The sequence below is a fragment of the Flavobacterium sp. OHVDL-2026-0007 genome (genome assembly GCF_059882335.1).
Map to the genome: position 1 here is coordinate 3056593 of NZ_CM187612.1, position 461373 is coordinate 3517965.

Consider the following 461373-nt stretch of genomic DNA (forward strand, 5'->3'; position numbering starts at 1 on the left):
GACAAAGGACTAAAACTAAAACCATACAAAAAAAAGGCTCACGCATCCTATTATGCTGACCGATTTAATGGAAGAAAAACCGCTGACGGAAGCCGCTTTAACAATAGCAAATTTACCGCAGCACACAAAAAACTACCTTTTGGCACTAGAATAAAAGTGACCAATGAAGCCAATGGAAAATTTGTAATTGTCAAAATAACAGATAGAGGTCCGTTTGTAAAAACAAGAGAGTTAGACCTCTCCAAAAGAGCTTTCATGGAAATCACAACAAACAAAGGAAATGGCGCTATGAAGGTGACCATTGAAACTATAATTGAATAAAAAAACAAATCCCGCACAGCGGGATTTGTTTTTTAAACGAACTTCCTAATACTCATGATCATTCCAGTATGAATGCCTTCATGGTAATTATTAAAATCCAACGCACTATCAATATCATAAAGCCTAAAACCAATACTAGTGGTGTATTCGCTATAGTTCACAAAAATTTTATTTTCAAAATCTTTTTCAGTCTGGTCTAAAGTCGCCGAAAGCAACTCCCTAATTTGATCTACTTCTGATTGAGAGACATCACCTTCGGGCTTAGTCCCCTTTCGATATTTTGCTATAAACTCCTCAGTAACCAAAGTTGGCAAACCAGATAATTTATAAACCAAAACCTGTTGAGAGGAGATACAATGTCCAATATTCCAGATCAAATTATTACTAAAGCCATGCGGAATCTTATTTAACTCTACCAAAGAATGAGAATCTAATATTTTCAAAAGAATGCCTCTTATGGTTTTCTGTACTTCAAAAACTGAATTCATAATTTTACTTTTTTTATAAAAATAATCATTTTTACGCTCTAAATGAATTTTCTTTGTACCACATAAACTTAACATCATGAACAAAATATACTATTTAGCCTCTTGCGACACTTGCCGCAAAATCATCAAAACTTTACCAAAGGACAATGACCTGGTTTTCCATGACATCAAACAAAACCCGATTACCGAAGCAGAACTAGAAGAAATGCATCAGCTTGCGGGTAGCTACGAAGCTCTCTTTAGCAAGAAAGCACAATTATACAAATCGATGGACTTGAAAAACCAATCTTTAACCGAAGCCGATTACAAGAAATACATCCTAGAACACTATACCTTTATAAGTCGCCCCGTATTTATCATAAATAACAAGATATTTATTGGCAACACCCAACAAAACATGTTACAGGTAATGAAAGCCTTAACTCAATAGCATTTTAGAACACAACAGTGCAAACTTTTAATTATCTTTGCGCCTTTATACTCAATTACATGATACAATCTATGACAGGCTTCGGCAAAGCTTCTTTGCAATTGCCTACAAAAAAAATTACCGTTGAAGTAAAATCCTTAAATAGTAAAGGTTTAGATTTAAACGTAAGGATGCCGTCGCTGTATCGCGAAATGGAGCTAGGATTACGAACGTTAATCTCTACAAAACTGGAAAGAGGAAAAATTGATTTCGGAATATACATTGAAAGTACTTCTGAACAAACCTCCACCAAAGTAAATGTTCCTGTTGTAAAGAATTATATCGCGCAACTAAAAGAAGTTTATCCCGAGGCTGACGAAACTGAGTTAATGAAGATGGCTGTTCGCATGCCAGACACTTTAAAAACAGAACGCGAAGAAATCGACGAAAACGATTGGGAGCAAATTCAGCTAATCATAGAGGAAGCATTACAAAACATCTTAACTTTCAGAAAAGACGAAGGTGCCTCTCTTGAAAAAGAATTCAATCTTAGAATTGGAAACATTCGCCAATATATGGACGATGCTCTTGCACTTGATCCAGAACGTGTTCAGGCCATCAAAGACCGTCTACAAACTGCTATTTCTGAATTACAAGTGAATGTAGATGAAAATCGTTTTGAACAAGAACTAATTTATTACCTAGAAAAACTAGACATCACCGAAGAAAAAGTTCGTTTGACAAATCACTTAGACTATTTCTTAGAAACCATCGACGGCACAGAAGCCAATGGTCGTAAATTAGGTTTTATTACTCAGGAAATGGGTCGTGAGATCAACACCATGGGGTCAAAATCAAATCATGCCCAGATGCAGAAATTAGTGGTTATGATGAAAGATGAATTAGAAAAGATCAAGGAACAAGTTTTGAATGTTTTGTAAAAGCAGCAAGCAGAAACACAAATCAAATAAAAGCTTAAAGCAAATTGCTTAAAGTCTAAAGCATACATAATGAACAAAGGAAAATTAATTGTTTTTTCAGCCCCATCTGGATCTGGAAAAACAACTATAGTAAGACATTTATTAGAGAAGGAAGATTTAAATTTAGAATTTTCTATCTCAGCAGCTTCCCGCGACCCACGTGGAGAAGAAATCAACGGAAAAGATTATTATTTCATTTCGTTAGAAGAATTCAAAAAGCACATTAAAGCCGAAGATTTCCTTGAATGGGAAGAAGTGTATCGCGATAATTTTTACGGTACTTTAAAATCGGAGATTGAAAGAATCTGGGCTTTAGGAAAAAATGTCATTTTTGATATCGATGTTGCGGGTGGCTTACGCATCAAACACAAATTTCCAGAACAAACTTTAGCGGTTTTTGTAAAACCACCAAGTGTGGATGAGCTAAAACGTCGACTAAAACAACGTTCTACAGAAAGTGATGATAAAATAAACATGCGAATTGCAAAAGCTTCTGTTGAATTAGCAACAGCACCGCAATTTGATACTATTATCAAAAATTACGATTTAGATACTGCTAAAGAAGAAGCATATCAATTGGTAAAAGCTTTTGTAAACCAATAATTCTTATGAAAGTAGGTCTTTATTTCGGAACGTACAACCCCATCCACATCGGCCATTTGATCATTGCCAATCACATGGCAGAATTTGCCGATTTAGATCAAGTCTGGATGGTGGTGACACCACACAATCCGCTAAAAAAGAAAACCACTCTTCTTGACGACCATCAGCGTTTGCAGATGGTTTATTTGGCCACGGAGGGCTATCCCAAAATAAATCCTTCAGACATTGAGTTCAAATTACCACAACCTAATTATACCGTAAATACCTTAGCTTATTTACATGAAAAGTACCCTACTCATGACTTTTCATTAATTATGGGGGAAGACAATCTAAAGACATTGCATAAGTGGAAAAACTATGAAGTCATTTTAGATCGTTACGATATCTATGTTTATCCACGAATTTCCGAAGAAGAAGAAAACAAGGAAATGAAAGCACATCCAAGGGTGCACATCATTGATGCTCCCATTGTGGAGATTTCTTCCACTTTTATTCGAAATAGCATCAAACAAGGAAAAAACATCCAACCTCTTTTAGCCCCAAAAGTTTGGGACTATATTGACCACAATAATTTTTATAAGAAATAATTCAAATTTCTAGTATATCAAGTGCAGTAGTGTCACTTTCAATAGCCTCTACTGCGCTCGAACTGCCAAGGAAAACACTAAATCTTCTCTGCTAACACCGACTTTAATTCCGCACTAATACTTTCAAAAAAAGAATCTAAGTTATTGTTTTTAGCGGTCAGTAAAAAGACCTCTACTTCTGGCAGTTGTGGACTATCCCATAACAATTGCAATTTGGCTTCCTCTATAAAGGGCTTTGCATTACAATCCCATGTTACAGCAACACCTGAATTCCTAGAAAGCATTTCCAACATTTCATGTTCTGAGGGGATAATATAATTGGCCACCATCGAAGGTCTTTTTTTACTAAAAGCATGCAACCAAAATATCTTTATATGGGGAATTCTGGCATCATGACTGTACCACTTTTGCTCGTTTAACCACTGCTCTACCTCTACAAAACGATTCGCTGTCAGTTCTTGTTGCAATACCGACAAGTTTGCTTGCATCGAAGCGACCATTACAAGCTTTATTTTACCCACAATTTCCCCAATAGTATCAAAAGTATCATACCGCTGTGTCACTATAGCGAAATCCAGTTTTTTCGCATCTACCAAAGCAAAAAGTGAATCATTGTCTGCAAAAGTAAAATCCAAAAAATCAAACTTCTTAAGCAAAACACTTCCCAAACTATTGAATAAATTTTTAGACACCCCTATGGACAGTAATCGCTTCGAATTATGCGCCTTCGCCCTAAACCCGCTTTCGACATTTTCTAATCGATCCAAGGCATCGATAATTAAGTTATTTAGCAACTTAGCATATTCCGTTGGCTCCACACCTTTTGATTTTCGGTTGAATAACTTATACCCCACATGCGCCTCTAACATTGAAATCTGTTGACTGACCGCTGGCTGACTCATAAACAATTCTTTGGCAGCAACTGAAAAATTGCCATTTTTATACACTGACTTAAAAGTTCTGTACCACTCAAGATTTACCATGATATAAATATATTTATAACAAACATAGTTTATTTTATTTTTACTAATATCACTTAAACGGTAACTTTGATAAAAATTTAAAACGATGAAAAAATTACCATTACTCGCTATTATACTATTTACTGCCACTAGCCTAACGGTTAGCGCTCAAAAATCAAACAAAAAAGGGATGAAAAAAGTATTATTTGTTGTCACCAGTAATGATAAACTGGGCAATACAGGAGAAAAAACAGGATTTTGGTCAGAAGAGTTTGCTGCACCCTATTACGAATTATTAGATCAAGGCGTTGAAATTACCATTGCAACCCCACTAGGTGGTCAGCCTCCTATTGATCCCAAGAGTGCAGATCCGGCTTCTGCAACAGAAGACACCAAACGCTTTGATGCTGACAAGGGCTTGCAAGAAAAGCTACAACATACCTTAAAACTTTCAACCATCGATCAGAAGGACTATGATGCTGTTTTTTACCCTGGTGGACATGGACCACTTTGGGATCTGGTTGAAGACAAAAACTCAATAGCTTTAATTGAATCTTTTTACACCCACAACAAACCTGTCGCATTCGTTTGCCATGCCCCAGCAGTTCTAAAAAACGTAAAAGCTAACGGTCAATTTTTAGTAAAAGGCAAAAAAGTAACGGGTTTCACCAATACTGAAGAAGAAGCTGTTGGTCTAACCAAAGTAGTTCCCTTTTTACTAGAAGATGCGTTAACTCAAAATGGAGCTATTTTCTCTAAGGGAGAAAACTGGCATCCCTATGCTGTTGAAGACGGTCTTTTGATTACTGGACAAAACCCTGCTTCCTCTAAACTTGTTGCTGGAAAACTATTACAACAATTAAACAATAAAAAATAACTAGATGTTAAACTTCGAACTATACAATCCAACGAATTTAATTTTCGGAAAAGGACAAATAGAAAAACTATCAAGCTTGGTTCCCAAAGACGCAAAAATCTTACTTGCCTACGGCGGCGGTAGTATTTTTAAAAATGGAATTCACGAGCAAGTCCTCAACAATTTAAAAGGTTTCCATATCGTGGAATTTGGCGGAATCGAACCAAATCCCCATTTTGAAACGTTAATGAAAGCGGTCGAAATTATAAAAGCAGAGAAAATTGATTTTATTCTTGCAGTAGGTGGTGGATCTGTTATTGATGGGGTAAAATTCATTTCGGCAGCCGTTCACTTTCAGGGCAACCCGATTGACATTTTACAAAAGCGCTTGCTCATTAAAGAAAACGCTATGCCTTTCGGTACAGTCCTAACTTTACCAGCCACTGGAAGCGAAATGAATTCAGGAGCTGTTGTTACCATTGAAGCTACTCAGGAAAAATTAGCGTTTGGCGGAAGTGCCATGTTTCCACAATTCTCAATCTGCGACCCAACAGTGATCGCTTCTTTACCCAAAAGACAATTACAAAATGGTGTTGTAGATGCCTACACTCACGTACTAGAGCAGTACTTAACCTACCTACATGAAGGTTACTTACAAGATAGAATCGCTGAAGGGATTTTACAAACACTAATTGAAGTGGGCCCAAAAGTCGTTAACTCCCCTACCGATTACGCTTTGGCATCGAATTTTATGTGGAGCTGTACCATGGCCTTAAACGGTTTAATTCAAAAAGGAGTACCCTCAGACTGGGCAACCCATATGATTGGTCATGAATTAACTGCGCTATACGGAATCGATCACGCCCGAACACTAGCCATTATAGGCCCTAGCTTATACCAGGTCATGTTTGACTCTAAGAAAGAGAAATTAGCCCAATACGGACGACGCATCTTCAACCTCACAGGTGCTGATGAACAAGTAGCTCAAGAGGCCATCAGCAAAACGATCGAATTTTTCCACACTATGGGAATGGACACTAAATTATCCCAATACACAGCTGATTATAGCCAAACAGCTGACTTTATAGTGAATCGATTTGATGAGAGAGGATGGAAAGGTTTAGGAGAAAAACAATTGATCACTTTAGACAAAGTAAAATCGATAGTGGAAATGAGTTATTAGTGATTCGAACCTAGAAGATTGTCCAAAATTCAATACTTTATTAAAAATAGAAAGGCGTTCTTAAGTTAATTAGGAACGCCTTTTCAAAATACTAAAACAAAATTAACTAACTCAATTTCTGCTAAACTCATTTAAAATTCTAATTTATAATGAGTTACAACGCATCAATTAAAATATTATTGTATCAGAGGTGAAAAAAAATTAATTATTTTTTTCAAAGCCCCTGAAAATCATCCAAATCGACACTGATTTTTAAATTTCTCAAATGAGATTTTGTATTAATAGCACTTAATTAAGTACTTTTGCTTTAAATCAGTAAAATAATGAGCGAAAATTTAAAGTTTGCAGTAATTGGAGGAGGAAGCTGGGCAACAGCCATAGCAAAAATGTTATGCGTAAATCTTTCAGAAATTGCATGGTATATGCGTAATGACGCTGCGATCGAGCACATTCAAAAATACAAACACAATCCAAATTATTTAAGTTCGGTGGAATTCGATACCAAAAAACTTAAATTAACCAACAACATCAATGAAGCGATCGAATATGCAGATTATGTTATTTTTGCCATTCCATCCGCTTTTTTAAATACTGAATTAGAAAAATTAACGGTTTCTTTGGCCGATAAAATTATCTTTTCTGCCATAAAAGGAATTGTTCCCGAAACGAGTCTAATTGTGGGAGAGCATTTTCACATCCAATACGACATTCCTTATTACAACATTGGGGTTATTACAGGTCCTTGTCATGCAGAAGAAGTAGCACTGGAGAGACTTTCGTACTTAACTATTGCCTGTGGTGATCCAGACAAAGCCAAAAATGTAGCCGAACACCTGTCTGGAAACTATATTAAAGCCAAAATCTCCGACGATATTATTGGTACTGAATATGCAGCGATGCTTAAAAATATTTACGCCATTGCGGCTGGAATTGCTCATGGTCTAGGTTACGGAGATAACTTTCAATCTGTAATGATGAGTAACGGAATCCGTGAAATGAAAAAATTCATCAAAAAAGTACATAAAATGAAACGCAACATCAATGACTCGGCTTATTTAGGCGACTTATTGGTTACAGGATACTCCATCTTCTCTAGAAACAGAATGTTCGGAAACATGATTGGAAAAGGATATACTGTAAAAAGTGCGATGATGGAAATGAGCATGGTTGCCGAAGGCTATTATGCCACTAAAAGTGCCTATAAACTCAATCAAGGGTACGGAGCCAAAACCCCTATTATAGATGCTGTCTACAGTATTTTATACGAAGGGAAAGATGCCAAAACCGTATTTAAGAAACTAACTGAATCATTGGATTAAACACCCAGCACAAACACAAACTTGTGTTTTTCAAATAAAAAAAGAGTCAAAGCGGATGTATATCTACCTTGACTCTTTTTTATATCTATTTCTATTCTATCTCTACTTTACCATTACGCCTTCAACAAACAAAATAGGCACTTCTTCTGTATCCTTTTCATTGATTAAATTCGACTTAAAGATGAACTTCTTATCATACAAGGTGTTTCCAATAAAGAAAGTCACCATAAATTCATTATTTAAAACCAATAGACTTTTCTCGATCATTTCGATTTTCACTACTGAAACAGCAGGAACTTCAACAAAGGCGTGACGTAAAACAGATGTTTTTTTCATTTCACCATCGATGGTCCCGAACGCTTTAGAAACCACCATCACACTATCAATATTAAAATCACTATCGTTTATCAGGTAAGCATACCAGACCTTTTCCATGAAATCATCGCTCCATTCCTGCACAGCGGCAAGAAACACATTTTCTACTTCTGGAATTGTTATGTCTTTTTTCATTTTTATCAAAACTTTAAAAACCTTTGTCTGAGTCTAAACTCAAACAAAGGTCTATCTTATACTGTAATTAATTTTATAAATATCCCCTGAGACTTTAGCCCGATCTCTTCTATAGTACTTAGACCTTGAAAAGACATCTAAAAAACTAAAAGACAGCTCTTTATTTCACTACACTCAGAATCGCAATTATATATTAGCTTTAAACTGTTCTAAGAAACGAACGTCGTTCTCATAAAACATACGGATATCACCAATTTGGTACAACAGCATCGCAATACGCTCTACTCCCATTCCAAAAGCAAAACCATTGTACTCGTCAGGATTGATATCACAGTTTTTAAGAACGTTTGGATCTACCATTCCGCAACCACCAATTTCCAACCAACCAGTTCCTTTAGTAATACGGTAGTCTGTTTCTGTTTTTAACCCCCAATAAATATCAATTTCGGCGCTTGGTTCTGTAAACGGAAAATAAGATGGACGTAAACGGATCTTAGATTTTCCAAACATTTCCTTCGTAAAATAAAGTAAGGTTTGTTTCAAATCAGCAAATGACACCTCTTTGTCGATGTATAATCCTTCCACTTGATGAAAGATACAATGTGAACGAGAAGAAATTGCTTCATTACGAAACACTCTACCTGGAGAGATCGTACGAATTGGCGGTTTGTGATTTTCCATATAACGCACCTGAACCGATGAAGTATGCGTACGCAACAACACATCTGGATTCGTCTGAATGAAAAAAGTATCCTGCATATCACGTGCCGGATGGTATTCTGGCAAATTCAATGCTGTAAAATTATGCCAATCATCTTCAATTTCCGGACCTTCGGAAACATTGAATCCAATATTAGCAAAAATATCTATAATTTGATTTTTAACGATTGAAATAGGGTGACGAGAACCAATAATTACAGGTTCAGCTGCTCGGGTTAAATCCCCAAACATCCCTTTAACTTCTTGTTTGCTCTCTAACGCTTCAACAATTGCTTTGACTTTTTCTTCAGCAGCTGTTTTTAAAGCATTTATTACTTGTCCAAATTCCTTTTTTTGATCGTTAGGAACATTTTTAAACTCAGCAAAAAAATCATTTAAGACTCCTTTCTTTCCTAAGAATTTTATACGAAATGCCTCTAGCTCTGCTGCATTATCAGTTGAAAAAGCATTAGCTTCGCCGATATAGTCTTTTATCTTATCTATCATTTTCATTCAATAATTGAGAATACAAATTTACATAATTTTAGTTGAAAGTTAGCAGTCACAATTGCAGTTTTCAGTTAAGTATATTTCTAAAAACAGTGACCGCCACCGAAAACTACTCTATAAGTTCTCTTTCTAAAAAATAATTTACAATGGCTTCTTTCATTAAAACAGATTGTTCCCCCGCTTTTAGTGCTGGTAACTCTTCTTTCACTTTGTAATGAGGCCATCCCTCTGCATCAAAAAAATCGAATTCATAAAACCCATAAGGTTCTAATAATCGACAAATAGCAATGTGCATTAGGTTTAATTTTTCGTCTTTTTTGAATTCGCGGTGTACTTTACCTAGTTCTTGAACACCTATTAGGTAAATTATAGCATCCAAATCTAAGTCTTCTCCTTGTGAGAATTGATTTGAAAGTATATCGACGAGCTTTTCCCAGCGCTCTTTTAGTTGTGTATCTCTTGACATTTTTATAGTGTTGTTTATGAATGCTGCACTTCGGACTTGCTCGAGTGCCTTATTTGGATTAAAAAAACATAAATCCGCTTACAAAGATAAGAACTTGAAATTTGACAATCTCTACTTGATAATTCTTTTATATTTGCGCTTTCATTATAACCAACAGATAATATGAGTTTTTTAGATATGATTTTGGGAGCACTTTTGGCCTTTGGTTTATACAAAGGCATCAAAAATGGACTTTTTGTAGAAGTGGCCTCTTTTGTTTCTCTTTTATTAGGAATCTATTTAGCCATTAAGTTTTCTTCACTCATGAAAGAAATCATTATGAAGCACGTTTCCTGGAATCCCAATACGATCCAAGTAACCGCTTTTTTGCTCACCTTTATTTTAGTTGTGATAGGCGTTTATTTTTTAGCAAAAATCCTTACTGGAATTGCAGATTTCGCCTTTTTGGGATGGGCCAATAAACTAGGTGGAGGCTTTTTCAGAGTATTGAAAACGATCTTGATTTTAAGCATTGTTATTGCCCTGTTTGAAAAGATCAATTTCAACAATACTTTTGCCAAGCAAGAAACCCTAGACAAATCCTTTTTCTACAATCCAGTAAAAAAAGTAGCGGCCTTTGTTTATCCTTCTATTGAAAAATGGTACGATACCTTCAAAGAGAGCCAAACTGAGAAATCAGAAGAAACTACTGAAAAAGAATAATTCAGCATCAGTACCAATACCACCATAACATACCCGACACGTTCTAAAACCTGTCGGGTTTTTCTTTAGTAGACTAGGCCTAATTTCCCTTCATAGCATCGCGCTACTATCCCCTTAACGAAAATGAAAGAGTAAAAACGAGCGTTTCCACATGTAAAAAACAAAAAATCCCAAATACAGTCTTCTCCCTACCCCCTGTTTCAGGCAGAATACAGACAGCCAATGGACCAAAAAAGCCTTTATTTTTAAGTTTTAGGACCTTATTTAAATCTCGGCATCGAACAATCGAACAACTACATTCCAGAATCCAAAACTTTGCGCTATCTTTGCGGATTAATAACACGCTCTACAGCAATTGCTCTAGGGTAAAATCACACCCAAGAATTACTTAAACTCGTAAGAGAATTGACATATTAAAAATGAAGAAGATACGTAACTTTTGCATTATTGCACACATTGACCACGGTAAAAGTACACTGGCAGATCGCTTATTGGGCGCTACACAAACCGTTACAGCTCGTGAGGAAAAAGCACAATTGCTTGACAACATGGATCTGGAGCGCGAACGTGGAATCACCATTAAGAGTCACGCCATTCAAATGGAATACACTTATAAAGGCGAGGAATATATTTTAAATTTAATTGACACTCCTGGTCACGTTGACTTTTCATACGAAGTTTCTCGATCTATTGCTGCCTGCGAAGGTGCCCTTCTTATTGTAGATGCTGCACAAAGCATACAGGCGCAAACCATTTCAAACCTGTACTTGGCTTTAGAAAACGACTTGGAAATTATTCCTATTCTAAACAAAGTTGATTTACCGAGTGCAAACCCTGAAGAAGTTAGCGATGATATTGTTGACTTATTAGGATGTAAGCTAGAAGAAATCATTCACGCCTCTGGTAAAACAGGATTAGGTGTTGAAAATATTTTGGCAGCCATTATTGAAAGAATCCCTCCTCCTAAAGGAAATATAGATGAGCCTTTACAGGCTTTGATTTTCGATTCACACTACAATCCGTTTCGTGGAATTGAAGTTATCTTCCGTGTGAAAAACGGACAGATTAAAAAAGGGCAAAAAATCAAATTCATGGCAACAGGCAATGAATATTTTGCTGATGAAATTGGAACTTTGAAATTAAACCAGGTTCCTAAAAATGTTATTTCTGCTGGTGATGTTGGTTATTTGATCTCAGGGATCAAAGAAGCCAAAGAAGTAAAAGTTGGGGATACCTTAACTGATGCTAAAACACCAACAACCAATATGATTACGGGTTTTGAGGATGTAAAACCAATGGTATTTGCTGGAATTTACCCTGTAGACACTGAAGATTATGAAGAGTTACGTAACTCGATGGAAAAACTACAACTGAACGATGCTTCTTTAGTGTTTTTACCTGAAAGTTCTGCCGCTTTAGGATTTGGTTTCCGTTGTGGATTCTTAGGAATGTTACACATGGAGATTATCCAAGAAAGACTAGAACGTGAGTTCAACATGACCGTAATTACAACAGTTCCCAACGTTTCTTATTTGGCTTACACCAAAAAAGATCCTACAGTAGGATTTGTAGTAAACAACCCTTCAGATTTACCTGAACCATCAAAATTAGATCACGTAGAAGAACCATACATTAAAGCAACTATTATCACCAAAGCTGATTTTGTTGGAAACGTAATGAGTTTGTGTATTGAAAAACGTGGTTTAATTACCAATCAAACCTATTTGACTACCGAAAGAGTAGAATTGACTTTTGATATGCCACTTGCTGAAATTGTATTTGACTTTTACGATCGTCTAAAAACAGTTTCGAAAGGATACGCTTCATTTGATTACGCGCCAATTGGAATGCGAACTTCAAACTTAGTAAAAGTAGATATTTTATTGAATGCCACCATCGTTGATGCTTTATCTTCTTTGATTCACGTAGATAACGCTTACCACATTGGTAAAAAAATGTGTGAAAAACTAAAAGAACTGATTCCACGTCAACAATTTGATATTCCAATTCAAGCAGCTATTGGAGTAAAAGTAATTTCTCGTGAAACCATCAAAGCATTACGTAAAGACGTTACCGCAAAATGTTACGGAGGAGATATTTCGCGTAAGCGTAAACTTCTTGAAAAACAGAAAAAAGGTAAAAAACGTATGAGACAAGTAGGAAACGTAGAGATTCCTCAAGAAGCTTTTATGGCTGTACTTAAATTAAACGACTAATCTTTTCTCCTAGAGAAAGACGATATAAAGTAGTAAAACAAAACCCGACAACGAAAAGTTGCCGGGTTTTTTGTTTGGATTCTGTCCACAGCTTTTAATTAAAAACTGATGACTTTTGTATCTTTGATTCTAAGAACCTCATAAAAATGCTTGACGAAACACCAAAACGATTTGATCGAATTGTCGCCATCCTTATTCAATTACAATCTAAGAAAATTGTAAAAGCACAGGAATTAGCCCAGCGATTTGAAGTCAGCTTAAGAACCATCTATCGAGATATTCGTACCCTAGAAGCTTCTGGTGTACCCATCTATAGCGAAGCTGGAGTTGGGTATGCCTTAATGGAGGATTATAGATTGCCTCCCGTGATGTTTACTCGCGAAGAAGTAGGTAGTTTCATCGCCGCCGAAAAACTCATGCAGAAATTCACAGATCCCTCTCTCGGGTCTCACTATACTTCAGCCATGTACAAACTAAAATCCGTTTTAAAAAGCACGGATAAGGACTGGCTTTCCAACATAGAATCAAGAGTGCTGATGCAGACAGGCGAACCTTTGTTTCACGATAAATCTCCCAATACTTTGTCTTTACTTTTTGAAAGCATTGCAGAGAAAAAACAAATTCTATTAACCTACAAAACCCTAGAAGCGGACCAACCAAGCACCAGAAACATTGAACCTGTTGGTGTTTTTCATGACCATAACAACTGGTATTTTTTAGGCTACTGTCATTTACGAAAAGATTATCGTCAATTTAGAACCGATCGAATTCATGCGCTTCTAAAAACAGAATTCGATTTCACAATTCAGCACGATTCATTAGAAACCTATTTAAAAAAAACAGAGACGATCCCCACTACGAAAGTTCGGATTCTAATTGACAAAAAAATTGCACGATACCTCTCCTATGAAAGAAACTACCACGGCTATGTTTCTGAAAAAGAAAGGGACGGATCAATAGAAATGACCTTTATGTCAAGAGACATCGAAGAAGCATTTCCGCGATGGTTTTTAATGTTTGGAGATTACGCCACCATACTAGAACCCGAAAGCCTAAAAACACGTACTTTAGCATTACTTGACCTCAACAGAAAAAGGCTATTATAAAAAAAAATACCTAAACACGACAGCCCGCCTTTAGGTATTTTTTCATAGAGATTCTCAAAAACTATCTTTCCCAGAAAAAGGGTGGTTCGATTCCCAAAGCTCTCAAATATACATATCCTTGACCGCGGTGATGTACTTCATTGTCCACAAAGTATAAAATATTCTGAATTACCGGGAATTCGTACTGGCCGAAAAGATTAAATGTTTCATTAAAATCCTCGATAGCCAACTGCGCCCAATATTGATTGATTTCCAAAGTAGCTTCATCCCATTTTTCAAGGTACTGTTGTTTAAAAATCAATTTTTCAGTTGCTTCTGTATAAGGCTGAACATCCTTATTGACAATACCTTTAAGAGCAGGAACGGCTATACCTAAAAGTTCATCTACTAATTTAGAAAAAGGTCGCATTCCTCCGATTGAGAATTCAAAAAAATCTTTTTCGGGAAAAGTTTCAATCACACGACGCGTGAGAGCACGATGCCCTTGCCAATGGATCAACAAATCTTCTGGAGTGATTACTTGCGCTGCTAATGTTTTCATAATTTAAAATTTTATTTTTAATACTTCAAAAGTAAACAGGAGTAGTGACAACCCTTTGTCAGCAGATTTTCTTTTATAAAACTTTTTTTTAAGTGCGATATGCACCTTTACAGAGAACATGTGATTAAAATTAGACAAAACCTTCACAACTTTGTACCTTTGCCACTTAAAAACATGGAACTTAGAAAAAATGATAGAAGATAAAAATCCTCAACGTACCAGTATAGCACAATTAGGTGAGTTTGGCCTTATTGAGCATTTAACCAAAAATTTTGATGTTACACAAGAATCAACCTTGAAAAGCATTGGAGATGACGCAGCAGTTCTAGATTTTTCAACTAAAAAGGCCGTTATTTCTACCGATTTATTGATAGAAGGCGTCCATTTTGATTTGGCCTATATGCCCTTAAAACATTTAGGTTACAAAGCGGTCGTGGTCAACCTATCGGACATTTGTGCAATGAACGCCAAACCAACGCAAATAACCGTCTCTGTAGCCGTTTCTAATCGTTTCCCACTGGAAGCCCTAGAAGAACTATTTGAAGGCATTACACATGCTGCAAAAGAATACAAGGTGGATGTTATTGGTGGCGATACCACCTCATCACAAAAAGGTTTAATTATCAGCATTACAGCTATTGGTCAAGCTGATCAAGACGAAATTGTTTATAGAAATGGCGCCAAACAAACTGATTTACTAGTTGTTACAGGAGATATCGGAGCCGCTTATATGGGGTTACAGGTTTTAGAACGTGAAAAGCAAGTTTTTCAGGTCAATCCAAATAGCCAACCAGACCTTGATATGTACAGCTATCTAATCGAGCGTCAGTTAAAACCTGAAGCACGTAAAGATGTTCGCACGCTATTACATGCCCTTGAAATAAAACCAACATCGATGATTGACATCTCAGACGGGTTATCATCAGAGATTATTCATCTGTGTAAACAATCAAAAGTAGGATGTAATTTATACGAAGACAAACTTCCTTTAGATCCTCAGTTCATTTCAACTTGTGAAGAATTCAATATTGATAGCACTACAGTAGCGATCAACGGTGGAGAAGATTATGAATTACTTTTCACCATTGACATTAATGACTTCGACAAAATAAAAGGAAACCCTAACTTCTCCGTTATCGGTCATATGGCAGAAGAAGCAGAAGGAATTCATTTAGTAACGCGCGCCAACACAAAAATTGCTTTAAAAGCACGAGGTTGGGATGCTCTAAGTGAGTAATCTCCATTTTTACAGTACTAAAAAACGACATCAGCTGATGTCGTTTTTTGTTTTGTTATCGTTCTAGAAAAGACCTTTACTCTTGGCTTCCTTCACCAATTCTTCATCTAAACCTGATTTAACTCTAAGTAATTCCTTTAGGTTGACTTTTCGCTTTTCGATGGCGTTTAACGATATCGGAATATAATGCGGCATCTCATCTGTAGCGGTTCCCTTTGATAAATGAAACAAAATCTGTTTGTCAAACTCATCAATTTCTATCGAATTGTGAGCAGATTGATTTAACATTTTTTGAACCGATTGACTATAATAGCGATCACTTTTCATCACTTTATCGAACGCAAAGAGCAACTCATCAAAAGTAAGATCGTTTTTAATAATTAAACCATTGGGATTTATCGTTCTAATAATCGTTTTTATTTTCAACAACTCCGTAAACATCGTCAGTAAAATAATTTTACAATTCGGCATTTTTTTAAGGATCAATTTAGCCAAATCTTCACCAGAAAAAATATCTTTTTCCTCATAGGCAGGCATGCTAATATCTAAAAAAGCCACATCAAAATCTGGAGTATCACTGTTTTGAATTAAATCATACCCTGACTTACAATCATGAGCTTGCGAAATAAGGAACTCATACTTCTTGGGATTGTAGCGCGTTATCGCATTTTTATAGCCTTCAATAATAAAAGGATGGTCATCAACAATTAAAACATTTTGTTTAATTAATCGCGAAAACGAGGCATTTACGTCAATTGTCATTATTATGTAGGTTTATTTTTTGATCTATAGGGACTTTAATTATCAAATGGGTTCCTTCTCCTTTACCTGATTTCAAAGTAACAGTACCTTTACATTCCGCAGCTCTGTAATGAATATTATGTAATCCGATACCATTCTTAGTTCTCTTAGTATCAAATCCAACACCATCATCAGAAATAGACAAAATCAAATGATTTATTTCACTCTTAAATTCCACTGTAATACGGTTAGCTTTCGCATACTTATTGCAATTCTGGAGTGCTTCTTGAATAATTCTATATAAATTAATTTTAACGGTATTACTTACTAATCCCCACTTAATCTGAGGGTCAAAAGAGGTAACCAACTTTGACTCATAAATATTTTGCTGATCCTCAAATAGTTTATTTAAAATCGCCACAAAATTATTAATTAAATCCGATTTCTCTCTATTTAAGTCATGGGAAATTTCACGTATATCTTCTTCGATGTTTTTAAGTTCGGTTAAATATTTTTTTCGTTTTGATGCTGCATGCACCTCATCGATTTTATCTAAACTATCCAAACTTATTCGCACCCCAAACATCCTACCCAATACCCCATCATGTAATTCCTGAGCTACTTTTTTCTTCTCTTTAATACGCGTTAGCTCGATATCATTCTGCTGTGAAATCATCAAATTATAAATATCTTCATTGGCTATCTGCTGTTGCTGTTTAAAAAGCAACTCTCTATTTTTTGCCTGTTGTGTTTTATACATATAAAAAAACAAACCCACCAAAGTACAGATACTAAAAACATACACTAAGGTTTTGTTTTTTTCTTGCAAATTCGAATTTTGATCCTTTATTTCATTGGTTTCATACTCTATACGAGAAAACTTTTCTCCCATTTTTCTCTCCGCTTTCAGCATTCTATCATTCAACTGAATATATTCTTTAGAATATTTAGACGCATTCTCAGGATCTACAAGAGCTATATGCTTTAATGCTTCTAATGTACTTACTACTTTACCTGAGGTACGAGAGGCATTAAGCGCTTGCTTAACATATTTAACCGCCTTTAAGGTATCTTTCCTTGAAGCATAATATTCAGACAAATGAATCTTACTTGTCACTACTGCTGTCTTCAACCCTAAACTATCTCTAATTCGTAGAGAGCGAAAAAACAAATCAGGCAGTTTATCCGTTTCGTTTAGCTTAAACTTAGCATAGGCCAAATTATCCAATAGTATAGCGTACAATGTAGCCCTTTGTTCGAATAAATTTTCTTGCTTGAGTCCTTTTTCAAAAAAATATTTAGCCTGTTTATAATTATGCATATTTCTATAAATAAACCCTATATTATTTAAAGCTTCTGCTTTATACTGAAGCTCCAGTGATATGGATTTATCTTCCAAAATAGCCAAAGATTTTTTTTGAAACTCTAAAGCTTTAGTAAATTCTTCCCTCTCATTGTATAATATCCCTAAAAGATTATAACATTCAAAAAAAAGATTATTTACATTTTTCTTTTTTTTCAAAGCGCTTAATGCTTTAAAAACAGCAATCTCACTTTCAAAAAAATCACCTTCATTATATTGAAGACTTGCCTTACTTAAAAATGTTTTTGCTAAATTATAATTATCATTTATACGCAAATAAAACTTTTCCGCTTTAAAATAACTCATAAAGGCACTATCTGAAATAGACTGCGACACATAATAATCGCCCAAATAGGTATAGGCTTTAGCCGCATTAACTGAATCATTACTCGCTTTTGATCGCTCTAAAATTAATTTGGTAGTTTGCAAATAGGCTTTCCAATCGCTCATATTATAATAACGATTGGCCACTTTAAAAAGATTTACTTTATTAAGCGAATCATCCTTTTGACTTAGGATTACCGCCAAAGCTTTTTGATTGTAATTTTGTTTAAAGTTTAAAGGAAGGCTTAGGTCATTTGCCAACGATAGATATACAGGAAGACTATCTTCAGAAGAATTTAGACTCCTTTCTGACTTAATTTCCTTGGTACAGCCCAACAAAACCAATACTAAAAACAATATTATAGGAAATTTACTTTTCAATTTGTGGCTTGAGTTTCATCAAAAATACTAAAACTATAGACACAAAAAAAGGCTGCCAATAATTGACAGCCTAAATACTATTTAAACATAGAGGTTTACCCTATAATTTTCCTTCACCAAAAGACTTTTCAACACGGTCATTTCGAAACTGTTTTTAGCTCATGATACCGGTTAATTAGCTTCAAATTAATCTAATTTTCTTGTACCTCCTGTTGATCCACCTGATCCATCTCCATAAAAATCAAGTTTTCTTGTACCTCCTGTTGATCCACCTGATCCATCTCCCATAACATCAAGTTTTCTTGTACCTCCTGTTGACCCACCTGATCCGTCTCCCATAACATCAAGTTTTCTTGTACCTCCTGTTGACCCACCTGATCCATCTCCAAGTACGCTAGCGATGCTCTTATTATCTGAATTTAATGAAGTTACTGTATCTGGTGTAGTAAATGAAGTTGCTACCATTACTAAAGAAAATATTCCGAATATTAAAGCTGATTTTTTCATGATTTGGGGTATTAAATATTTGACTTTTTTTTTGTTTTTAGGTGATCGTTTACTGCGAATCACAAGACAAAACTAACACCACAATCTAAAAAAATTCATACCTAAAACAGGGTTTATGGTAGAACATACCCAATTGGTAGCCAATGGATATCAAATCAATGTAAATACTTAATTTTTAGACTTCTAAATAATTTCCTGCAGCAAAATCAGCGATAATTAAATCGACATTTGATTTATAGGTTTTAGAAAAAGGAATCTTTTTCGAAGAGTTTTTGATGTAACAAACTGAGTTTCCGTTATGAATCCTCGAAATATAATTCTGATTAATTATATAACTGTTGTGAATTCGAACAAATGGATGTGATAAAATACTAGCAAAATGCTTTAATGTTTTGAAAGCGGTTACCATTTCACCCGAATTCAAATAAATGTCAGTCGAATTATTATCCGCTTGAAAATAAGAAATTTCGGCAACATCGATATATCGATAGTCCCCATATGATTTAACACATAGTACAAGCGGCTTTTCGACAACTTGTCCTATAATTGTCTCTGCAGCCATTGAAGTAGTGATCTTGGCTCTGGTTTCAATAACTTTTGTTTCTAAAATAGTTTTATCGAGTTTCAGAACCAATTTAAGTAAATCAATCTCCAACACTGGTTTTACTAAATAATCAAAAACGCCATATTGAATCGCTTCAAAAGCAAAATCTTTTTTAGAGGTCGTAACAATTATCCTGGGTATAACAGCCAGATACCGATGTAATTCACTAATAAAAGAAAACGATAAATTACTGGATAGATCATCGGGATCAATTTCTAAAAAAACAAGTGCAGGTCTGCGTTCTAAAACCAACTGCAAACCTTTTTGATAATTCGTAGCTGATGCTACAAAAGTTAATTCTGGAAAACCCTCAGCAGTTGCCTTGGTTCTCAAAATACTTTCAGCATGATCATCAATAATAATATACGAATACGTTCCCAATACTAGTTTATGTTGATTTTTCTTGAACCACCGACAACTATCACTTTAGTTCCCATAATACTTCTGAAAAAATGTTTTTTTTTTAGATACTACGAAAATAAAAATAAACATGTTGTTTACCCAAATATTTCTTTATTAATACATTCCTAAAAATGTTAACCCCTAAAGATGAAACACAAGAATATCCCACAAACTACGCTATTTAAAATTAAAAAATCCCAAACTCTAGTATAGAATTTGGGATTTTCAGAATATAATTTTTAAAAATTACATTTTCATTAACCAGTTTTTCATCGAAACTTCGTTTTCGATAATCGCTCTTAACTCAGTAATTTTTACTCGATCTTGTTTCATGGTGTCTCTATGACGAATAGTTACCGTTTCATCTTCAATTGTTTGATGATCTACGGTAATACAAAATGGAGTTCCAAGAGCGTCCTGTCTTCTATAACGACGACCAACAGCATCTTTTTCATCATACGCCACATTGAAATCCCATTTTAAATCTTCAATGATTTTTTTAGCGATATCTGGCAATCCATCTTTTTTAACCAACGGTAAAATAGCTGCTTTAGTTGGTGCCAAAACTGAAGGTAATTTTAGAACTGTTCGTGTCGAACCATCTTCAAGAGTTTCTTCTTGTAATGACGTTGCGAAAACAGCTAAGAACATACGATCTAAACCAACTGAAGTTTCTACTACATATGGCACATAGTTTTCATTCAATTCAGGATCAAAATATTGCAATTTTCTACCTGAAAATTTTTCGTGTGCTTTTAAGTCGAAATCTGTACGAGAGTGAATTCCTTCTAATTCTTTGAATCCAAAAGGAAAATTAAACTCAATATCCGCAGCAGCGTTAGCATAGTGCGCTAATTTTTCGTGATCGTGAAAACGGTAATTTTGTTTTCCTAACCCTAAAGATAAGTGCCATTTTAAACGCGTTTCTTTCCAGTATTCATACGACTGCATTTCTTCTCCTGGACGCACAAAAAATTGCATTTCCATTTGTTCGAATTCACGCATACGGAAAATAAATTGTCTTGCCACAATTTCATTTCTAAACGCCTTACCCGTTTGAGCAATTCCAAAAGGAATCTTCATACGACCCGACTTTTGAACATTAAGGAAATTCACAAAAATACCCTGAGCTGTTTCTGGTCTTAAATATAAATCCATTGCAGTATCTGCAGAAGCTCCTAGTTTAGTTCCGAACATCAAATTAAATTGACGTACTTCTGTCCAGTTTCTAGATCCTGTTTCAGGATCAGCAATTTCTAACTCTTCTATTAATGCTTTTACATCTGCTAAATCTTCATTTCCTAAAGATCGAGCCATACGTTCTAAAATCTCTCTTTCTTTTGCTTTATATTCAACTACACGAGCATTTGTCGTAACAAATTCTTGTTCGTTAAAAGCATCACCAAAACGAGCTCTTGCTTTCTCAATTTCTTTAATTGCTTTTTGATTTAGCTTTTCAGCATAATCTTCAATTAAAACATCAGCTCTATATCTTCTTTTGGAATCTTTATTGTCAATTAATGGATCATTGAAAGCATCAACGTGGCCTGAAGCTTTCCAAGTTGTTGGATGCATTAATATTGCAGCATCTAAGCCCACAATATTCTCATTCATCTGAACCATTGATTTCCACCAATATTCACGGATGTTCTTTTTCAACTCGACACCATTTTGTGCATAATCATACACTGCACTCAATCCATCGTATACTTCGCTTGACGGAAAAATAAATCCGTACTCTTTTGCGTGCGAAACCACATTCTTAAATATATCTTCTTGTTTTGCCATAGTACTGCAAAAATATAAAAAGTACCTTTAAAAAAAAGAAAAATCACAAAGATTGAAGCATTGATTTCCTTGTTTTTGTAACTAAAATCTCTCTGTTTGTATTTAATTCAAAATTTAGACCCTTTTTTTCAAAAATTAGCATCCGCTAACCTCCCGATTTACGCACTGAAAAATTATCTAAGCTCCCGATTTTCTGCTTAAAACATGTCAAAAAAGCTACCCTTTAGCCCAAGTACATCCCAACAAAAACAATAGCTTTCACTTTTAAAATCCTTACACACACTTTTAAAAGCGCTATTTGGAAATTTAATTAATCACAATTTTCTTAACTGTCTTTCTATTTCCATCTACCACTTTGATCAGATAAAGTCCTGAGGATGCATTTGGTAATTGAATATTTTGTTTAAAATGAGAGGCACTTTCAAAAGTATTGGCATAAACACTTTTACCTAAAACATCATACACTGAAACTTGAATCCCAGTAGTTCCCTGACCTTCAAAGCGAACAGTAAACTGACCTTTATTCGGATTTGGATAGAGTGCGAAGTCTATATCCTCAATATCTCTATTTCCCAAAGTAAAAACCTGACTACAAATATTTATAGAAGCAGTATTAATCGTTCCGGAATTTCCCGCAACAGCATCACGAACTCTTAACACCCAGGTTCCCTGTGCATTTTCTCCAGTAAAAGCACTCAATACATCAACGGGAATCACAATTTGTTCTGTCGTTTTATCACATTGCAAATTAACTCCCTGATCATCAAATTGAAGGGCTAATGTCGAATTGGTACGCGAACAACCTCTATTAAACAACTGTACTACAGTTCCTTTGGGACTTACCATTTCAATTTCTAAATCACCGAATCTCGCATGGGTCACATTCAGCGAAACATTGACATCTGAAACCGTTCCAGTTGTTTCAGGTACTACTATGCTTTTTGTCGTAAAATCTGAAGCTTCAGCAATAGCAAAAGAACTCCCAAAACTGTACGAATTACAGCTCGTTTGAGCGATATAGCCTACTGCAAAAGCCTTCGGATTAATCGCATAATATATATTAGCTGTTGGCTCAATCAAAATCCTACACTCTTTTGATGCAGGCACAGTGGTGGGCATTGCAACCACCTCAATACCGTCATTGGGCGTATTGGACGCTAAAACAATAGGAAAACTCAACCCTCCATCGGTAGACAATTTAATGTTCACCGATGAAGACCCCTGTAAAGTATTCGTTTTATTCACAGTCCAAGTCACGATCTCACTGCGTCCTTGTCCCCAACTTATATCATCCCCATTATGGGAAGTAACGGTAAAGGGACCTGCATTGGCCGTTACATTCACTACCATATCATCCGTGCTGGTTTGCGCCGTTCCTTGCGCGGCATTATCCCTTCCTGTTAACGTAAAATGCAATGTTCTACCGATGGATGAAACAGACTCCCATTTGCTCGTTAATTTATTTTGAAGCACCGTATTCAAACTAGGCATATACCGAATCGATGAACTACTTGGCACTATAGATCTAAACAATGGACCATCTGGTTTTGTCGGATAAGCAATACTGTTTGATCCTGAAGTCGTCTTTGCACTGTCATTTTGCTCCCAATTGTATGTAATCGCATCCCCCTCTGTGTCAGAACCGCTCCCTTTTAAAACAAAAGGCGTACTAATAGGGATCGTATAGTCGATTCCAGCATCAACTATGGGTGGATTATTGCCTATGGCGGTACTAACGGGACAACTTTTTGTAGCTAGGTTATTCTGAATTTGGGCAATACTAACATAAGCAAAATAATCGTCCGAGTTTTCTTGAACGTCAAAATCATCTGTTATTCCAGCGTAACCCATTACGGTAGAACCACTACCAGGCTCTACATGCGTTGGACTTGACCCAGCCTCTGCATCATATGAAAAGGTATGAGTAGCCCCTAATTGGTGCCCTATTTCATGAACCACAAAATCAACATCAAAATTATCACCTTGCGGCTTTCCATCAGAAGGTGAAGTATAAGCACTTCCTTTCCCTAAAGGATTTGATGTCGTTGGACTTGTGCAAACGCAACCAATACAACCTGCATTTCCACCCCCACCTGAAGCGCCAAATAAATGCCCTATATCATAATTCCCTTCTCCGATTACACTAGTCAAGGTTGCTTGCACTTCGGTATTCCATTTTCCTTGCACTCCTGTTGCAGCATCAGCATACGGATCCGTTGCAGCATCAGTGTAAATTACATCCTCCGTATTATCAATTAAAAGCAACCTCACTGCCAAATCGTTACCTAAAACACCATTTACCCGTGCCAAAGTTGCATTCATTCCTGCTAATGCCCCCGCTTTAGTGCCTCCATAAAAGGCCGTATACTCCCCTGTACAAGACAGGGCTAAACGTAGGGTTTTAAAAACTTTTGAACTAGAGCTTAATTTTGCAGTTCTGGCCGTGCTTTTATTTACCAGTAGCTCTGTTGTTTGACAATCCAGTAGCATCTTAGACGCTGAATTATTTTTAACCAATAACCTATATACTGTTTTATCATCAGCGTCTTGCTCAATAAATTCAGTAGCCTTATCGATTCGCTGCACCATTGTTTGTATTCCAATTGGCGCCACACTAAAATAAATTTTCGCACTTTTATCATCAAGACCAACCCCTACATAGGCTCTAATTTCAGGATGTTTTGCCTGCAATTGAGGGTCAAAATTAGAGGATTCCCACACAGTAAATCGTTCTAAAACACCCGTTGAATTTGGAATTGTAATTTCTGAACTGCTCTTTTCTAACCCTTTATTAGTTGCCTTAAAAAGCTTGGTCTTTAAAATAGTTGAATTGAGCTTATAATTTAAACCCATGGATTCCGGAGCTTCTCTTGTTCTGTTTAGACTTGAACTTACACTGATTTTTTGCCACAAATCATCATTTTGAGCATACGTACTGCCGTAACAAAAGATAAAAAATAAAAAAAATAAATGTTTTCTCATAGTTGCAGCCATTTAAGAAATCAAATTTAAAGCAATTAAATTAAAACCTTACACATCCACCCCATTTATTGCTTATTAGTCGACAACTTGTCCGCATTCCCTAAAAAGAAACAAAAAATCATCAAAAAATCAATATAACGTAGTACAAAATTTAAAATAGATAGTATAAATTTGCAACATCTTAAATTATTTGTTTTGAAGCTCTTTCATTCTATAAACGATTTCCAGTCTACCAAGAAAACCATTTTAACTCTTGGCACCTTTGACGGCGTACATATTGGTCATAAGAAAATTCTAGAACGAATTACTCAAAACACACAGGACGGAAAATACGAAAGTTTGGTATTGACTTTTTTCCCGCATCCCCGAATGGTTTTGCAAGAAAAATCAGAAATAAAACTTTTAAATACTATTGCCGAAAAATCAAAACTACTGGAAGCAACTGGAATTGAAAACCTTGTTATTCATCCATTTAACGAAAGCTTCTCCAGATTAACCGCCGAAGAATTCGTTCGCACTATTTTAGTAGATCAATTTCATATTCAGAAAATAATTATTGGTCACGACCATCGCTTTGGAAGAAACAGAACCGCCAATATTGATGATTTGATCGCTTTTGGTCAAGAGTATGGCTTTGAGGTTGAACAAATTTCAGCACAAGAAATTCAAGACGTATCGGTAAGTTCCACCAAGATTAGGAAAGCCTTAAATGAAGGAAATATGGCTTTAGCCAACGATTATCTAGGCTACCCTTACTTTTTAAGTGGTGAAGTTGTAAAAGGAAAACAATTAGGCAGAACCATCGGTTTCCCAACAGCGAATATCAAAATTGAAGAAGACTACAAATTAATCCCTAGAAATGGCGTTTACGTAGTGAAAGCCCTAATTGGTCAAAAAGAGGTTTTCGGAATGATGAACATTGGGTTTAACCCAACTGTAAACGGACAACAGCAAACCATTGAAGTCAATCTTTTTGATTTTGACACTGACATTTATGGCCAAAAAATTCAAGTTTCCTTATTGCAATTCCTTCGTGAGGAACAAAAATTTGGCTCCGTTGATTTGCTTACAGCTCAATTACATCAAGACAAGAAAGAGGCTTTCGCTTTTTTAAGTCAGTCTTAAAAAAGCATTTAAATTCCATAGACAAGCTCTCACTTCCCCTATCACAAGAGCAACAAAACTTTCGTATCTTAAAACAATACGATTTGGATACCATAACCAGATCAAGCTCCACCGCATCTTATATCGAACTAAGGCTGTGAAACGGCTTCATTGATCAGCACTCTCGGCCTGAATTCTCAAAGAAATACTTTTTCCTCTTTTTAAAACGTCGCATTTATTTTTTTAGTAAATTTGATATAGAACTCTGTTTCTCAAATATTTACTATTAACTTCTTTAAAAATGACCACCATGAAACTACCAAAAGAAATAACCAATGGTTTTTTGATATTCCTCGGAATAGGCATTTATTTTTTATTGATGAACGTACTAGGTTTAGCTCATTTGTTCTACTTACGTGTCTTTAATGTATTTTTCATCTTTTATGGTGTCAATAAAACAATGAAAATGAACTTGAAGGAAGGAGAAACTAATTTTGTTTCCAATGCTGTGTCCGCCATGACCACTTCAGTGGTAGGTGTCGCGATGAGTGTCTTTGGATTACTCGTTTATAGTTACGCAAGAGGTGGAGATGCCTATGTACAAACATTATCACGCACCTTTATGTTTGGAGGTAACCCTTCGGTACCGACCTATTGCATTTGTTTATTATTTGAAGGAATTGCTTCTTCGGTAATTGTCACCTTAATGATGATGCTGTATTGGAATAACAAATATATAGCCGATTAATTTTTAACCGATAACTACACTTTAAGCGCTCTAACATTACTGCACTTATTTCACCTATTTTTTAGTGCTTTTTTGATAAGACAAGCTCCAAATGGTTGCGTCTTAAACCTACCTTCAACAGAAGCCGTGAGGCTTCTGGCAAAGTAAAAAATTAAGAAAAAGATCTCATAAATCTCGATAAATATTTCTAAATTGCTTTTGACTTAGTGTCAGAAGCAATTTTTTATTTAAAGAGATGAAGTTAACACAAATCCAAAGGGTAAAAAAAATCTCAAAATCTGATTTTATTTCCCAATATGTAAAAAATCAAATTCCAGTTGTCATTGAAGAGCTAACCGAAGATTGGCCCGCTTATCATAAATGGAAATTATCCTACATTAGAGACATCGCTGGCGATACTATCGTTCCTTTATACGATAATAGACCCGTACACCATGAAGATGGCTTCAATGAAGCCCACACTCAAATGAAAATGAGCGATTATATCGATCTTCTAGAGTCAAAACCTACCAATTACCGCATTTTTCTCTACAATTTAATGAAAGACATCCCTTCATTAAAAAACGACTTCCTATGGCCTGAAATTGGCTTAAAATTAGTCAAACAAATGCCCATGCTATTTTTTGGTGGAGAAAATTCAAAAGTATTCATGCATTATGATATCGATTACTCCAATATTTTGCATTTCCATTTTCATGGTGAAAAACAATGCATGATTTTCGCTCCTGATCAGTCAAAATACATGTACAAAGTGCCCCATTCCTTAATCTCAAGAGAAGATATCGATTTTGACAATCCCGACTATGAAAAATGGCCTGCTCTTAAAAATGCACAAGGTTACATCACCAATCTAAAACATGGAGAAATGTTATACATGCCAGAAGGCTACTGGCACTATATGAAATATCTAACCCCTGGATTCTCCATGAGTCTACGCGCCTTTCCTCAAAACATCACCCATTTATCAAAAGCGGTATACAATGTTTTTATCATGCGGAACTTTGACATTATGATGCGCAAATTTAAAGGTCAAAAATGGATTGATTACAAAAACGAAAAAGCCATTTACAACACCCATCAAAAATTAGAAAATGCCTTTAAGTGAGAATGCCCCTCACAACACTATAGCACTCGGTTTCTCTTTTTCTTCACAAAAATTCAAGTATTCGCTCCTTAATAACTATTTTTGAGCTTAATTCTCAAAAAGAAAAAGAACCTAATGAATACAACTTGTACACCAAAAGAAGCTTTACAAAAACTAGAACACTTTTGTGCGTATCAAGAACGTTGTCACGCTGAAGTAATTTCCAAACTTTACAGTCTAAAAATGACAACAGACGAGATAGATGCTGTTGTTGTTCAGCTAATTGAAGGTGGTTTTTTAAATGAAACTCGTTTTGCCTGCAGTTTTGCTAGAGGTAAACACAGAATCAAACATTGGGGAAAAATCAGAATCACCAATGAACTCAAAGCCAAACAAATTTCTTCAACCAATATTACTCTTGCCCTAAAAGAAATTACAGCAGAAGAATACGAAGCTACCTTTGAACAACTTGCAGACAGAGCCTGGGAAAGTCTTCAAGAAAAAAATGTCTTAAAAAAGAGAAAAAAATTCTGTGACTATATGTTACGCAGAGGCTATGAAAGCAATTTAGTTTACGAAAAAGTAGGCTCTTTAGAAAAAGGAGAAGAGTAGTAAATCAACCATTCCAGTACTACCACTCTTAGATCACCAATCACACCATTTCAATGGCTTCCTCAATAGTAGCATATACTTTTTGAAGCTGCTGGTCACTCATAATGTAAGGCGGCAAAATATACACTATATTACCCACAGGACGTAAAACCACACCATTTTCAATAAAGAAATTATAAAGCTTCGTTCGCATTGACCCATAATAACTTTCCGCCGAGTCTGACTTAATTTCAACCGCAAAAATAACCCCCAAGACTCTTGTCGTAACCACTTTTGGATGCGTTTCTATTTTCTTTTGAAAAGCCAGATGACCACTATTGATTCGCTGAATATTGTCTTGCATTTCCTGTGTCTGCAATAAATCGATACTGGCTAAAGCTGCCGCGCAACCTGTTGGATTAGCGGTAAAAGTATGCCCATGAAATAAGGCTTTATTAATATCGTCATCATAAAAAGCATCAAAAATAGTCTGAGTAAAAGTAGTGATCGCCATGGGAATAGTACCACCTGTCAAAGCTTTCGACAAACAAATCATGTCGGGCTCAGCTGATACATAATCCATTGCGAAAGTTTTTCCTGTTTTACCGAAACCTGTCATAACTTCATCAGCTATGGTCAAAACGCCATTTTCTTTACAAATTTGCATCAATTGCTCCAAAGCCTCTGGCTCGTACATGACCATTCCAGCAGCTCCTTGTACCAAGGGCTCAAATATAAAACCGGCACAATGATGATTCAATATCACTTCTTTCAAAGCATTAAAACTTTCTTGCTCGTGACCTTTTACCGGTACAGGAATCCTTACCACATCAATAAACATCCCTTGAAAAGCTTGCGTATAAAAGGAAATACCGCTGGCTGCCATGGCCGCAAAAGTATCCCCGTGAAAAGCATTTTCAAAAGCGACTATAGTGGTTCGCTTTTCCTCTTTGTTGAAAAAATACTGTAAAGCCACTTTTATAGCAACTTCAACCGCCGTGGAACCATTATCCGAAAAGAAAATTTTCTGTTGGTTTTTAGGCAAAATTGCTATTAATTTCTCTGCTACTTTTATAGCAGGTTCATGCGTAAAACCACCAAACAAAACATGCTCTAATGTGGTCAACTGCTTATAAATGGCATCCGCAATAAAGCGATTACTATGCCCAAAAGGGTTGACCCACCATGAAGCAATGGCGTCTATATATTCTTTCCCATTTTCATCCCAAAGCAAAGCCCCTTCACCCCTAGCAATGGCGATTGGTGTTTGCGATGTTTTGTGTTGTGTATAGGGATGCCAAAGGTATTGAGCGTCTTTTTCAGTTAAGGTCATGGAAATTACATTTCAGATTAATGATACTATTTTTTTGATGTTGCTAAAGCCAATAGCTTATCTCTAAACAAATCGGCATATTCCCGAATTACATTTTGATCAAAATAAGGCTCTTGATCAATTCTTCCAATACAACTAATACCTGTTTTATTGAGAATAAGACTTTCCGTTGCTTTATTTTCATCTCCACTAAAAACAATCCCAGCCACTTCAAAGCCCCGATTTTGAATCGATTCTATCGTTAGCAGTGTATGATTGATACTTCCTAAATAATGTCTAGAGACCACAATCACTTTATAATCGGGCTTAATTAAATCGACAATTAAATCTTTTTCATTTAGTGGAACAAAAATCCCTCCTGCTCCTTCGATCACCAGATGATTGCTAGTCTGTGGCTCCAAAATCTGTTTTAAATCAATGGTAATCCCATCTATTTCTGCCGCTAAATGTGGACTTGCTGGCGTTTGAAATTGGTAGCTATTCTCGAAGATATGCGTTTTCGTATTGGATACTTTCGATCGTATTTTATGACTATCAGAATGATCCAAATCACCCGCTTGAATAGGCTTCCAATAATCTGCCTCTAAAGCTTCCACAACGATTGCCGAAGTGATGGTTTTGCCCACATCCGTTGAAATTCCAGTTATAAATATTTTCATAATTGATTAACCGTGCTTAAAACTAATCTAAGAGCGCGTCACGGATTTTTCACATGCTCTATTGCTACCTATCTTTTTGGACAATCGTCTTCGATAAGAGACTCGTCAGGCAAAAATACCAATAAAAACAAAACCCATCGCTAGGATGGGTTTGTTGTTTCATTATTCTTCTCTTAGCTCGTCAATAACTTTCTTGATTTCTTTGGCATATTTTCCATAAAAATGATATACCCACCATTCTAAGGCAACTCCCATAAATAAAATAGAACAAATAATTACAGTGAACAAACTAAATAATTGCGAATCCGTAAAGTCAACTATTTGAAAATTAGGCTTCATCGAAAACTTTGTATACAAATACCCCAGTAAGAACAAAATAACAAAAGGCGTTAAAGCAAACCCAAAAGTCTTATACAACTCCATATTCAATCGCACATCAAAATAGGTCTCATACAAACTGTCTTTTGTTTTCAACGTAATCGCATTGAGCCTCTTATAAAACAAATACAATTTGACTAAATAATAAATACAAACTGCCACAAATATGCTAAAAAGCAAATAAAAAGGGGTCACCATTTTCGCCTCAAAATGATAGATAAAAGGTGCGAATCCAACAAAAATTATCGATACGATTTGATAAATGAATTCATTTTTAAGATTTTTCTTAATCTTATCCAACGGTGTATTGGCCGTTTGTATTTTTTCTAAATTACTTGGAAGCGCTACATTGTCCGTCTTTTCATTGTTCCAAGCGTTTTGTATATCGTTAAAATCCATATCCCTGCTTTTTAATTATTTCTTTTAATTTTTCTTTTGCTCTATTTAATTTCACTCTTGCATTCCCTTCTGATATCCCTAGGTTATCTCCAATTTCCTTATGCGAAAACCCTTCGAGTTGATAAAAAATAATTGCTTTATCGATTTTTTCCAGTTTCTGAACAGCCTTATAAAAATGATCGAGCTGACTTTCTTTTATATGAGAATCCCCCTCCTCTTCCTTTATATTCTCAGAGACAATTTCATATTTATCCACCTTTCGTTTTTCTTTCTTTAAGAAAACAATAGCGGTATTAACAGCCACGCGATACATCCAAGTCGAGAATTGACTTTCATTTCTAAAAGATTCATATGATTTCCAAAGCTGACAAACAATCTCCTGAAACAAATCTTGTTGATCATCAGCATTGTCCATATACATCTTAGAAACTTTATACAAAATCCCTTTGTGCTTTTCAATCCGATTTAAAAATTCCTGTTCTTTTTCTTTCACAACAATCCTAATTCATTACTGGTTTTACTTTATATCCTGCTTTTCTCAATAAATTAATAACCCCTTCTTCACCAGCCAAATGAGCTGCTCCCACTGCAAAAAACACAGATTGCTTTTTCATCAACTCCGGCATTTGTTTCACCCAATTACCATTTCTAGTATCCAGCATCGCCATCCTGTTTCTTTGATTCATCAACTTCTCACCAGTTGTATTTTTAAAAATAGCCTCAATATTCTCACTTTTATAATTACCTACCAATGGACTAACCCCCTCTTTCACCGCCTCTTCCAACATCACAATCATTTCGTCATTTGTATACGCATTTTCAAGAATTTCAAACTGAGATTTTATACTTTCCAATCCCCCTATTTCCATAGGTCGCTTTTTAGCTTGCTTTATAAATTCCAGTTCATAAAATTTAAGGTCCGCACAACCGAAAGTCTTCATAAAAATTAAACTCATTACAGAAACTAAACTCAAACTATTTACCTGCTGAATGTTCATCCCGGTGCTTTTTTTCAAAATCCCATCTAAGGTCGACAATTGCTCAGGAGTCAATTTTTTATCAAGAGGTTCTTTTCCCAGTGCCAGTTGCTGCATGTTGGCCAACTCTTTTTCGTCTGACAAATTAACTTCTAATACTAATTGATCAGCAGCGTCTAACGCTTTTTTTGTTTTTTCAGTAACAAAATAATCTGCCTCGCAAATCATATGAATGGTACCATACAAATAGGAAGATTTTGCCAGACCGTTTCCTGAGACCTCCCACAAAAGAGAATCTTCAAGTTTTGGAGATTTTGTTTGCGACTGAGCACTTCCACTAAAAATGGTTGTGATTACCGTAATAACTAATGTAAATAAGTTTTTCATGATGTTGATTGATTTAAAATGATTGAATTTGATTGACGATTGAAACCCGCTAATTATTTACTGTGTTTTTTTCTTTGCCATGCAGCAATTGAAGCCACAAAAAGAGCAAGCATCATAATAAGCAATCCTGTATTTGGCTTATTTAAAATAAATTGATTTACTAGAAAATAGCCTAGCCCTGCAGCAGTCAAAAAGATGAATATCAAATTGAAGCTTTTTTGAAAAATTGAAATGGAGATCGGTTTCATAATTATTTTGGTTTATTTGATTACGACTCGTAAGTAACCAAAGATTCAAAACGTTACAAAAAATTTCAAACTTTTTTATTAACCCCATAAAACAGTGGGATCAGAAAGATTTCAACTTATACTTCGGTTCCTTTTCCACAAAAGAATCGAGCCTCTGTCGCCTATTGATAGCTTCCGGAAAATCGATAATCATTATCCATCATTAAAATATAAAATTGCCCAACAATACCAACACCTCATTAATGGCTTCCTCTGAATTATAACTGTGAATACAAAAACGCAGGCGTTCTTGCCCCTGAGGAACAGTTGGTGAGAGTATGGCTTTCACATCAAAACCTTTTTCTTGTAGTTGTTGTGCTACTCGTTTTACATTTTCGTTGCCCGGTACTATAGCAGATTGTATCGCCGATTTACTTCGCACAAACATCGGTTTCAAACCTAGCAAATTTTTCTGTTGATTGAAAAGTACGATATTCTCGCGCAACTTCTGTATCGTTTGTTTTTCAGAATCCAGATGTTGGTAAGCCACTAAAATGGTCACCACGCTATGCGGAGATAAGCCCGTGGTATAAATAAAACTTCGAGCAAAGTTTACCAGATATTCTTTAAGATCAGTACTCCCCAAAACCACAGCACCATGACATCCCAAGCCTTTTCCAAAAGTCATAATTCGAGCGAATATTCGATTATGCAAGTTCAAGTACTGGGCAAGTCCTTCGCCTTTTTCACCAAAAACACCCAAAGCATGCGCTTCATCCACCACTAAATAACAATTGTATTTTTCAGACAGCAGTACCAATTCTTCTAAATTTGGACTGTCTCCATCCATAGAAAAAACAGTTTCAGTCACAATATAAATGGTCCTATCAGAAAATTTTTGAATAAGACGCTCTAAATCTTCCGCATCATTATGATTAAATCGATAGGATTTCGCGTTACACATTACAATTCCATCTCTAATGGAAGCATGACTGAGCTCATCGTACAAAATAACATCGTTTCGCTGCGGTACAGCGCTAAAAAACCCAACATTGGCATCGTAACCCGAATTGAAAATTAAAGCCGCTTCAGACTCGTGAAAATCCGCAATAAAAGATTCCGTATTTTGATAGGCGGTATGATTACCAGAAATCAATCGTGAACCTGTCGCTCCGTTGTGAATGATTTCGTTTTCGACCAAATAATGATGCGTCTGTCTAAAAATCGATTCCGATTTAGAAAAACCAATATAATCATTAGAAGAAAAATCAACCCGATTATTAAAGCTAGGCAATTGTCTTAAAGCATTATTCTGCTTTCGAATTTCAAGTTTCTGGATAAGATTTTCGGGTAATTTCATGAAAGCAAAGTTATGAATTTAAAGTCCAATTTGTTAAGGCAGGAATCCTCTAACACCCCATAAAAAGCCACGCTTTAAATACGACCCCACACAATATCATTGAAATGTATTGATCTCCCTATTCGCTTTTGAAAATAGGACCAATACGTACTAAGGCTATGCTTTCCTATTCTCTTTTTCAATCCAGACGAAATTCCCCTTTTCCGTAGCATCAAGCAGATCAATATTTAATTTATTTGAAATAGCTAAGGCAAACTGATAGGCCGCTTCTTTATTTTCAAAGTCGTACATTTTGTAATGCCTGTTTTTAACATACCATAGATTGGTACCATAATAGTCGAATCGATCTTTAAAAAAGGAAACATATTCAAACTGTGTCACTTTTGATTTAACATCGTATGAAAACGGCCCTATAATGTATCTGGACACTATAAGATGAGTATCTACATCTATGAGTAGGTTTTTAGTAGCCGAAAACTTCAATCCATAAACAATACAATAAGAACCAATTGAAATCACAAAAGCAAATGCTCTCAAAAAGCGCTCTATAGAAGGTACTACAAACGCACTATAACCAAGTAAAACAAGCAAATAAATAAACACGCTATAAAATACAGCCGCGAGTACCAATTCATACCAACTTCTTTTCTTCTCGAATATCGAAACTTCGTAAGTTACTTGTTCTTCCATATTCCAAAAATAAAAAAAGCCAAACAAAATGTTTGGCTTTTTTCTTATTATTTAAAAATTGTTTTAGTCCGCTAAAACAATAATTTTATTGTCTTTCATTTCGATAGTACCTGACTCAATTTCCAATGTATAAACTTGGTCGTTTACTTTCGTGAATTTACCCGCTACTTCTTTAGAAAAATTGAACTTTGCAGCTGCAATTTTTATAGTTCCTTTTTCTAGAACAGAAACAATAGGAGCGTGATGATTCAATATTTGAAAGCTTCCATCAACCCCAGGCAAGGTAACAGACGTTACTTCTCCTGAAAATAATTTTGCTTCTGGTGATACTATTTCTAAAATCATATTTTTTGAGTTAAGAATCATTAGTCAAAGGTTAGAAGCTGTAAACAGTACGTTTCACTTCTAACCTTTAACTTATAACTTATATTTTTATGCTTCAGCTAACATTTTTTCTCCAGCTTCGATAGCATCTTGAATAGAACCTTTCAAGTTGAAAGCTGCTTCAGGAAGATGATCTAACTCACCGTCGATAATCATGTTAAATCCTTTGATAGTATCTTTAATGTCAACCAAAACTCCAGGAATACCTGTAAATTGCTCCGCTACGTGGAAAGGTTGAGATAAGAAACGTTGAACACGACGTGCTCTTGATACTGATAATTTATCTTCTTCTGATAATTCTTCCATACCTAAGATCGCAATAATATCTTGCAATTGTTTGTATTTTTGAAGAATCTCTTTTACTCTTTGTGCACAGTCATAATGCTCATCACCCAAAATTTGAGGAGTCAAAATTCTAGAAGTAGAATCCAATGGATCAACCGCTGGATAAATACCTAACTCAGCAATTTTACGAGACAATACTGTTGTAGCATCTAAGTGAGCAAAAGTTGTTGCCGGAGCCGGGTCAGTTAAATCATCCGCAGGTACGTAAACCGCTTGTACAGATGTAATAGATCCTTTGTTTGTAGAAGTAATACGTTCCTGCATCGCACCCATTTCTGTTGCTAATGTTGGTTGGTATCCTACTGCAGATGGCATACGACCTAAAAGTGCCGAAACCTCAGAACCTGCTTGTGTAAAACGGAAGATGTTATCAACGAAAAACAATACGTCTTTACCTTGATCAGTTCCTGCTCCATCACGGAAATACTCAGCGATAGATAATCCTGAAAGTGCTACACGAGCACGAGCTCCAGGAGGCTCATTCATTTGTCCGAAAACGAAAGTAGCTTTAGACTCTCTCATTCCTGGCATATCTACTTTAGATAAATCCCATCCTCCATTTTCCATAGAGTGCATGAAATCATCACCATATTTAATAATTCCAGACTCTAACATCTCACGAAGTAAGTCATTTCCTTCACGAGTTCTTTCTCCTACTCCTGCGAATACAGAAAGTCCACCGTGACCTTTTGCGATATTATTGATCAACTCTTGAATCAATACCGTTTTACCAACACCTGCACCACCAAACAATCCAATTTTTCCTCCTTTTGAATAAGGCTCAATCAAATCGATTACTTTAATACCTGTGAATAAAACTTCTGATGAAGTTGATAAATCTTCGAATCTTGGTGCTTGTCTATGGATAGACAAACCATTCTCTCCTGTTTTTGGCAAGTTTCCTAAACCATCAATTGCATCTCCAATTACATTGAATAATCTTCCATATACATCTGGACCGATTGGCATTTGGATTGGATTTCCAGTTCCTACTACCTCATAACCACGACTCAAACCATCTGTTGAGTCCATAGAAATGGTACGAACAGTGTTTTCACCGATGTGAGATTGTACTTCTAGAACTAACAATGTTCCGTCTTTTTTAGTGATTTCTAGTGAATCATAAATTTTTGGAAGTTCAACATCCTTACCGTTGAAAACTACGTCAACTACTGGTCCAATGATTTGAGCAACTTTTCCTATTACTTTTGACATTACTTATGTATTTATTAAATAGCTATTTAGGTTTATCGAAAATACCTCTTTTTTCAGAGCGCAAAGATAATTTTTTAAAATATAAAATCAATATTTTTTTTATAAAAAATACTACGATTTTGTTTGAATGCTAAAAGACAGGCCTTAAATGGCCAAAATATCAATTTTTTCAAGAACTAAAAAAGCCACTACATTTTAGAAATGAGCGACTTTTTTACTACAAACTCAGCATTTTTTTACAAAGATGCCGGATATTGAATCGGATACAAACCTAAATCAACATGACGAAGTGTTGATCCATATTTCGCATTAATAGCATCTATAAAGATATTCGCAATTAAACCATACCCTCTTGGACTAGGATGAACTCCATCTAAAGAGAAAGCGCCTCCAACAGCAAACGAAGATGACATGGTGAAATTTCCGAATCTAATTCCTCCACTTGACAATTGCGTCATGGTTGCTCTTGTATCCACAAAAGCCAAGCCTTTCTCTTTTGCAACTGCCTCAATGGTTACATTGTAAGCATCGGTGGCTTTTTTAACCTCTGCAGCTTCAGTTGGAATCAACACATGCTTATCTTGTAATGGATAGGATATTCCAAATGCATTTAACGGATAAGGCGGTGCCATTCCAATTCCTGAATCTTTATCTGTTGGAACACCCCCAATATCAAGCCTTGTAACTAAAACTACTAAATCAGTAGCCTTCGTTTGTCTCACTTGCCCAAAAACAGCACCATAGAATGCAGCATTCTGAGGTCCTAATGAAGCAAAGGCTGCGGTCAACTGCTTAGACAAATCAGGTAGCGTCTCGTCTTTCATCAACATAGGACTTGCTCCTGTTTCAGAAAGCAAGTTAATTCTGTCACCAGCATTAAAAGCAGTCAAGGCCGCTTTTAATGGACCATATAACTGCAAATTAAGCGCTTTAATAGTAGCCAATCCCACAGCTTCATTATTTTTTCCTATCGATTTTGCCGTAAGCGGATTATAAGGAACTGTTGTAAAATAAGGTAAAGTCGTTATATAGGGTAAATTCGCTACAACTCCTTTTGCTCCTTTTGCCGTTAAAGTAGTAACTAAATTAGTATATACCCCTGCAAAAACCGTAGGATCTGTTATATCATTTCCGCCATAAGTCGCCGGATTCGGATTTCCTGTTTGATCTTTTCCAATTCCCCCAGAAGTCGCATAGGACAAAACATCATTTCCTCCAATAAACAAGGAGAAGAAAGTAGGATCTTGACTTACAGCATCCGCCAAAATACTCGTCGAAGGCGCACTTGCGAATCTTGCAAAATAAGGATTTGCCGCACCACTAGCGACACCGGCTACATTTCCATAACCTGCCGCCAGTAAATGAAAACTCTTAGCCCCAGGTACACCCAAATTATTAAATGGTCCAGCAAGATGAGCCGTCACCTCTGTTGTTGGCATCCCTGCCACATTTGCCGTAGACTGAGTCTCTCCTACAAAATACAAACGTGTCCCTGCAATAACCTTCCCTCCTAATAACAATCCTCCTAGATTATCACTCATGAACGGAGTGGTAAAAGCCCCACCTCCTGCCGCAACAAACTGTTGCGCCATAATATTCGTATAAGCCCCTTCCTGCCCCTTTTTAAAAAGCGCATTACTACTGTAACCCGCTGCGAAAGAATCACCAAGAGCCACATATTTTGTAAAAACAGCCGAGCCAGGAACAACAGGCACTTCTGCCGGTGTCCCCCCATCACTATCATCATTATTACATGCTACCAAGACTAAAGAAGCCAATACTAGCCATTTTATATTTTTCATCATGTTATTAGGTTTAAAATTATTATTCTTTCCCTTCTATTCTTTTTCAACAAGAAGAAAGGCATTCCCAGCTTGATCAAATTCAATATCTTTTTTATACGCTATGGATTAATAGTCCAAGAAACAAACCATTGCTGACCAATCGCCCCTGCTCCAATAACTTGAAGATAATCCGAGCCAAAAAGATTTGTCGCCCCTACTTTGAATACTGATTTCAGTTTTGGGAAAGCATAATTTACCTGAGCATCAAGAACTGTGTTTTCTGGTATCATTCCATCTCCAAATGAAGACTGCCATAAATACGCTGTATTATATCTCACATTAACATTAAAGCCTAAATTTTTAGCCACTTTAGCATTACCTAAAGAAGCTTTAATTCTATGCTTAGGCGTATTAAATCCAGCAATAAAACTTGGATCATCTTCTTGATTAAATTCAAACTGAGCATAATTATAATTAATCCCCAATTCAAAATCCTTATAAACCTTTTTAGCCAAACCTACTCCAAAACCTAACGAAGACACTTTAGCTGTGGTATTGGTATACACTTGATAAACCCTTCTATCTCCAAATGCCAATGCTTTATAACTCAATTGCACTTGAGGGTCTGCAGAATCCGTCCCAGCTTTTCCGTAATAAGGACTAATTACTCTTGAACTATTCATAAAATCATTATAGATATTATAATATCCATTAATATCTATCGACAAATCATTCTGAACCACCGTACGATAACCCAACTCGAAAGCTTTCACTTCCTCAGGTTTCACCAAGGCAACATTCGCTACTTTAAGATCATTCGGATTTCCAGAAGCGGCAAAAGCCTGAACCGAAGGAATCGTATACGCATTGGTATAAGCAGAACGACCTGACAAATCAACCGTAGGTCCTAAATTAGCACCTGGTATTGCTTGACCTGCCGCACTTACCGGCTTCGTTTCTGTAAAACGATCCAAATTCTCTTCAGCAGAACCAATTAGAGCAAATGGTCCCAAATCCAAACCTATGTACTGATCTTGGGTTGTTGGATTACGAAAACCTGTTTGATAAGACACCCTGAAATTATGCCTTCTAGATTCACCCGCTGAATACACAAAAGATACTCTTGGTGATATATTACCTTTAAAATTTTGGCTTTTATCGTAACGCAAAGATCCTGTGAATTTCAACCTATCATCCATGAATTTTTTCATCAATTGTGTATAAGCCCCATATTCTCTATAACTAATTGGACCATCAAAGTCGGTAAAAATAGTCCCCTGAGAATCCATTATATATTTTCTCCAAGAACCTCCTACCTGAATTTCAGCAAATTTGATCATGTCTTTAAAATTGTAATTCACATCTGAATGATACAATTTTGAATGATCAATAAACTTAGCCCCTTCCGTAAAATCCGGATTAGACACAACCGAATTAAAAGCATTTTTAAATTGCGCAGAGCCTGGTTCAAATCGAGGAGATCCCGTAGGCTTTGGAATAAATGAAATAGCCGCCGGAAGCACATTGTAATCAGCAAAATTTCTTGCGATAGCAGCTGACTCTCCAGCATTTGTCCCCATAACTGCACCCGAATATTGATAAGCAGTGGCATAATTAGTAAACCATTCTTGATCTGATTTAGCCGCTCTATTGACATTCCATCCAGCAAATCTCATATCATAGGAGTCTCCCGCATCTTCATCTGTAGCATAAAACCTGGCAAAGAAATTCTTTCCTTTCACTTCAACTTTACCTTGCTGCATCATAAAACCATTCAAAGCATATCTATTAGCTCCTTGATAAATTGTACTCCCTAAACCAATCTTGTATTGTAGAATGATTTCAGTATCATCTGCCCAAGGCCTAATATGCGCAGAAAAATCAGCCTTCACACTCTTCACTTTATTATCTGCCAAATCTTGCTCACGATAACCCGTTCTACTCACTTGACCCACATTGGGAATAAAAGTAGTCACCTCGTCTCCATAAATATTCAATCCATCGTAATTCTGATTCACTGCATGCCCAATTCCACCAGCAGTCATACTTCTATTGTCAGCTGCAATCCATTCCGTAGCTTCCATATAAGTAAAATTAGCCTTCATAGCAAAATGCTTTGTAAAGGCTTTTGCCGCTCGAATTCCAAAATCATTATAGTCATTTGTTCCCGCAGCCTTTTGACTGGTTTGGCCGTATTTATAATATACACTAATCCCTTCGTTAGTAAAAGGACTTTTACTATTCATAAACAAAATACCATTAAAAGCATTTGCCCCATAAAGCGCAGAAGAAGCACCAGGCAACAACTCCACATTGGCTACGTCGATATCTGAAATACCAATTAAGTTCCCCAACACAAAGTTTAAGGCAGGCGATGAATTATCCATTCCATCCACCAACTGCATAAAACGCGTATTGGCAACCGAAGCAAAACCACGTGTATTTATGGACTTAAAGGAAATACTACTGGTATTAAAGTGTACTTCTTTCAAATTCTCTAAACCATCGTAAAAAGTTGGTGCTGTAGTGCTTTTAATTTCAGCAATACCCATTCTTTCAATGGTTACAGGAGACTCAATTACCCTTTCTGGAGTTCTAGAAGCCGAAACTACAATTTCGTTCAACTTCGTTTCTTCCTCCACTAAAACCACAATTACTTTTTGATTCACAACAATAATACTAAACGTTTTTGATTCAAATCCAACTGCAGAAACCTTAATTGTAAAAGGCAATTTAGCAGTAGTAGTCAATTTAAACGTACCATCAAAGTCAGCCGGAATACCACTACGATCTCCAACTACTGTAACATTAGCACCAGGAATAGACTGTTTGTTACCATCAGTAACAGAACCAGTAACCGTATTCTGCGCGAAGGAGATTCCGCAGAAAAACAGCATAATTAGTAAATACACTCTCATTAGGAATTTGGTTTTTGGTTAATTAATATAGCCAAAATACAACTAATTTCAATATTATTAAAAAAATGTTAAAAAAAATAAAGATTTAGCACAATTACAGCCGTAGTCTTAACTTTTTCTTAATATGTTTTGTTAAACTAAATTCAAATTACCTACAAACAAAGCACTAGTTAGTATGCATACATACTAATTTTATCAAAAAACCTGCGGATATCATAAAAATACCCTACTAATAAAAGAAAAATGACAAAACAAAAAAAGCGAGACCTAAGTCTCGCTTTTTAACATTTATATGTTTTATCTTTTTATTCTACAGTAACTGACTTCGCCAAGTTTCTAGGCTGATCCACATTACAACCTCTCATAACAGCAATATAGTATGATAACAATTGCAAAGGTATAGTGGTAATCAATGGAGACAACGCATCGGAAGTTTCTGGAATTTCAATCACATAATCAGCAAGATCACGAACTTGAGTATCACCCTTTGTAACCACAGCGATAATTTTACCACTTCTTGATTTTATCTCTTGAATATTACTTACAATCTTATCGTAATGCCCTTGTTTAGGTGCAATTACAATAACCGGCATATGCTCATCAATCAAAGCAATTGGACCGTGTTTCATCTCCGCAGCAGGATAACCTTCTGCATGAATATAAGAAATCTCTTTTAACTTCAATGCACCTTCTAGAGCCACAGGGAAATTATAACCACGTCCTAAATACAAACAATTTGGCGCGTCTTTAAAAGCCGCAGCAATTTCTTTTGCTCTGTCGTTAGTTTGCAACGCTTCAGCCACTTTTTCAGGAATTATTTCTAACTCTTGTAAGTAGGTATGGAAATCTGTATTAGATAAAGTCCCTTTCGCCTTCCCTAATCGCAATGCAATCATGGTCAACACCGTAATTTGTGTTGTAAAAGCCTTCGTTGAAGCCACTCCGATTTCTGGTCCAGCATGTGTATAAGCACCTGCATGACTTTCTCTCGAAATAGAAGATCCTACCACATTACAAACACCAAAAACGAATGCTCCGTTTTCTTTTGCCAATTTGATTGCCGCCATAGTATCAGCAGTTTCTCCCGATTGAGAGATTGCAATCACAACGTCATCTTTGTTGATAATTGGGTTTCTGTATCTGAATTCAGATGCATACTCCACTTCTACAGGAATACGAGTAAACTCTTCAAAAATATATTCCGCTACTAAACCTGCATGCCATGAAGTTCCACAAGCAACAATCAGAATTCGTTTAGCGTTTAAAAATTTCTCTAAATTATCCTCAACACCTGCCATCTGAACAATACCTTTATTGGCATTAAGTCTACCTCTGTATGTATCCTTAATTACACTTGGCTGCTCATAGATTTCTTTAAGCATGAAATGGTCATACCCGCCTTTTTCAATTTGCTCCAAATTCATTTGAAGTTCTTGAATATACGGATCTACCAAAGAGTCATCCTTTATTTTTCTAACCTTAAGAGGCTTATGCAATCTTATGTTCGCCATTTCACCATCTTCCAGGTAAATAGCATTCGAAGTATATTCAATAAAAGGCGAAGCATCAGAAGCAATAAAATATTCTCCTTCTCCAACCCCAATAGCCAAAGGACTTCCTAATCTAGCCGCTACAATTTCATTCGGATTTTTCTTATCAAAAACAGCAATTGCATAAGCACCCACCACTTGATTTAAAGCAACTTGCACTGCTTTCCCCAATTTTAAGTTTTCGTTTTTTTGAACTTCTTCTATCAAATTAACCAAAACTTCTGTATCCGTATCCGATTTAAAAGTATATCCTCTTTTTATTAATTCTTCTTTAAGTGGCGCATAATTTTCAATAATTCCATTATGGATAATTGCCAATTCACCAGAATTCGAAAGATGTGGATGCGAGTTTACATCATTAGGCACACCATGTGTAGCCCAACGTGTATGTCCAATCCCAATAGTTCCGTTTGTTGCAAAACCAGCTTCCGCTTTAGCTTCAAGATCAACAACCTTACCTTTTGTTTTACATACTTTTATTCCTGCTGCTGCGTCATATAACATAACACCTGCACTATCATATCCTCTGTATTCGAGTCGCTTTAATCCTTTGATAACAATAGGATAGGCCTCTCTATGACCGATATATCCAACAATTCCACACATATATATTTATTAATTTGGTTTCGTGTAGTAAACTTCAAGCTTTAACCTCTTATCGTAATTGGCATCACCCGCAGGGATATTAGCACCAAACAATACCGTCCCTAATGGACTCATCACTGCCGCTCTTGGCACTTCGGAGATAACAGTATTTTTAAGCTTCAATTTATTAGAAGCTATCATATTTATATCTTCCGTCACAACCAAACCTAACCTTACATTCTTTGCAGTAGCATCTTTTATAAGATTACGCACGTGATTGGTCAGCCTAATTTTATATGTTTTTCCTCTTTTAGTAGTAGCATCCACATTAAGCATCCCGTCAAAAATATACCTAGTTGACTTAGGATCTGAATTTATCGCTCCACTAGTTCCATCTACATAATCAGCCAGAATTACATTATTATCCAAATCATACAAATAGATTCTTCTCGGCTCTTCCGCTCCAGCCATCTTGTCTGAGTCCACATGAAAAACTAAATTAGCCTCATTAACTAGCCATTTTTTTGTTCTTGCTTCTTCTAATTTTGTAACGAAATCTTTCAACTCAATCACCGCAAGAGAACCTTGACCACCTTTTACATAAAGTCGTGCATCTCCTTGCGTTTTATTTACATTTGCCGGATCTATAGCCGCTGCATACTCTGCTTTTTTAACATCTTTCGGCAAACTAACGGTATTTCCTTTCAAAATAATTATCAAGGTCTTATCCTCCATAACATCTTCGGCATCAGTTGTACTAGCAGTTTTTGCTTTATACTTAATGGTAATCTTACCTTTACTGGCAAAATCTAACATTGCCATATTAGTAGGGCTACCATCTGATTTTTCAGCTTTGAAATACAGACCTCTAAAGTACTCTTGAAAAAAACTTTCACTTGAAAGCTTAGAAGCATCAGCATTTAATATTTTTCTTTGGAAAAAAGCTTTATCCAAATTCAAACGCATTTCTGGTGCTACTCGAGTTACCGTTACTTTTTTAGTTGTAGCATCTACTACAGAATCCACTTGTTGTGTGGCATCAAAAAAGAATTTTTTATTTTGTGACTCTCTTGGATCATTATTCAAAGGAGCCTGAGTAGTCTCATCTACTACTTTCTTAAACTTATCAAAAGTCGCATCTTCGTCTGTATAATACAATTGTGCCAATTGCGATCCATTATCGAAATAAGAACTGCGCATTTGAACTCCAGATTCGTACACACTTAACTTTAATTTTCCATCTGGTGCCCCATAAATAGAATCCAACTCATAGGTACTAGTTCCGTCAGAGTTAGCCACTTTTACATGACTATAATAAGGTACACTAAGCACTACACTTTGAATCACAGGCGCATCTCCAATAATAGGACCATAAGCATTAGCTTCCAATGAAACCTGTGTATTAAAATTGGCTGTAGTTTCACCCAAAACTGGATTATCGTAAATACCCAAAGCATTAATTGGCAAGCCATTTGACTGCACTGCTGTTACTTCTTGATTATAAGCCAAAACATCATATTGTTCAGGTTCTAAACCAAAATGATCGTCTCCAATCAAATTATCACCGATAGCATTAAATTCTTTATCGCAAGAAGAGAAAAAAACAACTGTTGCAACTAATAGAAATTTCTTAACAAAAGAAGTATTATACATGTTTAATAATAAAGTTTAATTTTTAAAGACCCATACTTTTATAGAAATCTGTATACGCCTCAGCGAATGCATCTTTCGTGGTGAAAGGTAAAAAAGGTTTTCCTGAAGATTCTATAAATTTTGTTAAACTTGGCGATACATTTTCAGACGCTATGATCACAGCATCAGAATGCAGTATACTGGCCTTTAAAACATTCTCATAGTTCGGCACCTCTAAATCAGAAATTGCCTCGTGTGGAACTCCATCAAATTTCACTTTATTAATCATCTCCAAATCTAAATTCTCATCAAAAGATTGCCCGTAAACCGAGGTCACAATTTTAGTTTCTGAGAACAAAGCTTCATTTTTGTAATAATGCTTCATGTAAATTGGTAGCATCGCTGCCAACCAACCATGAACGTGGATTATGTCTGGAACCCAATTGAGTTTTTTCACTGTTTCAACAACTCCCTTTGCAAAAAAGATAGCTCTCTCATCATTATCCGGATACAAAACACCCTCTTCATCAGCAAAAGTTGCTTTACGCTTGAAGTATTCTTCGTTGTCGATAAAATAAACCTGAATTCTCTCTTTAGGAATAGAAGCCACCTTAATAATTAAAGGCATGTCTAAATCATTCACTACCAAATTCATCCCTGAAAGTCTAATTACCTCGTGTAATTGGTGTCTTCTCTCGTTAATATTTCCATATCTAGGCATGAAAATTCTTATCTGACCTCCTTGATCGTTGATCATTTTAGGAACGTCATAAGACATTAAAGAAACCTCATTTTCAGCCAAATAAGGCACGACTTCAGATGATACATATAATATCCTCTTATCTTTCATAATAGTATTTTACTTAATTTTTGGTAATAAAAACGTTGCAAAATTACAAAAATTTATGCAGTTATTAACTAATATATTATGTTTGCACTAAATTTTAATAATACCGACATGCATATTTTCTACGGTAAAGTAGCTTTGATAGCTTATTTAAAAACTATCAAAACCGCAAATTCGACCATCGGGTTTGTTCCTACAATGGGCGCTTTACACCAAGGGCATCTAGCTTTAATGCAAAGATCCCTTAAAGACAACGACGACACCGTTGTGAGTATTTTTGTTAATCCTACTCAGTTTAACAACCCTGAAGATTTGGCAAAATACCCAAGAACTTTAGATGAAGACGTAAAAAAAATGCGCCTTTTAAGCGATAAAATCATTTTGTACGCTCCATCTGTAGAAGATATTTACGAAGGAAATACCATTTCACAAGATTTCGATTTTGATGGCTTAGAAAACCAAATGGAAGGACAGTTCCGTCCTGGTCATTTTAACGGAGTAGGAACCATTGTCAAACGTTTATTTGAGATTGTAACTCCTACAAATGCTTATTTTGGAGAAAAGGATTTTCAACAGTTGCAAATCGTAAAAAAAATGGTAGAAAAGAACCAACTACCCGTGAAGGTAATTGGCTGTCCAATTTACAGAGAAGAGAACCAACTAGCGATGAGCTCTCGAAACGAGCGATTAAGTCCTGAACAGCGAAAAGAAGCCGCACTAATTTTTAAGGTATTAACACAAGCCAAAGAAATTTTCAAAACGCAAAGCCCTGAGGAAACCATAGCCTTTGTAGAAAATTCCTTCAAAGACAACAACACCTTTGACTTAGAATATTTCGTAATTGCTGACGAATCCACATTATTACCAATAGAAGACAAAAATAAAGACAAAAACTATCGTGCCTTTATCGCTGTATTTGTTAATAATATAAGACTGATTGATACCATTTCATTAAATTAATTTACCTTTGCAACATGCAAATTCAAGTAATAAAATCAAAAATTCATCGTGTAAAAGTAACCGGAGCTGATTTAAATTATATCGGCAGCATTACTATTGACGAAACATTACTAGAAGCCTCAAACATTATTGAAGGCGAAAAAGTATCTATTGTAAACATCAATAATGGCGAACGTTTTGAAACTTACGCTATCAAAGGAACCAAAAACTCAGGAGACATCACCCTGAATGGTCCTGCTGCTAGAAAAGTTCAAAAAGACGACATTATCATCATTATCTCTTATGCAACCCTTGATTTTGAAGAAGCCAAAACCTTCAAACCATGGATCATTTTCCCTAATGAAAACGATAATTCGCTAACCTAAGCTTACTTTTACATTCTACCCCTCTATTTGTCAAATCACTTTGTCAAACAGGATTTCTATTGCCTAAATCCAAATAGATTTATTGCCTTAAATCGCATTGCTTTTTAAAATGTCACATTCACAAAAAAGCAAATAAAGTATTATATTGCTGCCATATTTCAACACTTTTAATTCACTGAAAACCCCCAAATCATGAAAAAAGTTTACCTACTACTCACCTTACTCTCCATTTCTGTTTTTTCTCAGAAAAAATTCGACAATATTCAGTCTACAAAACTTGGAGAGGAAAGAAGAATAACCATTGGCCTTCCAGCTTCCTATGAATCCAACCCAGACAAAAAATATCCCGTACTGTACTTACTCGACGGCGATTATTTATTCGACCCTTTTTCTGGTGCCCTAAGCTACGGAACCTATTGGGACGATTTACCCGAGATGATCATTATAGGCATACATCAAAATAAAAATGAGGAACGCTTTGACGACACCACGACGGATCAAAGCACAGGCTTGCCCGTTGAAAAAGGAGCTCTTTTTTTTGAATTTATTGGATCTGAATTAGTTCCGTATATTGAAAAAAAGTACCGCACCTCTCCTTTTAGAATTATAGCAGGTCACGACACCACGGCAAGTTTTATCAATTTCTATTTATACAAGGAAATCCCGCTTTTTAACGCCTATATCTGCTTAAGTCCGGAACTTGCTCCTCAAATGGAAATACGAATTCCCGAGAAATTTGCTAAAGTTAAAGAACCTTTCTTTTATTACCTTTCAGCAGCTGACGGTGACATAAAAAAAATAAAAGAACCCATAGAGAAGTTAGACAGCAATATCAAAATTGCCAACAATCCTCTAGTGAACTACAAATACGACTTCTTTAAAAATGCTACGCATTACACAGAAGTTTTACATTCTATTCCCAATGCGCTCTATCAAATTTTCGAAGTATACAAACCTATTAATTCAGCGGAATACAATACCAAAATCGCCACACTTCAAACAGGTTATGCTGACTATTTAGAAAACAAATATGCTGTTATGTCCAAAGTATTGGGCGTGCAAATCCCAGTGAGAATGGGTGACTTCAAAGTAATCGAAAACATCATTTTAAAGAAGAATGCCTACGACGAATTAGGTAAAATGGCCGAAATTGGAAATGTTCACTATCCAAAAGCCATGTTAGGAGAATACGAATTAGGTTTAATGTATGAAAAAATGGGCGACCCTAAAAGAGCTTCCAAAAAATATCAAAATGCTTCTCAGATGGAACCAATCGGTGATCTGACCAAGGACTTGATGTACGAAAAAATGGATCAAATGAATGCACTTTCTAAAAAAAGCAAATAATGTCAAAGATCAAAACCTCCTTTTTTTGCCAAAATTGTGGAACTCAATATGCCAAATGGCAAGGACAATGTAATGCTTGTAAGGAATGGAACACCATTGCAGAAGAAATCATTCAAAAGCAAGAAAAAGTAGCTTGGAAAAGTGAACCAACCGCTAACGGAAAAGCGCCAAGGCCTTTAAAAATAAACGAAATCGATTCGACTCAGGAGGTTCGAATGAACACTACCGACGGCGAATTAAATCGTGTCTTAGGTGGTGGGATCGTTCCTGGATCTTTGACCCTTTTAGGCGGAGAACCAGGCATTGGAAAAAGTACTCTTTTACTTCAAATATCATTAAAATTACCCTATAAAACTCTTTATGTCTCAGGCGAGGAAAGCCAGAAGCAAATAAAGATGCGCGCAGAAAGAATCACGCCAAACAGCGACAATTGTTATATTTTGACAGAAACCAAAACCCAAAATATTTTCAAACAAATTGAAGCTATTCAGCCCGAAATTGTGATTATCGACTCTATACAAACTTTACATACCGACTATATTGAGTCAACCGCAGGAAGTATTTCTCAAATCAGAGAAACCACTGCTGAACTGATAAAATTTGCCAAAGAAACCAACATTCCCGTTATTTTAATTGGACATATCACCAAAGACGGAAACATTGCAGGACCAAAAATACTTGAACATATGGTCGATACGGTTTTACAATTCGAGGGCGATCGGAATCATGTCTACCGTATTTTACGTTCTCTAAAAAACCGTTTTGGATCCACTGCTGAATTGGGTATTTATGAAATGTTAGGAAGCGGTTTAAGAGAAGTATCCAATCCATCTGAAATATTAATTTCACACAAAGATGAAGAATTATCCGGAACTGCCATTGCCTCAACCCTAGAAGGAATGCGTCCCTTAATGATCGAAATCCAATCGCTTGTAAGTACTGCTGTATACGGAACACCCCAACGAAGCACAACAGGATATAATGCCAAAAGATTAAACATGATTTTGGCGGTTTTAGAAAAAAGAGCTGGTTTTCGTCTTGGAGCAAAAGACGTTTTCCTTAATGTAACTGGTGGAATCTCTGTGGATGACCCAGCAATCGACCTTGCGGTTGTCGCCGCTATTCTATCTTCCAACGAAGACATCCCAGTTACCAAAGGATTTTGTTTTGCTGGAGAAGTAGGTCTATCAGGAGAAATTCGTCCGGTCAATAGAGTCGACCAACGTATTCAGGAAGCAGAAAAACTAGGATTCACAACCATCTTTGTTTCCAAGTACAATAAAATTGCACTAAAAAACACCGGAATAAAAATCGAACTTGTTGCCAAAATTGAAGACGTAGCCAGTATTTTATTTGGGTGAAATTCTAATTACTAAATCCTAAGTACCTACTGCTTTTACATTATTTTCAACTCCTTATGAATTATTTCTTTGGACTATAGGCCAATAATTTTCTAATTTACACTAGATTTGAAAAGCGAATGATCTCGCACAGCCAACTAAGTTTATGAACTTTCCAAAACAAAAAATATTTAAAGCACTTCAAATACTTGCGCTATTATTAGTGGTACTTTTTCTTGGATTCTACTTTTTTCGCGATGCGCTACTAAAGCAAGCCATCACTAAAGTAACCAACAAAATGAACACAGATTATCACAGTAATTTTTCTGTAAAATCTGCCACATTTGATGGTCTTTCTGGCATTAAGTTGACCAATATCATTATAGCCCCAAAAAATGCGGACACACTTTGTAACATTCAAAATATAGAAACCAGTATCAGTTTAGCCAATTTATTAATTGGAAACATTCAAATTGGCACGCTTCATATCAACAAAGGGTACATCCAGTTCGTCAAAAAAGGAAACATCCGCAATTTTGACGCTTTCTTAAAGAAAGACAAAAGTGATTCAGATAAAAATGAAAAACGAAAATACGCCGCTTTCACTTATAACATCATCTCCAAATTACTAAACTTAGTACCCACAGACATGAAGTTACAAGATTTGAATTTCAAGATTGATGACAATGGTAAAAAAGCCACTATCTCGATCGATAAACTCGTTTTAAGCGACAAACAACTCGAAACCAATCTTCATGTTCAAAGTAAAGATTTTGACCAACGCTGGAACATCAAAGGATTTGCAGACCCTAGACACAAAAAGGCAGATATTCGCTTTTTCAATTTGGACACTGGAGCCATCCGAGTACCTTATTTAGACGAGCGCTTCCACTTAAAAGCAAGCTTCGATTCGATTCGATTAAACGTCCAAAACATAGAAAAAGACGGCAGCGAACTACACATTGACGGCTACACCTCGATTAGCAACCTAAAGATTAATCATCCAAAAATAGCCAGCAAAGATGTGCAAATTAAAAATGCACGCTTTGATTATCGTTTTTTGCTAGGAGATCATTTTATTTCGATTGACAGCACATCCACTATGCAATTGAACAAAATAAAACTGCATCCTTTTGTATCCTATGATACCGAAAAAGACACCATTTATGCTTTAAAAGTAAACATCCCTAAAATGAAAGCGCAAGATTTTATCGTTTCATTACCGGATGGTTTGTTTACCCATTTTCAAGGCATGGAAGCAACGGGGAATTTTGACTACAAACTGGACTTTAAATTCAACAAAAACAAACCAAACACCTTAGTTTTTGATAGTAAACTCAACAAAGAAGACTTAAAAATAACCAAATACGGCGAAGCAAATCTGAACAAATTAAATGGAGAATTTGTCTACCGCGCTATTATTGACAACGTATTACAAAGACCCGTTTTAGTTGGTAATGCAAATCCAAACTATACCCCTTTAGATCAGATCTCTCCCTATTTGCGAAAATGCGTTTTAACCACAGAAGACCCTTCTTTCTTTACACATCGTGGCTTTATAAACGAAGCCTTTAAACAATCGATTCTAAAGAACATTAAAACCAAAAAATTCTCTCGTGGTGCCAGCACCATTAGCATGCAATTGATCAAAAACGTCTTTCTAACCCGTGAAAAAACACTTTCTCGTAAACTAGAAGAAATTTTACTGGTGTATATCCTAGAGAACAATCGCGTTAGCAGTAAAGAAAGAATGCTCGAAGTCTATTTCAACATTATTGAATGGGGTCCCAACGTATACGGAATTGGTGAAGCCAGTCATTTTTACTTTCAAAAAAGCCCTTCCGATCTAAGTCTAAACGAATGTTTATTCTTGGCTACCATCATTCCCAAACCTCGAAAATTCATGTACCAGTTTAACGATCAAGGAAACCTCAAAGACTATGCTGTACAAAACCAAAAATTCCTTAGTAATTTGATGCTGCGTCGTGGCGTTCTAGTTTCAGAAGATACCCTTGGCGGCCTTAGACCTGTTTATGTCTCTGGAAATGCACGTTCGTTTTTACGAATTAAAACTCCAGACTCCACAGCAATTCCAGTTGACTCACTAGCCACTTACGAGGAATTCGATCTTTAAGACAATTCCATCCCAACATAAGAATCCCGCAAATGATCAAGAAACAATCTGAACCAATTTGCGGGATTTCTATTTTATTCGTTTTTCAGTTAGGGTGCCGGATCTGGGATTATAGCCTGAACTTTATCAATCTCGGCCAATATCTCTTTTGAAAGCACAATATCGATAGTATCGATATTTTCTTTTAATTGCTCCAAAGTCGTTGCCCCAATAATGGCGCTGGTTAAAAACGGCTGTTGCAATACAAAGGCCATCGCCATTTGTGTCAGTGTTAAACCGTGTTTGTGTGCTATTTCTTGATACAATTTAGTCGCCTGAGTACATTGCTCACTACTGTAACGTGTATACTGAGGAAAGAGTTTAATTCGTGCATTTGGATGCTCTTCACCTGTTAAAAATTTCCCGGTCAAAACCCCAAATCCTAAAGGAGAATAGGCCAACAATCCAACATTTTCATGAAGAGCTAACTCCGCTGACCCTATTTCGAAAAGACGATTCAATAAGGAGTATGGATTTTGAACCGTTTTTATTCTCGGTAGGTTCTGATACTTACTTTCTTCTAGAAAACGCATCATTCCCCAAGCATTTTCATTGGAAACCCCTAGCTGCTTGATCTTCCCTTCTTTTATTAGACCATCCAAGGTTTGCAATACTTCCCTAAAATTATCTTCCCAGGCATCATCTTGCACTTTAAAAGCACGTTGTCCAAAAGTATTGGTCTTACGCTCTGGCCAATGCAATTGATACAAATCAATATAATCGGTCTGAAGACGTTTCAAACTATTCTCCAAAGCATATTTAATACTAGCCGGAGAGAAGTCTAATTTTTCTCTCATGTACCCAAAACTCGGATTTGGGCCTGCAATTTTACTTGCCAAAACCACCTTTTCACGATTACCTGATTTCTTAAACCAAGTCCCTATAATTTTCTCGGTGCTTCCGTAGGTTGCTTCACTGGCTGGAATCGAATACATTTCTGCGGTATCAAAAAAGTTAACACCATTTTCTAGTGCGTAATCCATCTGTTGATGTCCTTCTGCTTCTGTATTTTGTCGCCCAAAAGTCATAGTCCCAAGACATATTTTACTAACTTTTATATCGGTATTGGGTAAAGTTGTGTCTTTCATTTATTTGAAGTTCTAAAGCGCCTACACGCTATGCTAATTCGTTTTAAAGAATAAAGAGTCAAAGATACAACGGTATTTTCCAAATGAAAATCAGCCAAAAGTTAAAAAGAAGATAAAAAACAAAAACCTCCAAGCTGACCCATAAAAAAAGGCTCAAATTACTTTGAGCCCTTGAACTTTAAAACCTTCGTTTCTTAGTTTATACTATTTAACATTTCAGCGATTTCATCTAATCTTGGCGTTAAGATAATTTCGATTCTACGATTTTTTGCTTTCCCTTCTGGTGTGGCATTACTCGCCAATGGAGAAAATTCACTACGACCTGCCGCTGTTAATTTTTGCTTGTTGATTTTGCTGTTTTCACTCAAAATGTTCACAATTGCGGTGGCTCTTTTAGTGGATAGATCCCAGTTATTGGCTATTACACCAGAACCTGCATAAGGATCATCATCTGTATGTCCTTCGATCAAAACAGAAAGATCTGGATTATCGCCCAAAACTTTTCCTAATTCCACTACTGCTTTTCTTCCTTCGCTTCCAACGGCCCAACTTCCCGAATTGAAAAGTAATTTGTTTTCCATCGAAACATATACCTTTCCATTTTTCTGCTCAACAGTAAGTCCTTTTCCTTCAAAGCCGTTTAAAGCTTTAGACAAAGTTTCTTTTAGTTTACGCATAGCCTCTTCTTTAGCTGCGATCATCGCTTCAAGTTCGTTCAAACGACTTGCTGTTTTATCTAAACGCGCTTGTTCCTCTGCCAGTTTTTTAGATTTCACTTCTAACTGTGCTAACAATTCACGGTTTTTATTCATATTCTTTTCTAATGCATCGTTGCTATTCTTTTCAAGTGCATTGTATGAATCCTGTAATACCTTAAACTTATTTTGAGCCGCTGCTAAATCTGCTTTTTGTTTTTCAAGATCTGCTCTAGTACCGCTCAAATCCTTGGTCAAACCATCTCGCTCCAACTCCAATTGATTCTTTGTTTTTTGCAAATCAGCATTTTCATCCGAAATCGAACGATTTTCTTTCTTTAGATCTGCATACTTCGTTTCAAGATCATTGTAAATTTTCTTGGACACGCATGAAGTCATCGACAAGGCCAGAACCAGCATTCCAATAGAGGCTTTTTTAATCATTTTATTTGTTTTTACTTAAGGCATAATTAATAATTCAACCACAATTCGTCTAATTCCAAACCTTAGCCCAGTATTCGACTTAACTTGCTACCGATGTCACAATAACAATACCAAAAATTATTCTATTTCAACTAAAACAGGACAATGATCCGAATGCACTGCATCAGGAAGAATAACCGCTCGTTTTAATCGGTGTTCCATTGAATCGCTCACTAAATTATAATCAATACGCCAACCTTTATTATTCCCTCTGGCTCCTGCGCGATAGCTCCACCACGAATACTGATGCGGTTCTTTGTTAAAGTGTCTAAAACTATCAATAAAACCAGACTTCATAAACCCATCAATCCAAGCACGTTCTGCTGGTAAAAAACCGGAAACGGTTTTGTTACGAACAGGATCATGAATATCAATCGCTTCGTGACAAATGTTGTAATCCCCACATATAATAAGATTCGGAATACTCATTTTCAATTCATTAATATAATTTTGAAAATCATCCATAAACATAAACTTGTGATCCAACCTTTCAATATTGGTTCCTGAAGGAAGATACAAGCTCATCACCGAGCAATCATCAAAATCGGCACGAAGATTACGTCCTTCAAAATCCATATGATGAATTCCAGTTCCATAAACGACATTATTCGGCTTTATTTTAGATAAAATAGCCACTCCACTATATCCCTTTTTTGTCGCAGAATAGTAATATTGATAAGGGTAGCCTGCTGCAGTTATATCATCAACCGGAATCTGTTCCTCGGTAGCTTTGATTTCCTGAAGGCAAATAACATCGGGGTTTGCTTGTTCTAACCACTGAATAAATCCTTTTGAAATTGCAGCTCTAATTCCGTTTACATTATAAGAAATGATTTTCATTACATTTTTTTTTAGGATTCCAAATGTAATAAAAAAGTGGAAAGTTTGTATTTGAAACAGCGAAAAGTAGAGTTTTTTGTTATCTTTGTTCGCTGCTCTAATAAATTAAAAATAGTACATGGGTTTAGTTACCGCGAAAGAAGTTGCAAAGGCAATAAATGTTGACAAGTACGGAGTTTTTGGTACTTTTTCAGGCTGGATACTTATGAAAGTTCTTAAGATATCAACTCTTAACAAAATATACGATCATAACAAACATTTAGAAGACCTTGCTTTTTTAAACGGGGTATTAGACGAATTACAAATTAAGTTTGAAATTCCTGAAGAAGATCTTAAACGTTTACCAAAAGATGGCGCCTATATTACCATTTCAAATCATCCCTTAGGAGGAATTGACGGTATATTACTATTGAAATTAATGCTTGAAAGAGAACCAAATTTCAAGATTATTGCCAACTTTTTATTACACCGAATTGTCCCGCTTAAAAAATACATCATGCCCGTTAATCCTTTTGAAAATCATAAGGATGCCAAATCAAGCGTGGTGGGTATCAAAGAAACTTTACGCCACTTAAGTGATGGAAAACCATTGGGGATATTTCCTGCCGGTGAAGTATCTACTTATAAGGATGGAAAGTTAGTGGTAGACAAACCTTGGGAAGAAGGCGCCTTGAAATTAATCCGAAAAGCCAAAGTTCCGGTTGTTCCGATTTACTTTCACGCTAAAAACAGTAGATTGTTCTATTGGCTTTCGAAAATCGACGATACTTTACGCACCGCTAAACTACCTTCGGAACTGTTAACACAAAAAGACCGTGTCATCAAAGTACGTATCGGTAAGCCCATTTCGGTGAACGAACAAAATGAGATTGAATCATTCGAAGACTACTCCGAATTCTTGAGAAAGAAAACGTATATGTTAGCGAATCCTTTTGAAAAGGATCACAAACTATTAGATACTGCCAATTTAAAATTAACGAAAGCACCAAAAAAAATCGTGACCCCGGCAAGCGAACCAAAAATGATTGCCGAAGTTGATGCTTTAAGAAATAGTGATTGTCGTTTACTGCAGAGTAAAAACTATGAAGTGTTTTTTGCTACAGCAAAAAGCATCCCTAACATCCTGCATGAAATAGGTCGTTTGCGCGAGATCACCTTTCGTGAAGTAGGTGAAGGAACCAACGAATCTATTGACCTAGACCAATTCGATCAATATTATCACCATATGTTTTTATGGGATGAGGACAACAAAAAAATAGCCGGTGCTTACCGTATGGGATTGGGTTCTGAAATTTACCCTAAGTACGGAATAGAAGGTTTCTATCTTAATGATCTTTTTAGATTTGAACCTGAATTACATGATATGATGCACAAATCCATCGAAATGGGTCGTGCCTTCATTATTAAGGAATACCAGCAAAAACCAATGCCTTTGTTCTTATTATGGAAAGGAATCATCCATACCACTTTGCGTTATCCGGAACACAAATACTTATTGGGTGGTGTGAGTATCAGCAATCAATTCTCTGACTTTTCAAAATCATTGATGATTGAATTCATGAAATCAAATTATTACGATCCGTATATCGCACAATATATTCATCCTAAAAAAGCCTACAAAGTAAAATTAAAGGATGCTGACAAAGACTTTATTTTTGATGAAGCGGAATCAGACTTGAATAAATTTGACAAAATCATTGACGAATTAGAACCAGGAAACTTACGTTTACCCGTTTTAATTAAAAAGTACATCAAACAAAATGCTCGTGTGGTAGCTTTTAATGTTGATCCTTTGTTCAACAATGCCGTAGATGGTTTAATGTATATTAGAATAGCCGATATTCCAGAAAGCACCATGAAACCCGTTATTGAAGAATTTCAAATCGAACTAGAACGCAAATTATCCGAGAAGGACGATTAATTGCCAATTGTATAAAACAAAAAATCCCATCAATTGATGGGATTTTTTATGTTTTAGAACCACGGTTTTCTACCCACCTGATAAGTTTGATAAAATTCTTCGTCTGTTTTCACCAGATAAATAATCCCTTCTATAAGACCTATCAAACTACCTAATCCACATAATAGATTAAGAAGTATTTGAATTATTCCTTCTTTGGTGTAGCCCAAATAAAACTTATGTATTCCTAAAGCGCCAACTAAAATTCCTAAAATTCCAGCTACAACTTTTTTATTCTCTTCTCTAACGCTTGGTGGGTTATTCCAAGCTTCTGGTTTTGTGTTTTCCATTTTTCAGTAAGTTATAAATTGATTATTGTAATTCGATATTTCCAATTTCACTAATTTCATCAAAATCATCTTTAGGGTCTGGCCCGTAGTCATTTTCTCCCTTATTTCCTTCTGTACACAACACAATTAACAACCAAATTGCGCCTACTATTGGAAAAAATATGATAAAGGCAAACCAACCGCTTTTACCCACATCATGCAAACGTCTAACCAAGACAGCCAAACCAGGCAAAAAAACTGCCAGACTATAGATAACACCCAAAACTCCAGTTTCACCAATTCCAAAAGTCAAGCCTACAACATTATCGACAACCATCAAAATCACCGAAATTATAAGCCCTGCTAAAGTATAATACCAGTACTCGCTTCTTCTTGCTCGTCCACTGAAATTCGCATAGTTTTCAAAAACTACTTTTTTGTACCATTCAATCATAATGTAATAAATTAGTTTGTTAGTTAATATCAATTTTTTCACGATTTTAGAACACTCATTTTCTAAAATTTTGTTAAAATCAAAACAATATTAAAAAAAAATAGATATAAAAACTAATTCTGAATCGCTTTATTCTACAGAAAAAACTTGTTATTACACCAAGACCAAGTACAATCAGCCTTAAAGGTAAACCGCTTTGATTTTATCTACTATTACTTGGGCTAAACGTTCATGGCTTTCAAAAGTCCAGCCGGCAATATGAGGCGTTAGCAATACATTCTGAGCTTCTAATAAATACTGAAAAGCTTCTGGGGTACTGTTTTCCTGAAAAAGCGTCTCAAAAGACAACTTCTCATACTCCAAAACATCTAAACCTGCCCCTAAAACCTTTTTTACCTTCATTGCTTCCACTAAATCGGCCGTAACTATATTTTTACCCCTTGAAGTATTAATTACCCAAAATGGCTTCGAAAATGCGTTTATAAAGTCAGCGTTCACCATCTTATCCGTTTCAGGCGTCCACGGAAGATGTAAACTCAGTACATCTGCTTTTTGCTGGAGTTCTTTTAATGAAACTTGTCTAGCATTGGCATCCCCCACATTTTCTAAAATATCGTAACACAAAACCTCTGTGTCAAAACCACCTAGCTTTTTAGCAAAAGCCTTTCCCATATTACCGTAACCAATGATACCAACGGTTTTACCATCTAGTTCATGACCGCGATTGCTTTCACGATTCCAATGCCCCGCTCTAACTTCAGCATCAGCCTTATTCAAATTATTAAAAAGTGATAAAATAACACCTAACGAATGTTCCGCAACAGCATTTCGATTTCCTTCAGGAGCTGCAATCAAATGAATTCCTTTACCTTGAGCATACTCACAGTCAATACTTTCCAAACCTGCTCCTACTCTGGCAATAAATTGCAAATTAGTGGCTTTGTCCAAAAATGTTTTATCAATTTTAAAACGACTTCGAATGACGATTCCGTTATAATCCTGAATTTTCGCTTCTACTTCTGCTTTAGAAGATTTAAAATCAGCCTCATTATCAAATCCTGCTGCTGCTAATTGTTCCCAAAGAATAGGATGATTGCTATCAATATGTAAAATTTTTATGCTCATTATCTTTTTTATTATATACCACAAAAATACAGCTTATTCTTAATTATTGAACCCCCAAACACAATTGTTCAACACAGCTATTCTACAAACCTAAATCCTTTAGTATGAATCATAGAAAGAACTCCGTCATTTAAAAAGAGCAAGTTCGGATAAGACCAAAAACCATATACTTTGCGACTTTGCCTCACAGCAACACGCTTTAGTAGAAACAAGCTTAACACCAACAAAATTTTTTATTGGCTCATTTTTTCTTTAACTTTGAAAATATAGGCGATCGTACGCTCAAAAAATTCTCATCTATCTAAATTTACAGCACCTCTCTAAAATGAAATTAACAACAACTTTTAAAGCCTTTTTTCAAAGTGAAAAAGCAGGAGGATTAATACTATTGTTTGTTACAGTTGCATCTCTTTTTTTAGCGAACTCTTCGTTTCAGACCCAGTACATCGCTTTTTGGGAAAAAGACATGGGTGGACACTCCATAACTCATTGGATCAATGATGGTTTAATGACTATTTTCTTTCTGTTGATTGGTCTTGAATTAGAACGAGAAATATACCATGGCGAATTAGCCAGTATCAAGAAAGCTTCCTTGCCTATTATGGCTGCTTTTGGTGGCATGTTAATTCCAGCTGGTCTCTTTCTAGCTTTAAACTATGGAACCGAAACTCAAAACGGAGCGGGAATCCCTATGGCCACGGATATTGCTTTTGCTATTGGTATTTTATCCCTACTTGGAAGCAAAGTCCCTTCCTCCCTAAAAGTATTCTTAACCGCACTAGCTGTTATCGATGACTTAGGCGCTATCCTAGTGATTGCCATCTTTTACACCACTTCAATAGCGTTTGTAAACCTAGCCATCGCTTTGGGAATATGGGGCTTCTTGTTTATTTTGAATCGAATGAAAATTCACAACTTGATCCCTTATTTAATTGGAGGTGTTGCCATGTGGTACTTCATGTTAAACTCTGGGGTTCATGCCACAATTACCGGAGTAATATTAGCCTTTGTAATTCCCTTTGGAGACGGCGGAGAAAAGAGTTCTTCATACAAACTACAACATTTTCTACACAAACCTGTCGCTTTTGTCATTTTGCCTTTGTTTGCCATTGCCAACACCTGTATTGCCATAGCATCCGATTGGCATGAAGGTCTAATGCATCCTAATACGTTAGGGATTGCTCTAGGACTAGTAGTAGGAAAACCGCTAGGGATATTACTCTTCTCTTTTATAGGCGTGAGTTTAGGATTTTGCGCTTTGCCTAAAAACTTAAAATGGTCTCATGTTCTAGGCGCCGGAATGTTGGGTGGAATTGGTTTTACCATGTCTATCTTCATTACCCTACTAGCATTTGAGGATCCAGCAACTATTGTCTTTTCAAAAATTGCTATTCTTATCGCGTCAGTCCTATCGGGTGTCTTTGGATTCGCCTACTTAAAGTATGTACTCACCAAGAAAACAATCAAAATCTAAACTGTTTAAACACACTTAAAAATTCGCATAAAAAAATCCAAATTCCAAGTTTATCAAACTTGGAATTTGGATTTTTTGTATCTAGTAGGTGCTAAATATTAGCCCTTAATTTGCTGCAATGAAGTTTTAATCCCTTTGATCAAAGACGAACTAAAACCGTTGTGCTCCATTTCATTTAAACCAACGATGGTACAGCCTTGAGGCGTTGTTACACGGTCAATTAATTGTTCTGGATGCACTTTCTCCTCTAACAACATTTTCGCTGCTCCTTTTACCGTTTGAGCCGCGATGGCTAATGCCGTTTGAGAATCAAACCCTATTTCAATTCCGGCTTGCATTGAAGCGCGGATATATCTTAGGGCATAAGCGGTTCCGCAAGCACCTAAAACCGTTGCCGCGTCCATCAATTTTTCGTCAATGATCGGAGCCGTTCCTAAATCCTGAAACAAATCCACTATAGGCAATGCTTTCTCTCTATCCTTTTCTGGAAAAGAAATACACGTAGCTGATTCTCCAAACTGAGCTGCTATATTGGGCATAATACGCACTACTGCAAACTCATTATTTGTTTTTTGCTGTAACATTTCAAGCGATAATCCGCTTACTGCAGAAGCAATCGTTTTTCCTTTGATAACCGGTAATAATTCCGCTAAAACGGTATCCACCTGATAAGGCTTAATGGTTAAAATAACCACATCCGCTTCTTCAATAGTATGAGTGTTATCTGATGAAACCGTGATTCCATGCTCTTTCAAATATAAAATACTTGCTGTATTTCTTCTGGTAACGGTAACTTGGTTGTTTTTAGAAAATTTTGCAATTCCTAAGGCGATAGAAACCCCAAGGTTTCCTCCCCCAATAATGTGTACTTTCATTCTTGGTTGGTGTTAATTTATTTCTGGCTTGACAACCGCATTTTTTGGTCTACAAATTACATAGATTTTAAAGATTTTAAATCACTGCAACCTAAAAATTTGTGGCAAAAATTTAAAATCCAAGAATCAACTTAGCTACTCCAAAATACAGCATAATACCAAAAACATCATTCGTTGTAGTGATAAACGGTCCCGTCGCAATAGCCGGATCAATTTTATGCTTATGCAAAAACAACGGCACTAAAGTCCCTAAGGTTGCTGCAAATAAAATCACTACGATCATCGAGATCGAAATGGCAATTCCCACTAAATATTGCTGATACATCACAGAGTGATAGGCTAACAAAAGCAAAGAAATAATACTTCCTGAAATCATAGATACGGAAATTTCTTTACTAAAATAACCACGACTGAATTCTTTTAAGGTGCCATTTGCCAAACCTTGTACCACAATTGCTGATGCTTGAACACCAATATTTCCTGCTGTTGCAGAAAGCAGTGGCACAAAAATAATCAAAGTAGAATACTTCTGAAAAGTAGCCTCATTACCTTTTAAAACAAAAGAAGCTACAATCTCGATTACCATTCCAATTAAAAGCCAAGGCAGACGCGCTTTGGTCAATTCCAAAACACTATCATTGGATTCAACGTCCTGGGTAATACCCGCCGCTAATTGGTAATCTTTATCGGCTTCATCCTTGATCACATCGACGATATCATCGATGGTAATTCGACCTACTAACCGACCTAATTCATCGACAACTGGAATAGCCTCCAAATCGTACTTTTGCATAATACGCGCTACCTCAACATCCGAAGTATCCACGTTTACAAAATTCAACTTTCTGATATAAATATCAGCGATTTGCGTTTTGGTGGATGTGGTCAATAAGTCTTTAAGAGACAATCTACCTTTAAGACGATTTTCATCATCAACCACATAAATAGAATGTACTCTGGAAATATTCTCGGCTTGAATACGCATTTCTTTCACACAAGTCAATACGTTCCAATTTTCATTGACCTTTACCAACTCTTTTCCCATCAAACCTCCGGCAGAATTCTCGTCATAACGCAACAAATCAACAATGTCTTTTGCGTGTTCGACGTCATTCAACTCCGAAATTACTTCTGCTTTAATTTCTTGGGAAAGCTCCCCGATAATATCGGCCGCATCATTGGTCTCTAGCTCATCAAGCTCTTCTGCAATTTCTTTTGGCGAGAGTCGGCTTAAGATATTTTCACGCAAATCATCTTCTAATTCCAGAAGAATTTCTGCCGTTTTATCACTATCTAATACCTTAAAAATATAAGTTGCTTCGTCAAAATCCAGTTCATCAAGGATTTCAGCTATATCGGCATGGTGCAGATCATTAAGCAAAACTTCAAGTTCCTTGTCGTTTTTGTTAACAATATGTTCCTCTAATTGGTAAATTAAATCTTTACTAACTTTGAACTCCATCGGCTTCTATTTTTTGAGTCAAAACAATAAATTCATCAACGCTAAGCTGCTCAGGACGAAGATCAAAGATACTATCTTCTCTTAAGCTATCTGATAAATTTAATGTTTTCAAACTGTTACGTAATGTTTTTCGTCTTTGTTGAAAAGCTGTTTTTACTACAGTAAAAAACAATCTTTCAGCACAAGGAAGACTGTAATCTTCCTTTCGGGTCATTTTCATCACACCCGATTTTACTTTGGGCGGAGGAATAAAAACATTTTCGTCAACAGTAAATAAATACTCTGTGTCATAGAAAGCCTGAGCTAATACGGATAAAATTCCATACGCTTTTGAGCCTTTTTTCTCGCAGATACGTTGCGCTACTTCTTTTTGAAACATCCCAGAAAACTCCGGAATTTGATGTTTAAATTCTAAAGTTCGGAAAACGATCTGAGTCGAAATATTATAAGGGAAATTTCCAATAATAGCGAATTGTTTATTTTCATAAACCTCATTAATATTGTATTTCAGGAAATCCTGAGAAATAATTTTATCTTTTAATTTTGGATAATTCTCACCCAAATACACTACAGATTCTGTATCGATCTCGATTACATGTGTATTAATGGGCTTGTCAAGCAAATACTTAGTCAACACACCCATCCCTGGCCCTATTTCTAAAACCTCATCGTATCCTTTTAAACTCAAAGTATCTGCAATTGCTTTGGCGATACTTTCATCTTTAAGGAAATGTTGTCCTAAATGTTTTTTGGCTTTTACTTTTTCCATTTTGTATTGTTTAGATTCTTAGATGGTCAGATCGTTAGACTTTTCGAAAAATCGAAGGATCCAAAAATCTAATACGCTATTAATGTTCCGAAATCACTTCTAACTCAGTTCTGAAAGAAAGCATTTTGTCCGCAAACAATGTTAAAGCTTCCCTGTGAAAAGCTGGTTCGTCTTCTATGTAATAGCGCTCTAAAGTTTCTTTGCTATCTGTAACGTATTGAACTGAATATGTAACCCCACCCATCTCTTCTTCAATTAGAACTCTTACAATTCTTGCAGAAGAAAATTTTTGTGTCGCCAGAATTTCCGGTATGTGTTTCTCTTGCATCCATTTCAACCATTGGTCGTGAATGCTCTCTTGTATATTGGTGGTAACATTGAAAATAATCATTCTATCTTTTCTTTTTATTCTTACTTATTGGAGTATGGAACTTATAAATTCGTATCTCCTCTTAATTGTCTGTATTTTTTTCTCGCATCTACAAAATAAATACTATCCTGATGGTTAAAAATCACTTTCTCATATAAAGCCTTTGCCTTCTCTGAATCATGCAATTCATCATTGTAAATTTCTGCCAAAAAAAACAGCGCTTCGTCTATATAAATTCCGTCACTATGGCTGTCTATGATCTGTTGATACTGCTTTAATGCAGCGCTATACTCTTTCAAACTTTCATAGATCTTACCCAGTCGCAATAAAGTGACTGCCTCAATCTCTTGTCCTTTATAACTTTTCAAAATATTCTGAAACAACTCTATCGCTTCTTGCTTTTTATTCTGATACAGCAAGAAATCACCCTTGGCAAATTGCTTTAATGCCGTTTGTGTCGAATCCACGGCCGTATTGTCGTTAATCAATAAGAAATACTCTAGAGCATCATTGGCAATCAACTGTGTATTGGCTGCTTTTAATTCTTTAAACTGCTTTAAAGCCCACTCAAAATCACCTTTATAATAACTGGTTTTGGCTGCCTTTAAACTTGCTTCATGCGCCATCACATCGTTCTTTAAATCCAATTGGATCTGCGAATAGTAAATCAAGGCCTGATTGAACTTCTCTTCCAAAAGCAAAATGTCTGCCAACTCCATTTTCACGTCCGCTTTTTGGTAGTCGTTTAAATTGAGTTCTAAGGCTTTTTTAACAATCGCTTTAGCTTCTTCTGGCTTTTTTAAATTAAAAGCTAGAAAATGTGCCTGAATTAATTGCAAAGATAGGGTAAAAGGAGTAATTTCATAGGTTGTAAGCAAATGTTCTAGCTCAGTATTGATGGCCACATAGTCTTTTTCTTGTGCTTTTTTGATTTTAATCTGCATCAAATACGAATTGGTCTGAACAAGCAACTCTAAATCTTTAGTATTAAGCAGAATAAAATTAAGAATCTCTTCTGCCGTTTCAGTATCGTCTTCATTCAAGGCAAACTGACTTAAATTGACAATACTAGAAAGCGATTCAGGCTCGCGTTTGTAAATAGCTTTTTCCTGAATAAAAGCTTTTCCAAATTCCTTCTGCTGCACATAAAACCAACTCAAGTAATGATTCCAAAATACATCTTGATCTTTTTGGGTCCTTAAGATCAGCGCTTTTCGCATCGCATCCTTAAAAGCCGTATTGTCCGTTTCACCATTCATAAAACGAGCCAATTGCATTTGAATTAAACTCACATTTTGTTGATTCTCAAAGGACTCTTTTAGTAAAAGATCAATCATTAAATCGGTCTTTCCTAACTGACCATACAACAAACCAATTTGAAAATTAAAATTGAAATTAGGCTGAACCTGCATGGCCGTTTGATAGGCTTTTAAAGCATATTCCAACAACACTTTTTTCTCGAATGAATTTCCGATTCCGTACACATCGTTGGGATTTTTTTTAATCTTTTCAATAGCCTGATCGTAGTACATCGTAGCTTTTGCCTGATTTTTTTGCAATTGACTATTATACCCCAGCTCCACCAAAAAGGCGCCGAGTTTGTATTTATCGTACCGATCTTGAATCGCTTTTTCGGCAAGATCAAATTTTTGCAATTGCTGATAACAATCCACCACTCTTAAAAAATACTGGGTATAGGAAGGTGTGCTGTTTAAGAGTTCTTCATAGCTAATTCTAGCCTTTTCGAAATCCCCTCTTTCATAGTAGTACTGAGCCAACTGCTCATTTTGAGAAAACGCAAAAGTAGACCACAACAAAACGATATAGATAAAGATTTTTTTCATATTTCAGTTTTTAAAATTGTGATTCTCCATTGCAGCTTATTATAGAAGTAACGATATTGAACTCCTACTCAAAATTGAATTCATAAACGGTCAAGGTTCAAGCTATCTTTGATTGTCTTTGACTTCCAAATAACCAAAATCACACCAATCAAAATAAAAGGAATACTCAATATTTGCCCCATATTAATGATCATGTTATCCTCGAACTTTTCTTGATTTTCTTTGAAAAATTCAATTAAAAATCGAGCTGAAAATAGCAATATTAAAAAATAGCCAAATAACAATCCTTTGGCCTGTCTTATCTTTTCTGACTTGTACATAGAATACAAGATCCCCGCAATCAACAAATAAGCAAACGCTTCGTACAATTGCGTTGGATGCCTAGGAATCAAATCATCTCTTTGAAAAACGATTCCCCAGCTACCGTTAGTGGGTTTTCCGTAGATTTCAGAATTCATGAAATTCCCCATCCTAATAAAAGCTCCTGTAACAGGCACTGCAACAGCCATTCTATCGATGAGCTCTAAAAAATTCACTTTGAATTTTTTACAATACCAAATAAGCGCCGTAAGGACACCAATTGTACCACCGTGACTTGCTAAACCTTGGTATCCAACAAATTGATAAACCCCGCCAATTTTCTGGATAGGCAAAAGAATTTCTATTGGATGTTTTAGGAAATAAGCGGGCTCATAAAAGAAACAATGTCCTAGTCTTGCCCCCAAGATTGTACCTACAATGACATAAAGCAATAAACTATCGAGATTTTCTAAGGATAGATTTTCTCTTTTATAAATATTCTGTACGATGTAATAACCAAGTAAAAGTCCTGCAGCAAAAAGAGCTCCATAATATTTTAGAGGAAAACTAGCCGTTACCCAAAAAATAACAGGGTCAACATTCCAATTTAAAATTCCATTCATCTCGCTCTTTTTTTAATATAGTTCTTAGTTAAAATTAAGAAAACCTAACGACTTTTAGAAAGTTGCTAGGTTAATCTTAAGGTACTATAATAATTAATTTATGATATCAAATCCACAGTAAGGACGTAAAACTTCTGGAATTACGATTCCTTCTGGTGTTTGGTAGTTTTCTAAAATCCCTGCCAAAACCCTTGGTAAAGCCAATGAACTTCCGTTAAGTGTATGGGCCAATTGGTTTTTACCCTCTTTGTCTTTGAAACGCAATTTCAAACGATTTGCTTGAAAAGTCTCAAAATTTGAAACTGAACTAATTTCTAACCAACGGTCTTGTGCCGTAGAAAAAACTTCAAAATCATAGGTCAAAGCAGCTGTGAAACCCATATCCCCACCACACAAACGTAAAATTCTGTAAGGCAATTTTAATTCTTGCAATATATTCTTCACATGCTCCACCATTCCATCAAGTGCTTGATAAGAATTATCTGGATGCTCCACACGTACGATTTCCACTTTATCAAACTGATGCAAACGGTTTAACCCACGAACGTGCGCACCGTAAGAACCGGCTTCACGACGGAAACATGGTGTGTAAGCGGTATATAAAACGGGTAATTCCGTTTCGGTTAAAATAACATCACGGAACAAGTTGGTAACGGGAACCTCAGCCGTTGGAATCAAATATAAATCATCAATTGTTGAATGATACATTTGTCCTTCTTTATCTGGTAATTGTCCTGTTCCATAACCAGAAGCTTCATTTACCAAATGTGGTACCTGAACTTCATTATAACCTGCAGCCGTATTTTTATCTAAAAAATAATTAATTAAGGCACGTTGCAGACGAGCCCCTTTTCCTTTGTAAACAGGAAAACCAGCTCCAGCAATTTTCACACCCAATTCAAAATCGATGATATCGTATTTCTTTACCAAATCCCAATGCGGTTGTGCCCCTTCGTGCAACACTGGAATATCACCCTCTTGGAAGACATTTAAATTGTCATCCGGAGTTTTTCCTTCTGGAACGATATCCGCTGGAAGATTAGGTAAAGTATATAATTTGTTGGTTAATTCAACAGCCAAAGCTTCTGCCTTTTCTGCTAAATCTTTACTTTTCTCTTTTAGTGAAACTGTTTTTTCTTTTAAGATTGCGGCTTTAGATTTCTCTCCCGCTTTCATTAATTCACCTATATCTTTGGATAATTTATTAGATTCAGATAAAACATTGTCTAATTCTACTTGTGTAGCACGACGGTTTTCATCTAATTGCACCACCTCTTCAACAACACTTTTAGCTTCGATATTTCGTTTTGCTAAAGCCTTGATTACTTTCTCCTGATTTTCTCTAATAAATGCGATTTGTAACATAGCTTGGTTTTTATAACTAGTGTATTTTTATATAAAGGAAGCAAATTTAAGCAAATGTTTCCTAAGAACGTGACAAAGTTTAAGAGGAAAAGTGATTTCAAGAAGATCATGGAAAAATTAACGAGCCTGCCAGCCGTTTTTTAAATTCCAATGACTTACATGATTCCCAATTCTTACAAACATGGACATCATGCTCCACTTAAAGCCATCCTCAGTACTTGCTTTACGCTCGTTTTATCTCATGTCCCACGAATTCCTCTAAAGTAGCAAACATATCATCAACATTAAGCACTTCAAAATCGGGATGGTTTTTTAAAAAGTCAGCATTTAAGGTAATTAGATTTTCCTCTAACTCATAAAAAGTATCATTATTTAAAGCATCACGAACTGGATTTACACCCTCTAATTTTCCTTTTAGGAATTTAGCCAACTTCACACTACTCATCAACTTTACCTTTTTGCTTTGTTGTTGAAATAACTCTAAATGCTTTTCCGCTCCAATTAAAGCCAAACCTTCTTCGATAAGTTCATTAAGTTCTTTGTTCCATCCTGATTTATGGACGAACTGAGCAAAATTTCCTTCAGCATATTGCGACCAATAATAGTCCAGATAATAACTCATCAAGGCATCTTCATGAATCAAATCATCATCTACCCCTTCTTCACGCATTAAGTTGATTACCGAAATATTAGAATGAATGAGATCCTGAAGATTTTCACTATTCATTGCTGTTTCAGAAACTATTATTCTACCGAATTCCTCCATCTTGTTTTGTTTTGAGATTGTTTTGCAAATTTCCGTTAAATTAAAACAGAAAAGAAATACAATTTGATTTATATGTCATCAGAGGCTTCCCCACTGTTTTTTTTATTCATTTTTACCACTAAAGCTTTCAAGCGTAAAGCCTTCTCTTTCTTTTCCTCTTGAATTTTAGTCTTTTTCCTATTGAGCAATTTGGTATGTAAAGCCTTATTCTTGGTGTTTTTTTCGGGTCCTTTTGCCATGGTTCCTACGCTTCATTGATTATGTTTGCAAATATAAGAAACAGATTGCAAGGAGAGAGGGTAATTCTGCACTATACCTTCCAAGACCTAAAGAACAAAACATAAATCAACCCTACTTCCTATTTTCAATTTTTTATTATAATTTTATATGGGAATCGATTATGAAAATCCACTTTACATTTACAACTATACCCCAATGAACCCAACCTTCTTCTCCACTTCGGAAAAATTCAGAGCTTGGTTAGCAAAGCATCATCAGGAAGAAACCCAGCTACTAGTTGGCTTCTATAAAGTAAACAGCAAACAACCTTCTATGTCCTGGTCCGAATCTGTAGACCAAGCACTTTGCTTTGGATGGATTGATGGTGTCCGAAAATCGATTGATCAAGAAAGTTATAGCATTCGCTTTACACCAAGGAAGAAAACCAGTATTTGGAGTGCCATCAACATCAAGAAAGTCGAAGCACTCACTAAAGCAGGACTGATGACCGAAGAAGGTCAAAAGGCTTTTGCCCTAAGATCAGAAGAAAGATCCCGAATTTACTCGCACGAAAAAGAGCCCTCATTGCTCACTCCCGAATTTGTGCAACAATTTAAAGCAAATCAATTGGCTTGGGACTATTTTAACACACAAGCTCCTTCCTACAAAAAAGTCATGATTCATTGGATTATGAGTGCCAAACAGGAGAAAACCAGAATTTCACGTCTGGAAAAAGCGATAAGCACAAGTGCCAATCAAAAACGAATGTTATAAAAAGAAGCTGCAAATGCAGCTTCTTTTTATCCTTTATTTCTTAATTTCCTGTGGCAATATTTGCTTTTGTTGGGGCGGTATTCTTTTCTTTAAAAATAAAATCTGTCCTAAATGACTTGATTGATGTTCCATAACATGAAACCAGCAATACTGATTACTCATATCGTATTTATTTTGAACCTCAGCGAACCAAGCATCATCTTTTTTCTTTAACTCTGAAATAGTTTTAGCCCTTACTTCATTATAAATATCTAAGTAATATTGAATGTCATGACCTTTAAAATCATTTCGCCCACCTTGATCTAAATTCAGTGCTACCTCCCATTTCTTCTTCTCTTCCTCATTAAACTCCCTGCCTTCGAAAGTCAACACCTGATAATACTTTTCGGCTGCAGCCAAATGCATCACTAGGGCTCCAATTCGGTTCGCTTCTTCATCATGCAAATAATCAATTTCATACTGACTCATGTTCTTCACCGTTCTCTCCACTCGATCTTTTAAATCTTCCAGCATCGAAATCATGGTACCAATTTGAGGGGAAGCTCCTTCTATATTTCCAAGTCTTCCCATCTCTTTGGCTTTTATCCCACTTCCTTCTAACAGCAATCCATAATTCCCATCGACACTAGATTTATCAGATGTTACTTTATATTCTTTAACTGTAACAATAGCCTCTTTAGAGATTCCTAAACCCCATTTTGGGATTTCACCATTTTTCACAGGAATTTCGAAACTTGAATTTAAAATAGTCAAAGGTTCAAAAACCCCCTTTTCATTCTCGATAAGCAATTGGAATTTATCAAAATAAAATTTACCATTATACGCGCACACCCCTCCAAAACTTAAGGATTTAGTATTCTTATCAATTGTTCCTTCTACCGTATACGCTTGCCAGTCTTTTGCTTTAATAGGTCTATCCCCCATATTATCAAAAAAACCTTGCTCTTTGTTTTTTGTGTCCACTCTTGCCCAAACTCCTGCCCAGGCGAGCGGCTCATTTGTTTCTACTTTTACAGAAGCTATTACTTTAAATTTCTTCTTTACAGCAGTCTCAATCGCTATAGTCTGATTGAAAGCAGTCCAATCACTCGAAACCGTTTTTTGTGTTTGCGCTTGAACCAACACAAAAAATAAAAACAATACTAAAGTCAACCCTTTTTTCATTTTTACAATTTTAAAATTTCCGTAAATATAAGATAGTTTTCCTAAGAAAATACATCGACAACAATATGTAAAGCATTAAAACAGAGCACAAAAAAAGCCGCATCAAATGCAGCTTTATATCGAACTAGAAAACGAAATCTCTTAGTTTGTTTTCATAGGTGGTAAATCAAATGCTTTTGATTCACATTCAAAATTGTTGCGGTGTGAACCATCACAAAAAGGTTTGTTAGCAGATAATCCACAACGACAAAGCCCTAATGCTGATCTTCCTTGTAATCCGTACACTGTTCCTTCAGCATCCATGATTTCAAAATCACCTTCTATTTTTATAGATCCGTTTTTATTAATGATAAGTTTAGTCTTGCTCATAAAATTGTCTTTGTTTTTTTTTCGAAAGCAAAGGTTGCAAAATATATTTTGAAGGTTTTGCATCAAAGGCCGTTTTTTACAACTCAAGACCCTAGTTTAAATTAGTTCTATTTAGTTCTCACTTGATTCTAACGAAAAGGTTTGCAGCAATTCCTGAAGTTTCAATTTTGAACACTTTAAAAAAACTTTGTGTTTTTCTTCTGATATAGCCATAAAATGCTGCGCGAACCACCGTGTTTTCTAAGTGAATCTTTCCGAAGCTTAAAAATCTCAATTCTATTGCTTATTTTTGCACTCAATAAAATTGAGTTATGATACAAAATCCAAAGAGATATACTATTACGGCAGCCTTACCTTACACCAACGGACCTATACATATTGGGCATTTGGCGGGGGTTTACGTGCCTGCAGATATTTATTCGAGATATTTACGTTTACAAGGAAAAGACGTTGCGTTTATTTGCGGAAGCGATGAACATGGCGTTGCGATTTCGATGAAAGCCAAAAAAGAAGGAGTTACCCCACAAGAAATTATTGATAAATACGACGGAATTATTCGCAATTCATTCGCTGATTTCGGAATTTCGTTTGACAATTATTCTAGAACTTCGGCTAAAATTCATCACGATACTGCTTCGGAATTCTTTAAAACATTGTATGATAAAGGCGATTTTATTGAAGAAGTAACCGAACAATTGTACGATGCCAAAGCAGATCAGTTTTTGGCGGATCGTTTTGTAGTGGGAACTTGCCCAAAATGTGGTAATGAAGAGGCTTATGGCGATCAGTGCGAAAAATGTGGATCTACTTTAAATGCAACAGATTTAATTAATCCAAAATCAACAATAACAGGAGAAACTCCAATTCTAAAATCAACTAAACACTGGTTTTTACCTTTGGATCGTTATACTGAATTCCTAACAGAATGGATTTTGGTAGGACATAAAAATGACTGGAAACCGAATGTTTACGGACAAGTTAAATCTTGGGTTGACGGCGGACTAGAGCCTCGTGCAGTAACCCGTGACCTGGACTGGGGAATTGATGTTCCTGTTGAAGGTGCAGAAGGAAAAAAACTATACGTTTGGTTTGATGCGCCGATCGGATATATTTCCTCTACTAAAGAATGGGCGGCTCGCGAAGGAAAAGATTGGGAACCCTATTGGAAAGATGAAGACACCAAACTGGTTCACTTCATAGGAAAAGACAATATTGTTTTTCACTGTATCATTTTCCCTGCCATGCTTAAAGCAGAAGGAAGTTATATCTTACCAGACAACGTTCCGGCCAATGAATTTTTGAATTTAGAAGGAAACAAACTTTCAACCTCTAAAAACTGGGCGGTTTGGCTACATGAATATTTACAAGAATTTCCGGACAAACAAGACGTTTTGCGTTATGCCTTGACATCCAATGCTCCTGAAACAAAAGATAATGATTTTACTTGGAAAGATTTCCAAGCTAGAAACAACAATGAGTTAGTGGCTATTTTTGGAAATTTCATTAATCGTGTGGTGGTTTTAACCAACAAATACTACCAGGGTGTCATTCCAACACCAAATGAATTCTCAGAAGTGGACCAAGCTACCTTAACTGAATTAAAAGCCTATCCGGCGGTTATTTCTAGTTCAGTGGAGCGTTACAGATTCCGTGAAGCTTTAGGAGAATTAATGAATGTGGCTCGTTTAGGAAATAAATATTTAGCAGATGAAGAGCCTTGGAAAGTAATGAAAGACAATCCAGAGCGTGTAAAAACTCAGATGTATGTAGCCTTGCAAATCGCTGCTGCCTTAAGTATACTTGCTGAACCATTTTTACCTTTTACGGCTGCTAAATTATCAAGAATCTTGAAAAACGAAGGCAAACTGAAATGGAATGACGTTACAGAGAACTCTGAATTAATCTCAGAAGGTCACCAAATTGGTGAAGCAGAATTACTTTTTGCTAAGATCGAAGACGAAGAAATTCAAAAACAAATAGACAAATTGGAAGCTACTAAAACTGCTAATCTAGCTGAAAGCAAGCAACCTGAACCTCAGAAAGATTTAGTTCAATTTGAGGATTTTGCCAAGATGGATTTGCGAGTAGGAACTATTATCGAAGCTGAAAAGATGCCAAAAGCAAATAAACTTTTGATTCTTAAAGTGGACACTGGAATTGATGTACGTACCATAGTTTCTGGAATTGCCGAAAGCTTCTCTCCAGAGGAAATCATTGGTAAGCGTGTTACGGTTTTAGCCAACTTAGCACCAAGAGCACTACGTGGAGTCGAAAGCCAAGGAATGATTCTAATGACAACAAATGCAGCAGGAAAATTGGTTTTTGTAAACCCAGATACTGATGCTCCTAATGGAGAAACGATAAACTAAGGTTTTATACTTATTATAAAATTGCGTGAATCCATTAAATTTTTAATGGATTCACGCAATTTGTTTTTACAAACATTTCGTAACTTTCATTTTAGAAAAAATAAAATATTCGTCAAAAACACAAAACAAAAGCGCCTAAAAGAACAGCTACTCTTTTAAGCCAGATAATAACAACAACAAAATGAAAATCACCAAACCAAGATTAGCTCTAATCTGTGGAATACTTTGCATATCCATTTTTCCAATATTGGTCAAACTAAATTTAACTTCCGGAATCATTTCGGCATTTTACCGAATGTTTTTTGCCTTCGCTTTGCTTCTTCCTTATGTACTAATTACGAAAAGCTTTAAACTTCCCAAGACCAAATTCATACTTTTGGCTGCCCTTTGCGGTCTTCTCTTTTCCTCGGATGTTGCGGTTTGGAATATCGCTATTCAGGATTCAAGTGCGACACAGGCCTCTTTATTAACGAATCTTTCTCCACTATGGGTAGGCATTGGATCGTTCTTATTTTTAAAATCAAAACCAGGAACTAATTTTTGGATTGGCACAGTCGTTTCATTATTTGGTATGATAACCTTGGTGGGGTATAATTTCTTTATGGAGTTGAATTTCAATCAAGCTTTCCTCTTAGCGGTTTTATCGGGCATCCTTTATTCGATTTATCTTTTGATTAGTAAAAACATCCTCTCAGAAGTTGATGTTTTATCCTTTATGACCATTAGCCTATTCGCCTCTAGTATTTACCTAGGTTTGATTTGCTATTTCCTAAACGAACCTATTATAGGCTTCTCAGATGCTGCTTGGTTGGTATTAGTACTTCAGGCTGTCATCTGTCAATTGTGCGCTTGGCTCTTGATCAGTTATGCCACACAACATATGCACGCCACTAAAGTATCACTAAGTTTATTAAGTCAAGCGGTACTTACCTCGCTGTTGGCTTGGTTGTTTATTGAAGAAAAGATAACTTTACAAATGATTTTCGGTGGTATCATTTTGCTTTTTGGCATTAGCATTACTTTTTACAGCAAAACCATCAACCTTAAAAACCCGTTTTCTGCGCCATAAAGACCGCTAATCCACCTTGGATGCTACCCAACTAAATAGAGAACACAACTCGCTTAAAAAAGCTTGAAATCCATTTCTTAAAGGAGCACAATAAAGGAGAAAGAAAACTTCAAACAAAAAATTATGTTAGACAGAAAAAAAATACCCAATTTAAAAGTAATCGCCTTTGATGCTGATGATACTTTATTTGTAAATGAGCCCTACTTTCAAGAAACAGAGCATAAGTTCTGTGCTTTGATGGAAGACTATCTTTCACATCAAGGAATTTCAAAGGAATTGTTTAAAACTGAAATTGAAAATTTAGCTTTATACGGTTACGGGATCAAGGGATATATCTTATCTATGATTGAAGCGGCTATGAACATTTCCAATAATACACTGCCGATTGAAGTGATCCAAAAAATCATTCAGTACGGAAAAGAATTACTTGAAAAACCAATAGAGCTCTTAGATGGAGTCGAGGAAACATTGCAGGCTTTACACGGCAAATACAAATTGGTAGTGGCCACAAAAGGAGACTTAAAAGACCAACACAGCAAATTACACCGTTCTGGTTTGGGGCACTACTTTCACCATATTGAAGTCATGTCAGACAAACAAGTTATCGATTATGAAAAATTACTGGCCCGATTAGACATCCAGCCTCGTGATTTTTTGATGATTGGAAATTCTCTAAAATCAGATGTGCTACCGGTTCTAGAAATTGGTTCTTATGCGGTTCACATCCCTTTTCACACCACATGGGAACACGAAAAAATCGATCATAAAATAGAACATGAGCACTTTAGCTCTTTCGAAAAAATCACTCAAGTTGTTAAGAATCTACTCTAATGAAAACACTTTTAGACTTAGAAAACTGGAATAGAAAAGAACATTTTCTTCATTTCAGTCAAATGGATGAGCCCTTTTTTGGCGTCACTGTGGAAATTGATTGTACTGAGGCCTATCAAACCGCTAAGAACCTTAACGCTTCTTTTTTTATTTACTATCTCCATAAAACATTGGTTGCGGTAAATGCCATCGAGAATTTCAGGTATCGTATTGCTGATAACAAAATCTATGTGAACGATCGCGTTGATGTATCTGCTACTATCGGACGTGCTGACAGCACTTTTGGATTCTCACTGATCCAATACGATGCCGATTTTACAATTTTCCAGCAAAATGCTTCGCAAGAGATTGAGCGCATTCAAAATACAACAGGACTTTTCACCCGCTGCTTCGACGATGATAATGTGATCCATTTCTCTGCCATTCCTTGGCTTAATTTTACATCACTTTCACATGCTAGAAGTTATTCCTATCCCGATAGCTGCCCGAAAATCTCTTTTGGAAAAATGATGATTTCAGCAACAGGACGAAAAACGATGGCCCTATCCGTTCACGTACATCATGGCTTAATGGATGCTTTACATGTAGGACAATTTGTAGATTGTTTTCAGGAGTCCATGAATCAATAATTCCATCCACTAAAGGCTAAAAAGAAATGTTTATCTAAGAGAAAAGATGTAAATTTGAAATAGCTACCGTTGATAAAAAGCATATGAAAAAATCATTACTCCTCTTTCTTCTACTCTACAAATCAGTACTTATAGGACAAACTGTCTTAAATACTTTTGCATTAGATTTAAAAAAGTATGACCAAAACAAGCAGATTCTCAACGTCAAGAACAGCACAACTGATGAGCTGTTTGTTTTTGCTTCAAACGCAACAAACCTCAGCATCTTACAATACAACAGTGCCTTGTTCTTAAAGAACGATTTTACTATCGCGCGTACCAACCTAGGAAACAAATCAATTATTGGATACAGTTTCAGTGAAGACGGCAACCCAACTTTGTATTGGTCTACTGAAGATCTCAAAAGCATTATAGTGATTAAATATTTCTTAGAAACTAAAACCTTCAAGGCGCTTAGTTTTACATTTCCTTCTGAGAATCAGTATGTGATCACCACCTTTCAGGAAAACGAGACATTTTACATCCTTACCAATGACATCACTCAAAATGGATTAAATGTCTACGCCTTCAAAAATGGTACCGCTGAGGAGAAGCTATTTGATTTTTCCTCCTATACTTTTCAAGACAAAAAGACAAAACCACTTGTATTTAATCAACTCATTAGCGAAAATCCGATTGAAAAAATTGACCCTAGCGACTACACTCCCCTAGATCAAAGTACCAAAAAGAGTAAGATATATTTTGAAAAGCGCCACATTCTTTTAACATTAGACCACAATCCAAAAGAAACGCTTGTCTTTGATCTTGATCTTGAAACGGATCAGCTTACGGCAAGAAGTTACCCTCAAACAAGCCTTTCGGGCCCTAAAAAGCAAAGCAATTCCTTTTTATGTGATGGTCGCCTCTATCAGCTTAACGTTACGGATATTGCACTTGCTTTTGACATCAAAGAGTATACTACCGGTAAAACCATCAAAAACTATCAAGTTTCAAAAAATGACACCATCCGTTTCAAAAGCGCTCCGTTATGGTCGCAACGAGACAATCAAAAACCAAAAGAAATCAAAAAGACAGCCAAATTTTTACAAAGTCTTTCATTTTCAGATATTGGCCTATCGGTTTTTAAAAGCAAGCAAAATACCATGCTTACCTTGGGGGGAGTTCCTAAGATTGAAAAAACATACTACAACTTTAACGATGATTCATTCGGTTGGGATTTCGCTTCTCCTTTTCACACAGAAACCGTTTTTTTTGAAAGTATCTTGGATCTCAATGGTGAATTCACCTCTGTAACACCGCAACCCACGGCCTTGGACAATATCAATTACTTTTTAGAATTTAATAAAAAAGCCATCCTTCCCAGTACAGTACCTTTTAAAGATTACTATATCTTAGGCTATTATGATACGGCCCTAAAGCAGTACACCATGAGAAAATTCACCGACGGCTTTATGCACGAAGAACCCGAAAACCCGATCATTAGCAAAGCCACTTTTTCAAAAGCTTTCCAAATGGACAAGCCTTAAATTTATTGAGAATTAATCCAAATGTCTTGTCTTTGATGATTTCAAAAAAAGGATTGAATTATTTTTTCTAACTTTACAGAAAAGACACTATTATGTTACTAAAAAATATTGAAGCAGCTTTAAATAAGCAAATTCGCATAGAGGCAGAATCTTCGCAAACCTACCTTTCTATGGCTTGTTGGGCTGAAGTACACGGATTAGAGGGAATCGCTCAATTTATGTATACACAATCAGACGAAGAACGTGCGCACATGCTTAAATTGATCAAGTATGTAAACGAACGCGGAGGGCACGCTCATATTACCGATCTAAAAGCGCCTAAAACATCTTATACTACTTTTAAGGAGATGTTTGAAACACTTTACAACCATGAAATCTTTGTTTCAGAATCCATCAATGAATTGGTTCACATCACTTTTCAAGAAAAAGATTATGCAACACATAATTTCTTACAATGGTATGTATCGGAACAAATCGAAGAAGAAGCTACTGCTAAATCAATCCTAGATAAAATCAACTTAATTGGTGATGACAAAGGTGGACTGTACTTGTTTGACCGTGATATTCAGCAGTTAACCGTAACCAGCTCCATTGCTATTAATCCTAAATAAGAAAAGTTAAAGTTTATTTAGAATACATAAAAATAACAATTTTATTTTATCTTTGTCTGAGTTTTATAATTCAGAGGAAAGGTGAGCAAGAAAGATAAAGTCAAAGACAAGGACAAGAAGAAGGATAAAAAGAAGAAAAAAAACAAAGATATCCTTGATAAGATTAAGAAAATCGAGAACTGCAAGTCATCTTGCTGTGAGAAATTCAAAAAAAGCGAGAAGAAACGTTGTTCACGTTGTCCTATGTTCGACTTATTTAAAAAAACAGCATAACGATTATATACAAAACCCACCAAAAATTTGGTGGGTTTTTTGTTTAAATTGCAGTCGTCTTCTAACTGTAAAAAGCCTCACGAATTACTTATGCAAAACTCTATAATTCCTAAATCTAGTCTCGATTTTTTGATTCAACTCAAAGAAAACAACAATAAGCCTTGGTTTGATGCCCATAAACCAGCCTATTTAAAAGAACTCAATCATATTGAAATCTTTGCAGATGCCTTGCTGCATGAACTCTCCAAAACCGATGTGCTAGAAACCTCTACGGGCAAGAAAAGTGTCTATCGAATTTACCGCGACATTCGTTTCTCTCATGACAAAACTCCTTTTAAAACCTTTTGGGGAGGCAGCTATACCAGAGCAACAAAAGAAAGACGCGGTGGTTATTACTTTCACCTGGAAAAAGGAAACACTTTTTTCGTTGGTGGTTTTTGGGGGCCAAATGCTGCAGATTTAAAACGCATCAGAAGCGAATTTGCCCACGACCCTGAGCCCTTTCGAAAAATATTGGATTCAAAGTCGTTTGTAGACAGCTTCGGGACCTTACAAGGTGAACAACTCAAGACTGCTCCTAAAGGCTTTGATATCCATCATGAGGCGATCGATTTGCTTCGCTATAAACAGTTTTTATTGATCCAACGTTTTACCGATGAACAGGTATTAAGTCCTCTTTTTTTAGAACTGGCTTTAGACTCCTTCAAAAACATGAGACCCTTTTTTGACTATATGAGCGAAGTACTCACTACAGATAGTAATGGTAACTCCATTTTATAATTAGGCTAAAAAAACAAGCCCGATACGTTTTAAAAACCTACCGGGCTATCCTATACAATTTGGTCGTTCTTATTGTTTACTTAGAAGCAAAAGCTCATGGACCACCACTTCGGTAATAAATTTTTTCTCACCGTTTTTATCCTCATAACTTCTGTGTGTGAGTTTCCCCTCTACACCGATCTCTTTTCCTTTTGCCACATATTTTTCAATAATTTCAGCAATCTTTCCCCAAGCAATAACGCGGTGCCATTCGGTTTGCTCTACTTTCTCTCCTTTGTCATCGGTAAATCGATCATTGGTGGCGATGTTTAAATACACCATTTTATTACCGTTCTCTAATGTTTGAATCTCTGGGTCGTTTCCTACGTTCCCAATCAATTGCACGCTGTTTTTCATTGTGTTCATGGCTTATACTATTTAAATGTTTGTGTAAATGAATTCGTCTATCAAATTCAACACTACAAAATTGCAAGAAACGAGCTAATACATTCGGTTACAAAGTATTTACTTTCGGTTGTAATTATTTGTAAGCGTTTGTAAATGGGAATAATTTTGTACATTTGAGATAAATCTTACGATATGCAGACGAAAATTAATAAAGTTGAATTGCGAAACTTAGAAATTGAAGACTATAAGCAGTTGAAAAAATCGATGATAGAATCGTATCCCGAAATGGCCAACTCCTATTGGCAGGAACCGGATATCGAAAGGCTACTTTCCATATTTCCAGAAGGGCAACTTGTCATTTTAGCAGATGGTAAAGTGGTAGGATCTGCATTATCACTCATCGTTGAGGAAAAACTAGTAGACAAAAAACACAATTACAAACAAATCACTGGTGATTACACTTTTTCAACCCATAATCCAAACGCTGAAATTTTATACGGGATCGATGTTTTTATCCATCCCAACTACCGTGGATTACGATTGGGCCGTCGTTTATACGATGCGCGAAAAGAACTTTGTGAGCAACTTAATTTAAAGGCAATTGTATTTGCCGGCCGAATTCCCAATTATGCTCAGCACGCTAAAAAACTAACTCCAAAAAACTATATTGACAAAGTAAAACACAAAGAATTACATGATCCTGTGCTTTCCTTTCAGTTGAGTAATGATTTCCACGTTTTAAGAATCATCAAAAATTACTTAGAAGGTGACGAAGAATCCAAAGAATTTGCCGTTCTTTTGGAATGGAATAACGTTTACTACGATGAAAGTCCAAGGCTTATTAATCTCGAAAAAAGCGTCATTCGATTGGGCTTAGTTCAATGGCAAATGCGTCCATTAAACAATATTCAGGAATTTTTTGAACAAGCAGAATTTTTTATTGATGTGGTTTCTGGTTACGGTTCGGACTTTGCCTTATTCCCAGAACTCTTCATCGCCCCCTTAATGGCCGATTACAACCACCTCTCTGAAGCAGAAGCCATTCGAGAACTAGCGCGATATTCGGATCCGATTAGAAAACGTTTTCAAGAGTTTTCCATCTCTTATAACATCAATATTATAACCGGAAGCATGCCTTATCTAGAAAATGGTAATTTGTACAATGTTGGTTTTTTATGCAAAAGAGATGGTAGTTCTGAAATGTACAGCAAAATTCATGTTACCCCAAACGAGGTACAACACTGGGGAATGAAAGGCGGATCTGAGTTCAAAACTTTTGATACCGATTGTGGAAAAATTGGCATCCTAATTTGTTATGATGTAGAATTCCCGGAACTCCCAAGAATCCTAGCCAATGAAGGCATGAACATTTTATTTGTCCCCTTTTTAACGGATACTCAAAATGCCTACACCCGTGTTAGACACTGCTCGCAAGCTCGTGCAATTGAAAATGAATGTTATGTCGCTATTGCAGGCTGTGTGGGTAATTTACCGAAAGTCAACAATATGGACATTCAATATGCTCAAGCTTCCGTTTTTACCCCTTCTGATTTTGCTTTTCCAAGTAACGGAATAAAAGCCGAAGCTACTCCCAACACCGAAATGACCTTGATTGTGGATGTCGATTTAAATTTACTTAAAGAGCTTCATGAACACGGGAGTGTGCGAATTTTAAAAGACAGAAGAAATGATTTATATGAAATTAAAAAAATAAATCCATGAAAACATGCCTCGAATGCTCCGAAAAAATTGTAGGTCGAGAAGATAAAAAGTTCTGCTCAGATAGTTGTCGAAATGCCTACAACAACAAAATAAATAAGGACAGCACAAATTTCATGCGTAATGTAAACAACAAATTACGAAAAAATTACCGTATTTTGTCAGAACTAAACACTGACGGGAAATCAAAAGCAACACGAGATAAAATGATCAACAAAGGTTTTGACTTTGATTTCTTTACCAATATTTTACAAACCAAAACAGGAAACACCTATTATTTCCTATACGACCAAGGATATCGCTCTTTGGACAATGATTATTTCATGCTCGTTAAAAAAGAAATATAGTCCCCATTACTATGAAAAAAAACTCCAATTCAATTCTAGCCGTACTATGCATCTTGGTCATACTCGGTATCATATATGCATCGATGATGCCCCAATGGATTTCTAAAAACGAAGAGGCCCTAGCTGAATTTTCTACTGAGAGAGCCTTAAACCAAGTAGAAATTATTGCTCAAAAACCGCACTATGTGGGCTCTACCAATCATGAGTTAGTAGCCAATTACCTCACATTAGAATTGAATCGAATTGGTTTAGAAACCAGTATCCAAGAAGGTTTTACATTAAATGATAAAGGACTCCTAGTCAACTCTAAAAACATACTCGCCCGAATCAAGGGAACCCAAAATACCAAAGCATTATTATTATTGTCGCATTACGATAGCGCACCTCACTCTTTTTCAAAAGGAGCCAGCGATGATGCTTCGGGAGTAGCCACGATTCTAGAAGGCATACGCGCTTTTTTATATGCTAAACAACCACATAAAAACGACATCATCATCCTTTTTTCAGATGCTGAAGAATTAGGCTTAAATGGAGCGGCACTCTTTGTCAATAAACACCCATGGGCTAAAGATGTTGGTTTGGTTTTAAACTTTGAGGCCAGAGGTACTTCAGGACCAAGTTATATGCTAATGGAAACCAACCAAGGAAACCAAGCCCTTGTAAAGGAATTTTCAAATGCAAAAGCTACTTATCCCGTTTCTAATTCACTCATGTATAGCATATACAAAATGCTTCCGAACGACACTGACTTAACCGTTTTCAGAGAGCAAGGCAATATTCAAGGATTTAATTTTGCTTTTATAGATGGACATTATAACTACCATACCCAACAAGACGATGTTAAACATTTGAGTAAAACAACCCTTGCACACCAAGGAACATACTTGATGCCTTTATTGAAATATTTCTCTAATATTGATCTAAATGCCACAACTGCTACAGCTGATGATGTCTACTTTAGCATTCCTTTTTCCTTCATTAGTTACCCTTTTTCTTGGGTAGTACCCATGACCATAATCGCACTGGGACTACTTATCCTTTTCATTTTCATTGGAAAAGCCAAGCGTGTGATCCATTTCAGAGATATCTTCAAAGGATTTGTTCCCTTATTAGGATCCATTACCATTGCTGGTTTGGTTAGCTTTTTAGGATGGAAAATACTTTTACAAATTTATCCGCAGTACAACGATCTATTAAACGGCTTTACCTACAATGGACACGCCTACATTGCCGCGTTTGTAACCCTTAGTATTGCCATTTGTTTTGCCTTTTACCATCATTTTTCAGAAACAAAGTCTACAATGAACCATTTTGTGGCGCCTTTATTACTTTGGATCATCATCAATGCCTTTTTAGCCAATAGCTTAACAGGTGCTGGTTTCTTAATTATTCCAGTATATTTTGGTATTATATTATTCGGACTTTATGTGCTTACGCAACATTCTAGTTTAGGAATAAACTTGTTGTTTTGTATTCCGGCCTTAGCAATAGTCACCCCCTTTATCGTCATGTTTCCCATCGGTCTTGGCTTAAAAATACTTTTTGGTAGCGCCATACTTACCGTTTTATCGTTCGGCTTATTACTCCCAATATTTGGAACTTTTGTAAAAAAAGGATTTTGGACTATGTTCTTTTTTGCAGCTTCCATCGGCTGTTTTATCTATGCAGGTTATCATTCTGGTTATGAATCAGGACAAGCAAAGTCCAACAGCTTATTGTATGTATATAATGCCAACACCAACTCAGCCATTTGGACCACTTACGACACTAACTTAGATGATTGGACCAAATCTTACTTAGGAGAAAAAAATCAAAAAGCCGTAGGCCTAAACAGCCTTCCCCTTAGCAGTAAGTACAGCTCAGGCTTTACCTATAGTGCTATTGCACCTACTATAGCCCTAGCAAAACCAAGTATATCCTTCCTTAAAGACAGTGTTGTAGGAAACAATAGATACTTAAAAATAAAAATCACGCCCAACCGAAAAGTAAACCGTTACGATATTTTTGCTAATCCAAAAATGACCTTTTTTAACTTCAAAGCCAATGGTGTTTCCACCTCAGGACAAAAAGGAAATCGCTTAGAACGCAAGGATGGTGTGAAAATATTATGCTACTATGTAGTACGAAATGAACCATTAGTTTTAGAATTCTATGTCAACAAAGCAACCGTTTTGGATATGGATCTAATAGAAAGTTCTTTCGATTTATTGACCAATCCTTTGCTTAAAGTAAAATCCAGAAGCGACTGGATGATGCCGACTCCTTTCGTTTTAAATGATGCCGTATTGATTCAACAAAAAATTAAAAAAGACATAGCACCTGTAACTACACCTATTCCCGTTACATCAGGCCAACAAAACACGACCGTTGTCAAAGACAGCTTAACGACTGCTGTTCAACCCCTTTAAAACTCCAAATGACACAAATTAGCATTTTAGGCTGTGGTTGGTTGGGCTTGCCTTTGGCGAGCAGTTTACTCGATAAAGGACATGTCGTAAACGGCTCCACCACTACTGAGAACAAATTAAGGATTTTGGCGGATCTTGGAATAAATCCGTTCTTAATCGACCTCAATCCTAGTGAAGTCCAGGAGCAACTTAAAACCGACTTAGCTTTGTTTTTGGCGCAAAGCGATATTTTAATTATTGATATTCCACCTAAATTACGATCATCCAATGCCAACGACTCCAAGGCGTTAGAAATGACATTTGTTCGGAAAATAAGCCATCTGATTCCATTTATAGCAAACTCCCCGATAAGCAAAGTACTTTTCATCAGTTCAACTGCAGTATACGGAGGGGATAATGGAACCATTACAGAAGAAACGATGCCCCATCCGGAAACGGAAAGTGGCAAACAATTACTTTTAGCAGAGGCTCTCTTACAAGGAAACCACCATTTCGAAACTACTGTTTTGCGTTTTGGGGGATTGATTGGTGAAGATCGACATCCGGTAAAATTTTTAGCAGGAAAAGAAAATCTCGAAAATGCGGCTAGTGTGGTCAACTTAATCCATCAAAACGATTGTATCGGGATCATAGAAAAAATCATTGATCAAGCAAAATGGCAAGAGACTTTCAATGCCGTCGCCCCTTTTCATCCAACTAGAGAGGAGTATTATACGCAAAAAGCCCAAGAACTACAGCTCGTTCCCCCTCAGTTTAGTCCAACCAAAGCCAGTGACAAAAAGATTATCTCGAGTGAAAAAATCAAAAACATTTTACAATACTCTTATCAATTAGAGCTGTATTAAGTGCTTTACCAGCACTGAACTGTATCTTTTGTGTCCATAGATGAGCTCCTAAAACTTAAAAACAATTAGAGATTAAAACAAAAACTTTACGAACTTTGTCTTTTATGATCAAGTCAAAACCATGGAAACAATTTACATCAACTCTCCTTTAGGCATCACCAAGATCGTTGGTGATCAAGATGGTATTGCGATAATCTCTGTTTCTGATATTGGCACTAGCGAAGTAAGCAAAGAAATTCCAAAAGTTTTACAAAAAGCCGTTTCTCAAATTCAGGAATATTTTGAAGGAAAAAGAGTTAATTTCGATTTAAAATTAAATCCGAAAGGCACAGAATTTCAGCAAAGAGTATGGAAATCTTTGATAGAAATCCCATACGGAAAAACCATCAGTTATAAGGATCAAACCAAAAAATTAGGTGATCTAAAAGCCATTCGAGCTGTGGCCTCAGCCAATGGCAAAAACCCATTATGGATCGTCATACCTTGTCACCGAGTGATTGGAACAGATGGGTCTTTAACTGGATATGCTGGAGGTTTAGCACGTAAGAAATGGCTACTTGAACATGAAAACCCAAGTAAGCAGCAGTCTTTGTTTTAAAACTTAATCATCATCATCCCTTTACATCAATTAAAATCATAGCTTTATATTTACAAAATTAGCGTAGCCTAACTCCTTACATCTAAATCCATTAGTGCTCACCAGCACAAGCTGTGTTTAAACTTAAAACCATGATTGAAAAAATAAACCTAAACAACATACTGTTTCTTGATATTGAAACGGTTCCTGAAGAAGAAAATTTCAATTCGCTCGATGCCGAAATGCAAGCTCTTTGGGATCACAAAACCCAATACCAACGAAAAGAGGAATTCACACCAGAATCGTTTTACGACCGTGCTGGAATTTGGGCAGAATTCGGTAAAATAGTTTGTATTTCCGTGGGGTATTTCGCCAATAAAGGAGATATTCGAAATTTCCGGGTGACTTCTTTTTTTGGGGAGGAAAAGAAAATTCTACGCGATTTCAATAATTTATTGAACAATCATTTTAATCAGCCACAGCATCTGTTGTGCGGTCATAATGCCAAAGAATTTGACCTTCCCTTTATCGCCAGACGTATGATTATCAATCAAATTGCCATCCCAGACAAATTGAACTTATTTGGAAAAAAACCATGGGAAATTGCCCATTTGGATACTTTAGAATTATGGAAATTTGGTGATTACAAGCATTTTACCTCACTAAAATTACTGACTAAAATCCTAGGGATACCTTCTCCAAAAGGCGATATTGACGGAAGTCAGGTAGGCCATGTTTTTTATGTCGAAAAAGATATCGATCGAATTGTCACTTATTGCGAAAAAGATACTATTGCCGTTGCGCAAGTTTTCCTTCGTTTACGACGAGAAGACCTCCTGATAGAGGATGAAATTATTCACGTATAATGCAGCTTCCAAATGAGACATCACGAAATATCCCATCATAGACTTGTTTCACAGAAACTTCTAGAGACCAGTTGCAGTGCTCCACAAGAAATCGTAAGTCATTTGGGGGCCATGCAAGCACAGGACTATGCCATGGCAAAATGGGCAATTGGTTCCAGATGTGATGCCTCGGATGAAATAATTGAAGAAGCCATCAATTCAGCAGCAATTATTCGAACTCATATTCTCAGACCCACCTGGCATTTTGTTTCAGCTGATGATATTTATTGGATGTTAGCACTTTCGGCACCCCAGGTCAAACGTTTCACAGCTTCTTCTGCTAAAAAATACGGCCTAGACGCTAGCAAACTAGCACAAATTAATACGGCAATAGAAAAAATGCTCTCGGGAAACCAGCAGTTGACCCGTGAAGAAATCATGCAAGAGCTGAATATTAAGAAGACCTCCAACGAAGATTTCTTGAGCGCTACTATAATGATGAATGCTGAACTAGATGGTTTGGTTTGCAATGGAAAAAGGAGGGGTAAACAAACGACCTATGCCCTACTTGAAGAAAGAGTGGCAAAACCCAAAACCATATTAACAAAAGAAGAAGCATTGGCCAAACTAGCCAAACGCTACTTTGAAAGTCACGGCCCTGCAACACTACTTGACTTTTCCTGGTGGTCGGGCTTTCCCCCTACCACTTGTAAACTGGCGATAAACTCCCTTAACTCAGAATTGAATTCCGTTGAAATTGAGAATAACACCTATTGGTTTGGTACTACTTTTTCTCCTGAAAACACCTTCACAGACAGTATCCATTTTCTCCCCGCATTTGATGAGATCTTAATTTCGTATAAAACTCGAGAAGCTTCTATCTTAGTGGAAGATCAATCTAAAGCTTTTACCAACAACGGTATCTTCAAACCCATTATCCTCGAAAACAGTAAAGTTATCGGTACCTGGAAAAGAACAGTCAAAAAAGATCATGTTCAAATAGCCACACAATTCTTTAACCCAATCGAGCCTACTAAAAAAACGGCCGTATTTAAAGCCCTTAAATCTTTCGAAAACTATTTGCAAACCAAAATAATTGTTGAATAAATCTTAATTTCACTAAAACCCTGCCGTTTCTAACAAATACTTCAGGTTTCGACATCAAAATCTTTGTACTTTTTATCTCTAAATAATTACATTTACAAAAAAAACAGCATTATGGTATTGAGTAGATTTTGGCTAGCAATTTTTGTTTCTTCAATTTTATTTGTAGTAGTGAGCTTGTTTACAGGAAACAGTTACACCCTTGACTTTATCTTAAACGGACAAAAAGACGATCCCATCTTAATATCAGAGAAATATTTGGAACAAGTTCCTGTTTTTGTCAGAGACAGCATCAACTTGAAAGAAGACAAAACCATGATCGTCAACAGAGATCTAACCAACCCTGATACGACTTACGTTTACAAAAATAAAACCGTAAAAATTTACAGTGGGGTTCAAAAGTCTGATGGTTTATTACCGACTTGTAAGAGTACTTTAATGGACATTATTCTTCCACTGATTGCCTATTTAGCCTTTTTCTGTGGATTGATGGAGCTACTGATTATTTCTGGAGCTTCTGAAAAACTGGCACGATTCCTTAGTCCAATGTTCACTAAGGTATTTCCAACTGTTCCTAAAAACCACCCTTCCATTTCCTATATGACGCTGAACTTTGCCGCTAATTTTCTCGGTTTAGACTCGGCTGCAACGCCTTTTGGTCTGAAAGCAATGGAAAGCTTACAAGAGCTTAATGTAGAAAAGGACAAAGCTAGTGATGCACAAATTATGTTTATGTGTTTACACGCCTCAGGATTAACATTAATTCCCACATCCATTATTGGTTATCGTGCGGCCGCTAATGCAGCCAATCCAGCCGATGTTATGTTGCCTTGTATTATTACATCCCTAATTGGAACCATCGCAGCCTTTTTACTAGTTGGAATCAAACAAAAAATTAACTTCAAAAGTGCTTCTTTAGTACTGGCTCTAATGGCGATTATATCGGCGATTATTGGATTATTGTTTTATGTGAATCATTTAGATTTGATCGGAAAAAATTACTTCACATCTAATCTTTCTGGTTTAATGTTAGTTTCCATCATTGGTTTTACCTTGATTTTTTCTTTCATACATGAGAAAAAGTTCGTTGCCCAAGACACCACCATGTTTGATTCTTTTGTAGTTGGAGCCAACAATGGGTTAAAAACAGGGGTTACTATTTTCCCTTATGTATTAGGAATGTTAGTGGCTATTTCTCTTTTTAGAAATAGCGGTTTATTTGAAATTATCAGCAGCGGTATTGGCTTTGTTTTCAGTAGCATTGGTGTTAGCAAAGAAATCATAGATGCCTTACCAGTAGCCTTACTTAGACCCTTTAGTTCTGGTGGCTCTCGAGGTTTCCTACTGGATTCCATGAGTACATTTGGCGCTGATTCCCTAACGGGTCGTTTAAGCAGTATCTTTCAGTGCAGTGCGGAAACTACTTTTTATGTGATCGCCGTATATTTCGGTTCTGTCAACATCAAAAACACGCGCTATGCGCTTAGCACCATGTTATTAGTTGATTTCATTTGCGTTATCGCAGCAATTTTTGTAGCCACTTGGTTCTTCTAAATCCTAATTAAATTTTTAATCCTTTCATGAATAGAATAGTTATTGTTTTGCTTTTGCTGGCTGTTGTAAGTTGTAAAAAAGAACCTGTATCAAAAGGATCAAAGTTATTCCAGTCTACTAAAAATGAAATAGCGACAAAGCCAAGCTCGGAAAAAATCAGTTCGAAGGTCGATACGATATTTCTTTCAGGCGATGAAGAGTCAGATAAAACGTCTTATATTTTGGCACATCTCTTAGATCAAAAAGTAGACAAAGACAGCATAGAAACAGCAAAGTATCAACTAGATTTCTATTGGAATAAAACAAAAATAGCCTCTGAAAAGGTGATCATTTTTCCTTTTACCCCAGGCTCATCTTGGGGTGCTTCCTATGGAATACCACAAAAGGACAATAGGCCACTTCCGTCTTTTATACACTTAAGTTTTGGTTACGAGGCCTGTGGCTACAATCAGCAGCAGTTTTTATTTTATATAAAAGACACTACCTTACAACTAGTACACCAATGGGATTCTATGAGCGACGGTGGCTGGGGAACCTGGATCGAATTTGGAAATATCAACCCTAAAAACGAATTGACTTCCTTTTATTGCAAAACCGTGTCCTATGGTTATAAAGAAGGGGAAGAAAATGAGGAGATAGGAACTGTTGAGCACTCTGATTCCACGGAGTTTCACCTAAAAAATAAGCGATGGGTAAAACAATTACTTACCCCAAAAGAGAAAGTGTATTGGAAAAAGGACATTCCTTTTAACGTATTTCACGCTCAATAAAAACTTTAAAAAACAGCCTTAATTCAAATTCTTTCTTCGGTAAATAATTTCTAACTTTGTAAAAAACAAAGCAATGATTGATTTTATATACCAAGACCCTTATCCTATTTTAAAGGATGATACACAGTACCGCAAAATTACTTCTGATTTTGTCAAACTAGAAAAATTCGGAGAACGTGAAATTTTAACCGTTGATCCAAAAGGACTAGAATTATTGGCTGAAGAAGCCTTAACAGATGTTTCGTTCATGTTAAGAACAACACATTTACAAAAATTAAGAAACATTTTGGATGATCCAGAAGCTACAGACAACGATCGATTTGTGGCCTATAATCTATTACAAAATGCCTCTGTTGCTGCCGAGGGACAACTACCAAGTTGTCAAGACACAGGAACTGCGATTGTCATGGCCAAAAAAGGCGAAAGTATTTATACTGGTGTTGATGATGCAGAATGGTTAAGCAAAGGAATTTTCAATACCTACCAAAAACGCAACCTGCGTTATTCACAAATTGTCCCGATTTCGATGTTTGAAGAAAAAAACTCAGGTTCAAATCTTCCAGCACAGATTGACATTTATGCCAAAAAAGGAACATCATATGAGTTTCTATTTATGGCAAAAGGGGGTGGATCTGCCAACAAAACCTTTTTATACCAAAAAACAAAATCGCTTTTAAACGATAAAGCAATGGATGAGTTCATCCGTGAGAAAATAAAAGATCTAGGTACTTCGGCTTGTCCTCCTTATCACTTGGCTTTAGTAATTGGTGGAACTTCAGCAGAAGCCAACTTAGGTGCTGTTAAAAAAGCATCAGCCGGTTATTATGACCATTTGCCTACTTCAGGAAATATGTCTGGTCAAGCATTTCGTGATATAGAATGGGAAAAACGCGTACAGAAAATCTGCCAAGAAAGTGCTATTGGTGCACAGTTTGGTGGAAAATATTTTACACATGATGTTCGTGTAATTCGTTTACCTCGTCATGCGGCTTCATGTCCAGTAGGATTAGGTGTTTCTTGCTCTGCTGATCGAAATATAAAAGGAAAAATTACCAAAGAGGGAATTTTTGTTGAGCAGTTAGAAGTAAATCCTAAGCAGTTCTTGCCTGAAACAGCTCCTCATTTAGAAGATCCTATTGAAATTGACCTTAATATGCCAATGGCCGATATGTTGGCTAAATTGAGCCAATATCCAATCAAAACACGTTTGAAATTAAATGGAACGGTAATCGTAGCTCGTGATATTGCACATGCGAAGATTATGGAACTATTGGAAGAAGGCAAACCCATGCCGGAATATTTCAAAAATCATCCTATTTATTATGCTGGTCCAGCAAAAACTCCAACAGGAATGGCTTCAGGAAGTTTTGGTCCAACAACAGCGGGGCGTATGGACGTTTATGTAGATGAATTTCAAAAACATGGCGGAAGTATGATTATGTTGGCCAAAGGAAACCGATCTAAACAAGTTACAGAAGCTTGCAACAAATACGGTGGATTCTATCTAGGTTCTATTGGAGGTCCAGCTGCAATTTTAGCACAAGACAACATTCTGAAAGTTGAAGTGGTTGATTTTGAAGAATTAGGAATGGAAGCTGTTCGAAAAATAACGGTTAAAAATTTCCCAGCGTTTATCATTACAGATGATAAAGGAAATGATTTCTTCGAGAATCTATAAGCTTTAGAAAAAGAGACTCCAAAGGGGAAAAGCACAATGTATTTACTACCCTTTTTTTAAGATAAAAACCGCCAATTTTGGCGGTTTTGTTATGTTTATAAACTTGTGTGTTTATTAAAATTCAAATTTCAGGCACTCAGATCTTGTTTTTCAAACGCTATAAAATGAGTCAAATGTCCTTTTAAATTAAAAATCGGGCAGCCAAAAATCTTGCACTGATAAATTTTACCATCCTTCTTATAATTCTCTACTGTTTTTTCAAAAGGAATTTGCCGTCTAATGGCCTCTCTAATTTCTCCCAATGCCGTTTTACAAGTGGCTGGGCCCTGAAACATTTTGGGTGTTTTCCCAAGTACTTCCTCTCGAGTATAACCCGTCATCTTTTTTACTCCATTAGAAGCAAACACAATCTTAAATTCCAAATCTGTAACCAGCACTACTTCCTCTTTGATTCGTTCTGGAATATTCAAATATGCTTCATCCCAAGCAAACTGCTGCGAAATCTGCCGTACCTTTTTTAAATCCAAAAACATAGCTTTCAATTCGTTCTTGAATTCGTAATGAAAATCCCAGGCTAAGATAGGAACCGAATTACGATGTAAACTTTCCTCCCATTTTGTGTCTTTCATGGCCAACAGTTTAAGTGAAGATATCCTCTTATTCAAAGATAGCCAGAAAATACGCCACAAAACGCAACTGCATACCATTTAATGATTCTTTAATGAATGGATCAAAAAGCAAACTTTAACTGTACAACTACTGCTTTTTTCTGTTCCGTATTGAGGTTATTCAACGAAATTCCCAATAAGCGAACCGAATCTACCATACGCTCTTGATACAATAATTCTTTTACTGTTTCAAGAATTAGACTTTTATCTGAAATAAAATAAGGCAGAGTCTTACTTCTGGTTTGTTGTGTAAAATCACTGTATTTGATTTTAAGCGTCACCGTTTTTCCCGATATCTTATGCTTTTTTAAACGTTTTTCTAAAGTCGCCGCGATCCGATCAAGCTGCTCCATCATAAAAATCTCCGAAGATAAATTAACATCAAAGGTATGTTCAGCTGCAACAGACTTGGCGATCCGATGTGCTTTTACTTCACCGTTATGAACACCTCGAACCACGTTATAATAAAAAGCACCCGATTTCCCGAAATGTTTTTCCAAAAACTCCAGGGATTTACTCTTTAGGTCCATTCCTGTGAAAATACCCAATTGGTACATTTTTTCGGTGGTCACCTTACCAACACCATAAAATTTATTGATGGGCAACACTTCTAAAAAGGCAAGTATTTCATCCGGATTGACTGTTTTCTGCCCATTGGGTTTGTTGAAATCGCTGGCTATTTTAGCCACAAATTTATTGACTGATATTCCGGCCGAAGCGGTAATTCCTACTTCGTTTAAAATGCGCAGTCTAATTTCTTGGGCGAGTAAACTAGCACTTGGATTCCCTTTTTTATTCTGAGTTACATCAAGGTACGCCTCGTCAAGCGAAAGCGGCTCCACCAAATCAGTGTATTCGCGGAAGATTTTATGTATTTTATTCGATATTTCTTTATACCGATCAAAACGCGGACGAACAAAAATAATTTCTGGACAATATTTTTTAGCCAAAACACCACTTATAGCACTTCGAACACCAAATTTTCGAGCTTCGTAGCTGGCAGCCGACACCACTCCTCTGGTCTCTGATCCACCAACCGCAATAGGTTTACCCCGCAAAGCAGGGTTGTCCAACTGCTCTACCGAAGCATAAAATGCATCCATATCAATATGGATGATTTTTCGATATGTAGGCGATTCAGACATGCTACAAATTTAAAGAGGAAAGCATGAAAATGAGATCAAAAAACTCATAAAAAAAGCCAGTCTACATCTTTTTAATTTCATAAACTACTGCTTTTAGGTACTTTTAGACCCAATTGCCTTTAACAGCCATAAAATTTAAAAATACCTTTAGCACAACATGTCCCCAGGAAAAATGACTAGATTTTCAGATCTTTTAAAGATTTTCAACTTAATAGCCTCAAACAAATCATTTTCTTTATTTTTGTAATTCTACCTCAAATAAAATAAAATGCGAACATTTGTTATCGGCGACATACACGGCGGATTACTCGCTCTTGAACAAGTGATGAACAAAGCCCAAGTTACTACCCAAGACACCCTTATCTTTTTAGGAGATTATGTGGATGGCTGGAGCCAATCGCCACAGGTAATTGATTACTTACTTGATTTAAAAAGCAAGCAAAACTGCATTTGTATCAGAGGAAATCATGACGAATTACTCTTGGCTTGGTTCAAAACCAAAACAGACGAAGTGGATGAAAATCTGTGGTTCCAACATGGAGGCCAAGCAACGGTTTTGGCCTATACAAAAATAAGTGAGGAGAAAAAACAAACCCATATTGCCTTTTTAGAGTCTTTGCACGATTATTATCTAGATGATGACAATCGCTTATTTGTACATGCAGGCTTTACCAATCTGAATGGTGTACAATATGAATACTTTCCAAAAATATTTTATTGGGACAGAACACTTTGGGAAACTGCTCTTTCACTAGATCCTGCGCTACAACCGGATGATTTATTTTATCCCAAACGTCTGAAGCTATACAAAGAAGTTTTTATAGGACACACTCCTGTAACCCGAATTGGGCAAACCATCCCGATACAAAAAGCTAATGTCTGGAATGTGGATACAGGCGCCGCCTTTAAGGGGCCTTTGACCATAATGGATATCGAGACCAAAGAGTTTTGGCAAAGCGATCCTTTAAACGATCTGTATGCTGATGAAAAAGGTAGGAATTAGTTTCTAAAATGCTATTTTTGCCCTTTAAAAAATAATTTACATTTAAGTTTATGAAAAAAGTAATCACATTTTTATTCTTAGTATCCTTTGGATGCATACAAGCTCAACAAGCTTTTAAAGGAAAAGGAGATACGAGAGTTAATATTGGTGCTAATCTTCAAACTGGTGGTTCTGGAATTCAAGGATCTGCAGATTTTGGATTAGGAGAAAATTTCTCTTATGGTTTTGTAGCTAATTACCTTTTAACTGTTGAGAATTATACCATTTATTATCCAAATCCAAACGGACCAGGTTCAAGTGAAGAATTAAAACCAAAATTTAAGGATCGTTTTGATGCAAAAGCTAGGATTAATGCTAATTTAAGTAGTGTAATTGGAGTAGAACAGCTTGACATTTATCCAGGTTTAAGTTTAGGATTACACAATTTTGGTGGTCATATTGGTGGTCGTTACTTTTTTACCGATGGCTTTGGGGTTTTCACTGAAGTTGGATTCCCAATTGCAAAATACGGAGACAATAATGATGTGTTTGATCATTTAAACAATCAAACTACTTTTAGCTTAGGTGCTTCTTTTAATTTAGACTAAAACCTAAGAGACATAAAAAAAGCTGTTCGAAATTTTTCTAATTCGAACAGCTTTTTTCGTTTATATCTTTAGCCATTGCTTACGATTGTAAAAGCAGACTCCCGTTTCTTCTTTATTGCTTACTATATAGTCTGCAACTTGCCCTTCACCTTAGGCATCATACAATCACCTCAGAGTTGCATTTCCGGAATTTCGCCTTCAATAATCAAATCCGCTTCAGTTGAGGCAATGATATGCTCCACAGAAACCCCTGGCGCTCGTTCTAAGAGCTTAAAACCATTCTTTGTTACTTCGAGAACTGCTAGCTCGGTCACCACCTTTTTAACGCAACCTACGCCCGTTAATGGCAAAGTACATCTTTTTAGTATTTTAGATTCACCAGCTTTATTGACATGCATCATCGCTACAATGATGTTTTCGGCAGAAGCTACTAAATCCATAGCGCCACCCATTCCTTTGACCATTTTCCCTGGGATCTTCCAATTGGCAATATCCCCATTTTGGGAAACTTCCATAGCACCTAAAATAGTTAAATCCACTTTTTGACTACGAATCATCCCAAAACTAAAAGCCGAATCAAAAAAACTAGCACCTGGCAAAGTGGTAATGGTTTGCTTTCCAGCATTGATTATATCAGCATCTTCCTCTCCTGCGAAAGGAAACGGCCCCATACCCAGAACACCATTTTCACTTTGAAACTCCACCGCAATATCTTCTCTAACGTAATTCGCAACCAAAGTCGGAATTCCAATACCGAGATTCACAAAATAGCGGTCCTTTACTTCTTTAGCAATTCGTTTTGCAATATCTTCTTTTGTTAACATAGCTCTATGTATCCTTTTATTGAAGGTGCTTATTAGCAATTAGGTCAAACAGTAAGTGTCTTAACCATATTCTAACGAACACTTTCTTTAATTACCTAATTTCTTTGTCTTACTGTTCGTTGCTCAATTCTCTTTTCAAATTTTTCACCTTGAAAAATGCGTTGCACCATAATGCCTGGTATATGAATCTGATTAGGATCAAGTGATCCCACTGGCACTAACTCTTCCACTTCGGCGATGGTTACTTTTGCAGCTCCTGCCATACAGGCATTAAAATTCCTTGCGGTTCCTTTAAAAATAAGGTTGCCTGCTTCATCCCCTTTCCATGCTTTTACAACAGCAAAATCAGCTTGGAAAGCGTGTTCCATCACATGCATTTTACCATTGAACTCACGCACTTCTTTTCCTTCGGCTACTTCGGTTCCATAACCTGCTGGGGTGAAGAAAGCTGGAATTCCAGCTTGTGCCGAACGACAACGTTCTGCCAATGTTCCTTGTGGGGTCAATTCTACCTCTAATTCACCCGAAAGCATCTGACGCTCGAATTCTGCATTTTCACCTACATAAGACGAAATCATTTTTTTGATTTGCTTTTTTTGAAGCAGCAGTCCAAGCCCAAAATCATCCACTCCTGCATTATTAGAAATACAAGTTAATTCTGAAATTGAAGTGTTCACTAAGGCTGCAATCGTATTTTCAGGGATTCCGCATAAACCGAAACCACCAAACATAATGGTCATCCCACTTTCCACACCCTCAATGGCTGCTTGAACGTTATTCACTTTTTTTGTAATCATAACAAACTGTCTTTAATACCGTATATTTTTGATAAAAATACCATTTTTACCGTTAATTATAACGATTTCGTAAAAAATAAAATCGGTTGTAACCAAAAAAAAACCTTTTGCAACTTCCTACTATCAGAAGTTTACAAAAGGTTTATTTTATATTAAATGGAACGAAAAACTACAATTCGAATTCGTCTGTATTTTGTTCTGTTTGTGTTGTATCTTTTACCACTGCTGGTCTGGTATAGCAATCCACTTTGATAGAAAGATTTGCTGGTCGTTCAAACTCTGATTTAGAAATCTGAAGTCCTGGATCTGCATAACAAAGCTTCATGAAATAACCCCAGACCGGTAAAGCTGCAGTAGCACCTTGTCCATAGGTTAAACTTTTGAAACGTGCCGAACGATCTTCACATCCTACCCAAACTCCAGTCACCAGGTTAGGTACCATTCCCATAAACCAACCATCAGATTGATTTTGAGTTGTTCCTGTTTTACCAGCGATTGGATTTTTAAACATATACGGATATCCTGTCCAACGATGGTCTCCACTACCTCCACCTTCAGTACGCAAACGCGCACCAGAACCTGTTTCCGTAACACCCTCCAACAATTTGATTACGGCAAAGGCAATATCCTTGTTTAAAACATCGTGAGATTCTGGAATTGGTTCATAAATAACCTCTCCACTTTTATTCTCGATACGACTTAAAAACTGTGGCTTTACATATACTCCTTGATTGGCAAATGTACTATAAGCCGCCACCATATCTTCCACGGTAATGTCAACCGCACCAAGGGCGATAGAAGGTTGTGCTGGAATTTCCGTTTTAACCCCTAATTTATGTGTTAACTCCACTACAGCTTCAGGACCTGTTCTATCAATTAATCTAGCTGAAACGGTATTGATCGAATTGGCTAAACCTTGTTTTAAGGTCACCATTCCACGGTATCTGTTATCAGAATTTCTTGGTTCCCAATCCGCTGTAACATGATGACGTCCTTTATGAATCATAAAAGGCCCATCCAAAATTGAATCACAAGGGGACATATTCAACTGCTCGATAGCTGTTGCGTAAACAAACGGTTTAAATGTAGATCCAACCTGTCTTGCTCCTTGTCCTACGTGATCGTATTGAAAATATTTATAATTGATTCCACCCACCCATGCTTTAATATTTCCGGTTTGTGGCTCCATCGCCATTAAACCCGATTGCAAAAAGTGTTTATAGTAACGAATTGAATCCAATGGACTCATTAGGGTATCGCGCTCTCCTTTCCAGGTAAACACACGCATTTGCGTTTTTACTTTAAATGAGTTTATGATTTCTTCCTCACTTTTATCCAAGTCTTTCATAATAGCCCAACGCGTAGAATTTTTCATGGCCTGCATGATAATCCTGTCTGTTTCTGCCTTGGTAATGTTTACGAAAGGTGCATTCTTATTGCCTTTTGCTTCAATGAAGAATTGTTGTTGAAGATTCTTCATATGTTCTGATACCGCCTCTTCAGCATGCAATTGCATTCTTGAATCGATAGTCGTATAGATCTTCAAACCATCTTTGTAGATATCATAATCTGAACCATCTGGTTTTTTATTTTCTGACACCCATTTCTTCATATAATCACGTAAATACTCTCTAAAATAAGTAGCTGTACCTTCACGGTGACTTTCTAATTTAAACTTTAACGTAATAGGCAAGGCTTGCAATCTTACTTTTTCAGCCTCTGAAATCATTTTCGCCTTTTCCATTTGCGAAAGCACCACATTACGACGATTTGTAACTCCTTGCGGGTTTCTAACCGGATTGTATAAACCTGAATTTTTGAACATACCGACCAAAATAGCCGATTCGTCCATCGTTAAGTCTTTGGGATCTTTAGAAAAATACGTTTGTGCTGCAGAACTTACCCCCACAGAATAATTACCAAAATCGTATACGTTGCAATACATTGCTAAGATTTCATTTTTGGTATATTGTCTTTCCAAACGAATAGCAATAATCCATTCTTTAATTTTTTGCACAATTCTAAACGGCAAAAATTTAGACCCTTCCCCGTGAAATAATTGCTTCGCCAATTGTTGCGTTAAGGTACTCGCCCCACCATTTGTTCCTAAAGTAAAAACAGCTCTTAAGGTTCCACGTCCATCCACACCTGAGTGTTCATAAAAACGAGCATCCTCAGTTGCCACTAAAGCTTCTACTAAACTTTTTGGCAGATCTGAATATTTTAATTGTGATCTATTGGTTTTAAAATACTTACCAATCACTACTCCATCAGACGAAATAATCTCAGTAGCCAAATTGGAATCTGGATTTTCTAAATCTTCAAAAGAAGGCATTGAACCAAATAATCCCCAAGAGGCAAATAAAAAGAAAGCTAAAACACCTAGTAAACCATAAACAAAAATTCTCCAGAACTTCTTTTTATAGTGCTTAATATCTTTAACGCTATTTGTTTGATTGTTTTTCTTAGCAGCCATAACTCTATATCTAATCTTTTTGTTCTATTCTAAAACCCACATCTGTAATACCCTCCAAAGCCTGAACACCAGGGATTTTCCCAGATTCCCTTACGGCTTGTTTGATATGTACTTTGTATTTTCCTTTAAACTTTACATCTTCTTTATAAAACAGTTTACTTTCTTTTATATCAGTAAAACCGTTCCCTAATAGTGTTCCGTCTGGATTTGCCATTTGGTATTCTAAAGTATCCACTTTTGTGAATCCACTTGGCGTTTCAATAGCAACAATTAAAAACAAATTATTGAACGGATAATTGTTATTGTCTCTCAAATTTACAAATAAATTGTATTTTTTGGTAGAATCTAATACCGGTAGATCAAAGCTTACAATACTGTCTTTATGCCAAGCACTTCCAACAGATTTGTATTCATCAAAGACTCTTTTTTTATCACATGAAAAAAGAAGTACGGCTACCAAAAGAAGAATTCCGCTATTTTTTATTCTCATTTTTAGTAATAATTATAGGTTTTCTTGGCTCAGCTGGCTTGTTCTCATTCGACTTATTGGGTTTGTTCGATTGATTTTGCTTGTTATTGGGCTTGTTAGGCTTATTTGGATTTCCTCCTACTACTTTGTTTTGATTTTGATTTGCCTGAGGCTTGCTCTGATTCGGATTTACCTGAGCTTTGTTTGGAGTTGCCACAATCGCCGCTTCCGTAGTTGGTTTGCGTTTGCGACTCGGTTTTTTCTTTCTCTTAGGCTGATCAAAACGAGTCAAACTTTCCTGACCCATTGCATTGTTAAAGTCTTTTTCAGGCTCTTCCGTGATTTCAATCGCAAAATCTTCCAAAGAAGAAACTTTATTCTTTAATTTATTCTCGGCAATGATTTCTTTTACCTGATCAATCTTTAAAACATGCCAGTTTGCAAAATTATTCGTGTAAGCAAACCACATTAAACCTTTAAAGATGTCCTGTTTTTGACAAATAGCATCCCCTTTTTCAGTCACTAATTTGGTATCGTAATCTGGAAAGTCCTTCAAGGCATCCATATACGTATCTAACTCATAGTTCAAACAACACTTCAATTTACCGCATTGCCCAGCTAATTTTTGAGGATTCAATGAAAGTTGTTGATAACGGGCTGCAGAGGTATTTACACTTCTAAAATCCGTCAACCAAGTCGAGCAACATAGTTCTCTTCCACAAGAACCAATTCCTCCTAAACGAGCTGCTTCCTGACGGAAACCTACTTGTTTCATTTCCACTCTTGTACTGAACTCCTTAGCAAAATCTTTAATCAAAAGTCTAAAATCGACTCTATCATTTGCGGTATAATAAAACGTTGCTTTTGAGCCATCTCCTTGAAATTCGATATCAGAAATTTTCATCTCTAATTTATGCTGAATCGCCAACTCACGAGCTCTAACTTTCATTGGCTCCTCACGATCACGCGCTGCAGACCAAATATCAATGTCTTTTTGAGAGGCTTTTCGGTAAATTTTAGGCACTTCATTACTTTCGTGATTCACTCCTTTTTTCTTCATTTGAATTTTTATCAATTCGCCTGTCAAAGTTACAATCCCAATATCATGTCCTGGTGAAGCAACCGTAGCTACTATATCCCCAATACTTAAAGTCAATTTCTCCGAATTTCTAAAGAATTCTTTACGTCCATTTTTAAAACGAACCTCAACGCAATCAAAAATAGCCTCACCATTAGATGGACTCATATTCGAAAGCCAGTCAAAGACTGTTAATTTATTGCAGCTATCGGTGCCGCAAGTCCCATTATTTTTACAACCCTTTGGTGCACCACCATCAGAGGTTGAACAACTTGTACATGCCATAATTCTATATGTAGTGTTGCAAAAATGCAACTTAAGTTCATAAACGTTTGATCGGTAAAGATAGTATTTTTTTTAGTTTGCTTTTTATGCTTAAAAACTAAAGCCTTGTTAAATGTAAAATCCTTCGCCCTTTCACCTAGAATCATCATTTTTCACACTTTTTTTGGCTGATTTTCTTGATGTTTCCTTCACCAAATATCTCGTCTATTTCCAGTCCACAATTTACCTAACATACTGAAAACTAAAAAACTAAAAACAACTTCCAAACACCCCTATTACAAGTTGAGCTCATGATTCCCAGGGGAACCATAAGCTCAATTTTATATTAAAAAGTCAGAATAAATTATTCTATAACTTTATAGATCTTATCTGACAATCTGATTCTGAAAGGCACTTCAAAAGTAACTTTATCTCCAATTTTAGCCGTTTGAGCTTCTATTTCATTGACAATCATTTTTTCTAAAACCAATTCTTGATTTCCTGTAGTTGGTCCAGAGATTAAGATCTTATCTCCTCTATTCAATTCTTGATTTTCTATGGTAAAAAGCCCAACTTTCGCTTTTACATAATAATGTTCCGCTTTACCAAGAAGCACTTTTTTTACTTTAATTTTCTGACGGATGTCTACTGATTTTTCCGCAGTACCTAAAGCAGTATTTGGTAATTCACCAGAATGTTTAAATTTTAGACTATCTGATTTTCCTTTTCTAAAGACCTTATTTCCAACTTGCTTTCCGGTTCTTAATCGTACCTGATCCACTAAAGGCAGGCGAACAATATCAAGACATTCCACCGAGCAGCAGTTTTCCATTGCTGTTTTACACTCATCACACTGAATAAACAACAAATGACATCCATCATTTTCGCAATTGGTATGATTATCACAAGGTTTCCCACACTGATGGCATTGTGAAATAATATCTTCGGTAATTCTTTCTCCAAGACGATTGTCAAACACGAAATTTTTACCAATAAATTTACTTTCTAAGCCTTCTGCTTCAATTTGCTTGGCATAATTGATGATTCCACCTTCTAATTGGTATACATTTTTAAAACCTTGGTGCTTAAAATAAGCACTGGCTTTTTCACAACGAATTCCACCTGTACAATACATAACCAGGTTTTTATCTTCTTTGTGATTTTGAAGTTGTTCGTTGATGATGGGTAAACTTTCTCTAAAAGTTTCAACATCTGGAGTGATGGCCCCTTTAAAGTGACCTACTTCACTTTCGTAATGATTTCTAAAATCAACCACAATTGTGTTGGGATCATCTAGAATTTCATTAAATGCTGCGGCTTTCAAGTGAACGCCTATATTGGTTACATCAAAAGTTTCATCGTTCAAACCATCTGCGACAATTTTATGACGTACTTTAATAGTGAGTTTTAAAAAGGAATGATCATCATGTTCCACAGCCTCATTTAAGCGGATGTCTTTCATGAAGTCGTAACTTTCAAGAGTACCTCTAAAAGCTTCCAAATTTTCTTCTGGAATACTCATTTGAGCATTTATTCCTTCGCTGGCAACATAAATTCGACCTAAAGCATCAAGCTTATTCCAGGCTACAAATAAATCATCACGAAATTTTTTGGGATCTTGAATTTTGGCGTACGCATAGAAAGACAACGTTAGTCGTTGTTTACCGGCATCATCGATCATGATGGCTCTTTCTTCTGCGCTCAAAGTGTTATACAGTTGCATGCTATAAACAGGTTTAAGTTTAGAAATTATTTTTGAGCTGCAAAGGTAGAAAAAAAGGCTCTAAGTTACAAAAGCACCAAACAGGAAGATTTAAAAGACCAAAATACGGAGATACACCCAATAAGAATCTAATACAAAACCCCTTAAAACAAAAAAAGCACTAAATGAATAGTGCTTTTACGTCTTGATGACTTTATCTCAATGATCTAAACCTTAAGGCAAAAACTTAACAGAACTCGTTAAATGCGTCTTTTAAGTTCTCAGCAATTAATTCAGCTGGACGACCTTCGATATGATGACGCTCTAACATGTGAACCAATTCTCCGTTTTTGAACAACGCCATACTTGGTGAAGATGGAGGAAAAGGAAACATATGTTGTCTTGCAGCATCTACAGCTTCTTTGTCAACACCTGCAAAAACAGTAATTAAATGATCTGGCTTTTTACCACCTTCTAAACTCATTTTTGCTCCTGGACGTGCATTTCTTGCTGCGCAACCACATACTGAATTCACTACTACTAATGTAGTTCCTTCTGATTTTATTGCGTTTTCAACGTCTGCTGCACTATGTAAATCTTGAAAACCTGCTGCTGTTAGTTCAGCTTGCATTGGTTTTACCATTTCTTCTGGATACATATTTTTATTTTTTTTAATTTAACTTTTCGAGTTGCAAAGTTACAAAGTTTAAAAACAAGAACTTTAATTCCTTTATAAAGTTTTGTTATAGTTCTATGCTTATTTACTCAACTTTATATGATAGGGATAGCTTTCGTAAACCGTATTGTCTTCATTTATAGAAAATCCTTTTGCAGCATCTTCTCTTGCCACCGTAGCCAAGGCGCTAACTTCCTCTTTTGACTTGCCTAATTTAAACCAACAAATCGCCTTGTAATATTTCGCATCTGAAAATTCAGGATAGATCTTCAACGCTTTATCAAAAATAGCGACGGCTTCATCCCATTTTTTTAGTTCATATTTGGCAATTCCTTGGTAAAAGTATGCTGTAGGATGCTCTAATTGTTGCCTATTTGTATAGATATCATGGACATAATCGTCAAAAATATTTTCTGCTTTAGCATATTGGTTTAATTGTAAGTAGCAGAGTCCAATGTAGAAACGATAGGTATGATCCATTTCATAACTATTACCATAAAGCTCGATACATTCTTCAAAGTCTTTAATGGCCGCTGTATAGTTTTTTGCGAAGATGCATTTTATAAACCCCCTATAAGGCAACCATCTTTGTTTATCATACAATACAGCTTTATCTAAAAAGGCCATACCGACTTCATACTTTTTGCATTTAAAATAAGGCATTGCCTTTTGCTGCCATAAATACGCTATAGTACTGTCTTTTTTTAAACCCTCATCAATACAGCTTTGCCATTCTGACATCTGAAAAACATAATTGTATTTGTAAGCACAGCTGTCTAAGGATTGAGCAACAATAACATCATGAGCTTTATTTGTTGACACTTGCCCAAAACAAAAAGAGGTAAATAAAAGAGCAATTCCTAAACCAAGGTTTTTCATAGTATGATTTTAGCGGCGTTTATTTGAAAGAAAAATCACTCTAAATAACGCTTTTATAAATGGTCTTTTGGGACACTTTAAAATAACTTTAACATCTTGCATCCAATTGGTTTCTTCATCTAAAAACTTAAAAATTAAAGCCGAATTTCCATTTTGAAACATCTTTGAAAAGATCCGACTGCCGAGCTCATTATTTCTCTTGAGTATATCCAATAACAGTAAGTCATAAAACCAAAACCTATTTTTTTTATGAAAGGATTTCATCCCTGCTGAAATCGAAGAATCATCGCTTTGCCTTTGAAGAAAGTTTACTAATTCTGAAGATTTTTTATCCGAATTTCGAAAAGTATAACCCGTGCTGGCTTTCGTCCACCCCCCTGCTGTTCCAATATTTAATACTCTTTTGGTGTTTCTTTCCCAGAAAGGGTAACAGCTCATTGGAATACGTCCTAGCTCCTTTTCCAAGATTTCATACTGATCAACGCCGAGTTGTTTTAAATACTTTTGAATTTCAGTCTCATATTCCTCTTTGGTGAGCAACTGCTCTGAAAACAAAGTATATTCTACCAAAGCTTCCGTTTTTGAAGTCGGCAATACATACATAAAACGGGTATTCCCACTTTGTTCTACCGAAAAGTCCATAAAAGTCACTTGCTCGGGAGTAAAGCTTTCTTGTTCTGATTTCACAAACCAACCTATAAAATGCTGCTGCAATACAGGATATTGGGTTTGGTTTTCAACAAAAAAACTAGTGTAAATACTGTTCAATAAGGTATTGCACGAATACCTGTTCTCTTCAGTTCCAACAAAAACATGGGTTTCAAGCTCGTTGATATCGGTTACTTTTTCATTTGAAAAAGTAATATTTTGATGCTCAGAAAGGGATTCAAAAACAAAATTATAAAAATCTACTCCTCGAATTTGATTGTATTGATACGGTTTTAAACCTAAGTCTCTTTTTAAATTTTCACTAACAAACAACGCAGAGTCCCATCTTTTATAGACAATAGACTCCCAAATCGTTTTGTTTTCAGCCCAGAAACACCAGGTTCTATCATTTGTCTTTTTAGCATCTTTATCCAACAACAATATAGACGCAGTTGTAAATTTTCCAGCTAGCATCATTTTATAAACCGTCATCAAAGCAGCCAAACCTGTTCCTGTGAAAATGTAATCGAAATGTTTGATTTGAGAAGAATTCATCCTCAAAAATAAACAATTTTATTCTTTCAATTTTTCTAAAAGCAGTTTAAAGTTGATAACATCAAGGTAATTATTGTATTGCAGTATGATTTCATTTTTTTCATTTAATACACATAAAACAGGATATATCAATTGTTTGTTCACCGTCCCTAGCTGCATAGCCAATTCATGCGCCCCCACATTTATTCCAGTGGGTCTGAATTTAAATACTTGCTTATTAAAGGTAATATCGCGTTTATCTTCCCCATTGAAATCAACAAAATAAAAATCCGAATTCAGACTTTCAATGATGCCCTTATTTTTAAAAGTGGTCTGTTTCATGGTCTGACAAAACGAGCACCAATCAGCATGAATAAAAACTATTACTTTTCTCTTTTGAAGCCGCTGTAAACTATCCACCACTTCAAAAGACCTGCTTTTGAGCTGAGAGTATGCTGTTGTTGTAAGCACTAAAAAAACCACCATGATCCAACCCTTTTTCATCTTTTTTAATTTTATTGGTGTGTAAAATTTAGCCCATACTTATTACCTCAACGTATAGCGCAATCCAAAAAAGCCACGAATCGCTTGATTTTGTCCGTAAACATAGGTAGTGTCAAAAGTCAATCCATAGGGATTATCTGCTGTAACCATTACTTTTCCAGCTGAATCGTATTGTACATTTTTATCGAAAGGATCGTTGGTTCTTGAAATTAAAAATGGATTATTTTGCTTTGGGGTAAAATTCAATAAATTCTTAATACCGCCGTACAATTCAAAATTATTCCACCCCAAATACGTAAACTGAATATTTTGAATACTATACCAAGGCGATTTTGAACTTCTCGGATCTAAGTCGCTCAACAAAGGTAGCTTCATTGGGCTGTATAGATTCCCTGTATAATCTAGCAGTAAATCCAACGCTTCCATTTTATACGAAATGCTCCAGGTTCCTGTAAAATCTTCCGTTAAAAAAGGTTTTTCTGACTTCCCGTTGGTTACATTTTTATTATCTAAATAAGTCGCCCCAACAATCATTTTTAATCCCATTGGAAAATTGACATCGATATTGGTACTAATTCCTTGACTGATCGCATACCCATTAATATTGTCGTATATAATTTTATTCGGGTCAGCCTGGTAATCCGTTACTATTTTATTGCTAAATCGAGTATAAAAAGCGGTTGTTTCCACACCGATAAAAGTGCCATTATTCAGATTTATTTTTTGAATGTAATTCAAATTGGCATTGATCGATTGTTCCGGTTTTAAATCATTTTTAATAACCACGTCTCTTGAGCCTGTAAGTGCTGCATGATCCTCGGTAAATAAATTTACCACACGAAACCCCGTTCCTGCATTGAATCTAAAAATAGTATTATCATTTTTCTTCCATCGATAAGCAACTCTTGGCGTAAAAATAGAACCATGAACGGAGTTGTGGTCGTAACGCATTCCAAGTAATACCTGACTTTTTTCAGAAAGTGTAATTTCATCTTGAACAAAAATACCCGGCAACCAAGTACTTTCTGCTTCTTTTGTTGCTGCTGTATTGTCATCGTAATAAGAATAACGATTGGCAATACCCGCTAAGAAATCATTGCGACCTATTTTTTTATCCCAAGTCAATTGAACAAAACCTATTTTTTGATTAGCGATGTAAGATGTTGTTCCGTATCGACTATCCTGATAATGTACGTTTCCAGAAAACGAAAGCATCAGCTTTTCCTCAAAAGGCAATTGATAACTCCCTAATAATTCCCCTCTTTTCGTATAAATACTTTCTCCATAAATTTCATCACCTCCACGGTATTTTTTCTCCCAACGAACATCACCACCCCAACGGTCTTCATACATTCCACGTGCTGCAAGAGTAAACAAACGATTATTATTCCTTGAAAAACTCCATTTATTAAAAACTGAAATTCGTTCAGACAGGGTAACATCAGTAAAGTTATCTTTATCTCTATCGGTCACTTCATTATATTTGAAATAATTAACCCCCAAAAGCGTAGTCGATTTTTGGGTTGGATTAAATTTCATTCCTAAATCCACATTGGTTTCCAAATACGAAGTTGTAAAAACATCTGCTGAGAATAACGGTGCGTTTAACGGATTTTTGGTGATAATATTGATCAATCCTCCAACGGCTTCACTTCCATATAAAGAAGAGGCCGGACCCTTTACAATCTCAATGCGCTCCACCAGTGAATTCGGAATCCCCGATAATCCGTAAACGGTCGAAAGGCTACTCACAATTGGCATTCCATCAATCAAAACCAAAGTATAAGGCCCTTCTAATCCATTGATATGAATATCTCCTGTATTACAAACACCACAATTTAATTGAGGTCGCACTCCATTTATATTTTGGAGGGCTTCATAGATACTAGCACTTGGATTCTTTTTAAAAAAAACAGGAGAATAAACCTCTACAGGCACCGCACTTTCTAATCGTTTGACCGCCTTAAGCGTTCCGGAAACCACCACTTCATTGAGTTTATTTTCATTATCGCTTAGTTCAAAATCATAGGATAGAATCTCCCCTTTTGCCACTTCTATTTTCTTTTTCAAGGTCTGAAAACCCATTCGAGAAATCTGAATCGTATAATTTCCAATAGCAACATTTTTTAAGGAATAAAAGCCCGTACTATCGGTCACGACTTTTTGAGCTGTGCCCAGTAAATGCACATTCGCAGCGGATATTTTCTTGCCCTCGGCCCAGACAAAACCAGATACAACAGTGGTTTCTTGCCCAAAAGCAATTTGTAAACTAAACAGCATCAAGATCAAACTTATGGTTTTCATTATTATAAAATTAATTTTAGACAAAACTAAAAATTAAATTCGATAAATAACGTTTCTTAAGCTAAAAACTTTACAATCTGTCATATCTGTGAAATTTAGGCCTCCATTTTATCGCCCAAAACCCTTATAAAATCAAGGCTCTTTGACCATAATAAACAAGAACTAAACAAAGGACTCGTCGATAAGCTCTTTATTAATAGTAGCACCCGCAAAAGATCCTGAAGAAACTGCCATAGCAACAGCTCTAGCCTGAATCGCGCAGTCCCCACTAGCAAAAATCCCTGCTATAGTGGTTTGCTGCACGGCATTTACTTGTAACAAACCAGCCTCAGTTAACTGACAGCCTAATGATGCCGCCAAAGAACAATGTTGCTCAAAGGAAGGTCTCCAATACAGAGCCTTTACCTGTAATTTTGATTGATTTTGGAAGATAATGTGTTCAACATTTCCATTTTCATGACCCAAAGCCATAATTTCGTCTTCCACAATTTCGATCTGATGTTTTTTAAGAATTGCCACTTGTTCTAGGGTCAAGGTTGCTTTTCCGTTGGTACACAGACTAAGATCCTTAGTCCAATTTCCAATCATCTTAGCATACTCAAATCCCATATCTCCATTACCCACAACAGCCGTTTTTACCCCTTTCACTTCATAACCATGACAATAGGGACAATGTATAATCGAGATACCCCAACAATCAGCAAAACCCGCAATTTCAGGAAGCAGATCTTTTATACCAGTGGCAAACAATAATTTTTTTGCACTAAACACAGCTCCTGATGCCGTCAGTACTTCAAAACCCCCTGCAGTTTGGATCGCCTTCATAGCAAGCCCTTGATGAAACTCAACCGTAGGATACAAATGGACTTGTAGTTTGGCCTTAGCGGAAATGACCGCTGGTTTTTCCCCGTCTTGGGTAATAAAATTATGAGAATAGGGTGTTTGCCTGTTGCAAGGCATACCACTGTCAATAACCAGGACCTTTCTTAACGACCTACCCAGACTCATTGCTGCTGAGAGTCCACTATAACTTCCTCCAATAATAATGACCTCGTAATGATTTTGCTGTATCATAATATCGTTTTTACTAATTTTCATTTGTCATGTGATTTATAATTCAATAGATGTCCGATAATCATTCCCCCACCCCCGATTAATATCAGATTGGAATGAACATCCCAAATGATTTCACTCAAAATACCCATCCAAACCAAAATCATCGAAATCAAAAGAATACGTCCCACTACAACAGTTGCTTTTCGCATAATTCTAAAAACAGCAAAAAGTCCAATGCAAGCAAAAGCCACATCTATAAAAGGATGATGCCTTAGCCCTAAAGGCAAAATAGTTAAAAGCGGAAAAACCAAACAATGCACCAAACAAACTGTGGCGCTTGAAATTCCTAAAATATCGTAGAGAGCAGTGGTCTTTTTCTTCATTTCTTGTATATTTGCTTAATGCAATTAAGTTGCAAATATACCTATTTTTATCAATTGCAACAATGTTGCATTAATAATTTTTATCATAGACCTATGAAAAGCACTAGAAACACCGCCGCTAAAACAGCTGTTTTAGAAGCTCTTACACAATCAAAAATCGCTTTATCGCATACCGAAATTCACAAACAACTTGATGATTTGTGTGACCGCGTTACCATCTACAGAATTTTAGATCGACTGGTAAACGATGATTTGATTCATAAAATTGTCAATCTTGACGGAACCGTTAAATATGCTAAATGCCATCATACCCACCCAGTTCATATCCACAATCACGCCCATTTCAGCTGCGAAAAATGCCTTGAAATGACCTGCCTTGAAAATGTTAAACCAAGTTATCTTATTCCGCATAACTATACCGTACATGAAATCAATTTCACACTTTCGGGATTATGTCCAAACTGTTCACAATAAGAACATTTAGACTAGTCTAAAAAAAATATTAAACGAATGCTATTTTTATATATATTTGTTAAAACAATATTTTTGCAATGACTAAGTCTTTAGAAGAAGTTAACCAATCGGTTGCCACCCAGCATAAAAAAACAGGATTCAGAAAAATATTAGCCTTTTTAGGCCCCGCTTATTTAGTAAGTGTTGGCTATATGGATCCCGGAAACTGGGCTACTGATATTGCAGGAGGAAGTCAGTTTGGCTATTCTTTACTTTGGGTTTTGTTAATGAGTAACTTAATGGCCTTATTACTTCAAAGTTTAAGTGCCCGACTCGGAATCGTTACCCAACGTGATTTAGCACAAGCTTCCCGAGAAACCTATTCTAAATTCATCAACTACATTTTATACTTTTTAGCCGAAATAGCCATTGCAGCATGCGACTTAGCAGAGGTTTTAGGAATGGCCATCGGTATTAACTTATTATTTGATATCCCTCTAATTGAAGGTGTTCTAATTACTGTCCTTGATACTTTTTTGCTGCTCTTCTTGATCAATAAAGGGATCCGAAAAATGGAAGCTTTTATCATTGTATTGGTAGCCATCATCGGATTTTCATTCATTTTTGAAATGATATTTGCTGAGCCAGAACTAGACAAAGTCATCTACGGACTGATTCCCTCTATCCCAAGTTCAGCAGCTTTATATATTGCTATTGGAATTATTGGCGCCACAGTGATGCCACACAACTTGTACTTGCACTCTTCCCTAGTACAGACCCGTAAATTCGATCGAACTCCAGCAGGTATCAAACAGGCCTTAAAATACAATTTAATCGACTCGACTATAGCCCTGAACTTGGCCTTTTTCGTCAACGCTGCTATTTTAATTTTAGCAGCCGCTACATTTTACAGAAACGGCATGTTTGAAATCGCCGAAATTCAAGATGCTCATCAATTTCTCGAGCCTTTATTAGGGACCAAGTGGGCACCCATTTTATTTGCCGTTGCATTAATAGCCGCTGGACAGAGTTCCACCATAACAGGAACTTTAGCCGGACAAATCGTAATGGAAGGTTATTTAAATCTACGCATCCAACCTTGGGTCCGACGTATTATCACGCGTTTAATCGCCATAGTACCAGCGGTTATTGTTATTTTAATATATGGGGAAAGCGTAACAGGGAAGTTATTGATCTTAAGTCAAGTAATCTTAAGCTTGCAGTTAGGGTTTGCTATTATTCCACTGATTCATTTCGTAAGTGATAAAGCCAAAATGAAAGGGTTCCACATTTCCAGAACCACTCAAATTGTGGCTTGGCTGATTGCTTCTATTATCATTTCTTTAAATGCAAAGTTGGTCTATGATGAGATAAACTCTTGGCTAGAAAGTTCAAACCACCCTTTGGTGCTTTGGTTTACTGTCGTTCCGCTTGCTTTTGCCTTTCTTGCCTTGTTAATTTACATCATTGCAAAACCCTTTATTGCCAGAACAAAAAACAATATAGAAAACCATTCGCCTCACCACTTAAAATTGCACTATGCTCCTAAGGAAAGGTACAGCAAAAAAAACATTGCCATTTCTGTTGACTTTTCCAAAGCCGATGAAGCTGCGCTAAACAGTGCCATTGAACTAGGTGGAATCGACGCTCAATACACCTTAATTCACGTCGTTGAAACCGTTGGTGCGCTTATCTATGGAGGTAATATAGATGATCACGAAACGAGTATAGATGAAAACTTACTCCTAGAATACAAAGAAATGCTCACGCAGAAGGGCTTCAAGATTGAAACAGAACTTGGTTTTGGAAAACCAAACAGCGTCATTCCAAAAATCATCAACCTAGGAGACTTTGATATTTTAGTGATGGGAACCCATGGACATACTGGTTTAAAAGATATTTTATTTGGTACAACAGTAGACAAATTGAGACATAAAATTTCAATACCTTTGCTGATCGTTAAAAAATAGCGGAAGAAGTACTGGGGGCATTAAGACGTAGCTGCTTATAGCATCTTTAAACCTAGGACCTCCTCTACTTAAATCCTTAGAACCTCACAAAATGACTTTTTCAGAAGAAAACTATCTAAAATCGATCTATCACCTTACCACCTCAACTGATACTGAAGTGAGCACTAATGCTATAGCTGAGATGATGGAGACCAAAGCTTCATCCGTTACCGATATGCTTAAAAAACTAGCTGAGAAAGATTTAGTGAATTACAAAAAATACCAAGGTGTTTCTCTGACCGAGAACGGCAAATTAGCGGCAAAAATGATCGTTAGAAAACACCGCTTATGGGAGGTATTTCTAGTAGAAAAGTTGCATTTTTCTTGGGATGAAGTACATGATATTGCGGAACAATTAGAACATATCAAATCAGAGCAATTGATCAACCGTCTGGATGATTTTCTCGGAAACCCTACTGAAGATCCGCATGGAGATCCTATTCCTGATGCTAATGGAAGAATCGTTAAAATTGAGAAACACTTACTTTCAGAATTGAAAGAAGGGCAAACCGGCGTTTGTGTCGGCGTAAAAGATACCTCTTCTGAATTTTTAAAATATTTGGACAAGCAAGAAATTGCTTTGGGTTCTCAAATCGAGTTTTTATCTAGAGAATCCTTTGATTTATCAGTCAAAATAAAAGTGGATGGCAAAGAACTATCCATTTCTAATAAAATAGCTTCTAACTTGTTTGTGAAGCTGGTTTAATGCTAAGTTGTGAGTAGGACACTAAATTTGAAAATCGCATTTCTAAGTTACGTAAAAGAGTATCTGGCCGTTCTCTATTCAAGAGATTTACTCTAATACCTTTTTTACCCAGCGTTTTTGCAACAATACAAATACTGGAACGGTTTATTGTAAACCTTTTATTTCTACAAAACTATAATTTGTTATATGTTTTAGCGCTCTCAGAAACCCATTTTCCGGCAGTATCAACATTTTGTCTGAGTAACATATTCAATTGTCCAACATGATGCTGAACATGCCTCATGCTGTATAAAATCACTTCGATTCTATTGTAGTTTTTCTTTTTGGTAATGAATCTTTCCTTTGACGTTTCTTCGTTTAAGGCATCAATTAAAAAGTAAACTTTTTTACGTGCATATTCGAGGTATTCGAGCAGTTCTAGTTTTGAATAGACTCTTTCTGGAAAAATTCCTTTTGGATCAAATTCGGATAAAGAAAATGGCTTAGGTGGAGAAAAGGCATCCGGCTCTGTAGATGAGTAATAATCGAGCCAAAAAATGGTATGAAAAGCAGCATACCAAAATTCTTTTTTATCCCAAAAACTTTCAGGACAAACCAGGATAGAGCTTTCAAGCATATCAATTACAGCTCCAAATTGTCTCCATAATATCGCTTTTAGCTCCTCCATAATTTAAATTTTAAACAATTCCCTTCTCTATCATTTCGAGCATTACCGGGGAAGCATTCTTGAATGTTGGTTCTTGTTCAATAATACTTCCTGCGTTCTTCTTGTTTACTTTGAATGTAATATCGTTAACTGTTGTAAACAAAAGTGCCGTTAAAAACGGATTTTTTATATACGTTCCCAATACTAATAAGGCTTCATCTAAAGTATGAATACTCTCAATTTCTTCCGTTTTATAACGTGTTGTAAGTGAAATGGAATACGTATTATCTTCGTTTAAAACTAAACGGAAATAGATGTTTTTGATTTCAGTATCTCCAATGGTTTTAGCCAAAGTTAGTTTGGCAAAAGTGCCACTTTGAATACTTTCTTTAACGCGTTCGCAAAAAAGAGCAAATATAGGTTCGTACATTTTTTTAAGGTTCTAAGGTTGTGAGATGCTAAGGTTCTAAGTTTTTAAAACCTTGCAAAACTCTATAATGTTATTTAACCGCAAAGTTCGCTAAGATTTACCTAAAGGACACAAGGAAAATTAAAAACTTTGCGAACCTTGTATAAATCATAGCGAACTTCGCGCTTAGTAAAAATTTATTGCCCTTTAAATTCGGCTTTACGTTTTTCTAAAAATGCTGTTGTTCCTTCTTTAAAATCACTTGTTCCAAAACATTTTCCGAACGATTTTATCTCCACTTCAAAACCATTTTTACCATCGGTATAATTCGCATTGATGGATTTTATGGCCTTGGCAATAGCAAAAGGAGCATTTTTTATAATTTTTTGAGCAATGCTCATTGTGAAATCTAAAAGTTCTGTTTGAGGGACAACATGATTCACTAGACCGAATTCTTTAGCTTCTGTAGCGGTAATCATCGCTGCTGTCATAATCATTTCCATAGCACGTCCCTTACCTACTAATTGTGGCAAACGCTGCGTTCCTCCATAACCTGGAATCAAACCCAAAGAAACCTCAGGCAAACCCATTTTGGCATTATCTGAAGCGACTCTAAAATGACAAGCCATAGCCAATTCTAATCCACCACCTAATGCAAAACCATTTACAGCAGCAATTATGGGTTTCTTCGAGTTCTCGATAAAATCAAACAAGGTTTCTTGCCCTTCAGCTGCTAATTGCGCGCCTTCGACTATATTATAATTGGCAAATTCCGAAATATCCGCTCCTGCCACAAAGGCTTTTTCACCACTTCCGGTAATCACAATGGCACGGACTTCATCATTTTTGCCTAACAATTTTACCGCTTTACTCAAGTCGCTAATGGTTGCCTTGTTTAAAGCATTTAGTTTTGTTGGTCGATTTATGGTTACAGTCGCAATTTTTTCCTCAATAGAAATTAAAAGATTCTCGTAGTTCATGACACTTTTTTTAAGAGTTGGTGATAGGCAGGGAAACTCTAAAAGTCGTTCCCTTTCCATAAGTTGACTCAAAGGTAATTGTTCCTTTGTAATTTTCAATTATGTTTTTTATAATTCCAAGACCTAGTCCCATTCCACTGGTTTTAGTGGTAAATTTTGGTTCAAAAATTCGGCTAATATCTTGTTTCTGAATCCCAATGCCATTGTCTTTCACAGCAATTTCAACATTGTTATTTCTTCTTTTTACTGTTACTAAAATCGATTTTAGATTTTGACTATCCGGAATGGCCTGAGTCGCATTTTTAACCAAATTGGTAATCACACGAATCAATTGTGTTCGATCCATTTTGGAAATAATCTCCTGCTCTTGACTTTCAAAAACAATATAATCTTCGTTGAAAATATCCAATGCAAGTTCTACTACCTCCACCACGTTTAGGGTTTCGTTTTGCTGGGCAGGCATCGACGCAAAATTCGAAAATGCAGAGGCCACGGCGCTCATGGTGTCGATTTGCTGGATTAAGGTTTCTGAATAATCGTTCATCTTTTGTTTGACATCCGGGGCTGCTGGATCAAACTTTCTTTGAAAACTCTGAACCGTCAAACGCATTGGCGTTAAGGGATTCTTGATCTCATGGGCCACTTGTTTGGCCATTTCACGCCATGCTTCCTCACGTTCACTTTGCGCGAGTTTAATTGCACTACTTTCTAATTTATCAACCATCCCATTATAAGCCTTAATCAAGAAGTTGACTTCTTTACTATTGGCCTCTAATACAATCTTTTCGTTTTTCTGATCTAAATTGGTTTCCTCCAATCTATCCGAAATAGTTTTTAGAGACTTGGTAATATAGGTCGATAAAAAATAGGCCAATGCAAAAGCGACAATCAACATAAAGGAATACACTTGACTCAAACGTATCAAAAAAGTATTCACCTCATTATCATAATAACCATCATCTTCAAGGTAGGGCACATTTAAAACCCCCAGAGGCTTAAATTTCTCATCTTTAATCAAACTATACGAAGACCTGTTAATAACACCATCAACAGTTTTAATATCTACAAAACGTTTTTCAATAGAAGAACGAACTAGTTTTAAAATATACTCTGGAATAGGCGGCGCCACTTTATCCACCGCAAAAGATTCTTTTGAGGACTTAAGCAATTTCCCATCCAGGCTATAAATATTAATTTCGATATTGTGAATTTGGGCTAATTCATGAATTTTATCCTTAAAAATCAAATCTAAATTACTTGTTTTCAATGGATAAGTTGTCGTCGACAGCACATAATGTATGTGTTCTTTTACTGCATTTTCTTTACGTTCTAAACGCTCTTGATGGTATTCTCTGGCTTCATTTTTAAATTGAATAATCGAAATCGAAGCCAACAATACAGAAGCAACAACAATCAATACAATCATCGAAAGGAAAATCCTAACACGAAGAGAAAGCATCGACATTTTGAAGTTGTTAAACATATATTTTAATTTGTAGCCCGCATTAGTCTTCTCTCCTGTAAAATAGTAAGCAGCCTAAACTCAGTTGCAGTACTATTTTTTTTCTCGTATTCTTTTATAAAATCGAAACCCTAACATGATTAAAACCGAGAACGAAATGATTCCGATGACACCGAAAACCCAGTTGACAGCACTTTTTAAAACCACTAAAAAAACAACAGCGAACATAATAATGGTAGCACCTTCATTCCACAAACGCATAAAGTTGTTGGAATATTTTACCTCATCATTTTGCAATTGCTTGAATATTTGGTGACACTTTAAATGATACAAATACAATAAGAAAACAAAACACAATTTGACATGCATCCATGGCATTTTAAGCCACGCATTTCCTAAATCGGTAAAGAGCAACATCCAAAAAGCAAAAATACTAGTTACAATTGCCGATGGCCAAGCGATGATATACCACAAACGATAGGCCATTATTTTGTATTGTGCTTGCAAAATCTCCTTGTCAGGAGACGGTTTGTCATTGGCTTCTATTTGATACACAAACAGACGCACTATATAAAACAAACCAGCAAACCAACTGATTACGAAAATAATATGCAAGGATTTTAGGTAGTTATAGTACTCCATTTAAGTCTTTTTTTCTTTGCTGTAAATTCTTTTCTCTCTTCTATTTTTTGTCTGCCCAATCATTGATCCAGTTACTAACTGTCTTACACCACTGCTCGTCGTCATTCAAACAAGGAACGGCAAAGAAATTTTCTCCTCCATTTTTCTCAAAATCTTCTTTGGCACGCATGGCGATTTCTTCCAGAGTTTCAAGACAATCCGAAACGAAAGCCGGTGTTACAACAGCCAGATTTTTGATTCCTTTTGCTGGCATTTTATCAATTTCAATATCCGTATAAGGCTCCAACCATTTATCACCCGCCAATCGAGACTGGAAGGTTAAGCTGTATTTATCTTCTGGAAGACCTAATAATTTTACTACTTGTTTTGTCGTTTCGAAACATTGATGACGGTAACAAAAATCGTGTGCCGGCGAAGCTGTATTACAGCAAGAACCGTCAATTTTGCAATGGGATTTGGTTACATCTGTCTTACGAATGTGGCGTTCGGGAATTCCGTGATACGAAAACAATAAATGATCGTACTGAAATCCAACTAAATGTTTCTCAATGGAATCCGCCAGATTCTTGATATAATCTGGTTTATTGTAAAAAGCAGGAACATCAGTAAATCTCATTTGCGGAAACTTCTTTTTACGGATTTCTTCTGCTAAAACCAAAATGGTCAAAGTAGAGGCCATCGCATATTGAGGATACAATGGAAAAAGCAGTACATCTGTTACCCCTTGATCGTGTAATTGCTGCAGCCCTTTTTCGATGGTCATAGAACCGTAACGCATGGCAAGTGCAACGGGAACCTTAGATAAGGGTTGTACTTTTTTATGCATTCTTTCCGAAAGAACAATTAGCGGAGAACCTTCCTCCCACCAGATTTTTTTGTAAGCATGTGCCGATTCTTCAGGTCTTTTACGTAAAATAATCCCGCGAACTAAGATCGCCCTTAACCAATACGGAACGTCAATTACGTACTTATCCATCAAAAACTCATCTAAATACGGTTTTACATCTTTTGGCTCCGGACTATCGGGTGACCCTAGGTTTACTAATAATACGCCTTTCATTATATGTGTTTAAATTTTCTTCAAAAGTAGGACAACCATCCTTTTAGAAATATGATAAATGTTATTTTTTACTTATGTTTAAATCTATAAAATCGATCTTTATACATTGGTATTAATCGACATCAAATATTTTTTGGGTGTAGTGGCAAATTTTTTCTTGAAAGCCGCTATAAAATGACTTCCAGTACTGTAGCCAATCTTCAATCCTACTTCGTTGACATTATAGGATCCGCTATCGAGCAATTTTCGCGCAAAATCCATTTTGTAATCAAATAGAAACCCATAGACCGTATCACCATAAATTTGTTTGAAACCCATTTTAAGTTTCTTCAAATTCAAACCAATTTCATCAGCCAATTCTTGTAAACCTGGTGGTTCTGCCATATTAGCAATGATAATTTCTTTAGCTTTTCGGATTTTCAAAACATTATCCTCGTCAATTAAAAAAGGACATTGTTCTGCATTGGGATCTTCGGTACGATTAAAATACAAACTCAACAATTCGTATCCTTTACCCTTATAATAAAGATTCTTTATAGACGGATGTAGGTTATAATGAAACAGTTGACTCAATACTATAGCCATCGATGGGCTGATGTTCCCTTCGTTATAGTACTTCTTATCTTTATTGTCTGGACTTAAAAAAGTAATATAGTCCGCCTCAGCAGAAAACAACGCGTGAAATTTCTTGATTGATACAATTACAGATATCACCCATGAATTTGGAGCCAGTTCTAAATTAAGAGGCAATTCTTTCTGAGGATTGTACAAAAGCAAGGATTTTTCTTCCTTCAATTCTAAAGCATAATTGCCTTGATTGAACAAAAATTTGGCATTACCTTTTATACCGAAGTGAAACTGTATCAGGCCACTACCTATTTCCCGCTGTGCAGAAAAAGGCTCTGCACTGTCATTTTGGAAACGGATAAGTGTAAAGTCGTCTTCAATTTTTATAATTTCTTGAGAACTCATAGCGATATTTTTTTGAAACTCAAATCAACGCCAAAGCAGCATCTTATTTAGAATCACTCTAAACAAACCGTTTCAAATGGGCTGATTTTGCTACAAAAATACTTCTTTTTACACAAAAACACCTATTTAGAAACAAAAAAACATGTAGCGATACAAAAAGTACTTTGAGCGTTACTTTTATAAACACTATAATGATAATTTTGTTCCACTTTTATGAAAGTGCATTTATGGAAAACAATAACGTACCTAAACATCTCTATTTTTACTCAGTTGGTCTGAGCTATAAAAAAGCAGATGCGGAGGTAAGAGGTAAATTTAGTCTGGATGCAATCGCAAAAACGCGTTTGCTAGAACAAGCTAAAGAAGAAGGAATAGAGAGTTTAATCGTAACTTCGACTTGTAACAGAACCGAGATTTACGGTTTTGCTGAACACCCTTTTCAATTAATCAAACTTATTTGCGATAACAGTCAAGGTTCAGTTGACGCGTTTCAAAAAGTGGGTTTTGTATACAAAAATCAAGAAGCAATTAATCATATGTTTCGCGTAGGAACTGGCTTAGACAGTCAGATCTTAGGCGATTTCGAGATTATTTCTCAAATAAAAACGAGTTTTACCCATTCTAAATCCCTGGGATTAACCAATACTTTTTTAGAAAGATTGGTCAATGCGGTAATCCAAGCTAGTAAAAAAATCAAGAACGAAACCGAAATTAGTTCTGGAGCTACTTCCGTTTCTTTTGCATCAGTACAATACATTCTTAAGAATGTAGAAGATATTGGTTCGAAAAACATTTTGCTTTTCGGAACTGGAAAAATTGGAAGAAATACTTGTGAAAATTTAGTAAAACATACCAAAAACGAACATATTACTCTAATTAACCGTACCAAAGACAAGGCGGAGAAATTAGCAGGAAAGTTGAATTTGATCGTTAAAGATTACTCTGAACTACACTTGGAACTTCAAAAAGCCGATGTAGTTGTAGTGGCTACTGGCGCACAAAATCCAACAGTGGATAAAGCCATTTTAAATCTAAAGAAGCCCTTGCTGATTTTAGATCTATCCATCCCAAAGAATGTTCATGAAAATGTTGAGGAATTAGAAGGGGTTACTTTGATTCATATGGATTATTTGTCACAGTTGACAGATGAGACTTTAGAAAACAGAAAACTGCACATTCCTGCAGCCGAAGCGATAATCGAAGAAATTAAAGACGAATTTATCGTTTGGATGAAAGGCCGAAAATTTGCTCCTACGATTAATGCTTTGAAAGAAAAACTCAATGCCATTAAAATTTCTGAAATGGATTTTCAAAGCCGAAAAATTGCTGATTTTAATGAAGCTCAAGCTGAAATTATCAGCAACAGAATCATTCAAAAAATCACTACACATTTTGCAAATCACTTAAAAGACGATGACACCATGGTCGATGAAAGCATCGAATGGATTGAAAAAGTCTTCAAAATAAAAGCATCTTAAGGTTATATACCCATTAAGATGATAAGACGTTTTAAGCGAGTTGTTTTGATTCTATAAACAAACCTTAAAACTCTTAATGATGAAAAATCAGTTTTAAAAAACCAAAATGGCTAAAAAAACAATAAGAATAGGAACTCGCGATAGCGAATTGGCACTTTGGCAAGCACATACTGTCGAGAAACAACTAAATGATTTAGGCTACGAAACCAAAATTGTTGCCGTCAAATCTACAGGCGATCTTATACTCGACAAACCTTTATACGAACTAGGAATTACCGGAATTTTCACGAAAACCTTAGACATTGCAATGATCAATGGTGATGTTGACATTGCTGTTCATTCCATGAAAGATGTGCCTACTGCCTTACCTAAAGGTATTGTTCAGGCTGCTGTTTTAGAACGCGCCAATGTCTTAGACATTTTAGTACATAAAGGAAACCCTAATTTCACAGACCAAGCGAGCACCATTGCAACGGGAAGCTTACGCCGTCAGGCACAATGGTTTAACAAATACCCTACCCATACTGTGGTTGATTTACGCGGAAATGTAAACACCCGTATGCAAAAACTACAAGACAACAGCTGGGACGGAGCCGTTTTTGCTGCAGCAGGTTTAGAACGCATTAACCTAAAACCAGAACACTATATCAACTTAGATTGGATGATTCCAGCACCAGCGCAAGGCGCTATGTTGGTTGTGGCCATGGAAAACGACAATTATACCCTGGATGCGCTTTCGCAATTGAATCATATCGAAACTGAAATTTGTACCTATATTGAGCGTCAGTTTTTAAGAACCTTAGAGGGCGGATGTACCGCACCTATTGGTGCTTTAGTCCGTTATGATGAAGATCAAGACAGCTTGCATTTTCAAGGTGTTTTACTATCTGTTGATGGAAAACAAAAAATTGAAGTCAACAAAACAGTAGGAATCGAAGAGTGGAAAAAACTGGGATTCTTTGCCGCTCAAGAAGTACTAACTAATGGCGGAACCGAATTGATGAAAAACATAAAAGAATCTCTTAAGAAATAATGGCAAATTCAATTCAAATATTATCTACAAAAGTACTTTCACCTATTCAAAAACAAGAATTGCAAAAGGCAGGCATTGAGGTGATCGAGGCTAATTTTATTGAAACAGAACACAAACCCTTTAAAATTCAAGACATTAACGACAATTTGATTTTCACCAGTCAAAACGCGGTTCATAGTCTCTTAGCTGATCCAAAATCAGAAGAATTAAAAAGTAAAAATGTATTTTGTGTTGGTCTAAAAACCAAGATATTATTATCCGAAAGTGGCTTTAATGTTATCGCATACACAGGATATGCTGCTGATTTAGCAGAAATCATTACCTTGATTTATGGTAAAGAAAGCTATACTTTTTTTAGCGGAAATCTCCGTAGAGAAACCTTACCAGTAGCCTTAAAAGAAGCCGGTGTACTCTTCAATGAAATAGAAGTTTACAATACGACTTTAACCCCTCATAAAATAAAAACAGCTGTTGAAGGCATCTTATTTTTTAGTCCTTCAGGCGTTGAAAGTTATTTAAAAGAAAATACAATCAAAAAAGAAACCTGCTATTGTATTGGTCAAACCACTGCAGATGCACTAAACAAAATCACTAAAAATATTATCATTGCCGATCAACCTACCGTTGAAGATGTCATTGAAGATGTATTACAAGAATATAAATAATGATCCTATAACTGGACAGCTTTTACAAACTGCTCTGGTTTAAAAATAAAACTTATGATAAAAAACGACCTATTTTTAAAAGCACTTAAAGGAGAAACTGTTCAACGTCCACCGGTTTGGATGATGCGACAAGCAGGAAGATATTTACCAGAATTCATCGCTTTACGTGATAAATATGATTTCTTCACCCGTTGTCAGACTCCAGAATTAGCTGCTGAAATCACTGTTCAACCTATTCGTAGAATTGCACCAGATGCTGCTATTTTATTCTCGGATATTTTAGTTATTCCTCAAGCCATGGGAATCGAAGTGTTGATGAAAGAAAATTTTGGTCCGTTTTTACCCAATCCAATACGTACAACCCAAGATGTTGAGCGTGTTATTGTTCCCAATATTCAAGAAACTTTAGGTTATGTAATGGATGCCATTAAATTGACTAAAGAAATGCTGAACGACGAAGTACCTTTAATTGGTTTCGCAGGTTCACCTTGGACTATTCTGTGCTATGCTGTTGAAGGAAAAGGATCAAAAAGTTTTGATACTGCAAAAGGATTTTGTTTCTCAAACCCTATCGCTGCACACACCTTATTGCAAAAAATTACAGACACTACTATTTTATACTTGAAAGAAAAAGTGAAAGCAGGAGTAAATGCCGTTCAGATTTTTGATTCTTGGGGAGGCATGCTTTCTCCTGTTGATTATCAAGAATTTTCATGGAAATACATCAACCAAATCATCGAAGCTTTGGCTGACGATGCTCCAGTTATCGTCTTCGGAAAAGGATGTTGGTTTGCTTTAGGTGAAATGGGAAAAAGTAAAGCTTCTGCACTTGGTGTCGACTGGACTTGTTCGGCTAGAAATGCTCGTTATCTATCCGGTGGAAACATTACCCTACAAGGAAACTTTGATCCATCAAGATTACTTTCTCCAATTCCAACCATTAAGAAAATGGTACATGAGATGATCGACGAATTCGGAAAAGACAAATATATTGTAAATTTAGGTCACGGAATATTACCTAATATCCCAGTAGACCATGCCAAAGCATTTATTGACGCGGTAAAAGAATACAACCAATAATAGTACAGTAACGGCGTGCAGTTTTAGTTTCCACTTTTAAATTAAAACTGCACCTACAGCTGAAAATTCAAGATCATGTTAAATAAGGGCCTTAGAGACGAAGAAAGCATCAGAATTGACAATGTCCTCAGAACATTGCGCTCTCTTGACTTTGTGCCTAAAACGCTGACTGATGACGAGAAATTCGCTATAGAAAATCAACTCAAAGAACTGGCTTTAAACATGGAAACTTTAATTGCCTATCAAAATGATGAATTGATCACTTTATTGGTCCGTCTTCATTTAGATTGGAATCAGCTGGAACAATTTGCAGATTTCCTAATCGATTTTTCTACAGTCGAAAATTATAATTTTGAGCATAAAGCACTCGCCATTTACCAATACATTCAGCAGGAAAACAAAGTTTTTTCCTTTGGAATTAATGCTAAAATTACTTCCCTTAAAAACAGCTAGCTAATGGAGTTTACGGATTGGAAAACAGCAACAATTGACCAGATTCTTCCCGAGGAGTTTTATAACCTCATCGAAAAGAACAAAACCCATATTGCCAAAACATTCCCCGTTACCCTATCTCATTGTTTAGATCTTGAAAAAACGAAGCAATTTATTGCTCTCAATCAGGACAAAGAGAATCATAAAGAAGGCTATTTTTTCTATCCAAGAAACACTACAACAAACACCCTTATTGGCTATCTGTGCATTAAAAGCATAGATCATCGGATTTCAAAATGCGAATTGGGCTATTTTGTTGATCAAGATTATCAAGGAAAAGGAATTACTTCTAAGCTTGTTTCACAAGCTTTAGCTTTTTGTTTTGACGAATTGCAGATGAATAAGGTTTTTATCTGTACCTCAAAAATCAATAAGGCCAGTCAACAAATTGCCTTGAAACACCATTTTAAACAAGAAGGAATATTACGAGAAGAATTCAAAAGCGCTGATGGAACCTTAGAGGACATCGTTTATTTTGGGCTACTTAAATCAGAATACCATACACATGAAAGATAAATTTTACACCTATATTCAAAAGTTACAAGACCAGATCTGTGCTGGATTAGAAGCGCTTGACAGCACTACTAAATTCCGTGAAGATCTTTGGAAACGTCCAGAAGGCGGTGGCGGAAGAACTAGAGTTATTGAAAACGGAACTGTTTTCGAAAAAGGTGGTGTCAACATTTCTGCAGTTCACGGAAAATTACCTGAAGCCATGCAAAAAATGTTTGGCGTTGGTGAAGCGGATTTTTTTGCCTGCGGATTAAGTTTGGTTTTACATCCAAAAAACCCAATGGTACCAACGGTACATGCCAATTGGCGCTATTTTGAAATGTACGATGAAGCTGGTAACGTGATCGAGCAATGGTTTGGTGGTGGACAAGATTTGACCCCATACTATTTATTTGAAGAAGATGCTAAACACTTCCATCAGACTTGTAAAACAGCCTGCGACAAACACGATCCGGCGTTTTATCCAAAGTATAAAAAACAATGCGATGCTTATTTCTGGAATGCACACAGAAACGAAGCTCGCGGTATTGGTGGTTTGTTCTTTGATTATTGCAAAGCCAATGAACAAATGTCCATGGAAGATTGGTACAATTTCGTTACTGAAGTAGGTAACAGCTTCCTAGAGGCTTATGTTCCGATTGTAGAAAGACGAAAAGAGCTTTCCTATTCTCCAGAGAACAGAACTTGGCAGGAAATCAGACGTGGTCGTTACGTTGAATTTAATTTAGTACACGATAAAGGCACTTTATTTGGTTTAAAAACCAACGGGAGAATTGAAAGTATTTTGATGAGTTTACCTCCGCATGTACAATGGGTGTACGACCATCATGCAGAAGCAGGCAGTATAGAAGAGCAATTGATACATGTACTAGAAAATCCGCGTGAATGGATCTAAAACTGATTTATATACTGTTTTTTGGAGGCGTTTTTGGGTGTTTTGCCCAAAAGGATTCGCTTCAAAAAACCTATTTTAAATCATACAATGATAAAATCACAACAGGTATTTATTATCTGGATACTTCGAATAATTTTCAAATCGGTTTTGATTCAGAAGGCAAAAAGAAATATTTAGACCTTAATCCAAATCGTCAAGAGCAATTAGGTCTGAGTCTGAGTTATCAGTTTATTGATGTTACCATTGGTTTTGCACCGAAATTCTTTGACGTAAACAAAGACAATTCCGATTCAAAATTATTTAGTTTCAATACTCGATTTTATTATAAAAAATGGATGCAGTCGTTCACCTTTATGAGTCAAAAAGGCTTTTATGCCAGTGAAGAAGGTATAGTGACAGATTTTCCAAGAATGCGTTCAACAAAAATTGGAGGAACAACCTCTTATATATTTAACGATCGCTTCTCTTATAAGACCTTAGTCAATCAAAATGAGTGGCAAACAAAGAGTTCAGGCAGTTTTATTCCGAGTTTTTCGTTTTATTACACCAACTTGAATTTGCACAATGAGCCAAACTCATCCAATGGAGATGTGTACGTCTTCTCCCTAGCGCCATCCTACTTTTATAATTTTGTAATAAGTGATCGCGTGTTAATAGGATCAGGCATAGCTTTTGGAGCCGGCATTAATGATATAGACGGAGAGCTTTCTGCTTTATATCAAATGGACCTTAATATAAAGCTGGCCTATAATACAGATCGTCTTTTTGCTTATGCAAGCTTAAACACGGTCAATTTCATTCAAAGCGATACCGCGGAAGCCCGATTGAACGACAATATAGGAACTATAAAAATTTCAATAGGCTATCGATTTGATGCTCCTAAAAAAGTAAAAGAAGTGTACGAAAAAATAAATCAGCAAACAGGATTATAAACTAGTCCTAAAAAACAATCTATATTTTCAGCCTAACAGCTGAAAGTTCAAAATCTAAATAAAACATTATGTTCCCATTACAAAGAAACCGCCGTTTAAGAACCAACGAATCCATTCGTTCTTTAGTTCGTGAAACTAGTTTAAGTCCAAACGACTTCATGCTTCCAATGTTTGTTGCTGAAGGAAAAGATGTGAAAATCGCCATTCCATCCATGCCGGGCATTTACCGTCATTCGTTAGACAACACCATAAAAGAAGTTAAAGAAGCTTGGGATTTAGGGATCAAGGCGGTCAATATTTACGTAAAAGTAAGCGAACATTTAAAAGACAATAAAGGCGTTGAAGCTTGGAACAAAGATGGTTTGATGCAACAGACTATCCGCGCCATAAAAGATGCCGTTCCTGAGATGATTGTGATGCCTGATGTGGCATTGGATCCGTATTCCATTTATGGTCATGATGGCATCATCGAAAACGGTCAGTTGATCAATGACGCAACCGTTGATGCCTTAACCAGAATGAGTTTGAGTCATGCAGAAGCTGGAGCCGATTTTGTAGCACCAAGTGATATGATGGATGGACGTGTTTTAGCGATCCGTAAAGCTTTAGAAGAAAATGGACATCATAATGTAGGGATTATGAGTTATAGTGCCAAATATGCCTCCGCATTTTACGGGCCTTTTCGTGACGCCCTAGACTCTGCTCCTGTAGATTCTCAAAACATTCCAAAAGACAAAAAGACCTACCAAATGGATTATGCCAACCGCATCGAAGGTATCCGTGAAGCGCTTTTAGATGTAGAAGAAGGTGCTGACATCGTAATGGTAAAACCAGGGATGGCCTATTTAGATATTGTTCGTGAGGTAAAAAATGCAGTACACGTTCCAGTAGCGGTTTATCAGGTTTCTGGAGAATATGCTATGGTAAAGGCTGCAGCAGAAAGAGGTTGGTTAGATCATGACAAAATCATGATAGAGCAACTATATTGCATTAAGCGAGCAGGCGCTAGTATTATCTCTACTTATTTTGCTAAGGAAGCCGCCGTCATTTTAAACAAATAAAATAAACATGAAAAAGATAGTATTTTTTGCCGTCCTATTGGCTTTTGTTTCTTGTAAAAAAGAAGGCCAGGACTCTTCAGGAAAATCAAACGAAAACGCAACAGAAACGTATACTGAAGGAGAATCAGCCCAAACTCAAACTCCAGAAGCTCTGGGTAAACAAATTTTTGAGGGTAAAGGAAACTGTATTTCTTGTCATCAGGTAGACCAAAAAGTGATCGGACCGAGTATACAAGAGATTGCAAAAATTTATAAAGACAAAAATGCCGATATGGTAAGTTTTTTAAAAGAGGAAGCGGATCCTATTGTAGATCCTAGCCAGTTTGCTGTAATGAAAACCAATCTACCAATTACCAAAGCGATGACTGATGAAGAATTAAAAGCAATTGAAAGTTACATTTACAGTAATTTAAAATAAACATTCCATTTGCCTTATTGACTGTTGACATACTGTTGTCATAACTCGATTCTAAATTTGTAGTTCATCAAAATAATGGATATTAAATGGATATTAAAAAATTCAATGTAATTGGGATTTCAGTACGAACAACCAATGAAAATGGACAATCAGGACAAGACATACCAGCGCTTTGGAACCGCTTCATCTCAGAAGGAATCCTTCAACAGATTCCCGATAGAATAAGCGACGATATATACTGCATGTACACCGAATACGAAAAAGATCATACAAAGCCTTATACAACGCTCTTAGGCTGCGCAGTAAACCATTTGGACAACATCCCAGAAGGGATGATGGGAAAAACTATCGAAACTGCTCAGTATACTAAATTCGTTGCTAAAGGGGATCTCACGCAAGGCATCGTTTTTAACCAGTGGTTAAAAATTTGGAATTCAGACTTAGATCGTATATTTACAACTGATTTTGAAGTATATGATGAAAAGGCTTTAAATCCACAAAATGCAGAAGTGGATATTTATATCGCTATCCAATAAAAGAAATAACTTGAAAATAAAAACGGCGCTAAAATTAGCGCCGTTTTTTTATACCTGTATTACCAGATTTTAACTCTCTTCTCAGGATCAACATACATTGGATCTCCTTTTTTAATTCCAAAAGCTTGGTAAAAAGCATCAACGTTCTGAATCGGAACATAAGCTCTATACATTCCTGGAGAATGCGGGTCTGTTTTTACTTGACTTTTAATCGCTTCATCTCTTGATTTTGTTCTCCAAACCGTAGCCCAAGAAATAAAGAAACGTTGTTCCGGAGTAAATCCATCGATTAATCCAGGATTGCCATGTGCTTTTAAATGCAATTGCAACCCATCGTAAGCAGCATTTATTCCTCCTAAATCTCCGATATTCTCTCCTAAAGTAAATTTACCATCTACATGTATTCCCGGCAAAGGCTCTAAAGCGCTATACTGAGCTGCCAGAGCAGAACCTAAGGCTGTAAATTGTTTTAAATCATCTGCAGTCCACCAGTCAACAAGGTTTCCGTCTGCATTATAACGTGCTCCAGAATCATCAAATCCGTGGGAGATTTCATGACCAATTACAGCACCAATACCACCATAATTTACCGCTTCATCAGCTTGGTAATTATAAAAAGGTGGTTGTAATATAGCCGCTGGGAAAACAATTTCATTGTAAGATGGATTGTAGTAAGCGTTTACCGTTTGTGGAGACATTCCCCATTCTGTTTTATCTACTGGTTTTCCTAATTTAGCTAAATCTTCTTGATAATCCCATTTCGCTAAACTGATCATGTTATCGAAATAAGTTCCACCTTCAGCAACATTTTTAAGTTGTAAAGCCGAATAATCTTTCCATTTATCAGGATATCCTATTTTAATGGTGATCTTATTTAATTTCTCGATGGCTTTTACCTTTGTTTCTTTAGACATCCAAGGCAATCCATTGATACGATTTTGGTACGCCAAAATCACATTTTGAATCATACTTTTTGCCTTATCTTTTGCTTCTGCTGGGAAAAACTTCTCTACATATAACTTTCCTAAAGCTTCACCTGTAGCTTGATTTACCACTTGCAATGCCATTTCCTCACGAGGACGTTGTTTTAAGGCTCCAGTTAATGTCTTTCCGTAGAAGTCGAAATTGGCATTCTCAATAGCAGTAGTTAATTCCGATGAAGAACCGTTTAACACACACCATTTTAAATACGCCTTCCAATCCGCCACTTTTTTATCGCTAAAGATTTTCTCCACAGCCTCCAAATAGCGCGGTTGGGTTACAATAACAGTATCCACCTTTGCCATTCCGATTCCTGCAAAATATTTATCCCACTCGATAGAAGGAACTGATTTTTTCAAATCCGATACAGCCGTTGGGTTGTATTGTTTTCTTCTGTCTCTGCGTTCCACACGATCCAATCTTGGAGCAGACATTTGAGTCTCTAAAGCCAAAATCTGTGCAGCACTTACTTTTGCTTTTGCAGGTGACTCTCCAATGAACTGCATCATTCGAGCAATATGAAGTTCATATTTTGCTCTTTTTTCCTTAGAGTCTTTATCGTCAGAAACATAATAATCTTTATCCGACAATCCTAAACGTCCTGGACTTAGACTAACGGAATTCACATTACTGTTCTTGGCGTTAGCACCAACATAAACACCGAAGAAACCAACTCCTCCTTGTGATTCCATTTCTGTCAAGAAAGTTTGTAAATCCGCTACATTTTTAATAGCGTCGATTTTCTTTAAGTAAGGCTGAATTGGCGCAATACCTTTTTTATTTCTTCCAACAGTATCCAAGATCGTATTGAATAAAGCTACCGCTTTACCTTGATCTGTATCTGATTTATATTTAGGATTTTTTGAGGCTTCTTTCAAAATTGCCAATGAATTTTCATCCGTCTTTTGACGCAATTCATTAAAACTACCCCATGAATTTCTATCATTAGGAATTTGAGTTTTCTCTAACCAAGTTCCATTTACATAACGGAAAAAATCTTGACTAGGACTCACTTTGCTATCCATATAGGAAAGATTGATACCTGGTTCGGTCGGTTTTGCACTTTGTGCCTGAAGTGTTGCGCAACAGAAAATTGCTGAAAACGCACAAAACATAGATTTGTTTAGCTGTTTTATCATTTTAATTTATAGTTTAAGGTCTAATACAAACGTATTGCTATTATTTTTAATTTTATGTTAAAATTTTATGTTAATTATTTTAATCCTTTATTTACAATTTTCACAGCAATAAGCAGAAGTATTTGATGATCTAAATGCTTCAAATACCTTGTCCAAAATGAAGCACAATTATCATAGATCCTATTTTACTGATACATTCCTAGGACTCAAATCCCTTATTCTGTTAAAAACCAAGGATCATTAGGCTTTTAAAAAGCGCTTTTCGTATTTTTGCGCCAAATTATTTTTATGAAATCGCTTCTTTACAAGTACCGAAAATTCTTTCTGGTTTTATTCCTGTTTTCGGCCGTTACTATATCTTTATTTTATTCGGCACTAAAGCCACAAAAAACACTTCCTATTTTTAATCCTGCTGATGTCAATCCTGAATTAGTGGACAGCACTGTGCAATACAAAAGCAAGTACCACACTATAGCTGATTTCTCATTTGTCAATCAAAATGGCGATACCATTACCCAGAAAAATTACGAAGGGAAAATTTATGTAGCCGACTTTTTCTTTACCACTTGTGGATCCATCTGCCCAAAAATGACGACCAACTTAGCTGAAGTTCAAAAAGCAGTCTTAAACAATCCAAAGGTAATGTTGCTTTCTCATACGGTTTTCCCTGAGGTGGACAGCATTCCTGTTTTAAAACAGTATGCTATCAAACATGGCGTTGTAGACAGCAAATGGAATTTAGTTACTGGAGACAAAAAAGAAATTTACACCATGGCTAGAAAATCCTATCTGGCGGTAAAATTGGGTAGACCCGATCAATTATATGATATGGTCCATACCGAGAATTTTGTTTTGGTAGATCAAAAACGTCGTGTAAGAGGATTCTACGATGGCACAAATAAAGAAGAAATCAAACGTCTTTTAGAAGACATCGATTTTCTATGCAAAGAGTAAAACGCCTTATTTTTAGAAACATTTAGCATATTCAAAAGTGTTAAATACCTTGTAATAAAGAATAATTGCCTATTTTTGCAATCTAAATTCAATCTAAATAAGCTTGCAAAATACAATCCATACCCTAAAAAAAGGCGAGAAAGCCATTATCAAAGATTTTGATATCGATCTTATCCCTCTAAAGCTATTAGAGATGGGCTGTTTGCCGGGTAACTTAGTAGAATTACTTCAAATCGCTCCATTCGGAGATCCTCTGTATTTAGACATTAATGGTTCACATGTAGCCATTCGTGTAGAAACCGCTCGTGAAATTGAAGTTGAACTTATCATAAACAATTTGTAATGAGCATTCAAAATATCAATGTTGCCCTTATTGGGAATCCAAATACTGGAAAAACGTCTGTATTCAATCAACTTACAGGTTTAAAACAACAAGTGGGAAATTACCCAGGAATCACCGTTGAGAAAAAAATAGGATTCTGTAAACTACCCCATAACATCAAGGCTAATATTCTAGATTTACCTGGAACTTACAGCCTTAACGCCAGTTCTATCGACGAGAGCGTTGTCATTGAACTTTTACTCAACAAAAACGATAAATTATATCCTGATGTAGCCGTTGTGGTCACTGAGGTCGAGAATTTGAAACGAAATTTATTGATCTACACCCAGATCAAAGATCTTGAAATTCCGACCATACTGGTGATCAACATGGCCGATCGTATGGAAACCAAAGGAATAACTCTTAATATTGCCTATCTTGAAGAGCAGCTTAAAACAAAAATTGCTTTAGTTAGTTCTCGTAAAGGCTCTGGAATAGAAGAATTAAAAAACCTAATTGTCTCGTACAAAACCATTCCGCATGAACCTTGCTTAAATGCCTCAAGCATTGATGCTGATTATTTTGAGAATTTACAAAAAGCATTTCCAAACCAATTGTTGTACAAATTATGGTTGGTTATTACTCAAGACGTGAACTTTTTGAATTTAGACCGAAATGAAATTAGAGGTACATTCACCAAATCACATTCCGAACTCAAGCGTCTACAACAAAAAGAAACGATAAAACGTTACCAATTTATCAATGACGTTTTAAAACAGGGCTTACAAGTTGATGCCTCAATGGCGAAAGACTTTAGAGCAAAATTAGACCGTGTTTTAACCCATAAATTTTGGGGTTATTTCATTTTCTTAGGTATTTTATTTGTGATTTTCCAGTCTATTTTTAGTTGGTCAACCATTCCTATGGACTTTATTGATAGCACTTTTGCTTCTTTAAGCAGCTGGGTAGCACAAGAATTACCTAGTGGTATATTGACCGATTTACTCTCACAAGGTATCATACCTGGAATTGGAGGGATTTTAATTTTCATTCCTCAAATTGCCTTCTTGTTTTTATTCATTTCTATTTTAGAAGAAAGTGGTTATATGAGCCGTGTGGTTTTCTTAATGGATAAAATCATGCGTAAGTTTGGTCTCTCAGGTAAAAGTGTAGTCCCTTTAATCTCTGGAACAGCTTGTGCGATTCCAGCCATTATGGCCACGCGAAACATCGAAAACTGGAAGGAACGTTTGATTACTATTTTAGTAACTCCCTTTACCACCTGTTCAGCAAGACTACCTGTTTATGCCATCATTATTTCCTTGGTTATCCCAGATCAGCGCGTTTTTGGCATACTGAACATGCAAGGATTATCCCTAATGTTATTGTATTTATTAGGATTTGGAACGGCTATTATATCCGCCTATATCTTAAACAAAGTATTAAAGCTCAATACAAAAACTTATTTTGTAGTGGAAATGCCGAGTTATAAATTACCTCTTTTCAAAAATGTTGCAATCAATGTAGTAGAGAAAACTAAGGCGTTTGTTGTTGGAGCAGGAAAGATCATCTTGGCCATATCCGTTATTTTATGGTTTTTAGCCTCATACGGACCCGGAAAAGATTTTAACGAAGCCGAAACCATCGTCACAGAAAGATTTGCTGACAATCCCTTAGATAAAACAGCATTCGAAAATGAAGTGGCCTCTCAAAAATTAGAGAACTCCTATATCGGAATCATGGGTAAAGCCATTGAACCGGCTATTTCTCCTTTAGGTTATGACTGGAAAATTGGTATTGCCATCATCAGTTCCTTTGCCGCTCGTGAGGTTTTTGTAGGTACATTAGCCACGATCTATAGTGTAGGAAGTAGTGACAATGAAGCCACTATCAAAAGTAAAATGCAAGAAGAAATCAATCCTGTAACCGGTCAGAAGATCTTTAATTTTGCCTCTGGAATCTCCTTGTTATTGTTCTATGCTTTTGCCATGCAATGTGCTAGTACACTTGCGATCACTAAAAAAGAAACCAATTCTTGGAAATGGCCTGCTATGCAGTTATTTTTAATGAGCGGATTGGCTTATTTTGTAGCACTTTTAGCTTATCAACTATTAAAATAAGTCGTCATGATACAAGAAATTATTGCCTTTGGTATTCTATTTATTGCTGCCGCCTTCTTAATTAAAAAGTTCTTTTGGAAATCCAAAAAGAAAAAAGATTGTGGTGACAACAATTGTGGATGCAGCTAGGTAAGACCCAATTATAGCAAAATTCGATTCTTCTTTCACTAGAGATTCTTCTTTTCATACAAAATGCCCCCAAAATAGGACGCTTCCTTTTTTGGGGGCATTTCATTTTGGCAGCCACTTTAAATGACCATTGCCAACTACTCACTTACTCCTCTGCTTCCCACTCTAAATAAAATTGCATCAGAAAAAGTTCCATAAAACGATGTCTTTCCGCTGCGATTTGTTTACCCTTTTGAGTATTCATTTTGTCTTTAAGCAATAAAAGCTTTTCGTAAAAATGATTAATTGTGGGCGCATTATTCTTTTTATATTCCTCTTTAGTCATGTTGGTGACAGGCGCTATATTAGGATCATATAAAACTCTATCTTTAAATCCACCATAATTGAAGGCTCTTGCGATTCCAATAGCTCCAATGGCATCTAAACGATCCGCATCTTGTACGATTTCCAATTCAACAGAACTAAACTTCTTTTCGAAATTCCCTCCTTTAAAGGAGATATTTTCAATGATATTCACCACCTGTTGGATCACTTCCTCAGCCACATTTTCTCCTTCCAAAAACAAGCGCGCCGTTTTTGGCCCGATTGTTTCATCTCCATTATGAAACTTACTATCGGCTATATCATGTAGCAAAGCACCTAGTTGAACTACCTCCATATTACACTGGGTATCCCCTGCGATCAAAAGCGCATTTTTATACACACGTTCGATATGAAACCAATCGTGTCCACCTTCCGCATTACTTAATTTTTCTTTTACAAAAGCAATTGTTTTGTTTATCAGTTCGGATTTATTCATAATAGTCATTTAAAAAAAATGTTGATTGTCAAAGTTTTTCTACCTCAACAATCAACAAAATATATTCATTTTTAAAGCTTCAACATCCAATTGACTTAACCGTCCATTGAAAATCAAAGTTTCTCATACTTTAATTACAAATCTACAATCTAGCTGGTTCTACCCATTTGAAGATATGCGACTCTTGAGGAATAACCAATCTTTCTGAGATTCTCGCCATACGGCTCGGTAATTTCATTAAGTAATCACGCGCTTTCTCAGCATCATCTGTTAAATTAGAAACCTTATCAATTTCCCATTTATCAATTAACTTTTGCATGATATCCACATAATCATTTGCTGTATACACCCCAATTCTTTGTGCAGAATCAGAAAATTGTTCAAATGCAGAACTTATTTTTTGACCTGATTCACGTAAGAAGTGTGCTGGCATCACAATCTTTTGTTTCATCATATATTGAAACGCTAACATCATTTCACTAGGATCTACTGCAAAAATACGCGTTACAAATTCACTATAGGCATGGTGATGACGCATCTCATCTCCAGCAATCATTTTACACATTTTAGACAATTTATTGTCTCCAAATTTCTTAGCCATTTGAGCCACACGATTGTGTGAAACATAAGTAGCTAACTCTTGAAAACTAGTGTAAACAAAGTTTTTATACGGATCACTTCCCGTACCAATATCAAAACCGTCGCTGATCAAATGCTGTGTTGTCATTTCAATTTCACGCATGTTCACACGACCAGACAAATACAAGTATTTGTTTAGCAAATCACCATGGCGATTTTCCTCTCCAGTCCATTGCCTGATCCATTTAGACCAACCATTTCCACCGTTTTCTACCTGATTGATTCCTTCAACATCCATCAACCAAGATTCGTAGGTTGGTAAAGCTTCTTCAGTAATCGTATCTCCTACAAGCGTTACCCAAAAATCATATGGCAATTCCTTAGCAATTTCACGTAGTTCTCTTACCTCTTCAAAAAAGTTATCTCCTTCAGAATTAGGCAAAAAATCTGACGGTTGCCAAATTTTCTCCACTGGAATTAAATACTGCTCAACGAAGCTATCCACGTTTTTTTCCAAAAACTGCATTACTTCTAATCTAATGTTTTTTATAGACATTACTTATTTTAGATTTGGGATTTTTGTTTTTAGTTACTCAAAAACAAAAATCTATTTATACTCATTTACTCCTTCTATAACTGCTTTCTCTGTCATCGCCATTAAATCAGCAAAATTATAGTCTTTTACAGCCATCGCCTTATGAACGGTAAAGGTAAGGCGATTTCCTAAACCTACAGGGAAAAAACCAAATTTTACCATTTTCCAAGAATTGTTAATACTTACCGGTACTACATAGGCTGAAGGCGCGTACTTGCAGAGAATCTTCAAACCGCTTTGAGCAAATTCTTTAGGCACTCCTGTTTTACTACGTGTCCCTTCAGGGAAAATAACCGCCGATCTTGTATTTTTTTCGATATATTCAGACAAACCTTTAATTGCTGGGATGGCTTGTTTTGGGTCTTTACGGTCTATAAGCACTGAACCTCCATGACGTAAATTATAAGATACACTTGGTATTCCGCTACCTAACTCTTTCTTACTTACAAATTTACAATGAAAACGTCTAAAATACCAAATCATAGCGATAATATCGTACATACTTTGGTGATTAGAAACGAAAATCAACGGAACTCCTGTTGGAATGGTCTCTCTGTTTTCAATTTTATATGTTGTTCCTACTAGATTGGTACACTTTAAAAGAAAAAAATTCAAATAATCAACGCTTTTTTTATGCGCTTGATATCCAAAAACATTAAGACAAATCCATTGTATCGGATGAAAAACAAGCAAACACAAGCTAAAGCACAAATAGTATAGTACAGATATGGGATAAGAAATTATTTTTTGCATGCTTAAAAAATTAACGCCAAAAGTAATAAATAAATTTTTAAGGGTATAAAATTTAAAAACAATAACCGGTTTTATGGTTTAATTGTACCTTTGTCCATAAAATTGCAAATTTTTTCTGAATTAAATGAACTTTACCTACCCTAAAAACGAACGTTTAAAAAGTAAAACGATTATTGGATTACTATTCTCTGAGGGGAAATCAGTTTCTAAATATCCGTTGCGTTTAGTATACACTCCAGCGGAAATGGATTCAGCAGAAAAAATTAAAATGGGGGTTTCGGTTTCTAAGAAATACTTTAAAAAAGCTGTAGATCGCAATTACTTCAAACGTGTTTTACGAGAAACCTATCGACTGAACAAACATTTGTTACTCGATGCTATTGAACATCCCTATTCTTTGATGTTTTTTTACCAAACCAAAGACCGTTTAACGTACGAAGAAATCAATACCAAAACGATTCAATTATTTGAGAAATTTATCGCTCAAGTAAACAAAAGCAAAGATTCAGAAATCAAAACAGAATCAGAAAACCCTTTATAATCAATCCTTTTGATTCTCTCAATTGAGATTCAGCTCCCCGTATAACCGTTATTGACGATTTATTCTTATTTTAGTACCATATAATTTAAGCTAATTCACCGCCATGACTACTTTTCTCAAAAGAAAAATCATTATACCTATCGTCGCAGCAGGATTTTTATTTATTGGAACCAGTTTCAAAGATGATTTTTTTGAGATTGCCAAACAAATAGAAATCTTCACCACTTTATTCAAAGCGGTCAACACCAACTATGTCGACGAGACCAATCCTGGAGATTTGATGGATAAGGCCATTAAAAGCATGTTAGTTAGCTTGGATCCTTATACGGTCTACTTTAACGAACAGGATGTAGTCAATTTCAAAATCAACAATACGGGAGAATACACCGGTATAGGTGCTTTAATTACCAGAAAAAAAGACCGCTTAATTGTTCGTGAACCTTATAAAAATTATCCTGCCGATAAAGCTGGATTAAAAGCGGGTGATGAAATTATACAGATTGGCGATGTACTGATTGCTGATTTTAAAGACGATGCTTCCCAATTACTCAAGGGAACAAAAAACACTAAGATTGCTATAAAATACCTTCGCCAAAATAAGCCCTTTACAACTGAATTGATTTTAGACGAAGTGGATATTAAGTCGGTTCCTTTTTATGGAAAAGTAGACGATAAAACGGGTTATATAGTATTGGCCCATTTTAGCCGAAAAGCCGCAATCGAAGTAAAAGAAGCACTTGAAAAACTAAAAGCCGATGGAGCCACTCAAATTGTCCTTGATTTACGAGGGAATCCTGGAGGGCTTTTAAATGAAGCTGTAGATATATGTAATTTATTTGTGCCTAAAAACGAAACCATTGTTACCACTAAATCAAGAATTGAAAAACACAATAACACCTATAAAACGACAAAAGACCCCGTTGATACCGAAATACCTTTAGCCATTTTAGTCAATGGTAGAAGTGCTTCAGCATCTGAGATTGTGTCAGGGGCTTTACAAGACTTAGATCGTGCCGTTATTTTGGGAAGCCGTAGTTTTGGAAAAGGGCTGGTACAGCGTTCTGTGGATTTGACCTACGGAACACAGCTAAAAGTAACTATTTCTCGTTACTACACGCCTTCTGGTCGTTGTATTCAAGCACTAGATTATGCGCATAAAGATAAAAACGGACTAGCTCAGAAAACAGACGCTAAAAATTTCAATGCCTTTAAAACAAGAAAAGGACGAACCGTTTTTGATGGTGGTGGTGTATTACCCGACATCGAATTAGAAGAAACCAAAATGAATCCTATCACGAATGCCTTATTAAAGAATGACGGTATTTTTGATTATGCAACGATCTATTATTATAAAAACCCGGCCTTAGGGGATAAAATCCCAACGATTACCGATGCAGATTATACTAGTTTTAAACAATACTTAAAAGCCAATAAGATTAGTTTCGATACCGAAACTGAAATCGCATTAAAAAACACTTTAACGGCTGCCAAAAATGAAAAAATAGATGAAACTATTGCTCCTGAATACCAGCAATTATTGGCGGCTCTTGAAAAAAGTGAAAGCAGTTTATTGGATAAAAACCAAAAAGAAATTAAGAATTTAATTCAAGAAGAACTCATCAAAAGATACCAATACCAAGAAGGTCTCTATCAATTTTACCTTAAAAACAATTCCGAGATTAAAAAAGCCGTAGGTCTTTTAAACAATCAAGCCGAGTATAAAAGGATTTTAAAAATGTAAAAATGAAGATTTTCAGCCTTTTACTCTTTCTTCTTGTCTTTAATTTATCAGCACAAAACAAACCTGTTGAGACCGTGTATTTTGAATTTGACAAATATGATCTTACTCAGGAGCAAACCCAAGTGGTCACTAACTTTATAAAAACAATTGATACCTCAAAAGTAGAATCCATACAGATCTATGGCTATTGTGACGATCGTGGCAATGATCAATATAATTTTCGTCTGTCTAATAATCGCGCAAACACCATTCAGCAATTGTTAACCTCTTCCGGTTTTAAGCAAAGTAAAATTATCATTTTAGAAGGTAAAGGACGTATTGTCGTTCGACTAGACACTGTGGAAAACTTACACGAAACTCGATCTAAAAACCGACGTGTTGATCTTATTGTAGTCAAAAAAAATAGTTTTGGAAAAGGGATTCATAATTCATTCAAAGACAAGCTAAAGGTCGGGGACAAGATTTATTTGACCAACATTTTGTTTGAGCTTGGAAGCTCTAAATTAACCCAGGGTTCTAAAAATGAATTAGATAAAATCGCAGGGGTTTTACAAAATAAAAAAAGTCTTCAATTTGAAATAAAAGGGCATGTATGCTGTACACCCAAGCAATATACCGACGGAATCGATAAAGAAACGCAAGAAAGAAGACTATCTTGGAATCGTGCTAGAACGGTATTTAATTATTTATCGTCAAAGCAAATAGCAAAAAGCCGCATGACCTATGAGGGTTGCGGCAATAAATATCCTTTAGGAAAAGGTGATCTTTTAGATCGCCGTGTTGAGTTTGTGATTACTAAAATTTAAAGCATTTTTAAATACCCGGCTTGTTTAAAAACTCTTTAGCAGCCTCCAGTACTTCATCTTTCCCCTCTTGAATTCCTTTAATGGTTGGATGGACTTCAATATCCACCTTAACTCCTACACGCTGTGTTTGAGCTCTATTAGGATAAAATACTCCTATACCAGACATATAAAATGTAAAACCTGGAAAACCAACTTTTGAAACATTTCCATCTGCCGCTGCGGTCTGACTACCGATTGTTGTCACATTATCCCCACTTTGCAAAAGCATGGCGGACCATTCTGCCCTACTTTGAGTTTCCTCATTAACTAATACAACCACTTTTTTAGAATAATACTGATTTTTAAGAGGAGGAACAAAGATTGCTTTTTCCCAAACAAACTTTCCTGGATAAGTCAGATCAGGTTTTATCACCTTAGAAAATTCTTTCGCATTTTTAAATAATCTTTTAGCTAACGTATAGGGAATAAATTTGGGATAGTTCCTAAGGTCAATAATTAAAGCCTTTGTTGCATCTAATTTTTGCATCATTTCAGGCACCTCATCCATTTCTAGCTGAGCCATATTAACATAGCCAACGTTATCTTGATCAATACTAAACTTTTCCTTATTATAATTTTTATTTATTTTTAAATCGGCAGCTACATAACGTTTAATCATTTTAGTTAAAACAAGATTTCCCCTTCTAACTTTGACTTTTACTGAATCTGTTGTACCATTAAATATCAAATATTCATAGCCCTTAGCTTTAATTGCACGATTTGATCCACTAACGTACTTTGCTCTGTCTGACATTATTTGCAAAACATCTTTGTCCTCTACTTGTTCCACAATATCGCCCTTTCTGATATCATTTATTTTTGCAAGCGAATCATTATAAAAACCTACAATAACAGCTTTGTCTTCAATCACATTAATGAATGCTGGAATATATTTACGACCAAAAAACTCCAAATATTTATCTGAATAGGGCCACGCATGCGTATCATCCAACTTCACAACACTCTCTAACAAAGTCAATTGATATTCTGTTGCATTACTTGCCTTTTCAAATCGAGGGATCATTTCAAGCAACACCGCATCCCAATTTTGATCCGTGATGTATTTGTATGGAAAGAAGTATTCAATGGTATTCCAATAACGGAACAAACCTAATAATCTTTGTTTTATATCTGGATATTGAGAATCTACATATTCAGGTTCATTTGTCATTTCAATATTGCCAGCTGGACCTGCGGTAACATATTTACTTTTACCTTGAAATCTATTTTCTTCAATGAATTTAAGCTTTTGCGAAAGTTCTGCGGTAAAAACGTTGGAATCATTTAACCAGGACAGATCGAAGTTTTTATCAAAATATTCCTTTTTAGAAACTTCTTTACACGATTTACATTCTTTTACTGCGCCTAAATCAGCAATCCATTCCAAGTAGATCTTAGATAATTCTTCCTTATTTTGAGCTCCTTGTACCTTTGGGATCATTTGAAGCAATTGCTCATCCCAATTAAAATCACCTTTTGCTACATTGGGATGATAATATTTTAGAAACCCCCAGACTTTTGATAAACTAGCTAAATTTTCAACTCGTCTATTGTCTGTTTTTACAACTGAATTATTTTGAGCAAAACTCAAAAAACTACAAACACAAAAAACCATAATCCACTTTACTTTACTCATATAGCACTTTTTTATTAAGATTTTACTGAAACTAAATTAACAAAGCATCTATCAAATAATGTTATTATAATCATAAAACAAATGTTACTAAAATCATAAAAAGTACTGGAAATAAAAAACCTTCATCGGCTTATACAGCCAATGAAGGTTTTCCTATAAACTCAAATTGAACTTATGAAGTCCAAATCAATGTTTTTGGTCATTAGGTGATTTATTGATCTTTTAACCGCGAATCATCTCGATATGGGGAATATCATCTTCCAAATACATTTCACTGGTTTGCACAAATCCGTGGCTTTCGTAGAATTTCTTTAGATACAGTTGAGCCCCTATTGTTATTTTATCTTTTCCAAAATGCTTCTTAATACCCGCGATGGCTTCGCGCATCAAATCGTGTCCCCATTTTTTATCGCGATAATTAGCATCAACTACGACACGTCCAATTGAAGTATTATCGAAACTAATTCCTGCATCAAACAAACGTGAATACGCGACGATTTTACCATCGTATTCACCCATTAGATGCAAAGCAAGCTTATCTTTACCATCTGCATCTAAATAAACGCAATTTTGCTCCACTACAAAGATCTCACTTCTTACTTTGAGCACATCATATAACTCATGAACCGTTAGCGCCTCAAAAGGCTTTATTTTCCATTTTAATTCCATTACACTTTATTTATTGTTTTTAGTTGCTACCCCACTAAAAAAGCGATTTACAATTGCTACAGGTTTTCAAACCCCTACCGTATTGTTCTAAAAACAAAATTACACAAATAGTATCAAATAGAAATCCCGATCACAAATTGTGATCGGGATCTTACTTTATACTTTAAACCCAATTATTATTTCTTCCTCATGATGATTTCCATGCTTTTGTATTCTTTACCGTTTTTGGTATCGAACATTTCCATTTTTCTTGTTGTCGCATCAACAATGGTATAGGTTTCCCGATAAGGCGTTTTGTTCCCGTTAATTGGATTCACCATATCTCCTTTCAGCTCCATCGTTTTTGTTGCTTCATCGTATGTACCTACTGCGACCATCATACCTGTCCCCATATTATCAATAAAAGTAGTTGTATATTCCTTGCTGGCATTATTGTAAGCAAGGGTACTTTTCCCCTCGAAGGGTTGTCCCATCATGTTTCCTTGATAATTTGTTTCTTGGTAGCGTCCTCCTAATACCATCTTAGCATGCGCTATGGAAGTGGCTTTACTAGGTTTCCCATCAGGCTCTTCCCAAAAAGTCATATCACAAGCCCAGGTGCCCGTTTCGTCCGCCATCATTTTATGTGCAGCTCCTGGTGTAGCATAAGCTGTCCATGCTTTCATTTTGGCTACTGAATCGAGTGGCTCTTCTGCCATTGACTCTTCTGCCATTGATTCTTCTGTTTTAACACCATCTTTTACTTTACTGGCCTCCGTTTCTGTATTTACTTCTTTTTTACAAGAAGATAAACCTATAACCAGCATTGGTAATATCATACATAATTTTTTCATAATATATTGATTTAATGTTTGTTAAAACAAAAGTATGAAAAATATACTACATTATCTTTTATCGATTTTGACCGATTTGATGATCGCTTCTAAATACAACATGAGATCCCTTTCTTCATTAGAAGGCGAATAACAAAATCCTTCGATCACTAAAATCCGATTATAAGCTTCGTCTATAATGGCATAATTAATAAAGGGCCCTGCCATAAAATCATTCTTTAGCTCCCAGGCTCCTTTAGTCTCATACGCTTTTTTACCATCCAACTCTATACTAGAAAAATAAGGAGCATAGGCTTCACCAGTGATCATTCGCGTTTTAGGTTCTCGGCCTTTGATATAATAACCAACAGAATCGCGCATTCGCACAATGTTTTCAACCACATCTAATTTGTCTTTGAAACTGTGTAGGGGAATCTGATAGATCAATAAACTAGTATTGCCACTGACAATCTCTTTTTTCAACCAAATGAAATTCCTTTTATGCAATACGTATTCGTAGCCTGTCGGAATTTGTAAATCGATATGAAATTTGTTTTTGATTATCGTCGGACTAAGGAGCGATTTTCGATTGTCCTGTTGGACTTTTTGTATTTCGGCCTCGTGAATTATTTTGATGATTTGTGCTGCATTCATTTCGATGCTACACAATATATCATCAACAGATTTTCCATAGATGCGAAAAGTGTTATAAGGCAAGGATTTACTCCGTATGATTTCAAATTTATCCGTATTGGCTTTTTTGACCACGATAATACTTCGACTATCGGTCACAAAACCTTCCAATAACTTAGCAGGATATTGATTGATCGTAAACAACGGTTCTTCCTGAGTAAGACCTAAAACCGGTGAGGCGAATTTATTTCGAATGGTATCCCCTACTTCTCCATACCACAATTGATCATCAATAATCACAGAGATCGTATTGGTTTTACCTGATACGGGTTTAAGTTGCTTTTCATTTTTAAAGCAGGAAACCAACAAAAACGGAAGTAGTACTAATAAAAAATGGGTTTTATTCATTTTCTTAATTTATGAAATAAAACCCAAATTTAAATAAGATTTTTTATTATCCGTTTATTTTAAGTTTCATTCCAGGTTGTAATTCATCGCTTTTTTTAATGCCATTCCATTTTTTAATATCCGAAATCGTAACTCCTGGATATTTTTTAGAAATGCTATATAACGAATCTCCTTTTTTTACGTAATAATCTTCTCCAAGATTCTTAGTTGAAGTAGCTCTTTTTTTGAATGAATCAATCGAAGAGTTTGAAGCTATAGCAGTTGTTACTGCACTTTCTTCCACAATTTCAGGAACCATTTTAGAAACTACAATTGTTTTCCCTAAACCGATATTATTTGAAGTTAGACTATTAAGTTCTTTTAACTCCGCAATAGTCATACCGAATTTCTTAGCAATGCTACCTAAATTATCACCATTAGCCACAATATACTCTTGGGACTGCGTATTATTTTTATCGTCAGCAGCTGCAATGGCTTCTTCCGATTTTTTCTCTACAGCAAGTGTAGATTTTATTTCTCTGATGTTTTTACCCACTGGATCCGCATCTGATTTAATCTTTAACGTTCTTCCCAAGGCAACTGAATTTGATCTCAGATTATTCCATTTCTTCAGATCCACAATATTTACATTGTATTTAGAAGCAATAGCACCAAGATTATCTCCTCTTCTCACTTTATAGAATTGAAGATCTTTAGCTACATCATTATTTTCTCTAATAGGTCTAGCTTTAGGTGCTACTTTTAGGGCTAATTGGGTTGGAAGATTACGAACGCCAGAATCACGTTTAACGTAAGCATAAATCTTATCTTCATTAGAAACAAAAGTAGACACTTTATCTTTTGGCAAACGCACAAAATGCTGCTCCCCTTGATAATGAGGCACTACATTTAATTTATAAGAAGGATTTAAAAGTTTTATTTGAGATTGCGGCATGTCTAACAAATCAGCTATTTGTTTAAACGACATTTGATCCTTGACACGAATGGTATCCGTTTCAAAATTTTTAACCACCGCTCTTTCTGGATTGATTCCATGTTCTTTATGAAATTCAAAAAGATACATCGTTGCTATGAAAGCAGGAACATAACCTTGCGTTTCTTTTGGAAGAAAACTACGGATATCCCAATATTTGGTTTTTCCACCAGAACGACGAATGGCTTTAGTAACATTTCCAGGTCCTGAATTATAAGAGGCTAAAACAAGCTCCCAATCTCCAAAAATCTTAAACATCTTGGTCATGTATTCGGAGGCTGCAGCAGTAGCTTTAAGAGGATCGCTACGTTCATCTATATACGAATCGATTTTAAGATCGTATTGTTTCCCAGTACCGTACATAAACTGCCAAAGTCCTGTGGCGCCCATTTTAGAAACTGCTTTAGGATTTAAAGCAGATTCTACAACGGCTAAATATTTAATTTCTAAAGGCACATTTTGCTTGGCAAAAGCATCTTCAAAAATTGGAAAATAGTATTCTGATAAAGCCATTAATCGAGAAAACGATTTTTTACGATTCTTAAGAAATGACTTTATTATATTCTCTAAACCTTGATTGTATTCAATATCAAAAGGCGATTTCTCATTCATTGCCTGAAGACGCTGCTTTAACAAATCGGTAGGCAACTCTTCATCCACGGTAATGTCCGTATTGATGGTTTGAATGTCCTTTGTTAAATCATCGTATATATCTAAACTTGTTAATTCGTTCATCCAAAGACTATCCACTCGAGTGGCTAATTCATCTTTCACGAATGAACTCTTAATTGAATCCAGATAGGTAACTTTTGTTTCAGCTTTCATTACAACATCCGTATTGGCACTTTCTTGTGCAAACATCGACATGGAAAATAAAACAGAAACCGCTAAGGAGATTTTTTTTACAATCATATAACATTTTTTTTTAAAGCCCTACAATTCAAACAATTATAAAACTCTATTTTTGCAAACTTAAACAGATTACCGATGAAAAGTATGCAAAAAAATGTTAATTGTGAAAATTTAGTCTAAAATCGCGGCGATTCCAGGTAAAACTCTTCCCTCTAACATTTCAAGCATTGCACCTCCACCAGTAGATACATAACTCATTTTATCTTCGAAACCAAACTGTTTTACTGCAGCAACAGAATCACCTCCACCTACAAGTGAAAATGCACCATTTGCTGTAGAAGCAGCAATAGAATTACCTAAAGCAATTGTTCCTTTTGCAAAAGTTTCCATTTCAAAAACACCTAATGGACCATTCCATAAGATCGTTTTAGACTCCATAATTACCTTGTCAAAATTCGCTATTGATTTAGGACCAGCATCAAGACCTTCCCATCCATCAGGAATTGCCATTACATCTACAATTTGAGTATTGGCTGTATTAGAAAAATCGTCAGCAGCAACTACATCTACTGGAATATGAATTTGTACTCCTTTTTCTTTGGCTAATCTCAAAATTTCAAGTGCCAATTCTAATTTATCATCTTCACAAATAGAATTACCCACTTTACCACCTTGCGCTTTGATGAAAGTAAAAGTCATACCACCTCCAATGATCATATGATCTACTTTATCCAAAATATTTTCGATTACTGTAATTTTAGACGATACTTTAGATCCTCCAAGAACAGCAGTAACTGGTTTTTCGCTATTTTTAAGTACTTTATTTAAACTTTCTATTTCTTTAGCCAAAAGTGTTCCAAAACATTTTTCAGTAGGGAAAAATTGCGCTATAATAGTCGTTGATGCGTGAGCTCTGTGAGCAGTACCAAAAGCATCATTTACGTAAATATCTCCAAGAGACGCTAATTCTTTTGCAAAAGCAACATCACCAGCTTCTTCTTCAGCATGAAAACGTAAATTTTCAAGTAATAAAACTTCTCCTGCTTTAAGTTCTTTAGCAGCGCTTTGGGCTACTTCTCCAACACAGTTAGAAGCAAATTGAACTGGCACTCCTAAAACATCAGAAGCTTTCTTCACGATATGTTTCAATGAATATTTTTCTTCAACCCCTTTTGGTCTTCCTAAATGCGACATTAAAATAACACTTCCCCCTTGTGCTAAAATAGCATCAATTGTTGGTTTAGCAGCTTCAATACGTGTAGCATCTGTTACATTGAAATTTTCATCTAAAGGCACATTAAAGTCAACACGAATAATGGCTTTTTTATTTTTAAAATCGAAATCGTTTAAAGTTTTCATTGGATCTGTTTTTAATTTTTTTTGAAAGAAAAACAAATATAGAACTTTTAGAGTAGTAATAAATTTGAAAAATCTAAAAATAACCGCACTAAAACCACGAAAACGTTGTAAACCTTAAAAAAAAACAAATTAACTCTTAAAAAACATAAAAATGCTTATCCTATCTTCTCAGAGCAAAGCTGTCTTGTTATGGTAAACCTTACACTACCTTAATCGTGAACCGGACCTTGTGTACAAGGACAATTACTAATCGATTGTAAGAAATCAAATCCTATGGTTACTACGTGAGTACCGGTATTGTAAGCGCCTAAATTGTTGAACATAATTTGATACGAATACCCGAAGTAAAACTTCGATTTCATAAAACCTGCCATAGGTCCAACAGACAAAGGTTTTGGAAATTGATCGTTCAAGAAACGGTACGATACACCCACCCAGTAATAATCTTCATAACGATTGTAACGTCTGTACTTGAAGTTAAAATCGGTAGTAGAACGTTTATCACTAGCAAAATATTGGTAATACAATGACGGTTCGTACTCGATACGTCTGTTCTCTCTATCTTTAAAAACAAAACCCGTATACACTTGGTAATTCGAAAGCAAATTAGGCTCTACACCACGGTATTTACTGGTGTTTTTCTTTAAAATGTTATTGGCATTAACACTCAGGTAAAATCCTTTGTTACGATACAACGCACTAATATCGAAGTTATTGTTCGTTGTGTAGCGATTATCCGTCACAGAAGGATCTAAAACAGGATGTTCAATGGTGTTATTAAACTCATCAATATCAATTCGAAAACTATTGAAATTATAAGAAAGTCCTAAAGACAAATACTGTTCCGTATAATAATCTAGGATCAAGTGATGCGCAAAGGAAACCTTAGCACCAGTTTGTCTGGTATAACCATTTTTATCATTGTACGCAGAAATACCCACACCAGAACGATCTAAAAGTCTGAAATCAGCATAAAGCGATTGATTCTCTGGAGCATCTTTAATACCAACCCATTGGGTAAGTCCATTGGCTCTAATTCTAAGATTATCACCAATACCCGCATAAGCCGGAGAAATCACAAAGGGGTTATCAGCTAAATACTGCGTAAATACAGGTAGGTTTAACTCTTGGCTGTAACTTGTTGTTACAGCCATGAGTACTAAGGAAAGCATTAATTTTTTCATTGTAATATATTTTTTAGACAACATCATAGGGGCTATTATTTTGTTATCTGTATAAAGTGAAATGTCCAACAAACTCACGTGGATCTTTCGGGTCATTCAGCTTAAGAACATACCAGTAATCACCTGATGGTAATTCTGATCCGTTGTATCTACCATCCCATTTCTGACCATAGTGATATTTAGCAATCACACGACCGTATCTATCAAAGATGTCAAAGGTAAGCTTGTCGTAAATGTTTGTACAACCAGGTCCCCATTGATCATAAACTCCATCACCGTTTGGTGTAAAGTAATTGTCAAGACAAATATCAAAATAAGTAGCTGGTATCACTATTGAAGCCTCACAACCATTTTGATCTCTAACAATCACCTTATAATCTCCCGATTTGTAGATTTTGAATTTGTTAGAAGAAGTAAATGGTTCACCATTAAAGCTATATTGGTAAGCTGGTGTTCCACCAGCAGCCGTAACTGAAATGATATTCATTTCTTGTTGACCTACAGTTTCCATAATGGTTAATGGCTCTACTGCGACAATAGTAAATTCAGCCGTTGCCATCTCACAACCATTAGTATGTCTTGCTGTTACAGAGTGCTTTCCTGGCGCTACATTAACAAAGATGTTACTTGGTTGATAAACACCACTAGCGTCAAGCATATAATCGATATCTACTGGATTGGTATTACTAGCATCCACTTCCACTACTACTCTATTGGCTGGAGCATTATCCACACAATCATAACTTACTGTAGCGATTGGATTCAGTATTACTGCCACTGGCATATTTTCAACAAATTCAGCTGTACAACCAGCAGCATCTTTAATATAAACGGTATGAACACCTCCTACAAGACCCGTGAAATCAAATCTAGTTTGACCCGCAGCACCCTGAGTATAAGTTCCATTCTCATCATCAAGACTTACATTATAAGGTTCTGTACCTCCTTTGATTTCAATACTAAAAGCACCATTTTTATCTCCTGCACAAATTTCAGGTAGCATAGAATTTGGAACTTCTGATGCCGTAACTGGTCTTGGCTCAAAAATTTCAAAATCAATTTTAATATAACAACCTAATACATCCTGAACAATAACTTGGTAGCGACCTGCTGCCAATTTATCAAATACGTTTACATCAGAGAATTGGTCTAAATCAGGAGAAATTGCATAACTGATCAAACCTGTACCACCTACTGCATTGATTACTATTTTTCCGTTATTAGCACCAAAACACGTTACATCAGTTGTTACATATGGTGCGCTCAACGGTACAGGAGCCTCATCTATAACTACTGTTTTATCAGTTTGACAATCTCCACTGTCCACATGAACTCTATAGGTTCCTTTAACTAAACCTGTAAAATCACCATCGGCTTGAGGGCCTTGTAATATAGCATTTGAGCTGTCAAACAATGTGTAAACATAGTTTCCTAAGCCACCTTGCGCAGTTGCCGAAATACTTCCTGAATTGTCACCAGTACAGTTGATATATGGTTTATCATTTAATAAAGTTATAGTAAGTGGTGTTATTGATAGTATTTCAATATCATTAGAAACAATACTGATACAACCATTGCCATCTTTAACATAGTAATGATATACACCTACTGGCACGCTAAATGTAACAGCTGTAGTCGAACTAAAGGAACCAAGTATAGTTACAAAACTAGCATCCGTACTATAGGTATAAGTTCCTGTACCACCTACGGCACTTAATTTTAAACTCGCTTGTGTTAAACAGGTCTGACTAGAAGCTACTTCTAAAGAGGCAATCACTTCTGAAGGCTCATTAATAATAATTTCTGCCGTAGTAGCTTCACAACTAAATCCATCCTTAACTGTTACCGTATACCTTCCTGCGCCTAAACCTGTAAAAATACCAGAGGCAAAAGGTCCTGAAGAAACAGTACCAGTAGCTGATACGTAATTTAAAGTATAGGTATAATTACTGCCTTGACCTCCTGTTGGAAGTCCTACCGTTATTGTCGCAGATTTATCACCATTACATGGCAACATGGTTACATCGGCCTGGGCAACAACTGTAATTGGTTTCGGAACAATTAGCTCAACAGTAGTTATATCTGTACAGCCTTTTCCATCCTTCACTGTTATCGTATATAAACCAGCTGTTAGATTTGGATAAACGGTTTGCGTTGAATAAGCAAAACTAATTGGCCCAGCAACTTCAAACTGGTAATCTCCAGGCCATCCACCAAAGGCAGAAACCGTTATTACACCATCATTATTACCAGAAACACACGTAATAGGAGTGCCAATTGCTTGAACATCTAACTCCTGAGCGGGTTGAACAATCTGGAAATTAGTTACTACAGTACAAAATGGTGTGTTAACCAATTTAGCCGTTGCCATATAAATACCTGATTTTAAACCTGTGATATCCATACTAATACCAGTGCTTGTACCCGTTGTAATTGTAGTACCCGCTGCATTAGTAATGGTATAATCAAAACTTCCAGCGTCATTTGCTGGTTGCAATTCATTATCTACCATTGTTAAACGAACACTTCCATCGGTTGCACCGTAACAAATTTCACCGTTTATTGGTGTTGCTTTAAGTACAAATGTATTCGGGTTAAATACATAGTGAACATCTTTAATGATACAACCTGTTGTTGGGTTTTTAATCGTAACCAAATAATTACCCGCTCCTAAACCAACAAACAATCCATTGATATTATTTTGCGTAGTGAAAACCGTTCCGTTGACACCGCTTAAAGTATACTCTAGTTGACCTACCGCACCTGTTGTATCTACAGTTACCTGAAGTGTTTCAGGGTTGTCACAGGTAATTGGAGTCACAACAGTGAAATTCACTTTGTCTAAACTAGCAAAAGGAGCAATTGTAATAGCCGTGGTAACCGCACCTTGACAATTTTTATCATCAAATACATTTACTGCATAATCACCTCCTAAAAGATCATATTCCGTATAGACATTCGAAGCTCCTTTTTGAACTTCAACACCGCCTTTAAGGAATTGATATATTAGATAATTTCCTGAACCACCACTTACTGAACCTGGCTCCACTGTGATAGTGGCATAGTTGATTGTATTTGAACCCGCAGTACAGATAAATTGTGAAACTGTTGGTGCATTAACCACTATAGGGTTTGGTTGTGGAACTGTAATGGTAGCTGTATTAGAACATCCTCTACCTGAAGTCACTGTTACCTCATAGGTACCAAAAGGTAAATCATTGAAAACAGTAGACTCTTGATTTGGTCTTAGCACCGGTCCAGCAGTAATACTATACAAATAAATAGGATTATCATTTGTGCCGATTAAACTTACCGCTATACTACCATCATTTCCTCCGAAACAAGATACTGCAGTTTCTGCTAAAGTAATACCCGTAACAGCTGTTGGAGTTTCAATTCTCGCAGTGATTTCAGTTTCACATAATGTTACAATATCTTTAACCACAAACTTGTAAGTTCCAGGAGCTAAAGTATTAAACACAGGACTACCTTGTGGGGTACCACCATCTTTACTATAAACATAGCTTGAAGGTGTCGAAACAGTACCACCTGTAGCGAATAACGTAATCGTACCATCAGCAGCCTCACATTTAGGCACTACAGTAAGCTCTGCACGCAAAGTTAGAGGATCTAAAATCGTAACTGGCGTCATTGCAGTTGCTATACATTGATTTTTATCTCTTACCGTTACAGTATAGTTTCCTGGCTTAAACACCGTAAAGAAACTATCATCTTGGAATTGTACACCGTCTAAACTGTATTGTAAAGGAGCTACACCATTTGCAGCAACATCAATTCTATATCCATTAGCATCAGTACATTGACTATCCACACTTACCTTTGTAATTGCAGGCATTGGGTCTACTGAAATGTTTACCGTTTTAAACAGATAACAACCTTTACTGTCTTTCACATAAACATCGTAACTGTCAAACAATGGAGCAATAGCAGTAGTCGAAATAGTTTTTGCATTCTCTCCCTGATAATCTCCAGCAGTTGGAGTTGTTCCTGCAGTTACAAACGCGTACGTATAGTCTCTTGTACCGCCTACAATAGTCGATTCATCAACAGTAATTACCGCGCCTGTATTTTTACAGTTTTGATTTACAACATCAACAACCATTGCCGTAATATCTAATACTGGCGGCTCAGTAATTTGAACATCATTAGAGGTTATACTACAACTTGGATAAGCGGACTCTGTAACCACCACTCTATACTTGTTACTTGCCACTAATCCGAAAGGAATTACAAATGGATTGGTACCTGTATTACCAACACCTGAAAACACCTCTACTGGGTTAGTGTCATTAAATACCTTATAAGTGTAAGCACCTGCATAATCTCTGATGTTAATTTCGATTGCGCCGGTAGCATTGCTATTACAATCTACATTGGCAGAAGCGCTAGCGGTTACTTTTGCAATATCAAATACTGGAACTTTATTCGAATTCGATTTTATACTACAACCAGTATTGTTATCCATAATTACAACCTCATAGAAACTACCTACCTTATCAGCATAGTAGGTAAATGTATTTCCAGTTACTGGTATTGGTAATGCCGTAATTAAAACACCATCTTCGTAAACATTATAAGTAAATGCCTTCGGAGTATAAGTTCCTCCATTGATAACCACATTTATTTCTTGTTTGTTGTTAAGACAGTCAATAGGTGTACCGAAACTAGCAACCGCCGAAACTAATTTAGGGAATGGATTTACCGTAACCTGAACGTCATCGATACATCCGTAAGCATCTTTCACATAATACGTCAAAGTTTGCGTAAATCCGTTATCAATTACATTGAATGTATTTGTGGTATCCCAATTTATTTTGTTTTCACTATAAGTGAAATTAGTAACTGACTCAGCACCTGCTCCATGACTTCCAGTAACAGTTACAATTGTTTTATTTAGTGTATTTGTAGCCGAACAGGTGAAAGGAGCTGCTGTGGCATCTGCCACAACTGCTGCACGATCAAGGATCGTTACGGTACCAGGAGTAGAACATTCTTTTGCAGAAGTTACCGTTACATCATAATCACCAGTGGTTAGTCCTGTGAACAATCCATTGTCCGTTTGTGTACTTGTATAGCCTGTTGGATTTGTTCTAGTAATTGTATAGCTATATGGACCATCATTAGTAGTTCCTGTTAAAGCAACTAAGATTTCACCATTATTTACATTTCCTTGACCTGTTGTACAGCTAGGTGATTTTGGAGTTACTGAGAATGTTGGTGCAACAGGCGTATCCATTACAATTGTATAAGCAATTGTATAAGAACAATTTCTAGCGTCATATACTACAAAAACATAACTTCCTGAACCTGTAACCGTATAATCAGCTGACGTTGCACCTGCTCCAAAAGGAAATGGTCCTGAAATTGGATCACTATCTTTTTTAACAGTATAGCTGTAATCAGGATAACCGCCTACTGCAGAAATTTTAATAGTTCCTGGTACTGTTCCAGTACAGAAAATATCTTTTTTGTTTTCTGCCGAAGCAAAAAGCTGACCTTTAATAGTTGTGCTTGGCACTGTAACAGTACATCCAAATTTATCTTTTACGATAATAACATAACTACCAGGAGTCAATTTATCGAATGTATTGGATGGCTGCCAAGAGATACCGTCGATACTATATTCAAATCCGCCAGCTCCGCCTGAAGCAGTAACTTTCAACGTTGCAAAATCAGTATCATCATAACAATAATCTGAGCTTGTATCTACAGTAGCTGTTGGAGGCGTTGGAATACTTAAATCAAAAGTATCGTTTGCCTTACAACCATTAGCGTCTGTCACTACGATAGTATAAGTACCTGTTTGTGTAAGACCATCAAAAACGCCATCGGTAGTAGTCAAAATACTTGCATCTGGCTGCGTAATTTTATAGGTATAATTACCCCATCCAAAGGTAGCGGTAACTGTTACTGCTCCCGTAGTAGTACAACCCAAATCTGTAACATCCTTAGAAATAACTAAAGCTGCAGCTGGAGCCGCAATATTGAACAATATTGGTTTTGAACAATTTGTTGCATCATCAAATACTTCAATCGTATGATCACCTGCTGTTAATCCAGTTAAATCAATTGTTGAACTTGTTAAATTAGTCACAGCAGTTGCTGGAGCATCAAGAATATAATGATACGTTCCTGCAAAACCAGACACTAAGAAACTTGCTTTTCCGTCAGTCGCACCTAAACAAGTAATTCCGGTTGTTGATTGTTTTATAAGATCAATTTTAACAACATCTTTAATCTCAAATGGCAATTGTTTCACACAACCCACAGCATCTTTCACTTGGAATACATAATCTCCAGGAGCTAAATCAGTAAATACTGGATTAGGTCCATTATCAATTGCCTCTGATAAAGGCGAGATAATCTGATAAGTTAATCCTGTTGTAACAGTACCAAGTGCGTTTTCAACATTTGAAATTGTTACCGTAGTTGATCCAGTTGTACAAGTAATAACTGGATCTTGTTTTAAATCAAAATCTGTTGGAGGACTTAATTTTAAAATATCAATTGTTCCCGAATCCTCGCAACCGTTTGCATCTTGAATTGCATATGGAATACCAAGTTGGTCTGCTTTTGTATCAGCAACAAAATATTTAGTTGTTTTAGTAAATGCACTGTTATTAAAACTATATAAATAAGATCCTGTTCCTCCTGAGCCAATTCCTGCTAACTCAACTTCGGCAGCTTGACCCATATTACCAGGGCCACAAGTTAAAGGTGTAATAACTGGAGTTCCAACTGCAACAAGTGCTGGTTGGCCTAAAGTTAGCGAACCTGTTAACTGACAACCCAATTCGTCGGTAATAGTATAATCATAGTCTCCAGCGATTAATGAAGTAAACAATGGTGTGCCTTGTGATTTTATAGTACCTACCGGTACTGATGATGTAAGTTGAAGTGTATATGTGTATTTCCCTTTTCCTCCCTTAGCAGGAAGTTCAATGGCACCATTACTACCTCCATTACATAATGGCTGCGTTAAGTTAGGAGTAACGGTAATAGGAATAATTTCATCAATAACGACTTCATTAGTCTCAACCGGACAATTATTAGCATCTGTTATAGCAAATTTATAAGTACCGAAATTAGCTTTCGCAACAGGATAAACAAATGTATTATCTGCGGCAGGAAGAGTAACTGGACCACCTACTGCAGTACCGTCTTTGTATGCCTGATATTTAAACCCTTTCGTTCCTTTTAAAATCGTTACCGTAATTGTAGCATCTGCAACAGCATTTCCAGTAACAGTACAATCTAAAGGTTTAGTAACTAATGCAGTTGCAAGAGGTGTTGGCGTAATTGTAATGTTATCTGCATCCTCACAATCGTTAAAATCTTTCACTATTACATTTACTGGTCCAGAATTTAATCCTGAAATGGTATAAGGGAAAGGTATAGCATCAGTAATTTCTGTGAAACGACCTCCATTTACACTAATATAATAAGGCGCAATACCTAAAGTTGTCATTGAAACTGTAACTTCAAACGCCCCTTCTTTGGCGCATTTGTCTACAACCTCTAATTTATCAATTACAAGAGTTGGATCTGCATTAACCGTAACAGTCGCGGGAACAGATGCCGCACATCCATTTCCATCTTTAATCCAAACAAGATAGTTTCCTGCCTCGACATTAAATATATTAGCATCATGTTTAGGCGATTCAAAAGAAGCACTAGTAGGCTGTGTATCATCAGCAAGAAGATAACCAATTGGTCCATTGTCAGGTACTATTTGGTATAAAAATGGTCCAGTTCCACCATGAGGCACTGCTACCACTCTACCAGCATCAATCTTACAATTATCATTTTTAGGTGAACTAGCTGTTACGCTTAGGTCTACAGCTGATTCTTCTACTACAAAAGGAGCTGATGACGATGTACATCCTAAACTAGAACCGTCTACTTCAGTAAATTTAACGTAGTAGGTTCCAGTAGCTAGTCCTAAAACTTTAACTGGTACAGTTGTAGGCATTGTAATGGTACCTGCTATTCCTGTACTAGTAGTTGTTTGGTCTTTAAATATTTCATATTTTACTTGAGTTGCATCTGTATTTGTAAGTGAAATAGCTACTCCTCCTGTTGCAGATCCCTTACAAGCAACGGGAATAGATGTCGCCGTAATTCCTATATTAGTTAAAGGAGCAACCGCACCAGACGCTTTTTCAAAATAGTAACAATTTGTACTTGGATCATATACGACAAAAGTATAAACCACACCAGGCGTTAAATTTTTAAATGTATGTGTTAACCCATTTGGAACATCTGGAGGCAGCAAACTAGTACTGAAAGGCGCTATTGGCAAATCATAGATCCCAAATTGGTACAAAGGAGTTGTAGGAACAGGATTAGGATTTACCGTAACAACAATAGTTGCACCATCGGCACAATCATCAATTGGAGTTGCCAAATCAATATCTAGCTGATTTGGTGGTGCAAGAATTTGAATGTTCTTTTTAACATTACTACAGCCAGTTGCATCAGAAACTGTCAACTCAAATTCTCCAAAACTCAAGTTTGCAAAAGTATATTCAGCAGTTCCAGGCAAACCTGGAATGGTTTGTTTTAAACCAGTACCAATATTTTTTAATTCATAAGTAAATGGTGCAACACCATTTGTTATAGTACTAACCTTCACCGAACCAAAAGTTGGTCCAGGACAAAACATGTTTACCTCGGTAGTGGTAAACAAAATTTGCAATGGCTCAGTCACAATAGCAAGACCTGTTGTTACTTCGCAACCTTTACTATCTCTCACACTATACGGGTAACCCAAAACTGGCGAGGCAGCCAGATTTGAATATGTATCATTAGCAGTAAATGGACTTCCATTAAAACTAAAAGTAAATGGAGCAACACCTGAAGTTGGAACAATAGTAACAACACCATCTTTAGATTGGTAACAGCTTAAATCTGTAACTGTTGCCGTAGCTGTTGGATTTACTGGATCCGTGACTTTGAAAACTGCAGATTCTTTTTCACATCCAGCAGAGGTAACTTTAAAGTAATAATCCCCAGCTGTAGATGTTTCAAACACATTATTTCCTACTGGAAGAATTGTTGCATAAGTTCCTCCAAGACCTAATTTATATTCATAAGTATAAGAATTATTTCCTCCGCTAGCAGACAAAGTAAATTTTGCATCTGTATCTGTAACCGGAAATGTTGGACACGTTACATCTTTATCTGGTGTAACAGTAAGTGTTAATTGATCATTTACTACAACTGAAGTTGTTACCTCGCAACCATTATCATCTTTGATGCCCAAAATATAGGTTCCTGGACCATTAATTGTTTTATCCTTATTGGTGTTATAACTTCCGTTAAGACCATAAAGTATTGTCGAATTATAGGTAGCTCCAACTATAGTTATTATAAAACTACTTCCTGAATAACACTGTGGCGCAGTAACGGGATCGATCGTTGGCGCATCATCTTTTACTACATCTAATGTTATGTTTTGAGAACAATTTCCATTTTTATCTTTTACATAAACAACATATTTCAAACCATCTATACTAGTGTCTTTTGTAAACAATCCTGTAGTATTATAATCTGCAGCACCTGGCGTTAGTCCAAATTTTACCACTGCATATTGTAACGGTGTTGTTCCTCCAGAAGCTGTAACTTTAATAGTGGTTTCTACTTGATCACAATATACTTTTGAAGCTTTTGCATCTAAAGCTGTTATTGCGTCTGGTTGTGACAAAGTCAATACTTTTGTAGCAGTACACTTAGTATCATTATTTATGACAGTAAAAGTATAGGTTTCAAGTGCGTTAAGCCCAGAATACGTAATAACATCTCCTATAGAAACTCCTGAAATATCTCCTGTAACGCTACCCACTAAAGTAGAGCTGTATGTTAAAGCCCTATTTCCTGAAATAGTAAATTCAACTTCACCGTCAGATAAGCCATTACAACTAACATTTTTTAAAATTTTATCACTTACTTGAATTGGAGTTACAGCATCAATTTTGTACTGACCTGTAAGAGTACAATTATTAGCATCGGTAACTTTAAAGAAATAAGTACCCGGAACCAAATCCGTAAAGGTATAAGTATTAGCATTATTGGTTGCAACCAGTGTTCCCGGAGCAACGGCAGCCGTATAACTTGTGATCTCATATTTCAACGGTAATGCACCGCCTGTCACTGTCACTAATAAATCCGTATTCTGTTTACTAAGCTCGCAAGTAATATCCGGAGCTGAAAAAGCTAAAGCTGTCGGAGGAGTTAAATTATCAATAGTCACCGAAGCTGGAGCAGTACATCCATTGGCATCTGTAACCGTAATGCTTACCTCACCAGGATCGCTTGTTGTAAATGTATTAGACGTTATTGGACCAACTGTCTTTGCACCCTGAGTATAAGTATATCTATATAGGGTTGGTACTAAAAATGGTGTTCCCGGAGAAGTAACTGTAACTGTAATAGTAGCAGCTTGTGGGGCATTTGTAGTACCACAACTAAGAGGAGTTGTAACTTCAGCTGTTGCTTTTAATTCTGCCGGATTTGTCAAAGTTTCTTGTACTACAACAAAACATTTTTTAGAATCTGTAACCTTGAACCAATAATTGCCAGCACCAAGACCCGATTTAATGTTTGAAGTCATTGAACTAAAAGAGCCAGTTAAACCAGTTGTAGAAAATTCGTAAGTATACGGTGCTAAACCTAAACTTACTTTTACGGTAATAGATCCATTATTACTACCAAAACAAGTAGGGTTCGTTGGCGTAGTCGTTGCTGTTGGATCAACTTTTACATTTATTGTTCTTGAAACAACCGTTGTACAACCTTTGCTGTCAGTAATTTCAAAATAATAAGTTCCAGCTGTTGTAGCTGTATAAATAAATGAATTTCCTGCTACTAGATAAACCGTTCCACCGAATGGTGCAGCTATATCTTTATTTACTTTGTATGTATAATTAGGATAACCATCATTAATGGTAACCTCGATAGAAGCATCTGGAGATGCTGGTGTTACATCACAATCTAAATCCGCTAATAGTTTTGTACTAGCTGTTACTGGCGATACTATGGTTGGCACCGTTAAATCGATATAACATCCTGTTGAAGTATCGGTAACTCTAATGGTATAATCACCCGGTGTTAAACCTGAGAAAGTTCCATTGTTTTGTACAATAGCGCCAAGAGTATAGGTGTAATTTGTTGCTGCATTAGGAGTAACTTTAATAGTCGCTCCTGCTCCACCCGCACAATAATCTGAAGTTACATCTATACTTGCAGTAGGAAGTACTTTGTCTTTAATTGTAAAAGTTCCTGATACTTGGCAACCTTTTAAATCGGTTACGGTAAAGGAGTAATCACCCGCGATTAGATTCGTAAATAAATTATTGGTTTGTGTAATAGCAGTGCCAGTTGTTGGTGCTGTTCTTGTTACTTCATACGAGTAAGAACCCCAACCACTATTAGCTGTAACATTAATAGTAGCCGTACCATTGCCTTTACAAGTTACATCCGTAGTAACTGTTAGATCTAATGCTAATGCTGCTGTTGGAGCTGCGATTGTAACTTCTTCCGAATCAGAACACGTGGTTCCTGTATTGGTTACCACTATAGTGTGTGTTCCTGCACCTAAGTTAGGTACCTGAATATCAAAAGAAGTTCCAGTTCCAGGAGTTGTTTGTCCAGTTACTGCTGGTAAGGTATCAACTTGATAAGAATAAGGAGTGCTATTACCCATTCCGCTAACCGTGAAGATTGCGCTTCCATCGGTTGAACCTAAACATGAAATACTGATTTGAGATTTAACCGTTACAAGGATAGTAGGCAACGCATCTATTTTAAGGTCTTTTTCGTAAACGCATTTTTTAGTATCTCTTACTTCAAAAGTATAAGTAACTCCTGCTGCTAAACCATTAAAAACATTACTTGTCTGATAAGTAGTTGTTGCATATGGTGCTGGCGATTTTATTCTATATTCTAATCCTGCAGTAGGTAGAAGAGTTCCAGAGGCATCAATCACATTTGTGATGGTCACGTTAGCAGTATTCCCTGGACAAGTAACTGCACTAGGAGTAAGTGTCATTCCTTTTGGAGGATTCAATGCATCAATAATTCCTGCATCAACTGTTTTACTACATGCTTTAGCATCTGTTGCAGTCACTTTGTAAACTCCGGCAACGGTTAAATTACTAAAAATTCCAGTTGTGTTTGAAGCAACTACATTGCCATCTCTATACAATGTATAAGTAAAACTGCCATTTCCTCCAGAAGCACTAGCGGTAATAGTAGCAGAATTATCACATGTATAAGCTGTTGAAATATTTGCAGATAAGGTAATATCGTCTGGTTGTTTAACAGTAATCGTGTACGATTTAGTACAGTCTTTTGCATCTTTAACGATATAAGTGTAGCTAATTCCGGCAACTGAACCTGCCAAACCTGAATAAGTAGTCGTAGTACTAAAGCCTAAACCATTAAAATTAAACTCAAAAGGAGCTACTCCTGTTAGGCCTTCCAAAGTTACACTACCATTATCAGCTCCAAAACAAGTAACATCTTTAACTGTAGCTTTTGCCGTTACCGCCACTAAAGCATTTACTTCTTTTTCAATAGTAAACAGACAGTCATTTTTATCCTTTATCGCAAAAACATAAATTCCAGCAGTAGCTGTAGAATAAGTAAATTTAGGACCTACTGTAGCACCGTTATTAACTAATACAATATTTGTTGCTTTATCAGTAACGGTATAGGTATATGGACTTGTTCCTCCTGAGATTTCAACTTCAATAGTTGCGTCTGAAGAAGCTGGAGCTACAGCACAACTTAGTCCTGCTAAAATAGCGGCCTTTGCTGTAATTTTAGGTTCAATCTTTTGGCTTTCTACCGCTGATTTACAATTATTTTTATCAATAATAGTAAAATCATAAGTACCTGTTGCTGTCACTGGATATTTAAATGAGTTTCCTGTGAAAGAAACAAAGGCCGATGGTGTTCCTGAGTTATAGCTTACTTGATAACTATAAGGTGCTAATCCTCCTGTAACATCTACTGTAATTTCGGCACCAGAATCAAAACACAATCCTGTATTTTGAGCAATTGATGCGGTTGGCCCATTTGGTATTGTAACCACTATATCGGCATCATTTGCATCTGTACATGAATTCGCATCTGTTCCTGAAACAATATACGTACCAGCCGGTATATCTTTTAAAATTCCTGACGCTGATCCAGTACTAGTAAAAGTAATCACATTCGCTGGATTATTCTTATCAGTAAGAATGTATGAAAAAGGTGCTGTTCCTCCAACCGAGCTTACCGTAATTGTAGATCCTGTAGTACAAGTAGCTGCGGTTGCATTAGCATTTACAATAAATGACGCTGGCTCCGTAATAGACACGGGAACAGTTTCACTACATGCAGAACTGGTAAGACTATAACGAATTCTAACATCGTATTTATTTGGAGCCAATCCAGATACTAAAACTGGAGAAATTTTAGAATTTAACCAATTTTGGGCACCATCTATCGAATAGAAAAACCCTGTCGCTGGATCAAAGTTTTCGGCTATAATGTTAAATGATCCATTATTTGCTCCTTTACATTTTACGTTTAAAATGTTGTCCACTTTTGCTGTGAACTTTTTATTAGTGTCTACAACAAAATCAAAATCTTTATGAGTAAGACAAGTCTTAGGTAGTTGATATACTTCTATATCATCCACAGCAAAGTCTATTCCGTCGACTTGAGAGAGTTCCAATCGCAATACAAAATCTAAAGTTGTCGCACTGCCTGGGTTAATTGTTCTATTGATTTCTACCCATCCATCGGTTTTAGGTATTTTTCCGGTAGATTGAGATGATAATGGAACTCCTGAAGCATTTTGCAGCTCAACCGTCAAAGAAGCGTCTGGCTGTTTATTGCCTACCTTCAATAAATTTGTAGCGAAGAATCTAACCTGAATAGGTTGGTTCGGAATAATATCTTTAATTGTTTTTCTATAAAGAACCGCATTATTTGGAATTGCTGTACCTGCATCTACCGCTAAATACCTACCTCCAGTTCTAGTACCACTGGTATGGTCTATTGGATTATGCCATCCAATATAAGGATTGTTTCGTAAACTACTCGTAACAGTATATTCACCATTATCGAATAATCTATCCTTATGACACATCGTAGCATCTATTTGTCTCTCCCAACAAAAATTTGGATTAATCCCTGGAGATGCTCCATCTGGAGATTTAGTATCTGTGTAGGTAAAACTATCTTTCCCAAAATTTTCAATTAATAAGTTACTGTACGTTGGTACCGAAACTAAATTATACTCCACACTAATGGTATGTTCGCCAGTTGGAATATTAACAAAAACATTCGCGGGTACATTGGTATTTACCTTTCCATCGAGTAAATAAGTATAGGCATAACTATCCGTTCCTGAAGTAGTCACGGTCACTGTGCGAGAACCCGTACCATCACAATTATACACTGTAGGAGAAAGTGTAAAGGTTGGATCCGTCGGTTTAGGTTCCAAAATAATACCTTCCATTGGGAAAATACATCCCTTAGCATCTTTTATATACAACGTATAAGTTCCTGGGGCAACATACGCCTCATTTGAAGTGATAAACGTATCTCCACCGTCAAAACTATAGGTATAGGGAAGTGTCCCTCCCTGTGGGTTAGTAATTCTTATTTTTCCTTTAGTTTCTTCACCTACCGGACCACATCCAGACATTTCAGAAACACCCGCTGCAGCTGATAGTTCACTTGAAGAGCCTCCAATTGTAACAACTTTAACTGGTCCATAACAGATTGCGGAACCCAGTGTATATTTAATTTGGGTGCTATAAGGTCCTGGTGCTAAATTAGAAAATACCTTTGTCGCATTAAAGTTAGCACCATTGTCAATACTATAACTTAAAGTATATCCGTTCGCATTGGTAACATTAAAAGTAATGGTACCATTTTTATCCCCATAACATTTCTCGTCTGTTGTATCAACTGTATACTCAGGCGCAGGAATTGCTGTTACGGTAATCGATGTTGTAGCACGACAATTGTTGCTATCTTCAACAATAATAGAATATTTTCCTCCAGTAGGTAGCGGATTGCTAACCGTTATTAAATTGGATGATTGAAAATTGGTGGTACCATTTATATAATAAGTAAAAGGACCAACACCTCCTATTGGAGTAACGGTTATTTCACCATTTGAACAAGCCGTAAGTGGTGTCGTTAATTGCGCCGATGCATCTAAAGTGGGTGGCGCAATGATTTGTTCGTCTTTTGAAAAATCACAACCGTCATCTGTCCAAACGCGAACGGTATAATCTCCAACATTTAAATTAGCAAAAGTATAATCATTCGTTTGTAACGGTCCTACTTCATTCGTTACTCCCCCTTGCGTAATACTATAATAATACTGAGGCAATACATTATTCGCCTGTATTCTAATACTACCTTTATCTACTTTACAAGTTGGTTGTGTAATAATTGTTTTTACATCATAAATTCTCTCTTTGATTAAAACATCTAACACTTGAAAAATACAAGCATTAGTAACACCTACTTGTCTAATGTACACATTATGGTAACCTACTGTTACAACAGGGAATGCAGCATTAGGAAAAACATTGCTGCTTTGGTAAACTCCAGTTCCATTTCCATCAAGACTAAATTCATACCCAGAAGTTGGTACATCATGAACGGTAATCTCACCTAAAGTTTTACACGTAATATCTTTGGAAGTAACTGTTGGATTCAATGGATTTACATAAACATTGAAATAAAATTGACTAAAACATAAACCCTTATAATAAATGGTCAATCTAAACTGTCCAGCAACACCAGCTGAATAATCCGGCCCTTTAGCCACTTCAGTCCATTTACATGATTTGCTTTCGTTTGCACAATTTTCAACAGCCGCAGAACAACTAGCCTCATCTAATTTTTCCCATATAATAGAAATCGCGTCTGTAATTCCTGTTTTGATTAATCGGGGTGCATTAGCACCACAAATAAACAGATTCGGTAATAGTTTTCCATCGCTTTCACATTTCACTACTTCTCCAGCATAGGGAGCTTGTGCATATGGAATTACTGGATTGGTAATCGTATTTCCATAGGGAACAACTGTGATCGTTTCGCTAATCGATTTACAAGTAGAGTTAGTTGTAGAAGTAACATAATACACTCCCGTTTTCGTAGCAGTATAGGTTTGGTTTGTACCGATTACAGGAGTTCCTGTTGGACTTGTTGACCATGAATAACTATCGTATCCATTGGCAGCGGACATGACTATACTATTAGCACAAAGGATATATTGTTTGGTATACTTACAATCTAATCCAACCAAAAAATTAGTTGGTGTAGCAGCTCCAAAATTACAACTATTAATAGAAGAGAAACTTCCTTCGTCAATTATTGCTGGATTTATAACCCCTCTATAATTTGCAAAAGCTTGATTTTTTATTTCATTCGAACAAACATCACTCAACTTATTACAATCATCAACGACTTGAACTTTTAGTATAATTTTATATTTAGCACCTCCAACGGTACCAGCAGCATTTGGTATTTTAAAGATTATGGTTCTCGTTGCGGCATCATACGATTGTATCGTTGCTCCACCAGAGTTGGTTAAATCCACATCAGCAGCTCCGTTAAAAATTACATTTTTAGGAAGCACATCTTTAATGGTAAAATTACTTACTGCATCACTTCCTAAATTCTGATAAGATATTTCGTAAAATAAGTTTTGACCTAAAGTAACATTTGTACCACCAATATCTACACCTTGAGCATTTTTTACAATTTTAGTAAGCAATATATCCGGTGCGATTTCATCTACCGCATAAGCAGTAAAAAAAGCAAAAATAGGATCTGCTTGACCAGGGGCCACTTGCAATGTAAAACTCGTTGAAGTCTGATTATTGTTAATATACTCGGGGTTTGCATCCTTAACTTCCAGAACACCGGTATCATAACCCAAGGTATTGGTTCCAGAAGGGTTTCTTGGGGTTGAAACACCATTAGTGTTTTCAATCGTAGAGCTGAAAAAATTATTAGCAGGTCGAAATGGGGTTACAACTTGGTGGTTTCCAAACTCCAGTTTAGTTGCGCTTTGCGGTTTATCCCCGTCCAAGGCAGCATAAGCAAACTGTATATCCACAACCCCTGTCGGAGGTGTTCTAAAACCCGTCACGGGAATTACTTCAGCATGATCTTTGTATATATGACTAAATCCATCAAAGACATTAAATGACTTCATCTGAAGATTAGGATCTTCATAAACTACCAAAAGTGTCCATCCAGCAGATAATCCCGTTGATCCATTAGACCCTTCATTAGCAATTACATTACCTACAGTATAAGTTCCTTGTAAAGTCGTTAATCCTTGCAGCAAGCTCGTCACATCGGCATAGCAGGCGTAGGGCTTATTTGAATCCGGAATTATGGGTGCAACCACTGCATCATAAATTACCTCACCATCTATATCTCTATATGATGTTTCCCCTGGTACTTTTAATTTCACCTTATCGATCTCCGTTCTACTTCCATTTTGAAGCATAGCCCCCCAATACAAAGCGGCATACGCAACTCTATAACAAGTGGTCGGACTGCCGTTTTTTTGATTTGGTACCACAAGATTCGCACTACTGGAGCTGAAAGTTGAGCTATCCCCATCAATATCAATGTACTTCATTGATACACTTTGATTCGCTAACGTATTGTCATTATTTGGCAGATTATCTACTCCTAGGATATTGTTCCCAGCAACAATCATCTTACCTCTAATGTCTACTTTTTCCCTTAGAGAGAAAGGCTTATAGGTTTGTGAAATAGCGCCTAAATTTTGCAAAAGCAAAAACAGCACTAAGGTAATTTTTAGAAAAGTAGGGTTTTTCATAATTTCATTCTTTACTTAGATTTTTATACACTAAGGGGCATTAGCTTATAAAAACAAATTGTATTCTATAATATTTATATTATTATGTCCCTCTTAAAAATCTAAGAGGGGTTGGTATTCTTGTTCTTGATTTGTATTAATTCTCCACTTTGACTATAGCCATTTTTCCATTGTATGGCTTACTTCCTTTGGTCTCTAAAGCTTTTTGAGCATCTTGTAAACCATCGAATTTATCATAATAGATATAGTATTTACTGGTGGTCACATTATAAAAGAAATTAACATCTGAACGTCCTGCAGCAACTGCTTTAGTCAAGAACTCATCTCTTTTTTCAACACTGTTATGAACGGCAATAATGAGATAATAACCACTATCAGAATTTTTAATATTCTTGATAATTTGCATATTGGATTGGTCTTCACCAAAATCAAAATCGCTTGCTGTTAATGGTTTTGAACTTATTTTTGTCGTTTCTTTTATGCGTTTAAGAGCAGCAACGTCCTGGGCATATCTTCCTTGATCATTTTCGTAAGCAGCACGTTTAATTCTACGTTTTTTCTCAATCTCTGTTTCCGCTTTTATACGCTCTAAATTGGAAAGTAAAACTGCACTGTCTTGCTCCATTTTCGATTGTGCCGCTTTTAACTGATTAATCTTTTCAAGGTATGCTTTGTTCAAAGCATCATCTTTACTCGGGAATTTCTTAAGTCTCTCGTTGTATAAATTAGTCAACTTGGCGATCTCCTCTTTCTGCGCTTTATTCGCCTGAGCAAGCTGCAATTTTAAAGCTTCTAACTGACTATTTTCAGCGGCAACACTTTTAAAAGGCTTAGGTTCTTTATAAATTCCTTTATCACTTAAATCATTTTCTTCTTTTAAATCATTCAAGTCTCTTTGTTTACTTGCCACGGTTGTATTAAACTGTGATAACAAATCTTTTTGTGTTTTACTTGTGCTCTCGATAGATAGTGTTAAATCCTCTATTGCTTTAGCCGTACCATCTTTCGGAGCTGAAGCTACTCTTGCTAATGCGTCAGCATCTGCTTTCGCTTTCGCATCGGCAACTAATTTTGCTTCACGTGCTTCTTCTGCTAATCGTAGTTGTTTTGTTTCTTCTTCAGCTTTTAATTTTTCAGTAGCTTCAGCATCTGCTTTGGCTCTCGCATCAGCTAATAATCTAGCTTGTGCAGCTTCCATATCTGCTTTTACTTTAGCAGCAGCAGCTAATTTTGCTTGTAATGCTTCTGCATCAGCTTTAACCTTCAAATCGGCAGCTAATTTAGCCTGACGAGCCTCTTCTGCAACTTTAGCTTTTTCTTCTTCAGCTTGTTTTACTTTTAAAGCTTCAGCATCTGCTTTAACCTTCAAATCAGCAGCTAATTTTGCTTGAAGTGCTTCTGCATCTGCTTTTGCTTTGGCATCAGCCGCTAATTTAGCCTGACGAGCCTCTTCAACAACTTTAGCTTTTTCTTCTGCAGCTTGTTTTACTTTTAAGGCTTCAGCATCTGCTTTAACCTTCAAATCAGCAGCCAATTTTGCTTGAAGTGCTTCTGCATCTGCTTTTGCTTTGGCTTCAGCCGCTAATTTAGCCTGACGAGCCTCTTCAACAACTTTAGCTTTTTCTTCTGCAGCTTGTTTTACTTTTAAGGCTTCTGCATCCGCTTTAACCTTCAAATCAGCAGCTAATTTTGCTTGAAGTGCTTCTGCATCTGCTTTTGCTTTGGCATCAGCCGCTAATTTAGCCTGACGAGCCTCTTCTGCCAATTGTAGTTGTTTTGCTTCAGCATCGGCTTTAGCCTTAGCCGTTGCTTCTGCATCAGCTTTAACTCTTGCCTCGGCAATTAATTTTGCTTGTAATGCTTCCATGTCCGCTTTCGCTTTGGCATCGGCAGCTAATTTTGCTTGTAACACTTCCGCATCAGCTTTCGCTTTAGCATCAGCGGCTAATTTAGCTTGAAGCGCTTCTGCGTCTGCTTTAGCTCTTGCCTCGGCTACTAATTTTGCCTGTAGCGCTTCCGCATCAGCTTTCGCTTTGGCATCGGCAGCTAATTTTGCTTGTAACACTTCCGCATCAGCTTTCGCTTTAGCATCAGCGGCTAATTTAGCTTGAAGCGCTTCTGCGTCTACTTTAGCTCTTGCGTCGGCTACTAATTTTGCCTGTAGCGCTTCCTCATCCGCTTTTGCTTTTGCATCGGCAGCTAATTTTATTTTCAAAGCTTCTGCATCCGCCTTCGCTTTGGCATCAGCAGCTATTCTTGCTTCTCTAGCTTCAGCATCCGCTTTTATTTTAGCCTCAGCTGCTAATTTTTCTTTTAGAGCAGCATCTTCCGCCGCTTTAGCTTTGGCATCTGCGGCCAATTTAGCTTTTGTAGCTGCATCAATACTTGCTTTTGTTTTTGCAGCAGCAGCAGCGGCAGCTTTAGCATCTGCTGCTATTTTTGCCTGAAGCGCATCTGAATCTGCTTTAGCCTTCGCATCAGCAGCAAAAATGGATTCTAAATCGGCAGCTTCTGCTTTTGCTTTGGCATCAGCCTTAGCTTTAGCAACGGCAGCATCCGCTTTCGCTTTAGCATCAGCAGCTAATTTTACTTTCAGTGCTTCAGCATCAGCTTTAGTCTTTGCATCAGCAGCTAATTTTATTTTCAGCGCTTCTGCATCCGCTTTTGTCTTCGCATCAGCAGCTAATTTTATTTTCAGTGATTCTGCATCCGCTTTAGCTTTGGCAGCAGCTAATCTAGCTTTTGTAGCAGCTTCAGCATCGGCTTTCACCTTGGCTTCTGCGGCTAATTGTGCTTGAGTTTTTTGTACAGTTGCATTATTAGTGGTCGCAATTTTTGTTTTTGCTGTCCCTTCTGCATCCGCTTTAGCCTTAGCAGCAGCTAATCTTGCTCTTGTTGCAGCTTCAGCATCTGCTTTAGCTTTAGCAGCACTTAATTGCGCATGTGTATTTTGAATTACTGGTCTATTTGTAGCAACGAGTTTTGCTTTGGCAGCTGCTTCAGCATCCGCTTTAGCCTTGGCGTCCGCTGCCAATTTAACTTTTACTGCCTCAGCATCGGCTTTCGCTTTATTGTAAGCTTCTAATCTCACTTTTGCAGCAGCTTCGGCATCAGCCTTCACTTTTTCAGCAGCAGCTAATCTTCGTTGTAAAGCCTCTGCATCCGCTTTAGCTTTCGCGTCAGCAGCTAATTTTGCCTTCGTAGCACCATCTACTCTAGTTATTGGAGTAGTTGTTTTTTTAGCCATCACCGCTTTAGGTTTCGAAGGATCTATCAATGAACCTTCTTCTTCATCGCCGTAATAGTAATTCCTACTTTTAAATTTATAGGCTATAGCAAACTCGTGAGAACCACCCATATTGCTAAAATTTCCCATCCCTTTTTCATAATTATATTCTATGGCAATGCTTGGGGAAATATTCACTCCTAAACCAGCTGAAACTCCATATATGGTATTGTATCCTGCTTGTGCCCAAACTCCTTGCGGAATCGTGATCATAGCCAATCCAGAAACAACTGTTTTATCTTTTTTAACTTCGGTTTTTACTATAGTAGAGAATTTACTTCTATCAAAAAAGCCATAACTGTCAATGTAACCTGTGTACATGGCATGTAATTCGATGGCTCTTTCTGGATCTTCTTTTACCATTCCAGATCCAAAATTGTATAACACTAAATTGTTTACCGACAATCCAAAATCAAGAAATGCAGTACCGTAGTTAATCCCTGGGTTAATAGTCAATAAGGTGTTTGACGGATAATCACCATTTAAAAGATTGGGATCATCAGATATGATTTTTCCTTTATTAAGACCACTTTTGTAAACACCTACGTTTATACCAAAAGTCAAATTACTGTCTTCTTCTAAAACGATGTTGTGTGCAAAGTTTCCTATTCCTCCAAAAACGGTCATTAAACCATAATTTTGTTGAAACAGACCGAAAGCAAAGGCTTCGTTTTCTCCAAAACGTCCCGAATAATTGGCTAAATAAGTTTGAGGTGCGTTATCAAATTGGACCCATTGTCTTTTATTATAAAAACTGGCATAAGGGTTTGTTTCTCGAACGAAACTAAAAGCAGGGTTGATTAAGTATCTATTAAACTTTAATGAATTTCTGATAGGTAATGAAAACGAAACAACTCCATTCTCTGAAGCAGCTTCTTGAGAATAGAGTGTATTTGAAAAACCGTAAAATAAAGTTATGAATAGTAAAATTTTCCTCATATTATTTTATCACAGTTATTGATCCTTTTTTTTCACCAGTGTCGGATTGAATGACATAGTAATATACCGGATTTGCATTTTTAAAATCTTTTATAACCCATTTAGAAGAATCATAATCAACGCCTTGGAAAACAATTTCTCCTTGGGAACTAAGAATAATGACTTTTGTATTGGGATTTTGATATTCACTCGGCAGCTCCCAATAAGGGTAACTACTCAAACTAATGATATTTGGAATTACAGTAGAAGTACCACTTGCTGATGATGTCACTTTAAAAGTTAATTCCTTCGTAACCACACAACCAGAACTTTGAGACACTTTAACTTTATAATTACCCTTAATGGCAACTAAGTACGAATTGGTTGTCGCACCAGCAATAATCGCATCATTTAAAAACCATTCATAAGTAGGACTAACAGCATTGGTAGTAACAGAAACATTTAAGGTTTCACCTTCAGCAATCACGTTGTTCTCTGGTATATCTAGAGTAGCATCAAAACTATTACTTTCTAGGGCTATGCTACCTGTAGAACTGCACCCACCGAAATCGACGTTAACGCTGTATTTCCCAGACTCACTGGTATTATAGCTACGATTGGTTGCCCCATCAATCTTATTACCATCTTTAAACCATTGGTATGTATTTCCTGAAGATGCGGTTAGAACAGTTCCTGATCCACTTGAACAAAATGGGTTCCCTAAGCTTGAACTAACGGTAACTGCAGATCCTGAATTTGAAGAGACAACACTAACACGATTCGAACTAAAATTCGAATCAGTACATAATCCATAATCAATTACGGCATAATATTGCCCTACGGAATTCACCACAATAGACTTCTTACTTTCACCTGCAATAACAACATCATCTCGATACCACTTATATTTTAAGTTGGGATAATTTGCAGGCGAAGAGGCCATATCAGAAGGTGTTTCATTATAAACAGAAAGAGTTAAACTTCCTCCAGAACAAATTGTGGCGTCCTGATTTTTATTATTAATGAAAAATGCAGCTTCATAATCCTTATAAAAAATTGGAAAAGAAGATTTACCAAAAACATTATTAAACTTACCACTCACTACTGTACCTGGATTACTTTTTACTCGTAAGCTATAAGTATCGTATCCAATCAAATTAGAAGGAATTGCAAATTTAATACTTTGTTGGGTCGCACTTATATCCGTAACTTGAAGTGTAGTTGTGGCTATCGGATTTGCAAAGCTACCTGCGTTATCCGATATTTCAATAGAAAACGTAGTACCAGCCGGAAAATCCACGTAGCTAAACGTTGCATTAAACTCATTAAATTTACCCGCACAAATCTTATCAAAAGTTAAATTAGAAGGGGCTAAACTCTGGGCATGCGAAATAAATCCGGTAAGTAAAAAAATACCGAACAAAAGAAAATGTTTAGTAAAAGTTAGAGTAGTTTTTCGAATCATATAATACGGGTTCTTGCTAAATCTATATCTTCGAAAAACAAAATGTCGATAAATGTCTCTGAAAAATCATACCTATAGTCCTCAATAATAGCTTTTGCTAGTGTTGAATAAGAAATTGATACGGATGAAATCGCTTCACATTTTGAAGTCTGATTCTTCTGATCATATACAATAGCATAGCTATCCTTGGGGGAGGATAGCCCTACTACTAACTGATTAGAAGTATCTAATTTGCTGATAACTTGATCAGCTATGTCGTTATTTTGGTCATTAGACGCAGTGTATTTACAGTCCGTAACAATAGAAGTTGTAGGTTGTTCTATTGTACTTTGTGCATATAGACTTAACGTAATAGGTGAAACCAAAAATATTATAGAAATACAATATTTTCTACTGGATAGAGCCATTATGTCTTGATCTTTATTTGGTCCGATTTGAGGCGATCACATAAATTGTGTCTGGGGACTTTATTAATAATTTACGCTTGGAAATAAAAATCTAAATCTTATTCTATTTATCTGTTGCCACTAGAGGCCGTAATTTTACCTAATTGCAGCCTGAAATCTGGCTTTTTAGGATTGAAAATGTCAATGAAGGTTTCTCTGTTGTTACTTTGTGAATAAACGTTGAAAAACACGCTATTTCCATACCAGCTCTCTAAGTCTTCATTGTTTGAATTGTACTCTGTAAAGATATTTCCATTACATAGGTTGAAATACATTTCTTCAAATTTGATTTTCTTAAGATTAGCATCATTAATTTCTGTTTTACTGTCTAATAAAACAGCTGGATTAAATCCTGAGATAACAGAGCGCTTCATCTCTAGTGAAGCAAATTCAGCTACATAAACAGCCTCTTTTACTAAACCTGATTGAATATCCGCTTTAATATTTTCACTATCATTAAGCATCGTTATGTTTGTTGCTACAACTAAAGTTTGTTTTTTAGTAAAATCTGTTTCATTTTTCTTTTCATAAGATCTAACTTCCATACAACGAGAACCATCCTTATTACTTGATAAATACGATGACCTCACGGCTAATGAATTGAATAAACGACATTGAGCACCTTGTGTGAATTTATAGTCATCATTAATTGATTTATAAGAAACCAATTTAGTAGCATTTACGTCTCCTCCGAAAAAGGCAAATGAATCTCCTCCAGAATAGCTAACCATGATATTTTCAAGTATTGTTTTAGATCCAACACCAGCTATAGTTAAACCGTTAAAAGTGTCAACACCTTTTACTTTTTTTCCTGCAAACTCTATTCTAACGAATCTTAAAATTCCAGAACTCGATGCCGCATTATCACCACCATAAGTAGTCAATGTCGGATCAAGATCGATATTGTAAGACCCCATATTTCCAAACTTATTGATTGGAGCATCACCAAGAATTACTAATCCACCCCAGTCACCAGATTTTTTCTGACTACGGTTTGAGGTAAATACAATTGGATCCGTTTCTAATCCATCGGCAATAATGGATGCACCCTTTGTAACTACCAATGTTCCTTTTGTCTCGAAATCACCAATAATTAAAGTACCTGGTTCTATGGTTAAAACAGCATTATTTGTTACATAAACATTGCCTTGCAAAACATAAATATTCCTCTTGAGCAATTTAGTATTAACAGAAATGTTTCCTGCTAAAATTTGGTTTGCTTCTCCATATTCTACTTTATTAGGCTTAAATTCGGTCCAGTTACTCAACCAATTGTTGTAGCCCATAATTCCTTTCTCTTGCTGAGCACTCATACTGGAGACTGTCAAAAGAATGCAGATCATTTGAGTAATTTTTTTCATGATAAAGGGTGTTACTAGGGTTAATAATAAATTTGGGTATGCTTAATATGACAAAACTCATCTCGAGTTTTCTGAATCATTTCAGGAAACTGCGAGAACGAGTTGTTTTATATATCTTTTTTATATGTTTTCTGAAAAATCAGTTCATACTTTTAAAAAAACATTTTAAAAAAGTTCTTAAATAGTGTCGATCAATTACATTTCGTTCAATTCGTTGAACTCATGTAATGATTTTAATGTGCTTTCATAAAATAAAATTGCAGCAATCAAATTACCTTTATCTGAATAAGGCATCATTTTTCTTTGAAATTCTACTGTTGTATCTAAAAATTGTGTAGTTCCCACTGCTTGAGAATCTAATACTTTTTTGTGATCGTTATCGTCTGGAATACCTAAGTCTGCCATCGTAACTCCTGGTTTTGTAACCAAAGCAATATATGGAAGGGTTTTAACTAAAACTTTAATACGTTCAATGTATAACTCGAGAAGCTCACCTTTTTGCATCGCGCTTAACTCCTTCTGATCGTGATATTTACGGATAAGAGCTGTTGTACTAATTATACTTCTTGGAGCATTTTTAGCTTGAGCTGAGACAGCCCCAGTACTCAAAATAAAAAAGGCACTAAATAAAATAATTTTCCCTTTCATAAATTCTAATTAAAATTGATTATTGATAAAAACAAAAATATAGAAATTAACTCAAATTGCAACTTTATTGATTTCTTTTTTTGGAAATAAACCTTAAAAAAACCTTAAAAACCAACCTTATGTCGAGAAAATCTGCGTTTTACCGAGGATTTTGTTAAAAATAATACAATTAAAACGGTAAGATATTAACTATTAAAAGAAATTAACATTTGAGATTAATAACCAAAAAATACCTACGATTACCTGTTATTGCAAAAAAATATTAACAAAAACTTCTTAATATCTCTCCAAATCAAGCTTGGTATTAACAAAATCAGCTAAAGTTAATGCAAATTTTTAGCTAAAAATCTCCCATATAAGCATAATTAAAAAGCACTAAATAAACTTTATACCGAAAATTTCTCACTAGATCATTTTCTGTTATCTTTGCTTCATGCAATTTTCTCAAATTTTAGGTCAAGATTACATTAAAAGTCACTTGATAAAAAGTGCAGCTTCAGGAAGAATTCCGCATGCACAATTGTTTATTGGACCAGAAGGAAGTGGTACACTGTCCACTGCTATTGCCTATGCGCAATATATTCTATGCAACAATACAGGTGATGAAAACGAAAACGGAAATCATTCTTGTAATTTAAAATTTCAAAACCTATCGCATCCCGACTTGCATTTTATCTATCCAACAGTAACCACTGAAGATGTTAAAACCAAGCCGAAAAGTTTAGATTTTATTCAAGATTGGCGCACTTTTATTCAAGACATGCCTTATGGAGGTTTATTCGATTGGTATAAACTTTTAGGCGTTCAAAATAAACAGGGCGAAATTAGGGTTGAAGACGCACAAGAAGTTTTAAAATCTCTGGCGTTAAAATCCTATGAGGGCGGTTATAAAATCATGATTATCTGGATGGCCGATAAGATGAATATCGCGGCTTCTAATAAATTACTAAAACTCTTAGAAGAACCTTCCGATAAAACCATTTTTATTCTTATTTCTGAAAATGAGGAAGACATTATACAAACCATACGTTCACGTTGTCAAGTAATTCACTTTAACGGATTACCTGAAAAAGTGATCGCAGAGGCATTAGTTTCTCAGCAAAATATAGAACAAAACGCAGCCTTAAAAATTGCACATCAAGCTCAAGGAAATTTTAGTAAAGCCTTGCATTTATTAAAAGAAGATGATGCTGAGCACCCTTTTGAACAATGGTTTGTCAATTGGGTTCGTGCCGCCTTTAGAGCTAAAGGAAATGCAGCTGCCATACAAGATTTGATTTCCTGGAGTGAAGAAATTGCTGGTTTAGGTCGTGAAAGCCAAAAAAAATTCATTCAGTATTGTATTGAAATGTTTCGTCAGGCACTTTTACTCAACTATCAAGCACCAAAGCTGGTATACATTGAACCAAAAGTCGACAAATTTAAATTAGAAAATTTTGCCCCTTTTGTAAACGGAAATAATATACATGACATTTTCAAGGAACTTTCAGATGCACAATATCACATTGAAAGGAACGGAAATGCCAAAATAATTTTAACTGATTTATCTATAAAACTGACTCGTTTAATTCATAAAAAATAATTTTCAAATGAATAATCCTGCATCCATTTTACTATTGGTATTTTTAGCTTTAACTTTCTTACAATCAGCTCATGAAAAGATTTTTGACTGGAAAGGAAATGTGGCTTGGCTTAAAGAACATTTTGCCTTAACAAAGCTAAAAAACCAGGTGCCCCTTGCCTTATTTCACCTCTTAGTTTTAGAATTAATTTCTGGTATTTTATGTGTAGTAGGCGCCATACAATTATTCTTAAATAACGACAGAGAATTCGGTTTTTATGGTGCTATTTTTTCGAGCATCACTTTGCTGATGATGCTTTTCGGACAGCGATTAGCTAAAGATTATGATGGAGCAAGAACCATAGTAATCTATTTTATACCTGCTGTTATGGCGGTGTATTGGTTGAATTAATTCAGCCCACTATATCTAAATACAATCCACAACGGATTAAAATAAAAAAAGACCACTGATTCCAGAGTAAGAAAAATAAAATACTACCCTTAGAATCTTGACAATAGGTGGCAAAAATGACTTATTATTAAAAAAAATGAATCCAAAACATCCTTCAGAATCCCTAACAATCTTAACTGATTTGGTTTTACCAAGTGAAACTAATCCTTTGAATAACCTTTTTGGCGGCGAACTATTAGCCCGTATGGATCGTGCAGCAAGTATTGCAGCCCGCAGACATTCACGTCGCATTGTAGTGACAGCCTCTGTCAATCACGTTGCGTTTAATAGAGCCATTTCCTTAGGAAGCGTTGTAACTGTTGAAGCGAAAGTGTCAAGGTCTTTTAAAAGTTCTATGGAAGTTTTCATCGATGTTTGGGTTGAAGATCGCGAATCTGGTAACAGAACCAAAGCCAACGAAGCTATTTATACTTTTGTTGCCGTAGATGATACGGGAAGACCAGTTGAAGTACCACCAATTGCGCCAGAAACAGAACTAGAAATACAACGTTTTGATGCTGCTCTGCGTCGCAAGCAATTGAGCTTACTTCTTGCTGGAAAAATAAAACCATCTGATGCTACGGAGTTAAAAGCCTTATTTTTATAGCCCAAAAAAAGGCATTGAAACTTCAAAAAAAAGAAGTATTTTTACACATTTACAAGCCCACATAAATCTAAATCAGCTAGTTATTAACTCCTCTGATTTATTTTTTTACAAAGAAAAAATTTTAATAATTTAGATGAAAGAAAAGATGAGTTCAGACAAAGAAGCCAAATTAAAAGCGCTACAACTTACGCTTGATAAACTTGATAAAACTTACGGAAAAGGAACCGTAATGAAAATGGGCGATAAAGCCATTGTAGAAGTAGAAACTATTTCTTCAGGCTCTCTAGGTGTTGATTTAGCTCTTGGGGTAAATGGATACCCTAGAGGTAGAATTATTGAAATATACGGTCCAGAATCATCTGGTAAGACAACATTAACCTTACATGCAATTGCTGAAGCTCAAAAGGCAGGTGGAATTGCAGCTTTTATAGATGCTGAACACGCATTTGATAGAAATTATGCCGAAAAATTAGGTGTAGATATCGAAAACCTAATCATCTCACAACCAGACAACGGAGAACAAGCTTTAGAAATTGCTGAAAATTTAATTCGTTCAGGAGCTATCGACATTGTCGTTATTGACTCTGTTGCTGCTTTGACTCCAAAAAGCGAAATTGAAGGTGAAATGGGAGATTCAAAAATGGGTCTTCATGCACGTTTAATGTCACAAGCTTTAAGAAAATTAACCGGAACGATTAGCAAAACAAATTGTACTGTTTTCTTCATCAACCAATTGAGAGAAAAAATTGGGGTAATGTTTGGAAATCCTGAAACGACTACTGGAGGTAACGCCCTAAAATTCTACGCTTCTGTACGTATTGATATCCGTCGTTCTTCACAAATTAAAGATGGAGAAAACGTGATTGGTAACCGTACTAAAGTAAAAATCGTAAAAAACAAAGTAGCACCGCCTTTTAAAACTGCAGAATTCGACATCATGTATGGAGAAGGAGTTTCTAAAACAGGCGAAATTCTTGATTTAGCGGTTGAATTTGAGATCGTTAAAAAAGCAGGATCTTGGTTTAGCTACGGAGATACTAAATTGGGACAAGGTCGTGATGCTGTAAAAGCATTAATCAAAGACAATCCTGAATTAGCCGATGAATTAGAGATTAAAATTAAAGCGCATATCAAAGAACTAGCGAACAATTAAAACATTGTCGCTTAAGTATTTGCCTCTTATATTCTTACCAACCAGAGAAGTTTTTAAAAACTTCTCTGGTTTTTTTTTATACTAAACCACAAAAATGACGCAACCATTTTCAAATAAGTCCATCTAGTAAATGGACCTTAAGATTTTGATTGGTATGGTCGTACATACATTTTTTCAACGATTTTTTAGGATTAATTGGTTTGGTTTGGTCAATTAAAGATCCGTTAGCTTTTAGGTTTGCTAGCGGATCTTTTACCTTTATTTTAAAAAAAACACTTCAACTCACGCAACCTTTTTCCTTTTTTGAACTCTACTATAGTGTGACCTTAACTTGAGTTTAAACCAAACTCTTTATTATCAATCCTTAATATTTTTAAACATGAAAGAGAAAATAGAAGTGTTGTACAGTAAAAACCGCAAAAAAACCAAACTAAAATTTAAAAAGGTATTACGTTTTATTTCAGAAAAAATCATTCACAGATAAGATTTTTGAATCAAAAGAGGTTTTTAATTCAAAAGAAAACCCGACAAACTAAAATGCTGTCGGGTTTCGTTTTGGCTATTTAAGCTTCTTTTTTGAAAGCAATCAATTCTTTGTAGATCAATTCTCTAACCTGATCGCGAAGTAATTTTCTATTCTCGGCCTTCAATCCTTTAGTTTGCACAAATGGCAAGGTTTTAATCCTCATTTTTCCTGGACTTCCACTAAAAAGAGTATACGAGAATCGTTTTTTATTATCCGCAAAAACAATGGGCACCACTGGAATTTGATGATCGATGGCTAAGCGAAAAGCGCCATCTTTAAAATCATCTAACAATACACTTTCATCATCAGGAACACCTCCCTCTGGAAAAATACAAATACTCAATCCTTGATTGAGTCTATTTTGTGCTCTTTTAAAAACTTCATTTTTACTTTTTGAAGAACTCCTGTCTACCAAAATACAGGTTCTTTTGTAGAAAAATCCAAACAAGGGAATCTTTGATAGTTCCTTTTTCCCAACAAAAACAAAAGGATTTTTGACCACTACCAACATTAACATAATATCGGTCATAGAGGTATGATTGGCCACTATCATATAACTTTTATGAGGTTCCATTAACTGTTCGCGTTCTATTTTATAATAAAACCCCATCCCAAAAAGGATGAATTTAGCCCAAATGCGGGCCATTTTAAAAAAATAGGGATAACCTCTCTCCGAGACGATAGAAATCAGTAAAAACGGCAGCATAATCAATATTGGGATAGCCATTAAGACATAAAACCAAATCCGCCATAAGACCCAAAAAACAATCTTTATTCCTTTCATGGTTTCAAATGTAAGAAAACCAAGGTAAATTTCACCAAAAGAATTATTCCCTACAAACTTTAGCTCCCTACCGACTTAGCCCTTACCAAACAAAATCTTAAAATAATCTCAAAACTACTGCTCTTGAGTAACCCATTCTCGAAAAATAATACCTAAAGCATCCTATAAAAAGGAAATACGCGAAAATTTCAAAAAACTTGGTGCAGTTTACGAAATACTTTGCAACTTTGCGTTTGAGAAAAAAACTTGCAATCTCTGCAGTTAAGAAAAAGAAAAAAACTAGAATGGCAAAAATACTTACTGGTGTTCAGAGTACTGGAACGCCACACTTGGGCAATTTATTAGGAGCAATTATTCCTGCAGTCGAATTATCAAATAATCCAGCCAACGAATCTTATTTGTTTATTGCTGATTTACATTCGATTACACAAATTAAAGATGGTGAAACCTTACGTGGCAACACGTATAGCACTGCTGCTGCTTGGCTTGCCTGTGGACTAAACCCTGATAAAGTTACCTTTTACAGACAATCTGATGTAACTCAAACTACTGAGTTAACTTGGTATTTAAGTTGTTTTTTTCCATTTCAACGTTTGACATTGGCCCACTCATTCAAAGACAAAGCTGATCGTTTGGATGATGTAAATGCCGGACTTTTCACCTATCCGATGTTAATGGCTGCGGATATTTTACTCTATAATGCAGAATTTGTTCCTGTTGGAAAAGACCAACTGCAGCATTTAGAAATCACTCGTGATGTAGCTTCTCGATTTAACCATCAGATGGGAGAAACTTTCGTCATTCCAGAAGCTAAAATTCAAGAAGACAGTAAGTTGATTCCGGGTACTAATGGTGGTAAAATGAGTAAATCCGCTAATAATATTATCAATATTTTCTTGGATGACAAATCACTCCGCAAACAAGTGATGAGCATAGAAACCGATAGCACACCACTTGAAGATCCTAAAAATCCAGATACCTGTAATGCATTTGCTATCTATTCTTTAATGGCAACCGAGGAGCAAATAGCTACAATGAGAAGCAATTATCTTGGTGGAAACTATGGTTATGGCCATGCTAAACAAGCTCTTTTTGAACTGATCACTGAAAAATTCAAAACAGAAAGGGAAAAATACAATTATTACATCACCAACCCTAACGAAGTGGAAGCGCTCTTGAAAAAAGGAGCAGCAAAAGCCACTTTAGTCGCTGATGCAGTTCTAGCAAAAGTTCGGGAGAAACTCGGATTTTCAAAATAAAATTTCAACCCGACAACTTTAAAAACTGTCGGGTTTTTAATTTAGATTACCCACTTTACTACTGGGCTTGGGTTTGATGGACACCAAAGCCACATCATCTTCTCCTACTCCTTTCAATACTATTGTTTTTTTCACGTTTTACACCCTTAATTCATCAGAAAAAGCAAAAAGAACACTACACACTTCCCTATTTCAAAAAGGCCCGCTAAGGACCAATTCCATCCCACTGCCTACATTCCAAAAAAACAAATACTAGTCCTAATTCACTAAATGATTACCTCAATAATAATAAGTTAATTCTTCCTAAAATACAGTTTTTTAAGTTTAGGCAACATTTACTGCAAAAAAACACAAACAGCTAACTACCTTAAAACAAATTAGATGTAAAAATTTACGAATTGTTAATAAAAATTGTGAATAAAATTTTGATAACTATATTCGTTGCCTAACTTTGTTACTATGAAAATCGAAACCTACATCGCACAGTTATTGTATCGTTATCAGTGTGTAACGGTCCCAGGGCTTGGGGCATTTTTAACCGAAATTCAATCGGCACAGCATAACGAAACTACTAATACATTTTTTCCACCGACAAAAATGATCTCTTTTAATAGCCATTTGAAAAACAATGATGGTCTATTAGCAAATCATATTGCTCAGTCAGAAAAAACATCATATGGTTTTGCTGTAACTGCGATCGCTTTTGAGGTTTTAAGCTGGAAGAAAACACTTGAAGAAGGTGGTATCGTACAGATCAAAAACGTAGGTGAAATTCGTTTCAATGCTGAAAAAAATATGATCTTTACCCCTAGTGACAGAACGAATTATTTGACTAGTTCTTTTGGACTAAGCCCATTTATTTCTCCGCTAGTTAAAAAAGAAGAGTTCGAGAAAAAAATCTCAGAAATATCAGAAAGAGAACCAGTTGCCTTATATGAAACCGAAGAAGAAGGAAAATCTTCAAATGCCTTTTTACGATATGCAGCTATCTTTGTCTTAGGTCTTGGTATTACAGGAAGCATTGGTTATCCTTTGTATCAAAATCAAATTGATGCTAAAACACTAATCGTGGAAAGCGCAGTCCAGAAAAAGGTTCAAAACAAAATACAAGAAGCTACCTTTTTCATTCAAAATCCACTTCCTGCTGTAACCCTTTCGGTAGATTCAGCAAAAGTAGAAATTGTCGAATCAGCAGCAATGCCGTATCACATTATGGCAGGCGCTTTTAGAAGCGAGAAAAATGCCAAAAAAGCCTATAATCAATTAGTAAGAGATGGTTATAAAGCCCGAATGCTAGATGAAAACAAACACGGCTTATTCCCTGTTTTGTACGGTAGTTATGCTACTATGGCCGAAGCGCAAAAAGCACAAAAAGAAATTCACAAAGGAGAAAATCCAGATGCCTGGATTTTAATCGAATCGCTATAAATCAATCAATCCTATTCTTAACCGAATAGGATTTTTTATTTTGCTATTATTTTGGCATTTTGACTAAAGATTACTTTACTGCCTTGATATAAAGTTACTTTAGCCGCAGCTGCATTTTTTTCCCCTACAACCACAATAGCGCATTCATAGAGATAAACACCTTTCTTGAATTCATATTGATGATTTCCACCTACACCTTCCAGAACCAACTTCCCACCATTTATCACTAAATCTGGCTTTTCTGTCATGTCTTTTTTGATCGACCAAGAGGCATATCTGTAGTTATTGTTGCCCAAATTATCGATTCTAATTTTGAACTGAGCTGTTTGTAAAATACATACTGGTGTTTGAAAAAAGGAGATACTAGGGTCTAAGTTTCTTTTCTGAGCATCCATTAATCGATTTTTAAGATCGGTTTCAAATTTAGATCGGTAATTGACCGCGATCAACCGACCTTCCGTATCCAACCAAATACTTCCTTGATTAAGCATTAGTCCTCGCAAACCCATATCATACCAATCTTTTCCTGGATTGGATCTGATGATTTCTTTTTTTAAAATAACATCGAAAATTTCCGAATAACGCTTCACAAACTCTGCTTTTCCCTCTATATCCGCTATGGGGTATTCCCTCTTTAACGGATAGGAAACCAGCTCACTAAGGGCGACTTTGTTATCACTCTTCACATGGGTGATAAAGCTCTTGATGTATTTTTGATATTCCGCTTTTAGATCCTGTGCGCAAGCAACATTACCCAAAAAAAGAAACAGTGTTAAATAGAATATACTTGTTTTCATATGGCTTCCCTTTTATAACTAATTCATTAAAAGATAAATTAATACAAACCTGTTTCACGTGAAAAAGCAAACCCTTGGGCTAAACCTTTTCTCACGAAAGCTGAAACTAAGCGCGGTGAATAATAAACCGGTTAGCCTACTCGATTATAAAATTAGCTAATTTATACTTGCCTTGAACATTTTTAGTTCGTCCCAAGTAAATTCATCACCGTGCTTTTCTTTTAAACCATTCAAAGACTCTTCTTGGTAAAACGCAAAAGCCTCTCGAAGCGCCAAAATTTTATCATAAGGCAACACAGCTGTGATTTCAATTTTTTTGGACTGAATCAGTTTTACCAGATGCATTTCAATGGTTTGCACCGTCAATTTACGTAATCGAGCAATATCCTCGATTGAATTTTTCTCCAACCACAAATCGTAGGTCTCTTCAACGGTTGTTTTCTTGACCTCTTTGGAATCGCTTTTATCTAATTTTTTAGCAGTATAACGCACCACAGGTCCGTCTAGTTTAAACATATCGGTATTGGTCATGTTAAGTTCCTCCCGAATTTTAGCTACTTTATCTGATTTGTAATTTTTAATCGCTGTAGACGTTAATTTTTCTTTACAGATGGTTTCGCCCGCCACAACTATTTCAATCAATAATTTGGCCTTCATTAGCCCTAAAACAGCCTTGGTTTGTAGATCATCTAGAAAAGCCAATTCTTCGTAAAATTCTTTTACTTTTTTAAACTTCTGAATTTCGGCCATCTTAATCAAAAGATCACTAACTAACTTGTCCATGGATTTAAAGAAATAATCGTAAGCTGCCTCTACCCTTTCTTGAACGAAAAATAGATCGACGGTTTCTTTATTAAAGATTTTATTGAGCTGATGAATGAATTTTTGCGAGGGATCTACAAGAGATTCCATGGCCTCTAAACGCTTTCTAGCCCAGAGCGCATGCTTTGATTTCTCTGAACCCGCCGCATTTTCGGTATAACTAAAACGATGGTTGCGCCATTCTTGGGCCAAATGGGTCCAATTAAAACTGTTAATCAAATAGTTATGTATGAAATTTTTAGTTTCAAAATGCAAGGAGTTCTTTAAAACTTCCTCGGATGCCTTATTTAAAGCGTAATCCATGACATCCTGATCGTTAGAAATACCATTCATCCGTATCGGAGAAAGCAAAACAAGCCCTTTTAAGGACGTTAAACGCGAAAGAGCTACATACGCCTGCCCAGGTGCAAAAACTTGCGATACGTCCACTGCTGCTTTCTCAAAGGTTAAACCTTGACTCTTATGAACCGTTATGGCCCAAGCCAACTTGATCGGATAGTGTGCAAAGGTCCCTAAAACCTCCTCTTCGATCTCTTTGGTGAGTTCGTTTACTTTGTATCTTATGTTTTTCCATTCGTATTTCTCGACTTCAATCATTTTATCCTCTTGAGGAAAATGAACAAAAATTTCTCCGGAAGAAAGCGTTTTTATAACCCCCATCTTTCCGTTAAAATAACGCTTCTCGGCTGACAAATCGTTCTTTACAAACATAACCTGCGCCCCCACCTTGAGTTTTAGGTTTTCCTCTACAGGAAAAATCTTTTCAGGAAAGTCTCCCACCACAAAAGGCTGATAAGAGAACTCTTTACCCCCTAAATCATTAATAGCCTGTTCATTAATGGTATCGGCTTTTGCATTGTGGGTAGTTAGCGTGATATAACCGCTATTGTTTTTTAAATCAAAATCTGGTTGAACATATTGGTTCAAAACCTCAATATCCTGTGGGCTTATTTGATTGTTACGCAGATTATTTAAAACAGAGATAAAAGCATCATCACTTTGGCGGTAAATCTTAGACAATTCAATATACAACGGAGGATTTTGCTGGATCACATGTGAATGAAAAAAGAATTTTCCTTTGTAATAATTTCGCAGCGTGCGCCACTCCTCATCTTTAACCACAGGCGGAAGTTGCAATAAATCGCCAATAAAAAGTACCTGAACCCCTCCAAAAGCTCTTGTATTCTTGCGAACAGTTTGCATCATAAAATCAATAGCATCCAGTAGATCAGCCCGCAACATACTCACTTCATCAATAATAAGTAATTCCATATTGCGAATCACATTACGCTTGACATTATTCATTTTGAAATGTCTTCGCAAGCTTTCTTTGTTCTCAAATTTTACTGTTTCGGTAAATTGAGACGGCTCTTCAAGGGTCGGAATAAAAGCCGAAAACGGCAGCTGAAACATAGAATGAATCGTCACTCCCCCAGCATTTAAGGCCGCAATCCCTGTAGGAGCCACCACTACCGTATTTTTGTGAGTCGTATTAATGATTTCGCGCAAAAGCGTCGTCTTACCTGTACCTGCTTTTCCAGTGAGAAAAATAGATTTTTGCGTCTGATTAATAAATTGTAAAGTGTAAGCGGCTGCTTCTGAAACGTTATGCATTGGATCCATATTGAGAACGAGAACTATCGGGTATTTATAAAAGAAAAAAACCTAAATCTACTGATAGATTTAGGTTTTTCAAAATTAGTTAATTGGTTAGTTAGTAGGGCAATTATTTTTTAGCTTCTGCACCTTCTTTAACAGCCGCTTTTTCTTCTGTTTTCGGAGCCGATTTGTATTTGTCATTCAAGGCTTTAACAACATCTTTTGTAATGTCATATTTCTCTTCAGCATATAATATTGACGCTGCATCACCTGTTCCGTAGATATAAGAATAACCGTTTTTCTTCCCGTAATCCTTAATGAATTTTTTAACTCCACTTACTAGAGAATCCATTTCCACACCACTTTCTTGTTGCAATTGTTGAGACAACTGCTGTTGAGCATAACCTAACTGTTGCTCTCTTTTTTGAAGCTCAGCACCTCTTTGTTGAGCCCAAGCTTGACCATTCGCTTGTGCTTGACTTTGAAAATTAGCAGCGTCTTGTTTAAAACGAGTAATTTCAGCTTGTAGTTGTCTGCCCTTTTCTTCAGCTTGAGCTTTATACTTTGCTTCAAGATCTTTTGCTTCAGTGTACTCTTTCATTAAAATCGAAGTATCCACGTACGCCGTTTTTACTTCTTTAACTTCTGCTGTTTTACCACATGAAACAACTAAAATTGAAACTGCGATAATTACTAATGCTTTTTTCATTTTTTAAATTTCTAATTTTTTAATGTATAGAAGACAAAAATATAAAAAAATAAATAGCATCGACATAAAGTTTAAAAAATGCTAAAATTTTATCATATTGTTTTTATTTATCAAAAGAGAAATATCAATAATTCAACACTATCAAAAACGACTTTCATAGCTTTTATTAGAGACAAAATCTCAAAAAAGACATAATCTTACCCCAGTAAGGCATAGAAAAGGTCTTAATCGCGTTAAAAACGCGTTTTACTTGTTTTTTAAGACATAAATATGCGAAGAATACTCTTTTGTTCGCCCCGCTTTTAAATTTGACTTTAAACCAATAAAAAATGCATTTACATAATTCATTTTTCCGGTTTTGTATTTTTCAGATAACAAACTCACATAAAAAGAATCAAATTTCATAGGAAGCACTTTTTCCAATTTCATATCTACTTTTCCAAAAAGCGTTTCAATGGCTTTTTTAGAGAAATGCCAAAAATGAATTGGCACATCATAAGCAGCCCAAAAAGAGTCATAATATTTTGCATCATAGGATTTAAAATTTGGAACCGCAACAATTAAAGTTCCAGTTGGTTTAAGCAAACGCTTTAATTCTTGAATTTGCAATTCTAAATTTGGAACGTGTTCTAAAACGTGCCACATCGTAATCACATCAAAACTATTATTTTCAAGAATACCAATTTCATTTACAAACAAAATTCCCTTTTGCTCTGCAATCCTTCTTGCTCGATCACTTGGTTCCACTCCAACGGTTTGCCAACCATTCTTTTTTGCCGTTAATAAAAAATCTCCGGTTCCCGCGCCAATATCTAATATTTTCCCTTTTTTAACTTGTTCTGAATTGATTAAATTTAATTTATTCTTCAGCGCAATATTTTTTACAAAATGATAGGCTTTTTCAAACAGCGAGCGCTTGTTATCGGTATGAGAAATATAATCTTCACTTTCGTAATATCTTCCTAAATCTTGTAAATCTGGTTGTGGTGATGTGATCAACATATCTAAAGCTTCATCATAATACAATTCGAAAATTTCTTTAGATACAGAATGGTCTTTAACAGTAAGAAAATGTTTTTTATTTAAAACGTCCATTTTTTAATTATAGGTTTTTTTAGAGAATTTGGTACTATTTTCATAAAAATATACGCTAGCCTATTTTTATGCATTTTTTTATAATCTTAAAATTGAAACAAAACGAGATATCTCCGATTTACTCCATTATTTCTTTTATTCTTAATCTTGAATTCCTCAATGATATCAAGACTTCACAAAGTAGTTTCACGTGGAACAATCCTTTTTACTACGGTTTTATTGGCTTGGTATTTTCAAAACCACTTATGTAGGTTTTTCCAACTTCAGCAATACAAGAACGCAGTAAAAGAAACTGCTATTGAAATCGACTTCTCCTCCTTGTTATTTTTCTGGGTTACTCTCTTTCCAATTTCATTTAAGAAAAAATTAAAACACAATCGTTACTTTGTTGCAACTGACGCAAAAAAACAAGAAGCATTTTGTTCAGCATAATTTCCAAATGAAAAAAGAAAAAAATACAATTCTATTCTTTTGCGCTATAAGTCTAATCCTTTTTCAGCTTTCCATAATTCAAAAACGAAATCAAACTCAGCGAACAACAAAAAGCCGTATATGAATACGGCTTTAGATTATCGTCCCATATAAATCAGCAATACCGAAATATCACTCGGAGAGACACCACTAATTCTTGAAGCCTGAGAAATCGTCACCGGACGAATTTTACTCAATTTTTGTTTCGCTTCAATGGACATGGATTTAATTTTATTGTAATCGAAATTTTCAGGAATCTTCACATCCTCTAATCGCGTTAACTTATCCGCATTATTTCTTTCTTTTTCGATATAACCAGAATATTTCACTTGAATCTCCGCTTGCTCCAAAATTTCCTGATCAACATCATTTGCTTCAATGTATTCTTTTACCTTCTCAAACTTCATCATGTCTTCTAAATCGATCTGAGGACGAGAAAACACTTTAAACATTTTATCTCCTTGCGCTATTGGAGCAGTTCCTTTCGATTCTAAAATCGGATTGGTTTCAGCAACCGAAACACTTGTCTCTTTGAAAAAAGCAACCATCTTTTCAGATTCCTTTAATTTCTTTTCCATTCGACGCAAACGCTGTTCAGAAGCAAGACCAATTTCAAACGACATCGGCGTCAATCTAAAATCAGCATTATCCTGACGAAGCAAAGTTCTGTATTCAGCTCTTGAAGTAAACATTCTATAAGGCTCTTCCGTTCCCTTGGTAATCAAATCATCAATTAACACTCCAATATAAGCTTCGTCACGTTTCAGAATCAAAGGTGCTTTTTCATGCACTTTTAAATGCGCATTTATTCCAGCCATCAAACCTTGCGCTGCCGCTTCTTCATATCCTGTTGTTCCGTTTATTTGACCAGCAAAATATAAACCTTCTACTAACTTTGTTTCCAAAGTATGTTTCAATTGCGTCGGCGGGAAATAATCATATTCGATGGCATAACCCGGACGGAAAAATTTCACCTTTTCAAAACCTACAACAGAACGCAAAGCTTTGAACTGAATATCTTCTGGAAGTGAAGTTGAAAATCCATTCACATAAACTTCACACGTATTCCATCCTTCTGGCTCAACAAACAATTGATGACGCTCCTTATCTGCAAAACGGTTTATCTTATCTTCTATCGAAGGACAATACCTTGGCCCGAGACTTTTGATCCTTCCATTAAACATTGGCGAACGATCAAATCCTTCTCTCAAAACATCATGAACAGTCAATGACGTGTACGTCATATAACAAGATCGCTGATTGGTCAGCGGAGTCGTCAAATCCGAATACGAAAACTTGTCCGGTTTAGCATCTCCTTTTTCTTCATTCATCTTTGAATAATCCAAAGAACGACCATCCACTCGTGGTGGTGTTCCCGTTTTCATTCTACCCGATTCAAATCCTGCTGCAACCAAATCTTCAGTGATTCCATAAGCTGCACTTTCACCAGCTCGACCTCCACCAAATTGCTTTTCCCCAATATGAATCAAACCATTCAAAAAAGTTCCATTGGTCAAGACTACAGATTTAGAACGAATCTCCACTCCTAAAGAAGTTTTGATTCCTTTCACTTTTCCGTTCTCGATAATCAAACCTTTAACCATCTCTTGATAAAAATCCAAATTAGGAGTTCCTTCCAACATCATTCTCCATTCTTCAGCAAAACGCATTCGATCACTTTGAACTCTTGGAGACCACATCGCAGGTCCTTTCGATTTATTCAACATCTTAAATTGAATCGCAGTTCGGTCCGAAACAATTCCAGAATATCCTCCCAACGCATCAATCTCTCTCACAATTTGTCCTTTTGCAATTCCACCCATCGCTGGATTGCAAGACATCTGAGCAATGTTCTGCAGGCTCATTGTAACCAATAAAGTTTTAGATCCTAAATTTGCTGCCGCTGCCGCGGCCTCTGAACCAGCATGACCTGCCCCTACTACAATAACATCGTATTCTTCTAAAAACATTTTGTTTTATTATTCTCTGCAAACCGTTTAAGGCGGTTTTCAGAATTAACTTCTCTTTATTTGTTCCACGTGGAACGCTTTAAAAAATACTTTTTAATTATGTTCCACGTGGAACACGATTAAATCTATTCTCTTTAAAATTTAAAATGTTTCACGTGGAACATCTTGTCTTAGCTTTTAAAAAGAGATATTTAATTTACTGTTCCACGTGGAACAGCGCTATTTTTTCATCTTCTTTAGCACGCATAATCTCAGCGTCCTGCTCTGTTTTATCCTTGTATCCACAGTAATGTAATATACCATGAGCAAGAACTCGCTTTAATTCTTCTTCAAAAGAAACATTAAAATCTTTCGCATTATCTTCTACTCTTTCAACAGAAACAAATATATCTCCATTAAGTTCGTTTCCGACAGTATAATCAAAGCTGATAATATCCGTCAACGTGTCGTGATCCAAATACTCTACATTAATCTTATGAAGATATTCATCATCACAAAAAATATAATTTATTTCACCTTCGTTTTTATTCTCTGAAACAATTACACTACTCAACCATTCAGCAAAGGCTTCTTCGTTCTCTAGTGTAAATTCCGATTCGTAATTAAAATTGATCATTTTTTATTAAAATATTCTTGAACCTTTTGGTTAAAATTTGAGCGCAAAGGTAGTGATTGTCTGTTTAAAATCTCTACACTGTTTAAATAATCCACCAATGAATTCGGTAATGCATTAGCTCTATTAGTAAAATTCGTTTTATTGCTTTCAGATTGGCGTTTAGTATCTTGGCCCTGTTCTTGAACAGCATTGTTTAATTTCAATAATTCTTGTTGAATATTTAAGATCCTTTGCAGGTTTTCATTCTTAAATCCCTTATTTAAAAGTTGCTTTTCTGATTGTTTCATTTGATCCAAAACTCCCTTTCCTTGAGAATCTAAACCTTGCTTAGTCAATTCCTTTTGTAACGCTTCACGAAGTTTTACCTGTTCTTTATAAATTTCCATGATAGCCTCAGCATCCCCTTCTCCATCATTACCCTCTTTTCCATTACCACCCTTTTTATCTCCTTGACCTTGTTTTCCATCTCCATCCTTGCCTTGACCATTCTTTCCGTTTTGTCCCTCACCAGGTTTCTCCCCATCTTTCATACCTGCCTTCATCTTATCACCTAAACCTTTCTGCTTTTTAATAATATCTGGTAATTGCATGCCTTGACCATCTCTTGGTTTTGGTTTACCCGCTCCAGGTTTGGACATTGCCATCTGCATATTGTTCAATAAATCACTCAAAAAATCAGCAAGCTTATTAGCAGAAGAGACAGCATATTGTTGGTGTGAAACTCCTTTTGGAATCTGAACATCTGTTAAAACTTCTATTGCCTTATCAATATTGTATTGCACATTACCTATTTCTTTCGTTACTTCCTCCGCAACTTTAGGGTTACGCAATGATAAAGCAAACAAACTATCGTCTACATATTTAAATTGCTGCTTTAAATTTTGCTGTATTTTAATATTCTTAGTATAGGCTGAAGAACCCAACTTCATAGATTTAAATTGTTTCATAACATCTTCCTCAGACAATGAAAAAGCCAAAAGATTATCTAATATCTGTCGCAACATCGCCACGTCTTCCTCTAGTTGTTCTTGATCTCCACCTTCCATACTTGCTTGCATTTTATCTGCCATGCCTTTCATTTTCTTTGCAGCATTCTTCTGTTTTGGTTTAGCCGAAGCAGTATTCTTTTTGCTCAATTCTTCAGCAGCTTTTTGCAGATCATCCTTCACCTCTTTCTCCTTTGCGGCATCAGCAGGAATATCTAATGGATTTTTCAATGTCTTATTTTCTTCTTTCAAATCTTTAAGATCCTCTTGAATTTTATCAAATTCCTTGTTGATTTCATCTTGCTTATCCGAGGTATTCTCCTTTTCTTTATTCGAAAGGCTTTCCTGTTTATCGGCAAGTTTATCCAATTTTTCAGCAACTTGTTCTGCTTTCTTAGACACATAAAAACGCTTGGTTAACTCGACCAATTGTTCTAAGTTACGCGATTGATTTTTACTGATTTGTTTAAATTTTTCCATCTTATCAAACAAATCTTCACTATTTAATTTATCATTTAAATTCTTTAATTCATCTAAAAGCTTTTCATTCTTCTCCAAATCTTTGTCCGCATTATCCAAACGCTTTTGTAAATCATCAGCCGTTTTATCTTTTTTCTCAGTTTTAAACTTGTCTAAATTCTGATTCATTTTCTCCGCAAATTGTTTCATCAACTCGTCCTGCTGTTTCTGACGCTTGATGAAATCATTAATTTTCTGCTGATCTTTGAACTCCAAATTTTCCTTTTCTTTACCTGTATTCTGAATCTTATCCATTTCCGAAAACTGCTTCTTCTGATTCTTTAAAGATTTTTCTAGACTATTAATATTACCACTTTGTTGCTGTAACTCGACATCCTGAATTTCATCCGAGGTCGCTACTCGATCTGAAAAAACAGAAGACTTTGTACTTTTAAAATGATGAGGCGCATCATTGTCATAAATCTCAAAATAGTATTCATATGATACCCCTTCCACCACCACTAAATTACTGGGAAAGTTAAAAACAAACTGATCAAACACTCCCTGCTTAACAGCAATTGTTCCACGTTTGACAGTACCAGGTTTACCGCGTTCGTAATACACCACTTGTAACTTAGACAGGCCATAATCATCTCCCACTCTTCCTAAAACATAATTTTTATCCAGCTTTAAACTATCTGGTGCAGGGGTCACATTGATCGTTGGATGCTGATCTTTGATTACCGCCAACTGATACCCTAACTTTTCGTAGTTTTTAACCTTGTTATTAGAGGTAAGAATTTGATAATCTGTGTTTTGTACTATATTTTTACTCAATTTAAACTCATTATCAGCCTTTTTAAACTGAAAACTACCTTTTTCATCCTTCCAAACAATTTCTTGGGTAGATTGCGTCTTCATTTTCCAAGTCACCAACGTACCTTCTGGTACAATAGCATTCCCTGTTCCTTGAACAGTTTCACCTTTTCTTTTAAGATAAGAAGGAAAATTTAAGACCATTTCAAAATTTGCAATAGAGGGAACAGTGACCACTTTTAGCACATATTGATCCGATGTGACACTATTGGCTTCAAAGGAAAATTCAACATTACTAATGGGCTTCTCAATTTTAAATTCAAACTTCCCTGTTTGAGACGATTCCATAAAATAACTCTCATCCCCAATATGAATCATGACATTCTCAGGCACTACTTTTCCAACTGATTCAATTTTGATCACAAAATCTCTATTCTGTTCTGTTTGTAAATTGTTGTTCAAAACCACAAATTTAAACGGAGCTGGAGGTAGAAATGAAGCATTAAAATGTACCACCCTATTTAAACTTTGCGATATAATATTGCTATTTCCAGAAATATAAAATACACCAAAAAGTAATAATGGAATAAGTGCTAACGGTACATATTTTCGATTCGCACTAAAGTTAATGGCATTGGTAAACGGAATTGGTTGCAACGATTTGGCTTTTTGTTCTATCGAGGCCAACATTAATTCTGAATTATCAGATGAACTTTCAGCGGCAGACAATTGCAAAAAATTTGTCAGTTTATCTCGTACCTCTGTAAAATGATTCCCAATAATAGCAGAGGCCTCGTTGTAATCTATACCACGTTGAAGTTTGAAAAGCTTGAAAATCGGAAACAAAATAAAACGAAAAAACAAGAAAACTTCAACGCCTACGAAAACCCAAAATAGCAAGGCCCTTCCAAAGGGTTTTAACCAAAGAAAGTACTCCACAAAAAGCGTCAGCAAAAAGTACAACAATCCAAAACCTGTAAAAAGAATTACTCCTTTTATCAATTCGTTTGTATAATATTTTTTAATAAATGCCTCTAGCTTTAGATATATAGCAGATGTTGTTTTCAAAATGAATCTGTTTTACTTATAACCCATAAATGTACTAATTATAATAATATCTTTTTAACTAACAACGCGTTCAACCTATTTAAACTCATCTCGGTAAAATCTAAAATCAACATTCTTAAATCTAAAATCATAAAACGTATCTTTGCACCAAAATTTAAACAAATGTCAAAGCAAGTTCGTGTGCGTTTTGCACCAAGTCCTACAGGACCTTTACATATTGGCGGAGTTCGTACTGCCTTATTTAATTATTTATTTGCCAAAAAAAACAATGGTGTTTTTTATTTACGAATAGAAGATACCGATCAAACTCGTTTTGTTCCCGGTGCAGAGGCTTATATCATGGAAGCCCTAGAATGGTTAGGAATAGCTCCTGATGAAACCGTTGGTAAAAATGAAAAATTTGGTCCATACAGACAAAGCGACCGAAAACATTTATACCAACAATATGCTGATCAATTGATCAATTCTAACTGGGCCTATTATGCTTTTGATACTCCAGAAGCATTAGACGCACATAGAAAACAACATGAAGCCGAAGGAAAAACTTTTATATACAATCATCACAATCGTGAAAAGTTAGATACCTCTTTAGTTATTTCTCCAGAGGAAACTGCTAATAGAATTGCCAATGGAGAACATTATGTGATTCGTTTCAAAACCCCAGTGGATGAAACTTTACATTTAAAAGATATTATTCGTGGCGATGTAAAATTTGAAACCAATCTTTTAGATGATAAAGTTTTATTTAAAAGTGATGGTATGCCAACGTATCACTTAGCCAATATTGTGGATGATCATTTAATGGAAACTTCACATGTAATACGTGGTGAAGAATGGTTGCCTTCTATGCCTTTACATGTTCTATTATACAGAGCTTTTGGTTGGGACGCTCCAGAATTTGCCCATTTACCTTTGATTTTAAAACCAATTGGAAATGGAAAACTATCAAAAAGAGATGGAGATAAATTAGGTTTCCCAGTATTTCCTCTAGAATGGACAACAGCAGAAGCCGTTTCCTCCGGTTATAGAGAAAATGGATTTTTCCCTGAAGCTGTCATCAATTTCCTTGCTTTATTAGGATGGAATGATGGAACGGAAAAAGAATTATTCTCTTTGGAAGAATTAGTAGCTTCTTTTGACTTAAACAGAGTACATAAATCAGGCGCAAAATTTGATCCAGAGAAAAACAAATGGTTCAATCACCAATATTTGATCAAACAAAATGATGCAGATTTAGCCCAGAGCTTCGCTCCTATTCTTACTGCAAAAGGATTTTCTACACCAATAGAAACCACAACAAGAATTGTTTCATTAATCAAAGAAAGAGCTCATTTTGTATCTGAATTTTGGGATTTAACGGATTTCTTTTTCCAGGCACCCACTGCTTACGATGAAAAAGCAACTAAAAACTGGAAAGAAGAAACACCAACACTAATGCAAGAGTTGATTTCCGTTTTAGAAAATATAGAAGATTTCACTTCCGTCACTATCGAAACAATAGTAAAAGATTGGTTAACCAAAAATGAAATTGGAATGGGTAAAGTAATGCAACCCTTTCGATTGAGTTTGGTTGGAGCCTTAAAAGGTCCTCACCTATTTGATATTGTGGAAATTATTGGAAAACAGGAAACAATATCCAGAATTCAAAAAGCCATAGCTACTTTATAATCCAAGCTCAAGATTAAAAGTCACTCCATAAACGCTAAGAGACACTACAAAATGTCCTTAGCGTTTTTTTATGGATTACAATTTAAAATTGGAGGAATTTTCGTAATTTACCAGATCATAAAACTAAATTAATAACACCATGGGTACAGCATTTATTATTCTAATAGTCTTCGGATTATTTATTTTGATGTCTTCTTTTTTTACAGTGAAACAACAGTCGTCTGTTGTTATTGAAAGATTCGGAAAATTCTTAAGCGTAAGAAATTCAGGATTACAGTTAAAAATTCCTTTAGTTGACCGATTGGCCGGACGTGTAAACTTAAAAATCCAACAGTTAGACGTCATCATCGAAACCAAAACTAAAGACAACGTTTTTATTAAAATGAAAGTTTCGGTACAATTTAAAGTGATTCAAGAAAAAGTATATGATGCTTTTTATAAATTAGAATATCCACACGATCAGATTACAGCTTACGTTTTTGACGTAGTGCGTGCTGAAGTTCCTAAACTAAAATTGGATGATGTTTTTGAAAGAAAAGATGATATCGCTATCGCTGTAAAAAGAGAACTAAACGAAGCCATGACCACTTATGGTTATGATATCATCAATACTTTAGTAACGGATATTGATCCAGATATTCAGGTAAAAAATGCGATGAACAGAATTAATGCTGCTGACAGAGAGAAAACCGCAGCGGAATTTGAAGCAGAGAGTTCAAGAATCAGAATCGTAGCTAAAGCAAAAGCGGAAGCGGAAAGCAAACGTCTACAAGGTCAAGGTATAGCAGATCAACGTCGTGAAATCGCTAGAGGTTTAGTCGAAAGTGTTGAAGTATTAAACAATGTGGGTATCAATTCACAAGAAGCATCAGCTTTAATCGTGGTTACACAACATTATGATACCTTACAAGCTATCGGTGCAGATGCCAATTCAAACTTAATATTATTACCTAATTCTCCACAAGCTGGAAGTGATATGTTGAACAATATGGTAGCCTCCTTTACAGCCTCCAATCAAGTTGGTGAAATGATGAAGAAAAACAATAAAAAGGTAGTCAAACCAAAACCTATTGAACCACAATCAGGTTACGAAGATGATATTCAACCTGAAGTAAAAGAATAATCTATATATAAACAAAAAAGAGGCTTAGCCTCTTTTTTTGTTTATAAACCAACTAATAACGTAAGGTAAAACACTTTGTAAGATCTTACCATACGAATTAGAAAAGTAATCTTTATAGGAAGATACGAATCCATTTACAATCGAATGAGGAGTAAGACTCTCCTTCGTTTGTTTTACAGTCAATACTAATTTATGATAATTAATTTCTTTCTGTAATTTCAATACTTCTAAATCTCTCTCAATCTCAGCATACGATGAATATTTCTTAGTTTCCATAATTAATCATTAAAAAAGATTTCTGAAAATTTTTCCAATATCGGGCCTTCAACAAATTTCTCTTTAATAAAGAAAAGTGAAATGGTCAACACCAAGTATATCCCTCCTACTGTTAAAAATCCCAAAGTAAAACTTCCAAAATAAGCGCTAAAGGCATAAGCTGCGGCAAAGGATCCAAAAAGCAAAACCATACAGAAACAAACTAAAATCAAGGTAAACTTAAAAATTAATGTTGTCGATTTCATGGCAACCTTAAATCCCCAAAGCTTATAATAAGCTAAATGACTATCTAGGTATACTTTAGCCTGATCTTGAATACTTTCAGTATTTTCTTTTAATTCTTCAAAAGCCATAGTTGTAATTTTAATTAAAAAAAGAAGCACAAAACTCCAGATAAAATAATTGAGTTTTTGCTTCTTTTAAATATACTTAAAATAACTTAAAAACAACTATAAAATCAAATTGAGCTTTGTGCTACTACTGTCTTATTTCTGAAGTTTAGCGTTATGCGCTTTTAAATCAGCTAATTTTGATTCTAAAAAAGTGATAACATCTTCCGTTTTATGACTCATATTGGAAAGCAATTCATCATAAGTCCCATCAAGATTACCCTTTGCATGAAAAAACTTCTCTCGAAGTACTTCAGAGCCAGCCTCTAAGGAATCTTTTAAATTGTGTTTGGCATCATCTAAACCTTCTTTCAGTTTTGCACGAGTTCTCGATCCTTTATCTGGAGCAAATAAAATTCCAATCCCTGCTCCTACCGCTGCACCAGCTAAAATGGCCGCTATAGTATTTATGTTTTTTGACATAGTTATAAAATTTAAATGATTAATAAAGATACACTTTTTTAAAATTATAAAATACTGAATGAACGTTATTTACAAAAATTTAACCCTAAATTTAATACATATAAGCAACAGCTTCATATTTACCATCCGGTCTCTGGTCAATGCTTACAAAAGGATAACCATTAGAGGCAGCTTGCATTTTGATGCGCATAGCGGTATGATTCTGCTGAGCGAGTTTAGAATCCCCTTTAGTTTTAGTAGCAACACCATTAAAATTATTCACTTTTTTCAAACCAATCATTTTGTCTTGAGATAAAACTCTCACTACTTTATAATCTGCTTTTGAATCCACTACGATCTTATCAGATACTTTTTGAATTTGATTGGTTTGTTTATTAGTTAACTGTGAAACAGCATATTTACTAATTTTATGTTCTTTCCCACTTTGTGGCAAAGCATAATAAATCAAATCATTTTCACTTCTGATAAAATTAGCAGCAACCTCTTCCCCATTGTGTTTCGAAATGAGATGAGTTTGAGCAATTCCGATATTAACAAATAAAATCGATAGCGTAAAAAATATAGTTTTCATAAGAATAAATTAAAAATTAAAAATTCATTTCGTCAAAATGAAAATCAAAACTTTAAGAATGCGAAAAAACAATTTTATGAAATGACAATATTATGAAATGTACTTGCATCAATTTTTTAATAAAATAATTTACAAATAAAATCACAATTTGAATTTGAACATAAAATCACTTTTAAGAACAGTTGTTTAGAATTTTAACTAAAACAAAAAATATACATTTCAACGTTTTAGAAAAACCCAGTTTAAGTTCTTACGTCAGCTTTTTAAAATAGTCCACTTTACGTTTCCAATTTGACTGTTTCATAAAAATACTATCTTTATAAACAATTGTATGTTAATAACCCGTTAAACTAAGCAAAACGATAGTAAAAATAAAAATAAAGCCTTCAAATTAACAATAATACAAAAGATGATTAATGAGTTGCTCAAATATAAATAGTAGCTTAAATCAAACTTATGAGCCTTGTTTTTAATCTACTTAAACTATATAAAAATAATTTATAATCAATTTAATCTATAATAGTAAAAATCATATCCATTTTATTTTTACATCAATAAAATTGATACTATAAAATAACACATTTATAAAAACAGCCAAATAATAAAAACAGTTCGAAGGTCATAAAGCCTTTACATTTTATAATGAAATAGGGACTCAAAATCACTAAAAAAGGAAAAAAACTAAAATAAGGACTTTAAATTAATTATTTTTAAAAAGATGATTTACGAGCCATAAGAAATAAAAACCTCGCTTAAAAACAGCCTACAAAGCTTGTTTTTAATCTAAAATATTTATTAAAAATTAAATATTAATAAATATTAGCTATCATTATCAAAATCAGTTGTTAAAATGATTATGATCGATAAAACTGATTTAATAAATTACTCACTCCTTTTAAAAAGCAGTACACCTACATTTCTACCGCAATAGGCTACAAAACTTAAAAATAATGGTCTTGCAAACTAATTATGGTTGTTGAGACAAAAAACATGGGTAAATGAAGCCAAAAAGCAAAATTAAAAGCGCTATTAAATGATTTTTTAAAAGAGAGTAAAAGACATCAAAGAACCTAAAAATTGTCTTAAAAACGAAATATAGAGGTGATTTTTAATCTAAAATATTTATTAAAAAAACTATTTCAATAGAAAAACTAAATAATAAAAAAAAGCGCTTATAAAAGCGCTTTTAATAAATAATATTGATCTTATTTTTTAACCATTTCTGATAGAATCTCAATTTCTCTTTCAGAAGCATTTTTTATTGGATTTGAATACAATTTTAAAATATCCTCATCAAACAGCTTTCTAAAACTTTCATTTTCTAAATCTCTTAAATTCAAAAGTGCTTTAGAACGAACATAGGTAGATTCACTTCTTAAGGACATCGTATATAATTTTTTAATGTCCTCTTCTTCAAAATCACCCGATTTCAAAATAGAATACTTCAGAATAAATTGAGCAAACAATAATGAACTCTTATTATTGTTGATGTTTTTCTTTAATGCATTCTGTAATAGCGAAAAGCTAGAAATATTTTTGATGTTCTCCCCTATTGCACTTTCAATTGCAATACGATCTGCTTTACTTTCTGTCTTGAAATATTTATTGATATCTTTCAAAGAATTGTTGATGCTATTCTCTTCCTTTTTACCTTTTTCTTCCCAAGCATCTTTCAAACCAACTGTTTTATTAAAGACTAATTTTGAAGTAGTTGAATCTTTATCAACAGTAAAATAACCCAAACGTTGAAACTGAAACTTATCTTCATTTTCAGCTGTAGCCAAACTTGGTTCAACAAAACCTTTTATAATTTCTAATGAATTTGGGTTTACAAAATCCAAGAAATTTTTATCTTTATAACTATCTGGTGCCTCATCGGTAAACAAACGATCATACATACGAACTTCAGCTTCAATAGCGTGTGCTATAGAAACCCAATGCAAAGTTCCAGAAACTTTTCTTTGACTAGCTTCCGTACCGCTACCGCTTAAAGAATCGGTATCATAAGTAGCATGAATTTCTGTAATATTACCTTCATTATCTCTTACAACACTTTCTCCTTTGATGATGTAGGCATTTTTAAGACGAACTTCTTTACCTAAAGTTAAACGGAAAAATTTAGCAGGAGCCTCTTCCAAAAAGTCTTCTCTTTCAATATATAATTCTCTTGAGAAAGGCACTTTTCTAAATCCAGCAGCTTCATCTTCCTGGTTATTCTCAGCTTCAAGCCACTCTTCTTTTCCCTGCTCATAATTGGTAATTACCAATTTCACTGGATCTAAAACAGCCATTACACGAGGTGCAATTTTATTTAAATCTTCACGGATACAAAACTCTAAAACAGAAACATTGATTAAATTATCACGTTTTGCAATACCAATTGTATTGGCAAAATTACGCAATGACGTTGCTGTATATCCCCTTCTTCTCAATCCAGAAATAGTAGACATTCTAGGATCATCCCATCCATTAACATGTTGTTCTTTAACTAATTGCTGTAATTTTCTTTTACTAACAACCGTATGGGAAAGGTTTCGTCTTGCAAATTCTCTTTGCTTTGGACGTAACTTTTCATCGCCTATAATTTGATCTAAAAACCAATCGTATAATTCACGGTGTGGTAAAAATTCTAGTGTACAAAATGAATGCGAAATACCTTCTAAGTAATCACTTTGACCATGAGCCCAGTCGTACATTGGATAAATTTTCCAGGCATCTCCTGTTCTATGGTGCTCTTTATGTAAAATTCGATACATAATAGGATCACGCATCAACATATTGGTTGATTTCATGTCTATTTTTGCACGTAAAATATGGGTACCAGCCTCAAATTCACCCTTCCTCATTCTTTCAAATAAGTCTAAATTTTCTTCAACTGAACGACTTCTATATGGACTATCTGTACCTGTTGTTGATGGAGTTCCTTTTTGAATAGCCATATCTTCAGATGATTGACTATCCACATAGGCTTTATCTTTTTTTATCAATAAAACTGCCCAATCGTAAAGTTGTTGGAAATAATCAGAAGCATAACGTTCTTCAGACCAAGAATAACCTAGCCATTCCACATCTTTTTTAATTGCATCTACAAACTCTTGCTCTTCTTTTTCAGGATTGGTGTCATCAAAACGCAAATTCACAGGAGATTGATAATCCATTCCTAAACCAAAATTTAACGCAATAGAACTGGCGTGACCAATATGTAGATAACCATTTGGTTCTGGTGGAAAACGAAAATGAAGCTTATTTTTTGATAGACCTGATTTTAAATCTTCTTCTATGATTTGTTCAATAAAATTGAGTGATTTCTCTTCTGATGCCATTATTTTATAGTAATTTTAGCAAAGATAAAAAAAAGGTTTTTAGGTTTCAGATTTAAAGTTATTTAAGTAGCATTAAACCTGAAATTTTAAACTAAAATAACATTAGAAATGGGAGTTATAAAATTAAAAAACATCAGAACTTTTTCATACCACGGCTGTTTAATTGAAGAAGGAAAAATTGGATCTGATTATACAGTAGATTTAAAAATCAAAACCAATTTGCAAAAGTCAGCACAAACAGATCACTTATCCGATACTGTAGATTACGTCCATTTAAACAAAATTGTTACTGAAGAAATGGCTATTCGTTCTCATTTGCTAGAACATGTGGCAAAAAGAATCAATATTCGTGTATTAGCAGAAATAACTTCCATAGAAAAAACAACTGTTTGGGTTTCTAAAGTAAATCCTCCTATTGGTGGTGATGTTGAATCAGTTACTATAAAAATGACCGAAGTTAGAAGGTAACTTTGATTTTAAAACAACAGTTGAAAAGAAAAATATTGCAAAAATTTTAAAAATAGTTCGCTTTAAAGTTTTGAATTTTAAAGATATTAGTTACTTTTGCCATCCGTTCAACTACGGCGTCGTGGCCGAGCGGCTAGGCTGGGCTCTGCAAAAGCTCCTACTCCGGTTCGAATCCGGACGATGCCTCCAAAAGAGATACAGCAATGTATCTCTTTTTTTTTGCTTCATTTTAAAAAAATTAGCAGTCCTTTTAAAATCACATTTCTTCCGTTGTAGACCATTGAAATTAAACCAATAAAAAGCCCCTGAATACAGAGGCTTTACTTATAGTTCCAGAGTTGTTAACAACTACTTATCAATCTTCTCAAAAGCATTTTTAACCATTTCCTTTTCTTTTGGAAACCAGCCTTGGATCATCAAAACAAATCCAAAAACCATTAAAACAACACTAATCCCTTTTTTGATCTTTAGGATATTACTAGGTGTCATCTTTGATTTTAATTGTTTAGCTAATAGTATTTTAATACAATCCACCACCAAATAAGTAACAATAACTGCCGTAAAAAAGGTAAACATTCTTGTATTTTGCATCTCTAATTTTGGTCCTACAGAGATAATAACTGCCAACCAAAAACCAAGTACACCAATGTTAATAACGTTCAATAAAAAGCCTTTTACAAACAAACTTCCGTAGTTTCTTTTGATAATATCTCGATCAATTTCTTCGGTATTGATTTTTTCTTCTTTTTTTAATTTTACAAAAGAAATCAAACCGTAAGCCAGCATAATAATACCTCCGAAAATAAAAAGAGCCGGTTTATCCTTTAAATTTTGAATCAACCGATAACTTCCCAAATAAGCAATGGCTATAAAAAAAACATCGCCTAGCACTACACCTAAATCAAAAACTAAAGCAGCTCTAAATCCCTTTGTAATACTGGTTTCAAGTAGTATAAAAAATACTGGACCTACCATAAAACTTAAAAAAAGACCCCATGGTAGTCCAGCTAAAATATCATTTATCATTAAAAATCAGATTTGTTTATTTTACCTCTACAATTTTCCCTCCGAAAACCGTCTTTTGGTTAATTTGTTTTGGTTTACCATGAATGTAAATAGAGCCTCCTGCGCTCACTTTTGCATCAACAAGGGTAGAAGCATTCACTTCTGCTTTTCCTCCCGCAGAAACGCTTACTTTAGTTTGAGAAGTCATTAGTTTACTCGCAAAAAGAAATCCACCTGCACCTAAACCTGCATCTAGATTATCCGCTTTACCTGTTAAAGTAATAGAACCACCTGAAACAGAACTTACATTTAGTTTATCAACATTTAAATCCACATTGATGGTTCCCCCTTCTTGAGCACTAACTTTAAAAACCGTTGCTTTAATGGTTTCCTTACTGCTAACAGCAGCACCTTCATTGACATCAATCAATTCTAAATGTTTGTAATATACTGTAATATCAAGATCTTCTCCTGATAATAACTTAGGAAAAGGCATTCTTAATTTTAATAATCCTTGTTTATTAACCACTTCCAATTCTGATTCACGTGCCCCTTTAATCACAATCTTATTCTCCGATGATTGAACTAACTTTACACTTAATTTATCAAAAACTTTAACCGAATCAAAGTCGCCTAATGTTTTAGTAACCTGACTAAATGATAATTGAACAAATAAAATGGCAACTCCTATAAATAACTTTTTCATACTTTTATTTTTTAATTAATACTTACTCTGCTCTTCTTAAAAAATGAAAATCCAATTGTTTTTTCACTAAATCAGCATTTTTTACTTTAACGTAAATCTCATCACCTAATTGCAAAATCTTATCTGAGGTAGCACCCACTAAGGCATACTGTTTTTCATCGAACGTATAATAATCATCTTTTATCTCTCTGATTCTTACCATACCTTCACATTTATTTTCGATTATCTCTACATAAATTCCCCATTCGGTAACTCCAGAAATAACACCCAAGAACTCTTGTTCTTTATGATCCTGCATGTATTTAACCTGCATGTATTTAATACTATCACGTTCTGCATTGGTCGCTAAACCTTCCATAGTCGAACAATGTAAACATTTGGTTTCATAAGTTTCTTCATCTACGGATTTACCTCCATCAAGATAATATTGTAACAAACGATGTACCATTACATCAGGATAACGACGAATTGGTGAGGTAAAATGGCTATAGTAATCAAAGGCTAAACCATAATGACCAATATTATCAGTCGAATATTTGGCTTTACTCATACTTCTAATGGCCAGAGTATCAATTAAATTTTGCTCTTTTTTACCATTAACCTCTTCCATTAAGGCATTTAATGATTTGGAAATATCTGCTTTGTTTCTAAAATCAATTTTGTAACCAAATTTTGCAATAAGACTTTGCATCGCAATTAACTTATCTTCATTTGGCTCATCGTGAATTCTATAAACGAATGTTTTCTTTTGTTTTCCGATATATTCTGCCACTTTTCTATTGGCCAAAAGCATGAATTCTTCAATCAAATGATTCGCATCTTTTGAAACTTTAAAATATACTCCCTCTGGCTCGCCTTCTGCATCCAGATTAAATTTTACTTCCACTTTATCAAAAGAAATAGCACCATTGGCCATTCTTTTCTTTCTTAAAATCTTGGCTAATTCATCTAATTTTAAAGTGGCATTGGTAATTTCATCTGACACTACATAGACTTCCCCAGTAATGGAAATATCCTCTGGAATTGTATTGTCTTTTGTTTCAATAATATACTGCGCTTCTTCATAAGCAAATCGCTGATCAGAGTAAATTACTGTTCGACCAAACCATTGGTTAATCACTTGTGCGTTTTCTGAAACTTCAAAAATGGCCGAAAAAGTGTATTTTTCTTCATTAGGACGTAATGAACAAGCAAAATTAGATAACACTTCTGGAAGCATTGGTACTACTCTATCCACTAAATAAACGGAAGTAGCACGTTGATAGGCTTCATCATCTAAGATTGTACCTTCCTCTAGATAATAAGAAACGTCTGCAATATGAATTCCAATCTCATAGTTTCCATTCTCTAACTTTTTGAAAGACAATGCATCATCAAAATCTTTGGCATCTTTTGGATCAATCGTAAAGGTAAGCGTATCACGCATATCACGACGTTTGGCAATTTCAGACTCCTGAATTGAGGTATCTATTTTTTGTGCATAAACCTCTACTTCTGTTGGAAAATCAGATGGTAGACCATACTCCGCTAAAATGGCATGGATTTCTGTATTGTGTTCCCCTGGTTTACCTAAAACTCTAATCACAGAACCAAAAGGACTATCGGCTCTCTTTGGCCAATCTTCAATAGTAACTAACACTACATCACCGTTTTCTGCTTCTCCTATTTTATCCTTAGGAATAAAAATATCGGTGTACATCTTAGGATTTGCTGTAGAGACAAAAGCAAAGTTGGCTTGAATATCAATAACACCAACAAACTCGGTTTTATTTCTTTCTATAACCTCAATTACTTCACCTTCAGGTCTTTTTCCTTTTCTTCTGTTATAAACGTAAACTTTTACTTTGTCTTTATCTAATGCACGATTCAAATTATTGGTCGGAATAAATACGTCTTCTGTAAAATCAGGACAAATAAAATAAGCCGTTTTTCTACTGGTCATATCAATTGTTCCTTCATAGTAATCCTGGCTAATAGCTTTTACTAAATACTTGCCAGGCTCCGATTCAATGATCTTTTTGGAAGCTGCTAAAATTTTCAAATCTTTTATAATTTGATTTCTACTACTGGTATCATCCAGTTCTAGCTTCGCTCCTATTTGTTTGTAATTAAATGATTTATTAGGACTTTGCGATAAAATTTTTAGGATTTTACTTGAGAAATCACTCTCTTTTTTTATCGGCTTTCTAATTTTCTTACTCATATATCTTTTCTTAAAGGTTTAAAATTACAAATAAGATATCAGATAATAGATTTTAACAATTAGAATTATTAAAAATATAACTTCGTATATTTACAGAAAGACCCAATATGGAAAGCTTTAAAACCATTGCAATATTCAATTATTTGCACGAAACCGTTGTTCTTAAGCACTTACTAGAACAAGAAGAGATTCCTTATTATTTTGAGAACGAAATGACCTTAGCGGTCGTCCCATTGTATACCACAGCCCTGGGTGGACTTAAACTCAGAGTTCATCCAAACGATTTCGAACAAGTTCAAGAAATTCTTGATCAATTGAACAATCCACTTAAAATCGTTTAAACTCTTTCTTTTATCCTTTTCAAAAAATAAATTTTCCTTTTAATCTTTCAAAGTTGTCAACATATATTAAATACAACAAAAAGAAAAATTTAAATTAAATTAATTTTTGGTTGTTATTATAGCTTGTTAATATGTCCAATAATTTTATTTTTAAATGTATTGAAATGAAGTTTTGGTTAGTTATATTGAGTTATCAACATACTTATATTGAGTTAAAGGATTAGTTTCTAAGACTTTTTATATTTTAATTAACATTGGTTAACAACCTAAAATGAATTCATTTTGTAGATAACTTCATAACTCGATTTATGTTGAAAATGTAGTTTTTGATCTTAATAACTTTTCTAAAAATTCATCAAACTTTTCTAGGTTATTTCATTCAGGTTTTGGATTAGGTTTTTTTTCGACACAACCAAAAAAAACTTCTAATATTCTATCCGAACTTATTAACAAATAATGTTAACTTAAGGTTAATTGAATATCAACGAGTTAGCTTTTGCTATTAACAATATAAAATTTTAACAAAAAAAATGATTATTTCTAATTGATAGTCAGCTAATTATAGAGTTATCAGAATTGTTAATAACTCTAAGTTATTGATATAAAATGAGTTATAAAAGCTTATTTTTAGCGTATATAATCAGGATGATTTTAAGTAAAGCCAATAAAGGTATTGCTTACTAATTTTTGTTAATAGGTAACTAAGATTAACCGAAATAGTAGTAGAATCTATAAGGTAGGGAAGTAGACTTTTTTGAAATGGTTGTTATTAATTGGAATAGAAAAATTAAAAAATAACAAAAGATTAGTGATTCATGTAATTCAAAACTAAGTTTTTTAGAATTCGTGCTTTGCTAAGCAATTCTTTGGTTAAATTTGCAAAACACAACTTAATAGTATTTATAATGAAAATTTCAATAGGAAACGACCACGCAGGACCAGATTACAAAAAAGCAATTGTTGCGATGCTTAAAGCAAAAGGATATGAAGTAACCAATTATGGTACAGATTCAGAAGACTCTGTTGATTATCCTGATTTTGGTCATCCTGTTGCTACAGATGTATCGGAAGGTAAAGCTGATTTTGGTATTGTTATCTGCGGAAGTGGAAACGGAATTGCCATGACAGTTAACAAACATCCGAAAGTAAGAGCGGGTTTATGTTGGACTAAAGAAATTGCGTATTTAACACGTTTACATAATGATGCTAACATTGTTAGTATTCCAGCACGTTATACATCGATTCCACAAGCAGTAGAAATAGTAGAAACATTTTTAGCTACAGCATTTGAAGGTGGAAGGCATCAAAATAGAGTAAGTAAAATTGCTTGTCAATAAAAAGAGGTGTTTAACACCAAATTAAGTTAATAAACCGGACGGATTTTATAAATTCATCCGGTTTTTTTGTGGTCATAAATGTAAATTCAGTCAATTCATTGACTGAATTTACGTAAATTTGATCAACGTACTGACTGAATTTACATAAATTTGATCAACGTACTGACTGAATTAACATTTTTAAAGTATCTTTGTAAAGTAATTCTAAACAATGATAGAATGAAAAAGTATTTAAAAAGAGCTGTATTACAAGAGTTTAAGAAGAAGATAATTTCAAACAAGGTATTGATTTTACTCGGAGCTAGGCGAGTTGGTAAAACAGAATTAATTAAAAATTATTTAAAGGATATTCCATTTGAAAGTTACTTACAACTCAATGGAGAAGATATTAATGATATTGATTTACTTAAAGAACGCTCTGTTAATAACTACAAAAGACTTCTAAATAATATTGATTTATTAGTAATTGATGAGGCTCAAAATATTCCAGAAATTGGCCAAATATTAAAATTGATTGTGGATACAATCGATGGAATTAAAATCATTGCTACAGGTTCTTCTATGTTTGATTTAAGTAATAAATTGGGAGAACCATTGGTGGGAAGGAAAAATACTATTTACCTGTTTCCATTGGCACAAATCGAATATTCTGAAAATGAAAATTATAGACAAACTATTGAAAATTTAGAGGAAAGATTACTTTTTGGAGGATATCCTGAGTTAGTTCAATATGAGAGTTGGGAAGATAAAAAAGAGTATCTTTTTGAAATTATTAATTCTTATTTATTAAAGGATATTTTAGTATTTGAGGGGATCAAACACGCAGATAAAATTTATGATTTGTTACGTTTAATATCTTATCAGATTGGAAAAGAAGTCTCAATACAAGAATTGGCAAATCAATTACAACTTTCAAAAAATACAGTTTCAAACTATTTAGATTTGCTATCAAAAGTTTTTATTTTGTTTAAAATTGAAGGATTCAGCAGAAACTTGCGAAAAGAAGTGGTAAAATCTAGCCGTTGGTATTTTTATGATAATGGTATAAGGAATGCTATTATTAACAATTTTAATAAGTTAGATTCAAGGAATGACATAGGTGATTTATGGGAGAATTATTTAGCTTACGAACGAATCAAAAAACAGAATTATTTAAAGATTAAAACAAACAATTATTTCTGGAGAACTTATGATCAACAAGAATTGGACTGGTTAGAAGAAAGAGGAGATAAGCTAGAAGGATTTGAATTTAAATGGAATGAAAATAAAAAGGTAAAAATACCCGTTGCTTTTGAAAAAGCCTATCCTGAAGCTAGTTTTAATCTTATTAACAGGACTAATTACTTAGATTTTATTAGTTAATTTTAAAATGAGAAGTGCAATTTGAAGTAATAAAATAAGTACAAACTTTACAATAAAAGAAGTTTTACTAGTTTTATGTCTAAAAAGCAACATCGCTAATAACATCCCCATACTACCTCCAATAAAGCTACATGTAAAAAGCGTGTTTTCAGAAATTCTACGTTTACCCTTCACAGCTAAATATTTATCATAACTAGTCAGAATAACGGCAGTGCTATTTATTAATAGTAAGTAAACTAGTAAGATATTCATGTTTTAAAGTTAAAAATGAGATTTGTTTTTTTGAGATGTTTACAATTCAGGTTTTACTCTTCAGTGACTCCATGTTAACAGTGAAGTAAAAAAAGAATTAAACTTAATGAGAAGTAGAGGAACTGGATTTCAAATATAAAAAAAGCCTTGAAATATGATGGATCTTCAGAAGTAATTATTCAAACCAACATTGAAAATACTTATTTTCTTATAGTTTTGCCTATAAGAGAATAGAGTCTAAGACTAATTTATTTAAGTCAAATTTATTAAAGGTACTGTATGGTAGGTGTTTTTTCGTCCCAAATATTTAATAAATAAGGGACGAAATAAATCAATTTAGAAGATAATTTCAATTAGTAGCAAAGGGATAGAGAGCTGCTAAATTTTTTTGTTGGGATAGTGATTTCTATAATATGAACATAGGGTGTAATTCTTTTTATTTAAAGAATTACTTCATAATAAGAAGTGAAAATAACAGTTATTAATTTCTATCTTAAATATTTTAAAACGAAATTTACAAGCTTAAAACTAGAGAATGACTAATATAGATTTTATAAGTAAAACGGTTCAAACAGCAGCCGTAAACATTCAAAAAACGGTTCAATTATTAGAAGAAGATTGCACGATTCCGTTTATTTCTCGTTATCGAAAAGATACTACTGGAAATCTGGATGAAGTTCAAATTGAGCAAATTGCAAAACTTCAAAAAGAGTATGAAACGATTGTAAAACGTAAAGAAGCGATTTTAAAATCTATTGAAGAGCAAAAATCACTTACGCCGGAATTGAAACAAAAAATCGAACGAAGTTTTGATTTACAAGAAATAGAAGATTTTTATCTTCCTTTTAAAAAGAAGAAAAAAACAAAAGCTGATGTAGCACGTGAATTCGGTTTAGAGCCATTGGCAAAGATGATCATGTCTCAGAATGAAATTGATGTTGATTTTGTTTCAACTCAATATCTAAATGACTATGTGATTAATGAAGAAGCAGCGATTCAAGGCGCAAGAGATATTATTGCGGAATGGATTAACGAGAATATTTATGTTCGTAAACAATTACGAAGATTGTATCAGCGAAAAGCTTCCATCGGAACCAAAGTTGTAAAAAAGAAAAGTGAAGAAGAAGGAGCTCAAAAATTTAGTCAATATTTTGATTGGGAAGAGCCGCTTACAAAAGCGCCTTCACATCGTTTATTAGCGATGCTTCGTGCAGAAAATGAAGGTTTTGTAAAGATGAAAGTGGAAGTAGATCTTGATGAAGCCTACGATATTATTGACGAAATAATCATTAAAAAGCAAAATAGTACAACAGCACATTTACAGTTGGCTATAGAAGATAGTTACAAACGACTACTGAATCCAGCCATTGGAAATGAGACTTTACAAGAAGCTAAAGCCAAAGCCGATGCCAACTCCATTCAGGTTTTTGCTAACAACTTAGGACAGTTGTTATTAGCACCTCCTTTGGGAGAAAAACGAATTTTAGCTATCGATCCAGGATTTAGAAGTGGTTGTAAAGTAGTATGTTTAGATGAAAAAGGAGATTTGTTATACAATGAAACCATTTATCCACATGCACCTCAAAATGAGGAAACCATGGCGATTAAAAAAATTAGATCGATGGTCAATGCCTATCAAATTGACGCTATTTCTATTGGAAATGGAACGGCATCAAGAGAAACGGAATTCTTTATCAAGAAGATCGCTTTTGATAAACCATTGCAGGTTTTTATTGTTTCTGAGGCAGGAGCTTCTGTATATTCCGCTTCCAAAATAGCCCGTGAAGAATTTCCAAACTATGATGTTACCGTTCGTGGATCGGTTTCTATCGGAAGAAGACTGTCAGATCCTTTGGCGGAGTTGGTTAAAATTGACCCAAAAGCAATCGGTGTAGGTCAATATCAACACGATGTTGATCAAACTAAATTAAAAGAAGAGTTAGATAATACGGTAATTCGTTGCGTGAATTCTGTTGGTATTAATATCAACACTGCTAGTAAACATTTATTGAGTTATGTCAGTGGAATAGGAGAGAAACTGGCTGAAAACATTGTACAATACCGCTCTGAAAATGGTCCTTTTGAAAATAGAAAACAGCTTAAAAAAGTACCTCGTTTAGGGGAGAAAGCCTATCAACAAGGTGCTGCATTTATTAGGATTTCCAATGCAAAGAATCCTTTGGATAATTCAGCTGTACATCCGGAAGCTTATGCAGTTGTAGAGAAGATGGCAAAAGACCTAAAAATTTCGGTAAATGATTTAATTGCTAATAAAGAAAAAACAGCACTTATTAAAGCTGAAAACTATATTACACCTGAAATTGGTTTACTAACCCTAAAAGATATCATTAAAGAGCTTGAAAAGCCTGGATTAGACCCTAGAAAGTCGGCTAAGGTTTTTGAGTTTGATGCTAATGTGAAATCGATTAAAGATTTGAAAACGGGTATGATTTTACCTGGAATTGTGAACAACATTACCAATTTTGGTTGTTTTGTGGATATTGGAATCAAAGAAAGTGGTTTGGTTCATATCTCACAGCTAAAAGCTGGTTTTGTAAGTGACGTGAACGAAGTAGTAAAATTACACCAACACGTTGATGTTAAAGTAACTGAAGTTGATGAAGATAGAAAGCGAATTCAGCTGACGATGGTCTTGTAGAATTCCAAGATAAGTAGCTTTTTAAAGGCATAAAAAAATCCCAAACTACTAATGTAATTTGGGATTTTTTGTACCAGTATATAAAATACTTATTTTGTTTCTTCCTCTTCTTTTTTAACAGCAGGAGTTGATTGATCGTCTTTGGCAGCGTTTTTGAATTCTTTGATTCCACTTCCTAAACCTTTCATTAATTCTGGAATTTTTTTACCTCCAAAAAGTAATATCACAATACCTACTATAACGAGGATTTCTGTAAGACCTAATCTTCCCATGATTGTATAATTAATGCCGAAGCAAATTTGTATATAATTTTAGACAAAGGTATACAGAATTAGCGAACAAGAAATGTTTTTATACTAAAAAATTTGTTTTTAGTAACGTTAAATATTCTATAAAATCATAATTTAAGTGTATTCCTTCAATTTTAACCAGCATCAACAAGACGATTAATTATTATATTTGCTAGGTATAATTAACGACAATGACCAAGAATAAATTTAATTTTAGAGAGAAATTATTTATCAAAAACAGATTGGTGATTTTGAATGAAGACACCTTTGAAGAGATTTTCTCGTTCAAACTTAACTTGATGAATGTTTTCGTTCTTTTTTCTTTGGGTGGGATATTCTTAATATTAATTACCACTTTTATCATTGCTTTTACACCTTTACGCGAACTTATTCCAGGATATTCCTCTTCTGAGTTAAAAAGGAATGCTACTGAGTTAGCCATAAAATCAGATTCATTAGAAAGGGCTTTAAAGAAAAATGAACTCTATATAAAAGGGATCCAAAAGGTACTAACTGGTGAACTGGAATATGCAAAATTCAATAAAGATTCTATTTTAGCAGAGACCGTTGGAGAAACATCAGATTTTAATATGAAAGCTTCTGAAGAAGAGATCCAACTGCGTAAAGAAGTGGCCAAAATGGAGAAGGAGTCGAGCGAAATAACTCGAAATAAAAACAAACGTGACAAGAAATAATATCCTAAAAGATGTCTATTAAATCGGTAGCAGCAAAATTATTTGCAAGCACAATATATTATCAAACACAGGCTTGGGCTAAGAAACCAGTCGAAACCCAACAAGCTGTATTTAAGAGTTTAATTCATTCGGCTAAAGATACACAGTTTGGTGTTGACCATCATTTTGATAAAATAAAAACCATTCACGATTTTAAGAAACGTGTACCAGTTCGCGATTACGAAGATTTGAAGTCTTATATAGACCAAGTCCGTATGGGGGAGAAAAATATTCTTTGGAAGGGGAAGCCACTTTATTTTGCCAAAACTTCAGGTACCACTTCAGGAGCGAAATACATACCGCTGACCAAAGAATCTATGCCTTATCATATTGAAGCTTCTCGAAATGCTATTTTGCATTATATTTATGAAACTGGGAATGCTGATTTTGTAGATGGAAAAATGATTTTCTTGCAGGGTAGTCCAATTTTGATCGAGAAATACGGAATTAAATTTGGGAGGTTATCTGGAATAGGAGCCCATTTTGTTCCTAAATACCTGCAAAAGAACCGTATGCCGTCTTGGGAAACCAATTGTATTGAAGATTGGGATACAAAGGTAAATGCCATTGTAGAGGAAACCATAGAACAGGATATGACCATCATTTCTGGGATTCCGTCTTGGGTACAAATGTATTTTGAGCGTTTACAGGAAAAAAGCGGTGGTAAGAAAATAGGCGATATATTCAAAAACTTTAATTTGTTTATTTACGGAGGAGTTAATTATGAGCCCTACCGCGCTAAGTTTGAAAACATGATTGGAAGAAAGGTTGATAGCATTGAGTTATTTCCCGCTTCAGAAGGCTTTTTTGCTTATCAAGATTCTCAAAAAATAAAAGGAATGTTGTTGTTGCTGAATTCGGGAATTTTCTACGAATTCATTAAAACCGATGATTTCTTTTCAGAAAACCCCAAAAGTGTAACCATTGGAGAAGTAGAACTGGGTGTAAATTACGCCTTGATCATTTCAACAAATGCGGGGCTTTGGCGCTACAATATTGGAGATACCGTTCAGTTTACTTCCCTGTTTCCACATCGAGTAATCGTTTCGGGAAGGATCAAACATTATATCTCTGCATTTGGAGAACACGTGATTGCTAAAGAAGTAGAAAGTGCTATAAAAGAGGCTACAGAGGGATCTAATATAGAGATTAATGAATTCACAGTAGCACCACAGATTAATCCGTCAAGCGGATTGCCGTATCACGAGTGGTTCGTTGAATTTGAAAAAGAACCTGAAAATATAGAAGTTTTTGCAGCAGCAATTGATGATGCGATGAGAAAACAAAATATTTATTACGACGATTTGATTACAGGTAATGTTTTGAGAAAGGTCGTGGTAACGAAAGTTTCTAAAAACGGTTTTCAGGAATATATGAAATCACAAGGAAAATTAGGGGGACAGAATAAAATCCCTAGATTATCAAACAATAGAGATATTGTGGATCAATTAAAATAGAATCATAACTTAGTAGAGATAAGTTCAAAAATATAAAGCATGAAAGAAACCAAACATATATCAAGATCTAGAGCACAGGAATCTTCTGCAGCGATAGAAAGAATGTACATTACTATGCGCCACTTATTCAACCGTGGTTTTTATAAGCCAATGGGTGTTTCGGGTGACAGTTTAAGAGAATCTTTACTGGCATTACGACCGGAGATTTATGGAAATATAGGGGAGGAGAAAGTAGAACTTAACGGACTTTTGTACGTTATCGAGCGTCTTCCTATTGGTATTGAACAATGTAGATTTATTAATTTAACCTCTGATGAAGGCTATTCGAAATCACATTTTCAGGCGATTGTCCCTCCAAAAAGGAGAAGAAATTGTTACCGAATCGATGAGGAACAAATGAATGTGGAAATCACTCGTGGTCGTTCCGATATTTATGATATTTTGACGCATTTGACTTTTATATTCATCGAATCACATAAAATTAAGAATAGAGTTTTATTGGATGATGGAGGAGAAGTTTCACGTGATTGGATGAAATTGGAACAGGCCATCATGCAGACTAAAAAACTACCCTTAATAGAAAGAGAGAAAGCCATTTCGCATGTTGCCAATATTTTAGGACGAACTTTTGAAGAAGTTTTGGATATTTATGATGCTTTTGGATCTGAAAATGCGCCAGACCGCTTCCTGCACGTTATTTATTGGTTAGGTAAACTAGCCATTGAAGAAGTGATTGACAACAATAAAAGAACCATTACCTTTAGTCCTGTTTTGAGAGAACGTTTAGGACATCATATTCACGGTGAAATCTGGGCTACTAACATCAAGGAAGTTTTAAAGGCGAACAATCTCTTAAAACGCCCTATTCACGTGATCAGTGCCAATATGCATAGTGTGATGAACTCTATCTTTGCAACTCCGTTGTTGAAAACAAAATTCAAAGACAAAAGTGATTTTTTTATTTATGAAGAATTAAGTAAATCGGGAGCAAAAGAAATTAGAAGTCAGGTAGAAGAGCTGGCTTTAAAAAACGGTATGATTTCTTTACCTGATACTTCTGGAACCAATATTGATGTTCAGATTTTTGATACAGCTAAGATTGACTGGGCAAAAACAGCCTTCCCAAAAGCAAAAGGAGCCGAGGTAAGTCCGGTTATTATTGTCATGGATTATGCCTTCGGTGAGCAAGCTTATGAAACAATTGATGAGCTTTTAAAACCTTTCAAAAAAGATACCTTACTAGAAGTGAAGTCGGTTTCGATCATGGGAAAAGCAGGAATTCTTGAAGGCGGAAAAGGAGATATCATGATTCCAACGGCACATATAAATGAAGGAACCGCTGATAATTATTTCTTCGAAAATGAATTAACAGGGGCCATGTTCGAAGGAAATGATATTGCTGTTTTTGAAGGTGCCATGGTAACGGTTTTAGGAACCTCATTGCAAAATAGAGATCTTTTAAAATTCTTCCACGATTCAACTTGGGGAGTAATTGGTCTTGAAATGGAAGGTTCATATTACCAAAAAGCCATTCAATCTGCTTCAAAAATCAGAAAAAGTGTGCCACACGACATAAAGGTTCGCTATGCGTATTACGCTTCAGATAACCCTCTAGAAACGGGTAGTACGCTAGCCTCTGGAGGATTAGGAACCACTGGTGTAAAACCAACCTATTTGATTACCATTAAAATTTTAGAGCAAATTTTAACCTAATCACGCGAATACACCACCTAAAAAGGAATGCAAAATACTGATGATCAGAAACTTTTGGTTTTCTGATCATCAAAAAGCATCGATTCTTTTAAAACCTAATCAATGGTGAACAATAGACTATTGTTGCTGTTTATTTGGTATTTCGAAATGTGGATTTATAAGAAAAGTATAAGCTGAAACAGTTCCTTTTAGCCTTGAATAGCGATATTCTTGGGACTTCATTTGAATTCAAAAACAATAAACTTCTTTTAAGATATGATGTCAAGTGTCATTTAATAGGTCATATATTTTAGTACATTTGTGCATCTTATTTGGGTTTTTATGGGCTTATAAAAACTTACAAAATGTTCAATTAAATCAATTATGAAAAGAATACTTATTACTGGAGCGGCAGGATTTTTAGGGTCACATTTATGCGATCGATTTATCAAAGAAGGCTATTTTGTTATTGGAATGGATAATTTGATAACCGGAGATCTTAAAAATATTGAGCACTTATTTAAGTTGGAACATTTTGAATTTTACCATCATGACATCACTAAATTTGTACATATTCCAGGCGATTTAGATTATATTTTGCATTTTGCGTCACCTGCAAGTCCGATCGATTATTTAAAAATTCCAATCCAAACTTTAAAAGTAGGGTCCTTAGGAACACATAATTTATTAGGTCTAGCACGAGTTAAACAAGCCAGAATATTGATTGCTTCAACCTCAGAAGTTTATGGAGACCCACTAGTTCATCCTCAAACGGAAGAATATTATGGTAATGTGAATACCATTGGACCTAGAGGCGTTTACGATGAAGCGAAACGTTTTCAGGAGTCCATTACAATGGCCTACCATACTTTTCATGGTGTAGAGACTAGAATTGTGCGTATTTTCAATACCTACGGACCAAGGATGCGTTTAAACGACGGACGTGTCATTCCAGCCTTTATTGGACAAGCATTACGTGGAGAAGACCTTACCATTTTTGGAGACGGGATGCAAACGCGTTCTTTTTGTTATGTTGATGATCAGGTGGAAGGTATTTTTAGATTATTGCATTCCGATTATGTCTACCCTGTTAATATAGGCAATCCAGACGAAATCACTATTAAAGATTTTGCTGAAGAGATTATTAAATTAACGGGTACTAATCAGAAGGTAGTCTACCATCCTTTACCGATAAACGATCCTTTACAACGTCAGCCAGACACTACAAAAGCCAAAGAGTTATTGGGTTGGGAAGCTAAAGTAAGTCGATCTGAGGGAATGAAAATTACCTATGACTATTTCAGATCACTTTCTAAAGAAGAGCTGTCTAAAGAAGAACATAAAGATTTTTCGAACTATATCAAGTAAGAAAAACTGGGCTATTGTAAAGCTAAACCATGCAATGAACCACTAGGTTCTATTTTCATAGCAGAGTAGACTACCGAAAAGTTCGTTGGATCGACTGTACAATAAATTTGGGGTTGAATTTCCGCTAAAAAGAACTTGATCTTCTTACTAACAGTGAAGAGTGAGCAACTTTTTAAGATTTAATTATTTTTTACGTTGAAAAGCAATTATTTTTGCACCACAACTAAATACAACTATACCATGACGATTTTACTTTTAGGATCAGGCGGAAGAGAACATGCTTTTGCATGGAAAATGATTCAAAGTTCGCTTTGCGAAAAACTTTTTGTTGCACCAGGAAATGCTGGAACAGCTGCTATTGCTACAAATGTTGACATGTCTCCAACCGATTTTGAGGCAATTAAAACATTTGTACTGCAAGAAAAAGTGGCTATGGTAGTCGTTGGACCTGAAGATCCGTTGGTTAAAGGTATTTACGATTATTTTAAAAACGACGAAAGTTTACAACATATTCCGGTGATTGGACCATCTAAATTGGGAGCCCAATTAGAAGGAAGTAAAGAGTTTGCTAAAGAGTTTTTGATGAAACACAACATTCCAACAGCAGCTTATGACAGTTTTACAGCTGAAACAGTTGAAAAAGGATGTGCTTTTTTAGAAACACTACAACCTCCTTACGTTTTAAAAGCCGATGGTTTAGCTGCAGGAAAGGGAGTATTGATTATTCAGGATTTAGAAGAGGCTAAAGCGGAACTAAGAAATATGTTGGTTCATGAAAAATTCGGCGCTGCGAGTTCAAAAGTAGTGATCGAAGAATTTTTAGATGGAATCGAATTAAGCTGTTTTGTACTAACAGATGGTAAAAGCTACAAAATATTACCAACAGCAAAGGATTACAAACGTATTGGTGAAGGGGATACAGGATTAAATACAGGCGGAATGGGAGCAGTTTCTCCAGTTCCTTATGTAGATGCTGTTTTGATGGAAAAAATCGAAACTCGTATCGTAAAACCAACTATTGAAGGTTTTCAAAAAGACGGAATCGAATATAAAGGATTTGTATTTATTGGTTTAATCAATGTGAACAACGAACCCATTGTTATCGAATACAATGTAAGAATGGGGGATCCAGAAACAGAAGTTGTGGTTCCAAGATTAAAATCGGATTTAGTGGAGTTATTTTTGGCAGTAGCCAATGAGAAACTGGGTGAATTTACCTTAGAAGTTGATCCTAGAAGTGCTACAACTATTATGGTTGTTTCAGGAGGATATCCAGAAGATTTTGAAAAAGGAAAAGTAATTACAGGATTAGAAAATATTACCGATTCTATAGTGTTCCATGCTGGAACTAAATTGGAGAACAATACTGTAGTTTCTAATGGAGGGCGTGTATTAACGGTAACTTCATATGGAGATGATTTCCAACAAGCCATAAAAAAATCTTACCAAAATATAGATAAACTAAATTTTGATAAGATGTATTTTAGAAAAGATATTGGCTTCGACTTACTTTAAAAAAGAGTGAGCCGTAGTATCTTGGTTTTCTGTTCCTTGAGCATCAAAAATGCGTAATTGTTTAATCCAATAAACCATTGCGCATGCACAAATAATCATAAAAATCCAGTTAATTGTGTTTGCACCAAACCAAGAAATAAGTTCGAAGTGACGTAAAAAGTCAAGTGGAGCAAATAAAATGTTAACGAATAAGTATTGTATTCCTTCAAAAAAAGCTGTCATAATTTATAAAATTATATGTTATTTATTGTTTTGTAACGCGTTGAAGATAAAATTCAATCATAAGAATCTTTTTTCAACTTGTCGGTTTCCTTTTTAAACAAGTATTATATTTACAATCACAAAAGTAAAAAATATCCTCATGATTACAAGTGTTTTTAAGAAATCTACGCCATTAAATTATTCCTTGGTCGTAATTTTAATACTGGTTTTCTTTTTTCTATTTCAAATTCAGGAATCTCCTTGGACGATTTCTTATTTTTTGGTGTTTCAAAAAATGAGTTTATTGTGCTTTATTTTTGCTTCTTTTTTCCTAATTAATTTTATTGTAAAAAAGAATGGTCTCAGTAAAGACAATGGTTACGCGATATTTTTCTATTTATTATTCTTATTATTTTTCCCCACTATATTCAATAATTCGAATGTAATATATGCCAACTTTTTTATTTTGTTGGCCCTTAGAAGATTGATTTCATTACAGTCCCTAAAGGCTTCTAAAGAAAAAATATTTGATGCTTCTTTTTGGATTATTGTAGCTTCTTTATTTCAATTTTGGTGTATTCTTTTCTTGATTTTGGTGTTTATATCGATTGTTTTTCATGTTTCAAGGGACTATAGAAACTGGGTTTTGCCTTTTTTAGCACTGTTTGCCGTTTCGATAATCTTTTTAACGGTGTCATTAATCTTTAATATCGACGTCGTTGAATTTTTTCAACAACGGGCTTTAGTTGATTTTAAGATCGATTATTTTAAAAATAATTATGAGAACGGTGCACTTTCAATCTATGTTGCAGTAGCTTTATTTTTTGTGACTTCCATGTTAATGACCTTGTCAAACAGACCACAAATTGTGCATATTTCATACAAAAAAATAGTGGCTTGCTTTTTTATAGCAGTGGTTATTTTTATCATTTCTCCTAATAAAAGTAATGATTTATTGTTGTTTAGCATTGCCCCTTTAACCATAATGGCAGCAAGTCATGTGGAGTATATTCAGCAAAAGCTAAACAACGAAATTGTATTTTATGTGCTTATTTTGTGTAGTTTGTTTACGTTTTTCTCTCAATTATAATTTACTACCGTAAGCAAGGTCACCAGCGTCACCTAGTCCAGGAATAATATAATTTTTCTCATTTAATTTTTCGTCTAAAGCAGCCACCCATAAATGACAATTGTCGGGTAGATTCTTTTCAAGCAGCGCAATGCCCTCAGGCGCAGCAATGACCACGACGATATGGATTTCGCTTGGAGTTGCGTTCTGAATTAATTTTTGATGCACTGCTACTATAGATTGACCTGTGGCTAACATGGGGTCAAGAAGTAAAACGGTCTTGTCATTTAGGTTGGAAAGCGCTTGATATTCAACCAAAATTTCAAAAGTAGCGTCATTATTGGGATGATGTCGGCAGGCCGAAATAAAGCTGTTTTCTGCTTGATCGAAATAATTTAGAAAGCCATTATGAAAGGGCAATCCAGCCCTTAAAATAGAGCATAACACTAAATCATTGCTTATTTCTGTTGTTTTTTTATAGCCCAGTGGGGTTTTAATTTCTACATTTTTGTACGACAAACTTTTACTTAGTTCGTAGGCCATAATTTCTCCAATGCGTTCTATATTTCTGCGAAAACGCATACTGTCTTTTTGAACATTTACATTTCTAATTTGGCCTAAAAAATGGTTTAGAACGCTATTTTTTTCTGAGATATAATGAATTTTCATAATGATTCCTTAAAAGTGACAATTGCTTACGATGCAAAATTGAAAAATTAATATTTTTGTTCGTTGTATAAAAGTATAAAAAGTATCTTTGTAAGTCTAAAAAATAAAGACATGTTTTCAAAATTAGCATATTCTGTTTTCGAGCAAAGTATCAAAGATTATCATCAATTTGATAACGTTGATCAGCCTATAAAGAATCCTTTCCCAAAGGATAAATTTGAGCATTTATTATATTTAAAAAACTGGATCGATACAGTTCAATGGCATTTTGAAGATATTATTCGTGATCCGAATATTGATCCTGTAGCTGCTTTGACTCTAAAAAGAAGAATTGATGCTTCGAATCAGGAGCGTACCGATATGGTAGAATACATTGATAGTTATTTTTTACAAAAATACAGTGATGTAGTAGTAAAGGACGGTGCTAAAATCAATTCGGAAAGTCCAGCTTGGGCTTTTGATAGATTGTCTATTTTGGCGTTGAAAATTTATCATATGCAGGAAGAAGCTACACGTGCTGAAGCTTCACAAGAGCATAGAGATAAATGCCAGGAAAAACTAAATATTCTTTTAGAACAAAGAAGCGATTTGTCAACCGCCATCGATGATTTACTTACAGACATCGAAAATGGAGATAAATTCATGAAAGTGTACAAACAAATGAAAATGTACAACGATGATGAATTGAATCCAGTGTTATATCAAAACAAAAAATAATTGGCAGAATTTTCCAATAAAATCAAACATATAGCCGTCATGAGACTCTCCGCAATGGGAGATGTCGCAATGACGGTTCCTGTTTTACGTGCTTTTGTAAAACAATATCCCACAGTTAAGATAACGGTCATTTCAAGACCTTTTTTTAAACCTTTTTTCGATGGGATCCCAAACCTTGATTTTTTTGCTTTCGATGAAAAGGAAAAGCATAAAGGCTTTTTGGGGCTATTGCGATTGTTTACGGAAGTAAAAGAACTTAAAATAGATGCTTTTGCAGATCTTCATAATGTATTGAGATCTAAAGTTGTGAGTTTGCTTTTCGCCTTAAGTGGAAAAAAAAGAGCAACTGTCGATAAGGGTAGGGACGGAAAAAAGGAATTGACCAGAGAGGAAAATAAAATTTTCAAACAGTTGCCAAGCATGTTTGAAAGACATACTAAAGTGTTCCATACGCTTGGTTTTCCTTTGGATTTATCGAAGCCGGAATTCCCGAAAAAGGCGAATTTAAGTGAAGATATTTTACAAATCATTGGTGATCAAAAGCAACAACTTATTGGTATTGCACCCTTTGCTCAATACGATTCTAAGGTTTATCCTTTGGATTTAATGCAGGAGGTTGTGGCCCAATTAGCTCAGAATAAAGCCTATAAAATTTTGCTATTTGGCGGAGGTAAAAAAGAAGTCGACCTATTGGACGAGCTTTCAAAACCTTTTGATAATGTAGTAAATATGGCTGGTAAAATTAAATTTCAGCAAGAATTACAACTCATTAGTAATTTGGATGTCATGCTTTCTATGGACTCAGGTAATGCACATATTGCAGCCATGTTGGGTGTAAAAGTGGTAACACTTTGGGGGGCAACCCATCCCTATGCTGGATTTTTACCGTTTAATCAAAGTTTAGAAAATGCCTTGGTCTCCGATAGAAACCAATATCCAAAATTGCCAACTTCTGTTTATGGAAACAAAAAGATAGAAGGTTATCAAGAGGCGATGCGCACTATTTCACCAGAGCGTGTAGTGAATAAGATAGAAGGTTTACTTTAAAATTCAGTAGATAATTATAGATGCCGATAAAAAAAGGCAGTAAAAGAAAAAATTCCAAATCTCAATTGGTAAAATTGGAATTTGGAATTTTAATTTTTAGACGATTTTAATCGTTACACATCGTCATAATCGATATAAATCGACTCTGAAGTAGGATGTGCTTGACACGTTAAAATTAAACCTGATTCTATTTCTCTATCGGTTAAAATGGAATTCTTTGTCATTTCGGCCGTTCCAGAGGTAACACGCGCTAAACAACTGCTACAAATTCCTCCTTGGCAAGAGTAAGGAGCATCAATTCCTTTTTTAAGTGCTGCTTCTAGAATAGTTTGTTTTTGAGACATCTCAAAAGTAACTTCATCATCGTCCACTAAAACAGTGATTTTTGTGTGTCCTTCTAGGGAAGCATTAATTTGATTTTCTTGTGTTGAAGAGGTGAAAAGTTCAAACTTTATAGCCGATTCCTTTACATTTTTCTCTTTCAAAATCCCAGAAACGGTATTGATCATTTCTTCTGGACCACACAGATAAAATTTATCGAAGCTTAGTTCTTTATGTTTGTTATTCAGTACAAAATTCACCGCTGATTTATCGATTCTTCCAAACAAAGCATTTTCGGCTTTAGCTTGGCTGTACACATAGTGCACGAAAAAGCGACCAACATATTGCAATTGCAAGTCATGTAATTCTTGGTGAAAAATAGTTGTTTCAGGAGTTTTGTTCCCATAAACCAATACAAATGAGCTTTTTGGTTCGCTCTTTAATACGGATTTTAAAATAGAAAGTACTGGAGTAATTCCACTTCCAGCAACAAAAGCAATGTAGTTTCTTTGTCTTTCAGCATCCGGCTCAAAAGTAAATTTACCCTCAGGATGACCTACTTCAAGAACATCCCCAGCTTTTAGTCTGGTGTTGGCAAATTGAGAGAACAAACCGCTTTTAACTGCTTTTACAGCAATGCGTAGCTCACCACTTTCAGGTGCTGAACAAATAGAGTAGGCACGACGAATTTCTTGATTGTCAAGCGTTAATTTTAAATTAATGTATTGTCCTGCTATAAATTTGTAATCTGATTTTAGTTCTTGAGGAACATTAAAAAGCACAGAAACTGCATCGGCAGTTTCACGTTTTACCTCTTTAATTATGAGTTTTAAAAATGAAGGCATGATAGTATATTTTGTGCAAAAATAGCAAACGGCGGTCAATTGAAGGGTACTAAATTATTTTTTTTAACTTTTTTTGTAACGTTTTCTTACATTTGATCACATACTACAAAACTCAAAACCAATTAACCATGATTAAAAAATTTATTTATCTCCAGTGGAAAGCTTTTACCCGATCAGCATCGTTTGGCAAAAATATGGCCATGAAAATTTTTATTGGCTTTTTTATGGTTTATTTCTCTGTTCTATTTGTGGCAACAGGAGTAGGCGCTTTCTATGTGCTTGAAAAAATGAATCTGGAGCCTTTGCAAACAGTCAATAAATTTTTGATCTATTATTTTTTATTCGACTTGGTGGTTCGATTGTTAATGCAAGCTATTCCAGTGTTAAACATTAAACCTTTGCTGGTGCTGCCTTTTAATAAGTCGACTATTGTTCATTTTTCCTTAGGTAAAACAGTTTTGTCTTATTTTAATTGGCTTCACGCGCTCTTCTTTGTGCCGTTCGCGGTAGTGTTGTTTATGGAAGGTTATGATGTGACGGGAATTATTTTTTGGCTATTGGCTATTTTCTCGCTAGTCTATATCAACAATTTCTTAAATATTATACTGAGTAATATCGATAAATTATTTGCTGTTTTCATTGTATTAGCGCTTGCTTTAGGTGCGGCCCAATATTATCACTTATTCGATATTACGGTTTTTACAGTACCCTTTTTTCAAGGTTTTTATGATACGAACGTGGTGTTTTTGATTCCTATAGTAGTGTTAATTGGTTTATATGGTTTTACCTATACCTATTTCAAAAGTAATTTATATTTAGATGCGGGACTTTCTACAAAAGATGCTGTGGCCGTAACGGAAAATCTTACCTGGTTGAATCAATTTGGAACAGTGGGGACCTTTCTTAAAAATGACATTAAGTTAATTAAAAGAAATAAAAGGTCTAAAACCACGCTGGTATTGAGTGCTGTCTTCTTGTTTTATGGATTTCTATTTTTTAAAAACACACAACAACCTGAGGTGATGCATATTTTTGCAGGCATATTTGTATCGGGAGGATTTTTGTTTGTTTTTGGTCAGTTTGTTCCCAGTTGGGACAGTTCCTATTATCAACTCATGATGACGCAAAACATTCCGTACCGCGGTTATATCACTTCAAAATGGTGGCTGATCGTGATTGCTACCATTGTTTCAACGATCCTGGCTTCGTTTTATCTTTTTTACGGATGGGAAGTTTATTTAATCATAGTTGTTGGTGCAATTTACAATATTGGAGTCAACTCACATCTGGTACTTTTAGGGGGGGCTTTTACCAAAACACCAATTGATTTAAGCTCATCAGGAGGAGCATTTGGTGATAAAAAGGCATTTAATGTAAGTGCCATGTTACTGACATTACCGAAAATTTTGCTGCCTTTAGCATTGTACGGTCTTGGACTTTATTTAGGAAATAAAACCATCGGCTTAGCCTTAGTGGCTGGGGTGGGTGTTTTAGGATTTGTCTTTAGAGATGTCGTTTTCTCTTTAATTGAGAAAAGATATAAAATAGAAAAATACAGTACCATTAGCGCGTACAAAGAAAAAAAATAAACGGATTAGAGTAGTGTTCAATTGAATAGTAGGTGAAAAAAAAGCTATTTAATTGATAATCAATAAACTAATTTAAATCATATTAATCAAGAAATAAACCAATAGAAATGATACAAGTAAATCAACTTTCAAAAAAATATAACGGAACAACAGTTTTAAATATTAACAATCTAGAAATTCCTAAAGGACAAAGCTTTGGATTAGTAGGGAATAACGGAGCAGGTAAAACAACTTTCTTCAGTCTTTTATTGGATCTGATTCAGCCTTCGACAGGCAATATTGTAAGTCATAATATTGAGGTTAATAGCAGTGAGAAATGGAAATCATTTACAGGATCTTTTTTAGACGAAAGCTTTTTGATCGGCTATTTAACACCAGAAGAATACTTTTATTTTATTGGCGATTTGCGTCATCAGAATAAGGCGGATATTGATGCTTTATTGGCTGAGCATGCTGAGTTTTTTAATGGAGAAATACTCAATAATAAAAAATATTTAAGAGATTTATCGAAGGGAAATCAGAAGAAAGTTGGGATTATTGCTACACTTATTGGTAATCCAGAAGTGGTTATTTTGGATGAGCCTTTTGCGAATTTGGATCCAACTACTGTGAGTCGATTGAAAAAAATAATCAAAGATTTGGCTGACAATCCTAATGTTACTGTACTAGTTTCTAGCCATGATTTGCAACATACAGTGGAAGTTTGTGATCGAATCGTGGCGCTTAACAAAGGGGAAGTAGTAAAAGATATTCAAACATCAAGGGAAACCCTACAAGAACTGGAATTGTTTTTTGCAGTATAAGTTTCTATAGTTTCGAAAAAGAAATGTATTTTTACAAGTCATTATACTAAAAATCCTTTTTAGAAGTTAAATGATTTAAACTGAATGCTATTGAAAAAGAATACTCTTAAATATAGTTTTTTTGTCGTGTTTTTATTCTTTTTGATAGCCTGTTCTACCAAGAAAAATACTTTTTTGTCGAGAAATTCTCATGCTTTAAGTACAAAATATAATATTTTGTATAATGGGGGTATTGGATTGGATAAGGGTTTAAAAGCGATTCAAGCTAACAATCAGGACAACTTTTGGGAAAGATTGCCTATTGAAAAAATGCAAATTGATGAGAATTTTTCAGTAGAAGATAAAGCTAAAAATCCAGATTTTGAATTGGCTGAAACCAAAGCGACAAAGGCTATTCAAAAGCACTCGATGAATATTGGTGGCAGGGAGAAAAACAGTCAAATTGACGAGGCTTATTTAATGCTGGGAAAAGCCAGGTATTACGATCAACGTTTTATACCGGCTTTGGAGGCATTCAATTATATTCTGTACAAATACCCCAATAGCAGCAACATTTATACGGCTAAAATTTGGCGTGAAAAAACCAATATGCGTTTAGGAAACGATGCTATTGTTTTAAAAAATATTAAACTGTTATTGAAAAATGCTGACCTTGATAAACAAACTTTTTCCGATGCTAACGCCTTATTAGCGGAAGCGTTTCTAAACTTAGAAGAAAAAGATAGTGCAGTAGGCAAACTTAAAATTGCTGAAGAATTCACTAAGGTTAACCAAGACAGAGCACGATACCGTTTTATTCTGGGGCAATTGTACCAGGAAGCAGGTAAGAAAGATAGTGCTATTTATTTTTATGACGCCGTGATCGATATGAATCGAAAAGCGGATCGGAAATACATGATGCATGCTTATGCACAAAAAGCACAACTTTTTGATTATGAAGGGGGCAATCAGGAATTGTTTGTAGAAACGTTTAACAAACTAAGCCGTGATCGTGAAAACAGACCCTATTTGGACATTCTCTTTTATGAAATGGGTGTCTTTTTTGATCACTATAAAGAGCAGGAGAATGCCTTGGAGTTTTATAATAAATCCCTAGCCAGAGATTCTAAAGATCCTTATTTAGTTGCTTCAACGTATCGAAATATAGGTAATATGTATTTTAAAAATACGGATTATACGATGGCTGCTAAATATTATGACAGTACATTGGTGCAATTAAATCCGAAAAGTAGGGAGTACGCTTTTATCGAAAAAAACAGAAAAAACCTGGACGATGTTATTAAATATGAAGGAATTGCCAAACGAAATGATAGCATTCTTAAGGTTTACGGATTAGGAGAAGCAGAACGAAAAATTTATTTTGAAAATTATATTGCTACGCTTAAAAAGAAAGACGAAGCAAAGCAGCTTTTAGAGGAAAAGGAAAAAGAGAAATTAGCCAACATAGATCGCAATAGCAAAGCCAATAGCGGTCCAACAGCCATAAACCCTCAGTCACTTGGAAAGAGTGATCCTGGTGTAGGCGCTTTTAATGTTCCAACAGGTAATGAACCCACCAGTACTTTTTACTTTTACAATCCCACAACGGTTGCTTATGGGAAATTGCAATTCAAGAAAATGTGGGGCAATAGAACTTTAGTAGGTAATTGGAGATTAGCAGGTTCAAAAGCAGCTACAACAGCGGCATTGAAGGATACTATTAATGATGGTCTCGATACCACAGCTATGGCGAAAGATACAGTAGTTGTAGAGCGTTATACCACGGAATTTTACGAAAAACAACTTCCAACTACACAGGCAGCAATTGATAGCATTACTATAGAACGCAATTTTGCTTACTATCAATTAGGACTTATTTATAAAGAAAAGTTTAAAGAATACCAGCTAGCTAGTGATAAATTAGAGCAGTTATTGGCTAACAAACCAGAGGATAAATTGATTTTACCGGCGATGTATAATTTGTACAAAATTTATCAAATTAGCAATCCAGCAAGAGCGGAAAGGATAAAGTCTGACATTACTGGCAGCTATCCAAATTCGAGATATGCCCAAATCTTAAGCAATACCCAAACAGAGGATGTAAGATCGCCTGAGAAAGAATACCAAAAATGGTACAAACTATATCAGGAAGAACAATTCAAGTCAGTTTTGGATAACATCGATCATTTGATCAATCAGTATGCGGGTGAAGAGATTGTTTCTAAATATGAATTATTAAAAGCCAATACTTTAGGAAAAGTGGAAGGTTTAGCGGCTTACAAAAAAGCTTTGGAGTCGGTGGCGGATAATTATCCCAATAGTGTAGAAGGTAAAAATGCAAGAGAAATTTTAGAGAAGCAAATACCAAGATTAGAAAAGCTTGACTTCACTGCAGTGGATGCTAGACAATGGAAAATCATTTATCCTATTAAAAGTGAGGATACGCAAACAGCCAAGCAAATTGAGGAGGTGATCAAAAGGTTTTTAATGGTAGAAAATTTTGAGAGTCTTACTATTTCGTTGGACAAGTATACTAAGACAGAAAGTTTTGTGGTTATTCATGGATTAAAATCCGAGGCATATGCCAGGGATGTGTCAGGAGTTTTACGAGAGGATAAAAAATATAGGATCGCAAACCCAGTAATCATTATTTCAAGTGATAATTATAAGGTAATTCAAATTAAGAAAAATATAGAAGCTTATTTAGCTCCTAAAACCCCATAATCATGTTTGATAAAGTTAAAAAAAACGGAACAGAACTTTTAGGAAAAACAAATAGAATAGTAGAAGGAACATCCATTATAGGTGATATTGTTTCTACAGCTGACTTTAGATTAGATGGTGAATTGATTGGGAATTTTACTTCTCAAGGAAAATTAGTTATCGGAGAATCGGGTAGCGTAAAAGGAGAAATTGCTTGTCATAATGCCGATATTGAAGGTTTGTTTCAAGGAAAAATAAAAGTTTTGGAAGTACTTAATATTAAAACCACAGCACGTATTCATGGGGAAGTGGCTGTCGGAAAACTTTCTATCGAACCAGGAGCTGATTTTACAGCGACATGCACCATGATCACCCATAATAAAGAAGTTACTGTAAAAGATGGAAAAAGAGCCTAACAATAATAAGGGGAATAAATGGTTGGCGCTAATCAATATTCCTTTTCAGATGGGAATAATTATTTTTATATTTTCTTATCTGGGTGTTTGGTTAGATGAAAAATATTCAAATGGAGGTTCTCTGTGGACCATTGTACTGTCCTTGTTTTCTGTTTTTTTATCCCTTTATAATGTAATTAGACAAGTTAAAAATTTAAATAAATAATGAATAAAACTATTGATTTTCTTAAGTATTTCGTTCCTTTTTCTATCGTATTATTGGTAGCACAATATTTTGTCATGGAAGCTTTATCTGACAAATTAAATTTTTTTTACTCCGTATGGAGTATTTATATCTTTAATATTATAGCCACAGTTGTGGTATACTTGCTGCTTATTTTTGTGAATAATAAAGCGGCCAACTATACAGGATTTGCTTTTCTTGGTGCCAGTTTTTTTAGAATGATGTTTGCTATTATTTTCTTGATTCCTTTGATAAAAGCAGGGGTTAAAAACCCGATAATTGATTTGGGTGCGTTTTTTATACCGTATTTTTTGTTTCTACTTTTTGAAACCTATTTTACAGTTCGCCTAATAAACAAAGGGTAACCCCCTTGATAATCAGTAAAGTGAGTATTAAAAATCTAAATATTAAAAATTACATCCATAAATTTTCAATTTTCAATTTAATATGTACCTTTGCAAAAAATTTTTGGAACCTAAAATTACATACAGTTTTAATAATGATAATTTCAAATAAACCAGTTCAGTACTTATTAGTTACCTTATTAGCACTTACGTCGTCGGTTAATTTCGCCTCAACTCCAGTTGATAGCGTTTCAACTCAGCACGAAAACGTAGAGTTAGCAGAAGGAAGTCATGCAGACACACAGGGTCATAAAGAAACTGTTCTTCAAAAAATTGAAGAAGATTTCAATGCTAGTGAATTGATCAATTCACACATTGGAGATTCCCATGATTTTCACATTGCTGATTGGGATGGTCATCCGATCTCTTTTAGTTTGCCAGTTATTTTATGGACTAAAAATGGATTAGAGATTTTTTCATCTGCAAAATTTCACCACGATAATGAAGGACATCATGTTATTGATGTTAACGGACAAAAATTAGTTCGTTATAAAGAAATCATTTTTTACGCGGATCAATTTGAACAAATGACTGATGTAGAAAAAAATAGTGGTGCATTTGCTTTTGGCAAAAGACCTTTAGATTTTTCTATCACAAAGAATGTTTTTTCAATGTTCATGTCTGCGATCATTTTATTTTTCTTGTTTTTTGCTGTAGCAAGATCATACAAGAAAAATCCAAAAGCACCAAAAGGATTAGCTGGTTTCTTGGAGCCACTAGTTACTTATGTTAGAGACGAAATCGCTATCCCAAATATTGGAGAAAAAAAATACGCTAAATACATGCCGTATCTTTTGACTATCTTTTTCTTTATCTGGATTAACAACTTGATCGGATTAATTCCATTCTTCCCATTCAGTTCTAACTTAACAGGAAATATCTACTTTACATTCGTAATGGCATTTATTACTTTTATTGTAACAACTTTAAGCGGAAACAAAAATTATTGGGGACATATTTTCAATACACCAGGAGTTCCTGTGTGGTTGGCTCCAATTATGATTCCTGTAGAAATTATCGGAATGCTTACTAAGCCATTTGCCTTGATGATTCGTTTGTTCGCAAACATCACTGCAGGTCACATTATCATTTTGAGTTTAGTTTCTTTGATCTTCATTTTCAAAACTGTTGCTATAGGTCCAGTGGCCGGAGCGTTCGTATTGTTCATGAGTGTTTTAGAAATGTTAGTTGCTGCTTTGCAAGCGTATGTATTTACATTGCTTTCAGCATTATTTATTGGTCAAGCTGTTGAAGAGCACGATCATCATTAATTAGAGTTTTATTAATTATTAACTATATAAATTTATTATTATGGTATTAGCTGGAATCGGAGCTGGATTAGCTGTAATTGGTGCAGGTCTTGGTATTGGAAAAATTGGTGGTTCTGCAATGGACGCTATTGCTCGTCAACCTGAGGCTGCTGGAAAAATCCAGACTGCTATGATTATTGCTGCTGCACTTATTGAAGGTGTTGCACTTTTCGCAGTAGTTGTTGCGTTAATCACAAACGCATAATTAAGATCTAAAACTTCCTGTAGCGGTTGGCTCCAGGAAGTTTTTTTAAAACAAGACAAACAATTTTTAAATATATAATGTTATGCAATTAACTTCACCAGAAAGTTTAATTTTTTGGACAACAATTATCTTTATTGTTTTCTTCATCCTTTTAGCAAAATTTGCTTGGAAACCTATTTTAGGGGCTGTAAAAAGTCGTGAGGAATCTATTAACGACGCTTTAGCAGCAGCTGAAGCAGCTCGTAGAGAAATGCAAAATCTAACGGCTGATAATGAGCGTATCTTAAAAGAAGCTCGTGCAGAACGTGATGCCATGTTAAAAGAAGCTCGTGAAATGAAAGAGCAAATTATTGCTGATTCTAAAAACGAAGCACAAGAGCAAGGTCAGAAATTGATCGCTCAAGCTAAAGCTGCAATCGAAAACGAGAAAAATGCTGCTATGGCTGAATTGAAATTAGAAGTTTCAACTTTATCATTAAGCATTGCTGAAAAGTTGTTGAAAAGTGAATTATCAAGCAATGAGTCTCAAGCTAAATTAGTTGAGAAAATGTTGGATGACGTAAAGTTAAACTAAGATTATGGCAAGTACAAGAGCAGCAATTCGTTATGCAAAAGCAATTCTAGACTTAGCAAACTCTAAAGGTGTTGCCGAAGCTGTAAATAACGATATGAAATCTATTGCTTTAGCTATAGATACGAATACTGAATTAAGTGCGTTTATCCAGAACCCAACAACAAAAGTTGAAGTTAAGGAAAGTGCCCTTTCAGAAATTTTCGCAGATGTAAATGGAGTAACTAAAGGGTTATTTCGTTTATTGTTTGAAAATAAAAGATTTGAAATTCTAGATACAATTGCAGTAGAATTCAATAGATTATTTGATGAGAGCAATGGAATTGAAGTAGCGACAGTTACAACAGCATTTGAGATGGATAGTAATTTAGAAGCTAAAGTTTTAGCTAAAATTGCAACTTTGTCAGATAAAAAAATAACGATTAAGAATATCATAGATGCTTCAATTATTGGAGGATTTATTTTAAGAATAGGAGATCAACAATACAATGCTTCTGTGGCAAACAGATTGCAAGTATTAAAAAGAGAGTTAAGTAATTAGTTTTATTACACATAAAAGTGTCTAAATTATAAATTAAGATGGCGGAAATCAAACCTGCTGAAATTTCAGCAATATTAAGAAAGCAAGTCGAAGGTTTTGAAACTGGTGCTACGCTAGAGGAAGTAGGAACGGTACTTCAAGTTGGAGACGGTATTGCTCGTATTTACGGGCTATCTAATGTACAATACGGTGAGTTAGTTGAATTTGAAAACGGACTTGAAGCTATTGTATTGAACCTTGAAGAAGACAATGTTGGTGTGGTACTTTTAGGACCATCAACTGGAATCAAAGAAGGATCAACAGCAAAAAGAACACAACGTATTGCTTCTCTTAAAGTAGGTGAGCAAATGGTAGGACGTGTAGTTAACACTCTAGGTTTTCCAATTGATGGAAAAGGACCAATCGGTGGAGACTTATACGAAATGCCTTTAGAAAGAAAAGCACCTGGTGTTATCTTCCGTCAGCCAGTTACTGAGCCATTACAAACAGGAATTAAAGCGGTAGATGCTATGATCCCAGTTGGTCGTGGACAACGTGAGCTTGTTATTGGTGACCGTCAAACAGGTAAATCAACTGTTTGTATCGATACCATCTTAAATCAAAAAGAATTCTACGATGCAGGAAAACCTGTATTTTGTATATATGTTGCAATTGGGCAAAAAGCTTCAACTGTAGCAGGAATTGCTAAAATGTTAGAAGAAAAAGGTGCAATGGCTTATACAGTTATTGTTGCAGCTAATGCTTCTGATCCAGCTCCAATGCAAGTTTATGCTCCTTTCGCAGGTGCTGCAATTGGTGAGTATTTTAGAGATTCAGGTCGTCCAGCACTTATTGTGTATGATGATTTATCTAAACAAGCTGTTGCTTACCGTGAGGTTTCTCTTTTATTAAGAAGACCACCGGGACGTGAGGCATACCCTGGAGACGTTTTCTACTTACACAGTAGATTATTAGAGCGTGCTTGTAAAGTAATTGCAGATAATGGAATTGCTAAAAACATGAACGACTTACCAGATTCTATCAAGTCTATCGTAAAAGGTGGTGGTTCATTAACTGCTTTACCAATTATCGAAACTCAAGCTGGTGACGTTTCTGCTTATATCCCAACAAACGTAATTTCGATTACAGATGGTCAAATTTTCCTTGATGGTGATTTGTTCAACTCTGGAGTTCGTCCTGCTATTAACGTAGGTATCTCTGTATCTCGTGTTGGAGGTAATGCTCAAATTAAATCAATGAAGAAAGTTTCTGGAACTTTAAAATTAGATCAAGCGCAATTCCGTGAATTGGAAGCGTTTGCTAAATTTGGTTCTGACTTAGATTCAGTTACTTTAAATGTAATTGAAAAAGGTAAAAGAAACGTTGAGATCTTGAAACAAGGATTAAATGATCCTTATACAGTAGAGAATCAAGTAGCTATTATTTATGCAGGTTCTAAAAACTTATTAAGAAACGTTCCTGTAAATAAAGTAAAAGAATTTGAAGCTGATTTCTTAGCTTACTTAAACAGCAAACATAAAGATACGCTTAACGCGTTGAAAGCTGGTAAGTTAGATGATAACATTACTGATGTTATTGAAAAAGTAGCAAAAGAAATTTCAGCAAAATATAACTAATTAGATAATTAGTAAATTAGGTAATTAGAGAATGTCATCAGATGCTTTCTAATTATCTAATTTTCAAATTGTCACATTTTCTAATTAACAAATGGCAAATTTAAAGGAAATCCGTAATAGAATTACTTCCGTTTCATCGACGATGCAAATTACATCGGCAATGAAAATGGTTTCTGCTGCAAAGCTTAAGAAAGCACAAGATGCAATCACTGCAATGCGCCCTTATGCCGAGAAATTAACAGAGTTGTTGCAAAACCTTTCTGCTACACTTGAAGGTGAAGTTGGAGGAGATTATACAACACAACGTGAAGTAAAAAAAGTATTGCTTGTAGCGATAACTTCAAATAGAGGTTTATGTGGTGCATTCAATACCAATGTAATTAAAGAGACTAAAAATCGTGCACTATATTATGCAGGAAAACAAGTAGATGTTTTTGCTATTGGTAAAAAAGGAAACGATGTCTTAAGTAAAACACATACAGTTCACGGTCATCATAATGCAATTTTTGATCATTTGACTTTTGATAATGTTGCTGGAATTGCTGAAAATTTGACTGAAAAATTCTTGTCTGGAGAATATGATAGAATTGAATTGATTTACAATCAATTTAAAAATGCTGCGACACAAATTGTACAAACTGAACAGTTTTTGCCTTTAGCACCAATTAAATCAGATAAACCAGTTACAGCAGGAGATTATATCTTTGAACCTTCAAAAGAAGAGATTGTATTGGCTTTGATTCCTAAATCATTGAAAACACAATTGTACAAAGGTATACGTGATTCATTTGCTTCAGAGCATGGAGCGCGTATGACAGCAATGCATAAAGCAACTGACAACGCAACTGAATTGAGAAACCAATTGAAATTGACTTACAATAAAGCTCGTCAAGCGGCTATTACAAACGAAATCTTAGAGATCGTAGGTGGTGCAGAAGCGTTAAACGGATAGTTTTATTTAAGAATATATAATAAAAGGAGAGCCAACAGTAGTTGGCTCTTTTTTTATGCCTCTATTTGTGGTAGTAGTAAGAGTTGTTCGCTGCTGTTTGTGGAAATAAATAGCTTTTGGTGCGCTAAGTCTGTAGATGAGTGTTACGCTATCTCTAGGCTATTATGATGAGAAGGGATGGGGGTGTAAAGGCTCAATTGGACAAGTGATCTTGCTATTGTGGGTAACAAATAATGTGGGTTGCAATGGAAAAAATTCAGTATTTTTGAAATCTATTTTTTACTATAATGAAACTACAAATCAAAGAACTTACTAGCGTAGAAGAAATGTTGGCTCAAATTGATACGATGCGATTTCTTTATCCCAAACTTTCACTAGAGAAATATGAGTGTTATCTTTCCCAAATGGTACCCCATAATTATATCCAGATTGGTGTTTTTGAAAATGATGTTTGTTTGGGAATTACGGGTTGTTGGTCTTCCACCAAATTGTGGACCGGGAAGTATTTGGAGATTGATAATTTCATAGTAAATCCTTCACAGAGATCTAAAGGAATTGGGAAATTGTTGACCGATTATGTCGAGCAAAAAGCTTTAGATTTAGAATGTAGTAGTATTGTTTTGGATGCCTTTACGGGTAATTTTGCAGCACATCGCTTTTATTACAACCAAGGATATGGCCCAAAAGGCTTTCATTTTGTTAAAATATTGGATGAAAAAAAGATAAGCCAGTAAAAATAGCGGTAAGTCTTTTTATTGAACGCGTAAAAACAAAAATAAACCAAAGAAATGGTTATTTTTGTCCTACAAACCTTATTACAAACATTTATTTTGGGATTATATAAAAATCTATTTAAACAAACGGCTATTTACGGGCTAGCAACGGTTTTACCTCGTATGCTAAGTTTTTTATTAGTGAGACTGTATACTGGAATATTACCAACTGCTGAGTATGGTGAAGTCTCGATTGTTTTGTCTTGGATGGTTTTCTTTAACGTTGTTCTTTCCTATGGAATGGAAACTGCTTTTTTTAGATTTTATAGCGCTGAAGAGGATAAGAAAAATGTAATTGCTACGGCTACGATTTCTATATTTTGGTCATCTATTATTTTTCTTTTTATCGCTTTGATTTTTAGAAATACCTTAGCAAGTCTTGCAGAAGTAGATGTGCAGTTTGTCACTTATTCCGTGTGGATTTTGGTGTTGGATGCCTTGGTTTTGGTTCCTTTTTCGAAACTACGAGCCAATCAAAGACCAAAGGTGTACGCGGCTATTAAAATTGGCAACGTGGTGATTAACTTGTTGCTCAATATATTCTTTTTAATGTATCTGCCTAAATTGGCTGCTGCAAATCCGAATTCGGTTTGGGATAATTTATACGTGGAAAATTTTCAGATCGCTTATATTTTCATCGCGAATTTGTTGGCAAGTTTAGCCACTTTTATAGTGCTTTCACCCAACTATCTTTCGTTGGGAAGGAAATTTGATCCAGTGCTTTGGAAAAAAATGATGCAGTATGGTCTGCCCATTTTGGTTGCTGGTTTGGCATTTGCGGTTAACGAGCATTTCGATAAAATTCTTTTAGGGTATTTGCTTCCTGAAAATTTAGCAAAATCTGAAGTGGGAGCGTATTCGGCTTGTTATAAGCTTGGTTTGTTTATGGTTTTGTTTGCAACGGCTTTTAGATTGGGAATTGAACCCTTCTTTTTTAGTCATGCTAAAAATGAAAATGCCCCCCAGACGTACGCTGTAATTACAAAATATTTTGTGATTTTGGGTTCGTTAATTTTATTAGGGGTTATTGTTTTTGCGGATCTTTTGAAATACCTTTTATTAGATAATAAATCGTATTGGGAAGCCATGAAAGTAGTACCGTTGATTATTTTGGCCAACTTCTTTTTAGGTATTTATAATAATTTATCGGTATGGTATAAATTGACCGATAAAACGAAAATAGGAGCCTATATCTCCATTGTTGGTGCGATCGTAACCTTGGTTTTAAATTATTATTTAATTCCAATATATAGTTATTATGGTTCAGCAATTGCGACGATCTCCGCGTACGGAAGTATGATGTTGATATCCTATGTTTTAGGAAATAAATACTATCCAATACCTTACGATATGAATAAGATTGGGGCTTACTTAGGAATTTCCATCGTATTTTCTGCTATATCTTTTTATGGGTTTAGAGAAAATTATTTTGTTGGAATCCCGTTATTATTAGGGTTTGTTTATTTTGTTTACCATAACGAAAAAGAAACCATCAAAGGAATTATGAATAAAAAGTAGGAGGATGGCTAGCCAGTTCTACTTGACATTTTAATGTTTTATATAGAAAAATGAGAATACAAATAATCAATAAATCGCAACACGATTTACCAAACTACGAAACTATTGCCTCTGCGGGAATGGATTTGCGCGCTAATTTAACGGAATCAATCACCTTAAGACCTTTAGAAAGAACGATTGTAAAAACAGGACTTTTTATTGAGTTGCCAATTGGTTATGAAGCACAAGTACGTCCTAGAAGTGGTTTAGCGGCTAAAAGAGGAATAACCGTTTTAAATTCTCCAGGAACTGTTGATGCAGATTATAGAGGTGAAATAGGGGTAATTTTAGTAAATTTATCAAATGAAGAATTTGTAATTGAAAATGGTGAACGAATAGCACAATTAATTATTGCCAAACACGAAAGAGCAGAATGGTTTGAAGTAACTGAACTTTCTCAAACATCAAGAGGTGAGGGTGGTTTTGGTAGTACAGGAGTGAAATAATTTTCACTTGTCTTTTTTATTAATCGGTTAACCTAGGGCATAGCTTAGAAAAAATAACTTAAATAATTTTTGCAAATACCCTTTGCATTTACATAAGAATCAAATTTAGAAGATGCTGAAATCTTCGATAAAAATATAAATTAAAAATGAAAATAATTGTTCCAATGGCGGGTCGAGGATCGAGACTTAGACCACATACTTTAACTGTTCCTAAACCATTAATTCCAGTTGCTGGAAAATCTATTGTGCATCGTTTGGTGGAGGATATTGCCAAAATTCTAAAGGAACCTATTGAAGAGGTTGCTTTTGTCTTAGGAGATCCTGCTTTTTTCGGAGATGATCTAGTGGAGAGTTTAGAAGAATTAGCCAACAGTCTTGGGGCAAAGGCTTCCATTTATCGTCAAGATTTGCCTTTGGGAACAGGGCATGCGATTATGTGTGCACAGGAATCTTTATCAGGGCCTGCGGTAATTGCTTATGCTGATACGCTTATTAGAGCCGATTTTGAATTAGATCCTGAAGCAGATGCAGTAATTTGGGTAAAACAAGTAGATCAGCCTGAGGCGTTCGGAGTTGTTAAATTAAATGAACGAAACGAAATCATAGAATTGGTTGAAAAACCTAAAGAATTTGTTAGTGATCTAGCCGTTATCGGTATCTATTATTTTAAAGAAGTTGAAGTCTTGAAAAAAGAACTTCAGTTGGTTTTGGATAATAACATTCAAAACGGTGGAGAATATCAGATCAATGATGGTATTAAGGCCATGATGGCAAACGGTAAAGTTTTTAAAACGGGAAGCGTTGACCAATGGATGGATTGTGGTAATAAAGACGTGACCGTTGAAACCAATACAAGAATGCTTGGGTTTTTACATAATGATGGAGAGCATTTAGTAGATTATGATGTGACACTTGACAACGCAACCATTATTCCGCCTTGTTATATTGGAGAAAATGTAGTGTTGAAAAACGCCACAGTTGGCCCAAATGTTTCGTTAGGAAAAGGATGTCATGTCATAGACAGTACAATCAAAAATAGTTTGGTACAAACCCATTCTCAAATAAAAAACGCCAATTTAGATAATGCAATGATCGGAAATCACGTTAGTTACGATGGTAAGTTTACCAGTATTAGCATCGGTGATTATTCGGTTTTGGAATAAAGTTATTATAGATTCGTTTTTGTTAGGAAGTAAAATTGTAATAATGATGAATAAAGGAGTTTTTGTAGTATTATTTGTTGTCTTATTTGGCAATACTGCTTTGGTTATGGCACAAACGGAACCAGAGGATATTGCTATGGCTACTGATGAATATCAAGACTCTTTTTATGAATCCTTAAAACAAAAAGGAATCGAGAATTACGATAAGGCAATTGTATCACTGGAAAAATGTATTCAATTAAAACCAAATGATGCTGTTGCCTATTTTGAGTTGGGGAAGAATTATCTGTTTCTGAAACAGTATAAAGAAGCACAGAATGCGTTTGAGAAAGCAACAACATTGAATCCCAAAAACAAATGGTATTGGTTAGGGATTTACGATGTATGTTTTGAAACTCAAAACTATCCCTTGGCAATTGAAACCATTCAAAAAATTATCCCTTTTGATGAAGAATATAAAGACGATTTGATTTCTTTGTACATGAGCACCAATCAATTTGATAAAGCACTTGTTACCATTAATGAAATGGATGCCAAGTTCGGAAAATCAGATGATCGTAATCGTTATAAGATGCAAATTTTGTCTCAAGGCAAATATCAGGAGGCAGAGATTAGTAGTTTGATAGAGCAGATTAAAAAGAATCCAAAAGAAGAATCCAACTACGTTAACTTGATTTTTTTGTATTCGAAAGCGGATCAAGCGGATAAAGCACTTGAGGTCGCCAAAGAGTTGGCAAAAGAAATTCCAAACTCAGAGTGGGGACAAGTGAGTCTGTTTAAAGTATATTTAGACGCCAATCAGACCGATAAAGCCATTAAGGCGATGAATGTTATTTTGTCGGGTACTAATATTGATATAAAAATCAAGCACCGTACCTTAAATGAGTTTTTGATTTACGTCAGTAAGAATCCTCAATACGCTCCTGAATTAGAAAAAGCAATTGCTTATTTTGATAACGATAAGGGAGTGGATGTAGCCAAGGAGATAGGGAAGTTTTATCATAGTAAAGGTCAATTTGAGAATGCCATTAAGTATTATGAAAAAGATTTAAAGTCTAATTCAGATACAGATCGAGAGACTAATTTGCTTTTGCTGGATGCTTATAAACAGGCAAAACAATTTGAGCCTATGACTAAAAGAGCCTTATCTATGATTGAGGTGTACCCAAGTCAACCGCAATTTTATTTCTATGCTGGCTTAGGAAGCAACCAAATGAAACAATTTAAAAACGCAAAAACCGTTTTAGAAATGGGTCTTGATTATGTTGTTGATGATATTGTTCTGGAAGCGAATTTTAATTTTCAATTAGCAGAGGCTTATAATGGTTTAGGAGATGTTAAGAAAAAAGAAATGTACTTCTTGAAAGCCAATGAGCTAGTAAAACAAAAAAAATAAAAGGATAGAAATTCAGATGAAAAAATATATAGTATTAGTGTTAATGTCAGCTTTTATGATTTCTTGTAAATCTAAAGCTGTAGCGGTACAAAATACCACTAGCGGTGAAGTTGTGGTCAAAAAAGATGAGAATAACCTAATCGAAAAACATTATAAGAATAAGGTTGATTTTTCTACCCTTTATATAAAAGCAAGTGCTCGTTATGTTGACGATAAACAAAGCCAGAATGTTACGGCGGAGATTAGAATTGAAAAAGACAAGCAGATTTTGGTAAGCGTTCGATTTCTAGGAATAACCATGGCCAAAGCATGGATTACTCCAACAGCGGTAAGCTACTATGAAAAAATAAAAGGAACCTATTACGAAGGAGATTTCACAAGTCTAAGCAAATGGTTGGGCACAGAATTAGATTATAGTAAAGTTCAAAATTTGTTGATTGGTGAAGCTTTAGATGATTTAAGAAAGGGGAAATATACCCAAAGCATTGTAGAGAACCTATTGCGTTTGGACGACCAAGACGAGACTAATTTGAAGAAATCTTTCTTTTTTGATGCCGAACAATCTTTGTTGCAAAAGGAACAAATTTCACAAACTGCGGAAAACAAAATGTTACAAATTTTATACGCAGATCGTAAAACTTTTGCTCAAGGAATATTGCCCACTACTATTGAAATCAATGCCATTCAGCCGAAAGGGAAAACGGATATTAGTTTGAATTACAATACTATTTCGTTTAATGAAGAACTTTCTTTCCCCTATAGTGTACCAAGTGGTTACAAAAAAGTTTTAATTAAGTAAATTTGTAAAAAAAGATAAGATAAACATGCCGAAATTTCTCCTAAGTCTAATTTTTATATGTGCCAGCACTTTTATGTGGGCGCAGGATTCGCAGCAAGAAAAACTTGAACAGCGTAAAGCTCAAATTCAACAGGAAATTAGAGAAAACGAAAAAATGTTGCAGTCTGTAAAGAAGCAAGAAAAATCAGCAGTAAATGTGTTTTTAATTCAGGCCAATAAAATTAAGCTGAAAGAAAAACTAATTCATACCACAGAAAGACAGGAAAAGCTTTTGAGCAATGATATGTATATTAATCAAGTTAAGGTTAATAAACTAAAAAAGGAATTGGAAGTTTTAAAAGCGGATTATGCCAAAATGATTTTAAAATCTTATAAAAGTCGTTCCGAACAAAGTAGAGCAATGTTTATTTTGTCTTCAGAGAGTTTTTTACAAGCTTATAAAAGAGCACAATATCTAAAGCAATATACTAATTTTAGAAAAAACCAAGGTTTAGAAATTCAATCTAAAACAGCTCAATTGGTTGATTATAATGCTAGATTGGATGGACAGAGACAGGTGAAGAAGAAAATCATCAATGAAAGTCAAAAAGAGCGCGTGGCTTTAGAAATTGAAAAGAAAGAACAACAGAAATTGGTTAACTCGATCAAAAAAGATAAAAATAAAATTATCGCTGATACCAGAGCTAAACAACAGGAATCGAGAAGAATTGATGCAAGGATTAAGCAATTGATTCGTGAGCAAATTAGATTAGCCAATTTAAGAGCAGAAGAAGCTAGACGTAAAAAGATAGAGGAAGACAGGCAAAAGGGAATTGTTTCTAAAGAACCTGTAGATGCGCCAGCTAGAGCAGTTTCATCAGATAGAATTGCGTTAACGCCAGAAGGTAAAATATTAGCAGCTGATTTTAAAGCCAATAGAGGTAAATTACCTTGGCCAGTTGAAAAAGGATTTATTTCCTTAGGTTATGGTGATCAGCCACATCCTTTATATCCTTCGGTAATAGTTCATAATTCAGGTGTTGAGATTACGACAGAATCAGGGGCAAATGCACGTGCTGTATTCGAAGGGGTAGTTTCAAAAGTGATTGCCTTATCGAATGTCAATAGAGCCGTTTTTATCCAACATGGAGATTACTTTACGGTGTACCAAGGTCTAAGTCAGGTGTTTGTAGAACAAGGTGATAAGGTAAAAGTTAAGCAAAGTATTGGAAAAGTGAGAACTAGTGGAGATACTGGCAAAACAATCATTAAGTTTTTGATTCTTCAAAATACCTCGAACAACAATCCAGAAGGATGGTTGCAAAACAGATAGTTTTAATTTAATTTTTTGTCTATTAACCAAAAGGTTAATGAGAATAAAAGAGTCTAATTTGAACGTTAAAATAAATCCTTTTCACCCGTTTAATGGGTGAAAAGGATTTTTTATTTAATTGCTTACGTTATCGGGATTTTGAACTAATGCAGGATTAGAGTCCAGATCATATCGCGGGATTTTAAATAAGAAATTCTTAGAAGGAACGAATTGTAGCGGATTGTTAACATACATATTGATGCCGTTTGTGTTTCCCCACTTCACATGTTCTGATACATTTTTCCCAATACGATTGGTTCTTAGTTCATCAAAAAACAATACTCCTTCACCAACAAATTCCCATCCACGTTCTCTATAAATGGCATCTGCAAAATCTTCTTTGCTTAGGCCTGGTATCAAGTCAGGTAAATTGGCTCTATTTCTTATCCTGTTGATGTAGGTATAGGCTGCTGCAGGACCATTGATCTCATTTTCAACTTCAGCATAATCCAATAAGACGTCGGCGTAGCGAATAGCATAAGAGTCTGCTTGAGGTTTTTTTAATGACGCTGAACTTTCTGTTCGGTCATAAAACTTAAGATTCCCTGGTGATGCGGTTTTCCATCCTTTTGATCCCGGAAAAAAACCTTTGTCTCCAGGTACAAATTCTATGGTTTGAAGAATATGGGTTGGATTCCCCTTTTCAGTTACGTTTACGCGTGTTAAAAAGCTACCTTCTTTTCTTGTATCATCATTACTATAAGAAAGATAATGTTGTATCGATGGACCGAATCGGTGAAACATATAGGAGCCAAGAGTAGTTTCGGTTATGTTTACACCAAACATCACATGGTTATTATTGTATTCATTTTCAACAGCGCCATATTGTAGTTCAAATACAGATTCAATTCCATTTTTGTTGTTGGTATTCCACCAAAACCATAAATCTTTGAAATTAGGCTGTAAATTATATTGGCTGGATTGAATTACTTTGGTCAAATAATTTTTCGATTTTTGGAAATAGGATTTATCTCCTGTCATACTGCCTCTAGTTAAATATAAATCGCCAAGTAAGGCCTGAGCTGCTCCTTTGGATGCTCTCCAAACATTTCCATTTTTATAATCTGATTTGAGAGGTAAATTTTCATCGGCATATTCAAGGTCAGCAATAATATAAGCATAGGTTTCGTCAAGGGTTTTTCTTGGAATTGCTAAGTTTTTTAAGCCTTCTGTAAAACTTTCAGGAATGGGAACTCCACCATACATGCGCACTAAATTGTAATAGGTGGCTGCTCTGAGGAAGCGGGCCTCTGCAAAATACTTCTTTTTAAGATTTTCATCCATTTCCACATTTTCCCCTCTACCAATGACCAAATTAGCTCGGTTAATGATACCATAAGCATCATCCCAATTTGTGATAACCATTTTGTCGGAATTATTCATGTCCGACCATACATTCCAGAGATGTGTATCATCTTTTGCATAGGCAGGAGAACCAAATTCGGTTAAGAGCTCCAAGTACATGATGTATTTATAATTACCATTAAAGCCATTTTGATAGCCATCATAAACCCCTACTAATGCCGTATTAAGTTCATCGGCATTTTTGTAATAGTTGTTGGGAGATAAAAAAGTATAGGGTTCTTCGGTTAGATCCGTGCATTGAGAAAAAAACAATAATGCACAACCCGAAAAGATATATTTTAGAATTTTCATTTTTATAAATTTTTAGAATTAAAACTTCGCACTAAAACCAACAAGCATTGTTTTTACATAGGGTGAATTTACGCTGCCGCTTTCAGGATTGTACCCTCTGTGGTTGGCGATATTGATGTAGTTTTGTGCATTCACATAAACATTTAATTGTTTTACCCAATCAGTGTGTTTAATAAGTTCGGACATATTGAAACCTAGTTTGATGTTTTTAATTACAAAATAATTCCTATCACCATTAGTGCGATTGGACAGATATACTTCTTGTGCACCGGCTCTAGGATAGCTTCCGGAGGTATTGGTTGGACTCCACATTCTATCGTAGGCATATTGGGTTGGTATGTAATTTCTGTTTTGAATTTGATTTTCTCCAAAAATCATATAATTACCGTCCTCATCTGAAGCTAAACCTGTTGCACCTTGTCCATAAATATCTAAGGTCATGTTTCTATAACTTAGATTAGTTGAAATTCCGTAGAAAAAATCAGGAGAAGTTGAGCCTATATTGGCATAATCATCATTATTGATAATTTTGTCTTTATTTTTATCGACATACATTTCTTCTCCTAGTTTTGCTGTTGGACGAATTTGTTGATAAGCGGTTAATTGTTCTTGAGTTTGGATAATGCCTGCAGATTCTCGTGCCCAAACGCTATTTACTGGTTGACCTACAATTAAATATTTTGCAATTCCCGCAGAAGAACTTCCTACGTTAATGCGGGCTACATCCCCATATAGGCTAACAATTTCATTTTTGTTTTTAGAGAAATTGGTGCTTACATCCCATTTAAAATCAGCATCTATTATTTGTACTTTTGCAGTAACTTCAAAGCCTATATTTTTTACCTCGCCAATATTTTGCAGCATACTAGAATAGCCAGAGGTTGTTGGAATAGGGACATTGTACAATAAGTCAGTAGTTTGTCTTTGATAAAAGTCTAAATTCAAATCCAATCTTTTCCACAAATTCAAATCTAGACCAACATTGTATTGAATATTTCGCTCCCATTTCAGGTCTGGATTGCCAATTGTTTCTACAAAACCAAAAATTGGATTGTTTTCGTAAACATAATTTGCTTTTACAAGTTTGGATAAGGATTGGTAATTACCGATTTCCTGATTACCTGTAACACCATAACTTGCCCTTAATTTTAATCCAGATATTACGGTGCTGTTTTTTAGGAAATTTTCTTTATCAATTCTCCAACCCAGCCCTAAAGAAGGAAAGAACCCCCATTTATTATTGCTTCCAAAACGTGACGATCCATCATAACGCCCCGTTAATGTAATAAGGTATTTTTCATCATATGCATAAGATGTTCGAGCAGTCCATGAAATTAGTTTGCTTGAGTATTTGGTAGAAGAATTGGTTATACTTGCTCTATCGGCATAAGTAATATCATTCGCTCCCGTAGCGTCATTTTGGAAACCAGATCCTCTAACACCTAAGTCTTCATACACATATTCTTGCCATGAATATACACCAGTTGCAGTAAAACTATGTTTGTCATTCCAGGTATTTGAATAACTTAAGATATTATCGGTTAATTGAGAAGTTTGTCTTCTGTAATATTGAGATCCAGCACCAGTACTACCAGATCCTATTCCTGTGGTTGATTTTGAAGTATAATATTCATATTGTTTTTCATTTGAAACATCTACACCAAAATTGGTTCTGAAAGTGACATTTTTCATAGGTTTAAAATGCGCATACACATCTCCCAAAACGCGATCTGATGATGTCTCATTTGTCATTTCTGTTGCTTCTGAAACAGGATTCCAAGTTCCTTCAAAATAGGAATTGATGGTAGGGTCTTCAGTAGCATAATGCCAACTCCCGTCAGGATTTTTTACGGGTATAGTTGGCCATCCATATCTAAAGATATCTCCAGTAGGATTGTTGCGAATATCTCTTTGTGAGCGACCTACCTGTAAATGTGTTCCTACTGTAAGCCAGGGCTTATATTCATGGTTTAAATTGGTTCTAAGTGTCATTTTTTTGAAGCCGGAAGCCTCTACAATCCCTTCTTGCGAAAATATATTTCCCGAAAGTAAGTAAGTAGTGTTGTCTTTTCCGCCACTAAATGATAAGGAATAATTTTTCATTAGTGCCATATTTTTAACGATTTCATCCTGCCAATTAACATTCCTATTAGGAGCGGGATTAGTGGCAGAATAAACTGGTTTTCCTGTTGAATAAGTATAGGCGTCGTTAATAAATCTAACAAAATTATCTCTATCTAATAATTTAGGCAGTCGGGCAGGTGTAGAGATACCATTGGTAGCCACAATCTCCAAATTATTCTGACCTTTTTTTCCTCTTTTTGTTGTGATCAGTATGACACCGTTTGCACCTCTGGAGCCATATATAGCTGCAGATGAAGCATCTTTAAGTATTTCCATTGATTCGATGTCGTTGGAGTTAATATCATTTAAGTTACTATTAACCAACGGAAAACCATCAACAACAATTAACGGATCATTACCGGCGCTCACAGAACCATTCCCCCGTATTCTTATTTTAGGAGAAGAACCTGGAGAAGAATCATTATTAAGAACGGCAACCCCAGCAGCTCTACCTTGAACAGCTTCCAATGGATTCGAACTTGTTACGGTAGTGAGTACGTCGCCTTTAATTTGAGTTATAGATCCCGTTAAATCACTTTTTTTCATAGTTCCATAACCGACAACAACAACTTCTTTAAGTTCTGAAACGTCATCAGTTAGGGTCACATCAATAATAGAGGATTGTTCAACGGTTTTTTCGATTGCTTTTGAACCAGTAGAACTAAAAAGCAAAACACTTCCTGTATTTGCTTTTATAGAATAGTTTCCATCGAAATCAGAGACGGAACTAACTTGTGATCCTTTGATTACAATGTTTGCTCCTGGAATAGGAATCCCGTTTGAATCTTTTATTGATCCCGTTACCATTTTGTTTTGCGCCAGAGCTGTCCAGTGCACTAAAATGGAAAAGATCAAAATTATCAAATGATTAATTTTGTTTTTCATAAATATAATTTTGGTTAGTTATAGTGCGCTAAACTTATTTATATCTAGTACTTTTTGTGTCCTGTTCTATCCTGCTCGTTTTGAGGATTGTAGCTATTTATCTTAAAAATTTACGTGGAAAATTTTCTGTGGGCCGTTGATTTAGTGGTTTTTAAGTTAATTATTGTTAATTAGTTTTATTTTAAAAAAATATGAGTTATTTTTTTAAAACTTCATTTTTATTGTTAATAATGAATTCATTTAATAATTCTTGGGCTGTATTTTGTTTGGAAACGATACTTAGAAAGCAATCCTATGCTGAAGTATTAACTGTTTAGGTAAAAAAATTGACCAATTTTCTAAAACAATTCAAAACAATAGCGTTACGGTATAAGTTTGCCATTAGCAACAACTAAAGAATAGGAAATTCTTCCTGGATAAAATTCAGACCTAATGTCTTTGAAGTTGAATTTTTATCAAAAAAAGGGTAAAATGGGTAAGAAAATAAGCGGGATTGCAAAAATCATCCTATTGTTTAAGTGAATTGTATCGATTGAAATTTAAAAATAGTATTTTTGCATTATGGAAACAAATAGACAGAAAAAAATAGGCGGTGTCATCCAAAAGGATTTGGTTGATATTTTGCAAGGTGAAGTGAGAAAGAATGGAATTAGTAATTTGGTAATTTCAGTATCCAAAGTTAGTGTTACTTCAGATTTATCTGTAGCTACGGTATATTTAAGTATTTTTCCTCAAGATAAGGCTAAAGAAACTTTAGAAGGAATTAAATCAAATAGTACCTTAATCAAGCATGATTTATCACAACGTGTACGTTTGCAATTGCGTCGTGTACCTAATTTGGTATTCTTTATTGATGACTCTTTAGATTATATAGAAAAAATTGACAATGCTCTGTCAAACAGAGAAAATCCAATTGAAAACCGTGATCTTTTAGAAAAAAGAAGAAAATCATAAGTTGAATTTCCCCCTTTACATAGCCAAACGATATATTTTTAGCAGAAGTAAAAACAATGCTATCAATATCATCAACCTTATTGCCAGCATGGGAATTATTGTAGGCACTATGGCTTTGTTTGTGGTTTTATCGGTGTTTAGCGGATTAAAAGTTTTTAGTCTTTCGTTTACAAACGAAATCGACCCGGATTTAAAGATGACCAGTACCTATGGAAAATCAATTTTGATTAGTCCCCAGCAGGAAAATCAACTTAAAGAAATCAATGGAGTGGTCTCGTACACTAAGATTATCGAAGAGCGTGTTTTATTTTTGTTTAAAGACAAGCAACAGGTAACCTATTTGAAGGGGGTCGATAAGAACTATCCTGTAGTGAACGATATTAAGAAAAAACTCTTCAATGGAGAATGGCTTAGACCCGATAGTTATCAGGTTGTTATAGGCTACGGAATTGCGAGAGATTTTTCATTGGGAATCTTGGATTTTGAAAATCCGTTGCAAGTATTTGCGCCTAAACCTGGAAAGGGCGCTATCGAAAATCCAGAGGAAGCATTTAATAAAACGGATGTATTGCCAGTGGGAATTTACTCCATCAGCGAAGATTTAGACTCTAAATATGTTTTTGCTGATTTGGGTTTAGCGCAAGAGTTATTGATGTACAAACCCAACCAAGTCTCAGGAATTGAATTCAAGCTTAAAGGGAATGTGGATGAAAATGCGATTCGAGCCAAAATCCAAACCATTTTTAAAAACAAAATTACCTTAAAAAACAGAGCACAACTCAACGAGTCATTGTATAAAATGCTCAACACTGAAAATATAGTGGTTTATCTGATTTTTACCTTGGTGATTATAGTGGCACTTTTTAATTTGATTGGTGCTTTGATTATGATGGTCTTAGAGAAAAAAGGGAATCTGAAAACGCTTTTTAATCTGGGAACAGAAATCAAGCATCTGCGAAAGATATTTTTACTTCAAGGTACGCTCTTGAGTGTTTTTGGAGGTATTATGGGACTCATTTTGGGAATTATTTTAGTATTGCTACAGCAGCGATATGAGCTCATTATGATCACGTCAACTCTGGCTTATCCAGTAGTTTTTACCCTCGAGAATGTAATAATTGTGATGGGAACTATTGTTTCACTTGGTTTTGTGGCTTCTTTAATTGCCAGTAGTCGAGTCAGTAAAAAGCTGTTAGATTAGTATTTCTTCTTAAAAAATAGTACGTATATTTAGCGTTCTAAAAATCTATAGTTTATGATTGTTTCTGCCTAATCCTATTTTATTTTGTATAAATAATTGGGATACCTACTTTTTATTTGAGTTCAGCTAATTGAAGCTGGGCTAATTTTATTATTTATCCTACTACATCATGACAGAAACAGTTATAAAGAAAAGTTTATTTTCTAAAATTTTTAGCACCTTAAAACAAGCGATCAAGGGTGATGAGTCTTTTGACTACACCTCAGGAAGTATCAAAAAAGCCGTCATTTTATTAGCCATTCCAATGGTTTTAGAAATGATGATGGAATCCGTTTTTGCTTTAGTTGATTTGTATTTCGTTGGACATTTAGAGCATAGTAGTTTTGCTATTCAAACCGTTGGCTTAACCGAATCGGTTATTACCATAGTATATTCAGTTGCTATTGGAATTAGTATGGCGGCAACGGCAGTTGTAGCGAGACGCATTGGAGAAAAAGATCCGATTGCTGCAGCGAAAGCCGGTATGCAGGCCATTATTATTGCTTTTATCATTAATAGTGTCATGAGTATTTTAGGCGTTATATATGCCAAAGATATTTTGCTTTTCATGGGAGCGTCCGTTGATGCGGCTGAGCATGGGTATCGGTTCACCCAAATTATGATCGGTGGGAGTTTGTGCATTATGCTTTTATTTTTGATTAACGGAATATTTCGTGGAGCCGGTAATGCTGCCATTGCCATGAAAAGTCTTTGGTTGGCTAATATTTGTAATATCATTTTATGTCCGATACTGATTAATGGTTTTGGTCCGATTCCAGCTTTTGGATTAACAGGTGCCGCTATGGCAACGACTTTGGGCAGAAGCATTGGAGTGTGTTATCAAGTATATCATTTGTTTTTTGGAAAGGGTGTATTGCGAATAAAGCTGGTTTATTTCATTCCCAATTTCCCTCAGATCAAAGCTTTGATCAAAATCGCGGCTCCTGGCATTTTACAATTCGTAATTGCCTCTTGTAGCTGGATTTTCTTAGCTCAGTTAGTCGCTACAACAGGGGGAGATCATGGTTCTGCTGGTTATCAAACCGCACTGAGAATTATGATGTTTTTCATACTTCCCGCTTGGGGCTTGAGTAATGCAGCGGCCACTTTGGTAGGACAAAACTTAGGAGCTAAACAGATCGATCGCGCTGAAAAATCAGTATATACCACAGCGAAATACAACGTGATTTTTATGGCCAGCATTATGATTATCACCTTATGTTTTGCTCCCTTTATTATTTCCTTTTTCACCAATGACCAACTGGTTAAAACAATAGCCGTTGAAGCATTAGAAATCATGAGTATTGGATTTGTTTTCTACGGAATCGGAATGGTGCTAATCAATACCTTCAATGGAGCAGGAGATACTTGGACGCCAACAGGAATTAATTTCTTTGGGTTTTGGTTGTTTCAGATTCCACTAGCCTATGCTTTGGCCAAACATTTTAATATGGGACCAACTGGAGTTTTTATCGCCATTCCGGTGGCGGAGACTGCAATAACACTAGCGGGTATTTTCTTTTATAAAAGAGGAAAATGGAAGCGTATTGAGGTTTAGTTTTTTTTGTACAATATTTCTTAAATTTAGACGTTTAAAACAGGTAACCAAAAAACAAATCTATATGAAAACCAAATTTAACGTTTTAGCGCTTTTAGGCGCGGTAGTTTTTCTAACAGCGAGTTTTGCTTTTAGACCGGTAGCGGCCAAGAAGGTTATTGTTATTGACGCTGGCCATGGAGGAAAAGATTTTGGAGCAGATATGTATGGCTTGCAAGAAAAAACAATAGTTTCGGCCATAGCTCAAAAAATTAAAGCACAAAATAAAAATGAAAATGTAGAGATTGTTTTACTTCGAGAAGGAGACACGTTTTTGGAATTAAGTGAAAGAACTTCTAAAATCAATAATCTAAATCCGGAGATGGTTATTTCGTTGCATGTCAGTGCAAATTTGAATATGTCAGCTAATGGATTAGATGCTTTTGTTTCTTCTAAGGCGGCATTTAAGGAGAAATCAAAAGAAATAGCGGATCTATTGTTAGAAAAAGTAGCGAATACGAACTTGAAGAAACGAAAAGTAAGTGAAGCTCCATTTTACATTTTAAAGAATTCGAACTGTCCAGTTGTCTTATTGGAGTTGGGTTTTTTATCAAATGAAAACGATAGAAATTATATCACAAGTGAAAAAGGACAAAGCGAAATTGCCGATAAAATTCTAGAAGCTGTAAAATAAAAGCAGATTCTGTAATACAAAAAAGACCTTCTAGTGAAGGTCTTTTTTTTTGCTATACAAATTCGTATCCAGCGTATACTTGTTCTATTTCTTTCATAATGGCAAACAAATTTTCAGGTTCATCAGTAGTAACCAATTTTTGTTTGTATTCTTTGAAAGAGTGAATCCCTTTGAAATAATTGGTATAATGACGACGCATTTCTACAATTCCCAAACGTTCCCCTTTCCATTCCATGGACCACATTAAATGGTTTCTAGCGGCTTCTACACGATCAGCAACCGTTGGAGCAGCTAAATGCTCGCCTGTCTTAAAATAGTGCTTTATTTCGTTAAAAATCCACGGATAGCCAATAGCAGCACGACCAATCATGATACCATCAATACCGTATTCATTTTTATATTTTAGTGCTTTTTCAGGACTATCGATATCCCCATTTCCAAAAATAGGCATGGTAATTCTAGGGTTGTTTTTCACACGTGCAATATGCGACCAATCGGCGTGACCTTTATACATTTGAGCACGAGTTCTAGCGTGAATAGTCAAGGCTTGAACACCAATATCCTGTAGTCTTTCGGCCACTTCGTCAATATTTATTGAATTGTCATCCCAACCCAAACGTGTTTTCACTGTTACCGGTAAATCCGTACTGCGAATAACGGCTTTGGTCAAACGCACCATCAAATCAACATCTTTCAAAACACCGGCACCAGCACCTTTACAGACTACTTTTTTTACTGGACATCCAAAATTAATATCCACTAAATCAGGCTTTACGGTAGAGACAATTTTAGAGGAAAGCGCCATGGCTTCCTCATCTCCACCAAAAATTTGAATACCAACGGGACGTTCGTAATCAAAAATATCCAACTTCATTCGACTTTTGATAGCATCGCGAATTAATCCTTCCGAGGAAATAAATTCAGAATACATCATATCAGCGCCATGCGTTTTGCATAATCTACGAAACGGTGGATCGCTCACATCTTCCATCGGTGCGAGTAATAAAGGAAATTCGGGTAATTCTATGTTGCCAATCTTGACCATCTTCAAATTTTTTGCAAAATTACAACTTTTAGTCGAATTTACGGTAATTAAGAAGAGTAAAGGAGTACACTATTTAAATTATAACCGTTTTAGGGGATATGATTAAACTACTGTTAATCTGAGTGTTGTTGTCTTTAAAGGACTAGATAGTCGTTTTTCGATAGTCAAAAAAGCGAATTGGTTTTCGGCTCATTGGATTAAAGACTAAAGGATTTAAAGTTTCTTTTGAAGCAAATTCAATCTTTGGTGTGACTCTAAGTTTGGCTCTGAAATGATCTTTTATTTCTTGTAGAAATTCAGCGCTTTGCTCTTTGGCTGCAATTTTGATCAGAATTTCATCCGTACCAAGATCATTAGTGGAAATCTCGATAATATGATTTTCAATAGAGTCGAAATCGCTTAAAACATCGTTCATCGCCGGTGGATAAAGCGTGGTACCTTTGTATTTTATCATTTGTTTTTTACGACCAACTACAGGTCCAACTCGGAGGGTATTCCTACCACAGGCGCAAGGGTCCTGATGAAGTTGTACTACATCTCCAGTTTTAAAGCGCAATAAAGGCATAGCTTCTATACCTAGAGTAGTAAAGGTAAGTTCTCCAACTTCTCCCTCTTTTACGGGGTTATTGTTTTCATCTAAAACTTCTACAATAATCAATTCCGGATGATGATGACCTCCAATTCCATGTTCACATTCGGTAAAAGCGGTACTCATTTCTGTTGAAGCATAAGTCGAAAATAACTTAATATTCCATTTTTCAGTGATTTTTTTGGATAGTGTATTCATTGAAAAATCCTGATTTCGTAAAGATTCTCCAATACAGATTGCTCCTTTTATAGAGGAATTATTAAAATCAATTCCATGAATTTCTGCATATTCAATTAATTTCAGTAGAAAAGAAGGAACGGTAATTAAGTAAGAAGGTTGGTATTTTAAGATGGAATCCCACTGTAGTTCTGGAATTCCAGCGCCCACTCGGATAACCCCTACTTTTAATTTTCGCAGTCCAAGGAAATAAGCCAAGCCAGCCATGAATTTTCGATCAATGGTCGTCATTAATTGCACGACATCACCTTCTCCAATACCAGCACAAGCAAAAGAAATGGCTTCATTGTAAGCCAGTCGATCTAAGTCAGCATCGGTTAAGCCAAAGGTAACAGGGTCACCTAAAGTACCTGAAGTAGAGGCGTAATCAATAATTTTATGTTGTGGAACACACAAAAAATCATCATTGTATTGTTGTAAGTCTTCTTTAGTGGTCACTGGTAAAAGCCTCAAGTCTTCAAGGGTTTTTATTTTTGACAAATCAACCGAATTCGCTTTAAAAAGACGTTTGTAAAAAGGGGAGTTTTGACTGATATAGCGTAAAAGTTCGGCTAATTTTTGCTCTTGAAAAATTTTAATATGTTCTGAAGAATCCTTTTCTATTGCTGGAATCGTGTTCATTTTCTTTTGAGTTTTTTTAAATATTTTTCAATTTTAAGTCGATCAGGAGCAGTGGTGATTTCTTTGGTCAATGCTTTTTCAAAGTTAATTTTAGCTAGCTGAAATTCTTTTTTTTGATATAAGTACAATCCGGATTTATAGTAAACAACCCAATAATCGGGGTTTAAAGATTGATAGTTTTCAATAAATCCAGAGGGAATTACGGTTTTATTTTTCAAATATAAATCTAATTTATGATCTTCGATTCTATATTTTTGAAAGTTTGTAAATGCAGTACTTTCTATAAAAGGATCTTTAGGGATATTTAAATTTTCTTGTTCAAATGAGATTAGGGAAACATTTTTTCTTTCTTTGAAAATAGAATCTAAATTATAACAAACAAACTCTCCTAGTTGATAGGGGTTTGCAGAAACCCAAACTAATTTTTCTTTTGGTTTAAAAATAATGCCGTGATGCGCCAATAATTGGTTCAAGGCTTTTTCATTTCCATAACCCAAGGCATTATTGTGTAAGCCTTCCTTGTTCCTGAGAATTTTTGAGGCTATTAAAGGGTTGACTTTAGGATTTTCAGCGAGAAGTTCCTCCATTCTGTCAAAACGATATTGTGAATGACTATTGACAATTTGAGATTGATTTCGTTTGTTATTTTTTAATTTTTCACTCTGAAAATGGTTAGAACAGATGAGCTGCTGACTGTTGGGCACATCATAAAGGTCCATTTTTTCAGGGGAGACTTCAATTAAAACGGCTCTGTTATCTTGAGCACTTCCAACCATGATAGACTCAGAAACAAAAACTTTTCTTTTTTTTGCTATGGCAATGGCTTCATTTATGTTTTGCGCATGTTGCAAAATTTCTCGGGTCAGAATCGAAATAGGTGTTTTAGCACTCATCGGGATTTTCGATTTAGAGGCATTAATGGTAACGGTCAATCCTTCTTTATTCATTCCAGAAACAGCGCCAATCATTCCAGGCCAGGTTACCATCATAAAAGGGTGACCTTCTTTTGGTTTGATAAAGGCCACTATTTTATTCTCAGCAAAAGCATCATTGACATAAAAATCAAAATTACGTCCAAGGATTAAGTTGCCGTTTTCAGATTTTTCGCCCCAGGCAGCGAATGATGAGCAGCCGACCAAAGCCAAATCTTGTAAGGCATGCCCAATGTCATGTGCGGCATGTAAATACAAATTGCGTTGGTATTGCGGTGCAATATTATCAAAAGTATTGGAAGTGTATTGCGAAACCCCATAGATCTCAGTTTGATATTCGTTTGGAACATTCTGATATAGTTTTCGATTGTACCATTTCAAAAAGTTTCGAAGTATATGTTGCTGAAATTTGGAAGGAACAATATCTTCTATTCTGGAGAAAAATATTTGCTCTTGTTTTTTTAAAAGCGAATCAGACAATGCTCCGGTTGAAAGGCCAATTTCAAGTGGATCACCTTCAACATATAACTCCCAAAGACCTTGTTTGTTTTTCAAAAGCGAATTTTTTCCAGAAATAAAAACACTTTCAGATGGTTTGGTAACGTGAGGTATATTGGCATTATACTGGCTAATGTCTGGTAAATGTTTTTTTGATTTTGAAGTTCCACAAGAAGTGAATACCAATAGTAAACTGATAAAGAAAAGGGAGGTAATTCGATTCTTCATAGCTTATGTTTTATTCAGATGCCTGATTTATTTTAGTCACTAAATACTCTTTGCCCAGAATTTCAGAGCAGGTCACAACAGCGCCAATAGTTACTCCTAAAACGCCATGCATATTGATGCTTTGACCAGTAAGATAAAGGTTGTCTAACTTGGTTTTTGAGGGGATCAGCGTTTTCATAGGGTTGGCTGAATCTTTTATGTAACCGTACATATTGCCATGGTGTCCCCCGATATAATCGCGATAAGAAAGAGGTGTGGAAGTATGAATGGATTGGATACAGTCTTTTATTCCTGGAAATTTTAGTTCAATTTCACTAAGAAACCTAGCTGTTTTTCTTGATTTGAATTGCTCATAACTTTCTCCACGATCATTTTCTTCGACAGTGGTGTTAAACGTATTGGTCCAGGAAGCAACATCGTCATATTTCATGTACGTGATGAAAGTCATCCCTTCTGCCCATTCTTCTTGTTTTTTAGAAGCATTCATTGAAGCCATGAAAGCTTTTGGCCAGGAATCTTCGTCGTAGTCGTGAGCCGTCCAAACTTCGCTGCTTTTTTTAAAATGATAGTGATTATGATTGATGTATTTGAAAGTTTGTGGTTTAAAAACGATGTATAAACTAAAGGCTGAAATGACGCCTTCAAGACTCTGAATACGGCTAAAAAATGCTTTTCTAAAATGCTCTTCACCAACTAGTTTTAGCGTGGTTTTGGGATCTATATTAGAGATGTAACGATGGGCAGAAACCTGAGTTCCATCTTTCATTTGGACAGAAATTACTTTGTTGTTTTCTACATTAAAACGAGTAACCTCTTTGTATTTATAAAATTCACCACCATGTTTTTTGAGTTGCTTTAAGAGTTGTTTGGTAATTTGACTTCCGCCATTAATACAACGCCAAGAACTTTGTATGTACGAGTTTACAGAAAGAGCATGGACGTAAAATGGCGATTTATCTGGTATACCTGCATATAGAAAATTGGTGCCCGCCAGTACAGCTTTTAGTTTGTCATTTTGCGTACTATTGTCGATTATCTCTTTTGCATTCAATTCTAAAATAGCATTGTCATATTTGCCTTCCCATTTTAAATTGTACAGCGGAAATGAATCGCAAATCGTTCTTAGTTTATCACAGTATTCCTCAAGGTTTTCTTTTTCTTCAGGGAAAAAATGTTCTAATTGCTGTACAAAGTTTTCATAACCTTGTGCATGTGGATATTCGTTTAGATCGTCTCCAAAAGAGACCATATCAAAACCATTATCATCTAATTTTTTTAGATTCAATTGGTCAATAATCCCCAGATATTTGAAATATTTGTATAAGTTTTGTCCCTGGCTTAAACCGCCGATATAATGAATTCCCGTATCAAAAATGGTTTTATCACGTACAAAGGTTTGCAGATTCCCACCATATTGATTGTTTTTTTCGAGCACACAGACACTGTAGCCTTCTTTAGCTAAAATAATAGACGAAACTAAGCCCCCTAATCCGCTGCCTACAATCACCACATCGTAATGCTCTTTCATTCTAATTTTTCTTTAATACGATTAGGGAATCTTCTTCTAAGACACAATTAAAATCTAAGGTAGTCAAAGTGCTTTTTAAATCCGAACAATCCATCAAAATAATACAAGAGGTGCTAGCAACGATTTTTTCAATATCAGTAGCGTCATTTTTATCAGAAATTATAACAACATCATATTGATTTTCCAAAGCCAATTCAAGAGTTTCTAGATAAGAGATTTTTCTCTTTTTGAGGAAATAATTGGTTTTCGCTACTAACGACTTTTCTTGGTCAGCGATGTATGAATATATTTTTCGTTGTGGTTCCTGTAGGGTCAGCAAAACATCTAATTGCCCGAAATCATTTGCTAAATGCAATATTTTGGCTTTGGTAGAAAGCTGCGTGTTCAATCGGTAATACGTTTCTAAATGTGCCTTTAAATCGCTTTTGACGCTATTTATGACTTCAATTTCTTTATAATCATAACTATGAATGAGCATTTTTTTGAAATAGTCTGGTCCTTCCAATTCTTGACGAATTTTGGCAAATTCGGTTTTAAAATACGCGCTTAACTGTTTGGTTCTCTCTCCGTAATTTTTCCCAAAAGAAAGATCATCTGGCGAAATTCTTTTTAAAATGGAAACAGTAAGAGAGCTGTCATGAATTACAAAATCGCCTTTCGGAATTGCCTCTGAAGCACCGTGGATCAAAACGGGAAGAATATCTATATTGAATTCTTGGGCAAGATAAAAAGCTCCTTTATGAAATCGATTAATCTGATTACTTCCAGAGCGTGTTCCCTCAGGAAAAACCATTAACGAATACCCTTCGTTTACTTTTTGACGCAAATGTTCGACGCCACCTTCTAGTCCTTCTGAGACAGGATAAAAACCTGCTTTTCTAACCGTAGCACCAAAAATAGGGGAGTTGTAGACCCAATCGTTGACTAAAAAAATGATTTTGGGACTCAACATTCCGATGGCCAGTATATCTATAAACGAAGAATGATTGGCAATAATAATAGCTGGTCTTTCGAAATTTTCATTGAATTTATTAAGAACTCTTTTATGAAGATAAGGACTTGAATATAAAACTGATTTCATGAATTTTGAAATCACATACCTAAATCCTTTCATTTTTGTTTTTTCATTTATCGGAAGAATCGGCATAATAATCAAACTAAAAAGGGACATTAAAACACCGCCAAGGCCGTAATAGAAAAAGGATACAACGCCATGAAAAAAGGTGCGTATTTGAAATGGAGCATTCCCTTTTTTGGCTCGATTTGTAATGAATAATTTGAATAGAATGGGGTAGAAGATAAACGTAATAATTAAGGCCGCAAAAACCCCAATTAATGAAACCGATGAAATAGACCTTAATGCAGGATGTTGGGCAAAAATCATAGCGCCAATTCCTAATATGGTAGTAATAACGGCTAAGATTATAGAAGTTCTATAAATTGCAATTTCGTTTTTTCCTGTTGTGTACTCTTTTTGAAGTGCGCTGGTCATGAAAATGCTAAAATCGACACCGTGACCAAAGATCAAAGTGCAGACAATCATACTGAAGATATTCATTTGAATGCCAAAAATACCCATGATACCTGCTGTTACAATTCCAGTTAAAGCAATCGGAATACAGCTAACAATAACCAATTCGATTCTTTTGAAAAAGAAAAACAGAATTAAGATTACGGCTACAAATGAATAATTGACCAGTGAATTAAAATCGGTTTTCAAAGTACTAAAAAACGTTTCGTTCATTTGTTGGCGATCGATTGCAATAAGATTATTCTTTACTGAAGCCAATTTTACAAAAGCATCTCGTTGTTCTGGAGTCACTTTTACCAAGGTAGAAATAGTGAAGAACCCCTCTTTCTCTGTGACAAATTCTTTAAGCTGTAGCGCCTGAATTTTGAGATAATCTTGGGCTGAAACGGGTTGGAAAGAATAATTTAAATGATCATAAAAGCGGGAATAAGTACTTGGTTTGAAACCCAATTTGGAGCCTTGAGTAATTAACTCAGCTTGTAGTACTTGCTTTTTTGAGGCATTCCAAAAGGAATTCCATTTGTCAATTTTCTGTTGCTGTGCCTCCTGTGAAAGCATAATTCCTCCAACGGAGCTGAAATTTAGTATTTTGCCCTGCTGTTTTTCTTTAGATAAATCATTAAAAAGTTGACTGTTGTTTTGTAAAACTTCCTCCATACTATTTCCGTATGAAGCAACATAAATGGTTTTTGAAGTTAAAGTGGTACTTTCTTCTAGATCCTTTTCGGCCGCTTTAATTTCTTGAGGCACAAAATTCAATTGAGACAAATCGTTATTGAAGCCTACATTATTATAAGTAAAACAGCAAATGATGGTGATAAGAACGCAAAATCCAATTAGAAATTTATTGTTATGAAAGGAAAAATGAGCCATTTTATCGATGACATTTTTCTTGTGATCAAAATTGTTTTCTTTCGGCTTGTATAAATGAGGAACGATTAGAAGAGAGAAAAATGCGGAAGCCATAACGATCACAGCAGCAAAAATCCCCAAATCATTTAAGGCATCTGATTTTACAAAAAGCAAGCATAAAAAAGCAACTGCTGTAGTGGAGCTGCTCATAATGACAGGCATCGTAATGTCTTTGTAGAGTGTTTTTACATCACTGTTGTGTTTGTAATGTGTGAGTATATGTATAGAATAATCTATGGTAATACCCAATAATATAGAACCAATACCGAGTGAGATTGCTGAAATTTGCTCTTTTACAAAATATAAAAAAGCCACGGCAAACAAAGCACCAAATACGGTAGGTAGGAAAATAATAAGGGGAATAAGTATTTTTCGATAAAACAAAATCAAAATCAACATCAGCGTAATCATCGCTATAGTGGTGGTCAAGATAATATCGCTTTTGATTTGATTGGCGTTGGCCACTGCAATCAAAGCCGATCCAAAATAACTAATGGATGTTTTGTTTTTAAACTTCTGGTTGAGATGATCTTGTATTGATTTTAATTGGGCAGCAAAAAGGGTGTTCTTCTCTGTTTCGCTCGAGGGAATATTGGAGCTAATAAAAAGCAATAATTTCTTTTTATCCTTGGTCATGACAAAACCATTCTCAAGGGTAAAATCGTCCCCAATATTAAGTTGCTGTAATTTTTTTAAAGCGATAAACGAAATCCCTAATGGATCTTGCAGGATAAAATCCTTAGTGATAAATCCCGATGGTGAAATAATGGATTTGTAATTGCCTTGAACCGTGGCAGCAATACTGTCTTTTTGAAGTTTATTTTGAATGGTGAGATAATCGTTATCGTCAAGAAAAAGAGGAAGATTGTGGTAAACAAAATCAATAGTCTCTTGGATATTAGCTTCGTCAACTCTGCCTTGAACGGCTGTTACATACGGTTTACAAGTAGAGGCAAGACTGTCCGAAAAAGCGGTCGCCATTTCTTGCAAATCTTCTGGATTACCGTTTTTATCTAGTTTGAAAATAACGGTAATCTTATCTGAAAAGTTGAGTTGTTTGAGCACTTTGGCTGCTACATCTGCCTTATCGTTTGTGGGGATGAGTTTGGTGATGTCTTCTTCAAACTTAATCTGAGCGGCAAAAAAGCCAAAAAGGAAAAGCATCAAAATGGCCAAGGCAACCGACAAAGATTTTCTGCGGTTGACAAACAAATGGATGGCATAGAAATAGTGATGCATTTTTATTTTTTAGATTTTTTTGTTACTAATTGGGTCAATTCATCTGGGTCTTAGCCTTTGATAAAAATAGATTTAGTTAGCGTTAATTTTGTTTTTATTGGAACGAAAAGTAGTTAAAAGAACATAAGTCAAAAGGCCAGAAAATAGGGCTGAAACTGCTGCTAAAATAAGACTTCCGACGATATATTGAGTGGCATTTTTTTGAATATCCTCAAAGGTAAGTGAACTGTCCAAAATCAAAGCACCTTCATTAGATACAAAATAGCTACCCATTTTGAGCGATGCGTATATAAGGAAAGGGATGAAAGGTGGAAAACTAACATTTGAGGCCAAATATGCAATTACCTTGTTGAGCTTAAATAAAGTGGCAAAAAACAAAAGTAGTATGGTTTGAAATCCCCAAAAAGGAGAAATTCCGATAAAAACACCCAAAGCAATCGCAGCAGATTTTTTGAAATTGGAATCACTGCTTTCTAAAATATCTTCGAGGAAGAATTTTTTAAAACCTTTTTTTTTTGCTTTCCGAAAGAAGTCTCTTGGTTTGATATATAAAAGGGCATTGAGTACCAAAACCGTATTTAATATACTGATGCGGGTAAAATCTTTGAAAGGACGAAAATGCGAAACTCGTTCTGCTGGATCATATAAAATCTCAATAGGAATGTTTTTGACTAAAATGCCTTTCCAAGCAGATCGCACAATCACTTCAATTTCAAACTCAAATTTATTGGTGTAAAATTGCTTGGGAATGAGTTGCAAGGGATACGATCGAAATCCAGATTGTGTATCTTCTAGACGAATTCCTGTTTCAAACCAAAACCAAAAGTTCGAGAACTTATTTCCGAAGCTACTTTTCTTGGGCACATTTTCCTGTGCCATATTTCGGCTTCCAATCAATAAAGAATGAGGATTGTTCTGAATTTCAGTAATGAAATTTGGAATATCAGCAGCAAAATGTTGACCGTCAGAATCAATAGTAAGGGCATACTCAAAGTTCATTTCGAGTGCTTTTTGAAAGCCATTACGAAGGGCCATACCTTTACCTAAATTTTTAGGATGGTGAATTTGGGTGAGTTGTGAATATTGTTTTAAAATTTCAGTTGTGCCATCGGTCGACCCATCATTGACAATAATGACATTTGGGGTGAACTCTAAAATAGAATCCAGCACTTTTTTTAGCGTTTTGTGATTGTTGTATGTGGGAACAATGACACAAAAATTAGTGGATTGGATTAGGTCTTGCTGTGATAAAATAGGTCTCATTGAGGGTTATCTTTAGCTTACTTCACGAATTGTTTCTCTTTTTCAGAGAAACTTTTAGATTGTAAAATAAAGTCTTTTAGGTATTCTTTTAAAACACTATTTTGTTCAGCATAATGTGTCGTAAGGTATTGCTTGTCTTCTTTTATATTTTTTTTATAGCCGGTAATGCCAGGTGCATTTTCTTGAACACTTAACCGAATCATTCTAATCTCAATATTGGTAGGGTCGCTTTTTAGGGTCACTTCTAAGAGTTTGGCGCCTTCTTTAAAGCGGTCCATTTTAGCTTGTAATTTCTTTTCAAACCTTGACACCAGTAAAATAGAAGCGGCTTTGTAAGCCACTAAAGTTTTAGCATCATTATCGGAAACATCAGCAAGTTTATCCGAAAAGGCTATGGCGTTCTGTTCCGATTTTGTAACGCTAGCATACATTTTTCTGATCGCACCCAAATCTGGGGTACCAGCAAAATTAATCCATAAAAGCAATGAGAATAGCAGTTTCATTTTTATAGTTTTTGGTAAGCATTACTTAATTTCAACGCGACAGTATCATTAAAGTAAGTTGTGTTCTTTACTTTAATCAAATCATCATCGGTGGTGTTAATCTCTAATTCTAAGCGCAGTTCTGGATTAACTTCTGGATTAATCAAAGCCATGAATTTTACGTTGGAGAGTGTCTGAATCATCAAGGAACTTTGGGTAATAGATTCGGTAAGTTCCTTGATAATCTGTATCATACAGACTCCTGGCATAATAGGGTTTCCTGGAAAATGCCCCTTGAAAACTTCATGTTTTTCATTGATCAAAATCGTAATAGTATATTTTGAGTCGGCTGTTTTTTCTTGGGAAACGATGTTGTAAAAGTCTTTTAAAACCATGATTTTTTATTTACCAAATGGATAAGAAATACCTAATTGAAAGCTAACATTTGTGTTGTAATCTCCAAACCAATAATCTGTGTTGCCATTGCTTCCGTAGAAGTCACTGTCTAAAACATCAATTAGTCCTTTTTTGAAACGGGCTTCAAAAGTTAGTCCCGAAGGCAATCGATAGGCAATACCTGATATAAAGGCTAAATCAACATCGGAATTTTGGTGAACTAGATTATCCTGTACTCTAAAATCTAAAGTAGGACCAAACTGAAACTGAAAACCACTATCAAATGTAAATTTATTGATCATCGCAAACGAAAGGTAGTCAATTTCTAAGTCTTTGTATACAACGGTACTTGTGCCATTATTGTCAGAAAAAGTTTTAACATTATCCGAACCTTGTTGGCTAAAAGTAATTTCAGGTTGTAAAATATAGATTTTAGATAATTTGATTTCACCAAAACCACCTATATAAAGGTCAGATTTATAACTTGAATGGGTTTGGGAGAAAGTTGAAAATGCGGCTCCGGCTCTTAATCCTGGCTTGAATGTTACTTGAGCGCTCATTATATTGACCAATAAGAGCAAAGCAATTGTGATTATTTTTTTCATTTGTGGTTTTGGTTTAGGTTAATCTTTATTCTGATTTAAAATAATTTAGCTCAATTTTGAGTTTAATATTTTGATGAATAATTTGGATCTTCTCAGCAAAAATATTGTTTTCTGAACTAAAAAGAAATGTTATTTTTTCTTTTGTTTTGGACGCATTTACCAGCTTCTCTAATTTGGCCCCTTTTTGAGAGAGGAAAAGATAATTATCTCGATTACCATCTTCAGATTTATAAATAGGACCTGATCCATTTTCGAATTGTTCCTGAATCAAATACTGCTTTTTAAGAAGTAAGCGAAAATCTTCGGTTAAGGTATTAATGATGATCTTTCGATCTAATTCAGACACTATGGAATGGACTTTAAAGCTTTTTTCTGATAGTTCAAAATCTAACAATTTGTTACCAAACTCCGTAGTGAAAACCACTCTATGCGTGGTGTCGTTTATTTTTTTAGCAATGAAGATTCCGGATATTTCGTGACCATAGATGTTGATATTGGTCTTATAGACATAATCGGTATTTGGATCAGAAAAATAAGGAACCTCATAAGAGGTTCTGTCTAATTTTTTTGGCGTATAATTTTTGGTGACCGAGCCACAAGAAACCAATACGAATACCAAAAGGAAATTAGTTAGTAAAAACGGAATCGTCAATTTTTGCATTGATCACTTTATTTTTTAGTACAATTCTAGTATAGTCTTCAGAGGATTCCAATAGTTTTACCTGAACCACTGTAGCGTCTTCTTTATTAAAAGTAAGCTCAATTTGTTTGATGTATTTTTTTAGTGTGGCATCTTTGGGAATAAACTTAGCCATATTCTGTCCTTTTGATTTGAAATAGGAAATCGTAAATTCTTTATCGTCAAACATATTTCCGCTTACACTCCCAATGATTAATTTATTGATGCGGCCAAAAATTTTACTATTACCAATATCGACAGCACTTTTTTTACCTTCGTCGTTTATAAGGATCTTACCATTTTTAAAAACTATGATATAGTTGTACGGTTTCTTGTATTGCCATTGTAAAAGGCTTGGTTCCTTGAAGATCATCTTTCCAGAAGTTTCAATATCCTTTGATAAAAAATCCAAATGTTTGTACTGCACAAAATCAGTGCTTAAGGTTTTGATTTTTTTCGATACTTGGTTTACCTCTTGCTTAAAGGAAACAACTTCCGCATCAGACATTTTTTGCTCTTGTGCAAATAAGCAATTGCTAGAAATAGTTAGGAAAACAAAGAGAATATAGAGTTTAGTTTGCATAAGCTTTTAGGTTCAAAAGTTCTTCAGTGGAAATTACATTATAGTTGTTGTGCTGTAAAAATTGCAAAAACTGTTCCAAGACCAAAACAGAATGTGATCCGGTATCATGCAAAAGTACAATTCCACCAGGAGAAAGCCCTTTTATAAGTCGATTGAAAATTAAATTTTGGTTTTTTGTCCCTCCATCCAACGAACGTATATTCCATCCAATGACTTTATGACCAGTCCGCTTTAAAGCCCTTCGAATAGATGGCGTTGTTACTCCATAAGGCGGACGAAAAAAGTTTATTTTTTTGGAAGTGAACTTCTCTAAAAGAAGATCTGTTTTCTGAATTTCTTCGGTAATTTGTTTGGCATTATAAAAATCAAAAAAGCAGGAATGAGCGTAGGAATGATTCCCAACCAAATGACCTTCGGCTATAAGCTGTGTAATGATTTCAGGATGGGCCTCAATGTTTTTTCCGATGCAAAAAAAGGTAGCTTTAGCATTGTATTTTTTTAATAGGGCCAAAATTTCTACCGTAAAGACAGTCGGGCCGTCATCAAAGGTTAGGGCAATTTTTTTGTCTGTTTCTAATGGATTATGACAGTATGCTTTTACATGATAGTTAGAGGATATTCTCGAGGATCCAATAGCATTTGTGACAAGCCAAATCAAAATAATCCCAAGAAACCACAGTGAGTCAATTGCGATATAAAAATTCAGAAGAATCAGTAACAGCAGTAAAAAGATAAAGAATAGAGAGATGTTTTTATGCGTTATCATTTTGAAAGTAACGTAAAACTATGGTTTTCTCCATCGAGTTGATTGTACAGTAAGATGGTGTTGTAAACTGGTTTTTCAACTGAATTTACTTTTATGATTTCAGGAACATCTTGCGTCTTAATTATTTTAGAGGCCATCCATAAGGCAAAAGCTGACGCAGTATCATACTCACCACTGAGGTGTTTATAATAGAGTTGTGGCGTTTTGGAGAAGGTATTAGCGGCCATGTTTTTATAATAAGAATCAGAAACGATATTGCCATTGAAGCCCAAAACTACAGCATCAATATCGGAAATTGCTAAGTTGTTTGATTTTAGAAAATTGATTATATAAGATTCGATCTCGTTTTCTTCTAATATATTGATGATTTCAACAGCACGAATTTCAGCGTAAGTAGTTGCGGTTCTCTCGCTTTCTAAAACGAAAAAACTAGCCCCTTCACCATAAACAGCACCTGTTGAAGTTGAATTCAAAACATCATAGGGCTGATTGTTTTCTTCTTTGATTCGACCTGCCAATTTAAAAAGAGACATTGTATAATCTCCAGTTTCATCTATTCCACCCACTAAAATGGACTTGGCTTCCTGTTCTTCAATCTGCATTTTAGCATCTAAAAGGGCTGATTCAAAAGAAACAGCACCATTGACATAGGTGAAATTATAGCCTTTACACTGTAAGTTCAACGCAATTTGAGCACCAACGGTATTGTGTGTGGATTGAATAAAAGAAGTAGGTGTTAAAAACTCCTCCTTATTGTCAAGTATGTTTTTTAGAAATTTCTCTGAATCTTCAATACATCCCAAACCAGTGCCTGTAATAATAGCCTCTACATTTTCAAGCTGAGCATCTTTCAAAGCTAATGCCGAAGCTACGATTCCATTTTTCACTCCTTTTGCCATTCTTCTGATGGCCGCTGGGGTGATGAAATCTTTATAAATCGGAGCAACTATTGTAAGTACCGTATCGGTTTGATTGTAAAGCGCGTCTTCTAAAAAAACAGTATCAAATGTTCTTTGAGTCGAAATGCAACCTACTCCATTTATATATGTTTTTTTTAATTGCATTTTGAAAATATAAGAGTGGAACAATTTCCGCCAAAACCAAAAGAGTTGGATAAAACGTGTTGGATGTTTTTGTTTTTTAAAGAGGTTTGTGGTTTCAGATCAAACTCTTCCATGGGTGTTTCGAAATTCAAATTCGGATAAACCACATTATGCTGAATGGCTAAAACACTATAAACGGCCTCAATTGCTGCTGCTGCTGCTAAAGTATGCCCTGTAAAAGGCTTGGTCGAACTAAAATCGGGAACCTTTCCATCTTTATAAATTCGGAGTAACGCTCTTCCTTCTGATAAATCATTATTGGGAGTTGCGGTACCATGCACATTAATATAATCAATTTGAGAAGGGTTCAAGCCTGAAATTTCAAAGGCTTTTTTCATGGCTAAATAGGCACCATCCCCATTTTCTGAAGAAGCAGTCTGGTGAAAAGCATCGTTAGCGTTTCCATAACCAGAAACTCTTGCCAGTACTTTTTTGTTTTGTTTTTGGACGATCTCATCAGACTCTAGTACTAAATAAGCTGCTGCTTCACCTAAGTTCAGTCCTTTGCGATTTTGGTCAAAAGGGGAGTTGTCTTGGTCGGATAAAATCATCAATGTTTTAAATCCGTTGATGGTGAATTTTGCTAAAGCATCAGTTCCACCCACAATTACTCGATCCAGTTTTCCACTCTTGATCAATCGGGCACCCAACATAATGGAGTTTGCAGCCGAAGAACAAGCAGTACTTATAGTGGTAACCATTCCTTTTAAGCCTAAGGTTGAAGCAATTTTTTGAGACACATCGCCGCCATCATGGCAAGTGATGTATTTAATAAGATCTGGATTTTCAAAGTAATCGTAATAATGCTTTTCGGTCATGTCCATTCCGCCAACACTCGTAGCGGAAATAAGTCCAGTTCTAAATTCGTTTATTGATGTAATTCCAGCATTTTCGACTGCCTGTTTTGCTGCTAAAGCACCAATCATAGCGGTTCGCGAAAAGTTGTTATCGTTAGGAAGTTGCAACTCATCGATCAATTCAGGATTGGTTTTTTTGATTTCACCTACCTTTATAAAATCGGCATGTACGGTCTGAATATTTTCGATACGCGTAATGGCGCATTTTTCATTTAATAATGAACTGAAGTTTTCTTCGACTGAATTTCCAATCGAAGAGATGATACCCATTCCCGTTATTGCAACACCTTTCATCTAAACTTAGATTATAGCTTTGTTTAAGTGTAGAACTTAAACAAAGCTTTTGAGAATTCTTATTTTGTTCTGTTCGCCTGTATATAAGTAGCCATCGATTCGATGGATTGGAAAATTGATTTTCCTTCTTTCGGATCTACTAATTTAATTCCGTAATCTTTATCTAAAATCACGATTAATTCAAGAGCATCAATGGAGTCTAAACCCATACCATCTCCAAATAAGGGATCAGTATCACCGATATCTTCAATTGCGATATCTTCTAGGTTTAAAGTGGTAATGATTTTATCTTTTAGTTCTTGTTTTAATGCTTCCATGATGATCTATTGTATAATGTATTGATATTTTCGTTTGTATGTTTTTCGCTTTCTTCTTTGCTAATGATACAAAGAAACGCTTTATAATTGTCATTAAAAAACTCCACCCAACCGCAGAGAACGGTCTCTGCTTTATTTGAATTCAGTAGAATAGTTGAATAATTCTGCATAAATTCAGTGTTGAATGCATCAAATATAAAGAAAGAATTTTCACTTTTGAGCTGATGACGAATACTTATTTCTCCCAAACAAATATTAGGTAAGGTATAAACAAAAACAGCAGGACTTGGATAATAGTTTTCTTTATCTGAAATTGATTCCTGATACTTTACATCGGTATCCAAACTAGAAGATTTATTGGCTAAAACCAAAGCAATATTGTTTTCTTTGTCCACTGAAGTGATCGGACTCAAGAGTAATTCAGCTCCTAAAAAAGCCAGTTTGCTCAAAGCATCCATTTTGAAAAACTTCGGATATTGAATATCAAAACTGCGATAGGCTTGTTTGGAGAAGTCTCCAAAAGAAGTGGGTTCAATTTTGAATACAGTAGTTCCGTTCAAAACAATTTCGTTGTTTTCAATGGCGCAATAGGATTGTATGTAGGTTTTCTTTGGAATCATTTATTTAATGGACATGATTGAAGATTAATCATTGTATTTACATTTTATTTGACTTTCTCAAAAATCACTGCCGTATTGCAACCTCCAAATCCAGAAGCTGTTTTAAGGAAGAAATTGATGCTTTTTTCTTGATTTTTCTCGATGATATTGATGGGTTCACTCACGCCGATTTGATCAAAACCTTTCGATTCAAAGAGCATATTTTGATTGGCAGATTCAATGGCAATTACCGTTTCCAACAATCCCGAAGCGCCCAGGGTATGACCGTAAAATCCTTTTAGACTATTGACGGGAACCGTTTGTAAATCCAAACGATTTAGCGCAATGGCTTCCATTTCGTCATTGAATGGAGTGGCTGTTCCATGGGCTGAAATATAATCGATTTGATCGAAATTGATTTGAGCTTCTTTTAAGGCATTCTGAATACTCCTAAACAAGCCTTCTCCGGTTCTTGAAGGTCCCGAAATATGATTGGCATCATTTATTGAGCTGTCCCCTATCACTTTTATTTTAGCGTTTTTGGCTTCGGCCGAAATTAATACTGCGGCTGTTGCTTCACCTAAACTAACACCAGTTCTGTTTTTAGAATAGGGTTGACAAGGGGAATCGCTCATGGCTTGAAAAGCATTAAAGCCAGACAAAACAAATTCTGATACTTCATCGCCGGCCACGACGAATATATGGTCGTATAACTCTGATTGAATCATTCTTTTTGCAACGGAAACGGCCAAAATTCCGGAGACACAAGCATTCGAAACTACGATCGGTGGTGTGCTGAATCCAAAAAAGTCCGCTACGTTTTGCGCTAGAACAGCTAAATGTGCTTGCTGAAAACTTTCTTCCGAATTGTTTTTTAAAGCGGTAACATTCCCTTTTGTGGTCGAGAGTATAAAAGCAGTTTTTGAATTTAACTCAATTCCTGATTTTTTGATCATTGGCTCTAAGGCCAAAATCATCAATTTCTCTAGACGAGTATAGTGAAGTGCAGTGCTGATTTTTTCAAAAGCGCTGTTGATCTTTTCAGTAGGAATTAGGGAAGCATAAAACGGCATTGGCATCAAGGAAGTATTGTCATGCAACTCAATACCAGAAGTACCACGGACAATCGCTTCGATGTTCGTTTCAGTATCAAATCCTAAAGGGGTGATGCAATTGGTTTGGGTGATGTATACTTCTTTTAGCATTTTATCTTTTTTATTGCTACAAGCTTTGGAAAAGCTTGTAGGCAAACGTTGAATTTATTTTAAAAGCCCCACTTTTTGTTTCCATTGTTCATAAAAGGGAGGATTGGTGAGCATTAGGTTTCCTTCTTGATCTAAAAATACCTGAACAGTTTCACCTGTACAGGCAACTTCACCTGTCGCATCCATAATTCGAAAGCGATAAATTATTTTAGCAGCTGGCGTATCGACCACTGTTGTTTCTATGGTGACCACATCACCATAACGCAGGGATAATTTGTGTTCACATTTGGATTTTACTATTGGTGTTGTGTACCCCGTTTTGGCAATGTCTAAATAGGTGAGTCCGTGCTCGCGGCCAAAGGCTTCGCGACCATCTTCAAAATAGGTAATGTAGTTACCGTGCCAAACAATGCCTAATGGGTCCGTTTCGTTAAATCGAATTCTAATTTCATGTGAAACCGTTAGTGCAGTAGCCTCGTCATACTGTTCTTTTCTTTTTGTCATAAAATAATGCGATGGATGTGGTGATAATAAAGAACAAAAATAGCAAACTTATTTTTGGGAGGATATCAAGAAAAGAAACGTTGCGCAATAATACATCGTAAAAGGCTTCTATACCCCAATTCATAGGGGATGATTTGGCAATGAATTGCATGATTTTAGGCATCGCAAAAACAGGAACCCAAATACCACCAATTGCCGCTAGTATCAGTACGCTAGTCGCGCCAAAGGGAGCTGATTGTTCTTGAGTACTGGCAATAGTTCCTAATAAAATTCCGAATCCAACGGCAGCAAAACCCGAAAATAAGGCTACGATACTCATTAGAAACAAATGGCCTTCAATATTTAGCGGAGGTAAACCAATATGTGGAAATAGAAAAATGGCTACAGCAACCATCATATAAAATTGAATCATACAAATGATTAAATAGGTAATGGTTTTACCAATGATGACGATGAGATTGGAAACAGGGTTGGTTAGTAATCGCACGAAGGTGCCTTGCGATTTTTCTTTGACCATATTGATAGATAACGGAATAACAATGAAAAATATGGCAAAAAGAGTCCAAGCAGGAACGTTATGCTGTACTGAGTTAGGAAGAATTTCTTTGTTGTTGATTTTAGGGATTATTTCCTTGAAAGTGATAAAGCTCTTTTGTTCGAATGTAAGATCACCATCTCCTAATTGATTTTGAAAAGTGGTGTAAATGGATTTCGTTTCAATTTGAGAAATCATTTTGTCAACAGCATTCATGACAGCATTTTTAAAACTCATTTGTACCGCGGGATCGAAATACAGTTTTACCTCTTTTTGCTTGATTGCTTTTGTTTTTTCTGTTGCTGCAATACTATCACTTAAGCCCATTTTGCTCACAATATGCTGAACATTCTGATCGATTTTAGTTTGTAGATCAATACTTAGATTTTCGGGAATTACAATCGCCAATTGAAACGTTCCTCTATTAACGGCTTCTTGGGCAGTTTTTTCAGTAATGGGCTGGTGGTTAATTTCAGTAACAACACTAAACAAGTTGCTTTTTTCTAAATTCTCTAAAACAGTTTTAGAAACGGCACCCTTGTCAAGATCGACTAACAAGAGTTGAATTTTATTTTCGCTTACTGTTTTAAAAGTACTGTCTTGTATTAAGGTAACCGTGATTACAAGAACCAAGGGCATGATAAATAAAATGATCAGACCACCTAAATCTCGTCTAAGCAGGAGAAATTCTTTAAGAATCGACATCCAAATTTTATATATCATCTCTGAAGTCTTTACCGGTTAATGAAATAAAAACATCTTCAAGATTTCTGGCTTGATCAGTGGAAGCAATTAGATTCGATGGTGTGTCTTGCGCATAAATTTTGCCTCGATCTAAAATGGCAATATTGGTGCAAAAATGTTCCGCTTCGGCCAAATGATGCGAGGTATAAATAATGGTGGTGCCGTTTTGATTGAGCAGTTTTAAATAATCTAAAATAGCATTTTTAGAATGGACGTCAACACCAACGGTTGGTTCGTCTAAAAATAAAACTTTTGGATGGTGCAGAATTCCAGCAATAAGATTCACTCTTCGTTTCATACCACCTGAAAAGGTTTCAATGCGTTTGTCTGCAAAACGCAATAAGCCCAAAAGGTCTAAAGTTTCAATTACTTTATCTTTTAGATCCGCACCTTTAAGACCATACATGCTCCCAAAGTAGTGCAAGTTTTCTCTAGCCGTTAAGGTAGGGTAGAGCGCATATTCTTGGGGAACTACTCCAATAATTTTTTTAATAGTTGAGGCATGCTGGGTGTAATTCAGCCCATTTATAGTGAACTGTCCTGAAGTCGGCTTTATTAATCCACAAAGCATGGAGATTAAAGTGGTTTTTCCGGCACCATTTGGACCTAATAAACCAAAAATATGTCCTTCGTTTATGTCCAACGAAACATTGTTCAAAGAATACATTTCTGCATTTTTGTACTTTTTCGAGAGGGTTTCTATTTTTATAATGGGTTGCAAAATAGTTTAGCTAATGGCTTTTTTTAGTTTTTTGAAAAAGAGTTCTTCTTGATTGGCAATGCTTAAAAGCGCATCGGCAATGGCATTGTAAGCGTCTTCTTTGGCGCTTCTGTTTTTATAAATTCGCGAAGCTTCAACGGCAAAATCTCTCCAAGAATCTCCAATTTGTGTCATTTCTTTCGAAAGAATTTTTAATTCTTCATTGTTGAGAATGACCGAAGCTTCTTGTAAGAAAGCCGCATAGATAAAACGGAAACCTCCACCTCCAGTACCGATCTCTTCTTGCATTCGAACCATTTGAGCCAGGTAGTGATTGGCTTTTCTAACGCCGTGTTTCACTGGCCATTTTCGGATTCTTCTCGATACTAATTTAATTCCGCGTACACCCACTATAGGCATAGGAGCTAACATATCGCGACAGGTATTTTTGATTCCTTTGATAATGGCACTTTTCAAATCGACATTAGTTGGCGTTTGAATTGGATAGTACATTTGTCCTCTTGGAGCAAAAGCGCCTTTGGCAAAACGAACCTTGTCTAATTCGTCGTGTGTTAAGGTGGTCACAGTTTCCATTACTGGGTCACTGATCAAATAATCGGTTTCGGTTTTTCCATAGACAACTAAATTATGTGCGTTGAAATGAAAACGGTATTCATCTGGGAAATAACTCAGGTGATACACGCCAACTTGTAATCCCGTGGGAATATTGTTTTTTAAATTCGCATCCAAAGCCTGAGTGGCATTAGCGATGGAGGAAAATTTTTGTCTTTTTATTTTTAGATTCAAACGACTTGCCAGCTTGTTAAAAATAGACCCAGGTAAAGTTCTATAGCTTATTGCTGGTGCATGATTGACTTTTATAAAAGGCAAGTACACGAAAAAAAGTCCAGAGCCAATACCAAAAACCATAGGTTCGCTGATGTTGAGTCCGCCGTTTTTTAGCAAATTTGAAGCTACTCCATTTTCACAATGAGCAGATTGATGGTGTGTAAAATTTGTTTGCATTAATCTTGTATACTGTTTTTTAATTTGGCTATTGATATGGCAAAAACGTCAGCGTATTTTTGAAGCGTTTTATCACTCAATTTTGCAAAAATGCAGGGGTTAAAATGCCTTTTTACGCGCCATTTCCACATTCCGACGTAACCGGCAAGAATGCTAAGATCCATTTTATTGAGCTCCATATAATAACAAATAGGACTTAGTTCGCCAATCTGAACTTTTAGTTTTGCCTGTTCAGCGCGTTCTCTTATATCGTCAATAGCATTGGAAAGTGCAATGGCTTTTGGTTCCCAACCTGTACTAAGAGCGGTGGTATAATTGCCATTTTCATCTGTGGCATAAACCAGCTCCTTTAAGTTTTTTTTACTTAAATTTCCATCGTGCTGTGGTACATTTTCTTTTTCCATGATGGTTTTATTTTCAATTAGAATCTATAGTACTGTCGAAATGGTCTTTTGAATGAACAAATTTATTTCGCATTCTAGAAGTATTTTGTCTTCGACTAAGCTCTCGCAGCTCATCGTGCATAAAGTATAATCCTCGCCTACAAATTTTGAAACCAAATTGGCTTTTGTGGTAATGGAATGACCTACTTTAGGGAGATCGTATATTTTTAGGTTTTTAATAGCGCTGATAAAACCAATTACATTTACGTTTTCATTTTCTGTTCCGTCTTCATCGAAAAAATACTTTTTGCCGACAATGGATGAGCAGGTTTGAGCGGTGTTTTCTATTAAACCAGCTTCTATAAGCCTACCTTTATCTATAAAAATATTGTCTTCTTTAATTAGGAAAACCGTTTCTACAAAGTTAGAATTTATATCCAAGATTAAATCCACCATAAGCATTGGCGCTCGGTGTGGTAAATAATTTTGTATGTCTACTCCGCTTTTCACGCTCGGCTTTATTGGGCTAAAACGGTTTTCATTTGTCCGCTGGCAATTTCTTCATCATTCAAAGTAGTGACAATATGAACCAGAGTAATTCCAGCAAATTCTTGTAAGATGGTTACTGTTGATTGAATTGTATCGTTGAGCTTCGGTAATTTTTTAATTACAATTTCTTTGATTGATCCAATATAACCTGTTGGGGCTTTTTCGTTTTTTAAAAAAAAATGATATCCTGTATGTAAGGCTACAGATTGAGCCATATGTTCAATTAAACCCGCTTCTAAAAATGAAGCATGATCAAAAAATAGATTGGTGTCCTTAATTTCTAAACCAGAAACGAGTGAGGTTTCAGAATAAGCATACATTTTGTCTACCATTACAAAAGGTGACTTTTGTGGTAATAAATCTTCGACAGCTTCTTTTCCTAAAAGTAAAGTGGTTCCCATTAGCAAACTGTTAAATAGGCATAGGCAAATGAAAACCTTCCGCTTTCCGGAACAGATAATAAAATGCGATCTCCTTTTTTTAATTGATCAGAGTTCATCAATTCTTCAAGTGCTATATAAATAGAGGCAGAACCTACATTACCCACTTTTAAAAGGTTCATGAACCATTTTTCGTCAGCGATTACAATGCCTTTTTCCTTTAAGCCATTTTTTAAGCCTTCCACAAAAAAGTTAGAAGAAACGTGAGGTAAAAAATAATCAACCTGTTCCGCTGTAACATTGTGTTTGGCCATCGCTTCACTCATGCTCTGAACCCCTTTAGGCAAAATAAATTCGTCTAGTAATTTTACGTCTTGTTTGACAGCAAAAACGGATTGGTTGAGCCATTGTTCAGGTTTATAATCGCTCCACGATTTGATTTCACCGTTTTCTAATTTATCACCTCCGGCATACATACACGTTTCTAATTCATAGGCGTAGGAGAATGCTTCCATCCATTCAATTTTTAAGGAAACAGGACCAGTAGGTTTGTTTTCTAATAAAAAGGCACCAGCACCATCCGACAACATCCAACGTAAAAAATCTTTTTTGAAAGCAATGATAGGTTGCGCTTCAAGGTTTTTTAAATTAATGATCTCGTGATCGTATTTTTGAGCCGAAAGCCAGGTCGAAACTTTTTCAGATCCTGTACAGATGGCATTAGTTGAATTTCCAGATCTTATCGAAAGAAAACCATATTTGAGGGCATTCATCCCCGAGCAACAAATACCCGTAGACGAATTCAACTCAAGCGATTTGTTTTTTAATAAACCATGAACCATAGCGGCATGAGAAGGTGCAAACACATCAGGTGATGAGGTTCCGCAGGAGAGTACTTCTAAATGCTGAGCTGTGAATTTTTCATCAAACAATTGTGCAATAGCCTGATGTGTTAATTCGGCATTAGTGTGCGTGCTTTTGCCTGTTTTGTCCACAGCGTAATAGCGACTTGTAATTTTATTATTGCGTAAAATAATACGTCTTGCTTTTGAAGCAGTGTCATTTATAAGACCCAAATAATTTTCCATTTCATCATTTGAAACAGCTTCATTTGGCAAATATTTTGCCGCTTTGGTAATATATACTTCAAACATAATTTACTTTAGTCTTCTAAACTCCTTGAAAATATTGAGTTTCTTTTTTTATGGTTTTTAACTTAAATGGATAGGTAATAAGATGCAATATATAGACTATTGGTGAGATTAACCATATAGCGAGGAATAAATAAATATAAAATATTTTAAGCAGTTGTTTTCTGTTTTTTTGGTTTTTATAAATGAATTTGGACCATTTATTAAAAATTTTGTTCGCCGTTTTGTCTACGGTAACCAAGTAGGAACTAATGCGTACACCATCAATAGCTACCAACTTCGGTTGCAATTGCTGCAGCTTGTTTTGATTGAGGGCTAAGAGTATGGCTTCTCCAAATTTCTTCGATTCTTGAATGTCTTTGTCGGAAACTCCAGGTAAGGGAAAAATGCCTAGGTATTTTTTCTTTACGCCCGAGAACATCCATTTGACAATAGTGATCACACTAATTAGGTTGCCAACACGATCAACTAAGGCGATGTTCCCGACCAATTGTGCATTAGCGTCTTTTAGTAGAACCTTGATTTTTTCTTGGGCCATGATCCACATATTTCGAGAACCACTGATGGTAATTACCGGAGTATTATGCAGTATTTGTTTAGCTTGGGCACTCTTTAAAAAAGAGTTTATAGGAATAGAGGGTGATAAGTACCACACCTGATAATGCAACAAGACTAAGTCAAATTTTGTATTTAAAATTTCATTCGGAAGTGGTTTTAAATCCGTTGGAATTTGCAGAAAAGATTCAGGAAAAGCGTCAAAAAAAGTAGCTTTATTCCAAGGAAATGGAAAAGCTTTCTCCAGTTGTATTTCATGAAAAGTTAACTGTATCTCTGGCGCGTTTAAAAAAGGCTTTGCAATATTTTGTGCAATAGAGGCTAGCTGTCCCGATTGAGAATAATAAATAACAAGAACATTTTTCATTTTAGGTTTTTTGGCTTAGATAGTAAACAAAAATAAGTATTTTTTTGCTGGGAATATTCTTATTTTGAGGTTTCATTTTTTACGCAGCAACTTAGCGAATAAATTCATGCTTGTCTTCATCGTATTAATAAAACAGATCAAGTTGATAGGATTTATTAACCACTACCCATTTTTGGTTTTCTTTTTTCATGATTATGAGATAATTGTCTGTTAGCCCATTAATTGATTCAGTGTTACCTTGAGCAACTTTAAAAACCAAATACTTTTTACCACTATAGTATATTGGGTCTGAAAAAGAAAAAACACTTGTGATTGGAAGTTGTTGTTCTGAATGGCTGACTATGGATTCTACAAATAAATGAGTTGAGAAGAAAGCAATATGTCTATAATTAAAATCACTAGAAACCCATAGATTATTTGTTCTCGTGTTTACCTTTTCAGATTTATGATAATATTTTTTTTTCATTTTTGCCCAGTCCTGTTCATTATAGAGAGGTGGTCTGATTTCTTCTCTTTCGTCCCTTTTATATGCAGTAGTTACAGAATCTTTGTAAGTTTTACCTTTAAAAATATCAATTACATGATTCGTGCTTGTTTTCTCTTTTATAATAAAAATGTTTTGATTATAATCGGGAATAATCAATTGTAAAAAATCATTTAGGGCTTGCTTTTTATCTTGGGCATATGATAAATGACTAATGAAAAAAGGAATGAATAATAATAGGTATAATTTTTTTTTCATATTATGTAATGTTTTGGCTATATGATTGTCTGGTTTGCTTTTATTCATTTGGAGTTTCCGGTCCAATTGCAGTTCCAACAAATTCACAAGGGAATCTATTTTTAGTCCTAATACTTTCGGCACTTCTTAGAAAGAATGTGGTGTTAGATACTGGGTATGTAAAAGTATGAAGTTGTAAAGAGAAAAAGAATGCTAAAGAGTGTTTAAGGAAAGATCTCACTTACACGCTTATAATAATAAGAAATATTATGCTTTAAAGTGATTCCAAAAATCGAAATAATTAAACCATTGCAGAGGATATTTTTGCAAAATGGTTTCAACACTTTTGATGTATTCGCTCAGTAAGGCTTTTTCATCTCTATGTTTTACGGTGGCTTCTCTAGCGTACAAATGATAATGCAAGTGAGGCTCTTTCATAACATAAACAAAAACCACTGGTACTTTTAATCGAGAAGCAATTAAAAATGGGCCGGCAGGAAAGTGGGCTTCTTGACCTAATATTTTTTCTGAAAGCGATTTGGTTCCTTCAAAGTAGCGATCACCAGTGAAACAAACCAATTCGTTATTGGTTAAAGCGGCATTGATCTCAAAAATATGAGACAAATCATCTTTGATAACAATGAATTTTACGGTAGGTTTTTGGGTAACGGATTCAAGATATTTTTTGATGTTAGAATGTTCTAAATCAGTGGTAACTAAGTGGATCTGAAAATCAAGGTCGATTTCTCCAAAAAAGTGTTCTGCGATTTCAAAATTCCCAACATGAGCGCTAATTAATATGCCCCCTTTTTTTTCAGCTAGCAGTTTCTTTAAGATATCTATTCCATCAAATTCATAAGTAAACTTATTGCGCATTCCCGCTGAAATGGAAATTTTGTCAATGATGGTTTGTCCAAAAGTATAGTAACTTTTGAAGACCATTTGTTTGGATTTGAAATAGGAATAGTGCTGCCTTTCTTTAAAATAATAGAAAATGGCCTGATTACTTTTTCTTAAAAACAGAAAATAGTAAGTGGCAACAAAGTAAAGTAAGGCATAAGCAGATTTGACACCCGCTTTTCTTATTAAAAAAACGAATATTTTATAGCCTAAAACAGTACCTTTTGATTTGCCATCCCATTGACTCATTAAGCAGTTTTAGCTTTTAGTTTGGTTTCAATAAGGTCATAGAAACTTTGAAAATCAGCAATTCCAACAAAATCTGCCTCTACTAGTTTTACTCCAAAGTTAGCTTCGATTGAGACTACTAAGTCAACATAATCTAAACTATCTAACCCGAGTGTATCTTTTAAATTAGCATTTGGTTCAATGTCATCATTGTCTACTTCAAATTCTTCCACCAAAAAACCATTAATCCTTGCTATAATCTCTTCTTTATTCATTGTTCAATTTAAACTTTTTAACCACCAACGCAGAGTTGGTTCCTCCGAATCCGAAGGAATTGGACAAAAATATGTCAAATTTTTTGTTTAAAGTAGTTTTGACCAAATTTAATTTAGAAGCATCTTGATCCGGATTTTCTAAATTGATATTCGGAGCGATGAAATTATTTTGCATCATGAGTATAGAATAGATGACTTCACTAGCGCCAGCCATCCAACATTCATGACCTGTCATTGATTTTGTAGAACTCACATAAGGGTTTTTTTCTCCAAAAACTTCAAAAATAGCTTTGGCTTCATTTTCGTCACCAACAGGAGTTGAAGTTGCGTGCGCATTGATATACTCAATTGCTGATGCTTGTAATTGGGCATCGTCAAGAGCTCTTTGCATGGCAATTGAAGGTCCTTCGACATTAGGAGTGGAGATATGACCGCCATTTGATGAGAATCCATAACCAGCAACTTCAGCAATGATAGTGGCACCACGCGCTATTGCGGATTCGTAGCTTTCTAATATGAGTGTTGCTCCACCTCCGCTGGGAATTAATCCGTCACGATCTTTGTCAAAAGGGCGAGACGCTTTTTGAGGCTCTTGCTCTCTAGAAGAAAAAACACCTAAACCGTCAAAACTGCTCATGGCGTATTTATTGATTTCTTGCGCACCACCACAGATGATGATGTCTTGAAAGCCACTCTTGATTAAAAAATAGGCTAAACCAATCGAATGTGAACCGCTTGCACAAGCAGCACTTATGGTCAGATTGATTCCTCGTAGTTTAAAAATAGTAGAGAGGTTCATCGTCACGGTAGAGTTCATCGATTTAAAAATCGCTCCAGAGCCAATAAGGGCTGTGTCTTTTTTTTCACGAACAATATCGGTAGCGTCGATAACAGCCTTTGATACGCTGTCATTTCCGTACATGATGCCTACTTCGCGTTGATCGAAGAAAGCATCGTCGATACTGGCATTTTTTAAGGCTTCAATTGTAGCCATATAAGCATATTCGGTTTCTTCACCAATGCTCATACGTTGTCGTCGGGTCAGTAAGTTTTTTAAATCCGGTTTCGGAACCACGCCCGTTAAGGCTGATTGGAAACCAAATTCTTTTCTTTCAGTATCAAACTGAATTCCTGATTTTCCGTTGTATAAAGATTCCTTTACTTCATCTAAAGAAGTTCCTATACAAGAATAAATTCCCATTCCAGTAATTACAACTCTCCTATTCATGGTCTATTTTTAGTAATTTTTAAGAATATATTCCTCCGTTTATATTGATAATCTCACCGGTAATATAACTCGCTTTTTTTGAGATCAAAAAGCTCACTAAATCCGCTACTTCTTCAGCTTCACCAAAACGATTTACTGGAATTAATTTCAGTAATTCTTTTTCGTCTAACTCACTGGTCATGTCGGTTTTGATAAAACCTGGTGCTACTGCATTTACAGTAATATTACGTTTAGCAACTTCTTGCGCCAAGGCTTTTGTTGCGGCAACTACAGCACCTTTTGCTGCAGAATAATTGGTTTGACCTGCCGTTCCTTTTACTCCTGAAACCGAGACCATATTAACGATTCGGCCATATTTGTTGCGAAGCATTTTCTGAATGAAAAATTGTGTTACATTAAAGAAACCATTCAAACTAGTATTGACAACACCGTTCCAGTCTTGGGGAGTCATCCACATGAAAAGACCATCTTTTGTAATTCCGGCATTGTTGACAATAGCTTCAACTATAGCTTCCGGATTGGCTTCTTGCCATTTTGTTAAAGTCTGTTGCACTTCTTCAAAGTTGGCGACATCAAAACCTAGAATTTCTCCAGTTGCACCTAGTTTTATAATTTCGTTAAGCGTTGCTTCAGCAGCTGTTTTATTGGAATGGTAGTTAATCAGAATATGATAATTCGCTTCAACGGCTAATTTTTTACAAATAGCACTTCCAATTCCTCTTGAACCGCCTGTTACTAATACACATTTCATATTTTAGCTGTTTATCAAATAATCTTTTACTTTTTGAACAAACGGATACATCACTTGATCTTCTTTAAATACAGGAATTATAGCGCGAATATCATCATACCATTGTTTGGTTACCGATGAAATTTGATCTTTCTGATCTAAATAATCAATGGCTTGGACAATAGTAATCATTTCAATGGCCAATACTTCAAAAGCATTCTCGATTACTTTTGAGGTAATCACCGCTGCATTTGTTCCCATGCTTACGATATCCTGATTGTCATTGTTGTTCGGAATACTATGAACATACATCGGGTTGGATAACATTTGGCTTTCGGCAGTGGTTGAGGTCGCTGTAAACTGAACGCCCTGCATTCCAAAATTAAATCCTAATGTTCCTAAATTGACAAATGGAGGAAGAATTTCGTTAATTTTTGAATTCAATAAATAATTCAACTGTCGTTCTGCCAACATCGTTAATTTGGTAATCACAATTTTTAACTTGTCCATTTCAAGCGAAATATAGTCGCCATGAAAATTGCCACCATGGTAAACATGTTGGTTCTTTACATCTATAATGGGATTGTCGTTTGCTGAGTTAAACTCATCTTCTAAAATAGAAGCAACATTGTTTATGGTTTCTAAAATTGGACCTAAAATTTGAGGGACACAACGCAATGAATAATATTCCTGCACTTTTTCTTTAAAGATGTCTTCGTTATTTTCACCTGTGTACAAATGATCTTCTCTTTTGCGAATCAAACTGCTGTCAGCAAGATTAGCTCTCATTCTTTGAGCCACTTCTTGTTGTCCTTTATGGCGTTTTGTTTGGTTCAATTCTGCTGAGAAATGATCGTCATAAGCTTGAACTAGTTCGTTGATGGCACAAGAACATTTTAGGGACCAATCTAGTAAGGTATTGGCATGGTGTACATTGACAACGCCAATTCCGGTCATGACCGAAGTACCATTGATTAAAGCCAAACCTTCTCTGATTTCGACTTGAATAGGTTGTAACCCTTCTATTTCAAAAACTTCCTGAGTTGGTCTTCTGTCTCCTTTGTAAAAAACTTCACCTTCACCGATTAAAACTAAAGCCAAGTGTGATAATTGTACTAAATCTCCACTAGCACCAACGCCACCGTGTTCAAAAATTAAAGGGGTAATATCTTTATTTATAAGAGCGGTCATTAGGTGAATTACAGAGGAATGAACTCCTGAATTCCCTAAGGAGAGCGTATTTAATCGAGCTAAAATAGCCGCTTTTGCACAAAGAGGACTTAACGGTTTTCCGGTTCCTGAAGAGTGACTTCTGATTAAATTGTACTGCAACTGAATTTGATCAGACTCTTTGATTTTATATTGCGCCATTGGCCCAAAACCGGTGTTTACACCATATATTATTTTGTTTTTAGAAAAATCTTTTAAAAAATTAAAGCTTTCGTTTACTCGGTTTAAAACTAGATCACTGATCGCAACCTTATTATTTCCAAAAATGATGGATTCGAATTCAGCTAGACTTAAATATTCATTAATTGTGTTCATTAAACTGGTTTTGATTGTGCTAATTTAATTTTATTTATCAAAATAAATGTAGTTATTTTGATGTGGCAAATGTAGGTTAATAAATAATAACATTACGATTATGATAAAGGAGTTTGTAGATGTTTTGATCATAGGCGCAGGACCTTCAGGATGCGTTTCAGCATCGTATCTGCATAAAAATGAGGTGAAGATAAAAGTCGTTGAAAAAACGATATTTCCGCGACTTGTAGTGGGCGAAAGTCTTATTCCAAGGGTGATGGATCATTTTGCTGAGGCAGAACTTTTAGAGTGTCTCGAGGCAATGAATTTTGAAAAAAAATTAGGAGCGCGTTTTATTCGAGGAGAAGAAATTTGCGTTTTTGATTTTAGTAAAAAATTTGGAGAAGGTTGGGATTGGACTTGGCAAGTGCCAAGAGCAGATTTTGACCATACGATGGCACAGGAAGTCATTAGAAAAGGGATTGATTTAGAATTTGAATCAGAAGTGGTAGCAGTGTCCTTTGAAGGGAAAAATTCTAAAACTATTGTAAAAGATAAGGATGGGAATTTAAAAGAGATTCATGCTAAATTTATCATCGATTCTAGTGGATATGGTAGGGTTTTACCAAGACTTTTAGATCTGGATACACCATCAAAGTTGGATCCACATTCTTCTATATTCACACATGTAAAAGATATTAATAGGCCAGAAGGTGAAGAGGGAACGCTAATTTCATTTGATATCTTAGAAACAGAAGTTTGGTTATGGGTGATCCCGTTTTCTAATGGAAATACAAGTTTAGGAGTTGTTGGTCCTACGAATTTCATCAATTCGCTTTCTGAAAATAAAGACAATGCTGAGGCTTTGAAAAATGCCATTCAGCTTTCAGATTATTATATCAAAAGATTTCAGGGAGCTGAATTTTTATTTGAACCCGTAAAATTGGAAAACTATTCGAGAGCTGTAAAAAGTATGTATGGAGATGGTTTTGCACTAACTGGAAATAGCTCAGAGTTCTTGGATCCTGTTTTTTCTTCAGGAGTAGCTTTTGCCACAGAATCGGGAATGTTGGCTGCCAAGTTGTATCTTAAGGAATCACAAGGCTTGGCTGTAGATTGGGAAGTAGAATTTGCACAATACATGAAAAGAGGTATTGCGGTCTTTACTACTTACGTGAAAGAATGGTACACCGGAAACTTGCAGACTTTGTTTTTTTACCAGCCAGAGAATCCTGATGTAAAAGAGAAGATATGTGCGGTTCTAGCAGGTTATGTCTGGAATGAAGAAAATCCTTTTGTGAAGAAACATGACAATGTGATTCGAAATATGGCGCATGTTTTGAATAATACAAAATAATACAAAACAGAAAAGCCCTAAGTAATAAAGTGCCCCCAAAATGTTAGACACAATTTGGGGGCATTTTTATGGGTTTATTTATAAGCTTTTTTTAGCATCATTTTCGAAAGTGATTTTGCCGTTTTGGCATATCCTTCTCCAATTCTGGATTCGTTATTGTAGTTGTTGCCCCATTGATCGCCAGGTGCATCTTCGCTGGTGATTTCTAACAATACTTTTGATTTGTCCGCTGTTTCGACAAATTTTAAATTAGTTGAAACTTTTGCTGGTTGTTTCATGATGCCGGCATCCCAACCTGGATAAATCCAAATGGTTTGTACAATTAACGTATAAGGAGTTGTAGCTCCTTCTTGAAAACTTACATTTTGGCCTCCTTTTGATAAAACAATATTTCCTATCTCCAGAAATTTGGGTGTCCATATTTGTTCTTTGGCCGCGATCCATCTTTTTTGCCAAATGTTTCCGTTTCCTTTTGCCTTCTTATCTAAATCGGCTCTGTGTTCTTCTACATATTGAGATTCAGGTTTTTTTTCTTTCATCATAGTAAAACTACTATAATCAAATTCGATATTAATTTCGGGTTGATCTTTTAAGAAGTCGAAATTTCCCTGAACGATATTCATGTCCTGAGAAAACGCCGCTCCAGAAATAAGAAATAATACAAATAATAGTTTTTTCATTTTTGGTTGATTTAGTTAAATTATTGGAAATCAAATGTAACTAAAATAAAAAAGAGGATGCATTGCATCCTCTTTTTCTTCAAAAAAATAATATAGTAAAAAGGGTTACTACCAGAATTTAACATATAGTGCTACAATAACTAGTAATGTAATAACGATTAAAACAGTAGTTTGTGGTTTTACTTTAAACATCTCAGAGTCTATTTCGAACGCTTTAGGATTTACTTTTGGTCCTGCAAAACTGATTACAATCATAGCTAACATCGTAAAGAAGAAAGATAGTCCCATACAAATATGGAATGGAATTTCATAAGCTCCTTTTCCGTTTGGATAAGCCGTATATAGCAAAGTATCGTGTCCGAATAACATTGGAGCGTATTCGTTGAATAATACAGACAATACAAATCCTAAAATTACACCTACTATAGCTGCAGTTCCAGTAGTTCTTTTCCAGAACATCCCAAGGAAGAACATAGCAAAAACTCCAGGACTAATAAAACCAGTGTATTTTTGGATATAAGTAAATCCTCCAACACCACCAATTCCTAGAATATCATTCCATGTAAATAAGACAGCTAAAAGCATAGCAGCAAAAACGGCAATTCTACCGATGTTTACTTGTTGTCTTTCACCAGCGTCTTTTTGAATGTATTTTTTATGAATGTCTAAAGTATAAATAGTAGAGATACTGTTTACTTTTCCAGCCAATGAAGCTACAATCGCAGCTGTCAATGCAGCTACAGATAATCCTTTTAATCCAGTTGGCAAGAAGGTCAATACTGCAGAATAAGCACCGTCTTTTCCTCCAACTAGTTGTGGTAAATGTCCGTTTTCATATAAAACGTAAGCAGCAATACCAGGTAACATTACGATTAATGGCATTAATAATTTTAACATACCTGCAAATAAAATACCGGTACGAGCTGTTTGCAAATCTGCACCTAATGCTCTTTGTGTGATGTATTGGTTACAACCCCAGTAGTTCAAGTTGATGATCCAGATACCAGCAAGGTAAGACATCAAACCTGGGAAAGTTAAGTATTTATCAATTTCAAGTTGAGATGAAGTAGCCGTTGGTTTAGGGATAATCATTTTGAAATGTTCTGGCGCTTCTCTCATTAAGACTTTAAAACCTGCAATAGCATTTTCGCCTACACCGAAATAGTGTCCCACTGTTGTAAGGGCGATATAAGAGGTTACCAAACCTCCGATGATCAAAACAGCTACCTGAATAACATCAGTATAAGCCACTACTTTCATTCCTCCAAGAGAAATCAATAAGGCGAATAAAGCCAATCCAACCATGATCACATGTAGGTATTCCCCACCAGCTAAACCATTAATGGCAACTGCTCCGAGATAAAGGATAGATGTTAAATTTACGAACACATATAAAAACAGCCAGAAAACAGCCATGATTAATGCCGTAGATTCGTTATAACGTGTTTTTAAGAACTGAGGCATAGTGTAGATCTTATTTTTAAGATATACAGGAATAAACCAAACCGCTACTATAATCAAGGCAATAGCAGCTAGCCATTCGTAAGCAGCAACCGCAATTCCTAAAAAGAAGCCTTCACCACTCATTCCAATGAATTGTTCAGCTGAGATATTGGATGCAATCAAGGATGCTCCAATGGCCCACCACGTTAAATTTCCTTCAGCTAAAAAGTAAGCTTTAGCATCATGTTCGTCTTTTTTACGTTTGCGGTAGATGGTATATCCGTAGGTGGATACGACGATGAAATAGATAATAAAAACCGCATAATCTGCGAAAGCGAGGTTCTGGTTCATTGTTAATAGTCTTTTAAAAATTAGTATGGGTTATTGTTTGTTTAATGTTGTTTAAAGTGTGATATGTGTTTTATTTTTGTTATTTTTTTATCAAAATAAGAAAGGAAGTCAAAAGTAGAATAAAATTCGATATTTACACTATTTATAAATGTGTTTTTTACATTTATAAATAGATTATTATGTTAAATTTTAAAAAGTTAAGTTTAACTCAGTTTTACTAGTTGATTTAGCTTTTGTTCTTATAATGTACGCCCGATTGTTGTCTTAAAGTTTCGGCACTTTTTTCAGGTGTAATATCTCTTTGCGATTCCCCTAACATTTCATAACCTACCATGAATTTTTTAACCGTAGCTGAGCGCAATAAAGGGGGATAAAAATGCATGTGGAAATGCCATTCTGGATGCTCAAGACCATCCGTTGGAGCCTGATGAATTCCAGAGGAATAGGGAAAAGAAGTATTAAATAAGTTATCGTATTTTATGGTTAATTCCTTTAAGATTGTGGCGTAGGATTTGGTTTCCTCTGTGGTTAAATCCGTGATTTTGCCAAAAGGTCTTTTACTAAGAATCATGGTTTCGAAAGGCCAAATTGCCCAAAATGGAACCAAGGCGACAAAGTCATTGTTCTCAATGACAATACGCTCTCCCGACTTTAATTCTGCCTGCAGATAATCTTCCAGTAGTGTTCTATTGTTTTTATCAAAATAGGCTTTTAAACTAGCTTGAGTTTTTTCAACTTGAGTAGGTAAAGAGGATTGCGCCCAAATTTGTCCATGTGGATGCGGATTGCTACAACCCATTACGCTTCCTTTATTTTCAAATATTTGAACGTGATTGATAAATTTAATATTTCCTAAATCCGTGTATTCTTTCTGCCAAGTTTTAATGATATTTTCGATACCAGCGATGTCCATTTCTGGCAATGTAAGATCATGTCTTGGTGAAAAACAAACTACTCTTGAAATGCCTTGTTCTGGTTTGGCCTTAAAAAAAGTATGTTTGATGTCTTCTTCGAAAATAATTTCATCTTGCTTCATTGCCGCAAAATCGTTTTCAAAAACAAAGCTATTTTTGTAATCAGGATTGGTCATGCCATTAGCACGAACATTACCAGGGCATAAATAACAAGTTTCGTCGTATTTTGGTAAAGCTTCAGTTGATATGGTTTCATTTTGTCCTTGCCATGGACGTTTTGCACGATGAGGTGATACTAAAACCCATTCATTTAATAATGGATTAAAACGTCTGTGCGGGTCTTCGTTAATGTCAAAATTTTTCATTATAGTTTTTATGGTATTAAAGTAATGTGGTTCCGTTTGAGATTTTTACGTCATAGAATTTTAATTCAATCCCAAATGTATCTAAATAGAGTTTTGAAAACTTACTCTTAACCTCATTTTCGTATCCTTTTTTAATTAAATTGATGGTACATCCACCAAAACCACCGCCCATAAGGCGAGATCCAATTATAGCATCGTCTTTTTTTGCTGTATCGACAAGCATGTCTAACTCAGCACAACTAACCGCATATTCTTGGGATAGGCCATCATGAGTTTCGAAAAGAAGTTGTCCTAAAAGTTCGATGTTTCCGTTGTCCAAAGCGATACAGGCTTGAATTACGCGCTTAATTTCTTTAACAACGTAATGCACTCTTTTGAAAACCGTCTCATTCATTTTATCTTGAATACTCAAGAGTTGTTCAGCAGTACAATCTCTAAAGCTTTTTATTTCTGGAAAATGATTTTTAATAATCGATAAACCTTCTTCACATTCCAGTCTTCTGTTATTGTATTCGGAGGTGAAAAGTGAATGTTTTACATTGCTATCAAATAAGATTAAAGAATAGTCCTTGAAATTGGCATCGTGATATTCAAATTCCAAAGTATTACAGTCTAATTTTATAACTTTATTTTCCAGACCGTGAACACTTGAAAACTGGTCCATAATACCGCAATTGATACCTACCCAATGTTCTGCTTTTTGTCCCAATAGCGCGATATCGACTTTTTCTATTGTTAAGTTAAAAAGTTCCTTGATGCCAAAAAGCATTCCGCATTCTAATGCAGCCGAAGAAGACAAGCCAGAACCAACAGGAATGTTACTGCTAAAAACACAATTGAAACCTTCAAACGAAAATCCGTTATCTTGCAATTGTTTGATCACGCCTCGAACATAATTGGTCCAGACAATGTCGCTTAATTGAATTTCCTGAGTTAAATCGATCTCAAACTCCTCATCTAAATCGATAGCAATTACTTTAGATTTAGTAGTATTGTTTTTCTCAAAAGCAAAACAAATTATTTTGTCGATAGCTGCTGGTAATACATATCCGTCATTGTAGTCAATATGTTCCCCAATAATATTAATTCTACCTGGAGAGAGTACAATTTTTTGTGGAGTCGATCCAAAAGACTTCTCAAAAAATGCTGTTGTGTTTTGTATTAAAATGTCATTCATTATTTTGTAATTAAAATTGTATTGTCCTGTAGTTTTTCAGAAGTTGCGTTTATAGTTATTTTCTTTTTTAGATTTTTTGTTTTAAGAATAATCGTTGCAATACCAGCCTCAGCTTTTATTGGATTCTGGCCAACAAGTTCAGCATTACTTTGGTTTAATGTGAAAGTGACTTCGTTCGTTGCAGTTGGAACGACAGTACCATTATGATCAATAATTTTGGCATAAACAAAAACCATATCAGGAAAATTAGGATTTATTTCTTTAGAAGAGGTGTCATAACTTAACTCAATTTTTGTCGCAATTAGTGGTGTTTGTACACTATTTGTCGCCACTTTTTGTCCGTTAATAAATCCTTCGGCACGTAATATTCCAGCTTTGAATTCATTCATTTTAAAAGTAAATGGCGCGTGTTCTAACTTATCATTATTGCTGTTTACTAGTGGTTTTTCTTTGCCCACTAAAACATCGTTTAAGTACAAGTAGACTTGGTCGCAATTACTATAAACCGTAATATCCAAAGGGGATTCAGTTGTCCAGAAATTGGCAATATAGACCATGGGGCCTGAGATTAAGTTTTGATTTAAAACGACATTTGCATTGCGTTGACTTTGATAAAAGTAATAGGCAAATTTTGGAATTCTGAAAATATCACTGATTCCTGAACTTTCTAAATCGGGGCTATAACCACGATTATAATCAAACATCAACCAATTTGCTTCACCAATGGTATGTTCTCCTTTTCGGTTTGAGTTGGAGGCTTCTTGAAAATTATAAGCTTGTTGTAATAATCGTTTTTCACCAGCAGCTCTTAATTGACGTGAGGTTCTTTCTTCTTCTTTTAAATTTGAAAATTCGCTTTGATTGAAACCTGCATTTTGTGCATAATATTCCCAATCGCCATATTCGGCAATGAAGATTTTGCGATTGTCTTTATTGTATTTTGTCCAGTAATCTGGTGCTTTTGCGTGTTGACGCGCAGGAATGAATAAATCGTAATTCTCATTATCAATCCAGCTTGCGCTATAATTATGATTGAAGGGCAATTCTTCTTTTAGTGTTTTAGCTGCTTCTTTCATAAATGCTTCGCTCATGTTTGTTTCATTTAATGAAGCTTCCCAAAAAATGATGCTAGGGTGATTACGATCTCTTCTTGCCATATCGCGAATGTCTTGATAGGCATTTTTCTGAAAAGTTTCGTTACCAAAAAATTGCCAACCGGTTAAACTATTCATGACCAAAATCCCTAATTCGTCGCAAGCATTCAAAAAGGCTTCGGCATGCGGATAATGTGACAATCGAACAAAATCAAAACCTGCATTTTTAATTTTAACTGCATCACGATACTGTGCTTCGTCAGAAATTGCATACCCTAAATAAGGATATTCCTGATGTTCGTTTGTTCCGGTGATGAATAATTTATCGTCATTTAAATAATATCCATCTGCTTTTAATTCGGATTTTCGGATTCCAATCTTTTCAGAATAAGAATCGATGATTTTTTTATCCGAAATGATTTGAACTTCTAATTGATATAAATTTGGAGTATGGATGGACCACAGCTTTGGGTTTACAACCGAAATTTTTTGCGTCAAAGTAAAATCTGAGTTTGATTTCACGGTAAATTTCTCCGATTTGAATTCTAGTTTTTCCCCTTTATTATTGGTTAAAATAAATTTTGCAGCAATATTTTTGTTAGTGGAGAGTTCATTTTTTAAATATACTTGCACCATTCCTGAGGCATTGGACTTGCTAATGTTTTCAAAGTTGACATAGATGCCTCCACTGGCTACTTTGTTTGCATTTACGGCATCTGTTATGTGTAATTTAGAAGTTGTAACTAGGTAGACATTTCTATAAATGCCACTGTAATAATTAAAGTCTAAATCTTTTAAAGGTTTGCCTGGTAAAAAATCTGAATTGTCTTCGTTGTTTACCTTTACCTTAATAGTATTCTCTTTCTTTGAATTTAAATAAGGTGTTAGATCAACTGTAAAAGGCAAATAACCGCCCTTGTGATTGGTTACTTTTTGATCGTTGATCCAGATATCAGCCTCTTGCATCACACCTTCAAAATATAAAAATATTTTTTGGTCTTTAGAATGATCAATTTTAAATTTTTTTTGATACCAGGAGGTTCCTTGAAACTGTTTGATAACGACTAAGTTTTCAATTTTATTACTGTGAGGAATTGTAACCTTCTGCCAATTTTTAAATCCAGTTTCGTCTCTTTTAAATTCCCAGTCTGCGCCAAAATTGATTTTTGTACGTGACTGAGCCTGACTTTTTCCAAAGGGAAAAGTCAACAGAAACAAGAACAATATGGATTTAAAGATTACTTTCATTTTTTTTGTTTTGGTTATTGCTAGTAAGGGTGACAAAGCAATATAAAGAGCACTGTTGTTTTTAGTTAAGAGGGTATAGACTGAAATTTATAAAGGGTTTTTTGACGATATACATCATCTTTTTTCAGTATTGCATTTGGAAAATCTTTCTGGTTAGGTGCATCTGGGAAATTTTGCGTTTCAAAACAAATTCCGCTTGTTGGATGATAGTTGGTGTTTTCTTTACCCATTAACTGGTTAAAACAATTTCCGCCCACATAAATATGAACACTCGGTTGATCTGTATAGACACTCATTTGCAGCTTGTTTTGTGCACTATATAATGTAGCCACAACTTCGGTTGTAGGTTTGATCACAAAAGAGTTATCAATGGATGAAGGACATTTTTTTATTGTTCTAAAATCAAAAGGATGATCGGCGAGATTTATGAAATTCCCTGTTGGAATGCCTTCAGCGGTAGTTTCTAATATACGATCAGAGTGAATCAATAGGTCTTGATCTAAAACAGTTGAGTCGTGACCGTTAAGGTTGAAATAGCTGTGATGCGTTAGATTTATTACAGTGTCTTCGGTAGAAGTAGCTTTGTATTCTAAGCTAAGTTCATTTTTTTCTGTTAAGGTATAGGTTAAATATACTTTTAATTCTCCAGGAAAATTTTCTTCTAAATGATCGCTTGTGAGACTCAGCGTTATGGAGGGATTATCCGCGGTGGTTACTTTGGTCACTTCCCAAGCTTTTTCTCCAAAGCCTTTATTTCCACCATGTAAGGTGTTGTCATTGTTGTTTTTATTTAATTCAAATTTTTGATCATTTAAATAAAAAAGACCTCCCTTTATTCTTCCGGCATAGCGGCCAACTGTGGTACCAAAATAAGGTGCACTAGGCAAGTTGTATGATTTTAGATAAGATTCTAGGTCATCGAACCCCAAGACTACATCGACGATTTGGCCGTCTGCTATTGGTACCTTAATACTTTTGATGGTGGCTCCGTATGAAAGCACTTCCACTTGCATACCATTTTTATTTTTTAAAATATGAGAGTACACCGCTTTGTTATCAGCAAGAGTCCCTGCCAATTGTAAGGTGTTTTCAGTAGGAGAATTTGTAGACGAGGTTGGTTTCATAAGGTTTTATTAAAAAGTAGAAGTCAAAAATATTAATATAAATGGATTAGACATACCAGTACCTACCAGTTTTTTGTATATTGCGAAAAAAATTGAAGTTTATGAATATAATCTCTATCCAAAATAATCTTGGTTTGCCTAAATACAAGCAGATCGTCCTTTCCATTGAGAAAGCCATAGAAGAAGGTAAATTAGGGAAAGGGGATAAACTTCCATCTGTTAATAAAGTTTGCTTGGCTTTTTCGTTATCTCGTGATACCGTTTTGCAAGGTTATGATGAACTCAAAAAAAGAGGAATTATTTATGCGATCCCAGGTAAAGGGTATTATGTTAAAAGTATTGCAGTTACTATTGAACAGAAGATATTCTTGTTGTTTGACGAGCTCAATATTTTTAAAGAAGACATTTATAATTCGTTTTTAAAGAATATTGGAAAAAACGTGCAAGTCGATATTTTCTTTCATCATTTTAATGTGCAAGTTTTTCAAAAATTAATAGATGACAGTAATGGAAATTATACCAAGTATATTATTATGCCAACAAATTTGGTGGGTATAGCCGATACCGTAAAAACCCTACCAGTAAACGAGGTCATTATATTAGATCAAACCAATCCAGAGTTAAAATCTTATCCAGCCATCTATCAAAATCACAAAAAAGATATTTTTGAAGGTTTGTATCAGGGAAAATCAAGATTAGGTAAATATGAAAAGTTGATTTTAATTTTTCCTGGATTTAGAGAGCCATTAGGTATGAAAATTGGCTTTGAGGCATTCTGTATGGATTATGGTTTTGCCTACGAAATCATCACCGAATTTACTGACAGAGAAATTACCACTGGTGATTTGTATGTTATCCCAAATGATAGAGATTTGGTACGAGTAATCGAAAATGCAAGAAATCAAAAATTTCGATTAGGGGTTGATTATGGAATCATTTCCTATAATGAAACACCCTTAAAAAAAGTGGTAGGTAATGGAATTACCACCATTTCTACGCATTTTGAAATGATGGGAAAAATTTTGGCAGAGATGGTCCTTAAAGGTAGTAAAGATCAAATTGAAAATAAATCAGCTTTAATTATGCGAAATTCTTTGTGATGTTTAGCTACCGGTTTTAATGTAGGAGGGGTAAGTTTTTTTGTGAACCAATTTCGATCTACAAAAAACCATCGGAAACAGTTGAAATTACAAATTCAATACAAAATCGTTAAGTAATTTTTCTTCATATTTTTCTTTATTGAAAGTGTACAAATAAGATCCTTTTCGGGATGATTGCATGTCTTTTTCTTCTAACTTATTTAGAATCTCTAAAGAATTTATTTTGCTGATAAAATTACGCTTGTCTAGTTCTTTGCTTAAAATAGCTTCATACAATTCTAATAATTGACGCATAGAAAACTTTTCAGGCAATAATTCAAATCCAATTGGTTGTATGGACGTTCTGTAGCGCAATCTTTTAATGGCGTGCTGCACCATTTCGTTGTGGTCAAAAATCAAATTTGGTGCATCGGCAATACTAAACCATTGAGCATGATAGTTCTTAATTAATTCTGCATTATGATTTTCGATATTGATTAAGGCATAATAAGAAACGGAGATAGTTCTTTCGACAGGGTCACGGTCAATTTCGCTATAGGCATACAGCTGCTCCATATAAATGTCGTTTAGCCCAGTGTACGTATTTAAAATCCTTATGGCTGCTTTATCTAATACTTCATCTCGTTTTAAGAAGCCACCAATTAAAGACCATTTTCCCTTCTCAGGTTCAAAGTCTCTTTTGATTAAAAGTATTTTTAGTCCTTGATGATCAAATCCGAAAATGATACAATCTACAGCTAATAAAACCTTATCTGCAGAGCTATAACTGTTTAGCATATTTAATATTTTATCGGTAAATATATAAAGTTCCTAATTCGTTTCATAATTTATTAATGTGTATTTTACACTTAATTACTATGTTCTTTTAAAGAGTGATGAAAAAGTGATCCTTGATTTGAAAATTACTAAAAGATATTCCTTTTTTCAATCGTTTTCGTGATCAAAATTAGTGGTTTTTCAGAACAAAAGGTTTACAGTGGTGTGAAAAGTTACTTTTTTGAACAAAGTGTAATTCAAATTCAAAGATAAAAATATAAAAGCTCTTTCGGTACTATAACCAAAAATTAGGTCATTAGAAAACGAATTTTAGGTAAATGAAAGTAAAGTTCAATAGGATTTGTGAGGCTACTGAGTTAGTGTTTTGGAGATTAAGTTGAAATAATCGCAACACTACAAGTGTAAAACTAACATTTATTTTTTGTTTTAAGGTTAAATGACTGTTTTTATGTGTTATTAGTAAAAAATACTATTGTTGTTTTTGTTAAGTGTTTTTTATACACTTATAAATTATTTATCTATATATTTGTCATTATCATAAAATGGATTTCTAATGAAAAATTACGTTATAGGATTAGATTACGGAACAGATTCTGTTCGCGCTATGTTAATAGATACTGAAAACGGGCAAGAACTAGCATCAAATGTTTCTCATTATAAAAGATGGAAGAATAAGCAGTTTTGTGATGCATCGAAAAATCAATTTCGTCAGCATCCTTTAGATCATATTGAAGGTTTGGAAATTACCATTCAAACCGTTGTAAAAGAAAGCAAGGTTGATCCTTCACAAGTGCGTGGGATTTGTATTGATACAACGGGGTCTTCTCCAGTTCCAGTAACCAAAGATGGAATTCCGTTGGCCTTGACAAAAGGTTTTGAGGAAAATCCCAATGCGATGATGGTATTATGGAAAGATCATACGGCCATAAATGAAGCAAACGAAATCAACGAGCTGGCTGTAAGTTGGGGCGGGGAAAACGTGACAAAGTATGTCGGTGGAATTTATTCATCAGAGTGGTTTTGGGCAAAAATCCTGCACATTGCCAGAGAAGATGAAGCTGTTCGAACTGCGGCGCATACTTGGATGGAGCACTGCGATTTAATGACCTACTTATTAATTGAAGATAAAGACATAAAATCATTTAAAAGAAGCCGTTGCGCTGCAGGTCATAAAGCCATGTGGCATGAAGACTGGAATGGTTTGCCGCCAGTTGAATTCTTAGAAAAATTACACCCGTATTTGGCAACACTACGCGGTAATTTATATGATGAAACCTATACATCTGATGTAGTTGCCGGAAAATTAAGCAAAGAATGGGCAGATCGTTTAGGACTTTCCACAGAGACAGTTGTAGCGGTTGGAACTTTCGATGCACATTCCGGAGCAGTTGGCGCAAAAATTGGAGAAAATACTTTAGTACGCGTTATGGGAACTTCAACCTGTGATATTTTAGTAGGCTCAAAAGAAGAAGTGGGATCTAAAACGGTTCGTGGTATTTGCGGCCAGGTTGACGGTTCTGTTCTTCCAGGTTATATTGGATTAGAAGCAGGACAATCTGCCTTCGGAGATTTATTGGCTTGGTATAAAGAATTATTACTCTGGCCAACAGATCATTTGTTAACGAATTCTACTGTTTTAAATGCGGCACAAAAAGAGCAATTAAAAGAAGAATTTAGTGACAAGTTAATTGTTGAATTGACCAAAGAGGCAGAGAAAATTGCGGTTTCAGATAGTCTTCCAATTGCTTTAGATTGGATCAATGGAAGAAGAACTCCCGATGCAAACCAAGAATTAAAAAGTGCAATTTCAAATTTATCTTTAGGAACAAAGGCACCACATATTTTTAAAGCTTTAGTAAATGCTATTTGTTTTGGAGCTAAGAAAATTGTAGATCGTTTTGAAGAAGAAGGGGTAAAAATTGATAGCGTGATCGGAATTGGGGGCGTTGCCAGAAAATCACCTTTTATCATGCAGACTTTAGCGAATGTTTTAAACAAGCCAATTAAAATTGCAGCTTCGGACCAAACTCCAGCTTTAGGAGCGGCGATTTATGCAGCGGTAGCAGCAGGAATTTATTCCAACGTAATTGAAGCAAGCCAAAAAATGGGAAGTGATTTTGATGGAGAATATTTTCCACAATTAGACAAGGTAGCAGCCTATCACAAACTCTTATTGGCTTACGATCAATTGAGTGCTTTCGAAGATCCAACTATTAAAAAAGCTCAATATGAATTCTCTTTATAAAGATTTAAAACAAGAATGTTACGAAGCCAATATGCAGTTAAATGCATTGAATTTGGTGGTTTATACTTTTGGGAATGTAAGTGCCGTTGATAGAAAGAGGGGGGTTTTTGCTATTAAGCCAAGCGGCGTTCCTTACGAAGCTTTAAAACCTGAAGATATTGTTATTGTCGATTTTGACAATACAATTATAGAAGGATCGATGCGTCCTTCTTCAGATACAAAAACGCATGCATACCTGTATAAGCACTGGCCAAATATTGGCGGTGTTGCACATACACATGCGACATATTCGGTTGCTTGGGCACAATCACAACAAGATATTCCGATTTTAGGAACTACACACGCAGATCATTTAACAGCTGACATTCCGTGTGCGCCCCCGATGGCAGATTCGCTTATTGAAGGTAACTACGAACACAATACCGGAATTCAGATTTTGGATTGTTTCAAAGAGAAGAATCTTTCATATGAAGAAGTAGAAATGATTCTGATCGGAAATCACGGGCCGTTTGCCTGGGGTAAAAACGCTGCCAAAGCAGTCTACAACAGCAAGGTTTTAGAAGTCGTAGCTGAAATGGCCTATTTGACTTTACAAATAAACCCCAGCGCACCAAGATTAAAGGATTCTTTAGTAAAAAAACATTACAACCGTAAACACGGAAAAGACTCCTATTACGGACAATAATTTAGATAAAAAATAAAAGAGTAAAGAACAAAGATTTTGGACAATTTTAAAATCTGAAACTTGAAAAAACAATACAACACATGATAGATATAGCACAAAAAGAAGTTTGGTTTGTAGTAGGAAGCCAGGAATTATATGGTGAAGAAACACTTAGGAAAGTAGCGGAACATTCGCAGATAATGGCCAAAGGATTAGATGGGGACTCTCATATACCAGTGAAAGTAGTTTATAAAGAGGTGGTAAAATCTCCTTCTCAGATTTTAGAGGTTTGTTTAGAGGCAAACGGAGCTAAAAACTGTATCGGAATTATCGCTTGGATGCATACTTTCTCACCTGCAAAAATGTGGATTGGTGGACTAAGTATTTTAAAGAAACCTTTGTGTCATTTGCATACCCAATACAACGCTGAAATTCCATGGGGAACCATTGATATGGATTTTATGAACTTAAATCAGTCGGCACATGGAGATCGTGAGTTTGGTTTTATCATGTCAAGAATGCGTAAAAAGCGTAAGGTCGTGGTTGGACATTGGGAAGATCCTCGTGTTTTAAATAAATTGGGAGTTTGGACAAGAGTGGCTTTAGGATGGGACGAACTGCAAAACTTAAAAGTTGCTCGTATTGGTGATAATATGCGTGAGGTTGCTGTTACTGAAGGGGATAAAGTAGAAGCTCAAATTCGTTTTGGAATGTCTGTTAACGGTTATGATTCATCAGATGTTACTCAACATATAGAGAAAGTTACCGATCAGCAATTACAGGATTTGTTAGCTGTTTATGAAGCTTCATATACTTTAACGGATTCATTAAAAGAAGGTGGGGCGCAAAGAAGCTCATTAGTTGAAGCAGCAAAAATTGAATTGGGTTTAAGAGCATTCCTTGAAGAAGGAGGTTTTGGAGCTTTTACAGATACGTTTGAAAACCTTGGAGCTTGGAAACAATTACCTGGAATTGCAACACAAAGATTAATGGCCGATGGATATGGTTTTGGTGGTGAGGGCGATTGGAAAACCGCTGCAATGGTGAGAGTATTAAAGGTAATGAATGTGGGGCTTGAAGGAGGAACTTCTTTCATGGAAGATTACACCTATCATTTTACACCTCAAAAGTCCTATGTTTTAGGATCTCATATGTTAGAAATTTGTCCGTCAATTGCGGATGCAAAACCTTCATGTGAAGTACATCCCTTAGGAATTGGAGGAAAAGAAGATCCAGCACGTTTGGTATTCAATTCTCCTGCTGGAGATGCTATCAATGTATCTTTGGTTGATATGGGGAATCGTTTCCGTTTAATAGTCAATGAAGTTGAAGCAGTAAAACCAATGGCAGATTTACCAAAATTACCCGTTGCGAGAGTTTTATGGGATTGCAAACCAAATCTTGATATTGCAGCTACCGCTTGGATTTTAGCTGGAGGAGCCCATCATACTGTCTACAGCCAGGCTATTACAACGGAATACATGGAAGATTTTGCTGATATCGCTGGAATTGAATTATTGGTTATCGATGAAAAAACAACCGTAAGAGAGTTTAAAGATAAAATCAATGCTAACGAAGCTTACTTCCATTTGTTTCAGCACGGGCTTTAATCTGTTGAAAAGTCCTAAAGATTTAGTTACTTTGAAGCACTTGACTTTGAGATTTTACTAATTTAATAATAGTATTTATGAATGTATTAAAACGTTGTGTTTTTGGATTAAGCCTGCTGAGTCTGGCTGCAATTTCAGTGCAATGCAAAAGCGATAAAAAAACAGGTCCTACAGCAGTTTCTTCAGATGAAAAAGCGACTGTAACCATCGAAAAATCTTCTTATGGAACCACTTCAAAAGGAGAAAAAATTGATAGTTATAAGTTGAAAAACCAAAATGGGATGGAAGTGGATATCATCACTTTTGGAGGAATCATTACAGATTTAAAAGTACCCAATAAGGAAGGTGTTTCTGAAAACGTGGTAATTGGATTTAATTCTCTGGCACAATATGAAAAGGAAAATCCATTTTTTGGAGCCCTTATCGGAAGATACGGAAACCGAATAGCGAAGGGCAAATTTTCTTTAGATGGGAAAGACTATCAATTGGCTATAAATGATGCACCAAATGCTTTGCACGGTGGGCCGAAAGGTTTCTTTAAAGTAGTTTGGAAGGCCGATGAGGTGAAATCCGGAAATATGGCTTCCTTAAAATTATCGTATTTAAGTAAAGATATGGAAGAAGGTTATCCTGGGAATTTACAGGTTTTCGTAACCTATACATTAACAAATGATAATCAGTTAGAAGTGCTTTATGAAGCCACTACAGATAAGAAAACCGTTGTGAACCTTACACAGCATTCTTATTTCAATTTGTCTGGAGACTTTTCTAAAACAATTTTGGATCATGAATTGACGTTGAATGCAGATAAATTAGTTCCAGTCGATGCGACTTTAATTCCAACAGGAAAATTAGAAGATGTGGCCAATACTCCTTTTGATTTTAGAACGCCAAAATTAATTGGTAAAGACATCGAAGTTAAGAATGGACAATTAGAAAGAGGGAAAGGTTACGATCATTGTTGGGTATTAAACAATACTGAAAAAGGAAAAACAATAATTGCAAAAGTATTCCATGCGGCAAGTGGAAGAATACTGGAAGTGACTACTGACGAGCCTGGAATTCAGTTTTACTCTGGAAATTTCTTAGACGGAACTTTGCCAACACGCAATGGAGGAACTTACGGACACAGGTCGGGTCTTTGTTTAGAAACAGAGCATTATCCCGATTCTCCAAACCAGAAAAACTTCCCGACAACGCTTTTAAACCCGGGAGAAAATTATAAAACTAAAACTACTTTTAAATTCTCAGTGAAAAAATAGTCTTAGAATTTGTTTACTAATTCAATTATCTGAAAACCTCGAAAGTATTCCTTTCGAGGTTTTTTTTGTGCCGTAAAAAGAGCGAAGGGCTCGCGTAAGATGAAGGTTTTTAACCCATGCAATTCTGTGTCTTTACGAGAGTAAATAATTTAGCGGGTAAAATCATAACTTAGCAAAAGCAAAGACAAACATAAAATGAAACATTTATTCCAAGCAGAAGCAAAGTGGACTGCAATCCAAGATAAAGAAGAGTCATCGAAGAGATTTTACAGTAAAAGTCATAAAATTAGGATCAAAGGAAAACCGGTTTTGACTGTTTCGGCGGCAAAAGCGTTCAAAGGTGATCCTGAGTTATACAATCCGGAAGATTTGCTACTGAGTAGTTTGGTTTCGTGTCATATGATGTCTTATTTTTATGTATGCTCTCAAAACGCAATAGAAGTCCTGGAATATGAAGATAAGGCTGAAGCAATATTAGAAGTTTCTCCAGATGGAAGTGGGCGCTTTACGGAAGTACAGCTAAATCCTAAAGTAAAGATTTCAAATCAAGATAAAATGGAATTGGCAATCGAGCTGCATAAAAAAGCCAATGAATTGTGTTTTATAGCGAACTCTTGTAATTTTCCTATTCGGCATAATGCAACTTGTGAGCTTTTTAGAGTGTAAGGCACATAGTTGTATTTTGGAGTGCTGCCGTATTAGAGTCTGACTCAAATTTGGCTCTCTCAAAAAGCAATGTCTGTATTATTCGAATGTTCAACTGACACTATACCGTTACCGAGGTTTACTCGGTAATTGCTGTTGGTGAAAACACAACAGAAAACAGTATAAAAAATGTAGCTTTTTATTTGCATATCAATTGATTTGGTTACTTTTACGCGCAAAACCAAAAATCAATTATGAAAATAAAATTACTAATTACGTTACTACTTTATTGCACTTTTACCACGGCACAAATCTCATTTGAAAAAGGATACTTTGTTCAAAATGATGGAAAAAAAATTGAATGCTTTATAAGAAATTATGATTGGATGAATACGCCAACCGATTTCAAGTATAAGTTACAGCTTAATGATTCAGAGATAAAAACTCAAAGCATTGCCACTACACAAGAGTTTAGCATTGACAATGAGTGCAAGTATAAAAGATTTAAAATTAAAATTGATCGTTCAAGTGATGCACTAAATGAAATAACAAAAGACAGAAATCCAAAATGGAAAGAAGAGACCATATTTCTGAAAGTGCTCATAGATGGAGAGGCGATCTTGTATAGTTATACTGATGGTAGTATGAATAGATTCTTTTATGCTACACAAACAATTCCTACAGAGCAATTAGTGCATGTTAGTTATTTTAGAGAAGACGGGGAAAACGTAAGTGAAAACAATGAATTCAAAAAGCAGCTTTTAAATAATGTCAAATCTTCCAATATAACCGAAAAAGACATTCAAACTCTTACTTATAAAAAGGCTGATTTGATCTATTATTTCTCAAAATACAATAATATCAAACCTATTGTAAATGAAAAAAAGCAGACAAAGACAAGTCAAAAACTATTCTTTGTTAAAATAACACCTGGTTTAAGTGTTATTTCATCATCAGCGAAAGACAACGTTGCTTCCCAACTAAATGTTGACTTCGGTAGTAAAGTTAGTTTCAAAATTGGTGCAGAGGCAGAATATGTATTTCCTTTTAATAAAAATAAATGGAGTTTATTTGTCAATCCCACCTATCAAAAATACCAAAACGAAAAAAATTATACTTATAATAGTGGGAGTATGATAGAAAATCCGGCAACACCTTATAATGTGAAAATAAAGTACAGTTCTGTACAGATACCAATTGGTATAAGACATTATATGTTTTTAAATCAAAACTCAAAAATTTTCATTAATGCTACATACTCATTTGATATAAAGGGTCAAACCAATATAACCTATACTAATATGACAGCAGGGAGTAATAGTAAATCAAATTTAGAAAGTGAGTCCGATACCAATTTTGCTTTTGGTTTGGGGTATAGTTTCAAAAGCAAATTCTCAGTAGAAGCAAGATTAAATACAAAGAAAGAATTAATGAATTATCAAAACTACTCTGTAAGATATAACGCAGTAGATTTTATATTTGGGTATACTATTTTTTAGTAAAAAATCAAACCCATTTGATTTTAAAGCAACTAAAGTATTTTTTTAATTTACTTCAGTTGCTTTCTTTTTGTATGTATAGAAATGTATGTGCTAAAAGCACCGTAGTTTTTGAGAAAAGGATGATTGAAGTGATCTAGAATTAGATTAGGGCTACCCTTATGACCACCCTAAAAAGCAAAAACCTCTGAAAATCAAAAGATTTCAGAGGTTTTATGTACCCGGAGCCGGAGTCGAACCGGCACGGTTTCCCACAGGTGTTTGAGACCAGCGCGTCTACCAATTCCGCCATCCGGGCTTAGCAGACGAAAAAATAATTAATAAATCAATTATTTTAACGCAATAGAATAAGTTTGGTTATGATATCATAAGTGCCCTTATTCCTTTAACACGGTGCAAATGTAAAAAATAATATTAAATGTCCAACAAAAAATACTTAAAATTTTCCTTTCAGTGTCCAATTAATTTTATAAATTTGCACCTCGTTAAAACAGAACGCACACAACTAACTACAAAACAACAAATTAAATGTCGCACCTAGAACCAGAAGCTAAAATTTTTGCTTGTTCACAAAGTGTCTATCTTGCAGAAAAAATTTCGGAACAATACGGAATTCCGTTAGGTAAAGTAACGATGTCAACGTATAGTGATGGAGAATTTCAACCATCTTACGAAGAGTCAATCAGAGGATTACGTGTTTTTATCGTATGTTCAACTTTCCCATCTGCTGACAATTTGATGGAATTGTTACTGATGATTGATGCAGCAAAACGTGCATCAGCAAGACACATTACAGCTGTAATGCCTTACTTTGGTTGGGCAAGACAGGATAGAAAAGATAAACCTAGAGTTCCGATTGGAGCAAAATTAGTAGCTAATTTATTAGATGCTGCTGGAGCAACAAGAGTGATGACAATGGATTTGCATGCAGATCAAATTCAAGGGTTTTTCGAAAAACCAGTAGACCATTTATTTGCCTCTACTATCTTTTTACCATATGTAGAAAGTTTAAAATTAGATAATCTAACTATTGCATCTCCGGATATGGGAGGTTCAAAAAGAGCATATGCTTACTCTAAGTTTTTAGAATCAGATGTAGTAATCTGCTATAAACAAAGAAAAGCAGCCAACGTTATCGACACTATGGAGCTAATTGGTGAAGTAAAAGGTCGTAATGTAATATTAGTAGACGACATGATCGATACGGGTGGAACATTAGCAAAAGCGGCAGATTTAATGATCGAAAAAGGAGCATTAAGCGTTAGAGCAATTTGTACACACGCTATTTTATCTGGTGGAGCTTACGAAAAAATTGAAAATTCTAAATTAAGTGAATTGATTGTTACAGATTCAATTCCATTAAAGAGAGAATCAAAGAAAATAAAAGTCGTGAGTTGTGCACCTCTTTTTGCTGAAGTTATGCACATGGTGCACCACAACAATTCCATCAGTGGAAAATTTATAATGTAAGCATTGCTTCAAAAGAGCAGTCGCATTATATCAAAGCAGTATATTATTTAATAACTATATTTTTTTTACAATGAAATCGATTACAATTAAAGGATCAGAAAGAGAAAGCGTGGGTAAAGTATCAACTAAAGCCTTACGTAATGCTGGAGCGGTTCCTTGCGTGTTATACGGAGGAAATCAGGCAGTACACTTCTCAGCAGAAGCAGCAGCATTCAAAAACTTGGTTTACACTCCAAATGCACACACAGTTGTGATTGAACTTGGAAAAGGAAAATCATTTAATGCAATTTTGCAAGACATTCAAGTACACCCAGTATCTGACAAAATTTTACACATTGACTTCTTCCAATTATTTGATGATAAAGAAATCACAATGGAAGTTCCAGTAAAAATCGTTGGTACATCAAAAGGTGTTCTTGCAGGTGGTGTTTTACGTTTGAACACACGTAAATTAAAAGTTAAAGCTTTACCTAAAAATCTTCCTGATTTTGTTGAAGCTGATATCACTCCACTTGAAATGGGTAACAAATTATATGTTACTAAAGTTGGTACTCCAGAATACAAAGTTATGCACCCAGAAAACACTGTTGTTGCTCAAGTAAGAATCTCTCGTGCTGCTATGAAAGCTGCTCAAGAGGCTGCAAAAGCTGCAAAAGCTCCTGCAAAAGGAAAGAAAAAATAATTTTTTTTCAATTCAGAATACAAAAGCATCAGTTGCAAAACTGGTGCTTTTTTTATGCCCTTACTTTTTTATGGTGCAGGAGGTATCGTGGGGGTATTGAGCTCTTTTCAATAGCGAAACACGGACAAACAAAACTACTTACTCTTAGATTTTCTAATTATCTAATGGGGTCATTTCCTAATTACCAAATTAAGCCTATTTTTGCATCATGATAAAATGGATGACAAAACTGTTTTCATCAACGAAAAAAGAAGAGAACATTGATAATATGAAAAAATATTTAATTGTAGGTTTAGGCAATATAGGTGCTGAATATGTAAATACAAGACATAACATAGGTTTTAAGGTGCTTGATTTTCTTGCTAAAAAAGAAGGTCTGTCTTTTGAGACTGTAAAATTGGGTACATTAGCGGAGTATAAATTCAAAGGAAGAACCTTTTTCTTGTTGAAACCCAATACCTATATGAATTTAAGCGGTAAGGCGGTCAAATACTGGATGGATAAAGAAAATATTCCCTTAGAAAACATTCTAGTGGTTACTGATGATTTAAATCTGTCATTTGGAACGATTCGTATCAAGCCAAAAGGGAGTGATGGTGGTCATAACGGACTGAAAAACATTAATCTTGTTCTCAATACACAGCAGTACACTCGTTTTCGATTTGGGATAAGTGATCAGTTTAAGAAGGGGCAACAAGTGGATTATGTGTTGGGGGATTGGGATGAAGAGGAAAAGGCAAAATTGCCAGAACGTTTAGAAGTTGCTTCAGAAATTATTAAATCGTTTGGAACAGCTGGATTGGAAAACACGATGACTACTTTTAATGGAAAGTAAAGATTTACAGTAGTATAGTTCTTTTTAAAAAAGAGGATCAATTATTTAAATCAAATTATAACGAAATACTATTTTCTATTCCAAAGTTAAATGTTTAAATTTGGGATAAATTATTATAAACCATAAAATCATAATATCATGGCTTTTGAATTACCACAATTACCTTATGCATATGATGCATTAGAACCACATATTGATGCTCGTACAATGGAAATTCACCATTCAAAACATCATAATGCTTATACAACTAATTTAAACGCTGCAATTGCAGGTACAGATTTAGAAGGAAAGACAATTGAAAATATCTTAATTAATTTAGATAAATCAAATGCTGCTGTTCGTAACAACGGTGGTGGTTTTTACAATCACAATTTGTTCTGGACAGTAATGTCTCCAAACGGTGGTGGATTACCAACAGGTGATTTGTTAGCGGCAATTGAGTCTTCTTTTGGGACTTTTGAAGAATTTAAAGCTAAATTTGCTAAAGCAGGTGCAACACAATTTGGTTCAGGATGGGCTTGGTTATGTGTACACAAAGGTGGTAAATTAGACGTTTGCGGTACTCCAAATCAAGATAATCCATTGATGCCAGAAGTTGGTTGTGGTGGAACTCCAATCTTAGGAATGGATGTTTGGGAGCACGCTTATTACTTGAATTACCAAAACAGAAGACCAGATTATATTGAAGCTTTCTTTAGTGTTATTAACTGGACGGAAGTAGCTAGAAGATTTGCTTTAGATAAATAGTAGATAGCATTACAAACATAGAATAGACGAGTGACCTTAGGGTTATTCGTCTTTTTTTTGCGCCTACTTTTTTGTATTCCGGTTTAGCTAGGTGGGTTTAGTCCAATAAAAAAGGCGAAATTTCTTTCGCCTTTTTTGCCCCAAATCTACCATAAACTTAACCTACTAATGTTATGGTTCAGTAAATGTATGGCAGCTATTTCTATGAAAAAAACTTTTTAGATGAATGGTCAATATATCCGATAAAGAGAATAAAATTGACTTTTGTGAAGCAATATTTGAGTTTATTCCAATAAAAAAGGTGGAATTGCTTCCACCCTTTTTGCCCCAAATCTACCATAAACTTAACCTACTAATGTTATGGTGAGTCAAAAGTATTATAGCATTCCGATTTTGCCAAACATATAGGATGAACGGCATAAAAAATCGATTAAATGCACAAATTAACCTTTTGTTAGTATTTCTTTAATACGCTCTTGCGTCTTTTCCTTCGTAAAAATTGATAAATGCTCTGTTTACTACACGGTTTCCACCCGGTGTAGGATAGTCTCCTGTGAAATACCAATCACCTAGATTTTTAGGGCAAGCTGTATGTAAATCTTCAACCGTTTGGAAAATGATTTTAACTTCAGCTTTGATTTCAGGAGAACTTAGCATCTCTGCAATTTTATCTGAAACTTCCTGTGGCGCAAATTGATCGTAAATAGCCGTAACATAATTGACAACATCACTATCTAGATAGTCTTCTTGTGCTTTACATTTAGCGTATACTTCATCTACTATATGATATAGGTTTCTTTCTTTTAATAAAGCCAAAGCAGCTCTAAAAGCAACAAGTCCTTCTAGCTTTGCCATGTCAATTCCGTAACAATCTGGGTAACGAATTTGTGGTGCTGATGAAACGATTACGATACGCTTAGGGTTTAAACGATCCATCATTTTAATGATGCTCATTTTTAGAGTTGTACCACGAACAATACTGTCGTCTATAATAACCAAATTGTCAGTTGGTTTGATTACTCCGTAGGTTACATCGTAAACGTGTGCTACTAGATCATCTCTACTACTGTCTTCGGTAATAAAGGTTCTAAGCTTAGCATCTTTAATAGCGACTTTTTCAGTACGGATTTTTACGGCTAATAATTCTTGTAATGTTTCAGCTGTAAGTGTGTTTCTGTTGGCTAAAATATAATTGTTCTTTCTTTGGTTCAAGAAATCTTGTGCCGCTTCTACTAAACCATAAAAGGAGGTTTCAGCGGTATTTGGGATATAAGAAAAAACAGTGTTGTCTGTGTCGCTATCAATTGAATCTAGAACTGCAGGTAAAATTAGTTTTCCTAAGTTTTTACGTTCTTGGTATATTTCAGCATCACTTCCTCTTGAGAAATAGATTCTTTCAAAAGAACAAGCTTTCTTAACTGTTGGTTCTAAAATTTGCTCCATCGATACTTTTCCGCTCTTTTTGATAATCAAAGCGTTTCCTGGTTCGATTTCCTGAACGCTTTCAAATGGAACGTTAAATACAGTTTGTATTACTGGTCTTTCAGAAGCTACGACTACAACTTCGTCATCTTGATAAAAATAAGCAGGACGAATTCCAGCTGGATCTCTAAAAACAAAGGCATCTCCATGACCTAATAAACCGGCCATTGCATAACCACCGTCTAGGTTTTTTGCTGAACGAGTTAAGATTTTTGCGATATCTAGGCGGTCTGCGATCACTGGTGAAGCTTCTCTTTTAGAATAGCCCTCTTGTTTACAGTCTTGGTAAAGTTGCATTACTTCTTTATCTAAGAAGTGACCAATTTTTTCCATAACCGTAACGGTGTCAGCCATTTCTTTTGGATGTTGACCAAGTTCAACTAGATTATTGAAAAGCTCTTTAACATTAGTCATGTTAAAGTTACCCGCTAATATTAAATTACGGTGCATCCAATTACTTTGACGTAAAAAAGGATGTACGCTTTCGATGCTGTTTTTACCGAAAGTACCGTAACGAACGTGACCTAAAAATAATTCGCCAATATAAGGAATGTTCGCTTTTTGCTGTGCAACATCATCTGCATATTCAGGATGAGTAGTCATCTCTTCATTGATACGCTCATTGATTTGTTTGAAAACATCTTGTATCGGTTGTGCATGATTGGAACGTACTCTGCTGATATAGCGTTCGCCCGGCTCAACATCTAATTTGATGCTTGCAAAACCTGCACCATCCTGACCACGGTTGTGCTGTTTTTCCATCATAAGATACATTTTTTGTATCCCGTAAAAGGCAGTACCGTATTTTTCTTTGTAATATTCAAGCGGTTTAAGAAGTCTAACTAAGGCTATACCACATTCGTGTTTTAAAGCGTCGCTCATTTTTTTTTGTATTTGTGTTGTTTTGTAAGTTGTGCGTAATAACGTAATAAAAAAAGCCCCGTTTTATCGAGGCTTTAGGGCATTATATTTCTATGTCAAACTGAGTTAACGTCTTAAACTGTTGTAATCGAATCGCAACTTCAGCTTTACTTAATGTTTCCATTCTTTGAGTTCCAAATTTCTCCACACAAAATGAAGCTAAATTAGAGCCGTAAATGATCGCATTTTTCATATTGTTAAACGAGATGTTTTCGCTTTGTGCAATGAATCCTGAGAAACCACCTGCAAAAGTGTCTCCAGCTCCTGTTGGATCAAAAACATCTTCTAATGGTAATGCTGGTGCAAAAAACACTTCTCTATTGTGGAATAAAAGTGCTCCGTGCTCTCCTTTTTTGATCACCACATATTTTGGTCCCAATTCTTGGATTTTGTTTGCTGCTTTTACTAAAGAATATTCTCCAGAAAGTTGTCTTGCTTCTTCATCGTTGATTGTAATAACGTCTACACGTTTAATTACGTCCAATAATTCAGGTAATGCGCAGTCCATCCAAAAGTTCATAGTGTCTAAAACTACTAATTTTGGTTTTTTCTCCATTTGATCTAAAACGCTGCTTTGAACTAATGGATGTAAGTTTCCTAACATCACAATATCAGCATCTTTATAGTTCTGAGGAACTTTTGGTTGGAAATCAGCCAAAACGTTTAACTCCGTTACTAAAGTGTCTCTAGAATTTAAATCGTTGTGGTACAAACCGCTCCAAAAAAAAGTTTTTCCACCTTTTACAATTTCGATACCTGAGATATCAATATTTTTTGAAGTTAATAAATCTAAATGTTCTTGAGGAAAATCGTCACCAACTACGGAAACAATGGCCGATTGTAGGTTAAAAAATGATGCAGATAAACCAATGTACGTTGCAGCACCACCTAAAATTTTATCTGTTTTTCCGAAAGGAGTTTCGATAGCGTCGAAAGCAACCGTTCCAACAATCAATAATTTATTCATTTTATGAATTTCGAATTAGGGTGCAAAGATAGTCCATAAGTTGCAATATTGCAACGGTTTAGGTTCTCAAAATTTTCATAAAAAAACAAGGCCGTTTTTAGGGTTAAAACTATTGTAAATGAGTGGTTTGTATTTGGCTGTTGAAAGGGATTAAAATATGTTTTTTCTCTTTAAATAACAAACCTTTATTCGGAAAAATACTTAAATAGTATACGGGAGTAATTCTTGATAAAGAAATGCTACAATTCATACTTTTTATCAAAATAATTCTTCAAAAGGCCAATTTGAACTAAAATCATAAAGGGAACTATTAGAAGGGCATAACCTATATTTTTAGAAAAGTGTATTCCTGAAAATAGACTAGAGGCTTTCTCTGAGTATAATTGAGCTATTTCTAAATTGGAAACCTCATTATTGGAAAGCATAGAATAAACGGTCATGGCTATTACGCTAGAGCCAATAAGCAGCCAAGTCGTTTTCGAAATTAGCGGTTTGTAGGTTTTGATTTTACTTTTTTCGGCTATGAGAACCTGAGTCATTATTTTTGAAGTAAAGTCAATAGATGGTGATTCCAAAGTATTTTCGGACATCATTTTATCAATTAGATTTTCTATATTTTTATCGCTCTCTTTCATAACACTCTAGTATTTCTGGTTCTAATTGCTTTTTCAAAATTACAGCTAATTTTTGTCGGCTTCTAAATAGTTTTACTTTTACATTGTTGGCCGTAATGCTCATGATTTTTCCTATCTCTTCTAAATTCTGATCTTCAAAATAAAATAAAGTGAGTAAGAAATTCTCTTCACTTGGCAATAAATTCAAACAATTCTGAATCGTTTGCTTTCGTTCTTTTTCTTCTAAGGCACTTAAAGCATTATCCATTGTTTTGATTAAATGTGCCGAAAATTCATCAATGGAAATGTTGTTGTCCTCTTTTTTGTTTTTCTTTAAGCGATCTAAACACGTATTGTAAGCGATTTTGTAGATCCAAGTTGAAAATTTCGAATCGCCTTTAAACTTGTTCAGAGAGTTGTAAATTTTAATAAAAGTATCTTGTGCAACTTCTTCTGCTTCTTCTCTGTTTTTGATCATTTTGAGTCCCAAAGTGAAGATCATATCCTTATAGCGATCGACCAACACGGCAAATGCAGCTGTCTCACCTTGTATAATTTTATCGATATAATGTTGATCGCTTAATGTACTCATAATGTTATAGGACGTCAAGGAAGTTACTTAGGTTACAATAAAATTAATTTATTTTTTTTTAATAAAATCTGTAACCTGAATTAAAGTTGTTTCGTCATATGGAGTATCAATCAATTAAATAGTAAAAAATATGGGACCACAAATTTTAATACCAATTAGTATGTTTCTGATGATCTTTGGGATTGTCTATCTTATTTATTCAACAAGAAATAGAGAGCGTTTGGCTTTGATAGAGAAAGGTGTTGATGCGAGTATCTTTTTAAAAGGAAATGGAAAAGGTGTTCCGGCCTGGAAAGTATTTGTTTTGAACTTGGCCTTTGTATTAATTGGAAGTGGAGTTGGGCTTTTTGTGGCTTTGCTGATTACAACTTATACTTCTTTAGAGGGTTCTGCAGTTTATCCGTCCATCATTTTTATTATGGCAGGTGTTGGTTTGCTTGCAGGATATAGTAAGGCCAAAGACTTAGATAAAGAGTAATTATCGTTTAAGTTAGTGCCTTTAATAACGATAATAACGCGTCGAAAACTATTGTTTTTGACGCGTTACTTGTTTATGACTTTGAACCGATGGTTTCATAGTAAACATCAACAGAAAGATTCTTCTGTAAAGCAGCCATTACGGCTAACTCGTCACAGCGCTCGTTTTGAGGATGATTGTTGTGGCCTTTTACCCATTTAAAATCGACTTGGTGTTTGCGGTATATGATTAAAAACCGTTTCCATAAATCGGGATTTTTCTTTCCAACGTATCCTTTTTTCTCCCAGCCGAAAACCCATTTTTTTACCACGGAATCGATGACGTACTTGGAGTCTGAAATGACCAAAACTCTCATGTTTGGGTTCTTGAGTTTTTCCAGACCAACAATTACCGCTAAAAGTTCCATTCTGTTATTGGTGGTAAGCCGGAAACCTTCGTAAAATTCTTTTTTATGTGGTGTACCAACCAATTCCATCACCACGCCGTATCCGCCGTTTCCAGGATTTCCTTTTGCTGCGCCATCTGTATATATATGTACTTCGTGTTGCGTCATTTTGAATTTTGTTAGTCCTATAAGAGGAGTAAGGCTTTCGTCTTAACGTATTTCTTAAGTGATCTAATTAATGTAAGTGTCTTGAAAAGATACGGTCGGTATCTTTTCAAGACGTATTGTTTTTTTTGTAAGCTTAATCTTCTAGTAATCTCGAGATAATTTCTGGAAAATACTTTTGTTCTAGTTCGTGAATCTTTTCGGCTACCGTTTCTGGGGTGTCCTCATTATTTAAAGCGACACTTTTCTGAAAAATGATTGCTCCTTCGTCGTAATTTTCATTTACAAAATGGATGGTTATTCCGGTTTCTTTTTCTTTGTTTTCGACTACTGCCCTGTGTATGTGCATACCATACATTCCTTTTCCTCCATAGCTTGGTAAAAGAGCCGGATGTATGTTGATTATTTTATCAGGATAGTTCGCAATGATGTTTTCTGGGAATTTTAATAGAAAACCTGCTAGAACTATCAGATCTGGGTCGATTTCCTGTATTTTTTGTAGTACGTTTCGTTCTAAAAGTTCGTTTTTAGAGAAGATTTCAGCCGAAATTTGATGATTTTTTGCTCTTTCGATGACTTTTGCTGAAGCGTTGTTGGTAAATACGGAAACCACTTTTGCAATTTTGCTTTTTGCAAAATGTTTTATAATGTTTTCAGCATTAGTTCCTGATCCTGAGGCAAAAACAATAATTTTTTTCATAATCAAATTTATTTTGAGAATGCAAAAAACGGAATAAAAATCGAAAATAAATAGCTTTAAAACAGCTTTCTTGAAATTAATTTTATAAATTAGTGTTACATTTATAAACTAAATCGTGGTTTTAAAATAAAGTTTTTTATTTTTGCCAACAAATTAAATTCTAAAATTAAAGATTATGTCAGACATTGCATCAAGAGTAAAAGCGATTATCGTAGACAAATTAGGTGTTGACGAAAACGAAGTTGTAACAGAAGCAAGCTTCACTAATGATTTAGGAGCTGACTCATTAGACACTGTTGAGCTTATTATGGAATTCGAAAAAGAATTTGATATTCAAATTCCAGACGATCAAGCAGAAAACATTGCTACTGTTGGTCAAGCTATTTCTTATATCGAAGAAGCTAAAAAATAATAATACTGCACCCGATTTCTAAAAATCCCAATTTTTGAAATTCCAAATTCCAATTTTGGATTTTGTTTTTTTTGATTTTTGAAATTTTTTAAAGATCGGGTGTTATTATTTTTTTAATATTTAAATTTAGATTGGTTCTCAATCAAAAAGATATATTTATATTGTAATGCCCATGGCTCTTAAGTAAATAGTACAGTTAAGAAAGCGTGGGTTTTATTTGTTTAAAGTACAAAATACATATTTATGGCATTAAGGCGAGTTGTTGTAACAGGATTAGGTGCTCTTACTCCTATCGGGAATAATATCCAAGAATATTGGAATGCACTTGTGAATGGGGTTAGCGGAGCCGCTCCTATCACATATTATGATACAGAAAAGCATAAAACGAAATTTGCCTGTGAAGTAAAAAACTTCAATATTGAAGATTTTATGGATCGTAAAGAATCTCGAAGATTAGACAAATTCGCTCAATATGCTGTTGCGGCTAGTGACGAAGCTATTAAAGATGCTGGTCTAACTAATGATAATATCGATAAAACAAGAGTTGGTGTTATCTGGGGAGCTGGAATTGGAGGTTTGGAGACTTTTCAAGAGGAGGTAATGTATTATGCTAAAGGAGACGGAACACCAAAATTCAATCCGTTCTTTATTCCTAAAATGATTGCCGATATTGCACCAGCACACATTTCGATGCGTAATGGGTATATGGGTCCAAATTATACTACCGTTTCTGCATGTGCATCTTCTGCAAATGCATTAATCGATGCTTTTAACTACATCCGTTTAGGGATGTGTGATGTTATTATATCAGGTGGTTCAGAAGCTGCTATTACCATTGCTGGTATGGGAGGTTTTAACTCGATGCATGCTTTATCAACAAGAAACGAAAGCCCAGAAACGGCTTCAAGACCTTTTGATGCAACTAGAGATGGTTTCGTTTTAGGAGAAGGAGCAGGAGCGTTGGTTCTTGAGGATTATGAACATGCTAAAGCAAGAGGAGCTAAAATTTACTGTGAAGTAGGTGGAGGCGGAATGTCATCTGATGCTTATCACTTAACAGCGCCACATCCAGAAGGAATTGGAGTTATTGCGGTGATGAAAAATACATTAAGAGATGCTGGAATGACTCCTGAAGATGTTGATCACATTAACACTCACGGAACTTCTACACCTCTAGGAGATGTTGCTGAATTGAAAGCAATTAGCGCTGTTTTTGGTGCTCATGCAAAAAACATCAACATTAACTCAACTAAATCAATGACAGGACACTTATTAGGTGCTGCTGGAGCTATTGAGGCAATTGCTTCAATCTTAGCGATGCAACACGGTATTGTTCCTCCAACAATTAATCACACAGTTGTGGATGAGAAGATTGATCCAGCATTAAATCTTACTTTAAATAAGCCTCAAAAAAGAGAAGTTAATGTTGCGATGAGTAACACGTTCGGTTTTGGTGGACACAATGCTTGTGTATTGTTTAAAAAGTTAGTTGATTAATTCGGTATATGAATATTATCAAAAAAATATTTTCTAAATCCCGTTCTCAAGAAGACGGGATTTTTTTTGACACTATTCAGAAAATACTTGGTTTTGAGCCTGTTTCAATTGATTTTTATAAGAAAGCTTTTACACATAGGTCGTCAAATAAAGTAGATGTGGATGGTCATGCCATTAACTATGAACGATTAGAGTTTTTAGGAGATGCGATGTTGAGTGCGGTTATTGCCGCTCATTTATTTAATAAAGCGCCTACGGGAGATGAGGGTTATTTGACTAAAATGCGCTCTAAAATTGTTAGTCGCGAACATTTGAATGAATTGGGTAAAGATCTCAATTTAGTTCGTTTCGTTGAAAGCAAAGTGCCTATTCAGCATTTTGGCGAAAATATTCATGGAAATATTTTTGAATCTCTTATTGGTGCGATCTATTTGGATAAAGGATATCCTTTTTGTGAAAAGTTTATTCAAAAGAGAGTCATTACCCCTTATGTAGATATTGCCCGACTCGAGGGTAAAGTAATTAGCTATAAAAGTCTGGTTATCGAATGGTGTCAAAAAGAAAAGAGAATTTTTCATTATGATATTTTTGAAGATAACGGTATTGATGGACAACGTCTATTTGGTGTAAAGCTAAGTATAGACGATAAAGTAATTGCAAGAGCAAGAGCAACTTCAAAAAAGAAGGCAGAGGAAAAAGCATCACAAAGAGCTTATTTTGCATTTCAAGAGAAAATAGACAAGAAATAACTGTAGAATTAGCGTAACTTTCTTAAGGCTATAACGTTTTCGTTTATAAATTAACAAAAACATGCAGGACTTCACTATAGATGCTCCGATAGAAATGGTATATTTACACCTTGATTTTTCATGACATGGCGATTCATAGATTGGATTTAGACGAATTCGACGAAATTGATTATTATTTATTGGCAATACATACTTCATTAGAAGATTATAGATTAGCCTATTTTATCAATAAAGGCCTACCGATAAACTTAAGTAAGAGCAAAAACGAGATTCATGCTCAAACAAAAGACGGTGAGGTAAATTTTTCTAGATTCTATTATTATGATTCCGAAAATGCCATTTCGTGGAATTTGATTCAGAATAAAAATGAGATCATTTCAGTGAGTAAAAATGATTCTCAGAATTTGTTTTCCAATGAACCAAGTGAGGTTTCAACAACAATTCATTTACTTCCTGAATTCAAAAAAGTAGATTTTTTCCTCAAAATTGAGAATGGGGAAGAGGTGATCGATTTTTCAGAAATTCAGCAACAACTAAATTTAATAGAAAGTATCGCGGCTATTTATGCTGTAGATACCAATAAAATAAAATCAAAAAACAATCTAATTTTTTAAAAAAAATGTTAACAAACAAGAAAACCAAAATTGTAGCTACACTTGGGCCTGCATGTAGTACGAGAGAGATTATAAAGGATATGATTGAGGCAGGGGTTAATGTGTTTAGAGTCAATTTTTCGCATGCTGATTACGAAGGTGTTAAGGAGAAAATCGATATTATTAGAGGTCTAAATGATGAGTTTGGTTACACTACAGCAATTCTTGGGGATTTACAAGGTCCTAAGCTTAGAGTTGGGGTAATGGAAGAAGGTACAGTAGTTAATGATGGTGATTTAATCACTTTTACAACTGCTGAAGATATTATCGGAACAGCTCAAAAAGTATTCATGAAATATCAAAATTTTCCAAATGATGTAAATCCAGGAGAAAGAATTTTATTGGATGATGGTAAGCTGATTTTTGAAATTATTTCTACAGATAAAAAAACAGAAGTTGTTGCTAAGGTAATTCAAGGTGGAGAGTTGAAATCTAAAAAAGGAGTTAATCTTCCTAATACTAAAATTTCATTACCAGCTTTAACTGAAAAAGATATTGCTGATGCTATTTTTGCTATTGAGCAAAAAGTGGATTGGATTGCACTTTCGTTTGTAAAAACGCCTCGTGACTTACAAGACTTACAAGAATTGATAGACAAACATTCGGATTATAAAATTCCGATTGTTGCTAAAATTGAAATGCCTGAAGCTTTAGAGAACATTGATAAGATTATCGCTTATTGCGATGCATTGATGGTAGCTCGTGGAGATTTAGGAGTTGAGCTTCCAGCGCATGAAGTGCCATTAGTTCAAAAAGATTTGATTCGTAGAGCTAAAACAGCTAGAATTCCAGTTATTGTGGCTACACAGATGATGGAAACGATGATCACAAGTTTAACACCAACAAGAGCGGAAGTAAACGACGTTGCAAACTCTGTAATGGATGGTGCTGATGCTGTAATGTTGTCTGGAGAAACTGCTACAGGAAACTATCCGGTACAGGTAATTCAAAGAATGACACAAATTTGTGAGGCTGTTGAAGATTCTCCGCTAATCAATGTGCCACAAAACACACCGCAAATTAAAACAAAACGTTTTATTACTAAAACAGTTTGTCACCAAGCTGCTTTATTAGCAAATGAGATCAAAGCAAAAGCAATTTGCACACTTACTAATAGTGGTTACACTGCTTTCCAAATTTCTGCTTGGAGACCATCTGCACATATTTTAGTATTTACTTCAAACAAAAGAATTTTAACTCAACTGAACTTATTATGGGGAGTAAAATCATTCTTTTATGATAAAGACGAAAGTACTGATGATACCGTTACAGACGTTAACGAAATTGCTAGAGAAAAAGGATATGTTGTAAAAGGAGATTATTTGATCAACCTTGCGGCAATGCCGATTAAAGATAAAGGAATGGTGAATACCATGAGAGTTTCTGAAATAGACTAGTTTTCTTAAGATACTATGAAAAGCCATTCGATACGTCGAATGGCTTTTTTGCGTTCTATAGGTTTTGTTTTGTTCGTGCTATAGGAAGTAGATTAAGTAAGAATTTTAGTAATTGTTTAATTGGTGGCCTAAAAATATTTATCTTTAAGGTGTGTTAAAATGTTGTTGTCTCGTCGTTTATGATGTAGTCGATATCTTAATGGTTTAGGCAAAGTTTTTAGTTACTAATTTAAATCCTGTAAAAATGAATAATAAAAGAAGGTGTTTTCGTCTAGTTACTTTATTGTTACTGGTTTTTGTTTATGGTTGTTCACCTACGGTAAGGGTAACAACTGACTTTGATCCAGAGGTGAGATTTGGAGAGTTTAGGACTTTTGCAGTTTATGATTTAAAAGCACAGAGTGGTCAAATTAGTCAATTAAATGCTGATCGTATATTGAATTCGATTCGTAATGAAATGATCGCGAAGGGGTTTGTGGAGTCGGGAAGAAATCCGGATCTAATGATAAATGCCGTTACGATCTTGAAAAATAAAACAGCGGTTACTGCCAACTCTGATTTTTATGGCTATGGTGGTATGTACCGACCTTATAGATACTGGGGAGTCAGTCCTATGATGGGTGGGGTTAATACGAGATTCGACACCTATAATTATGTAGACGGCTCTCTTGTGATTGATATAGTATCTACAAGAACAGGAAAGTTGATTTGGCAGGGAATAGGTAATGCTCAAATTGATAGTAGGCCAAAAAATCCAGAGAAATTTATTGGAGATGCGATCAAAAAGATATTGACTGGCTTTCCTCCTGATTTGGCAAAGCGATAGTTTTGGAATAAATAGTTGAGGGTTATTTTATTGGGTGAGACTAGGAGAACCCGGTGCTTTTTTAAAAGGCAGTTTTGCTTTAAGGGATTAAATTCCAAATAAAAGGAGTGTGGTAGAAGTGATCAGGCCAGTTAGTGTGATTAGTTGTATTGAATCTATAGGAAATTAACGCATAAATTTTTAAACTTAAAAAGCCGCAATAGTTTGAACTGTTGCGGTTTTTGTATTGATAGATGGGGTGTTTTTAAATATTAAGAAAAAATTAACTGTTTTGGACCCCACAAATTATATTATATTTAATTGTTTTGTAACAAAAAAGTAAATTACACTACTAATTTATCAAAACATTAAATAATTATTATGAATACATTTTCTATCAAATCAGTACTTGCTGCTTCGGTGTTTTTTGTTGGAGCTACGAGCTGTTTTGCACAAGACATTCTGGTGAATTCGCTAAAACTTAATGCAAGCGAAAAAAGTAAAGAAAACTTTAAATTCACGGAAGAAATTAATTTAGGAACAACTTCTGTAAAATTACAAGGTTCTTCAGGAACATGTTGGAGTTATTCAACAAATTCATTTTTAGAATCGGAGATGATTCGTTTAGGGAAACAACCAGTAGAGTTGTCTCAAATTTTCTCAGCAAGAAACGTGTATGTTGAAAAAGGGATTAATTATGTACGTATGCATGGTGCTGTTTCTTTAGGTGACGGAGGAGCATTGCATGATGTAATTAATATGTATAAAAAATATGGAACTGTTCCTAGAGAAGTATATACTGGATTGAATTACGGAACAGACAAAAATAAATTTGGAGAAATGGCGGCCCTTATTGAAGGAGTTTTGTCGGCTGTTGTAAAAAATCCAAATGGAGAATTAACGCCAAACTGGAAAAAAGCATATGCTGCAGTTATTGATTCTTATTTAGGAAATGTACCTGAAAATTTTGCATACAAAGGGAAGAATTATACACCACAGACTTTTGCTAAGGAAGTAGTAGGGATTAATCCTGATGAATATATCGAAATGTCGTCTTTTACTACAGCGCCATATTACCAAAAAACAATGATGGCTGTGCCGGATAACTGGTCATTTGATCAAGTATACAATGTAAAGGTGAATGATATGACAGATGTTATTGATAATGCTTTGAAAAAAGGATATACTGTAGCTTGGGCTACTGATGTTAGTGAGAAGAGTTTTAGTTGGAAAAATGGTGTTGCTTATGTTCCGACAAAGAAATTTGATGAGATGACCGCTGAAGAAAAAGCTGATATGTTCAACGGACCAAAAGCAGAGCCAGAGATTACGGCAGAAATGCGTCAGACAGCCTTTGATAATTACACGACAACGGATGATCATGGTATGCATATTATCGGTTTAGCTAAAGATCAAACTGGAAAAGAATATTACATCGTAAAGAATTCTTGGGGAGAGACAAACGACTACAAAGGATTTTTGTTTGTAACTAAAAATTTCGTGAAGTACAAAACAACAGCTTTGATGGTGAACAAAGGTGGAATTCCATCTGACATTGCTAAAAAACTAGGAGTTTAAGTCTAAACGGATTTTGAAATAAAAAAAATGGCGCTGCAATTAATTGTAGCGCCATTTTTTATGGTTGAATTTTGATGTGATGAAGACAGGAAGGGAAAGTAATCAGTTTTTTTCTTTTTCTATAGTGAATGTTTGTTTTGGATCTGGTGGGATTTAAAAAACTGCAGTTTAACGTCTTTTGGGGTTGTTTACGGGACGAATAAAAGAAAAGAGCGAGCAAAGGGTATCTTTGCGGTTTAAGTAAGTTAATCAAACCATTATGAGAACTTATATAATCCCTTTTATTGCCATTTCAAGTATTTTTTCTTTTAGCTGTTTTGGTCAGGGTAGCAATAGTGTTCCTATTAGCGAGTTAAAAGAGAAAGTTACTTCAAAGTTGGGCAGAGTGCCTAAAGATGATCGTGTCATCGTGTCTTATAAAGTGGAGGAGGTAGTGAATACGGCTTCAGGACAAAGAGTGACTACATATGAAGTTTCGAGAATAGAATTGGTAGATGCTAATGATTTAGGACCTAATAATACTAGAAAGGTGATTCCTGTATACGGGAAGTCAAAGCTGAAGGCTACGGAGAAGGACATAGAAGTAAAGTCTACTATTGTTGCCGATGTAGTGACGGTTAACCAAGTTAGTATTCCGATGGTTGTATCTTCTAATGCGGTTAAGTCTGCAAACATGAATGTTGAAAAGTCAGTTAGTATGCAAGCTGATGGGTTGGTTGGTGTTACAGCTAAGAAGCTAGTTGGTGCCAATACAGTGAAGTCTACTAGTGCGAATGCGGATAAGTCAGTTGCTGTGAATACGACCAAGTCAGCAAAGTCAGCTAATGTGAATACGAAGAAAGCTGCTGGTGTGACTACTGCCAAGTCAGTTGGTTTGAATCCTGTGAAGTCAGTTAGTGTGAATGTAGTGAATACCTATGAGAAGGTTTTGGATAAAGGGTATCGATCTATAGATATGCTAAGGAAAGTAGCTGATAAGTCTTATTTTGATGGAAATTTAAGTGCGGCCGTTAAATATTATGCGGAGTTGCTTGAAACAGATGCAGCTTTAGAGACGGTGTGTTATTATCGATACGCTCAGTCGTTAAAAGGCCTTGGTCAAATGGAGAAGGCAGATGAGATGATGAAGGTATATGAGAGCAAAAAAAAATAAAATGTAATTCGATTTGAATTTTACCTTGTTTTATAAACAAAAAAAAGACTATCGTTATGATAGTCTTTTTTTGAAAGCTCCCTCTCTTGGGCTCGAACCAAGGACCCTCTGATTAACAGTCAGATGCTCTAACCAACTGAGCTAAGAAGGAATCACCTTAAAGGTAAATATGTTTGCTAAAAAAAAGTTGCTCCCCCTCTTGGGCTCGAACCAAGGACCCTCTGATTAACAGTCAGATGCTCTAACCAACTGAGCTAAGGAGGAAGATGTTGTTCTTTTTAGCGAGTGCAAATATAGAGGATTTTTTACTTTCTCAAAAACTTTTTAGCACTTTTTTTTAAAAAATTTACTTACCGACAATCGCTTTGTAGATATCGTTTCCATTGGCGAATAAAAGCAATGTTATAAGTAGAACGAAACCAACCATTTGAGCGTTTTCTAGGAATTTGTCGCTTGGTTTTCTTCCGCTAATGATTTCGTATAATAAAAACATCACATGACCACCATCAAGGGCAGGAATTGGCAATAAGTTCATTACTCCAAGCATAATTGACAATAATGCCGTGATAGACCAGAAGGTTTCCCAGCTCCAAGTATTAGGAAAAATGTTGAAAATTGCGGCAAAACCACCTACTTGCTTGTATGCTTTTGTTTCTGGGTTGAAAATCATTTTAAGTTGTTTTCCGTAACCCACTAATTGATCCTTACCTTTTTCTAGTCCAACCGGAATTGATTCAAAGAAACTGTAGTTTTTAGTACTCACTTTATAGTAGCCTAGTTTTTCAAGTGATTTTATATCCAAGCCGCCACGGTTTATACCTAGGGTTCCGTCGGCCGTAATTTTCAATGTTATAGGTGTTTCTTTTAGATCGCGTAAAACCACTGCAGGGATTACTTTGCCTTTATTGCTTTCTAAGATAGATTTTGCCTGGTCGAAATATTTTACTTGTTCACCATTAAGGCTAACAACAATGTCTTTTGCTTTCAGATTCTGATTTGGAGAATCTTCGGTAACGCCTGCAATTGCAAAAGGGACACGAATACCAACTAATAATCCTTTTTCATGTTTTGATAACTGATCAACAAAATCATTAGGGATATTTATAGTTTGTTGCTGTCCATTTCTTTCAATCACAACTTGTTTAGACATGATTACATTTATGTTCATATCGGAATCAAAATTCTCAACTTTTTTGCCGTCTATAGAAATGATTTTATCTCCTGTTTTAAAACCAGCTTTAATCATAGCTGGATTCTGGATTAGAACCCCATCTTTTAAGTCGGTATTGGCTATATAGGTATCACCATAAGCAAATGCCATTCCGATATAGATAACAAACGCTAGTATAAAGTTAACGGTAACACCACCCAACATGATGATCAAACGTTGCCAAGCGGGTTTTGAACGGAATTCCCAAGGTTGAGGAGGGAGTGCCATTTGTTCCTTATCCATACTTTCGTCGATCATTCCTGAGATTTTTACATAACCTCCCAAAGGCAACCATCCGATTCCGTATTCGGTTCCTCCTATTGTCTTTTTTAGTAAAGAGTATTTAACATCAAAAAATAAGTAGAATTTTTCGACTCTTGTTTTAAATAGTTTTGCAGGAATAAAGTGTCCTAATTCGTGAAGAATAATAAGTAATGATAAACTCAATAGAAATTGAGAGAGCTTGATAACTATATCCATTTTGTATTTTTAGTTCTTAATTTAACGCACAAAAGTAACGTTTCTATTTTAATTTGATAGCGCAATATAATACTTAAGGTTTTAAATGTTTGTTAATTAATAAAATTTAGATTTCTACTTTTAACAAGATGCCGTAACTTTACTATTCTTAACGCTACCCTTATTAATAGGTAGTGCAAAACCACTAAATGTTACAGTATGGGTTCATTATTATTTTCTCCTCTTACCATAAAAAGAATCACCCTAAAGAATAGAATCGTTATTTCGCCCATGTGCCAGTATTCGGCCATCGACGGATTCGCAAATGATTGGCATTTGGTGCACTTGGGTAGCCGTGCAAGCGGTGGTGTTGGATTGATTATTCAAGAAGCTACAGCAGTTTCTCCAGAAGCTAGAATATCTCCTGCTGATTTGGGAATCTGGAAAGATGAACACATTGAAAAGTTAAAAACCATCAACGAATTTATCGTTTCACAAAATGCAATTCCTGAAATTCAGTTGGCGCATGCTGGACGAAAAGCAAGCGTTTCGGCTCCGTGGTTGGGTAATCAAAAATTAGGGGCCACCCAAGGGGGATGGCAAACGGTAGCGGCAAGCGCTATCGCTTATCATGAAAACGAACCTTTTCTTCCTGTGGCTTTAGATATAAAGGGTATACATAAGGTGATAGCTGATTTTCAAACTGCGACTAAAAGAGCAGTGGAAGCGGGTTATCAGGTAATGGAGATACACGCAGCACATGGCTATTTGTTGCATCAGTTTTTATCACCTTTAACCAATGTTAGAACAGATGAATATGGAGGAAGTTTTGAAAATCGCATTCGATTGACTCTTGAAATCGTTGAAGCCGTAAAAGCAGAATGGACTACGGATTTACCTCTATTTGTTCGTATTTCTGCAACCGACTGGGCGGAAGGAGGATGGAGTCCTGAAGAGTCCGTAAAACTAGCGTTAATTCTAAAAGAAAAGGGAATAGATTTAATTGATGTTTCCTCAGGAGGGTTAGTATCACATCAGCAAATTCCATTGCAGCCCAATTATCAAGTTCCTTTTGCGACTAAGGTCAAAAAGGAAGCCTCGATTTTAACAGGGGCAGTTGGATTGATTACAAAAGCAAAGCAAGCCGAAGCTATTTTAGCAGCGGGTCAAGCTGATTTGATTTTGTTTGCTAGAGAATCCCTAAGAAATCCTAATTTGCCTTTAAAGTTCGCTACAGAGTTAAATGACGATATTCAATGGCCAAAGCAATACGAACGAGCTAAAATATAAGCAAGCCTTTTTCAATATTAAAAAATATGTCTTTCAGACGTAAATCGGATCGTCTTGTATTTATCGTTGTAACTAGCGATGTAAAGATAGGAGGTTAGGCTTGCGCTTTCTGAAGTAAAAAATAACAGTTACTCATAACTTAGACCTTGCGGGTTTATAAAAATAAATACCACCATACAAAATGCAAAAAATAAAAACAGCACTATTATCATACGGAATGTCAGGGAAAGTTTTTCACGCTCCTTTTTTGGATATTCATCCCGGATTTGAATTATTGGGTTCTTGGGAAAGAAGTAAAAAGTTGATTCAAGAAGATTATCCAACCGTAAAAAGTTACCCATCTATTGAGGCATTATTGGCTGATGATGTTGATCTGGTAATTGTCAATACGCCGGTAGGAACACATTATGAATATGCGAAAAAGGTATTGTTGGCCGGAAAACATGCTGTAGTAGAGAAGGCTTTTACTACTACTGTTGCTGAGGCAGAGGAATTAGCGGCAATCGCCAAAGAAAAAGGATTGAAATTAGCTGTTTTTCAAAACCGTAGGTGGGATAGTGATTTTAAAACTGTTCAAAAAATAATTAAAGAAGGTGTCTTGGGAGATCTGATCGAAGCGGAATTTCATTTTGACCGATACAATCCCTTGTTGAGTGCTAAAGCACATAAAGAAACGGCCAATGATGGGGCAGGAGTTTTGAAAGATTTGGGACCGCATTTAATTGATCAAGCGGTTTGTTTATTTGGTTCTCCCAAAGCTGTTTTTGCAGATATTCGTACGACAAGGGAGAACTCCTTAGTAGATGATTGGATTGATTTATTGTTGATTTACGATGATTTTAGAGTGCGTCTAAAAGCGGGCTTTTTTGTTAGGGAAGCGAATCCTGCTTATACCATTCACGGTAAAAAGGGATCTTTCTTAAAAGCCCGCGGTGATGTTCAAGAAGATGATTTAAAACTCGGAAAAAAACCGAACCTTGAATCTTGGGGAACAGAAGCGGAAGATTTAAAAGGACTTTTACATACTGAAGTTGAGGGTAAAACCATTAGGGAAAATGTGGATACCCTTCAAGGGAACTATTTTTCGTTTTTTGATGGTGTTTACGATGCAGTTACACAGAATAAAAAAGAGCCTGTTACGGCACAAGATGGTGTGAAAGTGATGCAGATTATAGAAGCAGCAATTGCGAGTCACGGCCAACAAAAGGTGATCAAGTTATAAACAATATTATAAACAATAACGTTGTATGTAGAGGTAGTAAAAGGGTTTGATGGTCTATAAAGGTGCTTTTTTGTATCTTTATAGTATCAAACTCAAAACACCTCAATTTTGATAGACTTCAATCCACTAGCTCTTTTTCAAACCAAAGGAAAAATTAAAAAAGTTTACAGAGAAGCTAAAGCTTCCTATCTCAGTAGAATTCGTTTTGCTGTGGGAATGTTTTATTTCGGAATGGGGTTAAGTTTTGCTACCTGGGCCAGTAGGATTCCTGACATTAAAACGGCTTTGAATTTAACTGAAGGAGATTTGGGGTCTATACTTTTTGCACTCCCAATGGGGCAATTAGTGATTATGCCTTTTTCTGGTAAAATGGTGACCAAGTTTGGAAGTCATCGTATTTTAATTTTCTCTTTAATAATGTATGTATTGTGCTTGGCCAATTTAGGTTTAGCTACGTCAGCATTGCAATTGTCACTAGGTTTGTTTCTATTCGGGCTATTTGGAAATCTAGCCAATATTTCCGTTAATACACAAGGTGTTTATACCGAAGTACTTTTCAAGAAAACCATTATGTCTTCTTTTCATGGGATGTGGAGCTTTGCTGGGTTTTCAGGGGCATTGGTAGGTTTAGGAATGCTAGCTTTGAAATTATCTCCGTTTGATCATTTCTTAATTGTTGGCGGAGTGGTGCTTTTAATGGTGGCCTTCAATTTTAAATTTTTGGTCAAAGCCAAAGAAAAAATTAAAGATAAAACAGCTGAAAAGAAAAAATTATTTGTGAAGCCTGATCGTACTTTAATTTGGTTGGGAATTATCGGATTTTGTAGTATGGCGAGCGAAGGTGTAATGTTTGATTGGAGTGGAGTTTACTTTAAAGATATCGTAAAAGCGCCAGGCCCCTTAGTGATTTTAGGTTATACTTCATTTATGATTATGATGGCCAGCGGACGATTTTTAGGTGATGGAATGATTAATAAATTTGGTCGTGAACGGGTGATGCAAATCAGCGGAGTGATGATCTCGGTTGGGCTTTTTACAGCTGTTTTTCTACCTTATATTATTCCTTGTACAATTGCTTTTATGATGGTTGGTTTAGGGGTTGCCACTATTGTGCCGACGGTCTATAGTCTGGCTGGAAAAAATCCTTCAGTACCACCTGGTGAAGCTTTGACAATTGTTTCGAGTGTCAGTTTTCTAGGGTTTCTAATGGGACCTCCTGTGATTGGTCATATAGCTGAAACTTTTGGACTGCAATTCTCTTTTGCTTTTATCGGAATTTTTGGTGTTTTAATTGCTTTTATGGTTTCTAAAATTAGGCCAACGGTTTAGGGATTTCCTCTTGTGTCTTCATTGGGGTAAATGGTATTCTTGCCTCCTGTTAAATAGCACTCTTTGGAAGGTAGTTTTTGGTTGGTTTTTTTTAAGATAGAATGGAGTAAAAGGCTGATTTTTAAGGACTAATTGAATAGTGTGGTGTTTTTGGATTGGAAACTGTTAAAATTTGATGGAATTTTGTACTTTGGTCTTCCCAAATTAATACAAATACTACATGAAAACCTACTTTATGGCCATCCTTATGATGGTACTTCCGTGCTTGTTGCATAGCCAAGACCAAAATGGAACTGTTCGATTAAAACAAATAAACATTGTCAAAACAAATTACCAAAACTCTAAAGATGGTGAAATTGTAAACAAAACAGTGGTATTTAAAGAAGGGAAAATTCAAACCATAACAACTTCGGATGTGGTGCAGCATTTCTTCTATAATACCAAAGGGTTGTTAGATAAAACAGTTAAAGATAAGGTAGGAAGCGATTGGAAAGAAGTGGTCAATTATACTTATGATGCTGACGATAACATTACAAAATTTGTAAAAAAATATCAGGAAGGTCCTGACTATATCACAAAAGTGGTGACTTTTGGTTACGAAGGAGCCAGAGTTAAAGTAACTACAAAAAAAAGCACCAATCATCAGAACTTGGTTGATGATATCGAATACATCGTTGAAAATGGGATCATTGTTAGACGTACTTCTCGCGATAGAAACAAGCAGATAATTGGCAAAATTGAATACGTTTATACCAACGACAATGTGATTAAACACAAAGGTTTAGTTGGAGATAAAATTTCTAAGAGCTTTACTTTTGATGACAAAAAATCGGTAGATGCCTTAATTGTTCAAAGTTTATTTGGTGATCAGTATAAAGTGATTGTTCCGATGATTTCCTATCATGAAGAAGAGTTTACTTTTGAATCGATATCTTATAATAACGAGTTAAATTTTAGTCCTTCCTCCACAGTATTGGTTGGGGTGAGTAGAAAATACAAATACAATAAATTAAATTTTCCAATTTCTTGTTCTCAAGTGGAGGAAAACGGAATCGTAAAAACAGAGAAGACGTTTATTTACGAATAAACCCAGAGGCTTAAGGCTTATAGTGAAACCATTTAAAAATGCTAGTGAATTGAGAGTAAGAACTCAATTATGGATATTTTTAAATGGTTTTGTTTTTGGATGAAGATGATAATTTGCCAATAAGAACTTAAAAACGAAATTGTATAAGGCTTAGTACCTTACAAATCATTAAATTTGCACCTTATTCAAAGCTATGTTAGAAAAAGAAGTTATAAATTTTGAAAAAACAGCCATTGTTGGTATTGTGACTCAAAACCAAAGTGAGGAAAAACTAAACGAGTATCTAGACGAATTAGAGTTTCTGACTTTTACCGCTGGTGGTGAAGTTGTGAAACGCTTTACGCAAAAGATGGAACGTCCAAATCCAAAGACTTTTGTAGGAACAGGAAAGATTGACGAAATTAATCTGTTTGTAAAGGAAAATAATATTTCTACGCTGGTTTTTGATGATGAATTGTCGCCTTCACAACAAAAAAATATCTCTAAAATAATTGATTGTAAAATTTTAGACAGGACCCACCTTATACTTGATATTTTTGCACAAAGAGCTGAAACTTCTTATGCTAGAACGCAGGTTGAATTAGCGCAATGTCAATATTTATTGCCTAGACTTTCAGGAATGTGGACTCACTTAGAGCGTCAAAAAGGGGGGATCGGAATGCGTGGACCTGGAGAAACCGAAATTGAAACCGATAGACGTATTGTTCGTGATCGTATCGCGTTATTGAAAGAGAAAATAAAGACCATTGATAAGCAAATGGGTGTACAGCGTAGTAATCGTGGAGCAATGGTTCGTGTGGCCTTGGTCGGATATACCAATGTTGGAAAATCTACTTTGATGAATGCCGTTGGAAAAAGCGATGTGTTTGTTGAAAATAAATTGTTTGCCACTTTAGATACAACAGTTCGTAAGGTGGTGATTAAAAACTTGCCATTTTTGCTTTCCGATACTGTAGGTTTTATTCGAAAATTGCCTACTCAATTAGTTGATTCTTTTAAGAGTACACTTGATGAGGTTCGTGAAGCTGATTTGTTGTTGCATATAGTGGATATTTCACATCCTGAATTCGAAGATCATATTGCCTCTGTGAATCAAACTTTACTTGATATTAAAGCAAATGATAAACAAGTGATTATGGTATTTAATAAAATAGATGCCTATAAACATTTGACTATTGATGAAGATGATTTAATGACCGAAAAAACACCGAGTCATTATACACTTGAAGAATGGAAAACAACTTGGATGCATCGTTTAGGTGAAGAAAAGGCCTTGTTTATTTCTGCCACCCAAAAGGAAAATTTTGAAGAGTTTAGAGAAAGAGTTTATGAGGCGGTAAGACAAATTCATATTACTCGATTCCCCTATAATAAATTTTTGTATCCGGATTATAAGGATGCGATTGAAAAAGAAGAAAAAGAAGAGGAGTAAAAAAAAAGAGCTTTTGAGTGATTCAAAAGCTCTTTTTTTGTTTTAACGGTAGGCTATCATATTTTTAAAATGAGTATGTCCTATATTAGCTGTTGGTATTAGAATCCGAAATTAACTCCTAGACCAAAGACTTCCCTAGTTTGAAAACCTTGATAAGCATTATCGTCATAAATGGCTTGGAAAGATAGATTTGCAGATAAAACTTTGTTGATTTTCATGATAATGTTCAAGGAGTAATCCATATCTACATTTTGAGGGTCTTCAAGGTAGTTAGAATAGAGATTCAAGGTGTTTTCGGCCGTAACGTTTGTCATTAGGGCAAGCTTGTAATAAACAGAGGCATAGAAACCCAATTCATATCGCATGCTTTTGTTGGCATCAACTCCAAAATAATCTCCGTCAACATAGGGTAAGCCTGTTGATTGATTGATTCCAGTGGTGTAGGCGCTGTCTACAAAAGTGAATTTTGAAGTTAGAGGAGCAAAGTTTATTTTTAAATTGTCATCCTTGGTCCAGTAAATACCAGGACCTGTGGTAAGGTATCCCGGAGATAAAAACTTGGTGAACTCTGTTCTGATTTCTTTTCCATTTGGATCTTTTCCATAGATATAACCCGTTGAAAATTGAGTTCGGAAGTTTAGGAAGTAGGAATAATACCATTGGCCAAATGCTTTTTTTCCTGCGATTGAATTAAACTCTAAACGGTCATCGGTTTTCTTGGCAAAATCAGCATTTTTAGTCTGTAAAAGACCATAAGAGGCTAATATCTTATTGTCCCAGGTGATATCGTCTTTCTTGTAGTTGAAGTCGTAATTGATCCCTAAAGTTCCTGAGAAACTATCTTCACCACCAGCGAGCCAATTGTTGAAACTGGATTGATTTAGTAGAAGGGAAACAATCCCTTTCTTTTTCCAGCCTTCTCCCTCAATAGTGTCTTTTAGTTTCTTTACGGCTTTCTCGGTGTTTTGAATTAATTCTTTTTCAGAATTTTGTGCGTGAACAAAAGTAAAGTTCACCAACATCAAGACTAATAACGTTATCTTTTTCATGGTAGTTAGTTTAGTATGTGTAAGAACAAATATACTAAAAAACTGTTAAAAAGACTTGTGTTGGCTAGTTGTAAATGGGGATTATTTCTTGTTTTCTTTGTATAAAGGCACTGCAGAGCAAGCTTCTCCGTACATAATGCTTCTGGCAAAGGGTTGCAAATAAATAGTGGCTAAAATGTAAGCGCGCATTGGAACTGGTTTTTTGGAACAGCCTTTTAGGATTACCGCTTTGTTTTTATATAGAGAATAATCAAGCTTGCTTAAGATTTCTTCATATAAACTAGCCTCTAAGTCTTCGATGGTTCCATTGACAACTTTTTTGGCATAAGGGGCAAGGTATACGGCGACTAAAATAGAAGACCAAGCTGGAACAATGGCATCTGTGCTGCAATGAAGAGCTACATATTGATCTTGGTATTGTGACCAATCATGGTTTTTTAAATGTGCTCTAAAGTCTTTTTCTTTTAATAAAAAGCCTTCTAATAGCCATTGTGAAATATCGATTTGCACACGCATTCCTTTAGGATAATAATCCTCAAGATCAAAAACTTCTAAAGCGCTATTGGCTACTTTATTGATTATTTCTTCCATAATAGATATTCGTTTTAGGTTTAAAGTTTCAAGATAAGTTACTTGAAACTTTAAGCCTAAAGAAATTTTTAAAGCATTCCTAATTCTAACTTAGCTTCTTCACTCATTAGGTCTTTACTCCAAGGTGGGTCAAAAGTAATTTCTACGTCAACATCTTTAATGTGCTCGATAGTTTTTACTTTTTCTTCTACTTCTCTTGGTAAGCTTTCCGCAACCGGACAGTTTGGAGAGGTTAAAGTCATTAAGATTTTTACTTCGTAATCGGTATTGACCATTACATCGTAAATTAACCCTAACTCGTAAATATCTACAGGGATCTCTGGATCGTAAATGCTTTTTAAAACCTTTACAATAGATTCTCCTAATTCGTTTGTGTCTATTTCTTGTTCCATTTTATTTTTTATTTTTATGTTTAGACTTTATTAAAAGTCTTGGTGAGAATGGGTTGTTATCCCGTTATAGCGCTGGCTAGTTGTTTTTTGAATCAAATGCCAAAGCGTACATTTTAATATTTTTGATCATCGAAACCAATCCGTTTGCACGAGTGGCGGATAAATGTTCTTTTAGGCCAATTTCGTCTATGAAATCAACATCAGCTTTTAAGATATCGGTAGCTTTTTGATTGGAAAAAGTACGAATTAAAATAGCAATGATTCCTTTAGTAAGGATCGCATCACTATCTGCAGTGAACACAATTAGATCGTCTTTTTGTTCCCCTTGAAGCCAAACTTTCGATTGGCAGCCTTTGATTAAGTTTTCGTCTGTTTTGTACTCTTCTTTGATTAAAGGAAGGCTTTTTCCTAATTCGATGATATATTCGTAACGTTGCATCCAGTCATCGAACATGGAGAATTCGTCTATTATTTCGTTTTGTATTTCTTTTATTGTCATAATTAATCTTTAGCAAAATCTAATAACAACTGGACCAATTTTTCTATTTTCTTTGGGGGAAAACCATGGTCGAAACCTTGGGTCTCATATGTTTTTTGATTTTGAATTATCGTTAAATTTCCAATTGCGGCACCATCGTAAAATCGTTTTTCGGTAGGTGCTTTTAAGCTTGGAATACTCTCTAGGTTTATGGTAGAAAATGCTAACACAATTTGATTCCATTTGGCATCGTCTATTTTGCTTGTAACAGTTGGAGCATTTCTATCGGTGCTCACTGAAACTGTTTTGTTGTGCACTACTATCTTTTTAAAAATGCCTCTAGAAACAGCAGTGTATTCAATTTGTGTTGAAGTCATATCTGCTTTTTTTTGGCTAGAACATGCTGTTCCGATGAAAATCGTGACGAGTAATATAGATAGTAGTCGCATAGAGTCTATTTTTAGCTTAGCATGGTCTGCGCCTTTTTAACGGCTTCAACCATTAAATCAATTTCTTCTTTAGTGTTGTAAAACGAGAATGAAGCACGAATAGTGCCAGGAATGCAAAAGAAATTCATGATGGGTTGTGCGCAATGATGTCCAGTACGAACAGCAATTCCTAATTTGTCAATTATAGAACCGATGTCATAAGGGTGGATTCCATCGATATTAAACGAAACCACTGAGGCTTTGTCTTTTCCAGTTCCATAGATTCTCAAGCCCTCGATTTCTAACAAACGCTTTGTGGCGTGAGCTAATAATTCGTCTTCTTGTTTTTGGATATTGTCAAAGCCAATGCTGTTTAAGTAATCAACAGCAGTTCCTAGTACAATACCACCAGCAATATTTGGTGTTCCCGCTTCAAATTTATGTGGTAAATCAGCATAAGTCGTTTTCTCGAAAGTAACTTCTTTGATCATTTCTCCACCACCTTGATAAGGAGGTAATTTATTGAGCCAGCTTTCTTTTCCGTATAAAATACCAGTTCCTGTTGGACCGCACATTTTGTGCCCTGAAAAGGCATAAAAATCACAGTCTAAATCCTGAACATCTGGTTTTAAATGAGGAACAGCTTGTGCACCATCAATTAAAACGGCAGCGCCAACAGCGTGTGCCTTTTCAATGATATATTTTATAGGATTGATAATCCCTAAAGCGTTCGAGATGTGATTTACCGTAACGACTTTAGTCTTTTCTGATAGCAAGGCATCAAAAGCTTCTAGGATCAACTCACCGTCTTGGTTCATTGGAATAACTTTCAGAGTAGCTCCTGTTTTTTCACATAACATTTGCCAAGGCACAATGTTACTGTGGTGCTCTAAAGAGGAAACGATTACTTCATCACCCTCTTTTAAAAGCGAAGCAAAACCGTTGGCAACTAAGTTGATTCCGTGCGTCGTTCCAGAAGTAAAAAGTACTTCGTGAGCAAATTTTGCATTGATGTGCTGCTGTATTTTGCCGCGAGAAATCTCGTAGGCATCAGTCGCTAATTGACTTAAAGTATGAACGCCACGATGAATGTTGGCATTGATTTCCTGATAGTATTTTGAGATAGCATCAATCACAATTTGTGGTTTTTGTGAAGTGGCACCGTTATCGAAATATACCAAAGTTTTTCCGTTTACTTTTTGTGAAAGTATCGGAAAATCAGCTCTTATTTTTTGAATGTCTAGCATGTCTTATTTAGAAAAATTCTATTTACAAAAGTACTAAAACTAAATTGTTTTATACTGCAATTCTATAATTTCCTTTTATGATACCATCAATTGAAGTTGTAGCTAATAATTTGATAAAATTTGATTCTGTTTTGTGAGTTTTATGAAATTTTAAGCTAAATTGTGTGGTAATATCGTGAAGGTGAATCGATTGTGTTGTATGTAAAAAAGCTATTGACTACTATGAAAAAAAGCATTAAGTTATTCGCGCTTGTCTTATTGATTGTGATTTTTTATTTTGGATTTACTACCTATCCAAAACTGGAATTAATATCTGGCTTTTCGGCCAAGAGTATAGCTTCAGGTCATTTTATTGATAACCGTTCTAAAGCATTAATTGAAAAAACGGATAATGATATTCCGATGATGGATTTAGCAACCAATACCATTGATGAAGCAGGGAAATTTGCTACAGCTGCGGTTTATGGATTGAAGGAGCGCAAAGCTATTTACCGAGAAGGCTTAGGGGCCACTTTGATCAATGATGATTTTAATTTGAGTGGGACTTACGATATTCCCAAGCGAACGAAATTGCAGAACAATTTGTCTTTTCCTTATGGCAATAAAGAACCGGAAGATACGGTGTTTGCTACTGTCGATTATAAGAAATTGAAAAAAGCAGTAAGTGATGCTTTTGATGTCGATGGAGGAAAAGCAAAAAGGACACGAGCTGTTGTCGTGTTGTATAAAGATAAATTGATAGCGGAGAAATACGATAGGGGGTTTACTAAAGAGAGTAAGATCTTAGGCTGGTCGATGACAAAGAGTGTCACTAGTGCTGTTTTTGGAGTTTTGGCAAAGCAAGGAAGAATGGCTATTTACCAACCTGCTCCCATTGTTGAATGGCAAAACGATGAGCGTAAAAACATCACCATTAATGATTTGCTTCATATGAATTCGGGTTTAGAGTGGGAAGAGAATTATAATACCATTTGTGATGCTACTAAGATGCTTTTTCAAGCGGAAGACATGGGAAAAGTGCAGATGGATAAACCTGCACAGTTTAAACCCAATACGCATTGGAATTATTCCTCTGGAACGACCAATTTATTATCCAGGATTTTAAGAAGTCAGTTTAAAACGCATCAAGAATATGTGGATTTTTGGTACAGTGCTGTAATTGATAAAATAGGAATGAACTCGATGATCGTGGAGCAGGATATGAAAGGGAATTTTGTAGGGTCTTCTTATGGGTGGGCAACTGCTCGTGATTGGTCTAAATTTGGATTGTTGTATTTGCATAAAGGAAATTGGAATGGGGAGCAGATTTTGGATGAGAGTTGGGTAAAGTATACTGCAACACCAACCAATACCTCAAATGGGAGGTATGGAGCTCAGTTTTGGCTAAATGCTGGCGGAAAATTTCCGGACGTTCCTCGTGATATGTTTTACTGTAGTGGGTATCAAGGACAAATGGTAGCCATTATTCCGTCTTTGGATATGGTTATCGTGAGAATGGGAGTGAAGGAAGAGGAGCCTGGTTTTGATTTCAATGGCTTTCTAAAAGAAGTGATCACCAGTGTAAAACAATAGTATTTATAAGATACAAAAAAACCCGACAGTTTAAAGCTTGTCGGGTTGTATATATAGGAGTAGCGTTGACTACAAATCGAATCCTAAACTCACGCCTAATTTGGTTGCGATGATTTTGGTAATTCGTTGTTTTAATTCCGGTATTTTGATACTTTCGATAACGGCATTAGAGAAGGCGTACATCAATAAAGCTTTGGCTTCTTTTTGAGGAATACCACGAGACTGCATGTAGAACATAGCTGTTTCGTCTAATTGTCCAACAGTACAACCGTGAGAACATTTTACGTCGTCGGCAAAAATTTCTAACTGTGGTTTTGCATTGATGGTAGCTTTGTCGCTCAATAAAATATTGTTGCTTTTTTGGAAAGCATTTGTTTTTTGAGCTTCTTTTTCTACTAATACTTTTCCGTTGAAAACTCCTGTTGAACGGTCAGAGTAAATACCTTTATAATCTTGGAAACTTTCGCAGTTTGGAGTTGCGTGATTTACTAAGGTATAATGGTCAACGTGCTGTTTTTCACCAATAATGGTAATTCCATTAAGGGTACTTGTCAATCTTTCGCCAAAGTGGTAAAAGTTCAAGTTATTACGCGTTAGATTTCCTCCAAAAGAAAACGTATGTACATAAACATGGCTTTCTTGTTGTTGTGAAACATAAGTGTTGTCGATTAAATTCGCTTCGATATTGTCGTTTTGAATTTTGTAAAAATCAACAATAGCACGTTTTTGAGCAAAAATTTCAGTAACCGAATTGGTTAAAACTGGATTTTCGTTTAAACTTTGATGACGTTCGATGATTTGAACATGTGAATTTTCTCCAACAATAATCAAATTTCGAGGTTGTACCATTAAAGCGGCTTCGTTTCCTGTTGAGAAATACATGATCTCAATGGGTTTGTCTGCTACTTTCTTTTGTGGAATATTGATATAAGCACCTTCACTAGCAAAAGCAGTATTCAAAGAAGTTAAACTTTCTTCTTTACTTGCTATTTGATTAAAGTACTTGTCAATAATCATTTTGTATTTTGGTTTGGTCAATGCCGATGACATTAAACAAACATCGATTCCGTCATGGGTTGTAGAAGATAAATGCGAACTAAAAACCCCATCAATAAACACTACTTTATAAGTGTCAATTTCGTGTAAAAAGTATTTTTTTACGTGGTTAAATTCGATTGCATTTTCTTCCTTTGGAAAAACCGTAAAGTCATTTTTTAAGATGGCGTTTAACGATGTGTATTTCCAAGCTTCTTCTTTTTTGGTCGGGAAACCTTTATTTTCGAAGTTTTTTAAGGCATTTGTGCGAATGTTATGTAGATCTGTATGTACATCGACACGCTCTTCAAAAGCCATAAAAGACGATACTAATTTTTCTTTTAAATCCATTTTTGTAGTTGTAAGTTTGAGTTAGGAGTTGTCAGTTTTTATAAACTGTAAACTGTAACTGTAAACTAGTTTTCTGCTTTAATCCAGTCGTATCCTTTTTCTTCTAATTCGTAAGCCAATTCTTTACCTCCAGATTTTACAATTTTTCCATTGTAAAGAACGTGAACGAAATCAGGAACGATATAGTCTAACAAACGTTGGTAGTGCGTGATTACGATAATCGCGTTTTTCTCGCTTTTTAATTTGTTTACTCCGTTGGCTACAATTCTTAAGGCATCAATGTCAAGTCCAGAATCAGTTTCATCAAGTATAGCCAATTTTGGCTCTAACATCGCCATTTGGAAGATTTCATTTCTCTTTTTCTCTCCACCTGAAAAACCTTCGTTTAATGAACGAGATAAGAATTTACGATCGATTTCCAATAGTTCAGACTTCTCACGAATTACTTTTAGCATTTCGTTTGCAGGCATTTCAGCTTGTCCGTTTGCTTTACGAGTTTCGTTGATAGCTGTTTTCATGAAGTTAGTAACACTTACTCCAGGAATTTCTACAGGATATTGAAACGAAAGGAATACTCCTTTGTGTGCTCTTTCTTCAGGAGCTAGATCAGCAAGATCTTCTCCTTCAAGAAAAACTTGTCCTTGTGTAACTTCGTAGTTTTCGTTTCCAGCAATTACTGCTGAAAGTGTACTTTTTCCAGAACCATTAGGTCCCATGATGGCATGTACTTCACCAGCTTTAACTTCTATATTAATTCCTTTAAGGATTTCTTTATCACCAATTGAGGCGTGAAGGTTTTTTATTGATAACATCTTTTTAATTTGAAAATTAGTTAATTTGGAAATTTGAAAATTCCAATATTTCTATTTTTGTTTGGACGTAAATATTTTACATCTTTCGAAATGCTTGTTAGTTAATGGAATTAACCAACTGAACCTTCCAAAGAAATTTCTAATAATTTTTGTGCTTCTACAGCAAATTCCATTGGCAATTTATTTAAAACGTCTTTACTAAAACCGTTTACAATTAAAGCAATTGCTTTTTCAGTTGGAATTCCACGTTGGTTACAGTAAAACACTTGGTCTTCACCAATTTTACTTGTTGTTGCTTCGTGTTCTATTTTTGCAGAAGGATTTTTACTTTCGATATAAGGGAAAGTATGTGCTCCACAATTGTTTCCCATTAATAAGGAATCACATTGCGAAAAGTTTCTAGCATTATCCGCTCTTGGACTGATTTGCACTAATCCACGGTAACTGTTTTGTGATTTTCCAGCTGAAATACCTTTGGAGATAATAGTCGATTTAGTGTTTTTACCTAAATGGATCATTTTAGTTCCGGTGTCTGCTTGCTGGTAGTTGTTGGTCACTGCAATAGAATAAAATTCCCCTACAGAATTGTCTCCTTTTAATACACATGAAGGGTATTTCCAAGTTACAGCTGAACCAGTTTCTACTTGAGTCCAAGAAATCTTAGCGTTTGTTTCGCATAAACCTCTTTTGGTTACAAAGTTAAAAACACCACCTTTTCCTTCTTTGTTACCAGGATACCAGTTTTGAACGGTTGAATATTTAATTTCAGCATCGTCCAAAGCAATTAATTCAACTACAGCAGCGTGTAATTGATTTTCATCACGACTTGGTGCTGTACAACCTTCAAGATAAGATACATAGCTTCCTTCGTCTGCAATAACTAGAGTTCTTTCGAATTGTCCAGTTCCTGCTTGATTGATTCTAAAGTAAGTTGAAAGTTCCATTGGGCAACGTACGCCTTTTGGGATATAGCAAAAACTTCCATCAGAGAAAACTGCTGAGTTTAATGCTGCATAGAAGTTGTCTTTTTGAGGTACAACAGTTCCTAAATACTTACGAACTAATTCTGGATGCTCTTTGATGGCTTCCGAAATTGGACAGAAAATAATTCCTTTTTCTCCTAATGTTTTTTTGAAAGTGGTAGCAACTGAAACTGAATCGACGACAATGTCCATAGCGACATTGTTCATCATTTTTTGTTCATCGACAGAAATACCTAACTTTTTATACATTTCTAAAAGTTCAGGATCTACATCATCTAAGGATTTGTTAGGATCTACTTGTTTTGGAGCCGAGTAGTAAGAAATAGCTTGAAAGTCAGGTTTCTCATAATGAACATTTGCCCATTCTGGTTCGATCATTTCTTGCCAAGCGCGAAAAGCTTCAATTCGCCAATCGGTCATCCATTGTGGCTCTTCTTTTTTAAGAGAAATAGCGCGAACAATATCTTCATTTAAACCAATAGGAAACGTCTCCGATTCAATATCAGTATAAAATCCGTATTCGTATTCTTTAGTTTCGAGTTCGATTTTTAAATCGTCTTCAGTATATTTTGACATTTTTTAGTTTTTTAAAACGCTTAAAAATCTTAAGTGTTTAAATTTTTGCTTCTGTTTGATTCTTTTAATTTATAGCGAAAAAGATTCTCCACAACCACAAGTTCTACTTGCATTTGGATTATTAAATACAAAACCTTTTCCATTTAATCCGCCAGAGAATTCTAAAATTGTTCCTGCTAAATATAGAAATGATTTTTTTTCAACTGCAATTGTTATGTCGTTGTCTACAAATATTTTATCGTCCTCGCCTTTGGTTTTATCAAACTTTAAATCATATGACAAACCAGAGCACCCACCACTTTTCACGCCTACTCTAACGTAGTCATGTGCGGCATCAAAACCATCATCTTTCATCAAGTCGATGATTTTCTTTTTGGCTGTATCAGAAACCTTTATCATTGTTTATGGTATTTGTTTTTATTGGTCATTTTTATTCGCATTTAAATAGTAATCAAATTATTACCTATTCTAAAACGCTAATTTCTATGTTCAATTGAAATTGCTGCAAAGATACGACTTAAAAACCTTTTTCCATAACGGTTCACATTATTATAACAAATGTTAAAATAGATAGAATTTATTTTGATTACTCTGGCTGTCAAAGCTGTTCTTTGCGGCTGTCAAAGCGGATCAATTTTAAGGTAAAAAGAAAGGCCTATAAGCAAGGGAGTAAAACAGGTGTTTATACGGGTGTCAGCGAGTTAAATATTGCTATTTTTGTAAAAAATTGTGAGTAATTATGATAAAACATTATAAAAACAAATGGTTAAGGGGTTTTTTTGTGTTATTTTTTGTCTCTGTATTAGGTCTTATATTCTTCTTTTTTAGCAATAAGATGAGTGGAAATGTAGAGAAATCGGCTCCTGTTCTAGGAAAAGCTCAGGAAGTGGTCAACCTAAATGAAGAATCGTTGGCGAAAAAAAATATTTTAGATTCTTTAAATGTCTTAAAATTAGCTTATGATGTGGCTATACTCGAAAAAACGTCATTATCACAGCAATTGGAGTTGGAAAAAAGAAATGTTGAAAACTTGATAGAAGTGATCAATGCCTCTAAAAATGCTTCATCTTCACAAATTCGGGTGTATCAAAAACAGTTTTCTGCTTTAAAATCAACATTGGCGAATAAAGTGGTAGAAATTAAAAATCTGAAGTCTCAAAATAAAAATTTGTTAAACGAAATTGAAAGCCAGAATGTGGTTATGTACAAACAAAGATTGGAAAATGACACTTTGGTCTCTAAGCAGAAAAAAATAGAATCAACCTTAAAGGATGCTGGTAAATTAGTGTTGTCGAATTTTAAGGTGGTTTCCATCAGAGAGTATAAGTCAGGTAAGGAATTTGAAACTACCAAAGCCAAAAGCGTAGACAAACTGAAAGTGAGTTTTTCTGTTTTAGGAAATTCTATTGCAAAAACGGGAAAAAGAGTTTTCTATATTCAAGTTTTAGATCAAAAAAACACTGTTTTAGGCGAAAACAAATTGGTTGAATTTGGAAATGATAAGGCCTTAGTATATAGTTTTATGGTAGCGGTTGATTTTCAAGGAAAGCCAGCCACTGTGTACGGGGTTCTGAATTCAGATGAAATCCCTTTTCGTAAGGGGACCTATTTTGTCAATTTCTTCGACAAACAAGAAATTATGGGAACCGATTCCGTTACTTTAGAGTAAAATAAGAGTCCTTATTAAGATTACAGTGGATTTGTGGTATTTGATTGGAGAATTTACTAAAATTTTTAGTAAAAGGAAATTGTATTTCCTAGCTTTGTTTTTATAAAATCATTATTATGAAACTCTACCCAATTGAATCTGGAAATTTTAAATTAGATGGGGGCGCCATGTTTGGCGTGGTTCCTAAAACCATTTGGAATAAAACCAATCCAGCGGATGCTAATAATTTAATTGATATTGCGGCGCGCTGTTTGCTTATTGAAGACGGTAAGCGTTTGATTTTGATTGATACAGGGATGGGGAATAAACAATCGGAGAAATTTTTTGGTTATTATTCGCTTTGGGGATCTCATTCTATAGATAAATCTTTGGCTAAATATGGTTTTCATCGTGAGGATATTACCGATGTTTTTATGACGCATTTGCATTTTGATCATTGCGGAGGAAGTGTGCAATGGAACTCCGATAAAACAGGTTACGAGCCGGCTTTTAAAAATGCAAAATACTGGACTAATGAAAATCATTGGCAGTGGGCTACAGAACCCAACCCGCGTGAAAAGGCTTCTTTTTTAGCTGAAAATCTTTTGCCCATGCAAGAAAGCGGACAGCTTCATTTTATCCAGAGACCAAAAGGTGATTTCGGGATTTCAAATGAAGTAGGATTCGGAATTTTTTATGTCGATGGTCATACTGAAAAACAGATGATTCCCCATATTAAATATCAAGACAAAACCATTGTTTTTTGTGCGGATTTGTTGGCTACAGCTGGACATATTCCGTTACCCTATGTAATGGGTTATGATACAAGACCTTTATTAACGCTACCTGAAAAATCTAAATTTTTGAATGCTGCAGCGGATCAGGAGTACTATTTGTTTTTGGAACATGACGCGCATAATCAAATAATAACAGTAGCGCATACCGAGAAAGGGGTGCGATTGAAAGACGTTTTTACTTGCGAAGAGATTTTTTAAAACAAAATTTAAAAAAGGAATCCTGAAGAAAAACAGGTTCTCCTTCTTATATAACATTATTGAAGTCGGAGCAGATTTAGTTTTGCTGCGATTTATTTTACATTGGGATTCAAGTCTTCCATTGATTTAGGTGCGTTTTATAATTTTAAATCAAGAAATTTCCTGTTGAAGTGGCTTTTTTCAAGACTTTAGATTCACTCTATTTACTGTCTAAAAATCACAACGCACTGTTAAGTGTTAGTTTTTTTTATCAAAATATCATAATTTAGACCCATCTTTTAACTTTATATTAAAAATAGATATATGAGTCCTATAAAACCTATTTGTTTATCTGCTTTTGCACTACTTGTTTTAGCAGGTTGTGGTGCGATCAAACAAGCGCCTATCTCAACTCCAGAAATTACCGTTACGGCACCTTTGGTAATTGTAAAAAAAGCCCCAGTTACTGAAAATGATTTAAAAAGATGGAGTCATTTAGATTTAGTAAAAGATACGATTCCAGGAATGAGCGTTGATAAGGCTTATGCCGAATTATTAAAAGGAAAAACGGGAGTACAAGTTATTGTAGGTATTGTGGATTCAGGTGTAGATATTGAGCACGAAGACTTACAAGGTAAAGTTTGGACCAATGCTAAAGAAATTCCAGGTAACGGAATTGACGATGATAAAAATGGTTTTATTGATGATGTTCACGGTTGGAATTTTCTAGGAGATGCGGTACATGAAAATCTTGAAATGACCAGAATTGTTAAAAAAGGTGATGATGGTTCTATCGATTATAAAAATGCCTTGGCGCAATATGAAGAAAAATCTAAAAAAGTTGTAGCAGATAAACAACAAGTTGATTTTTTATTAGATGTTCACAATACGATAAAAACGGCTCTAGGTAAAACGACCTATAAATTGGAGGATTTGAATGGGATTTCTTCAACGGATTCTAAAGTAGTCAGAAGTAAAATGATCATGACTCAAATTATGACCAATGCTGGTCCGACTTTTGACCCAGAAGCGGAGTTAGAAGATTATAGAGAATCGGTTTACGATCAATTCAATTATAATTTAAACAAAGATTATGATGGTAGAAAAATAGTAGGAGATAATCCAGAAGACATCAAAGACAGTCATTATGGTAATAATGTTGTTTTTGGTCCAGATAAGGAAAAAGCACTGCACGGAACACACGTGGCTGGGATTATAGCGCAGGTTCGTTCTAATAATTTAGGAGGAGACGGTGTGGCTAATAATGTTCAAATTTTGACTGTTAGGGCTGTTCCTGATGGAGATGAATATGATAAAGATATTGCTTTAGGGATTCGCTATGCAGTTGATAATGGAGCTAAAGTAATTAACGGAAGTTTTGGGAAAAGTTTCTCTCCACATAAGCAATGGGTGTATGACGCAATAAAGTACGCGGAGAAAAAAGATGTGTTAATTGTGCATGCAGCAGGAAATGACGGATATGATGTTGATAAAACAGAAAACATCAATTATCCAAACGATTCTGAAGATAACATTAAAGAGTTTGCCGATAACGTAATTACCATCGGAGCGATTAATAAAGTATATGGGAAAAATGTAGTGGCAGGATTTTCAAACTTCGGAAAAATCAACGTAGATGTTTTTGCTCCAGGAGAAGAGATTTATGCAACTGTTCCAAACAATAAATACAAATACTTGCAAGGAACCTCTATGGCTTCTCCAAATGCAGCGGGAGTAGCGGCATTGATTCGTTCGTACTATCCGAAATTAAAAGCTTCACAAGTAAAACATATTTTGATGGATTCAGGAGTTTTACTCCCTGCTGCCCTTGTTTTGGGTGAAAATCCAAATCCAGATCAAGAACCTGTGGCTGTTCCTTCTGCCGAGTCTTCAAGAACCGGAAAGATGGTTAATGCTTATAATGCTTTATTGATGGCTGAAAAAATGTCTAGAAAATAATTAAGATGAAATACTAATCTGATGGAAGAGTGGCAACTCTTCCATTTCTATTAAATAACTATGCAGAAAATTATATTACTTTCTTTTTTGAGTTTAGGTTTAAACTCAGCTTTTGCACAAAGCGCTCCCTATTGGCAACAACATGTTGATTATAAAATGGAAGTGTCAATGGACGTGAAAAATTATCAATACAAGGGAAAACAAGAACTGGTGTATACCAATAACTCTCCAGATACCCTTAGAAAAGTGTTTTATCATTTGTTTGCCAATGCTTTTCAGCCGGGAAGTGAAATGGACGGACGTTTGCATTCGATAAAAGATCCTGACGGAAGAATGGTTAATAAGGTAAAAACTGCCGATGGAAAAGAAGTAAAGCAAAGTCGAATTGAAACTTTGAAACCAAATGAAGTTGGGTATTTAAAAATATCCAATCTGAAACAAGATGGGGTAACGGCTCAAACTAGAGTTGCAGGAACCATTTTAGAGGTGACTTTGGCTAAACCCATTTTGCCTAATTCCAAAACGACTTTTACTTTAGATTTTGACGGACAAGTTCCAGTTCAGGTTCGTCGTTCTGGGCGTAATAGTTCAGAAGGTGTAGCGCTTTCAATGTCGCAATGGTATCCGAAATTAGCTGAATTTGATTTCGAAGGTTGGCATGCAGATCCGTATATCGCTAGAGAATTTCACGGCGTTTGGGGTAATTTTGATGTTAAAATCACGATTGATAAAGACTATACTATTGGAGGTTCGGGTTATTTACAGGATAAAAATACAATTGGTCACGGTTATCAAGATGCTGGTGTAACAGTTGTGTATCCTAAAAAGCAAAAAACCTTAACATGGCATTTCATCGCACCAATGGTACATGATTTTACTTGGGCGGCAGATAAAGAATACACCCATGATATTGTAAAAGGACCAAACGATGTTGATTTGCATTTCTTCTATAAGAACAATCCAAAAACTACAGAAAACTGGAAACAACTAGAGCCATTAATGGTTAAAGTTATGGAGTATTACAATCATAGAGTTGGGGTTTATCCATACAAACAATATTCATTTATTCAAGGTGGAGATGGTGGAATGGAGTATGCTATGTGTACTTTAATGTTAGGAAATGGAACGCTACAAGGGATTTTAGGAACAGCAACTCATGAATTAGGACATTCTTGGTTTCAACATATTTTAGCCTCAAACGAATCGAAACATCCATGGATGGACGAAGGGTTTACTACTTATATTGAAGATAGTGCTTTGAATGAAATTGCCACTAAGAAAGAGACTAATCCGTTTAAAGGAAATTATGCTGCCTACTACAAATTAGTAGAGTCAGGAAAGGAACAACCGCAAACTACTCATGGTGATCGTTACGACGAAAACAGACCTTATAGCATTGCCTCTTATGTAAAAGGAAGTATCTTTTTATCGCAACTGGAATATGTAATAGGGAAAGACAATGTAGATGCTACATTAAAAAGATATTTTAACGATTTTAAATTTAAGCACCCAACGCCAAATGATATCAAAAGAACTGCAGAGAGAGTTTCTGGTGCGGAGTTAGATTGGTATTTAACGGATTGGACTCAGACGACCAATACGATTGATTATGGTATAGTGAATGTTGCAGATAATGCGGGAAAAACAACGGTGTCTCTAGAGAGAATCGGAAGAATGCCAATGCCAATTGATTTGAAAGTGGAGTACACCGATGGAACTTCTGAGAGTTTCTATATTCCGTTGCGAATGATGAACTTTATTAAGCCAAATCCAAATCCTGAGGTAAAAAGAATCGTTTTGGATGACTGGGCTTGGGCTATGTCAAATTATAGTTTTACGATCGATAAAAATAAAGCCGCGATCAAAAAAATCACCATCGACCCAAGTGGATTAATGGCTGATGTAAAAGGGTCCAATAATGTTTACGAAGTGAAATAATTTCACTTAAAGGATAAAAAAAAGTCTCGTTTTTAAACGAGACTTTTTTTTTATAGGCTTGACTTGATCTATCCTAAATGTTCCAACATGTCTTTGGTCATGGTTTCAAGATCAAAATTATGTTTCCAATCCCAGTCTTCTCTAGCAGAACTATCATCTATACTAGCAGGCCAACTATCGGCAATTTTTTGACGAAAATCTGGATTGTATGAGATTGTAAATTCAGGAATATGTTTTTTAATTTCATCAGCAATTTCTGTTGGCGTAAAACTCATCGCAGCTAAATTGTATGAAGAACGTATTTTGATTTTTTCAATCGGTGCTTTCATAATATTAATAGTCGCGTCGATAGCGTCGTCCATATACATCATTGGCATTTTAGTCTCTGAGGATAAAAAGCATTCGTATTTTTTATCGGCAAGAGCTTTGTAAAAAATATCAACTGCATAATCAGTAGTTCCACCTCCAGGAGGCGATGACCAGCTAATTAAACCCGGATAACGTATACTACGAACATCAACACCATAGATGTTGTGGTAATATTCACACCATCTTTCACCAGCTTGTTTACTTATTCCGTAAACTGTAGAAGGTTCCATTATGGTATATTGTGGTGTGTTTTCTTTCGGAGTTGTAGGACCGAAAACGGCTATACTAGAAGGCCAAAACACTTTTTTTACTTTTTTGTCTTTAGCTAAATTTAAAACGTGAAATAATGAATTCATATTTAAATCCCAGGCAAATGCAGGGTTTTTCTCTGCTGTAGCCGATAGAAGTGCCGCCATTAAATAAATATCAGTAATTTGATGCAATTCAACAAGGTGCTCAATTTGGTTAAAGTCTAAAGCATTGACAACTTCAAAAGGACCCGAGTTTACAACGTCAGTATTTAATTTTCGAATATCAGAAGCAATTACATTTTCTGTTCCGTATAATTTACGAAGTTTTTGAGTCAGTTCTGTCCCAATTTGACCGCAAGCGCCAATGATCAATATTTTTGGATTCATTTTGTTTTTTTTTAGAGTTGCAAATATAACGTTTTCGCAAATAATTTTACTTTTCGCAAAGCTAAATTATAAATTTAACAGCTTTGCTGTGTTTTTTTTGGCTTAATTGTTCTGGGTTGAAGAATGAGTCATGCTGTATCATAGGTTTTATGGAGGTCGTTTAGGGCAGCATTAGGAACTAGAATGGGGTAAACTACGGTAATTTAGACGGAAAATTAATTTAAAACCAATTGATTTTTATACTGAAATCCGAATTCGTAATTGTAAATTTACTTTGTAACTTTGTAGCTTAATGTTTTACCAAATGAAATATAAAATATCTCTTTTTCTACTGTTGGTTTTTGTGCTGAATTCCTGTCAAAATGATGATGCAAAACGCCGTGCTGAAAACGAAAAAGAAGCCAAGAGAATGGAACTTATCTTTAATAATATCAATAAAGGTTGGGTGTTTATTGACGAACCTATTAATGAAATTTCAGAAGAGAAAGTGAGTTCATGGAACGAGTGGCGAGAATTCTTAAAAGAAATTGGAGATAAACCCAGAAAAACAATCGGAGCCTTTCAGAAAAAGTCAACGGCGATTTCAAAAAAAGCCATGGCTTTGAATGTGAATATACCTGTAGAGTTTAATCAACCACAAATAAGAAGTCGAATTTCGGTATTGATTACGAAGGTGAAAATGATGGACTTGTTTATTCATTTGAATCAAATTCCAGATAAAAAGGTAACTTTTTTAATCGGGGAAATAAACAAAGATTTGGTTGCCTTAGAAAGACAAATGGATAATATTACAGTCAAAAGTAAAATCCCGAAAGAAGAAGGCGAAGCGGATTTCTTGAGAATGTTAGATACAACTCGAGCAATTCCCAATACAGATGCAAATCAAATCAAGCCACAAAATATAGATCAAAATCTGCCTAAAGTTGAGTAAAAACGCCTTATATACTACTTATGACAATTTGCCTAAAAATGCGCAGATTGCCACAAATTTGCTGGAGCAAAGTCAAATAAAGATGCATCTTAACGGTTTGTTGGGCTCTGCTGTTTCATTTGTAATTCGTGCTATTTTTAAAAAAACCGAATTGCCTTTTCTGGTTGTTTTGGACAATAAGGAAGAAGCCGCTTATTATTTGAATGATCTTGAACAAATGATTGGAGAACAAGACGTGTTGTTTTATCCAGGTTCATTTCGACGCCCCTACCAAATAGAGGAAATAGATAATGCTAATGTTTTATTGCGTGCTGAGGTTTTAAATCGAATTAATTCGCGTAAAAAACCCGCTATAATTGTGACCTATCCTGAGGCTCTTTTTGAAAAAGTAGTCACTAGGCAACAATTGGATAAAAACACCTTAAAGGTAGCTTTGAACGATAAGATCTCTATTGATTTTATTAATGAAGTTTTGTTTGAATACGAATTTAAAAGAGTTGATTTTATTACGGAACCGGGAGAGTTTTCCGTTCGTGGAGGAATCGTAGATGTGTTTTCCTTCTCGAATGATCATCCCTACCGAATTGAGTTTTTTGGTAATGAAGTAGACAGTATTCGTAGTTTTGATGTAGAGACACAATTGTCTGTGGAAACGCATAAGAAAATCACCATAATCCCGAATGTTGAAAACAAAATATTTCAGGAAAATCGAGAAAGCTTTTTAGATTATATCGCTGAGAAAACAGTGATTTTCATTCAAAATACAGATGGGCTTTTAAATCAATTAGACAAGCAATTCGATAGAGCTGAAGAAGCTTTTGAGAAATTGTCTAAAGAAATAAAGCATGCCAGTCCGGAACAGTTGTTTTTAAATCAGCGCTCCTTTATCAAACGAGCCTTAGATTTCTCTGTTGTTGAATTGGCCTCAAAGCCAATTTTTAAAACAACGAAAACCTTTGATTTTCATATTCAACCACAACCTTCCTTTAACAAGCAATTTGATTTGTTATTGAATAATTTGGGTGAGAATCATTTTAACGGATATAAAAATTATTTGTTTTGTTCTAATGATGCTCAGGCTAAACGATTTCACGATATATTTGAGTCTTTAGACGAGGCGAATTCTGAGAATATACGAAAGCAATATCATACCATTGTGTTGCCTTTGTATCAAGGATTTGTTGACGAGGAAAATCAGATTACGGCCTATACCGATCATCAGATTTTTGAGCGTTATCATAAGTTTAATATCAAAAATGGCTATTCAAAAAAGCAGAATATTACGCTAAAAGAATTGACTTCGCTTTCCGTTGGTGATTATGTAACGCATATCGATCACGGTATTGGTAAGTTTGGTGGCTTGCAAAAAATTCAGGTGGAAGGGAAGACACAAGAAGCGATTAAGTTAGTTTATGCTGATAATGATATCGTCTATGTCAGCATTCATTCACTTCATAAAATTTCAAAATACAACGGAAAAGACGGAACGCCTCCTAAGATTTATAAGTTGGGATCGAATGCTTGGAAAATTTTAAAGCAAAAAACCAAAGCGCGCGTCAAACATATTGCCTTTAATTTAATTCAGCTGTACGCAAAGCGTCGTTTGGAAAAAGGTTTTCAATTTGCACCAGACAGTTATTTACAAAATGAATTAGAAAGTTCATTTATATATGAAGATACTCCTGATCAAACCAAATCAACACAGGAAGTAAAAAACGATATGGAAAGCGATCGCCCAATGGATCGTTTGGTTTGTGGGGATGTTGGTTTCGGTAAAACCGAAGTAGCGATCCGTGCGGCCTTCAAAGCGGTGGATAATAGCAAGCAAGTAGCAATATTGGTTCCGACTACTATTTTAGCTTACCAACATTATAGAACCTTTACCGAAAGGCTGAAAGATATGCCTGTTACAATAGGGTATTTGAATCGATTTAGAACGGCTAAACAAAAGGCGCAAACCCTAAAAGATTTAGCTGAAGGGAAATTGGATATTGTGATTGGGACCCATCAGTTAGTAAATAAAAATGTGGTTTTTAAAGACCTCGGTTTATTGATTGTCGATGAGGAACAGAAGTTTGGAGTGAATGTTAAGGATAAGCTTAAAACCATTGCGGCCAATGTGGATACCTTGACTTTAACGGCTACACCAATTCCAAGAACTTTGCAGTTCTCATTGATGGCAGCTCGTGATTTATCAGTCATTACAACGCCTCCGCCAAACCGCTACCCCATAGAAACCAATGTGGTTGGATTTAGTGAAGAAGTAATTCGTGATGCTATATCATATGAAATTCAGCGTAACGGACAAGTTTTCTTCATCAATAATAGAATTGAAAATATAAAAGAAGTAGCGGGAATGATTCAGCGTTTGGTTCCAAATGCAAGAGTAGGTATTGGCCATGGACAAATGGAAGGGGCTAAACTTGAGGAATTAATGTTAGGATTCATGAACGGTGATTTTGATGTTTTGGTGGCTACCACTATTATTGAAAGTGGTTTGGATGTACCCAATGCTAATACTATTTTCATCAACAATGCGAACAATTTTGGATTGTCAGATCTGCATCAAATGCGTGGTAGAGTAGGACGTAGTAATAAAAAAGCGTTCTGTTATTTTATCTGTCCACCTTATTCATCCATGACCGAAGATGCTAGAAAGCGTATTCAAGCTTTGGAGCAGTTTAGTGAACTGGGAAGTGGTTTCAACATCGCGATGAAAGATTTGGAAATACGTGGTGCTGGAGATTTATTAGGAGGAGAACAAAGTGGTTTTATCAACGAGATTGGTTTTGATACCTATCAGAAAATCATGAACGAAGCCATCGAGGAGTTGAAAGAAAATGAATTCAAAGATTTATATCCGGAGGAGAATAATATTGAGACCAAGGAATATGTAAAAGATTTGCAAATCGATACGGATTTTGAGTTGTTATTTTCTGATGAATACATCAATAATGTCACGGAACGACTAAGTTTATACAACGAGTTAGGCTCAGTAAAAAATGAAGAAGAACTAATTGTTTTTCAAAATAAATTAATTGACCGTTTTGGGCCAATGCCTCCGCGTGCCAATGCGTTGATGAATAGTATTCGTATTAAATGGATTGCTACCAATATTGGTATTGAGAAGCTAGTCATGAAAAAAGGTAAAATGATTGGTTATTTTGTTTCGGATCAACAGTCTGATTATTATCAATCGAAACGCTTTCATAAAGTGATAAATTTTGTGCAGACCCATAGTAATATCTGTCAAATGAAAGAGAAGCAAACCCCTAGTGGTTTACGACTTTTATTGACTTTTGAGAATGTAAAATCGACCAAAAGAGCTTTAGAATTAATGGAATTATTTGAAACCTAAATTCAAAAGAATATAAAATGAAAAAGGACTTAGTTGATGAAAACTAAGTCCTTTTTTTATTGTAAACAAAGAAGATTTTTATCCTTTTTTGGTTCTATGTTGTGATTGATTTGAGTTAGTTTTTCAAATCTTTGATTACTTTAAAAGCAACGTCTACCTGATCTTCTCCAACTAAAATAGTAAATTCATTTGAAGTTGAAATTACTTCATTTATAATGATTCCTTCCCAAGCCAAACGTTGAAAAATGAAATAATAAATCCCAGGAACCACTATGTTCTCTTTAGGTAGTTTTACCGTGATCGAAGCTAAATTATCTAATTTTTGAATGAGTTTTTCACGTATGAAGTGTTTCTCAACTAAATGATTTATACTACTACTGACCACAATGTTAGTTTCGTTTACACCACGAGATGAGGTATAAAAGATATCTGATAAAACATTAATATCCGAAATCAAATCGGCTTGTTTGTTCAATACAGTTTCAGAAGCTGCGAAGGTGTAATCCGTCAACTCAGATCTAACGGTGATTTCACCAATATTTTTAATGACTTTATTGATTTTATGATTCAACTTAAAATCTAATTCTTCAGTGAGTCGTTTGAGCGACATTACAACAGCTCCTTGTTTTACTTCTTTGCCAAATTCACTTTCAAGTTCGGTCATGATGTTCCGAGAAAGGGAAGTCAGATTGATGATTCCAAGTGATAGCGCATTTAGTAAGAATGGCTTTGTTTTGATGTAATTTTCTACAATTGAAGAAACGGTTTTCATAATTTTTTAATTGTTTTTAATAACTACAGGGGGCGGGTTTAGTTAATTGTGGTGTTATAAATTCCCGCAAATATAAATAAAAAAACAATTTGTTACAATTATAACAATGAAAAATTATGTTAAATCTGCTAAAAAATATAGTTAAGGAGTTCAATTGCAAATGTTTCTATGTTTTTAGTACTGAAAATAGTGCTAAAAACATAGCTTAAGGTTTTGTTCTTCAAGTGCTTTTTAGAAACGCGATACTTTTAGCAGAAGCTATTTTTTTGATTGGATACCGTTATAACTTATTTTTCAAAAACAATAGTGCTTCCGGATTGCTTTACCTCAATGGAAATGGTATTGCCCATAATTAGAGCTCGGTTGTCTTGAATATGTCCTGCCGGAAAATTAAAAATTACGGGTATATTGTATTTTTTGGTTACATCGTCTATAATTTCAAGTGCGTTTTTACCCCACGGAATTTCGTTGTCCTTCATTTTGGTCATACCTCCAATAATTATCCCCTTTAGGTTTTCGATGCAGCCATTACGTCGGAGATTCATCATCATACGATCGATATGGTAGAGGTATTCGTCTAAATCTTCGATGAATAATATTTTATCCTTACAATCTATAGCGGAAGGTGAACCTAAAAGACTGTACAGTATGCTTAAATTACCACCGACTAATTCTCCGGTTGCTTTCCCAAAACGATTCATTTTGTCTGGTCCGATCGAATATGAAAGTGGTGCTCCAAATAAACTCGATTTCATAGAACTAATAGCCGCTGGAGTAGCACGAGGAATGGTAACTGGCATTACACCGTGGATAGTTTTGTATCCCATCGTGTTCAAATGATTGTGTAAAACAGTAACGTCGCTAAAACCAATGATCCATTTAGGATGTTGTTTGAATTTGGTAAAATCAAGTAAGTCTAACATTCTAACCGTACCGTATCCGCCTCTAGCGCACCAAATAGCTTTAATGTTAGGATTGTCTAATTGATGTTGAAAATCGGCAGCACGTTGCTGATCAGTGCCTGCAAGTTGATTATAATCGAGACCTATAGTAGTGCCTACTACAGCTTCTAAACCCCAGCTGTGTAATAAGTCTATCGTAGGTTTTAAATTGTCGTCTATGTTTTTTCTGGCAGTTGCTAAAATAGCGACGGTATCTCCTTTTTGTAAATAAGGTGGTGTTATCATGTTTTGTTGGGATTGGCAAGTGAATGATTGCAAAGCAAAAATTAGTAATAGGAATTCACAAAAAGAAAACGGTCTCTTACTATTTTTAGGGCTTTTAGTGTTCATGATTTGTTTTTGGTCATTTGAATAGTAAAGGTAAGCAAATTTAGAAATTTTAAAAGCAATTGAAATGCTGGGAAGCTGCTAATATTCATTTATTGATTTGAAATTTGTTATTTCCATCTTAGGAGGTAGGGCTATTGGATAGGTTTTATTAACTTAGCTACTTATAAACTTAGTACCTTCAAACATGGCAATTGCAAAACCTTTCAACCTCACTAAATGGATAGATGAAAATCGTCACTTATTAAAGCCGCCCGTTGGAAATAAAAACCTTTATGTAGATTCAGGTGATTTTATAGTGATGATTGTTGCAGGCCCAAATGCACGTAAAGATTATCATTATAACGAAACCGAAGAGCTTTTTTACCAGCTAGAAGGCAGTATAAAAGTGATAATTCAGGAAGATGGTGAGCGTAAAGAAATGGAGCTACAGGCTGGTGATATGTATCTGCATCCAGCAAAGATACCCCATTGTCCTGTAAGATCTGCAGGTTCGATTGGACTAGTAATCGAAAGAAAGCGTGCCGGAAAAGGCTATAGCGATGGTTTGCTATGGCATTGTGATCACTGCAATCATAAACTGTACGAGGTATTTTTTGAATTGCAGAATATCGAAAAGGACTTTTTGCCACATTTTGAGCATTTCTATAATTCAGAAGAGCTGAGAACTTGCGATAAATGCGGTACTGTAATGGAAGCTGATCCGAGATTTACAGCTAAAAAATAAGGTTTTATAATTCGAAACGTTTCCCTTGTACTGGGTAAATAATTTTTAAGTCCAAATCGTTTTGCTTTTGTAATTGTTCTTTCAGCTTAACTATATTTTTAGTGGGTGGTTTTAAGTGTGTGACGATAATTTTAAAACCTTTCAAACTGTCTTTTCCTGATAAATCGGCTAAGGTATGTAGCTCTTTCATCAAATGATTAGGAGTCAAATGTCCAAATAGAAATTGGTCAGGTTGCTCATTGGGAAAAGAGACTTCTATGAAAATGGCTTTTAACTGTTTGTTCTTCACTAAGGGAGCGATTGCCGCCCATAATGTGTATAGATTATTGGATTTTTCTACGACATCAGGTCCAGTATCACCTAAGTAAAGGGCGTAAGCTGTTCCGCTTTTAATCAAAAAAGCTGTGCTCTCAAAGGGATTCACATGACTTAAGGCATAAGCTTTTACGGTCATAGTGGTGTTGGTGATGGGCGTTTCTTGACCTAGATTTAAAGTTTGAAAATGGTATTTCTTCAAAGGGACTCCAGGGCCTTTGTCTCCAAAGTTAGCCCAAGTTTGGTCGTTAAAATAATGGTTTTCCATCAATTCCATACACTTCTGCGTTGCATAGACCGTCTTTGAGGAATCTGCTGGTGAATTAATGATAAGGCCGGACACATGATCCAAGTGGGCATGGGAAATTAAATAACCTTTTATGTATTTGCGTAGTACTTCGTTTGTGGACACCTTAAAGATGTTATTCTCTATTGCTTTTTCAATTCCTGCATTGATGGTGCCCGCATCCAAACAAATATAATCGTGGGTGTTTATTGGGGCGATTAAATAGGCGGAAAGATTTTTTTCATCGATTCCTCCCTTTACTCCTAGTGGCACAACTTGAAAAGAGGATTTTATTCCTTTTTGCGAGAAAGCCTGAATGGAAATAAAAAGACAGCAAACTAAAAATCGAGTGAAAAATGTCATGTTGGCGTAATTTTGTAATTGCAAATTTCATCAATTAACGGGAATAAATTGGTGTGTTTTTGAGAAATTCATAGTAATTAGTTCTAAATTTACGTTGTTTTTAATCGGAGAATCTCATAGGAATTCCCTGCGAAATGATATCTTTACATATAGACTTAACATTTTTAACTAAAAAAGTTACAATGACAACAATAGCATCACAATTTGGAATGAATGAAGCCCTTGAAAAATTGGGTATCAGCATGATAAATGAAGGAACGTCAACTGGTGTACAGCAGTTTGCTTCAGGAGAAATTTTAGACAGTTATTCACCCGTTGATGGTAAACTAATTGCTTCGGTAAAAATGACTACTGCTGAAGATTATGAAAAAGTAATGCAATCAGCAACGAAAGCTTTTAAATTTTTTCGTTTAATGCCTGCACCACAACGTGGAGAAATTGTTCGTCAGTTCGGACAAAAATTGCGTGAGAATAAAGAAGCACTTGGTAGATTGGTTTCCTATGAAATGGGAAAATCGTTGCAAGAGGGGTATGGTGAAGTTCAGGAAATGATCGACATCTGTGATTTTGCGGTAGGTTTGTCTCGTCAATTGCACGGCTTAACGATGCATTCTGAAAGACCAGGACATCGTATGTACGAGCAATATCATTCCTTAGGAGTGGTCGGGATTATTTCCGCTTTTAATTTCCCAGTGGCGGTTTGGGCTTGGAATACTGCTTTAGCTTGGATTTCAGGAGATGTCTGTGTTTGGAAACCTTCTGAAAAAACACCACTTTGCGGAATAGCTTGTCAGAACATCATAGCTCAGGTGATTAAAGAAAATAATCTTCCCGAGGGAATTTCGTGTCTGATTAATGGGGATTACCAAATAGGAGAATTATTGACTGCTGATACTCGAATTCCTTTAATTTCTGCAACAGGTTCAACCCGTATGGGGAAAATCGTAGCGCAAACTGTAGCGGGTCGTTTGGGGAAATCATTATTGGAGCTAGGAGGAAACAATGCCATTATAGTGACCCCAGATGCAGATATTAAAATGACCGTAATCGGAGCTGTTTTTGGAGCTGTTGGAACTGCGGGGCAGCGTTGTACTTCTACGCGTAGGCTAATTATTCACGAGAGTATTTATGATAAAGTAAAAGACGCTTTAGTGGCGGCTTATGGACAATTGAGAATTGGTAATCCGCTGGACGAAAACAATCATGTCGGACCACTAATTGATACAATGGCAGTTGGTATGTATGCTCAAGCGTTAAACAGAGTAGTGGCAGAAGGAGGAAGAATTCTCGTGGAAGGCGGAGTGCTTTCTGGTATAGGCTACGAAAGTGGTTGTTATGTAAAACCCGCTATTGCAGAGGCTCAAAATTCATTTGAAATTGTGCAGCACGAAACATTTGCTCCGATTTTATATTTGATTAAATATGCAGGAGAAGTGGACGATGCTATTGAAATTCAAAATGGTGTAGGCCAAGGATTGTCGTCCGCAATTATGACTAATAATTTGCGCGAAGCAGAGCGATTTTTATCTGTTGTTGGATCAGACTGTGGGATTGCCAATGTGAATATCGGAACTTCAGGTGCCGAAATTGGAGGTGCTTTCGGTGGAGAAAAAGAGACAGGTGGAGGAAGAGAATCAGGATCTGATGCTTGGAAGATTTATATGCGACGTCAAACCAATACCATCAATTATACCACAAGTTTGCCTTTGGCTCAAGGAATAAAATTTGATTTGTAGTCTAATTACTCAGACTTAGATATAAAAAAAGCCTTTTTGAATTTCAAAAAGGCTTTCGTTTTTATTGATTGGAAAGAATTAATCTTTGCTACCTAATTTGGATAGTAATCTTAAGAATTCGATGTACAGCCAAACTAATGTTATCATTAGTCCCATAGCCCCATACCATTCCATAAATTTTGGCATTCTTTCTTGAACTCCTTTTTCGATTTGATCAAAATCTAAAAACAAGTTTAAAGCTGCGATGATAATCACAAACACACTGATTCCGATACTCATCATACCATTACCATGATGTACAGGAGTAAAATTAAAGATCAGTGAAGCGATCCAAGAAATCAAATAGTAAGTTGCAATAGCTAGTGTCGCAGCGATAACTACAGATTTAAATTGTTCGGTAACTTTTACAATTTTGAATTTATATAAACCTAGGCAAACCAAGAAAGTCACTAGGGTTGCACTAACGGCATTGATCACAATACCAGGATATTTTATTTCAAATATAGCTGAAATTCCTCCAATAAATAGTCCTTCAAATAAAGCATAACCAGGAGCTAAATAGGGTGAAGCTTGTGGTTTGAATACAGAAATTAATACAAGGATAAAGCCAATAATAGCACCACCAATAGCAGGTAGAATTGGATTCATTCCATTAAATGCCATCCACCAAGTGACCATAGAAGAGGCACATAAGATTAAAAATAGAATGGCTGTTTTATTAATTGTACCCGACAAAGTCATTTCCTGATTGTAATCAATAATTTGTGCTTCGTGTACTTCTTCAGCTTTTGAAACAGCATTTGACGAAAAACGTTTGTTGCTTAAAAACGGATTTTTAGAGTTGAAATTCATATTGTGTGACATTAAATTGTATTCAAATATATGGAGATTTTCTGAGCTCTTATTCTTTAAGTGAAATTTTTAACATGAATTTTTCTTCTGAATGAGGTGCCCTGAAATAAAAAAATCCATTCGTTGAAGCGAATGGATTTAAGTATGTTTTATACGCTATTTTTTAGTTCAATAGGTCTAGTACTATAGAAGGGAATAAACCTAAAACAATGTTCAAAGTAATTGAAATGATGGCCACCGCGTAAATAAGAAACGGTTTTCCTGTGCGCTCTTGATTTGGCTCTTTTGAGTACATCGCTAAGATTAATTTGAAATAGTAACCAACACTAATAATGGAATTGACAACAGCTACAATTACTAAAGCAATATAACCAGCTTGTATGGTTTGGTTGAACAAAAATAATTTTGCGAAAAATCCTGAGAAGATTGGAATACCTGCCATGGATAGTAATGAACCTGTAAGGATCGCAGCCAATAACGGATTTGTTTTTCCTAAACCGTGAAAGTTTGTTACGTCTTCGTTGTCTTGATTTTTACATACGTATAAAACAACACTGAAGGCAGCAATACCAGCAAGAGCATAAGAGGCAGTATAGTATAATAAAACACCAGCAGATGTTGCGATGCTTAAAAGAGTCATCAACATAAAACCGGCATGTGAAATACCTGAAAAGGCCAACATACGTTTTACATTATTTTGACGTAGTGCCATAATATTACCAACTGTCATAGACGCTATTGAAATAACCACAATGATGGTTTCAAATGTTGCTAAAAGACCTTGATTTTCTAGAGATGGAATTAGATTTAGTGCGGAAATAAGTTTATAAAGTGTTGCGATAGCGACTACCTTAGCTAAGGTGCTCATTAAAGTAGTGGTAAGTGTTGGAGAACCTTCGTAAACGTCTGGAGCCCAGAAATGAAATGGAACTGCAGCAACTTTAAATAACATTCCAATAACCATTAAGATCATTCCAATTGGAAACCAAATTGGCAATTCAGCAGATAAAGAACTTTCATGAATTTCCGCTACATCAAAGCTTCCCATTGCACCATAGATTAAACAAATACCAAATAAGATAATCCCAGATGCGAATGATCCCATCAAAAAGTATTTCATACCTGCTTCGTTACTTTTTAAGTTTAAACGATCGCTAGCAGCTAATACATATAAGGCAACAGATAAAATTTCGATTCCTAAGAAAAACATCGCCAAGTTTCCAAAAGAAACCATAGCTACTGCACCTGCTAATAAGAATACCTTAATGGCAATATAATCAGAAAGTTTTGTCGGATGATTTTCGTAGAAATTATGACTTAAGGCTACTAAGAAAATAGTTAAGATAATAAACAATGACGAAAAGGTGGTAGAGAATTTACTCACCGTAATCATGTTGTTATAATAACTTTCTGTGGATCCAAATTCACTATAGTTAAGGGCCAAAACACCCAATAACCCAATAATGGTAATGGGAACGATGGCTTTTCTTATATTAAAAATTTCAAACAATAGGCAGAAAATACCCAATCCTGTTATAGCTATTAATGTATTCATTTTTGTTTTTTTGATTTAGGAAATCTAAAACTAATGATGCCCTAATTTATTTTTATTAAAATATTAATTCTTGTTGATGACGTTTAAAATATTTTCTAAACTTGGCGTAATCAAATCGGTGATTGGTTTTGGATAAAAACCGAAGAATATTAAAACCGCAATAATCACCACTAATGAAATTCCTTCATTAAGAGAAACATCTGCGAAAGTTTTAGAATTCGTGTCTCCTAACATTACATTTTGAAACATTTTAAGCATATAATAAGCTCCTAAAATAATAGTTGTTCCACCTAATACAGCGAACCAATTGTTTATTTGAGATAGACTATACAAAACAGTAAACTCTCCAACGAAGTTAAAAGTACTTGGCAATGCAACTGAAGCCAATAGTATAATTAAAAACATAGAAGTAAATTTTGGAGATTGAATACGAATCCCACCCATTTTAGCAATTTCTCTAGTTTCAAATCTTCTGTAGATAATTTCTGCAGCAAAGAATAAACCAACTACTACAAAACCGTGAGCGATCATTTGTAAAACGGCCCCACGTAAACCATCAACAGTTAGTGTATAGGTTCCAGCAGCTATTAATCCAACGTGTGCAAGAGAAGAGTAAGCCAATAATTTCTTTAGATCTTTTTGTCTTAAAGCAACGATTGATCCGTAAATAACTCCAGCGATTCCTAAAGAGATAAAAATGTTCATGTACTCTTTTGCAGCAAGTGGTGCAATTGGCAATTGCCAACGAATAATGCTGTATAATCCCATTTTTAACATGATACCAGACAAAAGCATAGTACCCGCTGTTGGAGCTTTTTGATAAACATTCGCTTGCCAAGTATGGAAAGGAATGATAGGAATTTTGATAGCATAAGCTAAAAAGAAAGCCAAGAAGATCCAAAGTTGTTCTGTAGCTGATAGATTTAATTTGTAAAAATCTTCAATTAAGAAACTACCTGCTTTTTGATATAAATAGATAAAAGCCACTAGCATGAACAAAGAACCAGCTAGGGTGTAAATAAAGAATTTAACAACCGCTTTTCTGCGTTCTTCCGCATCTCCATTACCCCAAATAAGAGCAATGAAATAAATAGGAATAAGGGCTAATTCCCAGAAAATATAATATAATAAACCGTCTGCAGCTAGGAAAGTTCCTGTCATTGCAAAGGCCATAAATAAAATTAAAGCGTAAAAACCTTTTGCATTTTTATATTCATTCCCGAAAGAAGAGAATATAATGATTGGGGTTAAGGCAACCGTTAGTAAAAGCATGGCCATTGCCAATCCATCAGCGTTTAGCGCCAATGAAATTTTAGGTTGCGTAATCCAAGCATTGATTAAGCTGATATTTTCACCGGCCCAAAAATGATTTAACAAGACAACCGAACAGCCTAAAGCTGCTAAACTAAAGAACAAAGCTACTTTTGATGCTAGTTTATCACCAACAAAATAAGTGACAAATGCACCAATTAAAAGAATAATTAATATAAGAGAAACGTTCATAGTTATAAAATTATTGAGCTAAAAATATATAGGAAACAATGGCGCAAAGACCCAAGACAAAAGCGAAAAGATATAATCCGATACTTCCATTTTGTATTTTTTTACCTTGAAAACCTATTTCGTTGGTTACTTTTCCTAATCCGAAAACAATTGCTGATATGCTAGTTTCAACATGATCTCTAAAGAATCTTGACAAAACGTTTGTTGGACGAACAAATAGGGCATCGTAGATTTCATCTACATAATATTTGTTGTATAAAACTTTGGTTAAACCAGTAATGTTTTCGTCTGCTTCAGGAATGTTATCTTGTTTGAAGTATTTGATGTAAGCAATTAAAATTCCTAATAATCCGCCTACTACGGCAACTCCCATTAAAGTATATTCAGTGGTCCCTAAATGATGTTCTTCTCCAGCAACTTTTGTAAAAAGTGGTGCTAGGTAGTCATTTAACCAACTGTTACCTGGAAGACTAATTAGTCCTCCAAAAGTAGCCAATATAGCTAAAATGATTAGTGGGAAAGTAATTAAGCTAGGGCTTTCGTGTAAATGATGTTTTTGTTCTTCAGTTCCTCTGAATTCTTTGAAGAAAGTCAGGAACATTAATCTAAACATATAAAATGCAGTCATGATTGACGCTATAGAACCGATAACATATAATGGAATGCTATGGTGGAAAGCGGTCATTAAGATTTCATCTTTAGAGAAGAAACCTGAGAAAAACGGAACACCTGAAATAGCTAATGATGAGATTAACATGGTCCAGAAAGTGATTGGCATTACTTTACGTAAACCACCCATTTTACGCATGTCTTGTTCTCCGTGTAGCGCATGAATAACAGATCCTGATCCTAAGAATAAACAAGCTTTAAAGAAGGCGTGTGTGATAACGTGAAAAACAGCTATTTCATAAGCACCAAACCCCAAGGCTAAAAACATTAGACCTAATTGAGAAACGGTAGAATAAGCTAATACTTTTTTGATATCGGTTTGTACCAAGCCAATTGTTGCTGCTACTAATGAAGTTATAGCTCCAATAATGGCAATAAGCGATTGAACATCTGGTGTTAGATCAAAAACAAAGTTTAATCTTGTTACCATGAAGATACCAGCAGTAACCATGGTTGCCGCGTGGATCAAGGCAGAAACTGGAGTTGGCCCAGCCATCGCATCAGGTAACCACGTGTATAATGGAATTTGTGCCGATTTACCACAGGCTCCAATGAATAAACATAAAGCAGCTAAGGAAAGCAATGGCAAATTTAAGTTCGTTGCTCCAGCAATAGCCGTTTTTAAAGTGGCGTAATCTAAAGTGGAGAACATAGTTCCAAGGATGAACATTCCGATTAACAAACCTAAATCTCCAATTCGGTTCATAATGAAGGCTTTTTTCGCAGCATCATTGTAGTCTTGGTTTTTATACCAAAATCCAATTAGTAAGTACGAACAAAGTCCAACACCTTCCCAACCAATAAAAAGAACTAACAAGTTACTTCCCATTACTAGTGTAATCATGAAGAATACGAACAAATTCAAATAAGCAAAAAACTTGTGCATATTTTCATCGTCGTGCATATAACTAATAGAGTAGATATGAATCAATGAACCAATACCAGTTACAAATAGTAACCAAAGTAATGATAATTGATCTAATAAAAATCCAAGGTTGATATGAAGATTACTAATTTGAATCCAATCAAATAAAGTAATACTAATCGGTTGTTGTGTTTTGTTTATTTGAAGGAAAAAATAAACAGTTAGGGCGAAAGAAAGCACTACAGTAAGTGTTCCGATAGCTCCGGAAACTGTTTTTCCTAAACTTTTTCCAAAGAAAACATTGATTAAAAATCCTAAAAAAGGAGCTAATACTAAGACTAAAGCTAAATTGGTATCCATTTCCATTTATCCTTTTAAATTTTTTAAATTATCGATACTAATCGAGCCTAAATTTCTAAAGATCGAAACTAAAATAGCCAATCCTACTGCAACTTCCGCAGCTGCAACAGCCATCGAAAAGAATACAAAAACTTGTCCTTGTGCATCTTGATGATAAGTTGAAAAAGCAACAAATAAAAGGTTTACCGCGTTCAACATAATTTCGATAGACATGAAAACGATAATAGCATTTCGTCTGTACAATACACCAAAAACACCAATACAAAAAAGTACAACACTTAAGAAGATGTAATTTTCAATACCTATTTGATTTAATATATTACCCATTATTTATTTAATTTTTCTTTTTTAGACAATAGTACAGCTCCAATCATGGCAACTAAAAGTAATATAGAAGCAAATTCGAATGGAACCATATATTCGTTCAATAATATTTTACCCAAAACTTGTATCGATTGGAAGTCTTCTCCAGTGGTGTCGTATTCGCCAACAATTGGTTTGGAGTTGATGAAAATGGCAATCAATACCACACAAATCAAGCAAAAAGAGACAATAGCTCCCAAACGTGTTATTCTTGGACGGTGTACTTCCTTTTGTTCGTTTAGATTCATTAACATGATGGTAAACAGGAACAAAATCATAATGGCACCCGAGTATACAATAAGATGAACGATCGCTAAAAATTGAGCGTTCAATAATAAATAGTGACCAGCTATCGAAAAGAAACTAATAACCAAGTAAATGGCACTGTGAATAGGGTTTCTGCTATAGATAGTTAAGAAAGCGGTCATTACTGTAATAAACGCCAAGAAACAAAATATAATTTGTACAGTTGTTGCGTGTGCAAAATCAGGAATATGTATCATTTAGTTTGCGTTATTAAGTTGAGCATTTTTCATTGCCATATCTAAAGGCATCACTAATTTATCTTTTCCAAAAATAAAGTCTTCTCTTTCGTAACTAGAAGGAACTAAAACTTTTGAAGTTGTTAAATAAATGGCGTCTTTCGGGCAAGCCTCTTCGCATAAACCGCAAAAAATACAACGCAACATATTGATTTCATAAATCGATGCATATTTTTCTTCTCTGTATAAATGCTTCTCATCTGGTTTGCGTTCCTCAGCTTTCATCGTAATGGCTTCTGCAGGACAAGACAAAGCACATAGTCCACACGCGGTACAGTTTTCGCGACCTTGCTCGTCACGTTTTAACATATGTTGACCACGGTAAACAGGACTCATTTCACGTACTTGTTCAGGATAATGTATGGTTACCTTTTTACGGAATAAATGTTTAAGCGTAATAAACAATCCTTTCACAATCGCCACAAGATACAATCGTTCCCAAAAAGTCATCTCTTTGTTCGAGACCATCTTTTTTCTACCCGATAATGATATAGTTTCTATTGACATTTTTAATGTATGATTTGCGATTTACAATTTGATGGTAAAATCAAATCCAAAATCTATTTTATTTTTAATTTGAAGCTAATCCTGTTGCCTACTTCATCTTCGGTTTTGTTTAAAAAACAAAAGGCATTAGGTAATTAGGGTTCTTAGAATCCTAGAGCTGCTGCTATATCGTGTCTTAGAATAACAACCCCTGTAATCATAATGTTAATAATCGAAAGTGGAATTAAAATTTTCCAACCTAAGTTCATTAATTGGTCATATCTAAATCTTGGAATAGTCCAACGTACCCACATATAGAAAAATATGAAGAAACATATTTTTACGAATAAAACACCCATTCCTAAAATATTAGCTGTATTCACGCCAACATTTTCAACCATCCAGCTCATTCCAGGGTAGTTGTATCCACCAAAGAACAATACAGAGATAATCGTAGCAGAAATGAACATACTAGCGTATTCTGCAAATAAATAGAATCCCATTTTCATGGATGAATATTCGGTATGATAACCTCCAATTAATTCATTTTCACATTCAGCCAAATCAAAAGGAGTTCTGTTGGTTTCAGCAAACGAACAAATTAAGAAAATCAAGAAAGATAATGGCTGGTAAAATACATTCCAGTTCATTCCCGATTGTTGTAGCGAGATTTCTTTTAAGCTTAAAGTTCCAGTCATCATCAATAAAGCAATAACGGATAATCCCATAGCAACTTCATACGAAACCATTTGAGATGCTGCACGAACAGCTCCCATTAATGAGAATTTATTGTTAGAAGCCCATCCACCGATCATGATTCCGTAAACGCCTATTGAAAGTACTCCGAAAATGTATAATATACCGATATTCACATCGGTTGCTTGTAAAAGAACGTCGCGACCAAAAAGATGTAATCTGTCTCCCCAAGGAATTACAGCACTTGTCATTAAAGCGGTACTCATTGAAATGGCTGGACCTACAATAAATAAGAATTTATTAGGCGTATTTGGGAAAAATTCTTCTTTAGAAAACAATTTCATTCCATCTGCAAGAGGTTGTAATAATCCTCCCCAACCTGCACGGTTTGGTCCAACACGATCCTGAAGAAAAGCCGCAACTTTACGTTCAGCCCAAGTAGAATACATGGCCATGATCATCGTTACAGCAAAAACCACAACAATTACAACGCTTTTTTCTATAATAAAGGTACTATCCATTTTTAAGAATTTTTGTCGTTAGTGTTTAATGGAATTTCAGCCATACTAATTTTTTTACGGTCTATATCTCTACCTAAAAGAATATTTTTTTCTGTAGCGATTTCTACTTTCTGTAATTCTTGAGTGTAGTTGTTTTGGTTGATAACAGAATCTTTTTCAAATTCTCTTGGCCCTTCGATAGTCCAGTCCTCAACATTTTTGTGATCAAAACGACAACCATTACAAATGAATTCTTCCACTTCATGGTAAATATCTTTACGACCTGTTACACGTTGAATTTCGCCACCAAACATCCAAACAGTTGTTTTTCCACAACATCCTGGAGTGGTACATTCCCTGTGTGCATTGTAAGGTTTGTTAAACCAAACTCTCGATTTGAATCGGAAAGTTTTGTCAGTTAAAGCACCTACTGGGCAAACGTCGATCATGTTTCCAGAGAACTCATTATCGATTGCTTTTGAAATACAAGTTGAAATATTAGCGTGATCACCACGATCTAATACTCCGTGAACTCTGTTGTCTGTTAATTGATCTGCAACTTGTACACATCTTTGGCATAAAATACAACGGTTCATATGTAGTTGAATATTCGGACCAATATCTTCCGGTTCGAATGTTCTTTTTTCTTCAATAAAACGTGATTTAGGATTTCCGTGTTCGAAACTTAAATTCTGTAAATCACATTCTCCAGCTTGATCACAAATAGGGCAATCTAAAGGGTGGTTGATTAATAAAAATTCTGTTACAGATTTACGAGCTTCTGTCACACGATCAGAAGATTTACTGTTTACTTCCATTCCGTCCATACATCCTGTTACGCAAGATGCCATTAATTTTGGCATTGGTCTTGGGTCAGCTTCACTTCCTTTTGCAACTTCAACTAAACAACAACGGCATTTTCCTCCGCTACCTTTTAATTTTGAGTAATAGCACATGGCTGGTGGAACCAAATCTCCACCAATCATACGTGCAGCCTGCAGGATCGTTGTTCCTGGCTCTACGTCTATACTTTGACCGTCTATGGTTACTTTCATCTCTTATTGATTTGAATGTTGAAAGTCGGAATATTTAAAAGAATTGCTGTCCTTCTTCATATTGTTAACTTTATAACTTTCTGCTTTATTTTTTTATACGATTACTTTACCGCCTACTAAATGTTTTACTTGAGAAAACGGTTCAGTTACAAAGTGTTCTCTGTTTTTAATCTTTTCAGGGAAACGAACGTGATATTCAAATTCATCTCTAAAATGACGGATCGCTGCTGCTACTGGCCAAGAAGCTGCGTCGCCAAGAGGACAAATCGTGTTTCCTTCAATTTTACTTTGGATGCTCCACAATAATTCGATATCCTCTTCACGGCCTTGACCGTTTTCGATTCTCCACAATATTTTTTCCAACCATCCAGTACCTTCACGACAAGGTGTACATTGTCCACAAGATTCATGGTGATAAAAACGAGCAAAATTCCAAGTATTTCTTACGATACAGGCAGTGTCATTGTAAACGATAAATCCTCCAGAACCTAACATAGATCCAGTAGCAAAACCACCATCACTTAAAGATTCGTAAGTCATTAATCGATCTTCGCCATTTGCTGTTTTAAAAATTAAGTCAGCTGGTAAAATAGGCACTGAAGATCCTCCAGGTACAAAGGCTTTTAAAGGTCTGCTAGAAGACATTCCTCCTAAGTATTCATCAGAATTCATAAATTCATCCACACTTAATCCTAATTCAATTTCGTAAACTCCTGGGTTTTTAACGTGTCCAGAGGCTGAGATTAATTTAGTTCCAGTAGAACGACCTACACCAATTTTAGCGTAGTCATCACCAGAGTTGTTGATGATCCATGGCACAGTAGCGATAGTTTCTACGTTGTTTACTACGGTTGGATTAGCCCAAAGTCCAGAAACAGCAGGGAATGGCGGTTTGATACGCGGGTTTCCTCTTTTTCCTTCCAATGATTCTATAAGTGCAGTTTCTTCTCCGCAAATGTAGGCACCAGCTCCACAGTGAACATATAGTTCTAAATCGAAACCTGATCCTAATATATTTTTTCCTAACCAACCGGCAGCTTTAGCTTCGGCGATGGCTCTTTCTAATATTTTGTAAACCCACATATACTCTCCACGAATGTAGATATAGGAAAGGTTAGCACCTAAGGCAAAACTTGAAGTAATCATGCCCTCGATCAATAAGTGAGGCATGTATTCCATCAAATAACGGTCTTTAAAAGTACCTGGCTCTGATTCGTCTGCATTACAAACTAAATGTCTTGGTTTTCCTGATTTTTTATCAATAAAACTCCATTTCATTCCCGCAGGGAATCCTGCACCACCACGACCACGAAGGCCTGATTTTTTTACTTCTTCAACAACTTCGTCTGGTGTAAGCGTTTTTAATGCTTTTTCTACAGAAGCATAACCGCCATTTTGACGATATACTTCGTAAGTTTTAATACCAGGGATATTGATTTTATCTAATAATATTTTTTGTGACATATTATTTATCGTGTAATATTATTTTATCATCTCTACAATCAGCAATTAACTGGTCGATTTTGTCTTCGGTCAATTTCTCTTTGTAGAAATCACCTAACTGCATCATTGGAGCGTAGCCGCAAGCGCCTAAGCATTCTACTCCAGCTATGGTGAACAGACCGTCAGAAGTAGTTTCACCCATTTTGATGCCTAATTTCTCAGCGGTGTAATCCATTAAATTCTCAGCACCATTTAAACAACAACAAGAAGTTTGACAGAATTCAAACATGTATTTACCAATTGGTTTTTGGTTGTACATGGTGTAAAAAGTAACCACTTCGTAAACCTCAATTGGTTTTATATGTAAAATTTCAGCAACTTTATCCTGTAACTCGATACTCAACCAGTTGTTGTGCGCATCTTGCACTTCGTGCAATACAGGTAGCAAAGCCGATTTTCTTTTGTCTTCAGGATAATGACTGATCAGTTCATTGATGCGGTTCATCAATGTTTCAGTCATGTTTATTTCTTGTTTGTAATGTTTTCTTTCCATTTTATTCTTTTTTTGCCTCAAAGGCGCAAAGTCATCAATTTTTTACGCGTCTAATTCTCCAGCAATAACATTTAAACTTGATAAAATAACAATTGCATCAGATAGTAAGGCACCTTTGATCATTTGTGGATATGCTTGGTAATAAATAAAGCAAGGTCTTCTAAAGTGTAGTCTATAAGGAGTTCTACTTCCGTCAGTCACTAAGTAAAATCCTAGTTCTCCATTTCCTCCTTCAACTGCGTGGTAGATTTCTGCTACTGGTACAGGAACTTCTCCCATTACAATTTTAAAGTGGTAAATTAAAGACTCCATAGAAGTATAAACGTCTTCTTTTGGAGGAAGGTAGTAATCAGGAACTTCTGCATGATATTCATTTCCAGCAGGCATTTTTGCTAATGCTTGACGAATGATACTTAAACTCTCCCAAACCTCTGCATTACGAACGCAAAAACGATCGTATGTATCACCTGATTTTCCAACAGGAACGATAAAATCGAAATCTTCATATGAGGAATAAGGTTGTGCTACACGAACGTCATAATCAACTCCAGCAGCACGTAAATTTGGACCTGTAAATCCGTAAGCCATGGCTTGCTCTGCTGAGATCGCACCTACGTCAACGGTTCTGTCAAGGAAAATTCTATTTCTTTCGAATAAGTTTTCGAATTCTTTCCAAGCAGCTGGAAATTCTTCAAGGAAAGTGTCTAGTTTTGCAAAAGCAGCTGGTGTCCAGTCTCTTTCAAAACCACCAATTCTTCCCATATTTGTAGTCAAACGAGCACCACAAATTTCTTCGTAGATCTCGTATATTTTTTCTCTAAATTGAAAAACGTATAAGAAACCAGTATAGGCTCCGGTATCAACTCCTAAAATCGAGTTACAGATTAAGTGGTCTGTAATACGAGCCAATTCCATTACAATTACTCTTAAATATTGAGCACGCTTAGGTACTTCTACATTTAATAATTTTTCTAAAGTCATCCACCATCCCATATTGTTAATAGGAGAGGAGCAATAGTTCATACGGTCCGTAAGAGGTGTAATTTGATAAAAAGGACGATTTTCAGCAATTTTTTCGAAAGCCCTGTGGATATAACCAATAGTTGGTTCAGCCTCAAGAATTCTTTCTCCATCCATCAACAAGATATTTTGAAAAATACCGTGAGTAGCTGGGTGTGTAGGACCTAAATTCAGTACTGAAAGTTCACTTCCGTCTTCGTTTAGTCTTTCCTTAATTATTTTAGCATAGCGATGCTCTGGTGGTAATAATAGTTCTGACATTTTATAATGTTGAATTATTTATTTTTTAGCAATTTGTTGTTGTTCTTCCAAAGAATCTGTCGTCTTTATCTGTTCTTCCGCTGTCTTCCATTGGGAATTCTTTACGCATCGGAAACGATATCATCTCGTCCATATTCAAAATACGTTTCAACTGTGGGTGACCAATAAAGTTAACACCGAAGAAATCGTAAGTTTCTCTTTCCATCCAATTGGAACTTAAGAAAATGTTTGAAATGGTTTTGATCTCTGGTTTTTCACCATTTAAGAAAACTTTGATTTTAATACGTTTGTTTTCGTACCAGTTGTGTAAGTGATACACAATCGCAAATTGGCGATCTACTTCATTGTCTGGGTAATGAATTCCACACAAATCGGTTAAGAAATGAAAACGTAAATCGGCATCGTTTTTTAAAAATAGAATCAAGGCTGTGATTTTGTCAGCGCTAGTTTCTAGTGAAAAAATATCTCTTTCTTGTTGAAAGTTAAAAACACTTGTATCAAATGTTTCTGTAAGTTTATCTTGAATCAGGGTATTTTCTAAGGCCATCTTATGAGATATTATATGAAGCTAATAATTCTTGGTATTCTGGGGAACTTCTGCGTCTCACAGATTCGCTTTTTACCAATTCTTGAAGTTTCATTACGCCGTCGACAATTTGCTCTGGTCTTGGTGGGCATCCTGGTACATAAACGTCAACTGGGATCACTTTGTCAATTCCTTGTAAAACGGAATAAGTGTCAAAAATTCCACCAGATGAAGCACAAGCTCCAACGGCGATTACCCATCTAGGCTCAGACATTTGTTCGTAAACTTGTCTTAAAATAGGGGCCATTTTTTTAGAAATAGTTCCCATTACTAACAGCATGTCTGCCTGACGAGGAGAAAAACTCACACGTTCAGAACCAAATCGCGCTAAATCGTAATGTGAAGCCATTGTTGCCATAAATTCGATTCCGCAGCAAGAAGTTGCAAACGGTAATGGCCAAAGAGAATTCGCGCGTGCCAAACCTACAACGTCATTTAGTTTTGTTGCGAAGAAACCCTCACCAACAACACCTTCAGGAGGGGCTACCATATTTACTTTTGAATCGCTCATTTTTATTTGAGATTTGAGATTTGATTTTTAGATTCTGTGAACCTTGAAAACCGAAATCAATATTTTAAAAAACCAGTATTATATTTTGAGAAATTTTAGGTTCAAATCTAAAGTTATAAATAAAATCTATTTAAAGTTTACAGTTTGAAATCTAAATATTGCGTTATTCCCACTCTAAAGCTTTTTTCTTGATGATATAGAAAAATCCAACCAAAAGAAGGGACATAAACACAATCATCTTTAGCATTCCTTCTATTCCCAATTCTTTGAAATTTACTGCCCAAGGATAAAGGAAAATTACCTCTACGTCAAACAATACAAAGAGAATCGCTACTAAGAAATATTTTACTGAAAACGGAATACGAGCATTTCCAACAGATTCGATACCACACTCGAAGTTCTTATCTTTTACTTCAGAGTTTCTTTTTGGACCTAATTTTCCAGAAATAATGATTGTTCCTACCACAAAACCAATTGCTAAAATTGCTTGCATTAAAATAGGAATGTAATTGTATTGATCAGATTGCATAATCTTAGGGTTTTTACTTAAAAGAATAAGCCACAAAGATAACTTTCAACTCTGTAAATCACAAGCTAAAAAATGATTTAAGTGGTTTATGAAAGAGGGTTTGTATCTAATTTTTATTGATTATAAATAAGAGTAGATTATTTTAATATTTTTTTAAGAAAAGGGCAAAAAAAAACGTTTCGAAATAAATCGAAACGTTTTTAAAACCATTCAGAGGCAAAAAAAATAAATTGCTATATTTTTCTTAGATTACTGCTACTTTAGCAGCAACTTTCCCTTTTCTTCCTTCTTCTTCTTCGTAGCTTACACGGTCACCTTCGCGTAATTCTTCCGCGTTAATTCCTGAAGCGTGAACGAAGATATCTTTTCCTGTTTCTTCGTCTGTAATGAATCCATAACCTTTAGATTCATTGAAAAATTTTACTGTACCTGTACGCATTGTAATTGTAATAATAATTTATAATGAAGCAAATGTAATATATAAATTCATACAAAAGACATTACGCTGTTAATTTTTTGTAAAATTTATTGATTCACAGTGTTTTCGCTATTTATATTGCATCAGATACGAGATGTAAGTCCTGAAATGAAGAATCATCAAAGATTCATATAAAAAGTTAAAAACGTAGCTTATCTTTTACAAAGTTTTTTGAATTACAGCAAGCAGTATTTTAATTATCTTGGTTTTTGTGGAAAATTATGTCGGTTTTGAATCTTATCGTTTCGAGTTGTTTTGGGTTGTAATAAAAAAAAACTGCAGCTAATTTTTTAGCTGCAGTTTTTTGTAAAGTTGGGTGAGAACTTATAGGGTATCAATTTTGATATGTAATTCTTTTAATTGTAAATCATCGATTGCAGCAGGTGCATCAATCATCACATCGCGACCTGAATTGTTTTTTGGGAATGCGATGAAATCTCTAATGGTTTCTTGTCCACCTAAAATGGCTACCAATCTGTCTAGACCAAAAGCTAATCCTCCGTGTGGTGGTGCACCAAATTGGAAGGCATCCATCAAAAAGCCGAATTGTGCTTTAGCTTCCTCTTCAGTAAAGCCTAAATATTTAAACATTAATTGTTGAGTTGCTTTGTCGTGAATACGAATAGAACCTCCTCCAATTTCATTTCCGTTTAGTACCATATCATAAGCATTAGCACGAACTTTTCCTGGCTCGGTTTCTAATAATTGCATGTCTTCTGGTTTAGGAGAGGTAAATGGATGATGCATAGCGTGATAACGTCCAGTTTCTTCGTCTAATTCCAATAGCGGGAAATCAATTACCCAAAGTGGGGCGAATTCTTCTGGTTTACGAAGACCTAAACGTGTTGCCAATTCCATACGTAGGGCGCTTAGTTGAGTACGTGTCTTGTTGGCTGGGCCAGAAAGAACGAAAATCATATCGCCTGGTTTTGCTCCCGTCGCTTTTGCCCAATTGGTTAAATCATCTTGATCGTAGAATTTATCTACGGATGATTTAAAAGTTCCGTCTTCATTACATTTAGCATACACCATTCCAGAGGCGCCAACTTGTGGGCGTTTTACCCAGTCAATTAACCCGTCAATTTCTTTACGTGTATAATTTCCGGCTCCAGGAACTGCGATCCCCACTACTAATTCAGCAGCATTGAATACTGGGAATTCTTTGTGTTGTGCAAATTCGTTTAATTCTCCAAATTCCATTCCGAAACGAATGTCCGGTTTGTCATTTCCATATGTTTTCATTGCATAGTCGTAGGTAATTCTAGGGAATTTAGCTACTTCAACACCTTTTATTTCTTTTAGTAAATGTCTGGTCAATCCTTCAAATACATTCAAAATGTCTTCTTGTTCAACAAAGGCCATTTCGCAATCGATTTGTGTGAACTCAGGTTGACGGTCTGCACGTAAATCTTCGTCACGGAAACATTTTACAATTTGGAAGTATTTATCCATTCCACCGACCATCAATAATTGTTTGAAAGTTTGTGGGGATTGTGGTAAAGCATAAAATTGTCCTTCGTTCATGCGACTTGGGACAACGAAATCTCTCGCTCCTTCAGGAGTCGATTTGATTAAATAAGGAGTTTCTACTTCACAGAAGTCTAAATCAGATAAATATTTACGTACTTCCATTGCCACTTTGTGACGGAAAAGCAAACTATTCTTTACTGGATTACGACGAATGTCAAGGTAACGGTATTTCATACGAATATCTTCCCCACCGTCAGTTTCATCCTCAATTGTAAAAGGAGGTGTTAAAGCTGCGTTTAGGATAGTTAATTCGGTAACTAAAATTTCGATTTCACCCGTTGGAATGTTTTTATTTTTGGCTTCACGCTCAATAACAGTTCCTTTCACTTGAATTACAAATTCTCTACCAAGAGTTTTTGCTGCTTCAAAAACGGTTTTATTACTACGACTCTCGTCGAAAATAAGTTGAGTAATTCCATAACGGTCGCGTAAATCAACCCAATTCATAAATCCCTTATCACGCGATTTCTGAACCCAGCCCGCTAGTGTAACTTCTGTATTAATGTGTGAGGCGTTTAATTCGCCACAATTATGACTTCTATACATGATCCAAATTTTAGATTGCAAAAGTAAACACAAAAATTAAATATCTTCAGTTTTCTAATGCTTAATGCTACCATTGTTGCTTATTTTTTTATTTCGGTTTATATAAATGATTATTTTTACGTAAACTAACAAATTGTACTATGAGAAAAATGACTTTTTTGCTTTTGTTTTCTGTGGGCATAACTTTTGCACAGAACAGCACAGGTAAAATAAAATTTAAAGCTAAAATCGCTAATAGAAACAGTGATACGTTAATGATTGTAGGGCCAAATAAATTTAAGCAGGTGATCCCTATTGATAAAAAGGAATTGTTTGTGGCGACCTTTGATGCGCCTAAAGGATTCTATAAATTCACGGACGGTAAGGAAGGATCGGATATTTACTTAAAACCGGGTGCAGACATTAATTTAACGATGGATGCTAAAGAGTTTGATGAAACCATCGTGTATAAAGGTAAGGGGACTAATGAAAGTAACTTCTTGGCTGAAATGTCCCTGAATTCTGAAAAATTTCAAGAGGTGGCTTTTACAAAAGAGCCTACAGAGTTTGCAAGTCTTTTGGAAACAAGAATGAAAATGGATTTAGCGAAACTTGAAAAAGGGGATTTTGACCCAGAGTTTAAAGTAGCCATACAGAAAGGACTTGAAAAGTCTAATGCCTATGCATTAGCAGCATATGAAAAAGTAGCTAAAACGAAGAAGCTGAACGGAAAGGCTTCTCCTGTTTTTGATTACGTAAATCATAAAGGAGGAAAAACCAAGTTAGCGGACTTAAAAGGAAAGTATATCTATGTTGATCTATGGGCTACTTGGTGTGGTCCTTGTAGAGGAGAAATTCCTTTTTTGCAAAAAACGGAAGAGAAATACCATGGAAAAAATATTGAGTTTGTGAGTATTTCTATTGATCAGGCTAAGGACTATGAGAAATGGAAAAAATTTGTAAGCGATAAAAGTTTGGGTGGGACACAATTGTTTGCCGATAAAGATTGGGAATCAGATTTTGTAAAAGAGTATGGGGTAACTGGAATTCCTAGGTTTATCTTAATTGACCCAATGGGAAATATTGCCAATGCCGACGCTCCTAGACCTTCCTCACCTGAGCTTACTGTACTCTTGGATTCGGTATTACAATAATTGTAGTAGTACTGCTAATGATATAGTATTTTAGATATTATAAAGAAATGCCAGTAAAACCAATGCTTAGGCATTGGTTTTTTTATAGTGGCCTGATTTCCAATGTTAAGTTTTTATCCAATGTTACCAAATTGTTAACTAAAAGTTTTTTTAATGTAAACTAATCATTATATTTGATAAAGATTTGATAACATTAATACCTGAAGTTATGAAAAAGTGTGTAATTTTAGTTGCAATATTGTTCTCTGGAATACTAGCTGCACAAGAGATAAAACCAGAATTAGAAGTGGTTGGAAATAGAGTCAAAGCGACTTACTATTATGAAAATGGTGATGTCCAACAAGAAGGCTTTTTTAAGGATGGTAAATTAGATGGCGTTTGGGTATCGTACAATGAAAAGGGGAATAAAATGGTAGTGGGAGAATATACCAACGGATTGAAAACTGGAAAATGGATCTTTTTCAATGAAAAAAATCTTTGTGAAGTAACTTATGATAACAGTAAAGTTAGTGCTGTGAAAAACATGCAAAAAAGCGCAGTAGCCAATAAAAATTAAAGGCTACTAAAAAAAAGACTATCTTGTATAAGTAAAAAGACGAAACCTGCCGATTTAATCGAGCAGGTTTTTTTATGCCTTTAATTTTTTGCAGGATTTTTTTCTTCTTCCATACCAAATCAGAAAACCGGTTACCGGCAAGGCTGCAGCAGTTAAACTTACGATAAAGGCAATAATTTTCCCAGGTAAATTTAAAACTTGACCGGTATGGATGCCATAGTTCATTTCGACGACTTGTAAGCCCAAACTTTTAGTATCATAAGGATCACTTTGAATTAAATTGCCACTTTGGGGATGGAAGAAATAATTACTCTGGTGATCATATCGCAGACTATGTGGATACGCACCAGTATTGATAGCCTCGTCTTTTTTTTGTGGAAAGGTCACAAAGAGCATTTCGGCTTTGGGTTGTAGTTTTAAGGTTTCTACAAGGGCACGATCTGTTGCTCTAGTGGTATTGTTAGCAAATTTAGTGCTGTCAATTACGGGAGTTTTTGTTTCCAGAGCTATGTCCCCACCAAAATTGAAGGTTTTATAAATGCCATCTCCGACCCATTCGTAAGTAAAGGTCAGACCTGTGATGGCCATAATAAGAGCAATAATGGAGATGTAAAAACCAGATATATTGTGCCAGTCGTAATTGACGCGACGCCATTTAGCGGACCATTTTACGCTAAAGCTACGTTTTAGGTCACTTTTACGTTTGGGCCACCATTGGATAATCCCACTGATTAAAAGTAGAATAAAAATAATAGTAGAACCGCCTATAATGTGTTTACCGATATAATCGGGCAGTAGTAAATACAAATGAATTTGCTCCACGATTATAAAAAAATCGTTTTCTGGATTTTCTGTTTTTAGATGTGCTCCGGTATAAGGATTGAAATAAAGGGATAGATTTTCGGTATCGGAATAGGTGTATACAATAGCAGATCTGTTTTTTCCATAATAGGAAACCATACTCGATTTGTAGTGGGGAAGAATTTCTTTGGCTTTTTCTTGTAAGACAGAAGGCAATACAAAAGCTTTGTTTTGAGGAGCAACCAATCGCCATTCTTTGCGCGTAATGTCTTTTATTTCATCGTGGAAGCAAAAGATACAACCCGTGATACTAACAATGAAAACAATAAGCCCAGATAGTAATCCGAGCCATTTGTGTATAAAGCGTATTTGTTTTTTGAATTGCATGTCTTTTGAAGAGAATCTTTTAGCGGGCAAAAATACCATTAAAAGAAGGTTCTAGAATAAAGATTTTTTATAAAGTAAACTTAAAATTTATAGGCTATACTTCCCATAAAAGTTCTTGGGTTTTGTACATTGACAGTGGTATAACCATTAAAATAGAGTTCATCTGTCAGATTATCTACCTTTAAAGAAAGTCTGTATCTGGGTTGGTCATAATAGAGCGTAGCATTTACAATTGAATAAGAAGGCAAAGCAAACCTTTCGGCATCGGTAGGATTTCCTGAGCCAGAAGGATTTCGGTTGTAAATAAAGGTTTCATCGCCATAATTTCCTCCAATACCAAAACCTAAGCCTCTTAGTTTATCGTTTTGTATACTGTAACTAATCCAATAGTTAATTAAATTTTCGGGACCAGCTGTCTCAGGTCTGAATCCGTTTACGTCGGCATTTGCATTGTTTAATTTACTGTTGTTGAAGGCATATCCAAAAATAAAGTTTAATCCAGAAATAGGATTAGCCGTCACTTCAAGTTCAAATCCCTTACTGGTTTGATTTCCATCTTGTACGTTTGTATTGACCAATTGGCCAGCACGAACAATGTTTTTTACATCAATATTATAATAACTTAAATTAGCGCTTAATTTATTCTGGAAAGCATTTATTTTAAAACCGGCCTCGAACTGATTGGCTTTTTCAGGATCAAATTGCTTTAGTTCAGGAGCTCCATCTACATTGGCAAATAGGTAACCCATGTTTTTAAAGCTATTTTGATAGTTTCCGAAAATAGCCACTTTGTCTTTTACAATTTGATACACTATCCCCAGTTTTGGAGAAAAAGCGTTTTGTGAGAAAGCTCCGGATGTCGTATTTGCAGCAGGATCAAAAGTTCCATTGTTTTTGTAATGATCAAAACGCAAGGCTGCTGAAAGGAATAATTGATCCGTAATGTTGATCACATCTGCAGCATAAAGACTGTAGGTAGTTAAGGAATTAAGGGTTCTGTATTGGTAGCCATTAACAAAGAGCGGTTCGATATTAGTTGGGCTAAAATTGTAATAGTTTGTATTGGCCGCAGCGTAATCTACAATGTCGTAATCTGTTTTAAACGGATTGTTGGCATCTCCACTTAGATAACCAATGCTGCTGTTGGTTTCCGATCTCAAAATATCGCCACCAAAAAGCAATTGGTGTTTCATGCCCAAGAGTTCTGCTTGACCATTAAAGTTCTGTTGGAATTCAATAATATTATCTTTTCCCACCATATTCCAAGCATTTCTCGACATTTTATTGTTGCCTAACAAATAAAACCAAGCCTGAGGTCCATCGGACTCATTGGCACTTGAGCTAAAAATAGTTTGCGATTTCCAGTTGTCATTTAGGATATAAAGTGCCTGTGCAAAAACGTTAGCTGTTTTAGTGTTCATCATAAACTCGCCGCCAGTAAAAGATCTTTTCCAGTCTCTGTTTATCTCATTGGCATTATGTAAATTGATGCTGTTTGGCGATTCACCATACGGAATATAAGTAAAGGCCGGAGATGATGAGTTCACCTTTCCTAATTCGGCATCAATAGAAATAGTTAATTTATCATTTACTTTATAGGAGAAGGACGGTGCGAAAAAGTAGCTGCTGTTTTTTCCGTAATCTTGAAAAGTATGGGCGTCATTGTAGGCTACATTTAATCGCAGTAAAGCCGTTTTATCTGCATTAAGCGGAGTGTTAAGATCAGCTGCCAAACGGTTTAATCCATAACTTCCCGATTGATAACTAATTTCTCCTCTATAAGTTTCTGTGGGTTTTTTGGTCACTCTATTGATCAAACCACCGTAGGAAGTTAAAATGCTTCCAAAAAGAGTCGCTGAAGGTCCTTTTATACTTTCGATTCTTTCTAAGTTCGAAGCATCAACACTATTGGTGATTTTTCCAGCGATTCCGTCTCTTAATAAACTTTGTGTTACAAAACCACGTGAAGCGAAGTAAGAGCCTCCGTCTCCAACCTTTCCAGTCGCGGCCCAAAGCTGATACAATCCAGGTACATTCTTTAGTGCTTCATCTTGGTTAATTACCAATTGATCTTTCATTAAACTTTTGGTTACCACACTGTATATCTGAGAATTTTCAAGATTTTTAATGGGCATTTTGGAAACAAACGGACTCTCGGATTTGTTGTATTTATTAATGTTACCTTTAATAAAAACTTGCTCTAGTTCTTGGGTACTGGAAGAAATAATGAAATCCTCTACAATTTCAATTTCTCCGTTAACAACGATTTTCTTTTCTTTTGTCGTATGACCAAGTGTTGATATACGTAAGGTATAATTTCCTAAATTGATATTTTTTATTTCATAAGAGCCTTGAGCGTCAGTGAGTGTTCCTATTTTTGTTCCTTTAAGTTGAACCGTAACATTTTCTAAAGCTTCGCCATTTTCAGATCGAATGATTCCTTTTATAATTGTTTTTTGTTGTGCAAAAGCCGATGTTTGGGCAAATAATATAAAGCAAAGACCTATTAGAGATATTGTAAATTTCCCTTTCATTTTATTTAGAATAAATATTGATAGGGCAAAAGTAGGGCTAAAAGTTAACGTGACAAATTATGAAAAGTTAAATCATTCGATAGAAAGTGTGAGAATAAAAAGGGTTTGTCTTTTTCGTATGTAGCAGTTATTTTTTAGGTTTTAAGGAATAAGCAATATAGAGCGTTATGGAAGCCAAGCTAATCCAAAATAGATCAATAAAGAAAAGTTGAGTTTGGTTTTGAGCAAATGTTTTCCAGAACCAGTTTCCTGTGCAGATTCCATTGGCTACAGGAATAAGGAAGCCTAAAATACTGCCCAATACTAAGCTGAATTTATTGGTGAAAGCATTGTTCTTTTTTAGTATGAAAAAGAGGGCCAATGTCAACCAACCTATGAAATAGAGGGAATAGATATTGGATTGTCCAAGGGGATGAAATACTTTCGTTGCGATAAAGGCCAAGGCGGTAATGGGATACATGCTCAAACAAATGGCCAAATAGATGCGCACAACAGCTTCGTTAAAACGACGTTTGTTTTCGGGCATGTTTTTCTTGTCTCGTGCAACAAGCCAAATCATTACACCGGAGATAATGACAAAACAAGTGATGATACCAAGAACAAAACTTATTATTTTGAGTGCATATCCGCCATAATCACCAAAATGAATTCGGTATAAAACGTTCTTCACCACATCGAGATAGGTCGTTTGGGTTAAGGGGTCTTTTTGAGCAACGACTCTACCATTGGCAACCTTATAGATTACTTTTCCAATTCCCGTGAATTTTTTGTCGTATTTTAGTTCGCCTTCTACCAAAACATGCATGTTGGCGTCGCCGTAGTTTTGTATGTAAACACGAGTGATTTCAAAATCGTTCCAACTGCTTTTGGCTGTAGCGACTAATTGGTCAATACTAAAGGGAGTGGCTAATTTTTTATTAGTCCATTTATAGGTTGGATCCGTATATTCTAGATCTTTATATAATTTGTTCTGATCTCCTTTGTAAAGAGCTATTACACTGGGTGTCACGATGAGTAACTTAATCATAAAAAAGGCTCCTGTAACAGCGTAGACAAACTGAAAAGGCAGGCCGATCATCCCTAAGGAGGTGTGGGCATCTGTCCATAGGGTCTTTAATTTTTCTTTTGGTCTAAAAATGAAAAAGTTGGTTACGATTTTATTCCAATGCAATAGAACCCCTGTTATGATTGCAAAAAGAAAAAATAGGGCGACAAACCCCGAAAGATAATAGCCAAAAGGATAGGGTACTTGAGCAAGAAAATGTAGGCGATATAAAAATTCACCTAACGAATAGGAGTTTTCGTAAGTGTACGTTTTAAGGTTTTTGGTGTCTAAATAAAAAAAAGCGCTTTCTTTTAATTTGGCCGGGGCTAGAGTGTCGGCTGTTCCTTCTAGGTAAATGTTTACCCTTCTCTCTACACTGTTTTTAGAAATGGAGATATTTCTTCCTTGTAAAGTATACTCTTTGTCTAAATGGAGTAGTGCTTTATCGTAGTCTAGTTGAATATTCTTGGTGATGTTGACTGATTCACTACGTTCCCAATTGATGATTTCATCCCTGAAAAAGGAAAAGGATCCGGCAAAGAATATGACGAACAAGACCACACTGATCACAATGCCACTTACGGTATGCGTATGAAAATAGATGTTATAGTTGCGATTATTCATACTTTAGGTCGTAATAGGGTTATAGGTTTGTAGAAGATATATAATGCTGCAAAAAATACTAGTCAATAAGAGGTAAATGCTCCATATTTTCCAACCGTTTTTTGCTAAAAATGCTACAATCATTAAAACAACCCAAAGAATAAATCCGCTAAAAGCCATGGTGATAATGATATTAGCAGGATTGAAGCAAGAGGCCAATGCGAGGTGAAAACTGATTGAAACGAAATAACCTCCAACAAGGGCAGCTGTTATTTTGGCAAAACGTTGCCATTTGGATTGGGTTAGGTATTTTGGATTTGCCGGCATATTTTAGGAAGGTCAAATAGTGGGATTAGCAGTAGTAAAATTCTAAAAGTTCGGCCATTGCAAATAGTACTACTATTGCTTTGCTCGAGATCACTTTTAAAGGTGTCAGGATAACAATCAAACTACCGATGGTCATAAGTTGAATTAAGAAAAGCAAAGTAGCCGTACCCAAAGCAGTACTAAAAAGCCATAATACATAGGCTAAAAGCAGTAATCCTGCACTTATAATTTTGGTTGGTCTGGGGTTTCTTTGTATCCATTTTTCAATACGGTAATCATACGACAATAGAGCCCTTTTGGACGTGTAGTATAGGGTATAAAAAGAGGAGAAAACGAAAAGGCTGGCTACTGTTATCATGACTTTTTTGGGGTTGGTTAGCATTTAAAGGTGAAACTTGTAGCAAAAGCGCTAAGTACTTTCGAATGTAGGGTGGACCAGCCATGATAAATTTCTTCGCTTGGCATGTTGTGTACTTTGAGTGTATTGGTCAATTTTAGCTTCAAGTTATTTAGAATTGATTTTAATAGCACAAATTTATGTTATGAAAAGCAATAAAACAAACTATTCTTACTTATTCTAAATAAAGTTAATTAAACTGCAAGAGAAGGGATATTGGAACAGGAAATACTTATTTAGTAAAGGACTCTGGTCGTTTGGAAGCAAAAAAAAACCTGTTCAAATGAATGAACAGGTTTTGATTTATTTTGAGAATGATAAGAATTACAATTCTAAAGCACGTTTAGCATCGCCATTCATCAATAATTCAACTGGATTTTCTAAAGCTTCTTTCACCGCAACTAAGAAACCAACTGACTCACGTCCGTCGATGATTCTGTGGTCGTAAGAAAGTGCTACGTACATCATTGGGTGAATTTCTACTTTACCGTTTACAGCAATTGGACGCTCAATAATATTGTGCATACCTAAAATTCCTGATTGAGGAGGGTTGATAATTGGTGTACTTAACATACTTCCAAAAACACCACCATTAGTAATGGTAAAAGTTCCACCAGTCATATCGTCAACTGTAATTTGACCGTCACGAGCTCTAAGTGCTAATCTTTTAATTTCTGCTTCAATTCCACGGAAAGTTAAGTTTTCAGCATTACGAACTACAGGAACCATTAAACCTTTTGGTCCTGAAACGGCGATAGAGATATCAGCGAAATCATAAGCTACTTTATAATCACCATCCATCATTGAGTTAACATCAGGATACAATTCTAAAGCTCTTGTAACTGCTTTTGTAAAGAAAGACATGAAACCTAAACCAAGACCTCCATGTTTGGCTTTGAAAGCATCTTTGTATTCGTTACGAATTAAGTTGATTGGCGTCATGTTAACTTCATTGAAAGTCGTTAACATTGCTGTTTCATTCTTAGCAGCAACTAATCTCTCTGCTACTTTACGACGTAACATTGATAATTTAGTGCGTTCTGAACCACGGTTTCCTCCTGTTGGAGTTCCCATTGAAGGTACGGCGTTTACAGCATCCTCTTTGGTGATTCTTCCAGCTTTACCAGTTCCTGAAACAGTTGCTGGTGCTATGTTTTTTTCGTCTAATATTTTTCTCGCTGCAGGAGAAGGAGTTCCAGAAGCATAAGTTGCTGCTGGAGCAGGAGCTGCTTTTGGAGCTTCTGCTTTTACTTCCGCTTTAGGAGCTTCCGCAATTGGAGCTGCTGCTGGTGCAGGAGCATCTCCGGCAGGTTTTGCTGCACTAGTATCAATCAAGCATACAACAGCTCCTACAGCTACTGCATCGCCTTCTTCTGCTTTTAACGTAATGATTCCACTTGCTTCAGCTGGTAATTCAAGAGTAGCTTTGTCTGAATCAACTTCAGCAATAGCTTGATCTTTTTCTACATAATCTCCGTCTTTTACTAACCATGTTGCAATTTCAACTTCTTTTATTGATTCCCCTGGTGATGGGACTTTCATTTCTAAAATCATGTCGTGTTATTTTAAATTATGAATTTATATTTTAATTGTTCTAAAAAGAACTTGTTTGTTTTGTTCTACTGCGTAAAGCTCCTTTTTTAAAATGAGCTGGTGTACAGCATGAAATAGTGTCTTGGTTTATCGGAATAAATTTTTATCAAAAACCATTCTAATAGCATCTGCATGACGACGTTTCGCACGTGTGTAACTTCCTGAGGCTGGTGCAGAGTACGCTTTCAATGAAGCTAATCTCCACTTCACTAGGTCGAAGTTCATTAACATAAAGCTGTAAGCTCCCATGTTTTTAGGTTCCTCTTGTGCCCAAACGTAATCATCAGCATTTGGATATTGTGCAATGATTTCTTTGATTTGATCTACAGGGAAAGGGAATAATTGCTCAATACGAACAACAGCAACATCATTTCTTCCGTTGTTTTCTCTTTCAGCTACGATATCATAGTAGAATTTACCAGTAACGAAAACCAATGTTTTAACCTCTTTTTTGTTTACAGTATTATCGTCGATAGTTTCTTGGAAACTTCCGTTTTCTAATTCTTCAACTGTAGAGACACATCTTGGATCACGTAGTAAACTTTTTGGTGTAAATACCACAAGCGGCTTACGGAATTTTGTCTTCATTTGTCTTCTCAACAAGTGGAAGAAGTTGGCTGGCGTTGTACAATCTGCAACATACATATTTTGTCTAGCGCATAATTGTAAATAACGCTCCATTCTTGCAGAAGAGTGTTCAGCACCTTGACCTTCGTATCCGTGAGGTAATAATAAAACAATACCATTTTGGTTGTTCCATTTGTCTTCACCACAGGAGATATATTGGTCAATCATGATTTGAGCACCGTTTGAGAAATCTCCAAATTGAGCCTCCCAAATAGTTAAGGTATTTGGACTAGCTAATGCGTATCCATAATCAAATCCTAAAACACCATATTCTGATAAGTGCGAATTGTAAATATTGAAATTTCCTTTTTTACCTTCAAGGTTGTTGATTAGAATAACTTCTTCTTCGGAGTCTTCCACTTTTACAACAGCATGACGGTGAGAGAAAGTTCCACGTTCAACATCTTGACCAGAAATACGAACATCATAACCTTCACGTAATAACGAACCGTAAGCTAAATGTTCTGCCATTCCCCAATCTAATAGATTGGTATCGAAGAACATTGTTTTTCTGTCGTTAATTAATTTCTGAATTTTGCTTATGAATTTCTTGTCTTGTGGTAAGCTAGAAATCGCAGTTGCAATAGCAGTAAGGCCTTCTTTAGGATATGAAGTATTTACATTTTCAAGCATTTGCGTATCTGTTACTTGCACAAATCCGTCCCATTCGTTTTTCATGAATGGAGTAATGATGGTCAAATCTTTTTTACGAGAAGCTTCTAAATTCTCCTCCATTGTAGATTTGTATTCTTTTTCTAGTGCATTTACGTAAGTAGCATTGATGATACCGTCAGATAATAATTTCTCTGCGTAAATGTCTCTAGGATTTTTGTGTTTTGCGATGATTTTGTACAGAACTGGTTGTGTAAAACGAGGCTCATCTCCTTCGTTGTGACCGTATTTTCTATACCCTAATAGATCGATAAATACGTCGCGACCAAATTTCATTCTGTAATCTAATGCGAAAGATATTGCGTGTACAACAGCTTCAGCGTCATCAGCATTTACGTGTAATACTGGTGATAATGTTACTTTGGCAACATCAGTACAATAAGTAGACGAACGCGCATCTAGGTAATTGGTGGTGAAACCAACCTGATTGTTAATTACAATATGGATGGTACCTCCAGTTTTGTATCCTTCAAGTAATGACATTTGGATGATTTCATACAAAATACCTTGTCCTGCAATAGCAGCATCTCCGTGAACGGCAATAGGCAATACCTTTGAAATATCATGAGGATAATATTTCTCTTGTTTGGCTCTAGTGATTCCTTCAATTACAGCACCAACAGTCTCTAAGTGAGAAGGGTTCGGAGCTAAATTGATATTGATGTTTTTTCCCGTTCTTGTTTTTTTGTCAGCTGTAAGACCTAAGTGGTATTTTACGTCACCATCAAAATATTCTTGATCGTAATCCTTACCGTCAAATTCACCAAAAATATCTTGAGTCGATTTACCAAAAATGTTTGCCAAAACGTTCAAACGACCACGGTGTGCCATTCCCATAACGAATTGTTCAACACCTTTTTCAGCAGCTTGTTCGATCAAAGCGTCTAGAGCAGGGATAATCGATTCACCACCTTCTAATGAAAAACGCTTTTGTCCTACATATTTTGTATGCAAAAAGTTTTCAAAAGAAACGGCTTGATTTAATTTATTTAAGATAATTTTCTTCTCTTCAGAAGAAAAGTTAGGTTGATTGTCATTAACACCTATTTTATCCTGTACCCATTTTACAACGCCAGGATTACGGATATACATATATTCAATACCAATATGTTGGCAGTAAATCGCTTTAAGGCGATTTATAATATCTTGTAAGGTGCTTGGAGCAAATCCGATTACTTGACCTGCGTCAAAAACTGTGGAAAGATCTGCAGTAGTTAGTCCGAAATTTTCAAGATCCAAAGTTGGCGATGATGTTCTACGATCACGAACTGGATTTGTTTTAGTGAATAAATGACCACGTGAACGGTAGCCATCAATTAGTTTTAAAACATTGAACTCTTTTTGTAGTTTTTCGGAAACGAGACTACAGTCTGTATTGTTAGCGGCAAATTCAACAATTTGCTGAACAGGATTTTCGTCATTATAAGTAGTCATTCCAAAGTCGAAACCTTGAAAAAAACTTCTCCAGCTTGGCTCAACGCTATCTGGATTTATTAAATATTGATCATATAATTGGGCGAAAAACTCTGTATGCGCTGCATTTAAAAATGAAAACCTATCCATAATATTAGTGAATATACTTTTTGTTAAATAGAAAGGCAAAAGTACAACAAACGCATTTATTAAGATCTTTTTTTTGCGTACTTTTACGTAAAAATTTGTTAAAAATAGACCCAGCTATGAATAAAATTCAAATTTCAATCGTTTTCAATCGTTTTTTTATGATTTTGGTCGTCTTGTTTTCTACTTCTGCAATAGCGCAGCAAAAGTATGTAATTGACAATAAAAATCATTTTTGGGAGAAAGTTCAGTTTGGAGGAAGTGTTGGTTTGGGGATAGGTTCGGGCTATACGGATATTTCGGTAATGCCAAGTGCAATTTATAATGTTAATGAAGTGGTAGCGCTTGGTGGTGGATTGCAGTTTGGTTATTTATCTTCTAGAAATTACTATACTTCTACTGTATATGGGGGCAGTTTGGTTGGGTTGGTCAATCCGATTCCAGAAATTCAGTTATCGGCCGAATTAGAGCAAGTAAGAGTCAATACAAATTACAAAGCCAATAATAATAGAGGGAGTTATTCGGATGATTATTGGAATACGGCCTTATATTTAGGTGCAGGTTATCGCGCAGGTAACGTGACCATCGGAGCGCGTTACGATGTTTTGTTTGATAATGATAGAAGTCTATACGGTTCCGCCTTTATGCCTTTTGTGAGAGTTTATTTTTAAAGAGGGCTCTGACCTATTAAGGATGACGCTATTAAGAGGTTTTTATTTGTAAAAGTTTTTGAACCAAACCTTTTGCCATTCTCTTTTTAAGATTAAAAACGAAACCTGTTCGGCTAGAATAACTAAATCAGATCCGTCTAGTTTTTTTATTTCACTTTCAGAGACATCAATAATATAGAGCAGGTTCAGGTATTCAGCAAACTTGTACTGAATCATGCGGTATATTTTTTCGTGAAGTTGGATCTTTAATTCTTCGGGAGAAATACTCATCGGGAAATCTATTCCTTCATTGGCCAAATTGAAATCTTTATTGATTTGTACGATCAAATCGAGATACAAAGATTCCTTTTGGGCTTCTTCAAATAATAGATCGCTATTTAATGGCGTAATATACATATTTCTTAAATTTCAATGGCGTTAGTAAAAAATCAATTCAATGTGTGGGATTGATTTTTATGCTTGCTGTTTTAAACCTTTCTTCCCATTAAGTTTTCACCAAAAGTTCTTAGAATGTTTTTCTTTTCGGCGTTGATATCCATTTTTTCTAAGGTCTCAAATGCTTTATAGGTGTACATTTCTATGGCTTCCTGTGTTGCTTTTGAAGCACCGGATTCGTTGAAAATGGTTTTTGCAGTTTCAATTTTAGTGGTATTGTCTTCTAATTGTAAATTGAATATTTTTTGCAATTCTGCTCCTTTTTCAGCAGTCGAAAATTCCAAAGCTTTTAGGTATAGATAGGTTTTTTTATTTTCGATAATATCACCACCCACTTGTTTGCCAAAGGTTTCAGGGTCGCCAAAGGCATCCAAAAAGTCATCTTGAAGTTGGAAGGCTAATCCTAAATTTAGTCCGAAATCATAAATTAAATCAGCTTCTTTCTCGGTGGTTTTAGCGACAATAGCACCCATTTTCATGGCAGCAGCAACTAAAACAGCTGTTTTATATTCAATCATCTTTAAGTATTCGGCAATGGTGACATTGTTTCTTTCTTCAAAATCAACATCATATTGCTGTCCTTCGCAAACTTCCAGGGCCGTTTTACTAAATAATTTTGCTAAATCTCTAAAAACAGTGGGTTCGTATTGTTCGAAATACTGATAAGCTAAGATTAGCATGGCATCACCAGAAAGAATAGCGGTATTGGTATTCCATTTCTCATGAACAGTTTCTTGTCCTCTTCGCAAAGGAGCATCATCCATTATGTCATCGTGAACAAGTGAGAAATTATGAAATACTTCCACAGCCATTGCTGCTGGAAGAGCAACGTTATAAGGAGTGTCGAAAACTTCTGAAGTCATTAGTGTCAGTACCGGACGCATGCGTTTTCCGCCAAGGCCTAAAATATATTCAATGGGGTCATATAGCGTTTTGGGCTCTTTGTTTATACTCTGGTCTTTTAAATAACTAATAAAAAAATCTTGGTACTGACTAATATCGTGCATAAAATGTAAATCTGATTTGCGAGCCCCAAAGATACAATTCAATTATGAATTATTTCTTGCTTAAAAATTTAATACACGTTAAGATTTAAAATTACACTTTAATAAGACTCATTTTGAGTGTTTTAGAATTTGTTGTAAAAAAACTTGGAAACTTTTTTGGTGTTTCGAGTTTCCTGTCTATATTTGCACCATCAAAAAAAAATCTTGAAGGATTCAAAATCTTGTTTTTGAATGATTTAAAAGGATTGATAACTTAAACAAAACCATTGATTTATGAAGACAACATGGACCCTAGATTCGAGCCAATCTGATGTTTTAATTAAAATGAGACATTCGATCATTGCCTATATGGGAGGAACTACAAATAAATTTGATGGTTATGTAAGTATTGAAGATAACGAAATCGAGGATGCCTCTGTTGAATTTTCATTAGATATCAATAACAAAAATGATAGTTTCCAGCAAATTGATACGTATTTACAGCTTCAAGATCTTTTTGATGTAAATGAGCATCCTATTATCAGTTTTAAATCGACTTCTTTTCAAAAAGTGAATCACAATATCAATTTTTTCAAAGGTGACTTAACGATTAAAGATGTGACTAAAGTGGTCGAGTTTGATGCAGAATTCATCGGAGTGAATTCTTATAATGGCCAGAAGAAAGTGGCCTTTGAAATCAAAGGAGATATTAAACGTCAAGATTTTGGTTTGGCTTATAACTCCTTTAATCAAAATGGAGGTTTGGCCTTGGGTAGAGATATTAAGCTTATAGCTAATTTAGAATTTAGTATATAAATCTTGGAAAGTGAAGAAAGATAAAATTATTAAAACTATATGGGAAGCTTTTTTAGAGTAATAGTGTAACCGGTATAGGTATAGTACAATTTGAAAGACAAAGATGAAAGATAAAATTATATCCAAAGCAAGTGAGTTATTTTTAAAACTGGGTTTTAAAAGTGTTACGATGGATGATATTGCCAGTGAAATGTGTATTTCGAAAAAAACGATTTATAAATACTTCTGTAATAAAGAAGTTTTAATAGGAGAAAGTACCGCAACAGTTCATGCACAGGTGCATGAAGTTATTGATACTATTGTAGCGAAGAATCTTAATGCGATTCATGAAAACTTCGAAATCAGAGAAATGTTCCGTGATATGTTTAAAAACAACGCAGACACATCGCCTATTTATCAGCTTAAAAAGCACTATCCAGAGATCTATCAAAATGTTCTAACGAACGAAATTGATCAATGTAGCCAATATTTTAGTGAGAATATTCAAAAAGGAATTCGCGAGAAACTCTATCGTGAGGATTTAAATATAGAGGTCTACGTGAAGTTTTATTACACATTGATTTTCCATATTAACGAAAACACGGTTTCAGAAAGGGAAGCTCAAAAAATCGAATTGGAAGCCTTGGAGTATCACACTAGAGCCATGGCAACACCGGAAGGAATAGTCGAATTAGAAAAACAACTTAAAAGAATTACTACTTAATTATCAATTTAGAATCTATGAAACGAATCATTCTTATATTTTTGTGCACCATTGGCCTCTCAGCCAATGCACAAGTTAAAGTCTTAAGCTTAAAAGATGCTCTTACTTATGCGCTGGAAAATAAAGCTACCGCAAAGAAGGCAAAATTACAGGTTGAAAATAGTGAGTACCAAATTCAAGAAGTGCGCTCTAGAGCCTTGCCTCAAATCACAGGGAATGGAAATTTAACGTACAACCCTATTTTACAAACAAGCGTTATCGATGGAGGGTCTTTTGGGCAACCAGGAACTTCTATTCAAGCGACTTTTGGTCAAAAATGGACTTCAGGAGCTGGAGTTTCATTGACGCAAGCCTTGTTTGATCAGGCTGTTTTTACTGGATTGAGAGCGGCAAGAACTACACGTGAATTTTATCAAATAAACGATCAATTAACAGAAGAACAAGTAATTGAAAGAGTAGCCAATAGTTACTACGGAGTGTATGTACAACGCGAAAGATTGACTTTGTTGGATAGCAATTATGTCAATACAACTAAAGTGCGTGACATTGTAAAAGGGCAATTTGATAATGGCCTAGCTAAAAGAATAGATCTAGATCGTATTATCGTGAAAATGTCGAACATTAGCACTGAGCGTCAACAAATCAAAAATCAAATTCAATTGCAAGAAAATGCGTTGAAATTTTATATGGGGATGCCTATCGAATCTCAAATCGAAATTCCTAGAGAAGAATTTGAAGTTACTCCTGCTGCCTTAACTGAAATGCCAAATGTAGAAAACAGAACAGAGTATTTGTTGTTGAGAAAACAAGAAGAGCTATTAGGATTCAAAAAGAAATCTATTGAAGCAGAATATTACCCAACACTTTCGCTAAGTGCGGGATATAACTATATCGGTCAAGGTCCAGAAATGCCTCTTTTTGCGAAACCATCATCGGGGGTTTATTGGTCAGATTATTCGGGAATTGGATTGAATTTAAAGGTGCCTATTTTCACAGGTTTTGGAACGCGTTCAAGAGTGAGACAAGCTGATGTGAGTATCCGTACACTACAGGAAGATATTAAAGATACCAAACTTTCGCTTGATCTGGATTATAAAAATGCGATGACGCAAATTGAGAATAATCTAGTTACGATTGAGAATCAAAAAGAAAATATGCGATTGGCTAGCGAGATTTTAAGTAATATTAAAAACAATTATCTTCAAGGATTGGCATCATTAACCGATTTATTGGATGCTGAAAATGCATCGATTGAAGCTCAAAATAATTATACCAGAGCAATTTTAGATTATAAAATTGCCGAAATAGCATTAATCAAATCAAAAGGCGAACTTAAAACTCTTATCAAATAATTAAACAAAATGAAGAAAACTATTATAACTATCGTAATCATAATTGCAGCATTGGCTCTGATTGGATTTGTCTTAAATAAAAATAAGAAAGAGAATAAAGAAAAAACAGATATAGTAGCAGAGAAAAATGCTGCTGTGTCCGTAAAAGTTGCTGCGGTTAAAACCGAAGAAGTGGCATTGGATTTTGTAGCCAATGGAAATTTCCAACCTACTCAAGAACTGACTTTCTCTGCTGAAAAATCAGGAAAAGTTATTAGTGTTTTAGTTAAAGAAGGAGACTATGTAAGAGTAGGGCAAACTCTTTTGACTATGCGTGGTGATATTATTGATGTAAATGCACAACAGGCACAAGCCGTTTATCAAAATGCAAAATCGGATTATAGCCGATATGAAAATGCTTTTAAAACCGGTGGTGTTACTAAGCAACAATTAGATCAAGCAAGATTGGCTTTAACCAATGCAGAGTCTAGTTTAAAACAAGCTAGAATTAATGTTGGGGATACTAGAGTAAAAGCGCCAATCAATGGATTTATCAATAAAAAATATATTGAGCCAGGATCTATCTTGACGGGAATGCCAGCCACTGCATTGTTTGATATTGTAAACGTTTCTAAATTGAAATTAGTAGTTACAGTAAATGAAAATCAAGTAGCTAGTTTAAAAAAGGGACAGGTTATTAATGTAACGGCAAGCGTTTATCCTGATAAAACGTTTTCAGGTAAAATTACTTTTATTGCGGCAAAAGCAGATGAGTCTTTGAGTTTTCCAGTGGAAATTGAAATCACAAACAATGTAAGCAATGACCTAAAAGCAGGTATGTACGGAACGGCAAATTTTGCTTCCAACCAACAAAAACAAAACATGATGGTTGTGCCTAGAAATGCTTTCGTAGGAAGTGTGAGCAGTAACGAAATTTTTGTAGTTGCAAATGGTATCGCTAAACTAAGAAAAGTAACTGCAGGAAGAATTTTGGGAGATCAAGTTGAAGTGATCAACGGATTAACTGATGGTGAAACTGTAGTGGTTACAGGTCAAATTAACTTGCAAGACGGTAATACAGTAGAAATTATTAAATAATTGATTTTAATAATCAAGAAGAAACATATATGAAATTAGCCGAAATATCCATAAAACGTCCGTCGTTAGTCATTGTACTGTTTACAATTCTAACACTTGGTGGATTGTTCAGCTATAGCCAATTAGGTTATGAGTTGATCCCTAAATTTGAACAAAATGTTATTACTATTTCTACCGTTTATCCTGGAGCTTCTCCAAGTGAGGTGGAAAATACAGTGACTAAGAAAATAGAGGATGCGATTGCATCCTTAGAGAACGTCAAGAAAATTGACTCCAAATCGTACGAAAGTTTGTCTATTGTATCGATTACACTGACATCAAATGCAAAAGTCGATTTTTCATTGAATGATGCGCAGCGTAAGATCAATGCGATTATCAGTGATTTACCCGATGACGTTAAGACCCCGGCATTGACTAAATTCTCCTTGAGTGATTTACCGATTATGACCTTGGGCGCCAACGGGAAAATGGATGAGGCAGCATTTTATGACTTAATTGACAAAAAAATAGCCCCTATTTTATCTCGAGTACAAGGGGTAGCACAGGTAAATATCATTGGAGGTTCGGAGCGTGAGATTCAAGTAAATCTTGATGCGATTAAAATGCAAGGGTATGGACTATCTGTTCCAGAGGTACAACAAAATATTTTGACTTCGAATTTAGATTTCCCAACAGGAAACATTCAAACTCGTGAGCAAAAAATATTAATTCGTTTAGCGGGTAAATATAAAAGTGTTGAAGAACTAAGAAACTTGGTGGTTTCTTCTAAAAACGGAATTCAAATTCGTTTACGTGATATTGCCGATGTGCAAGACACGCAAAAAATTGCTGAGAAAATATCCCGTGTGGATCAAAAAAGTGCGATTGTTTTACAAATCGTAAAACAATCTGATGCCAACGCCGTAGCGGTAAGTGAGCATTTGTTAAAGACAATTGCTGTTCTTGAAAAAGATTATAAGGTAAATCAGTTAAAGTTAGAAGTAGCAAAAGACAGTACTGTTTTTACTTTAGAAGCGGCTGATTCGGTAGTACACGATTTATTCTTTGCAGTAATATTAGTGGCATTTGTAATGTTATTTTTCTTGCACAGTATTCGAAACGCACTGATTGTAATGGTTTCTATTCCTGCCTCTTTAGTTGCAACCTTTATCGGTATTTACTTCATGGGGTATACCTTGAACTTAATGAGTTTATTAGGATTGTCTCTGGTGGTAGGTATTCTAGTGGATGATGCGATTGTGGTACTGGAGAATATTTACCGACACATGGAAATGGGTAAAAACAGAATTCGTGCGTCCTATGATGGAACGGCAGAAATCGGTGGAACTGTAACTTCGATTACCTTGGTAATTGTGGTGGTATTCTTGCCTATTGCGATGAGTTCTGGATTAGTTTCTAATATCATTACACAATTTTGTGTTACGGTAATTATATCCACTTTATTATCACTTTTAGCTTCCTTTACTATTATCCCTTGGTTGTCCTCTCGTTATGGTAAATTAGAGCATATTGAAGGAAAGAACCTATTTGGAAGAATTATTCTTGGTTTTGAAAGTTATTTAACTCGTTTTACGGACTGGGTTTCTCATCTGTTGACTTGGTGTTTGGATCATTATATTAAAACGCTTGCCGTAGTTCTGGTATTGTTCTTTGGATCTACTATAGGATTAATGGGTGGTGGTTTTATCGGAGGTGAGTTTTTCGCTGCTTCTGATAGTGGAGAGTTTTTGGTTCAAATCGAAATGCCGAAAGATGCTTCGCTTGAACAGACCAACTTTATGACGCAAAAAGCCGAGGCTTACTTAAAAGGAGAAGAATACGTTCACAGTCAAATTACGACAGTAGGTCAAACCAGTGAAGGTTTTGGAGCCTCACAAGCGACTGCATACAAAGCGGAGATTAACGTAAAAATGATCGATCAAAAAGACCGTACGGATGGCGCCTCTGTTTATGCTGCCAAAATCAAACGTAAACTAGAGAAAGTACTTGTTGGTGCAAAGGTTAAAACGGTTCCAGTTGGTATTTTAGGTACAGCAGAGGATGCTACTTTAGGGTTAATTGTAACAGGTCCTTCAACAGAAGCAGCAATGGGGTTTGCTAAATTAGCTGAGGCTGAGTTGCGTACCATTCCTGGAACAACAGAGATTAAATTAACTGTTGAAGACGGAAATCCTGAGATCAATGTAAAGGTAGATCGTGATAAGATGGCTGCATTAGGCTTATCTCTTCAAACGGTTGGTCTAACGATGCAAACGGCTTTTAGTGGAAATACTGATGGTAAATACAGAGCAGGAGAATACGAATACGATATTAATATCAGATACAATGCTTTTGATAGAAAAAGTATTACGGATGTGAGTAGTCTAATTTTTATAAATGCAGCAGGGCAACAAATTAAATTGTCTCAATTTGCTGATATTACGGAAGGATCAGGACCTAGCCAATTAGAGCGTAGAGACAAATCGGCTTCGGTAACGGTAAAAGGACAAAACGTTGGAGTTCCTTCAGGAACAATTGTTGCACAATGGCAAGAAAAATTAGATAAACTTAAAAAACCAGTTGGAGTGAACTATATCTGGGGTGGTGATATGGAAAACCAATCTGAAGGATTTGGTACATTGGGTATCGCTTTACTTGCGGCTATTATTTTGGTTTACCTAGTAATGGTGAGTTTGTATGATAGTTTTGTTCACCCGTTTGTGGTATTGTTTGCGATTCCACTTTCGTTTATTGGTGCGATGTTAGCCTTGGCTTTGACTAATAATTCATTGAACATCTTTACAATTTTAGGTATTATCATGTTGATTGGTCTGGTGTGTAAGAATGCGATCATGCTGGTGGATTACACCAACCAACGAAGAGCAGCAGGAGAATCAATCAGAACCGCCTTAATTCAAGCCAATCACGCTCGTTTGCGTCCAATTTTGATGACCACTATTGCGATGGTATTTGGTATGTTCCCAATTGCATTAGCATCAGGAGCAGGAGCAGAGTGGAAAAACGGTTTGGCTTGGGTAATTATCGGTGGATTAATTTCTTCCTTATTCTTAACCTTGATCGTAGTTCCTGTGATCTATAATATCATGGAAAAAATCATTCATAAGTTCTCAAAAGGAGAGAAAATCGATTACGAAACTGAAATGTTTGCTGATTATACACCAGCAGAATTAAGTGAAGACGGTTATAATCCTAAACATACCCATTAATTGATTTAATTTTAGATTGAAAATCCCAAATTCCGTAAAAGGAGTTTGGGATTTTTTTATGGAGGTCTGTCAAGAAATTCAGAAGTTACAATTGTTTCAAGTACAAATAGTGATTGAAATAATCGATGATCGCTTTACCTTCCAGTAAAACATCCGCGCCTATAATACCATGAACAGCTTTAGCCTTGTGTGATTTCAAGGCTTCATTTACATGAGAAAGATCAAAAATAACGATATTAAAATCGAGGCTTTTCCAGCGACCCAGTTGAAGATGGTTGTGTACTGAAATTTGTGTGGTCATTCCAGTGGCTCCAGCGCCAGATGCTTTGGTTTTAGAGTTTTTAGCCGCTAGTTCAAAACGCTCTATGCTCTCAAATCCAACGCAGGAATTAGAAGCTCCAGTGTCTAAGATGAAGTTTCCAGAAACACCATTGATCTTGATTTTGATCAGTAAATGTTGTGTTTTAGTGATTTTAAATTTGATTTTTCGGTACTTTTCTTTCTTGAGAATTTGGTGTAAATCTTTCATTTTTTGCTGCGATTGAAAATCAAAAATAAAGCAAATGTTATCAAAAAGCTAATGCCTTTAATCGTATTGGGATAGTTTTTATTAATATCGTAAATTTGTGTTTTTAAAATACAAATTTGGATTCAACAGTGATTATTACCGATACACACACACATCTTTACTCTGAGGAGTTTGATCAAGATCGTGACGACATGATGCAAAGAGCGATTAACGCTGGCGTGACACGTTTTTTTATTCCCGCAATCGATGCTGCAGCAACGCAATCGATGTACGATTTAGAGCAAAATTATCCTGATTATGTGTTTTTGATGATGGGGTTGCATCCTACGTATGTAAAAGATAATTATCTTGAAGAGCTCAAGCATGTGGAGACTGAATTAGCCAAGCGAAAGTTCTATGCCGTTGGTGAAATCGGAATTGATTTGTATTGGGATAAAACACATTTAAAAGAACAGCAAATTGCCTTTAAACAGCAAATTCAGCTAGCGAAGAAATACAAATTACCTATAGTGATTCATTGCCGTGAGGCTTTTGATGAAATTTTTGAAGTACTTGAAGAAGAAAAGTCGGAAGATTTATTTGGGATTTTTCATTGTTTTTCTGGAACGCACGAACAAGCTCTGCAAGCAATTTCATACAATATGAAATTGGGAATAGGCGGGGTCGTGACTTTTAAAAACGGAAAGATTGATCAGTTTCTAAATCAAATCGATTTAAAACATATTGTACTAGAGACGGATTCTCCTTATTTAGCTCCAATTCCATACAGAGGAAAGCGAAATGAAAGTAGTTATCTCGTAAATGTAGTGGCAAAATTAGCTCAGCTTTATGGAGTTTCAGAAGCCGAAATTGCTACAATTACCACCCAAAATTCGAAAGACGTTTTTGGGATTTAACCCAATAGTTGGTTTACTTTGATTTTTTTTTTGTTCTTTTGCCCACTAAAATAGATATTTATAATGCAGCAGAGATTTGATGCCATTCGACCTTTTTATGATTCCGAAATAAATGAAGCACTTCATGGTGTAGTTAATCATCCGATGATGAAAGCCATGATGAATTTTACTTTTCCAGAATTAGAGGATGAAGTTTGGAAAGAACAACTTAAGAAGACACATTCTATACGTGATTTTCAATGCAATTTTATTTATAATACCATTCAAAAAGTTCTTGAAAAAAGCTCAGAAGGACTAACGACTTCAGGTTTTGATAAATTAGAGAAAAATACTTCTTATCTGTTTGTTTCAAATCATAGAGACATTCTTTTAGATACCACCTTATTAAATGTGTGCTTGTTCGAGCATGGTTTGGTGATGACCGCTTCAGCAATTGGAGATAATTTAGTTAAAAAAGCGTTCTTGAGCACTTTGGCCAAACTAAATAGAAACTTTTTGGTGTTAAGAGGTTTAACCCCAAGAGAGATGTTGCAGAGCTCTAAATTATTAGCCGAATATATAGGACATCTATTGATGCGTGAAAATCGTTCCGTTTGGATTGCCCAAAGAGAAGGTCGTACCAAAGACGGAAATGATGAAACCAATCCAGGCGTTTTAAAGATGATTGGAATGGGCTGTGATGAAGATAATTTGATGAACTATTTTAAGAAACTTAAGATTGTTCCTGTTTCTATTTCATATGAATACGATCCGACTGATGTGTTGAAGATGCCACAATTAATGGCAGAGGCGAACAATGAAGTCTATATCAAAGAAAAAAATGAAGATTTCATGACCATCTTAAGTGGTGTAATGGGATCTAAGAAAAGAATACATATTTCTGTTGGTGACGTGTTGGATACTGAGATTGATCAGATTATGGCAGAGAACGACAATGGAAACAAACAAATTCAGGCTTTGGCTCAGGTAATAGACGATGCAGTTTTGAAAAACTATCATTTATGGCCTACTAACTTTATTGCTTACGATATCTTAAACGGTACAGATAGATTTTCTCATTTATATAAAGAAAGTGAAAAGTCCCTATTTGAACGTCGTTTAGAAATGCGTATTGGAAGTGATAATCCAGTAACAAGACAAGGATTTTTGGCTATGTATGCTAATCCTGTTGTAAACAAATTAAAATACAACGATGTCATCTAAGGCGAAAATACTCTTAATCTATACCGGTGGAACCATTGGTATGAGTAAAGATTTTGAGACAGGAGCGCTGAAAGCGTTCAACTTTGGTAAGTTGTTGCAGAAAATTCCAGAGATTAAGCAGTTAGATTGTGAGATTGAGACGGTTTCTTTTGAAGAGCCTATTGATTCATCGAATATGAATCCTGAGATGTGGACCAAGATTGCAGAGATTATCGAAGAAAGTTACAGCTCTTTTGATGGTTTTGTGGTGTTGCATGGGTCGGATACGATGTCTTATTCTGCTTCTGCATTGAGTTTTATGCTGGAGAATTTGGCTAAGCCAGTGGTGTTTACAGGCTCGCAACTGCCAATAGGGGACTTGCGTACCGATGCCAAAGAAAATTTAATTACCGCGATTCAAATTGCTTCACTTCAAGAAAATGGGAAACCAGTAATCAATGAAGTTTGTTTGTATTTTGAATATAAATTATATCGAGGTAATCGTACCTCTAAAGTAAATGCAGAGCACTTTAAAGCTTTTACCGCTCCAAATTATCCTGAATTGGTAGAATCTGGAGTACATCTAAAATTAAATAGACATTTATTTCTTCCTTTAAAAACGGATGCTCAACTGATTGTGCACAAAAACTTAGACAATCATGTAGCGATTATCAAAATGTTTCCTGGTATGAGTGAAACCGTTTTGGCTGCGATTCTGGCAATTCCAGATTTAAAAGGGATAGTGTTGGAAACGTATGGTGCTGGAAATGCGCCAACTGAAGATTGGTTTTTAAACCTAATTCGCAAAGCAATTCAATCGGGTTTACATATTGTTAATGTTACACAATGTTCAGGAGGAAGTGTTAATATGGGACAGTATGAGACTAGTACCGTATTGAAATCCTTAGGCGTTATCTCAGGGAAAGATATTACCACAGAAGCGGCCATCACAAAATTAATGTATTTATTAGGACACCCTATTGCTCAAGGAGAGTTCAAAACAGTTTTTGAAACAGCTTTGCGTGGGGAAATTTCACTCTAAATAGACGACCTAAGTCATTTCAGCTCAAGTTAAATTGCTATGGGACTAAGAGGGTGAAGAATTAATTTTTATAACGAACTTGGCAAGTATTTAAATCTTCCACCGTTTTGTGGTTTTTGTAATACACATAGACAATTACCGATAGGATACAAATTACTCCCTGAATTGCTACCGTATGACGGGTTCCTATGATATGGGACACATATCCGATGATCAAACTTCCTACTGGAATCATTCCTTGATAAGCCATCAAATAGTAACTAATACTCCTAGAGCGCATTTGTACGGTACTTTGGGTCTGAACATAAATATTGATGGATGAGGTTTGTGCCATCATACCAAGACCACTTAACGCCATGCAAATAAGGGCTACAGTTAGATTGTTTGAATAGGCGAGTATGATTATACTAAAACCTAATAATAAGCTCGCAGCAATCATTATTTTGCCCATGTTGTCTGATTTCTTAAGATTAGCTAGATATATTGCCGATACGATAGAGCCAATTCCTGCTGCACTTTCAAACCAACTAAAGGTTTGAGCATTTCCACTAAAAATGTCTTTGGCAAAAACAGGCATTAAAGTATTGAAGGAAATGACAAATAAACTACTACACATCAACATTAAAAGCATTTTGGCCATTTCTGTTTCTTTTCGAACGTAATCTAAGCCTTCAATAAAGTCATCTAGCATTTTAAGTTTGTCTGTGGCTTTAATATGAGGTGTGATTTTCATCATTAATAAAGAAATCAAAACCGGAATATAACTCAAGAAATTTCCAATAAAACAGATGTCTTCACCGTAGTTGTGCAAAATAATTCCGGCTAAGGCAGGACCAGCAATTCGAGCGAAATTGTTTAAGGTAGAGTTTAGTGCTACGGCATTGGGTAGATCTTCTTTATTGTCTACTATATCAATCATCATGGTTTGTCTACAAGTCATATCAAAGGCGTTGATGATTCCTTGAATTAGACTTAGTGCTAAAATAAAGTTGATGTTGTATATTTTGAGGTAGATTAATAAAGCTAAAGCACCCGCTTGAAGCATGGCCATAGACTGCAGTAAAATCATAGCACGATGTCTATCGTAACGGCCAATAATACTTCCTGCTAAGGGAGCCAGGAACAAAGATGGAATCATGCTTAGAAAGGTGGCTAGTCCTAACAAGAAAACAGAACCCGTAACGCTGTAGACCATCCAACTTACGGCAGTTTTTTGAAGCCAGGTTCCAATTACAGAAACAGATTGTCCGTAAAAGAACAATTTGAAGTTTTTTGATTTTAGCGCTTTAAACATGATACTTATTATTTTCTACAAAGTTCGGGATTTTGATTTCATTAGAAAAATTAATAATTTTACTGATAATGATTAGTAAAACTTATTAATATGGAAATCTATCAACTACAGTATTTTATTAAAACGGCCGAAGTTCTTCACTTTACCAAAGCGGCTGAGTTGTGCTTTGTAACCCAATCGGGTTTGTCTCAACAAATAAAAAAGTTAGAAGAAGAGCTAGGTATGCCTCTGTTTGTAAGGATTGGTAAAAAAGTTCAGCTTACAGAAGCAGGAGCTGTTTTTTTAATTCATGCCAAACAGGTGATTGAAAACGTGCAGAATGGTAAACAAGCCATAGAGGACTTGAATGAAATGATAGGTGGTGAATTACGAATTGGAGTTACTTATATTTTTGGGCTACTGGTTTTACCAATAGTCAATCTGTTTGCCAAAAGATATCCGAATCTAAAAATTGTCGTAGAATATGGCTCGACCGAACCTTTGGAGCATAAATTACTGAACAATGAATTGGATTTGGTTTTGGTTATCTCCTCCAAAGAGATAAAAGAAACCATTCAGAAAATCCCTTTGTTCACCTCGAATTTGGTCGTGGCTGTTTCAAAGACGCATCCATTAGCTGTTTTTGATAAGATTGCCTTTAAAAAAATTGAGGAGTATACCCTTATATTGCCTGCTAAAGGGTTTAGCTCTCGAGAATTTCTCGATGAATTGTTTTTGAAAAACAATATGAAGCCTAAAGTGGCTATTGAATTAAATGCTGTTCATGCGCTTTTGCAATTGGTGGAAGAAAACGATTGGGTTACTGTAGTAACCGAGAAAGCCCTAAAAGACTGGGATAATTTGAAAGCAATTGCTATTACAGGGGTTCCCACAAAGAGAGAATCGTTTATGTTAACCATCGAAGGGGCGTATCAGAAAAAGGCCGTGAAACTATTTATGGAAGAATTTAGAAAAAGTATGTAAAGGAATTGTGATTTTGTTTTTCTAAGTCATTTTTTTTTATGTTATTTGCACACCAACAAAGAGAGGTGTCCGAGTGGTTGAAGGAGCTAGCCTGGAAAGCTAGTATATGGGTAACTGTATCGTGGGTTCGAATCCCATCCTCTCTGCAAGAATAAATAAAAATCCCTTATGAAATTTCATAAGGGATTTTGTCTTTTTAATAGGGTTTATAGTTTAATCTCAAACAAACTAAAAGAACCTTCTTTGTAGTGTTCCGGTAATTCGCTAGTCCATTCGATGGTACTGATTCCTTTGTAGTCGAAACCACAGCTCATATAGTATTTGTTTATTCTTTCATTTCCACTATGTGTGTCTAGTCTGATGTAGGTCTTTCCATTTTCTTTGGCGTAGGCCTTTGTCCATTCAATGATTTTGGTGACATAAGAACGTCCCCTGAATTTTGGGTTGGTAGCGATACGATGAATATAAACAGCTGGATCAGCACTGGCTTCTTTCCAAATAATAAGATCATTAAAAGTAAACACAAAAGTACAGGCTATTTCATCTCCTTCTTTAATGATAAAATGGCGGTCTTCTGCTATTTCTTTTTCGATTAATGCTTTTTCAAAACCTCTCCAGCTTTTGTTGTTGACTGTCTTTTGATAAGAGGTTGCTTCATTGTATATAGCGAAAACAGCATCAATATCTTTAGCGGTTGTTTTTAAAAATTCCATTATAAATATTTATTTTGAGTGGTGTTTGATTTTATACTTAAGTAAAGGTGTTATAGATTGTTTTAGTATCGCTGTTTTTGACACAGATAGTATTCGGCCTTGTGTAAATAAGAACGGAACTATTTGATGAATTTAGGTTTCAACAAATAGTTCCGCTAAATAAGGTGTTTTGATTTTTAGGCCATTTGTGTTTTAGCCAAAATTTCTTCTTCTATGGCATTCCAAAGTGCGATGCGTTTTTCTAAAGCTAGAATCGAAATTTCTTCAACTTCTTTCCATTTTTCAGCATCATCTTCACATAGATCAGTAATCATTTCCATGGCCATCGGACCGTGCTCGTCAGCATCTAATTCGATATGTCTTTCGAAATAATAAAGCAATTTGCTCAAATCAATATCGGGTAGATTTTTTTGGAAGTTTTTTAAAATGGCGGTAAACATACTTGGAATTAAATCTTCTCTTCCAAAGGTAAAAGCAGCAGCAATCTGATGTGGTTTACCTTCCTCTATAACTCTAAAGGTAAAATCTAAGAACGCTTTTACGTTAGGGTGTAGGGTGCTTTGTTTTATAGCAACAAAAATATTGTGAAGTGAATGTACTTCATCCAAAAAGGTATTTATTCTAGTGGTATCGGCTCCGCAATCTTCCATCGCCTCAATATACATCTCATAATGGCTCTGTCTTCTTCCGTCAATACTTAAATCCGTTTCTTCGGCTAAAACAATTTCATTAATTAAATATCTAGTTTGAGGGTTTTTTGTAGCAAACCAAGGTGTTGTTGTGCAAGTGAGTTTAGCTTGTAAAGCTTTTAAAAGTGACATAAAATCCCAAACCGCGAAAACATGTGTTTCTAGGAATTGATGTAAATCATCAATGTTTTGAATTTTATTGTATAGGGAATGTTTTAGAAGTTGCTCTTTTTGAGGTTGAATGCTATGGTGTATAGTTTCAATATTCATTTGCTTAGATTTTTTGCAAAGATAAAAAGCTTCTTGGCAAGAAGAAGCTTTTCATATTGATTTTGTATTTATTTTAATAGTCGTTTATTATTTAAAAGCTGAAATACCAGTAACATCCATTCCGGTGATCAACAAATGTATGTCATGTGTGCCTTCATAAGTAATCACACTTTCCAAGTTCATCATATGACGCATGATCGAATATTCGCCGGTAATTCCCATTCCGCCTAACATTTGTCTGGCTTCACGTGCAATATGGACAGCCATATCAACATTATTACGTTTGGCCATCGAAATTTGAGCAGTGGTCGCTTTTCCTTCATTTCTCAAAACCCCTAAACGCCAGGTTAGTAATTGTGCCTTGGTGATTTCGGTGATCATTTCAGCCAATTTCTTTTGTTGTAATTGGGTTCCTGCAATTGGTTTACCAAATTGAATTCTTTCTTTAGCATAACGCAAAGCAGTATCGTAACAATCCATTGCGGCTCCGATAGCGCCCCAAGCAATTCCATATCGAGCAGAATCTAAACAACCAAGGGGGGCTCCTAGACCAGACTTATTGGGTAAAATATTTTCTTTAGGAACTTTGACATTGTCAAAGATTAGTTCTCCCGTTGAAGAGGCACGTAGAGACCATTTGTTATGCGTTTCTGGAGTGGTAAAACCTTTCATGCCACGTTCCACAATTAATCCGTGGATTCTTCCCGATTCGTCTTTAGCCCAAACGATTGCGATATCGGCAAATGGGGCATTCGAAATCCACATTTTGGCACCATTTAACAGGTAGTGATCTCCCATATCTTTGAAGTTCGTAATCATGCTTCCTGGGTCAGAGCCATGATCGGGCTCAGTTAGACCAAAACAACCTATAAATTCTCCTGTCGCTAGTTTGGGTAAGTATTTCATTCTTTGCTCCTCATTTCCATATTTCCATATAGGATACATTACTAAGGAAGATTGAACAGAAGATGTGGATCTGATTCCAGAATCCCCGCGCTCAATTTCTTGCATAAGTAGACCATAAGAAATCTGATCTAAACCTGCACCTCCATATTTTGTTGGAATATAGGGGCCGAAACCGCCAATTTCTCCAAGACCTTTTATAATATGTTTAGGAAACTCAGCTTTTTGAGCATATTCTTCAATAATAGGAGAAACTTCTCTTTTAACCCACGCGCGTGCAGAGTCGCGAACTAATTTGTGTTCCTCTGTCAACAAATCGTCAAGGTTGTAATAATCTGGGGATTGAAATAAGTCTGGTTTCATTTTTTTATAGTTTTACAAACAAATCTACGTAATATAAATATAACAAAAAATAGATAAATTGTTATATTTTCGTAAGCAAAGAAAATCTAAATAGTAATAAGGGGAATTAATAGTAGTTTATTGTCAATTTATAAACTATTTTTGAGACTCCAAAAACAATTTTAATGAGGCTAATCATCTCTTTTATACTTTTTTTTGTTCTGCATGCTACGTCTGCCCAACAAGAGAATACTCTTACAGAACGAGAGTATTTGCTGTTACAAGATAAAATTCGACTAAATGCCAATGCGAATGTCGACAGTGCCATTGTATTTGCTAATAAAATGATTAAATCTCATGATTTTAAACATTTGGCTTTTGCAAATGGTTCCTTGTCTTATTTGTTTCAGATAAAAGGTGATGTTGTCCAATCTAAAGAAAGATATGCTGAAGCATTTAAGTATTTGGATAAAATGCCCGAGTCCAAAGATAAAATACAGCTTAAGTCTTATTTGTATAATTATGGAGGACTTATCGAATGGAAAAGAGGTAATTTTAGTAAGGCGCTAGAGAACTACCAACAAGGTATTAAACTCGCTATAAAAATAGGAGATGTTATACAGGTTGTGAAATTCAAAAGTAACACCGCTTTAATCAATCAAGAAGTTGGGAATTACCAATTGGCAATTAAAGGCTTACGTCAACTATTAACTTTTATTGATCAAAACGAGGAGGTTTATACCAAAGAGCAGTTACTGAATAATAAAAGTAATATTAATCTGAGTTTAGGAAGTTCTTATGAGAGTTATTATATGAAGAACTTAAGTAGGCCGCATCTCCTTGATTCAGCTGCTTATTTTTATAAAAAAACCATAACCTATTCGGATAAATTTATAGACAATAAAATCAATGCCAAAATCAGCTTAGGTAATGTATATTACATGAAAGATGATTTGAAAAATGCGGAAAAGACCTACTATGATATTTTATTTTTTGCACAACAAAATGATTTAAAAGAAGAGCTTTGCCTGGCCAATTATAACCTAGGAGATTTGTATTTTTTTTCTAAAAAATACGACAAAGCCTTGGTCTTTTTTAAGAAGGTGGATTCGATTGTAGCCGCTGCCAATCTTACGAGTCCCATTTTTTTGAGAAGTAATTATTATCAGGCAAAAATTTATAATATATATAAGGAACCGGATTTGGCCTATAAATATTCCAAAATCTACTTAGATAATTATGAGAAGTCCGAGACGAAACTTAATAATGAAGTTTTAGAGGTCAATTATAAATTAGGTGTAAATGATTTGGAAGATGAGATGTCCTCCATTCAAGAAAAGTACAAAAATGATGTCTTTTTAAATAGGGCACTAAAGGTATTCTATGTTTTGTTGTTTATGGCAATTGTATTTTTATTGATAAAAAACATACGAGATAAAAACAAAGCACATAAAAAAATGAATGCTTTAATTGAAGAGTTTAAAGCCAATTTAGAGAAGCAGGGGGATCCAAAACCTGTACTGCTTGAGCTAGAAGAAGATGTTCCGTCTAAGAAAGAGAATGTCAATCTGAGTATAGACGAAGCCAAAGAAAATAAGATAGTTGAAAAATTATTACTGTTAGAAAGTAAATTAGAGTATCTAAATACTGATTTTACTTTGCCATATGTGGCGAAAAAAATTAAAACCAATACCACTTATTTATCGTATGTAGTAAATAAGAGATTCGGAAAATCTTTTGGTGAGTATTCTAATGAACTTAAAATAAACTACGTAATTAATGAAATGATTACAAATCATATGTATCGTAAATATTCTACACAAGCTATTGCAGAAAGTGTAGGTTTTAAGAATGCGGTTTCTTTTGCCAAATCATTTCGCAAAAGAACTGGAGTATCTCCAGCTCAGTTTGCGAATAATATTTAGTTTAATTTTGGTCTAGAAATGCCAAAATCACCATTTCCTATCACGTCTTATACAGATCCGTTTCCTTGTCCTTTTATTGGATCTTTAGGGTCGGTTGTTGAACCTGTTCCGTCTCCTCCTCGAACCATTTTTTGTTGGTTTGTAGATAATTTTTCACTTGCAAAATCTCCGAAATTTAATTTAGTACTTGTCATGTTTTTAAGTATTAAGGTTAATGATTTATCAAAACTAGAGAAAAAGCAAAACGCTTAATCGAGATTTGGGTTTTGCGAGTTTTGGAGGAGTTTTGTTGTGTGTAATTATCTATTAATCAATTGATTGTTGTCTTTAGTGTGACTTATATAATTTATAAATTGTATGTAGTATAATTGATAAAATGTGTGCTTTTGACGCTTATTTTAGAAATAAAACGGCAATATTTGTAGTGTTGTTAGTAAAAATAAGACCCCCAGTCATGTTAAAAATTGTCCAAAAATTTCTACAAATAAATAGGTATGCAGAGATTAAGAATGAGTTCAAAGATCTGTTTCTTTCTCATCCTAATTATCCGAGCTTATTTGCTATAACAGACTCCTTAGATCTGTTATCGATAGAGAATGCGGCAGTACGGGTTTCGAAAGAACAAATAGTGGATTTACCTCAGAATTTTTTGGCTTATTTTAAAGATGAACTTGTTTTGGTCGAAAAGGCGAAAAGCTTTGTTCGTATTGATGCAACTCATAGAGGGAATCAGAAAATAGCCTATGAAAAATTTCTTTTAGACTGGAATGGCATAATCGTAGCAATTGAACCTAATAATGTAATTGCTAGAGAAGATCTGAAAATCCGATTGAATTGGTTGAAGTATAGTTTGCCAATTCTGTTTCTAACGGGTTTGTCTTTTTACTACAATGCCTATAATTTATTTAGCCTTGTTTTTTTAGTGCTTTCCATTTTGGGACTAGCCGTTAGTATTTTAATTGTACTGGAAAAATTAGGTCTTCACAACAGTGTAATTTCTAAGTTTTGTAATCTTAGTTCCAATAGTTCTTGTAATGCTGTTCTTAATGCCAATGGAGCAAGTGAAAATAAATGGCTCAATTTCTCTGATTTACCGTTAATGTTCTTTGGTTCAAGTTTCATAGCCATTTTGATTGAACCTTTAGAGTCATCTATTTTGATTGGCTTTTTAAGTTTGTTGTGTATTCCTATTATTGTATCCTCCATTTGGATTCAAAAATTTGAAATTCAAAAATGGTGCGTCATGTGTTTGACGGTTTCATTGTTGATTTTTGTGCAAAGCCTTATTTGGTTTTCTTCAGACCTGTTTACGTTAGATTTTAATTTCGATAGCGTTTTTCCTTTTTTATTCTCTTTGATTTTTATGGTGGCAATCTGGGTGGCAGCAAAACCTATAGTGACCAATATTCTGAGTAACGATAATTCACTTAAAGGATTAAAGAAGTTTAAAAGAAATTATTCCTTATTGAATTTCTTATCTAGGAAAGTGCCCTATACAGACGGATTTTCTGACTTAAGAGGGTTGAATTTTGGAAATAGAAATGCAGTTATCAAACTTTCAATATTTATAAGTCCGAGTTGTGCGCATTGTCATAAAACATTTCAAGACGCCTTTGATTTGGTGATTCGGTTTCCAGATAAAATATTTCTAAACGTATTGTTTAATATTAATCCGGAAAACACAGAGAATCCCTACAGGGTTATTGTGGAGAGACTTTTGGCTATAAATAGAGCCACACCTGGAAAAACAGTGGAGGCAGTATCAGATTGGTATGTAAAAAAAATAGGATTAAAGAAATGGCTTAAAAAGTGGCATGTTGATTCGGTTAGCATGTTAGTTAAGCAGGAAATTCAGCGGCAATATGAATGGTGTTCTAAAAATAACTTTAATTATACACCAGTTAAAATTGTAAATGATAAATTATATCCCACTGAATATGATTTAAGTGAACTGAAGTATTTTTTAAACGATTTTGATGAAGATGTTGAAGTTTTAGAAAAAATAGCCTAATGTAGAATGACTTTGTATAAAGTGGAAAGCGTTTTAAATGGCTGTAAGAGAGTAATGTATTAACCCAAAGAGATTAAAAACCTAGTATCATGTTAGAGAAATTTTTAAAAACAGTAGAAACTCAGAAATTAAGCCCAAAAGAACAAAAGGACATTATAGGCGGGAATTATCCGTCTGAGATTTGTGGTGAAACGCCTAACGGTAAACCCGTGAAATGTTAAGTAGAGGTTTAGGAAGTAATAAGTAAAACAAGTAGAGAACAAATATAAGGTGGTATTTCTAGATATTGGATTGATGTCATTATGCTTAAGATGAGTTTCGCTATCGTTTGGTAGACAGGTTCGTGAGGCAAGACATCGAGAATTTTCGTAACAAATCATCTTTGTTGTTCATTTTAATTTTTTAAATAAGTAAAACAATATAGCCTTTTTTAGAATTTAGTCATGTTTTTTTTAATTTGTAGGCGCTCGATCGTGGAACATTGAGCAAATTTCCTGTATTGATGATTGATATAGGAATTCTTAGGAAAATTGGTCACTGTGTTAGTTTTATTTGGTTAGGGTTAACCAGTGCCAGCTCCTAGAGAAATTGGATTACTTAAATTAAGGTTTTGAATACCGAACAGAGAGGGAATATTATTTCCTCTCTGTTTTTTTTTACACTATAAAAAAAATAGTGTTAAATTGCTCTTGATAAAACCGAATAAATTGAAAAAGTTTACCAATTATAAACAAGCTGACAGTAAAGATTGTGGCCCTACCTGTTTAAAAATAATAGCTAAACATTACGGTAAGACTATTCAGATTCAGGAGTTGAGAGACATTAGTGAAACAACTCGTGAAGGAAGTAATTTGCTTTTTTTAGGCGATGCGGCGGAAAAAATTGGTTTTAGAACTCTAGGAGTAAAATTAAGTTTGAAAAGGTTAGAGGAGGCTCCCTTGCCTTGCATTTTGCATTGGAATAAGGATCATTATGTGGTGCTGTATAAAATAAAAAGTGAGACCTATTTCATCTCAGATCCTGCTTTTGGATTGATATCTTATAATAAACAAGATTTTATTAAATTCTGGATAGGAAATAATGCAGATGAATCGACCAAGGAAGGGATCGTGTTATTGATTGAACCTACTCCAAATTTTTTTCAATCAGAATTTGACAAAGAAGATCATAAAGGTTTGGGATTTAAAATGTTATTCCAATATGTGTTGCGATACAAATCTTTTTTGGTACAACTCAGTATTGGTTTGTTAGCGAGTAGTGTATTGCAACTTATTTTTCCCTTTCTTACGCAAAGTATTGTTGATGTCGGCATACAGAATCAGAACATTCATTTTATTTATTTGATACTATTTGCCCAGTTGTTCCTCTTTGCGGGAAGAATTGGTTTAGAACTAATTCGGAGCTGGATTTTGCTCCATCTTTCCACACGAATCAATATTTCACTTATTTCCGATTTCTTTATTAAATTAATGAATTTGCCCATTTCGTTCTTTGATGTTCGAATGACAGGTGACATCATGCAGCGTATTAATGATCATCGGAGAATTGAAAGAATCCTGACTACATCCTCCTTAAATGTATTGTTTTCTGTAATCAATATGTTTGTCATGGGTGGTGTTTTAGCTTATTTTAATCTGCAGATATTTTTTGTTTTTTTTGCAGGAAGTTTGCTTTATTTTGGATGGATTACTCTATTCTTAAAACGAAGAGAGGTCTTGGATTACAAACGTTTTTCAGAGGTTTCACACGAACAGAGTAAAGTGATGGAGCTCATTAATGGTATGCAAGAAATTAAACTCCATAATGCTGAAAAACAAAAACGTTGGGGATGGGAATATGTGCAGGCGAGATTGTTTAGAGTTTCTATAAAAGGCTTAATATTAGAGCAGACACAAACTATTGGCTCGTCAGTGATCAATGAATTAAAAAATATTTTTATCATCTTTCTTTCTGCTAAATTAGTAATTGATGGCTCCATTACTCTTGGGATGATGTTGGCCATTAGCTCCATTGTTGGAAGTTTAAATGGTCCAATAACACAACTTATTGAATTTGTTAGAGAGTGGCAAGATGCTAAAATATCATTAGCTCGCTTAGCAGAAATTCATGAAAAAGAGGATGAAACACAACAAGAAATGCATCAGACTAATGAGGTGCCTTATGACTGCGATATTGAGATCACTAATCTGACTTATCGCTACCTCGGTACTGATATTCCAGTTCTGGATCAATTAACTTTAAAAATACCAGCCAATAAGGTAACGGCAATAGTAGGGGTTAGCGGAAGTGGAAAAACAACACTGATGAAGTTGCTTCTTAAATTTTATGAACCTGAAAAAGGAGAAATTACGGTGGGCAATACACAATTGAAAAATATTTCTCAAAAAGCTTGGAGATCGACAATTGGAGCTGTAATGCAGGAAGGGTTTATTTTTAGTGATACCATTGCCCATAATATCGCTCTTGGTGTCGATAAAGTGGATAAAGAACGATTGGTTTATGCTGCCGATGTGGCTAATATCAAAGAATATGTGAGCGAATTGCCATTGGGGTATAATACTAAAATAGGCGCCGAAGGACTAGGGATGAGTACAGGTCAAAAACAACGTTTGCTCATCGCTAGGGCGGTTTATAAAAATCCTGAAATATTATTTTTTGATGAGGCCACCTCAGCTTTAGATGCTAATAATGAGAAAGACATTATGCGAAAATTGGATATTTTCTTTAAAGATAAAACGGTGGTAGTGATTGCTCATCGATTGAGTACGGTTATGAATGCCAGTCAAATCGTGGTTCTCGATAAGGGAAAAATTATCGAAATTGGCTCTCATTCGGCCTTAGTACAGCAAAAAGGAAATTACTTTGAGTTGGTAAAAAATCAATTACAATTAGGAAATTAATCATGAAGGAAGATACTACTCCATTTGAATTAAGAAGTGAAGAAGTTCAAGATATCCTCACTAAAGTTCCGCATTGGATGATTCGATGGGGGACAGTTTTGATATTTGTGATCTTGTTTATGTTGTTTTTTGTTTCTTGGTTTGTTAAATACCCTGATGTCGTAAAGGCGGAAATCGTGATTACAACTACTATTCCACCTGAGAAAATAGTGTCTAAATCATCGGGTAGGATAGAGGCTATTTTGGTTAAAGACAAAGCAATAGTTGTGAAAAATAGTGCATTGGCCATTATTGAGAATACAGCTAATTATGAAGATGTTTTTCTACTAAAGAAAATAGTGGAGGGTTATCAAATCACAGAGGCAAAAAAAGTGTTTCCTTTTGCCATATTGAAAGGGGCACAATTAGGAGAGATTGAGAGTGCCTTTGCTGTTTTTCAAAAGGATTATCAAGCAGAGGAATTGAATAAGGATCTCCAGCCTTTTGAGGTGGAAAATAGGGCACAGCATTCCGAGGAGATTCAAATAAAAGAACGATTGGGTATTTTGCAGCAGCAAAAAGGGATTAACGAGAGCGAATTGCAACTTCAAAAAAATGAAGTCGCTCGTTTTGAAATTTTATTCAATAAGGGCATTGTTTCGACTCAGGAAATGGAAGTGAAGAAATTGAGTTATCTTCAGGCGCAAAAAAACTATAGAAGTCTCTTATCGTCGATTTCTCAGTTAAGGTCTTCTTTGATTAATAATGAAAAACTAAGTCAGAATTCTCATATAAGCGGGACTAAAGAGGGGGTTAACTTAGGAAGAAACATGGCGCAATCTTTTTATCAGCTCAAAAAAGTAATTAAAGATTGGGAATTGGCCTATGTGTTAAAGTCGTCGGTAAGTGGCGTGGTTACTTTTTTGCAGGTTTGGACAGCTAATCAGACAATTAATATTGGCGATAATGTTTTTTCAATCATTCCTGATGCTAGAAATGGTTATGTTGGGAAGGTAAGGGCTCCAGCTTTAAATTCGGGAAAAATAAAAGTAGGGCAGGCTGTAAACATCCGATTAGCGAATTTTCCAGACAGAGAGTTTGGTGTTCTGAGAGGCAAAATCCAAAATATTTCTTTAGTTCCAGATAAAGATGGGTACCTTTTGTTAGATGTTAGTCTACCCAATGGCCTGCAGACCTCATATAAAAAACAAATCATATTTCAGCAAGAAATGAAGGGAAGTGCAGAAATTGTAACCCAGGATTTGCGACTAATTGAGAGAATCTTATATCAGTTCAAAAGTATTTTTGAGCAGCTTTAAAACTTCAAATAAAAATCCTTTGTCAATTCAGTGTAGGCGGGAGTGTAGAGATGTCTTTCGAGTTCGATAGTTAATTCATCGAATTGCGTTTCAATGTTTTCGTTTCGGCTAAAAGCCAATAAGCTACGCTTAATGTTGGAGGTTGGGGTTCCTTTGACGCGTGTGATTTTAAGGGGGTATAATTCAGATTCTTTAGCCAAAGCAATAAAATTGTCTTCTTCTTTGTAGGGAAGAATTACGGCTAATACGCCATTTTCAGAAAGGAATAAGTCGGCAGCTTCAATTAATTCTTCAAAGGGCATAGCGTCTTGAAAACGAGCTAAATCACGTTGTTGGTTTTCGGTTTTATAGTCTTCAGCGTAAAAAGGAGGATTGGAAACAATTAAATCATATTCATCTTCCGGTTCATCAATAAATTCGTCTAAACCTGCATGAAAACAAAATAAACGATCTCCCCAAGGTGAATTTTCAAAATTTTCAACAGCCTGTTCGTAAGCCTCTTCATCAATTTCTAAAGCATCTATTTGCTCGGCTTGGCTTCTTTGTGCCAGCATCAAAGCAATAATGCCTGTTCCTGCACCAATATCTAAAATACTAAACGGATTGTGACTTATCGGGGCCCAAGCACCTAATAAAACACCATCTGTCCCTACTTTCATGGCAGTTTTGTCTTGTTGAATGGAAAATTGCTTGAAAGTAAATTTTGACATTACTAAAAGGGTTGAAAATTGTGATATAAGAAAAAAGAGGATTGCAACTAGTGACTCAGAAAAGAGCGTTACAAGTACATCTCTACCAATCCTTCTGGTAGATTCATGATCACTTTTTTGTTTTCTCGATCGATTTTAATCAAGAAATGATCAATCATAGGAATTAACATTTCGACTTCGCCATTTAAAACTTCGAAAAGAGGTTGCGCAGTAGTGTCGTTAACGGCAGCAATTTTGCCAAAAACGCCCAAACGCTGATCTTCGATTTCAAAACCAATAACTTCGTGGAAATAGAATTTGTTGCCAGAAAGTTTTGGCAACATCTTCAAAGGAAGATAGATCGCGTTACCCATAATGGCATCAGCATCTTCTTCGGTATTCATATCTTCAAAACGAATTCTTAGAAAATCGTTTTTGTGTAAGGAGCTTTTTTCAATAAAAAAAGGAACCAAGTGTTTGTTGCATTCAACAAACACTGATTCCAGATTTTCGTATAACTCAGGTTCGTCCGTGTCTAAATAAGCCAAGACTTCTCCTTTGAAACTAAATTTTTTAGCGATCTTACCTAAATAAAAACAATCTTCTTTACGCATTCTCGCTAAATATAATTATGCTTCAGTTGTTTCGTTATTTTCTTCAGTAGCAGCTTCTTCAGTTGATGCTTCAACTTCAGTTACTTCTTCTACAGCAGGAGTAGCAGCAGCGATAGCGTCAGCCTCAGCTTGTGCAGCAGCAGCTAAACGTTTTGCATTTACTTCTTGTTCTGCTTTGAAAGCTTTTGCTTTAGCATCAGCTTGCGCTTTTGTTAAACCGTCTTTCTTAGCGTCAACTTTTCCAGCTTTAGCTTCTAACCATGCAGCTAATTTTGCATCAGCTTGCTCTTGAGTTAAAGCTCCTTTACGGATACCTCCTTCAAGGTGGTGTTTCAATAAAGCTCCTTTGTAAGAAAGAATTGCTTTAGCAGTATCAGTTGGTTGTGCACCATTGTGTAACCATTTAACTGCGCTATCAAGGTTTAAGTCGATAGTTGCTGGGTTTGTGTTTGGATTGTAAGTACCGATTTTCTCTAAGTATTTACCGTCTCTTTTTGAGCGTGCATCTGCAGCTACAACCCAGTAAAAAGGTTTTCCTTTTTTACCGTGTCTTTGTAATCTAATTTTTACTGACATAATCGTGTGATTAAATTTTGAGGTACTCGACCCCTATTAATTAAGGGCGCAAAGATATAATTTTTTTATGAATTATGTCTTGGAATCAGTAATAAATATAATTGAGTTGAAGTTTTGTTAGTTTTTTGTTGTTTTTGAGGTCAATTTTTATTTATTTATACGAAATGCGATACTTTTGTAGCAAATTCATTTTAAACATGAAAAAATACTTTTATTTAGTTGCGTTTGTTTTTATAGTGACATCTTGTACAGAAGCAGTACAGTTTAATAATCCAGCATTTCAAACATTAAAGGATAATGTTTTTTGGAGAGCCATAAGTTATAAGGCTTATATCAATGTTAATGGAAATGTCGTGGTGGAGGGTGTTGCAGGTTATGAGAAAATAATGTTACAAACGGCAGGAGCTGAAGTGCAAACCTATATACTAGGTGTGGATGAGGTTTCAAAAGGAGGTTATACCAATACATTAGAATCGCAAGTAGGTAATTTTTCTACTGGCGCAGGAATTGGAAGTGGACAGATCGTTATCACCGAGTACAATACTAAGGAAAATACTATTTCGGGAACTTTTAAACTAACGGCTGTTAATTTAGATGAAAGTGATGTAGAAAAACCAAAAGTGAGTCTTACTGAAGGTGTTTTTTATAAAGTTTCTATAGATCCAAGTGGTTCGACTAATTTGTAAGGGATTGGTTTTATTGGATTATGCAGTTTTAAATCAAAATAAAAACATAAATAAGCTAATATATAGTAGATTAGAGAAAAATAAGTTTACATTTGCTACATTATTATAAATAAGTACATATGAACATTTTTGTTGGAAGCCTTCCATTCAGTATTGAGGAAGCAGATTTAAGAGAGTCTTTCGAGGCTTACGGAGCAGTTGATTCAGTTAAGATCATTACTGATAAATTTACTGGAAGAAGCAAAGGTTTTGGTTTCGTAGAGATGCCAAACGATAGCGAAGCTCAAAAAGCAATTGATGAATTGAACGGTGCAACTGTTCAAGGTCGTGCAATTGTGGTTAATAAATCTGAACCGAAACCAGAAGGTGAAAGAAGAAGCTTCAACAATAACAGTCGTGGTGGAGATTCACGCGGAGGTTATGGTGGAGGAAACAGCCGTGGTGGTAATGACCGTGGTGGTAACAGAGGAGGATATTAATATTTTTCTACAATATATTATAACAGAAAAGGGATCAATGAAAATTGATCCCTTTTTTTATTTAGGCATGTTTTATTTGTTTCAAGTTCCAAGTGAAATACTTGAAACTTGAAAAATAAGGTGGACTATAAGTTTTCAACAAGCCAGTCTCCAACTTCACTAGTTTTGTATGCTTTGCTTCCCTTTGGAGCTAAATCCTCAGTGACAATTCCTTGTTCTAGTGATTTGTTTACAACTGCTCTAATTGCTTCTGCTTCAGCTTTTAAACCAAAAGCATCTTCGAACATCATCGCTGCCGATAAAATTGTAGCTAAAGGATTAGCAATATTCAATCCAGTTGCTTGTGGGTAAGATCCGTGAATCGGCTCATACAATGAAGTGTGTTCTCCAACTGATGCTGATGGCATTAATCCCATTGAACCAGAAATTACAGAAGCTTCGTCAGTTAAGATATCTCCAAACAGGTTTTCAGTAATCAAAACATCGTAAGAGTTTGGCCATTGTACCAAACGCATGGCAACAGCATCAACAAATTCATAGGAAACGGTAACTTCAGGATAATCTTTTTCCATTGCTTGAACCGTTTCTCTCCATAAACGAGATGTTTCTAAAACATTCGCTTTATCAACGCAACATAATTTTTTGCTACGTGTCATGGCTAGTTCAAAACCTTTTTTAGCTAAACGTTGTACTTCTGCTCTAGTGTAAACGCAATTGTCGAAAGCCGTTTCTCCGTTGTCTCTTCTTCCTTTTTCTCCAAAGTAAATTCCACCAGTTAGTTCTCTTAAGAAAACAAGATCTGTTCCTTCAATTCTTTCTCTTTTTAGAGGAGAATTATCAATTAAAGAAGGGAAAGTAAAGGTTGGACGTACGTTAGCAAATAAACCTAGTTTTTTGCGCATCAATAATAATCCTTGCTCTGGACGAACCGGCGCACTTGGATCGTTATCGTATTTTGGGTGACCGATTGCTCCGAATAAAACAGCATCGGCTTTCATACATACTTCGTGAGTTTCATCAGGATAAGGAACTCCAACAGCATCAATTGCACAAGCTCCTGTTAAGGCTGGTGTCCAAGTAATTTCGTGATTGAATTTTTTTGCAATAGCATCAGATACTTTTACAGCTTCATTAATGACCTCAGGACCGATTCCGTCTCCTGCTAAAAGGGCTATATTAAATTTCATTATTTTGGTATTATGTTGTTATGTTTATTTTTTTTAATCAGCAATGACATTCAGCATTTTTTGAGTTGCGATAATCGCGGCAACTGTTTGATCTGAGTCTAATCCTCTGGTTTTAAATTCTTTTCCGTTGTTTACCCAAGTAATGATCGTTTCACACAAAGCATCAGAGCTACTTCCTGGTGGAATTCGAACTGCGTAATCAATCAATTTTGGAAGCGTTAATTTTTTACTCTTGTAAATTTTGGATAAAGCATTCATAAAAGCATCAAACTGACCATCTCCTTGTGCATTTTCTTCGATGATTTCATCGCCAATTTTTAAGCATAAAGTGGTGGACGGACGCATGCCTTTTGAATGGACTAATATATAGGATTCAATTTTTATTTTTTCCTCATAAGTATGGCTGTCCAAAACATCTGAAATAATGTAGGGTAAGTCTTCCTTAGTAACGGTTTCTTTTTTGTCGCCTAATTCGATGATTCTTTGAGTGACCAATTTTAAATCTTCTTGATTTAGTTTTAAACCTAATTCCTGAAGATTTTTCTCGATATTGGCTTTTCCAGAAGTTTTGCCTAATGCATATTTTCGTTTTCTTCCAAAGCGTTCTGGGAGTAAATCGTTAAAATATAAATTGTTTTTATTATCTCCATCGGCATGAATTCCTGCAGTTTGTGTAAAAACATTGTCACCGACAATGGGTTTGTTGGCAGGGATTCTGTATCCGGTGAAAGTTTCGACTAATTTACTAACGGTGTATAAAGAAGTTTCTTTGATATTGATGCTTACTTCTGGCAAGTAATCGTTTATTACTGCTACGGTACTTTCAAGTGGGGCGTTTCCTGCTCGTTCTCCCATTCCGTTTACCGTGACATGAAGTCCGTTGATGCCTGCTTTTACAGCCTCCATAACGTTGGCAATGCTTAAATCGTAATCGTTGTGAGCGTGAAAGTCAAAATGAATCGATGGGTATTTGGCTCTAATTTTCGAAATAAATTCGAAAGTTTCCGTTGGTATTAAAACGCCCAAGGTATCAGGAAGCAATATTCTTTTTACGGGTTGGGTGGCTAGAAAATCTAGAAATTGAAAAACATATTCTGGGGAATTGCGCATTCCGTTACTCCAATCTTCAAGGTAGACATTGGTTTCAATGTTGTTTTCTTTGGCTAAAGCGATGGTTTGGGCAATTTCAGAAAAGTGTTGTTCTGGTGTCTTTTTTAATTGATGTGTCAGGTGATTCATAGAGCCTTTAGTGAGCAAATTCTGCACTTTTGCACCGGCTTTTTTCATCCATTCGATCGAGATGCCTCCATCTACAAAGGACAAAACTTCTATACGTTCGATACAGCCTTTCTCGGTAGCCCAAGAGGTAATGGCTTTTACAGCTTGGAATTCACCTTCGCTTACACGAGCAGAAGCAATTTCGATTCTATCAATATTTAATTCTTCCAACAATAATTGTGCAATGGTAAGTTTTTCTGCAGCAGAAAAAGATACTCCAGAGGTCTGTTCGCCATCACGGAGTGTTGTGTCCATTATTTCAATTTTTCTTTTTTCCATATTGATTGTCTATATTTCTTTTCTAAAGTGAAATGATAGTTGTTGTTATAATTTTCCTCTTACTTCGTTTAGTTTCATTGTCATCGAAAAAGCTGAATTTTCTATCCAATTATTATATTCTTCGATGGCTTGTAATCTAGATGCTTCTGCCAAATATCCCTCGTTGACCATTTGTTTTGAGCCTGCTACTTTAGACCAAATCCCAATTTTTGATTTGAAATCAAGATCTCGATGATGGTAAACTTCATCAGAATTTATTTTTTCAACAGATTGAAAACCTGCATCTTTTAATAATTGAGGTAAATCCTCGGCGATCTGATTGTTCATTCCTGCATCTGCTCTCCATTTTAGAAAAATTTGGTAAAACGATTGCATGCTTTCTGGAGGTAATGGATTCCAGATTAAGTTGGTGTGATCGTAATCTAGAATAGAAACCTGTCCGTTAGGCTTTAGTAATGACTTTATTTTTAATAATGCTTCTTCTGGATTTGTTAACCATTGTAAGGTTCTAGCACAAACAATAAGATCAAATTTGATCTCAGGATGATATTCAAATAAATCAACGGCAATTAACTCTAAATTAGCAACGGATTTGAAATACTCTTGTCCGCTCTGGATAAAGTTTGCTGTGTTGTCGATTCCGATCACTTTTCCTTCTGGACCAATCTTAAGGGCAATGTCTTTTGAAATTGCGCCTGTTCCACAGCCAACATCTAGAATGGTTATCCCAGGTTGTAGAAGCTGATGCAAAAACTTGTAATCTTTGGCTAAAGTCCGATCGTTAAAAATTTGAGTAGCATTCTGTCCTTCTCTTTGAATCTCCTTATTTGGCTTCATTTAAAATTGTATTGTTTAAAATTTGTTTTACTGTCGAAAAAAAAGCTTTAAAACGCGTTCAATAAAATGAGTTGCTTAATTTAGAAAGACCCGACAGGTTTTTTGAAAATCTGTCGGGTCTCATAGACTAAACGAGATTTTTTAGTAAGGAAGTTTGTCGGCAAAAGCCACAATATCTTCTTTAATATTTTGTAAATAATCAATGTCATCGAAGCCATTAACCATATTGTTCTTTTTATATCCATTAATCGCAAATGATTCGTGTTGACCAGTTGCCAATAACGTAATGGTTTGGTTTGGTAAGTTGATTTCTAGCTCAGTTTTAGGATCAGCTTCGATGGCTTGGAAAATAATTTCAGCAAATTCTGGGCTTACTTGAACAGGTAAGACACCAATGTTTAGGCAGTTTCCTTTGAAGATGTCTGCAAAGAAACTTGAAACTACAGCTCTAAAACCGTAATCATAAACTGCCCAAGCAGCATGCTCTCTAGAAGATCCTGATCCGAAGTTTTTTCCTCCAACCAAGATTTTTCCGCTGTACGTTGAATCGTTTAAAACGAAATCAGCTTTTGGAGAGTCATCTCCGTTGTATCTCCAGTCTCTGAAAAGATTGTCTCCAAATCCTTCACGCTTTGTAGCTTTAAGGAAACGAGCTGGAATGATTTGATCTGTATCTACGTTCTCAATTGGTAGTGGAACTGCACTACTAGTAAGGATATTAAATTTATCGTATGCCATTGTTTTTTGCTTTAGGCTGCAGGTTTTGGGCTTTAGGCCTTTGCTGCAGTTGTATTATAAATTGTGTTTTTTGCTTAAAGCCTGTAGCTTATAGCATAAAGAGATTTAAAAAAGTTCTCTTGGATCTGTTAGTTTTCCTGTAACAGCAGCAGCAGCAGCCATAATTGGGCTCGCTAATAATGTTCTTGAGCCAGGACCTTGACGACCTTCAAAGTTTCGGTTTGAGGTACTTACCGCATATTTCCCAGCAGGAACTTTGTCATCATTCATGGCTAAACATGCTGAACATCCTGGCTGACGCAATACAAAGCCAGCTTCGGTTAAAATATCCAACAAACCTTCTTCTTTAATTTGAGCTTCAACAACGTGTGAACCTGGAACTAACCAAGCAGTAACATTGTCAGCTTTCTTTCTTCCTTTAACAATTTCTGTAAAAGCTCTAAAATCTTCAATTCGTCCATTGGTACAACTTCCTAAGAAAACGAAATCAATTGGTTTCCCAATCATTACGTCATCTTCTTGAAAGCCCATATAGGCTAGAGATTTTTTATAGGTTTCCTCGCCGCCTTCAACTTGATTGGCAGTAGGGATATGTTTGGTGATACCAATTCCCATTCCTGGGTTTGTACCATAAGTAATCATTGGTTCGATGTCTGAAGCTTTGATGTTTAATTCAGCGTCAAAAGTTGCGTCAGCATCCGTTTTTAAGGTTTTCCAGTAAGCAACTGCTTTATCCCAAGCTTCACCTTTTGGAGCGTATAATCTTCCTTCTAGGAAGTCAAAAGTTTTTTGGTCTGGTGCAATCATTCCACCACGAGCACCCATTTCAATACTTAGGTTACATACAGTCATACGACCTTCCATTGACATGTTTTCGAAAACATCTCCAGCATACTCAACGAAATAACCAGTTCCTCCAGAAGTAGTTAATTGAGCAATAATATAAAGAGCAACATCTTTTGGTCCAACACCTTTGCTCAAATCACCATTAACGTTGATTCGCATTTTCTTTGGTTTCGGCTGCATGATACATTGTGTAGACAAAACCATTTCAACCTCAGAGGTTCCAATACCAAAAGCAATGGCTCCAAAGGCTCCGTGAGTTGAAGTATGAGAATCTCCACAAACAATAGTGGCTCCCGGTAAAGTAATTCCGTTTTCAGGACCAACTACGTGTACAATTCCGTTTTTTTTATGACCTAATCCCCAGTGAGAAATACCGTATTCAGCTGCATTGTCTTCAAGAGCCTTAAGTTGATTTGCAGATAATGCATCCTCAACAGGCAAATGTTGGTTTATGGTTGGTGTATTGTGATCGGCAGTGGCAAAAGTACGCTCTGGGTATAAAACCTTAACGCCTCTAGCTTTTAATCCTAAAAAGGCAACAGGACTCGTAACTTCGTGAATGAAATGGCGATCAATAAAAAACACATCTGGTCCATCTTCAATTTTACGTACTACATGTGAATCCCATACTTTGTCAAATAATGTCTTACTCATTTTTTATTTTTTTTAATTGTAATTTCTATAACCACAGCAATTCCCTGATAATTATAATAGGAAAACAAATTTAGAAAAAGATATAAAGTAGTCAATTTCAATATTTCATTATATACGATACCCAAACTAAAATACAAATTGTGATTCGCTTTTATGCATTCAATTTTGGGAACGAAGAGAGGGGTGAAATTGGTTTTACTTTTCTTTTTTAGATTAATTGTTATGGAATGGTTTTAATTTTAATAGTTTGCAAATTTATCTCAAAATCAATAGAAAATACCGCTTTTGCTTTGAAAAGATGTAACAAAATGCATAAAAATAGTAATAATTGGTATATTTTTAATTTTTTATGTCCCTAAGACAAATTCTTAATTAGCTCTTTTTTTACGTATAAAAAATATGTTTGGAGAGGTTTTTTTATAGTTGTTTTTCATTCCAATACTACGACATCCAAAAAATGTATTTTTATGAAATTTTATGTATTTTATGATAAAAAATGATTTCTTGATAAGAATGATTTTTTGGTGATATAAGCGTTTTCTTTCTCCGAAAAAAGACTAAATTTGAAGTTCAAATTTTGTGTTTTTTAAAATTTGCAAACCCTTCAATTACAACTATGTACTTAATATTTGATACCGAAACAACTGGATTACCAAAACGTTGGGACGCTCCGATAACCGATTCTGATAACTGGCCTCGCTGTATTCAGATCGCTTGGCAGCTGCATGATGAAATGGGAAAACTGATCGAACATCAGGATTACCTGGTAAAGCCAGAAGGATTTAATATACCCTATGATGCAGAGCGAATCCACGGAATTTCGACAGAGTTGGCAGAGGCTGATGGTATCGATTTGGCAGAGGTTTTGGAAAAATTCAATATTGCCTTAAGTAAAACCAAATTTATCGTAGGTCAAAATTTAGGTTTTGATGTGAATATCATGGGGGCTGAATTCCATCGAATGGGTGTGGAATCTCCAATGGCTTCGATGCCGGTTTTGGATACCTGTACAGAAGTTACGGCTTCGTTGTTGCAATTGCCAGGAGGTCGTGGAGGAAGGTTTAAATTGCCTACATTGACGGAGTTGCATAGTTATCTCTTTAATAAACCTTTTGCAGAAGCGCACAACGCAACTGCCGATGTTGAGGCAACGACTCGTTGTTTTTTAGAATTAATTAGAAGAGAGGTTTTTACCAAAGAACAATTAGATGTTCCCAAGGAGTATTTTAAGGATTTTCAAAATAGAAATCCTCAGGAATTTCCATTAATTGGTTTAAAACACATCAATTTAAAAGCGGCTTCTGATAAAATCAGAGAGCAATTAAGAGCTTTAGAATCGAATGACAAGGAACCTACGGTTTTAGCGACGGACAGAGAAGATTTTAAAGCGGCAAAATACGCGCATTTACATAATCATACACAGTTTTCGGTTTTGCAATCCACTATCGGCATTGGGAATATTGTTGCGGCTACAGCCAAAAATGGAATGCCGGCTGTTGCAATGACGGATACCGGAAATATGATGGGGGCTTTTCACTTTGTGAGCGCTGTAATGAATCATAATAAGGGGGCTTCTGCCAAAAATAAAGCTTTAGTGGAAAGTGGGGAAGAACCAACTGAAACTGAAATGAAACCAATTGTGGGTTGCGAATTTAATGTTTGCGACAATCACTTGGATAAAAGCAAAAAAGACAACGGAAATCAGGTTGTCTTATTGGCTAAGAATAAAAATGGGTATCATAATCTGGCTAAAATGTCATCGATCGCCTTTACGAACGGGTTTTATTATGTGCCCAGAATTGACCGTGCGATTATTGAAAAATACAAGGAAGATATCATGGTGTTGTCTGGGAATTTATACGGAGAGATTCCGAGTAAAATTCTGAACATCGGTGAAAATCAAGCTGAAGAGGCGCTAATTTGGTGGAAGGCGCAATTTGGTGATGACTTTTATTTGGAAATTATGCGTCACAATCAGGAAGACGAAAATAGGGTAAACAAAACCCTGATTGAGTTCTCTCAGAAGCATAATGTGAAATTAATTGCAACAAATAATACCTATTATCTAAATAAAGAAGATGCCAATGCACATGATATTTTGTTGTGTGTAAAAGACGGTGAAAAGCAAGCTACGCCAATTGGTCGTGGTCGTGGATATCGTTACGGATTGCCGAATCAGGAATACTATTACAAGTCGGGAGAAGAGATGAAAAAACTCTTTGCCGATTTGCCAGATTCTATTATCAATATTCAGGAAATTGTAGATAAGGTAGAGATTTATTCGCTTTATCGTGATGTATTGCTTCCTAAATTTGATATTCCTGAAGAGTTTGTGGTAGTTGAAGATGAAGCTGATGGAGGCGTTCGAGGTGAAAACAAATATTTGCGACACCTGACTATGGAGGGTGCCAAAAGAAGATATGGAGAAATTACGGAATCTATTCAGGAGCGTTTGGACTTTGAGTTGTTAACGATTTCGAATTCCGGATATCCTGGTTACTTTTTGATTGTACAGGATTTCATTGCCGAAGCTAGAAAAATGGACGTTTCGGTAGGTCCTGGTCGTGGATCTGCAGCGGGTTCTGCGGTAGCGTATTGTTTAGGGATCACCAATATTGACCCGATTAAATACGATTTGCTTTTTGAGCGTTTCCTAAACCCGGATCGTGTATCGATGCCCGATATTGATATCGATTTTGATGATGAGGGTCGTGGTCGTGTTATGGATTATGTAATTAATAAATACGGTCAAAATCAGGTTGCTCAAATTATTACCTATGGTAAAATGGCAACTAAATCGGCGATTCGTGATACGGCTCGTGTATTGGATTTACCATTGTTTGAAGCCGATAGAATTGCCAAGCTGATTCCGGCGATGATGCCGTCTAAATGGAATTTAAGACGTTTTATTTCTGAAAGTGAGGAAGAGGTTAAAAAAGCCCTTCGTTCTGATGAGTTTGATAATGTAAAAGAGTTAATCGCTATTGCCAATGAAGGTGATTTGGCTGGGGAGACCATCCAACAGGCTAAAATCCTTGAAGGGTCTATGCGTAATACCGGAATTCACGCCTGTGGTGTAATTATTACACCATCGGATATCACGAATTTCGTTCCCGTTACCACAGCAAAAGATTCTGATCTATATGTAACACAGTTTGATAACTCCGTTGCAGAAAGTGCGGGATTATTGAAGATGGACTTCTTGGGTCTGAAGACCCTTACTTTGATAAAAGATACCGTTAAATTGGTAAAATATAGAAACGGTATTGACTTAAATCCAGATGAATTTCCAATCGACGATGCGGAAACGTATGCACTTTTCCAAAGAGGAGAGACTGTTGGTATTTTCCAATATGAGTCCCCTGGAATGCAGAAGTATATGAAAGATCTGAAGCCAACGGTTTTTGGAGATTTAATTGCGATGAATGCCTTATATCGTCCAGGACCATTGGAGTATATTCCGTCTTTCGTAAGAAGGAAAAATGGAGAGGAAGAAATTAAATACGATTTAGATGCCTGTGAGGAATACTTGGGAGAAACGTATGGAATTACGGTTTATCAAGAGCAGGTAATGCTTTTGTCGCAATCGCTGGCCGACTTTACAAAAGGTGAAGCCGACGTTTTGCGTAAAGCGATGGGTAAAAAGCAAAAGGATGTACTAGATAAGATGAAGCCTAAATTTGTGGAACAAGCTGCAAAAAAAGGTCATGACGCTAAGGTTCTGGAAAAAATTTGGAAAGATTGGGAGGCCTTTGCGAGTTATGCCTTTAATAAATCGCACTCGACTTGTTATGCGTGGATTGCCTATCAAACGGCCTATTTAAAAGCGCATTATCCGGCAGAATATATGGCTGCTGTTCTTTCTAATAATATGAATGATATCAAACAGGTGTCGTTTTTTATGGAGGAATGCAAACGAATGGGCTTACAGGTTTTAGGACCGGACGTAAATGAGTCGTTTTATAAGTTTACGGTAAACGATGAATATGCGGTACGTTTCGGGATGGGAGCCATCAAAGGAGTAGGTTCTGGAGCCGTGGCAACCATTGTAGAGAGCAGAAAAGAAGGTAAATACAAATCAATTTTTGATTTGGCCAAGCGTATCGATTTGCGTGCTGCTAATAAAAAAGCAATCGAAAATCTGGCATTGGCTGGAGGTTTTGATTCCTTTGAAGGAACCACAAGAGCACAATATTTCCATGATGATGGTGATGGAATTACATTTTATGAAAAAGCCATTCGTTATGGTTCCAAGTTTCAGGAAAATGAAAACTCATCACAGGTAAGTTTATTTGGAGAATCAAGTGAAGTACAAATTGATGAGCCTGTTGTTCCGCCCTGTGAAGATTGGAGTACAATGGAAAAGTTGGCTAAAGAAAAAGAGGTTGTAGGGATTTATATTTCTGGGCATCCGCTTGATGATTTTAGATTTGAGATGAAATACTTCTGTAATGCCAGATTAGAAGCATTAAGGAGTATGAATGAATATGTGGGTAAAAATCTAAACTTTGCGGGTATCATTAATAATGTGCAGCACCGTGTGGCAAAAAACGGAAAAGGTTGGGCAGTATTTAATTTAGAAGGATATGATGAAAGTTATGAGTTTAAGATTTTTGGGGAAGAGTATCTAAAGTTCCGCCATTTCCTTATTCAGAATAATTTTGCCTTCCTGAAAATTGTAATTAAAGATGGTTGGGTAAATCACGATACCGGTAAAAAATCTGATCCAAGAATGCAATTCGTGGAAATAAGACAATTGCAGGATATTTTGGAAGCCTTTGCTAAAAAACTAATTTTATTGTTGAATATTAGTGATTTGCAAGAGGAGTTTATTCAGAAATTGAGTCAGTTGTTTAATGAGAATAAAGGAGATAATTCTGTGACTTTTGAGATTATGGAGTTAGAAAAGATAAAGCGTTTAGTTGAGGTAGAAACTCCCACCGATTTTGAGGAAGGGGATGATGCCGTTTTTGTAGATGAAAACGAAGATGCTGATGCTGCTATAGAAGAAACCAAGATTCAAGAAGTAACCGAAGTGGAAGAAATAAAAGTGGTAACCAAATTAACGATGCCAAGTCGAAGGTTAAAAATTAAAATTTCAGCCGAGTTATTGCAAGAATTGGAGAAAATGCAGATTAATTTTAAGCTTAATTAAAATTTAACAGTTAAATTTTTATGGATTGCGTTTTTTTTACGTTAAAATTATGCATGCATACTATATTTTTAGTATTATTGCCTAAAATTACAACGTTTTCGTTCCAAGTCTAACTACGCAAACCAGAACATTATGTTAAAATATTCTAAGTTTGTATAAATTAATTAAATCAGAATTATGAAAAAAAACCTATTTTTATTAGGACTATTAGTTTGTTCTATGGCCACAATGGCACAAACGCAAAATGCAGATAAACCAGAATCTTGGTATTTCAAATTGGGTGGGTCTTATTTCAACCAAACGGCTTCTACAGAATTTCCAACAGTTGGAGGAAATGCTGCATTAAATAAAAATTATGTAGGAGGAAAATTAGTTTCTGAAGAAAGCGTTACTGGATCTTTTGGACAAGGATTTAGAACGGGATTAACAGCTGGTTATAGATTTAATGCTCGTTTAGGGGTTGAGTTAGGAGTTAATTATTACTCTAGTAAAGACAAAACTATGGCGCAAACTACATCCGATGTACCTTTAACGCCAGCAGGTGTGTATAATTTCAAATCAGTAGGACAAATTACTGCTTTTGATCTTGCTCCAGCTTTAGTGTTGTTTTTGGGAGAACACAAAGGATTTGAGCCGTATACCAAAGTTGGTGTGTTGGTTCCAATTCATGGAGATCTAGAAATTACTACTGATGCACACGCTCCAATTGCTTTTGGTCCTACTGGTGCTCCAACTGCTTTTGGTGATATTCATAGTGTGGATAAAGTAAAACCAAATCCAACACTAGGTTTTACTGCTGCTATGGGTACTTCTTATAAATTAGGAAAAAATATTTCTGTTTTTGCGGAATTAGAATACCGTAACTTTACAGTACACGGAAAAACGAAAGAAACAACAGAGTTCACAGTTAATGGAAATGATGCACTAGGTTCTAGAACAACTGCACAAATTCATACCAACTACAGAGATAGATTAGACGTTAACTCTAATAACCCTTTATTTAATCCAAATACAGCTACTCCAACTGATTCTAAAGACACAACACGTCCTAATGAAGCAATGGACGAATTAAGTTCATATGTTGGAATTTCAGGTTTAGGATTAACTGTAGGTCTTAAATACAGTTTGTAATTCAAAACAAATTATACTTTATAAAAAGAGGATATTCTAACTTTAGAATATCCTCTTTTTTATTTATATAAATGACCTATTGAGAATAGGGGATTTGACACTTGCTGATCACACTTATACGGCTGATTTGCTTTGGGCTCTGAATTCTTTTAAAACTTCATCCATTACCCAGGTTGTTCTCGCAGCAGAAGTTCCATTCGATGGTGCAGCTCCTTCTTCGCCCAAAAGTTCCGCAACAACAGTTTCAATTAAAGGTTGTTGAATATGCAGTGGGTTTTCAATAGTGATGCTTTCCTTTTCGCCATTTGGATATTGAATGTGTATGGGATCATTTCCAAAAGTGGAAAAGGAGATTTTGCCTTTGTCTCCCACAATTTCAACATTGTCGTAACGTTCAAAACTACCAAAATTCCAAATTCCTATACCATGGACTCCATTTTCGAATAAAAAGGACATGGATACAGAATCTTCGGCTGGATAGGCCTGAAGTTGTGAAGTGGCATGACCACGAACAGATTGGATTGGTCCCAATACAAAATCAAGAAAATCTAAGGTGTGACAAGCTAAATCAACAAATATTCCACCACCTGAAAGATGTGGCAACACCGTCCAGGGTAAATTGATTTCATCATCGTAGCGTTTTTCAAAAGGATGGTACAGAATGCAATTTACATGTCTAATAGTTCCAAGTTTGTTTTGATCGATTAGCTCTTTAATTTTTAAAAATCGAGGAAGGCCTCTTCTGTAGTAGGCTACAAATAGAGGGACGTTATGTTCTTTGCAAGCGCTTATCATTTCGTTGCATTCTTCGAAATTTAAAGCCATTGGTTTTTCAACATAAACAGGTTTTCCAGCTTTGGCACATAAAAGAGTATATTCTTTATGTGAAGAAGGAGGTGTGGCGATGTATATGGCATCGACTTCTGGATCATTGATTAAATCAATAGCATTGGAATACCATTTCGATACATTGTGACGCTTTGCGTAGTCTTCGGCAAGAGCCGCATCTCTTCGCATTACAGCTACTAATGTGGAGTTAGGTGTTTTCTGAAAAGCAGGGCCGCTTTTTACTTCGGTTACGTTACCGCAGCCAATAATTCCCCATTTGACCATTTTCATCTTTTATCTTTTTATTGGTTCCAAATGTAAGAGAAAAGGACTATTTAAAAAAGAAGTGTTGTAGATTAATAGGGTATTCTTAATAATTATATTCCTCCTATGCCTAGAATTTTGCTTTGCAGGTTGAAGAGGAGTAAGTGGTAGAGAGCATCAAGTAAAAAAAAAGCCATAGGCTAAAAGAAGCTCACAGATTTGAATGTATCTGTTTGCTACTTTTAGTCTATGGCTAAAAGATGTAGTTTAAAAGTTTACTTTTTAGGTAAAGATTTAAAACCCATATTATAAAGAGTAAAGGCTTGAATGTCTACACTTTCTTGAATAGTTGCGGCAACTGATTTTCCAGCTCCATGACCTGCTTTTACATCAATACGAATTAAAACGGGATTGTTTCCTGTTTGTTTTTCCTGTAGTTCTGCTGCAAACTTAAAACTATGAGCAGGAACGACACGGTCATCATGATCACCTGTAGTGACCATCGTAGCCGGGTATTTAATTCCTTTTTTTACATTTTGAACTGGAGAATATCCTTTTAGGTATTCAAACATTTCTTTGTTATCCTGAGCTGTTCCGTAGTCATAGGCCCAACCTGCACCTGCAGTAAAGGTATGGTAACGTAACATGTCCATTACACCAACAGCTGGCAAGGCTACTTTCATTAAATCGGGACGTTGTGTCATGGTGGCACCTACTAATAGACCTCCGTTTGAACCTCCGCGGATGGCTAAGAAATCCGATGACGTATATTTTTGGGCAATTAAATATTCACCAGCAGCAATAAAATCGTCAAAAACATTTTGTTTTTGCAATTTTGTTCCCGCATCATGCCATTTCTTTCCATACTCTCCACCCCCTCTTAAATTGGCAACAGCATAAACGCCTCCGTTTTCCATCCAAACTGCATTAGCAATGCTGAAACTTGGAGTTAAACTAATATTGAATCCGCCATAACCATATAAGATAGTTGGGTTTTTACCGTTTAATTTTAATCCTTTTTTATAGGTGATAATCATTGGAATTTTTGTTCCGTCTTTTGAGGTATAAAAAACCTGTTTGGATTCGTAATCGTCACTCTTAAAATCAACTTTTGGTTTTTGATAGATTTCTGATTTACCAGATTTAGGGTCATAAGAAAAAATCGTTCCAGGAGTAGTGTAATTTGTAAAGCTATAATATAAGGTCTCTTCTTCTTTTTTTCCTCCAAATCCTCCAGCAGAACCAACGGCAGGAAGTTTGATTTCACGGATCAATTTTCCATTATAATCGTATTGTTGTACAAACGAAACAGCATCTTTTATATAGTTGGCAAAAAAGTATCCACTACCTGTTGATGGGGATAAAACATTTTCGGTTTCTTTGATGAAATCTTTCCAGTTTTCTGGTTTTGGATTGCTTACGTCAACCGTTACAACACGTTTGTTGGGTGCTTTTAAATCGGTTTCGATAAACAATTTATTGCCCTCGGTTTCAATAATGGAGTTGTCACTATTAAAATTGTCTACAATGGTGACAATAGGACTATTAGGACTTGTAAGGTCTTTGATGTACAACTCGTTTCCGTAAGTAGAATTGGCTGCTGTGATCACTAAGTAGTGATTGTCTTCGGTAACATAACCACCTACATATCTTCGTTTTTGATCTAGTCCAAAAATAACTTTGTCGTCTTTTTGAGCAGTACCTAATTTGTGAAAATATAATTTATGTTGATCTGTTTTGGCTGATAATTCACTTCCTTTTGGTTTGTCATAGCTAGAGTAATAAAAACCATCGTTACCCAGCCAAGAAACGCCGCTAAATTTAACGTCGACCAAAGTATCCTCTAAAACTTTTTTAGACAAAGCATCTATGATGATCACTTTTCTCCAGTCACTTCCTCCTTCTGAAACAGAGTAGGCTGCTTTTGATCCGTCTTTAGAAAAGTGTAATCCACCAAGTGATGAGGTACCGTCTTTGGAAAATTTATTAGGATCTAAAAAAACTTCTTCGTTTTTATCATGTCCTTTTCTGTAAATAACCGATTGGTTTTGTAGGCCATCATTTTTAGAATAGTAAGTGTAGTTTCCTTCGATAGATGGAGCGCTAATTCTCTCGTAATTCCATAGCTTTTCCATGCGCTTTTTAAGTTCTTCACGAAATGGAATCTTGCCTAAGTAATCGTAAGTAACCTCATTTTGAGCTTTTACCCAAGCTGCCGTCTCAGGGGATTTGTCATCTTCTAACCAACGGTAAGGATCACTTACTTTGGTGTCAAAATAAACGTCAATTGTTTCACCTTTATTAGTGTCGGGATATTGAATCTTATTCTGTGCAAATGAAATTCCTGCGCTTGTAATGGCCATTATAAGAAATGTTTTTTTCATAGTTTGTAATTAACAGTTGTAACAAAAATAGTAATTTTTGTTGTGAAATCGGAATATATAGAGGTATAGACAATATTTTTTAAGGTAGATCGTCCTAACGGTTATATTAAAAACCCTTCACATGGAAGCCTGTATTTTTTTGTTCAAAATAAACAAGGTAATTGCTCCGATGTGAAGGGTTGTTGCTCTATTAAAGTGAGCTTTCTTGCTTTGATTTCGATCAAAACAAGAAAAGCTCGTTTTGTCTTTTAAAAGAAAACTTAGAGATTAAAATTCACTCCCAAAACAATATTTCTACCAATGTTTGGGATTCCATCTGTTTTTAATCTAGAAAGGTGTGCAATGTATTTCTTGTCAAGTAAATTGTTTCCATTCAAATTAACATCAAAAGAATGCTTTCCTAGTTTTACTGTTCCGCCAAATCCTAAGTTGACTAATGTATATCCTTTCGAGGCTGTTTCGAAACCGCTTACATTGTCTTGGTTAAAAGTTGAAGAAACGTTTAAGGTCGCAAATCCTTCTTCAAGCCATTTTTTAATTTTAAACTCAGTTCGGATTGTATTGTTCCAGTTATTAGCAGGAATTAAAGGAAGGTAGTCACCGTTTTGTTTTTCACCTGTTACGGTTTCAAAACTGGTTTCAAAATGCAACCAGTCAAGGGGGTGTGGATGAAAGTGTAGACCAACTTCTCCTCCAAATAATTTTGCGTTGTCTTGAATATAAGCAAAGACATCATTATTGTCTCGAATTTCTCCAGTTGGGGAGGTGTAGATATAATGGTTGATATGATTGTAAAAACCGTTTATAAAAAACTCAAAATGGGTATTTTTGTATTCTAAATTCAAATCAGTCTGAATGTTTTGTTCTGTTTTCAAAGTGCTATTTCCAATTTCATATCGATTGGTTCCTTCATGTACGCCATTTGAGGTTAATTCAGCTAAATTGGGCGCTCTAAATCCAGATGCTAAATTTAATCGAAGGGTAAAGTCTTCCCTTAGAGTGGTTTTGTATCCTAAAGAGGCATTAAAACTGTCGAATGATTTGTTTAGCGCTTCAAAATGCCCTTCTTCACCTTCTACTCCATGCGCTTCAGTGGTAATGTGTCTATTGTCAAAACGCAATCCAGCTTGTAGAACGCTGCTTTTCCATTCGTAATTAGCAGTTCCAAAAACACCAAAGTCATTTGTTATGGCATCTGGAATTAAAAATTCTTCTCCAAAATTGGTATTGGTTTGATGCATTCCTTGGACTCCCAAGATCGTTTCAAATTTGCCAAATTTTGGTAAGTGATACTTAGCGTTATAATTAAATGTATTGAGTTTCATTCGCAGAGAAGCATCGTTGCTGTCTTCAAATTCACTACGGTCATTGGCGATATAACCTAAATCAACATCTAGTTTCGAATTTTGAAAAAAGAAAATATTGTTTAAGCTCAGTAAATGATTAAAGATTCCTTGTCTTGGGAATTGGGTGTTTTTGCTAGAGGATTGTTCGCCAATTCCGTCTTCTGGAATTCCGATATCTAACTTATTATAATTGTATCTTAAAATGCTGGAGAAGCTACTGTTGCTGTACCCAATTCCTGTTTTAAAATCAGTTTCGTTATAACGTGAATTGGTCACACGATCGCCATCGGCTATTTTGTAATCAGAGTGAGTGTTGAAGCTTCCACGTGTTATAAACTTCCAGTTATCGGTTGATGTTTTTAATCCAATTGTTGAATTGCTTCCTTGTGTGTTGGTGAAATATTTTTGACCGAAGTTGGCTTTGAAGGTATGTGCGTCTGCAAATTTTTCCGGATTAAAATACAAAACTCCGCCCAAGGCATCAGAGCCGTATAATAAAGAAGCGGGGCCTTTGATGACTTCAACACTTTCTATTCCAGCATCATTTAAGCCTAAACCATGTTCGTCTCCAAATTGTTGGTTTTCTATGCGGACACCTTGTGAGTAAACGAGCACTCGATTACCACTAAGTCCTCTAATTACGGGTTTCCCAATGGAAGTTCCTGTTGAGATTTGAGAAACACCTGGTATGGTAGCCAGGCCTTCAATTAAAGTAGAGGTTCCTTTTTGCTGCAAGGTTTTGATGCTTTCATGCTCAACTTTCATTACATTTTGCGACTGTAATTTATTAAAAGGAGTGGAGACAATAACTTCGTCCATTTCAAAAATAGATTCGGCAAGTAGGATGTCTAAAACGTTTTGAGGTAACAACTTGTCAATAGTGGTGTTTTGAGTAGTGAATCCAACAAAAGTAAAAGCGAGTCTAAAACGTCCATTGGGAAGGTTTTTGAATTCGTATTTACCGTTTTGGTCTGTGGTTGTACCTTTGTGTAGTTCTGGTGCATAAACAGAAACTCCTGGTAAAGGGTGGTTTTGTAGATCAGTTACGGTTCCGGATACAGAATTTTGGGCTGAAACCAGGCCTGAAATCCCTATAATAAGGGCAAGGATTATTTTTTTCATAAGAAAATGATACTATAGTTAATTGTGGGTACATTCTTTGAATCAAAAAATAAAAGCATAGCCGAAGGTTCTGATCTGAAGATTTTCAATGCAGAAATGGGCCAACTTTTTAAATTAGATTAAAGAGGTATTAAATTTATTTCGGGTATTGCGAAACTAAGAAACTATAGTGGTAGGAGGGCCGCGTACTAAATAAGCACTTTTTGAAAATGAAATAACATTTTCAGAAATGGGAAAGAAATAGGGTATTTCTTTGTAGAAAGTGTGAAATTGAAAAGCAAAATTTTCAGGAACAACATAGGTTCCAAAAGCAAAATGACAGATATAACAAAGATCATAATTGTGATGTTGGTGGGTTATTTCGCCACTGGGGTCACTATAATCATGATGACATTGTTTCTCTGAAAGCTGCTTAATAATATGCTCATAACTGTGTATGGACTGAAACAATATTGAGAACAATACTGTAAGAGCCAAAGAAACACTTAATATGAGTTGCTTTTTTTTCATCCAAGGCAAAGGTATAAAAGATCAAAGGAAAATAGATTCATTTTGTGTATTGTCTTGTTGATTTCTTGAAAAAAAATCAGGAAATGGTTTTATTTCTCGTGAAAAAGAGAATAGTTGGTTTGTAATTACGTCTTGAACTAGCATTATATTATATTTGTAATTAAAATAAATCAACCTCAAAAACGTTTTCCTAAAAACCTCTTTAAAACCAAAATACGATATGCGAATACTTTTAAGCTGTTTATTTTTTGTGTCGTTTTTTAATGCTTTTTCGCAAGAAGAGATTAAATCGGAGATAAAGACTGAAATAAAACCAGTTGTTAAAATCGATTCTTTATATCGTGAGGATCAATTTTATTTTTCAGTTACCTATAATCTTTTGATGCAAGGGCCTACTGGCTTAAAGCAGGATAAATTCTCTGCAGGGCTTTCTGTGGGTTTTTTGCGAGATATGCCCATCAATAAAAGTAGAACATTTGCCATTGCAACGGGTTTGGGATTGAGTTATCAAAACTACTTCCAAAATCTAACTATTTCGAAAGGTCCAGATGGAGCTTTGATTTATGGTGTCAATGATTATGGGGAGTTTGAAACCAATAAGTACAGGCAATATTTAGTTGATCTTCCTATAGAGTTTAGATGGAGGAATTCTACCTATGAAAGTTATCGATTTTGGAGAATTTATGGTGGGATGAAAATGAGCTATGTAATATCTGACCGGTCTCTTTTGGATGATGGAGAAACAACTTATCGAATAAAGAATAACCCCGATATTAATAAATTGCAGTACGGGCTCTATATTTCTGCAGGATACAATACATGGAATGTATATGCATATTATGGCTTGAATTCGTTGTTTGACAAATCCGTTAAAACCGTATCAGGAGAAAGTATTGCGATGAAAACCATGAATGTTGGTTTGATTTTTTACATCCTATAACCATAGGAACAAGAAAAGGAGTTGTGGAAGTATGCCAATAAATAAACCGATAAGGAGCTCTTTGTTTGTATGGGCTTCCATTTCTAAGCGTGAGGAAGCTACAGCTCCAGTAAGCAAAATCATCAACGCTGCCCAATAAGGGTTGTGGATCTGCAAATGCATGTTTAAGCCGATGACAAAAACGGTAAACCCGCTAATAGCCATCAGATGTAAGCTGGCCTTGATTTTAAAAAGGGAACATATTAGAGCCAAAATAGTACTAAACAAAGCACCCATAAAAAAGAAATGAAGCTCGGGATATCGCATAATGACAATACTTCTTTTTAATAACAAAATATATAAAAAGCATTGTAAGATAAGGGGAATTCTACGCTGCGTATTCTCATGTATCATTACCGATTTTAAGTGTCCAGTCGAACGCAGTAACATGAAAAATAATATCGGAACTAAAACGGTAATGATCAGGATTTGAAACAATACATAATATTTTTCCTGATTTGTAAAAAGGTCAGCTTTATAGAAAAGATAAAATAAGGTAGCATACATCGATATGAAAATAGGATGTAAGATATAGGAGAATAAAGGCAAAACTCTTTTCAAAATGCTGTATTTTATGGTGTTCAACAAATATAATAAAATATAAATGCAGTTTTGCAAACGACTTTTTTTTTAAGAAATTCTCAACTCTTTTCTAGCTTTAAAGTTTTAAATTTGACAAAAGTAATTTTTAAATGAGCATAAACTTAAAAAGCCTTATCCCGATTCTAGACGCTGAGTGGATTGGCTCCAATACGGATATTTTGATTGATCATATTTCAATCGATAGTCGTTCACTACAAAATGGGTCACAATCTTTATTTTTTGCCTTGACCGGTATAAATAATGATGCTCATTCATATGTTCGTGAACTTATAGATAACGGAGTTCAGCATTTTGTTGTGCAGTATATTCCAGATAATTGTCAAGGTAAAGCGAATTTTTTGGTGGTAAAAAACACATTGGATGCTCTGCAAAGCTTCGCGAGTTATTACCGAGATCTTTTTAATTTGCCGATTATTGGATTGACCGGAAGTAATGGCAAAACTATAGTGAAAGAATGGCTTAACTTTTTATTAAGTCCAGACTATAATATTATTAGAAGCCCTAAAAGTTATAATTCTCAAGTCGGCGTTCCGCTGTCAGTGATTGCTATTAACGAAAAACATAATTTAGGCATTTTTGAGGCTGGAATTTCGACGGTAAACGAAATGGAGAAGCTGGAGAAAATGATTAAACCCAGTATAGGCGTTTTGACTAATATCGGATCTGCTCATGATGAAGGTTTTCAGAATTTAGAGCAGAAGGTGGAGGAGAAATTACGGCTTTTTAAAAAATCAAAGATTATTATTTATCAAAAAAATGAAATTGTCGATCTATGTTTGGCGGCTTTTGAGAAAGAATATCATTTGAAAGACAGGCGACTTTTTTCTTGGAGTTTTACAGATGAAGCTGCAGCTGTTTTTATTTTAAAAAAAGAAACTAAATCTGAGGTAACACGCATACAATATGTATACAATAGTGAAGTCTATGAATTAGAAATTCCCTTTAGTGACTCAGCTTCTATTGAAAACGCTATTTCCTGTTTGTTGGTTTTGTTGTATTTGGAGTATGATTTGGCTACAATTCAAAGCCGCATTCAAATGTTATATCCGGTAGAAATGCGTTTAGAAGTTAAAAACGGTATCCATAATTGTAGTATTATTGATGATAGTTATAGCTCGGATTTTCAATCGCTTAAAATCGCTTTGGACTTTTTGGAAAGTCAAAATAAGAATTCCTCTAAAACGGTGATTTTATCTGATATTTTTCAAAGTGGATTCTCAAATGAAGACTTATATACTAAAGTGGCTCAGCTTATCTTAGATAATAAAGTGAATCGCGTAATTGGAATTGGGAGTACTATTTCATCATTTAAGGATAAATTTTCTAATAGCTTGATGTTTAAAAGTACAGCCGACTTTATAGCTCATTTTGAAAGTCTCAATTTTGTAAGTGAAACGATTTTGATTAAAGGGGCTAGGTCTTTTCAGTTTGAAGAAATAGTAGCCTTGTTGGAAGAGAAAACACATGAGACTATCCTTGAGATCAATCTGAATTCGATTAGTCATAACTTAAATTTCTTTAAGTCAAAGTTGGCTCATAAGGTGAAATTGATGGTGATGGTTAAGGCCTTCGGATATGGTAATGGTGGTTTAGAAATAGCAAAGTTATTAGAACATCATAAGGTGGATTATTTAGGAGTGGCTTTCGCAGATGAAGGTATCTCGCTACGAAATGGAGGGATAAAATTACCGATTATGGTTTTAAATCCAGAATCTACGAGCTTTTCGTCCATAATTCAATATCAATTAGAGCCAGAAATTTACAGTATAAAAGGATTAAACGCTTTCTTGAAAATGGCTAGGGAAAAGAAGCTGAGCAATTTTCCAATTCATATAAAATTAGACACAGGAATGCATCGTTTGGGATTTGAAGAGAATACGATGGAGGATTTGATTGCCACTTTAAAAGGGAATACATCAGTGCGCGTAAAAAGTGTGTTGTCGCATTTGGCTACCAGTGACGAGCTAAAACATTACGATTTCGTTAAGTCTCAGATTAGTTTATTCGAAAGACTATCGTCAAAATTAATTAGTGAATTAGGTATAGACCCCATTAGGCACATTCTAAATACTTCTGGAATAAGTAATTTTCCTGGAGCGCAATACAATATGGTGCGATTGGGGATTGGTTTGTACGGGGTTTCTAATGATCCGGTAGAGCAAAAGTACCTAGAGAACGTTGGGACGTTAAAGTCAATTATTTCTCAAATTCGTGTGATTCCAAAGGGAGATACTGTGGGGTATGGAAGACGCTTTGAAGCTGGAAAAGTAACCAAAATAGCCACTATTCCCATTGGCTATGCCGATGGAATTTCCAGATTATGGGGTAATCAAGTGGGCTATGTTATGATCAAAAACCAAAAGGCAGCGATAGTGGGTAGTATTTGTATGGATATGTTGATGGTGGATGTAAGTGCTATAGATTGTAAAGAAGGAGATTCGGTTGTTATTTTTGGTGAGCGTCCGACGGTAACAGAAATGGCAAATGCCTTACATACAATTTCGTATGAAATTTTGACCAGCATTTCGCAAAGGGTAAAAAGAGTGTTTTTTAGATAATTATTTTATTATTTTTTTGTTAAAAATATTCTTATATTTGATTATGCGTTTAATTTAAAAATAGATACTATGGGATTTTTTGCTGATTTTAAGGCTTCTTTAATGAAGGGTGATGTGCTAAGTTTAGCTACTGCTGTAGTTATTGGTGGGGCATTTGGGAAAATTGTTGGTTCTGCTGTAGACGATATTATTATGCCGATTGTCGGTTTGCTGACAGGAGGTATAGATTTTACTCAGAAGTTTATTACGCTCGATGGGAACACCTATGTAAATTTAGCAGCAGCTAAGGCGGCAGGAGCGGCTACGATCACTTATGGAAATTTGGTTCAGGCCATAATCAATTTCGTGATTATTTCACTTTTTGTATTTATTGTATTGAGAGCGGCTGAAAAAGCTAAGAAAAAAGAAGTTGTTGTTGCGGCTCCAACGGGACCAACTCAAGAAGAGTTACTTACACAAATTAGAGATTTACTTAAAAAGTAATTCTGTTGGATTATATTGAATTGAACCGTTTCTTGAGTGAAGCGGTTTTTTTTGCTTTTGTTTAATTTGTAACATTTTGTTATTTTTTGTTAACCGCCTTGTTTTGTTTTATATTATGTATACTTTTGCATTGTAATTTAGATTAATTCATACTAAAAATATAAAAATGAGAATAGCGGTTGTAGGTGCCACTGGTATGGTTGGCGAGGTAATGCTGAAAGTATTAGCGGAAAGAAACTTTCCTGTAACAGAATTGATTCCTGTTGCCTCTGAGCGATCAGTAGGAAAAGAAATTGAATATAACGGTAAAAAATATAAAGTAGTTGGCATGCAAACTGCGGTGGATATGAAAGCGGATATTGCACTTTTTTCTGCCGGTGGAGATACTTCATTAGAGTGGGCGCCGAAATTTGCAGCTGCTGGAACAACCGTAATCGATAATTCTTCAGCTTGGAGAATGGATCCTACAAAAAAACTAGTAGTACCAGAGATCAATGCTTCATCGTTGACTAAAGAAGATAAAATTATTGCAAACCCAAATTGCTCAACTATTCAAATGGTGTTGACTTTGGCTCCATTGCATAGAAAATACAACATTAAAAGAGTTATTGTTTCTACTTATCAATCGATTACTGGAACAGGAGTTAAAGCGGTAAGACAGTTGGAAAATGAATACGCTGGCGTTCAAGGTGACATGGCTTATAAATACCCAATTCACCGTAATGCTATTCCACATTGCGATAGTTTTGAAGAAAACGGTTATACTAAAGAAGAAATGAAATTAGTACGTGAGACTCAAAAAATCCTAGGTGACAATACCATTAGAGTAACGGCGACTGCTGTTCGTGTACCCGTTGTTGGAGGACATAGTGAAGCAGTAAATGTGGAGTTTACCAATGATTTCGATGTAAATGAAGTTCGTGAAATTTTACACCATACAGATGGAATTGTAGTTCAAGATAATTTGGATACCTTTACTTATCCAATGCCTCTTTATGCAGAAGGTAAAAATGATGTTTTTGTTGGAAGAATCCGTCGTGACGAAAGCCAACCCAATACGTTAAACATGTGGATTGTTGCGGACAATTTAAGAAAAGGTGCTGCGACAAATACGATTCAAATTGCAGAATATTTGATAGCTGCTAATTTGGTTTAAAAAGTAGTTAATAAGAATTGTTATAAAAGAAAAAAGCGAGAAATTAAATTTTCTCGCTTTTTTTATATTTAGTATTCTGGGGCTAGTTCTAGTTCTAATCCTTCTAATGCTGTAGTGATTGGAATTTGACAGCCTAATCGACTGTTGGACTTAACGTAAAACGCTTCAGAAAGCATGGCTTCTTCATCATCTCCCATTTCAGGTAAGGCGATATCATTCAAAACATAACACTGGCAAGAGGCACACATGGCCATTCCTCCACAGGTTCCTTCAACAGGAAGTTCGTATGCTTTGCATAGCTCCATTATGTTCATTGCCATATCCGTAGGAGCTTGTAACTCGTGTATAACTCCTTCTCGATCTTTAATCTTTATTAATACATCCATTTTATTACTTGGAATTTTGCTGATTAGGATTTGATAACGTGATAAATCCTTAGGTTAACTATTTTTTAAACTAAATGCGTATTCTTTTCTATTACTATCCTTGAGGTGCATCTTTACTCCAAGTATGTTGCCATTCTTTTCTAATAATGTTATTATTGCTTTTACGGAATAATAATCTTTTTCAGATTGGAAGGTTAAAAGGCCTTCGTAGGTTGAATTTACGACTCCTTGTTTATTGGTTTGAGTCGTTATTTTTACGGGATGAGTAAAATCTGCGGTACTATAAGTAGCTTTGTTTGCAAACTGTCCTCTTCCTTGTGAAAAGTCATATAAAAAGTCATAATTGCCTATTTTTAAACTGCCTTCTTCACCGTTGTTAGGAATGATAAATACGATTTGTCCTGAGTATTCAAAATTCCCCCATTCTTCCGCTTGACTGACCCAGGCTTTATCAACTACCAGGGTTTGTGAAGCTTGTTGCGCATAATTTATAGAAACAGTAAAGAGCAATAAAAACAAAGCGTAATAATTCTTCATAGGTTTAAGGTTTTTGGGGTTATGTTACAAATTTAAGTTAAATAAGTAATAATTCCTTAGCAAAAACTCTTAAATCTTTTTAGTCTTTTCTGCTGAATTAACAAAAAAGATGCTTTGTTTATGTTGTTTTTTAAATTCTATCTGTCAAATTATCCAAAGAGCTATTATTCTTGTTCTTTCGATGGTTCTAATAGCAAATCAAATAATTGGTCTTTATAGAATGTTTACCACTGTTTCAATTTGTGGCGCATATTTTTTTATTGTTGTTTCAACTCCTGCTTTTAGAGTCATTTGGTTTACGCTGCAGCTAATGCATGCGCCTTCAAGACGAACTTTAACATGTTTATCGTCTTCTATTGAAATTAACGTAATATCTCCTCCATCAGAATTTAAAAAAGGTCTGATTTCTTCTAAAGCCAATAATACGTTAGTTGTTAATTCTTCTGTTGTCATAATTTATGGTGTCAATTGGAGAAAATGTCAATTGGAGAAAATATCCATTAGATCAGTAGGATTGGTGTTTATTGGGAGTTTTTAAACGCTCCACTTTAAGTCAAAAGCTACTGATCTAATTTTTAGATTATCGAACTGTTCTCATTATCTCAATTATCTAATTTTTCTTTACTGCTGAACAACCTGCCATTGTTGTGATTTTGATGGCTTCGGTAGCGGGTAAACTGTCATTTCTGTTTACTACTTCTTGTACAACATTTCGAGTTATTTCTTCAAAAACTTTCTCAATTGGTGAGGCTGTTTGTAAAGCTGCTGGACGACCGTAATCTCCTGCTTCGCGAATAGATTGTACGATTGGAACTTCTCCTAAGAAAGGAACATTTAAATCTTCAGCAAGGTTTTTTGCTCCTTCTTGTCCAAAGATATAGTATTTGTTTTCAGGAAGTTCTTCTGGTGTAAAGTAAGCCATATTTTCGATAATACCTAAAACAGGTACATTGATGTTGTCTTGCATAAACATCGCAACTCCTTTTTTAGCATCGGCTAGAGCCACTGCTTGAGGCGTACTTACTACTACAGCTCCTGTAATTGGTAACGATTGCATAATCGAGAGGTGAATGTCTCCAGTTCCAGGAGGTAAATCGATTAACATAAAATCTAATTCTCCCCAATCTGCATCAAAAATCATTTGATTTAAAGCTTTAGCAGCCATTGGACCTCTCCAAATTACCGCTTGGCTTGGAGCCGTAAAAAATCCGATTGAAAGTATTTTGATATCGTAACTTTCAATTGGTTTCATTTTAGATTTTCCATCAACGGTAATCGAAATTGGTTTTTCATTTTCGACATCAAACATTATCGGCATAGAAGGTCCGTAAATGTCAGCATCAAGAACACCAACTGCAAATCCCATTTTTGCTAAAGTAACGGCTAAATTTGCAGTTACTGTAGATTTTCCAACACCACCTTTACCAGAAGCAACGGCAATGATGTTTTTGATTCCAGGGATGGCTTTTCCTTTTATTTCGTTAGGATTTTCCTTAGTTTCGACTTTAATGTTTACTTTGATTTTTGCTTCAGGAGATACCAATTCATGGATTGTTTTTTTGATATCATCTTCAGCTCTTTTTTTAATATGCATTGCTGGTGTGTGTAAAAGTAAATCTACCACAACTTCATCGCCAAAAGTAATTACATTGGCAACAGCGCCGCTTTCAACCATATTTTTTCCTTCTCCAGCTATAGTGATTGTTTCTAGAGCTTTAAGAATTTCTTTTCTGTCTAATTTCATTTTAATGGAGTGTTTTCTAATGAACGAAATCAAATTCTGTATTATATTTATTTAAACTGATTTCAGACTACAAATATAACGGATTATGTTCGTATTTTAATGATTTTGAATTGTATTTCTTGATGGTAGAATTGAGGAAGTAGATCGACAAAAGAAACCCGACCCATTTTGATAATGGATCGGGCTAAAAAAAATGGTCTACAAGTTTATTCGTATTTTAAATATTTTAAGATGTCGATTTTAGTCACTTGATAGGCTTTTGTTAGAACAATTAGTAAAGTTAAAGTCATGAGTGAAACTAAGGCTATGGCAAAGGGGTACAATGAAACGTTAATTCTAAAAGCGAAATCTTCAAGCCACTTTTGCAGTAAAATATAAGCAGGAATAATGCCAATTACAAAACCCATTAAGCAAAAAAGCACATATTGTTTGGATAGCTCTTTCAGCAGTATATCTGTTTCAGCTCCTAATGTTTTTCGGATGGCAATTTCTTTTAGTCGTCTCTCCATAGAGAAAGAAGCTAAGGCGAATAATCCAAAAATGGCAATAATGATCACCACCAGATTTAAGATGAAAAACAAATCTTTCTGTTTTACCTGTGCTTCGTAGGTTTTCGCAAATCCCTTGTTGACAAATTCATAATCAAAAGGATAATCGGCATTGATGTTTTTCTCCCAATAGATTTTTAGTTTGGCGAGGGTTTCTGTTAAATTAGTAGGGGAGATTTTTACGTAAACATTGTCAAAATTATTCCATTTTAAAGTTTTCACATTGACAAAAACCATAGGCGGAACTTTATTTTGAAGCCCTGTAATATGAAAGTCTTTCACCACGCCTACCACTTTGAATTTCAGGTTTCCTTTTTCATCTCCCCAGCCTGAAGATATAATGGTGTTGATGGGGTTTTTAAGTCCTAGTGTTTTGGCAAGCGTTTCATTGATTAGCCAGTTGCTAATGGTATCCGAGGCATATTCTGGAGATAAATCCCGTCCTTTAACCAGCTTGATTTTCATCATTTCCAAAAAGCCAAAATCCATTTCGACATTACGGGGTTGTACAAAAACACCGTTGTGTGTAAAACCGGAACTAGAATTGGTACTGTTTCCAAAAGAACCTGCAAAAGTAGATACATCTTGAACCCCTGATAATTTAAGCAGTTCTTGTTTGGTGGTATAGTATTTTTTTATTTTTTTGGTTCTGTCTGCAGATTTGAAAGGAATTCTAATGACCTGATCACCACTAAAACCAAGGTCTTTATTCATCATATAGGAAACCTGTGAGTTAACAATTAAAGCGCCGATGATAAAAAAGGCAGCAATGCCAAATTGAAAAATCAACATGGAGTTTCGAATCCAAATGCCCCTTTTGCTTCTCGAAAAATTTCCTTTTAAAACTTTTAAGGTCTCAAAATTGGAGATGTAAATGGCTGGGAATATACCTGCCAGAACGATTACTAATCCAAATATAAAAATAAGTTGCCCGTAAAATTCACCGCCATTCATGGTCAACGATTTCTTGAGGAAGTTGTTGTAATAGGGTAAAGAAAGTTCAACTATTGCCAAAGCAAAAAGAATGGCTAAGGTTACAATAATGGCTGTTTCAAATATAAACTGACTAATGATTTGTATTTTACTTGCTCCTACTATTTTGCGGACACCCACTTCTTTGGCGCGTTTTATAGCAGACGCTGTTGCTAAATTGATATAGTTGACTAGGGATAAAATCAGTATCAAAATAGACAAACCAACCATGATGTAAAGTAGTTGTAGGTTGCCCTTTCCTTCAGGGAAATTATAGCCACTGGACGTTTTTGTACCGTGTAAACGTGCTTGGTCCAGCTGATCCAAAATCACTGTGATTTCCCCGTTTTCCTTTACGTATTGTTCAGGTGTTTGGCCATTTGCTTTAGCATCTTTTAAAGTTCGATTGACGTAGTTTACGTTTTGCATCTTCTTTAATACGGACTCCATATTAGCTCCTTTTTTGGTTTTAATCATCAAAGTGTAATTGAAGTTCCCCCAAATATTCAGATCATCCTCGCGCAAGAGACCGCCAAAGACATAGTTGGGCTCAATAGAAGAGGGTTTGATAATTTTGTACACCGATTTTACAACATAAGGTTTGTTGTCATTGATTAGGATTTTTCCAATAGGATCTTCATTTTTGAAAATTAGTTTGGCTTCATCTTCTGAGATGGCGACACTGTTTTTTTCTTTCAGTATATCTTTTTTAGCTCCCTTTACAATGGGAAATGGGAAGGTGTCGAAGAAATCGTAATCTGCGACGATTATTTTCTTACCCATCCATTTTTGATTTTGATACTTGATCACATCTTCGTAATACCAGCCATCATAAAAGCAAATGGACTCGATTTCAGGAATAGTGGCTTTACAGGTTATACCAAAAGGAATAGAGCTTGAGGCCCAAATATCACCAGTGGCGCCAATTTTATTGAGTACTTGGTACACATTTTCTCTTTCCGGATTCCATTTGTCGTAGGCATTTTCATTGTTCCAGTATAAAATGGCGAAAATTACCCCGGCGATTCCAATGCTTAATCCTAGTATATTTAAAAACGAAAACAATTTGTTTTGCTTTAAGTGATATACAAATATTTTAAACCAGTTAAAAATCATTGTTTATTTTTTATAGTTAATAGTTGGTTTGGCTACTTCTGAGTGTTTTAAAAACGACTTAGTGATTAGATAATTGACAATACTTTGCAAACAAATCCGATCAGAATTGTAATTGCGGTTATAATAAATTTGATCATTGTGAAATTATTTAGCGTCCATAAAAACATCTACATTTCTCTGATTTAATTTCTCGGAGAATATGACACCATCTTTCATATGAATGGTCTTTTGTGAAAAAGAAGCATCATAATCAGAGTGGGTTACCATCAAAATCGTGGCGCCTTTGGCGTGTAAATCGGTCAAAAGTTCCATTACTTCATTACCATTTTTACTATCTAAATTTCCAGTAGGTTCATCAGCTAAAATAATTTTAGGATCGTTTACCAATGCTCTTGCAACGGCAACTCTTTGTTGTTGACCACCTGAGAGTTGTTGCGGAAAATGTTTTAATCGATGCGAAATATTTAGTTTTTCAGCAATGGCTTCTATTTTTTGCTTTCTAACTGCTGCTTTTACATTGTTGTAAAGCAAAGGCAATTCGATATTGTCATAAACAGAGAGCTCATCAATTAGATTAAAATTCTGAAAAATGAAGCCTATGTTTTCTTTGCGAACAACAGCTCTTCCCTTTTCTTTTAGAGCGATCATTTCTTGATCTAATAGTTTGTAACTTCCGTCAGAGGCACTGTCCAAGAGTCCAATAATATTTAGTAAAGTCGATTTTCCACAACCAGAAGGTCCCATGATGGTTAAAAAATCTCCTTTTTTAATTTGTAGCGTTATACCACTTAAAGCGGAGGTTTCTACTTCTTCTGTTCTAAAAACTTTGGTTAAATTTTGAATAGTTATCATAGTTCTAAAATGTTAGTGGTTTGTAATTATGTTTTTTGATTGATGATTGATCGTTGTTATTTGAAAATGTGGACTAAGATTAGTTGGGGCTTATTGAAAGTTCCTGAATGTCTTTATAGTCGGAATACGATGAGGTAATCACCGATTCGCCCTCTTTTAATCCTTCAAGAACTTCATAGTACGAAGGGTTTTCTCTTCCTAACTTGATGTTTCTTTTTTCAGCTTTATTGCCTTTGACTACAAATATCCATTTTCCTGCCGTTTCTTGGTTGAAGCTTCCTTTAGGGACAACTAAGGTTTTGTTTTTTTCTGATAATATTAGTTTTACCCCAAAACTTAATCCGTCTTGTAAGGCAATGTTTTCCTTAGATGTAAAAGCCAATTCAACTATGAAATGACCATTTTTAACTTCTGGAATTACTTTTGTTACTCGGACTTCAAGATTTTTTCCTTTAAATTCAACTTGTCCTTTTAAATCCTCTCTCACTTTTTCTAAATAGAACTCATCCACTTCAGCAATAAGTTTATAGCCTTGTTTGGAGTCTATTTTACCAATGCTTTCTCCAGCTTGAAATGTTTTACCTAAAACAGGTTGAAAGGAAGTTAATCGGCCTGATTCGGGAGCAGTAATTAAAAAGTTTTTTTTATTGTCTCTCAAAATATCCAAACTTTTTTCCATGGTTTGAATGGAGTGGTTGATTTGTGAAATTTGAATTTGGTTGGTTTGTTTTTCTTTTTGAATACTCTGCTGAATGCTCTTTTTTCTTTCTTCTTGAAAGCGCAAACTTTCTTTAAAGGTATTCCAGTCATTTTTGGAAATTACTTCTTTGTCAAATAATTTCGCGTTCATATCGTACAGTCTTTTGGCGTCGTTATAATCGTGTTCAATCAAGACCAAATCTTTGTTTAAATTTAATTCCTGATTTCGAATGTTTAGTTTTCCTGTATTCAAATTATTGATTTGTTCAATAATGGCCGTTTCCTGAGTTAGATAATTGAGTTCGGTATTTGGGTTGTATAAGCGTGCAAGGGATTGACCTTTACTAACCATGGCGCCGTTTTCTACGAAAATCTCTTTTACAGATCCTCCTTCAGTAATGTTGACCAGCATGACATTCAAAGGTTCTACTTTAGCCTGAAAGACAACGAAATCTTCAAAATAGGCTTTCTCAATTTTCTGAACACTTAGTTCTTCGGCTTTGACATTTAAGCTTCTTTTGGTGCTAAAGGAAAAAAAGAAGATAGTAGCCAAAGCTAAAAAAACGCCAATTGCTATTGTGAGATATCTAAATTTTCTATTTTTACGAGGAATTATGGTGTCCATTTTTTTAATAATTTACTGATAGTCAATAGGTAAATACTGTGCCATAAAATTCATTATTCGTAAAGCATTGAGTTTAAAGAAGCTTTGAAAATCATTCAGATAAGGACTGTTCGATAATGAACAGTTGAGCGTTCGGAATCGAACAAAAAAAGACAGCATGCGAAAAAAACAAGCCCAAATATTGATTGTTGATGACCAAGAAGAAATTCTTTTTTCAGCGAAAATGATTCTCAAAAAACATTTTGAAACTATTTTCACGACCAATAATCCTAAAAAAATCATTTCTCTTTTAAATGAGAATGAAATCAATGTGGTTTTATTGGATATGAATTACCGTATTGGTTTTGAAGATGGACGCGAAGGAATTCATTGGCTTAAAGAAATAAAAACACTTTCTCCCCAGACTGTTGTGATTTTAATGACGGCCTTTGGTAAAATTGATACGGCCGTTGAGGGTATAAAAATAGGCGCTTTTGACTATGTTTTAAAACCTTGGCAGAACGAAAAGTTACTAGAAACTATTGATAAAGCTGTAGGTGAAAGTCGAAAAAAAGCAAAAAAGGTAGAGGTGCTAGAGACTGAGAAAAGGTACTTTGTGGGTACTTCTCCTAAGATAAAACAGGCCTATTCCATGGCAGAGAAAGTGGCGAAAACCGATGCGAATGTTTTGGTTTTAGGTGAGAATGGAACAGGGAAATATGTTTTTGCCGAGTTTATTCATCAAAATTCTCAGCGGAAGAATCAATCTTTTGTACATGTTGATTTAGGATCTTTAAGTGATAGTTTGTTTGAAAGTGAGCTTTTTGGATATGCAAAAGGCGCTTTTACTGATGCTAAAACAGATACCGCTGGAAGATTCGAAACAGCAGCTAATGGTACGATATTTCTGGATGAAATCGGGAATATCCCCCTTCATCTGCAGGCGAAATTGTTACATGTGCTACAAACGAAAACGGTTACGCGCTTAGGGGAGAGCAAAGCAAGGCCTTTAAATGTTCGGATTATTGCCGCTACCAACAGTGATATAAAGGCTGAGGTTAAAAATAAGACATTCCGCGAAGATTTGTTGTATCGTATCAATACCATGGAAATTCATTTGCCCTCATTAAGGGAACGAAAAGATGATATTGTGCCAATGGCTCACTTTATTCTAGATCAGGTCGCTGAAAAATACCAACAGGAAAATTGCCAGTTTGAACAGAACGTAGGGCCATATCTGGAAAAATATCCTTGGAACGGGAATATTAGAGAAATGGAAAACAAAATTGAGCGTGCTTTGATTTTGGCGGATAACAATGTTATCTCTCTAATGAATTTGGATATTCTTAACTTCGAAGAGCTGCAAGAAAATGATGAAAATCCGTTGTCTGAATTGGAAAAAGCGGCTATTGAAAAGTCGTTGTTTAGGCATAACGGAAATATTAGTAAGACAGCGGAAGAGTTGGGTTTGTCAAGAGCAGCGCTATACAGAAGGATTGAAAAATATGATTTAAAAAGCAACTAATAATGAAAAACTGGAAGTTTTATAACGCTTTGTACGTAAGGGTTTTATTGGTGGTATTCCTTTTTTTTACTAGCGTTTTTTTGATCTACAAAACGTTTTATTACAATGCTCTTTTAGCGGGGTTTTCTATGGTTTTAGTTTTGATTGAGATGTATTCTTTTATAAAACATCAATTTTTATTTTACGATAAAACCTTGCAGGCCATACTACACAATGATTTTACGACGAATTTTTCCGAAGAAAATAAAAAGAATAACTTCAAAAATTTGCACCTGCTGTACGATGCTTTAAAGCTGAGGCAACAAGAGCAGACCTCAAAAGAACTGGTTTATCAGTCGATTTTAAATAATATCGATACGGCCATTATTATCTTAGAAAAAGAAAAGGAAGAGTCACAGTGGAATGTCTTTTTAATGAACGATTGTTTTTCGAGCCTATTTAAAGTGCCTAAAATTAGTCAGTGGAAATACCTTAGAAATTACTTGCCTTCGCTTTGTGATGAAATAGAGCATATGGATTTCAAGGAGGTAAAGTCAGCTATATCTATTAAAATAGAGGAGCAGGATCTACAGACGTTTATGCTGCAGACTTCTCGGACCACAACCTATAACAAAGAGTATTTTATTGTGCTGCTGGATAGTATTCAGCGCGTTATTGAGAAAAAGGAAAAAGAGGCCTGGATTAATCTGATGAAAATTATTTCGCATGAATTGATGAATTCCTTAACACCAATTCGTGCATTGTCGCAGAATTTATTGCAAATTGTTGATCAGGAAAAGCTGGAAGAGGATGATTTTGATGATATAAAAAGTAGTATTTCAACGATTATCAATCGAAGTGATCACTTGCAGGTTTTTGTTGAAAATTATAGAAAGTTGGCTATGTTGCCAACACCAACTAAGATCTTGACACCCATAAATGCGCTTTTTGATGATTGTTTGCGAATTATGGGGCCCATTTTAAAAGCTGAAAATATTGAGTTGATCAATGAGATTAATAGCTCGCGTTCCATTTTGATTGATAAGAATCAGATGGAACAAGTAATGATTAATTTGATTACCAATAGTGTTTATGCCTTGCAGGGAAAAAGTGAAAATAAACAGCTGTTCTTATCTTCGTATGCAGAGAATAATCGTTTTTTTATGACGATTTCGGATAATGGAAAAGGAATCGATCCAGAGATTAGGGATAAGGTTTTTTTACCTTTTTTTACCACACGTAAAGATGGTGCAGGAATTGGATTGACGCTTTCTAAGAATATTGTGGAGGCTCATGGTGGTTATTTAAGTTATCAAACAGCTAGTGATAGAACTAATTTTGTGATTTGTTTGATTTAGTTGACGATCACTTAAGTTGGTTGGATGTGCTGTAAAACTCTTTAGGCTTGGACTGGAGGAGTCCAAAAGTGTTTGTCGAAATCCATAATTTGATTGTTGATTACTTCAATGCCTTCGCTTTCTAGGAGCTGCTGCATTAAATTGGTGCCGTCAAAATGATGCTTTCCAGTTAAAAGACCTTTTCGGTTTACGACTCTATGCGCCGGTATGTCTTCTAAGTCATGAGCAGCGTTCATGGCCCAGCCGACCATTCGGGCAGAGCGTGCGGTTCCTAATGCTTTTGCGATGGCACCATATGACGTTACTTTGCCGTAGGGGATTTGCCGGGCAATATGGTACACTTTTTCAAAAAAATTATCTTCAGCCATAGCGTAGTTTTTGACACAAATTAAAGAGAGCTTATTTGGAGCTTATTGTAAAGGTGGAAACCGCTTGTATTGAATGTGGTTTAATCACTAGCATAAAGTTACTGAACCTTTTCTTTTTATTTTTTGTTGATTTACGATTGGTGTTTTAACCGAAATAGTAATTCAAAATATTAAAAAGTGTTGCCACAGATATCAAGCCCGTAATGCTTCCGATTATGGTGTTCATATTGCGCATCAAGTAATCTGTCTTTGCCTCTATTCTGCCAAAGAAAGCGATATAGCTGTATAGGGCTGCAAACGATCCTAAAACAGAACCGAATACAAAGGTGAAAATAATATTGTTCTCGAATGCAAAAAGACGGTAGGAGGCTAAAGTCACGCTTACTACAACATAGTAGGGGATAGGAAAGAAGTTCAATCCCGAGAGCAGCATTCCTAGAAAGAAACGATTCTTTTTGCTGCTCTTTTTAATCTTTGATTTTTTGGCTTTAGGTTCTTTGGCAATGAACAAAAAGTAAATCGTTAAAATAGAGAAAATAACAAACCCCACTTCACGCAATAAGGTCACTACATCTGGACGATTGTCAATTACCTGGGCAAATAAAACGGCTAGAGCAACCTGAAAAAAAATAACTATTATTGCTCCGGCCACAAACCATAACGCATTCTTTTTTCCTTCTTTCAAGTTTACTTTAGCCGCCGTCATATTGATTAAACCAGGAGGAATAATTCCAATAAAAGCTGCTATAAAACCTGAAATTAAAGGAGTAAGTAATGCCATTGGTTTATTAAATGGGGTTTTGTAAGATTTTCAAAATTAAATTAATCTTTAATTTTGAAACGAATATACGTAATTGCCTTGTTAATTTCTAAATATTGTTTTTCATAAAAAGTTTGAAATGCAGTTACTTCTTCTGGACTACCTTCATTTTTATATACATTATGATTGGCATACAAAACTTCGTGTCCTTCTCCGTGAAGTAATCCTAAGGTATAACCGTGCATGAATTCACTATCGGTTTTTAGGTTGACAACACCATCTTTTTTAAGGATTTTTTTATACAATTGTAGGAACTCAGAGTTGGTCATTCTGTGTTTGGTTCTTTTGTATTTGATTTGTGGGTCTGGAAAAGTAATCCAAATTTCATCTACCTCATTTTCGTTGAAAATATGATTGATTAATTCGATTTGAGTACGAATAAAAGCCACATTATGCAAGCCGTTTTCGACCGCGGTTTTAGCCCCTCTCCAAAAACGAGCTCCTTTGATATCGATTCCAATAAAGTTTTTGTTGGGATAACGCTCCGCTAATCCGACAGAATATTCTCCTTTTCCACATCCCAATTCCAAAACTAATGGATTGTCATTTTTAAAGAAATCAGAATTCCATTTCCCTTTTAGAGGCATTAAATCACCGACAACTTCTTCTCTAGTTGGTTGAAAAACGTTTTGAAATGTTTCGTTTTCTCTGAATCTTTTTAGTTTATTTTTACTTCCCACTTTTACAAAAATTTTCAGCAAAATTAAGCAATATATGTGAAGGATTGTAAGGCATTGTATTTAAAATTTTTCGATGTTAATTTTATGAATTATAAAGGGATGTAGATGCGTTATAAATTCAATTGCGCTCCTATTGCTTTTTGCTACAGCTGACTGCATGAATCAGTCACGAGCTGTAGGTCTTTTTGTTAGATATAATGTGTTTCAGTCATGTGGTTTGATTTTGGATCCAGAGTTTCATCGTGCTGGGATAAATCCAAACCAATAAGTTCATTTTCTTCAGAAACACGCAAGGGGATAATGAAGTTGGTTACTTTGAATAAAAGATAGGCTCCAAAAAAAGTAAAAATAGAAACCAAAACCAGCGCCATCATATGATGACCAAATACGCTCCATCCTCCATGTAATAAACTGGCATTTTCACCATGTGCAAATATCGCCGTTAGGATCATTCCCATAATTCCGCCAACACCGTGACAGGCAAAAACGTCCAAGGTGTCATCGAATCGTTTTGAAAAACGGCAGTTTACGGCAGTATTGGAAACTAATGCAGTTACAAAACCAAAAAACATACTTTCTGGAACCGATACAAATCCTGCAGCAGGTGTAATGGCCACTAAACCGACTACGGCACCAATACAGGCTCCTAGAGCCGAAACTTTTCTGCCATTAATTCTATCAAAAAAGATCCAGGTAAGCATCGCTGCAGCTGAAGATGTTGTAGTGGTAGCAAAAGCCATTGCAGCAGTTCCGTTGGCTGCAAGCGCTGAACCAGCGTTGAACCCGAACCAGCCGAACCATAACATTCCCGTTCCTAATAAAACAAAAGGGATGTTGGTAGGAATATGTTGGTTGTTTTTTCTTTTTCCTAAAACTAAAACTCCAGCTAAGGCTGCGAAACCAGAACTCATATGAACCACTGTTCCTCCAGCGAAATCTTTAACCCCAAAGTAAGTACCTAAAATTCCTGTTGGATACCAAACGGAATGACACAAAGGAGCATAGATGAAAATGGTAAATAAACTGATGAAAAGTAAATAGGAAATAAAACGAACGCGCTCAGCAAAGGATCCTGTGATAATGGCCGGAGCGATGATGGCAAACTTCATTTGAAACAGAGCAAAAAGCATAAAGGGAATAGTGCTGGCCAATTTTTTATGAGGCAGGACACCTACGTAGTCCATAAAGGCAAAAGTAGTTGGATTGCCAAAAAAACTATAAAAGTGATCTCCGGAACCAAAGCCAATTGGATCACCAAAAGCTAGACTAAAACCAAGTACCACCCATAGAAGGGTTACGACTCCTAAGCAGATGAAACTTTGTAACATCGTGGAAATGACATTTTTCTTACCTACCATTCCTCCATAAAAGAAGGATAGACCTGGGGTCATGATCAAAACAAGACAACAGGACGTTAACATCCAAGCAACATCGGCAGGGACGATATGTTCGGTCGTGCCGAATTCAGCTAATACATAATCGTTTTGAGTAACGGCTGGCCAAAATGCGCCAGTAATGCAAATAACACTTATAATAATAAAGGAAATGATCCAGCGTTTTTCTATATTCATTTTTCAAATACTTTATTTAACCCTATTTTTTTAGGGGTCAAAGTTATAAAAAAATAAAGATTTTTAATTTTTGGGTGGTTAAAATAGAGGTCTGGTCGTGATTTTAGTCGATTTTATAAAATTAGAACTGTTTTTTTGAGACTATCTTATTTTGAACTTCTAAAAAATGGCTATTATTGACGATTATGTTATAGTGAATTTGGTGCTTGGATATGTAAAGTACTATAAAACTTAGGATTATAGTATGGAAATTAGAATTCGCTTATTTTTTCTGGAGCTTTTGAATTAAAAGATCTTCAATCGGGGCTTTTATTTTGACAACGGGATCAACATCGTCATTGGGTATGGTCATGGATAGGACATAGTGTTTAATTTTCCATTCTTTTCCAATTTTCACTAAGACTCCCGAGCCACGACAGATTTTCATTTGGGTGTTGAGTAGTTCATCAAACCAAGCTATTTTGCCTGTTGGATCAAAAAAAACATGACGCTCTAAAGCGGTAAAATTCCACGCTTTGCCTTTGTCAAAATAAGGTTTTGCCCAAATTTTAAAATCTTTTTTATTCCAGTTTTCGGTGGCATCAGTTCCAATAAAAATGGCATTTTCAGCCATTAGATTAAAATAAGCATCAAACTTCGCCTGGCCAGCGGCTTTATGCCAAGCATCGATGGTTTGATTTACTTTATCTTTTTCTTGAGCTTGTCCCTGTGCAAATGCAGTTATAAATAAAAGAAGGAGAATTGATTTTTTCATGTGTAGTTATAGTTTGGTTTAAAGTTAAGAAATATAATCAATTTTTTAATTCAAGCAGAGGGATATAGCTGAGTTTTGAAAGGGTGGATCGTAGTCAAATGCAGCTAATATGGTTGATAAGTAAGAATTTCACGAGAAGCCTTTATGGTTTGAGTGTTGGATTTACTATATTTGATTGCTTTAAAAATACAGACATCATGAATCTAAAAATAGTTATAAGTTCCGTAGTAGTCAGTTCATTAGTTTTAATTTCTTGTAAGAAAGAATTGGAACCACAGAAAAATACCCCAACTTCTGAATTGGTTAAGTTAGGATTGGTAAAAGATACGACCAAAACCAAGTCAGTGGTTCAGGCACCCGCAGCAAACCCAAATACAGTCTTGAGTGATACCAAAGGGCTTAATCCGGCACACGGACAAGCTGGACATCGTTGCGATATTGCAGTTGGAGCACCTTTGAATTCTCCTGCTACAGCACAACAACAAGCTCCGAATACAACAACAACAGGAGCTGCGAATATGCAGGTAATAAATACCAATCAGAAAAACGTAGTGACTACCAGTGCCGTAGCGCCGGTAAAAGTAGCTAAAGGGATGAATCCAGCCCATGGACAACCAGGACACAGATGTGATATTCCAGTGGGATCTCCTTTAAATTCACCAATAGCGACTAAGCCAGTAGCGGCTGCACCTCAAGGAGGTAGTACTTCTAAAACCTTTAGTGTTACACCGCCAGCTACAACAGCGAATCCTGTTCCTGCTTTGTTAAGTACCGAGGCGCCGGTGGCAACGGCTGAAGGAATGAATCCACCTCATGGACAAACCGGGCATCGCTGTGATATAGCCGTTGGAGCTCCATTACCGAAATCTTAAAAAAAACCGAATACAACTTTTGACTGTATTCGGTTTTTGTTTTTTTATCAAGAAAATTTTATTCAATTTCAAAGATAGCCTGAATTTCCACGACTGAATTTATCGGCAATGAAGCGGCGCCTATGGTTGCTCTGGCATGTTTTCCTTTTTCTCCAAAAATTAATGCAGTTAGGTTTGAAGCCGAATTCATAAGGGCAGCATGTTGTGTGTATTCTGGAGTCGTATTAAAATATCCAGTTAGTTGGACACATTGTTTTACTTTGTTCAAATCGCCTCCACAGGCTTCTTTTAGTACGGCAATGACATTGAGCATAGTTTGAAAGGTGGCTTCTTTAGCTTGTTCTTCTGTCACTGTTGAGCCTACTTTACCCGGGTTTACGATTTTTCCCTCTTTTAAAGCTACTTGATTAATGTAGACTTTGTGATCTGAAATAGTATAGGGAACATAATTACCTACTGGCTTAGGAGCTTCAGGAAGTGTAATGTTGTTGTCTTTTAATGTTTTGTTGATATCAATAGCAGTTTTGTTTGCTGCTGCAGTTGTTCTGGCAGTAGTTGCATTTGCTGTGTTTTTTAATCCTGTGGCAATTCTGGCCAAGGCCATTCCTTGTTCTTTAGCCAAGTTCAATTCCGTTGAAGAAGGTCTTGTGCCCACAGATCCTGCTAATGAAGTGGCTCCAAAAGGCGTATTTCCCTGTGGAACTGATTTGTCTGACTTGTCTGTTCCTTTAATTCCAGTAGGGACGATGACCATACCGTGTGAAGCAAGGATATTCCAAAAAGATAAGATGGCTGCTTCTTTTCCTGCGCCAGATCCTGCTGACATAAAAACAGTTGCAGGTTTTTCTTCTAAAGTTCTTGAAGTCCAAAGAGGAATACTTTGACTAAAAAAGTAATTCATATCAGCACTGATATTGGCAAAATGTACAGGGCTTCCAAATGCAATTCCATCATAATTGGCTAATTCTTCAATAGTAGCGATGGGTAGTTTGGATACTTCAGGGCTTAATTTTTCTTTGGGATTAATAGAAGAAATACGTTTTATGGTTGCTTTGGTGTTTGGGTATTGTTGAATTCCTTCCACAACAGCTTGGGCCATTTTATAGGTGCCTCCATTTTGTGAATAGATCAAAACCAATATGTTGGTTTCTGCTGTTTTTATTTGCGCTTTTACGCCAAAATTTATGGAAAGGGCGATTAGTAAGAGAAGTAGCTGTTTTTTCATGAATTTGTTTTAATTGTTTTATTGTAGGTAATCCCTTTTAAAATGGGGCAGCAAAATTACTTTTTACAATACCGAAAAGCGTTATTATTATCTTAATTGATTGGTAAAATTTAAGAGAAAAATTCTTAAAGAAGAGGAGGGAAGTAAAAAAACAAGAGGATCAATACAATAAAGGGAGTAGTTAAGGATGGATAGATTTCAAAGAATCTAATGTCTTTGTATGTGGAGTAAGTTATATTTTTTTAACTTACGGCTAGTAAATCATCTTATTGTATGAAAAAAGTAATTCTTTATGGTGCAAGTGGATTAGTGGGGTCTTATATCCTGGAAAACTTATTGAATAATAGTAATTACCAAGAAGTCGTTATTGTCGTTCGGAAAGATTTAAAAATTCACCATCCAAAATTAAAAACGGTTATTGGAGATATTCATTCCTTGAGTGGTTTCGTGCATGGCATTGCGGTAGATGAAATTTTTATCGCTCTTGGGACTACGCAAAAGAAAACACCCGATAAAAACGATTACTATGAGATTGATCATGATTACCCTGTATTAGCAGCAAAATTGGCTAGAGAAAATGGCGCTAAAGCTGTTTTTCTAGTTTCTGCAGTTGGAGCAAATTCAAAATCATCTGTATTTTATGTGAGAATGAAAGGGGAAACTGAAGAGGATATTATGAATTTGAATTTTAAGCATACCTCTATTTTTAGACCTTCAATGATTTTAGGGAATAGGGGAGAAAATCGACCTCTAGAAAGAGTATTCAAAGTAATTTGGAAAATAATTAGTCCAGTATTTGTTGGAAATTTAAACAAGTATAAGGGGATTGAAGCCAGAGATATAGCCAATGCTATGGTAAATGCGGCGAATCAACTTAATGAAAAGATTAAAGTGCTTCATTGGAAAGAGATGAAGGCTTTGTTGTAATGAAAATGGCATCATCTCAAAGTGAGATAATGCCATTTTATGGTTAGGAGTTTATATTAATGTTCTTTTATTTTTTCGAAACTAGTAGTAAGAGCTCTTTTGATTTTACCAACTGCACCTTGAAAGGCTTTTTCAAGGGTGTCGGAGTGTTCTGTAACGGTAATAGGCTGTAATTTTACAGGACGGACTTCAATGACACATTTCTTGTCATTTAGGCTGAATTTGTCTCCATTTTCATCTCCAAAATGCACTTCAATGCGGGTTATTTTTGCCTCAAAACGCGATAAACCTTTTTCTAATTCGCCAGAGAAGTAGGCTTCTAATCTTTCGTGTCCTTCGATGTTTTTGTCGGTGTTGATCTGAATTTTCATATAGGTTTATATTTAATGATTGTTTCTCAAAGCTATCGAAATTTGAATTAAGAAACCAATGAGTTAATAAAACATTATGAAATTAAATGTGGTAGTTTTAAGCGGTAAGTTCTAGGACGTAGTGGCTAAAACAGTTCCACTTCGCTTAACAGGTTGTTACTTTGGAAGAAGTAAAGTGACCTGTTACTTATTTTTCTTTCCCCATTTGATTTTAATTTTTCCCTGATCATCCACGGCGTTTAAATGCAATACAATTCCGCGATCACGAACGGCATCACGCTCGGCTTGGCTGGCGAGTTTGGCGTCGTTTTTGGAGTTTCGCAATGGAATACTTAGGGCTATATTGGTGCCTCGACCGAATGAATAAACTCCTTCGGCATCCAGATTTAGGACACTCGAGCTGATGGTCAAATGATTAAGGTCGACTTCTTGGCCGCGTATTTTAAGATTAGCAGACAAATCGCTAAAGGTGATGTTTTTGACATCCCGAAACGGAAAGGCGAATTTGCCTATTTTCACGATAGGGTCGAAATTCAGCAGTGCGCCTTGATTGACATTGAACGTTAGATTCCCATGTATGGAATTGGTGATTAATTCACCGGTACTATTGATTAGGCCATTGACATTGGCTCTGCTGCTAAGTTTACCTTTGATGTTGGTTGGGTTAAAAGATTGGATTCCAAAATTATTAAACGATTTTAAAAAACTGGCAATTTCAACTTGATTTACTTGTGCATTTGAGCTAAATGTATAGTTTTTGCCACTGGGTTGTACCTGACTGTCAAACCTAATATTTCCCCCAGAAGTTTGTAAGGAACCATTTTTTATAAGTAGTTTAGAATTGAGCATCTGAATACTGGCAGTGGCATTAGTTGCAGTTAGCTTATTGTAAACTATTTTGTCGGCTTTGAGATCGATGACCACAGCGCATTTGTCAATTGCTGTTCGTAGTTGATTCGAGATGGTGGGTTTTGTATGGGTTTTAGTGGTGGTTTTCTTTTTCTGTGAAGTAGTTAATACGCCTAAAAGTTGTTTTACATCAATATAGGGGCTGAAAATGGTCCAATTTACGAGCATTTTTTCGGGAGCGTCATAATATAGGTTTAGAAAATTATCGATTTTGCCTTCGATGAAAATCATATTTTTCTTGTGTTTGTAGCCGATTTTTTTGATCAGCAGTGCTTGTTGGGTAAAATCCAGTTGGATGTTGATTTTTTCTGCATGAACATTATTTGGGATGTAATGAAAGGAAGTATTGCTCACATTAATGTTTCCTGTAAAAAGTGGTTTGGTAATGTATAGATCGACTATGTCAAATTGAAAATTTAAACGGGCTGTGGCATGACCTCCTTCAAAATGAATCCATCTATCGTTACTGAGTTCGTTGAGTTTGGTAACGTCAAAATCGGAATTGACATATCCAGTGGCAATGGGTTTTTCTAAATTATTAATAGTGGCTTGAGGAATCTTCAGGGGAATGTCCTGGTATTTGCCTGTGAAATGGGTTAGTATAATGGCAGAATTAGCATCGTTGAAGCCATTTTTTGGTTTGAAATTATTAGTAAATATGCCTTTAAAAGTACAATCGGTAATCAATCCATCAGGAATAGTGAGCTGATTGTTTTTAATTTCGGCTTGTACTAGAATTTTTGGATCACCCTCAGCATTAAAGTCACCATTGATGTCACAGCCAACCTGGATGGGTTTGTTTAAATTAAACTGATTGAGTTTGGAGCTGATGTTTTGAGACAATAGATCCGAAGCAGACCGCCATAATATTTTGGTTTCTATATGGATTCCAAAAAGAGCATTGTCTTGGTTGGTCTTAAAAAAAGCCATGATGTCAAAAGTATCACTTCCTATTTTTAGATTCTTGGTTACAACATCTATTTTTTGCTTTTCGGAGGAATAGGAAACGTTAAAAGTGCCTTTGAGTTCTTTTTCCTTGGCAAAGCTGCCATGCACCGTATTAAAAGCTAAACTTTTAATATTGGTTCTAAGGAATATATTGGTTTCCCAATTGTCCTGGTTGTAGTTTACTTTGGACTTTAAGCGAGAGATGTCAAAATCGAATAATTTATTTCCAAGGCGGTTGTTTATTGTAAAATGGACTTGGTTGAGGTCAATTTCGTTAAGAGTAGTTTCCGTTTTGCTTTTGGATGTTTTTGTTGAGGTTGGTTTAAAAACAGCGGTATTCGAATAACCGTCTTTGGCCTTATAAAGGTAAATGTCCGCTTCGTTGAGTAGTATCTTTTGAATGTTGATCTCCTGTTGTAGTAAGCTCCAAATGTTCAAGCGTACTTCTATTTCTTGTGCTTTCAATAAGGTATGACGATGAGCTTGCCATTGATTGTCTTTGAGCTCAACATCTTTTAATGCTAGGGTAAAGTTGGGAAACCCAGTAAGAAATTTGTAATGAAAATCCCCCACATGAAATTTTCCGTTAATCTTGTCATTGATTCTCGCATTGATTTGGGCAATGATTTCTGTTTTGTGTTGATTGAAATAAAAAGACAATCCACCGCAAGTAATGAGCAGTAATCCAATAAGACCTAAAATTAAAAAAATAAAACCTTTGACGTATTTTTTTAAATGAATGGATCGCAGGTAGGTTTTTATTTGATGTAAAGTTTCTTTCATTTATAGGGATTTTCTGAATCATTAAAGATAATACAAAAAACAATGGCTGTTTACGGATTGATTTTCAATTTATTGATTAAGGGAGGCCTTGTGTATAAAAGGCTTAGCTTTAATATAATTATTGACAATACATTTATAATCAAAACTAATTTACGAATGGTGTTTGATTTGTTTTTAATTTCTAAATTTGTACTCAAGTTAAAACACATTAAAAATTGTCTCCCTGAGTAAAGTCGAAGGGATAAACTTTAAATAAAATTATTATGGCATTAGCAATAACAGATGCTACTTTTGATGAAGTAGTTTTAAAATCAGATAAACCAGTAATGGTAGATTTTTGGGCAGCATGGTGTGGTCCTTGTAGAATGGTTGGTCCAATTATTGACCAATTGAGCGATGAGTACGCTGGAAAAGTAGTTGTTGGGAAAGTAGATGTAGATGCAAACCAAGAATTCGCTGCAAAATATGGTGTACGTAATATTCCAACCGTTTTAGTTTTTCATAACGGTGAAGTAGTAGGGAAACAAGTAGGAGTTGCTCCGAAACAAACCTATGCAGATAGTTTAGACGCTTTGTTGTAATCGTAAGATTATAATTTATATAAAAAGGTTTGACGCAAAGTCAAGCCTTTTTTTATTTATAGGGATGAGCTCTTCAAACTCAATCCTTTTTTTTATTTTTAGCGAATCTTATATTCCTTTAAAAATGAAAATTTTCTACTGCTTTCTCGGGTTTTTTATGATAACGACCATTGGGTTTTCTCAAGTAAAACGAAAACAAAATTTTGTTTTGGATAGAGGAGTTTCGCAAGAGTTGGCTCGTTTTCGAAAACATCAAATCAGCAATGTAACGTATCAGCTCTCCTTTGAAATCCCCGGTGAGAAAGAACAGAAGATCAATTCGAATCTTCTTTTAGCTCTTACTTTGTCAGATTTAAGCAAGCCTTTGTTTTTGGATTTTAAAGAGCAATCTCAAAATCTGAAGTTTGTTAAGGTAAACGGAAAGACGGTTGCTTTGGTTCACGAACTGGGGCATATTGTTATTGGGGTTAAGGATCTCATTTTGGGAAAGAATAGTATTGAGATTGCTTTTGTAGCGGGCGAAATGTCCCTAAATCGCAACGATGATTTTTTGTATACTTTATTGGTTCCAGATCGTGCGAGCACGTTATTTCCGTGTTTGGATCAGCCGGATATTAAGGCGACCTATCAATTGAGTCTTACTGTTCCAAAGGATTGGTCTGTTTTAGCTGGTGCGGATGTAAAAGAGAAAGTGGATAGTGGTGATTTTACAGCCTATACTTTTGGGGAGTCAGATAAAATGAGTACCTATTTGTTTTCATTTGTGGCAGGGAAATTTAAAAGTGTAACGCAAAAACCTGCTGATTTAAAAATGACACTGCTGTATCGTGAAAACAATCCCGCGAAGATTCGCAGTAGTGCCGATACTATTTTTAAATTGCATCAGCAATCTTTAGCTTTTTTAGAAAAATATACGAGTTATCCGTTTCCTTTTCAGAAGTTGGATTTTGCATCGATTCCCGTTTTTCAATATGGAGGGATGGAACATGTTGGTGCTATTCAATATAAAGAATCAACTTTGTTTTTGGACAATAGTGCAACGGATAGTGAAAAATTAGATAGAGCCAAGCTTATTGCACATGAAAGCTCACATATGTGGTTTGGTGATTTGGTAACGATGAAATGGTTTGATGATGTATGGATGAAAGAGGTGTTTGCTAATTTTATGGCCGATAAAATCATGAATCCAATTTTTCCGAAAGTGAATCATAATTTGCAGTTTTTGACGGCGCATTATCCGAATGCTTATGCAGAAGATAGATCGTTAGGGACGCATCCGATCAAACAGCAGTTAGCGAACCTTAAAGACGCTGGTTCGCTCTATGGGAGTATTATTTACAATAAAGCACCCATTATGATGCGTCAGTTAGAAGTATCAATGGGAAAAGAGGCCTTTCAAAAGGGAATTGAAAAGTATATTAGAAAATACGCCTACGACAATGCTGATTGGAATAATTTGGTAGAAATTCTAGATGCAGAAACGCCTTTGGATTTGCAAAAATGGAGTGAAGTTTGGGTCAATAAATCAGGTAGAGCGCTTTTTAAGGATCGAATTGAGTATGATGGTCAAAATAAGATCAAAGTATTTGAAATCCAGCAAAAAGCAGAAGATAACTCAGCTAATTTTTGGCCGCAGATTTTTGAAATCGGCCTAATATATTCGGATCATGTTAAAGTAGTTAAGGCTCACATAGAAGATAGAAAAAACAATATAAAAGAGTTAATAGGTCAATCGAAACCCATTAGTATTATTTATAATTATAATGGTTTTGGCTACGGCGTTTTTCCATTTGACTCTACTAATGTAGATTCGGTTACAGACATAAAAGATGAGGTGGCAAGAGCTTCTACTTATATTAATCTATATGAGAATTGTTTAACGGGTGTTATTGCGCCAAGTAAAGTTTTTGATTGTTTTGTGAAAGGCATTGAGTTGGAGCAAAATGAATTAGTTTTGAAAATAATTACCAATGAGACAGCTGCTGTTTTTTGGAAATTTCTAACGCAGAAGCAGCAAAGTACCGCACAAAAACAACTTGAAGATGTTTTGTACAAGCGTTTGCAGACTAATCTTCCGAGTAATATTAAAAAGACGCTGTTTAATTTGTTCAGTTCAATTGCTTATTCCGATGCAGGAAAAGAGAAGCTGTATGATATTTGGAATAAAGAGACAGTTCTTCAAAATTTAAAATTAAATGAAGATGATTATGTTAATATGGCTATGAATTTAGCTATATTTAAACATGAGAGAACAGCTGAAATTCTAGAGACAGCACAGGCGGCAATCACGAATCCGGACAAGCTAAAACGATTTGAGTTTTTGCTGCCTTCTCTATCTAATGATGAGTTGGTTCGGGATATTTTTGTGCGATCATTGCAAGAGGATGTAAACCGAGAAAAAGAAGCTTGGGTCTCGGTTGGTTTGGCTAATATTCATCACCCTTTACGTCAAGAGAGCGCACAAAAGTATAT

Annotated in this window: 400 protein-coding genes and 5 tRNA genes (2 of these 405 cut by a window edge); 176 read left to right on the forward strand and 229 right to left on the reverse strand. The window is 35.4% G+C overall.

From position 1 onward, the window contains the following. Positions 1–321 carry the 3' portion of a septal ring lytic transglycosylase RlpA family protein gene (locus AC51AA_RS12405; protein WP_500702549.1) on the forward strand. It extends 171 nt beyond the left edge of the window, so 321 of the gene's 492 nt are visible here — the last part of the coding sequence; its start codon lies off the left edge, out of view; the stop codon is at positions 319–321. A gap of 32 nt (positions 322–353) precedes the next feature. Here AC51AA_RS12405 and AC51AA_RS12410 read toward each other — a convergent pair whose 3' ends face one another. After that, the gene (locus AC51AA_RS12410) at positions 354–809 is read right to left on the reverse strand and encodes a DinB family protein (RefSeq protein WP_500702550.1); all 456 of its coding nucleotides are present in this window, start codon (positions 807–809) and stop codon (positions 354–356) included. Positions 810–885: 76 nt separating this feature from the next. Here AC51AA_RS12410 and AC51AA_RS12415 point away from each other — a divergent pair, with 76 nt between their 5' ends. The 4 genes from AC51AA_RS12415 (at position 886) to nadD (ending at position 3388) form a co-directional block, all read left to right on the forward strand. Next, positions 886–1239 carry an arsenate reductase family protein gene (locus AC51AA_RS12415; RefSeq protein ID WP_500702551.1) on the forward strand — a complete coding sequence of 118 codons (354 nt, stop codon included), beginning with the start codon at positions 886–888 and terminating at the stop codon, positions 1237–1239. A 59-nt stretch (positions 1240–1298) separates the two neighbouring features. Continuing rightward, positions 1299–2159 carry a YicC/YloC family endoribonuclease gene (locus tag AC51AA_RS12420; protein ID WP_500702552.1) on the forward strand — a complete coding sequence of 287 codons (861 nt, stop codon included), beginning with the start codon at positions 1299–1301 and terminating at the stop codon, positions 2157–2159. 69 nt (positions 2160–2228) lie between these two features. Beyond that, on the forward strand, positions 2229–2801 hold the full coding sequence (gmk, locus tag AC51AA_RS12425) for a guanylate kinase (protein WP_500702553.1): 573 nt from the start codon (positions 2229–2231) through the stop codon (positions 2799–2801). A 5-nt stretch (positions 2802–2806) separates the two neighbouring features. Beyond that, on the forward strand, positions 2807–3388 hold the full coding sequence (gene nadD / locus AC51AA_RS12430) for a nicotinate (nicotinamide) nucleotide adenylyltransferase (RefSeq protein ID WP_500702554.1): 582 nt from the start codon (positions 2807–2809) through the stop codon (positions 3386–3388). A 77-nt stretch (positions 3389–3465) separates the two neighbouring features. On the opposite strand, the gene AC51AA_RS12435 is transcribed toward nadD, so the two are convergent. Then, positions 3466–4371: a LysR family transcriptional regulator gene (locus AC51AA_RS12435; protein ID WP_500702555.1), complete on the reverse strand. Its 906-nt coding sequence runs from the start codon at positions 4369–4371 to the stop codon at positions 3466–3468. Positions 4372–4456: 85 nt separating this feature from the next. Between AC51AA_RS12435 and AC51AA_RS12440 the strand changes: the two genes are divergently transcribed. From AC51AA_RS12440 to AC51AA_RS12450, 3 genes are all read left to right on the forward strand, one after another. Continuing rightward, positions 4457–5227 (forward strand): type 1 glutamine amidotransferase domain-containing protein, encoded by a 771-nt coding sequence (locus tag AC51AA_RS12440; RefSeq protein WP_500702556.1) that lies wholly within the window; start codon positions 4457–4459, stop codon positions 5225–5227. A 4-nt stretch (positions 5228–5231) separates the two neighbouring features. Beyond that, positions 5232–6389 (forward strand): iron-containing alcohol dehydrogenase, encoded by a 1158-nt coding sequence (locus tag AC51AA_RS12445; RefSeq protein WP_500702557.1) that lies wholly within the window; start codon positions 5232–5234, stop codon positions 6387–6389. Between the two features lie 323 nt (positions 6390–6712). Next, positions 6713–7708, forward strand: coding sequence for an NAD(P)H-dependent glycerol-3-phosphate dehydrogenase (locus AC51AA_RS12450; protein WP_500702558.1), 996 nt, complete (start codon positions 6713–6715; stop codon positions 7706–7708). Between the two features lie 102 nt (positions 7709–7810). Here the strand turns inward: AC51AA_RS12450 and AC51AA_RS12455 are convergent, their stop codons facing one another. The 3 genes from AC51AA_RS12455 to AC51AA_RS12465 form a co-directional block, all read right to left on the reverse strand. Next, positions 7811–8218 (reverse strand): hypothetical protein, encoded by a 408-nt coding sequence (locus tag AC51AA_RS12455; RefSeq protein WP_500702559.1) that lies wholly within the window; start codon positions 8216–8218, stop codon positions 7811–7813. Positions 8219–8404: 186 nt separating this feature from the next. After that, a complete protein-coding gene (gene pheS, locus AC51AA_RS12460) occupies positions 8405–9424 on the reverse strand; it encodes a phenylalanine--tRNA ligase subunit alpha (RefSeq protein ID WP_500702560.1) in 1020 nt (339 codons plus the stop codon). Positions 9425–9536: 112 nt separating this feature from the next. Beyond that, positions 9537–9893 (reverse strand): hypothetical protein, encoded by a 357-nt coding sequence (locus tag AC51AA_RS12465; protein WP_078006785.1) that lies wholly within the window; start codon positions 9891–9893, stop codon positions 9537–9539. A 162-nt stretch (positions 9894–10055) separates the two neighbouring features. Between AC51AA_RS12465 and AC51AA_RS12470 the strand changes: the two genes are divergently transcribed. From AC51AA_RS12470 to AC51AA_RS12480, 3 genes are all read left to right on the forward strand, one after another. Continuing rightward, the gene (locus AC51AA_RS12470) at positions 10056–10595 is read left to right on the forward strand and encodes a CvpA family protein (RefSeq protein WP_500702561.1); all 540 of its coding nucleotides are present in this window, start codon (positions 10056–10058) and stop codon (positions 10593–10595) included. Positions 10596–11014: 419 nt separating this feature from the next. Beyond that, a complete protein-coding gene (gene lepA, locus AC51AA_RS12475) occupies positions 11015–12811 on the forward strand; it encodes a translation elongation factor 4 (RefSeq protein WP_500702562.1) in 1797 nt (598 codons plus the stop codon). A 146-nt stretch (positions 12812–12957) separates the two neighbouring features. After that, positions 12958–13917 (forward strand): helix-turn-helix transcriptional regulator, encoded by a 960-nt coding sequence (locus AC51AA_RS12480; RefSeq protein ID WP_500702563.1) that lies wholly within the window; start codon positions 12958–12960, stop codon positions 13915–13917. Positions 13918–13978: 61 nt separating this feature from the next. On the opposite strand, the gene AC51AA_RS12485 is transcribed toward AC51AA_RS12480, so the two are convergent. Beyond that, positions 13979–14458, reverse strand: coding sequence for a DinB family protein (locus AC51AA_RS12485; protein WP_500702564.1), 480 nt, complete (start codon positions 14456–14458; stop codon positions 13979–13981). Positions 14459–14648: 190 nt separating this feature from the next. Between AC51AA_RS12485 and thiL the strand changes: the two genes are divergently transcribed. Next, positions 14649–15695, forward strand: a complete 1047-nt coding sequence (thiL, locus tag AC51AA_RS12490; RefSeq protein WP_500702565.1) for a thiamine-phosphate kinase — start codon at positions 14649–14651, stop codon at positions 15693–15695. Positions 15696–15758: 63 nt separating this feature from the next. Here thiL and AC51AA_RS12495 read toward each other — a convergent pair whose 3' ends face one another. The 6 genes from AC51AA_RS12495 to AC51AA_RS12520 all read right to left on the reverse strand — a co-directional run bounded on the left by AC51AA_RS12495 (position 15759) and on the right by AC51AA_RS12520 (position 24787). After that, positions 15759–16457: a response regulator gene (locus tag AC51AA_RS12495; RefSeq protein WP_500702566.1), complete on the reverse strand. Its 699-nt coding sequence runs from the start codon at positions 16455–16457 to the stop codon at positions 15759–15761. Continuing rightward, positions 16447–18504, reverse strand: coding sequence for a tetratricopeptide repeat-containing sensor histidine kinase (locus AC51AA_RS12500; RefSeq protein ID WP_500702567.1), 2058 nt, complete (start codon positions 18502–18504; stop codon positions 16447–16449). The genes AC51AA_RS12495 and AC51AA_RS12500 overlap by 11 nt, the downstream gene beginning before the upstream one ends. A 186-nt stretch (positions 18505–18690) precedes the next feature. Next, complete coding sequence (locus AC51AA_RS12505; protein ID WP_500702568.1) at positions 18691–19011, reverse strand: hypothetical protein; 321 nt, start codon at positions 19009–19011, stop codon at positions 18691–18693. A gap of 175 nt (positions 19012–19186) precedes the next feature. After that, positions 19187–19996 (reverse strand): LytR/AlgR family response regulator transcription factor, encoded by an 810-nt coding sequence (locus AC51AA_RS12510; RefSeq protein WP_500702569.1) that lies wholly within the window; start codon positions 19994–19996, stop codon positions 19187–19189. Between the two features lie 267 nt (positions 19997–20263). Beyond that, positions 20264–21805, reverse strand: coding sequence for a glycine--tRNA ligase (locus AC51AA_RS12515; RefSeq protein WP_500702570.1), 1542 nt, complete (start codon positions 21803–21805; stop codon positions 20264–20266). Between the two features lie 306 nt (positions 21806–22111). Then, entirely contained in the window at positions 22112–24787 is a 2676-nt protein-coding gene (locus AC51AA_RS12520; protein WP_500702571.1) for a zinc-dependent metalloprotease, read from the reverse strand. Between the two features lie 195 nt (positions 24788–24982). Here AC51AA_RS12520 and AC51AA_RS12525 point away from each other — a divergent pair, with 195 nt between their 5' ends. From AC51AA_RS12525 to AC51AA_RS12540, 4 genes are all read left to right on the forward strand, one after another. Further along, on the forward strand, positions 24983–25912 hold the full coding sequence (locus AC51AA_RS12525) for a bifunctional riboflavin kinase/FAD synthetase (RefSeq protein ID WP_500702572.1): 930 nt from the start codon (positions 24983–24985) through the stop codon (positions 25910–25912). A gap of 289 nt (positions 25913–26201) precedes the next feature. Continuing rightward, positions 26202–26639 (forward strand): hypothetical protein, encoded by a 438-nt coding sequence (locus AC51AA_RS12530; protein WP_500702573.1) that lies wholly within the window; start codon positions 26202–26204, stop codon positions 26637–26639. 235 nt (positions 26640–26874) lie between these two features. Further along, positions 26875–27744 (forward strand): cupin-like domain-containing protein, encoded by an 870-nt coding sequence (locus AC51AA_RS12535; protein ID WP_500702574.1) that lies wholly within the window; start codon positions 26875–26877, stop codon positions 27742–27744. A 114-nt stretch (positions 27745–27858) separates the two neighbouring features. Then, a complete protein-coding gene (locus AC51AA_RS12540; RefSeq protein ID WP_500702575.1) occupies positions 27859–28335 on the forward strand; it encodes a regulatory protein RecX in 477 nt (158 codons plus the stop codon). A 40-nt stretch (positions 28336–28375) separates the two neighbouring features. On the opposite strand, the gene bioA is transcribed toward AC51AA_RS12540, so the two are convergent. The 14 genes from bioA to AC51AA_RS12610 form a co-directional block, all read right to left on the reverse strand. Next, a complete protein-coding gene (gene bioA / locus AC51AA_RS12545) occupies positions 28376–29647 on the reverse strand; it encodes an adenosylmethionine--8-amino-7-oxononanoate transaminase (RefSeq protein ID WP_500702576.1) in 1272 nt (423 codons plus the stop codon). A gap of 26 nt (positions 29648–29673) precedes the next feature. Further along, a complete protein-coding gene (bioD, locus tag AC51AA_RS12550) occupies positions 29674–30306 on the reverse strand; it encodes a dethiobiotin synthase (RefSeq protein WP_500702577.1) in 633 nt (210 codons plus the stop codon). A gap of 162 nt (positions 30307–30468) precedes the next feature. Then, the gene (locus AC51AA_RS12555; protein WP_500702578.1) at positions 30469–31083 is read right to left on the reverse strand and encodes a hypothetical protein; all 615 of its coding nucleotides are present in this window, start codon (positions 31081–31083) and stop codon (positions 30469–30471) included. Further along, complete coding sequence (locus AC51AA_RS12560; RefSeq protein ID WP_500702579.1) at positions 31073–31576, reverse strand: RNA polymerase sigma factor; 504 nt, start codon at positions 31574–31576, stop codon at positions 31073–31075. The genes AC51AA_RS12555 and AC51AA_RS12560 overlap by 11 nt, the downstream gene beginning before the upstream one ends. A 7-nt stretch (positions 31577–31583) precedes the next feature. Beyond that, positions 31584–32447, reverse strand: coding sequence for a TraB/GumN family protein (locus tag AC51AA_RS12565; RefSeq protein WP_500702580.1), 864 nt, complete (start codon positions 32445–32447; stop codon positions 31584–31586). A 450-nt stretch (positions 32448–32897) separates the two neighbouring features. Then, entirely contained in the window at positions 32898–34034 is a 1137-nt protein-coding gene (locus tag AC51AA_RS12570) for an aminotransferase class I/II-fold pyridoxal phosphate-dependent enzyme (RefSeq protein WP_500702581.1), read from the reverse strand. Positions 34035–34190: 156 nt separating this feature from the next. Further along, positions 34191–34724: a hypothetical protein gene (locus AC51AA_RS12575; RefSeq protein WP_500702582.1), complete on the reverse strand. Its 534-nt coding sequence runs from the start codon at positions 34722–34724 to the stop codon at positions 34191–34193. 63 nt (positions 34725–34787) lie between these two features. Then, on the reverse strand, positions 34788–35069 hold the full coding sequence (locus tag AC51AA_RS12580) for a FoF1 ATP synthase subunit delta/epsilon (RefSeq protein ID WP_500702583.1): 282 nt from the start codon (positions 35067–35069) through the stop codon (positions 34788–34790). Between the two features lie 87 nt (positions 35070–35156). Further along, positions 35157–36668 carry a F0F1 ATP synthase subunit beta gene (gene atpD, locus AC51AA_RS12585; protein ID WP_195738179.1) on the reverse strand — a complete coding sequence of 504 codons (1512 nt, stop codon included), beginning with the start codon at positions 36666–36668 and terminating at the stop codon, positions 35157–35159. 236 nt (positions 36669–36904) lie between these two features. Next, a complete protein-coding gene (locus AC51AA_RS12590; protein WP_500702584.1) occupies positions 36905–38473 on the reverse strand; it encodes a G-D-S-L family lipolytic protein in 1569 nt (522 codons plus the stop codon). A 98-nt stretch (positions 38474–38571) separates the two neighbouring features. Then, complete coding sequence (locus tag AC51AA_RS12595; RefSeq protein WP_500702585.1) at positions 38572–41370, reverse strand: TonB-dependent receptor; 2799 nt, start codon at positions 41368–41370, stop codon at positions 38572–38574. Positions 41371–41675: 305 nt separating this feature from the next. Continuing rightward, on the reverse strand, positions 41676–43526 hold the full coding sequence (gene glmS, locus AC51AA_RS12600; protein ID WP_500702586.1) for a glutamine--fructose-6-phosphate transaminase (isomerizing): 1851 nt from the start codon (positions 43524–43526) through the stop codon (positions 41676–41678). A 9-nt stretch (positions 43527–43535) separates the two neighbouring features. Further along, on the reverse strand, positions 43536–45158 hold the full coding sequence (gene bamH / locus AC51AA_RS12605) for a BamH family beta-barrel-assembly machinery protein (protein ID WP_500702587.1): 1623 nt from the start codon (positions 45156–45158) through the stop codon (positions 43536–43538). 22 nt (positions 45159–45180) lie between these two features. Next, complete coding sequence (locus tag AC51AA_RS12610) at positions 45181–45987, reverse strand: glycogen/starch synthase (RefSeq protein ID WP_500702588.1); 807 nt, start codon at positions 45985–45987, stop codon at positions 45181–45183. Positions 45988–46065: 78 nt separating this feature from the next. Here AC51AA_RS12610 and panC point away from each other — a divergent pair, with 78 nt between their 5' ends. The 5 genes from panC to AC51AA_RS12635 all read left to right on the forward strand — a co-directional run bounded on the left by panC (position 46066) and on the right by AC51AA_RS12635 (position 52130). Beyond that, positions 46066–46944 carry a pantoate--beta-alanine ligase gene (panC, locus tag AC51AA_RS12615; protein WP_500702589.1) on the forward strand — a complete coding sequence of 293 codons (879 nt, stop codon included), beginning with the start codon at positions 46066–46068 and terminating at the stop codon, positions 46942–46944. Between the two features lie 14 nt (positions 46945–46958). Beyond that, positions 46959–47309, forward strand: coding sequence for an aspartate 1-decarboxylase (gene panD / locus AC51AA_RS12620; RefSeq protein WP_500702590.1), 351 nt, complete (start codon positions 46959–46961; stop codon positions 47307–47309). A 192-nt stretch (positions 47310–47501) separates the two neighbouring features. Beyond that, positions 47502–48656: an alpha/beta hydrolase gene (locus AC51AA_RS12625; protein ID WP_500702591.1), complete on the forward strand. Its 1155-nt coding sequence runs from the start codon at positions 47502–47504 to the stop codon at positions 48654–48656. After that, positions 48656–50017, forward strand: coding sequence for a DNA repair protein RadA (gene radA, locus AC51AA_RS12630; protein ID WP_500702592.1), 1362 nt, complete (start codon positions 48656–48658; stop codon positions 50015–50017). Before AC51AA_RS12625 ends, radA begins: the two co-directional genes overlap by 1 nt. Positions 50018–50162: 145 nt before the next feature. Next, positions 50163–52130 carry a transglycosylase domain-containing protein gene (locus AC51AA_RS12635; RefSeq protein ID WP_500702593.1) on the forward strand — a complete coding sequence of 656 codons (1968 nt, stop codon included), beginning with the start codon at positions 50163–50165 and terminating at the stop codon, positions 52128–52130. Positions 52131–52219: 89 nt separating this feature from the next. Here AC51AA_RS12635 and AC51AA_RS12640 read toward each other — a convergent pair whose 3' ends face one another. From AC51AA_RS12640 to AC51AA_RS12650, 3 genes are all read right to left on the reverse strand, one after another. After that, positions 52220–53257, reverse strand: coding sequence for an aldo/keto reductase (locus AC51AA_RS12640; protein ID WP_500702594.1), 1038 nt, complete (start codon positions 53255–53257; stop codon positions 52220–52222). Positions 53258–53451: 194 nt separating this feature from the next. Continuing rightward, positions 53452–54396: an OmpA/MotB family protein gene (locus AC51AA_RS12645; RefSeq protein WP_500702595.1), complete on the reverse strand. Its 945-nt coding sequence runs from the start codon at positions 54394–54396 to the stop codon at positions 53452–53454. Positions 54397–54513: 117 nt separating this feature from the next. Beyond that, entirely contained in the window at positions 54514–55275 is a 762-nt protein-coding gene (locus AC51AA_RS12650; RefSeq protein WP_500702596.1) for an exodeoxyribonuclease III, read from the reverse strand. A gap of 118 nt (positions 55276–55393) precedes the next feature. Here AC51AA_RS12650 and AC51AA_RS12655 point away from each other — a divergent pair, with 118 nt between their 5' ends. Continuing rightward, positions 55394–57196 (forward strand): GNAT family N-acyltransferase, encoded by a 1803-nt coding sequence (locus tag AC51AA_RS12655; RefSeq protein ID WP_500702597.1) that lies wholly within the window; start codon positions 55394–55396, stop codon positions 57194–57196. 53 nt (positions 57197–57249) lie between these two features. On the opposite strand, the gene AC51AA_RS12660 is transcribed toward AC51AA_RS12655, so the two are convergent. The 3 genes from AC51AA_RS12660 to AC51AA_RS12670 form a co-directional block, all read right to left on the reverse strand. After that, positions 57250–57525 (reverse strand): TM2 domain-containing protein, encoded by a 276-nt coding sequence (locus AC51AA_RS12660; protein WP_500702598.1) that lies wholly within the window; start codon positions 57523–57525, stop codon positions 57250–57252. Positions 57526–57547: 22 nt separating this feature from the next. Then, positions 57548–57958: a DUF805 domain-containing protein gene (locus tag AC51AA_RS12665; protein WP_500702599.1), complete on the reverse strand. Its 411-nt coding sequence runs from the start codon at positions 57956–57958 to the stop codon at positions 57548–57550. 180 nt (positions 57959–58138) lie between these two features. Further along, positions 58139–59083 (reverse strand): 2-hydroxyacid dehydrogenase, encoded by a 945-nt coding sequence (locus AC51AA_RS12670; RefSeq protein WP_500702600.1) that lies wholly within the window; start codon positions 59081–59083, stop codon positions 58139–58141. Positions 59084–59408: 325 nt separating this feature from the next. Between AC51AA_RS12670 and nhaA the strand changes: the two genes are divergently transcribed. After that, positions 59409–60557 (forward strand): Na+/H+ antiporter NhaA, encoded by a 1149-nt coding sequence (nhaA, locus tag AC51AA_RS12675; RefSeq protein WP_500702601.1) that lies wholly within the window; start codon positions 59409–59411, stop codon positions 60555–60557. 98 nt (positions 60558–60655) lie between these two features. Here the strand turns inward: nhaA and proC are convergent, their stop codons facing one another. The 9 genes from proC to AC51AA_RS12720 all read right to left on the reverse strand — a co-directional run bounded on the left by proC (position 60656) and on the right by AC51AA_RS12720 (position 69170). Then, positions 60656–61432: a pyrroline-5-carboxylate reductase gene (proC, locus tag AC51AA_RS12680; RefSeq protein WP_500702602.1), complete on the reverse strand. Its 777-nt coding sequence runs from the start codon at positions 61430–61432 to the stop codon at positions 60656–60658. A gap of 112 nt (positions 61433–61544) precedes the next feature. Then, positions 61545–62894 (reverse strand): magnesium transporter, encoded by a 1350-nt coding sequence (mgtE, locus tag AC51AA_RS12685; protein ID WP_500702603.1) that lies wholly within the window; start codon positions 62892–62894, stop codon positions 61545–61547. Further along, the gene (gene rsmA / locus AC51AA_RS12690) at positions 62878–63663 is read right to left on the reverse strand and encodes a 16S rRNA (adenine(1518)-N(6)/adenine(1519)-N(6))-dimethyltransferase RsmA (protein ID WP_500702604.1); all 786 of its coding nucleotides are present in this window, start codon (positions 63661–63663) and stop codon (positions 62878–62880) included. Before rsmA ends, mgtE begins: the two co-directional genes overlap by 17 nt. Before the next feature lie 79 nt (positions 63664–63742). Next, positions 63743–64054: a DUF4286 family protein gene (locus tag AC51AA_RS12695; RefSeq protein WP_500702605.1), complete on the reverse strand. Its 312-nt coding sequence runs from the start codon at positions 64052–64054 to the stop codon at positions 63743–63745. Positions 64055–64095: 41 nt separating this feature from the next. Next, positions 64096–65877: a tetratricopeptide repeat protein gene (locus AC51AA_RS12700; protein ID WP_500702606.1), complete on the reverse strand. Its 1782-nt coding sequence runs from the start codon at positions 65875–65877 to the stop codon at positions 64096–64098. A gap of 80 nt (positions 65878–65957) precedes the next feature. Then, on the reverse strand, positions 65958–66800 hold the full coding sequence (lgt, locus tag AC51AA_RS12705) for a prolipoprotein diacylglyceryl transferase (RefSeq protein ID WP_500702607.1): 843 nt from the start codon (positions 66798–66800) through the stop codon (positions 65958–65960). Between the two features lie 93 nt (positions 66801–66893). Beyond that, positions 66894–68165: a serine--tRNA ligase gene (gene serS, locus AC51AA_RS12710; protein ID WP_500702608.1), complete on the reverse strand. Its 1272-nt coding sequence runs from the start codon at positions 68163–68165 to the stop codon at positions 66894–66896. A gap of 223 nt (positions 68166–68388) precedes the next feature. Further along, positions 68389–68931 carry a DMP19 family protein gene (locus AC51AA_RS12715; protein ID WP_500702609.1) on the reverse strand — a complete coding sequence of 181 codons (543 nt, stop codon included), beginning with the start codon at positions 68929–68931 and terminating at the stop codon, positions 68389–68391. A 68-nt stretch (positions 68932–68999) separates the two neighbouring features. Beyond that, a complete protein-coding gene (locus tag AC51AA_RS12720; protein WP_500702610.1) occupies positions 69000–69170 on the reverse strand; it encodes a hypothetical protein in 171 nt (56 codons plus the stop codon). Positions 69171–69366: 196 nt separating this feature from the next. On the opposite strand from AC51AA_RS12720, the gene AC51AA_RS12725 reads away from it, so the two are divergent. Next, the gene (locus AC51AA_RS12725) at positions 69367–69924 is read left to right on the forward strand and encodes a YdeI/OmpD-associated family protein (RefSeq protein ID WP_500705636.1); all 558 of its coding nucleotides are present in this window, start codon (positions 69367–69369) and stop codon (positions 69922–69924) included. Positions 69925–69957: 33 nt separating this feature from the next. Here the strand turns inward: AC51AA_RS12725 and AC51AA_RS12730 are convergent, their stop codons facing one another. Further along, the gene (locus tag AC51AA_RS12730) at positions 69958–71088 is read right to left on the reverse strand and encodes a DinB family protein (protein ID WP_500702611.1); all 1131 of its coding nucleotides are present in this window, start codon (positions 71086–71088) and stop codon (positions 69958–69960) included. 141 nt (positions 71089–71229) lie between these two features. Next, positions 71230–71457: a CDGSH iron-sulfur domain-containing protein gene (locus tag AC51AA_RS12735; protein WP_500702612.1), complete on the reverse strand. Its 228-nt coding sequence runs from the start codon at positions 71455–71457 to the stop codon at positions 71230–71232. Positions 71458–71768: 311 nt separating this feature from the next. Here AC51AA_RS12735 and metG point away from each other — a divergent pair, with 311 nt between their 5' ends. From metG to AC51AA_RS12770, 7 genes are all read left to right on the forward strand, one after another. Beyond that, on the forward strand, positions 71769–73826 hold the full coding sequence (metG, locus tag AC51AA_RS12740; protein ID WP_500702613.1) for a methionine--tRNA ligase: 2058 nt from the start codon (positions 71769–71771) through the stop codon (positions 73824–73826). A gap of 181 nt (positions 73827–74007) precedes the next feature. Further along, positions 74008–74895 (forward strand): DMT family transporter, encoded by an 888-nt coding sequence (locus tag AC51AA_RS12745; protein ID WP_500702614.1) that lies wholly within the window; start codon positions 74008–74010, stop codon positions 74893–74895. A 123-nt stretch (positions 74896–75018) separates the two neighbouring features. Then, entirely contained in the window at positions 75019–75726 is a 708-nt protein-coding gene (locus AC51AA_RS12750) for an HAD family hydrolase (protein ID WP_500702615.1), read from the forward strand. After that, entirely contained in the window at positions 75726–76355 is a 630-nt protein-coding gene (locus AC51AA_RS12755) for a CatA-like O-acetyltransferase (protein ID WP_500702616.1), read from the forward strand. Before AC51AA_RS12750 ends, AC51AA_RS12755 begins: the two co-directional genes overlap by 1 nt. Before the next feature lie 83 nt (positions 76356–76438). Continuing rightward, on the forward strand, positions 76439–77881 hold the full coding sequence (locus AC51AA_RS12760) for a hypothetical protein (RefSeq protein WP_500702617.1): 1443 nt from the start codon (positions 76439–76441) through the stop codon (positions 77879–77881). Positions 77882–77973: 92 nt separating this feature from the next. Next, positions 77974–78492, forward strand: coding sequence for a ferritin (locus AC51AA_RS12765; RefSeq protein WP_500702618.1), 519 nt, complete (start codon positions 77974–77976; stop codon positions 78490–78492). Positions 78493–78855: 363 nt separating this feature from the next. After that, positions 78856–79545 carry a DUF2461 domain-containing protein gene (locus AC51AA_RS12770; RefSeq protein ID WP_500702619.1) on the forward strand — a complete coding sequence of 230 codons (690 nt, stop codon included), beginning with the start codon at positions 78856–78858 and terminating at the stop codon, positions 79543–79545. A gap of 69 nt (positions 79546–79614) precedes the next feature. Here the strand turns inward: AC51AA_RS12770 and AC51AA_RS12775 are convergent, their stop codons facing one another. Further along, positions 79615–79950 carry a single-stranded DNA-binding protein gene (locus tag AC51AA_RS12775; RefSeq protein ID WP_500702620.1) on the reverse strand — a complete coding sequence of 112 codons (336 nt, stop codon included), beginning with the start codon at positions 79948–79950 and terminating at the stop codon, positions 79615–79617. A gap of 174 nt (positions 79951–80124) precedes the next feature. Here AC51AA_RS12775 and AC51AA_RS12780 point away from each other — a divergent pair, with 174 nt between their 5' ends. The 10 genes from AC51AA_RS12780 (at position 80125) to AC51AA_RS12825 (ending at position 91779) form a co-directional block, all read left to right on the forward strand. Next, the gene (locus tag AC51AA_RS12780) at positions 80125–81654 is read left to right on the forward strand and encodes a GNAT family N-acetyltransferase (protein WP_500702621.1); all 1530 of its coding nucleotides are present in this window, start codon (positions 80125–80127) and stop codon (positions 81652–81654) included. Further along, complete coding sequence (locus tag AC51AA_RS12785; RefSeq protein WP_500702622.1) at positions 81651–81998, forward strand: hypothetical protein; 348 nt, start codon at positions 81651–81653, stop codon at positions 81996–81998. Before AC51AA_RS12780 ends, AC51AA_RS12785 begins: the two co-directional genes overlap by 4 nt. Before the next feature lie 11 nt (positions 81999–82009). Further along, positions 82010–84406 (forward strand): M28 family peptidase, encoded by a 2397-nt coding sequence (locus AC51AA_RS12790; protein ID WP_500702623.1) that lies wholly within the window; start codon positions 82010–82012, stop codon positions 84404–84406. An 8-nt stretch (positions 84407–84414) separates the two neighbouring features. Continuing rightward, positions 84415–85251, forward strand: coding sequence for a Rossmann-fold NAD(P)-binding domain-containing protein (locus tag AC51AA_RS12795; RefSeq protein WP_500702624.1), 837 nt, complete (start codon positions 84415–84417; stop codon positions 85249–85251). 121 nt (positions 85252–85372) lie between these two features. Continuing rightward, complete coding sequence (locus AC51AA_RS12800; protein ID WP_500702625.1) at positions 85373–85849, forward strand: methylated-DNA--[protein]-cysteine S-methyltransferase; 477 nt, start codon at positions 85373–85375, stop codon at positions 85847–85849. A 131-nt stretch (positions 85850–85980) separates the two neighbouring features. Further along, positions 85981–86694, forward strand: a complete 714-nt coding sequence (locus AC51AA_RS12805; RefSeq protein WP_500702626.1) for a 3'-5' exonuclease — start codon at positions 85981–85983, stop codon at positions 86692–86694. A 12-nt stretch (positions 86695–86706) separates the two neighbouring features. Further along, positions 86707–87780 carry a winged helix DNA-binding domain-containing protein gene (locus AC51AA_RS12810; protein WP_500702627.1) on the forward strand — a complete coding sequence of 358 codons (1074 nt, stop codon included), beginning with the start codon at positions 86707–86709 and terminating at the stop codon, positions 87778–87780. Positions 87781–87891: 111 nt separating this feature from the next. After that, positions 87892–89331: a nucleoside recognition domain-containing protein gene (locus AC51AA_RS12815; RefSeq protein WP_500702628.1), complete on the forward strand. Its 1440-nt coding sequence runs from the start codon at positions 87892–87894 to the stop codon at positions 89329–89331. Between the two features lie 26 nt (positions 89332–89357). Next, positions 89358–90101, forward strand: a complete 744-nt coding sequence (locus AC51AA_RS12820) for a hypothetical protein (protein WP_500702629.1) — start codon at positions 89358–89360, stop codon at positions 90099–90101. A 73-nt stretch (positions 90102–90174) separates the two neighbouring features. Next, positions 90175–91779 carry a fumarate hydratase gene (locus AC51AA_RS12825; RefSeq protein WP_500702630.1) on the forward strand — a complete coding sequence of 535 codons (1605 nt, stop codon included), beginning with the start codon at positions 90175–90177 and terminating at the stop codon, positions 91777–91779. 128 nt (positions 91780–91907) lie between these two features. Here the strand turns inward: AC51AA_RS12825 and AC51AA_RS12830 are convergent, their stop codons facing one another. Continuing rightward, on the reverse strand, positions 91908–92408 hold the full coding sequence (locus tag AC51AA_RS12830; protein WP_500702631.1) for a PAS domain-containing protein: 501 nt from the start codon (positions 92406–92408) through the stop codon (positions 91908–91910). A 101-nt stretch (positions 92409–92509) separates the two neighbouring features. After that, positions 92510–93592, reverse strand: a complete 1083-nt coding sequence (gene dinB, locus AC51AA_RS12835; RefSeq protein WP_500702632.1) for a DNA polymerase IV — start codon at positions 93590–93592, stop codon at positions 92510–92512. A 268-nt stretch (positions 93593–93860) separates the two neighbouring features. Here dinB and AC51AA_RS12840 point away from each other — a divergent pair, with 268 nt between their 5' ends. Continuing rightward, positions 93861–94595 (forward strand): metallophosphoesterase family protein, encoded by a 735-nt coding sequence (locus tag AC51AA_RS12840; RefSeq protein WP_500702633.1) that lies wholly within the window; start codon positions 93861–93863, stop codon positions 94593–94595. Positions 94596–94645: 50 nt separating this feature from the next. Continuing rightward, entirely contained in the window at positions 94646–95182 is a 537-nt protein-coding gene (locus tag AC51AA_RS12845; RefSeq protein WP_500702634.1) for a DUF6646 family protein, read from the forward strand. Positions 95183–95352: 170 nt separating this feature from the next. Here AC51AA_RS12845 and AC51AA_RS12850 read toward each other — a convergent pair whose 3' ends face one another. From AC51AA_RS12850 to AC51AA_RS12910, 13 genes are all read right to left on the reverse strand, one after another. After that, complete coding sequence (locus AC51AA_RS12850) at positions 95353–96006, reverse strand: 3-oxoacid CoA-transferase subunit B (RefSeq protein WP_500702635.1); 654 nt, start codon at positions 96004–96006, stop codon at positions 95353–95355. Positions 96007–96101: 95 nt separating this feature from the next. Further along, a complete protein-coding gene (locus AC51AA_RS12855) occupies positions 96102–96803 on the reverse strand; it encodes a CoA transferase subunit A (RefSeq protein WP_500702636.1) in 702 nt (233 codons plus the stop codon). A 169-nt stretch (positions 96804–96972) separates the two neighbouring features. After that, a complete protein-coding gene (locus AC51AA_RS12860) occupies positions 96973–99279 on the reverse strand; it encodes a penicillin-binding protein 1A (RefSeq protein ID WP_500702637.1) in 2307 nt (768 codons plus the stop codon). A 10-nt stretch (positions 99280–99289) separates the two neighbouring features. Beyond that, entirely contained in the window at positions 99290–99769 is a 480-nt protein-coding gene (locus AC51AA_RS12865) for a gliding motility lipoprotein GldH (protein WP_500702638.1), read from the reverse strand. Next, positions 99753–101111 (reverse strand): PSP1 domain-containing protein, encoded by a 1359-nt coding sequence (locus AC51AA_RS12870; protein WP_500702639.1) that lies wholly within the window; start codon positions 101109–101111, stop codon positions 99753–99755. Before AC51AA_RS12870 ends, AC51AA_RS12865 begins: the two co-directional genes overlap by 17 nt. 343 nt (positions 101112–101454) lie before the next feature. After that, a complete protein-coding gene (trhO, locus tag AC51AA_RS12875; RefSeq protein WP_500702640.1) occupies positions 101455–102813 on the reverse strand; it encodes an oxygen-dependent tRNA uridine(34) hydroxylase TrhO in 1359 nt (452 codons plus the stop codon). Between the two features lie 226 nt (positions 102814–103039). After that, the gene (locus AC51AA_RS12880) at positions 103040–103450 is read right to left on the reverse strand and encodes a BrxA/BrxB family bacilliredoxin (protein WP_500702641.1); all 411 of its coding nucleotides are present in this window, start codon (positions 103448–103450) and stop codon (positions 103040–103042) included. 99 nt (positions 103451–103549) lie between these two features. Then, the gene (locus tag AC51AA_RS12885) at positions 103550–104347 is read right to left on the reverse strand and encodes a tetratricopeptide repeat protein (protein WP_500702642.1); all 798 of its coding nucleotides are present in this window, start codon (positions 104345–104347) and stop codon (positions 103550–103552) included. Positions 104348–104356: 9 nt separating this feature from the next. Continuing rightward, positions 104357–105550, reverse strand: a complete 1194-nt coding sequence (locus tag AC51AA_RS12890) for a lycopene cyclase family protein (RefSeq protein WP_500705637.1) — start codon at positions 105548–105550, stop codon at positions 104357–104359. Positions 105551–105568: 18 nt separating this feature from the next. Continuing rightward, a complete protein-coding gene (locus AC51AA_RS12895; RefSeq protein ID WP_500702643.1) occupies positions 105569–106033 on the reverse strand; it encodes a thioredoxin family protein in 465 nt (154 codons plus the stop codon). Positions 106034–106075: 42 nt separating this feature from the next. Next, positions 106076–108337: a TonB-dependent receptor gene (locus AC51AA_RS12900; protein WP_500702644.1), complete on the reverse strand. Its 2262-nt coding sequence runs from the start codon at positions 108335–108337 to the stop codon at positions 106076–106078. 162 nt (positions 108338–108499) lie between these two features. Continuing rightward, positions 108500–109435, reverse strand: a complete 936-nt coding sequence (locus AC51AA_RS12905) for an NAD(P)/FAD-dependent oxidoreductase (protein WP_500702645.1) — start codon at positions 109433–109435, stop codon at positions 108500–108502. After that, positions 109432–109776 (reverse strand): MerC family mercury resistance protein, encoded by a 345-nt coding sequence (locus AC51AA_RS12910; RefSeq protein WP_500702646.1) that lies wholly within the window; start codon positions 109774–109776, stop codon positions 109432–109434. The genes AC51AA_RS12905 and AC51AA_RS12910 overlap by 4 nt, the downstream gene beginning before the upstream one ends. A gap of 93 nt (positions 109777–109869) precedes the next feature. Between AC51AA_RS12910 and AC51AA_RS12915 the strand changes: the two genes are divergently transcribed. From AC51AA_RS12915 to AC51AA_RS12925, 3 genes are all read left to right on the forward strand, one after another. Further along, positions 109870–110250 carry a Fur family transcriptional regulator gene (locus AC51AA_RS12915; RefSeq protein ID WP_500702647.1) on the forward strand — a complete coding sequence of 127 codons (381 nt, stop codon included), beginning with the start codon at positions 109870–109872 and terminating at the stop codon, positions 110248–110250. Positions 110251–110327: 77 nt separating this feature from the next. After that, positions 110328–112199 carry an Nramp family divalent metal transporter gene (locus AC51AA_RS12920; RefSeq protein WP_500702648.1) on the forward strand — a complete coding sequence of 624 codons (1872 nt, stop codon included), beginning with the start codon at positions 110328–110330 and terminating at the stop codon, positions 112197–112199. Between the two features lie 91 nt (positions 112200–112290). Then, positions 112291–112944: a metal-dependent transcriptional regulator gene (locus AC51AA_RS12925; protein ID WP_500702649.1), complete on the forward strand. Its 654-nt coding sequence runs from the start codon at positions 112291–112293 to the stop codon at positions 112942–112944. 172 nt (positions 112945–113116) lie between these two features. Here the strand turns inward: AC51AA_RS12925 and AC51AA_RS12930 are convergent, their stop codons facing one another. From AC51AA_RS12930 to AC51AA_RS12960, 7 genes are all read right to left on the reverse strand, one after another. Then, positions 113117–113611 (reverse strand): DinB family protein, encoded by a 495-nt coding sequence (locus AC51AA_RS12930; protein ID WP_500702650.1) that lies wholly within the window; start codon positions 113609–113611, stop codon positions 113117–113119. Between the two features lie 10 nt (positions 113612–113621). Continuing rightward, complete coding sequence (locus AC51AA_RS12935) at positions 113622–114020, reverse strand: hypothetical protein (protein WP_500702651.1); 399 nt, start codon at positions 114018–114020, stop codon at positions 113622–113624. Between the two features lie 176 nt (positions 114021–114196). Continuing rightward, the gene (locus tag AC51AA_RS12940; protein ID WP_500702652.1) at positions 114197–114979 is read right to left on the reverse strand and encodes an enoyl-CoA hydratase/isomerase family protein; all 783 of its coding nucleotides are present in this window, start codon (positions 114977–114979) and stop codon (positions 114197–114199) included. Positions 114980–114989: 10 nt separating this feature from the next. Then, the gene (locus AC51AA_RS12945; protein ID WP_500705638.1) at positions 114990–116405 is read right to left on the reverse strand and encodes an ATP-binding protein; all 1416 of its coding nucleotides are present in this window, start codon (positions 116403–116405) and stop codon (positions 114990–114992) included. Positions 116406–116534: 129 nt separating this feature from the next. After that, positions 116535–117083, reverse strand: coding sequence for a CopD family protein (locus tag AC51AA_RS12950; protein WP_500702653.1), 549 nt, complete (start codon positions 117081–117083; stop codon positions 116535–116537). A gap of 40 nt (positions 117084–117123) precedes the next feature. Beyond that, positions 117124–118143 carry a ferrochelatase gene (gene hemH / locus AC51AA_RS12955; protein ID WP_500702654.1) on the reverse strand — a complete coding sequence of 340 codons (1020 nt, stop codon included), beginning with the start codon at positions 118141–118143 and terminating at the stop codon, positions 117124–117126. A gap of 99 nt (positions 118144–118242) precedes the next feature. Further along, on the reverse strand, positions 118243–119115 hold the full coding sequence (locus tag AC51AA_RS12960) for a helix-turn-helix domain-containing protein (RefSeq protein ID WP_133506298.1): 873 nt from the start codon (positions 119113–119115) through the stop codon (positions 118243–118245). Between the two features lie 227 nt (positions 119116–119342). Here AC51AA_RS12960 and hemA point away from each other — a divergent pair, with 227 nt between their 5' ends. The 11 genes from hemA to AC51AA_RS13015 all read left to right on the forward strand — a co-directional run bounded on the left by hemA (position 119343) and on the right by AC51AA_RS13015 (position 128218). Next, entirely contained in the window at positions 119343–120593 is a 1251-nt protein-coding gene (gene hemA, locus AC51AA_RS12965; protein WP_500702655.1) for a glutamyl-tRNA reductase, read from the forward strand. Positions 120594–120699: 106 nt separating this feature from the next. Further along, complete coding sequence (gene hemC, locus AC51AA_RS12970; RefSeq protein ID WP_500702656.1) at positions 120700–121626, forward strand: hydroxymethylbilane synthase; 927 nt, start codon at positions 120700–120702, stop codon at positions 121624–121626. Continuing rightward, the gene (locus AC51AA_RS12975; RefSeq protein WP_500702657.1) at positions 121626–122291 is read left to right on the forward strand and encodes a uroporphyrinogen-III synthase; all 666 of its coding nucleotides are present in this window, start codon (positions 121626–121628) and stop codon (positions 122289–122291) included. Before hemC ends, AC51AA_RS12975 begins: the two co-directional genes overlap by 1 nt. Before the next feature lie 54 nt (positions 122292–122345). Beyond that, positions 122346–123371 (forward strand): uroporphyrinogen decarboxylase, encoded by a 1026-nt coding sequence (gene hemE, locus AC51AA_RS12980; RefSeq protein WP_500702658.1) that lies wholly within the window; start codon positions 122346–122348, stop codon positions 123369–123371. A gap of 75 nt (positions 123372–123446) precedes the next feature. After that, positions 123447–123824, forward strand: coding sequence for a hypothetical protein (locus AC51AA_RS12985; RefSeq protein ID WP_500702659.1), 378 nt, complete (start codon positions 123447–123449; stop codon positions 123822–123824). 3 nt (positions 123825–123827) lie between these two features. Beyond that, complete coding sequence (locus tag AC51AA_RS12990) at positions 123828–124379, forward strand: GNAT family N-acetyltransferase (RefSeq protein ID WP_500702660.1); 552 nt, start codon at positions 123828–123830, stop codon at positions 124377–124379. Beyond that, positions 124369–125271, forward strand: coding sequence for an oxygen-dependent coproporphyrinogen oxidase (gene hemF, locus AC51AA_RS12995; RefSeq protein WP_500702661.1), 903 nt, complete (start codon positions 124369–124371; stop codon positions 125269–125271). The genes AC51AA_RS12990 and hemF overlap by 11 nt, the downstream gene beginning before the upstream one ends. Continuing rightward, entirely contained in the window at positions 125262–126203 is a 942-nt protein-coding gene (locus tag AC51AA_RS13000) for a DUF4421 family protein (protein WP_500702662.1), read from the forward strand. The genes hemF and AC51AA_RS13000 overlap by 10 nt, the downstream gene beginning before the upstream one ends. A 68-nt stretch (positions 126204–126271) precedes the next feature. Further along, positions 126272–127264, forward strand: coding sequence for a porphobilinogen synthase (gene hemB, locus AC51AA_RS13005; RefSeq protein ID WP_500702663.1), 993 nt, complete (start codon positions 126272–126274; stop codon positions 127262–127264). 7 nt (positions 127265–127271) lie between these two features. Then, a complete protein-coding gene (locus AC51AA_RS13010) occupies positions 127272–127682 on the forward strand; it encodes a c-type cytochrome (protein ID WP_500702664.1) in 411 nt (136 codons plus the stop codon). Between the two features lie 86 nt (positions 127683–127768). Further along, positions 127769–128218: a GyrI-like domain-containing protein gene (locus AC51AA_RS13015; RefSeq protein WP_500702665.1), complete on the forward strand. Its 450-nt coding sequence runs from the start codon at positions 127769–127771 to the stop codon at positions 128216–128218. 59 nt (positions 128219–128277) lie between these two features. Here AC51AA_RS13015 and AC51AA_RS13020 read toward each other — a convergent pair whose 3' ends face one another. Continuing rightward, positions 128278–130338: a M13 family metallopeptidase gene (locus AC51AA_RS13020; protein WP_500702666.1), complete on the reverse strand. Its 2061-nt coding sequence runs from the start codon at positions 130336–130338 to the stop codon at positions 128278–128280. 288 nt (positions 130339–130626) lie between these two features. Between AC51AA_RS13020 and AC51AA_RS13025 the strand changes: the two genes are divergently transcribed. From AC51AA_RS13025 to AC51AA_RS13040, 4 genes are all read left to right on the forward strand, one after another. Next, on the forward strand, positions 130627–131292 hold the full coding sequence (locus AC51AA_RS13025; RefSeq protein WP_500702667.1) for an SCO family protein: 666 nt from the start codon (positions 130627–130629) through the stop codon (positions 131290–131292). 103 nt (positions 131293–131395) lie between these two features. Further along, positions 131396–131635, forward strand: a complete 240-nt coding sequence (locus AC51AA_RS13030) for a FeoA family protein (protein ID WP_500702668.1) — start codon at positions 131396–131398, stop codon at positions 131633–131635. Next, positions 131635–133734, forward strand: coding sequence for a ferrous iron transport protein B (feoB, locus tag AC51AA_RS13035; RefSeq protein ID WP_500702669.1), 2100 nt, complete (start codon positions 131635–131637; stop codon positions 133732–133734). The genes AC51AA_RS13030 and feoB overlap by 1 nt, the downstream gene beginning before the upstream one ends. A 6-nt stretch (positions 133735–133740) precedes the next feature. Further along, on the forward strand, positions 133741–133863 hold the full coding sequence (locus AC51AA_RS13040) for a FeoB-associated Cys-rich membrane protein (protein ID WP_500702670.1): 123 nt from the start codon (positions 133741–133743) through the stop codon (positions 133861–133863). A gap of 145 nt (positions 133864–134008) precedes the next feature. Here the strand turns inward: AC51AA_RS13040 and AC51AA_RS13045 are convergent, their stop codons facing one another. The 3 genes from AC51AA_RS13045 to AC51AA_RS13055 all read right to left on the reverse strand — a co-directional run bounded on the left by AC51AA_RS13045 (position 134009) and on the right by AC51AA_RS13055 (position 136589). After that, positions 134009–134662, reverse strand: a complete 654-nt coding sequence (locus AC51AA_RS13045; RefSeq protein ID WP_500702671.1) for an HD domain-containing protein — start codon at positions 134660–134662, stop codon at positions 134009–134011. Positions 134663–134804: 142 nt separating this feature from the next. Next, a complete protein-coding gene (locus tag AC51AA_RS13050) occupies positions 134805–135797 on the reverse strand; it encodes an acyl-ACP desaturase (RefSeq protein ID WP_500702672.1) in 993 nt (330 codons plus the stop codon). Positions 135798–135848: 51 nt separating this feature from the next. After that, complete coding sequence (locus AC51AA_RS13055; RefSeq protein WP_500702673.1) at positions 135849–136589, reverse strand: lysophospholipid acyltransferase family protein; 741 nt, start codon at positions 136587–136589, stop codon at positions 135849–135851. A gap of 124 nt (positions 136590–136713) precedes the next feature. Here AC51AA_RS13055 and rnpA point away from each other — a divergent pair, with 124 nt between their 5' ends. The 3 genes from rnpA (at position 136714) to AC51AA_RS13070 (ending at position 139677) form a co-directional block, all read left to right on the forward strand. Continuing rightward, complete coding sequence (gene rnpA, locus AC51AA_RS13060) at positions 136714–137130, forward strand: ribonuclease P protein component (protein WP_500702674.1); 417 nt, start codon at positions 136714–136716, stop codon at positions 137128–137130. Between the two features lie 103 nt (positions 137131–137233). Next, positions 137234–138871: a S41 family peptidase gene (locus AC51AA_RS13065; protein WP_500702675.1), complete on the forward strand. Its 1638-nt coding sequence runs from the start codon at positions 137234–137236 to the stop codon at positions 138869–138871. Between the two features lie 2 nt (positions 138872–138873). Continuing rightward, positions 138874–139677, forward strand: a complete 804-nt coding sequence (locus AC51AA_RS13070; RefSeq protein ID WP_500702676.1) for an OmpA family protein — start codon at positions 138874–138876, stop codon at positions 139675–139677. 7 nt (positions 139678–139684) lie between these two features. Here AC51AA_RS13070 and AC51AA_RS13075 read toward each other — a convergent pair whose 3' ends face one another. The 13 genes from AC51AA_RS13075 to AC51AA_RS13135 form a co-directional block, all read right to left on the reverse strand. Next, positions 139685–141352: a S41 family peptidase gene (locus AC51AA_RS13075; RefSeq protein WP_500702677.1), complete on the reverse strand. Its 1668-nt coding sequence runs from the start codon at positions 141350–141352 to the stop codon at positions 139685–139687. A 222-nt stretch (positions 141353–141574) separates the two neighbouring features. Further along, positions 141575–142021: a GNAT family N-acetyltransferase gene (locus tag AC51AA_RS13080; protein ID WP_500702678.1), complete on the reverse strand. Its 447-nt coding sequence runs from the start codon at positions 142019–142021 to the stop codon at positions 141575–141577. Between the two features lie 176 nt (positions 142022–142197). Next, positions 142198–142854, reverse strand: coding sequence for a DUF1579 domain-containing protein (locus AC51AA_RS13085; RefSeq protein WP_500702679.1), 657 nt, complete (start codon positions 142852–142854; stop codon positions 142198–142200). A 51-nt stretch (positions 142855–142905) separates the two neighbouring features. Beyond that, complete coding sequence (locus AC51AA_RS13090) at positions 142906–143874, reverse strand: DUF4837 family protein (protein ID WP_500702680.1); 969 nt, start codon at positions 143872–143874, stop codon at positions 142906–142908. A 46-nt stretch (positions 143875–143920) separates the two neighbouring features. After that, a complete protein-coding gene (locus AC51AA_RS13095) occupies positions 143921–145759 on the reverse strand; it encodes a lytic transglycosylase (RefSeq protein WP_500702681.1) in 1839 nt (612 codons plus the stop codon). Positions 145760–145870: 111 nt separating this feature from the next. Beyond that, positions 145871–147058: a phosphoglycerate kinase gene (locus AC51AA_RS13100; RefSeq protein WP_500702682.1), complete on the reverse strand. Its 1188-nt coding sequence runs from the start codon at positions 147056–147058 to the stop codon at positions 145871–145873. 209 nt (positions 147059–147267) lie between these two features. Continuing rightward, complete coding sequence (locus AC51AA_RS13105; RefSeq protein ID WP_500702683.1) at positions 147268–148242, reverse strand: PorP/SprF family type IX secretion system membrane protein; 975 nt, start codon at positions 148240–148242, stop codon at positions 147268–147270. Between the two features lie 43 nt (positions 148243–148285). Beyond that, positions 148286–166138 carry a T9SS type B sorting domain-containing protein gene (locus AC51AA_RS13110; protein ID WP_500702684.1) on the reverse strand — a complete coding sequence of 5951 codons (17853 nt, stop codon included), beginning with the start codon at positions 166136–166138 and terminating at the stop codon, positions 148286–148288. Between the two features lie 136 nt (positions 166139–166274). Next, the gene (locus tag AC51AA_RS13115; protein WP_500702685.1) at positions 166275–170363 is read right to left on the reverse strand and encodes a PorP/SprF family type IX secretion system membrane protein; all 4089 of its coding nucleotides are present in this window, start codon (positions 170361–170363) and stop codon (positions 166275–166277) included. A gap of 1 nt (position 170364) precedes the next feature. After that, a complete protein-coding gene (gene sprC / locus AC51AA_RS13120; RefSeq protein ID WP_500702686.1) occupies positions 170365–171765 on the reverse strand; it encodes a gliding motility protein SprC in 1401 nt (466 codons plus the stop codon). A 38-nt stretch (positions 171766–171803) separates the two neighbouring features. Next, complete coding sequence (locus AC51AA_RS13125) at positions 171804–172214, reverse strand: hypothetical protein (RefSeq protein ID WP_500702687.1); 411 nt, start codon at positions 172212–172214, stop codon at positions 171804–171806. Between the two features lie 107 nt (positions 172215–172321). Beyond that, entirely contained in the window at positions 172322–173614 is a 1293-nt protein-coding gene (locus AC51AA_RS13130; RefSeq protein ID WP_500702688.1) for a beta-helix domain-containing protein, read from the reverse strand. Positions 173615–173809: 195 nt separating this feature from the next. Continuing rightward, positions 173810–174262, reverse strand: a complete 453-nt coding sequence (locus AC51AA_RS13135) for a hypothetical protein (RefSeq protein ID WP_500702689.1) — start codon at positions 174260–174262, stop codon at positions 173810–173812. Between the two features lie 433 nt (positions 174263–174695). Between AC51AA_RS13135 and AC51AA_RS13140 the strand changes: the two genes are divergently transcribed. From AC51AA_RS13140 to recA, 4 genes are all read left to right on the forward strand, one after another. Next, on the forward strand, positions 174696–175844 hold the full coding sequence (locus tag AC51AA_RS13140) for a DNA polymerase III subunit (RefSeq protein ID WP_500702690.1): 1149 nt from the start codon (positions 174696–174698) through the stop codon (positions 175842–175844). Between the two features lie 7 nt (positions 175845–175851). Then, positions 175852–176235: a DoxX family protein gene (locus tag AC51AA_RS13145; protein WP_500702691.1), complete on the forward strand. Its 384-nt coding sequence runs from the start codon at positions 175852–175854 to the stop codon at positions 176233–176235. A gap of 136 nt (positions 176236–176371) precedes the next feature. Next, positions 176372–176881 carry an acyl-CoA thioesterase gene (locus AC51AA_RS13150; protein ID WP_500702692.1) on the forward strand — a complete coding sequence of 170 codons (510 nt, stop codon included), beginning with the start codon at positions 176372–176374 and terminating at the stop codon, positions 176879–176881. 145 nt (positions 176882–177026) lie between these two features. Next, positions 177027–178034, forward strand: a complete 1008-nt coding sequence (recA, locus tag AC51AA_RS13155; RefSeq protein WP_500705639.1) for a recombinase RecA — start codon at positions 177027–177029, stop codon at positions 178032–178034. 563 nt (positions 178035–178597) lie between these two features. On the opposite strand, the gene AC51AA_RS13160 is transcribed toward recA, so the two are convergent. Beyond that, positions 178598–179344, reverse strand: a complete 747-nt coding sequence (locus tag AC51AA_RS13160) for a lysophospholipid acyltransferase family protein (RefSeq protein ID WP_500702693.1) — start codon at positions 179342–179344, stop codon at positions 178598–178600. Between the two features lie 284 nt (positions 179345–179628). Here AC51AA_RS13160 and trpS point away from each other — a divergent pair, with 284 nt between their 5' ends. Continuing rightward, positions 179629–180603, forward strand: a complete 975-nt coding sequence (gene trpS / locus AC51AA_RS13165; RefSeq protein ID WP_500702694.1) for a tryptophan--tRNA ligase — start codon at positions 179629–179631, stop codon at positions 180601–180603. A 459-nt stretch (positions 180604–181062) separates the two neighbouring features. Continuing rightward, on the forward strand, positions 181063–182031 hold the full coding sequence (locus tag AC51AA_RS13170) for an HU domain-containing protein (protein WP_500702695.1): 969 nt from the start codon (positions 181063–181065) through the stop codon (positions 182029–182031). 35 nt (positions 182032–182066) lie between these two features. Here the strand turns inward: AC51AA_RS13170 and AC51AA_RS13175 are convergent, their stop codons facing one another. The 7 genes from AC51AA_RS13175 to AC51AA_RS13205 form a co-directional block, all read right to left on the reverse strand. Then, positions 182067–182828 (reverse strand): hypothetical protein, encoded by a 762-nt coding sequence (locus AC51AA_RS13175; protein WP_500702696.1) that lies wholly within the window; start codon positions 182826–182828, stop codon positions 182067–182069. 156 nt (positions 182829–182984) lie between these two features. Beyond that, on the reverse strand, positions 182985–185264 hold the full coding sequence (locus tag AC51AA_RS13180) for a helix-turn-helix domain-containing protein (protein WP_500702697.1): 2280 nt from the start codon (positions 185262–185264) through the stop codon (positions 182985–182987). Between the two features lie 112 nt (positions 185265–185376). Next, positions 185377–185958: an OmpH/Skp family outer membrane protein gene (locus AC51AA_RS13185; RefSeq protein ID WP_500702698.1), complete on the reverse strand. Its 582-nt coding sequence runs from the start codon at positions 185956–185958 to the stop codon at positions 185377–185379. 246 nt (positions 185959–186204) lie between these two features. Next, positions 186205–187053, reverse strand: a complete 849-nt coding sequence (locus tag AC51AA_RS13190) for a class I SAM-dependent methyltransferase (protein WP_500702699.1) — start codon at positions 187051–187053, stop codon at positions 186205–186207. A 569-nt stretch (positions 187054–187622) separates the two neighbouring features. Next, on the reverse strand, positions 187623–189494 hold the full coding sequence (mnmG, locus tag AC51AA_RS13195) for a tRNA uridine-5-carboxymethylaminomethyl(34) synthesis enzyme MnmG (RefSeq protein ID WP_500702700.1): 1872 nt from the start codon (positions 189492–189494) through the stop codon (positions 187623–187625). A 196-nt stretch (positions 189495–189690) separates the two neighbouring features. Then, positions 189691–190110, reverse strand: coding sequence for an rRNA maturation RNase YbeY (ybeY, locus tag AC51AA_RS13200; RefSeq protein WP_500702701.1), 420 nt, complete (start codon positions 190108–190110; stop codon positions 189691–189693). Then, positions 190107–193439 carry a hypothetical protein gene (locus AC51AA_RS13205; protein ID WP_500702702.1) on the reverse strand — a complete coding sequence of 1111 codons (3333 nt, stop codon included), beginning with the start codon at positions 193437–193439 and terminating at the stop codon, positions 190107–190109. Before AC51AA_RS13205 ends, ybeY begins: the two co-directional genes overlap by 4 nt. A gap of 162 nt (positions 193440–193601) precedes the next feature. Here AC51AA_RS13205 and gltX point away from each other — a divergent pair, with 162 nt between their 5' ends. Beyond that, positions 193602–195107 (forward strand): glutamate--tRNA ligase, encoded by a 1506-nt coding sequence (gltX, locus tag AC51AA_RS13210; protein WP_500702703.1) that lies wholly within the window; start codon positions 193602–193604, stop codon positions 195105–195107. A gap of 139 nt (positions 195108–195246) precedes the next feature. Further along, the gene (locus AC51AA_RS13215) at positions 195247–196230 is read left to right on the forward strand and encodes an SPFH domain-containing protein (RefSeq protein WP_500702704.1); all 984 of its coding nucleotides are present in this window, start codon (positions 195247–195249) and stop codon (positions 196228–196230) included. Between the two features lie 24 nt (positions 196231–196254). Here the strand turns inward: AC51AA_RS13215 and AC51AA_RS13220 are convergent, their stop codons facing one another. The 5 genes from AC51AA_RS13220 to AC51AA_RS13240 form a co-directional block, all read right to left on the reverse strand. Next, positions 196255–196506 (reverse strand): DUF6327 family protein, encoded by a 252-nt coding sequence (locus AC51AA_RS13220; protein ID WP_500702705.1) that lies wholly within the window; start codon positions 196504–196506, stop codon positions 196255–196257. A 2-nt stretch (positions 196507–196508) separates the two neighbouring features. Continuing rightward, on the reverse strand, positions 196509–196859 hold the full coding sequence (locus tag AC51AA_RS13225; RefSeq protein ID WP_500702706.1) for a competence protein: 351 nt from the start codon (positions 196857–196859) through the stop codon (positions 196509–196511). 132 nt (positions 196860–196991) lie between these two features. Then, positions 196992–197318: a YtxH domain-containing protein gene (locus tag AC51AA_RS13230; RefSeq protein WP_500702707.1), complete on the reverse strand. Its 327-nt coding sequence runs from the start codon at positions 197316–197318 to the stop codon at positions 196992–196994. A 91-nt stretch (positions 197319–197409) separates the two neighbouring features. Further along, entirely contained in the window at positions 197410–197889 is a 480-nt protein-coding gene (locus tag AC51AA_RS13235) for a hypothetical protein (protein WP_500702708.1), read from the reverse strand. A 1205-nt stretch (positions 197890–199094) separates the two neighbouring features. Next, entirely contained in the window at positions 199095–201212 is a 2118-nt protein-coding gene (locus AC51AA_RS13240) for a glutamine--tRNA ligase/YqeY domain fusion protein (RefSeq protein WP_500702709.1), read from the reverse strand. A 108-nt stretch (positions 201213–201320) separates the two neighbouring features. Between AC51AA_RS13240 and folB the strand changes: the two genes are divergently transcribed. Together folB and AC51AA_RS13250 are read left to right on the forward strand one after the other, a co-directional pair. Next, positions 201321–201680, forward strand: coding sequence for a dihydroneopterin aldolase (gene folB, locus AC51AA_RS13245; RefSeq protein WP_500702710.1), 360 nt, complete (start codon positions 201321–201323; stop codon positions 201678–201680). A 115-nt stretch (positions 201681–201795) separates the two neighbouring features. Next, a tRNA-Cys gene (locus AC51AA_RS13250) sits at positions 201796–201869 on the forward strand. A 159-nt stretch (positions 201870–202028) separates the two neighbouring features. On the opposite strand, the gene AC51AA_RS13255 is transcribed toward AC51AA_RS13250, so the two are convergent. From AC51AA_RS13255 to rnr, 3 genes are read right to left on the reverse strand one after another with little or no spacing between them, the layout of a single operon-like run. Further along, complete coding sequence (locus tag AC51AA_RS13255; RefSeq protein WP_500702711.1) at positions 202029–202706, reverse strand: LysE family translocator; 678 nt, start codon at positions 202704–202706, stop codon at positions 202029–202031. Between the two features lie 16 nt (positions 202707–202722). Then, positions 202723–203391, reverse strand: coding sequence for a head GIN domain-containing protein (locus AC51AA_RS13260; protein WP_500702712.1), 669 nt, complete (start codon positions 203389–203391; stop codon positions 202723–202725). Positions 203392–203413: 22 nt separating this feature from the next. Beyond that, positions 203414–205594, reverse strand: coding sequence for a ribonuclease R (gene rnr / locus AC51AA_RS13265; protein WP_500702713.1), 2181 nt, complete (start codon positions 205592–205594; stop codon positions 203414–203416). 107 nt (positions 205595–205701) lie between these two features. Here rnr and AC51AA_RS13270 point away from each other — a divergent pair, with 107 nt between their 5' ends. The 3 genes from AC51AA_RS13270 to AC51AA_RS13280 all read left to right on the forward strand — a co-directional run bounded on the left by AC51AA_RS13270 (position 205702) and on the right by AC51AA_RS13280 (position 208634). Next, positions 205702–205935, forward strand: coding sequence for a DUF2007 domain-containing protein (locus AC51AA_RS13270; RefSeq protein ID WP_500702714.1), 234 nt, complete (start codon positions 205702–205704; stop codon positions 205933–205935). 905 nt (positions 205936–206840) lie between these two features. Beyond that, positions 206841–207272 (forward strand): ribose 5-phosphate isomerase B, encoded by a 432-nt coding sequence (gene rpiB, locus AC51AA_RS13275; RefSeq protein WP_500702715.1) that lies wholly within the window; start codon positions 206841–206843, stop codon positions 207270–207272. Positions 207273–207491: 219 nt separating this feature from the next. Beyond that, positions 207492–208634, forward strand: a complete 1143-nt coding sequence (locus tag AC51AA_RS13280) for an ATP-binding protein (protein WP_500702716.1) — start codon at positions 207492–207494, stop codon at positions 208632–208634. On the opposite strand, the gene AC51AA_RS13285 is transcribed toward AC51AA_RS13280, so the two are convergent. After that, entirely contained in the window at positions 208617–208886 is a 270-nt protein-coding gene (locus AC51AA_RS13285; protein WP_500702717.1) for a DUF1294 domain-containing protein, read from the reverse strand. The two genes, AC51AA_RS13280 and AC51AA_RS13285, sit on opposite strands and share 18 nt — an antisense overlap. A gap of 535 nt (positions 208887–209421) precedes the next feature. Here AC51AA_RS13285 and AC51AA_RS13290 point away from each other — a divergent pair. Continuing rightward, positions 209422–211545: a Tex family protein gene (locus AC51AA_RS13290; protein ID WP_500702718.1), complete on the forward strand. Its 2124-nt coding sequence runs from the start codon at positions 209422–209424 to the stop codon at positions 211543–211545. Positions 211546–211634: 89 nt separating this feature from the next. Here AC51AA_RS13290 and AC51AA_RS13295 read toward each other — a convergent pair whose 3' ends face one another. Further along, on the reverse strand, positions 211635–211817 hold the full coding sequence (locus AC51AA_RS13295; protein WP_500702719.1) for a Sec-independent protein translocase subunit TatA/TatB: 183 nt from the start codon (positions 211815–211817) through the stop codon (positions 211635–211637). Between the two features lie 209 nt (positions 211818–212026). Here AC51AA_RS13295 and AC51AA_RS13300 point away from each other — a divergent pair, with 209 nt between their 5' ends. From AC51AA_RS13300 to purD, 5 genes are all read left to right on the forward strand, one after another. Beyond that, the gene (locus tag AC51AA_RS13300) at positions 212027–212530 is read left to right on the forward strand and encodes a peptidase (protein WP_500702720.1); all 504 of its coding nucleotides are present in this window, start codon (positions 212027–212029) and stop codon (positions 212528–212530) included. Between the two features lie 11 nt (positions 212531–212541). After that, the gene (locus tag AC51AA_RS13305; protein WP_500702721.1) at positions 212542–214026 is read left to right on the forward strand and encodes a GH3 auxin-responsive promoter family protein; all 1485 of its coding nucleotides are present in this window, start codon (positions 212542–212544) and stop codon (positions 214024–214026) included. 39 nt (positions 214027–214065) lie between these two features. Next, positions 214066–215739, forward strand: a complete 1674-nt coding sequence (locus tag AC51AA_RS13310; RefSeq protein ID WP_500702722.1) for a DUF6909 family protein — start codon at positions 214066–214068, stop codon at positions 215737–215739. A 363-nt stretch (positions 215740–216102) separates the two neighbouring features. Continuing rightward, positions 216103–217086 (forward strand): UDP-glucuronic acid decarboxylase family protein, encoded by a 984-nt coding sequence (locus AC51AA_RS13315; RefSeq protein ID WP_500702723.1) that lies wholly within the window; start codon positions 216103–216105, stop codon positions 217084–217086. Positions 217087–217326: 240 nt separating this feature from the next. After that, a complete protein-coding gene (purD, locus tag AC51AA_RS13320) occupies positions 217327–218601 on the forward strand; it encodes a phosphoribosylamine--glycine ligase (protein WP_500702724.1) in 1275 nt (424 codons plus the stop codon). On the opposite strand, the gene AC51AA_RS13325 is transcribed toward purD, so the two are convergent. Continuing rightward, positions 218593–218823: a DUF6341 family protein gene (locus AC51AA_RS13325; RefSeq protein ID WP_500702725.1), complete on the reverse strand. Its 231-nt coding sequence runs from the start codon at positions 218821–218823 to the stop codon at positions 218593–218595. The two genes, purD and AC51AA_RS13325, sit on opposite strands and share 9 nt — an antisense overlap. A gap of 139 nt (positions 218824–218962) precedes the next feature. On the opposite strand from AC51AA_RS13325, the gene AC51AA_RS13330 reads away from it, so the two are divergent. After that, positions 218963–219892: a DUF6427 family protein gene (locus tag AC51AA_RS13330; protein WP_500702726.1), complete on the forward strand. Its 930-nt coding sequence runs from the start codon at positions 218963–218965 to the stop codon at positions 219890–219892. Here the strand turns inward: AC51AA_RS13330 and upp are convergent. Then, positions 219887–220540 carry a uracil phosphoribosyltransferase gene (gene upp, locus AC51AA_RS13335; protein WP_500702727.1) on the reverse strand — a complete coding sequence of 218 codons (654 nt, stop codon included), beginning with the start codon at positions 220538–220540 and terminating at the stop codon, positions 219887–219889. The genes AC51AA_RS13330 and upp overlap by 6 nt on opposite strands. A 111-nt stretch (positions 220541–220651) precedes the next feature. On the opposite strand from upp, the gene AC51AA_RS13340 reads away from it, so the two are divergent. Then, positions 220652–221257: a DUF4254 domain-containing protein gene (locus tag AC51AA_RS13340; RefSeq protein ID WP_500702728.1), complete on the forward strand. Its 606-nt coding sequence runs from the start codon at positions 220652–220654 to the stop codon at positions 221255–221257. A 39-nt stretch (positions 221258–221296) separates the two neighbouring features. Continuing rightward, complete coding sequence (locus AC51AA_RS13345) at positions 221297–222304, forward strand: glycosyltransferase family 9 protein (RefSeq protein WP_500705640.1); 1008 nt, start codon at positions 221297–221299, stop codon at positions 222302–222304. A 113-nt stretch (positions 222305–222417) separates the two neighbouring features. Here AC51AA_RS13345 and AC51AA_RS13350 read toward each other — a convergent pair whose 3' ends face one another. Beyond that, complete coding sequence (locus AC51AA_RS13350; RefSeq protein WP_500702729.1) at positions 222418–223470, reverse strand: 2Fe-2S iron-sulfur cluster-binding protein; 1053 nt, start codon at positions 223468–223470, stop codon at positions 222418–222420. A 128-nt stretch (positions 223471–223598) separates the two neighbouring features. Between AC51AA_RS13350 and AC51AA_RS13355 the strand changes: the two genes are divergently transcribed. The 19 genes from AC51AA_RS13355 (at position 223599) to AC51AA_RS13445 (ending at position 242228) form a co-directional block, all read left to right on the forward strand. Further along, the gene (locus AC51AA_RS13355; protein WP_500702730.1) at positions 223599–225059 is read left to right on the forward strand and encodes a DUF5687 family protein; all 1461 of its coding nucleotides are present in this window, start codon (positions 223599–223601) and stop codon (positions 225057–225059) included. A gap of 107 nt (positions 225060–225166) precedes the next feature. Continuing rightward, positions 225167–225862, forward strand: a complete 696-nt coding sequence (locus AC51AA_RS13360; RefSeq protein WP_500702731.1) for an ABC transporter ATP-binding protein — start codon at positions 225167–225169, stop codon at positions 225860–225862. Positions 225863–225946: 84 nt separating this feature from the next. Next, complete coding sequence (porW, locus tag AC51AA_RS13365) at positions 225947–228565, forward strand: type IX secretion system periplasmic lipoprotein PorW/SprE (protein WP_500702732.1); 2619 nt, start codon at positions 225947–225949, stop codon at positions 228563–228565. 2 nt (positions 228566–228567) lie between these two features. Beyond that, positions 228568–228960: a bactofilin family protein gene (locus AC51AA_RS13370; protein WP_500702733.1), complete on the forward strand. Its 393-nt coding sequence runs from the start codon at positions 228568–228570 to the stop codon at positions 228958–228960. Further along, positions 228944–229165, forward strand: coding sequence for an AtpZ/AtpI family protein (locus AC51AA_RS13375; RefSeq protein WP_500702734.1), 222 nt, complete (start codon positions 228944–228946; stop codon positions 229163–229165). Before AC51AA_RS13370 ends, AC51AA_RS13375 begins: the two co-directional genes overlap by 17 nt. After that, positions 229165–229548: a hypothetical protein gene (locus AC51AA_RS13380; protein WP_500702735.1), complete on the forward strand. Its 384-nt coding sequence runs from the start codon at positions 229165–229167 to the stop codon at positions 229546–229548. Before AC51AA_RS13375 ends, AC51AA_RS13380 begins: the two co-directional genes overlap by 1 nt. A gap of 134 nt (positions 229549–229682) precedes the next feature. Further along, a complete protein-coding gene (gene atpB, locus AC51AA_RS13385; RefSeq protein WP_500702736.1) occupies positions 229683–230858 on the forward strand; it encodes a F0F1 ATP synthase subunit A in 1176 nt (391 codons plus the stop codon). Positions 230859–230898: 40 nt separating this feature from the next. Next, positions 230899–231102 carry an ATP synthase F0 subunit C gene (atpE, locus tag AC51AA_RS13390; protein WP_039113322.1) on the forward strand — a complete coding sequence of 68 codons (204 nt, stop codon included), beginning with the start codon at positions 230899–230901 and terminating at the stop codon, positions 231100–231102. A gap of 82 nt (positions 231103–231184) precedes the next feature. Further along, positions 231185–231676, forward strand: a complete 492-nt coding sequence (locus AC51AA_RS13395; protein ID WP_500702737.1) for a F0F1 ATP synthase subunit B — start codon at positions 231185–231187, stop codon at positions 231674–231676. Positions 231677–231680: 4 nt separating this feature from the next. Further along, a complete protein-coding gene (gene atpH / locus AC51AA_RS13400; RefSeq protein WP_500702738.1) occupies positions 231681–232214 on the forward strand; it encodes an ATP synthase F1 subunit delta in 534 nt (177 codons plus the stop codon). 38 nt (positions 232215–232252) lie between these two features. After that, positions 232253–233830: a F0F1 ATP synthase subunit alpha gene (atpA, locus tag AC51AA_RS13405; protein ID WP_500702739.1), complete on the forward strand. Its 1578-nt coding sequence runs from the start codon at positions 232253–232255 to the stop codon at positions 233828–233830. Between the two features lie 91 nt (positions 233831–233921). Then, positions 233922–234782, forward strand: a complete 861-nt coding sequence (gene atpG, locus AC51AA_RS13410; RefSeq protein ID WP_500702740.1) for an ATP synthase F1 subunit gamma — start codon at positions 233922–233924, stop codon at positions 234780–234782. Between the two features lie 287 nt (positions 234783–235069). After that, positions 235070–235516, forward strand: a complete 447-nt coding sequence (locus tag AC51AA_RS13415; protein WP_500702741.1) for a GNAT family N-acetyltransferase — start codon at positions 235070–235072, stop codon at positions 235514–235516. Positions 235517–235612: 96 nt separating this feature from the next. Beyond that, a complete protein-coding gene (locus AC51AA_RS13420) occupies positions 235613–237073 on the forward strand; it encodes a lipopolysaccharide biosynthesis protein (protein ID WP_500702742.1) in 1461 nt (486 codons plus the stop codon). Positions 237074–237123: 50 nt separating this feature from the next. Beyond that, complete coding sequence (gene dut / locus AC51AA_RS13425) at positions 237124–237558, forward strand: dUTP diphosphatase (protein WP_500702743.1); 435 nt, start codon at positions 237124–237126, stop codon at positions 237556–237558. 146 nt (positions 237559–237704) lie between these two features. Beyond that, positions 237705–238721: a sugar phosphate nucleotidyltransferase gene (locus AC51AA_RS13430; protein ID WP_500702744.1), complete on the forward strand. Its 1017-nt coding sequence runs from the start codon at positions 237705–237707 to the stop codon at positions 238719–238721. Positions 238722–238764: 43 nt separating this feature from the next. Continuing rightward, the gene (locus tag AC51AA_RS13435) at positions 238765–240117 is read left to right on the forward strand and encodes a tetratricopeptide repeat protein (protein WP_500702745.1); all 1353 of its coding nucleotides are present in this window, start codon (positions 238765–238767) and stop codon (positions 240115–240117) included. Positions 240118–240133: 16 nt separating this feature from the next. Further along, positions 240134–240916, forward strand: a complete 783-nt coding sequence (gene lolB1 / locus AC51AA_RS13440; RefSeq protein ID WP_500702746.1) for a lipoprotein insertase outer membrane protein LolB1 — start codon at positions 240134–240136, stop codon at positions 240914–240916. A gap of 25 nt (positions 240917–240941) precedes the next feature. Further along, entirely contained in the window at positions 240942–242228 is a 1287-nt protein-coding gene (locus AC51AA_RS13445; protein WP_500702747.1) for a murein hydrolase activator EnvC family protein, read from the forward strand. Between the two features lie 114 nt (positions 242229–242342). On the opposite strand, the gene AC51AA_RS13450 is transcribed toward AC51AA_RS13445, so the two are convergent. Both AC51AA_RS13450 and AC51AA_RS13455 read right to left on the reverse strand, forming a co-directional pair. Beyond that, on the reverse strand, positions 242343–243923 hold the full coding sequence (locus AC51AA_RS13450) for a RagB/SusD family nutrient uptake outer membrane protein (protein WP_500702748.1): 1581 nt from the start codon (positions 243921–243923) through the stop codon (positions 242343–242345). Positions 243924–243941: 18 nt separating this feature from the next. Continuing rightward, positions 243942–246932 carry a SusC/RagA family TonB-linked outer membrane protein gene (locus tag AC51AA_RS13455; RefSeq protein WP_500702749.1) on the reverse strand — a complete coding sequence of 997 codons (2991 nt, stop codon included), beginning with the start codon at positions 246930–246932 and terminating at the stop codon, positions 243942–243944. Between the two features lie 561 nt (positions 246933–247493). Here AC51AA_RS13455 and rbfA point away from each other — a divergent pair. From rbfA to AC51AA_RS13475, 4 genes are all read left to right on the forward strand, one after another. After that, complete coding sequence (gene rbfA, locus AC51AA_RS13460; RefSeq protein WP_055097718.1) at positions 247494–247886, forward strand: 30S ribosome-binding factor RbfA; 393 nt, start codon at positions 247494–247496, stop codon at positions 247884–247886. 1 nt (position 247887) lies between these two features. Further along, positions 247888–249087, forward strand: a complete 1200-nt coding sequence (locus AC51AA_RS13465; RefSeq protein WP_500702750.1) for an ABC transporter permease — start codon at positions 247888–247890, stop codon at positions 249085–249087. 169 nt (positions 249088–249256) lie between these two features. Continuing rightward, a complete protein-coding gene (locus AC51AA_RS13470) occupies positions 249257–250684 on the forward strand; it encodes an MATE family efflux transporter (RefSeq protein ID WP_500702751.1) in 1428 nt (475 codons plus the stop codon). Between the two features lie 64 nt (positions 250685–250748). Continuing rightward, entirely contained in the window at positions 250749–251357 is a 609-nt protein-coding gene (locus tag AC51AA_RS13475; protein ID WP_500702752.1) for an N-acetylmuramoyl-L-alanine amidase family protein, read from the forward strand. Positions 251358–251409: 52 nt separating this feature from the next. On the opposite strand, the gene dusB is transcribed toward AC51AA_RS13475, so the two are convergent. The 32 genes from dusB to flxA form a co-directional block, all read right to left on the reverse strand. Continuing rightward, positions 251410–252402, reverse strand: a complete 993-nt coding sequence (gene dusB, locus AC51AA_RS13480; protein WP_500702753.1) for a tRNA dihydrouridine synthase DusB — start codon at positions 252400–252402, stop codon at positions 251410–251412. A 142-nt stretch (positions 252403–252544) separates the two neighbouring features. Beyond that, the gene (gene flxY, locus AC51AA_RS13485) at positions 252545–253849 is read right to left on the reverse strand and encodes a flexirubin biosynthesis putative acyl-CoA ligase FlxY (protein ID WP_500702754.1); all 1305 of its coding nucleotides are present in this window, start codon (positions 253847–253849) and stop codon (positions 252545–252547) included. After that, on the reverse strand, positions 253846–255507 hold the full coding sequence (locus tag AC51AA_RS13490; protein WP_500702755.1) for a C45 family autoproteolytic acyltransferase/hydrolase: 1662 nt from the start codon (positions 255505–255507) through the stop codon (positions 253846–253848). Before AC51AA_RS13490 ends, flxY begins: the two co-directional genes overlap by 4 nt. A gap of 10 nt (positions 255508–255517) precedes the next feature. Then, entirely contained in the window at positions 255518–257035 is a 1518-nt protein-coding gene (locus AC51AA_RS13495; RefSeq protein ID WP_500702756.1) for a phytoene desaturase family protein, read from the reverse strand. A gap of 1 nt (position 257036) precedes the next feature. Continuing rightward, complete coding sequence (locus tag AC51AA_RS13500) at positions 257037–260717, reverse strand: MMPL family transporter (RefSeq protein WP_500702757.1); 3681 nt, start codon at positions 260715–260717, stop codon at positions 257037–257039. A gap of 72 nt (positions 260718–260789) precedes the next feature. Beyond that, complete coding sequence (locus AC51AA_RS13505) at positions 260790–261980, reverse strand: DUF2062 domain-containing protein (protein WP_500702758.1); 1191 nt, start codon at positions 261978–261980, stop codon at positions 260790–260792. Positions 261981–261997: 17 nt separating this feature from the next. Further along, positions 261998–262483: a hypothetical protein gene (locus tag AC51AA_RS13510; RefSeq protein ID WP_500702759.1), complete on the reverse strand. Its 486-nt coding sequence runs from the start codon at positions 262481–262483 to the stop codon at positions 261998–262000. Between the two features lie 2 nt (positions 262484–262485). Beyond that, positions 262486–262857: an ApeI family dehydratase gene (locus AC51AA_RS13515; protein ID WP_500702760.1), complete on the reverse strand. Its 372-nt coding sequence runs from the start codon at positions 262855–262857 to the stop codon at positions 262486–262488. A gap of 6 nt (positions 262858–262863) precedes the next feature. Beyond that, complete coding sequence (locus AC51AA_RS13520) at positions 262864–263463, reverse strand: outer membrane beta-barrel protein (RefSeq protein WP_500702761.1); 600 nt, start codon at positions 263461–263463, stop codon at positions 262864–262866. Positions 263464–263488: 25 nt separating this feature from the next. Next, entirely contained in the window at positions 263489–264124 is a 636-nt protein-coding gene (gene lolB2, locus AC51AA_RS13525) for a flexirubin biosynthesis protein LolB2 (protein ID WP_500702762.1), read from the reverse strand. Next, on the reverse strand, positions 264090–264725 hold the full coding sequence (lolA2, locus tag AC51AA_RS13530; protein ID WP_500702763.1) for a flexirubin biosynthesis/transport protein LolA2: 636 nt from the start codon (positions 264723–264725) through the stop codon (positions 264090–264092). The genes lolB2 and lolA2 overlap by 35 nt, the downstream gene beginning before the upstream one ends. Next, complete coding sequence (locus tag AC51AA_RS13535) at positions 264715–265491, reverse strand: polysaccharide deacetylase family protein (protein WP_500702764.1); 777 nt, start codon at positions 265489–265491, stop codon at positions 264715–264717. The genes lolA2 and AC51AA_RS13535 overlap by 11 nt, the downstream gene beginning before the upstream one ends. Continuing rightward, positions 265488–266555, reverse strand: a complete 1068-nt coding sequence (locus AC51AA_RS13540) for a beta-ketoacyl synthase N-terminal-like domain-containing protein (protein WP_500702765.1) — start codon at positions 266553–266555, stop codon at positions 265488–265490. The genes AC51AA_RS13535 and AC51AA_RS13540 overlap by 4 nt, the downstream gene beginning before the upstream one ends. Next, positions 266546–267745: a beta-ketoacyl-[acyl-carrier-protein] synthase family protein gene (locus AC51AA_RS13545; protein ID WP_500702766.1), complete on the reverse strand. Its 1200-nt coding sequence runs from the start codon at positions 267743–267745 to the stop codon at positions 266546–266548. The genes AC51AA_RS13540 and AC51AA_RS13545 overlap by 10 nt, the downstream gene beginning before the upstream one ends. 59 nt (positions 267746–267804) lie before the next feature. Further along, entirely contained in the window at positions 267805–268062 is a 258-nt protein-coding gene (locus AC51AA_RS13550; RefSeq protein ID WP_500702767.1) for a phosphopantetheine-binding protein, read from the reverse strand. Next, positions 268050–268682: a 3-oxoacyl-ACP synthase gene (locus AC51AA_RS13555; RefSeq protein WP_500702768.1), complete on the reverse strand. Its 633-nt coding sequence runs from the start codon at positions 268680–268682 to the stop codon at positions 268050–268052. Before AC51AA_RS13555 ends, AC51AA_RS13550 begins: the two co-directional genes overlap by 13 nt. A 44-nt stretch (positions 268683–268726) precedes the next feature. Next, the gene (locus AC51AA_RS13560; protein ID WP_500702769.1) at positions 268727–269866 is read right to left on the reverse strand and encodes a beta-ketoacyl-[acyl-carrier-protein] synthase family protein; all 1140 of its coding nucleotides are present in this window, start codon (positions 269864–269866) and stop codon (positions 268727–268729) included. 54 nt (positions 269867–269920) lie between these two features. After that, entirely contained in the window at positions 269921–270370 is a 450-nt protein-coding gene (locus AC51AA_RS13565; RefSeq protein ID WP_500702770.1) for an acyl-CoA thioesterase, read from the reverse strand. Then, complete coding sequence (locus AC51AA_RS13570) at positions 270345–271628, reverse strand: ABC transporter permease (RefSeq protein ID WP_500702771.1); 1284 nt, start codon at positions 271626–271628, stop codon at positions 270345–270347. Before AC51AA_RS13570 ends, AC51AA_RS13565 begins: the two co-directional genes overlap by 26 nt. Further along, the gene (locus tag AC51AA_RS13575; protein WP_500702772.1) at positions 271618–272316 is read right to left on the reverse strand and encodes an ABC transporter ATP-binding protein; all 699 of its coding nucleotides are present in this window, start codon (positions 272314–272316) and stop codon (positions 271618–271620) included. The genes AC51AA_RS13570 and AC51AA_RS13575 overlap by 11 nt, the downstream gene beginning before the upstream one ends. 60 nt (positions 272317–272376) lie before the next feature. Beyond that, complete coding sequence (gene darH / locus AC51AA_RS13580; RefSeq protein ID WP_500702773.1) at positions 272377–273375, reverse strand: BtrH-related acyltransferase DarH; 999 nt, start codon at positions 273373–273375, stop codon at positions 272377–272379. Then, a complete protein-coding gene (DarG, locus tag AC51AA_RS13585; RefSeq protein WP_500702774.1) occupies positions 273375–273779 on the reverse strand; it encodes a flexirubin biosynthesis protein DarG in 405 nt (134 codons plus the stop codon). Before DarG ends, darH begins: the two co-directional genes overlap by 1 nt. A gap of 24 nt (positions 273780–273803) precedes the next feature. Further along, a complete protein-coding gene (locus tag AC51AA_RS13590) occupies positions 273804–274220 on the reverse strand; it encodes an ABC transporter permease (protein WP_500705641.1) in 417 nt (138 codons plus the stop codon). 56 nt (positions 274221–274276) lie between these two features. Next, the gene (locus AC51AA_RS13595) at positions 274277–274708 is read right to left on the reverse strand and encodes a hotdog family protein (RefSeq protein WP_500702775.1); all 432 of its coding nucleotides are present in this window, start codon (positions 274706–274708) and stop codon (positions 274277–274279) included. Continuing rightward, positions 274708–275841, reverse strand: a complete 1134-nt coding sequence (gene darB, locus AC51AA_RS13600; RefSeq protein ID WP_500702776.1) for a dialkylresorcinol biosynthesis protein DarB — start codon at positions 275839–275841, stop codon at positions 274708–274710. Before darB ends, AC51AA_RS13595 begins: the two co-directional genes overlap by 1 nt. Positions 275842–275857: 16 nt before the next feature. Continuing rightward, on the reverse strand, positions 275858–276760 hold the full coding sequence (locus AC51AA_RS13605) for a dialkylresorcinol condensing enzyme DarA (RefSeq protein ID WP_500702777.1): 903 nt from the start codon (positions 276758–276760) through the stop codon (positions 275858–275860). A 124-nt stretch (positions 276761–276884) separates the two neighbouring features. Further along, entirely contained in the window at positions 276885–277502 is a 618-nt protein-coding gene (locus tag AC51AA_RS13610; RefSeq protein ID WP_500702778.1) for a hypothetical protein, read from the reverse strand. A 246-nt stretch (positions 277503–277748) separates the two neighbouring features. After that, on the reverse strand, positions 277749–278630 hold the full coding sequence (locus AC51AA_RS13615) for a lysophospholipid acyltransferase family protein (RefSeq protein ID WP_500702779.1): 882 nt from the start codon (positions 278628–278630) through the stop codon (positions 277749–277751). After that, entirely contained in the window at positions 278630–278884 is a 255-nt protein-coding gene (locus tag AC51AA_RS13620; protein ID WP_500702780.1) for an acyl carrier protein, read from the reverse strand. The genes AC51AA_RS13615 and AC51AA_RS13620 overlap by 1 nt, the downstream gene beginning before the upstream one ends. Beyond that, positions 278877–280112, reverse strand: a complete 1236-nt coding sequence (locus tag AC51AA_RS13625) for a beta-ketoacyl-[acyl-carrier-protein] synthase family protein (protein WP_500702781.1) — start codon at positions 280110–280112, stop codon at positions 278877–278879. Before AC51AA_RS13625 ends, AC51AA_RS13620 begins: the two co-directional genes overlap by 8 nt. A 19-nt stretch (positions 280113–280131) precedes the next feature. Next, positions 280132–280863, reverse strand: a complete 732-nt coding sequence (flxB, locus tag AC51AA_RS13630) for a flexirubin biosynthesis SDR family reductase FlxB (RefSeq protein WP_500702782.1) — start codon at positions 280861–280863, stop codon at positions 280132–280134. Positions 280864–280866: 3 nt separating this feature from the next. Then, complete coding sequence (flxA, locus tag AC51AA_RS13635) at positions 280867–282387, reverse strand: flexirubin biosynthesis tyrosine ammonia-lyase FlxA (RefSeq protein ID WP_500702783.1); 1521 nt, start codon at positions 282385–282387, stop codon at positions 280867–280869. A gap of 100 nt (positions 282388–282487) precedes the next feature. Between flxA and AC51AA_RS13640 the strand changes: the two genes are divergently transcribed. Beyond that, a complete protein-coding gene (locus tag AC51AA_RS13640; RefSeq protein ID WP_500702784.1) occupies positions 282488–283723 on the forward strand; it encodes an NAD(P)/FAD-dependent oxidoreductase in 1236 nt (411 codons plus the stop codon). Positions 283724–283797: 74 nt separating this feature from the next. Here the strand turns inward: AC51AA_RS13640 and AC51AA_RS13645 are convergent, their stop codons facing one another. The 6 genes from AC51AA_RS13645 to AC51AA_RS13670 form a co-directional block, all read right to left on the reverse strand. Then, positions 283798–284403, reverse strand: coding sequence for a hypothetical protein (locus AC51AA_RS13645; protein ID WP_500702785.1), 606 nt, complete (start codon positions 284401–284403; stop codon positions 283798–283800). A 108-nt stretch (positions 284404–284511) separates the two neighbouring features. Beyond that, complete coding sequence (locus AC51AA_RS13650) at positions 284512–286197, reverse strand: sodium/sugar symporter (protein WP_500702786.1); 1686 nt, start codon at positions 286195–286197, stop codon at positions 284512–284514. Positions 286198–286423: 226 nt separating this feature from the next. Continuing rightward, positions 286424–287476, reverse strand: coding sequence for a UDP-glucose--hexose-1-phosphate uridylyltransferase (locus AC51AA_RS13655; RefSeq protein ID WP_500702787.1), 1053 nt, complete (start codon positions 287474–287476; stop codon positions 286424–286426). A 16-nt stretch (positions 287477–287492) separates the two neighbouring features. After that, positions 287493–288653, reverse strand: coding sequence for a galactokinase (gene galK / locus AC51AA_RS13660; RefSeq protein WP_500702788.1), 1161 nt, complete (start codon positions 288651–288653; stop codon positions 287493–287495). After that, entirely contained in the window at positions 288653–290995 is a 2343-nt protein-coding gene (locus AC51AA_RS13665) for a glycoside hydrolase family 2 protein (protein WP_500702789.1), read from the reverse strand. The genes galK and AC51AA_RS13665 overlap by 1 nt, the downstream gene beginning before the upstream one ends. A gap of 65 nt (positions 290996–291060) precedes the next feature. Then, entirely contained in the window at positions 291061–292119 is a 1059-nt protein-coding gene (locus AC51AA_RS13670; RefSeq protein WP_500702790.1) for an aldose epimerase family protein, read from the reverse strand. A gap of 101 nt (positions 292120–292220) precedes the next feature. Between AC51AA_RS13670 and AC51AA_RS13675 the strand changes: the two genes are divergently transcribed. Further along, positions 292221–293219, forward strand: a complete 999-nt coding sequence (locus AC51AA_RS13675; RefSeq protein WP_500702791.1) for a GntR family transcriptional regulator — start codon at positions 292221–292223, stop codon at positions 293217–293219. Positions 293220–293306: 87 nt separating this feature from the next. Here AC51AA_RS13675 and AC51AA_RS13680 read toward each other — a convergent pair whose 3' ends face one another. Beyond that, complete coding sequence (locus AC51AA_RS13680; RefSeq protein WP_500702792.1) at positions 293307–293996, reverse strand: NUDIX hydrolase; 690 nt, start codon at positions 293994–293996, stop codon at positions 293307–293309. A 553-nt stretch (positions 293997–294549) separates the two neighbouring features. Between AC51AA_RS13680 and AC51AA_RS13685 the strand changes: the two genes are divergently transcribed. The 6 genes from AC51AA_RS13685 (at position 294550) to AC51AA_RS13710 (ending at position 301921) form a co-directional block, all read left to right on the forward strand. Next, the gene (locus AC51AA_RS13685) at positions 294550–296241 is read left to right on the forward strand and encodes a ribulokinase (RefSeq protein WP_500702793.1); all 1692 of its coding nucleotides are present in this window, start codon (positions 294550–294552) and stop codon (positions 296239–296241) included. Continuing rightward, a complete protein-coding gene (locus tag AC51AA_RS13690; RefSeq protein ID WP_500702794.1) occupies positions 296225–296926 on the forward strand; it encodes an L-ribulose-5-phosphate 4-epimerase in 702 nt (233 codons plus the stop codon). The genes AC51AA_RS13685 and AC51AA_RS13690 overlap by 17 nt, the downstream gene beginning before the upstream one ends. 80 nt (positions 296927–297006) lie before the next feature. Continuing rightward, positions 297007–298515: an L-arabinose isomerase gene (araA, locus tag AC51AA_RS13695; RefSeq protein ID WP_500702795.1), complete on the forward strand. Its 1509-nt coding sequence runs from the start codon at positions 297007–297009 to the stop codon at positions 298513–298515. A gap of 77 nt (positions 298516–298592) precedes the next feature. Next, the gene (locus tag AC51AA_RS13700) at positions 298593–299777 is read left to right on the forward strand and encodes an aldose epimerase family protein (RefSeq protein WP_500702796.1); all 1185 of its coding nucleotides are present in this window, start codon (positions 298593–298595) and stop codon (positions 299775–299777) included. Positions 299778–299972: 195 nt separating this feature from the next. Further along, positions 299973–300443, forward strand: a complete 471-nt coding sequence (locus AC51AA_RS13705) for an OsmC family protein (protein WP_500702797.1) — start codon at positions 299973–299975, stop codon at positions 300441–300443. A gap of 233 nt (positions 300444–300676) precedes the next feature. Then, positions 300677–301921, forward strand: coding sequence for a porin family protein (locus tag AC51AA_RS13710; protein ID WP_500702798.1), 1245 nt, complete (start codon positions 300677–300679; stop codon positions 301919–301921). A 218-nt stretch (positions 301922–302139) separates the two neighbouring features. Here AC51AA_RS13710 and AC51AA_RS13715 read toward each other — a convergent pair. Continuing rightward, positions 302140–302219: transfer RNA gene (locus tag AC51AA_RS13715), tRNA-Leu, on the reverse strand. Between the two features lie 230 nt (positions 302220–302449). On the opposite strand from AC51AA_RS13715, the gene AC51AA_RS13720 reads away from it, so the two are divergent. From AC51AA_RS13720 to AC51AA_RS13735, 4 genes are all read left to right on the forward strand, one after another. Continuing rightward, positions 302450–303391: a ribose-phosphate pyrophosphokinase gene (locus AC51AA_RS13720; RefSeq protein ID WP_500702799.1), complete on the forward strand. Its 942-nt coding sequence runs from the start codon at positions 302450–302452 to the stop codon at positions 303389–303391. 70 nt (positions 303392–303461) lie between these two features. Further along, positions 303462–304073: a 50S ribosomal protein L25/general stress protein Ctc gene (locus AC51AA_RS13725; RefSeq protein WP_500702800.1), complete on the forward strand. Its 612-nt coding sequence runs from the start codon at positions 303462–303464 to the stop codon at positions 304071–304073. Positions 304074–304281: 208 nt separating this feature from the next. After that, positions 304282–304908 (forward strand): aminoacyl-tRNA hydrolase, encoded by a 627-nt coding sequence (pth, locus tag AC51AA_RS13730; protein ID WP_500702801.1) that lies wholly within the window; start codon positions 304282–304284, stop codon positions 304906–304908. A gap of 138 nt (positions 304909–305046) precedes the next feature. Next, positions 305047–305655, forward strand: coding sequence for a superoxide dismutase (locus AC51AA_RS13735; protein WP_500702802.1), 609 nt, complete (start codon positions 305047–305049; stop codon positions 305653–305655). Positions 305656–306120: 465 nt separating this feature from the next. Here the strand turns inward: AC51AA_RS13735 and AC51AA_RS13740 are convergent, their stop codons facing one another. The 4 genes from AC51AA_RS13740 to AC51AA_RS13755 all read right to left on the reverse strand — a co-directional run bounded on the left by AC51AA_RS13740 (position 306121) and on the right by AC51AA_RS13755 (position 310231). Then, positions 306121–308019 carry an amidophosphoribosyltransferase gene (locus AC51AA_RS13740; protein WP_500702803.1) on the reverse strand — a complete coding sequence of 633 codons (1899 nt, stop codon included), beginning with the start codon at positions 308017–308019 and terminating at the stop codon, positions 306121–306123. A gap of 82 nt (positions 308020–308101) precedes the next feature. After that, positions 308102–309025 carry a PfkB family carbohydrate kinase gene (locus tag AC51AA_RS13745; protein ID WP_500702804.1) on the reverse strand — a complete coding sequence of 308 codons (924 nt, stop codon included), beginning with the start codon at positions 309023–309025 and terminating at the stop codon, positions 308102–308104. 239 nt (positions 309026–309264) lie between these two features. Beyond that, positions 309265–309660 carry a hypothetical protein gene (locus AC51AA_RS13750; RefSeq protein ID WP_500702805.1) on the reverse strand — a complete coding sequence of 132 codons (396 nt, stop codon included), beginning with the start codon at positions 309658–309660 and terminating at the stop codon, positions 309265–309267. After that, positions 309644–310231: an RNA polymerase sigma factor gene (locus AC51AA_RS13755; RefSeq protein WP_500702806.1), complete on the reverse strand. Its 588-nt coding sequence runs from the start codon at positions 310229–310231 to the stop codon at positions 309644–309646. The genes AC51AA_RS13750 and AC51AA_RS13755 overlap by 17 nt, the downstream gene beginning before the upstream one ends. A 130-nt stretch (positions 310232–310361) precedes the next feature. Between AC51AA_RS13755 and AC51AA_RS13760 the strand changes: the two genes are divergently transcribed. Further along, positions 310362–310709, forward strand: a complete 348-nt coding sequence (locus AC51AA_RS13760) for a DUF6249 domain-containing protein (RefSeq protein ID WP_500702807.1) — start codon at positions 310362–310364, stop codon at positions 310707–310709. 73 nt (positions 310710–310782) lie between these two features. On the opposite strand, the gene rnhA is transcribed toward AC51AA_RS13760, so the two are convergent. Both rnhA and purN read right to left on the reverse strand, forming a co-directional pair. Beyond that, a complete protein-coding gene (gene rnhA / locus AC51AA_RS13765) occupies positions 310783–311262 on the reverse strand; it encodes a ribonuclease HI (RefSeq protein WP_500702808.1) in 480 nt (159 codons plus the stop codon). 133 nt (positions 311263–311395) lie between these two features. Further along, complete coding sequence (gene purN / locus AC51AA_RS13770; protein WP_500702809.1) at positions 311396–311959, reverse strand: phosphoribosylglycinamide formyltransferase; 564 nt, start codon at positions 311957–311959, stop codon at positions 311396–311398. A gap of 175 nt (positions 311960–312134) precedes the next feature. Here purN and AC51AA_RS13775 point away from each other — a divergent pair, with 175 nt between their 5' ends. From AC51AA_RS13775 to AC51AA_RS13810, 8 genes are all read left to right on the forward strand, one after another. Beyond that, positions 312135–312371 carry an acyl carrier protein gene (locus tag AC51AA_RS13775; protein ID WP_007137004.1) on the forward strand — a complete coding sequence of 79 codons (237 nt, stop codon included), beginning with the start codon at positions 312135–312137 and terminating at the stop codon, positions 312369–312371. Between the two features lie 243 nt (positions 312372–312614). Continuing rightward, on the forward strand, positions 312615–313868 hold the full coding sequence (fabF, locus tag AC51AA_RS13780) for a beta-ketoacyl-ACP synthase II (RefSeq protein ID WP_500702810.1): 1254 nt from the start codon (positions 312615–312617) through the stop codon (positions 313866–313868). 8 nt (positions 313869–313876) lie between these two features. Further along, positions 313877–314617: a ribonuclease III gene (rnc, locus tag AC51AA_RS13785; RefSeq protein WP_500702811.1), complete on the forward strand. Its 741-nt coding sequence runs from the start codon at positions 313877–313879 to the stop codon at positions 314615–314617. A 125-nt stretch (positions 314618–314742) separates the two neighbouring features. Continuing rightward, positions 314743–315231 (forward strand): IPExxxVDY family protein, encoded by a 489-nt coding sequence (locus tag AC51AA_RS13790; RefSeq protein ID WP_500702812.1) that lies wholly within the window; start codon positions 314743–314745, stop codon positions 315229–315231. Between the two features lie 5 nt (positions 315232–315236). Next, the gene (gene pyk, locus AC51AA_RS13795; protein WP_500702813.1) at positions 315237–316667 is read left to right on the forward strand and encodes a pyruvate kinase; all 1431 of its coding nucleotides are present in this window, start codon (positions 315237–315239) and stop codon (positions 316665–316667) included. Positions 316668–316911: 244 nt separating this feature from the next. Further along, on the forward strand, positions 316912–317493 hold the full coding sequence (locus tag AC51AA_RS13800) for a DUF4136 domain-containing protein (RefSeq protein WP_500702814.1): 582 nt from the start codon (positions 316912–316914) through the stop codon (positions 317491–317493). Positions 317494–317853: 360 nt separating this feature from the next. Continuing rightward, positions 317854–319050: a C1 family peptidase gene (locus AC51AA_RS13805; RefSeq protein WP_500702815.1), complete on the forward strand. Its 1197-nt coding sequence runs from the start codon at positions 317854–317856 to the stop codon at positions 319048–319050. A gap of 259 nt (positions 319051–319309) precedes the next feature. Next, complete coding sequence (locus AC51AA_RS13810; protein WP_500702816.1) at positions 319310–320203, forward strand: hypothetical protein; 894 nt, start codon at positions 319310–319312, stop codon at positions 320201–320203. Positions 320204–320280: 77 nt separating this feature from the next. On the opposite strand, the gene AC51AA_RS13815 is transcribed toward AC51AA_RS13810, so the two are convergent. From AC51AA_RS13815 to rseP, 3 genes are all read right to left on the reverse strand, one after another. Next, positions 320281–320354, reverse strand: a tRNA-Asn gene (locus AC51AA_RS13815). Positions 320355–320393: 39 nt separating this feature from the next. Beyond that, positions 320394–320467: transfer RNA gene (locus tag AC51AA_RS13820), tRNA-Asn, on the reverse strand. Between the two features lie 82 nt (positions 320468–320549). Beyond that, positions 320550–321893, reverse strand: coding sequence for an RIP metalloprotease RseP (gene rseP, locus AC51AA_RS13825; RefSeq protein WP_500702817.1), 1344 nt, complete (start codon positions 321891–321893; stop codon positions 320550–320552). A 198-nt stretch (positions 321894–322091) separates the two neighbouring features. On the opposite strand from rseP, the gene AC51AA_RS13830 reads away from it, so the two are divergent. The 5 genes from AC51AA_RS13830 to hflX all read left to right on the forward strand — a co-directional run bounded on the left by AC51AA_RS13830 (position 322092) and on the right by hflX (position 328232). Further along, complete coding sequence (locus AC51AA_RS13830) at positions 322092–323162, forward strand: NADH:flavin oxidoreductase/NADH oxidase (RefSeq protein WP_500702818.1); 1071 nt, start codon at positions 322092–322094, stop codon at positions 323160–323162. Positions 323163–323343: 181 nt separating this feature from the next. Continuing rightward, positions 323344–324384 carry a Gfo/Idh/MocA family oxidoreductase gene (locus tag AC51AA_RS13835; protein WP_500702819.1) on the forward strand — a complete coding sequence of 347 codons (1041 nt, stop codon included), beginning with the start codon at positions 323344–323346 and terminating at the stop codon, positions 324382–324384. Positions 324385–324492: 108 nt separating this feature from the next. After that, positions 324493–325713, forward strand: coding sequence for an MFS transporter (locus AC51AA_RS13840; protein WP_500702820.1), 1221 nt, complete (start codon positions 324493–324495; stop codon positions 325711–325713). A 220-nt stretch (positions 325714–325933) separates the two neighbouring features. Then, positions 325934–326800 (forward strand): hypothetical protein, encoded by an 867-nt coding sequence (locus AC51AA_RS13845; RefSeq protein ID WP_500702821.1) that lies wholly within the window; start codon positions 325934–325936, stop codon positions 326798–326800. A gap of 193 nt (positions 326801–326993) precedes the next feature. After that, on the forward strand, positions 326994–328232 hold the full coding sequence (hflX, locus tag AC51AA_RS13850) for a GTPase HflX (protein WP_500702822.1): 1239 nt from the start codon (positions 326994–326996) through the stop codon (positions 328230–328232). A 98-nt stretch (positions 328233–328330) separates the two neighbouring features. Here hflX and AC51AA_RS13855 read toward each other — a convergent pair whose 3' ends face one another. The 6 genes from AC51AA_RS13855 to AC51AA_RS13880 all read right to left on the reverse strand — a co-directional run bounded on the left by AC51AA_RS13855 (position 328331) and on the right by AC51AA_RS13880 (position 332417). Further along, the gene (locus AC51AA_RS13855) at positions 328331–329281 is read right to left on the reverse strand and encodes a DUF3078 domain-containing protein (protein WP_500702823.1); all 951 of its coding nucleotides are present in this window, start codon (positions 329279–329281) and stop codon (positions 328331–328333) included. An 81-nt stretch (positions 329282–329362) separates the two neighbouring features. Then, the gene (locus AC51AA_RS13860; RefSeq protein WP_500702824.1) at positions 329363–329872 is read right to left on the reverse strand and encodes a DUF2480 family protein; all 510 of its coding nucleotides are present in this window, start codon (positions 329870–329872) and stop codon (positions 329363–329365) included. A 68-nt stretch (positions 329873–329940) separates the two neighbouring features. Then, positions 329941–330264, reverse strand: a complete 324-nt coding sequence (locus AC51AA_RS13865) for an SUF system Fe-S cluster assembly protein (protein ID WP_042564763.1) — start codon at positions 330262–330264, stop codon at positions 329941–329943. Positions 330265–330340: 76 nt separating this feature from the next. Then, the gene (locus AC51AA_RS13870; protein ID WP_500702825.1) at positions 330341–330763 is read right to left on the reverse strand and encodes a SufE family protein; all 423 of its coding nucleotides are present in this window, start codon (positions 330761–330763) and stop codon (positions 330341–330343) included. A 2-nt stretch (positions 330764–330765) separates the two neighbouring features. Beyond that, a complete protein-coding gene (locus AC51AA_RS13875) occupies positions 330766–331119 on the reverse strand; it encodes a hypothetical protein (protein WP_500702826.1) in 354 nt (117 codons plus the stop codon). An 83-nt stretch (positions 331120–331202) separates the two neighbouring features. Beyond that, positions 331203–332417: an aminotransferase class V-fold PLP-dependent enzyme gene (locus AC51AA_RS13880; protein WP_500702827.1), complete on the reverse strand. Its 1215-nt coding sequence runs from the start codon at positions 332415–332417 to the stop codon at positions 331203–331205. 222 nt (positions 332418–332639) lie between these two features. On the opposite strand from AC51AA_RS13880, the gene AC51AA_RS13885 reads away from it, so the two are divergent. Further along, positions 332640–333989: a serine hydrolase domain-containing protein gene (locus AC51AA_RS13885; RefSeq protein ID WP_500702828.1), complete on the forward strand. Its 1350-nt coding sequence runs from the start codon at positions 332640–332642 to the stop codon at positions 333987–333989. Between the two features lie 69 nt (positions 333990–334058). On the opposite strand, the gene sufD is transcribed toward AC51AA_RS13885, so the two are convergent. The 4 genes from sufD to AC51AA_RS13905 all read right to left on the reverse strand — a co-directional run bounded on the left by sufD (position 334059) and on the right by AC51AA_RS13905 (position 338145). Continuing rightward, a complete protein-coding gene (gene sufD, locus AC51AA_RS13890; protein WP_500702829.1) occupies positions 334059–335375 on the reverse strand; it encodes a Fe-S cluster assembly protein SufD in 1317 nt (438 codons plus the stop codon). A 65-nt stretch (positions 335376–335440) separates the two neighbouring features. Then, positions 335441–336187 carry a Fe-S cluster assembly ATPase SufC gene (gene sufC / locus AC51AA_RS13895; RefSeq protein WP_500702830.1) on the reverse strand — a complete coding sequence of 249 codons (747 nt, stop codon included), beginning with the start codon at positions 336185–336187 and terminating at the stop codon, positions 335441–335443. A 110-nt stretch (positions 336188–336297) separates the two neighbouring features. Beyond that, positions 336298–337746 (reverse strand): Fe-S cluster assembly protein SufB, encoded by a 1449-nt coding sequence (gene sufB, locus AC51AA_RS13900; RefSeq protein ID WP_500702831.1) that lies wholly within the window; start codon positions 337744–337746, stop codon positions 336298–336300. 69 nt (positions 337747–337815) lie between these two features. Further along, positions 337816–338145 (reverse strand): HesB/IscA family protein, encoded by a 330-nt coding sequence (locus tag AC51AA_RS13905; protein ID WP_192186384.1) that lies wholly within the window; start codon positions 338143–338145, stop codon positions 337816–337818. 340 nt (positions 338146–338485) lie between these two features. On the opposite strand from AC51AA_RS13905, the gene AC51AA_RS13910 reads away from it, so the two are divergent. The 4 genes from AC51AA_RS13910 (at position 338486) to AC51AA_RS13925 (ending at position 344265) form a co-directional block, all read left to right on the forward strand. Beyond that, positions 338486–339415, forward strand: a complete 930-nt coding sequence (locus AC51AA_RS13910) for a DUF8428 domain-containing protein (protein WP_500702832.1) — start codon at positions 338486–338488, stop codon at positions 339413–339415. 116 nt (positions 339416–339531) lie between these two features. Then, a complete protein-coding gene (locus AC51AA_RS13915; protein ID WP_500702833.1) occupies positions 339532–340389 on the forward strand; it encodes an MBL fold metallo-hydrolase in 858 nt (285 codons plus the stop codon). Between the two features lie 303 nt (positions 340390–340692). Beyond that, positions 340693–342327, forward strand: coding sequence for a S8 family peptidase (locus AC51AA_RS13920; protein ID WP_500702834.1), 1635 nt, complete (start codon positions 340693–340695; stop codon positions 342325–342327). A 60-nt stretch (positions 342328–342387) separates the two neighbouring features. Continuing rightward, entirely contained in the window at positions 342388–344265 is a 1878-nt protein-coding gene (locus tag AC51AA_RS13925; RefSeq protein ID WP_500702835.1) for a M1 family metallopeptidase, read from the forward strand. 68 nt (positions 344266–344333) lie between these two features. Here AC51AA_RS13925 and AC51AA_RS13930 read toward each other — a convergent pair whose 3' ends face one another. Then, complete coding sequence (locus AC51AA_RS13930; protein ID WP_500702836.1) at positions 344334–345272, reverse strand: L-threonine 3-dehydrogenase; 939 nt, start codon at positions 345270–345272, stop codon at positions 344334–344336. Positions 345273–345576: 304 nt separating this feature from the next. Here AC51AA_RS13930 and AC51AA_RS13935 point away from each other — a divergent pair, with 304 nt between their 5' ends. Both AC51AA_RS13935 and mfd read left to right on the forward strand, forming a co-directional pair. After that, on the forward strand, positions 345577–346203 hold the full coding sequence (locus AC51AA_RS13935) for a hypothetical protein (RefSeq protein WP_500702837.1): 627 nt from the start codon (positions 345577–345579) through the stop codon (positions 346201–346203). Next, positions 346196–349561: a transcription-repair coupling factor gene (gene mfd / locus AC51AA_RS13940; RefSeq protein WP_500702838.1), complete on the forward strand. Its 3366-nt coding sequence runs from the start codon at positions 346196–346198 to the stop codon at positions 349559–349561. Before AC51AA_RS13935 ends, mfd begins: the two co-directional genes overlap by 8 nt. Before the next feature lie 115 nt (positions 349562–349676). Here mfd and AC51AA_RS13945 read toward each other — a convergent pair whose 3' ends face one another. Next, entirely contained in the window at positions 349677–350333 is a 657-nt protein-coding gene (locus tag AC51AA_RS13945; RefSeq protein WP_500702839.1) for an aspartate kinase, read from the reverse strand. A gap of 287 nt (positions 350334–350620) precedes the next feature. After that, positions 350621–351520: a S66 peptidase family protein gene (locus AC51AA_RS13950; protein WP_500702840.1), complete on the reverse strand. Its 900-nt coding sequence runs from the start codon at positions 351518–351520 to the stop codon at positions 350621–350623. A gap of 289 nt (positions 351521–351809) precedes the next feature. On the opposite strand from AC51AA_RS13950, the gene AC51AA_RS13955 reads away from it, so the two are divergent. Further along, positions 351810–352349, forward strand: a complete 540-nt coding sequence (locus AC51AA_RS13955; RefSeq protein ID WP_500702841.1) for a 3-hydroxyanthranilate 3,4-dioxygenase — start codon at positions 351810–351812, stop codon at positions 352347–352349. Positions 352350–352353: 4 nt separating this feature from the next. Here the strand turns inward: AC51AA_RS13955 and AC51AA_RS13960 are convergent, their stop codons facing one another. Beyond that, positions 352354–353313, reverse strand: a complete 960-nt coding sequence (locus AC51AA_RS13960; RefSeq protein ID WP_500702842.1) for an MBL fold metallo-hydrolase — start codon at positions 353311–353313, stop codon at positions 352354–352356. 182 nt (positions 353314–353495) lie between these two features. Here AC51AA_RS13960 and amaB point away from each other — a divergent pair, with 182 nt between their 5' ends. After that, positions 353496–355049 carry an L-piperidine-6-carboxylate dehydrogenase gene (gene amaB / locus AC51AA_RS13965; protein ID WP_500702843.1) on the forward strand — a complete coding sequence of 518 codons (1554 nt, stop codon included), beginning with the start codon at positions 353496–353498 and terminating at the stop codon, positions 355047–355049. Positions 355050–355127: 78 nt separating this feature from the next. Here the strand turns inward: amaB and AC51AA_RS13970 are convergent, their stop codons facing one another. The 17 genes from AC51AA_RS13970 to aspS form a co-directional block, all read right to left on the reverse strand. Continuing rightward, positions 355128–355901 (reverse strand): Bax inhibitor-1/YccA family protein, encoded by a 774-nt coding sequence (locus AC51AA_RS13970; protein WP_500702844.1) that lies wholly within the window; start codon positions 355899–355901, stop codon positions 355128–355130. A 163-nt stretch (positions 355902–356064) separates the two neighbouring features. Next, complete coding sequence (locus AC51AA_RS13975) at positions 356065–357456, reverse strand: NADH-quinone oxidoreductase subunit N (protein ID WP_500702845.1); 1392 nt, start codon at positions 357454–357456, stop codon at positions 356065–356067. Positions 357457–357519: 63 nt separating this feature from the next. After that, complete coding sequence (locus tag AC51AA_RS13980) at positions 357520–358959, reverse strand: complex I subunit 4 family protein (protein ID WP_500702846.1); 1440 nt, start codon at positions 358957–358959, stop codon at positions 357520–357522. A 10-nt stretch (positions 358960–358969) separates the two neighbouring features. Continuing rightward, on the reverse strand, positions 358970–360853 hold the full coding sequence (gene nuoL / locus AC51AA_RS13985) for an NADH-quinone oxidoreductase subunit L (protein WP_500702847.1): 1884 nt from the start codon (positions 360851–360853) through the stop codon (positions 358970–358972). Between the two features lie 6 nt (positions 360854–360859). Next, positions 360860–361180 (reverse strand): NADH-quinone oxidoreductase subunit NuoK, encoded by a 321-nt coding sequence (gene nuoK / locus AC51AA_RS13990; protein ID WP_026982591.1) that lies wholly within the window; start codon positions 361178–361180, stop codon positions 360860–360862. Further along, positions 361180–361719, reverse strand: a complete 540-nt coding sequence (locus tag AC51AA_RS13995; protein ID WP_500702848.1) for an NADH-quinone oxidoreductase subunit J family protein — start codon at positions 361717–361719, stop codon at positions 361180–361182. Before AC51AA_RS13995 ends, nuoK begins: the two co-directional genes overlap by 1 nt. Then, positions 361720–362265 (reverse strand): NuoI/complex I 23 kDa subunit family protein, encoded by a 546-nt coding sequence (locus tag AC51AA_RS14000; protein ID WP_500702849.1) that lies wholly within the window; start codon positions 362263–362265, stop codon positions 361720–361722. 143 nt (positions 362266–362408) lie between these two features. Further along, complete coding sequence (nuoH, locus tag AC51AA_RS14005; RefSeq protein WP_500702850.1) at positions 362409–363461, reverse strand: NADH-quinone oxidoreductase subunit NuoH; 1053 nt, start codon at positions 363459–363461, stop codon at positions 362409–362411. Between the two features lie 2 nt (positions 363462–363463). Then, a complete protein-coding gene (locus tag AC51AA_RS14010) occupies positions 363464–364495 on the reverse strand; it encodes an NADH-quinone oxidoreductase subunit G (protein ID WP_500702851.1) in 1032 nt (343 codons plus the stop codon). 93 nt (positions 364496–364588) lie between these two features. Continuing rightward, positions 364589–365959, reverse strand: a complete 1371-nt coding sequence (gene nuoF, locus AC51AA_RS14015; protein WP_500702852.1) for an NADH-quinone oxidoreductase subunit NuoF — start codon at positions 365957–365959, stop codon at positions 364589–364591. A gap of 1 nt (position 365960) precedes the next feature. Beyond that, positions 365961–366491: a complex I 24 kDa subunit family protein gene (locus AC51AA_RS14020; RefSeq protein ID WP_500702853.1), complete on the reverse strand. Its 531-nt coding sequence runs from the start codon at positions 366489–366491 to the stop codon at positions 365961–365963. A 42-nt stretch (positions 366492–366533) separates the two neighbouring features. After that, a complete protein-coding gene (locus tag AC51AA_RS14025) occupies positions 366534–367772 on the reverse strand; it encodes an NADH-quinone oxidoreductase subunit D (RefSeq protein ID WP_500702854.1) in 1239 nt (412 codons plus the stop codon). 25 nt (positions 367773–367797) lie between these two features. Further along, positions 367798–368319: an NADH-quinone oxidoreductase subunit C gene (locus AC51AA_RS14030; protein WP_500702855.1), complete on the reverse strand. Its 522-nt coding sequence runs from the start codon at positions 368317–368319 to the stop codon at positions 367798–367800. A gap of 1 nt (position 368320) precedes the next feature. Further along, positions 368321–368869, reverse strand: a complete 549-nt coding sequence (locus AC51AA_RS14035) for an NADH-quinone oxidoreductase subunit B (RefSeq protein ID WP_500702856.1) — start codon at positions 368867–368869, stop codon at positions 368321–368323. 163 nt (positions 368870–369032) lie between these two features. Continuing rightward, complete coding sequence (locus AC51AA_RS14040) at positions 369033–369398, reverse strand: NADH-quinone oxidoreductase subunit A (RefSeq protein ID WP_500702857.1); 366 nt, start codon at positions 369396–369398, stop codon at positions 369033–369035. Positions 369399–369642: 244 nt separating this feature from the next. Continuing rightward, positions 369643–369837 (reverse strand): cold-shock protein, encoded by a 195-nt coding sequence (locus AC51AA_RS14045; protein ID WP_007137066.1) that lies wholly within the window; start codon positions 369835–369837, stop codon positions 369643–369645. A 363-nt stretch (positions 369838–370200) separates the two neighbouring features. After that, positions 370201–371952, reverse strand: a complete 1752-nt coding sequence (gene aspS / locus AC51AA_RS14050; RefSeq protein WP_500702858.1) for an aspartate--tRNA ligase — start codon at positions 371950–371952, stop codon at positions 370201–370203. Positions 371953–372092: 140 nt separating this feature from the next. Here aspS and AC51AA_RS14055 point away from each other — a divergent pair, with 140 nt between their 5' ends. Together AC51AA_RS14055 and AC51AA_RS14060 are read left to right on the forward strand one after the other, a co-directional pair. Next, entirely contained in the window at positions 372093–373085 is a 993-nt protein-coding gene (locus AC51AA_RS14055; RefSeq protein ID WP_500702859.1) for a TlpA family protein disulfide reductase, read from the forward strand. A 208-nt stretch (positions 373086–373293) separates the two neighbouring features. Beyond that, the gene (locus tag AC51AA_RS14060) at positions 373294–373641 is read left to right on the forward strand and encodes a toxin-antitoxin system YwqK family antitoxin (protein ID WP_500702860.1); all 348 of its coding nucleotides are present in this window, start codon (positions 373294–373296) and stop codon (positions 373639–373641) included. Positions 373642–373713: 72 nt separating this feature from the next. Here AC51AA_RS14060 and AC51AA_RS14065 read toward each other — a convergent pair whose 3' ends face one another. The 7 genes from AC51AA_RS14065 to AC51AA_RS14095 form a co-directional block, all read right to left on the reverse strand. Continuing rightward, entirely contained in the window at positions 373714–374829 is a 1116-nt protein-coding gene (locus tag AC51AA_RS14065; protein ID WP_500702861.1) for a PepSY-associated TM helix domain-containing protein, read from the reverse strand. Between the two features lie 80 nt (positions 374830–374909). Then, entirely contained in the window at positions 374910–377363 is a 2454-nt protein-coding gene (locus AC51AA_RS14070) for a TonB-dependent siderophore receptor (protein ID WP_500702862.1), read from the reverse strand. A 127-nt stretch (positions 377364–377490) separates the two neighbouring features. Continuing rightward, positions 377491–379032, reverse strand: a complete 1542-nt coding sequence (locus tag AC51AA_RS14075; RefSeq protein ID WP_500702863.1) for a PepSY-associated TM helix domain-containing protein — start codon at positions 379030–379032, stop codon at positions 377491–377493. 3 nt (positions 379033–379035) lie between these two features. Further along, positions 379036–379338 (reverse strand): hypothetical protein, encoded by a 303-nt coding sequence (locus AC51AA_RS14080; RefSeq protein ID WP_500702864.1) that lies wholly within the window; start codon positions 379336–379338, stop codon positions 379036–379038. A gap of 25 nt (positions 379339–379363) precedes the next feature. Further along, the gene (locus AC51AA_RS14085) at positions 379364–379696 is read right to left on the reverse strand and encodes a hypothetical protein (protein WP_500702865.1); all 333 of its coding nucleotides are present in this window, start codon (positions 379694–379696) and stop codon (positions 379364–379366) included. Positions 379697–380059: 363 nt separating this feature from the next. Continuing rightward, entirely contained in the window at positions 380060–381289 is a 1230-nt protein-coding gene (gene odhB / locus AC51AA_RS14090) for a 2-oxoglutarate dehydrogenase complex dihydrolipoyllysine-residue succinyltransferase (protein WP_500702866.1), read from the reverse strand. 126 nt (positions 381290–381415) lie between these two features. Next, on the reverse strand, positions 381416–384190 hold the full coding sequence (locus tag AC51AA_RS14095) for a 2-oxoglutarate dehydrogenase E1 component (RefSeq protein ID WP_500702867.1): 2775 nt from the start codon (positions 384188–384190) through the stop codon (positions 381416–381418). Positions 384191–384306: 116 nt separating this feature from the next. On the opposite strand from AC51AA_RS14095, the gene AC51AA_RS14100 reads away from it, so the two are divergent. Next, the gene (locus AC51AA_RS14100; protein WP_500702868.1) at positions 384307–384858 is read left to right on the forward strand and encodes a hypothetical protein; all 552 of its coding nucleotides are present in this window, start codon (positions 384307–384309) and stop codon (positions 384856–384858) included. 42 nt (positions 384859–384900) lie between these two features. Here the strand turns inward: AC51AA_RS14100 and AC51AA_RS14105 are convergent, their stop codons facing one another. Continuing rightward, complete coding sequence (locus AC51AA_RS14105; protein WP_500702869.1) at positions 384901–385254, reverse strand: hypothetical protein; 354 nt, start codon at positions 385252–385254, stop codon at positions 384901–384903. A gap of 71 nt (positions 385255–385325) precedes the next feature. Next, positions 385326–386300: a polyprenyl synthetase family protein gene (locus tag AC51AA_RS14110; RefSeq protein ID WP_500702870.1), complete on the reverse strand. Its 975-nt coding sequence runs from the start codon at positions 386298–386300 to the stop codon at positions 385326–385328. 273 nt (positions 386301–386573) lie between these two features. On the opposite strand from AC51AA_RS14110, the gene AC51AA_RS14115 reads away from it, so the two are divergent. The 5 genes from AC51AA_RS14115 to AC51AA_RS14135 all read left to right on the forward strand — a co-directional run bounded on the left by AC51AA_RS14115 (position 386574) and on the right by AC51AA_RS14135 (position 393433). After that, entirely contained in the window at positions 386574–387095 is a 522-nt protein-coding gene (locus tag AC51AA_RS14115) for a YceI family protein (protein WP_500702871.1), read from the forward strand. Between the two features lie 103 nt (positions 387096–387198). Beyond that, positions 387199–387798 (forward strand): TetR/AcrR family transcriptional regulator, encoded by a 600-nt coding sequence (locus AC51AA_RS14120; RefSeq protein ID WP_500702872.1) that lies wholly within the window; start codon positions 387199–387201, stop codon positions 387796–387798. A gap of 17 nt (positions 387799–387815) precedes the next feature. Continuing rightward, complete coding sequence (locus AC51AA_RS14125) at positions 387816–389150, forward strand: TolC family protein (RefSeq protein ID WP_500702873.1); 1335 nt, start codon at positions 387816–387818, stop codon at positions 389148–389150. Between the two features lie 9 nt (positions 389151–389159). Further along, positions 389160–390227, forward strand: a complete 1068-nt coding sequence (locus AC51AA_RS14130; protein ID WP_500702874.1) for an efflux RND transporter periplasmic adaptor subunit — start codon at positions 389160–389162, stop codon at positions 390225–390227. Positions 390228–390256: 29 nt separating this feature from the next. After that, positions 390257–393433 (forward strand): efflux RND transporter permease subunit, encoded by a 3177-nt coding sequence (locus tag AC51AA_RS14135; RefSeq protein ID WP_500702875.1) that lies wholly within the window; start codon positions 390257–390259, stop codon positions 393431–393433. An 85-nt stretch (positions 393434–393518) separates the two neighbouring features. On the opposite strand, the gene AC51AA_RS14140 is transcribed toward AC51AA_RS14135, so the two are convergent. Next, complete coding sequence (locus tag AC51AA_RS14140) at positions 393519–393962, reverse strand: retropepsin-like aspartic protease (protein WP_500702876.1); 444 nt, start codon at positions 393960–393962, stop codon at positions 393519–393521. A gap of 128 nt (positions 393963–394090) precedes the next feature. Here AC51AA_RS14140 and AC51AA_RS14145 point away from each other — a divergent pair, with 128 nt between their 5' ends. The 3 genes from AC51AA_RS14145 to AC51AA_RS14155 all read left to right on the forward strand — a co-directional run bounded on the left by AC51AA_RS14145 (position 394091) and on the right by AC51AA_RS14155 (position 397082). Beyond that, on the forward strand, positions 394091–394858 hold the full coding sequence (locus tag AC51AA_RS14145; RefSeq protein WP_500705642.1) for a TatD family hydrolase: 768 nt from the start codon (positions 394091–394093) through the stop codon (positions 394856–394858). 63 nt (positions 394859–394921) lie between these two features. Next, a complete protein-coding gene (locus AC51AA_RS14150) occupies positions 394922–396061 on the forward strand; it encodes a 1-acyl-sn-glycerol-3-phosphate acyltransferase (protein ID WP_500702877.1) in 1140 nt (379 codons plus the stop codon). Next, positions 396051–397082: an asparaginase gene (locus tag AC51AA_RS14155; RefSeq protein WP_500702878.1), complete on the forward strand. Its 1032-nt coding sequence runs from the start codon at positions 396051–396053 to the stop codon at positions 397080–397082. The genes AC51AA_RS14150 and AC51AA_RS14155 overlap by 11 nt, the downstream gene beginning before the upstream one ends. A 61-nt stretch (positions 397083–397143) precedes the next feature. Here the strand turns inward: AC51AA_RS14155 and AC51AA_RS14160 are convergent, their stop codons facing one another. Next, complete coding sequence (locus AC51AA_RS14160; protein ID WP_500702879.1) at positions 397144–398376, reverse strand: MFS transporter; 1233 nt, start codon at positions 398374–398376, stop codon at positions 397144–397146. A 90-nt stretch (positions 398377–398466) separates the two neighbouring features. On the opposite strand from AC51AA_RS14160, the gene AC51AA_RS14165 reads away from it, so the two are divergent. Both AC51AA_RS14165 and AC51AA_RS14170 read left to right on the forward strand, forming a co-directional pair. Continuing rightward, entirely contained in the window at positions 398467–399339 is an 873-nt protein-coding gene (locus AC51AA_RS14165; RefSeq protein WP_500702880.1) for a LysR substrate-binding domain-containing protein, read from the forward strand. Positions 399340–399398: 59 nt separating this feature from the next. Further along, positions 399399–399485 (forward strand) — tRNA-Ser (locus AC51AA_RS14170). A 60-nt stretch (positions 399486–399545) separates the two neighbouring features. Here the strand turns inward: AC51AA_RS14170 and AC51AA_RS14175 are convergent. The 3 genes from AC51AA_RS14175 to AC51AA_RS14185 form a co-directional block, all read right to left on the reverse strand. Further along, a complete protein-coding gene (locus AC51AA_RS14175) occupies positions 399546–400052 on the reverse strand; it encodes a GNAT family N-acetyltransferase (protein WP_500702881.1) in 507 nt (168 codons plus the stop codon). A gap of 176 nt (positions 400053–400228) precedes the next feature. Then, positions 400229–401011, reverse strand: a complete 783-nt coding sequence (locus tag AC51AA_RS14180) for a DUF3050 domain-containing protein (RefSeq protein ID WP_500702882.1) — start codon at positions 401009–401011, stop codon at positions 400229–400231. A gap of 87 nt (positions 401012–401098) precedes the next feature. Next, positions 401099–402277: an acyl-CoA dehydrogenase family protein gene (locus AC51AA_RS14185; RefSeq protein ID WP_500702883.1), complete on the reverse strand. Its 1179-nt coding sequence runs from the start codon at positions 402275–402277 to the stop codon at positions 401099–401101. 1646 nt (positions 402278–403923) lie between these two features. On the opposite strand from AC51AA_RS14185, the gene AC51AA_RS14190 reads away from it, so the two are divergent. Further along, the gene (locus AC51AA_RS14190) at positions 403924–404181 is read left to right on the forward strand and encodes a helix-turn-helix domain-containing protein (protein ID WP_369769999.1); all 258 of its coding nucleotides are present in this window, start codon (positions 403924–403926) and stop codon (positions 404179–404181) included. Between the two features lie 47 nt (positions 404182–404228). Here AC51AA_RS14190 and AC51AA_RS14195 read toward each other — a convergent pair whose 3' ends face one another. After that, positions 404229–404375: an rSAM-modified peptide gene (locus AC51AA_RS14195; RefSeq protein ID WP_500702884.1), complete on the reverse strand. Its 147-nt coding sequence runs from the start codon at positions 404373–404375 to the stop codon at positions 404229–404231. A gap of 260 nt (positions 404376–404635) precedes the next feature. Between AC51AA_RS14195 and AC51AA_RS14200 the strand changes: the two genes are divergently transcribed. The 4 genes from AC51AA_RS14200 (at position 404636) to AC51AA_RS14215 (ending at position 410390) form a co-directional block, all read left to right on the forward strand. After that, positions 404636–406192 carry a vitamin K epoxide reductase family protein gene (locus AC51AA_RS14200; protein ID WP_500702885.1) on the forward strand — a complete coding sequence of 519 codons (1557 nt, stop codon included), beginning with the start codon at positions 404636–404638 and terminating at the stop codon, positions 406190–406192. An 89-nt stretch (positions 406193–406281) separates the two neighbouring features. Further along, positions 406282–406413: a hypothetical protein gene (locus AC51AA_RS14205; protein ID WP_500702886.1), complete on the forward strand. Its 132-nt coding sequence runs from the start codon at positions 406282–406284 to the stop codon at positions 406411–406413. A gap of 486 nt (positions 406414–406899) precedes the next feature. Continuing rightward, complete coding sequence (locus AC51AA_RS14210; protein WP_500702887.1) at positions 406900–409092, forward strand: peptidase domain-containing ABC transporter; 2193 nt, start codon at positions 406900–406902, stop codon at positions 409090–409092. Positions 409093–409094: 2 nt separating this feature from the next. Further along, positions 409095–410390, forward strand: a complete 1296-nt coding sequence (locus AC51AA_RS14215; RefSeq protein WP_500702888.1) for an HlyD family secretion protein — start codon at positions 409095–409097, stop codon at positions 410388–410390. Here the strand turns inward: AC51AA_RS14215 and AC51AA_RS14220 are convergent. From AC51AA_RS14220 to AC51AA_RS14230, 3 genes are all read right to left on the reverse strand, one after another. Beyond that, positions 410387–411100, reverse strand: coding sequence for a tRNA1(Val) (adenine(37)-N6)-methyltransferase (locus AC51AA_RS14220; RefSeq protein ID WP_500702889.1), 714 nt, complete (start codon positions 411098–411100; stop codon positions 410387–410389). The two genes, AC51AA_RS14215 and AC51AA_RS14220, sit on opposite strands and share 4 nt — an antisense overlap. Before the next feature lie 68 nt (positions 411101–411168). Continuing rightward, complete coding sequence (gene rimM, locus AC51AA_RS14225) at positions 411169–411693, reverse strand: ribosome maturation factor RimM (RefSeq protein WP_500702890.1); 525 nt, start codon at positions 411691–411693, stop codon at positions 411169–411171. A 15-nt stretch (positions 411694–411708) separates the two neighbouring features. Further along, on the reverse strand, positions 411709–412269 hold the full coding sequence (locus AC51AA_RS14230) for a 30S ribosomal protein S16 (RefSeq protein ID WP_500702891.1): 561 nt from the start codon (positions 412267–412269) through the stop codon (positions 411709–411711). 197 nt (positions 412270–412466) lie between these two features. Here AC51AA_RS14230 and AC51AA_RS14235 point away from each other — a divergent pair, with 197 nt between their 5' ends. Both AC51AA_RS14235 and rbp read left to right on the forward strand, forming a co-directional pair. Then, positions 412467–412955 carry a DUF6252 domain-containing protein gene (locus AC51AA_RS14235; protein ID WP_500702892.1) on the forward strand — a complete coding sequence of 163 codons (489 nt, stop codon included), beginning with the start codon at positions 412467–412469 and terminating at the stop codon, positions 412953–412955. Positions 412956–413074: 119 nt separating this feature from the next. Beyond that, complete coding sequence (rbp, locus tag AC51AA_RS14240) at positions 413075–413434, forward strand: RNA-binding regulator (protein ID WP_031454128.1); 360 nt, start codon at positions 413075–413077, stop codon at positions 413432–413434. Between the two features lie 125 nt (positions 413435–413559). Here the strand turns inward: rbp and leuB are convergent, their stop codons facing one another. The 5 genes from leuB to leuC form a co-directional block, all read right to left on the reverse strand. After that, on the reverse strand, positions 413560–414621 hold the full coding sequence (gene leuB, locus AC51AA_RS14245; protein ID WP_500702893.1) for a 3-isopropylmalate dehydrogenase: 1062 nt from the start codon (positions 414619–414621) through the stop codon (positions 413560–413562). Positions 414622–414654: 33 nt separating this feature from the next. Continuing rightward, complete coding sequence (locus AC51AA_RS14250; RefSeq protein WP_500702894.1) at positions 414655–416178, reverse strand: hydroxymethylglutaryl-CoA lyase-like TIM-barrel protein; 1524 nt, start codon at positions 416176–416178, stop codon at positions 414655–414657. A gap of 45 nt (positions 416179–416223) precedes the next feature. Further along, positions 416224–417015 (reverse strand): methyltransferase domain-containing protein, encoded by a 792-nt coding sequence (locus tag AC51AA_RS14255; RefSeq protein WP_500702895.1) that lies wholly within the window; start codon positions 417013–417015, stop codon positions 416224–416226. Positions 417016–417156: 141 nt separating this feature from the next. Further along, positions 417157–417753, reverse strand: coding sequence for a 3-isopropylmalate dehydratase small subunit (gene leuD / locus AC51AA_RS14260; RefSeq protein ID WP_500702896.1), 597 nt, complete (start codon positions 417751–417753; stop codon positions 417157–417159). Between the two features lie 105 nt (positions 417754–417858). Continuing rightward, positions 417859–419253, reverse strand: coding sequence for a 3-isopropylmalate dehydratase large subunit (gene leuC / locus AC51AA_RS14265; RefSeq protein WP_500702897.1), 1395 nt, complete (start codon positions 419251–419253; stop codon positions 417859–417861). A gap of 616 nt (positions 419254–419869) precedes the next feature. Here leuC and dnaE point away from each other — a divergent pair. Then, complete coding sequence (gene dnaE, locus AC51AA_RS14270) at positions 419870–424408, forward strand: DNA polymerase III subunit alpha (protein WP_500702898.1); 4539 nt, start codon at positions 419870–419872, stop codon at positions 424406–424408. Between the two features lie 177 nt (positions 424409–424585). Further along, positions 424586–425539, forward strand: coding sequence for an outer membrane beta-barrel protein (locus AC51AA_RS14275; RefSeq protein WP_500702899.1), 954 nt, complete (start codon positions 424586–424588; stop codon positions 425537–425539). Between the two features lie 114 nt (positions 425540–425653). Here AC51AA_RS14275 and AC51AA_RS14280 read toward each other — a convergent pair whose 3' ends face one another. From AC51AA_RS14280 to AC51AA_RS14295, 4 genes are all read right to left on the reverse strand, one after another. After that, on the reverse strand, positions 425654–426658 hold the full coding sequence (locus AC51AA_RS14280) for a Gfo/Idh/MocA family protein (protein ID WP_500702900.1): 1005 nt from the start codon (positions 426656–426658) through the stop codon (positions 425654–425656). 248 nt (positions 426659–426906) lie between these two features. Further along, positions 426907–429015, reverse strand: a complete 2109-nt coding sequence (locus AC51AA_RS14285; protein ID WP_500702901.1) for a prolyl oligopeptidase family serine peptidase — start codon at positions 429013–429015, stop codon at positions 426907–426909. Between the two features lie 260 nt (positions 429016–429275). After that, positions 429276–431483 carry a TonB-dependent receptor gene (locus tag AC51AA_RS14290; RefSeq protein ID WP_500702902.1) on the reverse strand — a complete coding sequence of 736 codons (2208 nt, stop codon included), beginning with the start codon at positions 431481–431483 and terminating at the stop codon, positions 429276–429278. A 156-nt stretch (positions 431484–431639) separates the two neighbouring features. Next, positions 431640–431993 carry a hypothetical protein gene (locus AC51AA_RS14295; protein ID WP_500702903.1) on the reverse strand — a complete coding sequence of 118 codons (354 nt, stop codon included), beginning with the start codon at positions 431991–431993 and terminating at the stop codon, positions 431640–431642. A gap of 220 nt (positions 431994–432213) precedes the next feature. Between AC51AA_RS14295 and AC51AA_RS14300 the strand changes: the two genes are divergently transcribed. Then, on the forward strand, positions 432214–432933 hold the full coding sequence (locus tag AC51AA_RS14300) for a porin family protein (RefSeq protein ID WP_500702904.1): 720 nt from the start codon (positions 432214–432216) through the stop codon (positions 432931–432933). Here AC51AA_RS14300 and AC51AA_RS14305 read toward each other — a convergent pair. Then, complete coding sequence (locus AC51AA_RS14305) at positions 432928–433533, reverse strand: hypothetical protein (RefSeq protein ID WP_500702905.1); 606 nt, start codon at positions 433531–433533, stop codon at positions 432928–432930. The genes AC51AA_RS14300 and AC51AA_RS14305 overlap by 6 nt on opposite strands. Positions 433534–433664: 131 nt before the next feature. Here AC51AA_RS14305 and AC51AA_RS14310 point away from each other — a divergent pair, with 131 nt between their 5' ends. From AC51AA_RS14310 to AC51AA_RS14320, 3 genes are all read left to right on the forward strand, one after another. Next, complete coding sequence (locus tag AC51AA_RS14310; RefSeq protein WP_500702906.1) at positions 433665–436133, forward strand: bifunctional UDP-N-acetylmuramoyl-tripeptide:D-alanyl-D-alanine ligase/alanine racemase; 2469 nt, start codon at positions 433665–433667, stop codon at positions 436131–436133. Positions 436134–436202: 69 nt separating this feature from the next. Continuing rightward, the gene (gene mscL / locus AC51AA_RS14315) at positions 436203–436616 is read left to right on the forward strand and encodes a large conductance mechanosensitive channel protein MscL (protein WP_500702907.1); all 414 of its coding nucleotides are present in this window, start codon (positions 436203–436205) and stop codon (positions 436614–436616) included. A 166-nt stretch (positions 436617–436782) separates the two neighbouring features. Next, positions 436783–437772, forward strand: a complete 990-nt coding sequence (locus tag AC51AA_RS14320; protein WP_500702908.1) for an aspartate-semialdehyde dehydrogenase — start codon at positions 436783–436785, stop codon at positions 437770–437772. Positions 437773–437840: 68 nt separating this feature from the next. Here the strand turns inward: AC51AA_RS14320 and AC51AA_RS14325 are convergent, their stop codons facing one another. From AC51AA_RS14325 to AC51AA_RS14355, 7 genes are all read right to left on the reverse strand, one after another. Further along, positions 437841–438158, reverse strand: coding sequence for a 2Fe-2S iron-sulfur cluster-binding family protein (locus AC51AA_RS14325; RefSeq protein WP_500702909.1), 318 nt, complete (start codon positions 438156–438158; stop codon positions 437841–437843). Positions 438159–438212: 54 nt separating this feature from the next. Next, a complete protein-coding gene (locus tag AC51AA_RS14330) occupies positions 438213–438695 on the reverse strand; it encodes a hypothetical protein (RefSeq protein WP_500702910.1) in 483 nt (160 codons plus the stop codon). A 213-nt stretch (positions 438696–438908) separates the two neighbouring features. After that, positions 438909–439148, reverse strand: a complete 240-nt coding sequence (locus AC51AA_RS14335; protein ID WP_500702911.1) for a NifU family protein — start codon at positions 439146–439148, stop codon at positions 438909–438911. 157 nt (positions 439149–439305) lie between these two features. Then, positions 439306–440439: an Mrp/NBP35 family ATP-binding protein gene (locus AC51AA_RS14340; protein WP_500702912.1), complete on the reverse strand. Its 1134-nt coding sequence runs from the start codon at positions 440437–440439 to the stop codon at positions 439306–439308. Between the two features lie 206 nt (positions 440440–440645). Next, positions 440646–443075 carry an ABC transporter permease gene (locus AC51AA_RS14345; RefSeq protein WP_500702913.1) on the reverse strand — a complete coding sequence of 810 codons (2430 nt, stop codon included), beginning with the start codon at positions 443073–443075 and terminating at the stop codon, positions 440646–440648. Positions 443076–443219: 144 nt separating this feature from the next. After that, positions 443220–443927: an ABC transporter ATP-binding protein gene (locus AC51AA_RS14350; protein WP_500702914.1), complete on the reverse strand. Its 708-nt coding sequence runs from the start codon at positions 443925–443927 to the stop codon at positions 443220–443222. Between the two features lie 79 nt (positions 443928–444006). Next, positions 444007–445251 (reverse strand): efflux RND transporter periplasmic adaptor subunit, encoded by a 1245-nt coding sequence (locus AC51AA_RS14355; protein ID WP_500702915.1) that lies wholly within the window; start codon positions 445249–445251, stop codon positions 444007–444009. A 157-nt stretch (positions 445252–445408) separates the two neighbouring features. On the opposite strand from AC51AA_RS14355, the gene AC51AA_RS14360 reads away from it, so the two are divergent. Both AC51AA_RS14360 and AC51AA_RS14365 read left to right on the forward strand, forming a co-directional pair. After that, on the forward strand, positions 445409–446755 hold the full coding sequence (locus AC51AA_RS14360; RefSeq protein ID WP_500702916.1) for a sigma-54-dependent transcriptional regulator: 1347 nt from the start codon (positions 445409–445411) through the stop codon (positions 446753–446755). Positions 446756–446757: 2 nt separating this feature from the next. Beyond that, entirely contained in the window at positions 446758–448092 is a 1335-nt protein-coding gene (locus tag AC51AA_RS14365; protein WP_500702917.1) for a sensor histidine kinase, read from the forward strand. 41 nt (positions 448093–448133) lie between these two features. Here the strand turns inward: AC51AA_RS14365 and AC51AA_RS14370 are convergent, their stop codons facing one another. From AC51AA_RS14370 to AC51AA_RS14390, 5 genes are all read right to left on the reverse strand, one after another. After that, entirely contained in the window at positions 448134–448460 is a 327-nt protein-coding gene (locus AC51AA_RS14370; protein WP_500702918.1) for an MGMT family protein, read from the reverse strand. Between the two features lie 145 nt (positions 448461–448605). Next, a complete protein-coding gene (locus AC51AA_RS14375) occupies positions 448606–449241 on the reverse strand; it encodes a LysE family transporter (protein ID WP_500702919.1) in 636 nt (211 codons plus the stop codon). 41 nt (positions 449242–449282) lie between these two features. Further along, entirely contained in the window at positions 449283–449960 is a 678-nt protein-coding gene (gene trmB, locus AC51AA_RS14380) for a tRNA (guanosine(46)-N7)-methyltransferase TrmB (RefSeq protein WP_500705643.1), read from the reverse strand. 188 nt (positions 449961–450148) lie between these two features. Next, positions 450149–451531, reverse strand: coding sequence for an ammonium transporter (locus AC51AA_RS14385; protein ID WP_500702920.1), 1383 nt, complete (start codon positions 451529–451531; stop codon positions 450149–450151). Between the two features lie 262 nt (positions 451532–451793). Then, positions 451794–452285 carry a nuclear transport factor 2 family protein gene (locus tag AC51AA_RS14390; protein ID WP_500702921.1) on the reverse strand — a complete coding sequence of 164 codons (492 nt, stop codon included), beginning with the start codon at positions 452283–452285 and terminating at the stop codon, positions 451794–451796. 197 nt (positions 452286–452482) lie between these two features. On the opposite strand from AC51AA_RS14390, the gene AC51AA_RS14395 reads away from it, so the two are divergent. Next, entirely contained in the window at positions 452483–453157 is a 675-nt protein-coding gene (locus tag AC51AA_RS14395) for a hypothetical protein (RefSeq protein ID WP_500702922.1), read from the forward strand. 58 nt (positions 453158–453215) lie between these two features. Here the strand turns inward: AC51AA_RS14395 and wrbA are convergent, their stop codons facing one another. Further along, complete coding sequence (gene wrbA / locus AC51AA_RS14400; protein ID WP_500702923.1) at positions 453216–454382, reverse strand: NAD(P)H:quinone oxidoreductase; 1167 nt, start codon at positions 454380–454382, stop codon at positions 453216–453218. A 273-nt stretch (positions 454383–454655) separates the two neighbouring features. On the opposite strand from wrbA, the gene AC51AA_RS14405 reads away from it, so the two are divergent. After that, positions 454656–455309 carry an NAD-dependent epimerase/dehydratase family protein gene (locus tag AC51AA_RS14405; RefSeq protein WP_500702924.1) on the forward strand — a complete coding sequence of 218 codons (654 nt, stop codon included), beginning with the start codon at positions 454656–454658 and terminating at the stop codon, positions 455307–455309. A gap of 56 nt (positions 455310–455365) precedes the next feature. On the opposite strand, the gene AC51AA_RS14410 is transcribed toward AC51AA_RS14405, so the two are convergent. Both AC51AA_RS14410 and AC51AA_RS14415 read right to left on the reverse strand, forming a co-directional pair. Beyond that, the gene (locus tag AC51AA_RS14410) at positions 455366–455680 is read right to left on the reverse strand and encodes an HPF/RaiA family ribosome-associated protein (RefSeq protein WP_500702925.1); all 315 of its coding nucleotides are present in this window, start codon (positions 455678–455680) and stop codon (positions 455366–455368) included. A 183-nt stretch (positions 455681–455863) separates the two neighbouring features. Next, positions 455864–458320: an AsmA family protein gene (locus AC51AA_RS14415; RefSeq protein WP_500702926.1), complete on the reverse strand. Its 2457-nt coding sequence runs from the start codon at positions 458318–458320 to the stop codon at positions 455864–455866. A gap of 260 nt (positions 458321–458580) precedes the next feature. On the opposite strand from AC51AA_RS14415, the gene trxA reads away from it, so the two are divergent. Continuing rightward, positions 458581–458901: a thioredoxin gene (gene trxA, locus AC51AA_RS14420; RefSeq protein WP_487312998.1), complete on the forward strand. Its 321-nt coding sequence runs from the start codon at positions 458581–458583 to the stop codon at positions 458899–458901. 124 nt (positions 458902–459025) lie between these two features. After that, positions 459026–461373 carry the 5' portion of a M1 family metallopeptidase gene (locus AC51AA_RS14425; protein ID WP_500702927.1) on the forward strand. It continues 229 nt past the right edge of the window, so only the first 2348 of its 2577 coding nucleotides appear in the window; the start codon lies at positions 459026–459028; the stop codon falls past the right edge of the window.

What these genes read in the sequence shown, in the direction of transcription:
- AC51AA_RS12410 (WP_500702550.1), bottom strand. Translation starts at nt 809, where the DNA reads ATGAATTCAGTTTTTGAAGTACAGAAAACCATAAGAGGCATTCTTTTG.
- AC51AA_RS12415 (WP_500702551.1), top strand. Translation starts at nt 886, where the DNA reads ATGAACAAAATATACTATTTAGCCTCTTGCGACACTTGCCGCAAAATC.
- AC51AA_RS12420 (WP_500702552.1), top strand. Translation starts at nt 1,299, where the DNA reads ATGATACAATCTATGACAGGCTTCGGCAAAGCTTCTTTGCAATTGCCT.
- gmk (WP_500702553.1), top strand. Translation starts at nt 2,229, where the DNA reads ATGAACAAAGGAAAATTAATTGTTTTTTCAGCCCCATCTGGATCTGGA.
- nadD (WP_500702554.1), top strand. Translation starts at nt 2,807, where the DNA reads ATGAAAGTAGGTCTTTATTTCGGAACGTACAACCCCATCCACATCGGC.
- AC51AA_RS12435 (WP_500702555.1), bottom strand. Translation starts at nt 4,371, where the DNA reads ATGGTAAATCTTGAGTGGTACAGAACTTTTAAGTCAGTGTATAAAAAT.
- AC51AA_RS12440 (WP_500702556.1), top strand. Translation starts at nt 4,457, where the DNA reads ATGAAAAAATTACCATTACTCGCTATTATACTATTTACTGCCACTAGC.
- AC51AA_RS12445 (WP_500702557.1), top strand. Translation starts at nt 5,232, where the DNA reads ATGTTAAACTTCGAACTATACAATCCAACGAATTTAATTTTCGGAAAA.
- AC51AA_RS12450 (WP_500702558.1), top strand. Translation starts at nt 6,713, where the DNA reads ATGAGCGAAAATTTAAAGTTTGCAGTAATTGGAGGAGGAAGCTGGGCA.
- AC51AA_RS12455 (WP_500702559.1), bottom strand. Translation starts at nt 8,218, where the DNA reads ATGAAAAAAGACATAACAATTCCAGAAGTAGAAAATGTGTTTCTTGCC.
- pheS (WP_500702560.1), bottom strand. Translation starts at nt 9,424, where the DNA reads ATGATAGATAAGATAAAAGACTATATCGGCGAAGCTAATGCTTTTTCA.
- AC51AA_RS12465 (WP_078006785.1), bottom strand. Translation starts at nt 9,893, where the DNA reads ATGTCAAGAGATACACAACTAAAAGAGCGCTGGGAAAAGCTCGTCGAT.
- AC51AA_RS12470 (WP_500702561.1), top strand. Translation starts at nt 10,056, where the DNA reads ATGAGTTTTTTAGATATGATTTTGGGAGCACTTTTGGCCTTTGGTTTA.
- lepA (WP_500702562.1), top strand. Translation starts at nt 11,015, where the DNA reads ATGAAGAAGATACGTAACTTTTGCATTATTGCACACATTGACCACGGT.
- AC51AA_RS12480 (WP_500702563.1), top strand. Translation starts at nt 12,958, where the DNA reads ATGCTTGACGAAACACCAAAACGATTTGATCGAATTGTCGCCATCCTT.
- AC51AA_RS12485 (WP_500702564.1), bottom strand. Translation starts at nt 14,458, where the DNA reads ATGAAAACATTAGCAGCGCAAGTAATCACTCCAGAAGATTTGTTGATC.
- thiL (WP_500702565.1), top strand. Translation starts at nt 14,649, where the DNA reads ATGATAGAAGATAAAAATCCTCAACGTACCAGTATAGCACAATTAGGT.
- AC51AA_RS12495 (WP_500702566.1), bottom strand. Translation starts at nt 16,457, where the DNA reads ATGACAATTGACGTAAATGCCTCGTTTTCGCGATTAATTAAACAAAAT.
- AC51AA_RS12505 (WP_500702568.1), bottom strand. Translation starts at nt 19,011, where the DNA reads ATGAAAAAATCAGCTTTAATATTCGGAATATTTTCTTTAGTAATGGTA.
- AC51AA_RS12515 (WP_500702570.1), bottom strand. Translation starts at nt 21,805, where the DNA reads ATGGCAAAACAAGAAGATATATTTAAGAATGTGGTTTCGCACGCAAAA.
- AC51AA_RS12520 (WP_500702571.1), bottom strand. Translation starts at nt 24,787, where the DNA reads ATGAGAAAACATTTATTTTTTTTATTTTTTATCTTTTGTTACGGCAGT.
- AC51AA_RS12530 (WP_500702573.1), top strand. Translation starts at nt 26,202, where the DNA reads ATGAAACTACCAAAAGAAATAACCAATGGTTTTTTGATATTCCTCGGA.
- AC51AA_RS12535 (WP_500702574.1), top strand. Translation starts at nt 26,875, where the DNA reads ATGAAGTTAACACAAATCCAAAGGGTAAAAAAAATCTCAAAATCTGAT.
- AC51AA_RS12540 (WP_500702575.1), top strand. Translation starts at nt 27,859, where the DNA reads ATGAATACAACTTGTACACCAAAAGAAGCTTTACAAAAACTAGAACAC.
- bioA (WP_500702576.1), bottom strand. Translation starts at nt 29,647, where the DNA reads ATGACCTTAACTGAAAAAGACGCTCAATACCTTTGGCATCCCTATACA.
- bioD (WP_500702577.1), bottom strand. Translation starts at nt 30,306, where the DNA reads ATGAAAATATTTATAACTGGAATTTCAACGGATGTGGGCAAAACCATC.
- AC51AA_RS12555 (WP_500702578.1), bottom strand. Translation starts at nt 31,083, where the DNA reads ATGGATTTTAACGATATACAAAACGCTTGGAACAATGAAAAGACGGAC.
- AC51AA_RS12565 (WP_500702580.1), bottom strand. Translation starts at nt 32,447, where the DNA reads ATGAAAAACTTATTTACATTAGTTATTACGGTAATCACAACCATTTTT.
- AC51AA_RS12570 (WP_500702581.1), bottom strand. Translation starts at nt 34,034, where the DNA reads ATGAAATTACCCGAAAATCTTATCCAGAAACTTGAAATTCGAAAGCAG.
- AC51AA_RS12575 (WP_500702582.1), bottom strand. Translation starts at nt 34,724, where the DNA reads ATGGAAGAACAAGTAACTTACGAAGTTTCGATATTCGAGAAGAAAAGA.
- AC51AA_RS12580 (WP_500702583.1), bottom strand. Translation starts at nt 35,069, where the DNA reads ATGATTTTAGAAATAGTATCACCAGAAGCAAAATTATTTTCAGGAGAA.
- atpD (WP_195738179.1), bottom strand. Translation starts at nt 36,668, where the DNA reads ATGTCAAAAGTAATAGGAAAAGTTGCTCAAATCATTGGACCAGTAGTT.
- AC51AA_RS12590 (WP_500702584.1), bottom strand. Translation starts at nt 38,473, where the DNA reads ATGATGAAAAATATAAAATGGCTAGTATTGGCTTCTTTAGTCTTGGTA.
- AC51AA_RS12595 (WP_500702585.1), bottom strand. Translation starts at nt 41,370, where the DNA reads ATGAGAGTGTATTTACTAATTATGCTGTTTTTCTGCGGAATCTCCTTC.
- glmS (WP_500702586.1), bottom strand. Translation starts at nt 43,526, where the DNA reads ATGTGTGGAATTGTTGGATATATCGGTCATAGAGAGGCCTATCCTATT.
- bamH (WP_500702587.1), bottom strand. Translation starts at nt 45,158, where the DNA reads ATGTATAATACTTCTTTTGTTAAGAAATTTCTATTAGTTGCAACAGTT.
- AC51AA_RS12610 (WP_500702588.1), bottom strand. Translation starts at nt 45,987, where the DNA reads ATGAAAGATAAGAGGATATTATATGTATCATCTGAAGTCGTGCCTTAT.
- panC (WP_500702589.1), top strand. Translation starts at nt 46,066, where the DNA reads ATGTTTGCACTAAATTTTAATAATACCGACATGCATATTTTCTACGGT.
- panD (WP_500702590.1), top strand. Translation starts at nt 46,959, where the DNA reads ATGCAAATTCAAGTAATAAAATCAAAAATTCATCGTGTAAAAGTAACC.
- AC51AA_RS12625 (WP_500702591.1), top strand. Translation starts at nt 47,502, where the DNA reads ATGAAAAAAGTTTACCTACTACTCACCTTACTCTCCATTTCTGTTTTT.
- radA (WP_500702592.1), top strand. Translation starts at nt 48,656, where the DNA reads ATGTCAAAGATCAAAACCTCCTTTTTTTGCCAAAATTGTGGAACTCAA.
- AC51AA_RS12635 (WP_500702593.1), top strand. Translation starts at nt 50,163, where the DNA reads ATGAACTTTCCAAAACAAAAAATATTTAAAGCACTTCAAATACTTGCG.
- AC51AA_RS12640 (WP_500702594.1), bottom strand. Translation starts at nt 53,257, where the DNA reads ATGAAAGACACAACTTTACCCAATACCGATATAAAAGTTAGTAAAATA.
- AC51AA_RS12645 (WP_500702595.1), bottom strand. Translation starts at nt 54,396, where the DNA reads ATGATTAAAAAAGCCTCTATTGGAATGCTGGTTCTGGCCTTGTCGATG.
- AC51AA_RS12650 (WP_500702596.1), bottom strand. Translation starts at nt 55,275, where the DNA reads ATGAAAATCATTTCTTATAATGTAAACGGAATTAGAGCTGCAATTTCA.
- AC51AA_RS12655 (WP_500702597.1), top strand. Translation starts at nt 55,394, where the DNA reads ATGGGTTTAGTTACCGCGAAAGAAGTTGCAAAGGCAATAAATGTTGAC.
- AC51AA_RS12660 (WP_500702598.1), bottom strand. Translation starts at nt 57,525, where the DNA reads ATGGAAAACACAAAACCAGAAGCTTGGAATAACCCACCAAGCGTTAGA.
- AC51AA_RS12665 (WP_500702599.1), bottom strand. Translation starts at nt 57,958, where the DNA reads ATGATTGAATGGTACAAAAAAGTAGTTTTTGAAAACTATGCGAATTTC.
- AC51AA_RS12670 (WP_500702600.1), bottom strand. Translation starts at nt 59,083, where the DNA reads ATGAGCATAAAAATTTTACATATTGATAGCAATCATCCTATTCTTTGG.
- nhaA (WP_500702601.1), top strand. Translation starts at nt 59,409, where the DNA reads ATGAAATTAACAACAACTTTTAAAGCCTTTTTTCAAAGTGAAAAAGCA.
- proC (WP_500702602.1), bottom strand. Translation starts at nt 61,432, where the DNA reads ATGAAAGTACACATTATTGGGGGAGGAAACCTTGGGGTTTCTATCGCC.
- mgtE (WP_500702603.1), bottom strand. Translation starts at nt 62,894, where the DNA reads ATGGAGTTCAAAGTTAGTAAAGATTTAATTTACCAATTAGAGGAACAT.
- rsmA (WP_500702604.1), bottom strand. Translation starts at nt 63,663, where the DNA reads ATGGAAAAAGTAAAAGCCAAAAAACATTTAGGACAACATTTCCTTAAA.
- AC51AA_RS12695 (WP_500702605.1), bottom strand. Translation starts at nt 64,054, where the DNA reads ATGATTATTTTCAATGTTACCACCAATATACAAGAGAGCATTCACGAC.
- AC51AA_RS12700 (WP_500702606.1), bottom strand. Translation starts at nt 65,877, where the DNA reads ATGAAAAAAATCTTTATCTATATCGTTTTGTTGTGGTCTACTTTTGCG.
- lgt (WP_500702607.1), bottom strand. Translation starts at nt 66,800, where the DNA reads ATGAATGGAATTTTAAATTGGAATGTTGACCCTGTTATTTTTTGGGTA.
- serS (WP_500702608.1), bottom strand. Translation starts at nt 68,165, where the DNA reads ATGTTACAAATCGCATTTATTAGAGAAAATCAGGAGAAAGTAATCAAG.
- AC51AA_RS12715 (WP_500702609.1), bottom strand. Translation starts at nt 68,931, where the DNA reads ATGGAGGAATTCGGTAGAATAATAGTTTCTGAAACAGCAATGAATAGT.
- AC51AA_RS12720 (WP_500702610.1), bottom strand. Translation starts at nt 69,170, where the DNA reads ATGGCAAAAGGACCCGAAAAAAACACCAAGAATAAGGCTTTACATACC.
- AC51AA_RS12725 (WP_500705636.1), top strand. Translation starts at nt 69,367, where the DNA reads ATGAACCCAACCTTCTTCTCCACTTCGGAAAAATTCAGAGCTTGGTTA.
- AC51AA_RS12730 (WP_500702611.1), bottom strand. Translation starts at nt 71,088, where the DNA reads ATGAAAAAAGGGTTGACTTTAGTATTGTTTTTATTTTTTGTGTTGGTT.
- AC51AA_RS12735 (WP_500702612.1), bottom strand. Translation starts at nt 71,457, where the DNA reads ATGAGCAAGACTAAACTTATCATTAATAAAAACGGATCTATAAAAATA.
- metG (WP_500702613.1), top strand. Translation starts at nt 71,769, where the DNA reads ATGATACAAAATCCAAAGAGATATACTATTACGGCAGCCTTACCTTAC.
- AC51AA_RS12745 (WP_500702614.1), top strand. Translation starts at nt 74,008, where the DNA reads ATGAAAATCACCAAACCAAGATTAGCTCTAATCTGTGGAATACTTTGC.
- AC51AA_RS12750 (WP_500702615.1), top strand. Translation starts at nt 75,019, where the DNA reads ATGTTAGACAGAAAAAAAATACCCAATTTAAAAGTAATCGCCTTTGAT.
- AC51AA_RS12755 (WP_500702616.1), top strand. Translation starts at nt 75,726, where the DNA reads ATGAAAACACTTTTAGACTTAGAAAACTGGAATAGAAAAGAACATTTT.
- AC51AA_RS12760 (WP_500702617.1), top strand. Translation starts at nt 76,439, where the DNA reads ATGAAAAAATCATTACTCCTCTTTCTTCTACTCTACAAATCAGTACTT.
- AC51AA_RS12765 (WP_500702618.1), top strand. Translation starts at nt 77,974, where the DNA reads ATGTTACTAAAAAATATTGAAGCAGCTTTAAATAAGCAAATTCGCATA.
- AC51AA_RS12770 (WP_500702619.1), top strand. Translation starts at nt 78,856, where the DNA reads ATGCAAAACTCTATAATTCCTAAATCTAGTCTCGATTTTTTGATTCAA.
- AC51AA_RS12775 (WP_500702620.1), bottom strand. Translation starts at nt 79,950, where the DNA reads ATGAACACAATGAAAAACAGCGTGCAATTGATTGGGAACGTAGGAAAC.
- AC51AA_RS12780 (WP_500702621.1), top strand. Translation starts at nt 80,125, where the DNA reads ATGCAGACGAAAATTAATAAAGTTGAATTGCGAAACTTAGAAATTGAA.
- AC51AA_RS12785 (WP_500702622.1), top strand. Translation starts at nt 81,651, where the DNA reads ATGAAAACATGCCTCGAATGCTCCGAAAAAATTGTAGGTCGAGAAGAT.
- AC51AA_RS12790 (WP_500702623.1), top strand. Translation starts at nt 82,010, where the DNA reads ATGAAAAAAAACTCCAATTCAATTCTAGCCGTACTATGCATCTTGGTC.
- AC51AA_RS12795 (WP_500702624.1), top strand. Translation starts at nt 84,415, where the DNA reads ATGACACAAATTAGCATTTTAGGCTGTGGTTGGTTGGGCTTGCCTTTG.
- AC51AA_RS12800 (WP_500702625.1), top strand. Translation starts at nt 85,373, where the DNA reads ATGGAAACAATTTACATCAACTCTCCTTTAGGCATCACCAAGATCGTT.
- AC51AA_RS12805 (WP_500702626.1), top strand. Translation starts at nt 85,981, where the DNA reads ATGATTGAAAAAATAAACCTAAACAACATACTGTTTCTTGATATTGAA.
- AC51AA_RS12810 (WP_500702627.1), top strand. Translation starts at nt 86,707, where the DNA reads ATGAGACATCACGAAATATCCCATCATAGACTTGTTTCACAGAAACTT.
- AC51AA_RS12815 (WP_500702628.1), top strand. Translation starts at nt 87,892, where the DNA reads ATGGTATTGAGTAGATTTTGGCTAGCAATTTTTGTTTCTTCAATTTTA.
- AC51AA_RS12820 (WP_500702629.1), top strand. Translation starts at nt 89,358, where the DNA reads ATGAATAGAATAGTTATTGTTTTGCTTTTGCTGGCTGTTGTAAGTTGT.
- AC51AA_RS12825 (WP_500702630.1), top strand. Translation starts at nt 90,175, where the DNA reads ATGATTGATTTTATATACCAAGACCCTTATCCTATTTTAAAGGATGAT.
- AC51AA_RS12830 (WP_500702631.1), bottom strand. Translation starts at nt 92,408, where the DNA reads ATGAAAGACACAAAATGGGAGGAAAGTTTACATCGTAATTCGGTTCCT.
- dinB (WP_500702632.1), bottom strand. Translation starts at nt 93,592, where the DNA reads ATGTCTGAATCGCCTACATATCGAAAAATCATCCATATTGATATGGAT.
- AC51AA_RS12840 (WP_500702633.1), top strand. Translation starts at nt 93,861, where the DNA reads ATGCGAACATTTGTTATCGGCGACATACACGGCGGATTACTCGCTCTT.
- AC51AA_RS12845 (WP_500702634.1), top strand. Translation starts at nt 94,646, where the DNA reads ATGAAAAAAGTAATCACATTTTTATTCTTAGTATCCTTTGGATGCATA.
- AC51AA_RS12850 (WP_500702635.1), bottom strand. Translation starts at nt 96,006, where the DNA reads ATGTTAACAAAAGAAGATATTGCAAAACGAATTGCTAAAGAAGTAAAG.
- AC51AA_RS12855 (WP_500702636.1), bottom strand. Translation starts at nt 96,803, where the DNA reads ATGATTACAAAAAAAGTGAATAACGTTCAAGCAGCCATTGAGGGTGTG.
- AC51AA_RS12860 (WP_500702637.1), bottom strand. Translation starts at nt 99,279, where the DNA reads ATGGCTGCTAAGAAAAACAATCAAACAAATAGCGTTAAAGATATTAAG.
- AC51AA_RS12865 (WP_500702638.1), bottom strand. Translation starts at nt 99,769, where the DNA reads ATGAGAATAAAAAATAGCGGAATTCTTCTTTTGGTAGCCGTACTTCTT.
- AC51AA_RS12870 (WP_500702639.1), bottom strand. Translation starts at nt 101,111, where the DNA reads ATGGCATGTACAAGTTGTTCAACCTCTGATGGTGGTGCACCAAAGGGT.
- trhO (WP_500702640.1), bottom strand. Translation starts at nt 102,813, where the DNA reads ATGCAACTGTATAACACTTTGAGCGCAGAAGAAAGAGCCATCATGATC.
- AC51AA_RS12880 (WP_500702641.1), bottom strand. Translation starts at nt 103,450, where the DNA reads ATGTATCCAGAAGAAATGGTAAAACCAATGCAAGCTGAACTAACAGCA.
- AC51AA_RS12885 (WP_500702642.1), bottom strand. Translation starts at nt 104,347, where the DNA reads ATGAAAAACCTTGGTTTAGGAATTGCTCTTTTATTTACCTCTTTTTGT.
- AC51AA_RS12890 (WP_500705637.1), bottom strand. Translation starts at nt 105,550, where the DNA reads ATGAATTCTTCTCAAATCAAACATTTCGATTACATTTTCACAGGAACA.
- AC51AA_RS12895 (WP_500702643.1), bottom strand. Translation starts at nt 106,033, where the DNA reads ATGAAAAAGGGTTGGATCATGGTGGTTTTTTTAGTGCTTACAACAACA.
- AC51AA_RS12900 (WP_500702644.1), bottom strand. Translation starts at nt 108,337, where the DNA reads ATGAAAACCATAAGTTTGATCTTGATGCTGTTTAGTTTACAAATTGCT.
- AC51AA_RS12905 (WP_500702645.1), bottom strand. Translation starts at nt 109,435, where the DNA reads ATGAAAATTAGTAAAAACGATATTATGATACAGCAAAATCATTACGAG.
- AC51AA_RS12910 (WP_500702646.1), bottom strand. Translation starts at nt 109,776, where the DNA reads ATGAAGAAAAAGACCACTGCTCTCTACGATATTTTAGGAATTTCAAGC.
- AC51AA_RS12915 (WP_500702647.1), top strand. Translation starts at nt 109,870, where the DNA reads ATGAAAAGCACTAGAAACACCGCCGCTAAAACAGCTGTTTTAGAAGCT.
- AC51AA_RS12920 (WP_500702648.1), top strand. Translation starts at nt 110,328, where the DNA reads ATGACTAAGTCTTTAGAAGAAGTTAACCAATCGGTTGCCACCCAGCAT.
- AC51AA_RS12925 (WP_500702649.1), top strand. Translation starts at nt 112,291, where the DNA reads ATGACTTTTTCAGAAGAAAACTATCTAAAATCGATCTATCACCTTACC.
- AC51AA_RS12930 (WP_500702650.1), bottom strand. Translation starts at nt 113,611, where the DNA reads ATGGAGGAGCTAAAAGCGATATTATGGAGACAATTTGGAGCTGTAATT.
- AC51AA_RS12935 (WP_500702651.1), bottom strand. Translation starts at nt 114,020, where the DNA reads ATGTACGAACCTATATTTGCTCTTTTTTGCGAACGCGTTAAAGAAAGT.
- AC51AA_RS12940 (WP_500702652.1), bottom strand. Translation starts at nt 114,979, where the DNA reads ATGAACTACGAGAATCTTTTAATTTCTATTGAGGAAAAAATTGCGACT.
- AC51AA_RS12945 (WP_500705638.1), bottom strand. Translation starts at nt 116,405, where the DNA reads ATGATTGTATTGATTGTTGTTGCTTCTGTATTGTTGGCTTCGATTTCG.
- AC51AA_RS12950 (WP_500702653.1), bottom strand. Translation starts at nt 117,083, where the DNA reads ATGGAGTACTATAACTACCTAAAATCCTTGCATATTATTTTCGTAATC.
- hemH (WP_500702654.1), bottom strand. Translation starts at nt 118,143, where the DNA reads ATGAAAGGCGTATTATTAGTAAACCTAGGGTCACCCGATAGTCCGGAG.
- AC51AA_RS12960 (WP_133506298.1), bottom strand. Translation starts at nt 119,115, where the DNA reads ATGAGTTCTCAAGAAATTATAAAAATTGAAGACGACTTTACACTTATC.
- hemA (WP_500702655.1), top strand. Translation starts at nt 119,343, where the DNA reads ATGGAAAACAATAACGTACCTAAACATCTCTATTTTTACTCAGTTGGT.
- hemC (WP_500702656.1), top strand. Translation starts at nt 120,700, where the DNA reads ATGGCTAAAAAAACAATAAGAATAGGAACTCGCGATAGCGAATTGGCA.
- AC51AA_RS12975 (WP_500702657.1), top strand. Translation starts at nt 121,626, where the DNA reads ATGGCAAATTCAATTCAAATATTATCTACAAAAGTACTTTCACCTATT.
- hemE (WP_500702658.1), top strand. Translation starts at nt 122,346, where the DNA reads ATGATAAAAAACGACCTATTTTTAAAAGCACTTAAAGGAGAAACTGTT.
- AC51AA_RS12985 (WP_500702659.1), top strand. Translation starts at nt 123,447, where the DNA reads ATGTTAAATAAGGGCCTTAGAGACGAAGAAAGCATCAGAATTGACAAT.
- AC51AA_RS12990 (WP_500702660.1), top strand. Translation starts at nt 123,828, where the DNA reads ATGGAGTTTACGGATTGGAAAACAGCAACAATTGACCAGATTCTTCCC.
- hemF (WP_500702661.1), top strand. Translation starts at nt 124,369, where the DNA reads ATGAAAGATAAATTTTACACCTATATTCAAAAGTTACAAGACCAGATC.
- AC51AA_RS13000 (WP_500702662.1), top strand. Translation starts at nt 125,262, where the DNA reads ATGGATCTAAAACTGATTTATATACTGTTTTTTGGAGGCGTTTTTGGG.
- hemB (WP_500702663.1), top strand. Translation starts at nt 126,272, where the DNA reads ATGTTCCCATTACAAAGAAACCGCCGTTTAAGAACCAACGAATCCATT.
- AC51AA_RS13010 (WP_500702664.1), top strand. Translation starts at nt 127,272, where the DNA reads ATGAAAAAGATAGTATTTTTTGCCGTCCTATTGGCTTTTGTTTCTTGT.
- AC51AA_RS13015 (WP_500702665.1), top strand. Translation starts at nt 127,769, where the DNA reads ATGGATATTAAAAAATTCAATGTAATTGGGATTTCAGTACGAACAACC.
- AC51AA_RS13020 (WP_500702666.1), bottom strand. Translation starts at nt 130,338, where the DNA reads ATGATAAAACAGCTAAACAAATCTATGTTTTGTGCGTTTTCAGCAATT.
- AC51AA_RS13025 (WP_500702667.1), top strand. Translation starts at nt 130,627, where the DNA reads ATGAAATCGCTTCTTTACAAGTACCGAAAATTCTTTCTGGTTTTATTC.
- feoB (WP_500702669.1), top strand. Translation starts at nt 131,635, where the DNA reads ATGAGCATTCAAAATATCAATGTTGCCCTTATTGGGAATCCAAATACT.
- AC51AA_RS13040 (WP_500702670.1), top strand. Translation starts at nt 133,741, where the DNA reads ATGATACAAGAAATTATTGCCTTTGGTATTCTATTTATTGCTGCCGCC.
- AC51AA_RS13045 (WP_500702671.1), bottom strand. Translation starts at nt 134,662, where the DNA reads ATGAATAAATCCGAACTGATAAACAAAACAATTGCTTTTGTAAAAGAA.
- AC51AA_RS13050 (WP_500702672.1), bottom strand. Translation starts at nt 135,797, where the DNA reads ATGTCTATAAAAAACATTAGATTAGAAGTAATGCAGTTTTTGGAAAAA.
- AC51AA_RS13055 (WP_500702673.1), bottom strand. Translation starts at nt 136,589, where the DNA reads ATGCAAAAAATAATTTCTTATCCCATATCTGTACTATACTATTTGTGC.
- rnpA (WP_500702674.1), top strand. Translation starts at nt 136,714, where the DNA reads ATGAACTTTACCTACCCTAAAAACGAACGTTTAAAAAGTAAAACGATT.
- AC51AA_RS13065 (WP_500702675.1), top strand. Translation starts at nt 137,234, where the DNA reads ATGACTACTTTTCTCAAAAGAAAAATCATTATACCTATCGTCGCAGCA.
- AC51AA_RS13070 (WP_500702676.1), top strand. Translation starts at nt 138,874, where the DNA reads ATGAAGATTTTCAGCCTTTTACTCTTTCTTCTTGTCTTTAATTTATCA.
- AC51AA_RS13075 (WP_500702677.1), bottom strand. Translation starts at nt 141,352, where the DNA reads ATGAGTAAAGTAAAGTGGATTATGGTTTTTTGTGTTTGTAGTTTTTTG.
- AC51AA_RS13080 (WP_500702678.1), bottom strand. Translation starts at nt 142,021, where the DNA reads ATGGAATTAAAATGGAAAATAAAGCCTTTTGAGGCGCTAACGGTTCAT.
- AC51AA_RS13085 (WP_500702679.1), bottom strand. Translation starts at nt 142,854, where the DNA reads ATGAAAAAATTATGTATGATATTACCAATGCTGGTTATAGGTTTATCT.
- AC51AA_RS13090 (WP_500702680.1), bottom strand. Translation starts at nt 143,874, where the DNA reads ATGAATAAAACCCATTTTTTATTAGTACTACTTCCGTTTTTGTTGGTT.
- AC51AA_RS13095 (WP_500702681.1), bottom strand. Translation starts at nt 145,759, where the DNA reads ATGATTGTAAAAAAAATCTCCTTAGCGGTTTCTGTTTTATTTTCCATG.
- AC51AA_RS13100 (WP_500702682.1), bottom strand. Translation starts at nt 147,058, where the DNA reads ATGAAAACTTTAAACGATTTCGATTTTAAAAATAAAAAAGCCATTATT.
- AC51AA_RS13105 (WP_500702683.1), bottom strand. Translation starts at nt 148,242, where the DNA reads ATGAAAAAATTAATGCTTTCCTTAGTACTCATGGCTGTAACAACAAGT.
- AC51AA_RS13110 (WP_500702684.1), bottom strand. Translation starts at nt 166,138, where the DNA reads ATGAAAAACCCTACTTTTCTAAAAATTACCTTAGTGCTGTTTTTGCTT.
- AC51AA_RS13115 (WP_500702685.1), bottom strand. Translation starts at nt 170,363, where the DNA reads ATGAGGAAAATTTTACTATTCATAACTTTATTTTACGGTTTTTCAAAT.
- AC51AA_RS13125 (WP_500702687.1), bottom strand. Translation starts at nt 172,214, where the DNA reads ATGGCTCTATCCAGTAGAAAATATTGTATTTCTATAATATTTTTGGTT.
- AC51AA_RS13130 (WP_500702688.1), bottom strand. Translation starts at nt 173,614, where the DNA reads ATGAAAAAAATTACTCAAATGATCTGCATTCTTTTGACAGTCTCCAGT.
- AC51AA_RS13135 (WP_500702689.1), bottom strand. Translation starts at nt 174,262, where the DNA reads ATGAAAGGGAAAATTATTTTATTTAGTGCCTTTTTTATTTTGAGTACT.
- AC51AA_RS13140 (WP_500702690.1), top strand. Translation starts at nt 174,696, where the DNA reads ATGCAATTTTCTCAAATTTTAGGTCAAGATTACATTAAAAGTCACTTG.
- AC51AA_RS13145 (WP_500702691.1), top strand. Translation starts at nt 175,852, where the DNA reads ATGAATAATCCTGCATCCATTTTACTATTGGTATTTTTAGCTTTAACT.
- AC51AA_RS13150 (WP_500702692.1), top strand. Translation starts at nt 176,372, where the DNA reads ATGAATCCAAAACATCCTTCAGAATCCCTAACAATCTTAACTGATTTG.
- recA (WP_500705639.1), top strand. Translation starts at nt 177,027, where the DNA reads ATGAGTTCAGACAAAGAAGCCAAATTAAAAGCGCTACAACTTACGCTT.
- AC51AA_RS13160 (WP_500702693.1), bottom strand. Translation starts at nt 179,344, where the DNA reads ATGAAAGGAATAAAGATTGTTTTTTGGGTCTTATGGCGGATTTGGTTT.
- trpS (WP_500702694.1), top strand. Translation starts at nt 179,629, where the DNA reads ATGGCAAAAATACTTACTGGTGTTCAGAGTACTGGAACGCCACACTTG.
- AC51AA_RS13170 (WP_500702695.1), top strand. Translation starts at nt 181,063, where the DNA reads ATGAAAATCGAAACCTACATCGCACAGTTATTGTATCGTTATCAGTGT.
- AC51AA_RS13175 (WP_500702696.1), bottom strand. Translation starts at nt 182,828, where the DNA reads ATGAAAACAAGTATATTCTATTTAACACTGTTTCTTTTTTTGGGTAAT.
- AC51AA_RS13180 (WP_500702697.1), bottom strand. Translation starts at nt 185,264, where the DNA reads ATGCATAACGTTTCAGAAGCAGCCGCTTACACTTTACAATTTATTAAT.
- AC51AA_RS13185 (WP_500702698.1), bottom strand. Translation starts at nt 185,958, where the DNA reads ATGAAAAAAGCATTAGTAATTATCGCAGTTTCAATTTTAGTTGTTTCA.
- AC51AA_RS13190 (WP_500702699.1), bottom strand. Translation starts at nt 187,053, where the DNA reads ATGGACGTTTTAAATAAAAAACATTTTCTTACTGTTAAAGACCATTCT.
- mnmG (WP_500702700.1), bottom strand. Translation starts at nt 189,494, where the DNA reads ATGTTTTTAGAAGAATACGATGTTATTGTAGTAGGGGCAGGTCATGCT.
- ybeY (WP_500702701.1), bottom strand. Translation starts at nt 190,110, where the DNA reads ATGATCAATTTTAATTACGAATCGGAATTTACACTAGAGAACGAAGAA.
- gltX (WP_500702703.1), top strand. Translation starts at nt 193,602, where the DNA reads ATGTCAAAGCAAGTTCGTGTGCGTTTTGCACCAAGTCCTACAGGACCT.
- AC51AA_RS13215 (WP_500702704.1), top strand. Translation starts at nt 195,247, where the DNA reads ATGGGTACAGCATTTATTATTCTAATAGTCTTCGGATTATTTATTTTG.
- AC51AA_RS13220 (WP_500702705.1), bottom strand. Translation starts at nt 196,506, where the DNA reads ATGGAAACTAAGAAATATTCATCGTATGCTGAGATTGAGAGAGATTTA.
- AC51AA_RS13225 (WP_500702706.1), bottom strand. Translation starts at nt 196,859, where the DNA reads ATGGCTTTTGAAGAATTAAAAGAAAATACTGAAAGTATTCAAGATCAG.
- AC51AA_RS13230 (WP_500702707.1), bottom strand. Translation starts at nt 197,318, where the DNA reads ATGTCAAAAAACATAAATACTATAGCGGCCATTTTAGCTGGTGCAGCG.
- AC51AA_RS13235 (WP_500702708.1), bottom strand. Translation starts at nt 197,889, where the DNA reads ATGAAAACTATATTTTTTACGCTATCGATTTTATTTGTTAATATCGGA.
- AC51AA_RS13240 (WP_500702709.1), bottom strand. Translation starts at nt 201,212, where the DNA reads ATGGCATCAGAAGAGAAATCACTCAATTTTATTGAACAAATCATAGAA.
- folB (WP_500702710.1), top strand. Translation starts at nt 201,321, where the DNA reads ATGGGAGTTATAAAATTAAAAAACATCAGAACTTTTTCATACCACGGC.
- AC51AA_RS13255 (WP_500702711.1), bottom strand. Translation starts at nt 202,706, where the DNA reads ATGATAAATGATATTTTAGCTGGACTACCATGGGGTCTTTTTTTAAGT.
- AC51AA_RS13260 (WP_500702712.1), bottom strand. Translation starts at nt 203,391, where the DNA reads ATGAAAAAGTTATTTATAGGAGTTGCCATTTTATTTGTTCAATTATCA.
- rnr (WP_500702713.1), bottom strand. Translation starts at nt 205,594, where the DNA reads ATGAGTAAGAAAATTAGAAAGCCGATAAAAAAAGAGAGTGATTTCTCA.
- AC51AA_RS13270 (WP_500702714.1), top strand. Translation starts at nt 205,702, where the DNA reads ATGGAAAGCTTTAAAACCATTGCAATATTCAATTATTTGCACGAAACC.
- rpiB (WP_500702715.1), top strand. Translation starts at nt 206,841, where the DNA reads ATGAAAATTTCAATAGGAAACGACCACGCAGGACCAGATTACAAAAAA.
- AC51AA_RS13280 (WP_500702716.1), top strand. Translation starts at nt 207,492, where the DNA reads ATGAAAAAGTATTTAAAAAGAGCTGTATTACAAGAGTTTAAGAAGAAG.
- AC51AA_RS13285 (WP_500702717.1), bottom strand. Translation starts at nt 208,886, where the DNA reads ATGAATATCTTACTAGTTTACTTACTATTAATAAATAGCACTGCCGTT.
- AC51AA_RS13290 (WP_500702718.1), top strand. Translation starts at nt 209,422, where the DNA reads ATGACTAATATAGATTTTATAAGTAAAACGGTTCAAACAGCAGCCGTA.
- AC51AA_RS13295 (WP_500702719.1), bottom strand. Translation starts at nt 211,817, where the DNA reads ATGGGAAGATTAGGTCTTACAGAAATCCTCGTTATAGTAGGTATTGTG.
- AC51AA_RS13300 (WP_500702720.1), top strand. Translation starts at nt 212,027, where the DNA reads ATGACCAAGAATAAATTTAATTTTAGAGAGAAATTATTTATCAAAAAC.
- AC51AA_RS13305 (WP_500702721.1), top strand. Translation starts at nt 212,542, where the DNA reads ATGTCTATTAAATCGGTAGCAGCAAAATTATTTGCAAGCACAATATAT.
- AC51AA_RS13310 (WP_500702722.1), top strand. Translation starts at nt 214,066, where the DNA reads ATGAAAGAAACCAAACATATATCAAGATCTAGAGCACAGGAATCTTCT.
- AC51AA_RS13315 (WP_500702723.1), top strand. Translation starts at nt 216,103, where the DNA reads ATGAAAAGAATACTTATTACTGGAGCGGCAGGATTTTTAGGGTCACAT.
- purD (WP_500702724.1), top strand. Translation starts at nt 217,327, where the DNA reads ATGACGATTTTACTTTTAGGATCAGGCGGAAGAGAACATGCTTTTGCA.
- AC51AA_RS13325 (WP_500702725.1), bottom strand. Translation starts at nt 218,823, where the DNA reads ATGACAGCTTTTTTTGAAGGAATACAATACTTATTCGTTAACATTTTA.
- AC51AA_RS13330 (WP_500702726.1), top strand. Translation starts at nt 218,963, where the DNA reads ATGATTACAAGTGTTTTTAAGAAATCTACGCCATTAAATTATTCCTTG.
- upp (WP_500702727.1), bottom strand. Translation starts at nt 220,540, where the DNA reads ATGAAAATTCATTATATCTCAGAAAAAAATAGCGTTCTAAACCATTTT.
- AC51AA_RS13340 (WP_500702728.1), top strand. Translation starts at nt 220,652, where the DNA reads ATGTTTTCAAAATTAGCATATTCTGTTTTCGAGCAAAGTATCAAAGAT.
- AC51AA_RS13345 (WP_500705640.1), top strand. Translation starts at nt 221,297, where the DNA reads ATGAGACTCTCCGCAATGGGAGATGTCGCAATGACGGTTCCTGTTTTA.
- AC51AA_RS13350 (WP_500702729.1), bottom strand. Translation starts at nt 223,470, where the DNA reads ATGCCTTCATTTTTAAAACTCATAATTAAAGAGGTAAAACGTGAAACT.
- AC51AA_RS13355 (WP_500702730.1), top strand. Translation starts at nt 223,599, where the DNA reads ATGATTAAAAAATTTATTTATCTCCAGTGGAAAGCTTTTACCCGATCA.
- AC51AA_RS13360 (WP_500702731.1), top strand. Translation starts at nt 225,167, where the DNA reads ATGATACAAGTAAATCAACTTTCAAAAAAATATAACGGAACAACAGTT.
- porW (WP_500702732.1), top strand. Translation starts at nt 225,947, where the DNA reads ATGCTATTGAAAAAGAATACTCTTAAATATAGTTTTTTTGTCGTGTTT.
- AC51AA_RS13370 (WP_500702733.1), top strand. Translation starts at nt 228,568, where the DNA reads ATGTTTGATAAAGTTAAAAAAAACGGAACAGAACTTTTAGGAAAAACA.
- AC51AA_RS13375 (WP_500702734.1), top strand. Translation starts at nt 228,944, where the DNA reads ATGGAAAAAGAGCCTAACAATAATAAGGGGAATAAATGGTTGGCGCTA.
- AC51AA_RS13380 (WP_500702735.1), top strand. Translation starts at nt 229,165, where the DNA reads ATGAATAAAACTATTGATTTTCTTAAGTATTTCGTTCCTTTTTCTATC.
- atpB (WP_500702736.1), top strand. Translation starts at nt 229,683, where the DNA reads ATGATAATTTCAAATAAACCAGTTCAGTACTTATTAGTTACCTTATTA.
- atpE (WP_039113322.1), top strand. Translation starts at nt 230,899, where the DNA reads ATGGTATTAGCTGGAATCGGAGCTGGATTAGCTGTAATTGGTGCAGGT.
- AC51AA_RS13395 (WP_500702737.1), top strand. Translation starts at nt 231,185, where the DNA reads ATGCAATTAACTTCACCAGAAAGTTTAATTTTTTGGACAACAATTATC.
- atpH (WP_500702738.1), top strand. Translation starts at nt 231,681, where the DNA reads ATGGCAAGTACAAGAGCAGCAATTCGTTATGCAAAAGCAATTCTAGAC.
- atpA (WP_500702739.1), top strand. Translation starts at nt 232,253, where the DNA reads ATGGCGGAAATCAAACCTGCTGAAATTTCAGCAATATTAAGAAAGCAA.
- atpG (WP_500702740.1), top strand. Translation starts at nt 233,922, where the DNA reads ATGGCAAATTTAAAGGAAATCCGTAATAGAATTACTTCCGTTTCATCG.
- AC51AA_RS13415 (WP_500702741.1), top strand. Translation starts at nt 235,070, where the DNA reads ATGAAACTACAAATCAAAGAACTTACTAGCGTAGAAGAAATGTTGGCT.
- dut (WP_500702743.1), top strand. Translation starts at nt 237,124, where the DNA reads ATGAGAATACAAATAATCAATAAATCGCAACACGATTTACCAAACTAC.
- AC51AA_RS13430 (WP_500702744.1), top strand. Translation starts at nt 237,705, where the DNA reads ATGAAAATAATTGTTCCAATGGCGGGTCGAGGATCGAGACTTAGACCA.
- AC51AA_RS13435 (WP_500702745.1), top strand. Translation starts at nt 238,765, where the DNA reads ATGATGAATAAAGGAGTTTTTGTAGTATTATTTGTTGTCTTATTTGGC.
- lolB1 (WP_500702746.1), top strand. Translation starts at nt 240,134, where the DNA reads ATGAAAAAATATATAGTATTAGTGTTAATGTCAGCTTTTATGATTTCT.
- AC51AA_RS13445 (WP_500702747.1), top strand. Translation starts at nt 240,942, where the DNA reads ATGCCGAAATTTCTCCTAAGTCTAATTTTTATATGTGCCAGCACTTTT.
- AC51AA_RS13450 (WP_500702748.1), bottom strand. Translation starts at nt 243,923, where the DNA reads ATGAAAATTCTAAAATATATCTTTTCGGGTTGTGCATTATTGTTTTTT.
- AC51AA_RS13455 (WP_500702749.1), bottom strand. Translation starts at nt 246,932, where the DNA reads ATGAAAAACAAAATTAATCATTTGATAATTTTGATCTTTTCCATTTTA.
- rbfA (WP_055097718.1), top strand. Translation starts at nt 247,494, where the DNA reads ATGGAAACAAATAGACAGAAAAAAATAGGCGGTGTCATCCAAAAGGAT.
- AC51AA_RS13470 (WP_500702751.1), top strand. Translation starts at nt 249,257, where the DNA reads ATGACAGAAACAGTTATAAAGAAAAGTTTATTTTCTAAAATTTTTAGC.
- AC51AA_RS13475 (WP_500702752.1), top strand. Translation starts at nt 250,749, where the DNA reads ATGAAAACCAAATTTAACGTTTTAGCGCTTTTAGGCGCGGTAGTTTTT.
- dusB (WP_500702753.1), bottom strand. Translation starts at nt 252,402, where the DNA reads ATGGTCAAGATTGGCAACATAGAATTACCCGAATTTCCTTTATTACTC.
- flxY (WP_500702754.1), bottom strand. Translation starts at nt 253,849, where the DNA reads ATGAACACGATTCCAGCAATAGAAAAGGATTCTTCAGAACATATTAAA.
- AC51AA_RS13490 (WP_500702755.1), bottom strand. Translation starts at nt 255,507, where the DNA reads ATGAAGAATCGAATTACCTCCCTTTTCTTTATCAGTTTACTATTGGTA.
- AC51AA_RS13495 (WP_500702756.1), bottom strand. Translation starts at nt 257,035, where the DNA reads ATGAAAGAGCATTACGATGTGGTGATTGTAGGCAGCGGATTAGGGGGC.
- AC51AA_RS13500 (WP_500702757.1), bottom strand. Translation starts at nt 260,717, where the DNA reads ATGCATCACTATTTCTATGCCATCCATTTGTTTGTCAACCGCAGAAAA.
- AC51AA_RS13505 (WP_500702758.1), bottom strand. Translation starts at nt 261,980, where the DNA reads ATGAGACCTATTTTATCACAGCAAGACCTAATCCAATCCACTAATTTT.
- AC51AA_RS13510 (WP_500702759.1), bottom strand. Translation starts at nt 262,483, where the DNA reads ATGAAACTGCTATTCTCATTGCTTTTATGGATTAATTTTGCTGGTACC.
- AC51AA_RS13515 (WP_500702760.1), bottom strand. Translation starts at nt 262,857, where the DNA reads ATGGTTTTAAAAGACTTTTACAACATCGTTTCCCAAGAAAAAACAGCC.
- AC51AA_RS13520 (WP_500702761.1), bottom strand. Translation starts at nt 263,463, where the DNA reads ATGAAAAAAATAATCACAATTGCTTTGCTCTTATTGGTCAATATAATG.
- lolB2 (WP_500702762.1), bottom strand. Translation starts at nt 264,124, where the DNA reads ATGCAAAAATTGACGATTCCGTTTTTACTAACTAATTTCCTTTTGGTA.
- lolA2 (WP_500702763.1), bottom strand. Translation starts at nt 264,725, where the DNA reads ATGCAAACTAAACTCTATATTCTCTTTGTTTTCCTAACTATTTCTAGC.
- AC51AA_RS13535 (WP_500702764.1), bottom strand. Translation starts at nt 265,491, where the DNA reads ATGATAACGCATAAAAACATCTCTCTATTCTTTATCTTTTTACTGCTG.
- AC51AA_RS13540 (WP_500702765.1), bottom strand. Translation starts at nt 266,555, where the DNA reads ATGCAATTAAAAAAAACATATATAAATGGAGTAGGTTGCATTTCGACT.
- AC51AA_RS13545 (WP_500702766.1), bottom strand. Translation starts at nt 267,745, where the DNA reads ATGAAAGGTGTTGCAATAACGGGAATGGGTATCATCTCTTCGATTGGA.
- AC51AA_RS13550 (WP_500702767.1), bottom strand. Translation starts at nt 268,062, where the DNA reads ATGGAAGCATTAAAACAAGAACTAAAAGATAAAATCATTACCACTTTA.
- AC51AA_RS13555 (WP_500702768.1), bottom strand. Translation starts at nt 268,682, where the DNA reads ATGATTCCAAAGAAAACCTACATACAATCCTATTGCGCCATTGAAAAC.
- AC51AA_RS13560 (WP_500702769.1), bottom strand. Translation starts at nt 269,866, where the DNA reads ATGCTAAAAGAAGTATACATCACCCAAACCAATTGCATCACCCCTTTA.
- AC51AA_RS13565 (WP_500702770.1), bottom strand. Translation starts at nt 270,370, where the DNA reads ATGACAAAAAGAAAAGAACAGTATGACGAGGCTACTGCACTAACGGTT.
- AC51AA_RS13570 (WP_500702771.1), bottom strand. Translation starts at nt 271,628, where the DNA reads ATGATATATAAAATTTGGATGTCGATTCTTAAAGAATTTCTCCTGCTT.
- AC51AA_RS13575 (WP_500702772.1), bottom strand. Translation starts at nt 272,316, where the DNA reads ATGTATTCTTTGAACAATGTTTCGTTGGACATAAACGAAGGACATATT.
- darH (WP_500702773.1), bottom strand. Translation starts at nt 273,375, where the DNA reads ATGCAAACAAATTTTACACACCATCAATCTGCTCATTGTGAAAATGGA.
- DarG (WP_500702774.1), bottom strand. Translation starts at nt 273,779, where the DNA reads ATGGAAAAAGAAAATGTACCACAGCACGATGGAAATTTAAGTAAAAAA.
- AC51AA_RS13590 (WP_500705641.1), bottom strand. Translation starts at nt 274,220, where the DNA reads ATGCTTATGGTGGATTTAATCTTGGATATAAATTCTAACTTTGTAGAA.
- AC51AA_RS13595 (WP_500702775.1), bottom strand. Translation starts at nt 274,708, where the DNA reads ATGGGAACCACTTTACTTTTAGGAAAAGAAGCTGTCGAAGATTTATTA.
- darB (WP_500702776.1), bottom strand. Translation starts at nt 275,841, where the DNA reads ATGTTTGAAGTATATATTACCAAAGCGGCAAAATATTTGCCAAATGAA.
- AC51AA_RS13605 (WP_500702777.1), bottom strand. Translation starts at nt 276,760, where the DNA reads ATGAAAAATGTTCTTGTTATTTATTATTCTCAATCGGGACAGCTAGCC.
- AC51AA_RS13610 (WP_500702778.1), bottom strand. Translation starts at nt 277,502, where the DNA reads ATGAAAAAAAAATTATACCTATTATTATTCATTCCTTTTTTCATTAGT.
- AC51AA_RS13615 (WP_500702779.1), bottom strand. Translation starts at nt 278,630, where the DNA reads ATGAGTCAATGGGATGGCAAATCAAAAGGTACTGTTTTAGGCTATAAA.
- AC51AA_RS13620 (WP_500702780.1), bottom strand. Translation starts at nt 278,884, where the DNA reads ATGAATAAAGAAGAGATTATAGCAAGGATTAATGGTTTTTTGGTGGAA.
- AC51AA_RS13625 (WP_500702781.1), bottom strand. Translation starts at nt 280,112, where the DNA reads ATGAATAGGAGAGTTGTAATTACTGGAATGGGAATTTATTCTTGTATA.
- flxB (WP_500702782.1), bottom strand. Translation starts at nt 280,863, where the DNA reads ATGAAATGTGTATTAGTAACAGGCGGTTCAAGAGGAATTGGAAGTGCT.
- flxA (WP_500702783.1), bottom strand. Translation starts at nt 282,387, where the DNA reads ATGAACACAATTAATGAATATTTAAGTCTAGCTGAATTCGAATCCATC.
- AC51AA_RS13640 (WP_500702784.1), top strand. Translation starts at nt 282,488, where the DNA reads ATGATAAAGGAGTTTGTAGATGTTTTGATCATAGGCGCAGGACCTTCA.
- AC51AA_RS13645 (WP_500702785.1), bottom strand. Translation starts at nt 284,403, where the DNA reads ATGAAAAAACTATTATTTGTATTATTTCTTATTTCTGGAGCGGCGTTT.
- AC51AA_RS13650 (WP_500702786.1), bottom strand. Translation starts at nt 286,197, where the DNA reads ATGAACCAGAACCTCGCTTTCGCAGATTATGCGGTTTTTATTATCTAT.
- AC51AA_RS13655 (WP_500702787.1), bottom strand. Translation starts at nt 287,476, where the DNA reads ATGAAAAATTTTGACATTAACGAAGACCCGCACAGACGTTTTAATCCA.
- galK (WP_500702788.1), bottom strand. Translation starts at nt 288,653, where the DNA reads ATGAATGACATTTTAATACAAAACACAACAGCATTTTTTGAGAAGTCT.
- AC51AA_RS13665 (WP_500702789.1), bottom strand. Translation starts at nt 290,995, where the DNA reads ATGAAAGTAATCTTTAAATCCATATTGTTCTTGTTTCTGTTGACTTTT.
- AC51AA_RS13670 (WP_500702790.1), bottom strand. Translation starts at nt 292,119, where the DNA reads ATGAAACCAACCTCGTCTACAAATTCTCCTACTGAAAACACCTTACAA.
- AC51AA_RS13675 (WP_500702791.1), top strand. Translation starts at nt 292,221, where the DNA reads ATGAATATAATCTCTATCCAAAATAATCTTGGTTTGCCTAAATACAAG.
- AC51AA_RS13680 (WP_500702792.1), bottom strand. Translation starts at nt 293,996, where the DNA reads ATGCTAAACAGTTATAGCTCTGCAGATAAGGTTTTATTAGCTGTAGAT.
- AC51AA_RS13685 (WP_500702793.1), top strand. Translation starts at nt 294,550, where the DNA reads ATGAAAAATTACGTTATAGGATTAGATTACGGAACAGATTCTGTTCGC.
- AC51AA_RS13690 (WP_500702794.1), top strand. Translation starts at nt 296,225, where the DNA reads ATGAATTCTCTTTATAAAGATTTAAAACAAGAATGTTACGAAGCCAAT.
- araA (WP_500702795.1), top strand. Translation starts at nt 297,007, where the DNA reads ATGATAGATATAGCACAAAAAGAAGTTTGGTTTGTAGTAGGAAGCCAG.
- AC51AA_RS13700 (WP_500702796.1), top strand. Translation starts at nt 298,593, where the DNA reads ATGAATGTATTAAAACGTTGTGTTTTTGGATTAAGCCTGCTGAGTCTG.
- AC51AA_RS13705 (WP_500702797.1), top strand. Translation starts at nt 299,973, where the DNA reads ATGAAACATTTATTCCAAGCAGAAGCAAAGTGGACTGCAATCCAAGAT.
- AC51AA_RS13710 (WP_500702798.1), top strand. Translation starts at nt 300,677, where the DNA reads ATGAAAATAAAATTACTAATTACGTTACTACTTTATTGCACTTTTACC.
- AC51AA_RS13720 (WP_500702799.1), top strand. Translation starts at nt 302,450, where the DNA reads ATGTCGCACCTAGAACCAGAAGCTAAAATTTTTGCTTGTTCACAAAGT.
- AC51AA_RS13725 (WP_500702800.1), top strand. Translation starts at nt 303,462, where the DNA reads ATGAAATCGATTACAATTAAAGGATCAGAAAGAGAAAGCGTGGGTAAA.
- pth (WP_500702801.1), top strand. Translation starts at nt 304,282, where the DNA reads ATGATAAAATGGATGACAAAACTGTTTTCATCAACGAAAAAAGAAGAG.
- AC51AA_RS13735 (WP_500702802.1), top strand. Translation starts at nt 305,047, where the DNA reads ATGGCTTTTGAATTACCACAATTACCTTATGCATATGATGCATTAGAA.
- AC51AA_RS13740 (WP_500702803.1), bottom strand. Translation starts at nt 308,019, where the DNA reads ATGAGCGACGCTTTAAAACACGAATGTGGTATAGCCTTAGTTAGACTT.
- AC51AA_RS13745 (WP_500702804.1), bottom strand. Translation starts at nt 309,025, where the DNA reads ATGAATAAATTATTGATTGTTGGAACGGTTGCTTTCGACGCTATCGAA.
- AC51AA_RS13750 (WP_500702805.1), bottom strand. Translation starts at nt 309,660, where the DNA reads ATGAAAGAGAGCGATAAAAATATAGAAAATCTAATTGATAAAATGATG.
- AC51AA_RS13755 (WP_500702806.1), bottom strand. Translation starts at nt 310,231, where the DNA reads ATGAGTACATTAAGCGATCAACATTATATCGATAAAATTATACAAGGT.
- AC51AA_RS13760 (WP_500702807.1), top strand. Translation starts at nt 310,362, where the DNA reads ATGGGACCACAAATTTTAATACCAATTAGTATGTTTCTGATGATCTTT.
- rnhA (WP_500702808.1), bottom strand. Translation starts at nt 311,262, where the DNA reads ATGACGCAACACGAAGTACATATATATACAGATGGCGCAGCAAAAGGA.
- purN (WP_500702809.1), bottom strand. Translation starts at nt 311,959, where the DNA reads ATGAAAAAAATTATTGTTTTTGCCTCAGGATCAGGAACTAATGCTGAA.
- AC51AA_RS13775 (WP_007137004.1), top strand. Translation starts at nt 312,135, where the DNA reads ATGTCAGACATTGCATCAAGAGTAAAAGCGATTATCGTAGACAAATTA.
- fabF (WP_500702810.1), top strand. Translation starts at nt 312,615, where the DNA reads ATGGCATTAAGGCGAGTTGTTGTAACAGGATTAGGTGCTCTTACTCCT.
- rnc (WP_500702811.1), top strand. Translation starts at nt 313,877, where the DNA reads ATGAATATTATCAAAAAAATATTTTCTAAATCCCGTTCTCAAGAAGAC.
- AC51AA_RS13790 (WP_500702812.1), top strand. Translation starts at nt 314,743, where the DNA reads ATGGCGATTCATAGATTGGATTTAGACGAATTCGACGAAATTGATTAT.
- pyk (WP_500702813.1), top strand. Translation starts at nt 315,237, where the DNA reads ATGTTAACAAACAAGAAAACCAAAATTGTAGCTACACTTGGGCCTGCA.
- AC51AA_RS13800 (WP_500702814.1), top strand. Translation starts at nt 316,912, where the DNA reads ATGAATAATAAAAGAAGGTGTTTTCGTCTAGTTACTTTATTGTTACTG.
- AC51AA_RS13805 (WP_500702815.1), top strand. Translation starts at nt 317,854, where the DNA reads ATGAATACATTTTCTATCAAATCAGTACTTGCTGCTTCGGTGTTTTTT.
- AC51AA_RS13810 (WP_500702816.1), top strand. Translation starts at nt 319,310, where the DNA reads ATGAGAACTTATATAATCCCTTTTATTGCCATTTCAAGTATTTTTTCT.
- rseP (WP_500702817.1), bottom strand. Translation starts at nt 321,893, where the DNA reads ATGGATATAGTTATCAAGCTCTCTCAATTTCTATTGAGTTTATCATTA.
- AC51AA_RS13830 (WP_500702818.1), top strand. Translation starts at nt 322,092, where the DNA reads ATGGGTTCATTATTATTTTCTCCTCTTACCATAAAAAGAATCACCCTA.
- AC51AA_RS13835 (WP_500702819.1), top strand. Translation starts at nt 323,344, where the DNA reads ATGCAAAAAATAAAAACAGCACTATTATCATACGGAATGTCAGGGAAA.
- AC51AA_RS13845 (WP_500702821.1), top strand. Translation starts at nt 325,934, where the DNA reads ATGAAAACCTACTTTATGGCCATCCTTATGATGGTACTTCCGTGCTTG.
- hflX (WP_500702822.1), top strand. Translation starts at nt 326,994, where the DNA reads ATGTTAGAAAAAGAAGTTATAAATTTTGAAAAAACAGCCATTGTTGGT.
- AC51AA_RS13855 (WP_500702823.1), bottom strand. Translation starts at nt 329,281, where the DNA reads ATGAAAAAGATAACGTTATTAGTCTTGATGTTGGTGAACTTTACTTTT.
- AC51AA_RS13860 (WP_500702824.1), bottom strand. Translation starts at nt 329,872, where the DNA reads ATGGAAGAAATAATCAATAAAGTAGCCAATAGCGCTTTAGAAGTTTTT.
- AC51AA_RS13865 (WP_042564763.1), bottom strand. Translation starts at nt 330,264, where the DNA reads ATGGAACAAGAAATAGACACAAACGAATTAGGAGAATCTATTGTAAAG.
- AC51AA_RS13870 (WP_500702825.1), bottom strand. Translation starts at nt 330,763, where the DNA reads ATGACAATAAAAGAAATACAAAACGAAATAATAGACGAATTCTCCATG.
- AC51AA_RS13875 (WP_500702826.1), bottom strand. Translation starts at nt 331,119, where the DNA reads ATGACTTCAACACAAATTGAATACACTGCTGTTTCTAGAGGCATTTTT.
- AC51AA_RS13880 (WP_500702827.1), bottom strand. Translation starts at nt 332,417, where the DNA reads ATGCTAGACATTCAAAAAATAAGAGCTGATTTTCCGATACTTTCACAA.
- AC51AA_RS13885 (WP_500702828.1), top strand. Translation starts at nt 332,640, where the DNA reads ATGAAAAAAAGCATTAAGTTATTCGCGCTTGTCTTATTGATTGTGATT.
- sufD (WP_500702829.1), bottom strand. Translation starts at nt 335,375, where the DNA reads ATGGATTTAAAAGAAAAATTAGTATCGTCTTTTATGGCTTTTGAAGAG.
- sufC (WP_500702830.1), bottom strand. Translation starts at nt 336,187, where the DNA reads ATGTTATCAATAAAAAACCTTCACGCCTCAATTGGTGATAAAGAAATC.
- sufB (WP_500702831.1), bottom strand. Translation starts at nt 337,746, where the DNA reads ATGTCAAAATATACTGAAGACGATTTAAAAATCGAACTCGAAACTAAA.
- AC51AA_RS13905 (WP_192186384.1), bottom strand. Translation starts at nt 338,145, where the DNA reads ATGATAAAGGTTTCTGATACAGCCAAAAAGAAAATCATCGACTTGATG.
- AC51AA_RS13910 (WP_500702832.1), top strand. Translation starts at nt 338,486, where the DNA reads ATGATAAAACATTATAAAAACAAATGGTTAAGGGGTTTTTTTGTGTTA.
- AC51AA_RS13915 (WP_500702833.1), top strand. Translation starts at nt 339,532, where the DNA reads ATGAAACTCTACCCAATTGAATCTGGAAATTTTAAATTAGATGGGGGC.
- AC51AA_RS13920 (WP_500702834.1), top strand. Translation starts at nt 340,693, where the DNA reads ATGAGTCCTATAAAACCTATTTGTTTATCTGCTTTTGCACTACTTGTT.
- AC51AA_RS13925 (WP_500702835.1), top strand. Translation starts at nt 342,388, where the DNA reads ATGCAGAAAATTATATTACTTTCTTTTTTGAGTTTAGGTTTAAACTCA.
- AC51AA_RS13930 (WP_500702836.1), bottom strand. Translation starts at nt 345,272, where the DNA reads ATGAATCCAAAAATATTGATCATTGGCGCTTGCGGTCAAATTGGGACA.
- AC51AA_RS13935 (WP_500702837.1), top strand. Translation starts at nt 345,577, where the DNA reads ATGAAATATAAAATATCTCTTTTTCTACTGTTGGTTTTTGTGCTGAAT.
- AC51AA_RS13945 (WP_500702839.1), bottom strand. Translation starts at nt 350,333, where the DNA reads ATGAAAACCGTTTCTTCAATTGTAGAAAATTACATCAAAACAAAGCCA.
- AC51AA_RS13950 (WP_500702840.1), bottom strand. Translation starts at nt 351,520, where the DNA reads ATGATAACACCACCTTATTTACAAAAAGGAGATACCGTCGCTATTTTA.
- AC51AA_RS13955 (WP_500702841.1), top strand. Translation starts at nt 351,810, where the DNA reads ATGGCAATTGCAAAACCTTTCAACCTCACTAAATGGATAGATGAAAAT.
- AC51AA_RS13960 (WP_500702842.1), bottom strand. Translation starts at nt 353,313, where the DNA reads ATGACATTTTTCACTCGATTTTTAGTTTGCTGTCTTTTTATTTCCATT.
- amaB (WP_500702843.1), top strand. Translation starts at nt 353,496, where the DNA reads ATGACAACAATAGCATCACAATTTGGAATGAATGAAGCCCTTGAAAAA.
- AC51AA_RS13970 (WP_500702844.1), bottom strand. Translation starts at nt 355,901, where the DNA reads ATGAATTTCAACTCTAAAAATCCGTTTTTAAGCAACAAACGTTTTTCG.
- AC51AA_RS13975 (WP_500702845.1), bottom strand. Translation starts at nt 357,456, where the DNA reads ATGAATACATTAATAGCTATAACAGGATTGGGTATTTTCTGCCTATTG.
- AC51AA_RS13980 (WP_500702846.1), bottom strand. Translation starts at nt 358,959, where the DNA reads ATGAACGTTTCTCTTATATTAATTATTCTTTTAATTGGTGCATTTGTC.
- nuoL (WP_500702847.1), bottom strand. Translation starts at nt 360,853, where the DNA reads ATGGATACCAATTTAGCTTTAGTCTTAGTATTAGCTCCTTTTTTAGGA.
- nuoK (WP_026982591.1), bottom strand. Translation starts at nt 361,180, where the DNA reads ATGGGTAATATATTAAATCAAATAGGTATTGAAAATTACATCTTCTTA.
- AC51AA_RS13995 (WP_500702848.1), bottom strand. Translation starts at nt 361,719, where the DNA reads ATGATACATATTCCTGATTTTGCACACGCAACAACTGTACAAATTATA.
- AC51AA_RS14000 (WP_500702849.1), bottom strand. Translation starts at nt 362,265, where the DNA reads ATGTCAATAGAAACTATATCATTATCGGGTAGAAAAAAGATGGTCTCG.
- nuoH (WP_500702850.1), bottom strand. Translation starts at nt 363,461, where the DNA reads ATGGATAGTACCTTTATTATAGAAAAAAGCGTTGTAATTGTTGTGGTT.
- AC51AA_RS14010 (WP_500702851.1), bottom strand. Translation starts at nt 364,495, where the DNA reads ATGAAAGTAACCATAGACGGTCAAAGTATAGACGTAGAGCCAGGAACA.
- nuoF (WP_500702852.1), bottom strand. Translation starts at nt 365,959, where the DNA reads ATGTCACAAAAAATATTATTAGATAAAATCAATATCCCTGGTATTAAA.
- AC51AA_RS14020 (WP_500702853.1), bottom strand. Translation starts at nt 366,491, where the DNA reads ATGGAAAGAAAACATTACAAACAAGAAATAAACATGACTGAAACATTG.
- AC51AA_RS14025 (WP_500702854.1), bottom strand. Translation starts at nt 367,772, where the DNA reads ATGTCAGAACTATTATTACCACCAGAGCATCGCTATGCTAAAATAATT.
- AC51AA_RS14030 (WP_500702855.1), bottom strand. Translation starts at nt 368,319, where the DNA reads ATGGCCTTAGAAAATACCCTGATTCAAGATAAACTTACAGAAACATTT.
- AC51AA_RS14035 (WP_500702856.1), bottom strand. Translation starts at nt 368,869, where the DNA reads ATGAGCGATTCAAAAGTAAATATGGTAGCCCCTCCTGAAGGTGTTGTT.
- AC51AA_RS14040 (WP_500702857.1), bottom strand. Translation starts at nt 369,398, where the DNA reads ATGCAATCTGATCAATACAATTACATTCCTATTTTAATGCAAGCAATT.
- AC51AA_RS14045 (WP_007137066.1), bottom strand. Translation starts at nt 369,837, where the DNA reads ATGCGTACAGGTACAGTAAAATTTTTCAATGAATCTAAAGGTTATGGA.
- aspS (WP_500702858.1), bottom strand. Translation starts at nt 371,952, where the DNA reads ATGTATAGAAGTCATAATTGTGGCGAATTAAACGCCTCACACATTAAT.
- AC51AA_RS14055 (WP_500702859.1), top strand. Translation starts at nt 372,093, where the DNA reads ATGAGAAAAATGACTTTTTTGCTTTTGTTTTCTGTGGGCATAACTTTT.
- AC51AA_RS14060 (WP_500702860.1), top strand. Translation starts at nt 373,294, where the DNA reads ATGAAAAAGTGTGTAATTTTAGTTGCAATATTGTTCTCTGGAATACTA.
- AC51AA_RS14065 (WP_500702861.1), bottom strand. Translation starts at nt 374,829, where the DNA reads ATGCAATTCAAAAAACAAATACGCTTTATACACAAATGGCTCGGATTA.
- AC51AA_RS14070 (WP_500702862.1), bottom strand. Translation starts at nt 377,363, where the DNA reads ATGAAAGGGAAATTTACAATATCTCTAATAGGTCTTTGCTTTATATTA.
- AC51AA_RS14075 (WP_500702863.1), bottom strand. Translation starts at nt 379,032, where the DNA reads ATGAATAATCGCAACTATAACATCTATTTTCATACGCATACCGTAAGT.
- AC51AA_RS14080 (WP_500702864.1), bottom strand. Translation starts at nt 379,338, where the DNA reads ATGCCGGCAAATCCAAAATACCTAACCCAATCCAAATGGCAACGTTTT.
- AC51AA_RS14085 (WP_500702865.1), bottom strand. Translation starts at nt 379,696, where the DNA reads ATGATAACAGTAGCCAGCCTTTTCGTTTTCTCCTCTTTTTATACCCTA.
- odhB (WP_500702866.1), bottom strand. Translation starts at nt 381,289, where the DNA reads ATGATTTTAGAAATGAAAGTCCCATCACCAGGGGAATCAATAAAAGAA.
- AC51AA_RS14095 (WP_500702867.1), bottom strand. Translation starts at nt 384,190, where the DNA reads ATGGATAGGTTTTCATTTTTAAATGCAGCGCATACAGAGTTTTTCGCC.
- AC51AA_RS14100 (WP_500702868.1), top strand. Translation starts at nt 384,307, where the DNA reads ATGAATAAAATTCAAATTTCAATCGTTTTCAATCGTTTTTTTATGATT.
- AC51AA_RS14105 (WP_500702869.1), bottom strand. Translation starts at nt 385,254, where the DNA reads ATGTATATTACGCCATTAAATAGCGATCTATTATTTGAAGAAGCCCAA.
- AC51AA_RS14110 (WP_500702870.1), bottom strand. Translation starts at nt 386,300, where the DNA reads ATGCACGATATTAGTCAGTACCAAGATTTTTTTATTAGTTATTTAAAA.
- AC51AA_RS14115 (WP_500702871.1), top strand. Translation starts at nt 386,574, where the DNA reads ATGAAGACAACATGGACCCTAGATTCGAGCCAATCTGATGTTTTAATT.
- AC51AA_RS14120 (WP_500702872.1), top strand. Translation starts at nt 387,199, where the DNA reads ATGAAAGATAAAATTATATCCAAAGCAAGTGAGTTATTTTTAAAACTG.
- AC51AA_RS14125 (WP_500702873.1), top strand. Translation starts at nt 387,816, where the DNA reads ATGAAACGAATCATTCTTATATTTTTGTGCACCATTGGCCTCTCAGCC.
- AC51AA_RS14130 (WP_500702874.1), top strand. Translation starts at nt 389,160, where the DNA reads ATGAAGAAAACTATTATAACTATCGTAATCATAATTGCAGCATTGGCT.
- AC51AA_RS14135 (WP_500702875.1), top strand. Translation starts at nt 390,257, where the DNA reads ATGAAATTAGCCGAAATATCCATAAAACGTCCGTCGTTAGTCATTGTA.
- AC51AA_RS14140 (WP_500702876.1), bottom strand. Translation starts at nt 393,962, where the DNA reads ATGAAAGATTTACACCAAATTCTCAAGAAAGAAAAGTACCGAAAAATC.
- AC51AA_RS14150 (WP_500702877.1), top strand. Translation starts at nt 394,922, where the DNA reads ATGCAGCAGAGATTTGATGCCATTCGACCTTTTTATGATTCCGAAATA.
- AC51AA_RS14155 (WP_500702878.1), top strand. Translation starts at nt 396,051, where the DNA reads ATGTCATCTAAGGCGAAAATACTCTTAATCTATACCGGTGGAACCATT.
- AC51AA_RS14160 (WP_500702879.1), bottom strand. Translation starts at nt 398,376, where the DNA reads ATGTTTAAAGCGCTAAAATCAAAAAACTTCAAATTGTTCTTTTACGGA.
- AC51AA_RS14165 (WP_500702880.1), top strand. Translation starts at nt 398,467, where the DNA reads ATGGAAATCTATCAACTACAGTATTTTATTAAAACGGCCGAAGTTCTT.
- AC51AA_RS14175 (WP_500702881.1), bottom strand. Translation starts at nt 400,052, where the DNA reads ATGGAATTTTTAAAAACAACCGCTAAAGATATTGATGCTGTTTTCGCT.
- AC51AA_RS14180 (WP_500702882.1), bottom strand. Translation starts at nt 401,011, where the DNA reads ATGAATATTGAAACTATACACCATAGCATTCAACCTCAAAAAGAGCAA.
- AC51AA_RS14185 (WP_500702883.1), bottom strand. Translation starts at nt 402,277, where the DNA reads ATGAAACCAGACTTATTTCAATCCCCAGATTATTACAACCTTGACGAT.
- AC51AA_RS14195 (WP_500702884.1), bottom strand. Translation starts at nt 404,375, where the DNA reads ATGACAAGTACTAAATTAAATTTCGGAGATTTTGCAAGTGAAAAATTA.
- AC51AA_RS14200 (WP_500702885.1), top strand. Translation starts at nt 404,636, where the DNA reads ATGTTAAAAATTGTCCAAAAATTTCTACAAATAAATAGGTATGCAGAG.
- AC51AA_RS14205 (WP_500702886.1), top strand. Translation starts at nt 406,282, where the DNA reads ATGTTAGAGAAATTTTTAAAAACAGTAGAAACTCAGAAATTAAGCCCA.
- AC51AA_RS14215 (WP_500702888.1), top strand. Translation starts at nt 409,095, where the DNA reads ATGAAGGAAGATACTACTCCATTTGAATTAAGAAGTGAAGAAGTTCAA.
- AC51AA_RS14220 (WP_500702889.1), bottom strand. Translation starts at nt 411,100, where the DNA reads ATGTCAAAATTTACTTTCAAGCAATTTTCCATTCAACAAGACAAAACT.
- rimM (WP_500702890.1), bottom strand. Translation starts at nt 411,693, where the DNA reads ATGCGTAAAGAAGATTGTTTTTATTTAGGTAAGATCGCTAAAAAATTT.
- AC51AA_RS14230 (WP_500702891.1), bottom strand. Translation starts at nt 412,269, where the DNA reads ATGTCAGTAAAAATTAGATTACAAAGACACGGTAAAAAAGGAAAACCT.
- AC51AA_RS14235 (WP_500702892.1), top strand. Translation starts at nt 412,467, where the DNA reads ATGAAAAAATACTTTTATTTAGTTGCGTTTGTTTTTATAGTGACATCT.
- rbp (WP_031454128.1), top strand. Translation starts at nt 413,075, where the DNA reads ATGAACATTTTTGTTGGAAGCCTTCCATTCAGTATTGAGGAAGCAGAT.
- leuB (WP_500702893.1), bottom strand. Translation starts at nt 414,621, where the DNA reads ATGAAATTTAATATAGCCCTTTTAGCAGGAGACGGAATCGGTCCTGAG.
- AC51AA_RS14250 (WP_500702894.1), bottom strand. Translation starts at nt 416,178, where the DNA reads ATGGAAAAAAGAAAAATTGAAATAATGGACACAACACTCCGTGATGGC.
- AC51AA_RS14255 (WP_500702895.1), bottom strand. Translation starts at nt 417,015, where the DNA reads ATGAAGCCAAATAAGGAGATTCAAAGAGAAGGACAGAATGCTACTCAA.
- leuD (WP_500702896.1), bottom strand. Translation starts at nt 417,753, where the DNA reads ATGGCATACGATAAATTTAATATCCTTACTAGTAGTGCAGTTCCACTA.
- leuC (WP_500702897.1), bottom strand. Translation starts at nt 419,253, where the DNA reads ATGAGTAAGACATTATTTGACAAAGTATGGGATTCACATGTAGTACGT.
- dnaE (WP_500702898.1), top strand. Translation starts at nt 419,870, where the DNA reads ATGTACTTAATATTTGATACCGAAACAACTGGATTACCAAAACGTTGG.
- AC51AA_RS14275 (WP_500702899.1), top strand. Translation starts at nt 424,586, where the DNA reads ATGAAAAAAAACCTATTTTTATTAGGACTATTAGTTTGTTCTATGGCC.
- AC51AA_RS14280 (WP_500702900.1), bottom strand. Translation starts at nt 426,658, where the DNA reads ATGAAAATGGTCAAATGGGGAATTATTGGCTGCGGTAACGTAACCGAA.
- AC51AA_RS14285 (WP_500702901.1), bottom strand. Translation starts at nt 429,015, where the DNA reads ATGAAAAAAACATTTCTTATAATGGCCATTACAAGCGCAGGAATTTCA.
- AC51AA_RS14290 (WP_500702902.1), bottom strand. Translation starts at nt 431,483, where the DNA reads ATGAAAAAAATAATCCTTGCCCTTATTATAGGGATTTCAGGCCTGGTT.
- AC51AA_RS14295 (WP_500702903.1), bottom strand. Translation starts at nt 431,993, where the DNA reads ATGAAAAAAAAGCAACTCATATTAAGTGTTTCTTTGGCTCTTACAGTA.
- AC51AA_RS14300 (WP_500702904.1), top strand. Translation starts at nt 432,214, where the DNA reads ATGCGAATACTTTTAAGCTGTTTATTTTTTGTGTCGTTTTTTAATGCT.
- AC51AA_RS14310 (WP_500702906.1), top strand. Translation starts at nt 433,665, where the DNA reads ATGAGCATAAACTTAAAAAGCCTTATCCCGATTCTAGACGCTGAGTGG.
- mscL (WP_500702907.1), top strand. Translation starts at nt 436,203, where the DNA reads ATGGGATTTTTTGCTGATTTTAAGGCTTCTTTAATGAAGGGTGATGTG.
- AC51AA_RS14320 (WP_500702908.1), top strand. Translation starts at nt 436,783, where the DNA reads ATGAGAATAGCGGTTGTAGGTGCCACTGGTATGGTTGGCGAGGTAATG.
- AC51AA_RS14325 (WP_500702909.1), bottom strand. Translation starts at nt 438,158, where the DNA reads ATGGATGTATTAATAAAGATTAAAGATCGAGAAGGAGTTATACACGAG.
- AC51AA_RS14330 (WP_500702910.1), bottom strand. Translation starts at nt 438,695, where the DNA reads ATGAAGAATTATTACGCTTTGTTTTTATTGCTCTTTACTGTTTCTATA.
- AC51AA_RS14335 (WP_500702911.1), bottom strand. Translation starts at nt 439,148, where the DNA reads ATGACAACAGAAGAATTAACAACTAACGTATTATTGGCTTTAGAAGAA.
- AC51AA_RS14340 (WP_500702912.1), bottom strand. Translation starts at nt 440,439, where the DNA reads ATGAAATTAGACAGAAAAGAAATTCTTAAAGCTCTAGAAACAATCACT.
- AC51AA_RS14345 (WP_500702913.1), bottom strand. Translation starts at nt 443,075, where the DNA reads ATGATTTTTAACTGGTTTAAAATATTTGTATATCACTTAAAGCAAAAC.
- AC51AA_RS14350 (WP_500702914.1), bottom strand. Translation starts at nt 443,927, where the DNA reads ATGATAACTATTCAAAATTTAACCAAAGTTTTTAGAACAGAAGAAGTA.
- AC51AA_RS14355 (WP_500702915.1), bottom strand. Translation starts at nt 445,251, where the DNA reads ATGGACACCATAATTCCTCGTAAAAATAGAAAATTTAGATATCTCACA.
- AC51AA_RS14360 (WP_500702916.1), top strand. Translation starts at nt 445,409, where the DNA reads ATGCGAAAAAAACAAGCCCAAATATTGATTGTTGATGACCAAGAAGAA.
- AC51AA_RS14365 (WP_500702917.1), top strand. Translation starts at nt 446,758, where the DNA reads ATGAAAAACTGGAAGTTTTATAACGCTTTGTACGTAAGGGTTTTATTG.
- AC51AA_RS14370 (WP_500702918.1), bottom strand. Translation starts at nt 448,460, where the DNA reads ATGGCTGAAGATAATTTTTTTGAAAAAGTGTACCATATTGCCCGGCAA.
- AC51AA_RS14375 (WP_500702919.1), bottom strand. Translation starts at nt 449,241, where the DNA reads ATGGCATTACTTACTCCTTTAATTTCAGGTTTTATAGCAGCTTTTATT.
- AC51AA_RS14385 (WP_500702920.1), bottom strand. Translation starts at nt 451,531, where the DNA reads ATGAATATAGAAAAACGCTGGATCATTTCCTTTATTATTATAAGTGTT.
- AC51AA_RS14390 (WP_500702921.1), bottom strand. Translation starts at nt 452,285, where the DNA reads ATGAAAAAATCAATTCTCCTTCTTTTATTTATAACTGCATTTGCACAG.
- AC51AA_RS14395 (WP_500702922.1), top strand. Translation starts at nt 452,483, where the DNA reads ATGAATCTAAAAATAGTTATAAGTTCCGTAGTAGTCAGTTCATTAGTT.
- wrbA (WP_500702923.1), bottom strand. Translation starts at nt 454,382, where the DNA reads ATGAAAAAACAGCTACTTCTCTTACTAATCGCCCTTTCCATAAATTTT.
- AC51AA_RS14405 (WP_500702924.1), top strand. Translation starts at nt 454,656, where the DNA reads ATGAAAAAAGTAATTCTTTATGGTGCAAGTGGATTAGTGGGGTCTTAT.
- AC51AA_RS14410 (WP_500702925.1), bottom strand. Translation starts at nt 455,680, where the DNA reads ATGAAAATTCAGATCAACACCGACAAAAACATCGAAGGACACGAAAGA.
- AC51AA_RS14415 (WP_500702926.1), bottom strand. Translation starts at nt 458,320, where the DNA reads ATGAAAGAAACTTTACATCAAATAAAAACCTACCTGCGATCCATTCAT.